Consider the following 408,868-nt stretch of genomic DNA (forward strand, 5'->3'; position numbering starts at 1 on the left):
GGCCAAGATACTGGCCATGATTACCAGGCAGTTCAACATTATGTACCAGGTCAAGGAACTTAATGACAGGGGCGTTGACAGATCCACCATTGCAAGTGCAGCCAAGATCCAGCCCTTCTTTGTACAGAAGTATCTCAATTGGGCAAGAGGCTACAGCTTCAAAGAACTTAAGGATACCCTGGAGCTGTGTGCTTCCCAGGACGAAGCCGTTAAGACCGGCAGGCTGGACTATGTTATCGCAGTTGAAATGGTGATAGTCAAATGCAGCAGAGCAAACAAGGCAGGTTGACATTGAAATAACAGATTCTTTATCTTATAATATGCAGATGTGTGACCGACGGTCACAGAGAGGGGAAAACAGTGGAAAGACCAAGACCGCAGGAAATCTACAGACATTTTAAGGGCAATCTTTATCAGATCGTGACCATAGCCATCCATTCCGAGACAAGAGAAGAGATGGTGGTGTATCAGGCGCTGTATCCGGATTTCAAGACCTATGTAAGGCCTCTTGATATGTTCATGTCAGAGGTAGACAGGAACAAGTATCCGTCAGCAAGACAGAAGATGCGCTTTGAGAAGGTTACAGACCTTGAGCCCGCACCGGCACCTGAATTTAAGAGCACGCCTGCACCTGAATTTAAAAGCGAGGAGCCTTCATCTGAAAATGAGTCTGTAAGGACCGGCGATGTCATGAGCAAGAGCCTGGACGAGGAAGCCAAGGATCTTAACCTTGATCCGTTGGTGATCCAGTTCATGGATGCGGATCTTGCCGCTGAGAAGCTTGATATTCTGGCAAGACTCAGGCCCACAATAACAAATGATATGATTGATATCATGGCTTTGTCTGTGGGAGTGGTTGTCAATGAAGGGGATGTTTACGACAGGTATGTGGACCTTCGAAACTGCCTTTCGGCAATCGAGAAGTTTGAGAGCAAGAGATTAAGGGATTAATGAAAAAGGATTAAGGAATTAAGGAGTCGGAATTATGAAATTACTGTCAATTGCAGTTCCCTGCTACAACTCGCAGGACTACATGTCAAAGTGTATCGATTCATTGCTTGTGGGCGGTGAAGAGGTTGAGATCCTCATTGTAGATGACGGTTCCAAGGACAGAACCGCAGAGATCGCAGATGAGTACCAGGCCAAGTACCCTACAATCTGCAGAGCGATCCACAAACCCAACGGCGGACACGGTTCAGCTGTAAACGCCGGTATCGAGAATGCATCAGGTCTCTTCTTCAAAGTAGTGGACTCTGATGACTGGGTAAAAGAGATAGCTTACAGAAAGATCCTCAGCACACTGGCAGAGCTTGCCGGCGGAGACAGACAGCTGGATCTTCTTATCAGTAACTTTGTATATAACAAGGTGGGAGAGAAGCGCCACAAGGTTATGCGCTACAACACCATGTTCCCCATCGAGCAGATGTTTACCTGGAAGGATGTTAAGAGGACTCCCAAGGGACATTATCTTCTTATGCATTCCGCTATTTACAGGACCAAGCTCCTTAGACAGTGCGGACTTAAGCTTCCTGAGCATACCTTCTACGTTGACAATATCTATGTTTTTAACCCGCTTCCTTTTGTTAAGAACATGTATTACCTGGATGTAAACTTCTATTATTACTACATCGGAAGAGAAGACCAGTCCGTAAATCAGAAGATCATGCTCTCCAGGATCGATCAGCAGATCAGGGTAAACAAGCTGATGGTTGATTACTACGTAGAGAACATCGGAATGATCAGAAGCCGCAAGGAACTCAACAAGTACATGTTCAATTACCTTGAGATCATTACCGCCATTTCCTCAGTCCTTCTTATAACTGAGGATACAAAGGAGAACCTCGCCAAGAGACAGGAGCTCTTAAATTACATCAGGGAAAAGAGTGTTCCGCTGTACCTCAAGATCAGATACAGTATCGAGGGTAACTACATTTATCTTCCCGGTAAGGGCGGCAGAAAGATAACTCTTGCAGGCTATAAGCTTCTGCAGAGAATATTCCATTTCAACTGATATTATTGTAATTTTACATGAAGAATTTACGTTTAACAGAGATATTATGTTAATTTTGAACATTTACACTAAAAGATAAAGTGCTAAAATAATCTTTAAAATGTAGATGTAAACTAGTTTATTTTACTTGAACGTTTTTTGAGGAGTATTATGAAAAAGAAATATGAAATGTGGACGGGGAGAACTGTCGACAGAGAGCTGGGCAGAGATCTTTTCAGACTCGCGCTGCCTATTCTCTTTTACGCACCGTTTTATCTTATCTGGTTCGTATACATAGAGAAGCACACCTTTGCGCACTACTCCATCATCCATACAGCTGTTGATGACATGATCCCCTTCGTTGAGGCTTTTGTCATCCCCTATTATATGTGGTTTGCTTATGTTTCGGTTGTCCTTTTGTTCTTTATGTTCTCGCTGGATGTTGAGGACTACTACAAGAATTTTATTTTCCTGGCAACCGGAATGACAATTTTCCTTATAGTATCAACACTGTTTCCCAATATGCATCAGCTTCGTCCCATGGTTATGCCAAGAGACAACGTGTTTACACAGCTGGTGGGAGTGATCTACAGAACTGATACATCATCAAATCTCTGGCCCAGCATTCATGTTTATAACTCCATTGGGACCATGATCGCTATCCATCACAGCAAGAGATTTGGTAAAGTCGGGAAGATTGTAGGAGACGTTATAGGAATCTCCATTATCCTTTCCACACTGTTTATCAAACAGCACTCAGTATATGATGTTATAACAGCCTTCATCATGGCCATCATTTTCTATCTGCTGTTTTACCACACATCTCTTCTTGAGAGCTTCTGCACAAAGCAGGAGGAGAGAGTGGCAGTGAGAGCTTAACCCACAGGTACATAATTAAAGCGCACAGGCTTTTGGCCGGTGCGCTTTTTGCATGCTCAATGGGACGTAATTTCTGATTTGGAAAAAGAGTCATCAGATCATTAAATGCAGCTTTTGCCTGAGACATTCCAGGGTGATGTTGTCTGACTTTACGGAAACCTCTCCGTCGGTGTGGACCCAAAGAGGCTCGGCGGTCTTAATGGTCACTTTCCTTGCGGTGTAGTGATAAACACCCTTGAATCTGTAGTGCTTGCCAAAGTATGCAAAGGGAAGGGCCCTGAACATGGCAGGCTTGGTCATGTTTCCGATAACACACAGATCAAAGAGACCGTCGGTAAGATCCGCGGTGGGAGTCATGTTAAAGCCACCACCCTCGTAGTGATGTATCATGGTGGCAACAAAGAGGAAGTGATCAAGATGAACTGTGGTGCCGCAATCAAGTTCAATATCACATGGTATCTTTTTGGCCCCAAGAAGCTGCCTGATAGCGATACTTCCATAGGTTAGTTTTCCAAGGCCGAGTTTATTGAAAAAGTTCTTGGTTCCCGAGCTTAATGCTTCTTCACATACTGCTGCATCAAAGCCAATACCGGAACTTACATCAAATATTCTGACATCGGATACATTCTCTTCGTGAAGTCTTGAGTAGGTATCAGACATGCTGTTGTAGGTAAGGCGGCCCAGGTCCAGGGATCTTAGCTCTTTTCCCTCAACAATTCTGTCTACAAGTTCCTGAGGATCCTTGGGAAGATCCAGATCTCTTGAAAAATCGTTGCTGGATCCAATGGGAATATATCCAACAAGCACCTTATCAAAGTCATCTATTCCGTTTATGGCTTCGTTGAGGGTTCCGTCTCCTCCAAGAACAACTATCTTAAGAGGAAGATCCGAGGGTTCACTTTCTGCGGAAGTGATCTGATGGGCCAGCTCGGTGGCGTGCCCCGGTCCCTTTGTAAATGCAGCTCGAAATTCCAGTCCCCTGTCTTTAAAGCTCTTTTCCAGCTTTTTCCATATTTCTTTTCCCTTGCCCGATCGGGCCGAAGGATTGACTATACAGTAATACATATATGAAACTCCCTTGTTAATTTGTGATTTTATTCTCTAGAATTGTATCACAAAAATGGATACTTATTTTTAAATTTTACGGGTAGAATTTTGCCGGATTGTGTGATACGATAAGCAGGATGTTTGTACTTTAACGCATTAAACTGTAAAAAGATAATATTTCGGGAGGAAAAGGGAATGTATTCATTGGAAGAAGTCAGAAAAGTTGACCCTGAGATTGCCGCTCTTATAGAGGAAGAGCTGGCACGTCAGAACGATCACATCGAGCTGATCGCATCGGAGAACTGGACCAGCAAGGCTGTTATGGCTGCTATGGGCAGTCCTCTTACCAACAAGTACGCTGAGGGTCTTCCGGGGAAAAGATACTACGGCGGATGTTACGTTGTTGATAAGGTAGAGAACATCGCCCGTGACAGAGCCAAGGAGCTGTTTCACTGCGATTACGCCAACGTTCAGCCTCATTCAGGTGCACAGGCCAACCTGGCAGTTCAGTTTGCACTTCTTAAGCCCGGTGACACAGTAATGGGTATGGACCTTAGCCAGGGCGGTCACCTTTCACACGGAAGCAGTGCCAATATTTCAGGAACCTATTACAACGTCATTTCCTACGGCGTTGATGATAACGGAATCATTGACTACGATAATATGTACAAGATGGCAGTAGAGCACAAGCCCAAGCTCATCATTGCAGGTGCTTCCGCTTACTGCAGAATAATCGACTTCAAGAAGTTCAGAGAAGCAGCTGATGCCTGCGGCGCAGTTCTCATGGTAGATATAGCTCATATCGCAGGACTTGTTGCCACAGGACTTCATCCCAGTCCCTTCCCTTATGCGGATGTTGTGACCACCACGACACATAAGACCTTAAGAGGACCCAGAGGAGGACTTATCCTCTGGAATCAGGAGGCTCAGGACAAGTACAAGTTCAACAAGGCTGTATTCCCCGGAATCCAGGGCGGCCCTCTTGAGCATGTTGTTGCAGCCAAGGCTATCTGCTTTAAAGAAGCTCTTTCTCCCGAATTTAAGACATATGCCCAGAACGTTGTGGACAATGCAAAGGCTCTTTGCAACGGCCTGATGAGCCGCGGTATCAAGATCGTTTCCGGCGGCACAGACAATCACCTTATGCTGGTAGATCTTACAAACTTCGGCCTTACCGGCAAGGAAGTTGAGGCATGGCTTGATGATGCTCATATCACAGCCAACAAGAACACAATTCCCAACGAGCAGCAGTCACCCTTTGTTACCAGCGGAATCCGTCTTGGAACTCCTGCAGTTACCACAAGGGGCATGAATACTGAGGATATGGACAAGATCGCCGAAGCTATCTCAATTGTTATCAAGAACAAGGGAGAGAAGAACGACGAGGCAAGAGCAATTATTAAAGAACTGACAGACAAATATCCTCTGGACTGATGGTCAGAAAATAAAGTGTGTCTGAATTGAAAATATTACAAAACGCGTAATAAATAGAATCCTATAATATGTCGGGTGAATGTGCTGAATTGTATAAAAAGAATATACAATTCAAATAAATAACAGAAAATGGCACAATTCACCCGACATATTCTAAATAATTAAAAGAATTTCTGAAAATGTATTGACAAATCATGACCGGCTGATATAATAAAATCATCAAAAGGAACTTATAAGTTATCCAAAAAAATACTTCTCCACGATAATATAGATGACGAACGGAAATCGGGGAGAAAGAAAGGCAGGTACACTCCAAAGGGATAGATAGTTAAAATATTCAAGGAAAGGATGGTACACTCCACCAAATTATTAAGCGAGTAATATAGATCATAAGAAGTAAGAAGTACAAGAAATAGAACGACAGCACTTCAAGTACATGAATAGGTGGTTCGGGCAATACTAAATATATTGCAACCACAGCATATGAATGCAAAGGTTAATGGAAAGATGAGGCTGAGAAATTGGAGGATGGTCCGTTGGACGTAAAAACAATAGAATTAGATGAGTACTCGGCATAAGGGCAGAAGCAGGTAATATAGATGAAGCTTCTGCCCTCGATTATTGTCCGGAACTATGTTACAATATCCCTTAAGAAAAAAGTTTTGGGTTGTGGGGAAAACAATGGCGAGATTAGAAGAACAGGATTTTGATGAAAAGAGGCTGGCTCGAAGGCAAAGAAGGAAACAGAGCCAGCTTATTGCATATATAACACTTGCGGTGACATTGCTGGTTATTATCGGTGGCATTGCCGCCGGCGTACACTTTTTGAGAGCTGCCTTTAAGAAGGCACCGGCAGAGAGCGAGGTAGCACAGCAGGTGACGGAGGCAGAACAGGAGCCTCAGGAGATTGTCATAGAGACTCCGGAGGAACCTGAGCCTCAGGAGATGAGCCAGGACGATCTTCTTAATGAGGTGGTTGAATCGTGTATTTCAGAAATGCCTCTTGAAGATAAGGTGGCGGGTCTTTTCATAGTAACCCCGGAGCAGCTTACGGGAGTCGCAACGGCAGTAAAGGCCGGCAGCGGAACACAGGAAGCTCTTGGCAATTACGCAGTGGGCGGAATTGTTTATTCAGCCAAGAACATCAAATCAGAAGAGCAGATAAAGGAGATGCTGCAGGCAACAGCATCCATGAGTAAGTACCCTATATTTACAGCTGTATTTGAAGAGGGAGCACAGTCTTCTTCGGTAACCTCCTCCATAGGAGTTGAAGGTGTATCCGAGATCACAGATGCCGATTCTGCAGGATACAGTGCAGGTGCCATCGGATCTGCTCTTTATCAGTACGGATTTAATCTTGATATAGCCCCAAATATGGGCATTACGGAAGGTTCACTTTACGGAACCGATGTTGCTTTGGTAAGAGATATTACAACTTCTATGATTACAGGGATCCAGGAGTCAGGTGTTTCAGCCTGTGCCTATGCATTTCCTTTAAAGGGCGATACATCTGCGGCAATGGCTACCAGTGATGCCACCAAGGATCAGCTGGTGGTTGGCGAGTATGAGGTATTCAAGGGAGCGATAGATAATGGCGGCGTTAACGCCATTATGGTTTCTAATATTTCCCTTCCCGAGCTGACAGGTGACAATACACCGGCATCACTCTCAGAGAAAGTCATTCAGGAAGAACTCAGAGGAACCCTTGGTTTTGGAGGAATTGTAATCACGGATTCTCTTAGTGAGGGCGCCATCACAGAGTATTACACCCCATCAGAGGCGGCTATAGCAGCCGTTAAGTCCGGTGCAGACATGATCTATCTTCCTCAGGATTTTACCCAGGCTTACGATGGACTTCTTGCTGAGGTCAAGGACGGAAGCATAAGCGAAGAGCGCATAAATGAATCACTTCGCCGCATTTACAGGATCAAATATTCAGATCGTATCGACCAGATTTCAAATTGATCATTACCCTCCGGCAGAATGTCGGAGGTTTTTTTGCCACGAGGTACTTAAGTTCGTATATAATATTAAGAAGAAGTTCAGGAGGTGTTAACTAATGGGAACAGATGAGAAGAAATTATTAAATGAGGATGTACTTGAAAATGTCAGCGGCGGACTTTTAAAGGCTTCTGATGAGCTTTCACAGAAAAAAGCAGCTTTTGAGAAGGCCTGGGACCTTCTGGGGCTTGATGCCAAGGGATTTTCCGGAATGAGAATGGCTCAGCTTTTTGACGATTGGGAGCTGGCCGGCTTTAAGCCTGATGCTGTAGCATTTTTGAAGGCACAGCTTCTTTCCTGAGAAACATATTTTTAAGAGCAGACGGCAGTGGTCGATTCTTTTGACCACTGCCGTTTTTTCATGATAAAGTATTAAAAAGATATCGAAAAACGGGAGGAAAAGCCTATGGCAGATGGAAGAGGTCACGGGGGACCCTTTGGCAGGGCGTATATGACTGAAGAAGAGAAGGCAAACCAGCCAAAGATCACATTTGCACTTGTAAAAAGAGTAATGTCATACTTAAAGCCTTACGTGTTGCAGCTTCTTCTGGTCATGGTATGCATTCTGATATCTTCGATCCTGAAGCTTTTGCCCTCTATCATCACCGGCAAAATCGTGGATGAGGGACTTATCGGCAGGAATCTTCGTGCCCTGGTCTATTACATACTGGCTTCACTTCTTGCATCCTTTATGGGAAATCTCATAGGTGTTGCGGAGAGCTATCTCAACAACTGGATCGCACAGCATATCACCTACGATATGAGAAACCAGATGTTCAGACATCTTCAGCGCATGTCACAGCGTTTTTTCACCAATAATAATCAGGGCGACATCATTACCAGAATGACCAGTGATATCGCCGGCGTTGAGACGGTGATCGCAAGCACCTTTACATCCATCATCTCCAATATCATGACCCTTACGGTGGCTCTTGTTGCCATGTTCCAAAGAAACTACCTGCTGGCCATAATCGGTATTATCATCGTACCTCTTTTTACCATACCAACAAGAAGGGCCGGCAAGACCAGGTGGACTCTTACAAGAGAATCTCAGGCCTGTAACGATGAGATCAACGGGATACTTAACGAGACCATGTCAGTCAGTGGTCAGCTTCTGGTAAAACTCTTTGGAAAAGAGGAGTATGAGTACGAAAGATACTCCAAGGCCAACGATAAGATGGTCAAGCTCAACATCAGAGAGAAGCTCGCCGGCCGCTGGTTCTTTGTGGTGCTTCATACCTTTACCAGCATAGGCCCCATGCTGATCTATCTTGTTGGCGGCATTTTGATGATCAATCACGGAGCGAACCTGACTGTTGGTGATATCACCGTTATGGTGGCGCTTCTTGGACAGATGTACATGCCGGTGAATTCACTTCTCAACATTCAGGTGGACTGGATGAGGTCCATGGCTCTTTTCTCAAGGATATTTGAGTACTTCGACATGGAGGTGGAGGTCAAGGATCCTGAGAATCCCACAAACCCAAACCTTCGTCACGGAAATATAGTCTTTGACCACGTGCATTTCTCCTATGATGAGTCAAAAGAAATATTGAAGGACATAAATTTTACTCTGAAAAACGGGGACTGTATTGCTATTGTAGGGCCTTCGGGCTCCGGCAAGAGCACCATAATAAACCTTATACCAAGGCTCTACGATGTAGGAAGCGGGCGCATCAAGTGGAACGGCATAGATATAAGGAATATGAGCCTTAATCACCTGCGGGAAGGTATCGGAGTGGTATCCCAGGAGAACTACCTCTTTAATGGCACCATAAGAGAGAATCTTCTGTATGCAAAGCCCGATGCCACTGAGGAAGATATGATAGAAGCCTGCAAAAAGGCCAATATCTATGACTTTATTGAGAAGCAGGAGAAGGGCCTTGATGCTATGGTGGGCAACAGGGGACTTAAGCTCTCGGGCGGTGAGAAACAGCGTATAGCCATTGCGAGAGTTCTTTTAAAGGATCCGGCTCTTTTTATCTTCGACGAAGCAACCTCGGCTCTTGATTCCATTTCGGAGAGCAGGATCCAGGAGGCTATAGAGCCCATCATTGAAACCAGGACCAGTATTCTTATCGCCCACAGGCTTTCAACTATCCTTGAGGCGGATGAGATCCTGGTGGTGGATGATGGCCGGATCGTTGAAAGAGGCCAGCACAGTGAGCTTGTAAAAGCCGGGGGTGTTTATCAGAGACTTTATGAAACCCAGTTTTCAAAGGCATTAGTTGGCGATAACGAAGAATAATCCACGGTTTTCCTTTGTGCAAAAAAGATGGTATAATCGAAATACCGATTCATTTCTTATGAGAGAAGGAGAACTATATATGAAGATAAGGAGAATATTAGCTGCATTAACCAGTATCTTAAGTGTTTGCATGCTGTCTACAACTGTGTATGCGGGGGCATCAGAGTTGACAGGACTTGAGATAAGCGATTCCATTGCAAGCCAGAGACCTGTGGCCATCATGGTGGACAACGAGAAAAAGGCACTCAAACACTACGGAACAGCCGAGGCAGACATTGTTTATGAGATCATGAACAGTACAGCCAATGGCCGTATCACAAGGCTTATGTGCATCTATAAGGACTGGGCAAATCTTGGCCAGACCGGTAGCATCCGTAGCGTACGTACCACAAACGTAATGTTGGCAGATGAGTACAATGCAGTTCTCATTCACGACGGCGGCCCTTTCTACATCAATTCATATCTGGCTCAACCCTACGCAGCACACCTCAGCGGCGGTTTTTCCAGAATTAAGAATGGCAAACCGAGAGAGTTCACAGAGTACTGCTTTGGTTCAGAACTTGTAAGCAGATTTGCAAAGGCAGGTCTTCCTACAACTTATACCATCGGACTTGAGAGAAACTCCCATTTCAACTTCTACGGAGAAGACACATTGCTGCAGGGCGGAAGTTCTGCTGTCAACATCGATATGGGCGCTATCTTCGTTCATAACAAAAGCAGACTGGCTTATAATCCGGGAACAAGAACCTATGATTACTATGATTACGGCACAATCCATACTGATGCAGAGGATGGACAGGTTTTGACATTCAAGAATGTCATCCTTCAGAATGTATCATTCACTCAGCTGGATCCCAACGGATATCTTACCTACAATGTTATCGGTTCAGGAAGCGGCTATTACATCACAAACGGCGCAGTTATTCCTATCACCTGGAAGAAGAACAGCGAGACCGGATTCACACGTTACTACAACGCATCCGGTGCCGAGATCTCCATCAATAAAGGAAAGACTTACATCGGTATCCTTCCTTCCGATACCTGGGGAAGCCTTATTATCAACTGATAGAATTTTGAAGATATGAACAGAGCAGCCTCGCTGATCAAAAGATCATGCGGGGCTGTTTTTTGTTACGGAAATATCTCCTGAATCTGAAAGTCGAAATCCGGAATCCTTTCTCATGGTTTGGTCTTGTCATTGAAAACATTTGTTCGTATAATGTTGTCAGAACAAATGTTTGCGAAATAGTGCAGCTGCAGATGATATTTATGATGATTTGAAAATTCAGGAGATTTAAAATGCAGGATTTACTGGAGCAATTAAATGATGCGCAGAAAGAGGCGGTGACCACAACCGAAGGGTACGTCAGGGTCATAGCAGGAGCCGGAAGCGGCAAGACAAGGGCGCTTTCTGCCCGTTTTGCTTATCTTGTAAACGGCCTTGGAATCATGCCGGGACATATTCTTTGCGTTACCTTTACCAATAAATCAGCCAATGAGATGAGGCAGAGGATACACAGGCTTACGGGAGACAATGACACCGGATATATCAATACCTTCCACGGCTTCTGCGTCTCGGTCCTTCAGGAGGATTCCCATGCGGTGAGCTATCCCAAGAACTTCCTGGTCCTTGATAACTCTGATATCGACGATATGCTTAAGATCATCTACGAGGAGAGGGGATTATCTCTTCGGGATATGACCTTCAGCTCAGCAAGGGACATGTTCGAGATACGTAAGATCTTTGAGGAGCCCGAGTACTACCTTGATATGCTTACCATGCCCCTTGATACTCTCAAGGACAAATATGATTCAGCCACAGAGGTTAAGGACATTCTCTTTTACGGGTATCTTTATCAGGAGAAGAAGTGCTTTGGCCTTGATTACAACGATCTTATCAAATTCAGCCTGTATATATTCAAGGAGAACCCCGATATCAGGCTCAAGTGGCAAAAGCGCCTTGAGTACATCATGATCGATGAATTTCAGGATATTGACAGTCTTCAGTATGAACTAATGGATGTTCTTGCGGGTTATCACAAGAATCTTTTTATCGTGGGAGATCCCGACCAGACCATCTATACCTGGAGAGGCGCCAATGTTAAATATCTTCTGGATTTTGACAAACAGTATCCGGGCGTTAAGACAATTCTCATGAATGACAATTACAGATCTACTCCCCAGATCCTGAAGGCTGTCAATTCCCTTATTGACAAGAATCGCTTCAGGGTTAAGAAGGATCTGGTTCCTACTCTGCCGGACGGGGAGAGTGTGCTCTGCCATCTGGCTCCCAATACGGCAGACGAGGCGGACTGGCTTACCGGGGAGATTCTGGCCCTTAAAGGGAGCGGCGTTCACTACAGGGACATGACCATCCTCTACAGAGCCCACTATGTCACAAGGACTGTGGAAGAGGGGCTTATGAAGGAGAAAATCCCCTATACCATTTATTCCGGAGTTCAGTTCTTTGGAAGACTGGAGATCAAGGATGCCTTATGTTACCTTCGTATGATCGTATATCGCGATGACATCTCCTTCAGGCGTATTGCCAACGTACCCAAGAGAAACCTTGGTAAAAGACGTATGGCTTTCCTGGAGGAATACGCCAGGGACCATAATTGCTCCCTCTATCAGGCTCTTTCGGAGAATCTTGATAATGAACTCATAAAGGGCACCAAGGCCGGTCAATTCATAGATCTGATAGAGAAGTTCTCGGGAAGCTATGAGGGACTTCCTGTATCGGAGGTCCTTGCCAAGATCCTAAATGAAAGTGGATACGAGAAAATGCTAAGGACAGAGGGAGCCCAGGAGAGACTTGATAACCTGGCGGAGCTCAAGCAGTCCGTCTTTGAATATGAGACCACCTGCGGAGAAGAGGTGGGTCTTGAGGACTACCTCAAGCACATAGCTCTTTTTACCAATGCGGATTCCGATGCGGGGCAGGAGGACAAGGTGAGGCTTATGACGGTTCATGCTGCCAAGGGCCTTGAGTTTCCTTATGTTTTCCTGTGCGGCATGAATGAGGGTATATTCCCTTCAAGGAAGGTCCATACCTTAGAGGGAATGGAGGAAGAAAGGCGTATTGCTTTTGTTGCCATGACAAGAGCCAAGAAGAGACTTTATATTTCCGAAGCGGGAGGCAATACCTTTGAGGGAATTCCAAGATATCCTTCAAGATTCATTATGGATATAGACCCGGAGCTTCTGGAATTTACCGAGAAGCCTGATGAGCGCATGATGACCGCGGTCAGGAAGTTTATCGAGAATGACTCAAGGCACCTTAAGGGGGCACAGAAACTGAATCTTCTTGAGAAGGGGCAGCGGGTGGAGCATGTTATTTTGGGAGCCGGGACCATCCTTGATATCAACACCGACGAGGAGAGCTATCTTATAAAGTTCGACGGGATGGAGACTCCAAGGCAGATATCCATGAAGGTAAGGCTAAAGCCACTGGACTAAAAGGGTATTTAAGGCGCTATATGGCTGCAGGGGCAGTTGCCTGCGGTATGGGCACTGCCTGCAGTATGTGCGGTTGCCTGCTTTGGGACCTTGTGCTAAAATGGGTACGAATCTTGATATTGACGACAATCGGTGCCTTCGACTGCAGTATTTATGCAGGGCCGAAGGGTAAAAGGGAAACAGGTTCAAGGCCTGTGCGATCTCGTCACTGTAGGAGAGGAGTCCGGAAGCGGTTCGCTTTTAGCGAAGTCACTGAGGAAACTTGGGAAGATTGCTGACGGATGATGATACTCAAGCCAGGAAACCTGCCGAATGTTCGGGTGCATTAGATCACGAGGAATTGGTCGTACCGGATGAAGGGCTTTAAGGCCTTTCTTTTTGGCGTCCATTTTCCGATGGGCGTTTTTTATTTGCAAGCAATATTGGGAAATAAGATACGAGGAGAGGAAAAATGAAAAAGAAACTATTTGGTATTATTATGGCAACAGTGCTTACTGCCTCCATGGCAGCGGGTTGCGGGAAGGCAGCCCCCGAAGCTGTTTCGGAGGATACTGAGACTGCTGCAGAGACAGATACGCAGCAGGAGCCTGCGGAAGTAGACGATCAGGCTGCAGCTGATGAGGTTGCCGCACTTATTGATGCAATTTATGTTCAGGAGAGAACCGAGACAACAGATGCTGACTGCGCAGCAGCAAAGGCTGCCTGGGATGCTCTTACAGATGCCCAGAAGGAGCTGGTCGAGGGCGAGAATGCAGATCCTGATTATTTCGGAAGAGATACAGGAGATGCCTCCAAGGATGATTCCCTTAATCAGGATGAGATTGGTGAAAACGAGATCCTTGTAGTAAGTTTTGGTACTTCCTTTAATGACAGCAGAGCTGAGGATATCGGAGGAATCGAGAAGGCTGTTGCAGCTGCTTTCCCTGACTGGTCAGTAAGAAGAGCTTTCACTGCTCAGATCATCATCAATCATGTTCAGGCAAGGGACGGTGAGTTCATTGACAACATGGATCAGGCTCTTGAAAGAGCAGTGAACAACGGGGTTAAGAACCTTATCGTTCAGCCAACACACCTTATGCATGGTGCAGAGTATGACGAGCTTGTTGATACCCTGGGAAATTACTCCGATAAGTTTGAAAATGTTTATGTATCAGAGCCTCTTCTTGGCGAGGTTGGCAAGGACGCCAGCATTGTCAATGATGACAAGAAGACCGTGGCAGAAGCTGTTGTAAAGGCTACAGTTGAGGAGTCTTCCTATGATTCTCTGGATGCAGCAGCGCAGGATGGCACAGCAATTGTCTATATAGGACACGGCACATCCCATGCAGCTAAGGTTACCTATTCCCAGATGCAGACTCAGATGAACGATCTTGGATATGAGAACGTATTTGTCGGAACCGTTGAGGGTGAACCTGAAGAGACTTCCTGCGAGAGCATCATCGATGCTGTTCATGAGGCAGGTTACACAAAGGTTGTCATGAGACCTCTTATGGTTGTTGCGGGAGACCATGCCAACAACGATATGGCAGGAGACGATGAGGATTCCTGGAAGTCATTGTTTAACACATCAGGATACTTCGAGAGTGTAGAATGCCAGATTGCAGGTCTTGGAAGAATAGAGGAGGTTCAGAAATTATATATCGATCACCTTAACAGTGTTTCCGGAAATTTTAATATTGCCGGCACTGATGGCAGTGCTTCCGGAGAACTTAAGGACGGAACCTACCTTGCAGACTTTGATACCGATGGTTCCATGTTCCATGTAAATGAAGTATGCGAGGGAAAGGGTACACTTACAGTTAAGAACGGCGAGATGACAATCCATATTGTTATGCCTTCAAAGAATACCGTAAGTCTCTTTGAAGGATCTGCCGAGGATGCCCAGAAGGACGGAGCAAAGCTCATCGAAGCTACCGTGGAGGAAGTAACCTACAGTGATGGTCTCACTGAAGAAGTAAATGCCTTTGACGTTCCCGTTCCCTATCTTGACAAAGAGTTTGATCTTGCCCTGGTAGGAACAAAGGGAAAGTGGTATGACCATAAGGTTAAGGTCTCAAATCCCGAAGCTGCGGAAGCTGCAGCAGATGTTAAGGATGGTGAGTACACCATAGAAGTTACCATGGAAGGCGGTTCAGGAAAGGCTACCATCGAGTCTCCCACAAAACTTGTGGTTAAGGGCGGCAAGATGACAGCAACTATTACCTGGAGCAGCCCCAACTACGACTACATGCTTGTAGACGGACAGAAGTATGAGCCGGTTAATACCGAGGGTAATTCCGTATTTGAGATCCCTGTAGGTGCTCTTGATAAGGATCTTACAGTGATAGGCGACACCACAGCAATGAGTAAGCCTCACGAGGTTGAGTACACACTCAATTTTAAATCCGACTCCATGAAGTGATAGTCAGATGGGAATAGCACCATAAATGAATCAAAAGTTATCTGATAGTTTTAAAAAAATATGTACAGCTCTTTTCCCGGCTCTTATCGCGCTGGTCCTTATGACCGCCTGCGGTAAGGGTCCGGATAGTGCTGTTACCACAAGCAGGAAGACCGGAGAGCTGGAGCTGAAATATGCTGACCAGCTCTTTGTGGATTTTTATGAGGGTGGATATACACATATCCATATTGAGGACGGCACGGATTATGTGCTTATTCCTGAGGGGCAAAGTGAGAGTGATCTTGGGCTTAGTAATCCTGTTATTATTCATCAGCCTCTTAAGGACATATATCTGGCAGCATCTTCCGCCATGGACTTTTTTGTGACTCTGGACAGCCTTGACAGTATAAAGAGCTGCTCCACCAGCGCCGCGGACTATTCCATAGACGAGGTCAAAAAAGCCATGGAAGAAGGAAGGATCGAGTACGTGGGCAAGTACAGTGCCCCGGATTATGAGCGCATCATAAGCTCTGACTGCAACATCGCCATAGAATCCACCATGATCACCCACAGTCCCGAGATAAAGGAAGAACTCACAAGGCTTGGGATCCCGGTGATGGTAGAAAGATCAAGCTACGAGAAAAACCCCATGGGACGACTTGAATGGGTTAAGCTCTACGGCGTTCTTTTGGGAAAACAGAAGGAAGCGGAAGATTTTTTTGACGCCCAGGAGGATAAGCTCTTTGAGGTGAATTCCGCTCTTACGGAAGTCTCTGCAAACAGTGAAGATAAGCCTTCCGTTGCATTCTTTTACATATCCTCAAACGGATACGTTAACGTTAGAAAACCCGGAGATTATGTCTCTTCAATGATAGAAATGGCAGGAGGACAGTATTGTCTTTCTGACCTTAAGGTGGAAAATGAAAACGCCCTTTCAACAATGAATATTAATTGGGAAGACTTCTATGAACTTGCCCATGATGCTGATATTCTTATATATAACGGGACTATTGAGGGAGAGCTCTCCTCGGTGGAGGACCTGATAGACAAGAATCCTCTTTTTGCTGATTTCAAGGCAGTGAAAGAAGGAAAGGTCTACAGCACCAATGCGGACATGTTTCAGAAGAGCAGCAGCATCGTGGATGTTGTTGTGGACATGTATAAGGTCATAAGCGGGCAGGGCGGCGCCGACCTTAAGTACATTATCAAATTGTAACTTTGGAGCATCCATGAAAAGACATTGTATTCTATATGCAATCTTAATAATACTGGTACTGCTGCTGATGGTGCTCTGTATCTGTGTTGGCAGCGTGGACATCAGCCCTTTTGAGATACTGCATCTTTTTGCCTCAGGAGATCACAGCACCACGGCAGGAAAGATCCTGTTTGACATAAGACTTCCAAGAACGGTGGAGGCACTGTTTCTGGGAGGAGCTCTTGCTCTTTCAGGGTATCTTTTGCAGACCTTTTTCTCAAACCCCATTGCCGGCCCATACATCCTTGGCATCTCTTCGGGGGCGAAGCTCGTGGTGGCGCTTCTTATGGTGGCTTCTCTTAAGGCAGGATTTGTCATGAACTCCTGGATGCTGATCGTATCTGCCTTTGCAGGGTCCCTCATCGCAACCGGATTTGTGCTGGCTGTTTCCACAAGAGTAAGATCCATGTCGGTCCTTGTTGTCTGCGGCGTAATGGTGGGGTATATCTGTTCAGCGGTTACTGAGCTTTTGGTGACCTTTGCCGACGATGTAAACATTGTGAATCTTCACAACTGGGCTCTTGGAACCTTTTCCTCAGCGGCCTGGAGAGATGCTTTTTACTACATTCCAATCTCAATGGCAGGTCTTATTGCTGCCTTTATGATATCCAAGACCATGGAAGCCTATATGTATGGCGAGAATTATGCCACAACCCTTGGCATAAATGTCAGGGCCTTCAGAACAGTACTGATAATATTGTCCAGTATCCTTTCGGCAACGGTCACAGCCTTTGCGGGACCAGTGTCATTTGTGGGAATAGCTATGCCCCATGTGGCAAGACTCCTTTTTAAATCCGGAAGACCAAAGGTTATAATACCGGCATCTTTCCTTATGGGAAGTGCATTCTGTCTTTTCAGTGACCTTATTGCCAGAAGCCTCTTTTCCCCAACGGAGCTGTCCATCAGCACGGTGACGGCAATCTTTGGAGCTCCCGTGGTGGTATCCATGATGATAGGCAGGAGGAAACAGTATGGCTGAGATACAATTTGAAAAAGTTTCCCTTGGATATCAGAAAAAAGAGCTGCTTAAAGACATTGACCTTTCGGTGGATAAAGGAAAGATCACAGCCCTTATCGGCCCCAACGGTGCGGGCAAATCCACTATCCTTAAGGCGGCCGCAGGGCTCCTTGATCCTATGAAGGGCAGGATCCTTATCAAGGGAAAAGAGCTGCAAGAATATAAGAGCAGTGACCTGGCGAGGATAATGTCCGTGATGCTGACAGAAAAGGTTGCTTCGGACTATGAGACCTGCTTTGATGTGGTAAGAGTCGGTCGCTTCCAATACACGGATATGTTCGGAAGGCTGACAAAAGAAGATAAAGAGGCAATAGACCGGGCAATGGAGATGATCGGAGTAAAAAACCTTGCAGGCAGGCTGTTTAAGAGTCTCTCCGACGGTCAGAAGCAGAGGGTGCTTCTTGCAAGGGCAATTGTGTCTGATCCGCAGATCCTCATACTTGATGAGCCCACCAGCTTTCTTGATATGGGATATAAGACCGAGTTCTTCGATGTACTTAAGGCGTATGTGGCAGAAAGAGAAGCCTGCGTTCTTATCTCCATGCATGAGATAGAACTGGTGAAGAAGGTGGCGGATGTTGCCGTTTCCATAACCCATGATAATAAACTGGAAAAGTGCGGAAACCCCGGGGATATACTGACACCGGAGTACCTGGAACAGCTCTTTTCCATGAGCAGCGGAAAATATAAAGAATACTATGAGTAATGATAAGAGAAGACCAAAGTTCATAATGGTACAGGGCACCATGTCAAACGCGGGAAAGAGCCTTCTTGTGGCGGGGCTTTGCCGGGTCCTTAAAAAGGACGGCTTTAAGGTGGCTCCCTTTAAATCCCAGAACATGGCCCTTAATTCCTGCATCACTGAGGATGGGCTGGAGATGGGAAGAGCGCAGGTAATGCAGGCCCAGGCCGCCGGGATTAAGCCCTCGGTATACATGAACCCCATCCTTCTTAAGCCCACAGACGATGTGGGAAGCCAGGTGATTGTTAACGGCAAAGTCGTTGGCAACATGAAGGCCAGGGACTACTTTGAATACAAGAAGCAGCTGGTGCCGGATATCCTGGCCGCTGTAGATAAGCTCTCGGAAGAATATGAGGTGATAGTAATCGAGGGCGCCGGTTCTCCTGCAGAGATCAACTTAAAAGAGAACGACATAGTAAATATGGGAATGGCCGGGCTTGTGGATTCACCTGTAATACTTGTGGGTGACATTGACAGAGGCGGGGTTTTTGCCCAGCTCTACGGTACAGTGGAACTTCTTGAACCCGGGGAAAAGAGCCGGATAAAGGGGCTTGTGATCAACAAATTTCGCGGAGATAAGAGCATCCTTGATCCCGGCATTGAGATGATAGAAGAAAAGACAGGGATAAAGGTCGTGGGAGTTTTGCCCTACGGTGATTTTAAGCTGGAGGATGAGGATTCCCTGACGGAGCGCTTTGACAAGGCAGACCGCGGCCTTATAGACATTGCGGTCATAAGGCTTCCTCATATTTCCAATTTCACAGACTTTAATGTCTTTGATGAGTATGACGAGGTATCGGTCAGGTATGTTACAAGCGCAAGGGACCTTGGCAACCCCGATATCATAATGCTCCCCGGAAGCAAGAGCACTATTGCAGATCTTAAGTGGCTTATTGAGCGGGGCTTTGAAACTGCCATAAGAAAGTATGAAGGATCCGGCGGAATTGTTTTTGGCATCTGCGGAGGTTTTCAGATGCTTGGGGAAGATGTCTGCGATCCTGATGGAGTTGAGAGCGGCGGCAGCATAAGGGGACTTGGACTTCTTCCTATTTCCACAACCCTTACAGGTGGTAAGGTGAGGAGCCTTACTGAGGGCGTTGTGGAGGAGCCGACAGGTCTTTTGTCCGGATTAAAAGGGAAAAGATACAGCGGCTACGAGATACATATGGGTAAGACGGTTCTTGCAGAAGGTGCGCAGGCAATGCCCTTTACAGCCGGCGGGACAGGATACTGCAAAGGCAATGTCTACGGAACCTATATCCACGGCTTTTTTGACGAGGCGGAAATTGTCAGGGAGATGGTGGAGAGACTGGCAGCCAAAAAGGGAGTGAGCCTTTCAAAAAACAATCCGGAAAGCTATGAAAAGTTCCGGGAAAAACAGTTTGATAAGCTGGCGGACATGATAAGAAAGTACATGGACATGGATGCCATATACAGGATGATCGGAATAGATAAGAATGAGTGATTTTAGAGACAGTCTTTCCCTGGAGGAGCTGCTTTCTCTTAAGGCAGGTGTTCCGGACGGGAAAATCTACAACAGCATAAAGAAGAGGTGGGACGGGATTTCAAAGCCCATCGACGGCCTCGGAGACTTTGAAGAAGTCATCTGCAGGATCGGGGCTATTCAGGGCAGGGAATTGCCAAGTCTTGATAACAGGTATGTTGTGATCATGTGCGCCGATAACGGCATTGTTGACGAGGGAGTATCCCAGACCGGGAAGGAAGTCACTTATCAGGTGGCAAGGATGCTGGGAGAAGGCACAAGCACTGCAAATACCCTGGCTAAAAAGGCAGCTGCAAAGGTCATGGCTGTGGACATGGGAATTGATTGCAGGGATGAGATCCCGGGAGTTCTTCCCCTTAAGGTTGCAGAAGGAACCGGAGATTTCCTTAAGGAAAATGCCATGACTAAAAAGCAGGGTCTCATGGCCATAGGTTCCGGAATCGACCGGGCAAAGACTCTTAAGGGAATGGGCGCAGACATTGTTGTATCCGGAGAAATGGGGATAGGCAATACCACAACTGCTGCAGCGCTCCTTTCACTTCTTACCGGAGATGACGGAAGCTCTTTTGTCGGAAGAGGGGCAGGCCTTGATGATAATGGGCTTATGCGGAAGAAGGAAGTTATTCTTGAAGCAGTAAAAAAGTACGGAGACGGTAAGCCTTCACTTGATGACAAAGATAGGGCCTTTAAATATCTTTGCGAAGTGGGCGGCTTTGATATAGCAGGGCTTTGCGGGCTGTTTATCGGCTGCGGCATATATGAACTCCCCGTAGTTATCGACGGAGTGATAACGGCGGTGGCGGCTCTTTTGGCAAAGTGTTTTGTTCCGGGAACGGAGAAGTACATGATAGCGGCCCATAAAGGCAGGGAGAAGGGGCTTTCAAAGGCCCTGGAACTGCTCAGGCAAAGACCTTTCATCGGCGGGAATATGGCCCTGGGAGAGGGGACAGGAGGCATAATGCTTCTTCCCCTTCTGGACCTTGCGCTGGATTTTTATAAGTCTGCATCTACCTTTGAGGCAGGCGGGATCAGGGAGTATACGAGATTTTCATGATGACACTGGTAGTCGGCCGCCCCGGAAGCGGCAAATCGAAACTGGCTGAAGATATAGTTCTGGAGCTTTCAAAGGGTCAAAGAAGGATATACATTGCCACCATGATCCCCTTCGGGGAAGACGGGCAAAGACGCATCGAAAGACACAGAAAGCTGAGGGAAGGCAAAGGGTTTGAAACTGTGGAATGCCCTGTGGATCTTTACAGCATAAGCGGACTTGAGGGCTCGGTATGCCTTCTTGAATGCGTATCAAATCTTGTGGGAAACGAGATGCACGAAGAGGAGAAAACGACCTGGAGCGCCAGGAAAGTTGCAGACTTTGTATTTGAGGAGATCCTTGATGTGAAAGAGCGGGCATCGGAGATTGTTGTTGTTACCAATGAATTTGAAGAGGAAGAGGGCTTTGATGAAGAGACCCTGAGATACATAGAGATTACCGGCCTTGTAAATGAGAAGCTTAAGGCCGCAGCAGACAGAGTTGTGGAGGTATGACAGGAATTTATGGTGTTTATTAGAAATCTTGTGGTGGCGTTTTCGCTGTACTCGAAAATCCCAATGCCGCATTTTGAGTGGAAGGAAGAGGACATGAAATACAACCTGGCTTTTCTTCCATTGGTGGGGGCAGTTATCGGAGCTATCGAGTATTTGCTTATAAGAAAGGCCTTTAGGTTCAATCTTCCCATGGTGGCAGTGATGGCCTTTGCCGGCCTTGTGCCGCTTATTGTTACGGGAGGATTTCACCTGGATGGCTTCATGGATACCCAGGATGCTTTTAAGTCCTACAAGTCCCCCGAAGAGAAGCTTAAGATATTGGAAGATCCTCACATCGGAGCCTTTGCTGTGATCAGTCTTCTTAGTTATGTGCTTGTATGGATAGGAGCTCTTTCCATAGTGATATGGAGATTTTCGGATACAGGGATCATCTTTTTTTGCATGAGCTTTGTGTTATCAAGGATCATGACCGGCCTTTGCAGCCTTAGCTTTGAGAAAGCCAAAAAGGACGGAATGCTGAGCACCGAGACCAAAAGTGCAGGGAAGGGATGTAAGTATGCACTGATTGCACAGCTTCTGGTATGCGCAGCCTTTTTACTCTGTGTAAATGCTGCACTTACGGTGCTTATGGCTGCATCGACGGCTCTTTTTACTGCATATTATTACAGAAAGACTAAGAGGGAATTTGGCGGAGTAACAGGAGATACGGCAGGGTACTATCTGGTCTTCACAGAAGGCCTGATGGTGGCGTTGCTTGCATTGTTCCTTAGCCTTCCCCTTGGGTAAAAGCTATGGGAAATATCATCACATGCCATCTGCTTGCCTTTACGGCGGGCTTTATACTGGACCTTATCATCGGGGACCCTTACGGCATTCCCCATCCCATAAGGTGGATAGGGAGTTTTATATCCTTCCTTGAAAAGAGGCTGAGGGATGAGGAAGAAAAAGCGGGAAGCAAGAAGAACAGGCTAAGAGGGCTTATACTCTGGCTTCTTGTTATGGCTGTAACCATCTGCCTGACACTGGCCTTGGTATTTGTTTCCTACAGGATCCATTTTGTCTTGGGGATCATAATAGAGGCGATTCTTACCTGTTACTGCCTTGCGGCAAAAAGTCTTAAGAGCGAGAGCATGAAGGTATATGATGCTCTTTTGACAAAAGATATAGCTTCTTCCAGGAAGGCTGTTTCCATGATCGTGGGAAGAGACACGGCTTGTCTTGATGAAGCGGGAGTAACAAAAGCTGCGGTTGAAACCGTGGCTGAGAACACCTCCGATGGAGTTATAGCTCCGCTTCTGTATGCCTTTATCGGAGGGCCTGTTCTTGGAATGGCCTACAAGGCCGTAAATACCATGGATTCCATGATCGGATATCACAATGACAGATATGAGGACTTTGGCTTTTTTGCGGCAAGGATAGATGATGTGTGTAATTTCCTGCCCGCAAGGATAAGTGCTCTTTTAATGATCGCAGGATGCATGTTTCTTGGAAAAGAGTATGATGCGGCAGGAGCTTTCTTAATCTTTAAAAGAGACAGATACAACCACAAATCTCCCAACTCGGCCCAGACAGAGAGTGCTCTTGCGGGGGCACTGTCCATAAGGCTTGCGGGAGATGCCAGTTATTTTGGAAAGATTGTAAAAAAGCCCTTTATAGGAGATGACCTAAGGCCCATTGAACCTGAGGATATAATAAGGGCCAACAAACTTATGTATATTACGGCTTTTCTGGCATTTATCATATGCGCAGTAATTCTTTTGATAATTGCCATGTAAAGCCACGGCAGGAATTTAGAATGAGCGCTATTCACGGCGGAGATATTTACAGAAACAAAATTGAATATGATTTTTCGGTGAGCCTTAATCCTTTGGGATGTCCGGAAGAAATGAAGGAAGCTATTGAAGGCGCTGCGACCAGGATCATGGAGTATCCGGATCCCGGACAGGAGAGCGTAAAGAGCCATATTGCTTCCTGCTTCGGCGTCAATCCGGAAAATGTTATCTGCACAAACGGGGCTTCGGAGCTGTTTGCAGCGATAGTAAGAATGACAGATCCAAAGGAAGCTTTGATCGCAGCTCCGTCATTTTACGGCTATGAGTATGCCCTTGGAATGGCGCAGGATTGCAGTATAGAAAGGTATTTCCTTACAGAGGAAAATGATTTTGAACTTAAGGCTGATTTTCTTGAAAGGATTACAGAGGCTACCGATATTGTTTTTCTCTGCAATCCCAATAATCCCACAGGCAAAGCCATAGATGAGGGACTATTATACAGGATACTTGAAAAGTGCATGCATTATGATACCTGTCTTGTTGTGGATGAGTGCTTTCTGGAACTGTGTGAAGGAGCAGTGAGCATTAAGGATAAGATATTCTGTTACGACAGGCTCATAGTAGCAAAGGCCTTTACAAAGCTCTTCGGAATCCCCGGGGTAAGGCTCGGCTTTGCTCTGTCGGCGGCACAGACAACGGAGCGCATAAAAAGACAGCTCCCGGAGTGGAATCTGTCTGTGTTCGCGGAAGCTGCTGCGGTGTCAGGGTGCATGATCCTTGGTGATACCTTTAAGATCAAGGATCCCGATATCATCGCTTCCGGGTATATAGCAAAGAGTCTCAGGATCATACAGGAAGAAAAAAGCTATCTGACCGGCGGGCTTACAGAGCTTGGTATTAAGGTCTTTTCCTCAGATACCTGTTTTATTCTCTTTAAAGCCCTGGAAGGTTTATATGAAGCACTGACAGAACGAGGGATTCTGATAAGAGACTGCAGTAATTTCGAAGGACTTGATAAGGGCTATTACCGTATGGCGGTCAAAGACCGTCAATGCAACAAGGCTCTGCTTGATGCAATCAGGGAGATTATAAATGGAACTTGAGTATGTACTTCCGGATGAAATAGAAAAAAGAAGCTTTGAGATAATCGGGCAGGAGCTTGAAAACGCAGGAATTTTCCTTCCTGAAGATAAGGCTTTTCTCATAAAGCGGGCAATCCATACCACTGCGGATTTCGACTACGCTAAGACGCTTTATTTCAGCGCAGGTGCCATTGGGCAGGCAAAAGAGCTGCTTAAAGGCGGGGCAACCATCGTTACCGATACCAACATGGCTCTTGCCGGCATAAATAAAAAGACTCTTGCAAAGTTTGGAGGAAAAGTCCTTTGCTTTATGGCAGAGGAGGACGTGGCAAGAGAAGCAAAGGACAGGGGACTTACCAGAGCGGCGGTAAGTATGGAGAGAGCTTCAAAGCTCGAGGGACCTGTGATATTTGCCATAGGCAATGCTCCTACAGCCCTTGTGGCCTTAAGGGAAATGTATGACAGGAAGGATTACAGACCTTCATTTGTTATCGGTGTTCCCGTGGGCTTTGTAAATGTGGAGGCCGCCAAGGAACTCATTATTGATACGGATATTCCCTGCATCGTAAACCGGGGCAGGAAGGGCGGAAGTAATGTGGCTGCAGCAATCTGCAACGCGCTGCTTTATTCACTTGGATAATCTTCGGAGAAAGACATGAGATACGGATTTACCACCGGAAGCTGTGCTGCAGCGGCGGCAAAGGCTGCGGCCTTCATGCTGCTTTCGGGCAGTAAAAAAGAAAATATAGTGATAAAGACTCCTAAGGGCATAGACTTTAACGCTGAGATCCTGGACATAACAATGGAAAAGGACAGGGTATCCTGCGCTGTTGTAAAGGATGGGGGCGATGACCCCGACGTTACCACGGGAGCAAGGATATATGCTTCCACAGCTCTTTTCCCAAGTAAAGAAAGATGCGTGACCATAGACGGCGGAGAAGGTGTTGGAAGAGTAACCGGGCCGGGACTTGATCAGCCCATAGGCAATGCGGCCATCAATTCTGTTCCCAGAAGCATGATAGAAGCCGAAGTTATGGAAGTGATGGAGCTTTTTGATTATAGGGAAGGCATAGCTGTTGTGATCTCGGTTCCCGGGGGCGAAGAGATTGCGAAGAAGACCTTTAATCCAAGACTTGGAATAGAGGGCGGGATATCCATTATCGGAACCAGCGGTATTGTGGAACCCATGAGCATGCAGGCCATTAAGGACACCATCAGGGTGGAGATGCGGCAGCGGGTAGCCCTTGGGCAGATGGCAATTGCCATTGCTCCGGGAAATTACGGCCTTGATTTTATGAAGAAGGAATACGGTTTTGACCTAGACAGGGCTGTAAAATGTTCGAACTTTATCGGTGATACCATAGATATGGCTGCCCGGCTGGGAGTCCAAAAGCTTCTTTTAGTGGGGCATATAGGTAAGCTTATAAAGGTTAGCGGCGGCATCATGAACACCCATTCCGCAGAGGCGGACTCGAGGATGGAACTTATGGCGGCTTCTGCCATAGAGGCGGGATGCGATCTTGATACTGCAAGGAACATTTTAAGAAGCCTTAATACCTCTGAGGGGTATGGCTACATAAAGGCTGCGGGAATTGAAAAAGCCTTTATGGAAAATGTTATGGAAAGGATCCACAGACATCTTAAGAAAAGAGCGGCAGGAAGACTTGAGATTGAATGCATCGTCTTTTCCGGAGAGGACGGACTTCTGGGAAAGACTGGCGGCGCAGAAAGCTTTCTTAGAGAGATAGAGGATTACAGATGAGTGAAAAAATAACGGTCCACTTTGTGGGGGCAGGCCCCGGAGCAGAGGATCTTATAACGGTAAGAGGAATGAGGCTGTTGGAAAAAGCTGATGTGGTGATCTACGCGGGATCTTTGGTGAATCCAAAGCTACTTGATTATGCGAAGGAAGCTAAAGTCTACAATTCAGCTACCATGACTCTGGAGGAAGTGATAGATGTGATGAAGGACGCTGCAGCCGGGGGAAAAGAGGTTGTAAGGCTCCATACAGGAGATCAGAGCATCTACGGCGCGGTAAAGGAGCAGATGGAGGAGCTTGACAGACTTGGAATTTTCTATGATTCCTGCCCCGGAGTCAGTGCCTGCTTTGGAGCTGCGGCATCCCTTAACCTGGAGTACACCCTTCCCGGAATATCCCAGTCCCTTATCATTACCAGGATGGAGGGAAAGACGGCGGTACCTGAGAGGGAGAGCATAAAGAGCTTTGCAATTCACAGGGCATCTATGGCGATCTATCTTAGTACATCCCTTCTTAAGGAATTGTCCTATGAACTCATAAGAGGGGGCTACAGCGAGGATACTCCTGCGGCCATAGTATATAAGGCCACCTGGCCGGAGGAAGAAAGATATATCTGCACTGTGGGCACTTTAGAGGAGACTTCTGCAGAGCACGGCATCACAAAGACAGCCATAATCCTGGTGGGAGATGTGCTGTCACCGGTGAATATTGAGCGTTCAAAACTCTACGACCCATCCTTTGAGACGCAGTTCAGGAAGAAGAAAGACACGGAGAAATAAATGAAACTTGCAGCTATAAGCTTCACCCCGGGAGGCGAAAAGTTAACAGAGGATATAAGGCAAAAGGCGAAGGCACAAAGAGGGGGCTTTGACCTGATGATTGAGACCTATAAGGACCGCAGGGAAGACTTTGCAAAAGCCTCGGATTATGTAGCCCGCTGCTTTGAAGAGAACATCCCCATTTTGTTTGTCTGTGCCTGCGGCATAGCTGTACGGTTAATAGCCCCATTTCTTAAGGATAAGCTATCGGACCCTGCGGTCATTGTCATGGACGAGGAGGGGGAATATGTTATACCGATCCTCTCAGGTCATGTGGGCGGAGCCAACAATCTTGCAAGGATGATGGAGAGTTTAACGGGAGCAACGGCGGTAATCACCACTGCAACCGATGTAAACGAGACCTTTGCCATAGATGAGTTTGCCGCAGAGAACCGCCTTACCATAAATAATAAGGACAGGATAAAGGTTGTATCATCAAAGGCTGTAAGGGGCGAGCCCATAAGGATTTCCATAGAAAGCTTCCCGCCATCAGATGATGCGGACGTTATAATAGCAGGACAGAATCATGGTGATGCACTGTGGCTATCACCCAAAGGATACGTTCTGGGAATAGGCTGCAAAAAGGGAAAGACCTGCAAGGAGATAGAGACAGCGGTACAAAGAGCCCTCGATGAGTGCGGCCTTGACTATAAGGATATATATGCTTTTGGCTCTATAGATTTAAAAGCCAAAGAAGCGGGCCTTCTCGATTTTTCTGCCAAATACAGGATCCCTTTTGTGACTTTTACATCTGAAATGCTAAGTGGTGCAAAGGGTGATTTTGAGGCCTCACAGTTTGTTAAGGAGACCACCGGTGTAGATAACGTATGCGAGAGGGCGGCAGTTCTTTTGACCGGTAATAAAGGAGAACTTGTGCTAGGCAAACAGGCACGGGACGGAGTGACAGTAGCAATAGCAAGGAGATAAGATGGGCAGGATTTACGTTGTGGGCCTTGGTCCCGGCAAAGAGGAATATATGACCTATGAGGCAGCAAAGGCTCTTGAGGAGTCAGATGTTATCATAGGCTACACGGTATACATCGACCTTATAAAGGACCGTTATCAGGGAAAAGAGCTGCTTACAACCGGCATGAGACAGGAGAAGGCGAGATGCAGCCTGTGCCTTTCAAAGGCCCTTGAGGGCAAAACCGTGAGTCTTGTTTGCAGCGGTGACTCGGGAGTATACGGCATGGCTTCCCTTATGCTGGAGATAGCAGAGGGAGAAGAAGTTGATATCAAGGTGATCTCCGGTATCACCGCAGCTCTAAGCGGAGGAGCAGTTCTTGGAGCTCCCCTTTCCCATGACTTTTGCGTCATCAGCTTAAGCGACCATTTAACTCCCTGGGAGCTTATTGAGAAGAGATTAAGGTGCGCAGCCATGGGAGACTTTGCAATGGCAATCTACAATCCTTCCAGTAAGATGAGAAAAGATTATTTAAAAAGAGCCTGCGATATACTGCTTGAAGTTATTGAAAAGGAAAGGGTATGCGGCTTTGTCAGGAATATAGGAAGAGACGATGAAAGCTATTGTTTGTGTACTCTGGAGGAGCTTAAAGATAAACAGGTGGATATGTTCACCACGGTATTCATAGGAAATTCAACTACCAAGGTAATAGACGGAAGGCTTGTTACGCCAAGAGGATATTTGAAAAATGACTGATGAAAGAAGAAAGGTAGTGATCTTCTCGGGAACATCCGAGGGACGACGCCTGTCAGAACAGCTAAATAGCAGAGGCATTCCTCACACGGTCTGTGTTGCCACGGAATATGGTCAGATGATGCAGCCAAAGGGAGAACATATCCTTGTGGAGGAAGGAAGGAAAGACGCGGAGGGCATCCTTGAAGTTATAAAGGATGCATCTGTCGTTGTTGATGCCACTCACCCCTATGCCAGGATCGTTACTGATAATATCAAAGAAGCGGCAAAGGAACTTGGCGTAAAGCTTCTTAGGGTAGTAAGAGATGAAGATGATCCCAACCTTGATCTGTCCGGAGTGACCTTCTTTGATACGGCAGCTGAGTGTGCAAAGGCTCTTTTAGGCGTAAAGGGAAATATCCTTCTTACCACGGGGAGTAAAGAGCTTAAGGAGCTCTGCTCCGGCATAGAAGACAAGAGCAGGATATATGCAAGAGTTCTTCCTTCTCTTGAGAGCATAAGCCTTTGCGAGGAAGCAGGGATAAGGAACGATAGGGTTATAGCGCTTCAGGGACCTTTCTCAAGAGACCTGAACGCAGCCCTTCTTCGGCAGTACCATATTGAGGTCCTTGTGACCAAGGACTCCGGAAAGGCGGGAGGCTTCGGGGATAAGATTCTGGCCTGCGCTGACGAGAAAGTAAAGGTATTCTGCATAAAAAGACCCGGTGAAACAAACGGGATAAGTACAGGGGAAGCCCTTGATGAGATTGCAAAATTAACCGGAAAGGAAGAATATCCTAAAAGCCTTACCCTTAACATCATCGGAATGGGTATGGGGAATAGGAATGGTCTTACCCTGGAAGCCCATAAGGCCCTTGAGGAATCCGATGCTGTTTTCGGAGCGGAGAGACTTCTTGAAGGAATAACAGGGAAGGATACATATCCCTATTACCTTTCGAAGGATATAACAGGAGAGCTTGATAAGATACTTTCCGGCAGGGAGGATCTAAAGGCAGCAGTTTTATTCTCAGGGGATATAGGATTTTACAGCGGAGCCGTAAAGTTTGAACAGGGAATAAATGAATGGACTCTTGCCAATAAGACTTTAGTAAAGACAGAGATAAAACGGTTCCCGGGAATATCCTCGGTGGCTTATCTTGCGGCGAGGCTTTCTGCAAGTTACAGCGATGCGGATATAATAAGTCTCCACGGAAATAACAGCGACAGTGATATTACGGCAGCTGCAAATAAGATCAGTGAGAATGCCGTCACCTTTGTGCTTTTATCCTCAGGAGACGACGTTTCAAGGCTTCGCAGGGCTTTATCGGAAAGAAAGGTTGAAGCTACCGTTACCGTTGCTTCCAACCTCTCTTATGAAAACGAGAAGATAACGACTTTACTTCCGGAAGATGCAACACCGGAATTTACTAAGGGACTGTATGTGCTGTATATAAGCAATCCCTCCCCGGAAAAGAGACCTCTTTTCCCGACAATTGACGATGCTGAATTCATAAGAAACAAAACCCCTATGACCAAGGCTCTTATTAGGCACGAGTGCGTAAGACTTCTTAAGCTCAAGGAGGGGGACGTTCTTTATGATGTGGGAAGCGGGACAGGATCTGTGGCAATAGAGGCAGCAGGTCTTTCAGGAAGCCTCAAGGTCTTTTCCTTCGAAAAAAAGCCTGAGGCTATAGCGGTGCAAAAAGAGAATTTGGAGAAATTCTCCTGCAATAATATCCTTCTCATAGAGGGAGAAGCGCCGGATACCTTTAAAGAGGCGGAAAATGACCCCGATGCGGTATTTATCGGAGGCAGCACGGGAAGGCTTTTTGACATACTTGATGCTCTTAAGACATATCATAAGACGGTCCGGGTGGTGATCACTGCCATAACCATGGAGACCATGAATGAAATCTTAAAGCTCGGGGCAGATCCTGATATCCGTGAACTTGAGATTCAGCAGATAACCGGAAGCAAGGCGGAAAAGGCCGGAAATTACAACCTTATGAAGACGGATAATTCCGTGATGGTGGCGGCTTTTTGGATTGAGGCGAAGGATGGGAACAACATTAAAGACTAACAGAATAATGATCGCGGCCCCCAAAAGCGGAAGCGGTAAGACCATGTTCACCTGTGGACTATTGAACCTCCTTAAGAGGAGCGGGCTGGATGTGACTTCCTTTAAGTGCGGACCGGATTACATCGATCCCATGTTCCACAAGAGGGTTCTTGGGATATACGGCGGGAATCTCGACACCTTCTTTTGCTCACACGACAAAGTCAGGAATATCCTTGGAAGATGCGGTCATGAATACGCAGTTATAGAGGGAGTCATGGGAATCTATGACGGCCTTGGAGGGCTTTTACTGGAGGGTTCCTCCTATGATGTGGCAGCAGCTTCAAATACCCCAATCGTCCTTGTGGTGGATGCGCTGGGGGCAGGAAGAACGCTCCTGTCCACAATAAAAGGAATCCTTGCCGATGATGATAATAGGCTTATAAAGGGCATAATCCTCAATAAGGTCAGTAGCTCCTTTTACGGAAGATTAAAGGAGCTTGTGGAAAAAGGCCTTGAGGATTCCGGCTTTGATGTAAAGGTTTTGGGGTATCTTCCAAAACTTTCGGACGTATCTGTTGACTCAAGGCATCTTGGACTTATGATGCCAGGGGAAGTAGAACAGATCCGGGAAAAGATAGATCTTTTATCCGATAGCATAAGTAAATACTGCGATGTAGAGGGCCTTATCTCCGTAATGGAGGGGGCAGAAGATATGGCTGCAGAAGGCAGCAGTGCTTATGGCGATGTAGAGGATGATCCAAATAATAAAGGCAAAAACGTCAGACTTGCGGTAGCCATGGACGATGCTTTTTGCTTTTATTACAAAGAGAACCTGGAACTTCTGGAAAGCCTCGGTGCAGAGCTGTGTTTCTTTTCACCGCTTAAGGATGAGAAGCTTCCTGAAGGGGCAGCAGGGCTCTATATCGGAGGCGGCTATCCCGAGCTCCATCTTAAGGAGCTTGAAGAGAATGAGAGCATGAGAAGGTCGATAAAGGTGGCTTTGGAAAGCGGCATGCCGGCAGTTGCCGAGTGCGGCGGATTTATGTACCTTCACGAATCCATCAGGGATGATGAAGGCGTAGACCGCTGTATGGTCGGGGCCATAAAGGGTGGTTGCAGTCGTCAGGACCATCTTGTCAGATTCGGGTACGTGGAGCTTGATACTAATGATGGGGCTGCAGAAGGCTCTTTTGCCGGGGCTTTAAAAGGCATGCGGGGCCATGAATTCCACTACTATGACACTGAAGATAACGGAAGCGACATGAAGGTCCGCAAGGCCGGCTCCGATCTTTGCTGGGATGCCATGCATGTGGGAGATAGGCAGGTATTCGGTTTTCCTCACATGTACTTTCCTTCGGCACCGGAATTTGCAAAAGAGTTTGTAAAGGTGATGACAGATGGAAGAGGGTAAATTTCAAAATTCAAGCAGATACTTTGAGAACAGACAGTGTAAGAGCTATCCCTGCCATAAGGGAGATGATCATATAAACTGCCTTTTCTGTTTTTGTCCCCTGTATCATATGGAGAATTGTCCCGGGAATTATAAGATGATCGAAAAGGACGGAAAGTCCATCAAAAGCTGCATAGACTGCAGGTTTCCCCATGAACCCCAAAACTACGGCAAGATAATGACAATACTGAAAAAGAACCTGTAAAAGAAAAATTGCCGGTGCATTGGCAAGATGCACCGGCTTTGTAGGTAGGAGATTTACTATGACTATGATCGTCAAGGTAGTTAGCTTACGCTAACATGGTTATATTAGCATAGGCTAACAACTAATGCAAGTACTTTTTTTAAAAATTTTTTTTGCAATTTGTTGCCCAATATGTGGTATTATAGGTTTCGTATTGATTTAAACTGTATTTCTAATAAATATCTGGAGGACTCGTATGGGCGGATTTTTCGGGGTAGCATCAAGAGAAAGTGCGGTATTTGACCTGTTCTACGGTACCGATTACCATTCTCATCTTGGCACACGTCGTGCCGGACTCGCAGTTTATGACAAAAAGAAAGGGTTTGATCGTTCGATCCACAATATCGAGAGATCGTATTTCAGACCCAAGTTTGAAGAAGACATGATGAAGATGGAGGGGCATCTTGGAATCGGCTGTATTTCAGATTATGAACCTCAGCCACTTATAGTAAGATCTCATCATGGCACCTATGCCATCACCACTGTTGGTAAGATCAATAACATTGAGGAGATCACCAACAAGCTTTTTGCGGATAACCGCTCCCATTTCCTGGAGATGAGCGGCGGAGATATCAATCCCACTGAGCTGGTAGCTTCTATCATTAACCAGAAAGTTACCATTGTAGAAGGAATAAGATATGCACAGGAGATCATAAAGGGCTCAATGTCCCTGCTTCTTATGACACCTGAAGGCATCTATGCCGCAAGGGACAAAATGGGAAGAACTCCCGTGGCCATCGGACACAAGGACGAAGGCTACTGCGTTTGCTTTGAGAGCTTTTCCTACCTTAATCTGGGATATGTATCCGACAGGGAACTTGGTCCCGGAGAAATAGCTTTTATCACCCCCGAGAGCGTAGAGATAGTTGCTCCCGCCTTTGACGATATGAGAATCTGTACCTTCCTTTGGATTTACTACGGATTCCCCGCATCTACCTATGAAGGCCTTAGCGTTGAGAAAATGAGATATGGCTGCGGAGGAAAACTTGCTCAGCGCGATCTTCAAAGAGGCCTGCATCCTGACATGGTAGCCGGAGTACCTGATTCCGGTGTTGCTCATGCCATTGGATATTCAAACACTTCAGGAATTCCCTATTCACGACCTTTTGTTAAATATACACCCACCTGGCCCAGGTCCTTTATGCCTACAATGCAGTCCCGCAGAGACCTTATAGCCAAGATGAAGCTTCTTCCTGTTAACCAGCTGATCAACAACAAGAGCCTTCTTCTTATAGATGATTCAATTGTAAGGGGAACACAGCTAAGGGAGACCACAGAGTTTTTATATAAGAGCGGAGCAAGAGAAGTCCATATAAGACCCGCCTGTCCGCCCCTTATCTACGGCTGCAAATACCTTAATTTCTCCCGTTCCAACACTGAGATGGAGCTGATAACCAGGAGAGTTATTGAAAGACTTGAGGGATATCCTTCTCCCAATGAAGAAACAGTAAGAAAGTACACGGATCCCGATTCACCCCAGTACGAGGCGATGCTTGAGGAGATCCGCAAGGAGCTTAATTTCACTTCCCTTCATTATCATCGTCTCGATGATATGGTGGAAGCAATACCTCTTGAGCCCTGCAAGCTTTGCACCTACTGCTGGAGCGGTAAAGAGTGATCCTTAACCAAGGGCCACATCAAGGGCCATCATAAGAGTAAAACCAAAGGCGAACATGATAACACCAATGTTAGAGTGTTCGCCTTCTGACATCTCGGGGATGAGCTCCTCAACAACAACATACATCATGGCTCCGGCTGCAAAGGACAGAAGATAAGGCATAGCGGGAGTGATGAAGCTTGTAAAAAGAATAGTGATAAAAGCCCCGATGGGCTCAACAGCGCCGGAGAGAACGCCGTCAAGAAAGGCTTTCATCCGGCTTTTTCCGTTGGCGTGAAGGGGCATGGAAATAATTGCTCCCTCAGGGAAATTCTGGATGGCGATACCGATGGCAAGAGCCAGGGCACCGCCTGTAGTTATCTTGGCAGAACCTGCCAGGATACCGGCAAAAACAACACCAACCGCCATACCCTCGGGGATGTTATGAAGAGTAACAGCCAGAAGCATCATGGTGGTCTTCTTTAAGTTGCTCTTTGGACCTTCAGCTTCCTCAGCATTCATGTGAAGATGGGGGATAACCGAATCCAGAAGCAGAAGGAAAAGGATTCCGCCCCAAAATCCAACGGCTGCAGGGACAAAGGAAAGCTTTCCCATATCACTGGCCTGATCCATTGCAGGGATGATAAGACTCCAGATGGAGGCTGCCACCATCACTCCGCTGGCAAATCCGGTGAGGGCGCGCTGGACCAGAAAATTAAGTTCCCGTTTCATGAACAGTACGCAGGCTGAACCGGCTGCAGTACCGATGAAGGGGATCATGATCCCCAATATAATATTGGTCATATGGTAGGCTCCCTTCGTTTTTTATATTTAAATGCTAGCATTCTTAAGCGTAAAAGAAAAGATTTTTAAATGATGTATAATATAAAGATACAGAAAAAAGACTGAAAGAAGGTTATTTTGGCTATGCTTCAAAAGAAATACAGGAAATACCGGTATATACCCGGAAGTATCAGCGGGGTGCTGGCTGCGGCTCTGATATTGACTGCAGTGACGGGCTGCGGCAGAGCGGTGGAAGAGGAAAATGCTCCTTTGGTGAAGGAGGAGGCCGCTACCACGGATAAAGAGGCCGTAACCCCGGATAAAGAAGCCGCAGCTTCGGGTAAAGAGATAGAATCTCAAGATTCCAGACAGGATACCCCGGAAGACATACAGGCATTGTCCGACTATGCAGACAGTTTACTTACAGAAATTGACAGTTTTCCAAAGGGCAGCTTCCAGGCCGAAAGATCTTTTCCCGATCAGGCAGGATATGTGGACAATACTCTGGCCATGAACAGCATGTACAGCTTTGAGGGCTACAGCGGCCAGGGAGTACTATATTTTGAGGTGTCTTCAGATACACAGAGCTTTGATCTGTTTGTAAATAACAGGCAGATAGATACTGCGGATATCGCCCCGGGCAATTATGAACTTGATATATGCAAGGTGGCCAAAAACGGAACCAATACGGTACAGGTATCAAATGTTACGCCTGATGATGCAACGGTTACGGTCAAGATCCCTTATCCAACAGTCATTGACGCTGCCCCGGAAGATGCGGGCATGAGTGATAAGCCCCTTGAACTGATAGACAGGATCATTCAGGCGGATGTAGATAACGGCTTTTCAAGCGCACAGCTGGCTGTAGTCAAAGACGGAAAACTGGTTTACCGGAATGCCTGGGGCCTTGCCAATTCCTACGATGAGGATGGCAACAGGCTCACGGAGGGTGCACCTGTCACAAATGACACCCTCTATGACCTTGCCTCAAATACCAAGATGTACTCCGTGGTATATGCGATCCAGTACCTTGCGGACAGGGAGAAACTTTCTCTGGATACGAAGGTCACTGACATATTGGGAAGCGGATTTGCGGATGATGCCATAGAGATAGATTTTGCCGCTTTTGAAGGAAACTATCCGGGGCTTGATACCATAAAGGCCTGGAAGAGCAGTATTACCGTAAAGAATCTTCTGATGCATCAGGCGGGGTTCCCGGACAGCGGCCATTATCACAATGACAAATATGACACGGTAAATCAGGAGCTTAGACTTGACGTTGACAACATCCTCTACGTTGAAGGGAGTGGCAGAGAGAAAACCTACAAAGAGGGCATCTGCCGCACACCTCTTATGTATAAGCCCGGGACCAGAACTCTTTATTCCGACATTGACTATATGACACTGGGGCTTATCATCGAGAAAGTAACGGGAGAGGACCTTAACACATTCCTCAAAGAGACCTTCTGGGATCCCATGGGACTTTCTCACATAACCTACTGTCCTTTGGATAACGGCTTTACTGCAGATGACTGCGCCGCAACGGAAGTAGGTGGAAACACCAGGAGCGGTCTTGTAACATTTCCGGGAATCAGAACAAATACCATTCAGGGGGAAGTCCACGACGAAGAGAGCTTCTACAGGATGGAGGGAATATCGGGGCATGCCGGGCTTTTTGCTAATGCAACGGACCTTGCCAAGCTTGCAAGTGTGATGTTGACCGGAGGCTATGGCAGCAATTTCTTTTTCTCAAAAAACACAAGAGACCTATTTATATCACCCCAGGCAGGTGGCCTCATAAACTACGGCATAGGCTGGTGGAGAGAAGCGGACGACAAGAGAGTTTGGTACTTCGGAACCCAGGCGCCGGAGAGCACCGTGGGTCATCAGGGCTTTACCGGGACTTTTACCATGATCGACTTTGAGAACAACCTGGTGATGGTTTACCTTACAAATTCCATCAACACGCCGATCTACAATGCTACAAGCCTTGAGAACGCCAATCAGTTCTGCGGCAAGTATTACACCTCGGGAACCATTGGCTTTGTGCCCCAGATCCTTTATATGGGAATGGGGGATGACAGTGATCTAGACAGTGCCCTTAGCTCACTGGTTCAGGAGATGATAAGAGACAAGCAGCGACTTGTAGACAAAGAAGAAAAAACAAACGGTCCACTTAGTGATGACCATCCGTTAAAAAGAGCATTGAAAGCTATTCAGGAGGGAGGATCCTGATTATGACAATGATTCCTTTGGAGCAACAGATAAAACCCTTTATTTTCCTGGTGCTGTTAGTTTGTTTTGTATCCTTGGACATGATGAAGGAGATAAGGCACTGATTGCATTTTCCCGTGCTCTTAAAAGGTCGCTGGCATATAAAAATGCAGTGGCTGCAAGGTGGGGCGGCGATGAATTTGTTATTGCGGGAAAAGAAAAAGACCTGACACGGGACTTTCGTGAATTGCTTAAAGAGGCGCTTTCCTTAGCTGAACTTCCTTATACACCCCGCTTCAGCATGGGAACCTTTATCTGTACTTTTGCAGGTACATCTTGTGATGAGGCAATTGTGCATGCAGACGAAGAACTATATAAAGACAAAGAAAAGAATCATCAGGAATCAGAAGGATTCATAGAGAATCTTAAGAAATTAAATATATAAAACTAAATAGGCAAAGAAAAAAAGGGTGGTCATCCTGTGTGATGACCACCCTTCATGATTATGAATTAAACAATTCCCAAATCTGGGGCTCTATATTTGACCAGTATTTATCCGGTTTCTTATCATAGAGTTTAAGAATCTCGATTACCTTATGACCGGTGATATATCCATATTTGTTTATAAGTTCGATAGTGGCATCAGATGCATCTGTGGGCATTTTTTTTGTGTCAAACGTGCCTGATAAAACCAGTGCCAAATCTACTAAATTCATCATTTCCTTATATTCAATATTTCCCTTGACACTTTTTTCGCTTTTGAGCAGCTTTTTAAAATCTTTTAAATCCTGAACCGCGTATTGAAGGTTGGGACATAGCCCCTCAATAAAGGTTTTAATGTACTCTCTGCTGGAATTGCTTTTAGCACTGAGAAACTTTATTTCATCAATTTTACCTTGGATAAGCATAGGTACTGTTGGGATATAGGGATCATTAGTAAAGAATACGATAAGTATTGATTCACTATTCCCCCCACTATTATACGGATCAGATGTATAAGCAACAGCAAATACATCCTCCATGTCCACAACTATCTTTTCTTCACTTAATGGCACTAAAAAGTCAGAATTATATAATGCGCCGGCAGTCCTCCTTATCAAAGATTTCTTTGCGCGTTCTATAATATCTTTTGCCTGGTCAGAAGATAGATTCATATAATTATCTGCTGCCTGCTGAAGCTCTTCAATGGTAATGCTTGGCAGAGTATTCCTGTATTTTTCCAAAATACCATTTCTATGATTTACGACTTCTTCATATTGGCTTTTATCAATCTTTCTTCCTGTAATTATGGCCGATAATAAGTAACCGTTAATATCTTCCTTGAGACTTTCGGCCTTCTTCTTGCAGTCATCGCACAAAGTACTATGCATTCTGGCTTCAAATTCCCTGCCACACTTCTCACAAACAAAAGTCTTTTTTGAAAACAGTCCCATATCCAGTTTTCCCCCCTTAAAGATATAATTTATGACAACTCTTTACTTGCATTTACATAACAGTAAAGGTTAGTCCACACAAAGAACGTGATAGCAATAATATAGTAGGGCAAATCCTGCAACATTGAATGCGGTATCGAAACAAATTTAGTCACAAGGAAAAGAATGCCCATACTGATGATGCTGGCAGGTAAAAAACAAAAGAATAAAAGTTTAAGCATTTGTTTACAAACAGATAGCATAATGCTAAATAAATTTGCTTCAAACTCAGTAACGGTATCTACAACAAATACGGTTACCATGAGAATAATAGGCTGGAAAAAGGCGAATACACCTAATTTGACAGATAGTGTCGTGCCATCATCACGATGATTTATATAAAAAACTGAAAGCATGCCGATCGTGATAGCAGATGCCACCAATATCTCAACAAAAGCTTTCATGTTAAATTTAATGTTGAGATTGAGCTTTTTAAGAATATCCATATTTAATTATCCCCCCCGAATTATAAAAAAATATAAACTAATACACGTATATTAGCATTTTTGCCGGGAAGGGGTCAAGTGAGCTTGATTTAGTCCCTGGGCCTGGTGTAGAAGTTACCCATAACTTCCTCGGTCCTGATCTGATTGATGAAGGCGTTTTTGTCGATCTCGCGGATCTTGGGTATCAGCTTCCTGGTGTCGGCTGCGCTGACGATGGAGTAGACGATCTTCTTATTTCTGTGGGCAAAAGAGCCTTCACCGTCAATAAGAGTTGCGCCATGGCCGCAGGTTGCGTAGATAAGAGAGCATACCCGGTCGGGCATGTCTGTGATAATGAACAGGGTTCTCTGCTGGTAAGTTCTGTAAAGAATGTGCAGAGCCTGTGTAGATACATACTGGAAAATCATGGAATAGAGAGCTTTATCCCAACCAAAGAGGTATCCTGCAATGCCCAGGATTACAATGTTGCCTCCAAGGATGTAGGGGAAAGCATCTATTCCTTTTTTTTGGGATAAATAGATGGAGATGAAGTCGGTTCCGCCGCTGGTGGCATCAACCTTAAGACACATTGTGATGGCAACCGCATTTACGATGCCGCCGAATACAGCTACAAGCAGCGGATCATAAGTTACGGGATAGCTGGGCAGAAGGTCAACAAAGAAACCACAGGCAAGTACCATAATAAGTGAGAAGGTAGTGAACTTCTTGCCTATGAATCTGAAACCTATATAAACGGGAACGGCATTCATGAGAATATTAACGGGAGTATAAGGAAGAGTAATGCCAAAGTATTTAAGGGCGATACGCTGGATAATAATTGTAAGACCCGTAGCTCCGCCGGGATAAAGACCTCCTGCATTGACGAAGGAGTTGATGTTCATAGCCATTAAAAAAGCAGCCAAAAGAACCACGACCAGACGGACCGCGTCTCTTTCAAGTACTTCTTTGAAGCTTGGTTCATTGGTTTTCATCGATAAGCCCACCCTCACATTGATGCTATAAGTATACACCTTTTCATCTCAGTTCGTATATCTTTGGAGATATCTTGAGCCTCATGTAGATGTCGGCGTACTGGGAGGCAGTAAGGTCCTCCACGTAGTTCAGCTGGAAGTTCTTTGAGATGCCGTTCTTTATAAGGATATCCGCCGCCTTGTTGTAGGCGATGGCTGCTTCCGCCTCGGTGTTGTAGCTGCCCACCACATAGTTGCTCCTTATGTGTATGACTGCCTTGTATTTAAGAAAGCCCTTTTCGGCATACTGTCTTACGCCACGGTATCTGTTGAGGATGATGATGTTCTCGTAGCGAAAGTCCGTGGGATCGTCATTGGCAAAGCGAAAGTCTCTTCCCTCCACGGCGTAGCTCTTGATGCCGTAGCGCTGAAGTATTGAGACCTGACTTCCGTAATCCGCCACAAAAAGGTGAGAGCCCCTCTGCATTATCTTGTGGGAGGAGTAGTAGAAAAGGTCCTCGATATCGAACTTCAGCGGCTTTGAAGGTGACAGATAATAAAGGAAATATTTCTTTTCCAGATAAATGGGAGTGGAGATATACATGCCCTTATCTCTGAAATTTACCAGGGTTACGACCTTCTCGAAGGCCAGTGACATGCTGCTCTTATATGATTCCACGGTAAAAGAGCTGTCGGCAAGGATCTTCGAAGCTTCTTTATATGCCTTTGAAGCTCTGCCGATCTTATCATAGCTTCCAAGGGCAATATGCTTGCCGTTATAGGTGATGGAAGCCCTGTAGGAAGGAGTGCCGTCCTTTAATGCCGTAGTATACACACCAATTACTTTTTTTTGACTCATTTTTCCCCCAAAACATGCATTCTTATGGTATACTGAATTGCAATAAGCCCATGCGACTATGCTTTTATTCTATCATGAAAGCATTTGCCATGTGTCAAAATGGAGGAGAATAATGAAAGAAATCTTGTATTCAAGCACCAGAGGAGATAAAGGGCGTATTCGTGCGTCAGAGGCTATATTGCGGGGACTTGCTCCCGACGGTGGACTTTACGTTCCGGATTCCATTCCCGTATTGGAAAAGACACTTCGTGAGATTTCATCACTCACATATCAGGAAACAGCTTATGAAGTTATGAAGCTGCTTCTTACCGACTATACAGAAGACGAACTCAAATACTGCATTTCTCATGCATACGATTCCAAGTTTGATACAGAAGAGATAGCACCCCTTTCAGAGGCCGGCGGTGCATACTATCTGGAGCTCTATCACGGAGCTACCATAGCTTTCAAGGATATGGCACTTTCAATTCTGCCTTATCTTATGACAACAGCTGCCAAGAAGAACAATGTTAAGAATGAGATAGTTATCCTTACCGCTACCAGCGGAGATACAGGAAAGGCTGCTCTTGCAGGATTTGCCGATGTTCCCGGCACAAGGATCATTGTCTTTTATCCCAAGCACGGTGTAAGCCCCATCCAGGAACAGCAGATGGTGACCCAGAAGGGAGACAACACCTGCGTTATAGGTATCGAGGGCAACTTCGATGATGCCCAGACGGGAGTTAAGAAGATCTTCACTGATCCTGAACTTAAAGAGCTTCTCGATTCTAAGGGATTCCAGTTCTCCTCAGCCAATTCCATCAACATCGGAAGACTGGTTCCTCAGATCGTATATTATGTATATTCCTATGCCAAACTCCTTAAGGAGGGCAGGATCGCCGACGGAGATTCCATAAATGTTGTGGTTCCCACCGGCAACTTCGGCAATATCCTTGCCGCTTATTATGCAAAGAATATGGGAGTGCCCATCGCCAAGCTGATCTGTGCTTCCAATTCAAATAAGGTTCTCTTTGATTTCTTCCAGTCCGGAGAATATGACAGAAATCGTGACTTTGTGCTTACCAGCTCACCTTCCATGGATATTCTGATCTCTTCAAACCTTGAAAGACTCATTTATCACATCGCAGGCAATAGTGCTGAGGCAGATGCGGCATATATGGAGAAGCTTACCAAGGAAGGAAGATACGAGATCACGGATGAGATGAGAGCAAAACTCACCGATTTCTTTGGCGGATTTGCCACAGAAGAGGAGACCTTTGCAACTATATCCGATCTCTTTAAGGAGACAGGATATCTTATCGATACACATACCGCTGTAGCAGCATCTGTTTACGGCAAGTATGTCAAGGAAACGGGGGATAAGACCGTTACCGTTATAGCTTCTACGGCAAGCCCCTACAAGTTTACAAGAAGCGTTATGAACGCGCTGGGTCATGGGGATGATAACAGCGATGACTTCGCTCTTGCGGACAAGCTCTCGGAGATTTCAGGCGTTGCCATTCCCGAGGCTGTTGAGTCCATCAGAAATGCCGAGATCCGTCATAAGACTGTTGTGGATAAGACAGAGATGGAGAAGGCAGTTAAGGAGTTCCTTAAGGTATAATCTAGAAAACTATTGTTTGGAGGTGCGTATTGGATTACGGTAAGAATATTTACTCAGAAAACACACCCGAAATCGTGGAACTTGCAAAGCTCTCGGAAGAAGCTGATATTATTGAGAATGAACTCTTCCTTAAATACGACGTAAAAAGAGGCCTTCGTGACCTTAACGGTAAGGGTGTTCTCACCGGACTAACAAGAATATCCGAAATCATTGCCAAAAAGGTTGTTGACGGTAAGGAAGTTCCCGCTGACGGTGAAATTTATTTCAGGGGTTATGATGTAAAGGAACTTATAAAAGCTGCGGAGGAGGAGAACAGATTCGCCTTCGAGGAATGTGCGTATCTGCTTCTTTTTGATAAGCTTCCTTCGGGAAAAGAGCTGTTTGAGTTCGAAAAGCTTCTTGGCTTTTACAGAAGCCTTCCCACCAGCTTTGTGAGAGACATCATCATGAAGGCTCCGAGCCGTGACATGATGAATACTCTGGCTAGAAGTGTTCTTACACTTTATTCCTATGATGATCTGGCTGACGATGTGACACTTCCCAATGTCCTGAGACAGTCGCTTCAGCTGATAAGTCTTTTCCCGCTGCTGTCTATTTACGGGTATCAGGCTTACAATCACTATCATGAAGGAAATTCGCTCTTTATCCATCCTCCAAAGGAGGAGCTGTCAACTGCGGAGACCATTCTGTATCTTCTTCGCCCCGACAGTCAGTACACAGAGCTTGAGGCCAAACTTCTGGATATCTGTCTTGTTCTTCACATGGAACACGGCGGCGGTAACAACTCATCCTTCACAACTCACGTTGTCAGCTCCAGTATGACCGACACCTATTCTGTCATTGCAGCTGCCATCGGTTCTCTTAAGGGCCCTCGCCACGGCGGAGCCAATATCAAGGTTGTTCACATGTTTGATGATATAGAGGAGCATGTAAATGACTGGACCAACGAGGACGAGGTTGAAGCATACCTCAGGAAGATCCTGAACAAGGAGGCTTTTGACAAGGCCGGACTCATCTACGGTATCGGACATGCCATCTACTCAAAATCCGATCCCAGAGCCGTTATCTTAAAGAGCTTTGTTGAAAAGCTTGCAGTGGAGAAGGGAATGGAGGATGAACTCCATCTTTATCAGATGGTAGAGCGTCTTGCACCTCAGATCATCAGCGGCGAGAGAACCATGTATAAGGGCGTTTCCGCAAACGTGGATTTCTATTCCGGATTTGTTTACAGAATGCTTGATCTTCCCGAGGAGCTTTATCCCACAATCTTTGCCATGGCCAGGATCGTTGGATGGAGTGCTCACAGAATGGAAGAGCTGGCCAATAATGGCAAGATCATACGTCCTGCTTATATGGCAATCGAACCCCGCAAGGAGTACGAGAAGATGGATGACCGCAAGTAAAGCTCTTTTGTTTTAGTAATAAAATAACGAAAATACGTATAATTTTGACTGTGACCCCCTTCACAGTGAACCACAATATGCAGTATAATGTAATTAATTGTAATGGATATATTGTGTTTTGCTGTGAAGGGGGTGAATTATGAGAAAATCATTATCATATGTTCTTAGCATTGCATTTGCAGTGCTGTGCGTCTTTAGTGGTGTGATCTTTTACCCGGCCAAGTCAACTGCCGCAGAGATCACCTATTCAGGCACCGTATCTGACCAGACTACGTCCGATATCCTGTATCTGTCCACCAGCGGCGGAACGATACACATCAAACTCGACCAATCTACAGAACTTGAAAATGCCAAGTTCCTTCTCCCCGGCAATTACATTACAGCCCAATGCTATCGCGGAAGCGACGAATATTGGCACGCTTCCAAGCTTAGCGGCAATTCTTCAGCCGGCAAAGTCTCCATTGATAATTCCACAAAGGCTACAGTTAAGGGAACCATTGCAAAGGGCACAAGTGAGCAGCTTTTGTATCTTGTGGTAAGTAATGGAACCATGCAGATAAAGCTTGACCAGGATACGGATGTAAGCGGCGTTAAGTACATGATCGTAGGAAAGACTGTTCAGGTTGTCTGCGCAAGAGGATCCGATGCATATATGCACGCGCTTTCCATCAGTGATGTGGCAGGTGCCAGCAGTTCCTATTCATCGACGGGAGCGGCAGCATCAGGAAACGGAATCACCGGAATTGTTGATAAGGGTACCACAACATCAATTCTGTTCCTTCAGACTTCAGGCGGAACAATGCAGTTCGTACTTGACCTTGGTACCGATGCCAGCGGATGCCGCGTACTTATTCCGGGGCAGAGCATTACCGTGAACTATTACAGGGGAAGTGATGCATGGAATCATGCTTCAAGACTTGTGAACAATTCTGCCAGTGCTTCGGCTGAGGTGGCACTGGATGCAAATTCCAAACTGACTGTATCGGGAACAGTGACATCCTCCACAACGGAGAACACACTTTACCTTAATACCAGCGGCGGAGTGATGCAGATAAGACTTGATATGGCAACCAACTTCTCAAGATGTCCCGTTCTTCTTCAGGACAAGAATGTACAGGTTGTCTGCGAGAGAGGGCAGGATGAGTACCTGCATGCAGTTCAGATCATAGCTAATTAAATTTAGTGATTAAGAAAGCCTTGAGGCGCCGTATAACCGACACTTCAAGGCTTTTATTATGCTTATTGATATTTACTTATTCTTCCGAACCTGCAACGGTTACATTCTCCATTTTGATAACAGAGGGTACAAGGAAATTGTTGTACTGTTTCTGCTCTTTGGAGAGCTTAACGTTCTTTAAGAGTTCATTGAGGTCGCCGGTTACAGAGCCGCCGCTTACAGGTGTTACACGCCCGCCCTCGTGAAGATAGGCAAGACGGATCTCAGCTGCAAAGGTACCTTCGATAAGACTTATGGAGAAGTCTGAGAACTCCACGGGCTCAAGGTAGTTGCCCTCTCGAAGCTTCGCCTCCGGAGTGGTTCCGCCTTCTGCGCAGTAGTTGCCGATGATACAGCCTTCCTTGACATTCAGATAATATCTGAACTGTACGTCTCCCCAGAAATTCTGAGGAACATTGTCCTTAAGGAAGTACATGTCGTAAACGGGAGCACCCTCTGAATCAACGGGAGTGTTGTTGGAGGAATTTGGAAGTTCCTTAAGTCCTCTTACAGTGAACTTGTCGCCGGTAACACCCTCCACAATTTCTTTTCCGATTTCCCAGTTGGAGTAGCCCTTGTACTTAACTGAGGCATGGGTCTTGTTGCAAAGATAGGTTACGATCTCGGTAACGGGATCCTTGGTGGAGAACAGGACCGTTGTCTTGTTAAGGTTGGGAGTGGGCTTAGCAATAAGCTTGTCCTTTCCGAATTTAAGAGAGTCGGTTATCTCCTTAAGGATGCTGTCCTTGTCGCAGGAACCTGCCTTATACATACGATAGAGTTCGATCTCATGCTCATCATTTTTGGCATTTAAAATTACTTCCAGCATGGAAGAGGGATAGGTGGTTGTAACATCGATGCCCTCTGAGTTTACATAGCGCCTTGTTGTCTTCTCCGCAAAGATCTCATAGGAGTTGATGTACTCAGTGGAGGTCTCGGGAATCTTTTGCATAACTTCGATATAGTCCCTGGCTGTCTTCTCGATGCCGTAGTCTTTGGTTTCTACTGTGACGTTTTTGCTGTTGAGCTCAAAGTAGGGATTCTTTACGTAAGTAGCTCTTTGGCAAAGATCCTGAATGATCTTCTTTGCTTCCTCAGGTGTTGAGGTGGGAGCTATCTCATCTGAAGCACTTCCAAGGAACTTGCCGTCCTCCAGCTTTTTGTAAACAGTAACTTCTATATGCTCAACTTCTTTTGCCCTGTTCTGATCAAGCTTGTGTCCGATGAAGTAGAATTCCCAGCCTTCCGTAACCTTGTCGGTGACTTCAAAGGCATCGGCATCGGACTGCCTTAATAATTCTATGATTTTATCTGTCATGTTGTCCTCCAATCAAGTGATGTGGTTATCTTAAACTTTATCCCAGTATGGCTCTGGCCTTAAGGTATGGGCCGCCATCTGAGGTCTTAACAAATTCCTTGTAACCTTTACCGCAGTAACCGGTTCCGAAGGATTCGTAGTCACCACTTGCCATGGAGATAGAATTAAGAAGATCCGGTACATAGCCTGTCATCACAACAGGAGCTACAACCTTGCCGGTAAGCTTGCCGTCAACAATCTCGTAGCCTCTTGAGATAATGCACTGAATACCCCAGTGCTTGGGATCTTCCATACCGGAGTCCATGCCGGAGAGAAGATATCCGTACTTTATGGAGGCGATCATCTCATCAACGGATGAAGTTCCCTTATCAAACATCGTGTTGGTCATTCTGGTGTAGGCTTTGTGCTCGAAGTTCTGACGTTTTCCGTTACCTGTGGGCTTGGAGTTAAGGCGAAGAGCGGAGAGAGCATCACAGACACCTGTCTTAAGGATACCCTTTTCAATCTCTATAACATCGCCGGCGAGTGTCCCCTCATCGTCAAAGGCATAGCTTCCAACGTCCTTTACACAGTTGGCACCCTCATGCATTGTGACAAGATCTGAACCTACACGCTGTCCGATATACTCTGCACCAAGAGCACGCCTTTTTACGAACATATCCATTTCAACACCGTGTCCGAAGGCTTCGTGGGCGATAAGGCCTGAAACCTCGGGGGCTGTAATGATATCGTATTCGCCGGGAACAATGCTCTCAGCTCCAAGGGCGTCATCCAGATTCTTGCAGGAATTTTTTACAACCTCGCCCATTCTGTCGAAGAGGGCAGGGCCTTCCCTGTCGGAAACTCCGCTGTAGCCGTAGGTGCTTTTTTCTCCCCTTGCACCAATGGTTGTTACGGCGCCTTCCGATATAACATAGCTCTGACGAAGATCCCTGTTTGCTGTAAGGAACATCTTGCAGATATGAGTTGAAGCTGCCCTTATGCTGCAGTCAAGGATTTCTTCCGAAGAAGCAACGCCTTCGTCGCTGAACTTCTGGAGTTTGTCGACTAAAGCGGACAGATCTGCATCTTCGGGAAGATCTGTGGTATCCATCTCCGTAAAGAGTTCCTGAGGCGTATCATCAAGTTTGCCGGTCCAGTAAACGGTGGAGCCGGTGTCCTTAAGGAGGGCAAGCTGGGCATCCAGTACCTTCATGGCTTTAAGAGCTGTCTCTTTTGCCTTGGAAGGATCAAAGAGGTTGAAGGAATACTCGCTATAGAGGCCGTCCTTGTAGACTCTTACAACGCTGCCCTTCTCGGTGGTGAGGGTAGTGCCGTCAATGGCTTTAACCCTCTGGGACACTGTCAGCTGAAAGCCTTTTGAGTCGGAGGAGAGGACACTTACATAGTCATAATGCTCTGAGAGCTCTTTAATAAATTCTTTTATCCCCGGTGCAATACTTTTTAAATATGGTGAAAAAGTTGCTTTCATCATTTCATACCTTTCCAAATTTGATTAGCGGCTTTTGATCAAAGACCATACTTGGCTGCAATCTGAGGCGCAACCTTGGAAGAACCGATCCTGCTGCAGCCTGCCTCTGCATAGGCCATAGCATCCTCGATGGTGCGGATTCCGCCGGCTGCCTTGATCTTAACGTCGGGACCGATGTGCTTCTTGAAGAGTTCGATGTCCTCAAGGGTAGCACCTGCTGTACCGAAGCCTGTTGATGTCTTGATATAATCTGCCTTAACTTCAGTTACGATCTTGCAAAGCTCGATCTTCTCATCCTCTGTGAGGTAGCAGGTCTCGATGATGACCTTAAGAAGCTTGTCGCCGCAAGCCTGCCTGATCATCTCAAGCTCTTTCTTTACTTCGTCATATCTGTGATTCTTAACGTCGCTTACATTAACAACTGTGTCGATCTCGCTTGCTCCGTCCTTGATGGCTTCCTTAGCCTCAACAACCTTGGACTCAGCGCAGCTGTAGCCAAGAGGGAATCCGATAACGGTGCAGAGCTTTAAGCTGTCGCCGTACTTGTCGTGGGTTCTCTTTAAGTATGTGGGAGGAATGCAGACAGTTGCTGTGCCGTACTTAACTGCCTCATCGCAAAGTGATACGATGTCTTCCCAGGTTGCGTTGGGCTGAAGCTGTGTGTGATCGATGAGTTTCAGAATATCTCTTTCTTCCATAATTTATTTCTCCTTTTTCCTTAATCTTTGTTAGAGATATGCAACATATGCATATGCCCCTTAATTATAGCAATGAGGGCTGTTATGTGCAATGATTCCATTTTGTGGTACAATCATTTGCGACGGAAAAAAGTCAGTAAGGAGTTAGCAATATGGAACAGGAAAATACAGTTATTAAGCAGCGTCTTTCAAAGCTCCGAGAGGCCATGAAGGCAGCGGGCATAGACTATTATCTGATGCCCACCTCGGATTTTCACAACTCAGAGTATTCCGCAGACTTTTTTAAGGTAAGAGAGTATTTTTGCGGATTCGACGGATCCAACGGAACTCTGGTGGTCAGCGCCGATGAGGCCGGGCTTTGGACCGACGGAAGATATTTCATACAGGCTGAGAATCAGCTTGCAGGTACAGGCGTAACACTTTTCAGAATGATGGAAGCAGGGGTGCCCACCATTGACGAGTACCTTCTTGCCAACATGAAAGAGGGACAGGTCCTTGGCTTTGACGGAAGGGTTCTCTCCGCAGGCATCGGACAGCGCTATGAAAAAGAGCTTGCTCCAAAAGGCGTCAGCCTTAAGATCGACAAGGATCTGGCAGAAGAGGTCTGGACAGAAAGACCCGCACTTCCCTGCCATGATATGTATGTTCTTTCAGATGAACTTTGCGGACAGAGCTTTAAGCAGAAACTTGAGACCGTAAGAAGCAGAATGAAAGAGTATGGCGCAGAGCATTATCTTTTAAGTAAGCTTGATGACATCATGTGGCTTACAAACCTTAGGGGCAATGATGTTGAATGCAATCCCGTAGCTCTTTGCTATGCCTATATTACAATGTCGGACTTCGTCCTCTTTGCCCAGTCAAAAGAGATAACGGCTGAAGTTAAGGATTACTGCGACAGGAACGGAATAAAGCTTCTTGATTACCATGAGCTTGTTTCATTTATCAAAGATATCAAGCCTGAAGGAAATATTCTCTTCGATAAGAGAAACACCAACTTCCTGACCTACAGAGTCCTTAAGGAATTGGCGGATGCTTCCGGAAAGACCTTAAAGAACGAGAAGGATCCCACAGAGATCCTCAAGGCCTGCAAGAACGAAACAGAGCTTAAGAATATTAGGGAAGTGTATGTAAGGGACAGCGCCAAGCTCACCGAGTTCATTTACTGGGTTAAGACAAATGCCGGCAGGATTCCTATGACAGAGTATTCGGCAGCCATGAAGCTTGACAGTATGCGTGCCGAGCTCCCGGGCTTTATCGAGCTTTCTTTTCCCACTATAAGTGCGTATAACGCCAACGCTGCCATGGCACATTACGAGGCAACAGAGGATAACTGCGCCGAGATTAAGGCTCAGGGCCTTCTTCTTGTGGATTCCGGCGGAACCTATATGGGAGGAACCACGGATGTAACAAGAACCATGGTGGTCGGCCCTATCTCCGATGAGATAAAGCGCCACTACACAGCTACCGTAGCCGGAATGCTCCGCCTTTCAAAGGCAAACTTCCTTGAGGGATGCAGCGGCAAGAACGTCGATATCCTGGCAAGAGGTCCACTCTGGAATATGGGAATCGACTACAAACACGGAACAGGCCATGGTATCGGCTATATACTGAACGTCCATGAGGGACCTCAGAACATCAGATGGAGATTTGCTCCCGGAGCGGACGAGGCAGTTCTTTTGCCCGGAATGATCGTATCAGATGAGCCCGGAGTATACATTGAGGGCAGCCATGGAATAAGGATCGAGAACATTCTTGAGGTTGTAGCAGGAGATGAGAATGAGTACGGAAGATTCCTTCACTTTGCTCATCTTACCTATGCTCCCATAGATCTTGAGGCCATCGACACCTCATATATGACCTCGGAGGATATTGATAATCTCAACGAATATCATGCTCTTGTTTATGAGAAGATAAGTCCTTACATCAGCGACGAAAAGGTGCTTGAATGGCTTAAGGAAGCCACCCGTGCGCTGTAACTTAAATATGTAAAAAGTATCTTAAATTAAGTGCAAATGCTTGAAAAAACGCGGCGTTTGACTATAATAAAGATATAAGGAACTGCAAGGTCAGTTCTCCTGAAATGCTCGACAACTCCTGTGTAATTTGAACCTACATTACTTTAAACGGGACTCTTATATTACCTGCTTGAATGTCACGCCTTCGGCCCTGCGTATACGCAGACCAGCTACGGGAGAGGAAGACAGGAGACCAGGTTGCGGTAACCCACCTGGCGTTAGCTAGGAGTCAAATAACAGGAACCGGCATTTTGGGAATTTCAAAGAATGTAAAAGCAGTCATCGCGGTGGCTGCTTTTTCCGCGTATGGCAATAAGAAGGGAATATGTATGGATATAAGGGCACAGCTTTTACAACTGGCCAGAGACTTTGCCGTAAAGATGCAAAAAAAGAATATAGCAGCCTTTGCGGGAAGCTGTGCGTACTTCTTTATTATTTCCCTGGTTCCCCTTCTTATCCTTATTTCCTCAATGCTCCCCTATACATCGGTATCAGAGGCGGACCTGTCCAGAGCTCTTTTGCATATAACACCTGACTTTGCAAACGATATTATCCAAAGGCTCATTGAGGAAACCTACGACAGGTCGGTTGCAGTATTTTCGATATCGGCTCTGGTGACCATCTGGTCGGGGGCTCTTGGCATGATGTCCATAATAAGAGGACTTAATGCCATTTATGATGTTCCGGAGCGAAGGAACTATTTTCATCTCAGGTTCATCGCAGCTCTTTATACCATAGCCATGATTGTGATCCTGGTTGCAATGCTGGCAGTTATGGTGTTTGAGAGGATTGTAAGAAGCGTCGCAGTAAGTCATTTTCCCAAGATCATGTTTATCATTTCACTATCGGCGTATTTTAAGTTCATTGTCGTGATAATTTTCGCGAGCTTTGCATTTGCCCTTATCTATACTTTTGTTCCAAGTGCCAGGATGACTTTTGTCTATCAGCTGCCCGGAGCAGTATTTTCGGCGGTGGTATGGTACATCTTTTCCTGGCTGTTTTCGGTTTACGTTAATACCACCGGGTACTTTTCAATCTACGGCAGTATTGCCACACCGCTGATCATGATGGTATGGCTGTATTTTTGTATCTATATATTCCTTATAGGTGCTTTTATCAACAGATTTTTCCACCCTGCGGTGAAGGTCCTTTACGACGATCATCACCAGAAGAAGGTTAGGGAAAAAGTCAAAAAAAAGAGTACCAGGCAGCTTAGAAAGGCAAGAAGATATAATGAATTCGGATGAGAGGAAGGACTAAGACAAGATGAAGTTAAACAGCAACTGGTTAAAGAAAAAATGGGTATCCTACACCATAGCTACGTGTTCCGCAGTGATGCTTCTCATGATACTCATGCATCTTGGAGATATCTTCAGGGGACTGATCGGGTTCTTTTCTTTCATAAAACCTGTCCTTGTGGGTATAGTCATTGCCTATGTGATAAATCCTCTCGCAAACTTTTTTGACAGAGGTCTGTTTAAGAATATAAAGAGAGAAAAATTCAGATGGAAAATCTCATCGGTGGTTGCCATCATTGCACTGGTTGCCTGCGTTACCCTTCTTGGATTTGCCCTTGTGCCGCAACTGGTGGAGAGTGTGAAGACTCTTTTCTCCAATATGGATACCTATCTTGATACCCTGCAGTCCATTCTTCGTGATTTCGAAAAGAGCGGAGGAGCGAGATTGTTCGGACTTGACCTGGCATCGCTGGCTGCCCTTGGCGATAGGATCATCGATTATCTCAGCGGCTATTTTTCGGAGAACATGGATTCCTTTGTGACCTCCGGTGCCAATTTTGGAAAGGGCATTTTCGATGTGGTCATTTCCTTCATCCTGGCTGTATATTTCCTTTTGGATAAGCGCAGGATAACGGAAGGGTGCGGAAGACTTATAGCTCTTGTGGTAAAGCCTGTCACTTATGAGAAGATGACGGGATTCTTTACAAGGTGCAATGATATTCTCATAAGATATATCAGTGTTGATGTCATTGACGGAGTAGCAGTGGGATTCGTAAACTTCCTGTTCATGATCATCATGGGAATGCCATATTCGGCTCTTATATCCTTCATTGTTGGTATCACCAATCTGGCTCCTACTTTCGGACCTATCGTAGGTGCTATCATAGGCGCCTTTATCCTGGTATTGGTAAATCCCTGGTATGCGCTGTGGTTTCTGATATTTACCATAGTTCTTCAGACCGTGGACGGATATATCCTAAAGCCAAGGCTCTTTGGCGGAAGTCTGGGTGTTTCGGCTCTTATGATCCTTATTTCCATTATCCTCGGAGGAAGACTCTTTGGTGTGGCAGGCATTCTTTTTGCCATTCCTTTTGCCGCTATTTTTGATTTCACCTGGCGGGATTTTGTTATAAAAAAGCTTGAGGAAAGGCATGCTAAGAGGTACAATCAATTGTAGAGATTTTTTGTCGAATACTATATATAGACAAAAGGGGGTTATAGAATGGATATTGTTATGAATATTATCGACGGAGCCATCAACTTCAGTAAAGAGACTGTTGATGCGGCCCTTGGTGCATGGGAGAAACTGGATGACAACAAAAAGAAGCTGTTTATCGGATGCCTTGCTGCGTCGGCAGCCATCATCGCAGTTGCGGTCATTGCTTATAAGCTCGGTAAAGCTCATGGACAGAACGAGTTTCTCGATGACGAAGATTTCTGATCTTCAGGACTGACACAGAATGATTTGGAGCTTTCATAACGGAAGCTCCTTTTTTACTAATGGAGACCGTAATGAAAAAATTTTTAAAGGTATTAGGAGTTATTGTTTTATTGGCAGTGCTCATTGCAGGCACGGTTCTTGGTTATCTTACCATTGATGAGTACAATCCTCAGGATGTAGAGACATTAGCCCTGGAAGGGAATGCACAAAAGAGTGTGTCCATGGATTCTCCCATGAGGATCATGAGCTGGAACGTAGGATACGGCGCCCTGGGTGATAATGCCGACTTCTTCCTGGATGGAGGCAAGATGGTAAATACTGCCACCAAGGACAGGGTATATTCCAATCTTACCGGTATCATAAAGGAAATAGAGACGGTTAATCCTGATATTCTCTTTGTTCAGGAGATGGACAGGAACTCATCAAGATCCTATTTCATCGATGAGAGTCAGTACATGACCAATAATTCAACGGCCGCTGTATTTAACGGACAGAATGTTTTTGCCTATAACTACAAGGTGGCCTATGTACCGCTTCCGGTTCCTCCCATTGGTAAGGTAGAGGCAGGAATAGGGATCTTCTCCGAATACAAAATGGATTCTGCGGTAAGGATCAAGCTTCCCTGCCCGTTTTCATGGCCCTACAGGACAATCAATCTGAAGCGTTGTCTTGAGGTGTCAAGGCTCCCTGTGTCCGGTTCGGACAAGGAGCTGGTTCTGGTTAACTTCCACCTTGAGGCCTATGACGACGGAGATGGTAAGATTGCCCAGACCAACATGCTCAAGGACATTCTTGTGGAGGAATCTGAGAAAGGCAACTATGTAATAGCAGGAGGCGACTGCAACCAGATCTTTTCCGGAGTGGATTCAAGCAGATTCCCGACTGTAGGAGGCGCAAGCTGGCAGCCACCTGTTATAGATGAGAGCTCTTTTGGGGACGGATTCAACTTCTATATGGATGAGGAGGTGCCAAGCTGCAGATCGCTGGATCGCCCTCTGGACATTGCAGAGAGCAAGGCTCCTGCAGATTTTCAATACTATATAATTGATGGGTTTATAGTTTCAAAGAACGTTAATGTGGAGAACGTTTACGCAGATGACCTGGGGTTTGTTTCATCTGATCACAATCCCGTAATAATGGACATCTTGCTTAAATGATTTTTCGTGACAGTAAACGTTTAATCACATATAATGTAATAGGTATTAATTTTGAAAGGGGTAAAGTCAGATGCAACACAAAGTAAAAAGAAATGTAATTGTTGGACAGTCAGGTGGCCCTACAGCGGCCATCAACTCATCACTTGCAGGTGTTTACAGAACTGCGATCGACCGTGGATACAAGAAGGTATACGGTATGATCCACGGTGTGCAGGGCCTCATGGAGGGGAGATATGTTGATCTTTCAGATCACATTCAGTCAGGCCTTGATATCGAGCTTTTGAAGAGAACACCTTCAGCTTATCTTGGATCTTGCAGATACAAGCTTCCTGAGATCTTTGAGAACAAGGAAGTTTATGAGAAGATCTTTGAGATCCTCAACAAGCTTGAGATTGACTGCTTCATCTACATCGGCGGAAACGATTCGATGGATACCATCAAGAAGCTTTCCGACTATGCTATTATTTCAGGTTCACAGATCAGATTTGTCGGATGTCCCAAGACAATCGACAACGATCTTGCACTTACAGACCACACACCCGGTTACGGCTCTGCAGCCAAGTATATCGGTACATCTGTAAAAGAGATCATCAGAGACAGCTGGTCACTTGAGACAACAAACGGACAGGTTATCATCGTAGAAGTAATGGGAAGAAACGCAGGATGGCTTACCGGAGCAACAGCTCTTGCAAAGGGCGAGGATTGTGACGGACCTGATGCTATCTATCTTCCTGAGCTTCCTTTCGATATGGATGCTTTCATCAAGAAGATCAAAGGTCTTCTTAAGAACAAGGCTTCCATCGTAGTTGCTGTTTCCGAGGGTATCAGAACCAAGGACGGCAAGTATGTAAGTGAGCTTGGAAACACAATTGATTATGTTGACGCATTCGGACACAAGCAGCTTACAGGTACAGCAAGATACCTCTGCGAAGTTGTTTCCAAGGAGTGCGGCTGCAAGACACGTCCCATCGAGCTTTCAACTCTTCAGAGAGCTGCAAGCCACTGTGCATCACGTGTAGATATCCTTGAGGCTTATGAGGTTGGTGGTGCTGCCATGAAGGCTGCTGATGAAGGCGACAGCGGCAAGATGGTTGTTATTGAGAGACTTTCCGATGATCCTTATCAGGCAGGAACAGAGGTTAAGGACGTTCACAAGATCGCTAACGACGAGCGTACAGTTCCGAGAGAGTGGATCAACAAGGACGGCACATATGTAACCAATGAGTTTATCACATATGTAAGACCTCTTATTCAGGGCGATGTAGGACCTATCATGGTTGACGGTATTCCGAGACATCTTTACAGACCCGGATTCCAGGATATCCTTTGATTTTAAGATGTAACTACTGCAGGAGACTATGGTCACGTTAAGAGACGTAGTAGTAATTACCAACAGCGAACTTGATATATTATCTGCAGATGACAACTACAGGGAGTATGTTTGCGAAAGCAGTGCTGACACTGTTTTTGCAAACGTTCATCCCGATGATCAGCATCTGCTGTACGAAATGGTAGAGACGCTTTCGGCCAAACCGGAAGCTTCTCTATGTTTTCGTGTCTGCAACAAAAAAGGCGAGTACTGCTGGGTAAGCGCCAGCTGCTCACGGGCTTCGGAGGATGATGAAGATAGCATCAGAATAGAACTCCGTGATCTTTCAAATCTTGATGACGGCGTCAAGGCCGTTGAAATCGACTATCTCACAGGACTTCTCAATAAAAAAGCGATAACTGATTATGCAAAGGGATTATGTGCCCCTGATGGGAAAAGGGGAATAGTAAACCTGTGCGTAATTGACATAGATAATTTCAAATATATCAACGACACTTACGGACATTCCTATGGAGACAGGATACTGAAGGAAGTTGCAGCCATCATTCGGGAGGTTCTGGGTGAGAACGGCAAAGCCGGCAGGATTGGCGGCGATGAGCTCATGATGACCATCGAGAATGTGGATGACAAAGGCAATCTTAGGGTATTCCTTAAGGGGATAAGAGAGAGGGTTGAAGCTACCCACATCGATGAAAACGGATATCCTATGGTTACGGTATCCATGGGAATCGGAAAATTCCCCGATTACGTTCAAAGCTACGATGAACTGTTTAATCTTGCAGACAGGATGCTTTACAGAGCCAAGAGCCGCGGCAAGAACAGATATGTGATCTATAATCCGGAAATCCACGGACCGATAGTAGATGGGCAGCTGGATGAGACTGCAATGACTGTCAGCCGTGCCACTGCCATAGACAAGACAAAGCTTGTTCTTGATGGCATGGAGGGGCTTCTGTATGCCGATACGGAATCTGTTTCTTCAATGCTGATGAAGATAGCTGCTACCTATGACCTGGATGAAGTATATCTCTTTTATAAGGATATAAATAAGAGCTTCTATGGGCATAAACGCGCATCTGATTCGGGAAATAATGCCGAGAAGCGGATTTATCAGATTGTGGATTCCGTTTCTGATATTGCATATGTAATGGAACCGGGGCTGCTTAACCGCTTTAATTCCAACGGAGTACTTGTTATAGATTCTCCCGGGATAGTTTTGAAGGAATTCCCAAAGGCTCTGGAATTTTTTGAGAAGAACGGTATAAAGCATGCATTCCTTTACAGAATGATTGATGCTCCTTTTGACGGATATATAGCCATGTATAACACCAGAGAATTGTCAAGGAAATTCCCTCAGCCGGATATCACGGACCTTACATATTTGAGTAAAATGATGGAAATTGCATTAAAATCTAGATAATTACGCACTTTTTTAGAATTTTTTTTTCTAAAAATACGCTAAAACAAGCACTTTGCTGTTGTTATGTGTACTTAATAGTAGTAAAATAGGCAATGTAGTAAATAAATTTCTATTTCGGAGGGAAAATTAATGAACAAGACAGAACTTATCGATGCAATTGCAAAGGAAGCTAACCTTTCCAAGAAGGATGCAACTGCAGCACTGAACGCTTTCACAGAGACAGTTACAAAGGAGCTCAAGAAGAAAGGTAAAGTTCAGCTTGTTGGCTTCGGAACATTCGAGACAACAAAGAGAGCAGCTAGAACAGGTAAGAATCCTCAGACTGGCGCTGCTATCAAGATTCCTGCTTCTGTAGCACCTAAGTTCAAGGCTGGTAAGGCTCTTAAGGATCTTGTAAACAAGAAATAATTTAAATCAGTAACAGACGGGCCGTCGCTTTGGATGTTGAGTCATCTAAGGTGACGGCTTTTTGTGTTAACGGGGGAATTGATGGTAGCTACAGTAATAACGGAAAGTAATTGTAAAGCTTTTATGCCCGGCCTTGACGACGAGCTGCTGAAAAACAGCGATATCTTTTTCGGGGCAGTGGATGAAGATACAAACACAGCAGTGGGTGTAATGGCGGTAAAGGACATAAAGGCAGAAGACGGAAAAGAGCTGGAGATAACCTATATCTATGTGAGTGAGGAATTTCGCGGCCGTGGAGCAGGAAGAGCCATGGTTGAAATGCTAAAAACTTTTGCCATAGACTATGGGGCATTCGTAATATTATGTATAAGCAGTTTTAACATAGAAGATGCCGGAGTGCATGAACTTCTTTGTTCATGCGGATTCGATGAAGTTATAGACAGTACAAGTTCAACTTATGAAGCTTATCTTATGGATATTCACATTCCGGGAAAGGGTGAAGACAAAGGAATTGTTCCTTTGAGCAGCTTGTCCCGGAACAAGTGGAGGGCACTTGAGGCCAGATTTGATGAATCGGAGAAAAGAGATAACGCAAAATCCGGCCATATCATAAGACAAAGAGATTTCTATGATGAAGACATCAGCATGATCAGGCTGGGGCCCAAGGAGGAGATCCTTGGGGCGGTTTTAGTCAGTGCTTATGAGGATGTTATAAGTATCGATGTATGTGCAGCCTTTGAAGGCGATGCCGGAAATATCATGCTTTCATTATTCAGAAGCAGCGCAAAAGAGGCTTACAGACTTTATGGCGGAGAGATTCTTGTGTCCGTCACACCGCCATCGGAGGAGATGTACAGGCTGTTTGAAAAATTCACAGGCGGACTGATGAGAAAATCAAGCGACACAGTTGCGCAGTATTATGTGATCTGATAATTAAACGGAGGTAGTACCATGCTTGAGCACAATCTTAATGAGCAGCAGCTGCAGGTTCAAAGACCCGGCTTTACTCACCAGGTTACAGAGGAGTACAGAGAACAATTTAATGCCATGGATGCCAATGAAAGATTGAACTATAAAAAGGAGCAGGCATTAAGGCTTGAACAAAGGGCCGACTGGCGTGAAATGAATCTGTCCAGGCATCTTACAGGTGTGGTAAGCCTTGATAAGTTCAAGATAAAGACTGCTCCGGACAAAACATCCCTGGTTTCGTCCTACACAGGTGTCAGAAAGAACCTTACTGCCCGGGAGAGAGCCGCAAAGATTCAAAACAGCCGCTCCAGGCTTTTTAAAAAGGCAGCTAATTCCACAGCTCTGAAGGAAGCTTCAAGGAAAGCTGCCAGTGAAAGCTATGAGAGAGCCGAAAAAGCTGCAGACAGCATAAGTGCAGGTCTCTCCATGGATAAAATAAGGGATCTGTCTTATTTTTGCGTGTCCGATAACGCAGAAGAGAACAAGCAGCTCATTAAATTGTACACAGGAGTCGGTATTGATCATCAGGATGGTTTTGATGAAAACATATCGAAAAAAAAGGACAGATACCAGGCTCTTGATAAGATGACGGGAATACTTTTATCTCTTGACATAAGAAATCTTTCACTGGAAACAGACAAGGAAATCATCAAAAATGCTGCTTTCCTTGAGAAGCTGCGCCTTATGGTCAGTGCCTACGAAAGAATTCTTCAGGAAAATCCCGATTATGAGAAGGCTATTAAGGATCCTGACATGAGCGAGATCCTTGTTCCCCAAAATGAAGGAAAGCTTAAGGCTACTTTCGAGGAAGTGAATAAAAAACTGGAGATATTAAGGTCCATAGCCACTTATTATACTGCCAGAAAAGAGCTGATGACAGACAAATACTACAGGGAGCACTATGACTCTGAGCTTACTGTGGACGTAAGCGAGAACTCTTCTGAAGATGAGAAAAGGATTGCAGATAAGATCACAGCGGTTTATACTTCCGGACTGCATATGATGAAACTCAATGGTTCATCTGTAAAAACCATAAATAAGAGGGGAGGCTTTGGCGCCTTAAGAAATACTTATGCCTACAACAGATTGGCTAAAAGCGCGCATCTTCAGGAAAATAATGACAGAGCAAAGAAACTGCGCAGAGATTTTCTGATCAATAATTATGAAAAGGATGATGAGACGGCATGGAACCTCTATGAGAAGCTTCCGGAGCAGAGAACCGCACTTGTCAACAGAGCGGCAAGCGCCATCAGGGACAAAAATTTCCTGATCGAGGGTATTCAGGAAGGCTATGAAGAACCTGCATTTACAGTAGATAAAATGAATGAGGCCATAAACAACTTTATGGACATGGACCTGAATCTGTTCAGGTTTAAGAGCTATAAAGAAATGTTTGAATTCTATGATTATAATCTGGAACTTGCAAGCAGGGTTGATAAGGTGCAGTACTATCTTGGCAAGGGCCTGGTTAAGGGTATCAGGATCCCTGATGAGAGACTTATCAGTATCAGGGGAAGGATGCTTGCCTTTAATGAGATCCGTCAGACTCTGCACAGTGTCAGAGCATTTCTTTATTCAGATCAGGGCAATACCAAGGAGCAGAATTTTAAGGCCTGGGACGAGTTCTTCAAGATGAAGGCTATAAATTCCGATGTTGCGGCAATTCCTTGCAGGAGTATGGAAGCCTATGTGCAGAAATGTACGAGAAAACTGACAAGAGAGCACGCCGAGAGGGAAGTTGTGATCAAAAAGATGTGGAAGCTTACCGGCGAGAGGGGCAATCAGAAGATACCGGCTGAGTACCTCGCCAAAAAGAAGGCTGAATATCAGAAAAATGCAGCTATAGCAGATTGTCTGATAAGCGAGAATCAGAAGACTGAGCTGGCAAAAGCCTGCTGTGAGCAGATTCTGAAGAAATACTGCGAAGATACTCCCCAAAAGCACCCTCAGGGATACAAAATGATGGACAGATGTGCCACCGACTACGTTGCGGGAAGACCGGTTGAGGAAATGAAGAGACTCTATGATCTGTGTACCGGTACGGATGAGGAGAAGCTGGAATTCTGGATGCAGATGTATAAAGATACGATGAGCATTAAGCCTGAAGAGTTTAATCCATGGCCTGTGGAGAAGTTCTTTGACAACATTTATAAGAAGAATCATATGTTCCACGTCTTTGACAATGCTAATGTGATCGGAGAAAGAATCAGTGAGATTGTTACAAGGATGGGCCGGCAGGGAGCAGATAAAGCCGCACAGATCATGGGTGTAAAACCTGAGGATAAAGATAAAAAGCTAAATGAGATCAAAAGGGAAACAACGATTTTAAAGGACTTTGGTATTGGCTTTATATCCGGAAGATTTGGCGCTGTTATCAGCGCAAAAAGCGATAAGTACAGAGCATTTTTCTCACTGGAGGATCTGTACGGAAAGATCAATGCTGACGAGTGCAGGAATCCTTTCCTGATGTCGCAGCAGGAACAGCGCGATATGGACATAGTGAATGACATTGCCCAGATTAACCGGATCTTTAATAAATTAGTATTCATACAGGCGCCAATTGACATAAAGGAAGGCCAGCCCCGCATAGGCCTTAAGGATGATCTGGGACCCCTTTACAGGGAATATCAGAGAATCAAAGGTGAGCCCATCACAAAAGCTTACTTTGTCCAGAACAGGGCGAGGCTTACTACTGAATATAATGACTGTTACGATGATTATATTAAGAATAATAAGCTGGCAAAAGAGCTGTCAAAGGACTTTGATATTCCTGAAGGAATTCCGGCAGGTGAAAATGAGAAGAAGGAAAGAAGCCGGAAAATAGAGAAAGCCTTTGAACACATTTTGTCTGTGGATGCCTCGGAGTTTAACATTGATACCTATGAAAAGCTCTTATCAAAGGATTCTGTGACGCTTCGTCATATGACAGAACTTGCATCCAAGGCGGCTCCTCTTTATGAGCAATATGTTCAGCTCAGGGAAGGCGGTAATGCGGGCTGCGTTCTGAACAGGAATGAACTGGCGGAGGTCAGGGCCAGAATAGATTTTCTTATTAAAGTTAACAAGTACTATAACGGCTCGGAAAATCTGCTTGATACCCTCGAGCAGGATAAGACCCTGAGCTTTTTCAAGGGTGCTTCAGTGGTTCTTGATGAAGAAAGAACCAGAGTTGCCAATGAAGCTCATTTGACAATCCAGCTCTCTGACGGATATGCAGCCCAGGCAATGAACAGGATTCTTGAAAGGCGTATTTCTCTGGAATATGATCTTGGGAAAAAATTCTTCGAAACAGCAGGAAAAAATGACTACAGGGGTCTTGTGAATAAAATTAATAAAGAACTGAGTGGTATAGAGCAAAATATCGCTACATTGAAAGCTCTTTTTACAAATCAGGATTTCCCTGCAGCTAAGGATAAGAATGCCAAGAGTACAATAGAGGGCATCACTGTTATGGTGAATGCACTTTACAACAACATAATAGAGTCGGTAAAGCAGGCAAGAAGGCAGGCGCGGAGCAGAATAAAAAACAACTCGGGGCTTGTGGATTATACTCCCATGATGGAACAGTTTGATGAGCTCATTAAAAGATGTCAGGAGGACAATGAGATGTTTGGCCAGAAGGCTAATGAGTATTTCACCTATGCGTCAAATGATCCATTGCTTAAGAAACGCCCCGGAAAATGGATGGAGGTTCTTAAATTTGCCAGAGCCAGATTCTATGACACCGATCAGGAGGGAGTAAAGCTGAAAAAGGGCGGAGCCAATGTTTCCGATATCTATGTTATCAGCAGTGACAAGACAGGAAAGACAATATTCTTCAGAAAAGAGGATAATGCTCCCAGGCAGGACATTAGGGACTGCATAACTGATGTTGCTAAGAGCGTTTACGGCAAGGATAAAAAAGGCCTGGAAATCGGTGAAAAATTCGGCTCTGTGTTATTTGGTATGCAAACCGTGAAAGAAGCAGCTAAGTATCAGGAAATATTGGATAAAATAGGAGCTGAGAAAAACGCTTTCGGAACAAAGGATAAAGATACCGGTATCACCAAGGGGTTTGCCGAAATCGGTATGGAAGTGAGCAGGGAATTTGCAGGACGTAATAAGGAACTTGATGAATTCCTTAAGACCGCCAAAAAAGATGATTACGAGAAACTTGGAAGGCTCTTTATAGGACTTCGGGACATGGATTTTAAGAGAGCGCTCTGCTTCAATACCAAAACAAGTGCAATGATAAAACCGGGAAGAAATCTGACAAACAGACATGTGGCAACCTCAAGACTGGCTAATTCCTTTGGTCTGGGAGATATTGTTTCCCCTTCAAGAACCGCTCAGATCAATGTCGGCGGTGAGCTGGTAAAAGGAAACCTCATGGAAGAGAGCGGAGGTCTTGAAATTATTGATATCGAGAATGTACAGGACTACAGATATTCCAACGAGGCTATAAAACAGCTCTTTTGCCTGCAGATATTTGACTTTCTTTGCGGACAGGTTGACAGGCACATGGGCAATTTCCACGTGATCATAGACAAAGAGAAGAAGCTCATAGTGGGCATAAAGGCCATAGATAATGACATGGCCCTGGGAAATTTAAAACCCCAGGACCTAAAACAAAAAAGAAGAAATCTGCTTCCGCTTGATGAAAGTTCCATTAAGGGCATGCCGGTGGAAATAGTAAACAAGATCATGTCGATTACAGAGGACACACTGCATGTAATGCTTGGTGATATATTGCAGCCGGATGAGATAAGCGATCTGTATCTGAGAATTGAGTATTTCAAGACAAAGGTAAGAGAACTGGCCGGGGAAGATGAAAACATGAGCATCAAAACTACAACTCTCAAATACAATGATAGTGAAGGCAATGCTGTTGAAAAAATTACCAACGAGGAAGTCTCCTATACCGGCATATATAAGAGCGATGATTTAAGGGCTGTTATGTCCCTTGATGCTGTAAAGAATCGGGTGATTCAGGAGAATAGAAAGAATAATATCCCAAATGAAAGGGCTCTTGCCCGGTTCGCCACAAAAGAACGTGAAGAAATAAGGCAGAAGACGACTTCGACTCAAAAAGTATCGCTTTTCTATCAGCCTATAGTGGGATCAACTTTTGAACTTCAGGAAAGAACGCAAAAAGAGATACTTAAGGCGCAACAGAATAATCAGTAAGGAAATCAGATAACCATAGCCGCCGGGGATGTGTCCATTGAAATAATCATAAATATTTTATAAAATATAATTACATTTATTTTTTGACAAGGAGCCATTAATGACGTTTGATAGGAGTTTTGAAAATTTCGTTCAAATACTCTCGGAAGAAGAGGTTACCCCTGAAATATCCCCCAGCGCTCTGGCGGACATATCCAAGGAGTTTTCTTTGCGTTCCATTGTGGCGATAGTTTCCTACAAGTCCTATTCAGATAAGGCAGGTGAACCGGATACCATCATTCCGCTTTTTGGTCCCGTTCCTAACGAAGAGGCTTCCACATATATGTTTAAGAGCAATATGTCGGGAGACCGTGAGATCACCTACAGGGTTTACCTTGCCGACAACAAGAAGCTTACGGACGAGCAGTACAGAAGCTTCTCTGTGATTGTGGATATTCTTTCCTTCCACATGGAGAGATTCCTTCTTGTGAATGTTGTTAAGAAAAGTGCGCTTACCCAGTATCTTACCGGGCTTCCCAATTCCGGAGGTTTCCTTGCTTTTGTAAGCAGCAAGTTTGAAAGCGGCGAGATCATGAATTATGACGCTTTCTATTTCAACATTAAAAGTTTTGGTCTTATCAGCCGCAGATTTGGAATCGGCGAGGGTGATGAGATCATGAAGCGCTACGCCAGAAAGCTTAAGGAGTTCTTTGAGAAAGATGAGATCCTTGCCCACTTCGGAGGAGACAACTTCACAGCTCTGGTTAAGAAGGAGAGAACCAAGAAGTTCCTTAAGTATATTGCAGCTGTACCTGTGCGGGGAGAAAAGAACGGCAAGGAGGAAGAATTTACCCTCTCTGCTGTAGCAGGTGTGTATGCTATTGATGAATCCATGAAAAGCCCAAGCCAGGCAATCTCCAGATCTGTCATGGCCTGCAATTATGCCAAGAATGTGGCCAACAAACCTTACGTATTTGTCAACAAGGCCATGAGCACCAGGATATACAGGCAGAAGCAGATAGAAGACAGATATGAAGAGGCTCTTGCCAATGATGAGTTCAGAATCTATCTTCAACCCAAGGTCAACACGGAAAGCGGCAGGATAGTGGGAGCTGAGGCTCTTGCCAGGTGGTTTTGCAACGGCATAGTTCTTTATCCTACCGAATTTGTTCCTATCCTTGAGCAGGAGGGAATGGTCGCTTCACTGGATCTTTATGTTCTGAAAAAGACCTGTGAATATATCAGGGAGTGGCTTGATAACGGAATAGAGCCGGTTCAGGTGTCCGTGAATTTTTCAAGGCGTGATTTAAGTTACAAGGATCTTGCCAGGGCTATCAGCGAGACCATAGAAGAGTACAGGATCGATCCCAAATACATCGAGATAGAGGTTACCGAAACCGCCAGCGAGGATGAGAGGGTCATGATGACCAACTTCCTTGCGAAACTAAAGGACATGAAGATAGCCACAGCCATCGATGATTTCGGAACAGGATATTCCTCTCTTTCAACTCTCAGAGATTTCCCGGTATCCGTCATTAAGATAGACAGATCTTTTATCAATAATGATGAGCTCAATACCAACGACGAGATTGTTTTAAAGAACATCATTACCATGGCAAGGGAACTTGGAATAGACGTGGTGACTGAGGGAGTTGAAAGACCCGATCAGACGGAACTTTTAAAGAACGTTGGCTGTAATGTGGTCCAGGGCTTCTTATATGACAATCCCATGCCCAAGAAGGACTTTGAAAAGAGACTTATCAAGGGCGTATATGAAGATTAAAACGCATAAAAAAGCTGTTACCTTCAAAAAGGTAGCAGCTTTTATTTTTGCGAAATAAGTAATGATCAGTCGAGTCTCTTTTTTCCGAAGAAGAAGAGGGCAACGGTTCCGGGGCCGGTGTGGCTTCCGATGGTGGTTCCGATGCTGTAGATCTTAACCTTGTTCTTGAGGTGAGGGAATTTGGATTCAATAAGATCTGCAACGGTTCTTGCTGTTTCATAGCAGTCGGAATTGGAAATATAACATTCCTGAGCATATTCAAGGCCGTTCTCTGCAAGTTCTTCCATCTTGGCAACCTGAGCTTTTATAACGGCATTGATTCCTCTTTGCTTGGAGCGGACAATAAGTCTTCCCTGATAGTCGACATTCAAAAGAGGACAGATCTTTAATGCGCCGCCGATAATGCCGGCTGCCTTGGAAACTCTTCCGCCTCTTACAAGGTAAGAAAGATCGGTAACAAAGAACCAGTGCTGACACTCAAGTCTGTGTTCGATAACCCACTCGTAAAGCTCATCAATGGTCATGCCTTCATCTCGAAGATCTGCAAGCTTGTTCATAAGAAGACCGTAGCCTGCTGATGCGGCAAGAGAGTCAACAACATAAACCTTGCTTTCGGGATATTTCTCAAGTACCTGGTCTCTGGCAATGGTAGCAGAATTTAATGTTCCGGAAATTCCTGAACTGAGGGTCAGATGAAGGATATCCTTGCCCTGCTTGATAATATTCTCAAAGTACTCGACGTATTCGCCTACGGTAACCTGAGAAGTCTTGGTCATGGCTCCATTTGCCATGGCTTTGTAGAATTCGTCAAAAGGATAGGAAACACCAAGATCATCGGGGTAATCCTTGCCATCTACGCTGAAATGAAAGCAGATGTAGCTGATGTCTCTCTCCTTGAAATGCTCTGCAGAAAGGTCTGCTGTGGAGCAACAGCTAAGTACAAAACTGTTCATGAGTATAACGCCTCCGTTTTTATTCAATACCTTATAATAACCCATTTTGTTACCTATGGCAAATATGAAGTTGGGTTACGGTAACAGTTTTTCATTGACAAATAAGCCACGGGAACATAAAATTAGTAACTGTATTAAAACAACAATATAAGCAAATGCAGTGATGATGTCGGCTTAATGCCGGAGATGTTGTATCTGCCTTACCAGAGAATCGGAGCCACCGGCTGAGAGCTTCGAAAGACACGGATACATACGGGAAATTCGCATCGGAGCAGCCAGGGTGAAACAATAGTAGTCCCGGCCGTAGATCTACGTTACAGATAATGAAGAGCGTGTTCGGAATTGACCGGATGCGAACATGGGTGGTACCGCGGAGATTATTCGTCCCTTGTGCATGAAAATGCACAAGGGATTTTTATTTTACCAAGGAGGAAGGAATTTTGGAAAACAGCGCATTACATCAGCAAATTGAAGCAATTCGTGAAGAAATCAAGACTAATTCCGAGAAGCTGGACAGCTCGAAGCTTGTTTATGAGCTGAGGAAGAGCTTTTTGGACAACAAGACCGGTAAGATCTCGGCTCTTATGAAGGAGATGAAGAACATCGCCGCAGAGGACAGAGCTGAGTACGGTAAGAGTGTAAATGAACTTAAGCAGTGGGCTCTTGAACAGTTTGAAGAACTGGATAAGAAGATGAAGGAAAAAGAGCTCAAGGCAAGATACGAGAGCGAGAAGCAGGACGTAACAATGCCTGCCAAGATGCGTTATCAGGGCAATCTTCACCCTGTAACACAGATGAGAGAGACTCTTATAGACATCTTTGCGGGTATGGGCTTTGAGATATATGAGGGTACTGAGATTGAGAATGACTACTACAATTTCACTGCTCTTAATACACCTGCCGATCACCCGGCAAGGGATATGCAGGACACTTTCTACTTAAGTCCCGAGTTCCTTTTGAGAACCCAGACTTCATCAGGTCAGATCCATGTTATGGAGAACACGAAGCCTCCCATCAAGATTCTTTCTCCCGGTAAGGTTTTCCGTTCAGATGATGATGCAACTCATTCACCTATGTTCTCCCAGATGGAAGGCCTTGTAGTTGATAAGAAGGTTACACTTTGCGACCTTAAGGGTGCTTTGGAAACCTTTGCCCAGAAGATCTTCGGTGAGGGAACAACAACAAGACTTCGTCCCTCTTACTTCCCGTTCACAGAGCCTTCTGTAGAGGTTGACTGCAGCTGCTTTGCCTGCGGCGGAAAGGGATGTAACCTCTGTAAGGGTACAGGCTGGATCGAGGTTCTCGGTGCCGGCGTAGTTAACAAGAAGGTCCTTGAGAACTGCGGAATTGATTCTGAAGAGTACAGCGGATTCGCTTTTGGTATCGGTATCGAGCGTGCAACAATGCTCAAGTACGGCATCAACAACATCAAGCTTTTATATGAGTCAGACCTTGATGTTCTTAAGCAGATCGATCATTACGAATAATTTAGGAGGAAACCGAAAATGTTAGTACCTTTAAGTTGGCTTAAAGATTTTGTTGATATAGATATTGAACCAAAAGAACTTGAGAAGAAGCTTTTCGACTGTGGCTTCGAGGTAGAAGAGTGCTGGGAAGTGGGAAAAGACATATCAAATGTTGTAGTCGGACAGGTTGAAACCTGCGAGGCAATTCCTGATACCCACCTCCATGCCTGTACAGTTAACGCAGGTGAGCATGGAACTTTTAAGGTTGTCTGCGGTGCAGACAACGTTCAGGCCGGAGGCAAGTATCCTCTTGCTCTTGTAGGCGCTACAGTTATCGAGACAGAGAGAGACCACGTTACCGTTATCGGTGTTGCAACCATCAAGAAGGGCAAGCTTCGCGGTTACGATTCAGAAGGTATGCTCTGCTCAGGTGTTGAGCTTGGAGTTAACGAGGATATGTATCCCGGAGCAGGCTATAACGGACTTCTTGTATTCCCCGAGGATACAGAGGTTGGTATCGATGTTAAGCCTCTTCTTGGCCTTGACGACTGGATCTTTGATGTTTCAATCACTGCAAACAGACCTGACTGCCAGAGCATCTACGGCCTTGCAAGAGAGGTCGCTGCTGCACTTGATAAGCCTTTAAAAGAGATTGACCTGTCCTACACGGAGACAGACGTTGAGAATGAGGGATTCAGCGTAACAGTAGAGGATCCTGATCTCTGTCCCAGATATATCGGACACTATGTATATGACGTAAAGCTTGCCGAGAGCCCTCTGTGGATGAAGAGAAGGCTTGCTATGGTTGGCAATAACGCCATCAACAATATTGTTGATATCACAAACTATATCATGAGAGAGCTGGGTCAGCCCATGCATGCTTTTGACGGCAACTTCCTTGAGGGAAACAGGATCGTTGTAAGACGTGCAAAGCAGGGTGAGAAGATCGTAACTCTTGATGAGAACGAGTTTGAACTTACAACAGACAATCTTGTTATCTGTGACGGTGCTAAGCCTGTAGCTCTTGCAGGTATCATGGGAGGTCTTAACTCAGAGATCCGTGATACCACAACCACAGTTACCTTCGAGGCTGCAAAGTTCATGCGTGACAATATCCGTAAGAGCTCAAGAGCACTGGGACAGTCCTCTGATTCATCAGCTGCTTTCTCAAAGGGCGTTTATGAGTATACAACCGTTATCGCCATGAAGAGAGCACTTCACCTTATTGAACAGCTTGGCGCAGGTAAGGTATCAAAGACCCACGTTGATATCAATACCGGCAACAGCCTTGAGAAGAAAGAGATGAAGGCTTCCATAGAGAAGGTCAACGGAGTTCTCGGTATTGAGGTTCCCACAGATGAGATAAAGAGAATTCTCACAAACCTGAATTTCGAGCCTGAAATAAACGGAGATGAGCTTACCATTAAGATTCCTGCATATCGTGAGGATATGGAAGATTATCCGGATATTGCGGAAGAGCTTATCCGTATGTACGGTTATGACCATGTTAAGTCTACATTCCTTAAGGATTGCAGCGTTACAGTTGGCGGCAGGAACTTAAAGCAGAAGACAGAGCTTAAGATCAAGCGTGCACTTTGTGCCCAGGGCGCCTTTGAGGGAATGCACTACTCATTCTTCTCACCCAGCGATCTTGATCTTCTTGGCTTTGCCGAGGATGCACCTGAAAGAAATGCCATAAGGATCCTTAACCCCATAAATGAAGATCTCTCACTTATGAGAACAACTCTTGCAGCTCAGATGATCCATGCTATTGCAAGGAACCAGAAGAAGGGCACCCTTGAGGGAAGACTGTTTGAACTTGGCAACAGATTTGTTCCCAAGTCACTTCCTCTTACCGAGTATCCTGAAGAGAAGGCTACACTTTGCATCGGTATCTTCGGCGAGGATGAGGACATCTTCACATTAAAGGGACTTGCACAGAACGTTGCGGATGCACTTCACATTAGCTTTAAGTACGAGCAGGGAACAAAGACATTCCTTCATCCTTACAGAACAGCAAAGATCCTTTGCGAGGGCGAGGAGGTCGGATACCTTGGACAGATCACTTACGAGATCCAGGATGAGACCGATATGAGAATTCCCGCATATATCTGCGAGATCGATCTTTCGATCCTTGATAAGTATTACGGCAAGACTCCTGTATTTGAGCCTCTTTCAAAGTTTGCGATCGTTAAGCGTGACCTTGCTCTTATCATGGATAAGACCGTTACCTGCGGTGAGGTTGAGGATGCCATCTACGGCTCCTGCAAATATGTAACAGACGTTAAGCTCTTTGACGTATACGAGGGACTTCCTATTCCTCCCACCAAGAAGAGCATGGCCTTTACAATTACCTTCACACCTAAGGATGAAGAGCTTACAGATGAGGCTATAAACGGATTTGTTGATAAGATGCTCAGAAAACTCTCATTTACCATGGGAATCGAAATCCGCAGCTGATAAGATAATTTGATTGAAACTGCAGCAGGTGTTAAAATAGTCATTGCTCGTGTTAGCAATGACTATTTTTAATTCGAAAGGAGTTTTTATGAATAGAAAAAATGTATGGACAACCTATAATCAGACTCAGCTTAAGGCTGTAGACAAGTTTGCCGATCAGTACAAGGTATTCCTTGATAATTCCAAGACTGAGAGAGAAGCCATCGATACAATTGTCAATGAGATCGAGGCTGCAGGCTACAGAGAACTCAACACCCTTATCGGTGGAAAGACCAAGCTCAAAAAGGGCGACAAGATTTATTCCGTATGGATGAACAAGTCAATTGCCATGTTCCAGATAGGATCAGATCCACTGGAAGCAGGTATGAACATCCTTGGTGCACACATTGATTCACCCAGACTTGATGTTAAGCAGAATCCTCTCTATGAGGACAGCAGCATTGCCTATCTTGATACACACTACTACGGCGGTATCAAGAAGTACCAGTATGTTGCAATGCCCCTTGCTATCCACGGCGTTATCGTTAAGACCGATGGAACCACTGTTCAGCTGAATGTAGGTGAGGATGAGGACGATCCCGTATTCTTCGTATCAGATCTTCTTATTCACCTTGCCCAGGAGCAGATGGCCAAGAAGGCTTCAAATGTAATCGAAGGTGAAGCCCTTGATCTTATCGTTGGAAACAGACCTTTTGTTATCGAGAAGGACGAGAAGGAAAAGGCAGAAAAGAAGAACACCAAGCTCTCAGCAGGTGAGCAGTACGCAGTAGATGCAGAGAAGGCAGAGAAGGATGAGAGCGGCAAGGTTTCAGGAGCAGTTAAGCGCGGAATCCTGGCAATCCTTAACGACCTCTACGGAATAACAGAGGAGGACTTCATCTCAGCCGAGCTTGAGATCGTTCCTGCAGGTAAGGCAAGAGATGCCGGCTTTGACAGATCTATGATCCTTGGCTATGGCCATGATGACAGAGTATGTGCTTATCCTTCAATGAGAGCCATTCTCGATGTCAAGAATGTAAAGAGAACTTCCTGCTGCATCCTTGTAGATAAGGAGGAGATCGGATCTGTAGGAGCAACAGGCATGCAGTCAAGATTCTTTGAGAATGCGGTTGCAGAGCTTATGAACCTGACAAAGGAAGGCTACAGCGATCTGGCTCTCAGAAGATGCCTGGCAAATTCCTGCATGCTTTCATCCGATGTTAACGCAGGCTTTGATCCCAGCTACGCATCCTGCTTTGAGAAGAAGAATGCTTCCTACCTTGGAGGCGGACTTGTATTCAGCAAGTTCACAGGCTCCCGTGGTAAGTCCGGATCTAACGATGCCAATGCTGAGTTCATTGCAGAGATCAGAAAGGCTTACGAGAAGGACAAGATCGTTTATCAGACAGCCGAGCTTGGTAAGGTTGATGTTGGCGGCGGCGGAACAATTGCCTACATCCTTGCTCTCTATGGCATGAATGTTATTGATGCAGGCGTTGCTGTTCTTAACATGCACGCACCATGGGAAGCTATCAGCAAGGCAGACCTTTATGAAGCTTACAGAGGATATGTATCCTTCCTTCAGAACATTGATTTCAGAAACCAGTAATTATTTAGAAAGAAATATCAAATGAGTGAAAATACAGAAATAGGTTTAAGTACGGCAGACTACTTTTTTGACCTGCCAAAGGAGCTTATCGCCCAGGATCCCCTTGAAAGGAGAGATGAGTGCAGGCTTCTGACCATGGACAAGAAGACGGGGCACGTTGAACATCACATTTTCAGCGAGATAATAAACTATCTTGAGCCCGGCGACTGTCTTGTTCTTAATAACACCAAGGTTATTCCCGCAAGACTCCTGGGCCAGAAAGAGGGCACGGGAGCAGCGGTGGAGATCCTGCTCCTTAAGAGGAAGGAAGCGGACCTTTGGGAGTGCCTTGTTAAACCCGGCAAGAAGCTCCGTCCCGGCGCAAGAGTCAGCTTTGGCGACGGAATTCTTACTGCGGAAGTAATGGATATTGTGGATGAGGGAAACCGCCTTGTGAGATTCTTTTACGAGGGAATCTGGGAGGAGGTTCTGGACAGACTTGGCGAGATGCCGCTGCCTCCCTACATCACCCACAAGCTTCAGGACAAGAATATGTATCAGACTGTCTATGCCAAATATGACGGCTCTGCAGCTGCACCGACAGCGGGACTTCACTTTACCAACGACCTTCTTAAGAAGATTGAGGAGAAGGGAGTGGACCTTGCCTATGTTACACTTCACGTGGGACTTGGCACCTTCAGACCCGTTAAGGTTACCAATGTCAAAGAGCACCACATGCACTCCGAGTGGTATCAGGTAACTCAGGAAGCCGCAGATAAGATCAATAAGGCAAAAGAGACAGGCCATAGAGTTATCTGTGTCGGCACAACCAGCTGCAGGACCATTGAGAGCGCAGCGGATGAAAACGGCCATCTTAGCGCCTGCAGTGATGATACATCCATATTTATTTACCCGGGATACAGGTTTAAGGTTACGGATTGCCTTATCACCAACTTCCACCTTCCGGAGTCCACACTGGTCATGCTGGTGTCGGCTCTTGCAGGCAGAGAGCATGTCTTGAATGCCTATGAAGAGGCCATTAGGGAGAGGTACAGATTCTTTTCCTTCGGCGACGCCTGCTTTTTCTATGATGAAAAGAAGTGAAAATTAGATTTTGCCTTAGCTTCGTGCTACAATGGTTAGTAGAAGGCATTATTAACTAATCTTATACGGGGGTGCATTATGGAAGACAAGAGAAAACATAAACGACTTGAACTTGCAGGCGAGATCATCCTTAAAGAGCTTGGAGGATCAGGTGAGGCAACATCAGCACAGATCGAGATCCATGACTGTTCAAGAGACGGTTTGGGATTTACAACCGATGCGCAGCTTACCATAGGCAACAACTATGAGGCAAACTTAACCCTTTGGACCAAGGAGACTCTTCATGTATTTATTCAGATCGTAAGAGCATCCAAGGAGGGCAATGATTTCCACTATGGCGGAATCTTCATCGGAATGCCCGATACGGACAAGATGAGAATAGAAGTCTACGAGACAGTAGAAGATCAATTGAAAGAACAGGAAAAACACTAAATGAAAATAGCAGTAGTAGGTACAGGTTACGTGGGGCTTTCAAACTCGGTTCTTTTGTCCCAGTACAATGATGTTGTGGCAGTGGATGTGATACCTGAGAAGGTAGACATGATCAACAACCGCCGCTCACCCATTGTGGATAAGGAGATAGAAGAATACCTTAAGAAGGATAACTTGAGGCTTGTGGCCACACTTGATGCCTCGTACGCTTTTGAGGGAGCGGATTTTGTCATTGTTTCCACTCCGACCAACTATGATGAGAAGCTTAACTACTTTGACACTTCGTCGGTGGTAAGCGTTGTGGACCAGGTAAGGAAAGAGAATCCTGATGCATATATCATCATAAAGTCAACAATACCGGTAGGTTATACCGAGGAACTTTCACAGACCTACAATACAGATCACATCATGTTTTCACCGGAGTTTTTGAGGGAGGGACATGCCCTTTACGACAACCTCTATCCTTCAAGGATCATTGTGGGCTATGACATAACAAGCGCAGAAGCTGAGGAGAGAGCGCACCTGTTTGCGGATCTTCTAAAGCAGGGTGCAGTCAAGGAGAACATCGATGTTTTGTTCATGAACACCACTGAGGCTGAGTCCGTTAAGCTCTTTGCCAACACTTATCTTGCTCTTAGAGTATCCTTCTTTAACGAGCTTGATACCTATGCAGAGGTGAGGGGACTTAACACCAGGAACATCATTGACGGTGTTTGTCTCGATCCCAGGATCGGTGATTTTTACAATAACCCTTCTTTTGGTTACGGCGGCTATTGCCTTCCAAAGGATACCAAGCAGCTTTTGGCCAACTACGAGGATGTGCCCAATAACCTGATCACAGCCATCGTTGATGCCAACAGAACAAGGAAAGACTTTATTGCCGACAGGATCTGGGCTCTTCATCCCAAGAAGGTTGGTGTATACAGGCTCACCATGAAGGCCGGTTCAGACAACTTCAGACAGTCAGCCATTCAGGGCATCATGAAGAGGATCAAGTCAAGAGGAATAGAGTGCGTGGTTTACGAGCCCACACTTGATGCGGAGGATTTCTTCAACTCCAGAGTGGAGCGGGATCTTGAGACCTTCAAGAAGGAGTGCGATTTCATCATCGCTAACCGCCTGACTCCCGAACTTATGGACGTAGTAGATAAGGTGTATACCAGAGATCTGTTTGGTAACGAATAAGGCAGGACTATGAACAATAAAATAACTGACAAGGATGTAATATCGATCAGTAATGCGATGATAAACCTCTACCAGGCCATCGTCCTGGTGGAGGATACAAGCTCTTTTTGCCATGTCTATGAATGGGAAAAAGAGCTTTCTCATTTTGCAATAAAGGACGGGGATGCATTCTCTGTACTGTGCAACAACATGTACAAGAACATCCATCCCGAAGAAAGGGAGGCATTCCTTCTTTTGGCGGATCAGGAGGAGATTCACAAGGCTTTGTCCAAAGAGATACATATTTCTGCGGAGTGCCGCATAAGGCATCAGGATTCCAAGTACTACTGGTCCAGGATAACCATATGTAATGCGAAAGCAAGGGGAAGTGCCGCGGGGCAGGAGTATCTTTTCCTGATACAGGATATTCACGACAGCAAGGAGAAAGAGGTCAGGGAGAATACCGAACTTCTGCGGGCTCTTTGCAAACTAGAGACTGAATATCATGAGCTCTTTGAAGAGAACATGACTGATTCTCTCTCAGGCTGCTACAACCGCAAGGGCTTTAACTACTATGAAGCCTTTACTTTGGAGGAAGCCAAAAATCCGGATAAGAAGCTGTTTGTATGCGTGCTGGACTTAAACGGTCTTAAGCACCTTAATGATACCTACGGTCACGAAGCCGGAGATATAGGAATAAGGACCGTGGCAGATGCCCTCAGAGCATCTGCGCCTGCGGATGCCAGGATCATAAGAACAGGCGGCGATGAGCTTTTAGTATTTGCAGCCCTTAGCAGTGACAGCAAAGAACCCGATGAGATGGGTGGAAAACTGGAGGCGTACCTTAAGGATTACAACGAAAGCCACGACCATCCTTATACAATCTCAGCCAGCTACGGCTATGTCTTTGAAGATATCCCCGGGGATACGGACAGCATGGAGAAATACATTGAGATCGCTGACGGGAAGATGTATGAGATGAAAGAGAAGACTGATCCGTACAAGCGTTAAAGGAGGTGTTTTCATGAAACATTATCGCATAAACAGGGTATTACTGACCTTTGTTTCTGTTGCAGTCATTTTGTGCATTTTCAAAGTCGATGCCTATGCAACACCTAAGGAAATGCCTGACGGAACCATGTTTGACGCAGAGTACTATGCATCGGCTTATCCTGATGTGGTTGCTGCTCTTGGTAATAGCGAGGCTGCTTTGTGGCAGCACTATATGCAGTATGGAAAGGCTGAAGGGAGAAATCCTGTGGCGCCTGCAGGAGCAAATAACACCGCGCAAAAGGCTGTTATAGCAGGTACTTCGGCAGGCAAGGTTACAAGTAAGACCTTAGCTGCCGCCAATAAGACCCATAAGTACTACACTAAGATTCCTGCAGATGTAGTCAAAGCCTCGGATACTTACGCACAGCAGATAGCAGACAGCATCATGGCAGACCCCACATATACAACTGATCTTCAAAGGGTTAACGCTGCCGCACAGTCTGTGGCACTTATGTGCAGTGTATGTCAGTACGGTTCGGATTCAACCAAGTATTACCGTTCGCCGGCCGGAGTATATATTGCAGGTATTTATACCTGTGCCGGCTCCACAAGGGCACTGGGACGAATCCTTGATTATATGGGATATACCTGGACTCATGCCAACGAGAATCAGAACAGACATCAGTGGTGCATTCTGACAATGGATGGACAGACAGGCTTTGCTGACGGAATGGGAGGTTTTGCAGGATATGGGAACATGACAAACGGCATGACTTTGCCGGATGGAAGAGTTATTTATTACGCAGAGTAAACATCATACTTGCCGGGCAATATACTTACTAAACCGGAGGTTTATTGTTCCGATAGTTTTTTTGCCATATAGTATTCATATGAATTGATCTACTGAGAATTAGGTGAAGACATTTGGGATATATTGGGGCTTGTATTGAAAGGGCTATTAGCAGCCTCTTCATCATAGGCCTTACTATACCCAAATGTCTTTTTTGTACCTTGAAAACTGAATAGTGGATGCAGGAAACACCTATAAATGATTGATAATAGGGAGGATATTATTATGGCAAATAAACGTATTAAAGGCATTACAAAAAGAAGACGTAGAAACAACCCTAACAGGATAAAGAAGTCAGGTATCTATGTCATGTTCAGAAATCGGTATGAATTATGCGGACGAAGACTTTCGTGGCTTGGCTTTAACAAAAACATTTCTTTTCAATATTTTTTAAATGGAGAAGTAAAAAGAGAAGTTGTCGACGCACTGATCAACGAGTTATATTTCACCAACGTAAAAGAACCTTCTCAGGGAAATATGGAGGAGGATATTGATAAGATCATCGAAAAGCTGAGTAGTGGCCGTGCAATAATGGATGGAGGATTGACATTCTACAATAAAAGAGATGACTGGGATATTGAAGAATGTATGGACACAGGGTGCTGCTGCGGAACTGAGATGGCCATGGGAATTCTATATGGTATGCTGCATTACCATAGTCCATGGATGGGACATGATCCATGGACAACAGTCAGCTTTAATGGTGAGGTTGTTGTAATATGCGATGATAACTATAAATGGGCAGAAGTAACTTACAGTAAGGAAGAGTTTCGCCAGTACGTCAAAGAAGCAGCAGAAGGCTATGTCAATTTTGTAGAGGGAGTGATGACAGACAGAATAAAGGCTCTTTGCCCGCAGAAGGCGGATGAGTTCATGGAAGCTTTCAAGTATTCTTTTGATATATATCCACTTACTGACGAGGACTTCGAGTACTTCGATACGCATACTCCTGACGAAAAAGATGATGAACCTTCACAAGACTTTTCGGATTCTGACTTCGTGGTAGGACTGGAAGATAATGATTTAGAAGATTATGAGTTTGATGATGATTACATTAGTTCCGATGATTTTGATGTCGCTGACGATGAATGGTAAGAATTAAGAAAATGCCTCCCCCTGTCCGGGGAAGGCATTCCTTTTCACAATAATCCCTGTAAATCTTTAAAGAATGTGGGATAGGAGATTCCAACGCACTCATCACCGATGATTCTGGTGGTGCCTTCTGCTGCAAGAGCAGCAATGGCAAAACTCATGGCCAGGCGATGGTCATCGTGGGAGTTGATGTCGGCACCCTTAAGTGGCTTGCCTCCGTGGATGATCATTCCGTCGTCTGTGGCCTCGATATCACATCCCATTGCCTTAAGCCCGTCTACAACTGTGTCGATGCGGTTGGACTCCTTGATCTTGAGCTCAGCTGCATCTTTTATTGTGGTATCACAGTCCATGGTGGCTGCAAGAACGGCAACTACGGGAAGTTCGTCTATCATAGTGGGAATTTCCTTGCCGCCTATGACAAACTGGTGATTCTCGTTGCCGTGTAGCTCGGAATATCTTACAAGGATGTCAGCCTTAGGTTCTGAAGTCTCATCCACATTTTCAAGGGTAATATCAGCGCCCATCTGTTTTAATACGGACAGGATGCCTGCTCTTGTCTTGTTGATCCCGACATTTCTGATAAGAATTTCGGACCCGGGAACGATAAGGGCTGCTGCAATAAAGTAAGCGGCAGAGGAGATGTCTCCGGGAACATTTATCTTACGGCCTGTAAGAGGCATTCCCGGGTGAAGGATAGCTACAGAGCTTCCGTCCCTTGCAACTTCGTTGTGAATGTCTGCGCCAAAGGCGGAGAGCATAATCTCTGTGTGGTTTCTTGAAAGGGCAGGCTCATAGACTACGCTGTCCCCATCTGCGTAAAGGCCTGCCAGCATGATGCAGGACTTAACCTGGGCAGAAGCCACGGGATTTCTGTAGTTGATTCCGTGAAGAGACTTGCCGCCCTTGAAACTAAGAGGTGCGCAGTCGTTACCCATAACGGAAGTCACATCCGCTCCCATGCGGGTGAGGGGAGTGATGATCCTCTTCATGGGTCTTTTTTCTATGGATCTGTCACCGGTGATCATGCTGTCAAAAGGCTGGGCAGCAAGGATTCCGGACATAAGTCTTGTGGTGGTACCGCTGTTACCGGTATAAAGAGTGGTTGCGGGAGCGCTGAAGTTGTGCAGTCCCTTACCATGCACAGTAATCGTGGGAACTCCGTTGGTGGGGCGGACCGCGTGATCAATGTAGACGCCAAGCTTCCTGAAACAGTCTATTGTGGAGAGACAGTCTGCACTGTTAAGAAAACCGGTAACCTCAGTGGTACCCTCGGCAAGAGCGCCGAACATGATACTTCTGTGGGAGATTGACTTATCACCCGGAACGAATATATCCCCCTTAAGCGGGTGAGCTGCTTTTTCCAAAGCAATCATATGTAATCCTCCAATGTGAATGCTCAAGTATTTCTTGAGTAGCAGTTGTAGCCGTTGCCGGTAAGTACTTCCCGGGCCTTATCAAGCCCGTTTCTGTCGTGAAGCTCGATCCTTAATGTTCCCCGCTCGTATTCCCTGTTGTGCACGATCCCAATATTCTTGATGTTGATATTATTATCAGATAAAAGTACCGCCACTTTAGCCAGGTTACCGGGCTTATCGTCGATGTCTACCCTGATGTCGTAGACAGTCTTTAAAGGCCCGCGGGCCATATCGGAAAAGCTCTCTCTGTACTGTCTTGCCATGGTGAAGAAATCCAGTATCTTATCTTCATCGTGCTCATCAATGGCAAGTTTGATCTCGAAAAGAGAGTCGATATATTTTCCCAGAAGCTCTGAGATATTGTCAGCATTGGTGTTGCAGATCTGATTCCACATAACAGGAGAAGAGGAGGAAATCCTTGTGATGTCCTTGAAGCCTCCTGCCGCAATGGTCTTCATAAGCTGATCCGGATCGTCGTTGTCATGAACCAGATTAACCAAAGAAGCGGATATAACATGAGGAACATGGCTGATAGCCGCCGTGATGTAGTCGTGCTGCTCATAGGGAATGATGAGAGGAATGGCTCCCATGCTCTTTACCAGTTCCTCATAGTCCTTAAGGCGCTCCTCATCGGTGGCCTCTGTTTTGGTAATTATATAGTAGGCGTTTTCAAGGAGCTTGGCTTTCGAATTGCCAAAGCCTATGCGCTCTGTTCCAGCCATGGGGTGTCCGCCGATAAACTGAGAGGAAAGCCCCAGCTCTTTTACCAGCTCATGTATCCCTGTCTTGACACTGCCTATATCCGTGACAGTGGTGTGGGGATCAAGGTAGGGCACCAGCATCTTGAGGTTCTCGTTGTTGATCTCCACCGGAGCACAAAGAAAGATGTAGTCACATTGGGAAAATTCAGGGCCGATGGAATAAAGAGGAACGTCCACTATATTCTCAGCATAAGCTGTGTCTACAGTCTCCCTGTGGGGTGTATATGCGATGATCTTGGAATCCGGGGAAAAGAGCCTTATAGAGCGGGCAATTGATCCTCCGATGAGTCCAAGACCTATAAAACCATAGGTTTTTGAGTCCATTATTGAAAAAATCTCCCTGTTAAAAGTAAAGTCTCATGCACCACTATATCACTTTAATGTACGAAAATCAACGCTTTGAGCAGGAAATATAAGTACAATTATATTTGTGCAAAACGTCCGTTTTTACTTGTTTTAAGAGTAGTTTTTTAGTAAAATGGTTATATGATTTTCTTGGGGAGCTGTAACAAATCTTATACAAAATTCCCAAATACATCCAAACTGGAGGACTAGATATGAACGTTTACACGACAGACAAGATCAGAAACGTAGTACTGTTGGGGCATGGCGGCGCAGGAAAGACCACTCTTGCGGAAGCAATGGCTTACCTTGCAGGCATCACATCCCGTATGGGAAAAGTTGAGGATGGCAACACTCTTAGCGATTTTGATAAGGAAGAGCAGAAGAGAGGTATTTCCATCAGCACATCAACTATTCCTCTTGAGTGGGACGGACATAAGATCAACCTGCTTGATACTCCCGGCTTCTTTGATTTTGTCGGTGAAGTAGAAGAGGCTATCAGCGTAGCTGATGCAGCTATCATTGTTGTTTCAGGTAAGGCAGGAATCGAAGTTGGAACTGAGAGAGCCTGGGACCTTTGCGAGAAGTACAAGATTCCCCGCATGTTCTTTGTTTCCGATATGGATATAGATGATGTTTCTTACAGACAGGTTGTTCAGGACCTTACAGACAAGTACGGCAAGAAGATGGCTCCTTTCAATCTCCCTATCCGTGAGAATGAGAAGTTTGTCGGATACGTAAATGTAATCCAGGAGAAGGGCTTCAGATGGGAAGGCAAGGAAGTTGTTGAGTGCCCTGTTCCCGAGTACAACGAAGCTAACCTTAAGCTCTTTAGAGATACTCTCATTGAGACCGTTGCCGAGACATCAGAGGAGTTCATGGACAGATACTTCAACGGCGATACATTCTCAGAGGCTGAGATCAGAGCAGCTGCCCGCAGCAACGTTTGTGACTGCTCAATCGTTCCCATTGAGATGGGATCATCCACACTGTGCCAGGGTATCTACACTCTGCTTGATGATATCGTTAAGTATATGCCCAGCCCCGAGAACCGCAAGATGGCCGGCATTAACACCAATACCAACGAAGTATTCGAGGCTGACTTCGACTTCAGTAAGCCCAAGACTGCTTTCGTATTCAAGACCATGATCGATCCCTTCATCGGTAAGTATTCACTTATCAAGGTTCGTTCAGGTGTCCTTAAGCCCGATGATCAGATGTACATCGCAAGCAAGGATCAGGATGTTAAGATCGGCAAGCTCTATGTTCTTCAGGGCAACAAGGCTACTGAAGTTCCCGAGCTCCATGCAGGTGATCTTGGTGCTCTTCAGAAGGTTGATATCGCAACAGGCGATACACTTTCAACCAAGGCTAATCCTATAACCTACGCTAAGATGGATATCTCCAAGCCTTACACATACATGAGATATCATGCACAGAATAAGGCCGATATCGATAAGATCGCTCAGTCACTGGCCAAGCTTTCAGCTGAGGACCAGACCCTTAAGGCAGTCAATGACGCTGAGAACCGTCAGACCCTTCTGTATGGTATGGGCGATATGCACCTTGAAGTTGTTCAGAGTAAGCTCAAGAACATCTATAAGGTTGACATCGACCTCACCAAGCCCAAGGTTGCTTTCAGAGAGACAATCCGTAAGAACTCTGATGTCGAGTACAAGTACAAGAAGCAGACCGGCGGACACGGACAGTACGGACACGTTAAGATGCGCTTCGAGCCTTCAGGCGATCCTTTAACACCTTATGTATTCGATCAGGAAGTTGTAGGCGGAGCAGTTCCCAAGAATTTCTTCCCTGCAGTTGAGAAGGGTATCAATGAGTCAGTTCAGAGAGGACCTCTGGCAGCTTACCCTGTAGTAGGCGTTAAGGCAACTCTTTACGACGGATCCTATCACCCTGTAGATTCTTCCGAGATGGCCTTCAAGGTTGCTGCATCAGGCGCCTTCAAGAAGGGCTTCATGGAAGCAGGCCCCGTTCTTCTTGAGCCCATCGTATCCCTTAAGGTTACCGTTCCCGATAACTTTACCGGCGACGTAATGGGTGACCTCAATAAGAGAAGAGGCCGTGTACTTGGAATGAATCCTTCCCTTACCGGCAAGCAGGTTATCGAGGCTGAGGTTCCTATGATGGAACTCTTCGGATACTGCACACAGCTTCGCTCCATGACAGGAGGAAGCGGCGATTTCGAGTATGAGTTCGCAAGATATGAGCAGGCTCCTTCAGATGTTCAGGCCAAGGAAGTTGCAGACAGAGCCGACAAGGTTGCTGCAGCAAACTCAGAAGAGTAATATTTATACGGTTTTTCAAACTCCCCCGGAACTTTTTCGGGGGAGTATTTTTATGTGCAAACATTGAAAATGCCGCAAAATTTATAGTGTTTTTATTATTAAATATACGTTTTTATGATAACATTATGATATGCGGGAAGGATTGATCACTTACTACAACTACATAGGAGAAGCGGCAAGCCTGCTTATAAGCTGCCTTCTCATGTTTGCCATGCTATATACAAGGCCTAAAAAGACCTATGTATACAGGTTTATTTTTGTTGGCACGATCTGGTCAATTGCAGCCAGCATACTGCAGATCATTATAATCATCATTGCCAACAGGCCTGAGCTTTTATACAACAACTGGTTGTTCCCGGTGCTTTTGATCACGTACCTTATGGTCTATAACGGGGTGCTTTACTACATTTTTTCCTATGTCAATATGATGTCCCTTGCCAGGCGCAAGCAGCGAAGAGAATTCCTGATCATGTATGCCGTCCTGTCAGCCATCTATTTCGGTGTACTTATCATTCGCATGGCTTCAGGGAGCCTTTATAAAGTTAATCTTGCATATATTGATATATTCGGAATGGTCAGATTCTACAGTATTGCCGGAATCATCTGTGCAGCTGTCTGTTTCTATGCAACGGTCACCAACAAGCGCAATATCTCCAGAGTAATCTGGCATACGGTATGTATCTTTGTACCCATTGAGATCATTGTACTTCTTATGCAGATATGGGCGGCTCGGTACTATCATGCGATATTTGTCGGGATGACTCATGCTTCAATTCTTCTTATAGCATTTCTCTTATTCCACAATATTCCTTACGATGAAGAATCCGGATGTGAGAGCCAGAATGCTCTTGATGAGTTCATTAAACAGGCTATAGGGAAAAGAGATTTCTATCTGGTATATACTGAGTTTAAAATTCCTTCGATTGAGAATTTCATTAGTGAAGATGATGTTCAGGAAGTCGGGATAAATGCATGCCGTTCCATAGAAGCCATCAGTGACAAGGTAAGGCTATTCAGAATGGCAGAAGATAAGTTTGTAAATGTGATAGACATTTCTGACAGGAAAACTGCTCTTGGCATTGCAAATCAGATCCGGGGAGTTTTTGACAGGGTAAAAACAGAGCTTAAGGTTCCCTTCAACTATGTCATTATTACCGGCAAGATCGATGAGGAATTGAGAGATCCTCTTAAGGTAAGACAGTTCTATGAATATCTTACCGGCAAATACGATGGCAAAAACAACAGCTATTTTTATGTGGCAGCTCCTGAGGATTACGAGGGATTTGCGGATATTTATGAGATCACCAAATCACTTAAGGATATCAGGAACAGAATGGATTATAACGATGAAAGAGTTCTTGTTTACGCACAGCCCATATACAGTGTGGACACAAAATCCTTCAGGGTTGCGGAAGCTCTTATGAGGCTTAAGATAGGTGATAAGATCTATTCTCCGGACAAGTTCATTCCCATTGCCGAGAGGAGCGGCTGCATACATGCCTTAAGCTGCATCATGCTGGATAAGATATGCAGAGTAGTGCAGGAATTGGAACAGTATTACGAGTTTGATGCGATCTCCGTTAACATTTCCTCCAAGGAGTTATCCAGCCTGGAAATGGATACTGATTTTCTGGATATAATCGATAAGTATGATTTTGATGTTTCCAAGATAAGGATGGAGATAACGGAGTCTGCCATGTTCGAGGACCACAGTGCCGCCGTTGATAACATGGCAATCCTTGACAGAGCCGGCATTCAGCTGTACCTGGATGATTTCGGTACCGGTTATTCCTCCTTTGAAAGGGTTATGGATTGTCCCGTTAAGACCATTAAGTTTGACAAAACACTGTTGTACAAATCCCTTGATGACGACAGAATGGATGACATCCTTTCCTATATGATAGAAGTTTTCAAGAAGAACGGATTTGTCACACTGGTTGAAGGTGTTGAGGACGCAGATCAGAACAAGTATTCCGTGGACAGAGGTTTTGATTATATTCAGGGTTACCATTACGCAAAGCCCGAACCTATCGAAGAACTGAAGAAATACTTTACAAGAAAGAGTAGTTTTTAAATTGATATGTAATTATCCCGGCCGGCTTTTCGATTAAGAAGAGCCGGCTGTGTTTTTGTACAAAGTCAGTAAATATGCCGCCTTGACACTTGCGGTATGATTGTATACAATTATGCAAGGAATACAATTTCGAAAAAATGTGAGGTTGGTCATGAGCGAGTCAAATACATTCCAAAATCGTCCGGTGACGATGAACGACAAGAATAATCTGCTTCAGATTGAAGAGCACATGTACATTCTTGACGATGTAGAAAAGCCGAACGTATTCAGAAACATGTTCCCCTACGAGGAAGTTCCAAAGATACCGTTTAATGACAGGATCGTTCCCCATAATATGCCCAAGGATATATGGATAACAGATACCACTTTTCGTGACGGACAGCAGTCCAGGGCACCTTATACCACCAAACAGATCGTTGATATCTACGATATGCTTCACAAGCTTGGCGGCCCCAACGGCATGATAAGACAGAGTGAGTTCTTTCTGTACAGCAAGAGCGACAGGGATGCCGTATATAAATGTATGGAGAGGGGCTATGAATTTCCGGAGGTAACAAGCTGGATAAGAGCAAGCGAAGAAGACTTTAAGCTGGTCAAGGAGATCGGAATGAAAGAGACCGGTATTCTTGTAAGCTGCTCCGACTATCACATTTTCCTTAAACTGAAGATGACAAGACGTCAGGCTCTTGAGCATTATCTTTCCATCGTTAGAGCATGTCTTGAAGAGGGCATCAGTCCGAGATGTCATCTTGAGGATATAACAAGAGCCGATATCTACGGCTTCGTAGTTCCCTTCTGTGTGGAACTTATGAAGCTCAAGGATGAATATAAGATACCTATCAAGGTCAGAGCCTGCGATACCATGGGATACGGAGTTAACTTCTCGGGTGCTGTTATCCCCAGAAGTGTGCAGGGTATTATCTATGCCATCAACACCAATGCCGGCGTTCCCAGTGAACTTATTGAGTGGCATGGTCACAACGACTTCTATAAGGCGGTCACCAACTCCACAACAGCCTGGCTGTACGGCTGCTGTTCAGTTAATACATCACTGTTCGGAATCGGTGAGAGAACGGGAAACACACCGCTTGAAGCCATGGTATTTGAGTATGCCCAGCTTAAGGGGCATCTCAACGGAATGGATACCAAGGTCATCACAGAGCTTGCTGAGTACTATGAGAAAGAGGTTGGCTTTACGGTACCTGCCAATACACCTTTTGTAGGCAAGAACTTTAACGTGACAAGAGCCGGAATCCACGCCGACGGACTTCTTAAGAACGAGGAGATCTATAACATCTTCGATACAGAGAAATTCCTGGGAAGACCTCCTGTAAGCGCCGTTTCAAACACCTCAGGCCTTGCGGGAATAGCCCATTGGATCAACATCCACTACAAACTCAAGGATGAGCATGCCCTTACCAAGCAGTCTCCTCTGGTAACCAGGATCAAAGAGTGGGTGGACGCAGAATATGCAGGCGGAAGAGTAACCGTCATGACTGATAACGAGCTTGTCCGTGAGATTGAGAAGGTTCAGGAAGAGCTTGGTATCCGTGTACAGGAAGGAGAGGTCATTACCGTAAAATGACCGCACATAATATGGAGAATCGAGATTTAAAGCAGGAAGTAACCGATAAATATTCCCTAAGAGGAAGGGTGTTCCACAGGATCCGTGAGGATATCTTAAACGGTAAATACAAGGATCACGAGGAACTTAAGGAGGTTGCCATCGGCCAGGAGCTGGGAGTATCCAGAACTCCCGTAAGAGAGGCATTCAGACAGCTTGAGCTGGAGGGACTTATTCAGATAATTCCCAACAGAGGAGCCTATGTCACCGGCATTAAAGTCAAAGACATAGAGGATATCTATATGATCAGATCCAAACTGGAAGGTCTTTGCGCCAGATGGGCCTGCGAGCACATCACCGAGGAGCAGCTCGAGGAGATGGAGGAGAACATCTATCTTGCCGAATTCCATGCCGCAAGAGGCCACATGGAGCAGATGGCAGAGCTGGATAACCGCTTCCACACCATCCTCTATGAGTCATGCAATTCCAAGATGCTTGAGCATCTTTTAAAGGACTACCATCAGTACGTATGGAGAGTAAGACAGAAGACTCTTTCCAGCAGCAGAGGAGCGGTTTCCAATGTTGAGCATAAGTACATCATGGAAGCCATCAAGGAGAAGAATCCCGACAAGGCCGAGGAACTGGCCAATCAGCACATGATCAATGCTTTTGAGAACATGGTGGACAACGGACTTCTTGAAATGTTTGATTAAAAGTATCCCTATATCATAAAATACAGAGAGGAATGACTTATGAGCAAGATTCAGATGACAACCCCCATTGTTGAGATGGACGGGGATGAGATGACAAGAGTACTGTGGCAGATGATCAAGGACAAGCTGATACTGCCTTATATTGACCTAAAGAGCGAGTACTATGACCTTGGCCTTAAGAAAAGAGATGAGACTGACGATCAGATAACCGTGGACAGTGCCAATGCCACCTTAAAATACGGGGTTGCCGTTAAGTGTGCCACCATTACTCCCAACAACGAGCGTGTTGAAGAGTACGGACTCAAGAAGATGTGGAAGAGCCCCAACGGCACCATCAGAGCTATCCTTGACGGAACAGTGTTCAGAACACCTATAATGGTAAAGGGAATAGAACCCAATGTAAGAACCTGGACAAGTCCCATAACACTTGCAAGACATGCCTATGGTGATGTATATAAGAACGTAGAGATCAGAGTTCCAGGCCCCGGTAAGGCAGAGCTTCTTTTTACCGGTGAGGACGGAACAGAAATAAGAAAGACCATCCATGAGTTTGATGAGCCCGGTATTATCCAGGGTGTACACAACAAGGATTCATCCATAAAGAGTTTTGCAAGAGCCTGCTTCAAGTATGCCCTTTCCGAGAAAAAAGAGCTGTGGCTTGGAACCAAGGATACCATCAGCAAGACCTATGACAGAAGGTTCAGAGAGATCTTTGATGAAGTCTTTGAGAACGAGTTCAAGGAGGAGTTTGAGAAGGCAGGGATCACCTACTTCTACACCCTTATTGATGATGCGGTAGCCAGAGTAATGAAGTCCAAAGGCGGCTTTATATGGGCCTGCAAAAATTATGATGGCGATGTTATGAGTGATATGGTATCATCAGCTTTTGGATCACTTGCCATGATGACTTCGGTTCTTGTTTCTCCTACAGGAGTATATGAGTACGAAGCCGCTCACGGTACAGTGCAGAGACACTATTACAAGTATCTGAAGGGAGAGCCTACATCCACCAATCCTGTGGCAACCATTTTTGCCTGGACAGGAGCCCTGAGGAAGAGGGGAGAACTGGATGGAATTCAGGGCCTTTGCGACTGGGCAGATAAAATGGAAAAGGCAACACTTTCCGTTATCGAATCCGGACGCATGACCGGTGACCTGGCTCTTATCACTTCACTTCCCAATCCCAGGAAGCTTGGAAGCGAAGAGTTTTTGGATGCGATCGCAGAAGAATTTGGAGCATGTTAAATGATTCTTTCGGTTCACGCAGTAACTAAAAGTTTTGATGGAAAGGACATCCTCAGGGATGCCTCTTTTCATGTGGAAAATAATGAAAAAGTAGCCATTGTGGGCATTAACGGAGCGGGGAAAACCACGCTCCTTAAGCTCATTATAGGGGAACTTACGGCTGATGACGGGGATATTACCTTCTCCAAGGATGTGACATGGGGATACCTTGCCCAGAATCAGAATATCGACAGCGGCAACACCATCTACGAAGAACTCAAAGAGGTCAAAAGAGATGTGATCGACCTGGAAGAGAACATCAGGGCCGCAGAAGAGGATATGAAGCACCTTGAAGGAGAGGCTCTTGAGCAGCTCCTTAACAGATATACCGCCATGAGCGAGGAGTTTAAGCACAAGGAAGGCTATGCCTGGAAGAGCCAGGTGCTGGGAGTTGCAAGGGGACTTGGTTTTGCAGATGAGGAGCTTGATAAGAGCATCGCTACTTTATCAGGCGGCCAGAAGACCCGTGTTGCCCTTGGCAAACTTCTTTTGCAGAATCCTGACCTCATCATCCTTGATGAGCCCACAAACCATCTGGACATGAGTGCCATCAGATGGCTTGAAAACTATCTTCTTAACTACAAGGGTGCGGTTATGATCGTATCCCACGACAGATATTTCCTTGATAAGATTGCAGATAAGGTTATCGAGGTTGAGAACTGCAGAGTATCTTCCTTTACCGGCAATTACAGTGCCTATGCCGTCAAGAAGGAACAGAAGCGTGCCATTGAGTGGAATGCCTATATTAAACAACAGGCAGAGATTAAACACCAGGAAGAGGTCATTGCCAAATTAAAGTCCTTTAACAGGGAGAAGTCCATAAAAAGAGCTGAGAGCCGCGAGAAGATGCTGGATAAGATTGAAGTCCTGGATAAGCCCATGGATGTCAATGACAGCATGAAGATCACTTTAAAGCCTATCTGTGAGAGCGGCAATGATGTCCTGACAGTAGAGGGCCTTGCAAAATCTTTCGGAAGTGAAAAGCTCTTTTCCGGTCTTGGCTTTGAGATCAAAAAGGGAGAGCATGTGGCCATTATCGGCGATAACGGAACAGGTAAGACAACACTCCTTAAGATAATAAACAGAGCCGAGAGAATGGACGAAGGCACCATTACGCTGGGGGCTAAGGTCCAGATAGGATATTACGATCAGGAACACCATGTGCTCCATGACGAGAAGACTCTTTTCCAGGAGATCTCCGATGCCTATCCGACACTTAACAATACCGAGATCCGCAACACCCTTGCGGCATTTCTCTTTACCGGAGAGGACGTGTTTAAGCGTATAGGCGATCTTTCGGGAGGAGAGAAGGGAAGAGTAAGTCTTGCTAAGCTCATGCTCTCTGACGCAAACTTCCTTATTCTCGATGAGCCTACAAACCATTTGGATATCACCAGCAAAGAGATACTGGAGAGTGCCATCGCAGGTTACGAGGGCACTGTTTTGTACGTAAGTCACGACCGTTACTTTATAAACAAAACTGCGACAAGGATACTGGACCTTACAGGCGGACAGCTTGTTAACTACATCGGCAACTATGACTACTACATGGAACATGTGGATGAGAGGATGAGAAGGCTCCTTGAAAGCGGTGATCTTGATGCCGCCGGAGGAAGGACCACAGGCACAGTGATAGGAAGCACTGTTTCTGCGCCATCTTCCGAGAAAAACTCCGACGGAGCTCTTGACTGGAAGGCTCAGAAAGAGGCCCAGGCCAAGAAGAGAAAGCAGGAAGCTGCCCTTAAGAAGTGCGAGGAAGAGATAGAGAGTCTTGAAGCGAGAGAGGCCAAGATCACGGAAGAACTCTCGGATCCCGCTGTGGGAACCGATCTTGGAAGACTACGAAAGCTCACTGATGAGCAGGATGAGATAACTGCAAGACTTACTGAGCTTTATGATCAGTGGGAGCTGCTTTCCGAGGAAGACTGAGCTGTCTTTAATAAATGTTGACCATTTCGGACTGTAAAGCTATAATATATTGGATTCGACTTGTAAATTCTGCGAGGATATTGCCTTGAACAGCTTATATATACCTTTTTTGTGGGAGCTTCTGTTTGTTCTTGCCACAATAGTCTTTCCCAAGGATACATTTTATCTGTTCTTAGTATTCTATCTGGGACTTCTGTACTATTTCTATTTTTTGTACAAACAGTTTTCGTTCCGCAAACTCTATAAGAATCTTGGAAGAATAGTGACCTTCTGGATACCGGTACTTCTTACCTTTATCGGTATGTATCTGGCTAACTATGTCAGGCTGCATGTTTTCCCTGAGATATTTGACATCACCAGGGACGGAACGGTTTCTATTATCTACCACAACGATCTTTTTCCTACACTGTTATATGCGCTGATGATGATTGTTCTTAAGCCTGTGGCGGAAGAGCTGTTTTTCAGAAAGGCTATGATCAAGTTCGGAAGCAAGAAGAAGGTGTTTGCCTTCACGCTCCTGAGCCTTATTTTGTGCGCCCTTTCAAGGGCTCACGGACTTCTTGGAATAGCTGAGTGGATGCTTATGGCTCTTCCTGTAACCATTGCTTATGTTGCCACCAGAAATATCTATATTTCCCTGATGGCTCATGTTCTTTTTGAATTCTTTGACAATATCTATTCAGTTGTGTATACTATCGTGAGGATATTCAATAGATAAACTTTTTTTAAAATCAGTTGATTTTTTTTATTTATTGTTGTATTTTTTCTATGTACACAAGTTTTTTTGTTATGTTCTTTAAACACACGCATTTTGATGCAGTCGTTTATTAATCCCAAGAGATGATAATTGCAAGACATAATAAGTTACACAGACCGGCGCCCGGAATGTTTGGCGCAGAATGGAGTTAATTTGAGAGAAAAGTATGAAACACTGAAACTTAACGACCTTAGAGACATTGCCAAAAAGCGCGGCATTAAGGGTGCTTCATCCATGAAGAAGGCAGAGATCATCGATCTTATGTGTGAACTGGATGAGAAGGAAGCCAAGGAAAAAGAGGCTGCAAAAGCCCCCGCCAAAGAGGCAAAAAAGAGCGAGAATGCAGAAGAAAAATCTGCTAAGCCCGCAGGAAGAAAAAAGAAGATCGTTGTAACCACAGGTAATGCAGCACCTGCACCTGCTCCTTCAGAGCCCAAGCAGGAGAAGGCTCCTTTAGAGGACAAAAAGACCGCACCGGTAGTCAAGGAAGAGGCTGAGGAAGAGGAGTTTGACGGTGACATCGCTTCCGGTATCCTTGAGATCATGCAGGATGGATACGGATTCATCAGATGCGAGAACTATCTTCCCGGAGAGAATGACGTTTACGTTGCTCCCAGCGTTATCAGAAGATTTAACTTAAAGACCGGAGATATTCTGAAAGGATATTCCAGAGCCAAGAAGGAAACCGATAAGTTTGCCGCACTTGCAAGGCTTGATTCCGTAAACGGCTACAAGCCCGAGATTGCTTCCGGAAGATGGGATTTTGAGAAGATGACTCCTGTATTCCCTGACAGCAAGATCGTTCTTGAACAGCCCGGATGCTCAGTTGCCATGAGAATCATGGATCTGATGTGCCCCATCGGTAAGGGACAGAGAGGAATGATCGTATCTCCTCCCAAGGCCGGTAAGACAACACTTCTTAAGGAAGTTGCCAAGTCAATCTTAAAGAACAGCAAGGATATTCATCTCATCATCCTTCTTATCGATGAGAGACCTGAGGAAGTAACTGATATCAAGGAATCCATTGAAGGACCCAATGCTGAAGTTATCTATTCAACCTTTGATGAGCTTCCCGAGCACCACAAGAGAGTTGCCGAGATGGTTATCGAGAGAGCCAAGAGACTGGTTGAACACGGCAAGGACGTTTGTATCCTTCTTGATTCCATCACAAGACTTACAAGAGCCTATAACCTGGTAGTTCCTCCTTCAGGAAGAACACTTTCCGGCGGTCTTGATCCTGCAGCTCTTCATATGCCCAAGAGATTCTTCGGTGCAGCCAGAAACATGAGAGAGGGCGGAAGCCTTACCATACTGGCAACAGCTCTTATTGAGACCGGTTCCAAGATGGACGACGTTATCTACGAGGAATTCAAGGGAACAGGTAATATGGAAATGGTTCTCGACAGAAAACTTCAGGAAAAGAGAATCTTCCCTGCCATCAATATTCCCAAGTCCAGCACCAGAAGAGAAGACCTGCTTCTTAATTCAGAGGAGCTTGCTGCAATTAACAGCTTAAGAAAGGGCTTTAACGGAATGAAGGCTGATGATGCCGTAGATCAGTGCATCAATCTCTTCTCCAAGACCCGCAACAATGTTGAATTTGTCCGCATGGTTGAGAAACAGATAAGATTCTGATACAAACCGAAAGGTAACAAAAAGGGACGGTGTAAGTGGTCCATATCCATGGACTGCTTACACCGTCCTTATAGTTTCTGTCCGTTTTATACATCCCTAAGGTCCAGGAGGTTCTCTATCTCTTTGGCCTGCTTGGCCATCTTTTCATCTCTTCGCTGCTCGCGAAGGGTTTTATCCGGTGAGGGTGAAGATGATGCTGTACTTCCGGCAGAAGGTGTAATAGTGATGGTGGTTGGTTTTGCCGGAATAAGATCCTTGGCGATATCTTCCTCCACTTCGAGGATCTGCTGTTCCTGTGAAATTTCGGGATTGAGCGTTGTCTCGGGAGCCTTGCCAAGCTCGGTATGGGCCTCCTTTTTCTTGGAGGAGAGAAGACCTATAAGATCCACATTGAGGTTTGAGATACTGCATCCCACAGCCTCCTTGCCCTGAATCTCAAATTTGCGGACAACCATGGTGGTTATTTCATAGTTGTGAAGGGTGGCTCCGTATCTGAACATAACATTGAGGGTATCACCTACCTTGAGTTTGGTACCCCGCTCTAAGATAAGAGAGATGCCTCTCATGGAAATATCATGAACCAGACAGTTTTTAAGATCCTGGTTGTTGCCGTTGATGGACATAAGACCAAGCTTCTCGATATAGAAACGCTCGGCTTTTCTGGTGTTCTCGGGCTCCAGCTTTGAAGAACTGCGGATGAGGTGGAAATTTCCGTAACGGGTCTTTACTGGGGTGATGGTGGTAGCCATGAACTTATAAACCCTGCCGTCTCTCTTGTTGCGAATCTCAACATTTGAAGGCTCAAGGAACTGCATGTACTTTCCAAAGTATTCCATTGGCTTAACGAGAAGTCCGGCTGATACACCAAAAATGGCCTCGGTCATAAGAACGATACCATGGTCATTGATAGAAGCGTGAATTTTAACTTCCGAGCCGTTAGAAATATCGTTGACATTCATAAGATTTATCCCCCGTTGCATGACTCTAAGTTTATGATATACTACAAAATAGAAAAAATCCAGATAATATCTGGAGGGAGAACAGCTATGATCAGTAAGAATCTAGAATTTGTTGAGGAGAACATATCAAAGGCCTGTAAGAAAGCCGGCAGGGACAGGTCTGAAGTGACACTTATAGCCGTAAGCAAGACTAAACCCGTAAGCGATATAAGACAGGCTATGGATTGCGGGATAAAGACTTTCGGAGAGAACAAGGTCCAGGAAATAAAAGACAAGACGCAGGAGATCACAGAGCCTCTTAACTGGCACATGATAGGACATCTCCAGGCCAACAAGGTCAAATACCTCCCGGGAAGAGTCTGCATGATTCATTCGGTGGATAACAGGAAACTGGCCGACGAGATAGAGAAGCAGTTTGCAAAGACGGACAGCGTAATAGATGTTCTTATAGAGGTTAACATGGCAGGTGAGGACAGCAAGTTTGGCCTTACACCTGAGGAGGCCCCGGGCTTTGTAAAAGAGATAAGCGTACTTCCTCATCTGAATATAAGGGGGCTTATGACCATTGCGCCCTATACCGAAGATCCGGAGAGCAACAGGGTCTTTTTCCGGGGGCTTAGGAAGTTGAAAGATAAGATAAATGAAATGGGAATTCCCGGTGTTAACATGGATACGCTTTCCATGGGAATGACGGGAGATTATCAGGTGGCTATTGAAGAGGGAGCGACTTTTGTAAGAGTCGGGACCGGTATTTTCGGAGAGAGGGATTATTCCAAAGCGCAATAGTTCCAAAATCTTAAATAAATATAAACGAATTTACACTAAAAAAGCCAGATAGTATAATAAATTTATACTGTTTGGCTTATCTGTTTTTTTTCGCGGGAAGGGGATTCATGTTAAAAACAGTACCCTTATCTAAAAACTTATCCTTGGATCAGCTTAATCATCTGATCGACACAGGTCACGTGTTTGTAACTCCCTTTGGGCTTAACCGGACCTGTTATATTGTGGTGAACCATAAGCCTTTTATGGTCATTGCCACCGATGTGTCCATCAGAGGAGTACAGCTGTCCGGGTCATGGTATACCTGGGAAGAAGTAGAAGCCATGGGCGGTGTTTATGATTCTGAATTTGAAGCTCTTAAGGCAATTGCCGGAGGGGCATGACATATTTTTTGGAGGTCTTTATTTTGGGTTATGCTTTTTATTATATTGAGGCTCATATAGCCTGTATCTGTCTTCTGTGCATCATCTTATTGAAGATCAGAAAGAGTATAAACAAGGAATTGTCCCTTGTTTGTCTCGGCAACCTCGTGGTGATCCTGGCACTTTACTTTGTGGCCGAAATATTCTGGGCACTGGTAGACAGCAATACCATAGAATCCACCAGGTCGATGTTATATCTTTCCAACATATTCACCTATATTTTCATAACTCTTGCAGCGTACTATTGGTTTGTGGTATCTGAGGCGATCCAGCGGGATAAGTATATTGAGAATCCCACAACCAGGCGCCTTATCGGTATTCCTGTGCTTGTTTCGGCGATCCTGTGCATCACCGCTTTCAGGACAGGGCTTGTTTTTTACGTTGATGAGAACAATGTTCTTAACGGCGGAAGATTCTATGCAATACTTGTTATTGTGCCCTTCGGATACCTTCTGGCTGCGTCTGCCAAAGCCTTTCAAAGGTATCTTAACAAAGACAGGTACGCCGACAGGGGTATCTATTTCATGATCGGCATTTTCCCAATTGCTCCCATAGTTCTTGGTGTTTTGCAGGCTATATTCTGGAGAATTCCGTTCCTGTGCTACGGCGCGACAGCAGCTGTGCTTTATGTGTACATGACATATATGGAGAACCTTGTTTCCATCGATCCTCTGACACAGACCAATAACAGGAACCAGATGTACAAGTACCTGATCACCAAGATGAAACATGAGGAACCGGGCATGTCTCTTTTCCTTATCATGGTGGATGTTAACAGCCTTAGAGTTATCAATGACACTTATGGCCACGCTGAAGGCGACAGAGCGCTTAACAGAGTCTCAAATGCCATCAAGGAAGCCTGCCAGGGAACCCGCAGCAGGATGTTCGTATCAAGATACGGCGGGGACGAATTTGTTATTGTGGCTGAGATGGGATACAGAGCAGAAGCGGCCTGGCTGGTTGATCAGATTAGGACAAATTTGAAAAGAGCTACCGAGGTTGACGGAGCTTCTTATGACATCACGGTAAGCGTCGGAATTTCCCAGTATGATTATCAGGCACCTGTTTCGATACAGGCCTTTATAGCAAGAGCGGATTCGGATCTTTATCAGAACAAAAAACTCAATGTCGGTTAAAACATTGAGTTAATGGCGCTGATCAGAAGACCAGCCAGTATAAATGCAGCCAGAATGGCTATCGCATATATAAATTTCATCCTTGCCATGCCGTTCCTCCTTTGGTTACGGGCTCTAAACTGTGATATACTATAGTATATCCGTATTTTTTCAATTAGCAAGCGGAGCAGTATCAGGGGGATAAGTGTATGCAGATATATGTGTCCGGTAATGTTGCAAGAAGCGGTGATGGCTCAGCAGAGCATCCTTTCAGGACTATTCAGGAAGCGGCCGATTTGGCAAAAGCCGGTGATACCGTCTTTGTAGGCCCCGGAGTCTACAGAGAGTGGGTAAAGCCTGTTAATTCAGGGACTGAGAAGGACAGGATTACCTTCATCAGCACCGAGAAGGGCGAGGCTGTGATCACAGGCGCAGAGCGCCTTGGTATGTGGGAAGCCTTCGAAAATGTATGGCGCGTCCGCATTCCGGGAAGTTTTTTCGGAAGTTACAATCCTTATGTAGATACAGTTCACGGAGACTGGTTTTCTTCCAAGTCTCCCAATCCCCATACAGGAGAAATCTATCTGGACGGCAAGTCAATGTACGAGGTCTTTGACCTCTCTCTTTGCATGCATCCGCAAAAGGACAAAAGGTCCTGGGATCCGGATTTTTCCTCTTATGTCTGGTATACAGCCCAGGAAGAGGGCAATACCATCATCTATGCAAATTTCCAGGGCAAAAACCCCAATGAGGAAAATGTGGAACTTTCCGTGAGAAAGGCATGTTTTATGCCTGAGAAAACCGGGGTTGATTATATTACTCTTTGCGGCTTTACCATCAGATGTGCCGCAACCCAGTGGGCTCCTCCCACAGCATATCAGGAGGGAATGGTAGGTCCTAACTGGGCAAAGGGATGGATAATAGAAGACTGTAACATCTATGAGTCCAAGTGCTGCGGAATATCCCTTGGCAAGTACTACCAGAAGGGGAGCAATAATAAGTGGACCACAGGATGGGTAAAGATAGGCTCCCAGACCGAGAGAGACTGCGTATGCCAGGCTGTGAACGAGGGTTGGGACAAAGAGACAATAGGCTCCCACATTGTACGCCGCTGTGATATCCATGATTGCGGCCAGACAGGTATCGTGGGCCACATGGGATGTGCCTTTTCCCTTATTGAGGATAACCATATCCATCATATTAACAACAAGCATAATCTTACCGGCGCTGAGATTGGCGGCATTAAGTTCCATGCCGCCATCGATACCATCATAAGGCGCAATCACATAGATCACTGCACAAGAGGAATCTGGCTGGACTGGCAGGCACAAGGGACAAGAGTTACCCAGAACTTTATGCATGACAATGTGCCTCCGGAAGGGACCATCATAGATGACGGCCTGGCTTTGGGAGAGGACATTTTTATTGAGGTATCCCACGGCCCGACTCTTATCGACCACAACCTGCTTCTTTCGGATATCTCCGCAAGGATCAGCACCCAGGGCATTGCCTTTGTGCACAATCTTATTCACGGCTCTTTTACCTACGTGGGAAGGGGCACGGATGACGGAAGCAAGAAAATCCCCACCAGCAGGTTCACACCATATCATGTTCCTCATTCAACGAAGATTGCCGGATTCATGACCATACAGCACGGAGATGCCAGATTCTACAACAACATCTTCGTTCAAAAGCCGGTCAGACAGGACCTTTTGGATTACTGTGTATCCCAGGGCACGGATACACTGCAGCTGAACAACTTTATCTGCGGAACCTGTGTCTATTCAGGGTATCCCACAGCGGCAGAGTATTTTGCCGCTTTTAATAAAGAGAATTGCTACAAGTACGGATCAAGCGATCTATACTACGATCATATGCCGGTCTATACCGGAGGTAATGCCTTCTTTAACGGGGCAAGACCCTGCGAGAGCGAAGTTGCGGCCCATATGGATAAGACCCACAAGATCAGTATTTACGTGGATTTTGAGGATGGAAGATATACTCTTCACACAAACCTTTACGAGTATCTTCCAAGGGATTATACCATTCCCGTTAATTCCGATGTGCTCGGGGCAGCCTTTGAACCGGAGCAGAGATTTGAAAATCCTGATGGCAGTGCCATAATGTTTGATGTGGACTATTTCGGAAGACGCCGGGGCAGATATCCTGTGGCAGGACCTTTCGAGGAGTGCGATACGGACAGGTTCACCGTCCAGTCAGAGGGCTTTGGCTCCTACAAGCTTGGGCACAGGGAAAAGGGCAGGATAACCGAGAAAGCCGACATCCCGCCCAAGGATCCCGAGGATCCGAACTTCATCCTCAAGGAATTTGAACAGGCCATGGAGGAAGAGGCCGCAAGGCAGGAAGAAGCTCATGAGGAAAAAGAGGATGTGCCTGAGCCGGAGGATATCGTGGCAAAGGTTAATGCCAATATTCTTCTAACAGGCTGTGATGCTGTCGGTATATCTTTTCCCTTTGAAGGAAGCCTTTTCAGGGTGAGGGATATGTACGTCAAGGGCAATGAAGTTTGGCTTTACGACGGTGTCAATGACAAGCTGGTGGAGCTGGACTGCGAGTACGGAATATACCATTCCCTGAAGAAGTGGTCCGTTGGAGCCATGCAGTCACTGGACGTCTCCGATGATCCGAACTGCGAGGGCTTTGTGCGCACAGCAGGAACCCTTCTTTGCATCTTAAGCAAGAGCATGACTCAGGATCCCGCCGACACCTGTCAGGCTATTCAGGACAAGGTAAACTCAGGAATAGAACCCAAGGGCATCAAGATGAGATTTACACCAAGATACCTTAAGTTCATCAGAAACAAGAAGTTCATCTCTCTTGAAGATGTGGTATTCCGCATGAGCAGGGGCAGTATGGACATAGTCACGGAGCGGCTTGAAAAGCTCTGATAAATATTTAATGACAAGGATTATATGTAATGGCAACTAATAAAAAAGCAAACTGGTATGAGTTGGATAATGCGGCGAAAATAGTCCCTTCCACGGCACGGGGAGCCAATACCAGAGTATTCAGGCTGTGCTGCGAACTCAAGGAGGAGGTAGACTGTCAGATCCTTCAGGAGGCACTGGACCACACCATCGAGGAATTCCCTTTCTTCAACTGTGTGCTCCACAGAGGCATGTTCTGGTACTATCTGGAGGACAGCAATCTTTGGCCTGTTGTGGAAGAGGAGAATACTCCCGCCTGCCTTCCTCTCTATATTCCCGGGAAAAAGAATCTGCTGTACCGGGTAAACTATTTTGGCAGAAGGATAAATCTGGAGATGTTCCACGTGCTGGCAGACGGCACCGGTGCCTTTATGTTCTTTAAGAGCATCATCATAAGATACCTTCAGATCAAGCACAATTTAAGCGAAGATATAAAGCCCATAGATGAGTTCTCGGTAGAGGAGAAGAACGTCGATGCCTTCAGCGACAATTACAGCAGGCAAAGGGGACTTAAACAGCTCAATGAAATGAAGGCCGTAAGGGCTTATCAGGTTACGGGAGAAGTGGATGACAACCTCCTTCCCCATCTTCTTGAGGCAACGGTTTCAAGCCAGAAGTTCCTGGATCTTGCTCACGAATATGACACCACGGTGGGAGTGCTGTGCGTTTCGCTTTATATAAAGGCTGTTATCCAGGGGATGAACCGGGGGCAGAGAAAACGCCACATCGTTGTGTCTGTTCCTGTAAACCTCAGGCAGTTCTTTTCCAGCGGAACCGCAAGGAATTTCTTCGGTGTCATCAACATCGACTATGACCCGGAGGATTATAACGGAGACTTAAAGAGCATTATAGAGCCGGTTGATATGGACTTTAAGGACAAGCTGGCTGAGGATAATATCGAGAAGACCATGAATTCCTACTCGGCACTGGAACACAACATTGCTATTAAGATGGTTCCGCTGCCAATTAAGGATTTTGTCATCGGAAGATTTGACAGAGCAGCAAAGCGTGGAGTTACGACTTCAATGTCAAACCTTGGCAGAATCAAAATGCCTGCCGAAGTTGAAGAGTATATCGACAGATTCAGCGCGTTTATGACCGCCTCCTCCCAGCAGGTGTGCGTATGCTCCTTCAAGGATAAGATGACTTTCGGTGAGGTATCGCCCTATAAGACCCACAAGACCATGCTCAACTTTATAAGATGCCTTACAGAGGCCGGTATAGAGGTTGAGCTTGGAACAAATGATTATGATATAGAGGTTCACAAAGATGCAGATCTGTCCAAAGTGCAAAGTAAAAATAAGAGGAAATAAAGTGTGCTGTCCCCTTTGTCAGGGCAAGCTCAAAGAGACTGAAGGGGATGTCGGTGTCTCTTTTCCCATAATAAAGAAAAAGCCCATCAGTAACATAACTTTCCTGAAGGTATGTACCTTTATCCTGGTGGCATCGGAGATCGTATTCATGGCTCTTAATATCATGACCCACGGTGAGCACTCCTTTATAGGACCTGTTATGCTGGGACTTTTGGTGGCATGGATAACTGTTATCACAACCATGTACATGAGGAACAACATTATCAAAGTAATCACCTGGGAAGTAGTGGTGGCCATCGTGGTGGATATTTATATTGACCTTCATACGGGATTCCACGGATGGAGCGTAGAGTGGATGGTGCCTTCAACTCTGGTGGCGCTGGCTATAGCCACCATTATCATAGCGGCTGCGCTTAAGCTAAGGCTGGATGAATATATTCTCTACATCGTGTTTGATCTTGCGATGGCTCTTTTGCAGATAATATTCATAAAGAACGGAATGAATCAGTTTCCGTGGCCTGCGGCAGTGAGTATAGTTGCTTATCTTATCCTGGTTTCAGCCATGGTGATCTTCAGATTCCGCGACTTAAGAAACGCATCCGAGAAAATGTTTAACATGTGAAAAGACTTTCAATATGAACAGAAAAAACAGACTTAACAGAAAGAATTTAAAGAGCGGTATCGTGTTCGCCTCCAAGGCCGGAGACTATGTGGAAAATCGCATAGGAAAGGCTATCGAGAACTCGAGATTCAAGGCTGACGACCTTCCCGAGAAACCCGAAGAGATGACCTGGTACAGAGTTCCTCTTGAAAAGGGGCTCTCCGGTGACGGGTCTGAATATTATATATATGTGAAACTGGCTGATCCGAAGAAGCTGTGCATCTTTTTCTCGGGGGGAGGAGTAGCGTGGAATGAATACACTGCGGCCCGCCCCGTGACCGGAGGCAAGGTGGCTTCGAAGCAGCCTAATTTTTATTGGAATAACCTAAGGCCCTTTACCCAGATCATGAACATCAATGTGGGTATCACCGACATTATAAGCGACAAGAATCCATTCAAGGACTGGAGCTTTGTGGTGATCACCTATGCCACGGGAGATTTTCATGTGGGCAATAACGACTATCCCTTCAAGACAGAAGATGGAGGGGAAGATGTTCTGCATTTTCACGGGTATGTGAATTTCTTGGAGAGCATGAAGGTGTCGAAGGCTCTTTTCCCAAATCCCGACACACTGCTGATTGCGGGAAATTCGGCAGGAGCCTTTGCTGTGCCGGCTCTTGCCGGGGAGATAGCAGATGACTATTATCCGAAGACAAGGAACATTACGCTCTTTTCCGACAGCGGTCAACTCTTGTACAAGAACTGGAGAAAGACAGCGAAACACATTTGGATGGCCAAGGAGAGCATCTGGAAGCCGATACATACGGACAATATAACCTACGACTGGTATAAGGACCTGTACGAAAAGCACGGAGAGAAATTCAGGTATCTGTATTCAAGTTCGGTAAGGGATTATCTTTTGAGTGCGTATTACAATGATATTGTAAACAGGAAATACGAGACGGATGCGGATGTCCGGGAAGAATACTATCAGCAGCTGAAGGTCATGATAGACCAGTTAAAAGAGCTGACGCCGCACTTTGGAATGTTTATGAATGAGTGGAAGCTGCCCATAATCACCATGGGAGGAACTGTCCACACCAGTGTCAGAGAGCCACATTTTACATTGTTTACTCAAAATGGGATATCAATGGCGGAATGGCTCAGAGACGCTGTTGAAGGTAAGGTCTATGATGTGGGTATGGAGCTGATAAGATAATATCAGTCCACGAAGCACTGAGCTATCTTGGCTTCATACTCCTCACGAAGATAATCGGGAATATCGTATTCATCCAGAGCCTCTGATACTGACCAGTGCTCATTAACCATTGATCTTAAGATGTTGCGGATAACACGGGAATCCAGAGCTTTGACAGTAGCTGTATTCGTCATAACAAACCCCTCCTCACTAAATAACAAAAATACATTTAACTACAATATATTGTATTATAAAATTTTTCATATACAAGTATTGACATTTCAGTAGTTCTGTAAACTGTTGATAAAAAGTATCATTTAAGGGAAAAAATTATGGAAATCACACTGATAGCGCTGATCTTGTCCATAGCAGGCCTTATTTCCGCCCTTTTCTTCGTGGGAGGAATAGTTTCCCTCGGGTCTTTGGTGTTTGATATCAGGCTTTTCCTTAAGGAGAAATCCATAAAGACGGTAAGACCCCTGGCCATATCGGTGGCTGGAGTGATACTTCCCATCATCATGTATATAAACACCTATGGCTTCCACCTGCCCGGAAATGACAGTGGTGTCTTTTTTGTGAAAGAGATCATTACTACAAATTACCGCCAGCTTGGGTTTATAAAGGACAGTACCGGGGATACGGAAACGGCTCAGGGCTATCTTCAGGGACAGCCGGGAAGTGATGACTCTTTTGCCGAAGGAGAGCAGGACGATGAGATGGTCTACGTCACCAATACGGGAGACGTTTCTGAGGATGAAAAGCCCGGACCTGATTATGTGAAAGTTGTGGTTGGAGACGGGATAGAAGAGAACTATGAGGAGAGCGATACGATCTTTGAAAGTCTTGACAGTATCGATCCCAAAGAGAAGCTCAAAGGCGGTGTTGTGAGCGTTGCTCCCTCCGATGACGACATGCCCTCCTATGGCGGAATGCCCTTGGGGATCTCTTTGATAGCACAGTATTTTCGAGAGGATGATCACAACTGTAATCCTGTGCTGGTCCTTAGGAATGAGACCGGGGAGACTTACAGGTTTGAGTGCAAGTTTACCGCCAGGGACGAAGAAGGCAATGAGATGTCCTACTTTGACAAGACGGTGGAAGTAGTGCAAAATGGAAGAGCTTTTGTTTTTGAGGGCAGATTTGACAAGAATGAGCTTGGGGGCGCGCTTCCTGACTCCTATGAGTTCCTGATAACCAAGAGGGAGCCCTACGAGGAGGATATGGCGGATGACGTTAAGGTCTACACAAGAGTCGTGGACAACTCAGCGATTCTTACCGCAGATAACTTAAGCGACAGGAAGGTCAAGGTGGACGCCTACGTTCTTTTCTTTGACGGAAAAGAGCTGGTGGACTGCATGTGGATGATCCCTCAAAATACAGATGAGGTCTGCTTAGAGCCTGGAACCATGGCATCCATCAGGGGAGATGCCTACTACAGGTTTGACAGGGTGGAGACCTTTTATACAGCATATGAAGCAATAGGGGAGTGAAAAGAGTATTATGTTGCAAAAGCTAAGCGAGAGCAGAAAATGGATATGGGTTTACCTTATATCTGCTTTTGTTATTTTCAGTGTGGGACTACTGGTTCTGGTGGCCCTGGAATCCAACAGACTCAGGCATTTTAAGACGGATCTGTTTGTGCTTTGCATTGAATCGGATGTCTGCGTAGCGGACGGACCTGACGGAAGAGTGAGGGTCAACGCTGATAACTGGAGAGCGCTTTATTCAGTTGTTGAGAAGATCCACGGAAACCTGTCTCCGGCTAAGAACAGCAATCCTGAGACTGTGAGATTTGAATTTGACTGCCACGGTGAGACCTGGGTGTTTACTGTTAATGAGATCAATAAGAACAAGATGATCCTTGAGCTTAAAGGACCTAGAAACTATGTGGTACATGTAGACAATAAAGGGGCTTTTGACAGCTTTCTGAAGGCTGCATCCATTGAGAGCTTCAATGCACCCAACAAGCCCATGCCATAAAGCAACAGAATGACGCGATGAGATGAATGATATTTTGTGGTTGAAATAGACGGCTTACTGAAGGATAATTAATTTAACATGTAAGGCACATTTTCGGAGGTGAGTATGGCACAGGAAAGAGAAGATCTGATCTATTCATTGGCTCGTTCCATGGGAATGGGAGAATCCCAGAAGGCAAAGAGTTCTTCCGGCAAGTATAATAACGAAACCGGGACTATTTATTCCAACGGACATATGATCTCAAAAGCAACCATTGAGCAGGCTAAGATCTATTTCACCACTCAGTACAGGAAAATGGCCGAGATAGATGATGAGAACACAAGGCAGATGGCAATGCTCTACGAGGTTGCCATGGAAGCCATCGGAATGATGCTTGAGGGAAGCGCTGGCAGCGCAGGAGGCGACGGAAGCGTAGGCTGAAATAACAGAAGGCGGCACCCAAAGAGCTGACCGTTAGCAGGTGCTATAAACAGGGTGTCTATATGAAGATAACAAAACCCATCGCAGGACTTGATCAGGCGATGGGTTCTTCTATGGCTTATTGATAATTGATTCTATGGCTTTTGGATATTTAATTCTATAGACTTTGCGGGAAGCGATGTTTCTTTTGCCCCGGCTATCAGAGCTTCTTTCTGAGCACGGGTCAGTCGCTTTAAGTGCCATTCCCGGCTCATGGCCTCTTCCTTGGTGTCATATTCCTCCTTGTAGACCATTTTCACGGGAAGCCTTGCTCTGGTGTATTTGGCGCCCTTGCCGGCGTTGTGAGTCTTTATTCTGTTCTCGGGGTCATTGGTGTAGCCGCAGTAGTAGGTTCCGTCGGCACATTCCAGTATATAGGCGTAGTGTTTCATAAATCGATTATAGCACAAAGGCCTGTGCTATAATTTAAACAGCAGGTTTAATACCCGTATTACATTAAGAAAGCAGGTAAAAATGAACGTTTTCGATATAATAGGTCCCGTTATGATAGGGCCTTCAAGCTCTCACACGGCAGGTGCGGTGCGCCTCGGGAGAGTGGTAAATAAGCTGGTTGATAACCGGGAGCTGGGCAGAGTTGAGATCACTTTATCCGGCTCTTTTGCCCAGACCTACAAGGGGCATGGCACAGACAGAGCGCTTCTTGCGGGGATCATGGGCTATAAGAGTTATTCTCCGGAGATCAGGGACGCTCTTGATATTGCGGACAAAAGAGGCATCGGCTACAGTTTTACCAAAGAGAATATAAAGGGAGCTCATCCAAACACCGCAAGGATCCACTATTTTCTGAAGGACGGCACAGACGGCGTGATGCAGGGTGCCAGTATCGGCGGCGGGAACATAATGGTAAACAGCATAAACGGTATGAAGGTTGAGTTTAACGGGGACAACAATACCATACTGGTGATGCATGAGGACAGGCCCGGAGTTATTGCCAGCGTCACCAACATGATGCACTGGGGGTATTCAGACCTGAACATCTCCAATTTCAGACTTTCCAGGCAGGAGAAAGGCGGGGATGCCATCATGACCATTGAGGTGGACAACCAGCCGCCGGAGAAGCTTGTAGACGATATTCGCGAGATTGAGCATGTTACCAATGCAATCCTTATCAGAAGGGTTTAACTATGATCAAATATGACAGCATAAGCCAGCTTGTTGAGAAAGCTGAGCACAGAAATATTAAGATAAGCGAGCTGGTCCTTGAGGATCAGGCCGCCGCAATGGAGATGACCACTCTGCAGCTGTATGAGAAGATGCAGCTTAATTTCGAGATAATGAGGCAGTCGGTGACAGAGGGCCTTAAGCCGGACCAGAAGTCAATGTCTGGCCTTACCGGCGGTGAAGGCTACAAAATGAGTGAGTATGCCTGCGGTGAGGGCGAGCCCCTCTGTGGCAGGCAGATGTCAAAGGCTATTGCAAGAGCCCTTGCTGTGGCGGGTTGTAATGCGGCCATGGGCAAGATAGTTGCTGCGCCTACAGCGGGAAGCTGCGGAATCCTTCCGGGCTGCCTTGTGACTTTATATGAAGACAGAGGATTTCAGGAAAAAGATATAGTGATGTCCATGTTCACATCGGGAGCCTTCGGCATGGTGATTGCCAATAAGGCAAGCCTTGCGGGGGCAGAGGGCGGATGTCAGGCGGAGTGCGGAAGTGCGGCTGCCATGGCTGCGGCTGCCCTTACGGAGCTTATGGGTGGTACACCATCGCAATGTGCCGATGCGTGCGCTATTGCCATTGCCAACCAGATGGGACTGGTCTGCGACCCGGTTGGAGGCCTGGTGGAAATACCCTGTATCAAGAGAAATGTCTCCGGGCTGATGATAGCTTTTTCTGCTGCAGATATGGCTCTTGCAGGTATCAGCTCAGAGATCCCGGCGGATGAGTGCATTGATGCCATGAGAGAAGTGGGGGATGCTCTGCCAAGGACTCTCAGGGAAACAGCTGCAGGAGGACTTGCTACAACACCTACAGGTAAGAAACTGCGAGATAAGGTCTTTAAGGGAGAAGACTGAGCTATATGCGCACTTTGACTTAACGGAAACTTTCACGCTTTAAAGAGTTTGTGCAAAAATGATACTTTTTGTATTATTATCTGCCAAAAAGTGTACAAGATTTTTGTTAATAAGTACAAAAAATAAAAATAGTATAAACTTAGCTATTGCATTTTGCACAAATAGGATTTATCATAAATTTATCGTAAGAACTGACCCATGGTCGTAATCGCAACAAGATGTGATCAACAAATTGGATAAGGTTTAAACGGTGGACAGAATGTTTAAGACATCATGCTGGTTATACAAAACTAAATTGAGAGCCTTGAGAAAAGAGTAAGGGTTAAATGAGGGGGAACCTCATTTTACTTTGTCTGCTCTTTTTTTATTTGGTCTTATAGATATGAAAAATCGTGATTTTATTAACAAAATAGAGATTAATCCCATCATTGCCGCTGTGAAAAATGACGAAGGTCTTGATACGGCGCTGACGGAAGATGTGGAAATAATATTTGTTCTTTATGGGGATATATGTTCAATCCCGAAGATAGTTAAGAAGATCAAGAAGGCAGGCAAGGTTGCCATGGTCCATGTGGATCTGATAACAGGCCTCAACAACTCCAAGGATGTTTGCCTTGACTTCATAAAGAACAACACCGAGGCGGACGGGATCATTACCACCAAGAGCAATCTTATCCCACATGCCAAGGAGCTTGAACTGAATACGGTACTCAGATATTTCATTCTTGACAGTCTGGCCCTTCAGAATATTGAGAAGCAGGCCAAGAGTCAGGGAGTGAAACCGGACATAATAGAGTTTCTGCCCGGTATAGTTCTTCCCAAGATGATCCGCAGGATCAACAAAGTCAGCAGAGTACCGATAATAGCCGGGGGGCTTATTGCTGACAGGGAAGACGTTATGAATGCTCTCGATGCGGGAGCACTGGCAATCTCTACCACCAATGAAGATGTCTGGGGATTGTGATTTTGAAATTAAAGCGAGAGGGCTTTAATAATATTATTTCTTTCACAAGGAAAAGGAGGGTTTTAGTAATGGCAAAATACGTTATGGCGCTCGATGCAGGTACAACCAGTAACAGATGTATCCTGTTTAACGAGAAGGGTGAAATGTGTTCTGTTGCTCAGAAAGAGTTCACACAGTATTATCCTCAGCCCGGCTGGGTAGAGCATGATGCTAATGAAATCTGGCAGACACAGCTTTCAGTTGCCCGTGAGGCTATGAACAAGATTGGGGCTACCTATCAGGACATCGCTGCAATCGGTATCACCAACCAGCGTGAGACCACAATCGTTTGGGAGAAGGCTACAGGAAAGCCTGTATATCACGCAATCGTTTGGCAGTGCCGCAGAACTGCAGACATGAAGCAGGAACTTATTGACAAGTATCCCGGAATTGACAACTCAGCTTACAACAAGACCGGTCTTGTATTCGATCCTTACTTCTCAGGAACAAAGCTTCGTTGGATCCTTAACAACGTAGAGGGTGTTCGTGAGAGAGCAGAAAAAGGCGAGCTTTGCTTCGGTACCGTTGATTCATGGCTTATCTTCAAGCTCACAAAGGGCAAAGTACACGCAACAGATTATTCAAATGCTTCCAGAACAATGATCTTCAACATCAACACAGTTGATTGGGATGAAGAGCTTTGCAAACAGCTCGAGATTCCTATGTGCATGCTTCCTAAGGCACTTCCTTCCAGCAGCACAGAGTTTGGCGAGTCCGATCCCGAGTTCTTCGGCGGCCCTATCAAGATCGCAGGCGTAGCAGGCGACCAGCAGGCAGCTTTGTTCGGACAGACATGTTTCGAGTCAGGTATGGCTAAGAACACATACGGAACAGGATGCTTCATGCTGATGAACATCGGCACAAAGCCTCAGTTCCCTAACAACGGACTTCTTACAACTATCGCATGGGGACTTGACGGAAAGGTTGAGTATGCTCTTGAGGGTTCAATCTTCGTAGCAGGCGCAGCTATCCAGTGGCTCCGTGATGAGGTTAAGCTCGTTGATACATCACCTGATTCCGAGTACTTCGCAACTCAGGTTCCTGATACAAACGGATGTTACGTAGTTCCTGCTTTCACAGGACTTGGTGCTCCTTATTGGGATCCTTACGCACGTGGAGCTATCGTAGGCCTTACACGTGGTGTTAACAAGAAACACATCATCCGTGCTACTCTTGAGTCTCTCGCACTTCAGACACACGATGTTCTGGGCGCTATGGAAGAGGGTTCAGGAATCAAGCTTGCAGCTCTTAAGGTTGACGGCGGCGCATGTAAGAACAACTTCCTTATGCAGTTCCAGTCAGATATCATTGATGCTCCCGTACATCGTCCTGTATGTGTTGAGACAACAGCTATGGGTGCTTCTTACCTGGCAGGTCTTGCAGTTGGCTTCTGGTCAAGCAAGGAAGACGTTATCAAGAACTGGGCTATCGACAGGGAGTTCAAGCCTGATATGAGCGCAGAGGATCGCGAAGCTAAGCTGAAAGGCTGGAAGAAGGCTGTTAACACAACTCTTGGATGGGCCAAGGATTGATACAACTAACTAAGTGAGGAATAAAATAACTATAAATTACTCAAAGGGGGTAAAAATTTTATGAGTGCTTACATTGGCGAGTTTATTGGAACACTGATTCTGGTACTTCTTGGTGACGGCGTTTGCTGTAACGTTAGTCTCGAGAAGTCAGGCTTCAAGGGAACCGGCGGGGTTCACATCCTTATCGGCTGGGGTATGGCAGTTATGGTTCCTGCATTCACCTTCGGTGCAATGTCAGGCGCACACTTCAACCCTGCAGTTACAATCGGTGTAGCTATCAGAGGCGGCATGGATTGGGCACTTGTTCCCGGCTACATCATCGCTCAGATGCTTGGCGGTTTCTGCGGCGCAGCTATTCTTATGGTTCTCTACGGAGATCATATCAAAGCTACAGCTAATGATGACGTTGTTCGTGGATGCTTCTGCACAGGCCCTTCAATCCCGAATCCTGTACTTAACTTCCTTTCAGAGTTCGTTGCAACATTCGTTCTTGTATTCACACTGGCAGCTATCCCTGGAAACGCTGGTGATTCAGCAGTTAGCTGGGTTCTCGTTTACGGCGTAATCGTTGCTTGCGGTGCTTCCTTCGGTGGACTTACAGGATACGCTATGAACGCAGCAAGAGATTCTGCTCCTCGTCTTGCATATCAGCTCCTTGCTCCTAACTTTGGCAAGAAGAACGCAAACTGGGGATATGGCTGGATTCCGCTTGTAGCTCCTATCTGTGGTGGTGTTGTAGCATCTCTGCTTTACATGGCTCTTCCTTTCTAAGAAGAAGCTAACAGAATAGGATTTGGTGCTTGCACAAAGTCCAAATTGTAAGTATTATAGAATTAACTTGATAATGAATGGAGGGCGAGAGCGAGCATATATCTGTGGGGAACACAGTTTGCTTTCTCTCGCCTTTTCTTCGGATTTATCGGAAAAAGGAGACTACTTATGTTGTACGATGTGATCGTGATCGGAGCCGGCGTTACCGGATCCGCAGTCGCAAGAGAGCTCTCACGCTATGAGACCAACGTTTGCGTACTGGAGAAATGCGAGGATGTCTGTGAAGGGACATCAAAAGCCAATTCCGCCATCGTTCATGCCGGATTTGACGCAGCTGAAGGCTCTCTTATGGCCAAGCTCAACGTCAGAGGCAATGAGATGATGGGTGATCTGGCAAAAGACCTGGATATTCCTTTTAAGAGAAACGGAGCCATGGTCGTATGTATCCACAAGGAAGCACTTGATGGACTTAAGGACCTCTATAACAGAGGTATTGCCAACGGAGTTAAGGAACTGAAGATTCTTAACAGAGAGGAAGCTCTTGAGATGGAGCCCAACCTTTCAGAGAACGTTGAGGGAGCACTTTGGGCTCCTACTAGCGGAATTATCTGTCCTTTCGAACTTAATATTGCCATGGCAGAAAACGCCAACATGAACGGTGTTGATTTCCGCTTCAATACAGAAGTTGAAGACATTAAAAAAGGCGAAGACGGCAACTGGCACCTTAGAACCAACAACGGTGAGTATGTAGCAAGATACGTTGTGAATGCTGCAGGTGTATATGCTGATACAATACATAATATGGTAAGTGCGGACAAGATCCACATTACACCTCGTAGAGGAGATTACTGCCTCCTTGATAAGACTGTCGGCGGACACGTTAAGCACACTATCTTCCCTCAGCCCACTAATCTTGGTAAGGGTGTTCTTGTATCACCCACAATCCACGGAAACCTTATTGTCGGACCTACAGCTGTTGACATTGAGAACAAGGAAGGCAACAATACAACAGCAGCAGGAATCGATGATCTTATTGCAAAGGCAGGAGATCATGTTCGTAACCTTCCTATCAGGAACGTTATTACTTCCTTTGCAGGACTTCGTGCTCACGAGTCACATCATGAGTTCATCATTAAGGAAGTTGATGATGCTCCTCATTTCATTGACTGCGCAGGCATTGAGTCTCCCGGTCTTACCAGCAGCCCCGCTATCGGCGAGATGGTTGGTAACATGATGAAGGATATGATGGGACTTAAAGAGAAGGCTAACTGGATCGCAACACGTAAGGGTGTTAAGAAGACCGATGGCCTTTCAGTAGAAGAGAGAAATGCCCTCATCAAAGAGAATCCCGCTTACGGAACCATCATCTGCAGATGTGAGTCCATCACAGAGGGAGAGATCCTTGATGCTATCCACAGACCTCTTGGCGCAAGATCCCTTGACGGTGTTAAGAGAAGGACAAGAGCCGGCATGGGCAGATGCCAGGCCGGATTCTGCTCACCCAGAACAATGGAGATCCTTCACCGCGAGCTTGGTATTCCTTATGAGAAGATCACAAAGAGCGGCGGAAATTCTAACATTGTCCTTGAGAGAACAAAAGGGGAGGTAAGCGGCTCATGAAGACATATGATATCGTAATTGTAGGCGGCGGCCCCGCTGGTCTTGCAGCAGCTGTAGCTGCAAAAGAGGCCGGAAATGACAGCATTCTTATTCTTGAGAGAGATCATGAGCTTGGCGGAATCCTTAACCAGTGTATCCACAACGGTTTCGGACTTCACACCTTCAAGGAAGAGCTCACAGGTCCCGAGTATGCTTATCGCTTTATTAAGCAGGTTCTTGATCTTGGTATTGAGTACAAGCTCAACACCATGGTTATGGATATCGCAGCTGACAAGACAGTAACAGCCATGAACAGAGAAGACGGCATGTTCCAGATTCCTGCAAAGGCAGTTATCCTTGCTATGGGCTGCAGAGAAAGGCCCAGAGGAGCCCTGAACATTCCCGGATATCGTCCCGCAGGTATCTTCTCAGCAGGTACAGCTCAGAGACTGGTAAATATCGAAGGCTATATGCCCGGTCGTGAGGTTGTTATCCTGGGATCCGGTGATATCGGACTTATCATGGCAAGAAGAATGACCCTTGAGGGAGCCAAGGTTAAGGTAGTAGCAGAGCTTCTTCCTTATTCCGGCGGACTTAAGAGAAACATCGTACAGTGTCTCGATGACTATGGCATTCCGCTTAAGCTCTCACACACTGTAGTAGATATCGAGGGCAAGGACCATGTATCAGCTGTTACCATTGCCGAGGTTGGACCCGACAGAAAGCCTATCCCCGGAACAGAAGAGAGATACACCTGCGATACACTTCTTCTTTCCTGCGGACTTATCCCTGAGAACGAGCTTTCAAGATCTGCAGGCGTTGCAATGAGCCCTGTCACATCAGGACCTGTTGTTAATGAGTCCCTGGAGACCAATATCCCCGGCGTATTTGCCTGCGGTAATGTTCTTCATGTTCATGACCTTGTTGACTATGTATCTGAAGAGGCTAAGAGAGCCGGACAGAATGCTGTTAAGTATATCAACGATGGCTGCAAGGATGCTGATAACTCAAATGTTATCGAGCTTGCTGCTACCGACGGAGCAAGATATACAGTACCCAGCACCATCAATAAGGATAGAATGGATGACCTTCTCACAGTAAGATTCAGAGTTGGTGATGTTTACAAGAACTCCTTCGTAAGTGTTTACTTCGATGATGAGAGAGTAATGCACAACGAGAAGAGAATCCTTGCACCCGGCGAGATGGAGCAGATCATTCTCCAGAAAAAGAAACTGGATGAATATCCGAATCTTAAGAAGATAACTGTTAAGATAGAAAAGGAGTGACAAGCTGATGGAAAATAGAGAATTAACATGTATCGGATGTCCCATGGGATGCCTTCTTACAGTTACTTTGGACAACGGAGAGGTTACTGAGGTAAAGGGTAATACCTGCGCCAAGGGTGACATCTATGCAAGAAAAGAAGTTGTAAATCCTACCAGGATCGTTACCAGCACCGTTAAGATTGTTGGCGGCGACAAGGAGAGAGTTTCCGTTAAGACAGCCAACGATATTCCCAAGAGCAAGATCTTTGAGGTTATGAAGGATATTGATGCTGCAGTAGTTAAGGCACCTGCAAAGATCGGTGATGTTCTTGTTGAGAATGTAGCCGGCACAGGTGTTAACGTAATAGCTACAAGAAACGTAGACGCAGTCTGAACGAAAAGGTTTAAGTTTTTTTGTAAAAGCTGTTGCATAATCTGAAATATGGTATTAGAATACAAGGTGTACTAGTTGTGTTAGTACACCTTGTATTTTTATGTAGAGCACTTAGTAATTGGAGGCATACATGAATCTAATCGATTATCAGGACAGCAGACCTATCTACGAACAGATTGTGGAGAATTTCAAAATGCAGATGTATAAGGGAATCCTGCAGGAGGGAGATCAGATGCCCTCTGTGAGAAGCCTTGCCGTGGAACTTTCCACAAATCCCAACACGGTTCAGAAAGCTTATTCAGAGCTTGAACGACAGGGGTTCATTTACACAGTCAAGGGCAGGGGAAACTTTGTAAAAGGCAACGAGCTTCTTGTAGAGGACAAGAAGAACGAGCTTATTGCCAGGATTGTGGAGCTTTTCAAGGAAGCCAATGAGATAGGCCTTTCAATCGATGAACTGGTAGAGGAGATCAGGAGTCACATCCAGCAGTTCTCCGGCTCGGGAAATGCTGGTGAAGACAGGAGGGGAGAAAAGGCATGATTGAATTACTGGATCTTGAAAAATCATTTGACGACATTAAAGCTGTCAATCGTGTTTCACTTAACATCCTTGACGGCGAGGTGTTCGGACTGGTTGGAACAAACGGGGCAGGTAAGAGCACTATCTTAAGGATCATCTCCGGAGTAATAAGACCGGATGCGGGTATTGTTCTTGTGGACAAAAGACCTGTATACGACAATCCCGATGTTAAGAAGGATATCTTTTATATATCCGATGAGCAGTATTTCCTTCCTAACAGCACCCCTTCGGAAATGGCCAATTTCTATGAGAATGTGTATGCGGGATTTGACAAGCTGAGATTCCATAAGATGTGCACGGGCTTCGGCCTTGACCCCAAGAGAAGGATAAGCACCTTTTCAAAGGGCATGAAGAAGCAGCTCTCGGTTCTTTTGGGAGTATGTGCTGGAACCAAATATCTTCTGTGCGATGAGACCTTTGACGGTCTTGATCCTGTTATGAGGCAGGCGGTAAAGAGTATCTTTGCAGCTGAGATGTCAGACAGGGGACTGACACCCGTTATTGCATCTCATAACTTAAGGGAACTTGAAGACATCTGCGATCACATCGGTCTTCTTCATCAGGGTGGAGTAATCCTCTCTGAAGATATTGAGGATATGAAGATCAGAATGCAGAAGGTACAGTGCGTATTTAACAGTAAGGAAGATGAAGAAAAGGCTCTTGAGGGTCTTGATGTTCTTGTTCATGAGACAAGAGGAAGGCTTCACACCATCACCATGAGGGGCGAGAGAGAAGAAATCGAAGCGGCATTTAAGCGCGGAAATCCTTTATTCTTCGAAATCCTTGCACTTTCTCTTGAAGAGATCTTTATCAGTGAAACGGAGGTGGTTGGGTATGACATCCGCAAATTTGTCCTTGGGTGATAAACTTAAAAATCACAGAACTTATATAAATAGAACCCTCTGGACCTATCTGATCGCATTTCCCGTACTTGCGGCATATATGATCCTGGGAGTTATCATGATGGTCTCAAGATCCATCAATTATGCTGCGGTTTATAACCAGAGTGCAGAGGTTCTCAAAATTGAGAAACTAAAGGCAGTTACAAGGGTCCTTGGCATGGAGCAGCTTGGATGGGCCATTGTCATCGCAATAGCTGCTATGTTTGCGATCCAGAGTTTCTCTTATGTATTTAGCCAGAGTCAGATGGATTTCTATTATAGCCAGCCCACCACCAGGAGAGGCAGAATATACAGAAACTATCGAAACTCCATGAGCACCTTCATGTTCATGTACGTAGGGCTTGAGATCATCACCCTTATAATAGCTGCAGCCATGGGCGCAGTTAACGGCTATTCACTTTTGATGATACTTATTGAGACTGTCAGGGTTTTTGTTCTCTTCTTTACCTTTTATAACATTACTTTCCTGGCTGTTGTGTTGAGCGGATCACTTCCCATAGCAATAATACTTACGGGATGCTTCACCTTTGTATCCATGGTGGTTTCAAAGTTTATTGATTTCTTTAAGGAAATCTTTTATGCCACCTACAGCAACCTGGCAGTCGGCAATATTCACCTGTCACCACTTTCAGACAGAGTGCATTCCAATGCTATTTTGTATCAGTACATTAACAATAACAGTGATTATTTTGGAATGGATCACATTAAGAATCTTTTGAGTATCACGGTTCCGGATGACATTGATGTGCTGATCACAGGTATCATAGCCCTTGTTTTTGCCGTTATATTCGCAAGAATGCGTAAGACTGAGTGGGCAGGCAAGAGTATTGCACTAAGGCCTTTCAGATGGATCGTAAAGATTGTTGTATGCTTCATAGCAGGTCTTGGAAGCGGACTTATTGTATTCCTGATCTACAACACAGTATGGAATCAGAGACTGTTTACAATGATGTGCATTATCATGCTTCTGGCCACGTTTGTAACGGGATGTATCGTAGAGGTTATACTTGAGGGCAATATCAGAAGGTTCTTCAAGGGAATTGCTCAGACGGTAATGGCCATGGCTTTTGTACTTCTGACCTTCGTTATTATGCGGGGAGACCTTCTTGGATATGACAGCTTCGTACCTGCAAAGGATAAGATAAAGAGCTGTGCAATAGTAGACGGAATATATGACTATAACTTTTATTCCTACTATATGAACAATAACGATATGTCAGATACCGACATGGAGATCACGGATATCGACAATTTCCTCACCGTTGCAAGAGCAGGTATGGCCACCAGAAAAGCCGAGTCAAGGCTTGAGGGTGAGGACAGGTATGACAGCCTGGGTTACAATCTGACAATTTTGTATCGCTTAAACAGCGGCAGGGAAGTTTACAGATACATCACGGTTCCTTACAATGAAGTGGATGATGCGCTTTCAAAGATCATTGACAGTAAAGAGTATAAGACCGGACATTTCCCTGTATTTAATGATGATAACTTAAGAGAAGCGGACGGCACCGGAAGCTCTCATGAACTTAGATTTTCCGCATTGGGAGAGAGCAAGGACACCAGAAACTTTGACTATTCTGAATTCAGCGATGCCCTTAGGAAAGATATATTGGAGCACTACAGCTTTGAATATGCCAAGAACAACTTCGCTATAGGCTCTATAGAATATCACAATGACGGAAACAGATATGTTGGTCTGGATATCAATATTTACGATAATTATACCTACACCCTGGATCTTTTGAAGAAGTATGATATCTATATTGATTACAAGCTGGCTCCGGATGATATCAAGGAGGTAAGGATCACGAATTATTATCCCGGTCACGATCTTGAGACAGAATCCATAAATGATATTGACGGTGATATAAGAAGCAGCGAAAAAATCTATAATGATGCTGAATCAATTGCCAAAATCCTTGAATCAAGCGTATGCGGCGATTATTATAATCAGTGGCAGGACTATGATGAGCTCTATAACGGCCAGTACAATATAGAGATAGTCAGAAATACCGAAAACAGAAATTCATCACCGGTTTATTACACATTCTATAAGGGAAAGGTTCCTGATTTTGTTAAAGAGGATACAAATTAAAAAAATAAAAAATCTTTCGGCGAACCAGAGGAAGAGCCTTCTGACCTGGCTCTTCCTGGCACCGTCCCTTCTGGGTGTGCTCCTGTTTTACGTGGCTCCGTTTTTTGTGGTTATTTATTATTCACTGATCAACAACCCGATCCAGAAAAGATTTGTTGGATTTACCAACTTCATTAATGTATGGAACAATGAAGCATTCAAAATGGCGGGACGCAACTCACTCATATTCTCGTTCATAGCCGTCCCGCTTGCGGTGCTTCTTTCGTTGTTTCTGGCTGCGGTAATGGAATCAAGGATTCCCGGAAAGAGCTATTTTCGTACCTTTTTCCTAAGTCCCCTTATGGTTCCCACGGCATCCATCGTTCTTATCTGGCAGGTGCTTTTCCACTACAACGGCCTTGTGAACAATGTTCTTATGAAGTTTGGATTTATCAAGACCGACTGGCTTAAATCCGATTACGCGCCGGTGGTTATAGTAATACTGTTCCTTTGGAAGAACCTTGGCTACAACATGATCCTTTTCATGGCGGCCCTTTCCAGTATTCCTAAGGACCTGATGGAAGTGGCGGCCCTTGAGCATGCCAACAAATTCCAGGTTTTCTGGTATGTAAAACTAAGATATATGTCATCAACGGTGCTGTTTGTGACCATTATGTCCGTCATCAATTCCTTCAAGGTATTCAGGGAGGTATATCTGATGACCGGTGACTATCCCTATGACAGCCTGTATATACTGCAGCATTTCATGAACAATACCTTTGCTTCTTTGGATTATCAGAAGCTTTCTGCTGCAGCTATTATCATGTTTATTGTGGTAACCTTCCTTGTTCTTATTATGTTCAGGGTTGAGAATTTCTATGGAAAAGATGTAGAGGGGTGAGTATGGACATGAGATTAGGAGACGACATACTCCTCCGAAGAAAAAAGAAAAAGAAAATAATAAGCGATACGAAAACTGCTCTGGTAACAGCGGCAGCGGTAGTATTTGCGGTACTGTTCCTGGCTCCCATAATACTTACCTTCACAAATTCCTTTATGTCGGCCTCGGAGATCTCCGCCAATTACGGCAGCATCTTCGAAAAGACTGACAAGGGAGCCAAGGTTTTTATATCAAAGACCGTAAACCTTAAGTTCATTCCGGACATGGTGAGCTTTACCCAGTACTACACGGTGCTTTTAAAGAGCCCGGAATACCTGCTTAAATTCTGGAATTCAGTGGTGTACGTGGTTCCGATAGTAGTGGTCCAGCTGGCCATAGCAGTGCTTGCAGCCTACGGCTTTTCCAGGTACGACGGAAAATTAAAAAGAGCTATCTTTTTTGCATATATCATCATAATGCTGATGCCTTATCAGGTAACGCTGGTTCCGAATTTCCTTGTTTCAAGGGCGATAGGCACCTACGATACTGTATGGGCCATTCTGCTTCCCGGATTCTTTTCGCCTTTTGCGGTATATCTTTTGACCAAATTCATGAAGAGAATTCCGACAGAGGTTGTGGAGGCGGCTTCCATAGACGGAGCCAACGAATGGATGATCTTCTCAAGGATCAACATGCCTCTTGTAAAGGGCGGAATAGCGTCCATTGCGATCCTGATATTTTTTGATTACTGGAACATGGTAGAGCAGCCTCTGATTCTTTTGTCGGATTCAGACATGCATCCGCTTTCGGTGTTCCTTTCCAGGATAAACACAGGGGAGATAAGCCTGGCATTTGCAGTAGCTGTAATATATCTGATCCCGCCGCTTCTTATATTCCTGTACGGCGAGGATTATCTGGTTGAGGGAATCTCATACCAGGGAGGAATTAAAGGTTAATTAAGGGAGAGAGAAACATGTCGGAATTAATGGTTAACGATGAGAACACACAGGTTTTGGAAAAAGAGCCTTCGGGGGGAGATAAGAAACCAGCAAACAGGAAAGATATGGTCAAGAACGTGGCCATAGGCTTTTTGTCTGTGATGCTTGTACTTACTTTCTTTTCCAATACCATCATGAATTATTCGCTGCCTCAGGTGGCAACCCAGCAGATCATGGGAGGCTCCATCAGCCCTCAGATAAGGGGAACCGGAACCATAGAGGCGGATGATCCCTATAACGTATCCGTAAACGAGACCAGGAAGATCTCGGCGGTTGCCGTTAAGGAAGGAGCCCATGTTGAGATCGGGGACGTCATCTATTATCTCGAGGACAGGGAATCCAGTGAGCTTGCAGATGCAAGAGAGAAGCTTGATACCATGGAGCTTGCTTATGAGCAGTCTCTTTTCTCAGGTAATGTTCCCAATAACGTTATCTCAAATGTAAGGGCAGGCCGCAATACCTCTTATGACACCTATCAGGCAGAACTTGCGGATGCCACCAGCAGATACGACAACGCTCTTAACGAGGACAATGCTGTACAGGCCGAGATTGATTATCTTACAGGTAAAAAGAGCTACGACACAGCAGGGATCGGATATGATGCCTTAACTCCCGATTATCGTCTGGCCCTTGGCAATCTTACGGAGGAAGAGAAAGCAGAACTGGAAAAAGACAAGTCTCAGCTTGGAACTTACGGATCACAGCAGGGACTTTCCTATGACCAGAAACTTTCACTTTTGCAGCAGGAGAAGGCCAAGACAGCGGCAGCGTTAAAGGATGCGGAGACCGCTAAAGAGAAGCTTTTGACCAGCATCAACACAGAGATTGCCCTCTGCCAGCAAAGAGACAATATTGCTAAGCAGAGAGAGAAGATTGCCAAACTTGAAGCAGAGTCCGTAGGAGCATCCGTTAAGGCCCCCGTTGCCGGTGTTATTTCAAGCCTTTCCAAGGTTGCCGGAGAGTCCACCAATGCAGATGAGACCCTTGCGGTAATACAGGTTGACGGCAAGGATATGGCCGTCAGCTTTTCCGTTACAAACGCCCAGGCACATAAACTTAAGGTGGGCGACCATGCAAAGCCTCAGAACGAGTGGATGTACAGCGAGAATTTCAAGGCAACCCTTACTTCAATAAAGAACGACAAGCAGGATCCTTCCAATAAGAAACTTCTTACCTTTAAGATAGAGAGCACTGAAGTGGCTCCCGGACAGAGCATTAACCTTGTTATCGGCGAAAGAAGCGTAGACTACGACCTTGTTGTACCCAACAGCGCCATAAAGACAGACAGTAACGGCAAATTTATCCTGGTTGTAACCAGCAAATCCAGCCCATTGGGCAACAGATACATGGTATCAAGAGTTGATGTTACGGTGACAGCACAGGATGACAACTATTCGGCAATTTCCGCAGCCGTTAACGGTGACGAATACGTGGTTACCACATCCACGGCAATGATAAAGGCAGGAGATCAGGTAAGGCTGGCTAATCAGTAATGAAGATAAGTTTTGAACCCAACAAAGAATTGAAAAAATATAAAAAACAGTTCATTATGGCCGGGATCTGCGTGGTGCTTCTTATCATAGCGCTGATACTCAGACTGATATCTCTGTCCATTGTGAGTAAGCTCCCGGATGAGCTTATGGCGGACAGATGGTCCAATGAGCGGCGTATGGCTCAGGTTAGCCTTTATGTTACGGAAGACAGGGCTGTTGATGAGAACGAGATGAAGCGTTTCGAATATATGCTTAAAAAGAAGCTCACTGACGAAGGCGTTTCCGATGATGACGATGATATAAGTAATCTTTATACCATGTGCTACAGCGCACAGGGAACGGTGAATCTAAGCTTTGAAAAAAGAACTGCCGAGAATGTTGCCGCAATAGGTGTGGGAGGAGAGTTCTTTCTTTTCCATCCCTTTACACTGGTTTCGGGATCCTATTTCTTTGCGGATGACATTATGAAGGATCATATAGTAATAGATGAGGACATGGCCTGGCAGCTGTTCGGATCATCGGATATCATCGGTCAGAGCGTTACCATAGGTGGAGTTCCCCATTATATTTCGGGGGTCATAAAGCGTGATGACGGCAGGATGCAGAAGGCTGCAGGCCTGGATAAGAGCTATGTGTATCTGTCCTATGACAGCCTTTCCAAATACGGAACGATCTTAAGCGGAAAGACCTCTGATGGCCCGGGCTCTGAAGACGGAACTGTCCAGGAAGCCGGCGGCATAAACTGTATACAGGTGGTTTGCCCAAACCCCGTAGACGGCTCTGCTGCACTTATATGCAGAGAGTGTCTTGGACTTGAAGATAACAGCGTGTCCGTTATTGATAATACAGACAGATTTTCCTTCAGGGCGCTATTAAAGGTGCTGAGGCAGACAGGTACCAGAAGCATGTGGGGAAAAGCCATATACTACCCCTACTGGGAAAATATTGCCAGAGGCTTCGAGGATTCAATGGCAGCTCTTTTGCTGGGAAGAATGATCTGTATCATAGCGGTGGTGCTGATTGTTGCAGTTAATATAGTAAACGCCTACAGAAACAAGAAATGGACAGTCAGAGGCGTGGCAAGATATATAGCAGATAAAAAGTATGACTTCGAAGCTGAAAAACATAAAAAGAAGCTTGATGAAGGAGAGGAGACATTATGAGGAAAAGGAATGGAATTTTAAAGAAAGGAATTGCGATTGTACTTGAGAGCGTTCTTATCGCCGGAACCATTGCAGGCTGCGGTAAGAACAAGACCGAGGACAACAGCCTTATAAACCAGGCTGCTTTGGCTTCAAAGGACTATGTATTTAAGGCAGAGAGGATAGACAGTCTTCCCGAGGGTGATTACAACTCCCTTAAAGTGGTAGGTGACAGGGTTTATACAGCGACCTACGGTAACAACGGATTTTTTGATGTCTACTCTTTCAATCTCGATGGAAGCGATGTACAGTCCCTAAGATTTTCCCAGAAGGATAATGAGACCTATGGCAGCTGGTCTTATGACACTGAAGGCAATATGTACTGCATTCATTATGTTTATGACTGGAGCGACATGGAGGATGGAGATGTGATCCTCTATGAAACCGAGGACGGAGAAACGGCTTCAATCACCGAGACTGAAGCACCGGCAACTGAGGATGCTTCTTCCGAGGAGGCTCCCTCTGAGGATGTTACTGAGGCAGAGACAGAAGATGCAGATTCCAAGAAGGTTGTAGATACCGATCCTGAAGCTCCCTCTGAAGGCGAAGAACCTGAGGGTGATTTTGCCGAGACTGACGGGGACAAGAGATACTTAAAGAAGTTTGACAAGACAGGTAAAGAGGTATTCAGCATTGACCTTGCCGAATACAGCTCTCCCGATGAGGACGATTACTACGTATACAGCATGCTTTATACCAAGGACTACGGTATTCTTATTTCTTCCACCCACGGTATTGAAACCCTTGATGAGAACAGCCTTACAATACAAACACTGGTCGACACTACAGATAACTCCAGTGAGTTCTATGACAGAAACATAAATATCTACGAGGGCTCAGGTGGCAAATACTTTGTTTCTTCATGGGGAGATAAGGGGATCGAATTCAGAAGCTTTGATCCCGCCACCAAGAAGTTCGGAGAGATCTCAAATGCCTTCAAGAGCTACAACGAATACTCCTTCTTCCCCGGAGAAGGCTATGATATCTACGTTTCCCAGAATGACGGCTTCTACGGATATGATGCTGCATCAGACACAGAGGTTAAGCTTCTTGATTACATGGATTCAGACCTTGGAATCAGCTTCTCAACAAGCAGCGCTGTGGCCATCAGCCCAGAGGAATTTATAGCCAATATCCCGGATGAAGAATATAATTACACCCTTTACAGACTCACCAAGATTCCCGCAGATCAGGTTAAGGACAAAAAAGTCATCACCATTGCCGGAAGTTATATCAACTACGACGTAAGAAGAAAAGCAAGCACCTTTAACCAGGAAAACGATGAGTACAGGATCAAGCTTATCGACTATTCATCCCTTGATTCCGACGAAGATTGGAATGCCGGCAAAACCCAGATGAACCTTGATATCGTATCGGGAAATACTCCTGATATCATGATCTTTGATTCTCAGGATTCACTTAACTCCTATATTAACAAGGGGCTGTTTGCGGATCTTAATCCCTTCATCCAGAATGATCCTGTTCTTAAAGATGAGAAGTTTGTTGACAATGTTATTTCGGCATTTACAGTAGATGGCAAGCTTTACCAGCTTCCAGAGTCATTCTATATCGAAAGCGTTGCCACAAAGACCAAGTATCTTGAGGGAAAAGATAACCTTACAATAAAGGATTGCACCGATATTATCGAAAGAGCCGGTGTTGACTACGCAATGTCCTTCGGACTTGCACAGAAGGAACTGATGCTCACCAATGGCCTTGCTTCTGCAGGCAGGAACTATATTGACTGGGAAAAGAAATCCTGTAACTTTGACAGTGACGAATTCATCGAGTTTCTGGAATTCGTAAACAAGTTCCCGGATGAGATCAAAGATAGTCTTTGGGATTCCTACAAGCAGACCTGCTACAGAGACGGCACAGCTGTTTTCTCATACGCTTATATTTACAGCTTCAGATCCTATAAGAGACTTGAGGCCGGTGAATTCGGCGAGCCTATTACCATGGTGGGTTATCCCAACAATCTTGGGGTTAATTGCTCCATGATCTGCGCCAACGACAGATTTACCATCAGCTCCCAGTCAAAGAATGCTGAGGGAGCATGGCAGTTTGTAAGACAGTTCTTCCTTCCTGAAGCTCAGGACAAGATTGAAAATAATTTCCCTATCCTTCAGAGCAGCTTTGACAAGATGGGAGAGAAGTCACTGGAGAGAGAGTACTACCTTGATGAGAACGGCAAAAAGCAGTACCAGGATGACACATATTACCTTGGTGATACCGAGATAGTAATTGACCCTCTTACAAAGGACGAGCTTGAGAAGGTAAAGAACTTCATCTACAGCGTGGAAAATGTAGCAGACTATAACACCAGTGTTTACAACATAATTAACGAAGAGGTATCCGCATACTTCAGCGGTCAGAAGACGGCAAAAGAGGTAGCTCAGATCATCCAGAGCAGAGTATCCATCTACGTTAACGAGAACAGCTGATGAAATAAGTTATTACACAAAACTAAAATAAGAGCATGAACCCTCTTTATCGGCCTTGCCGGTAGGGAGGGTTTTGTTTCTGTTAACATTGGTTAAAATGTTAACCTAAAAATCGTGGATTTTGTGCAATTGACAACATTACAGAGTGGAAAATATAATAGCTTTAGTTTTGTTTGATGAATAAGTGCATCAATAAAGCTAATGTAACTGTCAATTTGTATGGATGAATTCTATCCATACCACACAACTATGATTTATTAGGAGGGTACATGAGAAAGTTAAAGTTGTGGCAAAGGGGGCTGGCATCTGCAGGACTTAGCCTGTCTATTTTTTTGAGCTCATTCGGTAACGTTACCGGAGTTATGGCAGCCGAACTGGCAGATGACACTACTGCAATTGAAACGCAGGAGGAAGAGAATGCATCAGATGAAAGCGGCGAGGGGAGTGCTAAAGGCGCTGAAAGCCAGGAAAAGGCTGATGTTGACGACACCAAAGAAAGTAATAAGAAGGTAGAAGAAGAAAAGGAAGAGGAAGTTGAAAAGGCCGAAAACGATTCCGTAGAAGAGACTGAAAACGATTCCGAAGATGAGGCAGAAGAAGACCTGGAAGAAGATCTTACTTCTCCTGTTAATGCGAAGGCTGTTACTGTTACTGCAGCAGAAGCAAAGACTCTTTCTACACATAAGGCTTCAAGAGAGCAGAAGGCTGCTGACAATGCAGCTGTTACAAGAGACAACATTCATGACGGAGCAATTCTCCAGGCATTTTGCTGGAGCTTTAATACAATAGCAGAAAACATGGCAGACATTGCCGATGCAGGATATACAGCTGTTCAGACATCACCTATCAATGAATGTCTTGACACAGATCCCGGCAAGAACCTTCACGGTCCTGACGGAATGTGGTATTACCACTATCAGCCCACAGACTGGGTTATCGGTAATTATCAGCTGGGAACAAGGGACGAATTCAAGCACATGTGCGATGTTGCGGATGAATACGGAATCGCTATCATTGTAGATATTCTTCCCAACCATACAACACCTACACTTGATAAGGTATCACAGGATCTTATCGATGCTGTTGGCGGAAAAGAGAACCTCTATCATACAACAGGTATGACCGGCGGCGGATATACAGACAGACTTGAGCTTACCTATTATCAGATGGGTGGACTTCCTGATGTTGATACCGAGAATATCAGCTTTCAGGAGTATTTCTACGAGTTCCTGAAGGATTGTGTATATCTTGGCGCAGATGGCTTCAGAATGGATACAGCCAAGCACATTTCCCTTCCTGATGATCCCGTTCCTTCATCCTATACAGATACAGACAGAAATACCTTCTATCCTAACATGAGAGATGCTCTTAATGAGTATTCAACAGAGGTAGGCTCAAAGAGCTATGATGATCTGTTTGTATACGGTGAAGTTCTTCAGGGAACAAACGACAGACTTGCCGGATATCAGGAGTATATCGGAGGAACCACAGCCAGTAACTACGGCTCAAGCCTCCGTTCAGCTCTTGCCAGCGGCAACCTCTCAGTAAACAGGATCAGCGATTACCAGATCTATGATGAGACTATAAATGGAAGAACATATACTGCTGACCCTGAGAAGCTCATTACCTGGGTTGAGTCTCATGATAACTACATGAATGATGGCGAGAGCAGCTGGAAGTCCATAAGCGACGACCAGATCATTCTCGGATGGTCCTTCATCGGCGCCAGAAAAGCAGGAACACCTCTGTTCTTCAGCAGACCCAATAACAGCTCTGCAGACAATCCCTACGGAGACAACCTCATCGGAGAGGCCGGAAGCGACATTTATAAGGCTCCTGAAGTTAAGGCTGTTAACAAATTCCGCAGACAGATGCTTGATGCTGATGAGTACATCACAAATCCCGGCGGAAACATTCAGACCGTTATGGTTGAGAGAAAGAGCGAAGATGTACAGGGCGCTGTAATCATCAACAGCTCACTTTCAAGAACAACCATCAATGCAAAGACTGTTCTTGAAGATGGCACATATTCCGATATGGTTGAGGGAAGTGATAATATCTTCCTTGTAAAGGACGGAATTATCTATGGAAGCCTTGATGGAAGATCTGTAGCAGTTCTTTCCGAGAAGAGCGATGGAACAGGAACTGTAGTTTCTTTCTACAATGCTGATAACTGGGATAATGTAACAGCAAGAGTAGACGGAGAAGCTCTTTCTACAGTAAATGATAATGACGGATGGTACTGGGTAACAGTACTTGATGATGAGTTTGAGATCACTTTCGAAAACAGCGACGCAAGCAAGATATCACCTGTATATAATGTTTCTACTTCAACAGGAACCTTTGCAGCGCTTGGCTCTGATGAACTTTACTTCTCCAAGAAGGAAGCAGAGGAAGCTATCGGAATCTTCACATACCCTGTTTACTTCTTTGGAACTGAGGGCTGGCAGATCGTTAATGCTTACGGATGGCTTTCAGACGGAACACAGCTCTTTGGCGGATGGCCCGGCAGTGCTGCAGTAAATGAAGGCGAAGGCTGGTGGCGCGCTGACGTAAAGACCAAGGGTGCACCTGATTCCTTTAACGTTATCTTCAACAACGGTGACGAAATACAGACTGTAAATATCGAGGGAATCACTCCTGAGAGCAAAGATATCTATTTTGCAGTTGATGCAGAGAAGTCAAGCGGCCAGCTTGTTGTTGACAGATATACATCAAAAGAGGCCGCTGAGGAAGCACTTGGAGTATCAGGAAGCTTCACAACAGCATATTTTTATAACACACAGGGCTGGGAGAAGGTATGCGCATACACCTGGGGCGCAGCATCTTTAGGAGAATGGCCCGGAACAGAGATGACTCAAAAGGAAGATGGCTGGTACAAGATTGTTGTTCCCGCAGGTGCAAGCGAAGACCTCAACATCATCTTCAACAACGGCAATAACGGTAAGCAGACCAATGATATGAAGATCACCAACATGAAGTACAGATTCTTCCTTCACAACGGAATGGCTTATCAGCAGTATGGCTCCAAGAAGGACGCTCTTGCAGCAATTGCCGAGACCGGAGAAGTAACATATACAACTGTTTATTTCTATAATGAGAAGGCAGAAGAAGAATCCTGGCAGAATGTTGCCCTTTATGTATACGGCGGAGCAAACGGAGAGTATAACAACCTCATTGGCGGATGGCCCGGAGCTACCATGGTTCGCGAAGAGGGTACAAAATGGTACAGCGCCGAGGTTCCCACAGCAGCTATAGAGACAGGCACACTTACCTATATATTTAACAACAACGGTGGTGGTGAGCAGCTTTCAGACAACAAGAATGTAACAGTTGAAAAGAGCTATTTCACAACAAGCAGCACTGATAGTTTTGGAAGTAAAGAAGAGGTTCTTTCATTCCTTGGTATTGAGGTAGATGATCCCACTGAACCCACAGATCCTACTGAGCCTACAGAGCCCACTGACCCTACAGATCCAGGCGAGGTTGAGCCTACGGATCCTACAAATCCCACAGATCCCGGCGAAATAGTAGAGCCAGAAGATCCTACAAATCCTACAGACCCTTCTGAGCCTGAGGTTCCCGAAGAGCCTGATGTACCTTCATACAATCCGGCTCCCATTATCCAGATCATCGCACCTGTGATCAAGGTGGTTAAGAAAGTTGTAACTGTGGTTACAAGTATCCTTAAGAGGCTTTTCTGGTGGTAATTTGATTTCCAATAAATGAGCATTTTATGTCTTTTGATAAAAACGGCCGTCAGATTCGAGATTTCACGAATTTGACGGCCGAATATTTTTAAAATCAGTTTCTGTTATTTTACGAATATAGAGGGTTCATCTGAAGCATATGCACTGTCTGTCCATTCGATCTTGCCTTCATCGTTGAGATGAAGAACACCGTGAACGCTCTTTTCTTCGGTTACAGTATCATTACCGTTCTCGTCGAAGGTGATAACCTGATAGGAACCATCGTCGTAAGTAAGGTCACCTGATGCTGTGTCATATAATGCTGTGAAACGCCATGCGGCCATTTCAGCAGCACTGCTTCCCCAGTTGACTTCAATGTTATATTTGCCGTCGCCCATGGGGCCAATCTCCATGGCACCTCTGCCGGCAGTCTCTTCGTACCAGCTTCCCTCGTATTTATCAATTCCTTCGTCGAGGACTACATCTACCTCTCCTTCGGGTTTTGCTTCAGCAGCTGTTTCTTCTGAAGCTGTTTCCTCTGCAGGTGCTTCATTCGCAGGAGCTTCCGTTGCGGTTTCAATACTTTCAACTTCGAAACCGGAAGTAGCTTCACTTGTTTCACTGCTTCCGCATCCGGCAAGCATAGTAAGCACAGCTGCGGATGCCAATAAAGTTACAATTCTCTTTTTCATTCCATTCCTCCTCGTTTTTAAAACATCTTTTTTATATTACATCTTTTATAAGAGCATAGATATTAAAAAAGTATTAAATTCCTTAAACGCGATACAGAGCTTTCAAATACACTCAGTGCTATTTTTGAAAAAATGCATCACAAAATATATAACTGGCTCTTGAAATTGGGCCGGAATTTCACTAGAATAGAGAAGTGGTGCAGGATTAGTACATCGGTAGTATGCTAGCTTCCCAAGCTGAAGAGGCGGGTTCGACTCCCGTATCCTGCTTAAAACAAGCAATGCAAAAAGAGGTTCCTGACTTAAATATCATGTTAACATGATATTTAAGCCAGGGGCCTCTTTTTATACTGCGCGCCAGCGCGGCTTGGGATCGCTTCAGCGATTACAAGATGCATTGCTTGTAGATGTGAAGCGTTGCGCGTCAGCGCGGCTTGGGATCGCGTCAGCGATTCCAAGATGCATTGCGCTTTAGGCTTTTTAACTGCGCGTCAGCGCATCATATTTGGTCTTGGATATATTTTTGAAATACGAGCCCCTCAGACACCTGCTCAGAAATGCGCAGTTCTCGGACGAGGATGATGATTTTCAAAACGAAGAAAGCAGCAAATGCCGATTGCTCTGAGCAACGTCGAAATGAGGCATTTGCTGCTTAATGAGTTTTAGAAAATCACACCGTAGACGAACACAAGCATTTCTGAGCAGGTGTCCGAGGGGCGTACATCAAAAGATAGTAGAACCTCTCTTTATGAGCTCTCCGGAGAAGATGGTCTTCTGGGGCATCTCATTGGAGGTCAGGGTTCCTATAAGTGTCTTTACCAGCTGAGTGCACATATCTTCGAGTCTGTTATCGATGGAAGACAGCTCGGGCTCACTGCAGTGGGAGAGAATTGAGTTGTTGTAACCGATGATCTGTAATTGTGAAGGAACCTTGATGTGGTTTGCTCTAGCAAAGTTCATGGAACCTACCGCAAGGAAATCATCACTGGTCACAATGCCGTCAAACTTGATTCCCTTATTGTAAAGTCCTTCTACAAAATTCTTAACTCCGTCAATATCCTCATGACTTCCCTTGAAGCACTGCTGGAGCTGTTTCTTTAAAGGAATGTCATTGGTAAGAAGAGCATTCTGGAACCCGGCCAGCTTCTTAAGACCTGAATAGGAGTTACTGTTGTACAGATAGAGGATATCCTTAACTCCGCTCTTGATGAGCTTCTCTGTGGCGTCCTGAGTTGCCTTATAGTCATCACACAGTGTGCAGAATACGTTGGTGCAGTCAAAGTCGGCATTGAGTAGCATAATGGGCACAGAAGCAGCGGCATCTCTGATATACTGGTTGTCTTCATCGTTGGTCATGATGAAATTGGAACCTATCATCACCACTGAATCAACGTGCTGAGAAAGAAGAAGACTAAGCGACTTCTGCTTGCCTGCAACATCATATCCGGTACAGCAAAGGACTGAATTGTAGCCGTTCTCACGAAGGTTCTGCTCGATGAAGTAGATGGCTTTGGCAAGATAGAGGTCCGATGCATCAGCACAGAGAATACCGATGGTCTTCATGGAATTAAGACCAAGGCCTCTTGCAAAGGCATTAGGCTTATAACCGTATTGCTCGATTATATCCATAACTTTTTTTCTGGTCTTGGGCTTAACATTGGTGCTTCCGTTAAGTACCCTGGAGACTGTGGCGATGGATACACCGGCTTTTTTGGAAATGTCGTAAATAGTCATCTGATTGCTCATAGGTTATCTCACTTCTAAAGGGAAATTGAAATATCTAACTGCATTATTATAGGATATATCACTTACTATTTCACCAAGAACTTCAATGCTCTCGGCAGGATATTCACCGTTCTCAACAAGCTTGCCAAAGTAGTTGCAAAGGATTCTTCTGAAATACTCATGTCTTGTATAGGAAGTGAAGCTTCTTGAATCAGTAAGCATTCCTACAAAGCCTGAGAGATTGCTGGACTCTGCAACACACTCGATCTGCTGTTCCATGCCAAGCTTGGAATCATTGAACCACCATGCTGATCCCTGCTGAACCTTGGCAACATAAGGAGCTTCGCAGAAAGCACCAAGCATTGTGTTGATGATCTTGTTGTCGTTGGGATTTAAGCTGTAAAGGATAGTCTTGGGCAGAGCGTTCTTAACAAGAAGAGCGTTAAGGAAGTCTGCAAGCTCACCCATAGGGTAGTAAGCGTCAATTGAATCATATCCGGTATCGGGACCGAGCTTCTCGTACATGGGAGTGTTATTGTCTCTCTTGCATCCGAAGTGAAGCTGCATTACCCATTCGCGTCTTGCGATCTCTTCACCCTCAAACAGCATGAATGCTGTCTGGAACTTAAGATCCTCCTCATATGAAAGCTCGCCGCCTGCAAGTCTCTTAGCAAAGATCTTTTCAATCTCAGCATCGGAAGCGGGGCGGTACATAACATACTCAAGGGCATGGTCTGTTACGGTGCATCCCTTGGAAGCAAAGAAGTCAAGACGAACCTTGAGAGCTTCCTTAAGAGAAGCGAAGGAATCAATCTTAACTCCGCTTACTTCAGACAGCTTTTCAATATAAGATGTAAATTCGGGTTTTGAGATATTCTTGGCCTTATCAGGTCTCCATGCAGGAAGAACCTTTACATCAAAAGAAGAATCTTCTTTGATCTTGTCGTGCCACTCCAGAGTGTCAATGGGATCATCTGTTGTGCAGATAAGAGTAACATCAGACATCTTGATGAGCTTTCTTACGCTCATATCAGGATCCTGAAGTACCTTGTTGCAAAGGTCATAAACTTCCTTGGCATTACGGGATGTAAGAGCACCGTCAAATCCGAAGTATTTTCTAAGCTCTAAGTGTGCCCAATGATAAAGGGGATGCCCTACAGCCTTTTCAAGGCATTTTGCAAATGTAAGAAATTTCTCTTCGTCGGAAGCATCTCCGGTGATGTATTTTTCATCAATTCCAAAGGAGCGCATAAGGCGCCATTTGTAATGATCTCCGCCGAGCCAGACCTGTGTTATGTTGTCAAAATGGCGGTCCTCAGCGATTTCCCTGGGGCTGATATGACAGTGATAGTCAAGTACCGGCATCTTCTCGGCATATTCATGGTAAAGCTTTTTGGCTGTTTCTGATTGTAACAGAAAGTCCTTATCCATAAATTGTTTCATTTTAACCCTCCAAACACTCAAAAAAATCGAATAAAAATCTAATAAAAGCATGAAAGCATTTACATAGTATTAATCAAATGTATTATACTGTACCATTTTAGGAAATACAATAGAAAAATCTGTTGACGTTTCAAAACATTATATATATGATTTTAATGAAAACGCTTACATTAGTTTTGTAAATTGAGAAATAGAAGGGCGGTTACATTATGAAAAAAAACTTACAGATCCATCCTATGGATAATGTTGTTGTCTGCCTGGAAGCAGTGGATAAGGGTGACTCCATTAAGATTTCGGATGGCCGTGAGGTCTTTTCCCTGGATGATATACCTGCAGGACACAAGATGGCCATAAAGGATATAGGAGAAGGCGAGGATATCATCAAATACGGATATGCCATCGGCCATGCAACACAGGCTCTGAAAGAGGGAAACTGGGTACATACCCACGATGTAAAGACCAATCTTGAGGGAATTCTTTCTTATAAATATGAGCCCAACAAGGAATATATAGAAAAAAGAAGTGCCAAAATGGCCACAAGAAAGGGGACTTTCAAGGGCTTTGTAAGGGATAATGGAAAGGTTGGGATCAGAAACGAAGTGTGGATCGTTCCCACTGTCGGATGTGTCAACAACATTGCCCAGGCGCTGGCAAAGCAGGCATCTTCCTTTGTGAAGGGAAGTGTTGATGAGGTGGTTGCTTTTACCCACAACTACGGCTGCTCCCAGACAGGAGACGACCAGGAGCATACAAGGACTATACTGGCAGATCTTATAAATCATCCCAACGCAGGCGGAGTGCTGGTTCTGGGCCTTGGCTGCGAGAACAGCAATATAGATGTTCTCAAACCTTATATAGGTAAGTACGACGAAAGCAGAGTGAAGTTTTTGGTATGTCAGCAGGCCGATGACGAGATGGCAGACGGGCTTTCCCTGTTAAAAGAGCTGGTGGATACTGCATCAGGCGATGAAAGACAGGAGGCAGACCTCTCAAAACTTATAATCGGACTTAAGTGCGGCGGAAGCGATGGATTCTCAGGAATCACAGCCAATCCGCTGGTGGGAAGGATCTCCGACAGGATCATTGAGTATGGCGGAACATCCATACTTACTGAGGTTCCGGAGATGTTCGGTGCGGAGACTATTCTCATGAACAGATGCAAAGATGAGGCGACTTTCAATGATACCGTAAACATGATCAACGGTTTCAAGGACTATTTTACCAGACAGGGCGAGCCTATTTATGAGAATCCTTCACCCGGAAACAAGGCAGGAGGCATCACCACTCTGGAGGATAAGTCCCTGGGATGCACCCAGAAGTCGGGAGATTATCCCGTAATGAACGTTATGGAATACGGTGAAAGAACAGATACACCCGGCCTCAATCTTCTGTGCGCACCGGGAAATGATCTTTGTGCTGCTACGGCGCTGGCTTCTGCGGGAGCGCAGATAGTTCTTTTTACAACAGGAAGAGGAACACCCTTTGCCTGCCCCGTACCTACTATGAAGATTGCCAGCAACAATACCATAGCTGAAAAGAAGAGCAACTGGATCGACTTCAGTGCAGGACAGATACTGGAGGGAAGGACCTTCGAGGAGCTTACGGACGAGCTTTTTGACAAGATTGTAAGAACAGCATCGGGAGAGAAGCTCAAGAGTGAGATAGCAGGGTTCCATGACATGGCGATATGGAAACGTGGTGTTACTTTATAACAACAAAACGGGTTTTTCAAAAATTTTTTTGTAAATTTTTAACATGTAAGTGCTTACGAAAAAGGCTTAAAAAAGCCACCTTTGGGAAAATGTGAACAACTTTGTTACGAATCCTACAAAATTCATGCTTGCAATGCGTTTTGGAACATGATACAGTACATACATAAGCAAATGAAAACGCTTACATAATATTTTCAAACCAACAATAATGGGAGGAACAAAATTCATGAAAAGGAAGGTTTTATCATTAATTCTTTCAACAGCAATGGTAGCTTCTCTTGCAGCATGTGGTTCATCTGCTCCTGCAGCAACAGATTCTCAGTCAGCTGACACAACAGCTTCCGAGACTGCAGCAGATGCTACAGCAGCTACAGAGACAGCAGAGGCAGGCAGCTACGAACTCACAGATCTTTACATTACTGTAGACGGAACACTTACAGCAAATGTAGACAACGGTCAGGATGCTTTCATCGAGCAGTGGGAAGCAGCTGTTTCAGAGAAGATTGGTCATGACATCAAGCTTCACATCAACCAGCCTGAGCACTCAGGTTACAAGGACAATGTAGCTCAGCTCCTTACAACAGGACAGCCCGGTGACGGACAGTATCCCGATGCTCTTATCATGAGCGCTACAATGTTCAAGCAGTATCAGAACACAGGTATCCTTTGGAACATGGCTGATGCTTATGCAAACGCAGAGTTCCAGTCAAGGATCACACTTCCTTCAATCAACGAGAACATGAAGACTGCAAACGGCGAGCTTTACGCTTTCGCTCCTACATACGGTAACGGATGTGTTACATACATCAAGCAGTCATGGCTCGATGCTGCAGGACTTAAGGTTGATGACATCAAGACATTCGATGACTACTACAACATGCTCAAGGCTTTCACAAAGGATGGCCAGACAGGTGTTATCGCAGCAGGATTCGGTAAGCTTGACGAGGCTCCATACATCAACTACATGCCTGAGTTCTGGCAGGGTGCATATCCCGCTATCTACCAGAAGGACGGACAGTGGGTTGACGGATTCCAGGAGCAGGCTACAATCGATGCTCTTACAAGACTTGCTCAGGGCTACGCTGATGGCGTAATCGATAAGGATACTGAGGAAGCTTCCACAAAGACAGCACGTGAGAAATGGTTCTCAAATGACCAGACAACATCAGAAGGTGTATTCACTTACTGGGCTGGTACATGGCTTAGAACTCTTACAGATAACCTTGACAAGAACGACGTTGATACAGATCTTGGCGATGACAGACTTGTACAGCTTCCTCCTATCAAGGAGATCAAGGATACATGGGGCGGATACATCAACCGTGAGGCTCCTGTTTGGGTAATCACAGATGATGGCGACGGAGACAACTCTCGTGAGCAGGCTATCTTCGATGCACTTCTTGAGACAATGCTTGACGGTGACAAGGTTCAGACACTTTGGACATATGGTGCTGAGGATGTTCACTGGTCAACACACGCAGAGTCATTCACAACTAACCCTGATGATCCTGACAAGAAGAAGGATTACGAGTATGCAGAGGGTGAGTTCCACCTTAAGCAGTCACCTAACGACCCTAACTCTGTATGGAAGAAGAATCACCTTGATCCAGTACTTGTTATTGCACCTCTTACAAACGGCTTCATCGATAACGACGAGCTTGTAACAGCTGGTAACAAGTTCTTCACAGAGAACTGCGTAGATGCTCCTCAGTCACCTTCATCAGAGATCCTCACAGAGGTTGAGGCTGATCTTGCAACAGATAAGACAACTCTTATGAACGAAGTTGTTGCAGGCAAGAAGTCAGCAGAAGAAGCTATCGCTGAGTACCAGACAAAGTGGGGCGATACAATTAACGAGATCCTTGAAGAGCTCAACGCTCAGTAATATCTTTCTTAAAATCAATTTCTTTTAAATATCTATTAGCTGCATGGGCGACCATTACGGTTGCCCATGCAGAACTTTGAAAATTCTCTTTATCTCACCGCTATTAACAAGAATTTTTATGAATGGGGCAGTAAAATGAGTAAAAAACAAAAGGTTACATCTACAGGGCAAACAATAAATAAAAAGCCATTGGGTATGAGAATCTGGAATCACAGGGGCTTTTATCTTATGTTTCTTCCTGTGCTTATATACGTTCTTATTATCTACTATTGGCCGATGCTTGGCGTAAGATACGCCTTCTATGATTACACACTTAAGAAATTGGAACCGGTAGGCTTTAAACATTTCCAGAAGATGTTTTCAGATGCTGATTTCTGGAAAGCCTTTTTTAATACATTGCAGCTGTCGATCATCAAGCTGCTCATAACCACAGGTACTGCGGTTATTGTATCTGTATTCATCAATGAGATGGCGAACCTCTTTGCCAAGAAAGTACTGCAGACAGTTATTTATCTGCCGCACTTCATGTCATGGACGGTTACAGCAGCTATCTTCACTCTTTTCCTTTCAACCTCTTCAACAGGTTTTGTGAATGAGACCTTAAAGAGTTGGGGACTGATAAAAGAGAGTATAGACTTTATGCATGAGCTTACCCTATGGCGTCCTGTTTACTATCTGGTAAACATCTGGAAGGAGACAGGATGGGGAACCGTTATCTTCCTGGCAACACTTGCCGGAATCAACCCCGAGCTCTATGAAGCAGCAGATATCGATGGTGCAACAAGACTTCAGAAGATCTGGTACGTTACAGTTCCCGAGCTTCTCAACACCATCATCATCGTGCTCATACTGAATCTGGCTAAGGTTCTTAACCTGTTCGAGTCAGTATTCGTTATGTACAACAACAGAGTATTTGCTGTTTCGGATGTTATTTCAACTTATATCTATCGTAAGACCTTTATGACAGCCATTCCCAACTATGGATACACTACAGCGGTAGGTCTTTTCAAATCACTGGTAGGTTGTGCACTGGTACTTATTTGTAACTGGGCCAGCAAGAAAGTCCGCGGACGCGGTATTATTTAAGGAGGCTTACGATGGCAAAAAGTGTAGAATTTAGTGCAGGTCGTAAGAGAAAGACCGATGCATTTGATGTAGTAAATTACATAGTATTTATTTTGCTGGGACTGATAGTTCTTTTCCCTATTTGGAAGGTTGTTGTTGACTCCTTCAACGCTGTTGGTGTTTACAAATTCCAGTTTTTCCCTAACCAGCCAACACTTGACGGTTACAGAACAATCCTGCACACAGCCAAGCTTTACAGACCTTTCCTTAACTCGGTTGTTACAACCATTTTTGGAACACTTCTCGGTCTTGTAATGTCAACACTTGGTGGATATGTGCTTTCACAGTATGAGATGCCCGGAAGAACAATTTTGGCATATTTCCTTCTTTTCACCATGATATTCTCCGGCGGTATGATCCCTGAGTACCTGGTTATGAGACAGCTGGGTCTTACCAATAACATGTGGGTTCTGGTAGTTAAGCACGGTATGAACGTTTATAACCTGGTTCTTATGCGTAACTTCTTTGAAGGCATACCGGGCTCACTGTTTGAAGCAGCTAAGATTGACGGATGCTCCCCTATGGGAATCTTCTTCAAGATCGTTCTTCCTCTTTCAAAGGCAGCTCTTGCATCAATCGGTCTTATGTTTGCGGTAACCGTATGGAATGACTATTCAACAGTTCAGATCTATATTACAAACCGCGATCAGGTTAACTTCCAGTACATACTGAGAGTAATGGTCATGGATGGTGATACGCCTACCACGGCTTATAAGGTATCACAGAGTACCCTTTATTATTCAGCCATTGTTTGTGCGATCCTTCCTTTCATGCTTCTTTATCCTTTCCTTCAGAAGTACTTTGTTAAGGGCGTAAATGTAGGTGCGGTAAAAGAGTAATCCAATAGAGTTAGTTTTGTTTACAAAGCCGCTCGGGTAGCAAAAGCCTGAGCGGCTGTTTTTAAAGGAGTGAACATGAGACATATATTCTGGGCAGGCGATTCCACCATTGCCGTCAACAAGGCTTCCACATATCCCCAGACCGGAATCGGTCAGGCCTTTGACAGATTTACCGCCATGGATGTTGCCATCTGCAACAGGGCAGTAAACGGAAGGAGCACCAAAAGCTTTATAGACGAGAGCAGACTTGCCCCGATCTACGATGAGATCACAAAAGGGGACTTCCTCTTTATCCAGTTCGGACATAACGACGAGAAGATAAATGACCCCGCCCGCTACACGGATCCTTATGGCGAGTTCAAGATCAATCTTGGAAAGTTTGTTAATGTGGCAAGGAACAAGGGAGCATATCCTGTTTTCATAACTTCGGTGGAGCGAAGGCTCTTTGACGAAAACGGACAGCTTTTGCCCTCAGCCCACACGGACTATGTCCTTGGTATGAAAGAGGCGGGAAAAGAGCTTTCGGTTCCCGTGATAGATCTTTTTACCATGAGCAGGAACTTTCTTGAGAAGACGGGGGATGAGGCCACGAGGAAATATTATATGAACCTGGCTCCCGGAGAGGCTTCGTGGGCCCCTGAGGGCAAGATCGACAACTCCCATCTTAAGTACGAGGGAGCCATGCTGTATGCGGGAATGATAGCAAAGGGGCTTCGCGACCTTGGGGGAGATTACGCTTCTTTGCTTGCTGATGAAGACCTGGAAAAAGATACAACGACAATAGAGACAAACGGTTGATAAAATGAAAACACGATCCGATCTTGGAAAGACATACAGAAATCCTATTTTGTTTGCAGACTACTCGGACCCTGATGTAATAAGGGTTGGAGATAATTTTTATATGACTGCCAGTAGTTTTAATTACACTCCGGGGCTTCCCATCCTGGTGTCAAAAGACCTGGTGAACTGGGAACTTAAGAACTACGCCCTTGAGAATATCGGGCAGGAAAGATTTGGCATTCCAAGGCATTCCGAGGGAGTATGGGCACCGGCCATAAGATACCATGAGGGTATGTTCTATATTTATTACGGGATGCCTGACGAGGGCTACTATGTTGTAAGGACCAAAGATCCTCTGGGTAAATGGGAGGAGCCTGTGTGCGTACTTGAAGGAAAGGGGCTTATAGATCCATGCCCTTTCCGGGACGATGACGGCAAAGCTTATATTATCCACGGCTATGCCAAGAGCAGGATAGGTTTTAAGAGTATTCTGGGAATATTCGAGATGAGCAGCGACGGCCTGAAGGCTGTTAGCGAGGACCACTTTATATTTGACGGCAACGATCCGGCGCACCCTGCGGTTACTATAGAAGGTCCAAAGGTATATAAGAGAAACGGCTATTACTATATTCTGGCTCCTGCGGGAGGCGTTAAATATGGCTACCAGGTGGCACTGCGAAGCCGCAATATCAAAGGCCCCTATGAGATAAAGACTGTCATGGCCCAGGGAAGCAGCGTAATTAATGGACCGCATCAGGGCGGCCTTGTTGACACTCCAAATGGTGATGAGTGGTTTATCCACTTCCAGGACAGAGGATTATACGGAAGGATCTGCCACCTTCAGCCCGCAAGCTGGGAAGAGGACTGGCCTGTTATTGGCCCCGGCGGAGAGCCTGTTTATGAATATGAGAAACCGGCTTGCGGCAGAACATCCGAAATGATTGCGGATGAGAATGTGAGCGAGAATGCCTCTGTAAATATGGATGCGGCGGCAGAGAATAAAAAGCTTTGGCAGGATACATTTACCGGCGGAGAGCCATCCCTTGAATGGCAGTGGCTTGGAGATCACCGGAGTTCATTTTTCGGAAAGGCTGCAGGGGATTCTCGAGACCCGGAAGAGAACTTATCGGGAGGCCTAAGGCTCTTTTCCCTGAATCCTTCGAAGGATACTGAGCCGATACTGTGGCGCAGCGTCAATGTGCTCACGAAGAAGATATGCTATCCGGTTTTTGAAGAAGAGATCTGTATGGATGCAGCAGGGCTTAAAATCGGCGAGAGAGCCGGCGTATGCATGATGGGCGGACAGTATGTTACGGCGTACATCGAAAAGAAAGATGACGGATACTATGTCTGCACGGCAATGTCAGAAGGCGCGGATGCTGATAAGAAAGAAGTGGTTTTAACCAGGTTTCGGCTTGAGAAACTTTGCGCTAAGATGGGATTAAGTGAAGATGAGGCTGCAAGGAAGCTTAAGTTCATTATGACCTTTACATACAAGGACAGGGATTTTGATTCGGAGGAACTGTACTTTAGAAATGTTGACGACCCGATGTTCGGAGAAAGTCCAAGCCTTTATATTGAGCTTCAGGTCGGAGAGGACGAACCGGCTGATCTTGGTATAAAGTTCACTCCTTCAGACCACACCTGGGTCGGAGCAAAGACAGGAATATATGCGATATCATCCTCTGAGGAAGGTGGACATGGAAATGTCGGTGAGGTTTCTCCGGGAGCCGCTTACGGATACGCAGATTTTAAGTCGGTTGTGACTAAGGAACTGTAAAGAATTCGCACTATTAACGGGAGCGTTATGGGAGATTCTTATGTGGGACGCCCGGATATACCGCAGCTTTTGGAAGCGGTGAGGACCGGGAACCTTAACAAAGTAAAAGAGATACTGATAAACGAGCCTTCCCTTGCAAGCAAAGAGGCGCTTTTTGCTTCCGCCGGGGAGGGGCATTTTGATGTTCTTAAATACATGGTGGAATACTCGAGGGTGAGCCTTAATGAGTATGATGAGCGCCACAGAAATGTGCTTCACTACGGGGCAGAGTCGGGAAATCCCGAAATCTTTGAGTACCTCACCGATAAGTGCGGAATGGACCCTCTCTTTGGAGACACAGACCTTGTAACACCCTGGGACATTGTGCATGAGATGTCCGGTGGAGCCGAAAATTTATCCCATGAAAAGCGTGAAGGCGCAGGAAAGATAGAGGAGTATCTGGAAAAGAGATACGGCCATAAGTATGAGGACTATTACAGGAATCCCATAAGAAAGGGCTTTTTCCCTGACCCTTCCATCTGCAGAGTTGGAAGCGATTACTACATGGTGAATTCTTCTTTTATCTTTTTTCCCTGCATTCCGATCTCGCATTCCAGGGATCTTATTCACTGGAAGATAATAGGCCACGCCATCACGGATCCAAAGTGGGCAGGGCTTGATGAACTTGAAGGAGGCCGTGGCTTTTGGGCTCCCGATATCTCTTTTTACAAAGGGAGGTTCTATATTACGGCTACCTACAGGCTTAACGATGTGCCTCCCACCTACAGAAGGCAGATCGTGGTGTTCTCGGATAAGCCGGAGGGACCCTACTGCGAGCCCGTTTTCATAGATGAGGACGGAATAGATCCAAGCATTTTCAATGACGATGACGGCAGAAGATATATGCTTCTTAACAGGGGAGCAAGGATCTTCGAACTGGATGAAACAGGGACGAAGAAGATATCCGACGCAAAGCTTTTGTTCTACGGAGATCACAAAAGAGCTCCGGAGGGACCGCACCTTTACAAGAAGGATGGCTACTATTACCTTCTTGAAGCTGAGGGCGGAACAGGCCCCGGTCACAGGGTTACGATCTCAAGATCAAGGGAGCTTTTCGGAAATTATGAACCCTGCCCTTACAATCCCATTATGAGACAGCAGGATGAGGACGCGGCAATACAGCGCTGCGGCCATGGAGACCTGGTGGATACCCCTGACGGCAGATGGTACATGGTATATCTGTGCGGCAGGATGATAGATGGAAAATACAGCATTCTTGGGAGGGAGACGGCTCTTGATCCTGTGACATGGACTCCTGACGGATGGCCTATTATAAATAACCTTAAGGGGCCTTCAGCAATGCAGGTGAAGCCTTTTGAGGATGCGCCGGAAGGTGGGGATGGTGACGAAATCAGAATATCCCCCTGTGGTCTGCCACTTGAGTACATGACCACCAGGAGCTTTAAGAAAGAAGATATAACCTTTGTCACAGAAGATACGCCAAAGGGAACAGGTCGCTCCTTTATTGTATATGGTAGCAAAGCGCCCCTTTCAAGTACCGCTTGCAGGAACCTGGTACTCAGGCGCCAGACGTCGTTTTCCTTTGACTATGAGGTGACTCTACTTGCTCCGCGGTTTACAGGCGAAGGTCAGAAGGCCGGAATAACCGGATACTACGATGAGAACACCTTCTTTGAGTTCGGTATCGTACTTAAAGCGGGCAAAAGATATATCTATTGTAATGAACATATAGGAGAAGAGGACAGGATGACCGTTTCTCCAGAGCCGCTCCCACAGGGACTTGCAAGTATCACCTTTAAGATGGAGACCGATAATCTAAGGCGGAGGCTTAAATACGATGTATTCGCGCCTGCTTTACTCCTTGCTTCCGGTAATCTCGGGGAAGATGAAAACGTCAGAAAGGATGCCATAGACGTGAATACAGAGAAAGAGTTTCTTACTTTGGAAAATGTCTACTACCTCTGCGATGAGGGGCTTTCAAAGGGGAAACGCTTTACGGGAGCTTTGGTTGGAATGTATGCCTTTGCAGGAGAAGACAGTGATTTTGCCGCGGTCTTCATGGACGATATTTTCACCGAAAGATGATAGACAGTAACAGACAGTAGGAAATAATATGACTAACGAAAAAGACATCTATCTTGAAAGCTTTGAAAAACATCCGGGCAATCCCCTGATGACACTGCTTGGCTTTTATAAGGGACTGTATCATAACTTTTTCTGGTCCACCGTGTTTTATATAGTAAAGCACAGCCCGGTATGGATACTGCCCATTGTAACAGCCAATATCATCAACAATGTAACGAACAAGAATCCGAATGTCATACAGATAATCTTTCTTAACGTGGGACTTATGGTGCTGCTTCTTGTGCTTAACGTTCCCATGAACTATCTGCACATAAGATTCAGGAGCAAGGCTGTAAGAAAGGTGGAGGCGGGACTTCGAAGCTCTCTGGTCCACAAGATCCAAGTCATGTCCATCCCCTATCAGAAGGACATGCTCTCGGGAAGACTCCAGTCCAAGATCATAAGGGACGTTGAGGCAGTTGAAACTTTGTCGGATCAGCTCTTTGTATCCCTCATTAACATTGCCATCAACATCAGCGTTGCGCTCTTTGTGACGGTTTCAAAGAGCATCGTGGTTTTCATTTTCTTCCTTCTTATGGTTCCTCTGGCGGCTGTTCTTGTGGTGAGCTTCAAAAAGCCCATCAAAAAGCACAATCAGAAATTCAGAAAAGAGATGGAGGAAACCTCCGCCAAGGTGATGGAAATGGTGCAGCTTGTGCCGGTTACAAGGGCCCACGGCCTGGAGCAGGAGGAAATCATGAGGATGGATACTCAGGTGGATCTCATCGCACAGGCCGGATACAGCCTTGATATCATTCAGGGTAACTTTGGTGCGGTGAGCTGGGCATTTTTCCAGATTTTCCAGGTGATGTGCCTTGCCTTCACTTCGGTGCTGGCTGTTCGGGGCTCAGTTCAGGTGGGAGACGTGGTTCTCTACCAGAGCTATTTCACAACCATAGTGGGACAGGTGTCGTCTCTTTTGACACTTCTTCCTGTAATATCCAAGGGACTTGAGTCGGTTAGCAGCATAGGAGAAGTGCTGCAGTTTGAACATGTGGAGGACACTTCGAACAAGGAGGATGTGGGTATAATCACAGGATCCTACAGCTTTGAGAATGTGGGATATTCCTACCCCGACAGCGAAAGAGACATCTTAAGTAATTTGAGTTTCGAAGTTAACCCCGGTGAGACCATAGCTTTTGTGGGAGAGTCGGGAGCAGGTAAATCCACCATAATGAACCTTCTTGTGGGCTTTGGATTCCCCACTTCGGGAAAGCTTAAGATAGACGGAAAAGACATCACGGACATCAATCTTAGCAGCTATCGTAAGCAGCTTGCTGTAGTTCCCCAGAACACCATACTTTTCTCAGGAACAATAAGGGATAATATCCTCTACGGAACCACCGGAATAACCGAAGAGAAACTAATGAAGGTCATTGAAGAGGCGGGGCTTAAGTCTGTCATAGACAAGCTTCCCAAAGGCCTTGATACCATGGTGGGAGAGCACGGAGACAAGCTATCCGGCGGGCAGAAACAGAGGATATCCATAGCCAGGGCTCTCATAAGGGATCCCAAGGTAATAATCCTTGACGAAGCCACTTCAGCCCTTGATTCCATCTCGGAAAAAGAGGTATCGGCGGCCCTTGGCAGCATCTCAAACAACTGCACAACCTTTATTGTTGCCCACAGGCTTGCCACAATAAAAGAGGCGGACAGGATAATTGTTATAGACGACGGAACCATAGCAGAGAGCGGAAGTTTCGATGAACTGATGAACAAAAAAGGACTATTTTACGAAATGGAGATAATGGCATGATACAGCTGGGAATTAGATTTCACGATACCAAAGAACTTCCTTTTGAGGAGAGACTTAAAGAGATAAAGGGACAGGGATTTGACTGCGTGCATATAGCACTTTCTAAAGTCCCCGGTTTTACCGCTGACCCTGCGGCTCTCACACCGGGATACGCTATGTATCTTAGAAATGCCTTCAGAAAGGCAGAGCTTGATGTGGCTGTTCTTGGATGCTACCTTAACCTTGCAAATCCCAATGCAGAGAAGCTTTCGCAGATACAGGACAAGTACTATGCACACCTTCGCTTTGCTTCAGTTCTTGGGTGCGGAATGGTGGGAACCGAGACCGGAGCTCCCAACGAGAGCTATTCCTACGACAAGGAGGCCTGTCATTCCAAGGAGGCCCTCGAGACCTTCATAACAAACCTTCGCCCTGTGGTTAAGTGCGCCGAGCAGATGGGAGTTATTTTTGCTATAGAGCCTGTGTATCGCCACATCGTCTATGACGCCAAGAGAGCAAGGCAGGTTCTTGACAGAATAGAGTCTCCGAATCTTCAGATTATCTTTGATCCAGTGAACCTTATCTGGACCGACAACTATGACCGCAGGAGCGAAGTCATAGACGAAGCCATTGATATTCTGGGAAAAGACATAGCGATGATCCATCTCAAGGACTGCGTGCCCGATGGAGATAGTATAAAGAGCGTCGGCTGCGGCTTTGGCGAGATGGATTACACAAATATCATCAAATTTGCTCTTGAGAAGAAGCCCTTCATCCATGCGACTTTGGAGAACACCAAACCTGATACCGCGATTCGGTCGAGGCAGTGCATAGAAAAAGTTATAGAAGCGCTTGGATGAATATATGAACTGAAACCAAGCATGAGAGAAGACCCGCAGCTTCAATTGCTGCGGGCCTTTTTTATATCATTTTGGTAAAAAGCACCTTATTTCTGCAAATGCTCCAGCTGTTTAATGACAACCTCCGGAACCTCAATCTCTTCCTTGCGGAGTTTGTTCACAAGATTTGTAATGGGCTTGGCTTGGTTGCCTATGCGGGCATTGTAGTGGTTTATAAGCTCGGTATACTGTGGATTATCCCCAATTTTTTCCCTGAGCTCCCTAGAGAAAGGACAGAAGGTAAACAGGATCTCCCTTGCAACTTTGTTGAGCCTTGGTGAGCTGTTGGCTTCATATTTGATATAGGCCAGATAGTCAGCAATAAACACATTCTTGTAGTTGTTGCTGAACTTCTTAAGATCTGTCCTTAGCTTTTCCTTTACTTCCGAAGAAAGTGCGGAGTTCTTTTTGAAGAACTGCAGGTAGTCACAGTACATCGAAGTCAGGGAAGGATCGGTGACATCGTTCCAGTGAACGCCCTGTTCCGTCTTGCACATTTCCCATCTGAATTCGCCAAAGAGTCTTATCATGCACTCCTCGGTATTCTCGGTGTTGAAGATTGATATAAGCATACGGGCTTTGGTGCGCCTGTTTTTACCGTCAATTTCCTGCCACAGGGAAGCACGGCTTCCGACATTGGGCAGAAGTATCATATAAGGTGTTATGTCTTCCGAGTAAAAGAGCTGTGTTATACCTGCCTCAGGATTTGTGTAAAGTGCCTGTCTGCAGAATACGCTGTAATCGATGCTTCGTATCATGTCGAAGTACCCGTTAACCTTGGGCGATGTAAGATATGCCATGTCAAGGGGACGAAGCACGTTCTGCTGGTCAAATACGGGCACAAAGGAAGAAACCCTGCCGAAGGTCATTCTGTTTCCAAGGGCAAAGAGATTTTTTATCTCAAAATCAAGACGGCTCTTTTGATGGTTCATCATGGCTTCCAGCTGTGCATCATTAATATTGCCGTTCATTTTCTGGTCACGAAGATAAGCGGGCCAGTCCTGATCAAACTCATTCTTGGAAGGGTCTGCTTCCAGATTGTAGATCTTAAGAAGCCACTCATACATTGTAAGAACATTGCCTTCGGGATCGGGCACATAGGCCTTGGCCATGTTGTAGAGGATTTCGGTATTTTTTTCTCCCGCAAGATCCTCATCCACAAAGCCGAACATAAAGAACATGCGAAGTTCAATGGGAATGTCGCTGTCGGTAACGCTTTTTAAAAAAGCTGCGGTGTAGACATCATAAAAGCTGGTGCTGATGCTTCTTCTTAAGGCTCTTGCCTCGTCGGAAGAATCATATCTGTTATCAAAGGATTTGAATCTGTTTATTTCATCTTCAAATTTGGCGCTGATCTCGGAAGTGACATCAGAATAGGAAAGGATCGTTGAAAGGGCATTAACGATGGTGACATTGCCGGTATCTCCGGTCTCGGCTTTCTCCATATCGCTTAGCTTGGCTCTTATCATTTTCATGGTGGAGATAAAAGCGCCGGCTTTTCTTTTCAGGATTTTTTTGTATGCACCAAGGGCCTGTACTTCATTGGAGATTTGTCTGATTATGGTAAAGGTGGTCATGACCATACCCGCAGCGATCTCAACGCTGATGGGGTAGAAGCCTTTTTTGGCTTCGGCATCATGCTCTTTTAAGCTGTTAACAAACTCAAGGGACCAGTCAGGAACATTGGGAGATTTCTCGGGAGGAATGATCTCATCAAGCTCCGGGAACATCTTCGGAGCTTCTCCGACTTTGATGCAAAGGCTGGGATAGTCGGCATAGTCTGCCATGATCTGCTCGTATTCCCTGTTGGCATCATCAAATTCTTTTTCATAGATGGCAGCAACAACAGCGGCTGACTCAGCAGTCTGAGAAGCCAGGATAGGGGCAATCTTGGGGTTACCTTTAACAACAAGGGGAATATCATCAAGAGACTCGTACGGATAGAAATAGACGGAAGTTTCTTCGATGGCTTCATAGGAATAGATATAGTTTTTTGCCTGGATTTTCTGCCAGACCAATGAAATTTCCGACACCTGCTTCCATGGAAGAAGTGGCATCGTAAATTTTAATGCGTCCCTTCACAATGACCTCAAGTGAAGAAACCTCGTCCTCACCGGCCTTGTGTAGTATCTGTCCCTTTTCGAGCTTAAGCAGTCCCATCGGCACCTCCGCATTAGTAATCTAATTGCGTATACATAAATATGATATCATGATAAAGCTTTGATATCCACAAAATCTACACAATTATACGTACCGAAAAAGGGCCATTTGGTGTTAAAATACCATTGTGCAAAATTTAAAAAAGGAGGATTATTCCATGCAAAATAAATTACCCAAAAGAGAAGAAGTAGCTAAGGAGCTTACCTGGCGCCTTGAGGATATCTACGATGACGAGTCCAAGTGGGAGTCAGATCTTGTAAAGGCAGGAGAGATTGCCGACAAGATGGCTGCTTATCAGGGAAAGCTCTCAGAGAGCCCCAAGACCCTTCTTGAGCTTTTCAGATTACATGAGGAGCTTGAGCATACCATGGACAAGGTTTACGGTTATGCTCACATGAGAGGCGATCAGGATACAGGAAATGCCACCTATCAGAACCTTTCCCAGAGAGCTATGTCAGCTTACGTTGGAACCTCTGAGAAGACAGCTTTTGTAAGCCCCGAGATCCTTCAGATTTCTGATGAGGTCCTTGAGGATTTTTATGCAAAAGAACCTGAGCTTACCCGCTATAAGAGAATGATCACCGAGATCAGAAGACTTAAGGACCACATGCTTGACAGCGCAACAGAGCAGCTTCTTGCCAGCGCAGGAGAAGTTCAGGGTGCATCACAGAAGGCCTTCGGAATGCTGGTAAATGCCGATCTTAAGTTCCCGTCCGTTAAGGATTCCAATGGCGAGGAGGTTCAGCTTTCAAACGGAAGATTTGTTCCCACTCAGATGTCCAAGGACAGAGAGCTTAGAAAGGCCAGCTTTGAAGCTTTCTACGGAAGATTTCAGGAGTTTAAGAACACCTGGGCTGCTCTTTACGACGGCGAGGTCAAGGGACGTATCTTTGAATCAAAGGCCAGGAAATATGCCTCTGCTTTCGAAGCAGCAGTAGATGCTAATAACGTTTCCCCTGAAGTTTGCGACAATCTCTTTTCCTCTATCCATGACAACATGGACAAGATGCACAGATACGTTTCTCTTCGTAAAAAGCTCCTTGGAGTTGACGAGCTTCACATGTACGATGTCTATGTTGGAATGCTGCCTGAGTTTGACATGAGTGTTTCCTATGAGGAGGCAAAAGAGCTGTCTCTTAAGGCCCTGGCTCCTCTTGGCGAAGACTACCTTGAGATTGTAAAGACCGCTTACGACAACAGATGGATCGACGTTGTTGAGAACGAAGGAAAGCGCGGCGGTGCATATTCAGACGGTGTTTATGACGTACACCCTTACATGCTTCTTAACTACAACGAGACCTTGAATGATGTTTTTACACTGGTTCATGAGATGGGACATTCCATGCACACCTGGTATTCCACCAAGAATCAGACAATCATTGATGCAGGTTACAAGATTTTCGTAGCTGAGGTTGCTTCCACCACCAACGAGGTTCTTTTGTATCACTACATGAAGGATCACGCAAAGAGCAAGGAAGAGAAGGCATTTATAATCAATCACTTCCTTGAGAGCTTTAAGAGCACAATGTTCCGTCAGACTATGTTTGAGGAGTTTGAGAGAAAGACCTGTGAGATGGCAGAGGAGGGAACACCTCTTACAGCCGAGACTTTGTACGATGTATATCTTAATCTCAACAAGCAGTACTTCGGCGAAGAGATGATCTCAGACGAGCTGATTGGATGGGAGTGGTGCAGAATTCCTCACTTCTACTACAACTTCTATGTTTATCAGTATGCTACAAGCTTTGCTGCAGCAGTTGCCATTGCAGATCGCATCCTCAAGGAGGGAGCACCTGCGGTTGAGCAGTACAAGAAGTTCCTTTCAAGCGGCTGCACACAGGATCCGGTAAGCCTTCTTAGGATCGCAGGAGTTGACCTTGCAACCAAAGCACCCATCGACTCTGCTCTTGCAGTATTTGGCGAGGCGCTGGATGAAATGGAAGAGGCAGTAAAAGATATTTGATAAGATCAGAGAATGATCTGTTTTAAACTATATTCGCCGGAGATTCCCGCATTGCTCACCAGTGAGTAAACCTCGCTGGCTTTGAGGGTCTCCTCAAGAAGCTGAAGCTGAAGGGGAGACAGGAGTTTTCCGGCGTCTTTTAGTCTGTCTATCAAGGGGATAGATCCCTTATCATGAATGGCTCCCGGCAGATCTGAGGAGTCTTTTTTCATTCCAAGTACTCTGGCATAGGCAGTAAAGCCGTCTTTTTTATAGGCGGACATATTTTCTTCAGTAATATCAAGCATTATGTGCATAAGACAACGGCTGACCCTGGTGTATACCAGATTTCTGGTCTTCATCAGTTCGCAGAAGGAGGAGAAACCGTCACACAGCGACATGCTTTTTACAAGTCTGTTGGAAATATCCCTGTTTACGTCAAGATATCTTGTATAGCCCCTGTCTTTTTCCATAACCAGCTTGTAGTAGAGAAGGTCGGAAAAGTCATTGACATTAAGAAGGTTTCCGGGAGCGGTGACAAGGCTGGCCGCCGCCTCAAGAGGCACCATGCCCTTTAGAATCTCCGGAGCGTGGGACTTTGAATCATAGCCTCCGTTGGACAGAAGAAGGGCCCTTAAGGATGAAGCACTGGGAATCTCTGCTGTGGTGTCGCTGTGATAGGGCTGGCCTATCCTCTGAATGATATAGGGTTTGATGGAGCTCTTTCTTCGCTTTAAGCTCCTTAGATATTCGATGGCAAGGATATTGTTGGGGGCAGTGAGAACATCAGTGGTATCCTCGGAGGATGCGTCACGGCCGGTGCTGATCAGTACCGCATCCAATGCCTTTTTTCTTGCAAGGGGAAAAGAGTCGCCGTCTTTAAGGCACTTCTCCAAAGTCTTTTTGAAAAGAGCCGGTTCAAGGCTCAGGATATCGGCAAGCTCCTGAAGTCTTTCAGGGTCGGGGGATTCACTTCCAAAGCACAGGTAATCAATGCATCCAAGCTTATCAAGGATGGAAATGGCGCCTTCCGCAAAATACTCGGCACTTCCGAGACTGTAGTAGATTGGCAGCTCAAGAACAAGGTCCGCACCGCAGTTAAGGGCCATACGGGTCCTTGTAAATTTGTCGGTGATGGCAGGAGCACCACGCTGTACATAGTCACCGCTCATGACAATAACGACACGGTCAGCAGATAAAGCTCTTTTGCAATGATCGATCAGATATTTGTGACCGTTGTGGAAAGGGTTAAACTCAGCAATAATACCGATTGTCTTCATGATGCGCCTTTCTTTTGTATAAGTTATGTAGAGTAAAATTGGATTTTTGTACAGATTTTTCCTTGTCTTAACTACCTATTATAAGTATCATATATTTTGGTAGTTTTTGCAAAGCTAATAAAATCAGAAAGAGGTTATAAAATGAAAATACTAGTTATTAATTGCGGCAGTTCTTCACTTAAGTTTCAGCTGATCGATTCCGAGTCAGAGGCAGTTATCTGCAAAGGTCTTTGCGAGAGAATCGGCATTGAAGGAAGCAGAATAGTTTACACTCCCGAAGGCAAGGACAAGATCACCATCGAGACTCCCATGCCCGATCACAACAGAGCAATCGAGCTGGTTATCGAGGCTCTTACCAACAAGGAGAACGGTGTTGTTTCCCTGGATGAGATCGGTGCAGTAGGACATCGTATCGTTCACGGCGGTGAGAAGTTCACAAAGTCCGTTGTTATCAACGAGGAAGTTATAAAGGCCATCGAAGATGTATCAGACCTTGCTCCTCTTCACAATCCCGCAAACCTTATCGGTATCAGAGCATGCCAGAAGGCTATGCCCGGTGTTCCCATGGTTGCGGTATTTGATACAGCATTCCATCAGACAATGCCCCAGGAGGCATATCTTTACGGCCTTCCTTATTCATACTATGAGAAATACGGTATCAGAAGATACGGCTTCCACGGCACAAGCCATTCCTATGTAAGCAAGCGCGCAGCACAGATCCTTGGCAAGGATGCAAAAGACCTTAAGATCATCGTTTGCCACCTTGGCAACGGCGCTTCAGTTTCAGCTGTTAAGGGCGGAGAGTGCATCGACACTTCAATGGGTCTTACTCCTCTTGAAGGACTTATCATGGGAACAAGAACCGGTGATATCGATCCTTCTGTTGTGGAGTTTGTTATGAAGAAGGAGAACTCATCTGTTGCCGATGTTACAAATCTTCTCAACAAGAAGTCAGGTGTATTTGGACTTTCAGACGAGCTTTCATCAGACTTCAGAGACCTTGAGGATGCTTATGTTGAGGGCCATGCAGGAGCTAAGAGAGCTGTAGATGCCTTCGCTTACAGAGTACTTAAGTACATCGGGGCCTATACAGCAGCCATGGGCGGCGTTGATGCTATCTGCTTCACAGCAGGTGTAGGCGAGAACTCAGGCTTCGTAAGAAAGCTGATCTGCGAAAGACTTGGATTCATCGGTGCAACACTGGATGAGGAAGCCAACAAGGTTCGCGGCAAGGAGCAGGAAATCTCCGGAGCTGACAGCAAGGTTAAGCTTATGGTAGTTCCCACCAACGAGGAGCTGGCCATCGCAAGAGACACTTACGAACTGACCAAGTAAAGACATCTTTTTCATGTACTTGTCCGGAATTCTACTTTCAGGCACATTTTCCGGAACTGCGCTTAAGGTATATCCCCGTAAATGCGCAGTTCTCGGACGAGGATGATGATTTTCCAAACAAAGAAAACAGCAAATGCCGATTTCTCTGAGTAACACGAAATGAGGCATTTGCTGTTTTTTGAGTTTAGGAAAATCACACCGCAGACGAACACAAGCATTTTTGGAGATATACCTGAATCACTGCAGTATCGGGAATGTGCCTGATAAAGCTATCAAGCACCTAAGATTTCATGTACTGCTGCCTTGATGGCTTCGTCTTTTGCGTTGGCATCGAAGTACTCAAGGAAGTGCTCGCTGGAGAGGGCACCCTTTACAAGGTCCTGATCAAGACTCTTAAGAATAGCGGGAACATCCTGATTAAGGGTGACCTTTCTTACCTCATCAAGGATCTTCTTGTTGCGCTGCTCGGGAACGGCTCTTTCTCTTGGATATCCCTGGCCGCTCTCTTCGCAGAAGAGCTTTTCAAAGATGTACTGAAGATTGAGCTCAGCACCCCAGCCTGACTTAAGGGCGAAATTGATGGCTATGGCATTTCCGTCATTGATCTGTGCGAAAGTGTAGGCATCGAGAGGATCTGTCACATGTCCGCAGATAACTCCGGGGAAGCTGTTGCAGGCAAGCATTGCACCTTCACCTGTGCCGCAGCCGGTGATCACATAGTCTGCTGCGCCTGAGTTAAGGAGAACACAGGCAAGGATACCGTTCTGTACATAGGTGAGCTGAGCTTTGTCCTCAGCTGAATACATGCCGTAGTTAAATACTTCAAAGCCGTGGCTGTCGGCTACTTTTTTGAGAGCGCCATAGATCATTTCGTTCTTTGCAGCCTGGCTGTTTTCATTTATAAGTGCTATTTTCATGATAAAGTCCCTCCATGTAATATAGTTATATTTTTCCATGCCTATTGTAGGCCTATGAAAGGGCAGTGTCCATGAGCTTCAAGGCTTTGTGCAAGATAATCAAGAAAGTGGATAAATGTTACAAAAATGTTAATTTTTTTCCTTTATATAATGAAGATTTCATGCTATACTAACGAAAGCGTTTTGGTTTTTTAGTAAAAAGGATGGTTTCGTTTTGGATATTTCAGTTTCAAACAATTACAGGAAAAAGGGTAAGACAGGAAGAATAGCAGTAGCAAAGAGCTCAGTAAGACGCAGTAAATCCCGACTTTCTGCCAAGCCCTTTATAATAACAGGACTTGCACTTATAGTACTTGGGGTTTCAGGATTTTTTGTATACAACAATCTTCCTTCGGTTCAGGTTAATAAAGCCATAGCCGCAGGGGATAAGTACCTTGAGACATCAGATTATCAGTCAGCCATTGATTCCTACAACGAGGCGATTGAGATAGACAGTCATTCCGTTACTGCCTATTCCAATATGGCAGGAGCATACCTTAGCAACAATGATGCGGAGTCAGCCAAGAAGGTTCTTTATGCAGGATGGGAGAATACCGAGAACACCGGTCTTCTGGATAATTACCATACGGTGATACTCAATGAAGCAGTGGATGCCATGAATTCCCAGACTGCCAATATGAACACGGCCTTTGCGATCCTTTCGGTGCTCAAGGACGACAATTCCAGCAGCGATGCGGTTAAGCTCCTTGATGCCGCCTATGACAGAGTATTCAAGGATGCCTACGGATATGACGAGGATGCGTTCTTCAGATCCGAGAGTTCAACATATTCCTCTGAGAACGGAAGTGCAACCTTCTCCTACAGCGAGTACGCAGGTTTTGTGAATGAACTGTTAGCTATTTACAAGGCTGCACCTTCAGATGAACTTAAAGAGGTTATTCTTAAATATGCAGTTCCGGGTCTTGAATCCTTTACAATGAATTATGAGGATGCCGTAGCATATAAGGCAGTTCTTGATGATGTGGAGAGCAGCGTAGGCAGTGCCGACGGACTTGCATCCTTCAAAAAATGTATTGAAAACGCCGAAGATGTTCAGAGCGTATTTACCGATATCTTTGCCCAGCTTGATGTGGGAAACGTTGATGAACTCAGAGGCTTTATCGTATCCGATGAGTACATTGCTCTTAGAGATGTCTTTTTAAACAAGATTGAGACACCTCTGGAGAACACCACATATATTCCCGTCAGCAGAGAGGCTGTAATTTTCAACAGCAACGAGGGAAACTGGTCCTACAGATTTTTGAATTTCGATGAGAACCCTTCAACAGCCGGTGTTCTTACTATCTGGGCCAATTACTTTGAGGACGGCGGAATTCAAAGATGTGCAATATCCTATGAACCTGCCTCGGTTGATGACAGCTATTATCCTCATACCAAGTACTCTGTTACATACCTTAACAGCTATGTGACCCAGGGTAATTCAACCAAGGTTCCAAAGATGAACTACAGGCTTGAAACCTCCATTACCATGCAGGACGGTGAAGAAGAAGAGACGATTATAACTGATTGGGGAGGGCCCAACGAAGCGACAATGGACATTGATACCATTGAGTCCAGAATCCGGGCATAATACATGATCTGTTTTCTCGCTAAGTTCTTTATCAAAGATTATGACAGGGTAGAGGACCCTGAAGTTCGGCAAAACTATGGCATCCTGAGCGGTGTCATAGGAATTGCCCTTAATATAATTCTGGTTATCATCAAAATGTTTGCGGGCTATATCAGCGGTTCCATCGCCATCGTATCTGATGCCCTGAACAATCTATCTGATGTGGCATCCTCAGTGGTGACACTGGTGGGCTTCAAGCTTTCCGGTCAGGAGGCTGACGAAGAACACCCCTACGGCCACGGCAGGCTTGAATATATTGCCGGTCTTATTGTTTCCTTGTTTATTATGATCATGGCTGTAGAGCTTCTTCAGAGCTCTTTTAACAAGATTCTTCATCATGAGGAGATTGTATTTACTCCTGTGGTGGGAATCATTCTTGTGATATCCATTATAATCAAACTTACTATGTTCGGTGCTAATCTCCAGGCTTCCAAAGCTATAAAGAGCGCCACCTTAAAGTCCACGGCCATGGACAGTATTTCTGATGTCTTTTCCACCGGGATAGTTCTGGTTTCTGTTGTCATCTCGCATTTCTTTGGGGTTAATATAGACGGAATAGCCGGTATCATCGTGGGGCTGTTTATCATGAAGACAGGCTTCGATGCCGCAAGAGATACTATTAGCCCGCTTCTTGGTGAGCCTGCCGACAAGGATTTTATCGATGAGGTAAAAGAGGCAGTGCTTTCCCATGAAGGAGTTTTGGGAGTGCACGACATTGTTGTCCACAACTACGGCCCCGGAAGGATAATGATGTCCCTGCATGTTGAGGTGCCCTCTGACAAGACGCTGGTGGAGGCCCACGACCTTATAGACGAGATAGAAAGACAGCTTAACGGTAAATACAGGTGTACTGCCGTGATTCATTTAGATCCCGTCAGCGATGACGACAGAGCGGCAAGGGATATGAAGAGTTGGCTTAAACTGGTCTTGGAGGAAATAGACCCGAAGCTAAGGTATCACGATTGCCGTATTGTAAGAAACAGGGACGAGGAGCCCATTGTTTCTTTTGATCTGGAAGTACCTTATAAGTATGATATTAAGGACGAGGAGCTTAAACGGATCATAGAGGACCGTGTTAAGGGTATGGCTGGGGAATGTAAGCTGGATATAACAGTTGACAAGGCCAAAAAAGAAGATTGAGCAAAAAGGTAAGCTCGATATTAAGGAGAGGAAAAAAGTATGTTGTGGTTTGGAAAAATAAGGGAGGATGCCAAGGCGGTATTTAAGGAGCATCCTGCCTCAATTTTGTCGTGTTTTATTGGCTTTCTTATTCTTGGAGTCATTGATGACATTCTTTCAAGAATAGGAGGCATCAATACTGCAAGGGAAGTGCTTGAGGTTATTGCCGATTTTTGCTTTGCAATGACACCTGCATTTGCTCTTTGCGAGTCTCATTATGGTTACCTGAAGAAGAACGGTAAGATAGAGGATCTTAAGGATATTAAAAAGTCCTTCATTTATATCATAGTTCTTTTGATATCGGCAGGAATGAGCGGCGCTTTTGCTTATATCAAATACGATCCCGCAAACCATATAAATTCAATATTTGATTTTGATGTGATCGGCGCGGAAAATCCCTTTATGAGATTCTTCTTCGTGTATCTGGCAGCTTGCACTATCGGGGCTGTTTACTTCCTGTACAAAAAGAGTGGCGAGAGCTTTGAGAGCTACTTTGTAAAGGGCTTTCTTGGTACCATGAAGGGCGAGCTTGCCTACGGCGTGGTGCTTCTTGGAGGCCTTTGCATTGTGTGGGTTTTCCAGACTCTTATCTACGATATCGATGCCATCGGAATTGTTATGTCGCTTATCAGCGGTGTGATGGCTTATCCCGCTGTTCTCATTGCCCTTTCAAAGCCTGGAGAAAAGGTGAGTAAATTCGGCAGGATCATGATGGGATATGTGTTCCCCGGATTCCTTGCTGCGGCCTTTATTATTCTTTATGTCTATATTCTTAAGATAGTGTTCAACTGGAAATTCCCGTCTAATGAGGCCTTTGCTATAGTCACGGTTCTTTTCATCTCGGGGATATTCTTCTGGTCAATGGCCCAAGGGTGCACAGAGGGCAGATACAATCAGGTGCTTCGCATTATGCCCCTTTTGTTTATTCCGTTCATAGTGATACAGATCATCTGTCTCTACATGAGGATAGCCCAGTACGGACTTACCCAGTCCAGGTACTTCGGAATTCTTCTGATAGTCTTTGAGGTACTCTACGAAGTCATCTATACCCTTCGTTTTCTCAAGGGCAAAGGGATGGAGTGGATTCTTTTCCCTGTGGTCCTTGGATTTGTCCTTATAGCGCTGATAGTGCCCGGAGTCAATGTCTGTGCGGCCATTACAGGCTCCCAGGGCAAGGTTGTGGAGCACTTCATAGAGGACACCATCTCGGGAAAAGAACCTTCATCTTCCGCCAAAGCACAGGCAAGATCCGCATATAAAGTAATAAACAGTCAGGCCGGCTTTGAGGGGTCAAGGTTCATCAAAAAGCTGGGCAGTAAGTTTCCGGAATTTGATCTGAAAGCAGAGTTTGACCCGGATGGCAGCGATAGTGTAGATTACGTGTCAAGTGATTATTACTATGCTGATAATGAGATTCCGGGATTTGACACCTTAGGCTATAAGCATGTGGAAGTTGTATCGTTTTCTTCATATGATGATGAGGACACAGACATAAAAGATCTGACAAGGGTAGAGCTGCGCCACGAGTCTGAGGGAGAACCCTATGCGGAGATTGATCTGTCCGAAACGATCAATAAGATGAGAGAACTGCGAAAAAACGGCGCTGTTCAGTTTGAGTTTAACAATGTGATAGAAGATCCCCTGATATTTGAAGACGGATCCCTTTTATATATCACCTACATCAGCTTCGATGAGAGGGGAGATGAAATCACAAACCTCTACATAACCGGATATTATCTGCACAAGTGAGATAATTTATTAAGGTTTTGTTAAATGCTTGTCATTATCGGGGCTTATGCGCTATACTAGGCAAGGACGAAAGTTCTTTTTACTTATATAAATAGTGGCTGCCGCCTGTAGGCAGCGTAGAAAACGGAGGATATAAATATGAGAGGTTCCAAACCTACAGTTCTTCTTATACTTGATGGATACGGACTGAATGACAACCCTGAGTACAATGCCATTGCAATGGCAAATACACCTGTAATGGACGGACTTATGAAGGATTATCCCTTCGTAAAGGGCTATGCCAGCGGACTTGCTGTTGGTCTTCCCGACGGACAGATGGGTAACTCAGAGGTAGGACATATGAACATGGGCGCCGGCAGGATCGTTTACCAGGAGCTCACAAGAATCACAAAGTCCATCGAGGACGGAGATTTCTTTACTAACGAAGGCCTTATGGCTGCAATCACAAACTGCAAGGAGAAAGGATCCGCACTTCATATGTACGGCCTTGTTTCCGACGGCGGTGTGCACAGCCACATCACACATATCTACGGACTTCTTGAACTTGCCAAGAAGAACGGCCTTGATAAGGTATATGTTCACTGCTTCCTTGACGGAAGAGATACTCCTCCCGAGAGCGGTATAGATTTTGTTCAGCAGCTTGAGGACAAGATGAAGGAGCTTGGCGTTGGCCAGATCGCATCCATTTCAGGCCGCTATTATGCAATGGACAGAGATAACAACTACGACCGTGTTGAGATCGCTTACAACGCACTTACAAAGGGCGAGGGCAACAAGGCTAATTCAGCTAACGAGTGCATGGTTGAGTCCTACAAGAACGGCAAGACAGATGAGTTCGTTATCCCTACAGTTATCATGAAGAATGGTGCTCCTGTTGCTACCATCAAGGACGGCGATTCCATCATCTTCTATAACTTCCGTCCCGACAGAGCAAGAGAGATCACTCACTGCTTCTGCGACGATGAGTTTGATAAGTTCGACAGGGGAGAGCGTCTGGATGTAACTTATGTTTGCTTCACAGATTATGATCCTCTTATTCCCAATAAGGAGATCGCATTCAAGAAGGTTCTTCTTAACAACACCTTTGGTGAGTGGCTTGCAAACAAGGGAATGAAGCAGGCTCGTATCGCTGAGACAGAGAAGTATGCTCATGTTACCTTCTTCTTTAACGGCGGTGTTGAGAAGCCCAATGAGGGAGAGGACAGAGTACTGGTTAACAGCCCTAAGGATGTTCCCACCTATGACCTTAAGCCTCAGATGAGCGCTCCCGAGGTTTGCGAGAAGATCCTCGATGCTATCAACTCACAGAAATATGATGTAGTTGTAGCTAACTTTGCGAACCCTGACATGGTAGGACACACTGGTGTTATTCCTGCAGCAGTTAAGGCTATCGAAGTTGTTGACGAGTGCGTTGGCAAGATCGTTGACGCTATCAAGTCTGTAAACGGAACACTGTTCATCTGCGCCGACCACGGTAACGCCGATATGATGGTTGACTATGAGACAGGAGAGCCCTGGACAGCTCACACAACAAATCCTGTTCCTTTCATCCTTGTGAACTACGATCCCGACTACACACTCAGAGAGGGCGGATGTCTTGCTGACATTATCCCTACTCTTATCGAGTGCATGGGCGAGGAGCAGCCTGCTGAGATGACAGGTAAGAGCCTTCTTATTCATAAGTGATTAAAACGGTGAAATCTGTTGACGATATAGTGCATTTATGTTAAAGTATCTAAGTTGACTAAATTTGTAGAAATGCACTGGAGGATATTTTCGTGAGTGTTTTGGATTACGTATTCGGAGTTTTATTTATATTAGTTTGTATCGCACTTGTAGTTCTCGTTCTTATGCAGGAAGGCAAGAACCAGGGACTTGGTGCTATTCAGGGTACCGTTGAGAATACATACTGGGGCAAGAACAAGGGCCGTTCAAGAGAAGGCATCCTTAAGAAGATCACAGTTGGATTGTCAGTACTGTTTGTTGTATTTGCAATCGTTCTTAACATGGGATTATTCTGATAACAGGTTTTATCAATGAATTATTCGAGGCACTCTAATAGTTTTATTAGAGTGCCTTTTTTACCTTTAAGAAAAGAGGAAGTGAATGGGTAAAGGGAAGCGCTTAAAGCGTATGGACGATTCCCTCTTCGGGAAAAAGAATTCTAAAAATGAATATATTGTGGGCCGCTTTGTTAGTAATGCAAGAGGCTTTGGTTTTGTGGAAGCAGAGGGCAGAGATGAGGATATCTTCATCCCTGAGGAGTATGTCCATGGTGCTTTTCATACCGATACCGTTGAAGTTGAGCTTCTTAATGAATATCCCGGAAGGCGCGCCGAGGGCCGCATCAGAAACATTCTGGTAAGAGGTCTCGAAGAGGTAGTTGGTACCTTCCAGGCTGAGAAGAACTTTGGATTTGTGGTTCCCGATAATACCAAGATCCAGAACGATATTTTTATCCCCATCGAGTTTTGCGGCGGAGCGGTTACCGGAGATAAGGTGGTTGTCAAGATCACGGACTACGGCGATCCTCTAAAGAGAAAAAAGCCTGAGGGCAAAGTCAAGGAAGTCATCGGTAATATCAACGATCCCGGAGTAGACATCCTTTCTATAGTTAAGAATTACGATATTCCTTATGAGTTTCCCGAGAGAGTCATGAACCAGGCCATGCGCTGCCCTGATTTTGTCAGCGAGGCAGACATGCTTGGACGGCAGGATCTTAGGAATGTGCAGATGGTTACCATCGACGGCGAAGACGCCAAGGACCTGGATGATGCCGTAAGCCTTCATATAGATGAGCAGGGTCTTTTCCACCTTGGTGTTCATATTGCGGATGTGACCAATTACGTGCAGGAGAATTCGGCGCTGGACAGGGAGGCACTTAAGCGCGGCACCAGTGTATATCTGGTGGACAGGGTTATTCCCATGCTTCCGCATAAGCTCTCAAATGGTATATGTTCCCTTAATCACGGTGAAGACAGGCTGGCGCTCTCATGCCTTATGACCTTTGACGGCAACGGAGGCCTTCTTGATCATTCCATCGTTGAGTCAGTGATAAACGTTAACGAGAGAATGAACTATTCTGACGTTGCGAAGATCCTTGAGGATAACGACGAGGAGACCATAGAAAAGTATGCTGACCTTGTGCCCATGTTCAGGGATATGGAGAAACTCTCAAAGATCTTAAGGGCAAAAAGAGAGAGCAAGGGTGCCATAGACTTTGATTTCCCCGAGTCCAAGATCATTCTGGATAAGGAGGGCAATCCCATAGATATCGTTCCTCACGAGAGGAATACAGCAACAAAGCTTATCGAGGACTTCATGCTGGCAGCAAACCAGACAGTAGCTGAGCATTTCTATTACATGGAGAGTCCTTTTGTATATCGTATCCATGAACAGCCCGATCCCGAGAAGATTGCATCTCTCAATGCCTTTGTCAGCAATTTCGGACATCACATTAAGAGCAGAAGAGATGCCGGTGTCAGCCCCAAGGAACTTCAGAAGCTCCTTAAGGGAATTCAGGGCTCAAGAGAGGAAGCGGTTATCAGCAGGATGGCCCTTCGCAGCATGATGCAGGCCAAGTACAGCACCGAGTGCACAGGGCATTTCGGACTTGCTTTTGATTACTATTGTCACTTTACATCTCCCATAAGGCGTTATCCCGATCTTCAGATCCACAGGATCATCAAGGATCACCTTCGTGGCAGGATGACAGCTGAGAAGGCTCAGCACTATGCTGAGATCCTGGATGAAGTGGCCAAGCATTCCTCCGAGACCGAGAGACGTGCCGAGGAAGCTGAGAGAGAAACCGACAAGCTCAAGAAGGCCCAGTTTATGGAGAACCATATCGGCGAAGTTTACGAGGGTATCGTTTCCGGAGTCACCAACTGGGGACTTTTTGTGGAACTTGATAACAGCTGTGAGGGCATGGTAAGTGCAGCCTCCATGGCAGATGATTTCTATGTATATGACGAACTAAACCTGAGGCTCATTGGCGAGAGGACCCGCAAGGAGTATACTCTTGGTCAGAAGGTTAAGATAAGGGTGCTGTCAGCAGACAGACTCACCAAGGCCATCGACTTCAGAATTGTAAATGAAGACGAGGACGAGGAAGAGGCAGCGCAGCAGGAGCTTGAGTGGGTTGAGTATTCCAAGGCCAGGAGAGTGACTGAGGACAGAGCAAGGAAGGTTCGAAAGCTTGTAAGCAGGGCCGTAGAGCGAAGCGAAGATAAGGCGTCTCGAAAGACCGTGAAAATTCGGGGCGAGGAATTGGACATTAGTGAGGTTGAGCCCGATCCCAGGACAGGAAAGCCCAGGAAGAAGAAAAGCACAGGTGGCGCTAAGAAAGGCAGGGGCACAGCCGGGAAAGGTGCGGCAGCCGGCAAAGGTGCTGCAGCAGGCAAGGCTTCATCGGGCCGCAAGGTATATAAGGTCCACAAGTACAAGAAGTCAGCCACCAGTAAGGCTGCAAGAAGCGCCCAGGGCAAGGGCAGACGTAAGAAACGCTGATATCCAAACCGCATGAATTTGGGCATCATTGTGTTACAATGTGCTAAGACATATATCAAGTAATAAGTTGGGATAGAATTATGGCAGAAGATAACAAGGCAAGAAAGTTAATAGCAAACAATAAAAAGGCCTACCACGACTACTTCATAGAGGAGAAGTACGAGGCAGGCATTGAGCTCTTTGGTACAGAGGTTAAATCACTTCGTCAGGGCAAGTGCAGCATCAAGGAAGCCTGGATCAGTATCGATAAGGGTGAGGCCTTCATCAACGGCATGAATGTGAGCCCCTATGAGAAGGGCAATATCTTTAACAAGGATCCACTCAGGGTGAGAAAGCTTCTTTTGCACAAGGCTGAGATCAGAAAGCTTGACCAGCAGAAGATGGTTCAGGGCTACACTTTGGTGCCGCTTGAAGTATATTTCAAGAATGGGCGCGTGAAAGTGGAGATCGGTCTTGCCAAAGGTAAGAAGCTCTACGACAAGAGAGCTGACAAGGCCAAGAAGGACCAGCAGCGTGAGGTGGAGAAAGAATTCAAGATGAAGTTCAAGTAATGCGCTTCTTTTTTATTGTCGAAGCGTAGGGCTTTCGGCCAGGGAACTGTTCCTGTACCTGATATCATCGGTGACTTCTTTTATGATGGTAAGGTCCGGAAGTGTGAACTCCTCGCTCAAGTCGTTGAGCTCGATTTCCAAGATCGCATATTCATCATCGAAGGGATACAGATCCAGTTCGAAGTATTTTCCATCGTACATGAAGCAGCATCTTTCTTTTTCTATGGTCTGTTTATTCGGATCAGACTCATACTCAAGATAAGTTGCATATTCTCTTTCGTCTATAAGGCGCTCGACTTCTTTGCGGGTGCCTTTTCCTAATTCTGTCTTTTCCGTGTAGTAGTAAGAGTAGCCCATATACTCGTTACCGCGCATTCGGATTCTGCGCTCCACCATAGGATTGGTGGATACGAGATAGGTCTGAGTGATATGGCAGAAGCTGTTGAATCCAAGACTGTTTATCTTATTCATATCAGGTTTGGATATGAGGAACTTCCTTTCTGTTTCACAGGGGATTGGCTCTCCCAGAGCGGTAAATACTTCTTTGATGATCCTGTCCATTTTACCTGTGAAATCCGTTGAATTATCTATCAGTCTAAGGTGCGGGTGGCCGATCCAGCCGTTGAGGGTGCGCTTGTCAAGCTCAAGGGCCTGCTCGGGAGATTCGCTCCTGGCTTCGTTGTTACCTGTATAAGGAGTGCTTGGATCATTCCACTGATAGTGCTCCAGAGCTCCGTCTGCTGCAGTGCTGAGGTGCAGGACGCAATCGTATCGTGCGTAGGCTTCAGCCTTTGTCATCCCGCGGGCAACCAGCATGGAGTGAAGAGCTTCTTCTCCGACATAGGCGTACTGATCTGCCACGCCGCGATCGCAGATGAGAACCTTTTTATCAGAGTTCACCAGTTCCAGTCCCTTTTTCAGGAGTTCTTCGCAATGGAGTTGTTCATCAAGTACCAGATTTTGGAAATCCGGGACAGATATCATATCACCGGGGATAAAACCACTGGTGATGACCTTTGTGGCAGCTTCGGGAGCTACAGCTACATAATAGCCTCTGCTCTCAAGTTTTTGCTTGATCATTGAGATTGCTGAACTTTTGCCGCCGCAGGGGCCGCCTGTGAGACATACAGTAAACATTAGGATACCTCCTTTTTAACTGAACGTTGAGTTGAGATGTTTAAGATGCTCTATATTTTATTCTAGCGTACGAAACAGTATAGGGGCAAATTATAAATATCAAAATAAACCAGCAGTTCAGTTGCCAATACGATAAAAAGCATATATACTATAAAAGCAAATTGAATACGGGTTAGTAAAGGTTTCGACAGGGATTTTGAAGCTGGAGAAGCTATCCGCAGGACGGTGCGTTAAACCTCAAACCTAAATATAAACGCTAACGATAATTTAGCACTCGCTGCTTAATTGCGGCCCGTCGACCTGAGTGCACCTACACACTCAGCAATCGGCGTCAAACTTTGTAGGAAACGACATGGCTTAAGCTTTGCGGCCATGGTCGTATCATGAAGCTACCGATCATCTTTGGTTGTCCGTTTCCGGGGATGAGAGGGAACAGGGATGCAGAGTCCCGCAATAACTGACTATGATAGTAGAAGGACAGGGGATGAATTTTTGGACGCGGGTTCGACTCCCGCCTAATCCACTACCAAAGCGAAGAGAATGGTTTCGACCGTTGCCTTCGCTTTTTTGATGCAAATGAAGTCTTGATTATTTTAACTTCAGTTATATAATAGAGAATATGTTTTAATGGATTAAAGTGTGAAATTAACTGAGGGAGACGTTTTGGAATGACACTTAGCAAGAAGAGAATTGTCGTTAAGGTAGGTACATCCACCATTACAAACGATCAGGGACATGTGGATCTTAGAAATCTTGATCATCTGTGCAGAGCCCTTGCGGGAGTTGAGAATCTTGGATATGATCTGGTGCTGGTATCATCAGGAGCCATCGCTGTAGGAGCAGGCAAGATGAGACTTCAGCAGAAGCCCAAGGAGATAAGGATGAAGCAGGCTGCTGCAGCTGTGGGCCAGACAGAGCTCATGCATCTTTATGACAAGTTCTTTGGCGAATACGGCAGGATGGTTGGACAGATCCTTCTTGATAACGGAGATATCACAGACCCTGTAAGAAGCGAGAATCTTAAGAACACTTTTGATGCGCTTTTAGAGAATCACATTATTCCAATTGTTAATGAGAACGACTCCGTCAGCCATACAGAGATTGAATCTGAGAAAAAGCTCTTTTCAGATAACGATATGCTCTCTGCGGTTGTAGCAGTGTTCTGCAAGGCCAGCAAGCTCATTATCTTCTCTGATATAGATGGGCTTTATGACGGCAATCCCAAGGAAAATCCTGATGCCAAGGTTATCAGCAGAGTGGAGGAGATTACAGAAGAATTAAAGAGTCTTGCTTCCGGATCCGGCTCCAACAGAGGCACCGGTGGCATGATAACGAAGCTTGAAGCTGCCGAGCTTGCCACCTCCCGTGGAATCGATGTTCTTGTTACAAACGGCAAGAACCCGGAGAAGCTTTATGACATTATAGAGAAGAAAAAGGTAGGAACCTTGTTTGTGGCTAAGGAAGGACATAAAAAGGAATAACTACGAAGAAAATCACAGATAAAGAAAAGGAGAGCGGCTGTACTGCCGTTCTCCTTTATTTAATATCTGATACATCAGGGATTCTCGTGGAACTTGTCGTAGATCTCGTTGAGGTATGTCTTAACGATCTGGATGTTGGACATTTTACGAAGGTCAAGATTTCCCATAAGAACAGCGATCTCATCTGCAAGAAGAAGCATGTTGAAGATCTTGAGTTTGAACTCGTCACGGGTAAGCTGATCAACGTTAACTTCCATAAGAGGTGCGCCGAGCTTCATGGTTACGTTGTCATCGGCGATTCCTGTCATGACCATTCTGGTGACGGGATCAAAGTTAACATAAAGAATAAGCTGTTCCTTCTCATGTTTCTTGAGAGTGAGAGGAGTCTGGTGTGACTGCTCCATCCACTCGTAGAGGTCAGCCTCGTCGGGGTTCATCAGATACTTGGTGAGCTCCTCGCGGTTCTTCTCTACATACTGCATATATTTGCTGGCATTGGGACCTGTATAGGCCAATTCAACCTTAACGCCGGTCTCAGTTTTAACCAGGCGGCACTTCTCGGCAACTTCCTTGATCTTAAGAGAGGTTTCGTTGCTTCCGATCATCTTAAACCCGCCGGTTTCTAATTCCTGCTTGAATTCCATTGTGTTCTCCTTCTTATAAATACATTTCTTTAAATCAGTTTGTAGTATAGCATAAAGAGATTAAAAATGATATACTATCTAGAGTTTTGTTTTAGCTGTAAAAGCTAAGAAAATTATAAGACAAAAGTTTTGCGGCGGGGATAAAATGGCAACTAAAAAACGGGGAAAATCTACAAAAAAGGCAAACATCCGCGAGGAGGAGTTTGACTATTCCTTAAAGAGTGAGCTCATCGTGCTGGCCATGGTGGCGCTTACTATCTTTCTTTTTCTGTGCAATTTTGGAGTATGCGGCGCTCTTGGCAATGCTGTGAGCGGCGTTCTTTTCGGACTCTTTGGATTAACTGCATATATAGCGCCTCTGGTGGCCCTTGGAGCAGTGGCTATCGGAATAGCTAATTTCGGCTCAAGTGCAGCTACCCGGAAGATAGTATCCGGCGTAGTTCTTTTTCTGATACTGGGAATGGTGGCAGATCTTATGACCGGTCGTCCCCAGTCCATGAATTCCTATGATATCAAGTACATATACAACGAAGCGGCTGCTGCCAGAAACGGCGGGGGATTCTTTGCCGGGTCACTGGCATATGCTTCCTATAAGTTCCTGTCACTGGCCGGAACAGCCCTGTTGATCCTTCTTATAGGCATTGCGGCAATTGTAATCTTTACCCAGCACTCCTTCGTGGGAGGACTTAAGAAGGGATCGAAGCGCATTATCGAAAGGACCAGGCAGGAGGCGGACAACTACAGAGACTACGCAGAGAAGCGCCGTGAGAAGATGGAGAAGAGAAGGGCTGAGATAGAGGAAGAGAAGCGCCTTCTTATAGAACAGAAGGAAGATGAAAAGATCCTTCGAAGAGACCGGAAGGTTATCGGAGTTACGGAAGACATAACTCTTGATAAAGAGGAAGAGAGCGGCGATGACCTGGGTGAGATCAAGCTCCATAATGAAGAGAAGACTCATAACAACAAGCTCTTTATACCGGATGAAGATGAGTTCCACGACGATATTCACGAGATCACCATTAAACATGAGATAGAGACCGACGTAGAACCGGATGGTCAGAGAGTGTTAAGGACTGAGCCGGCTATCCACGGTATGGGATATGACGACGCAGAGGACGACAGGCCTGATGAGTACAATGACCACCGGGCAGATGATTACTCCTCAAGGAATGACAACACACATCAGACTCCTGTTTCAAGGACTGATTCTTCACACCTGGATACTGACGAAGAAGCGGGACGCGATGAACAGACTCATGCTCCCAAATATGAGAATATAGAGAAGATACAGGTGAGCAAGCTTGTGGCCAGAGCAGCCCAGGACATTGACGACCGGGATGAGGTACTTTCGGATGTGCCCGTCCATGCAGAGCATCTTGGAAACGGCATGAACGGAGATTATGTTGTTCACGCTCAGGACCATATCTCCAGGAGCAAGGATGCCGACAGCACCATAACCTCAAGAGGAGGCTCATCAAGCTCCGCAGTTCTCGATGCCGGAGGCAAGGTTACAAGTCCCGGCATGGAAAAAGAGATAGAGGCCCACAAGAGGAAGATCCCCAAGAAGTATGTATTCCCAAGGACTGACCTTCTTGAAAAGGGCGTAAAGAGCAAGAATCCCGACACGGCAAGGACCCTTAGGGAGACTGCTGCCAAACTGGAAGAGACCATGAGGACCTTCGGGGTTAACGTCAAGGTAACAGACATAAGCCAGGGACCGGCTGTAACAAGATTTGAACTTCAGCCTGAGGCAGGAGTTCGTGTTAACAAGATCGTAAATCTGGCTGACGATATCAAGATGAATCTTGCAGCCAGCGACATCAGAATAGAGGCGCCGATTCCCGGCAAGGCAGCCGTGGGTATCGAGGTTCCCAACAAGGAGAACCAGGCAGTTGCGCTGCGAGACCTTTTGGAGTCTCCGGAATTCAGAGATTTCTCCTCAAGACTGGCATTTGCCGTTGGTAAGGATATAGCGGGCAAAACGGTTGTTACGGATATCGCCAAGATGCCTCACCTTCTTATTGCAGGTGCTACGGGATCAGGTAAATCGGTTTGTATCAATACCATCATCATGAGTCTTCTTTATAAGGCCAAGCCCGAAGAGGTTCAGATGATCATGATCGATCCCAAGATCGTAGAGCTTTCTGTTTACAACGGAATCCCTCATCTGATGATCCCTGTTGTGACAGATCCCAAGAAGGCTGCCGCAGCGCTTAACTGGGCTGTTGCGGAGATGACCAACAGATACAAGAAATTTGCCGATACAGGAGTCAGGGATCTTAAGGGTTACAACAAGCTTGCTGAGAGCAGCGGCGATCCCGATATGGAGGTGCTCCCTCAGATAGTTGTTATTGTAGACGAGCTTGCTGATCTTATGATGGTTTCCGCCAATGAAGTCGAGGATGCAATCTGCAGACTTACACAGCTGGCAAGAGCTGCGGGAATCCATCTTATCATAGCAACCCAGAGACCTTCGGTGGATGTTATCACAGGTCTTATCAAGGCCAACATGCCGAGCCGTATCGCATTTGCGGTTTCCAGCGGTGTTGACTCCAGAACAATTCTTGATATCAACGGTGCGGAGAAACTTCTGGGTAAGGGCGACATGCTCTTTTACCCTCAAGGATACACAAAGCCCGCCAGAGTTCAGGGCGCTTTCGTATCCGACAAGGAAGTTCAGAAGGTGACAGATTTCTTGCGCAATCAGGGAATGGAATCTTCTTACAATGAAGAGGCCATGAATAAAATAGACAGTATGACAGTATCCTCAGGATCAGGATCCGGTGCGGGTGCAGCAGATTCTGACTCCGACAGAGATGAGTACTTTGTTCAGGCAGGGAACATTATAATAGACAAAGAGAAGGCTTCCATCGGAATGCTCCAGAGAGTGTTCAAGATCGGCTTCAACAGAGCGGCCAGGATCATGGATCAGCTGTGTGAAGCGGGAGTCGTAGGCGAGGAGGAAGGTACCAAGCCGAGGAAAGTACTGATGACGCAGGCGGAGTTTGAAGCTTACCTAAACAATGAGTAAGCAACAGTCCGAACCACTTGCTGGTGAGGGCGCAAGAAAGTGATGCAAGTGTGAGCGTGCTCCGGCCGAAGGCCGCTGGAATGAGCGCGAATCGTTTGCATCGAAGATGTAAAGGAGGAGAACTACTAATGGCTGTAAAGAGTGACATCGAGATCGCACAGGAAGCAAAGATGCTTCACATCAGGGAGGTTGCCGAGAAGATCGGTATAACCGAAGATGACCTGGAGTACTACGGACGGTACAAGGCTAAACTCACGGAAGAGTATATGAAGAAAGCTTCCGGAGCAAAAAAGGGTAAACTTATCCTTGTAACTGCAATCAACCCTACACCTGCAGGTGAGGGAAAGACCACTACCAGCGTAGGACTGGGAGATGCCCTTAACAGACTGGGTTATAAGACTGTTATCGCACTTCGTGAACCATCCCTGGGACCGTGCTTCGGTATCAAGGGCGGCGCTGCCGGCGGCGGATATGCACAGGCTGTTCCCATGGAGGATCTGAACTTGCATTTCACCGGAGATTTCCATGCCATTACATCAGCCAATAACCTTCTGGCTGCACTTCTGGACAACCATATCCAGCAGGGCAACGAGCTTGGTATAGATACAAGACAGATCATATGGAAAAGAGCTGAGGACATGAACGACAGAGCCCTCAGAAATATAGTTGTCGGTCTTGGTGCAAAGGCCGACGGTGTTCCCAGAGAGGACCACTTCGTAATCACAGTTGCATCTGAGATCATGGCTATCCTTTGCCTTGCCAGCGACATGGATGACCTTAAGGCAAGACTTTCAAGGATCATTGTTGCTTACACAAGAGACGGCCAGCCTGTTACAGCCAAGGACCTCAATGCAGTTGGCTCAATGGCAGCTCTTTTGAAGGATGCCATCAAGCCCAACCTTATACAGACCTTGGAGCACACACCTGTATTTGTTCACGGCGGACCTTTCGCAAATATCGCACACGGATGTAACTCAGTAAGAGCAACAAGAACAGCTCTGGGAGTTGCAGATTATACAGTTACCGAGGCAGGTTTCGGTGCTGACCTTGGAGCTGAGAAGTTCCTTGATATCAAGTGCAGGATTGCAGGACTTAAGCCCGATGCGGTTGTGCTGGTTGCTACAGTAAGAGCTCTTAAGTACAACGGCGGCGTTCCCAAGGCTGAGCTTGGAACAGAGAACCTTGAGGCTCTCAAGAAGGGTATCGTAAATCTTGAGAAGCACATCGAGAACATCCAGAAGTATAAGGTTCCCGTTGTTGTTACCCTTAACTCCTTCCTTACAGATACAGAGGCAGAGACAGAGTATGTAAGACAGTTCTGCGAGGAGAGAGGCTGCAAATTTGCTCTTTCAGAGGTTTGGGCAAAGGGCGGAGAAGGCGGAGAAGCTCTCGCCAAGCAGGTTATCGAGACCATTGAGACCAAGCCTTCAAATTACGAGCCTATTTACGCAGACGATCTTCCCCTTAAGGACAAGATCACAAAGGTTGCTACAGAGATCTACGGCGCAGACGGCGTGACATTCCTTCCTGCAGCAAGCAAGCAGCTGGCTAAGATCGAGGAGATGGGCTTTGGCAATCTTCCTGTATGCATGGCCAAGACTCAGTATTCACTTTCAGATGATCCTAATATGCTGGGAAGACCTACAAACTACAACATTACAGTTCGTGAAGCCTATGTTTCCGCAGGAGCAGGCTTTGTGGTTGCACTTACAGGTGCAATCGTCACAATGCCCGGACTTCCCAAGAGACCTGCGGCCTTCGATATCGATGTGAATGAGGAAGGCAGGATTACAGGCCTCTTCTAAGAGATATCAGGATTGCTGCATAAGCATGACAATCCCTATATCACATTTGATAAAGGAGAACGAACATGACACTTATAGACGGTAAAGCCATATCTGCACAGATCAAGGATGAGCTCAAGGTGAAGACCGGGGAGCTTAAGGACAAAGGCATAGAGGTTACTCTTGCTGTTATCCTTGTGGGTGAGGATCCCGCATCCCAGGTATATGTAAGGAACAAGAAGAGGGCATGCGAGTACATCGGCTACAGATCCCTTTCCTACGAGCTTCCTGCAGATACCACACAGGAGAAGCTTCTTGAACTTGTTGAAGAACTCAACGGCAGAGATGATGTGGATGGCATTCTGGTACAGATGCCCCTTCCGAAGCACATAGACGAGAAGGCTGTGATAGAAGCTATCAGTCCCGACAAGGATGTTGACGGCTTTCATCCCGTAAACGTTGGAAGACTCTGCATTGGAGAGGAAGGATTTGTTTCCTGTACTCCCGCAGGTGTTATCCAGCTGATAAAGCGTGGATGCCCCGATTTTGATATCACAGGCAAGGAGTGCGTTATCGTAGGAAGATCCAATATCGTCGGCAAGCCCATGGCGCTTCTTATGCTGAGGGAGAATGCCACTGTAACCGTTGCGCATTCAAGAACCGCCGATCTTAAGGCGGTATGCAAAAGAGCTGACATCATCATTGCAGCCGTTGGCAAAGCCGGAATGATCACAAAAGATTACGTCAAAGAGGGAGCTGTTGTTATCGATGTGGGTATCAACCGCACAGAGGATGGCAAGCTCTGCGGAGACGTTAAGTTCGATGAGGTGAGCGAGATTGCTGCAGCCATTACTCCCGTACCGGGAGGCGTAGGCCCCATGACCATCGCAATGCTCATGAACAACTGTTATGAAGCAGCAATAAGGCATAACAGGTAAAAGAGATTTACCAGGGTGATACTGTATGAAATGTCCAGGTTGCGGGCTTGAGATTCCCGAGGGGCAGATGTTCTGTAACAATTGCGGTACAGAGATCAACATCGTCCCGGATTTTGAGCCGGAGGTTGAAAACGAAATAGATGCCAGCCTTTCGGGGCTGGCAGATGAACTGAATAAAGACGATCAGGCCTCCGGTAAAAAAGGGGACAGAAGGAAGAACAATTCCGGATTCTTTGGGGATAAAGCTGACAGACTGAGACTTATTATCAATGTGGCTCTTGTTTTTCTTCTTGTGGCCATAGGTATTGGGGCTCTTTTGATCTACAGAAACAGTACCAACGTCAGATACGTCAGAATGGCGGAGGAAGCAAGACAGGCAGGGAATCTTACTCAGGCTATAAGCTATCTTAAACAGGCCAACCAAGAGAACCCCACAAACTCTGATATTATTTTCAGAATGTCGGATTACTATCTCGAGAACGGCGACGCCGCTGAGGCTATTGATTCGTTAAAGCTCATTACCGAGTCGGATCTTTTCCCTGAGGATAAGGTAAGGACAGCTTATGAGAGCATGCTGTCGGTTTACAGGCAGACCGGGGACTATGAAGGAATAGCCGGGATGTTTTCCTCAGGCGATAACGAGATACTCGCATCCATGAGAGGCAAGTATGTTCCCAATATGCCAAGTATGTCGCCTTCATCGGGGACCTATGAATCCGTGAGCGTAAGTTTGAGCCTTCTTGACGGATCCGGGAACAAGATTTACTACACGGTAAATGACGGAGAGCCGAATGAAGGAAGTATCCTCTATGAGAGCAATATTATTCTTACGGAGGAAGGTACTTACAATGTAAAGGCAGTGGCGGTAAATGAATTCGGCATAGCCAGCGTGGTTTCGGAAAATGAGTATGTGATCGAAAGAGGGGCTCCGCTTCCTCCCGAGATAATGGAACCCAGCGGTGACTACTACCAGAACACCATGATCGTGGCAGTGGCAGAGGCGGGATCGACCATTTTCTATACAACTGACGGATCCGAACCCACCATGGAATCCAAACAGTATATATCACCTATCACCATGCCCATGGGTACATCTCATTTCAACTTCATTGCCTTTGACAATGCAGGTAATTCCAGTGAGATAGTTGAGAGAGATTATCATTTGGTATATACAAGACTCGTTTCTACCGAGCAGGCAGTGAATAATCTGGTAAACACACTGGTAAGGCTTGATATTCTTCTTGATACTTCAGGTAAGGTAAGAGGAATAGAAGGGCACAACGAGTATATTTATAACTCCATCATCGAGATTGAGGGTGCCGGAGAATACTATGTTGTTGTGGAGAATCATGTTCTTAACGACGGAACATCGGCTCCTACGGGGCTTATGTATGCGGTAAACACCCATGACGGAACGGTCAACAGATTGGGCTATGATTCCAGCGGCAAATATACACTTATCACTATTTCAAACAGGTGATGATTTTAATTGATATTTAAATAACCATCATTTACAATATCTATAATTATGCAAAAAACGAAAAAAGCGTAGGAGGGAGATTATGTTCAAAATTTTAGAGGCTAAAGAGCTGACAACGAACATTTTCCAGATGATTGTTGAAGCTCCCCGTGTGGCCAGTGCCTGCTTACCCGGACAGTTCCTTATTATCCGTGTAGACAAGGATGGGGAAAGAATTCCGCTTACAATCTGTGATTACGACAGAGAGAAGGGAACAGTTGAGATCGTAGTGCAGGCTATCGGTGCCGAGACATTTAAGCTTTCCAAGCTTAAGGCCGGCGACTGCCTTGCTGATGTTGTAGGCCCCTTGGGAAATGCATCAGATCTTTGCTTTGAGGACATCGAAGAACTCAAGAAAAAGAAGATCGTTTTCATTGCCGGCGGCGTAGGCACAGCTCCTGTTTATCCTCAGGCTAAGTGGCTCAAAGAGCATGGCGTGGACTGTGATGTTATCATCGGTGCCAAGAACAAAGACCTGGTAATTCTTGAGGACAGATTCAAAGAGGTATGTAATCTTCATATCACTACTGATGATGGCTCCTACGGAAGATCGGGTATGGTTACGGTTGCTCTTCAGGACCTTTGGAATGAAGGCAACAAGTATGATCATTGCGTAGCTATCGGCCCTATGATCATGATGAAATTTGTATGCAAACTGACAAAAGAGCTGGGAATCCCCACTGTTGTCAGCATGAATCCTATTATGGTTGACGGAACCGGAATGTGCGGTGCCTGCCGTCTTACAGTTGACGGACAGGTTAAGTTCGCCTGCGTTGACGGACCTGAGTTTGACGGCCACAAGGTAGATTTTGACCAGGCCATGAATCGTATGAAGCTCTATAAGACAGAAGAGGGCAGACTTATGCTCAAGGCTCAGGAAGGCGACACACATCACGGCGGATGTGGCAATTGTTAAACAGGTGATCGATACGTTTAACAATCATGTTGGTAATCATTCTAAGATAGGAGAATAAATATGGATGGATTTGTAAGAGTTCCTGTCCGTGAACAGGATGCAAAAGTAAGAGCTACAAACTTCAAGGAAGTTTGTCTTGGATACAACAAAGAAGAAGCAGAAAAAGAAGCTGCAAGATGCCTTAATTGCCCGAATCCCAAATGTGTTGCCGGATGTCCCGTTTCCATCGATATTCCCGGATTCATTCAGCAGGTTAAGGAAGGCAATGTTGAAGCCGCTTACCAGGTTATCAGCAAGTCCAGTGCACTGCCTGCAGTATGTGGACGTGTCTGTCCTCAGGAGAGCCAGTGCGAAGGAAAGTGCGTCAGAGGAATCAAGGGTGATCCCGTTTCCATCGGTAAGCTTGAGAGATATGTTGCTGATTCAGCAAGAGAACTTGGAATCAAGCCTGAAGGCGCCAAGGAGAAGAAGGACAAGAAGGTTGCCGTAATAGGATCTGGTCCTTCCGGACTTACCTGTGCAGGAGACCTTGCAAAGATGGGCTATGACGTAACCATCTTCGAGGCACTTCATGAGGCCGGCGGCGTTCTGGTTTATGGTATTCCCGAGTTCCGTCTTCCCAAGGAAGATGTTGTTAAAAAGGAAATTGAGAACGTAAAGGCTCTTGGCGTAAAGCTTGAGACCGACGTTGTTATCGGAAAATCTGTTACTATAGATGAGCTTATGGAGAAGGAAGGCTTTGAAGCTGTATTTATCGGATCAGGCGCAGGACTTCCCAGATTCATGAACATCCCCGGTGAGCAGGCTATGGGTGTATTCTCAGCCAACGAGTATCTCACAAGAAGCAACCTCATGAAGGCTTTCGATGAGAACTCAACAACACCTATCATGAAGGCTAAAAAGTGCGTAGTTGTCGGCGGCGGAAACGTTGCTATGGACGCTGCAAGAACAGCTCTTCGTCTTGGCGCTGAGGTTCACGTAGTTTACAGACGTGGTGAGGAAGAACTTCCCGCACGTAAGGAAGAAGTTCACCATGCCAAGGAAGAAGGCATCATTTTTGACCTTCTTACCAACCCCGTAGAGATCCATGAGGATGAGAACGGATGGGTAAAGAGCATCACATGTATCAGAATGGAACTGGGCGAGCCCGATGAATCAGGCAGAAGAAGCCCTGTTGAGATCCCCGGATCCGAGTTTGAGATCGAGTGTGACGCAGTTATCATGTCACTGGGAACTTCACCCAACCCTCTTATCTCCTCAACAACAAAGGGTCTTGAGGTAAACAGAAGAAAATGTATCGTTGCCGAAGAGGCTAACGGACAGACTTCCAAGCCCGGCGTATTTGCCGGTGGAGATGCCGTTACAGGCGCAGCTACAGTTATCCTTGCCATGGGTGCAGGAAGAGCTGCCGCTAAGGGTATTGATGAGTATCTCTCAAATAAATAATCAGACAGTTAGTGAGGAATTTTTATATGTCTTTTGCAGTATTTACAGATGGTTCAGCAAACCTTCCCAAAAAGTTGCTGGAGGGGATTACACTTCTTCCCTGCGACTATGTTGTGAACGGTGAACCTGTTACATATCTTGGAGATGTTGATAGCTTTGATGCTCATCCTTTTTATGAGGGACTTAAGAAGGGCGATGTTGTCAAGACATCCCTCCTTAACACTCAGCTTTTCCTGACACATTTCACCCCGGTTCTTGAAGCCGGCCAGGATGTTATGTATGTTTCAATGAGTTCAGGCATAAGCGGAACTTATAACGCTGCTGTTGCAGCTGCACAAGAACTTATGGAGGAGTTTCCCGACAGATTTGTTCATATAGTTGATTCAAAGGGATGCGGATTTGGAACAGGGCTGCTTGTTCTTAAAGCTGCAAAGCTCAGCCGTGAAGGAATGAGCTGCAAAGAAGCTTCGAAGATCATTGATGATGCTGTACCTCATGCTTGTCAGTACTTTACCGTTGATGACCTGAATTTCCTTAAGAAGACAGGACGTGTAAGCGGAGTAACTGCTGCCATCGGAACAGTTCTCAATATCAAACCCATTCTTTTTGGTGACAGTACAGGACATATAGTTTCCTGTAGCAAGGTTCGCGGCAGGAAGAGTGCCATCAATGAGATCATAAAGAAGTATACCGAAAAGAGAATGGATACTGACGATGATGTTGTATTTATTTCTCACGGAGACTGCCTGGATGAAGCGAATACTCTGGCAGAACTTGTAAAAGAGGCAGACCCGGATGCCAAGGTAACCATCTGTCAACACGAGCCATTCTCAGGAGCTCATGTAGGCCCGGGAATGCTGGCATTGTTCTTCTGGGGAAAAGAACGATAAAGAATAATAGATATTTAGGCATAGCCTCGCAGCTAATTACAGCGGCGAGGCTATTTTTATGATATAATTATGAGGATTTGTTGGAGGAGAATTATGGAAAGACAGGAAAAGATAAAAATAGCGATCACAGCAGGAATAGCTGCGGTCATTCTTTTGATATTGGTACTGGTTCTGGCTCTTTCAGGCAGAAAGAACAATGATGAGGACAAACTTGCCGAAAACATTGCAGGCTACGCCGAAAGCGGAGCAGAAGACCAGGGAAAAGAAACAGATCCCTTAGTTAAGTCATCTGCAGAAGCATCAACCGAAGGATCCACCGAAGGTACTGCAGGTTCCTCGGAAAGCAATGACTCTTCAGTGGCTGCTACCCTTGAACCCGTATCCGAATATCTCGATGTGGCTAAGAATTCCGTTTCAGGAAACAGTTTCTATGCCACAAATCACGCTGTACTTAGAAACATATACAATGGCGTGCAGTATGACGTCTATGAACAGCTCAAGGAACTGTCAGGTTACTGGTCTGAAGGCAATATGGAGGCAGTAAGAGACCTTGTTCATTTGGAGCGCTTTGAGGCCATGACCTACTCACTGGAAGGAGGCAACAGTTTCTATTACTATGGTGAAATGGACAGTGAGAGCCTTCCCAACGGAACAGGTCTGGCAGTTTATGCCAATGATCAATATTATTACGGACAGTGGGTTAACGGTAAGAGGAGCGGAGACGGAACCTGGTTTTCCTTCTATCCAAGCTACAGCAGCTATGTTGTTACCGAGCACATGTACACCGGACAATGGGCAGATGATAAGCCAAACGGTAAAGGTCAGGAGCATTATGACTATAATCCTGAGCATATGAACACTGCAGATATTTATCTTCAGAACATCATCGGTGTATTTACAGACGGTATGTACAACGGCTCGATGTACGTCATCACTGTTGATAATGCCGGTAATACTACTGAGTGGGACGGCATCTGCAGCAGAGGCAAATGGGAGGCAGTAAGGAACGCCAGCCTCGACAAGAAAGGCAAGATACCTGTTCTTTCCGCAAGACTGAACAAGGACAATCATATATACATGACTGAGGAAGGTGCCACAGGCAACGGCGTATCCAACCTCATTTTCGGCGGAAGCAAAAGAGACTGATATAGGAGCATACAAGTGACCAGGATCAGCATTGTCTGTGTGGGCAAGATCAAAGAAAAATACTGGAATGATGCCATAGCAGAGTATTCCAAGAGACTCTCCAGATACTGTAAGCTGGAGATAATTGAAGTGGTGGATGAGAAAACTCCCGATAACGCTTCAGAGGCTCTTGAGGATCAGATCAAGAAGAAGGAAGCCGACAGGATTCTGAAATACATCGAGGATGGAGCGGCGGTCTGTGCTCTTGCCATAGAGGGCAAAAGATATACCTCTGAAGGTTTTTCTGAATTTATTGAGAATCTTGGTGTTCAGGGTGCAAGCCATATTCAGTTTGTCATCGGCGGCTCTTTGGGACTTCATGAATCAGTTATGAAAAAAGCGCAGTACAAGATCAGTTTTTCGGATATGACATTCCCTCATCAGATGATGAGAGTCATTTTGCTGGAACAGATCTACAGGGGATACCGTATAATGACCGGTGAGCCTTATCATAAATAAAACGGGGATTATTGAATGAGTGAGATAACAGAACTTACGCTATCTCTGTCGGCCGAGGACCAGAAGAATATTTTCGGCGGCAACGACAGTTATATCCGCAAGATTGAAAAAAGTTTTAGGGTAGAGATAATCGACAGAAACGGACAGCTGCATATCATCGGAAGCAGGGAAGATGCGGATAATGCTGCAGGTATATTAAGAGAACTGGTTCAGCTTTCAAGACGGGGGTCAGCAATAGAGGAACAGAACGTGGATTATGCCATTTTCCTGAAGAAGGAGAATGGTGAGAAGCCCGCTGTAAAAAGGGAGAAGGAAAACGACAACGTACTTGTTGATATTGACAGGGATGTGATCTGCCATACCATTTCCGGAAAGCCCATCAAGCCCAAGACCCTTGGGCAAAAGAAATATATAGACGCCATACGTAACAACATGATCGTATTTGGTCTGGGACCTGCGGGAACCGGTAAGACATATCTTGCCATGGCTATGGCAATAACCGCTTTTCAACGGGAAGAGGTCAGCAGGATCATTTTAACAAGGCCCGCCATTGAAGCCGGAGAGAAGCTTGGCTTTTTGCCGGGCGACCTTCAGAGCAAGGTTGATCCGTATTTGAGGCCTCTCTATGATGCCCTTTATCAGATCATGGGAACCGAGAACTTCATCAAGAATATGGAAAAAGGGCTTATAGAGGTTGCGCCCCTTGCATACATGAGGGGAAGAACCCTTGATAATGCCTTTATCATTCTGGATGAGGCTCAGAATACAACTCCCGCTCAGATGAAGATGTTTTTGACCAGAGTAGGATTCGGTTCCAAGGTTATCATCACAGGTGACGCCACCCAGAAGGACCTTGCTCCCGATGTAAAATCAGGACTTGATGTTGCGAAGGCAGTACTCAAGGACATTGATGAGATTCAGTTTATCAATCTTACCAGTGCGGATGTTGTAAGACATCCTCTGGTTCAGAAGATCGTTAAGGCTTATGAGGACTTTGAGAAGAAGTCTGTTAATAAGCAGAATAGAAAATCCATACAAAAACTGGAGAGACGTTCCGGAAATGGAAAATGAAAAATCTTCCCTGGGGAAAGTTAAAATATTATATGGTGTGATGTTTGTGTTCACCGGGCTGATGGTTTTCGGAATGTCTTTTGCCATGGGGAAAAGCTACGAGGCTATCCTCAGAAATACCATTGTATCCCTTGTGATTGCGGGCACTGTTATTTTCATGCTGCTGGATGCCATATCCAGAGGCAGGGAGGCTATGTCCTACGATAACTTTTACAGGAAGAACAGATTTGGCGTGGTCTTCATGATCATGGTGATCCTGTCATGTCTCTTTTCCCTGGTTCCCAACGCCTTCTGGCCCTATATGTCACTGTTCGTTATCCTGGCATTGTTCTCCAATACGGAGATAGGGCTTGCTTCAGGGATTGGATTTGTGATCATCACGGTGATGCTTGAGGAAAACGGCGATGCGGGAGAACTGTTCATGTATGTCGTTGCCGGTATTGTGGCGGTGGCTCTTTTCAGGGATCTGAAGGAAAATACCTCCATCGGACTTCCGGTGTTCATATCTCTTTTGATGCAGGCGGTCCTTCTTATGGCATTTAATGTGCTGTTCCAGAACAGGACTTTTTCCATCAATATCCTGATCCTGCCGGTTCTGAACCTGATGCTGAATCTCATAATACTTCTGGTATTCTTAAATATTTTTGGAGTTTACGTTATTCGAAAATCCAACGATGTTTACATGGATATCAACGATGCCGAGTATCCGCTGCTTGTAAGTCTTAAGGAAAAAGACAAGGATGAGTACTTCAGGGCAATCCATACCGCGTACCTTGCTGAGCGAATAGCCATGGGACTTGGCTATAATGCCAGGGCTATCAAGACCTGCTCCTATTATCACAGGATAGGAATTCTGGATGGCGGTCTCAAGTGGGCAGATATGGAGCATTACTATCTGGAGAACAATTTCCCGGAGGAAGCCGTGGAGTTCCTTCATGAATATCTTGAACCCGTAAAGGGTAAAGCCAAGAGCAGAGAGGCTCTTGCGGTTCAGCTTTCCGAGACGGTTATTGCCTCAATAATGTATCTGGTTCGCCAGAACAAAGAGGTGAAGATAGATTACGACAAGCTCATTGACGATCTGTTCGACAAGAAAGAAAAAGAAGGAGAGCTGAAAAACTACGGCGTAACCTTCTACGAATACGATCAGATGAGAAAGATTCTTAAGAAAGAGAAACTGTATTATGACTTTTTACGTTGAGAATGAAGTTGATGCCGAATTTGATTTTGATATAGAAGAGCTCTGCAAGCTTGTGGGTGATGAGGTCATGAGGTCCGAGGGATGCAAGGAGGACCTTGAAGTGTCGCTTATCATAACCGATGATGAGGGGATAAGGCAGATGAACAGTGAATTCCGTCAGATAGATAAGCCTACTGACGTATTGTCTTTTCCCAATGTAAGCTATGAGACTCCTGGAGACTTTACCGTTATGGAAGGGGCTCAGAGAGTGGATCTTTTAGATCCCGACACAGACAAGATCATGTTTGGTGATATAGTTATAAATGAGAACCGTGTAAGAAGCCAGGCTTTGGAATACGGACACAGCGAAAAGAGGGAATTCGCGTTTCTTCTGGCTCACAGCCTTTTGCATCTTTGCGGATATGACCACATGGAGCCGGAGGAGGCAAAGGTCATGGAGGACAAGCAGGAGGGCATCTTAAATACACTGGGTATAACAAGAGACTGAATTTTGTTTGGGGAATATATAAAATGGGGAGAACGTCGAAATGAAGACGTATACAGAAAGTAACAGGATAAGGCCGCATATTCTTACGGCTTCCGTATACTGGGCAATCGCATTGCTGATGGCCTTTTGCATTATCGCACACAGGATCTACGGAGAAAAAGGCTCCTATTTTACAGCGGGGGCATTTGGATTCTTTGGATTTTTCTATACAGGACTGGTACTTGCCTGCCAGAAGGCAGTTTATATCATGGTAAGGCTAAGAGCCAGAAGATCGCAGTATCTCAATGCCGAGACCAATATGCACAGGTCCCTGAATATCTTTGGCGCAGCTGGAGTTATTCTGGGAATTCTGCTGGCGGCACTAAGCTACAGGATTGCGGGATTTCTTTTCCATGGGGAAAGAGGCTTCTTCCAGCTGATAATTGTTGCGGTATGCGGCGCGCTTATGGGCGTACAGGGAGTTCTTAGAGGATACCTGCAGGGAATAGGATATACGAAGCCTATTCTTATCGCAGACCTTCTGGTTGCTCTGGTTTCCGGAATTACCGGAACTGTGGCTACGATATTCCTTTACAGCTACGGACTTAAGGTCAATGACCTGTTTCATGTGGACGAGTACAGCGCGGTTTATGGATCTGTGGGAGTTATGCTGGGGCTTCTGGCCGGAACTCTTACAGGACTTATACAGATTCTGATCAGCTATCATATCAGAAAAGCTGAAATAAAGGACGTTGTAAAGAGCGGCGCTCCAAGATACCTTGACAACAAAAATGATGTCATCGCAGGAGTACGGGTTATCCTGCTTTTATATGTTACTGCCGCTGTGGCACTTATTGTGGATGAGGTATACTTTGTGCTTCATTCGGTGAGGGTCCATCCCGATGGAGATTTCATGTCCAACTTCGGGAGCTATTTCGGAAGGGGCATTTGCCTTGTGGCTCTCTTTACGGTGCTTTGCTGCATTCCCTTTATCAAATCCTGGAACAGGGTGATGGCAAGGGTTGAGCGAGATGAGTATGAGGGAGCGAGGGAGAGACTGAAGAAGCTGATCCGTTTCTCGGGAATGCTGGTTATCCCGGTTGGGATATTTATGCTGGCAATCCCTCAGACTTTGCAGATCACAATCTACGGTAAAAGTAATGAACTGGCCAACACCTTTACAATGGTCAGCGGCGTTCTTGTGATCGTATGCGCTGTTGGAATGTTCTTTTCCTGGTTCCTTAATCATATGGGAAGATCGATCCTTATACTTCTCAATGTAGGAGTGGGATGGGGAGTTCACGCCGCAGGACTGTTTGTTTTTGTTACCCTTCTTGATCTTGGGATTTACGGAATACAGATGGCAACCCTGGTGGCAGTTGTGATATATGACCTTATGTGTACAGTGATCACCTTTAAGATGCTCAAACTTAAAGTGAGTACGCTGAAGGTGTGGACTACATCGCTGCTTTCTTCTGCAGCTGCAGGGTTTGTGATTTTTCTTTTGAATATGCTTCTGACCAATCTCATCGGAGAGGTACTGACGTTTATACTTTGCGTGGTTGTGTTCTTTGTAATATACATGCTGATCATGATCGTGACCGGCGGTATCAGAAAGCATGAGCTTGGTTCAATTCCGCTTGGTGGTCTGTTTAAGGGCTTTGCCGCTATGGTGCAGCCTTCGAGATTAGATGAGGAGTAAATGGCTAAGAAGATTATAATCGCTGGCGGAGGCGCTTCGGGTATGTGTGCCGCGATATATGCGGCCCGCAACGGCGCCAACGTCACAATAATTGAAAAGAATAATGTCCTTGGTAAGAAACTCTCAATGACGGGAAACGGCAGATGCAACCTGACAAATCTCGACATGAGAGAGGACTGTTTTAATGCTGCTGCAAGAACCAGAATGAAAGACTGGCTTGCAGCTTTTGGCGCTACAGAGGTAATAAGGTTTTTTGGGTCTCTGGGAGTTGTGGTAAGAAGCGAAGACGGTTATATCTATCCGGCTTCCGGCCAGGCCACCACTGTTGTGACTGCGCTTTGCGACGAGATAAGAAGGCTCGGTGTTACGGTTGTTTACGAACAGCAGGTTAAGAGGATTGAAGTGAAGGATGACGGTGCAAAGGCTGATGGCGACGGATCCGGTGCTGAAACGGGCGCGCGTTATGGCGGACGGTATGTTGTCGTTACCGATAAGGACAGATTTGATGGCGACGCTATTATTATGGCTACAGGTTCTTTATCAGGGCCGAAGACCACCATGTCAACAGGGGATGGCTATTACATCTGCAAGCAGCTTGGGATGAGCATCAAGGATACGTACCCTGCGCTGGTTGGCTTTAAATGCGATAGAGAAGACGGACTTCCCGCAGCCGGTGTGAGGAGCATGGCCAATGTTTCTTTTTACCTGGGAACAGAGGAACTCGCCAGGGAATACGGTGAAGTCCAGATAACGCCTGAGGGGATTTCGGGAATCCCGGTTATGCAGGCCTCAAGGGAAGTGATAAAGCTTGTTTCCGAGAAAAAGCCTGTTTATGCGGAGGTGGATTTTTTCCCGGACTATGATGATAAGGCGTTTACGGATCTCAAGCAGGATATGATGAGATTTCTTGATACGAGGACTTTGGAAGAATTTCTTCAGGGCTTTGGAAACAGCAATATAAATGAGCTGGTGTTGTCCCGCATGAAGCTCGGTAAGGGCATGAAGATGAAGAATATTTCGCCCTCCATGGCAGAGTGTATTCTGGATAGCTATCGAAAGCTCAGGTTCAGGATTGTTGACTGCAATGGCTATCAGGCTTCCCAGGTTACAACAGGTGGTGTGAGTCTTGGAGATATCGGCGACCGTTTTGCCTATGTGAAAGATGAGGGCATCTATTGTATTGGCGAACTAGTGGATGTTGACGGCAGATGCGGTGGGTACAATCTGCAGTGGGCCTTTATGAGCGGCAGCATCGCCGGCACTGCGGCATCAATGTAAGAAATGAAGATGCGTGTCTCACCTATAGGTAGTACCTTACAAAGAACAGGATATTATATGATAAGAATCAACCAGATTAAGATTCCAATTGAAATAAATAATAGATCCCATGATGATTCTGGGATGAAATATAATGAGGCAGCTGAGGCTAAGCTTTATTACGTACTCAGGAAAAAAGCTGCGAAGATACTGCGCATCGATGCAGGGCAGATTGGAAGTCTTGAGATCGTAAAGCATTCGATTGATGCCAGGAAAAAGCCTGAGCTTTACGATGTGTATGTGATTGATGTGTCTTTGCGTGGAGCCGAGGGAGGAAAAGAAGCTCAGATCGTTAAAAAGTGCAGAGACAGGAATGTCTCCGTAGTTGAAGAGAAGAAATACGATTTCAGAGAGAAAGTCGAAAAGCTTGCCGGAAATAGGGACGCCGGTAAATTCGAGACCGGTAATGCAGCTATCGGCACATCCAAAGCCGGGAAGATTGTAATCGTCGGCGCGGGGCCTGCGGGACTCTTCTGCGGTTATGAACTGGCAAAGCACGGTTATAAGCCCATCATTATCGAGCGCGGCGCGGATGTAGATAAGAGAAGCAAGATAGTTGAAAAATTCTGGGAGAGCGGACAGCTGGACCTTAAGACCAATGTGCAGTTCGGTGAAGGCGGAGCCGGTACGTTCTCTGACGGCAAGCTTAATACCATGGTAAAGGACAAAGAGGGAAGAGGCGCAGAGGCGCTGAAGATCTTTGTTGAGAATGGTGCGCCGGAGCGCATTAAGTACGAGTCCAAGCCTCATATCGGAACCGACATCCTCAAAAGTGTCGTAAAGAATATCAGAAACGAGATAATAGATTGCGGAGGACAGGTTCTTTTTGAAACACAGCTGACAGAGCTGGTCACAGACGCAGATGGAAGGATCGCAGCTGTAAAAGCAAATAACGAGTCTGTAATAGAATGTGACGCGGCGGTCCTTGCCATAGGCCACAGCGCCCGGGACACCTTTGCGATGCTCAAGGAAAAGCAGGTCGACATGCAGCCAAAGCCCTTTGCGGTAGGATTTAGAGTTGAGCATCCCCAGAGTCTAATCAATAAGTCCCAGTACGGAGTTGATGCACCGGAGATTCTTCCTGCGGCGCCCTATAAGCTCACCACCACTACAGGGGCGGGAAGAGGAGTTTACTCCTTCTGCATGTGCCCCGGAGGATATGTGGTTAACGCATCTTCCGAGGAGGGAAGGCTTTGCGTCAACGGAATGAGCTACAGTAAAAGAGACGGCAAAAACGCCAACTCAGCCATCATAATAACCGTAGATCCCAAGGACTTTGGCTCCGATGATGTTCTTGCCGGAGTGGAGTTCCAAAGGAAGCTTGAGAAAAAAGCCTTCGACCTGGCCAAGGGTAAGATCCCCGTTGAGTACTATGGAGATTTCAAGAAGGCATTTGGATCATTGAATTCAAACCAAGATAGTAGCAGTAATATCGGTGATTCCTTCACGCCTCAAATGAAGGGAGCTTATGAATTTGCAGCTGTCCACGAGATCCTTCCAAACGACCTCAACGAAGCCTTTGTTGAAGGAATGGAGAACTTCGGCCGCACCATAAAAGGATATAATGATGATCACGCCCTGGTTTCCGGAGTGGAGAGCAGAACCTCTTCTCCTGTAAGGATAAACAGAGGCGACGACGGCCAGTCGTTGAACATTAAGGGACTTTTCCCCTGCGGAGAAGGCGCCGGATACGCAGGCGGAATCATGTCTGCGGCAATGGATGGCATCCGCACCGCCGAACTGGTGGCTGCGCAGCTGGGCTAATAGGTTGCTAAAAGATTTGTGGCCTTAAGCCATTTGATCAGGTAAATATTTAACAGATATACATATACAAGGAGTCCAAACCATGTCTACACAGGACGCGGTAAAAGAAAAATCAAAAAGTAAGATCAAGGAACCAAGGCAGTACAACGTTGTCATGCACAATGACGATTTCACCACCATGGATTTTGTGGTGGAGGTTCTTGTTGATATTTTCCATAAGGATGAAGTGACGGCACAGGCCATAATGCTGAACGTTCACAAGAAGGGCAAGGCTGTTGTGGGTAAGTACCCCTACGACATCGCAAACACCAAAGTCAATGCAGCCCTTTCACGGGCCAAGAGCCAGGGATTTCCCTTCCGCATGACGGTGGAGGAAGCATAAGCCGGGGACTCCCCTTCCACATGACAGTGGAAGAGGCATAAGAAAGAGCCAAGCCCCAAGTGCCACAAAGACTATCCGGGAGACCATAACATGAAGCTTTCAGAGAATACCGCGCAGATTCTGCAGGAAACTGTGGAATATGCCCGTGAGAACAATTATGAATACGTTACGCCAGAGATGCTGCTTCTTTTCATAATGCAGGATGAGACCTTTGCGGAGGCTTTCTATTACTGCGGCGGAGACGGCACCATTCTGGCTTCGCAGCTGAACGCCTATATCTCTGACTATATCGAGAAGACTCAGGGAAAAGAGCCGGAGCTTTCAGCGGGGCTTAATTTCGTGCTGGCCTTTGCCGGGCAAAGCGCCTACAGCAGCGGCAACGAGGAGATAAATGTAAGGCATCTTGTTCATGCCATCTGGAATCTGGATGAGAGCTATGCCAAGTACTATCTGGAACAGCAGCTTTCTGAGGCGGATCTTTTACAGGAGATGGCCAATATAGAAGATGCCGCAGGCGAGGAGGACGGATACGAAATGCCCTTTGGCAATGAGGAAATGTCTGATGGTGAGGGCGGACATCCCTCAGGTCACAGAAATCAGGAAGACAACTGGAAGCTTTACGCTCCATGCCTCAATGATACGCTTAAAGATGTAAATCCTCTGATAGGAAGGCAGGCAGAGTTGGAGCGGACAATTCAGATCCTCTGCAGGAAGGACAAGAACAATCCCCTTCATATTGGAGAACCCGGTGTTGGCAAAACTGCCATTACCTACGGCCTTGTTGAGCTTCTTAAGAAGGATGAGGTTCCGGACGCCATTAAGGGAGCTAAGGTATTTGCCCTTGACCTTGGCGGTATGCTGGCTGGAACCCAGTACAGAGGCGACTTTGAAAAGAGATTTAAGAAGGTGCTTTCCGAGATCGGTAAAGAGGAAAGGCCCATCATTTATATCGACGAGATCCACAATTTATCAGGAGCAGGAGCGGTTGGAGAAGGCTCTTTTGACGCATCAAATATGTTAAAGCCTTATCTGTCTGACGGGCATATCAGGTTCATAGGCGCCACCACCTTCGAGGAGTACAAAAAATACTTCGAGAAAAACAAGAGCCTCATAAGGCGCTTCCAGAATGTTGAGATCAAGGAGCCCACTGAGGAGGAGAGCGTGAAGATCCTCGAGGGGCTTAGGGAGAAGTACGAGACCTACCACGGCGTCAAGTATGATAAGGGCGTTCTTGAATACGCTGTTAAGATGAGCAGCAAGTATATCAACGAGAGATTCCTTCCCGACAAGGCTATCGATATCATCGATGAAGCCGGATCCTACAGGAAGCTCCATATGCTAAAGGGCAAGACCCAGACCGTTGACAAGGACGTTATTAACGAGATCCTCACCAAGATCTGTCGTGTGCCCATCGAGACTGTTGAAACCGATGATATGGCGGGACTGGCTACTTTGGAGGAACGTCTTAAGAAGCTTATCTTCGGACAGGACGAGGCGGTAAGCCAGGTGGTTAACGCCGTGAAATTCTCAAAGGCCGGACTTATCGAGGATGGCAAGCCTTTAGCGAGCCTTCTTTTCGTCGGCCCCACAGGTGTCGGCAAGACCGAGATAGCACGGTGCCTGGCAAAAGAGCTGGGATCGAAGCTCATACGTTTTGATATGAGTGAGTACGGAGAAAAGCACGCAGTGGCCAAGCTCATCGGCTCTCCCGCCGGATACGTGGGATATGAGGAAGGCGGCATACTGACTGAGGCCATAAGAAAGAGCCCGTCCTCTGTGCTTCTTCTTGATGAGATTGAAAAAGCCCATCCGGACATTTTTAACGTGCTATTGCAGGTGATGGATTATGCGACGCTGACCGATAACCAGGGCAGAAAGGCGGATTTCAGGAACGTGATCGTTATCATGACTTCCAACGCCGGTGCCAATAAGCTGGGAAAGAGCGGCATAGGTTTTGTAAGCGAGAAGCAGGACAACGGAGCTCTTATGGATGCTGTAAAGCAGACCTTCCAGCCTGAGTTCAGGAACCGTCTTACCAAGATTGTTGCCTTTAACAGCATGGATGAGGAAGTGGCAAGACTTGTAGTTGACAAGAAGCTTTCCGAGATGGCACTGCAGCTTAAGGCCAGGAACATTACCGTTAAGGCAGATAAGAAGGCAAAAGAGCTGGTGAAGGTAAGAGGTATCAGTCAGGAATTCGGTGCCCGAGAAGTGGACCGTGTCATCAGAAATGATATTAAGCCTTTGTTTGTGGATGATATTCTCTTTGGCAGTCTTAAGAATGGCGGCAATATCACCATTACCGTCAGAGACGGTGAGTTCTCCATAACCACTGCCGGCAGATAAAAGAGGTTTTTCCTTATGCCTGTTTATAAACTGGATGAAAACGAAATATTTTTTCCCAAACCTTCTCTTGCGGAGGAGGACGGACTTCTTGCGGTGGGCGGGGATCTAAGCCTTGAGAGGCTGGTGTTTGCCTACAGCAACGGGATTTTTCCCTGGTACAACAAAGGTCAGCCCATCATGTGGTGGTGCCCCAGAGAGAGGTTTATAATAAGACCGGACAGGATCCACATTTCTCATTCCATGAAAAAGTTTATTAAAAAGCATGAGATCGGCTTTGAGATAAACAGGGACTTCGCGGATACAATGCACAGATGCAGGATCAAAAGGGAATTTAACGAGGGAACCTGGATCACGGACGAAATGGAAAAGGCCTATTGTAACCTTTGCGACAATAATCTGGCTCTTTCCCTGGACGCATTTATTGACGGCAAGCTGGCCGGCGGGCTGTACGGAGTAAGTCTTGGAAGGTGCTTCTTTGGAGAGAGCATGTATTCGGAAATGGAGAATGGCTCCAAGCTGGCGCTGATATTTCTTGCAAAAGTCCTTGAGGAGAACGGCTATGTCTTTATCGACTGCCAGTTTCACACCGATCATCTGGAGAGCATGGGCGGCGAATATATAACCTATGAGGAGTATAAAAGTCTCATTGATATTGGGCTTGATACAAACAAATAATTATTTCGGGGGAGCGTAAAAATGGCATACTTACAGGTAAGCTACTTATCGAAAGCGTTGTACAGAGAGGTTCCGCTTAATGTGATACTTCCTGCGGACAAGCTGGATTTTGAGACGCTTAAGTACTCCATGAAGGAGGGACAGAAGTTTAAGACACTGTATCTTTTACACGGGCTTCTTGGAAATTACACCGACTGGGTGAACTTTACCAGGATCCAGAGATGGGCAGAGGAGAAGAACCTTGCTGTGATCATGCCTTCCGGGGACAACGCATTCTACGTTGACGGCGCAAGGGGCGGAAGTGACTACGGAATCTTCACGGGAGAGGAGCTTGTGGAAGTTACAAGAAAAATGTTCCCTCTTTCTGACAAAAGAGAGGATACCTTCATTGCAGGCCTTTCCATGGGCGGATTCGGAGCCATAAGGAACGGCATTAAGTACAGCAATACCTTCAGTCATGTGGCCGGACTTTCTTCGGCTATACATATTTTTGATGAGAATATTGCCCATCTTGAGGCGGAGCATCACATTTTCGGAAACTTTGAAGAAAGTGCAAAGACTGATATGAACCCGAGGGTATGCATGGAGAACCTGATAAGTGAAGGAAGACCCATGCCAAAGTTCTATATGTCCTGCGGAACAGTGGATGATCTTTACGATGCCAACGTAAGATTCAGGGATTACCTTAAAGAGAAGGGCGCTGATGTTGTCTGGTTTGAAGAAGAAGCCGGACACGAGTGGGAATTCTGGGACAGAGAGATCAAGAAGGTTCTGGATTGGCTTCCCCTTGAGGAAAAGAGCATGGGCGTCAGCAGCGGCAATGTTAAGAAATGACGGATAATGTAATGACTAAAGACGACATACGAAAACAGATTCTGGCAAAAAGAGACAGCTATACTGAGGCAGAAACAGAAGAAAAAAGCAGGAAGATATTTGAAATCCTCACAGGCATAAGGGAGTACCAAAACGCAACAGATGTACTGATCTATGCGTCAACAAGGTCCGAGGTGGCTACAGACGATATAATCCTTGACTGCCTGTCGGAAGGGAAAAGAGTCTTTTGCCCGAAGGTTACGGACAGGAAGGCCTCTGAAATGAAGTTTGTCCGGATCTATTCACCGGAGGACCTTAAGGAAGGGTACTTTGGGATAAGAGAACCGGAGATAGGACCTGACAGCGAAATCTATGGTGAGGCCTGTCCAAAATCTGCAGGAAAGCTGCATGCGGCGTCAGTAGACGCTGACCGGGAAGCCGATGTTTCTTTTCCCCTGATGATCATGCCCGGAGTTGCCTTTGACAGAAAGATGGGCCGCATAGGCTACGGCGGCGGATTTTACGACAGATATCTTGCAAAGAATAAGGAGATTCCGACTATTGCGCTGTGCTTTGATTGTCAGATTTATGAAGGCAGGCTTCCGTTGGAGCCGGAAGATTTAAGACCCGACAGTATCATAACCTGCAACGAGATTATCGGTGCCGGGGAAGATGAGTCTCAGATAGATTAACAGGGAGTTTGAATTGGGAAGAAAAAGACGGGATACAATAGAATTCAGATTTTATGAGATACCTCAGGGGCAGAGCTGTCTGGCCCTTCTTGGCGAGCGATGGATCATGGTTTACGGCCGGGATGACAAGTATCTTCATTTCCATAATCTCTTTGAGGTTGGTTATTGCAGAAACGGAGGCGGTGATCTGATTCTGGATGAGAAGACCGTTAAGTACAGAGGCGGTATGCTTTCTGTAATACCTGCCAATTTTCCGCATACAACCTACAGCACGGATACTAATTTCTGGGAGTATATCTTCTTTGATGCGGACGCGGTTGTGAGGCAGCTTTTTCCTGACAATCCCACGCAGCAAAGAGAAGCTGTCAATATAATCAACAAAAGAGCGGACATATTTGATCAGGCCCAGCATCCTGAGATGGCGGAACTCATAAAGCGGATAATGGAGGAGATGAGGGACAAGAATCCCTATTATGTTGAGACCACCAAGAATCTGCTAAAGGCTTTTGTACTGATGCTTATCAGGTTCCAGGAGTCAAAGGACGACGAAAACGAAAACAGGGAAGAACGCGGGGATAAGGCTATCCTGATGAACATCAGGCCTGCGCTGGAATATATAGACAGCCATTTTGCCGAGCCCATTAAGGCATCAGAGCTTGCCGAGTGCTGCAATATGAGTGAGACCAATTTCAGGAGGGTTTTCCAGGAAGGTGTAAACATGACACCTATGGACTATGTGAACCTGGTGAGGGTTCAGATGGCCAGTGAGATCCTGAGTAAGACAGACCACTCAATGGAAGTAGTTGCGGCGGAATGCGGCTTTACCACGTTTTCTACCTTTAACCGAAATTTCAGAAAGTACCTTAATACCAGTCCCTATCAGTTCAAAAAGAACAAGCAGAACTATGTAAACAAATTATTGGACTACAGGATAAATGCACTTAAAGGATGGTGAATACTAATTGACGAATTCGTAAATTTCTTAAACGTTTTCGTTCACATTTTAGACATATTTGGTTGAAAATGCTCATTTTAGGATAAAAAATGAGCATTTTTTTATTTTTGCTTTGTTATAATGTACATATAACCGAGGCGGAAATAAATAATTTCCGTCAAAATGTCTAAGTTTTTAGGGAGGGTAAAAACTAATGAAAAGAAAATTATTATCAATGGTTCTTGCTTCAGCAATGACAGCTACAATGCTTGCCGGATGCGGAAGCGCAGCAGAGACAACAGCACCTGCAGCTACAGAGTCAGCTGATGCTACACAGGCAGAAGCACCTGCAGCAACTGAGGCAGAGGCACCTGCAACAGCAGACGTTGCTTCAGAGGGTGAGCATGAGCTTTCAGTTTATGCATGGGATAAGAACTTCAACATCCCTGCACTTGAGGCTGCTGAGAAGGCTTACCAGACTGTAGATCCTGATTTCAAGCTGAACATCGTTGAGCAGTCTGCTTCATCTGACGTTGAGAATGCAATCACACTTGCAGCTTCTTCAGGAGATTACTCACAGCTTCCTGATATCGTTCTTTTCCAGGATCACTACATTCAGAACTATGTTCTCAACTATCCCGATGCATGGGTTGACCTTGAGGATGCAGGAATCGACTGGAGCGATTTCGGTGCTGAGAAGCTTTCATATTCAACAGTTAACGGCAAGCACTACGGTGCACCCGTTGATAACGGAACAGCAATCTTTGCATATCGTACAGATATCCTTGAAGAGTGCGGATACACACTTGATGATGTAACAGGTATCACATGGGATCGTTGGCTTGAGATCGGCCGTGATGTAAAGGCTAAGACAGGCAAGTACCTTGTTTCCATGGACCACAACGGAGATGACCTTCCTTACATGATGATGCAGGCTGAAGGCAAGTCACAGTGGAAGGACGGAGCTCCTAACTTCGTTAACAACGAAGAGCTTAAGGCCATCCTCAATGTTATCATCACAGGCGCTAAGGACGGCGTTATCTACCTTTGCAACGACTGGTCAGAGTACACAGATACATCAATCATCGGCGACCAGGTTGCAGGCGTATTCAACGGTAACTGGATCATTCCTACAATGAAGCAGGTTGCTGAAAACAGCGGTAAGTGGGCAATCACATCAGCTCCTACACTTACAGGTAAAGAAGGCTATGCTGCAAACGGCGGTTCTTCACTCTATGTAACAAGCAACTGCTCAAAGCCTGAGCTTGCTAAGGCATTCCTTGCTTACACCTTCGGCGGCGGAGAAGGCGCTATGAGCACATACGATGATTCACTTCGTAACGGTGGTGTTATCGGAACATGTATCTCAGCTTCCAAGTCTGATGTTTACCAGGAAGGCGTTGACTTCTTCAATGGCCAGTCAGTATATGCTGACATCGTAGCTATGGGTGCAAACGTTCCTGTTGTAGAGCAGAACGATTTCCACTACACAGCACGTACACAGATCGGCGCAGCTATCACAAACGTAATCAACGGATCAGACCTTGATACAGAGCTTCAGAACGCAGAAGATCAGGTTAAGTTCGAGATGGGACTGTAATCACTTGGTGAGGTCTTAGTATTCCAATGGGGAACCGGAGTTCCGGTTCCCCATATTTTAAAGAAACAACAAAGTGTTAAGGTATAAAAGAGATTTTAAAGGGGTACAACTATGGAAAAGAAAAAAACTATGGGGCTTTTAGCCAAGCAGAAGGCTGCCGGCTGGCTCTTCCTGGTTCTTGCATCAGCAATGATCATAGTTATGAGCTTTTATCCTATGGTAAGGGCTCTTATAACTTCATTTAAGACCGGTTCATCAGCCAACATGGTTTGGGCGGATCCAATTAACTACAACTATAAGCGCATGTTCCAGGACAAAATGTTTATGAAATCGGTGGGCAACACCTTCCTGTATCTTATAATCCAGGTTCCCATCATGCTGATCCTGGCAATTCTTCTTGCTCAGCTTCTTAACAATAAGGATCTTAAATTCCGCGGACTTTTCCGTACGATGATCTTTCTTCCCTGCGCTGTATCACTTGTTTCCTATGCGCTTATCTTCAAGAGCTTATTTGCAACTCAGGGACTTATCAATTCAATCCTAATGAAAGCACACATAATTTCAGACAATATCAACTGGCTCGGAACCACATCCACAGCGAGAATAGTTATCATCATCGCCCTTATCTGGAGATGGACGGGATATAACATGGTCTTTTATCTCGCAGGATTACAGAACATAGAATACTCTGTATATGAGGCAGCCAAGATTGATGGTGCCAACGGCTGGAAGACCTTCTGGTATGTTACAGTACCGCTTCTTCGTCCCGTTATCATCATGACCTTCATCATGTCCATCAACGGAACACTGCAGCTGTTTGATGAGTCCGTGAACCTGACAAACGGCGGACCTGCAAACACCACCATCACAATGTCTCATTACATTTACAATAACTCCTTTGGTCAGGGTGTCGCTAACTTCGGTTATGCATCAGCTATGTCATTCTTCGTATTTATTCTTGTTGCCATACTGGCAGCCATCAATCTGAAAGTAGGTGATACACGTGACTAAGAATAAAAAAATCAAAAATTCAAGCGCTATTCAGAAAAGACTCATACCTACATACATTTTTTTGACCATAGCATCTATTTTCTCCGTGTTCCCTCTGTACTGGATGGTAACAGCGGCAACCAATGCTACGGTAGATGTATCAAGGGGTAAGATCTGGTTTGGCACACATATGATCGAGAACTTCAACAATCTCGTTGCCAACACCAATCTGTGGAAATCCTTTGGAAACTCATGCCTGTATTCAACGGCGCAGACACTTCTTTGTATCTTTGTCTGCTCACTGGCAGGCTATGGCTTTGAGCTTTATCACGACAAGGGAAAAGACATATTGTTTGCGATACTTCTTATGGCTATGATGATCCCGGGTGTGGCTACCATGATACCTCTTTTCACCATGATGAGTAAGTTCCATTTCCTCAACACGGTATGGGGCTTCGTACTTCCCGGTATCTCTACACCGTTTATGATCATGATGTTCAGACAGAATTCCAGAAACTTCCCGCCGGATATCATGGAGGCGGCAAGAATTGACGGACTTTCCGAGCTGATGATCTTTTTCCGCATGTACATGCCTGTTATGAAGTCTACTTATGCAGCAGCTGCAGTTATTATTTTCATGAACTCCTGGAACGCCTACATGTGGCCCAGAGTCGTAATGACCGATAACAGAGCACAGACAATGCCTATGCTTATTGCCAACCTTGCAGGTGGATACACTATTGACTACGGTATGCTGATGATGGGCGTTTTATTCTGCTCACTGCCTACCATGTTTGTATTCTTCGTACTTCAGAAGCAGTTTGCCGAAGGTATTACAGGATCTGTTAAATAATGATCGTGGGAGAGGGTTATGGAGAAATTTATTTATGAAATAGTAAAAGATCCGACTGTATTTGCGCAGAACAGACTTCCCGCGCATTCGGATCATGTTGCCTATAGATCCATGGAGGAGATGGATTTTGGGCAGTCAGGCTACAGACTCAGCCTTAACGGAGCCTGGCATTTCCACTACGCCAGGAACTTTGATGAAGCTCCCGAAGGCTTTTACGAAAAAGATTATGATGTATCAGGTTGGGACAGGATAAGTGTCCCTTCCCACATTCAGATGGCTGGATACGACAAGCCTCAGTACGTGAATATCCAGTATCCCTGGGACGGAAAAGAGGCTCTGACTCCGCCGCAGATACCTACAGCCTTTAATCCCGTGGCGGATTATGTAAAGTTCTTTTCCCTTCCTTCAGACTTTAAGGGGGACAAGGTGTGCATTTCCTTCCAGGGAGTGGAGAGCGGATTTGCACTCTGGCTCAACGGGGAATATGTGGGTTACAGCGAGAACTCTTTTGACCCGGCGGAGTTTGATCTTACGGATAAGCTGATAAAGGGCGAGAACAAGCTGGCTGTTCGTGTATTCAAGTGGACACCCTCCAGCTGGTGCGAGGACCAGGACTTCTTCAGATTCTCCGGGATCTACAGAAACGTGTACCTGTATCTGGTGCCGAAGGCCCATGTTTACGACCTTTCGGTGGAGCCGATTGTCTCTGAGAACTTAAAGAATGCCAAGCTTAAGTTCAAAACAAGAATGAACGGCAGCGGCACCATAGATGTCAGCCTTTCCTTTGAGGGCGAGAAGGTCCTTGGGGGAACAATTCCCTTTACCTCAGATACTGAGACAACGGGAAGCCTTAATATCAATGATCCCGTGCTGTGGAGTGCAGAAGAGCCAAACCTGTATGAGCTGCTTCTTACCGTGAAGGACAGTGCAGGCAAGGTCAGCGAAGTCATAAGACAGTACGTTGGATTCAGAAGATTTGAGATGAAGGACGGCCTGATGCTCCTTAACGGAAAGCGCATTGTATTTAAGGGCGTGAACAGGCATGAATTCAGCCATATAAACGGCCGCGTTCCAAGCAGGGATGAGCTTCTTACAGATATCATCACCATGAAGAGAAACAACATCAATGCCATAAGGACCAGCCATTATCCCGACGATTCGGCTCTGTACGAGCTGTGCGATAAGTTCGGTCTGTATCTTATTGCGGAGAACAACATGGAGACCCACGGAACCTGGGAGCCTTATGACAGGCATTTTGTTGGAGAGGAGTATCTTGTTCCCAAGGACAATCCAATCTGGGAGGGGATGCTTCTTGACAGGATCAATTCCTGCTATCAGCGTGACAAGAACCATCCTTCTATCCTGATCTGGTCTGTTGGAAATGAGTCCTACGGCGGAAGCATCATTGCGAAGATGGCGGACAGGTTCAGGGAGCTTGACGGCCACAGACTTGTTCACTATGAGGGCGTTTTCAGGGACAGAAGCTATCCCGGAACTTCCGATATGGAAAGTCAGATGTATCCTTCGGTGGCTGCCATCAAGGAGCATTTAAAGGAAAACAAGGACAAGCCTTTTATCTGCTGTGAATATACCCACGCCATGGGCAATTCCTGCGGCGGCATGCACCTTTACACCGATCTTACCGATACTGAGCCAAGGTATCAGGGCGGTTTTATCTGGGACTATATCGACCAGTCCATACTTAAGAAGGACAGGTATGGAAAAGAGTTTGAGGCCTACGGCGGAGACTTCGGTGACAGGCCAAATGACGGAAACTTCAGCGGAAACGGTATTGTTTACGGCGACAGAACACCTTCGCCCAAGATGCAGGAGGTCAAGTTCAACTATCAGAATATTTCTGTTGAGTTTGAGAAGAGCGGCAAGAAGTTCAAGGTCATCAACAAGAATCTTTTTGTTAATACGGATGCCTTCGACTGCTTTGGAATCCTTCTGGCAGACGGAAAAGAGATTGCAAAGGTGAAGCTGGATGTTAGTGTTAAGCCACTTTCTTCGGGAAGCTTTGCCGTACCTTCGGAAATCCTTGAAAAGGTAGCGGGCTTTGGCGAAAAAGAGGCGGTGTTCACTGTTTCTTTTGCCCTGAAAAAGGATACGCTCTGGGCTAAGGCAGGACATGAGGTTGCCTTCGGACAGGCTGCCCTCAATAAGGTGTCCTATAAGTATAAGAGCAATGCTCCCATAAGATTTGTTATGGGCAACAACAACCTTGGAGTTTATGGCGAGAACTTCTCCTGCATGTTCACATATCCTGCAGCAGCGCTGGTTTCCTATGTGTACTGCGGAAGAGAGATGATCGAGAAAACGCCTGCGCCTAATTTCTGGCGAGCTCCTACCGACAATGATAACGGCTATATGATGACATGCCGTTATGCTCAGTGGAAGATAGCAAGTCTTTACAATACACTGAAGGGACCATGGGTTCTTCAGGGTGAAATGCCTGAGGTGAAGCCTGATAAGAACAGCATCAGTATCACTTATAAGTATCTGCTTCCCACAACGCCTATGGCGATGTGCTTTGTGACCTATGAAGTGTACGGAGACGGTACCATCAGATGTGAGATGAGCTATGATGCGGTAAAAGAGCTGGGTGATATGCCTGAGTTTGGTATGATGTTCAAGCTCAATGCGGATTACGATCAGGTTACCTGGTACGGCCTGGGACCGGAAGAGACCTATGCAGACAGAAAGCAGGGCGGAAAGCTTGGCATTTATCATAATGAAGTTAAGGACAACATGGCGAAGTATCTTATGCCACAGGAGTGCGGCAACAAGTGTGATGTAAGATATGGCAAGGTTACTGACAGGAAGGGACACGGAATGATGTTCTTTGGAAAGCCTTTCTACTTCAGTGCACTTCCTTTTACACCTCACGAAGTGGAGAATGCAATGCATTCATATGAGCTTCCGCAGGTTCATTACACGGTAGTAAGGGCAAGCCTGATGCAGATGGGTGTTGCAGGAGATGACAGCTGGGGGGCTAGTCCTCATCCGCAGTACCTTCTTCCGAATTCGGGAAATATTAAATTTGAGTTTTTCTTTAGGGGTATTTAATATATGGGGACGGTTCTTTTTGACTTACCTGGTAACAGAGGTTAAGGGAACCGTCCCGTTTTTTCTTATTTTTTAATTTTTAATATAATGTTAGGTTCTGTATAATAAGTATATACTTAAATAGTTCTTAATTTACTGCGATTGTTGATTTGTATAACAACGGAGACAGCTTAAAGAATGACCGATCAAATAAGGACCATAAATCTGATCCTCATAACAGCAGGTTTTGCCATATCACTTATTGGACTTTTTCAGGTATGGATAAACCGCAATATTGAAAAAAAGACGGGAAGGTTCATTGCTGCGTTGTTTTCCGTGCTGAGTCTTTATATCATCTTTATCCTCATCAGAGAACTCATCTACTTTAAGACAGAGTACTTCTGGGTTTTGCTTTCCCGCTTTGTAATGTTTGGCCAGGCTTTTATAGCTCCTTTGCTAATGGTCATACTAACTGCTTTTCTGCTGTATAAAAGTGGCGAAGAAAGATGGATGAACCACATGATTTTTGGCGTGTCAGTGGCTCTTTGCATAGTTTATACAGCTCTTTTGATCTATAACATCTTTTCCGGGAAAATATACTATATTGATGCCGAGAATGAGTACCGAAGGGGACCGTTGTTTCCTGTATTGGTTTTACCTACACTTATTATTTCCTGTGTTAATCTTTCCACCCTCTGGTACAGAAGAAAGAGCTTAAGGCCCAAACAAAGACAGGCTTTTCTGGTATTTTCCATAGTGCCTATGATTGCAATGATCGTGCAGTCAAGATTTTTCGGAATACATATCATAGCTCTGAGCACAGTTATCTCAGCCGCGTTTTTGCTTGTCCATATCATAAGCGATCAGACAGAGAGGTATTACATTAAAGAAGCTGAGAATGCCAAGCTAAAAGTTAACATACTTCTGGGGCAGATCCAGCCTCATTTTATGTACAACAGCCTTACGACAATTAAACACCTTGTTGCCACGGATTCAGAAAAGGCGCAGAAAGCTATGGATGATTTTATCCTGTATCTGCGCTATAACATGGATTCAATGACGACCGATAAACCTATTCCCTTTGAACAGGAGCTCAACCACGTCAAGGGCTATATAGACCTTCAAAAACTGCGCTTTGGCAATGACCTTTCGGTTGAATATAATATTGAATTTACAGATTTTAAGATACCTACGCTGACTCTTCAGCCTCTTGTAGAGAATGCGGTTACTTACGGAGTAAGAAAAAAATCCAGCGGTAAGGGAACCGTCACCATTACCTCAAAGCGCGTAGATGATCATGTGGAAGTAATTGTTGAGGACGACGGTCCGGGATTTGTTCTGGAAAAAGTATATGAGAATAAGGAGAAGTCTCATGTAGGCATCATGAATGTTAAGAAGAGAGTCGAAAGTGTTGTTGGCGGTGAACTGATAATCGATTCTGTCATGGGGCGCGGAACAAAGGCTACGATCAAACTGGCTTTGGGAGAAGAATAATGCTCATTTTTGCAATAGATGATGAAGAACTCATCCTGGAGGAAACCCAAAAGGTAATTGAAAAAGCTGCGCCGAATGCGGAAATATTGACGTTTGGCAGAGCAGCGGCTGCTCTGGAAGCAATTAAAAGCGGTCAAAGGCCTGATATGGTATTTACCGACATTGAAATGCCGGGAATCTCAGGGCTTGATTTTGCTGTTAAGACAAAAAAACTCTCACCATTAACAAGGATTGTATTTATAACAGGATACGAGGAATATGCCATAGAGGCCTTCAGGATAAAGGCTCAGGGCTACCTGTTAAAGCCGGTAACTGTAGAGGATGTAAAACGTGAGCTTGAGTATCATCCGCCTGCCGAAAAGCCTCCGGTTCAGGACAAGCTGGTGGTAAAGTGCTTCGGACACTTTGATGTATACTGGCACGGCGAACCTGTTATATTCCAAAGAAAGCAGTCAAAAGAAATTCTGGCCTACCTTATAGACAGAGAAGGCGCTGCCTGTACTCCCGGTGAAATAGCCCTTGCCCTTTGGCAGGACGGGGGAGACACCCAGGCAGAGCAGAACCGCATCAGGGTCATCATCAATGACCTTAAGAACACGCTAAAAAGCATAGGAATGGAGCAGGTGCTCATAAGGGAGCACAGAGAGATTGCCATAAGGCGTGACCTGGTGGACTGCGACTATTACAGGCTTCTAGAGGGAGACGTGGAAGCCCTTAACGAATACAGAGGCCAGTATATGGCTGAATACAGCTGGGCCGAGATGAAGAATACAACAATACATTTTGATGATAAATAGACCAATGGGACGGTTCTCATTGGTCTTTTTTTGTCAATTTTGGTGAAATTAGAAACTTTTAAGACTTTGTTTAGATAGTTAAGTAAATTATCAGAAAACAAGCCGTTATTGTAATGAGTGTGTAATGCGCCATCGTTGATAATTAATTTAAATATGGATAACTATGTCCAAAATTAATTTTCAATTATGGAGTTGCCATTATGAAGAAAACAAACCACCACCACATTACAACGAGAGGACTGGCATATGTGCTGTCATTTGCGCTGATATTTACCAGCATAGACTATGGCGGCATAACAGCATATGCTGCAAGTACTGAAGATCTTGATCTGCAACCTGATCAGCCAACACAGGAGCCTACACAAACACCTCCTGCGATCACGACATCCAGTGAAGAGCCTGCAACGAATACGTCTGATGAGACAAATACAACTTCCGAGACCAATACGGAAGAAATAGTTATGTCTAAGACTATTGTCAAATTCACAGAGCTCGATGAAGAAACGATATACAAGAAACTCATACAAGGGAAGAGTTTTGAAGAGCTCAAGTTCCCTGAGAGTCTTGAAGTAACTGTTGAGAAAAAGATTAAAACAGTAACAAAGACCATTGTTAAGCCTGCAAGTGATAAGGATAAAGAGCCTGAAGGCGATGGTACGGGAAAGACTGATCCTGAAAATGGTGAAGGCGATGGAACGGAGCCTGGTGACGGCAGCGAGACCGGTGATGGTACTGAACCCAGTGATGGTACTGAGCCCGGTGATGGTACGAGCAGTGATGGAAACGGCGGGGACAATCCCGGACAGGGCGGCGATCCTATAGATCCTAATGCAGGTGATCAGCCTGCTAACCCTGACAATAATGAAGGCGGTAATTCCGGAAATGAAGGCGGAGATTCCGGAAATGATGGCGGAGATTCCGGCTCAGATACAGGTGCGCCTGCCGAAGGTGGCGAAAACAACAATAGTAGTGATGAAGGAAGTGGCTCCGGAGAAGGTGGTTCTCCTGAAGCTATTGGTGATGGTTCGTTTCTTAATATAGATTTTTCAAATGTTCTGAATTTTTTTATTCCAAGAACAGTTTTTGCTGCAGAGAATGATTTAGACAATTCTGATGATGCATATAATGATGAAGATAATGATATCGAAAATGTAGAAGATACATCAGAAGATATCAATATAGAAACAGAAATTCTTAAAATTGAAGGAATCACATGGGAACTCGATGAGGAAAAGAGCAGTACAAAAGAGTTCTCTTCAAAAAAACCCGGGAATGTTTATGTCTATATCCCGGTTCTTCCAGATGAGATAAAAGAAGAATATGAATTAGCAGAGGGAATTGTTCTTCCGGAAATCAAAGTAACAATTACGGAAAAAGAGCAGTTTGCTTTCGTGCGCTCTGTAACAGTAGATGACGTTGTTATCACAATACTTGCAGATGAAGGCGTATTCCCTGATGATGCTACTCTTGAGGCATCAAAGATTGAGTCTGAAACTGTTCAAAGTCAGATAGATAGTGCAGTAGAAGAGCAGCGCGATGAGGACCGAAATGTAGCTGCTTCTTATAGCTTTGATATAAGGATATTAAATTCAGATGGCGAAGAAATCCAGCCCGACAATTCCAAGGGCAAAGTCAAAGTGTCTTTTGCAACGACAGAAGTATCTAACGCAAATCTTGAAGCAGATATATATCACATCTCCGATGGCGCATCATCAGCTGAGCGTCTTACTTCGACGACAGTATCAACTGATGATATAGTTTCACAGGCAAAAGAACTTGCTCCTTCAGCTGAGGCGATTGAAGAGGATGCTGCCGATCATACAGGTGAGGTCATAGACGAACTTAACTCAAATGCCGCAACTGAGGCTGTCCAGGCGACTACAGAGGGATTCTCCATTTATACGGTTGAATTTACATATGGACAGAAACAGTATGTTATGCCAGGTGATAGCGAGATTCCTTTAAAAGATATCTTGGACGAAGTGGAGATAGTAGGAGATCCTACAGATGTTCAGTGCAGTAATGAAGAGCTTTTCTCTGCAGAAAACAGGGATGGAGAGTGGTATATCATTGCACATCAGGCATTTTCAAGTCAGGAATGGATGATTGTTACTATAGATGATGTGGATATTGAGATCATCGTAACTGATTCAAGTGCAGTATCGCAAGCTCTTGGCGTAAAGGACGGTTGGAGTACCGACAATATTCTGTCATCCGGTGAAGAGATGGCGAAAGTATATTCCTTTAATTATAATGCCAGCATGGCTTTGACAAATAACAGTAATGTCTGCCTGTACACCAAAGATTATCATGAGGATGGTGGTCTAAGTAATGATGGAACTGTTACAAGCGACGATATCACTTGGAGTCTTAAAGTTGGAACATATCAGGATAATTCCATCTTCCTGAAACCCGGCAATGAAGTTACATTGACATTCGATACAGTCGGAGTTTATCAGAATGTTTATTTCCTGGCACTGGCCGGTGGCGTTGATGATAAAACTGATGCAAAGATGGATACAACTATCAATTATAGTGATGGCACTACATCCACCTCATCATTTACTGTATACGATAGTTGGACCAAGGTCACAGACCCTGTAGCAGGAACAAGTTTCCTTAGTGGTTACAAGAGATACAACAATAAAAATAAGAAATATGAAAGTATCAAATTCAGTATTGCCGGAATGAATGTTGATACATCAAAGCTAATAAGCAGTATCACAATTAAGAATACCCATAATAAAGCAAATCTGTCAGTATTCGGTGTTTCCGGTATAACTGCTAATATTCCGTCTCCTGTTAATGTTGTCGAAAATGAAGGCAGGGTAGTGAAATGGAGTCCGGTACCTGATGCATCTACATATCGAATCGATGTATCAAAAGATCCGAACTTTACCACAATGGAAGCTGGTTATAACAATAAAGAAGTTCAAGGTACTTCCTGTGACTTATCAGACCTTGACCCCGGCGATTATTATATCAGAGTCAGAGCTGTAAATAGTGAGGGTGGCCAGAGTGCAAGCTCTCAGTCCATTCATGTTGACTGGAATGTAAAGATATTTAAGGTTGATTATGTAAAGAATACCAGCGGTGATGTTAAAGTACTCTCCGGAAGCCTTGATTCAAGGAAAATAACCGATGGTCAGGATAATACAATTACTCTTCCGAACATAAGACTTGATGGCTATACTTTCAACGGATGGTACGACAGTTCAGAGGGTGGCAATAAACTTGGAAATGGTGGAGCATCTTATTATGTATCTGAAAAAATAACCTTTTATGCTCATTGGACACCAATTCCCAATACAGCTACTGTAAAGCTGACAAAAGACTCATCAGCCTGGAGCGGACAGACTGTAGCTCTTTATCAGAGTGGAAACTCTGTTTATACGCTGACCGGCAGTGGTGGCACATATTCAAATGCCAAGGTTGTTAACGGCACTTATGATATTTACGTAAATAACCGTAAAACTGATCAGACAGTAACCTTTAATGCAACAACAGCAAGTCAGAAAAAAACAATAAGTATTAATTACAACACCCTGACTCTCAAGGTGTATCTTGATGATGCTCTTTCAACAAAGCCCGGAGTGGTAACTCTCAGACAGGGAGGAGCAATCAAGTATACTGTTGAATCAACGAATGGAGCCTACATTGAATACATTCTCGATTCTGAAACTACGTATGACGTATTTATTAATGGTGCTGATACAGGCACTGATCTGTCTAAGACAAATAATAACGCAACATTGTATTACTATACTGCACAGCTTGCAATCACGGATGACAGTCCATGGACAGATGCGACTGTTACTCTTTGTGATGCGTATGGAAATCAGCTTGGCAGTCTGGACTATGTATCAAAGACATCTAACACTACATACTACGAAAGAATCTTACAGAAGAATTCATCAGCGCTTTACTATGTTTACGTTAATGGGAATAACATTGGAAAGACAATAAGCCTGGATGCAGCAAACAGAAAAGCAACTGCTAAGTTTTATACTGCAACAGTAAAGGTTACATGCTCAAAATTCCCGGCTGGTGATTTTGACCTTTCTATTACAAATGATGTGGATAAATATGATTTGTCTTATACATCTACAGCGTCATCTACAAAGACTTATATCGCTAACCATGTATATGCAAGGGGATACGGATCATCTGAGGAACCTTACAGACTACATACAAATCAGATAAATGTGACAGGAGCAAATTATAATCTGCTAAGTACTGCGAAGCTTCTCAATATCACAGCATGGATAGTTGATTACTACTCTTATGGATTTGCAAGCAATGATCCTGATAAAACGAAACCTATAGCTTCCCTGAAGACAAGTCATTATGTTGCCGGTGGTTGCAAAGATACACCTGCGCAGGAGGAGTATGTCGAAGGTTTTACCTTTGCAGGCTGGAGTACAGGCACATGGACGCCTACGGAAACATCTTATACAGCATTTAATTTTGCAACAGCTATAACTAAAGATACCAAGCTGTATGCACATTTCCTTAAGCCTACAGTTAAGATCAATGGTTTTGTTAGAACAAATGCAAGTGGAGCACAGTCTAATAACGGAACAAGCTTTAGACTGGCAAATCTTTCTATATCAGGATTTGAGTCGGGAAATACAATAAAATATATTATGTTCAATAACACCGGGATTAGCAGTATTACTGCGCTTTCGGGTGTTACAAGTAATGGCGGAAGTTTTGATTCCAACACAAATATTCTGACTTTTTCACCATATGCAACAATGGATGTGGCTCAGAAAGTAGTACGTGATTACCTTGTATTTACTCCGAATCCGGGAGAATCCAGTAAGATAACAGTTACTGTCATGGATTATAAGGGAAACACTACTACAGCAACATCTGCAGGTGATCCAATAATGAGTACTGACAGCAATAACTGGATTGATCTCAATACACTTTCTGCAGGTGCAACGCTTCAAAACGGAAAATATTACTATTTAAATACTAACAAGACATTTGATAGTTCGGAAACAGCAGGAGCGAATGGTTTAATTGTTCCAAGTAATTCATCCGTAACAATTTATATCAAGAGTGGATGCACGCTTACTGTAAAAGGTGGTCATGGAAAAAGAACTGCCGGCGGTGGAGCAGGTATTTATCTCCCTTCAAATTCCAAACTTTATCTGATGGGGGATGGAACGCTTAATGCTACCGGCGGTAATGCGGCTAATGGCGGTCTAGGTGGTACAGGATCAAGTGGCAATCTGACAGATGGATCAATGAAGCAAGGTGGAAATAGTGGTAGTGGCGGTTACGGCGGTGGTGGAGCCGGAGCCGGAATAGGTGGAAACGGAGGCGAAGGCGGAGCCGGTGGTGGCGCTACAGGTTATGGAACTGAATGTCCCGGTGCAGAAGAATTTGTTCAAACCCCCAAATCAGGAAACCCCGGAAGTGACGGAAGTAGCGGATCAGCAGGAGGCACTGTATATACTAAGGGCAATGTTAAAGTAAACGCAAAAGGTGGTTCAGCCGGAGACGGTGGAAGTGCCGGTACGCCCGGAGCTGACGTAGGTGTCAAGAGTAGCGCTTGGGGAAGCGGTGATAAATCAGGTACCAGATATGAGATCGCCGGTGGCGGTGGAGCCGGCGGCGGCGGTGGCGGCGGTGGTTCCGCTGCAAATATTGGTTCCGGTGGTGGCGGCGGAGCCGGCGGAGGTTCCGGCGGTCAGGGAGGTTGTACTTACGGATCCGGAGAAAAAACAAATCCCTTTGTATCAGGATATAGCGGAGCTCTTCAGACGAATGCAGGATGCAAAGGTGGCCCGGGTAGTGGCGGAGCCGGCGGAAAAGGAATAACTAACGGTGGAAACGGCGCAACCAATAATCATGGTTATGATCAGGGCGGAATTGCTAGTGTTGATGGAGGAACCACTTTTAATACTGTAGGTGGAACCGGAGCCGGTGGAGGAAATGGCGGAAACAAAGGCTCTTCATCTTCTACAAGCTCCGGAACAAGAGTTCCTACAGCTTATACAATTAGTTATGTTAACAACAATAACTATGGAACATATACAACACCTAATATTACAACATATACATGTGGCAATACTGGCCAAAAGATAATACTTCCAACCTATACTGCTAAGGCAGGCTATTATTTCCAGGGATGGAAGCTTACGAAGTATGCCAACTCGTCTGCAGGTGATTCACTTATCACAAGCGCTACAACAACATATTTCAGACAGGGACAGTCTGTAGTAATTCCTCAATATGCCTTCGGTAATATTGAGTTTACAGCAATGGTTACATCAAAGACAGGTCTTTCAGATACATCAGAGACGCTGTCTGTTAATGCAATATCTACATCCGGCGGTGGTTCATCAGGATCTCAGACATACTATACATACACAGTTACAGCAAGGGTAGATAATTCACAGCAAAATGCAGGACTTTTAGTTTTAAAGAACAGTAGTGGCAACGCAGTTGCAACAATTAATGGTGAAAATGGAGTTTACAAATATACTTCAACATCACAACTATCTTCATCTGCAACATTAGATGGATTAGGGATAACTCTTAATCCGCTTAGTAGCAACAATAGTGCAACAACAGTTAATTTTGAAACAGCAAAAGTAAAGATTGTTGGCTATACACCAACAGTTGTAACACTCGGAAATGGTGGACCATCACTTTCAAAACCTCATGGTTCAACAGAAGAAATCTATATTTCGTCACCAAGAATTACAAATTCGGATAAGGGTAGTTATCCGATAAGTGTAAATGGTGTAGAGACCGGAATTGATGCCAAATGGGGAACTACAACCGTAGTTACCTATAAGACGATAACTGCCAATATTACCCTGAATGGTCTTACAGCAGGCGATATCGGATCTGTCTATCTGATGGATGGTGATGGTAACAAGATATATATGGAAACAAGTGCTGCAGCCGGCGCAAGTAATGCGGTATATACCGTAACAGGGCTTAGCAGTTCTACTTCGTATACCCTTTATGTTGATAATATCAGCACCGGCAAGACAGTTGATTTTGCTTCCGGAAATTCAGTATCACATACTATCAATAGATATACTACCAGGGTTAATACCATTCTTGACGGAACTACATCTGATATTGGAACAGTTATCCTGGGCGAGGAGGAGATGGTTAAAGCCGGACCCGGAACATATCTGTACGTCTCTACAGAAACCGGTGCAAAAACTCTTTCTGTAGACGGAGAGATTATCGGTGATTTACAGCCCGGATCGACAACAAATCTCAACTATTTCACTCTTACCTATAAAAAGAGTGTAGATAATGAAGACGGCGATCTTCCAACAGATGCAATTGTATATCGCTATGGATCAACAAGTATTCCGGCCACAGCAACTCTTGCTGATAAGGGAAATCTTACTAATGGTGGAAAGACCTTTATTGGTTGGACAGTTACAAAGTCCAATGCAATTGCAGGAAATAATGGAACAGTAGGTTTAAAAAACAAAGATGATACTCTGACAATGGATGGCACAATGACAGCAACAGCTACCTGGCAGAGTACCGGATTCTCTGATCTTGGAGATGATATAAAGGTAGTACTATCTTCAGATACATATACCTACAATTCAGAGATCCAGACACCTACTGTAACCATTACCAGGTCTTATGCAGTCAAAGCAGGAAGCGATGCACCTGCAAGCGTAGTATTGCAGGAAGAAAAAGACTATGTTCTGAAATACAGCAATTCAAATCATGAAACTGATCGCTATACAGCATATGGTAGTGATGGGTCTAAGAATAATGCAATAGACGCAGGTACTGTAACAATTACAATAGAAGGATGCGGAGATTATAGCGGATCTATTACACGAACTTATACCATTGAACCGGCAACTGTAGAAGTATTTGGACTTACAGCACAGAACAAAGAGTATGATGGCACAACAAGTGCAACTCTCGATAAGAGTGGCGTTCAGCTCTACGGAATAATGGATGCGGACAAGAAATATGTTGAGTTCACAGCTGACTCTGCTGAGTTTATTTCCGCTAATGCTTCAGACAGCATAAGGGTTGACGTATCCGGAATATCACTTGGAACAGGAGCATCGGGAGATCGTTCATCTAACTATATACTTACTCCAACCGAGCCTGTTACGGCCAAAATACTTAAGAGAGAAATTTCTCATGCGACGATAACTTTAAGGTATGATTCTGCAGCTTATAACGGAGATTACCATGAGCCTTATGCTCAGGCATCTGATATACCTGATTCAGAGAATATTATCAGCAGAAGTGACTATGATGTGATTTATTCAAACAACCTTCATGCTGGTACAGCTACAGTAACACTTAGAGCAAAAGAGACTTCTAACTATACCGGAGAGCAGACAAAGACATTTACCATTAGCAAGGCGCCTCTTATAATTGAGGCTTTGCCGGCAAGCAGCGTTTATGGACAAGCCATAGCTATTGTTACTGGTAAATACCAGATAACTGAAGGCGAGATATATGGTGGTGCCGAGGCTGTTTTGGATGCTGATGGCAACTTCCAGTTTGATTCAGAAGGAGAACTTATACAGACTCCGAGCGATGAAGACGAGTTGGCAATTAGTGTTTACACTACTGTTAAGCAAGGATATGCAGCTAAGACTTATCCGCGTCAGATAATAATTGATTACAATGAAAATCCTGATTATGAAGTAACTGTTGTTCCTGCTGATTATACTATAACCAAGCTGGCTGCTTCAGCTGCTCTTAATGTTGTCGTAAAAGGATATACAGGAGTATATGACGGACAAGCTCATGGTGTATCTGTAAGTGCCTCGGGATATGCAGAGAATGAAAGCATAAAGATTTACTACAGTTCAACCAGCGTGGCTGATGCAGAAGAAAAAGCTGCTGCAGGTGAAGAACAAGATATTGATTCCTTTAAGCAAACTAATGCTGGAACGTATCCTGTATATTACTGCGTAGTAGCAGACAATTATGAAGGAAGCATAACAGGAACTGCGACTATAAGTATTATAAAAGCTCCTCTTAAGGTTACTGCTGAAGATCGCACATTGACTTACGGGCAGTCATTGACTGAACTTTCAGAGAGCAACGTTCAACATTTGACTTTCGCAGGCAGTGGTGATGGAGCGATAGCAGGTTTCGATTCAGCTGCAGAATTTAAAGCTGCGGTTATTTCAGCATTCGGATCAGGAATTGAAGGAGCTGTTACCTATACATCATCTTATAAAGCCAGAGATGATATAGGTAGCGGATATGTAATAACACCTAAGCTTTCAAATGAAGCTCTTTTAACTGCGCCATTAAATAACTATGATGTTACATACTATTCAGGAGAACTGACAGTTTATGCTAAGCCCATTACATCATATACATGGGAAACAACAGATGGAGTGGCAGTTACTGCTGAACCAGAAATACTTGTATATAACGGAAAAGCACAGGGACTCAAGGCTGTTCCTAACGGAGTATTTGATGGTGATGATGTATATGTAAGTGGTTATGACACAACAGGAAGTATCACTATCGCTGATGTTGGTTATAACAACGTGGAATCTGCAATAGACGTTGGTAATTATAATGCCAAGGTTACAGGTATTGCCGGTAGTGATGCCGGAAATTATGTATTCATGAATGACAATACTGCAGTTATCCAGCATGCATTCAAAATCAGAAAGGCTACAAACAGTGATGGAAATCCTTGGGTAGTTGCTCCATCAGTACCGGACTTCCCTGTTGGTGGAAATCCTACACCGGTTGGACAGGATATATACGGAGGAACATTAGATTCCGGTAATTTCTACTATGCACCTGTTGATCAGAGCATTCTGAATGCGATTACAGGAAAGACAAACGCTTCTCCTGCTGATCTGATTGAAAAAATTAAAACACTTGTTGATTCAGGCATGTCTGTTCCTTATGCAATTGAAAATCTGAATACACAGGCAGCTGCAGTAACAGGAAGTACGTATACAGATGGAAATTCATTTATAAAGCCTATAGGTACAGCTCCGACAACTGCAGGTGATTATATTGGCATTGGATATACTCCGGGCTCTAACAACTACAATCCTGTAGTTGGCGGAAGTCCATTTGTAGTAACACCTCATACTGCAAGTAAGAAGATAGTTCATGTAAAGGCTAACGATGTTTCAGCTGTTTACGGAACATCTAAAGACAGTATTACTGTTACCTATGCACCAACTGCTGAAGTAGGAAGTGCTTCGCTTACTCCTGAGCAAATTGCAGCAATAAATACATATTTGTCAGGTAATGTTACCTATACAGTACCTTACGATTCAACTGATGCTTCAATGAGAGGTGTAGGAGTTTACAATATATCTCTTGCTCTTAAGAGTGGAGCAGCTGAAAATGCTGATTACGAATTCATTTTCGAATCAACAGGTAAACTGACAATTACTAAGAAACCTGTTGGACTTACATGGCCTGCAGCTAATGCGATTCCTTACACAGGTAGCAGGATTGATTATAATGCGGAAGTGACGACTACTGATATTGAATATGCAGGAGATGTAGTAAGTGTTGGTTCATATACTAATGATCCTGCAAACAAGAAAGTAAGCTATGCAACAGTGGTTGGTAATTATACTGCTGAGGCGCTGGCGCTTACCGGTGCAGATGCAGCTAATTACAGCATTTCTCAGACAGCTACTACAAGTCATGCCTGGTCTATTGTAAAGGCAGACAATGTATTTACTACAACGCCTTCAATTTCTGATTGGTACTATGGAGATACTGCGCCTGAACCGATCGGAGCAGCTAAGTTTGGTAACATTGAGTTCATGTACCAGGAGAAGAAAGATGGTATTACAGATTGGACTATCTTTAATCCTAAGACTCCTAATGTACCAACTGAAGCAGGTACCTATCGTCTATTTGCAGTTGTTGAAGCAGGAGACAATTACAACAGGCTTGAAGCTACTGCAGAACAGATTTACGAATTTACAATCTATCCTGCTGAAGTAGTGGTGACATGCCTTGACCAGTCATCTGCACATGGATCAGACCTTGAGCTTAATTACAACTATCAGGTTATGAAGGGCTCCGTATCCGCTGATGAGAAGACAGCTCTTGGACTTGGCAACATTATAACCACAAACGTACAAGTTGATGGAGAGGGTAAGATCACATCACCTGCAGGAAAGTATGTAATAGCACATACTGACATAATAAATGCGTCCAACTTCAACGAGCTGACTGAGTACGATAAGTCATATATAACTTCAGATGGAAATATTAAGGTTAATGTAGTAGCAGGTACTTACACCGTTACTAAGGCTTCCATGACAGTGTCGGATGATCCTGATCACTCAAGCAGTGTGAATGCTACCTACGATGGCCGGGGACATGGAATCAATCCGCCTGTTGTTAAGGATTCTGCAGGTAATATAGTAAATCCTGGTACATATACGGTTTACTACAGCAAAGAGCCACTTAATGCAGGCAATTATGGAAGCGGAAGTACAACAAGCCCTGTTTATACAGATGCAATCACATCACCCGGTGAGCCGATTTACTATTACATCGTATCTGATAACTTTGCTCCTGTAAGCGGAAGTGCCTATGTACTTATAAACAAGACACCTCTTACAATCACAGCTAAAGACAGCACAATATCTTATGGAAAAGCAGCTGCCAATAACGGCGTTACTCTTACAGGACTTAAGGGTGACGATACAATAGAGAGCCTTAGCGGAAGTGCAACATACAACTACTACGCCAAGGACACAAATGGTTATCCTGATACTAATAAGCCTTACGCTCCGGGAGCAGTAAATGGTAAGAAAGGTGATTATGCAATTGTTCCTTCAGGATTTTCTTCCGGTAATTACGACTTTGCTTATGTCAATGGAACTATGACCGTAACTGCATCCTCAGGAACCGGAGGACAGGGCGGATCAGGAGAAGACGAGGGTCTTAAACCTGAGATGTTTGCGCTGGATACAGATAAGCCAAACACAAAGCCATCTTATGAGTATGATGTAGATGCTGATGGCAATCCGATTCAGCCTACACCACAGATCAAGGTTACTCCTGATTACACAGGTCTGATTTCACCGGATGATCTGACAGATGACTTTGAGATTACTTATGAGTATCCAAATGCCGGTACTGGAGAAGCTAATATTGTTATCACTCCTAAGTCTGAAGGAAACTATGCAGGTAGTGCCGTAAAAGTACCGTTCACAATCACTCCTAAAGCAGTAACCATAAAAGCAGGAGATGGAGCCGGTATATATAACGGCGATATCATGTTACTGACTTACGAGTTTACAGAAGGAAATCTCAATGCAAAAGAGATAGAAAGACTTAAGGTAGAGGCAACAACAACCGCTACCAAGACATCCCCTCAGGGAACTTATCCTACAACCATTGAGTATAAGGCTGATCCTTGCTACAGCATCACTGTAGTAAATGGAACATATACAATTGGTCCGGCAATACTGACAGTTTCAACAGAACCTTACATTGGCGTCTATGACGGCAATGCACATGACGCCGGAAAAGTAACTGTTAAGACCGGTAAGTTCCTGACATTTGCAAAGGTATATTACAGTACAGAATCTGAGGAAGAGGCAAGCGACTTCGCTGCTTCCGAGAACTCTGATGCCCAGACTGTTCCTACCTGTAAAAATGTAGGAGAGTACACTGTATATTACTGCGCTACTTGCGATAACTATGCACCTGTTACAGGTTCTTTTACAGCAAAAGTCACAAAGGCGCCTCTGACAGCAAAAGTTAACTTTGAGCAGAGTATTACATATGGCGATGCTATACCTACACTCACAGATTCCGGCATTACTTATACAGGATTTAAGGGTGGAGATAATGCATCTGTTATTACAGGAACAGCAGCATTTGCAACAACTTATGCAGCAGGATCACCTGTAGGAACATATGCAGTTACTGCATCAGGCCTCAGCGCAGACAATTATGCAATCAGCTACGAGGCAGGAATAATTACAGTAGAGCCAAAGGCTGTTACATTCGAATGGCCTGAGACAAATGAACTCATTTATACCGGTTCTGAACTAAACTACACTGCAACAATAAAAGCTGCTGATGTATACGGTAGTGATGATGTAACAATTGGTGAGTATAGAGAGCATGATGGTCTCTTTACAGATCATGCATACAGAGCAATTGAGGCCGGTACATATACATCACAGGTTACAAAGCTGGCAGGAAGCAAGGCAGCTAACTACGCAATAGATGATGCTACTTCAAATCATCAGTGGTCGATTGTTAAGGATAATACGTCTCCTTCTGAAACAGAGGTAGCAGGAAAGACTATCGTAGTAATTAAACCTGCTGATCAGACTATATACTACGGACAACCGGCTGCAGCATTTGCTTTCAAGGCTAGATCATATGCAAATCAGGCTTATTACGATGCTGATACAGGCAGAACTCTTGGAGAGGATGTTACTGAGTCTATAGGCACATACGTAGCAGATCCGGCTGAAATCAGCTACATGACGGCATATAAAACCGGAGACAACGTCGGGACATATGCAATAGAAGCTTATGGCCTTACAGCAAAAGACAATTGCCGAATCATATATGAAGATGGCACTCTTACAGTAAATAAGGCAACCGGTGGCGAAGGTGGACAGGGAACCGGTAACGAGTTTACAGGCCCTGCAGCTTCAGGTGATCTTGGCATGGGAGATGGCTGGACTTACGGCGATACACCTAAGACTCCTTCTGCAACTTCGACACAGGGCGGAACCCCTGTATTTAACTACTATGGAAAGGGCAATGATGGTGATTACTCGGTAGATCTTGACACTACTCCTCCTACAACACCCGGAGATTACGCAGTAAAGGCAATAATACCCGGTACGGATAACTTTGATCCGATAGAGAGTCCTCTTGATACCTTTACAATCTCTAAGAGACCTCTTACTGTTATCGCTGCTGATAAAGACAGCCCGTATGGAAAGACCCTTTTACCTCTCACATATACAATGAGTGGTGAAATCAAGCAGGGCGATGTGGTTCAGATTAACATGGCTACAACAGCAACCAGTTCTTCAGCTGTTGGAGAGTATCCTATTACGTTTACTGAGGCAACAGGAGCAGCTGCCGGAAACTATGATATTACTTATGTACCCGGCACATATTTCATTACAAGGACCGAAGGAACACTCACAGTAAGTGCATCTGAATACATAGGCACTTATGATGGTGATCCCCATACAATAGACGTTCAAACATTTGGCGATCTTTCTGCAGTTGTGCGTTATAGTACCACTGAGCTTACAGATAATAACTATGGTATCGGCTCAAAGACTGCTCCGACCTTCAAAGATGCAGGAGCTTACACTGTTTACTATTATGTTGCATCTAACAGCAGCACCCCTGTAAGCGGTAGCAAGCAGGTAACAATTGAGCCTAAGACACTTACAGTCACAGCTTCAAATCAGACAGTTACTTATGGAGATGAAGTGCCTGCAAGTGGAAGCGTGACAGTTGCTGGCTTTATCGAAGGCGAGAGCATAGAAAGCCTTAACATTACAAGTACAGTTTCTTACAGCTATGAGCAGTTTGATCCGATTGGCAATTACGATATCACACCGGCATCAACACCTGCGCTTAATAACTATACCTATGAATATGTAGATGGAACTCTGACAGTAGAGAAGAAGCCTGTTACCTTTACCTGGACCAAGAATATCTTCACTTACACAGGAGAAGAGCTTTCGATAACTGCAACACCTGTAGGTTCAGTAAACGGTGACAAGCTTGGAGTTACTTATGTAAATAGTGCTGCAGAGGGCAAGGTAAGTACAGCTACGAATGTTGGCACTTACACTGCAATTGTTAATGAGCTGACCGGCTCTAAGGCTTCAAATTATAGTATTGATCCGGATGCTTCTGTAAGGTCCTGGACAATTAAGAGCGGAACAAACTCTTTTGCCGAGCCTCTTACAATTTCGAACTGGCAATACGGTGAAGGTGCAAATGATCCTGAGGCTGTACCTGAATTCGGCAGTGCAACTTACGAGTATGCGACAAGCTATAACGGACCATTCACTACAACTAAGCCTTCGACTCCGGGTACATACTATGTACGTGCAGTTGTGCCGGAGACAGCAGACTATTCAGGCATAACAGGAACTCCTGTAGGATTTGTAATTGATAAGGGAAGTCTCATTATTTATGCAAATTCGCTTACTGAAAAGAAAGGAGAGGCTGTTAATCTGAACGGAGCTTATTCCATAGCCGGAGATATAGCAACCGGAGACAGGGTAACAGCAGTTCTTAAGACTAACGCAGATACAACATCAACTGCGGGAAGTTACAATGTAGAGTTTGAGAAGGTAACCGTTTCATCTCAAAGCTACAGTCAGGCTAAGAACTACACAGAATCTGATCTTGAAGGAAATCTGATAACAGCAGATGACCTGTATGAGATCAGGCTTGTTCCCGGAGAGCTGCGACTCACAGAAACAGCAATTTCTGTAACAGCTGATGTCACGGGTGAGACAGAATTTGACGGAACGTATGATGGTGACTACCATGGCATCAATGTAAATGTAAGTGCAGAGGATCCGGAAGACACAACCTTAAACGGAGCAAAGGTCATTTACAGCACCGAGAAATACGATGATGAAGATGAACTTGCTGCTGCAATTGCAAGCGGCGTGGCATCTGAAAAGAGTCCTGAGATTAAAGAAGCAGGAAGTAAAACAATTTATTACTACGTAGTAGATAGTGATGGAAACATACTTCTTGACGGAAGCAAAGCTATAATCATCGATAAGGCGCCTCTTGTTATTAAGGCAAATGATTTTGTATGCAGTACCAGTGAAGACCCTGTAGGCAAAGGTGTTACCTGTGATGGCTTCAGAGGCCTTGATGACATGAGTGTACTCATCGGAACTCCTACCTACACCTTTAGTTATACAAGGGGAGATGGTGCCGGTACTTATGCTGTTAATGTAAGTGGTTATACATCAGCTAATTATGATATAACTTTCGAGCCCGGCGTATTGACTATGCTTGATGTTGTGACAACAACTGTAGTAAATGACGACGGCACAATAACAACCACTACAACTAGTTCAACAGCAGGCGGAACACATACTGAAACAATATCAGAGACGAAGGATGCAGATGGTAAACTGGTTGAGACAACTACTACAACAACAGATACAGTTGTTGATGATAACGGCAAAATAACCAAAACCACAGAATCTGTAGTGACTGATGAAAACGGAGAGTATGTTTCCGGAGCAGTAAAGACTGAGACTACGACCGAGGTTGAAACTACTGGTGAAGATGGTAAAACGATAACTGTAAAGAACACAGATTCAACCGAAACAACTACCTATGCGGACGGAAGCGAGGTTGAGGTTAGTGTTAAAGACACTGAGATTAAAGATGAAGACGGCAACACAATCTCAGATTCAACAACTACAGAAAAGACCGTAACTGATGAAGACGGTAATAAGACTGTAACTACTGACATTCAGAGTACTGAAACACACACTGATAGTAATGGCAATACTGTCATAACTGAGACTGATAGTACAACTGTTACTCATGAGGATGGAGATGGAAATATAACATCGTCCAAAACCGATGAAACAGTTACGGAGACCATTACAGATCAAAGTGGAAATGCAACAAAGGTAGTAACAGAAAAAGAAACCGAAACAGATGAAAACGGTAACTCAGACTATACTATAACCAAGACAACCGACAATCCTGATGGTACATCAAAGATAGAGGTTACAGATGGTTCTATTGATATAGGAGCTGACGGAACCGTTACTCAGACGGAGGTAACAACAGATAGTAATACTACAACAGCAGCCGATGGATCAGAGGTAACAACAACAAGTACAGATATTGTTTCTACTGTTACAAATCCTGATGGAACTAAAGAAGAAACAAAGACAACAGTTGAAGATAAGACTGTAACGAAGCAGGATGGAACATCAACATCTGAGACCACTGAGAAGGAGACTACAACGTCTTATGATACAGAAGGTCATGTTACAGGATCGGAGACCGTAACAACAACGACGAAGTCGGATTCGACAACAACGACTAATCAGGATGGTTCAGTTACAGTGACGACTGATAGTGAGGTAACTGAAACAACAGAAGTTAAGGACGAATCAGGCAATGTTATCTCTACTACTGAAAAAGAGACTGATGAGACAACTAAAGTTACTGAAAAGAAGGATGAATCAGGTAAGGTAACAAGCAGTGAAACTGAGACGACATCCCATGTTACTGTAAAGGATGCATCCGGCGAAATCATAGATGAATATGATGAGGATGTTAAGGATACTTATAAGGAGAATCCTAACGGATCTACCGAGAAGTCTACTGTTGTTACTACGACAGATGGTGATGGCAATACCATAAAAGAGACTACTGGAGTAAAGACAGATTCAGACGGCGACATCACTGAGACATTGAAAGAGACAGAGACAACTACGAAGGATTCGGATGGTAATGTTACTACAAATGTAGATTCAGAGAAGACTGAGGTTGATCCGACTAACGGAAATATTACCGTAACCGAAACTGATTCAACAGTTGTTAAGGATTCTGACGGAGCCCTTATATCATCAGAAGAAACGACACAGAAATCAGAGCCTGTTATTGACTCTGAAGGAAATGTTGTCGGAACAAAAGATACTGTGAAGGAAACTGTTCAAATCGCTGATGAGGATGAGCATGGAAATCCTGTAATCAAAGAGACAGTTAAGGAAACCGAGACCATCACAGATAGCGATGGCAATACAAACAGTACAACAACCGAAACAGAGAAAACTATAAGTGAAGACGGAACAACTCAGGAAATCGACAAGACTACAAGGATAGTTGAATCTTCTGACAATGAGGGCAACAGTTCCTATTCAGAGACAGTAAACTCTAAGGATGAAGCCGGACACGATGTGGTTGAGGAGAAGACCAATACCATAACCAATAATGATGACGGTTCTGTTACTAAGACCGAAAACACTTCAAAGACGACAGATAATGGTGATGGCACTAAGACTGTGGAAGAAAAAGACAATGAGACAGTTACAGAGCCTGATGGAGCTTCTGTTACTACTGAGGTTACCGGTTATTCAACAGTAACTACCGATGATCAGGGAAATACAACGACAGCCACAGAACAGACTGTTACTGAAACAACTAAGGATCCTACAGGTAAGGTTACACAGACAGAGACAACTGTGAGTGACTCTACTACAACTACAGTAACAAGCGGTGATACAACTACTGAGACCACAACTACTGATTCAACAACTACGACTAAGGATGGCTCAGGAAAAGTAACAGAAATCACTGAAGCTCATACCGAGGAGACAACCGAGACTACATCCAGTACAGATGCATCAGGTAACAAGACAGAAACATCAACAACAACTGTCACTGAGGATGCTACTGTTAAGGATGCATCCGGTAATATCAAGGAGAACATTCATACCGAAGGAACTGAGAGCACTACAGTAAAGACCGATAATTACGGAAATGTGATCTCAGAAACCAATACTGAAAATGCGACCTCAACAATAAAGGATGCAGAAGGTAACGAAATAGGAACCTTGGTAACAGAGAACACCCATACGGAAAATGCAAATGGTTCTTCCTCGGATAGCGAGAAACAGACGTATACCGATAAGGAAACCGGTGATGTTACTGTTACAGAGCATGAGACCACAAAGGGCAAGGATGCTCAGGGCAGAGATGTAACAACTCAGACTGATACGACCACCAATACATCTAAAGATGAAAATGGAAAGCCTGTTACTGAAAAAGAGGAGACAAAGGTCGTAACAACAAAAGATCCTAATGGCAATTCCGTTACTACAGAGACAGATACATCTACCAAGACTTCAACTGATAAGGATGGTAATAAAGTTGAGGAGAAGGTAGAGAATACAACTGTCACTACAGTAGATGATTCCGGAAATAAGTCTGTTACAGAAAACAAGGAAACTGTAACAAAAGTAACTGATCCTGAAACAGGAGAGTCTACTGTAAACAAGACCGAAGAAACGAAGGAGACAGAAAAGACTGCCGGTGGAACAGTTACAACAACTGAGAAAACGACGGAAACTGAAACTGTAAAGGATGCTGAAGATAATATAATTGGTGAGACTGTTACAGAGACAACCAAGGAAACAGTCACAGATCCAAACGGCAATAATACTGTTACGGAGACCAAGACAACATCTACTACAGATGAAAACGGAACGACAGAGTATGAAACAGATACAACTGTGACTTATCCTGATGGAACAGTTAAAGTAACCGAAACAGAGGGAGAGAGTAATGTAAACAATGATGGCTCTGTAAGTACATATGAATCATCGACAGAAGTTACAAAAGATCCTTCAGGTAATGTGACAACAACAACTTCCGAGACAACATCCAACACTTCAGTAGATGGTAAGACAACGTCCTACACTACTGATGAGACAACTACTTATCCAAATGGTGAAAAGTCTGAGAAGACTATCGCCGGAACTGTTCAGACAAATCCTGATGGCACTATCACTGATACAAGTAACATTAGTGAGACTATTACGGATGAAAATGGTGATGTGACTAATGTAGCTGCTGAAGAGACAACAACAACCTCTGCAGATGGCCGTACAACGACTACTGTAAGAGAAGAAGACGTTACAAGGCCTGATGGTACGACTGTTCATACAGAATCTACAGAGACTACAACTAAAGAAAAGGACGGAACAACTAAAACACAGGAAAGTAGCAATGAGACAACCATCGATCCGGATACCGGAGACGTAACCGTTGTTGAAACAACAGGAACAACCACAACTGATGAGTCCGGTAATAAGGAATATGATTACGAGATAAAGACAACCGATCCGGACGGAAACACAACAACTCAGCATGTGGATGGCTCTGTGACGAATAATGCTGATGGTACAACAACTGAAAAGGAGGATGTAACAACAGCAGGTACAAAGACAACAAATCCTAACGGCTCTGTGACCGAAACTTCTGAGACAACCGGCAAGGAAGTGACAAAGGATAAAGATGGTAAAGTAATCGAGGAAAAGGACAAGGAAACTCATACCAGTACCACTACCCAGAACTTCAATAATGGTAAGACAATCACAACTACTGAGGAGAATACTGAGGAAACCATTAAGGACGGAAAAGGAAATATCACCGGTTATACCGAGACAGAAACAACGACAAAGACAACGACCGGTACCGATTCTAATGGAAAGCCTTATGAGACAACTACGGTTAAGTCAACAGAGACCACAAAGGACGCGAGTGGACAGCCTACCGGAACTGTAGAGACCACTATTTCCTCAGATACCAGAGAGATCGAAGAAGGCGGAAATAAAGTCACGACTACAAATGAGACGACCAAAGAAGTTATCAAGGATGCATCGGGTAATGTGACAGATGAAAAGACAACAAATAAGAGTATTGTCGTAACTGAAGAACCCGGCGGAGATAAGACAACTGTAACAAGGACGTCTACTACTGATGATGAAGGCAAGACTATAATTCACACAGTAACTGAGAATGAAGATACTTCCGGAAATAAGACAAAGGAAATATCTAATGGTACAGGTATTAAGAGTGCTGATGGATATGGTGATATCATTACAGAGGTTCGTTTTGCAGATAACGTACCTGAAATGAATGTCAAGAACCTGACTGAAGAAATGGCAGCCGATATGCTCAGTACTGCAGAGAAACAGTATCTTGAGACTGCAGTTGCTACAGGAAAGACCTACGAAGTAACAGTCTATCTGAGTGTTACAAATATTGACAGTTCTGTTTCTTCATCAGACAAGGCTAAGGTTACAAGCGCTGTTGATGCTGATGACATCATGTATCTTGATATCGGACTGTTCAAGACAATAACTGTTGATGGAAGTGTAAAGAGCAATAAGCGTCTTACCGAAACGGATGATGAGATTGAGATTACAGTTGAAATCCCTGCTTCCTTTGGTGCAGTGCCTTCGGGTGGAACAAGAAGCTATTATATCGTTATAGTACATGGTGGAGAAACGACTGTTGTCACACCACAGGAAAATGGTGACAATACACTGACCTTCTGGACAGACAGATTCTCAACATATGCGATAGCATATAAGGATACGCTTCCGGTTAAGCCTGATAATAACAGCTCTGATAATGGATCAGCTTCTGATAACTCAGGATCAGATACAGCTGAAGCTGCAGTAGTTACACCTGAAAAGAAGCCTACACCGGCAACTCCTGCTGAAGAGGTTAAACCGGGAACAACAAATAAAGGTAAAACTTCAAAAGATACAGAATCTGACCAGAGTGAAGTTCCTCCAACCGAGGAGACAAAGCCTGTAAATAACGACACAGGTGAAGAGGTATCCAAGGATCAGAAAGAAGAGTTACCTATTGTTGATGCAAGTGTATCCAAGGATCCGGATAAAGAGTTACCGACATCTATAAAGAATGCTCTTGAAGATGCTATTGATAAGTTAAAAGAGGTAGCACCGGGACTTAAGGATCTGGGTTATGTAAACATTAAAGAAACTGCAACAGATGGAGATGGTTCAGGATATGCAATAATATCCATTGATCTTGAGGATGGAGAGAATTATCCATCAGGAGATTATTATCTTCTTACTGTGGATGAAGACGGTAGAATTATGCTCATACCAAGTGAAGGTATTACTGATGGTAATCTCACATTTGTTGGCGATCCCGACATGGATTATAAGCTGATCTGTGATACACAGGGAGAACTTAAAGGTATGCTTGATCCGTATGGTTATGTAATTGCCGCAGATGGAAAGCCTTTATCAGTTGAGATAAGACGATTCATACTGTTTGACTTCCTGGCAACGCTGGCAGTTATTGCATTTGGAATTCTGGCATTCCTTAAGAGAAAGAAGTGGGGTAAGCCATATGTGATTGTAACATCAGTTGCATCTCTGATACTCCTGATCCTTACGGAGCATATGGGAAGTATACGCTTCTTCGGACGCTACAGCTTATGGTTTGCACTGATACTTATTGCAGGTATTCTGATTATTCTTCAGACTCGATATGTTGCTGATAAGGCAAATGGTAATAGTAATCAGGAAACCAATTAATTCAGGGTGGTAAAACTTCATAATACATTTCCAAAGAAATACCCTCGGCTTGAAGAGATACAGGTCGGGGGTATTTGTTTTTTCTGAGTTTTTTTTCTGACTTGGGTGGAGCTTTTTGAGATGGTTTGTCTGTTGGATATGTAACTTTTGTTGATTACAACGTAAGCGCGAAATAATCCGGCGGGTTGCGCTATCCCGCAAGGCATGTTAACAGGTACAAGGGGTTTTGCCCATAAAATATACCCCAGCCTCATAAGAGACTGGAGCACCTTGACAATTCACATATGATAAAGATTACATTGCGTCGAAGATCGCTTTCTGATGCTGTCTGTGAAGTTCATCCAGGGCTTCCTTGCATTCAGGATGCCATGGGCAGAGCTTCTCAAGATCTTCATCGCTGGTAAGAGATGTTGGACACTTCATGAGAAGATATTTCAGGTAGTAATAAACATCAACGCCATTTGCCTTAGCTGTTTCAACAATGGAATAAGTAAGAGCACTTGCCTCTGCGCCATCAACTGAGTCTGAAAACAGCCAGTTCTTGCGGCCAGTAACAAAGGCCTTGCAGCTTCTCTCGGAAGTGTTGTTATTGAAACTGCAGCCACCATCCTCAAGATAGGTTTCGAGGAACGGTCTTCTGTTTTGGATGTAAACAAGGGCTTTGTACATCCTGGAATTCTTTATTGCAGTCTGGCAGTCAAGCCAGTTCCAGAAACCGTCAAGTACAGGTTTCTCCTTTTCAAGGCGGAACTTCTTTATGGCATCGAAATCAGAGCCCTTCTTTTCATGGATTTTCCGTTCCATCTCGAAGAGCTTGTCGACATAGGCAAGTCCCTGTACTGCCGGCTGGCTGTGATCGTATTCCTTACCTTTGGGAATGGCATCTATAAGATACCTTCTTATGTGTGCCCAGCAGGAATTCCTCGTGCAGTCCCTGAGCTTATTGTATCCACTGTACCCGTCAGTCATAAGGTACCCGTGGAATCCTTCAAGGAACTCCTTTGCAGTATCTCCCGCCCGTGTCGGAGAATAGTGGAACAGAACTATCTGCTCCGGATCAAACTCTCCCGAACGGAAAACCCACATGTACGACCTTGATTCAGCCCTGCGCCCTGGTTCTTTGAGCACCTGTACGGGCGTTTCGTCTGCCATTGCATATCTTCCGGCAACAAGCTTTCTCTGGAAGTAATTGCACATAGGCTTGAAGAACTCTTCAGCGTTATTGATTATCCAGTTGGCAATGGTTCCTCTGCAGATTTCGGCTCCGTACATCTTGAAGTCTTTTTCCTGTCTGTAAAGAGGAAGAGAGTTAACATACTTCTGATACATTACCCACGCAACTGTTCCGGCAGATGCCATGCCGTGCAGCATATGTGCCTGACCGTCGCGTCCTCTTACAATGTGCGGGACATCAGCATTTATCTTGCAGTTAGGACATCCATAGCTGACACTGTAGTAATCAATGATCTTGATACTTGGCTTAATGAATTCGATCTCTCTGCGAAGGAATTCTTTCCCAATCCTCTCAAGAGGAGTGCCACAGACATCGCAGATGCGCTCATCTTCAGGAACATCAAGAATAACCTCCTGGACAGGGAGGCCTGCAAACTTATCAGACATCTTGGATTTTTTCTTGCGGGTATGTTTCTCGACGGTGGTGAATTCCTGTTCCTCGGGATCAGGATCAGCCTTTAGAGTTTCGGCTTCATTGAAGAGATTCAGCTGTCCTTCAAAATCATCACGTTTCTCACTTGATCTGCCAAAGAGTTTCTTGGTGAGGTAATCTATCTGTTCCTGTAGGACTTTTTCTCTTTCGATATGTTCCTGCTCTTTCAGAAGATGCTCCTCTTCGCGTTTGTTAGCAGCCTCAATGAGTGCGTTGAGATTTCTGATGGTGGTATTCAGTTCTTTCACGGTGTCCTTCAGCTCAATGAGCTGCTGGTCCTTGGAATCTCTCGCCACGACAGCCTCCTTACATCTGATATATAGATTTTATCAGACTTACAAGGCAATTAATATCGGTAAAAGTGCCAAAGTGATCTGAAAACCAGCACCTAATTAATCCGATATAAGGCGATTTCAGAATTATGCACAAAAACTGATACACAGACCTTAAGAGGCTCTAATGGCCTTAGGCTGCTCTATATCGATACCTGAGAGAAGCCAGTCGAACTCGCGCCAGGTCAGGTTGCGTACTTCATCCTTGTTTCTTGGCCAGCGGTATCGTCCCTGTTCGGCGGATAGCCTTTTGTAGAACAGTATGAATCCGTCCGGCTCCCAAAGAAGCATCTTGAACCTGTCAGCCCTTCTCCCACAGAAGAGATACAGAGCCCTGCTTCTTGGATCCATGTGGAGCTTGTCTTCGATTATGGCACAGAGGCCATCGATAGACTTTCTCATGTCAGTGTAGCCGCAGACAATGTAGATCTCATCTGCAGCTGTTATATCGCCGATCATACGAAGCTCCTTAAGGCTGAGAGAGTCCTGGTTACAAGATCCGGATCAGCTCCGTTGCAGAGAGAAATATGTACATCTCCAAGACTTATCTCTATCATATGTGAATTGTCAATGTGCGGTGCCGCCTCAGGAATGATCTTCTGTGGCGTCTGGATATCAGGAACGATATCCACTTTGACCACATCCTGTTTTGGAATGGCCAGGTCATATATATCATCAGAGCTGCGAGGAGGAATTGCATAAGAACATTTCCGCAGCCTTTTGATAGCAGTGTTTAATGAATGACGGCTGATACCATTTAATGCGCACCATTGAGCGTCCGATAAACCGCTTTTACGGCACTCCTGGACGAGCTTGAACCACTCATCTTTAGTACGATAATGCTTGGGATCTGACATAAGCTATCCTTTCCATGTGACACCAAAATGAAGTTCATAAGTTCAAGTGTTCACACTAAAATGTAGTTTATAGTTCAAATCCATTATGAGTGATTGAGGGACGCATTCACATCCGCCGGATTATTTCGCGCTTACATTACAACAGGTATTATTAGCTGGTTTTCACTGTTGAAAATATCTATTTTATCAATTTCAACAGATGATTTAGGTGGTACACCCTGCTGGAAATGCCAATTCTATCTATTACAACAGGGCGAAAACTGCATAATAGCCTGTTGGATTTCATGAAATTGAGATTCCAACAGGTGTAAACAGAGGAATTTACCTGTTGACAATAGTAGTTATGCAAATTCCAACAGGTCACCACCGGAATAAAACTTGCTGCTAAACGTGAATTGCGTAATGACAACAGGGCTATGCGGAAAATAAGCTGATAAAATCCAAAGAAATATAAAAATGGTCCCTTGACGTAAGTCCCCGGGGAACATTACAATACAATGGAAAACGTTTTCCATATAATAATCGGGGAGGATTATAAAATGAAAAGAGTAAAGCTTAATAATGTGATAGCTCTTTTGATGGCGGTGGTCATGGCGGTGACTATGTTTGCCGGTATTGGAATGTCCATCACCGTAAGAGCTGATGAGGGAGTGACGCTTAAACTGCACTACCACAGAGAAGACGGAAACTATGACGGCTGGGATGTATGGATGTGGCCGGATGGCGGAGAAGGCGAAGGGATTCCGTTTGAAGATGAGAACGGAGAGATGGTTGCAACATATAGCGTTCCTGCAGGCAAGACCAAGGTTGGCTATATCGTAAGAACGCAGGACTGGGACAAGGATGTTGATATGGATCAGTTCATTGATCTTTCCGAGGTTGTCTCTGGTACGGTTCACGCTTATGTGGAATCGGGAGTTGAAGGCTGCGTTAAAGAATACGGGGAGGATGTAATGACAGGAACTAAGCTTAAAAGCGCTGTTTATGACGGCGATAAGGCAATAAAGATTGAACTTACGGGCGAGATTGATAAGGCTCTGCTTGATACTTTCTATGTCAGCGGAAGACTTGGAGATATAGAAGTGACTAAGGCTGAGCTTTCTGAGAAGGCTTCTGATACGCAGTATTTCTATGATCTGACTATCGGTGAGGTGCTTGACCCTAACAGAAATTACAGACTTGGCTTTGATGGACAGGAGTTTCCTGTAAACATGCCTATCGTATATTCAACAAAGGAGTTTGAGGATAAGTACACCTATGAGGGAGATGATCTTGGAGCTACCGTGACAGCGGACAAGACAGTATTCCGCGTTTGGGCACCGACTGCCGAGAGCGTATCGGTTAACCTATACGAGTCAGGTGATTCCTGGAAAAAAGATCTTACAGAATCCATCGAGATGACAAAATCCGATAAGGGTACATGGACTGCTGAGGTTTCCAAGAACCTTGCAGGTACCTATTATACCTACACAGCTGTTCTTGACGGACTAAATGTAGAAGCCTGCGATCCTTATGCCAGAACTACAGGTGTCAATGGCAAAAGAGCTATGGTAATTGATCTTGATTCAACCGATCCGGAAGGTTGGGCAGATGACAAGAATCCACATGCATCAGAGAGTATGACTGATGCTGTAATCTACGAGCTGCATATTCGTGATTTTTCCGTTGATGAGAAGGGCAACATTGCAAATGCAGGCAAGTATACTGCATTTACTGAGACAGGAACAAAGACTGAAGGCGGAAACGCGACAGGTATTGATTACATCAAGAGCCTCGGCGTTACTTACGTTCATCTTTTGCCTTTCTATGATTTTGGCTCGGTAGATGAAAACGATGAGAGCCAGGAGCGCTTTAACTGGGGATACGATCCCGTCAACTACAACGTTCCCGAGGGCTCATATTCAACAGACGCTCACGACGGAAATGTAAGGGTCAAAGAGGCTAAAGAGATGGTGAAGGCTCTTCATGATAACGGTCTTTCAGTTGTTATGGACGTTGTTTACAACCATGTTTACAGCGGCAAAGACTTTTGCATCAACCGTCTTGTGCCCGGATATTTTTCCAGGATCAATGCAGACGGAACATATTCAAACGGCTCAGGCTGCGGAAATGATACTGCTTCAGAGAGAAGCATGGTGAAAAAATACATCGTTGACTCCGTATGCTACTGGGCAGATGAATACCACATCAACGGCTTCAGATTTGACCTTGTGGGCCTTATCGATGTTGATACCATAAACGAGATCGTTGAGAAGGTTCATGAGTCTCACCCCGATGTTATTTTCTATGGCGAGGGATGGAGCATGAACACTGATCTGACAAAAGAGAATGTGACTATGGCAACACAGCAGTCTTCCGAAAAGACTCCGGGATTTGCCTACTTTAACGATAATATCCGCGACGGCCTTAAGGGAAGTGTGTTCAATACCGCTGAAGTCGGCTGGGCATCAGGAGCAAGAAACGCAGAGAGAGCAATGACAGCATCTTTCCTTGCAAATGAGACCTGGTCAAAAAATCCTTCACAGATAATCCAGTATGCTTCCTGCCATGACAACAATACTCTTTTTGACAGGATCGCAGGATCAAGGACAGATCTTAATGAAGAGTCCTGGATAAAGATGAACAACCTTGCTGCTGCATTCTACATGACTTCCGAAGGCGTACCCTTCATGCAGGCAGGTGAGGAGATTTTGAGAACCAAGGTTAAGGATGATGGCTCTTTTGACTCAAACAGCTACAGCTCCGGAGACGAAGTGAACAGCATAAAGTGGGAGAACCTTGATGATCCAAAGTACCGGGAAAATCTTGAGTTTTACAAGGGACTGATCGCCTTCAGAAAAGAGCATGCGCTGCTTAGACTTTCTTCAGGGGATGAGGTTACAGCAAGAGTTAAGGCTGTTGAGGGACTTGATAAGAATGTTCTGGCTTTTGTGATGGACAATTCAGACAAGACCCTTGAGGGGGAGAGCGCAGAGCAGATTTTCCTTGCCTTTAATCCCAATGAAACAGAGACTACGATTGCGCTTCCGGAAGGTGAGTGGAATGTGTATGTTAAGGGAAACAAGGCCGGTACTGAGGTTATCGAGAACGTATCGGGAAGCGTTACTGTAGAGCCCATATCTGCGGTGGTTCTTGTAAAAGGGGAAATTGTCTCAGGACTTCGTCAACAGGGACAGGAACAGGGCCAAAGTCAGGGGGGATTAGTGGACTTTTGGAGAGGATTATGGGATAATCTAAAAAGATTTTTTTCCTAAAGTTAACTAATGCATGAACAATAATTATGGGGGTAATTATGGCGCATATAGAACTGACAAAGCTTTGTGAAAATGCAGTTGATGCCAGGTATGATATTCAGTATCTGACTACCGAAGCCAAGAACGAGGCGCTTTTGAAGGTGGCGCAGGCGCTTCTTGATAATGCTGAGGATATTATTGAAGCCAATGCTGTTGACGTTGAGAACGGTAAGAAGAACGGTATGCATCCCGGGCTTCTTGACAGGCTTACATTAAACGATAAGAGAATGGAGGGAATCGCCGAGGGACTAAGACAGGTTGCGGCGCTCCCTGATCCTATCGGAGAGGTGTTTGAGGAATTCGAAAGGCCCAACGGTCTTAAGATCAAGAAGGTCCGCGTTCCCATGGGCGTTGTGGGTATAATCTACGAATCAAGGCCCAACGTAACACCGGATGCGTTTTCTCTGACTTTTAAATCAGGCAACGTTACCATCTTAAAGGGCGGCAGTGACTGCATCAACAGCAATATCGCCATAGTTAAGGTTATAAGAGACACTTTAAAGAGCCTTGGCATCAATGAGAATGCCGTACAGCTCATCGAGGACACTGACAGGGCGGTAACCACACAGTTCATGAAAATGAGCGAGTATGTTGACGTCCTTATTCCAAGAGGAAGCGCAGGGCTTATTAGAGCAGTGGTTGAAAATTCCAACATTCCCGTTATCGAAACCGGAACCGGTAACTGCCACATCTATGTGGACAGGAATGCTGATCTTGAGAAGGCAATTCATATTATCATCAACGCCAAGACCCAGAGGATCGGTGTGTGCAACGCCGCAGAATCCCTGGTGGTTCACAAGGATATTAAAGAGAAGTTCCTTCCTCTTTTTGCAAAAGCCATGAAGGAGCACAATGTTGAGGTAAGGGCTGACAAAGACAGCAGACCTTTGATCGCTGATGCACTGGAAGCAACAGAAGAGGACTTTGGCAGGGAGTACCTTGACTACATCATTTCCGTTAAGACTGTCAATGATGTGGATGAGGCGATTGCTCATATCAACAAGTACAACACAGGTCACTCAGAGGCCATCATCACTGAGAATAAAGAGACAGCTCAGAGGTTCCTTGACAGAGTTGATGCAGCATGTGTCTATGTGAACGTATCTACCAGATTCACCGACGGATTCGAGTTCGGATTCGGCGCCGAGATAGGCATCAGCACCCAGAAACTCCACGCAAGAGGACCCATGGGCCTTAAGGAGCTTACCTCCTACAAATACGAGATCACAGGGGAGGGGCAGATCAGGCCATGAGCATGACTAAAGAAGAATTACTGAAGGCCAGAAATCACATCATAGAAGTTTCCAGAGAGCTTCATGACCTTGGCCTTCTTGTAAGGACCTGGGGCAATATCAGTTCCAGAGTTGATGATAAATCTTTCCTTATTACTCCCAGCGGGATCAGATACGAAGATCTTACACCGGAGATGATCGTGCAGGTTAATATCGACGATCTTTCCTACGAGGGGGACTACAAGCCCTCCAGCGAGAGCAAGGTCCATGCAGCCTGCTACAAGGTTCGTAAGGACTGCGGCTTTATTGTCCACACTCACCAGGTATACGCATCCTGCGCAGGAACCCTTGGACTTAAGAAGATAAGCACCTACATTGACGATACGGATATAATTGTTCCCGTTGCTCCCTATGCGCTTCCGGGAACCGACAAGCTTGCCCAGAACGTAGCAAACAGGCTCAAGAAATACTCCGACAGCAACAGCCTTATAATGGCCAATCACGGTACCGTGTGCCTCGGGGCCGATTCTGCCGAGGCCATTTACGAGGCCAAGGTCCTTGAGACTGCCTGCAACAATTTTCTTATGGATATCTGCAAGACAGACATGCCCCACGGAGTTGAGGCAGGTTTTAACAGCTTTATCGAAGACGGGAAAATAGTCTACGAGCACGCAGATACTCCGGAGAGAGTAAAATTTGTTCACGAGCACATCTACGCCAAAAGACCTGACATCAAATATATAGTTCACAATAAGTCGGAAGCTGTTATGACTGTTTCGAGAAGAGCCAACAACATGAGACCTCTTCTTGACGACTTTGCCCAGCTTATCGGCACCGGTCTTAAGATCCCGGCAAACCAGGACGACGTTGTTCATAACATCAGAAAGAATGCCAACGTTGTTTTTGTGCCCGGAGACGGCGCATATTGCCTAGGCCCCAATGAAGACGACGCAATGGCGGTTGCCATGGTCCTTGATAAGGGCTGCATCGCCTACACCGCAGTGCTTCGCCACGGCGAGGGTCACTATCTGTCGGCTTATGACTGCTTTAAGATGAATAGGCATTACAGAAAAAGCTATTCCAAGCTTGCTGACATAAACAAATGATCATGCGGGGAGAGAAGTATGATAAGAAGACCTGATCCCATTAAACCAGGGGACAACATCGGTGTTACGGCGCCTTCCTACGGCCCCGGCACAGAACCCTACAGATCCATGTATTATATTGCTGCGGATAATATCAAACAGCGCGGATACGGGATAATTGAGGGAGAGACTCTGTTTAAGACCGACGGCATCGGGATCGCCACCAAGCCTGATTTTGCTGCAAAAGAGCTGGTGGAGTTCTATAAACGTGATGATATAGATGCCATTATTTCCGCCGGCGGCGGTGAGCTCATGAATGAGACCGTCACATATGTTGATTTTGACGAGCTTAAGAACTATAGACCTAAGTGGTTCATCGGATATTCCGATAATACCAACTTTATTTTCCCTCTTGTGACCATCACCGGTGTTCAGGGAATCTATGGTCCTTGTATAAGCGGTTATGCTAAGAAGTGGGAGACTCCTGAAGAGGATGCTTTCGCAATCCTTGAGGGCACCAAAAGCTCTTTTGACGGATATAAGAGATTTGTTCTGGAGGAAGAGACAGAAGCTCCTGCAGAATACACCGAGGAGATGATTCGTGCTCCTTATGCTTTTAACAGGGACAGAGAACTGGTCTCTTACGCCGGAGATAACGGCTTGATCACCCCTGCCCGGGGAAAAGAAATAGTGATGGAAGGCGTGCTTCTTGGAGGATGTCTTGATATTCTTACCCACTTCGTTGGAACCAGGTTCGACAGAATGAAACAGTTCAATGAAGAGCACAGGAACGTTATCTGGATAATGGAGGCCTGCGACCTTTCTCCCATGGAGATAAGAAGAAGCCTCTGGAATCTAAGGGAAGCCGGCTGGTTTGACAGCGCGGCGGGATTTATCATCGGAAGACCAAAGGCTGCCTGGGGAGTGGAGATGCTTGGAGCAGACCAGTACAATGCTGTTACCGGCGCACTTTCGGTTCTTGGAAAGCCCATAATCATGGATGCGGAGATCTCTCACATTGATCCGCTGCTTCCAACCATCATGGGAGCCGATGCGAAAGTAACGGTAAAAGGAAACGATCTTAACATTACATATATCTGAGTATTGAGGGACAGACATCATTGGATAACAGACTTATTAAGATCATGCTTGGAGTGATAGGAGCCCTTGCTATACTGGTTGTGGCAGGGGCTTTTATTCGCCTTTCCAAGAATGATAAGGAAGAAGTAAATAATGAAGAGTCCATCTTTGAAGATGTGAGCACACTGGAAGCCCTTAATATGGGACTTATTGACGGAGACGAACTTCTGGCGGAAGAGGGCATTGAGAAGAAGGAAGAAGATCCTGCATCGTCCGCGTCCACCGAGGACAGGGCTGCGGCACTGCTTTCTCTATTAAATGAAGGGCAGCACATTGAGGATACCAGCCAGTTTGTAAAGATCGATGTAAAAGACAAAGTGGTCACCGAATCGCAGATCAATGTGGCCGAAGAGGACACGAAGGTTGCGGATGTAGATGAGACCACTGAGGTTTCCGAAGAAGATTATTCCGAGGAAGATACCTTTGATGACTGGACTGAGGAAGATGAGGATCTTCTTGCCCAAATAGAGTCTGAAGTTGCAGAGGAAGAGCGTCAGAAAGCACTTGCGGAAAAGGCAGCAAGTGAAGCTCCCAATATCACCCAGACTGCGGAATATGAATCCGCCCACGCAGGGACCAAGGGCATTGATGTTTCAAAGCATAACGGAAACATTGACTGGGGCCAGGTAAAAGCATCAGGCATAAGCTTTGCCATGGTAAGATGCGGATACCGCGGATCTTCTTCAGGTGTTCTGGTTGTGGATCCCATGTATCAGACCAATATGAACGGGGCGATAAATGCAGGCCTTGGGGTAGGAGTATATTTCTTTTCCCAGGCTGTTAACGTGCAGGAAGCCGTAGAAGAGGCCTCAATGGTACTTGATCTTTTAAACGGCTACAGCCTGTCATATCCTGTGTATCTTGATGTGGAAAAGAGTAACGGAAGAGGCGATGCCATAAGTCCCGAGGAGAGGACCGAGATTTGCAGGGCCTTTCTCGCAACCATTTCCAATGCGGGATATACAGCGGGAATCTATTCCAACAAGTTGTGGTTTGAGAACAGGATAAACACCGGAAGCCTTACGGACTATAAGATCTGGATGGCACAGTATGTGGATATTCCCACCTATGCGGCTACGCGCTATGACATGTGGCAGTATACTTCCAAGGGAAGCGTACCGGGAGTCCCCGGTAACTGCGATATGAATGTTTTGAAATGATATTTTTTAGTTTACATTGTTTAGAAATAATTTACGTGCAATATCGTATACTTCAATTATAATAATAGTTAGCTTAAGTATAATTGGAGGAAAAAAACTATGAATAAGACGATCAGAGCGATTATCGGAATTACACTTTCAGTATTTATGCTGGCTTCAATGCCTGCAGTTACATCCTTTGCATACGGCGCCGATACCGAGGTTATGGATTTTCAGGATTCTGTGATCACGGTAGAAGCAGGTTCCAGCTACACAATGAATTTCAGATCCACTTACAACTACACTTACTACATTCAAGGATCCACAAGTAAAGCCACAAGACTTGATGCATCCTTCAAGAGCGGAACTCAGCAGATAACATTTTATGTTGGTGCTGATGAAACTGCCAAGACAATCATATTTTACTTCTATGTTGCTGACGATAGACTTCAGACAACAGATAAGTGGGATTCAATTCAGGTCAATGTAAAGGGCTCCAAGGCTGCGGCTGCAGCAGCTGTAACACAGAATGTTACTCTTGCCAGCGGTAAGAATGGCAGCGTTGCGGTAAATGGAAATATTGCAATGCTTAATAATGAGAGCGGAGTAGGAATGGCTTCCTTCTCACTTTCTGACGGAAACGGACATATGGTTCCTTTCACCTACAAGGGAATCGTCAATAACGGAAGTGCCAATTATTTCAACCTTGCCAGCAGCATCGGATATGCTTCTCCCAAGATCTCAGAATCTGATAAAGCAGTAATGCTTGCCAACGGATACGCAGGGGTTTGCGTAAACGGAAATTACAAGAACTGGCCATAAACATAGTAAAATGCATTATACGGCTCCCGCAGAATATGGCGGGAGCTGTTTTTTATGTGTTTAAAGTTTGGAATAGCTGTGATAGAATAGGTTAAATAAGGGATTTTTAAATTATGCTTAGGAGGCACTAAGACAATGGCTGCAAAGGACAAGTATGTGGCATATGTGGCAAGCTATACATCAGGCTTGGGCACCAAATACGGAATCAGAATCTATGATGTTGATCTCAAGAAGGGCAGACTCTATGAGAAGCAGAAGGTTGAGATCACCAATTCATCTTATATCGGAATTTCCCATAACAGGAAGACACTTTATTCCATCACCGATGCCGGAGTTGAGTCCTATCACATCCTTGCTGACGGAAGCCTTGAGTTTTTGAATGAGGCATCCATCAACGGAATGAGAGGCTGCTATGTAAACGAGGATCAGGGAGATAACTTCCTGATGACCGCAGGTTATCACGACGGCAAGGTTACAATCCTTAAGCTCAACAAGGATGGCAGTATTGGAGAGATAGCAGACGAGAGATATCATAAGGGACTTGGAACTGCTGCCGGAAGGAATCACGTTCCTCATGTACAGTGCATCAAGATCTCCAAGGACAACAAATATATGCTGGCTGCGGATCTTGGAATGGACAGGATCAATATCTATTCCTGGGACAAGGAGACAGGTAAGGTCAAGGAGGTTGATGTGATCCACTGCGATCAGGAATCATCACCAAGACATATGCAGTTCTCCAAGGATGGAAGATTCCTCTATGTATGCCTTGAGCAGAAGTGTGCAATAGATGTGTACGAATATCATGAGGAGAACGGACTTCCTGAGTTTAACAAGATTCAGGAAGTATCAAACTCCGACGAATCAGACTCAATCGGTGTTGCCTGCAGTGCTCTGACTTTCTCGGAGGATTACAATTATCTTGTAAGCTCAACAGCAGGAGAGAACAACGCGATTGTATTTAAGGTTGATAAGGAAACCGGACTTCTTACAAAACAGATCCAGCTTCCGGTTGCGGGAGAGTATCCCAAGGATGTAGCTCTTTTCCCTGACAACAAGCACCTGGTATCTCTTAATCACGAGTCGGATTCACTGACATTCTTCACCGTTGATATGGAGAAGGGTACCATGGTCATGAACGGACCTGAGCTTTCCGTAACAAGACCCAACTGTATTATCTTCCATAAGATCGAAGGCTAAACATAAGATTGCAAGATAAATAATAAGCCCTGTCCATTACGGACAGGGCCTTTTTATGATCCGGCTGTTTGTATCTTTGTCTTTTAATCTTTTTTGTAGAAGTTCTTTATGCTGTCAGCCTTTGAGGACATATTGCTGATCATAAGGTCCAGCAGGGTGTAAGCGCACATGGATTCAACCACAACGACTGCTCTTGGAACAACCACAGGGTCGTGACGGCCTTTGATGTTGATGGAGATATTATCACCGTCTTTGCTTACGGTGTTCTGAGTACGGAAGATGCTGGGAGTTGGCTTAACGTAAGCTCTTAGGATGATCTCACTTCCGTCGGACATTCCCCCAAGGATTCCGCCTGAGTGATTGGTATTCTTATATACATGAATTCCGTCGGATTCAAAGGAATCGTTGTTGTCGGATCCGTGATAGCGGGATACCAGGCATCCGTCGCCGATCTCTACAGCTTTAACAGCACCGATACTCATAACGGCTCCGGCAAGAAGAGCGTCCAGCTTATCAAAGACAGGCTCTCCGATTCCTGCAGGTACGCCATTTATGCGGCACTCGATGACACCGCCGACAGAATCGTTTTCCTCACGGCATTTGGCTATAAGCTCCATGGCCCTTTTGTCTGCGTCTGCATCGGGCATGGCTGTGGGAGTGGTAAGACGAAGATCCGCATCAAAATTAGAAGGATCGATCTCAACATCTCCGATGGACCTGGTGTAGGCTGTTACGGTTATGCCCATTTCATTAAGGAGCTTACTGCAAAGAGCACCGGCGGCAACTCTTCCTATGGTCTCGCGGCCTGATGATCTTCCGCCTCCGCGATAATCCCTGAAGCCGTACTTCCGGTCAAAGCCGAAATCCGCGTGGCCGGGACGATAGTATTTGGCAATTTCATTGTAATCGGAAGAGCGCTGAGATGTGTTTTTTACCATCAAAGAGATGGGAGTTCCGGTGGTCTTTCCTTCAAAAACACCGGAAAGGATCTCAACAAGATCATCCTCCTTGCGGGAGGTGGTTGCAGAAGAAGTCCCGGGCTTTCTTCTGTCGAGGAAAGTCTGTATGTCTTTTTCGTTTAGATCCATACCTGCGGGAAAGCCGTCAACGACAACTCCCAAAGCTGCTCCGTGGGACTCGCCCCATGTGGTTAAAACAATGTTTTTTCCTATGGTTGATCCTGACATAAATTATCTCCGTTTATAGAATTTTATTAAGTATAGCACAAAAAAGAAGTGAATTATTAATGAAATAGAGATATAATATTATCTGTAATTTTATTGAGCAGTTAATATCTGAAGTATTTGAGGGGATTTCCGATATGGACGCCGATAACCTGCAAAAGAAGCTTACCTTTAAAAATAAGGTAATTTCTCAGGTTGGAAAATTTAATAGAAAGCACAAGGCTTTTTCTTTTTTGGGAATGGCCTATGCCGTTATCGCAATCACTTGTTATAATTTCCTGTTTTATTTCTACAGAAATACCAAGAGGTTTACTGCTCTTGCCTGCATTATCCTGTTTTTTGCGGCAAGCAGCAGCTTTTCTTATCCGGCAATGTCACTTAATATAAGCTTTGCTTCCAATAACACATTGGATGATACTGCCTATGCCGAGGATGTTGTGATCTCCGAAGCAGAGGTGGCAGAGAGCAGTGCGGAACTTGCTGCACCCGATGACGTTGACGAAGAGGTGCTTCAGGAGGCAAGCGAAGTTGTTAATCCTGATGCTGCAGAGATCGAGAACATGGTATCTCTCAATGATATTCTCGGGGCGGATGATACTGAGACAGTGATTTCCGAGGATGAGAAAGTGCCCCTTGGAAGTTCCACGAAGCAGACATTCAGCAGTGATGACTGGCAGATAGTTCTTGTTAACAAACAGCATCCAATTCCTGATGATTACCATTTTAATCTCGGGACCATCAGCGGAAGCATGCAGTGTGATGAGAGAGTCATCGCGCCGCTTAAAGAGATGCTTAAGGCTGCAAGAGCGGACGGCGTAGGGCTTATAGTCTGCTCACCCTACAGGGATATTGACAGGCAGACCATGCTTTTCTCAAATAAGGTCAATCGCTATATGGGCGGTGGTATGTCCTACATGGATGCCTACAACCTGGCATCACAGGCGGTTACGGTTCCCGGCTCATCAGAGCATCAGATCGGTCTTGCTGTTGATATTATCACAGCTGATTACACCAGCCTCGATGAGGGCTTTGGAGATACAACTGCGGGCAAATGGCTTGCCAAGAACAGCTGCAAGTATGGCTTCATATTAAGATATCCTCAGGGCAAAGAGGAGATTACCAGCATTGAATACGAACCCTGGCACTTTAGATATGTTGGAACCGACGCTGCTACAATAATTACGGAGAACAACATATGTCTGGAAGAGTTCTGGAACATGTATGTTGAGTAATAAGCTTTGAGAGGATTTATATGTACAAGATTTTAAAGACAGAAGGAAATGCCAAAAGAGCTGAGTTTGAGACCGTGCACGGTGTCATCCAGACTCCTGTTTTTATGAATGTTGCTACGGTTGCAGCAATAAAGGGCGGCGTTTCCACACAGGATCTTGAGGAGATCGGTACTCAGGTTGTCCTGTCCAATACTTATCATTTGCATTTAAGACCCGGAGACGATGTGATCTACAGGATGGGGGGACTGCATGAATTTATGTCCTGCAAGAAGCCCATTCTTACAGATTCAGGCGGATTTCAGGTCTTTTCTCTTGCTAAGACAAGAAGGATAAAGGAAGAGGGAGTTTATTTCCACTCACATATTGACGGCCACAAGCTTTTCATGGGACCTGAGGAGAGCATGCGGATTCAGTCTCACCTTGGATCCACCATAGCCATGGCTTTTGACGAGTGCCCTTCAGCAAGAGCAGAGAAGGAATATGTTCAGAAGTCCGTAGACAGGACCACAAGATGGCTCATCCGCTGCAAAAGCGAGATGGACAGACTCAACAGCCTGCCTTATACGGTGAATCCTCATCAGATGCTTTTTGGAATAAACCAGGGCGCAATCTTTGATGACATCAGGATAGAGCACGCCAAGAGGATCAGCGAGCTTGACCTTGACGGATACGCAGTCGGAGGACTTGCAGTTGGTGAGACTCACGAAGAGATGTACCATGTCCTTGATACCGTGGTTCCTTACCTTCCTCAGAATAAGCCCACTTATCTTATGGGCGTCGGAACTCCTGCAAATATTCTTGAAGCTGTGGACAGAGGCGTAGACTTTTTTGACTGCGTATATCCAAGCAGAAACGGAAGGCACGGACACCTTTATACCAAGCGCGGTCATATCAATATCCTCAATGCAAGATACGAATATGACAATACTCCAATAGAAGAGGGATGCGGCTGTCCTGCCTGCAGACGCTATTCAAAGGCCTATATAAGACATCTTCTGAAGGCCGGAGAGATGCTGGGAATGAGGCTTTGCGTTCTCCATAATCTATATTTCTACAATCATATGATGGAAGAGATAAGAGATGCGATTGATAACGGCTCTTTTGCCTCCTACAAAAAGTCAATGATAGAGGGAATGATGGAATTTGACGGCGAGCAGGAAGGCGCAAGATACGATATTGCAAGAAACTGGAGAAAAGGATAAGCCGTACTTGAATTTAAAGCGGCTTTTTAGTATTATTGATGGGTGTATTAAATTATTTTATGGGAGGAAGTTATGGGTTTACTTTTAACTGAAGCACAAGCAAATACCACAAGCATCGTTTCGATGATTGTTGTTTACGCAGCTGTAATCGGAGTTTTTTATTTTCTTTTCATGCGTCCGCAGAGGAAGGAGCAGAAGCAGAAGGCACAGACACTTGCTGCTCTGGCTGTAGGCGACAGCGTTAGGACAACCGGTGGTTTCATCGGTACTGTTATCGACATCAATGACGACATGGTTATCGTAGAGTTCGGCAATAACAAGAACTGCCGTATCCCTATGGTAAAGGAAGCCATCGTTGAGGTTGAAAAGCCTGAAGACGCGGTTGCAACAGCGAATGATACTTCTGATTCCAAGAAGAAGTAATAATTGTCATGTCTATACTTAAGCCTGATCGGGTCTCCGGTCGGGCTTATTTTTCAAATAGGAGGAGTATGAGTTATGAAGCTGAACATCACATGTATTCCCGGTGACGGCATCGGCCCCGAGATTGTTGCGGAGGCCAAAAAGGTACTTAACAAGGTGGCCGAAGTTTACGGACACGAGATGATCTTCAAGGACGTTCTTATGGGCGGATGCTCCATTGATGCCTACGGCGTTCCTCTTACTCAGGAGACCATTGATGCGGCAAAGGCTGCAGATGCGGTACTCATGGGTTCAATCGGTGGAAATACTTCCACATCCCCCTGGTATAAACTTGAGCCATCCAAAAGACCTGAGGCAGGACTTTTAGGTATTCGTAAGGCTCTTGGACTTTTTGCAAATCTTCGCCCGGCGTATCTTTATCCTCAGCTTAAGGAGGCTTGTCCTCTTAAGGAAGAAGCTGCGGCAAGAGGCTTTGATATGATGATAATGAGAGAGCTGACAGGCGGCCTTTATTTTGGCGAGCGTTACACCAAAGAGGTGAACGGAGAGCTCACAGCTACAGATACTCTTGTATATAAAGAAAGCGAGATCAGAAGAATCGCCATCAAGGCTTTTGAAGTTGCAAGAAAGCGCAGAAAGAGTGTTATAAGTGTAGATAAGGCCAATGTTCTTGATTCCTCAAGACTCTGGAGAAAAGTTGTTGAGGAGGTTGCAAAGGATTATCCCGATGTTAAGCTTGAGCATATGCTGGTTGATAACTGTGCAATGCAGCTGGTAAGAGACCCCGCTCAGTTTGATGTTGTCCTTACGGAGAACATGTTCGGAGATATTCTTTCCGATGAAGCAAGCATGATCACAGGTTCCATAGGAATGCTTCCCAGTGCTTCACTTAACGATTCAAGCTTTGGCCTCTATGAGCCAAGCCACGGAAGTGCTCCGGATATTGCCGGCAAGAATATTGCAAATCCCATAGCAACAGTTCTTTCAGCTGCTATGATGCTCAGATATACATTTAATCTTGATAAAGAGGCAGACTCCATCGAGAATGCCGTAAGAAAAGTTCTTGAAGAAGGATATCGCACCACCGATCTTATGGGAAATGCCAAAGAGAGCGAGTTTAAGAAGGTTGGATGCAGCGAAATGGGAGACTTACTGGTTGAACGAATCCTTAGCCTATAAAACCGAAAAAAGAATATATGACCTTTTGCCTCACGAACCTGAGATGATGGCCACGGTTCTTTTTATCATAGGAATGTCCATCTACTATCTGTGGAGAATGTTTGCCATAACTCCGCAGTACGATGAACTTTATACCTACTATCATTTTATAAGCAGGGGGCCGCTCCATGCGGCGCTGTCCTGGCCTTCATCCAATAACCATGTGGGATATTCACTGCTGTCTTCAATTGTTGACCTTTGCGGTAATCCTTTCATAGGGCTTCGAGGAGTCTCATATATATGCGCAATCTCGAATCTCATTCTGGTTAACAGGATCTGCAGAAGATACTATTCCCACTGGATTCCCTTCGGAGCAACGCTTCTGTATGCATCCATGCAGGTTATCAATGAGTACAGTGTACAGGGAAGGGGATATACGCTGGCTACAACATGCTTTCTGTTATCTGTATATATCATGGGATATATTTGCAGCGTTGAAGAGACAAAGCCTGTGTACTATCTGTTGCTGTGCTTTAGTTTTGCCTTGGGAATGTATACAGTGCCGGGAAGCTTTTACTGGATACTCCCCATGTGCATCGCCGTATCTGTTTATTTACTGGTCAATGCATACAGAAACAGAAAAGTGTATAGCGAGCAGGCCAATAACATTTATCTTAAGAAGTATGTAAAGTTTCTGAAAGGCCTGATCCCGCCGGCATTTATAACACTTCTTTTATATGGGCTTATATGGCTGAGCGAAGGCTCGGGTATGCTCATGGAAAATGAGTATTCACCATACTTTGGCCTTGGCAGGGGGACGGTTCTTGTGAGGGCTCCGGTGACATCTATCCTTACGGGATTCAGGTTCATGCGTGACCATCCCTATGTAAGAAGCATTGATCCTGCCATGTTTGATAAGATGTTCATTGGCTGGCTGTTTGGACTTTGCGACTATATATTCCCGGGCCTCGGAGTCATGGTTTTTGTGGTGGCTATAGGAAGCTTTATAGCGGCTGTTGTTGAGTGCATAAGACACTTTGCTTACAGCAGGACCATTATAAATCTTGTTATGATCTCGAATTTGCTTATCACCCCGATCATGCTTATCCTGACAAACAAGCTCCCGTATCTTAAGGTTTTTGGATACAGCGGATTTGTTTTCACTGTTTCTTTTGCCACATTTATTGAAATGCTGGTTAATATGGGCATAAGGATTTATAACAGAAGAAAGCTGGAGCCTGATAAGATGGGTGTCAAAACAGCCCACAGAGAGAATGAGACTGTATATAAGGATGACAGGTGGTTCTCGGGAATAGGGATCTATGCTCCGATACTTATATGTCTTGTATTCTTCGGCTATAGAGCGCTTAGTGATGACTTCAGCAGACAACTTGGTGAAAGAGAGAATGATCTTTTTAATACCTTATATATTGCCAATGTTGGTAAGAGGAACAATGTTGCGGCTTTAGACTGCGACCAGCGCTATCTTCTTAAATTCGGATGGGATATAGACTGTCAAAAAACTGATGTGCAGGACGCGGATTGCGTTATAATAGATAAAGATATGCTTGAACCTGGTCGAAGTGGTGATAATACCTGGAAGTTCTATGCGGATTATGACAGCATAGATTGGGACTACCTGGACCGCATGCACCCGATTTACGAAAATGAGAATTTTATACTATATGTAAAATAAAGGAGAGAGGATATGGCTATGAATAGTGACAGAGTTTTTAAGGGGCTTCAGCAGGCTCCCCACAGAAGTTTGTTTAACGCTCTTGGTTTTACCGAGGAGGAGAGGAACAAACCGCTTATCGGTATTGTGAGCTCATACAATGAGATCGTTCCCGGACACATGAATCTTGATAAGATCACAGAAGCTGTCAAGCTGGCCGTTGCCGAGGCAGGCGGAATGCCTGTAGTTGTACCGGCAATTGCGGTTTGCGACGGTATCGCCATGGGCCATATCGGAATGAAATACTCTCTGGTTACAAGAGATCTTATTGCGGACAGCACTGAGTGTCTTGCAACTGCTCACGCTTTTGACGGAATGGTATGTATTCCCAACTGTGACAAGAATGTTCCCGGACTTTTGATGGCAGCTGCCAGAGTGAACATCCCTACAGTATTTGTTTCGGGCGGTCCCATGATGGCCGGAAGAATTGACGGACACAAGACTTCTCTTTCTTCAATGTTCGAGGCTGTAGGAAGCGTATCTGCCGGCAAGATGACAGAGCAGAAACTGTGCGAGTTTGAAGAGAAGGCCTGCCCTACCTGCGGATCCTGCTCAGGTATGTATACTGCCAATTCCATGAACTGCCTTACAGAGGCAATCGGAATGGGACTTCCCGGAAACGGCACAATCCCTGCAGTTTATTCTGCACGTATCAGACTTGCAAAGCAGGCCGGTTATGCGGTAATGAGGCTGATCGAGAAGAACATCCGTCCCAGAGATATCATGACAAAAGAGGCATTCATGAATGCCATGGCTATGGATATGGCCCTTGGATGCTCAACAAATACAATGCTTCATCTTCCTGCAATTGCCCATGAAGCCGGTGTAGAACTTGATATGGAAATTGCCAATGAAGTATCCTCAAGGACCCCTAATCTGTGTCACCTTGCACCTGCAGGTCCTACCTACATGGAAGACCTCAACGAGGCAGGCGGTGTTCTTGCAGTTATGAGCGAACTTGTTAAAAAGAACCTTATAAATACCGACCTTATCACGGCAACAGGCAAGACCATCAGGGAGAACCTTGAGGGCGTGGTTAACAGAAATCCTGAAGTTATCAGACCTATCGACAATCCTTACATGCAGTCAGGCGGAATCGCTGTTCTTAAGGGCAATCTTGCTCCTGACACCGGAATCGTAAAGAAGAGCGCCGTTGTTCCCGAGATGATGGTTCATGAAGGCCCCGCAAGAGTATTCGACTGCGAAGAGGATGCCATCGAAGCAATCCTTGGCGGCAAGATTGTTGAGGGCGACGTTGTTGTTATCAGATATGAAGGACCTAAGGGCGGCCCCGGAATGAGAGAGATGCTCAATCCTACATCAGCAATTGCCGGAAGAGGCCTTGGATCCTCAGTTGCACTTATTACAGACGGAAGATTCTCCGGAGCAAGCCGCGGAGCGTCCATAGGCCATGTATCTCCTGAGGCAGCTGTCGGAGGACCTATCGCTCTTGTTGAAGAGGGCGACATCATCAGCATTGATATCCCTAACAATGCTCTTAACGTTAAGGTTTCCGATGAAGAGCTGGCAAAGAGAAGAGAAAAGTGGCAGCCCAGAGAGCCAAGAGTTACAACAGGCTACCTTTCAAGATACAGAGAGCTTGTAACCAGCGGAAACAGAGGAGCTATTCTCGAGATCCCCAGAGCCTGATCTATCATTGAAAAAAGTATTGTTGAATGAGGAGTGAATATTATGCAGCTTACAGGATCACAGATCGTACTTGAATGCCTTAAGGAACAGGGCGTTGATACCATATTCGGATATCCGGGAGGAACAATTCTGAATATCTATGACGAGCTCTACAAACAGCAGGACAACTTCCTGCACATTCTTACATCCCATGAGCAGGGCGCTGCCCATGCGGCTGACGGCTATGCAAGATCCACCGGCAAGGTCGGCGTTTGCTTTGCCACCAGCGGTCCCGGTTCCACCAACCTTGTAACCGGAATTGCTACAGCCTACATGGATTCCGTTCCCATGGTAGCCATCACCTGCAATGTAAATCTTCCTCTTTTGGGAAAAGACACATTCCAGGAGGTAGATATCGCAGGCATCACAATGCCCATTACAAAGCATGGATACATTGTTAAGGATGTAAAGGTTCTTGCGGATACCATCAGAAAGGCCTTCAAGATAGCCAGAACCGGTCGTCCCGGCCCTGTACTGGTGGATATTACTAAGGATGTTACGGCTAATTCATGCGATTACAGACCTGTACAGATCACAGAGGAGGAGCCTGCAAGGAAGTACACTGAAGAGGATATCAAGCAGGCGCTTAAGCTTATAAAGGCATCAAAGAGACCTTATATCTATGTGGGAGGCGGTGCGGTTATTTCCGGAGCTTCAAAGGAGCTTAGAAAGTTTGCAAAAACCATTGATGCCCCTGTCTGCGATACTCTTATGGGCAAAGGCGCATTTGATGCTTCCGACAAGCTTTATACAGGCATGATCGGTATGCACGGAACCAAGACCTCTAACTTCGGAGTCAGCGAGTGTGACCTTCTTATCACACTTGGAGCAAGATTCTCCGACAGAGTAACCGGAAATGCCAGAACCTTTGCTTCAAAGGCCAAGATTCTCCAGATCGATATCGATGCTGCAGAGATCAACAAGAACATCAGGACCAACCATGCCATTGTTGGTGATCTTAAGCAGGTTCTTTCAGTTCTCAACGAAAGACTGGAGAAGCAGGATCATTCAGAATGGCTTAAGAAGATTTTTGATTACAAGAAGAAATTCCCGCTTAGCTACGAGACCAAGAAGCTTACCTGCCCTTATATCATTGAGGAGCTGGATAAGCTCACAGACAGCGATGCCATAATTACCACTGATGTAGGTCAGCACCAGATGTGGGCTGCCCAGTATTATAAGTTCAAGAATCCAAGAACCTTCCTTACATCGGGAGGTCTTGGTACAATGGGCTACGGACTTGGAGCCTGCATAGGAGCCAAAGTTGGTAATCCCGACAAGGTATGCGTTAACGTTGCCGGAGACGGGTGCTTCCGTATGAACATGAATGAGCTGGCAACAGCTTCAAGATACAATCTCCCTATCATTGAGATCGTTATCAACAATCATGTTCTCGGAATGGTAAGACAGTGGCAGACTCTTTTCTATCAGCAGCATTATTCACAGACAGTATTCGAGGACAAGGTTGATTACTGCAAGGTTGCAGAAGGCCTTGGATGCATGGCTATCAAAGTCACCAAAAAGTCGGAAGTGGTTCCTGCCCTTAAAAAGGCTCTTGCAGCCAAGGGACCTGTACTTATAGACTGCATCATTGAAGAAGATGACAAGGTATTTCCTATGGTATCTCCCGGAGCTTCCATAAGCGAGGCTTTTGATGCTTCGGATCTTGCTGCAAAAAATAAGTAATTAAACGGAGTTGTTGGGGAATGAAAAAAGTATTGCGTGGAATATCCATTGGCTTTCTTGCCACCATAGCAATCCTGGCGATTATATATTGCCTCCTTGGTTTTTATTACCGGGGAGGCTTTCCCTGTTTTACCTGGATTAACGGCGTATACTGCACAGGGAAAAGTGTAAGCGAAGTAAACGAGGAGCTTATTGCAAAGGATCCCTATCAGGGAATCGCTGTTCTTGACAGGGGAGAAGCAAGGCTCTTTGTGAGCGCTTCGGATGTTGACTATTCAGTGGATTATACCGATGCCCTGAATCAGGTATTCTACAACAGAAGTCCCTTTGCCTGGGGGCTTTATGTCTTTGAAAATCTTTCCTATAACTACAAGCCTCAGGTTACGATGGACAAGAGCAAACTGTCCGGGATCATATCCAACTGGGAGATATTTTCGGTTCCTTCCGATGCCAAATGCAGTGTTAAGATGCAGACCGGAGAGGGATTTATTCTTGAAAATGCTCATATGCTAACGCCTGTTGAAGATCGTATATCAGACAGGGTCTACAGATCCATGATGCAAGGCGATGAGGTTGTGGATCTTGGAGAATTTGAGGAATGCTATGTTGAGACAACTCTTACCGCTTCGGAGCAGGAGAGGGTTTCATTGTATGAGAAACTTGATAAACTACAGGACTTTGACGTTACCTATGATTTTGCCGGAGAAACGGTAAGGCTTAGCCGCGCTGTTGCCAGCGGTTTCATTCTTACTCTCGGAGATTATGCAAAGGCTTCCGAAGAAGAGGTGAAGGCAGGCGGCGGCTCCGGTATGTTTATAGTCGGAGGAAAAGAAACTGAGCTTCCCGATGCGGACAGTATATATACTGTAGCTGATATCCTTACTGATGCAGAAGGAAATCCAATTATTTCCGAGAAGCGAATATATGACTTTCTGTCTGATGCGGCAGAGGGTCATGACACCGAATGGATGATGAAACGTTTCAAGAATGGCCTTTCAAATGAAGTCATACTTACTACCGGCAAGAAGGGAAACGGCAAGATCTATGACGTTGACGGCGAGTTTGAAAACGTTAAGAATGCACTGATCTCTTCGGGTACAGGCCTTAAGGGAACAAAATCTTTCCCTGTGATTGACGGGGTTCTTACCGTGGATGCATCGGAGAAACTTGGCAGTACTTTCATAGAAGTTGACATGAAAAATCAGATGCTTTACTACTATGTGGATGGAAAATTATCCATGGATATGCCTGTTGTAACAGGAAATATTAACAGGGGAAGAGGAACTCCTGCAGGTGTTTATAATGTTTATAATAAAAGATATCACACCTATTTACATGGAGTTGATTACGTTTCTTATGTAAATTATTGGCTAGGAGTTGAAAAAGGAGTTGGCATTCATGATGCCAACTGGAGGAAAAAATTCGGTGAAGAAATTTACAAATCAGATGGATCTCATGGGTGTATAAATTGTCCTATTGATTCGGTTTCAAAGCTTTGGGAAGTGGCCGAAGTTGGCACTCCTGTTATTATGTATTACTGATAAATACTGAGCTTACTAATAATTTAATCCGGCCTCGTGCCGGATTTTATTTTGCTTAAAATGCATCAAAAAATATTAAATAACATAGATTATGGAATCACGTTATTGACAAAAATAATTATACGAATAGAATAGAATTTATAATTCAAAATTCAAAAATTTAAATGTTCTAGGAGGAAAAGTAAGTGTCACGAGTTTATAATTTTTCAGCCGGACCCGCAGTGCTTCCTGAGGAAGTTTTGAAACAGGCTGCAGCAGAAATGCTGGATTACAATGGCTGCGGTATGTCTATCAACGAGATGAGCCACAGATCCAAGACCTTCGACAGCGTTATCCAGACTGCAGAGCAGGATATCAGAGATCTTATGAATATTCCTGACAATTACAAGGTCCTCTTTTTACAGGGCGGCGCAAGCCAGCAGTTCGCAGCTGTGCCTCTCAATCTTATGAAGAATAAAAAGGCCGGATATATCATCACAGGCCAGTGGGCCAAGAAGGCATATCAGGAAGCTCAGAAATACGGCGAGGCCGTTGAGCTTGCATCAAGTGCTGACAAGACCTTCTCATATATTCCCGATTGTTCTGATCTTGATATAGCCGATGATCTTGACTATGTATATATCTGCGAGAACAACACCATCTACGGAACCAAGTTCAAGACTCTTCCCAACACCAAGGGAAAGATCCTTGTATCTGATGTTTCTTCCTGCTTCCTTTCAGAGCCTGTAGATGTTACCAAGTACGGCGTTATCTACGGCGGAGTTCAGAAGAACGTAGGACCTGCAGGTCTTGTTATCAGCATCATCAGAGAAGACCTCATTACAGATGATGTTCCTTCCTACACACCTACAATGCTCAAGTGGAAGACCCAGGCAGACAACGGCTCTTTATACAACACTCCCAACTGCTGGAGCATCTATATGTGCGGCCTTGTTTTCAAGTGGCTTAAAGCCCAGGGCGGCCTCACGGAGATGAAGAAGAGAAATGAAGAGAAGGCTGCGATCCTTTACGATTATCTTGACCAGAGCAAGATGTTCAAGGGAACTGTAAGACCACAGGACCGCTCTCTTATGAATGTTCCTTTTGTTACAGATTCCGAGGAACTCAATGCCAAGTTCATAGCTGAGGCTACCAAGGCCGGCTTCGTAAGCCTTAAGGGCCACAGAACCGTGGGCGGCATGAGAGCAAGTATCTACAACGCAATGCCTATCGAGGGCGTTAAGAAACTGGTTGAGTTCATGGACAAGTTTGAAAAGGAGAATTGATAAATGTTCAAATATAAGTGCTTAAATCCCATTGCAAAGATCGGTCTCAACAATTTCAACGGCAACTTTCAGGCTGTAGACAATGTTGATGACGCTGAAGGAATCCTTGTAAGAAGTGCCAATATGCTTGAGATGGAGTTCTCCGAGAACCTTCTTGCCATCGCAAGAGCCGGTGCCGGTGTAAACAATATCCCTCTGGACAGATGTGCTCAGGAAGGAATCGTTGTATTCAATACTCCCGGTGCCAATGCCAACGGCGTTAAAGAGATGGTACTGGCTGCAATGCTCATCGCATCCCGTGACATCATCGGAGGAACAGAGTGGGTTAAGGCCAATGCAGGCGATCCCGAGATTGCAAAGCTCACTGAGAAATCCAAGAAGAAATTTGCCGGAACCGAGATCTTCGGCAAGAAGCTTGGTATCATCGGACTTGGCGCCATCGGCGTAAGAGTGGCAAATGCTGCAAGGCAGCTTGGTATGGAAGTATATGGATACGATCCTTACCTTTCAATTGATGCTGCATGGAGACTTTCTTCCGATGTTAAGCACGTTACAAATGTTGATGACATCTATTCAAAGTGCGATATTATCACAGTCCATGTTCCTGCTCTGGATTCAACCAAGGGAATGATCAACAAGGATGCCATCGCCAAGATGAAGAAGGGTGTTATCCTCATCAACCTTGCAAGGGATATTCTCTGCAATGAAGCTGATGTTCTTGCAGGTATCAATTCAGGCAAGATCAGAAAGTATGTTACCGATTTCCCGAATCCTGTTGTAGCCGGACATGACGGATGTATCGTTATCCCTCACCTTGGCGCTTCAACAGAGGAGTCAGAGGACAACTGCGCAGTAAAGGCTGTTCTTGAGCTCAAGGACTATCTTGAGAACGGAAACATCAATAACTCAGTGAATTTCCCCAACTGCGACATGAGTATCTGCACAAGACCCAGGGTTGCTATTTTCCATAAGAATGTAGCAAACATGATCTCCCAGTTCACATCCGTTCTGGGTGATGCAGGCCATAACATCTCAGATATGACCAATAAGTCAAAGGGCGATTATGCTTACACTCTTATCGACATCGAGGACGGCGTCACAGATGCCATCGTCAAGAAGCTTTCCAAGGTTGACGGTGTTATCCGTGTCAGAGTTGTAAGAAAAGACCTTTAATATCTTTATAATAATAGTAGAATAAGTAGGAGAGGTCCCGGGGCTTTCGGGATCTCTCCTAAAATTATGAAGGGGGAAACACAAATGGCAGATATAAGGCCTTTTAAAGCATATAGACCCGCAAAGGGCAAAGAAGAGTTGATCGCCTCCCTGCCCTATGACGTTTTTAACAGGAAGGAAGCGGCAGAAGCTGTAAAAAAGAATCCGGATTCATTTCTTTCCATCGACAGGCCGGAGACTTTTTTCCCTGAAGATCAGGACATGTACGCTCCCGAAGTTTACGCCAAAGCCGGAGAGGTTTTGTGGGAAAGAATAGAGAAAAAAGACTTCATCCGGGATGAAGAAAACTGCTATTACATCTACGAGCAGACCATGGACGGTCGCGTTCAGACAGGAATTGTGGCTCTCTCATCCATTGATGACTATCTTAACAACGTGATCAAAAAGCACGAGAACACAAGAGAGGACAAGGAGAAGGACAGGATCGAGCATGTGTACAACTGCAAAGCTCAGACCGGCCCTATTTTCCTGTGCTACAGAGAAAATGACATCATAAGCCAGATCGTTGACCGGGTAAAAGAGATGGATACACCCGTTTACGATTTTGTATCCGAGGATGGTGTCAGGAGCCGTGTCTGGGTCATGGAGGATGAAGAAGAGAACAACATGATCAGCAGGTCTTTTGCCGGGATAAATGAAATATACATTGCCGATGGGCACCACAGATGCGCTTCTGCGGTGAAGGTTGGCCTTCGGAAAAGAAAAGAGGATGAAGGAAAGGTTCGCGGCAAGCAGGAATATGACTACTTTTTGTCGGTTCTTTTCCCTGATTCACAGCTTATGATCATGGATTACAACCGCCTTGTTAAGGATCTAAACGGGATGACTGCCGGTGAGTTTCTTGATAAATTGTCCGAAAAGTTCGACATTAAAAATGAGGATGCGGCTGTAAAGCCTGCTGCCAAGGGAGAGTTCGGGCTTTTCCTCGAGAAAAAGTGGTACAGGCTTAAGGCTCATGAGGATATCATGAAGGATGATCCCGTTGAGGGACTTGATGTATCTATACTTCAGAATGAGGTCCTTTCTCCCATGCTTGGAATAGGAGATCCAAGAAGCGATAAGAGGATCGATTTTGTTGGTGGAATAAGAGGGCTTGGAGAGCTTGAAAAACGCTGCAATGAGGACATGGAGATAGCTTTTTCCATGTATCCCACATCCATAGGTGAGCTCTTTGCGGTTGCCGATGCCGGAAAACTCATGCCTCCGAAATCCACCTGGTTTGAACCAAAACTACTCAGCGGGTTATTTATACACCCTATTTGTGGTAAACTGTAAGAGATATCTGACTAATATTATCAAGGGAGGATCCCAATGAATAATAAGCTTTACAAAATGATGAACTGGCCGGAGATAGAAGAGATTATCTATTCTGACGGTGACAATCCCCACAGAATCTTAGGAGCCCACAAGGTTGGATCAAGCTGTCTTATCCAGGCTTTTTACCCTGATGCAGCTAACATGAAGGTATATATAGAAAACTCCAAGAAGAGCTATGATATGGAACTTGCCGATGAGGCAGGATTCTATGCTGTTATCGTTCCTTATGTGGACAAGCTCAAGTACCACTTTGTTATAACCGATGCCGACGGCAATGAGAAAAAGGTCGATGATCCCTATGCTTTCGGACCTCTTATGGACAGAGAGGATTTCATAAAACTGGGCAGCGGCATTCATTTTCATATCTATGAGAAACTTGGCGCGCACCCTATGACCAGAGGCGGCATAAAGGGAACCAATTTTGCGGTATGGGCACCCTCTGCTGCAAGAGTCAGCGTTATAGGCGATTTTAACGGATGGGACGGAAGAATCTGTCAGATGCACAGGCTTGACCCCATCGGCGTTTTCGAAATATTTATTCCCGGTGCTTTGGAGGGAGATGGATATCAGTTTGAGATAAAGACAAGAAGCGGACTGCTCTTTAAGCGTCCTGACCCTTACGCAACATCATCAAGGGGTGAGAACGGTATGATCTCCGTTATCGATAAGGTGGATTCCATCAAGTGGACTGATGAAAAGTGGCTGGGAGAGAGGGCCAAATTCGATAAGGATGAAGCACCCCTTTCTATCTGCGAGATTTCACTGGAGTCCTTTGCCGGAAGACATGACGGCAAGAGCACCATGGAGGAGATAACGGCCGATGTTCTTGAGTATGTTAAGAATCACGGCTTTGACACCATTGATCTTATGCCTTTGATGAAGCATCTCCCCGGACACTTCTTCCATACACTCAATTACTTTGCTCTTGATGATGTCTGCGGCGGCAGAACGGGACTTATGCATTTCGTCAATACCATGCACGAGAACAATATCAGGGTCATCCTTGACTGGGTTCCTACTTTCTTCCCTAAGTCCTCATGCGGCCTTAGCGACTTTGATGGAAAGCCCTTGTATGAATATGCCGATCCCAGAATCGGTATTCATCCAAGATCCGGCGATCTTATCTTTGATTACGGAAGAAAAGAAGTTACCAATTACCTGATTTCCTGTGCACTTTACTGGATAGAGACCTTCCATCTGGACGGTATCAGAACATCGGATATATCAAGGATCCTTTATCTTGATTACGACAGAAAGCCCGGAGAGTGGCTTCCGAACATTTACGGAGGTAATGAAAACCTTGAGGCTCTTGAGTTCCTTAAGCAGTTTACCTCTGTTCTTCACAAGAATACTCCCGGTGTACTTCTTGTTACAAAGGAAACAGCCTGCTGGCCTCATGTTACCGATGATACCGAGGATGGCGGACTCGGCTTTGATTACAAGTGGAACAACGGATGGTCCAGAGACTTCCTTAACTATATGGAAAATGACCCTCTTTTCAGGTCCGGCCATCACGACGAGGTTACATTCAGCCTTATTTACAGCTATACCGAGAGATTTATTCTGGCCTTCACCCATGAGGACTTCGAAAAAGGCCTTGAGGGACTCTATTATCTGATGCCCGGTGATTCCGCACAGAAGATGGCAAACCTTCGCCTGGCCATTGGATTTATGATGGTACATCCCGGAAGAAAGCACCTTTACATGGATCCCGATGCACTTACCGTAGATCAGTCAGTATTTGTTGAGAACATGATAAAGAATCTCAATGACCTCTACTTCAAAAAGCCGGCGCTTCACATGTTTGATAACAATGAAGGTGGTTTTGAATGGATCAATGTCCTTCCTTCAGATGATTGCATGCTTTCATTCGTGCGCAAGACCGACAATGAGAAGGACATGCTTCTGGTCGTTGCCAATATGGCCGGCGTTGAGAGAGACTTAGAGATAGGTGTTCCCGCTGACGGAAGATATAATGAAGTATTTAACTCCGATCATATCAGCTACGGCGGAACCGGCATTCTCAATGAAGGCAGAATGGAAGCCAGAAGAAAAGAGGTTGACGGAAGAGACTACTCAATTGCCATCAAGATGGCTCCCGTTTCACTGGCAATCTTTAGCTATACCCCTTATACTGAGCAGGAGAAGAAGATCCGTGCCATCAAAGAAGAGGAAGAGCTGAAGAAAGAGCAGGAGAGACAGGAGAAGCTTGAAGCTCTTAAGCAGAAACAGTCTGAGGAGGAGGAAAGACTTCTCAAGGAACTGAAGCTTAAATATGAGAATGAGCTCATGGAGCAGGAAAAGGCTATCGAGGAGAAATATGCCAAGATAGAGGAGGAGAGGATATTCAGCATTGTCTCTGAGGAGGCGATAAAGAGTATCGCAAGGAACAGCAATCCTGCTGCAAAGGCTCCTGCAGCGCCTTCCGGAAAGACTGCGGCTAAGAAGGCTCCTGCCAAGAAAGAGGCAGAAAAGGCTCCTGCAAAAAAGAAAACGGCAACAGCTAAAACAGCCTCAAAGCCTGCTGCAAAGAAGACAACACCTAAGAAAAAATAAATAAATTTCATGTTGTAAATTAAAAAAGGGCACATTATAATAGGTCATGTGCCCTTTATGCTGGAATAGCGCAGTCGGTAGCGCAACTGATTCGTAATCAGTAGGTCGAGGGTTCAAGTCCCTTTTCCAGCTCGATTTTTTTGAAAGAGATGCTTTTATACGGCATCTCTTTTGTGTTATAATAAAATGTCAAAGTATTTGTTATAGCGCTAAGGTCTGAAAATCGGACAGCGCAGAGAGGAATTAGTATGAAAGAACTACAAGATTACGTGAGAACCATTCCTGATTTCCCGGAACCCGGCATTATGTTCAGGGATATTACGTCAGTGCTTCAGGATCCCGATGGATTCAAGCTTGCAATTGACAAGATGCAGGACCTTATCAAGGATCTCGATTTTGATGTGGTACTCGGAGCTGAGTCCAGAGGATTCATTTTCAGTGCACCCATCGCATACAACAGAGGAAAGGCACTTGTTCCTGTCCGTAAGAAGGGTAAACTCCCCTGCGAGACAGTAGAAGTATCCTATGACCTTGAATATGGTCAGGCTACACTTGAGCTTCACAAGGATTCCATTAAACCCGGACAGAAGGTACTTCTTGTAGATGACCTTATGGCTACAGGCGGAACCATTGAGGCTATGATCAAGCTTGTAGAGATGCTTGGCGGAGAAGTTGCAGGTATCCTCGTTCTCATGGAGCTTAAAGGTCTTAAGGGACGTGAGAGACTAAGTAAATACAGATTAGACGCGGCACTTAGTTATGAAGGTAAATAATTGATGGCACAGAACTTCGATGACGGAAAAATTGAAGCCATCGAGGAGTTTCAGTCTCCTGATAAGCTATACAACGGTCTTATTCAGAGAGTGAGAAAATATCACCCTTCCGATGATATCACTCTTATAGAGAAGGCTTACAATCAGGCTTATGAAGCTCACGAGGGGCAGACGCGAAAATCAGGTGAACCTTATATCATTCACCCTCTTTGCGTGTCAATAATCCTTGCTGATTTGGAAATGGACAAAGAGACCATTGCAGCAGGGCTTCTTCATGATGTCGTTGAAGACACCATCTGTACCAAAGAAGAGATTGAAAAGTGGTTCGGTGCAGACGTAGCCCTTCTGGTTGACGGTGTTACCAAATTGACGGCACTGCAGCTTACCACGGACAACACCAATAAAACCCAGGAACAGATCGACATGCAGGCTGCAAACCTGCGTAAGATGTTCCTTGCAATGGCCAAGGATATAAGGGTAATCCTTATCAAACTGGCCGACAGACTTCACAATATGAGAACCCTTGGGCATATGCCTCCTGAGAAACAACAGAGGATAGCCCAGGAAACCCTTGATATTTACTCACCCATTGCAGGCAGGCTCGGTATCAGCAGGATCAAGGTAGAACTTGACGATCTTTCCCTTAAATATCTTAAACCCGATGTTTACAGGGATCTGGCTGAGAAGGTTGCCGTAAGAAAGAGCGAGAGAGAACGCTATGTTGAGGAGATCTGCGAGAATGTTCGGAAGAACATAGAGGCCGCAGGAATTAAGGGAGAAGTAAACGGTAGGGTTAAGCACTTCTTCAGTATTTATAAGAAGATGCGTAACCAGAACAAGACGCTGGATCAGATCTACGATCTTTTTGCCATAAGGATCATTGTATCAACAGTCAAGGACTGCTATGCAGCGCTTGGTGTTATCCATGAACTCTATAAACCCATACCGGGAAGGTTCAAGGATTATATCGCAATGCCCAAGCCAAACATGTATCAGTCTTTGCATACCACTCTTATCGGTCAGACGGGCCAGCCCTTCGAAATCCAGATAAGAACTTATGATATGCACAGAGCTGCTGAATACGGTATCGCAGCTCACTGGAAATACAAAGAGGCTTCAGACGGCAAGAAGGCAGAAAACGGTGAAGAGGAGAAGCTCATCTGGCTTCGTCAGATCCTCGAATGGCAACAGGATCTGTCTGACAACCAGGAATTCATGAGTCTTCTTAAGAGTGATCTCAATCTCTTTTCCGAGGATGTATATTGCTTTACTCCCACGGGTGAAGTTAAGAATCTTCCTGCAGGCTCGACACCTATTGATTTTGCTTACAGCATTCACAGTGCTGTAGGTAACAAGATGATTGGCGCCAAGGTCAACGGCAAACTGGTTCCCATCGATTACAAGATCCAGAACGGTGACAGAATTGAGGTTGTGACCAGCCAGAATTCCAAGGGTCCCAGCCGTGACTGGCTCTCTATAGCAAGATCCACATCAACCAAGAACAAGATCAATCAGTGGTTCAGACATGAGCTCAAGGAAGAGAATATTACCAAGGGCAAGGAACTACTTATAGAGTATTGCAAGAGTAAGGGACTTGATTATTTTGCCATAGCCAAGCCGGAATTCCAGAATCTCGTCACCAAGAAGTACGGATTCCGGGAATGGGATGCCGTATTGGCGGCAGTTGGACACGGCGGACTTAAAGAAGGCCAGATAATCAATAAGATACTGGAACTCTCTGACAAGGATCACAAGCGCAACATTACTGATGAAGAGGTTCTTGCAGCTGTTGCGGAATCCAATGTTACCCCTCAGGTTTCAGGCTCGGATAATGCCATTATCGTAAAGGGAGTGCACGACGTTGCAGTAAGATTCTCCAAGTGCTGCAACCCGGTTCCCGGTGATGATATCTGCGGCTTTGTTACTAGGGGCAGAGGTGTATCCATACACAGAAGAGACTGCATCAACGTTATCAAGATGCAGGAGGAAGACAGAACAAGGCTTATTGAGGCAAGATGGCAGAGCGATTCTGCCCAGGGCGGCGGTAAATATGCTGCAACCATCAAAATCTTCGCCAACAACAGAAGCGGCCTTCTGGCTGATGTTTCAAGAGCCCTTACCGAGAAGGATATCGATATCATTTCCATGAACACAAGGACCAGCAAACAGGGACTTGCCACCATGGAGACTTCCTTCCAGGTTTCATCAAGAGACCAGCTTAGGGACATCGTTGATAAGATCAGACAGATCGACAGCGTAATAGATATTGAGAGGACGACAGGTTAATGGGAGATTCCACTATCAAAGTCGGCATGTTCACACTGGGCATGGTAGCTACAAATTGCTACTTTGTCTTTGATGAGAGCGCCACTGATGAAGAGGGCAGGTTTCACGCTGCCTTTTTTGACCCTGCAGATAAGGGAGAGAGGATATACGAGGCTCTTTCTGAGAAGAATATAGTGGTTGATAAGATCCTTCTGACCCACGGGCATTTTGACCATATAGGCGGCGTTGAGGCGCTTAAGAAACTCTCCGGAGCAAAGGTTGGCTGCTATGAGAAGGAGCAGGCTCTTTGCAATGATCCATATCTTAATCTTTCCAACGACTACGGCTGGCACTGGAAAGTGGTTCCCGATGAAACATACAGGGACGGCGAAGTTGTGACTGTTGCCGGAATTGACTTTAAGGTTCTTGCTACTCCCGGCCATACCTCTGGAGGCTGCTGCTATTATATCGAAAAAGCCGGTATACTCATCAGTGGTGATACACTGTTTGAGGAATCTGTCGGAAGAACCGATTTCCCTACAAGTTCCACAAGGGAACTGGTGAATTCCGTCAAAGAAAAACTATTTGTTCTTCCCGATGATACGATCGTTTATCCCGGACACGGAGAACTTACAACCATAGGACACGAAAAGGAATACAATCCTTTTATCATGTAATCATATGCAGATAATCTATATTAAAGAAGATAAGTATCAATATGACATCCATTCCCTTTTTAAGGCCTTTTATCCTCAGGATGAAGTAAGAGTCCTTATAGGGGAGCAGGGTGACAACCCGGATAAAGAGAAGGATATTTCAGCACAGGATGAAATATCCTTTATTGATGTAAACAAATCCAAGAACGACCTGAAAAAAGACATATACAGGATGCTGTCTGAAAAAACCGGAAAAGTTCTGCCCTGGGGAGACTTAACAGGCATTCGTCCCACCAGAATTGCCATGAATCTTATAGATGAGGGCATGAGCGATGATAAGATCGCGGCATATATGAAGGATACATATCTGGTCAGCGACGAAAAGACTGCCCTTGCCATAGACATCGCCCGCCGTGAAAAGGAGATCATTAAGGACATCGACTATGAGAACGGCTACAGTCTGTATCTGGGTATTCCTTTTTGCCCCACCACCTGTCTTTACTGTTCCTTCACATCTTATCCCATAGTATCTTTCAGGCATCTTGTGGACGATTATATTTCCTGCCTTGAAAAAGAGATTGATTATGTGGCGCAGGCCTTTGCGGGAAAGACTCTTGATACCGTATATATCGGCGGAGGAACACCTACAACCCTTGAACCTGATCAGATAAGGCGCCTTATCGGATATATGAAGGACAAGCTTGATATGTCCAGAGTAAAAGAGTTTACTGTTGAGTCCGGAAGACCTGATTCAATCACAAGGGAAAAGCTTAAGGCAATGAAAGAGATGGGGGTTACCAGAATATCCGTAAATCCTCAGACCATGAGTGATGAGACCCTTAGGATAATAGGAAGACAGCACACGGTAGCTCAGCTTATTGACGCCTTTAAAATGGCCAGGGAAGAGGGCTTTGACAATATCAACATGGATATAATCCTGGGGCTTCCCGGAGAAGGCTCAGAGGACGTTCAGCATACCATTGATGAGATAAAAAAGCTTTTGCCGGATGATCTTACGGTTCATTCCCTTGCAATCAAGAGAGGATCAAGGCTCTTTGAGGCCATAAGAGAACGGGAGCTTAAGGGCGAACTTAAAGTCACAATGCTCGAATCCATGAACAATACAGAAGAGATGATGGAGATAGCCCAAAGGGGAGCAAAAGAAATGGGGCTTGAGCCATATTATCTCTACAGGCAGAAGAACATCAGCGGTAATTTCGAAAACACCGGCTACGCAAGACCGGGAAAAGCAGGTATCTATAACATCCTTATAAATGAAGAGGTTCAGTCTATTGTAGCACTGGGTGCAGGAACCGTAACAAAGAGAGTCTATAATGAAGGCGGAAGGATAGAGCGCTGCGACAATGTCAAGGATGTGAAGCTCTATATGGACAATATAGAGGAGATGATCGAAAGGAAGAGAAAGCTGTTTCTCTAAAAGACATAATTTTCACAAAAAATATATTGTCATTTTCCCCGGACTGGATTATATTATTAAGGCGTTTGCTTTTGAGAGTGGCAAATAAATTTTTTACATAAGGAAACTGATTTTTTATGATTGGTGCCCCGTTTTTACCAAATGTTTATTAAGCAATATTGCGCAACATTGTGCAATATGCTATAATAAAGAATAATATACGGTATTGCGCACAAAAATAAAGTGATACCAAAGGAGGTTTATTATGTTATTCCAACTTTACAGTGATCACGCATCAATGCAGTTGATCGGCTGGGTACTGGTGTTTGTGGGACTCATTCTCATGAATGAGATCGGTCGTCGGACCAAGGCAGGCGGAATGCTTGTATTCGTAGTAATCCCTTGCATCCTCACAGTTTATTTCATTCTTGCTCATGTTGGCATGTTCGGTGGCAAAGCTAATCCTACCGTTGCTTTCATGGACGGATGGTTCCATTATTTCAAACTTTATGCTGCTGATATCGGCTGCGTAGGCTTCATGATGATCAAGTATAAATGGGGCATCGGCAAAGAGAAATGGTTCAAGTGGTTCCCCTGGTTCATCGTTGCAGCTAACATCATGATCGCTAACGTTTCCGATATGGAGTCAGCTCTTGCAGCTTTCTCAATCACAGGAAACCTTTCAGGTGCATGGTGGGCATCCAATGAGGGTGTATTCATCTATGGTGGATGGTGGAACGTTGTTAACGCTCTTGCAGGACTTATCAATATCTTCTGCATGACAGGATGTATCCATCTTTACACATCAAAGGACAAGAACCACGCAGATATGCTTTGGCCTGATATGACCATCTGGTTCATCCTTGCATACGATGTATGGAACTTCGAGTACACATACCTCAACCTTCCTACACATTCATGGTACTGCGGTGTTGCACTTCTTCTTGCTCCTACATTTGCTAACGCATTCTGGAACAAGGGTGCATGGATCCAGAACCGTGCTAACACACTTGCAATCTGGTGCATGTGGGCACAGGTTGTTCCTGCATTCCAGCTTAGCTCAAGATTTGCAGCAGCTCTTCCTTCAGTTTACGGCGGAGCAACAGCTAACGGAATCACAACAATGGATCTTTACGCAAAGGCTATCGAGCTTTACAACTCAGGTGCAGGCAAGACTGCTCAGGCAGGACAGATCATCGAGAGCATGGGCATCACAGCTAATCCTACAGCTCAGGGTGTAGTTGCTATACTTGCTATCGCAATCAATGTAGTATGCATGACTGAGATCATCAAGAGATCAATTAAGCTTGGCAAGAACCCTTATGCAAACGAAGTATTCGTTGGAACAAAGGATTTCGATCTTGCTATGGAGCGTGCTGAGGCATAATGGATAACATTAGAGTAATAGAAGTTAAGAGAAGCATATTTGAGAGCAACGACAGGGATGCAGACAAGCTCAGACAGGAGCTTAAGGATTCTAAGACTTTTCTTTTGAATCTTATGTCATCACCCGGGTCAGGCAAGACCACAACCCTTACAAGAACCATTGAGGCTCTTAAGGACAAGTACCGTATAGGCGTTATGGAAGCTGATATTGATTCCGATGTTGATGCTAAGACTATTGCAGAGACAGGAGTTAAAGCCATTCAGCTTCATACCGGCGGAATGTGTCATCTTGATGCGGATATGACAAGACAGGGCATCAGAGAGCTTGGTGTTGAGGATGTGGACTTTGCCATACTTGAGAATGTGGGAAATCTTGTTTGTCCTGCTGAGTTTGATACCGGCAGTACCAAGAACGCCATGATACTCTCGGTTCCCGAGGGGCATGACAAACCCCTTAAGTATCCGCTCATGTTCTCCATCTGCGATGTGGTCCTTATCAACAAGATAGATGTTATTCCTTACTTTGACTTTGATATGGATAAGTGCAGGGAATACATCCTTTCCCGTAACCCCAAGGCAAAGATAATTCCTATCTGCGCCAAGACCGGTGAAGGAATAGAGGAATGGGCTGCCTGGCTTTCAGAGAACATAGAGGAAGCTCTTAAGTAAATCAGTACAGGCTTGAGAATGGAGATGCCGTGCGATAAACAAGGGGAAGTTTATCTTTGTCCTTCTGATATCGCGCGGCATTTTTGCAGAAGACTTATAAAACCCGGAAATTTTTAGATAATAAGGTAATAATATGCACGAACTTGGAGTTGTTTTCCACGTTATTGACGATCTGACAGAACTTGGAAAAGAAAACGAACTTACGAAAATTCACTCGGTAACCTTGCAGCTTGGAGAAGTGTCGGGGGTGGTTCCGTCTCTTTTGACCGACGCATGGAAATGGGCGGCTGACAGAACAGAACTTATGAAGGGGGCTGAACTTATCATTGAGACCCTTCCTGCTGTGACCTTCTGCGAGGACTGCAAGAGCGAGTATGAAACGGTGACATACGGCAAGATATGTCCCAAATGTGGAAGCGGACATACATATCTCGTTAAGGGAAATGAGTTTTTGATAAAAGAAATAGCGGCCACATAATAAAGATTTTTGTCAAAAAAGAGAAAGGGTAAGGAGATTATGGACAAAAGCCAATTTGACATGAAGGATCTGATGACTCCCTATTCATTGGATCCCAATCGTAACAAGAAAGACCCCAGAGCAGGCATCATCCCTGATACAGTTGATTTGAATGCTCCTTTCAGAGAGCCCCTGGCTAAGCTTGCCAAGGTTATCACAGACAGAAAAGAGATCAAACTCGGACTTCAGAAGATCACCAAGGAGAGCCCTGAGTACTGGGGAATCTATCACCTTGTAACAGATGAGCAGTGCGAGATCGGGCTTAAGCTTGAGAAGCGTAAACCCAAGACTTTTGAGCAGATCAAGGCACTTTGCCCTGAGTATACAGCTGAGGAGCTTCAGAAGCAGCTTGATGAGATGGCCTACAACGGCATCATCGAGTGGAATTATGAGAATGAGAAGCATGAGAAGCAGTATGTACTTCCCATGTTCGTTCCCGGATCTGCCGAGTTCTCAAACATGAACGGCAAGGTTCTTGCAGCACATCCTGAGGGAGGCGCATTCTTTGAGAGAATGACACGTATTCCTCTTGAGGGACTGACACATATGGTACCAATGGGTGGTTCCGGTGTCGGAATGCACGTAATCCCTGTAGAGAAGGCTATCGAGATGGAGAATACAGCCATCGGTATCGAGAAGATCTCATACTGGCTGGATTACTATGAGGGCAAATATGCAGCATCTCCCTGCTCCTGCAGAAGATCAAGAAAGACCTTCGATCAGGGCTGTGCAGATGATCCTGAGGGCTGGTGCATCGCTGTGGGCGATATGGCTGATTACGTTGTTGAGACCCAGAAGGATGGCCGTTACATCACCAAGGAAGAAGCTCTTGCTATCTTCAAGCAGGCTGAGGATAACGGATTTGTTCATCAGATCACTAACATCGACGGAGACAAGAAGATATTCGCTATTTGTAACTGTAACGTAAACGTATGTTACGCTCTTCGTACATCTCAGCTTTTCAATACACCTAATATGTCACGTTCATCCTATGTTGCACATGTTGACAAGGATAACTGCGTAGCCTGCGGACGATGCGTTGAGGTTTGTCCTGCCGGTGCAGCTACACTTGGACAGAAGCTCTGCAAGAAGGACGGAAGCGAGGTTGTTTATCCTAAGATGCCTCTTCCCACAGAGCAGAAGTGGTCAACAGATATGTGGACCGAGGATTACCGTGATATAAATCGTATAAACACTCACAAGACAGGAACATCTCCTTGTAAGACAGCCTGCCCTGCACACCTTCCTGTTCAGGGATATATCAAGATGGCTTCTCAAGGCAGATATGACGAGGCTCTTGCTCTTATCAAGAAGTATAATCCTCTTCCTGCTGTATGCGGACATGTATGTAACAGACGCTGTGAGGATGCTTGTACAAGAGGCACAATCGATCAGGCTCTTGCCATCGATGAGATCAAGAAATTCGTAGCTATGCGCGATCTTAATGCGGATACACGTTATATCCCCAAGAAGGTTATTCCTAAGATCGGTGCAGGCTTTGATGAGAAGGTAGCTATTATCGGTGCAGGCCCTGCAGGTATTTCCTGTGCTTACTATCTGGCACTTAAGGGCTACAAGCCTACATTGTTCGACAAGAACAAGAAGCCCGGCGGAATGGTTACCTACGGTATTCCTTCCTTCGTAATGGAGAAGAACATTATCGAGGCTGAAGTAGATGTTCTTCGCGAACTTGGTGTAGACATCCGCCTCGGAGTTGAAGTTGGTAAGGATATCACTCTTAAACAGCTTCGTGAAGAGGGTTATAAGGCATTCTACATCGCTATCGGCTGCCAGGGCGGCAGAGGCGTAAATGTTCCCGGAGAGGACGCTGAGGGCGTTATCAAGGGCGTAGATATCCTTCATGCTGTTATTGATGATGAGAGCTACAAGCTTTCAGGAGATACAGTAGTTATCGGTGGCGGTAACGTAGCTATCGATGTAAGCCGTACAGCTATCCGCTGCGGTTCACCCAAGATCACACAGGTTTCTCTTGAGACTCGTGATATCATGCCTGCTCTTCCTGAGGAGATTGAGATCGCTGAGTCCGAAGGAATCGAGTTCAAGGGCGGCTGGGGACCTAAAGAGATCCTCACAGAGAACGGCAAGGTTAAGGGAATCGTATTCAAGAAGTGCACACAGGTCAAGAATGCAGAAGGCAAGTTTGATCCCAAGTACGATGAGAACGAGACCATGGAGATTGCCTGCAGCAATGTAATCCTTTCAGTTGGTCAGGCCACAATCTGGGGCGACCTTCTTAAGGATGAGAATGTAGAGTTCAGAGGACCCGCTCCTGTAGCTGACAGCGTTACATTCCAGACTACAGTTAAGGACATTTTCGTTGGCGGAGATATGTTCTACGGTCCCAGATTTGCCATTGATGCTATTGCCTGCGGTAGAGAGGGCGCTGAATCTATCCACAGATTTGTACAGCCTCACTCATCACTTACCATCGGTCGTGATCCTAACTTCTTCATCGAGCTTGATAAGGATGACATTCTTATCAGAGATTACGATCATGTTGGACGTCAGGTTCCTGCTGACGGAAAGAGCGCAGACGGCAAGCTTACATTCCGTGATACCAAGCAGCTTCTTACAGAAGAGCAGATCAAGAAAGAGACATCCCGCTGCCTTGGCTGCGGTGCCTCAATCGTTGATCCCAATAAGTGTGTAGGCTGCGGACTTTGCACAACTCGCTGCGAATTCGATGCCATCAAGCTTACAAGGGATAACCCTGATTGCTCAACCATGAGAAAGGCTGAGGATAAGCTCAAATTTATCCTTCCTAACGGCGCTAAGCAGGCTCTTGCAAGACCTTTCGTAAAGAAGACTCCTAAAGAGACGGCATGGCTTAAGAAATAATTTAATAAGCAATAAGTCTAACAAGATTAAGTCAAGTGTTCGATAGAACACTTGACTTAATCTTTAAAAATGTTTATTAATATGAAAGTAACTCATTAAGATTACTTCGAAGGGAATTACTAGAGAATAATGGCAACAAAGAAAGATACTAAGGCAAAAAAGAATGCACTGCTCATAGTTGAGTCACCGACAAAGGTGAAGGCTATCAAGAAGTTTCTGGGATCAGGATATGAAGTTGCTGCCAGCAACGGACATGTAAGAGATCTTCCCAGGAGCACAATGGGTATTGATATCGAGCACGACTATGAACCTAAGTATATAACTATAAGGGGAAAGGGAGACGTACTTGCCGAGCTTAGAAGGCAGGTCAAGAAAGCTGATAAAGTCTACCTCGCAACCGACCCGGACCGCGAAGGAGAAGCTATAAGCTGGCATCTTTGTTCTGCACTTAAGCTGGATGAAGCTGATGGCAAGGTTCAAAGAGTTACCTTTAACGAGATCACAAAGAATGCTGTTAAAGAGGCTATGAAGCATCCCAGGGATATTGATATGAACCTGGTTGACGCCCAGCAGGCAAGACGTGTTCTTGACAGAATGGTGGGATATGAGATTTCCCCTATTCTCTGGTCTAAGGTTAAGCGCGGACTTTCCGCCGGAAGAGTACAGTCTGTGGCTCTGAGGATCATAGCTGACAGAGAAGAAGAGATTGATTCATTTATCCCTACAGAATACTGGACTCTTGATGTTAATCTTGGAGTGACAGGAGAGAAGAAACCTCTTGTTGCCCACTATTACGGAGAGGGCAATGACAAGAAGGATATCAGTTCCAAAGAGGAACTTGATGCTATATGCAAGGATCTTAAGGGAGCCAAGTACACTGTAAGTGATGTAAAGAAGGGCGAGAGAACCAAGAAGGCACCTCTTCCTTTTACCACATCAACACTTCAGCAGGAAGCTTCCAAGTCCCTTAATTTTGCGACTCAGAAGACCATGAGAATTGCTCAGCAGCTCTATGAAGGAATTGAGCTTGGCAAAGAGGGAACAGTCGGTCTTATTACATATCTTCGTACCGATTCCACCAGAGTTTCGGATGAAGCTGTTGCAGCTGCCAATGATTACATCACCTCCAACTTCGGAGAGAAGTATCTTGCAGAAGGTGCTACAGCCAAGAAGAGCGAGACCAAGATTCAGGATGCCCATGAGGCAATAAGACCCACCTATGTGGATCATACTCCCGTTAAGGTCAAGGATTACCTTACAAGAGATCAGTTCAGACTCTACCAGCTGATCTGGAGAAGATTTATGGCAAGCCGTATGGCTGCAGCAAAATATGAGACAACAGCCGTTAAGATCGATGCAGGTAAGCACAGATTCACTGTGTCTGCTTCAAAGACTGTATTTGACGGATTCCTTAATGTCTATACCGACGACGAGGATCAGATTGAGAAGAATGTACTTGCCAAGAGCATAGAGACAGGTACAACCCTTAAGTTTGAGTCCTTCGATTCCGCGCAGCATTTCACACAGCCTGCACCTCATTATACAGAGGCATCTCTGGTTCATGACCTTGAGGCTCTCGGAATCGGAAGACCCAGTACCTATGCTCCTACAATCTCCATAATCATGGCAAGACACTATATTACCAAGGAGAACAAGAGCCTTTATATCACAGAGCTTGGCCAGGCTGTTAACAAGATGATGGTTGAGGCATTCCCTCAGATTGTTGATGTTAACTTTACTTCCAACATGGAAGCTCTTCTGGATGGAATAGCAGAGGGCGATGTAAAGTGGAAGACCGTAATTGAGAATTTCTATCCGGATCTGGATAAGGCAGTTAAAGCTGCGGAAGAGCAGCTCGAGGCTGTACAGTTTGAGGACGAGGTCACTGATGAGATCTGTGACAACTGCGGAAGAAATATGGTGATCAAGTATGGTCCCTTCGGTAAGTTCCTTGCTTGTCCCGGATTCCCTGAGTGCAAGAACACCAAGCCTTATTTCCAGAAGATAGGTGTTGAGTGTCCTAAGTGCGGCAAGGATATTGTCCTTAAGAGAACCAAGAAAGGACGTATATTCTACGGATGTATTGATAATCCCAACTGTGACTTTATGTCCTGGCAGAAACCGGCCAAGGAGAAATGTCCCAAGTGCGGCGGCGTAATGTATGCAAAGAGCAACAAACTTGTATGCGGCAACTCGGAATGCGGATATATCAAGGAAAACAATAAATAAAAGATTTCTGAAAACTTAACCTTTTTTTCATAATTGTAGGCGCTTTACGGTTTGAAGCGCCTATTTTTTTATGTTATGATACAAATAGCGTAGTAATAATATATACGCTTTATCGTATATCATTACTATGCAATTTGGGGAAATACCATACAAAGGAGAAATCTGATGAGTAGTGTACAGCTACTGGATAAGACTCGAAAGATCGGCAAGCTATTACACAACAGCAACTCGGGAAAGGTGGTTTTTAACGACATATGCCGTGTCCTGTGTGATATTCTATCCTCAAATATGTTTGTCATAAGCAAAAAAGGTAAGGTTCTCGGTATCGGAGAGAGCGCTAATGTGGAATCCTTAAGTGATCTTCTGGTGGATAACGTAGGTTCTTTTATCGACCCTATGCTTAATGAGAGACTTCTGACAATCCTGTCAACCAAAGAGAACGTTAATCTTGAGACCCTTGGTTTTGAAGGAATAGACAGCTCGAAGTTTCAGGCGATCATAACTCCCATCGAGATAGCCGGGGAGAGGCTGGGAACTCTTTTCATCTACAAGACAGATAAGCCTTACGATATTGATGACATTATTCTTTGCGAGTACGGAACCACTGTTGTGGGACTGGAAATGCTAAGAGCAGTTAACGAAGAGAATGCCGAAGAGAACAGAAAGCTGGCGGTTGTAAGATCAGCCATCGGTACACTTTCATTTTCCGAGATGCAGGCTATCATTCACATTTTTGATGAGCTTGACGGAATGGAGGGTGTACTTGTAGCCAGCAAGATTGCGGACAGGGTTGGCATTACACGAAGCGTAATCGTAAATGCATTAAGAAAATTTGAAAGTGCAGGTGTTATAGAATCAAGATCCTCAGGAATGAAGGGAACTTATATCAAGGTCACCAACGACGTGGTCTTTGACGAGATCAAAAAACTAAAGCAGGAAATGTAAACTGCCGATAAATACCATGTAGAATATCACATGGCATGGATGGATATAACGATGAAGGGATTTATCAGAGGATAAGTCCCTTTCTTTGTTTTTATCATAGATTTTGTGTTTTATTATTTCAAAGGGTACAACATAAAGTATATTTTGCTTGTATTTTCGGTAAAATAATCATATTATTAATATGATGCAAGGATTATATCCTGCATTAGGTAGGAAAGGAGGAACCGGCAATGATAAACAGCAACGTCTTTGATTACATCAACGTTCTGGACAAGGCTGCTGATGCATCCTGGACCAGGAATGAGATACTTGCCAATAATATTGCCAACGTTGATACCCCCGGCTACAAGAGAGAAGATCTGAACTTTGAGGATGAACTGGAGAGAGCTCTTGGACACTCCAGGTATAAGACCATGGACAAAAAAGTTGCAGATCTTAAGACCAAGCATTTAGAAGCCCGTGTTGTCAATGATTATCCCGGCTTTTCCTACAGAAGCGACAAGAATAATGTGGATATTGAGACCGAAAATGTTATGTTGGCAGCCAATCAGCTCAAGTATCAGGGACTTATGAACGGATTGAAGAGTGAATTTTCAAATCTGTCCATGGTTATGAAGTCCTGATAAAGGAGGTGCGTCATGAGCATATTTGATTCCTTTAATATCAATTCATCCGGTATGACCGCTCAGAGATTCAGAATGGATATAATCTCCGAGAATATTGCCAATGCCAATACAACAAGGACCGGAGACGGTAAGCCGTATGTCCGCAAGGTTGTAACCTTTACTGAGAAGGGTTCGCAGACACCTTTCTCAAGGATACTTAACGAGAGGCTTGATCATTATTCAGGCCGAGGCGTTAAGGTATCCAGCGTTCAGGATGACACCTGGACTCAGATGAATATTGTATATGATCCGTCACATCCCGATGCGGATGCTAACGGCTATGTAACATATCCCAATGTTAATACGGTCACTGAGATGACCAACCTCATAGATGCCAGCAGGTCCTATGAGGCTAATGCTACCGCCTTTAATGCAAGCAAGAATTTAGCTTCACGGGGACTTGAACTTGGACAGGGCGGAACATAACGGGGTTTTAGCAATATCTTTTTCACAGGGACTTTTTGGAGGGACTTAAATGGCATCAGTTGATATTTCTCAGCTCAGAAATGTAACTTCAGATGTGATAAGGAATGCGGAGAAGACTAACAGCCGCGTTTACAATGTTCTTAAGGATAATCAGGAGGGAAATGATGAGTCCTTTAAGAGCATATTTCAGTCAGTGGTGGACAATATCAATACCACCAATGCTTATCTTTCTGATGCAGAGAATGAAGAGATCAAGTGGGCGCTTGGACAGACAGATAACACCCACGATCTTTCGATCGCGCTTCAGAAGGCGTCAACTACACTGCAGTACACAGTGGCCATCAGAGATCGTGCGATGGCAGCCTACAGAGAGCTGACTCAGATGCAGATTTAAGCGATATAGGGATTCAAATACATATAACCATGTGCTTGCACATGTGGTTATATGTATTTGAAGACCGAACGGACATGAGAATGGAGCACGATAGTGCGGAATTCGAATGTCCGCAGCAAAACGACAGCGAAGCGGAGTTTTGCGAATATCGCTTATACAGTTCATTTTTATAAATTGGGGAGGGAGAATAAATGCCTGAGAGATTACAAGCAATTCGGCAGAGGATTCTCGATTGGTGGAATCAATTCACAGCAAGGCAGAAGACCTTGATCATCGGTGCCGCGACTGTTGTGGTTCTCACAATAGTTATTCTGGTATCCGTCTTAAATCAACCGCAGTATGTTTTATTGGCTACAGCCAACTCCACTAAGGAGGCCTCGGAAATAAGGGACCTTCTTGATGCCAATGCCGTCAAATACAAGATGTCGGATAACGGTCTTGAATTCAGGGTATTGAAGAAGGAGCAGGGCTCAGCCAGTCTTTTGCTGGGAGCAAATGACATTCAGTCCTACGCTTACAGCATCGATAACGTAACAGACGGAAGTTTTTCAACAACGGAATCTGACAAACAAAAGAAATACGTATTGTACCTGGAGAGCCGGCTGGAACAGGATTTCCTGGCCCGGTTTGATGCAATAGAAAGTGCCAATGTCCAGCTCCATATTCCCGATAATGACGGAACGCTTATCGGCAATCAGGAGCCTTCAAGCGCATGGATAGTTCTGACACTTAAGGAAGACAGCAAGTTTGATGAAGAAAATGCGGCATTTCTTGCAAGAGGCGTGGCTACAGCCATCGGCAATGACAATACCGATGATATTGTCATTCTCGACTCGGCAAGTAACATGCTCTTTTCCGGAGGAGAAGATTCAACAACTGCAGGTCTGGCGTCATCCCAGCTTTCAGCCAAAGCCAAGGCAGAGCAGCTTGTTAAGACTGAGGTTAAGAAAGTACTTCTTGGAACCAAGCTCTATGATGACATAGAGGTTGCCAGCAATCTGGTTCTGGATTTCTCCAACAAGGAAACCGTTGAACATCATTATACTCCTGCAGAAGATCAGACACAGGGCGTTTTGAGCCATGAAGACCTCTACAGTGCAGAGAACGTCAGCGGCGTAAGCGGAATTCCCGGTACGGATTCCAATGCTGATGATGAGACCAGTTATGTTACCATCGACAACAACAATTCGACATCAACTATAACCGAGGAATCAAGGGATTATCTTCCCAACGAGAAGATAGTTACAGAGACCAGTGTTCCCGGTGCGATAGTTTATAAGGATTCTTCCATTTCGGTTACAGCCATTAACTACGTGATCATGAAGGAAGAGGAATACAAGGCTGCGGACCATGACAATATGACATGGGACGATTACAAGCTTGCAAATAATCAGCCTGTTGCCATGGATGTTCCCGAGGATATGATCAATGTAGTTTCAAAGGCTACAGGTATTGATGCTGCAAATGTAGCTATGGCTGCATATACCGAGTATGTTTATTTCGACAGAAGCGGATCCAATATCACTGTTACGGATGTGCTTCAGATCCTTCTTATTCTGGTTATTCTCGGACTTCTTGCCTTTATCATTATCAGAAGCATGTGGACCAGCAAGAAGCAGGTGGAGGAGCCGGAACCGGAACCCTTATCCGTGGAGCAGCTTTTGGAATCACAGCCTGAGGAGACTCTTCAGGATATTGAGATGGATACGGGATCAGAGACCAAGAGGCTTATCGAGAAGTTTGTGGATGAGAATCCCGAAGCAGCCGCAACTCTGCTTCGTAACTGGCTGAATGAAGATTACATCTGATAGATACAAGATTTTTAATGGGGAGTAAAAGCCATGATGGATTATGAAGGAGGCGGCAACAGCCTTACCGCCGATTTTACGGGGACACAAAAAGCGGCGATTCTTTTGATCGCACTGGGACCTGAAAAGTCCTCCGCCATATTTAAACACCTCAAAGAGGAAGAGATTGAGGAACTAACCCTGGAGATAGCCAACACCAGAAGCGTCACCTCACAGATCAAAGAGGCAGTGCTTGAGGAGTTCTACGGAGTACTTCTTGCTCAGCAGTATATTGCAGAGGGTGGTATTTCCTATGCTAAGGAACTTCTTGAGAAAGCTCTCGGTGAAGATAAGGCTCTTGACGTTATCAGTAAGCTCACAGCTTCCCTGCAGGTTAAGCCTTTCGAATTCATCAGAAAGACAGAGCCTTCACAGCTGCTTACTTTCATCCAGGATGAGCATCCTCAGACAATTGCTCTTATTTTGTCATACATGTCACCGGCTCAGAGTGCCATGATCCTTTCCGCTCTGGCACCGGACAGACAGGCTGATGTAACAAAACGTATAGCTGCCATGGACAGAACAAGTCCGGATACGATCAAAGAGGTAGAGAAGGTTTTGGAATCAAAGTTGACATCTCTTGTAAATCAGGATTACACCATTGTCGGTGGTGTGGATGCGGTAGTAGAGATCCTCAATACCGTAGACCGTGCGACAGAGAAGCATATCATGGAAACTCTGGAAATCGAAGAGCCGGAGCTTGCAGACGAGATCAGAAAGAAGATGTTCGTATTCGAGGACGTTCTGCTTCTGGACGACAGATCAATTCAGAGAGTGCTGCGTGAGGTTGAGAACAGTGACCTTGCTCTTGCATGTAAGAGTGCTACAGAGCAGGTTCAGACCGCTATTTTCAACAACCTTTCAAAGCGTCTTGCAGCCATGATCAAGGAAGATATGGATTTCATGGGCCCTGTGCGTATGAAGGATGTTGAAGAGGCCCAGCAGAAGATCGTTAACGTCATCAGAAAGCTTGAGGACGCAGGTGAAATCGTAATCTCCAGAGGTGGAGGTGATGAGCTAGTTGTCTAATCTTTTCAAAGCAGGATTCGTAAGCTTTGACGCAACCGAACCCAAGATAATTGACAGTAATGAGCTGGCTAACAAAAAAATCGAAGCGTTCCAGGAACAGGAACTGAAAAGACAAAGGTCCATGATGGCCCAGGAAGATGGCTACATGGAAGGGGATGAAGAAGGTGATTTTGTTCCCGGAATAGATATGGAGCAGCTTACACAATTAACAGAGGATCAGAGCATGTTGGAATCAGTACCTGATCCTCAGTTTGATATGGAAGCAATGCAGGCTGAGATAGATTTTAAGCTTCAGCAGGCACAGGAGCAGGCCGACATGATAATTCAGGATGCCCAGGCCCAGGCTGAGAACATCAGGCAGAATGCCATAGAGCAGGGCAGACAGGAAGGTTATCAGGCCGGCTACCAGGAAGGAGCAGCTGCAGCGGCAGCCCTTCAGGAGGATGTGGATCTCAAGAAAGAGGAACTGGAGAAGCAGTATCAACAGATAGTTGATGAGCTCGAGCCCGAAATGGTGGATGTTCTTACCCAGATCTATGAACACGTTTTCAATATTGAGCTTCGTGAGGATAAAGGGATCATCCTTCATCTGTTAAAAACAACTCTTTCAAGGATCGAACCCGGCAAGGATCTTATCGTCCATGTTTCTTCCGATGATTACGACGATATCATGGACCAGAAGGAAGAACTGGATGCATGCATAACTTCTCCCAATACCAGCATGGAGATCATTGAAGATCCTCTGCTTAAGGAGAATGAGTGCATGATCGAATCAGACAGCGGAGTATTTGACTGCAGTCTGGGTGTGGAACTTTCAGAGATAACAAGGAAGCTTAAGCTTCTTTCTTTTGACCGTAATAGAAGATAACAGAGGTGTATTATGCTGGTTTCTTCAGTTGATCTGTCAAAATACAAAAAAATGCAAAATGCTCCCTACTACAGAACCAGGGGCAAGGTTGTTAATGTTATCGGCCTTACCATTGAGTCTGCGGGCCCTGACGCCAAGCTTGGTGATATATGTCTCATCTATCCCAAGAAGAAGGATGATGACTCCATCACAAATCGTAAGGTCAGGCCTTCCATGGCAGAGGTTGTAGGCTTTAAGGACAACCATGTTCAGCTTATGCCCTATGAGAATACCAGCGGCATAGGAAACGGAAGTATTGTAGAGAACACAGACTCTCCCCTCAGGGTTAATGTAGGTGAGGGTCTTCTTGGACAGACTCTTGACGGCCTTGGAAGGATCGATGGAACCAACTATGGCCAGGGCGTTGCCCTTGAAGGCGGTATAGCATATTCCGTAGAGAATCAACCCCCGGATCCCATGACAAGAGATCCTATTTCAGAGGTGCTTCCTCTTGGAGTTAAAGCGGTTGATGGACTTCTTACAGTTGGTAAGGGTCAGCGTATCGGTATTTTCGCGGGATCAGGTGTTGGTAAGTCAACGCTTCTTGGTATGTTTGCAAGAAACACACAGGCCGATATAAATGTCATAGCTCTTATCGGAGAGCGAGGCAGAGAGGTCCGTGAGTTCATAGAAAGGGATATGGGCGAAGAAGGTATGAAAAGATCCATCGTGGTCTGCGCAACCTCTGACAAGCCTGCCCTTGAGAGACTCAAAGCGGCCAAGACCGCAACATCAATAGCAGAGTATTTCAGGGACAAAGGCAAGGATGTCCTTCTTATGATGGATTCCCTTACACGTTTTTCCATGGCTCAGCGTGAAATAGGCCTTGCCAGCGGAGAACCCCCGGTTTCCAGAGGATATCCACCCAGTGTTTACGCGGAGATGCCCAAGCTCCTTGAAAGAGCCGGCCGTTCCCGCAAGGGTTCGATAACAGGCCTTTATACCGTTCTTGTAGATGGTGATGACATGAATGAGCCTATCACCGATACAGCCCGTGGTATTCTGGATGGCCATATCGTCCTGAATCGTAAGCTTGCGCAAAAGAATCATTACCCTGCAATAGACGTATTGGCAAGTATTTCCAGATGTATGTCTGCGATAGCAGATCCGGAGCACAAGAAAGCCGCAGGTAAGTTAAAGACAGTTCTTGCCACGTACAATGATGCGGAAGATCTTATAAACATCGGCGCCTACAGAAGCGGTGCCAACAAGAATATTGACTACGCAGTTTCCAAGATAGACAGGGTAAACGCTTTTCTTACTCAGGAGACGGATGAGAAATTCTCCTTTGAGGAGATAAGAGCTGAGCTTCTTGATATTTTTAACGATTAAGGAGTCTGCCCATGGCAAGATTTGTATACAGTATGCAAAGCATACTTAATATCAAGCAAAAGACAGAGAGCCAGACGAAGATGGAATTTGCAATGGCTCAGGCTGAGCTCAACAAGCAGCTTGATATTCTCGATGAATATGTAAGGCGCAAAGCACAGTATCTTCAGGAAGCTGAAGACTTAAGAAATGCAGAATCCCTTAAGCTTCAGGATATTCTGGATAATCAATATGCCACCGCCCAGATGGACGTAATGATCAAGGCCCAGTCCCAGGTGGTTCAGCAATATGAGGCGGCGGTTGAGAAGGTGAGGGTTAAACTCACAAGGAATATCCAGGAGAGAAAAATGCAGGAAGTTCTAAGAGACAGAGCTTTTGAGCAATTCATGGAAGAACAGAAACAGGAAGAATACAAGGAAAACGATCAGCGTACCAGCTTTACCTACGGACAAAGACAGAAGGAAGATAACTAAATGGCAGACAACACTTTGCTTAATTCGCCTGACGACCCAAAAGCGGCCAAGGCCAAGCTAAAAGCTGACAAAAAAGAATATAAGAAATCCCTTAAAGAGCAAAAGAAAGCACAGAAAGAAAAGGAAAAGGAATTTGCCGACAGAACGGCGGAGATCAACGGCGATGATGCCGGAGGTCTGGCAACTCTTGTTATTACTTTTCTTATTATCCTCATATGGCTTGCTATCATGGCTCTTTTGGTAAAACTTGATGTAGGAGGTTTTGGATCAGATATTCTGGCTCCGATAATCAAGGATGTACCGTATCTTAATCTGATACTTCCGGAAGGTTCGGTTGATAACAAGAAGGGAACTGCAACAACAGTTGAAGTTGTATCGGATGAAAGCGGCGAAGGCGCTTCAACAGGGGCAATAACCTCCCTTGAAGAAGCCATGGCTTATATAAGACGACTTGAGCAGGCACTGCAGTCGGAAATGGAGCTGAACAGCAGCTACGCCTCCACAATTGAGAAATTGCAGGCGGAAGTTGCAAGACTTGAGCCCTTTGAGAAGCAGCAGAAACAGTTCTATGAGGACAGGGCAAAGTTCTTTGAGGATATCGTATACGGAGAGAATGCACCGGATCCCGAGACCTATGTTACTTATTATGAGATGATAGATCCCGACACTGCTGCATCGATCTATGAGAAGCTTGTACAGAGCAAGTTCGACGATGCAGCCATTAAAGCTTTTGCTACTACCTATTCCGGTATGAAGGCCAAGAGAGCAGCTGCCATATTTGATGAAATGGTCAAGGAAAACCAGATAACCCTGGTTGCCAAGATACTGGCCCAGATGAGTGTTGAGAACCGCGGTGACATTCTTTCCGCAATGGAAGAAGCCAATGCAGCAAAGCTGACTCAGCTTCTTGAACCCACATCTCTTGAACAGAAGAGCACTAAAGTTACGGGATAACAAAACATATTTGATCTGGCATCAGCTTATAGGACCGGCTTTACAGCCGGTCTTGTTTTATTTAAAAAAGTTGTTGACAGAAGCAAAATACAGTATTATATTTAAATCAACATATGAGCACATGTTCATATGAAAGAATATTTATTTATGTTTGCCGGAAAGGAGAGGCCATGACAATTAATGATGATAAGCTATATGATCTGGCAGAGCTGTTCAAGGTCTTTGGTGATTCAACAAGGATAAGAATACTGTTCGTGTTGTTTGAGAAGGATCTTTGTGTTCAGGAGATATCAGATGAACTTGGCATGACTCAGTCAGCGATTTCCCATCAGCTTAAGATATTGAAACAGGGTAAGCTTGTGGGAAGCAGACGAGACGGCAAGCAAATGATATATTACCTGGCCGATGATCACGTAAGGACCATTATAGATCAGGGAATAAACCATATAGAGGAGTGAAAGGAGAATAGTAATGAAGAAAACATTTAAATGCGAGGTTGATTGTGCAAACTGTGCAGCAAAGATGGAGGAAGCTGTTAAGAAGATAGACGGTGTAGTAAGTGCAAGAGTTAACTTTATGACTCAGAAATTTACCCTTGAAGCAGCTGATGACATTTTTGACAAAGTATTTGACGATGCAGTAAAGGCCTGCAAGAAGGTAGAGCCTGACTGCGAGATAGAGAAAGCATAAGAAGGCGATCATTATGACCAAGAAACAGAAGAAAGTCAGAAACAGAATACTGGTTGTACTGGTTATTTTCATAGTACTTCTCGTTCTTGATAAGACAGGTCTTCTTGATCCGGTTCCCGAGATTGCAAAATTCATTATATATCTGATCCCTTATATCATCATCGGATATGACGTTATAAGAAAGGCTGCTATCAATATCAGCCACGGTCAGGTGTTTGATGAGAATTTCCTTATGATGATAGCAACCTTCGGAGCTTTCGGAATCAGGGAATACTCAGAGGCCCTTGCTGTAATGCTCTTTTACCAGGTGGGCGAGCTGTTCCAGAGCTACGCAGTAGGTAAGTCAAGACAGTCAATTTCAGACCTTATGAGCATCGCTCCCGAAACCGCCAATATCATCAGGGAAGACGGAAGCGTTGAAGAGACAGATCCCGAGAGCGTATCTGTAGGAGATACACTTCTTGTAAGAGCCGGTGAAAAGATTCCTGTAGACGGCGTTGTTGTTGAAGGAGAGTCCTTTATAGACACAGCTGCCCTTACCGGAGAATCCGTTCCAAGAAGAGCAACAGTCGGTGATCAGGTGATCAGCGGATGCATCAACGGTGAAGGAATCCTTAAGGTAAGAGTTGAGAAGGATTACGAGAATTCAACTGTTGCCAAGATACTCGAACTGGTTGAGAATGCCAGCAACAAGAAATCCAGGATGGAGAATTTCATCACAAGATTTGCCAGGTATTACACTCCCGTTGTAACTATCGGAGCCGTACTTCTGGCTGTGTTGCCGCCTCTTTTTACAGATATTGTATTTGCTGACAGCATAAGAAGAGCCTGCATTTTCCTTATTGTTTCCTGTCCATGCGCACTGGTGATTTCCGTTCCCCTGGGCTTCTTTGGAGGAATCGGAGCTTCATCCAGAAACGGTGTGCTTGTTAAGGGAAGTAACTTCCTTGAGGCAGCTGCCGGAATCGACACCGTAGTTTTTGATAAGACAGGAACCATCACAAAGGGTGAGTTCAAGGTGGGTGAGATCTATCCTTCATCCTCAGTTGATATTACCAAGGATCAGCTGCTTGAAATGGCAGCATACGGCGAGGCACTTTCGAATCACCCCATTGCCCGCTCGATTCTTCAGTGCTACAAGGAGAAGACCGGAAGCGAACCTGATCTTTCAGCCATTGATGAGGGCTCAAGCAAGGAGATTGCCGGAAACGGTGTATCTACAATCCTTCAGGGAAAAGAGCTGAAGGTTGGCAAGGAGAAGTTCGCCGGAGCCAAGTCAGGCATCGGACTTCTCGATGAGGCCGCAGGTACAGTGGTTCATGTATCCTATGACGGACAGTACCTTGGTGCCATTGTCATAGAGGATGCCATTAAAGAAGGCATAAGTGAGGGAATAGCTTCACTTTACGACCTTGGAGTAAAAAGAGCTGTCATGCTCACCGGGGACAACAAAGACATCGCACAGCACGTCGCGGATAAAGTCGGAATCAATGACGTAATGGCAGGCCTTTTGCCTGCTGACAAGGTGGCTGCTGTTGAAAAAATGCTTTCAAAAGAGGATAATGGGAATAGACTAGCGTTTGTCGGAGATGGTATCAATGATGCCCCTGTCCTTATGAGAGCAGATGTCGGATTTGCCATGGGGTCTCTTGGCTCGGATGCAGCCATTGAGGCAGCTGACATTGTCATAATGGATGATGATATCAGGAAGATCTCTTCAGTTATCAGAATAGCCAGAAAGACCGTAAGGATCGTAAGAGAGAATATTGTTTTTGCTCTTGCGGTAAAGTTTATCATTCTTGTCCTTGGAGCCCTTGGACTTACAACCATGTGGCTTGCGGTTTTTGGTGACGTAGGTGTTGCTGTTATCGCGATACTGAACTCCATGAGAACGCTTAAGACAAAATAAGCTTCTTTGGAGGTTATACATAAATGCCAAAAGCAGAACGTTACGTAGGGGAATTACTGTTAAAGCTCCTTGCCAGGGAGACCGGTGAGATCAGTAAGGTGGATTACAATCCACAGAAAACTGCATTTCACGGTCATACCTACACAGGAGAGACCGCACTGGAGCGGCGGTCACCGGAATCCCAGGGCGTAAGTTCTGCTTTTTTCTGTGATCTTTTAAGGACGCTTAACAGGGATAAGGGTTCCAACATCCATAAATTCATGGCCTTAAGACATGGCTATGTCATCGCCGAATGCGCCTTCGAGCCTTTCGACATGGATATGTGGCATGTATCCTATTCCATGTGTAAGAGCGTTGTGGGAATGGCAATCGGCATTTTGATAGACGAGGAGAAGCTTTCCCTTGACAGTAAGCTTCAGGATATTCTCGGATCCAGGCTCAGTCCTTTCGGATTCTTCAAAAAATCCATCACTGTACTTAATCTTCTTAATATGTCCGCAGGTGTTGAATTTAACGAAGCCGGAGCTCTTTCCGGAAATGACTGGAGAAAGAGCTATCTTGAATCAGCTCTTAAATTTGAGCCGGGAACAAAATTCGAATATAACAGCATGAATACCTACATGCTCTCTGCCATAGTGACGGAAATTACAGGAAAATCCCTCTTTGATTTCTGTAAGGAGAGGATCTTTGATCCTATGGGTATAAAAAGAGTCTTCTGGGAGAGCTGTCCCCAGAGCATAACCAAGGGCGGCTGGGGACTGTTCATAAGGGCCGAGGATATGGCTAAGCTCGGTCAGCTTTATCTGAATAAGGGCAACTGGAACGGAACTCAGATCGTCTCGGAAGAGTGGGTTGAAAAGTCCACTTCCTGGCAGATAGAGACCGACAGAGAAGACAACAAGCACTACGGCTTTCAGCTCTGGATAAACGATGACAGGCCCGGGTCCTATGCCTATAACGGAATGCTTGGTCAGAACGTCTTTGTTTATCCCGATATTGACATGGTCATAGTCACAAACGGAGGCAATCAGGAACTTTTCCAGACAAGCTCCATGGCTACCACCATCAGAAATTACATGAAGGACGTGATAAAGCCTTCGGATGAAGCACTTCCTGAAGACTTTTCAGCACTGACTCAGCTTAAGGCCCTGTGCAGATCCTTCGACGGAAGAAGCAGGTCTTTTCCCACCATCTGCAGTGGCGGCTGGAAAAACAGAAGCGTAAGGATGACAAAGGGATACAGAAGATCTGTGACAAAAACGCTTCCCGGAAGAGCTGAGAGCGGCACGGACATTCTTCTTAGGGCTGATGCAAGGAACGAGAAGCAGCTTCTTCACAGCTGGGTAAAGAACCTGGACGGACTGAAGTACGATTTTGAGACCCAGGGCCTTGGAATCTTTCCTTTGATGATGCAGATAGTCCACAACAACTTCACCGACGGCATAAGGAGCATATGCTTTAGGGTAACGCCGGAAAATGCCTTCTACATGGATGTATATGAAGGCGAGGCCATATTCAGGTTGAGGCTTGGCTTTGATGGCAACCATTACGTCAGTGACATCAATATGCACAGCGAGAACTACAAGGTGGTGATAAAGTCCTCGGTAAAAAGAGATGAGTATAACCGCATAGTTCTTAAGAATGATATCTACTATGTGGAGGAGGCATGTTCAAGATCCTTTAATATATACTTTGATCTTTCGGATCTTAACCGTATTGAACTTAGAATGACGGAGACTCCCGGAACGGGAATGCTGATGGAAGCCATGGACAACTTCAATATTGAAGGAGCAGGTCTTGAGTCAGCAATCATCAACAGGTTCATAAAGGGCGGTATGAAGAGCGTATTTACCGATGCCATCAAGAATATGCTTCAGCCTATTTTCTATGCAAACTTAGAGAACCCATATCTGGATATACCAATGGACCTTGGTGATGAGGCTGAAAGTGGTGAAGAAGTCAGTCAGGAGATGACAGATTCTGCGGTCCCGGAGGAGCCGGAAGATGAAGAAGGGGATATTACCTGAACATTAAAGACAGTAATAAGACCACATATATGCTATACTTAAACAGTATGTAAAAAGAGCTTTTGTATGAATTCATATTTTAAAATATCAGTAAAGAGAGGTGTATATTTATGGGAAATGCAGTTTATGAAAAACTTTTAGCCTGTAAGGAAGCTGTAAGAAAGGTAACAGACTTTGTGCCCGATGTGGCTCTGATTCTGGGCTCAGGACTTGGCAACTATGCCGAGAATATCAAGATCGAATGTGAGATCAGCTACAGAGATATCCCGGGATTCCCCGTTTCAACAGTACCCGGACACGACGGGAAGTTTATTTTCGGATATCTTGATGACGTAAAGATCGTATGCATGAAGGGAAGAGTTCACTTCTATGAAGGCTATGACATTACCGATGTTGTACTTCCCGCAAGACTCATGCATATGCTGGGAGCGAAGATTCTTTTCCTGACAAATGCCGCAGGCGGCCTTGGAAAGGGATTTTCTGCAGGTGATCTTATGCTGATCACGGACCATGTTTCAATCTTTGCGCCTAACCCTCTTATCGGCGCCAACCTTGATGAACTCGGACCCAGATTCCCCGACATGTCCAATGTCTATGACAAGGACCTTCAGGAGATCATTAAGTCCGTTGCCAAAGATAACGGGATCAAGCTTCAGGAGGGCGTATACTGCCAGCTTACAGGACCTTCCTTCGAGTCTCCTGCTGAGATCAGACTTCTTGCAGGCCTTGGAGTATCTGCAGTCGGCATGAGTACAGTAAATGAGGCAATTGCTGCAAATCACATGGGTATGAAGATCTGCGGCGTTTCCTGCATCAGCAATCTTGCTGCAGGAATCAGTGATGTTCCTCTTTGCCATGAGGAGGTTCAGGAAGCTGCGGATAAGGCGGCGCCTCTTTTCACAAAGCTCGTTACAGAGTCCATCAAGAGATTTAATACTATAGATTAACCGGAGAATAAGCATGAGAACCAGATTCTATAATGCAAGAATACTTACAATGCAGCCTGATCAGGACATCTTTGAGGGCGAAGTATGGGTAAGCGGTGACAGGATCATTTTTGCGGGAACGGAAAAAGAGGCTCTTGATTACTGCAATAGCCACAAGGATGCGATCCTTGTATGGGACAGGGAGATTGACTGTCACAGAAATCTTCTGATGCCGGGATTTAAGAATGCCCACACCCATTCAGCCATGACTCTTATGAGGTCAAAGGCGGATGATCTTCCTTTGCAGGACTGGCTTGGAACACAGATTTTTCCTGTGGAAGCCAAGATGACTGCGGATGACATCTATCACTTAAGCAAGATCGCCATAATGGAGTATCTTACTAGCGGCATGACTGCTGCCTTTGAGATGTATCTTACACCTTTTTCCGTAGCGGATGCTTTCAGGGACTGCGGCTTCAGATGCGTACAGACCAGCTGTGTCAACAACTTCAGCCAGTCAATCGAGCTTTTGGAGCGCTACTATAATGAGCTTAACGGAAGGGATGAGTACAATTCCTTTATACTTGGCGTCCACGCCGAATATACCTGTTCAAAAGAGCTGCTTCAGGAAGCTTCAAAGCTTGTTCACAAATATAAGGCTCCCTTCTGGCTCCATGTTCAGGAGACGGAATCCGAGACTCAGGAATGCATGGAAAGATACGGAATGTCTCCCGTGGAGTTTCTTGACAGCCTTGGACTCTTTGACTATGGCGGCGGCGGATACCACATGGTATGGACCGACAGGAAGGACTGGGAGCTTATGAAGAAGCGGGGGATTTACGTTGTTACCAATCCCGGCTCCAACACCAAGCTTGCCAGCGGCATAGCGCCCATATCAGATTACTTAAGGGAGGGAATTCCCGTAGCCATAGGTACGGATGGACCTGCCAGCAACAACTGTCTTGATATGTTCAGAGAGATGTTCCTGGTTACAGGACTTGCCAAGCTTCGTGACAATGATGCATCCAGCGTCAATGCCCTTGAGGTTCTCAAAATGGCTACCGTAAACGGGGCCCATGCCATGGGGCTTAAAGATGCGGACTGCATCGCAGAGGGCAAGCTTGCCGACATTATCATGCTTGATCTTTCAAGACCCAACATGCAGCCCATAAACAATATCAGGAAGAATATTGTTTACAGCGGCAGCAAAGAGAACGTGATGATGACCATGATAGGCGGCATTATCAGATACGAGAACGGCAAGTTCAATATCGGCGAGGAGCCTTCCAAGATCTACGAGAAGGCTGAAGAAATTTCAAGAAGGATTTACGGTAACTAAATGGAATCAATTACTATAATTCTGATCGTTCTGGCATTTATTGTTGTGGCCGCGGCACTGGGGCTTCGGGACAAACTGAACTCGGAAAAATATCTGAAAAACATACTGATAAAGAATTACGGCCAGCCTCCCAAGCGCAGCTACAAGGAAGAGGACATGGACCATGTGACGGGATACTACAAAAATCATCCCGCGGATTTCCAGATTGACGATACTACCTGGAATGACCTTAACATGGATGGCGTGTTTAAGAGGATGAACTACAGCCTTTCCGCAGCGGGAGAGGAATACCTGTATTACATGCTAAGAACTCCCGGGCAGACTGACGACTTTGAAAGCCAGGAGAAACAGGTACAGCTTCTTATGGCAGATGAGACCCTCCGTCACAAGTTTCAGGTGATCTTTAAGAATATAGGCCGTCCAAGCCGTTATTCCATCTATGATTATCTGGACTATCTTGAAAAGGGCAATGCCGGCAGGAGCAATTTGGTACATTACCTGTTGGATATCCTCCTTCTTGCTTCTATAGCCTTGTGCTTTTTTAATTTCGGGATAGGCTTTATATGCGTTCTTGCTGTTATGGCTGTTAACATCATAAGCTATTTCAGGATAAAATCCGATGTTGACCCTTATCTTGTGACCTACGGCTATATCATGAGAGTCATTAAATCCATCGACAGATTTTCCGGAATAAAGAACGATGAATTTAAGGCAGATATAGATGAGTTAAAAGACATATCCAGGGAGTTTAATGCCTTTAATGCAGGCTCATCTATAGTGATGGCTCCCATGGGCGGCGGTACAGGCTCGGGCAATCCCTTGGATCTTCTTCTGGATTACATCAGAATGGTCACTCATCTTGACCTTATAAAGTTCAATCAGATGTTCCGTGAGATCATGAAGAAAAAGGACAGGCTTGATAAGATCCTTGAGATAACAGGCCGCATGGACGCTGAGACTTCCATTGCCTGCTTCAGGGCATCCTTTGAGGGACATTACGTTCTTCCAAAGTTTAAAGGAGAAGAGTATAAGGGAAAAGAGCTGTGTCATCCCCTTATAACTGAGCCTGTTGCCAATGATATCTGCGTGAAGTCGGGAGTTCTTTTGACCGGATCAAATGCCTCCGGCAAATCGACTTTCCTTAAGACCTGCGCCATAAATTCCATAATGGCACAGTCGATCCATACGGTTCTGGGAAAAGAGTATACGGCTCCTTTCTACAGGATCTATTCCTCAATGGCACTCAAGGACGATATCTTTGAGGGCGACAGCTACTACATCGTGGAGATCAAATCCATTAAGAGAATCCTGGATGCGGCAGCAAAAGAGGGTAACAAGGTTCTTTGCTTTGTTGACGAAGTCTTAAGGGGAACCAATACCGTGGAGAGGATCGCTGCGTCAACACAGATTCTGAAGCGCTTTGCAGCAGCTAATGTTCTGTGCTTTGCCGCAACCCATGATATTGAGCTGACAGCTCTTTTACATGAGGAATTTGAGCTGTATCACTTTGAAGGAAACGTTACGGATAACGACGTTAAGTTTGACTATAAGATAAAGACAGGGCCTGCCACCAACAGAAATGCCATTAAGCTGTTAAAGGTTCTTGGATATGAGGACAGCATCGTGGAAGATGCTCAGAATATGGCGGATAATTTCCTCTCTACAGGCACCTGGAAAAACAAATAATCGATAAGAAGGTAATTACATGAAGGTTTCAATATACTCCGACGGCTCCGCAAGGGGAAATCCCGACGGCCCCGGCGGATACGGCACAGTGCTTAAGTACACGGACCCAAAGGGTGAGCTCCATGTCAAGGAGATAAGCGCAGGCTACGATAAGACCACCAACAACCGCATGGAACTTATGGGAGCCATCGTCGGCCTCGAGGCTTTAAACAGACCCTGCGAGGTGGAGATGATCTCGGATTCCAAGTACGTTATAAGTGCATTTAATGAGGCGTGGATTCCAAAGTGGATCATGAACGGATGGAAGACTGCAGGCAAAAAGCCGGTTAAAAACGTTGAGCTTTGGAAGAGGCTTTTGGAGGCTGCAAAGCCCCATAAGATAACCTGGACCTGGGTGAAGGGACATGCGGGACACCCGGAGAACGAGCGGTGCGATGAACTTGCTACAACTGCGGCGGACCAGCCCTTTGAAATGCTTTTGCATGATGACGGCGGAGATTTAAGGTAATACCAAATGATCTATTATATTGCTGATTGTCATTTCTTCCACGGTGCCCTTAATACCAAGATGGATATGAGGGGCTTTTCCGATGCGGAAGAGATGAACGAATACATGATAAATAAGTGGAATGAACGGGTTACCGCTTCGGATACCGTCATTGTTGTTGGAGATCTCTCCCTTGGGAAGGCCAATGAGACCAATGAGCTTTTAAAAAGGCTTAAGGGCAAGATATGTCTTATAGTGGGGAATCACGACAAGTACTTAAAGTCTGAGGAATTTGACGCAGGCCGGTTTGAGTGGGTGGATAATTACCGGGAAATAACTGATTCCCAGAAGCAGGTAGTACTAAGTCATTATCCAATCATGTTTTATAACGGACAGTACAGGCTTCGCCACAACAAGACGCCAAAGACCTATATGCTCTACGGACATGTTCACGAGACCAGGGATGAGGTGCTGTTGCAAAAGTTTATAAAGGAGATTCAGGCCACCGAGTATTATCCCATACACAGTGAGCACCAGAGCCTTATTCCCTGCAATATGATCAACTGTTTCTGCAAAAGATCCGACTATACGCCACTAACACTTAATGAATGGATAGAGCTTAATAAGAAATATCAGAACTAAAAAAGCTTCACCAACCATGTAGGAAGGTGAAGCTTTTGTTTATATTCACAGACAAATGCTTATGTATTACTCACCGAATACTGCAAGATAGTCCTTCTGGAACTTCTCGATACCTGCATCTGTAAGAGGGTGATGTGTCATCTGCTCGATTACCTTGTAAGGCACGGTTGCGATGTCAGCACCTGCAAGAGCGCAGTCTGTTACGTGCATAGGGTTACGGATTGATGCAGCAATGATCTCTGTCTGGATGTTGTGGATGTTGAAGATCTCAGCAACTTCTGAGATGAGGTCTGTTCCGCGAACACTGATATCATCAAGTCTTCCAAGGAAAGGACTTACGAATGCAGCGCCTGCTCTTGCGCAAAGAAGAGCCTGGTTTGCTGTGAAGATAAGTGTCATGTTAACCTTGATTCCTTCACTTGAAAGAACCTTGCAGGCCTTAAGTCCCTCAACTGTCATGGGGATCTTAACAACCATGTTCTTGTGAAGCTTTGCAATCTCTCTTCCTTCAGCGATCATGCCCTCGGCATCAGTTGTTGTAGCCTTAACCTCTCCGCTGATAGGTCCGTCTACGATAGAAGCGATCTCTTTTACCACCTCATATACATCGCGGCCTTCCTTGGCGATGAGAGAAGGGTTAGTAGTTACACCGCAGATAACTCCCATGTCATTAGCTTTTCTGATCTCTTCAATGTTGGCTGTGTCGACAAATAATTTCATAAATCCCACTCCTTTTATAAGCGTTTATTTTGTAATTACCAGATACTATAATAGCACTATTTTTTTATATGTAATCATTATTTTTTGCTGTATTATAATCATATATATAAATTGTTTGCAATTTAATAGAATATGAGTTATTATACTCGTGACTGTTAAACCATGCTAACATATTAATATAAGTAAACTTAAGAAAGAGATAATTATGGATAAATATAACATTACAGGCATGAGCTGCGCCGCCTGCCAGGCCAGAGTAGAGAAGGCTGTAAGTGAGGTTAAAGGCGTAGATACATGCAATGTAAATCTTCTTACAAATACAATGGCGGTGGAGGGAAGCGCCACTAAAGATGAGATCATTAAAGCGGTGGAGAATGCCGGCTACGGAGCAGCATCCCTTGAGGAAAAAAGCTCTGAAGATATCCTTAAGGATACGGAGACTCCAAAGCTTAAAAAGAGACTTATCCTTTCGGTGGGATTTCTCCTTGTTCTTATGTACTTCTCCATGGGACACATGATGCTTCATTTTCCTGTGCCCTCATTCATGCATAACAACATGATGGCTATGGGGATGGTGCAGATGTCACTGACCATTGTTATCATGTACATCAACAGAAAATTCTTTATCAGCGGTTTTAAGGGCATGATTCACGGGGCACCCAATATGGACACGCTTGTGGCTCTTGGAAGCGGAGCATCCTTTATATACAGCGTATTTGCCATGATAAGCGGCAAGGACGATCTGTACTTTGAATCGGCTGCCATGATCCTTACACTTATCACTGTAGGTAAAATGCTGGAAGCCATGAGCAAAGGAAGGACCACGGATGCCATTAAGAGCCTTATGAAGCTTGCTCCCAAGACTGCAATTATCATTGACTCCTATGGTAAAGAGAAAGAGGTATCGATCGAATCGGTCAAGGCAGGCGATATCTTCGTTGTGCGGCCCGGAGAGAGCATCCCGGTGGACGGAATCGTAATAGAGGGTAACAGTGCTGTCAATGAAGCGGCCCTTACAGGTGAGAGCATTCCCGTTGATAAGTATGTGGGAAGCGAGGTCTCTGCTGCTACCATCAACAGCTCAGGATTCATGAAATGCAGAGCTACAAGGGTGGGAAAAGATACAACGCTTTCCCAGATCATACAGATGGTAAGCGACGCTGCTGCTACAAAGGCGCCTATAGCAAAGATAGCCGACAGAGTATCAGGTGTGTTCGTGCCTGCGGTTATAGTGATAGCTCTTTTGACCATTGTAATATGGCTTCTGGTGGGAGCAGACTTTGGCTATGCGCTGACCAGAGGCATTGCAGTTCTCGTTATAAGCTGTCCCTGTGCACTGGGACTTGCAACACCTGTGGCCATCATGGTTGGTAACGGAGTAGGCGCAAAGAACGGCATCATGTTCAAGACAGCAGCGACCCTTGAGAATACAGGAAAGACTCAGATTGTGGCTCTTGATAAGACAGGCACCATCACAGAGGGTGAGCCTGTTGTAACAGATGTATTTACTCCCGATTCCATAACAAGAAGCGGATATTCACTGATAAACGAGTCGGAGAATAAGCTCCTTAAGATAGCGGGGCTTCTCGAGAAAAAGAGTGAGCATCCTCTCGCAAAGGCTGTTGTATCCTATGTGGGTCCCGGCGAGATCTACTACGATGACCTGGATGAGGATGACGAAGAGGAAATCGACGATATCACTGATTTTGAGGTACTTCCCGGTCACGGACTTAAGGGAAAATATCACGGTCATGAGGTAATCGGTGCAAGCCTTAGGTATATCGAGAAGATAGTAAAAATCCATCCTGAAATAAGGGAGAAGACCGAAGGACTTGCGGCTCAGGGCAAAACACCTCTTTGCTTTGCCATGGATGGCAAGCTTCTTGGTATCATAGCTGTTGCGGACACCATCAAAAAAGATTCCGCAAAGGCTGTTAAAGAACTCAAGGACATGGGAATCCATGTTATAATGATAACCGGTGACAACTTAAAGACCGCACGGGCTATCGGAGATCAGGCCGGAGTTGATGAGATAATCTCGGAAGTTCTGCCTAAGGACAAGGAAGCCATTATAAGAAAGCTCTCTGAAACCGGCAAGGTTGCAATGGTTGGAGACGGTATAAATGATGCACCTGCACTTACAAGAGCAGACACCGGAATTGCCATAGGAGCCGGAACCGATGTTGCAATAGATGCGGCGGATGTAGTTCTTATGAAGAGCAATCTTGTGGATGTGGCTGCTGCCATCAGGCTTTCAAGGGCAACACTTCGCAATATCCATCAGAATCTTTTCTGGGCATTTTTCTACAATGTGATCGGAATACCTCTTGCAGCAGGAGCATATATACATGCTTTCGGATGGGAACTTTCTCCCATGTTCGGAGCCGCTGCAATGAGTCTTTCAAGCTTCTTTGTGGTAACAAATGCTCTAAGGCTCAATCTTTTGAAGATCTATGATCCTTCCGGGGATAAGCCGGTTAAGGGCAGTGATGAAATAAGCGTTGCAATCGACAACATGACAAAAGAGGAAACTCTCAGGAATAAACAAGCAAATGAAAGTGAGGAAATAAAAATGGCAACAAAGACAATCAGAATCGAAGGAATGATGTGCGAGCACTGTGAGGCAAGAGTTAAGAAGGCTCTTGAGGCTATCGACGGTGTTGCAAGCGCAAAGGCAAGCCACACAGATGGAAATGCAGTTGTGGAGCTTTCATCCGAGGTTGATAACGAAGTCCTCAAGGGAGCAGTAGAGGATCAGGATTATAAAGTTCTTGAAATACTTTGATAACGGGGAACGGGAGATGGAAAAAAGTATTAAGATCAAATATTTTAATGATAAGCTTGAGAAACTGGAGTATATAGACGGAAAGTCAGACTGGATCGACCTTAGAAGTGCCGAGGACGTTGACCTTAAGCAGGGTGAGTTTAAGCTGATTCCTTTAGGAGTTGCAATGGAGATACCTGAGGGGTATGAGGCTCATGTTGTACCAAGAAGCTCAACCTTCAAGAACTTTGGCATCATTCAGGTAAATCACATGGGCGTCATCGACCATTCCTACTGTGGTGACAATGACCAGTGGTTTGTCCCTGTACTTGCCATGAGAGATACCCATATAGGCTTCAACGACAGGATAGCTCAGTTCAGAATCATGGAAAATCAGCCCCATATCAATTTTGAGATATGCGAGCATCTTGAAGGCGCAGACAGAGGTGGATTCGGTTCTACGGGAACAAAATAATATGACTTATTTCACATGTTTTTTTCTGGATAATGAAAAAGATATTATTGTAAGCCTATATAAAAATCTGGACAAAATGTTCTATGTTCTGGAAACACCCAATCACGGCACAGGCAATCTCATTAGAAACATTGCCAAGATCTGCCGCCAGAAGGCTTCCCAGGATGAGAACGGCAAACTCATAATCGTGGGTGAAGTTCCTTGCTTTATCGATGCCGCCAACGAAGAGAGCTATATCTTTTCCCTTGGCGGCACTGAGATTGCCTATATATATCCGGACGGAAGAGTCGATATGAAGGCGGGAATCCCTGCCATTGCAAAGACTTTAATGAGTCAGACCAAAGACTTTTCCCTTGATCCGGACAAGACCATATTCAAGACCCATGTCAAAAAAGATCTGAAATTCCGCGCGGATCTTCATACTCATATGAACGGAAATCTTCCCGGGGACATTCTGATCGCCCTTGGGATTTATCATCAGATAAGATACCCTCTTTATTACATCAAAAAACTGGACTTGAAACTCACTGAACAGCAGTGGCTTAAAATCTATGCCCAAAGGGAAAAGGTTGCAAGGCAGTTTGTATCCTCGGGCCTTACAGGGAAATACCTGGACAGAAGGATCAACGACAATACCTTTATAAACTTTGCCGACCTTATCCTCAATAACCTGGATAATGCAGAGATGAATATCGTCAAGATAAGAGGGTCACTGGCTGTAATAAAGGACGGACAGGCCGTGTTCACCAATCTTGAGAAGGTGTATCTGTATCGATATGTCTTTTGCAAGGGAATAGAAAGTGAGTCCAAAATAGAACTTACAAACGTTGATCAGATTCCTGATGAGGATGTTAAAAAAGCTCTGAAGCAGATGCTTCGCGACAATGAGACTTTGGAGTACTCCTTTAATACGCTTTTCCAGGACAAGCTCCTTTGGATCGCCAGAAATTACAGAAAACAGGGTGTTTACTACGCGGAGATCAGTGACACGACCCTGGTAAAGAAGTACGAATCCATTGAGATGCTTCGCCAGGTCCATCAGGTAATGCCTGACATCTACAAGGAAACCGGCGTGATGATCAGGTTTCTTGCAGCCATGCGAAGGATTCCTTTAACTATTGTAAAAGACGCTGTGACTCCCGAAAACTATCTTGAGCAGAACCTTGAGGTTCTAAAGGCCACGGCCCTTGACCCTTACGTTGCAGGCTGTGATTTTGTGGGTGAAGAGATAAATGACATCATTACCTTAAAGCCCGCCTTTAAGGAGATTGTAAAGATTGCCGCCGATGACCCGAGTTTTGTTATAAGGGTTCACGCAGGAGAAAACGACTCTCAGAAAGACAACATTGCCCACAGTATATCCTGTGTAAAAGACTCACTGGCACCCGGACAGCCCATGCCAAAGATGAGGCTTGGCCACGGACTTTATACCTACAGCCCTTCCTCAGGCAAGGGAAAAGAGGTATTAAAGCAGCTCAAGGAAAACAATGTGGTACTGGAGTTCCAGATAACCAGCAATGTGCGCCTCAATAACCTTAATTCTCTTGATAATCATCCCCTTAAGGCCTATATAAAGCAGGGAATAAGATGTGTTCAGGGAACCGACGGCGCTGCGCTTTACGGAACCTCATCCATCGATGAACAGCTTTCCCTGGAAAAGATGCTGGGACTATCGGAAGCTGAGTTTAAGCTGATGAAGGAAGCCGAGAGCCAGATAATAGAAGAGGGTCAGAAATCCTACTCGGATAAAAAAGCAAAGTTTGAAAAGCTTATAGGAGACGGAACCATAGAGGAAGCTCTTCTTAAGAAGATGACCACGGTTAAGATTGCAAGGGCCATAAAGAGGGAAGATAAGCTTGATGCCAATACTGAGCTTAAGGATATGATAAGCGAGATATCCTGGGACCGTTACCCGATAGTACTTCTGGGAGGCAGCTTTAATACGGAGAAAAGAGCTACCAGAGTAAGCCCAGCCGGTGCAAAGCAGCTTGAGGATCTCATGGAATTTTTAAATCCCGAGGAAGTGTGCTTTGTTATAGGGCATAAGCTCTCCGGATATGAGAAGTATATTGTTGAGCATAACAAAAAGGAATTCAGGATCTATGCGGTTGTACCGTCCCTCATAACCAGAGCCGAGGCCGACAAGCTGAAAAAAGCAAGAGTGCTTATAAGGGTATCTACGGAGTCCCAGGGAATGGGAATATATAAGAGCTTTAACTATGAGATATTTGAGCGAAGGCCATCTGCGGTTATCGCCTTCGACGGAAACAGCGCCGCTGCAAATCTTATACAGGAAGCCAAAAACGGCAAGGGCCGCTCAGGCATCTTTGTATGGAATCAGTCAAAGACTTTGCAGCAAAAGGCCAAATCACTTCAGGGCTATGTAAATACCTTTGATGCGGAGAATTCTCTGGTGTCCATAATCAAGAAGCTTATCTGATTTACTTGTCTTTTTTGATTATTGTGCTAGAATATCAATGGCCCTTCAGCGATGTCTGCAAGGGTCAAAATTTTCATTTTTTTAAAGAAACGGAGACCGAAAATGGTTAAGATTCGTACCAGATATGCGCCTTCACCTACAGGACGCATGCATGTGGGAAACTTGAGAACAGCGCTTTATGCTTACCTTATTTCCAAGCATGAAGGCGGTGACTATATCCTCAGAATCGAGGACACAGACCAGGAAAGATATGTGGAGGGTGCCACAGAGATCATCTACAAGACTCTTAAGGACACAGGACTGATCCACGATGAAGGTCCTGATATCGGCGGACCTGTCGGACCTTATGTACAGAGCGAGAGACAGAAGGCCGGCATCTATATGCAGTATGCAAAAGAGCTTATCGATAAGGGCGAGGCATATTACTGCTTCTGTGATGAGGAGAGACTTAAGACTCTGGTCCAGAAGATCGAGGTTGACGGAGAAGTTAAGGAGATCAGTGTATATGACAAGCACTGCCTCCATCTTTCCAAGGAAGAGGTTGAGAAGAACCTTGCTGAGGGCAAGCCTTTTGTAATCAGACAGAATAACCCCACAGAGGGAACAACAACATTCCATGACGAGCTTTACGGAGATGTAAGCGTTGAGAACAAGGAACTGGACGACATGATCCTTATCAAGTCCGACGGATATCCCACTTACAACTTTGCCAACGTTGTGGATGATCACCTTATGGGAATCACACATGTTGTAAGAGGTAATGAGTACATTTCCTCATCACCCAAGTACAACAGACTTTATGATGCCTTCGGATGGGAGGTACCCAAGTACATCCATTGTCCTCTTATCACAGATGAGGAGCATCATAAGCTCTCCAAGAGATCAGGACATTCATCCTTTGAGGATCTTATCGAGCAGGGATTTGTAGCTGAGGCAGTTGTTAACTTTGTAGCACTTCTTGGCTGGTCTCCCGAGGATAACAGCGAGATCATGAGCCTTCAGGATCTTATCGAGAAGTTTGATTACAGACGTATCAATAAGAGCCCTGCGGTATTTGACTTCACCAAGCTCAAATGGATGAACGGCGAGTACTTAAAGAAGATGGACGAGGATGTCTTCTTTGAGCAGGCACGTTCTTACCTTGAGAAGGCTATCAAGAAGCCTCTTGACCTTAAGAAGATCTCCAACATGGTTAAGACCAGGATTGAGATCTGGCCTGATATCGAGCCCATGGTTGACTTCTTTGATGAGCTTCCCGAATATGACACAGCCATCTATGCTCACAAAAAGATGAAGACAGACAAAGAGTCTTCCCTTAAGGTTCTTAAGGAAGTTCTTCCTCTTCTTGAAGCACACGAGGATTATACAAACGATGCCCTTTATGCAGCTCTTTCAGAGTTTATCAAGGAGCATGAGTACAAGAACGGATATGTTCTCTGGCCTGTAAGAATTGCCGTTTCCGGCAAGGAGATGACTCCCTGCGGAGCAACAGAGCTCATGGAAGTCATCGGCAAGGAAGAGACAATAAAGAGAATCAAAAAAGGAATTGAATTACTTGAACAATAACAGCTTAAATGCGGCGCAGCTGCAGGCTGTATGCCACACCAAAGGCCCTGCCATGATACTGGCGGGGCCGGGCAGTGGCAAAACCTTCGTTATAGTGCGTCGCCTTCAATATCTGATCGAGGAATACGGAGCGGATCCTTCCTCTATCCTCGTCATTACCTTTACCAAAGCTGCTGCCATAGAGATGCAGTACCGTTTCATAAAACTTACGGATAGTTCTTATCCTGAAGTGTCTTTTGGAACATTTCACTCTGTCTTTTACCGCATTATCAAAGATTCTTCCGGCGGTGGAAATTCACAAATAGAAATAGCAACTGAAAAGATAAAATACGAGATCATCAGGGATGTGATGGCTTTTTTGCTGCGTCAAAAAACAATGGGCAAGGAAGAATACGAAAATGCCCTTGAGCAGATCCCGGAGATTCTTTCTGAAATCTCAAGACTTAAAAACATGGGCTATGACCCTTGCGATTGCAATGAGGGCGTACCCCTTCGGCATTGCTTCAAGGAAGTATTTGAGGGTTATAACAAAAAGCTTGTTGAATTCGGAAAGATAGATTTTGATGATATGATCGCAAGATGCCATGACCTTCTTGTAAACAACAGAAGTATTCTTGAAAAGTGGCAAAAGAGATTTGAATATATTCTCATCGATGAATACCAGGACATCAACAGGATGCAATACAAGGTGGTAAGACTTCTTTCGGGAGACAGGAATAACCTATTTGTTGTGGGAGATGACGATCAGTCCATATACGGATTCAGGGGCTCTGACCCGTCCATAATGCTGGGCTTTGATAAGGAATTTCCCGGGCAGGAGCCTATTGTAGTTAACCTTAATATGAACTACCGCTGCGGAAAAGAGATAATAAATGCCGCGCTTCCTGTGATAGAGGCGAACACCTTAAGGTATAAGAAGCAGCTTACAGCAGCAGACAGTAACGGCCCGGGAAAAGTCATTGCAAGAAGGTATGAAAGCAAGGATACACAAAATCTGCAAATAGTTGATTTTCTAAAAAAGCATATGGATGAACTTGACCGTATAGCGATTCTTTACAGAACGAATTCTGAAGCGAAAGCTCTTTCGCAGATACTCATATCAAATAAAATCCCTACTAATCTTGACGAAGAAAGCAAAGCCCTTTTTGAAGAGCCATGCGTAGTGCTTTGCGGAGCCTATATTTCTTTTGCCTGTGACGGGAAAAAGAGAGGAGATTTCTACAGGATAATGAATCAGCCAATGCGTTACATTACAAGAGACTGCGCAAGAGGCGAGACTGTTAGGCAAAAGGAGATTGTCGATTATTATAAGGGGAATTCTGCTAGGATAAATACCGTCAAAAAATTCTTCAGGGAAATCAACATGCTGGAGCATTTAAGACCTGCCCTGGCGGTTAGATTCATAAGAAAGAGCATTGGGATCGATAAGCTGTTTCCGGGGAAAACTGAGGTTTTGGATGAGTTCCAGAAAAAGGCTGCTGAATTTGATGATATGAGGATGTTTATTGCCTGGATGGAAGGTGAGAAGGAGAAGCTTTCTGAAAGAGGTTTTGAAAAGAAGAATAATAAGATGAGTGGCAAAAGAATTAAGCTTCTTACCATGCACGGATCAAAGGGACTGGAGTTTGATATAGTGTGGCTTCCGGATCTTAATGAGGGAATCATTCCTGCAAGAAGCGCAGTGACTCTGTCGGAGATAGAAGAAGAGCGCCGGATGCTCTACGTAGCCATGACAAGAGCAAAACAGGCGCTCATAATGAGTTATGTTACAGGGACAAAGGAAAGTCCCATGATGCCCACAAGGTTCCTTCGTCCAATAAAAGAGCTGTGGGATAAAAACTACGGTAAAAATCAGACCTCTTCGGAACCTTCTTCAGGAAGTTCTACAAGCTCATCGAACTCTGCATCGTCAAGATAGAGATCGAAAGCCTCGGCAACTTTCTCATATTCATCATCTTCAGAAATGTATCCAAGTTCCGGATCTTCTTTCTGATTCTCCCAGATGAATTCGTAAAACCATACATTTCCGTCATTGTTCTGTCCGTTTTCGTCAAGAGGGAGCAGAACTATGTAATCTTTGGATTCCACGGTAAGAACTATCATGGGAGCGCAGCTTATAAGCTTTCCGTCGTCAAGTTCAATATCGACAGTGCCCTGGTCCCCATTTTCTATTCTGGTGTTCATTTCTATGGCATTCTTGGAAAATTCCATACCGTCCTCCTTAAAGTCAAGTATTTATGATTGATTCATGGATTCATTATAGCACAAATGCAATGAATAGGGGAGTTTTCGGGATTCAATGAAAATTAAAACGTTTTAGTGCAATGATAAAATTAAATTGCGAACAAATTGTGCATTATACACAAATCGAAATTTGAATATTGTAAAAAATGAATTATCGTGATAATATTTCAAAGTCGTTAGCATAAAAACGTTTTTATTTTTCTGAGAGGTATTTTTCCATGAGTATTAAAAGCAATAAAAAGAAAGAGAATTTAATCATTAAAACAGTCAGGATGGCTTTGACATTCACACTTCTTTTCAGTGTGGCAGCCAATCAGGGAAATATGGTTGCATATGCACAGGCACCTGAAGCTGCCTACTTTATCAGCGAAGCAGAATCCGATCAGGAAACAACTAAGAATGAAGAAACGGCTGATGACAAAAAGGCTGATGAAACAGATAAAGAAGACAAAACATCTGATGATAAGAAAAACCATGAGACAGACAAGGATAATGTGAATTCATCAGATGATAAGAATGACAAAAATGATGATGCGGATTCTGACGATACAGATGAGGCAGATGATACAGATACAGATGCAGATGAAAATGCAGATAAGAATACAGATACAGAAGACGAAGTCTTAAAGAATGATCTTAAGAAAGATGCAGTAAAGCTGTTTGAGGCCGGTGAGAACACTCTCTATGTTTCTTCAGAGCAGAACATCAAAGAAGGTGATGAGACTATCCTTGGACTCAGGGATGCGTTAAGAAACGCTGCTGAGAGTATCACATTGTCAGAAGATATCACAATTTCCCACGGATATATCATTGTCGGCGAGAGTGCCGGTGAAGGTGATCATAACATTGTACTTGATCTTAACGGTCATACCATCACAGTAGAACACGGTACTGCAACTTTTGCGGTAAACAATGGAAATACTATTACCGTAAAGAACGGAAACATTGTGGGTGCCCAGACGACAGAGAAACCCAGACCTGTATTTGAGTGCAACAGCGGATCAACAGTGATCATTGATTCTGTAAAAGTTGAAAAAGTAAGAAACGCCGTAGAAGCAAACAATGCATCTCTTACAATCAAGGACTGCACCTTTGATGGCAACTCATCCTCCGGTGACGGCGGAGCCATGAATATCAGAAAGACAGATTTCAAGGCTGAAGGAAATAATCTTTTTGTAAATAACCATGCAAATGGACAGGGTGGAGCCGTCCAGTTTACCGATATGGGAACTTTCACTCTGGAAAACATGACCTTTAAGAACAATTCTTCAGGTTCCGAAGGCTGGGGAAGCGGTGGCGGAGCAGTTAAAGTCTCCGGCGAGAGCAATATGACCATCGATAAAGGTGTAGTATTTGAGAACAATTTCGCAAACGGAAGCGGCGGAGCTGTTCTGTTTGGCGGAAAAGAGCTTGTTATAAACGGAACCTTTAAGGGAAATATTGCCCAGCATCATGAGGGCGGAGCTGTTTCAATAATCGGAAACGGATGGGAAAACGGAAACCTTGCATCAATAGAGGGCGGTCTTTTTGAAGACAATATGTCCGGATACGATAAAGACGGCAATCCCGATCCTTCTTACGTTGACTGGGGCGGAGGAGCTATTTTTGTTTCGGATTCTTCAACTCTTAATGTTCCTGCAGATGTGCTTATTACAGGCAACCATTCAGGCGGCTTTGGAGGCGGTCTTGCAGGATGCTCCACAGGAAGAGTCTTTGTATTTGGCGATGAGAACAGTAGCGCAATGATCTTCAACAATCAGGGCGGAGATCCCGAAGATATCCATCTTTCCGGCAACGGCTCCTACAAACATGAAGATCATGAGTATGCAGCTTCAAATGAGACCTTTATGAGCAGCGGATACGATGATTATTTCTGTGCTCTTAACAGTGTTGTTTCAAAGAATGTATTTGGAGATGCTGCTGTAACAGGCTCTGTTGATCAAAAAAAAGTATCTTCTGATGATAAATTGTATGTTGCAAGCTACGTAACAGGTATCACAGCAAGCCTTGATAACGGACAGGCTCCTTCATCAGCTTCTATAGTTATCAGAAACAATACTTCATATACTCATGGCGGCGGAATTCTCTGCAACGGATATATTGTTATGGGAAATCCAGGATCTGAGAAGCTTTCTGTTGGAAAGTCACTGGAAGTAGACGCATCAAAAGAGCTGCTTGATAAAGAGGGAACAAAGGTGTCATCTCTTGAGGGACATGAATATACCTTTACAATCAAGGATGAGGAAGGCAATACCGTACTTACCGGAACCAACGATGAGAATGGAAAAGTAGATTTCGGCGGAAGACTTTCCTTTGATCAGACCAACTATAAAGAGAATGGAGTTTATAAGTATTATCTGACTGAGGGTGAGGTTCCCCAGGGAGATAATGTTGATGGTGTTCCTGTTGAAAAGGACAAATCCGTAATCAGGATCGAAGTTTCAGTTGTAAAGAATGAAACTACTCAGAATGTAGGTGGAATTGACTTTGCTACGGATAAATATGAAATATCGGGAATTCAGGTTTACAGAGTTTTTGAAGATGGAAGTGAAGAACTTATAGAGAGCAGCTTCACTGCCAACGACGAGATGTATGCAGATAAGCTTGATCTGTCTGTTTCCGGAGCAACCTTTACAAATAAAACTCATGAAGACCCGGAGGAGCCCAAAGACCCTGAGACTCCTGAGGATACCAAAGATTCTGAAACTCCCGAGGATCCCCAAACACCTGAAGATCCCAAAACTCCTGAGAATCCTAAAACTCCGGAGACTCCAAGGACTCCCGAGACTCCTTCAAATCCCGAAGAGCCTGATGTTCCAGAGGTACCTGATCTATTCCAGGTATTTGGCGCAAGAAGAGAGTATGTAGATTCTCTTGAAAGCCCTGCGGTTCTCGGCGCCAGAAGAGCGGCAACTTCCGATGAAGCACAAAGCGGAAGACTTCTTGTGATCGCAGTTTTCGCCTTTGCCTTTATGATGCTTCTTCGCGCAGGCAAAAAAACAAAGTCTTGACGTTAACCAGGTTATCAATAATAAAAATTGCCGTAAAGAACACTAATTACATTTTTCATGTATCTGATGCCTTAGTATCGGAGGATGAAAGATGAGAAAAGAGCAATATGGTAATCATATTATGGAGACAGGCTCAATAATCGGGCCTGTCTTTTCTTTGTCTTTGGATTATCATGTCCGGTACAGACTGGCCTGCAGATCGCGTAATTAAATATGTGGGAGGAATTATATGACTGCGTAATTTAGATATGCAAGGCGAATATACAAGATTACGATGCTTTCTGCAAGGGGGTTCCGACGCAATTGTCTGTAGTGAGGCTTTGCGTCGGTTAAATTGACGAAATAACATGCGGATGATGCAGAACGAAAACGGTATTGGTCAAGTCCTATATGTGGTGTAAATTGATTCCTGATATAAATGTTGTGGCTGTGTCCGCCATCCTTGACACCCATAAATCAGAACGCTGTATGTCAATCACCGACGGCGATAGACTCATGAGCAGCTGATATGCATCACCATCGGTTTTCTCAGCTTAGCATTCTGATTTATGGGCATCAAGGACAAGCCCTGCCGCTGGCAGGGTGGCTACTTTATTACCTCGGGCTCCAGATCTTTGAGCAGCTGTTATGCGGCCATAATCTTTTGCTGTTCAAAGGCCAGGGTTTTGAGTTTGATACGGGTTTCATTAGATATGCTTTCATAAGCTTTCCGGCCAAAACTTGTACGTTTCATTAGTAGGATATCATTCTGGTCTATAAGCACCGAGCCCATGAGACGTAATAATGAAGCTTCATTCGGAAATATTTGTATAACATCGGAACGGCGTTTTAACTCTCTATTAAGCCTTTCTATTGTGTTTGATGTACGCAGGTGGCGCCATGTATTCTCTGGCAACATATATACCGTCATGGCATCTTCAAATCCGTTGTCAAGCAGTTCCATCGCCTTTGGAGCAACATCAGAGTAGTCTGACAGGATGTCATCGCGCTTTTTTCTTGCAGCAGTAAGGGTCTTAGCCAGGAACATTTGCCTTAACTCTATTTCAAGCCCGGGTCTCTGTGAGTTTGGGGCTGCGTCAAGGATGTTTTTAGTGAAGTGAAACTGACAACGCTGCCACGGTGTATTAGGAAACACTTTGAACGCTGCGTATCGAATGGATTTATGGGCGTCAGAAGTGAGCATAAGTGGATCCTTAAGACCATTGGCTTTCAGGTGGCTGAAGAAGTCAAGCCATGTATCGTTAGTTTCGCCATCATATACATTGAAGTATAGGACTTCTTTCTTGCCATCAGTTGTAAGACCTACTGCTATGAATAAAGCTTTTGAAACAACCCTATGATTTTCACGTACTTTAAAATATGTGGCATCCACCATGATAAAAGGATAATCATGAACACTCAGATCATGGTTTTGAAACTCTTTGATCTCTGGATCAAGTCGCTTACACACCTCTGATATAGTGGACTTGGAGTATTCCTTGCCACATATCATTTCGATAACATTACTCACCTTACGCGTAGAAACGCCCATGATGACCATTTCTGCCATGGTATTGAGCAAGGCTGTTTCACTACGCTGGTATGTTTCAAAAAGAGTGGTGTGAAAGGGTGATAATCGGTGGCGCGGTACTTCCAGGACGATAGTGCCTATCTTGGTGGTTAGTTCACGTTCTCTTGTACCGTTGCGCTGGTCAGTCCTGTTATCAGACCTTTCGTACTTTTCAGCTCCCAGTTGGGCTGTGGATTCCGCTAATAGAGCCTCATTGAGGATTTTCTCGACAAGATGCTTGAACGCTTCTTCTCGGTCTCCTCCTAATAATGCTACCAATTCCTCATGGTTTAATGTAATATTTACTTGAGCCATGATGATTACTTGCCTCCTTTATACTGTTTTGTTTGGTCACTTAACATTTTAAATCAGGAGAGAGCATTCATGGCTCTTTTATATTTAATTTTCAATTTACACCATTATATGGACATAATGACGGTATTCCGACAACCGGGCGCTCAAACGGGCTTTTTATCGATATAACGTCAAATTATAAGGCATTTTTACCGACGCAATCAGCTTATAGAATGCTTTGCGTCGGAAAGGCCACCTCGGTTCACATGTTCTACGCAACATCACTCCCCAATGTAAAAAACTCTGTCCAACTTCTCGCGACCGCGCCCAATCACGCTAAAAGAAAGAAAAAACTAAATTCCTTTTTGCGCAATAGAAACATTTTTTTTCGAAATAAGTTACTTACGTTCATGTTGGCTGTCACAAGAGGCTTTCTTTTTATAGTAAATAAGGTTCAAATATGGTAAAATATATCGGCGTATGGAAACTGATAGGTTCGATTTATTTGAACTCTGAATATATGGGGGAACCGGGTGCTTAATGGCTAAAAAGTTTGAAATCTGCAGGGAAAAACCTTATCCGTTAGGATGCTATATCGATTATGACAGAACACTGGTGGTTCGCAGCGTTTTCGGAGATAACAAAAAGTGCGGCATTACTCTTTATCCCGATGAGAAAAATACTAAGATTAAGCCTCTTTCCATTGAGCTTTCAGCTTCAATGAAGAGGGGGAATATCTATTCCGCCAGGATCCGTGATATCAAGGATATAGATGAATATGTTTCATACAACTATTTTGCGGATGATGAATATTTCTGCGATCCTTATGCCAAGCAGTTTTACGGACTTGAAACCTTTGGCAAAAACGTACCTGATTCAGCCATAAGGGCAAAGCTTGACAACAAGGCTACCGGCACCACCTCAGGCCATGTGTTTGACTGGGGGAAGGATGATGTTTCTTTTGTCCCCTATGAGGACAGCTTCGTTTATCTTCTCCATGTGAGGGGGTTTACAAAGAGTCCCTCAAGCGGTGTTGAGGCAGCAAAAAGAGGTACCTATGCCGGTATCCTCGAGAAGATACCGTACCTTAAATCCCTTGGAGTTACGGCAATTGAAATGATGCCGGCCTATGAGATGAACGAGGTGGAGAATCGCTACAGGTCTTCGGACAGAAGAAGCGCCGGCGCACAGGCAAGCGAAGGCAAGGCTCTTTATTCCAGAGATGGAAGCATTTCCGACAAAAAAGCCGAGAACCTCAAGCTCAACTACTGGGGATTTAAAAAAGGCTACTACTTTGCGCCAAGAACAGCATACTGCGTGAATCCTTCGGATGCGGAGAATGAGTTCAAGGCCTTTGTGAAGACAATGCATGAAAACGGTCTTGAAGTCATCATGCAGTTCTATTTTGAAGAGAACGAGAGCGGCACCCTTATTATCGATGCTTTGAGATTCTGGCGCTGCACCTATCATGTGGACGGCTTCCACTTAAAGGGCAGTGCGATTCCTCTAAGACTTATCACCAACGAGCCTCTGTTTACGGATGTTAAGATCTGGTATGAGTACTTTGACTGCGGAAGCATATTTGAAGGCAGAATCCCGGAAGTAAGACTCCTTGCGGATTACAACAATGCATTCCTTTACAATGCAAGACGTTTCTTAAAGAGCGACGACAACTGCGTAAACGACTTCCTTAAATCAATGCTGGCAAACGGAAGTGACCACGGAATCATCAATTACATCTGTGATTACGAGGGCTTCAGGCTGGCAGACCTTGTGGCTTATGAGCACAAGCACAACGAGGAAAACGGCGAGAACAACAAGGACGGCACTGACAACAACATAAGCTGGAACTGCGGAATAGAGGGAAGGACCAGAAAGCATGAGATCTTAAAGCTCAGGAAGAAGCAGATGATGAACGCACTGACCATGCTTTTCTTCTCCCAGGGAACACCTATGATCTTCTCGGGAGATGAGTTCGGAAACTCTCAGGCGGGCAACAACAATCCATATTGCCAGGATAATGAGACAGGCTGGGTTGACTGGAAAGCCATGGAAAAAAATGCAGATCTTCTGGAATTTACGAAAACTCTTTCCAAAATGCGCTATGCAAACAGGATCCTTCACGAAAAGGCTCCCTTCAAGCTTATGGACTACATTTCCTGCGGATACCCGGATCTTTCCTATCACGGGAAAGAGGCCTGGAGACCCGATCTTTCAGGACAGAGCCATCTTGTTGCACTTCTTTTCTGCGGCCTATATGAGAAGGAAGAAAGAGAGCACGACTACATTTATGTGGTCTACAACATGCACTGGACTCCCCAGGAGCTGGCACTTCCAAAGCTTCCCGAAGGTCTTAAATGGGAGATTTACATTGACACCGATGACAGGCATATGGAACACGAAAAGCCTGCAAAGTATGTCAGGGGAAAAGAAACAGTGACGGGAACCAGGGATACGGATACCGATGTATTTACGGAGCTTATCGCCGATCGTTCCTGCCGCATTTATATAAGCAAAAAAGACGAGAATTACAAACCCCGCAAAAAAACTGCTGGTAGAAAGAGTAAATCATGAACAAACCGGATGTAATTGAAAAGTTTCTAAGATATGTAAAGATAGACACCCAGTCCGACGACACCACAGGCACATCCCCTTCAACCATGAAGCAGCACAACCTTGCAAAGCTTCTTAGGGATGAGCTTCTAAAGATCGGGGCAAGTGACGTTGTCTATGATGAGGAGCACTGCTATGTATATGCCAGCATACCGTCCAATAGCGAGGGCTGCGAAGGACCTAAGATGGGCTTTGTTTCCCATATGGACACATCAGATGAGGTGAGCGGAGAAAATGTTAATCCTAGGATTGTGGAGAGCTATAAAGGAGATGATATTAAGCTGGATGCTGAGGGCAAATATGTCCTTTCACCTTCTAATTTCCCCGAGCTTTTAAACCACGTTGGAGAAGACCTTATTGTTACCGACGGAAGCACACTTCTTGGTGCAGATGATAAGGCAGGGGTTGCCGAGATCATGACCATGGCCGAGACACTGCTGAAGAACCCAGAGATCAAACACGGTGAGATCAGAATTGCCTTTACTCCCGACGAAGAGATCGGCGAAGGAACAGCCTTTTTTGACCTGAAGCAATTTGACGCCGACTATGCCTTTACTGTTGACGGAGGTAAGCTTGGCGAGCTTGAATATGAGAACTTCAATGCCGCAGGTGCTACCGTAAAGGTAAACGGAAGAAGCGTACACCCCGGAGATGCCAAGAACAGAATGCTCAACGCATCCCTTATTGCCTTTGAGTTCCAGGGGCTTCTTCCTGTATTCCAGAACCCAATGTATACAGAGAAGAGAGAGGGATTCTTCCATTTGACCGAGATCAACGGCTCAACAGAGTCCTGCGTTTCCCAGTACATCATCAGGGATCATGACGAGGCCCTCTTTGAGGAGAAGAAGTCAATGTTCCTTGCAGCTGCGGATTTCCTTAACCGTAAGTATGGCCGGGGAACCGTTGAAGTCACCATCAAGGACCAGTACAAGAACATGATCGAGAAGATCAGGCCTCATATCCATCTTGTTGACAATGCCAAGAAGGTTATGGAGAGCCTTGATATAGTTCCCATCGATGTGCCTATAAGAGGCGGCACAGATGGAGCAACCCTTTCCTATAAAGGACTTCCATGCCCGAACCTTTGCACCGGCGGCTATAACTATCACGGCCGCTATGAATATGCATCAATTCAGGAGATGCGCAAGGTAGTTGATATCCTTCTGGGTATTGTAGATATTTATAAAGATAAGATTTGAGTTAGAAAGAGTTTGTAATTAATGAGTATCAATATTTTAAATAGTCAGAGAAACGATATTAAAGATGATGAGAGCCTTAAGCAGCTGGGCTTTATCGAGCTTGCCAAGAAGAAGGTGGCAGCCCTGGAAAAAGAGCTGGGAAGAAAGCCCACAGCCTGCGTTGTAACCTTCGGATGTCAGATGAATGCCAGGGATTCAGAGAAGCTCTTGGCAACACTGAAGCTGGCAGGCTACGAAGAGGTTGAGACCGAAGATGCGGACTTCGTCATCTATAACACCTGCACAGTTAGAGATAATGCGGATCAGAGAGTTTACGGCCGCCTTGGTCAGTGCAGCAACCACAAGAAGAACAACCCCCACATGAAGATCGCCATTTGCGGCTGCCTTATGCAGGAGCCCGGAGCAGTTGAGAAGATTCAAAAGAGCTATCGATTTGTGGATCTTATCTTCGGTACCCATAACATCTATAAGTTTGCGGAGCTGTTAAACAGCTGTCTTGATTCCGACAGAATGATAATAGATATCTGGAAGGAGACCGACAGAATAGTTGAGGATCTTCCCGTACTTCGCAAATATGCCTTTAAGTCCGGCGTTAACATCATGTTCGGCTGCGATAATTACTGCACCTACTGTATTGTTCCTTATGTAAGAGGAAGAGAGCGCTCAAGATCTCCCAAGGATATCGTTAGAGAGATTGAGAAGCTTGCTGCGGACGGCGTAAAAGAGGTAATGCTTCTTGGCCAGAACGTAAATTCCTATGGCTTTGACTTTAAAGACGGGGATTCGGACAAGATCTCTTTTGCGAAGCTCCTTGAAATGGTATGCGAAGTTGAAGGAATTGAGAGGGTTAGGTTTATGACCCCTCATCCTAAGGATTTCTCAGACGATGTGATCGATGTTATTGCCGGGAATCCCAAGATTGCAAGGCATATCCATCTTCCTTTGCAGGCGGGCAATAACGAAGTTCTTCGCCGCATGAACAGGAAGTATACCAAGGAGCAGTTTATTGACCTTGCTCTTAAGATAAGAGAAAGGATTCCCGATGTTGCCATCACCACTGATATTATCGTGGGCTTCCCCGGTGAAGGAGAGGCTGAGGTGGATGACACCATCGATGTAATTAAGAAGGTACAGTTCGATAATGCCTTTACCTTTATCTATTCAAAGAGAGCCGGAACTCCTGCAGCAAAGTTTGAGGACCAGGTTCCCGAGGAAGAGGTAAAGAAGAATTTCGACAAGCTTCTTAAGGTGGTTCAGGATACCGCAAGAGATCAGGCCTCAAAGCATCAGGGAAAAGTTGAGACTGTTCTGGTTGAGAGTGTAAATGAACAGGATGAGAGCCTTCTTACAGGAAGAATGTCCAACAACACTCTTGTGCACTTCAAGGGAGAAAAGGACCTTATCGGGGAGATGGTCCGTGTCAGCCTTGATGAGTGTCATGGCTTCTACTACATGGGAAGCAGGGTATGATAAGTATTTAGAAATGGGGAATTTGCCGTGGAAAACACCACGTTGATAGATAAAGTTGAAATTGAAAAAGTGTCGCCCATGATGCAGCACTACATTCAGACCAAGAGGGAGAACAGAGACTGCATTCTCTTTTACAGACTGGGCGACTTTTATGAGATATTTTTTGACGATGCTCTTGTAGCTTCCAAGGAACTTGAGCTGACTCTCACAGGTAAGGCCTGCGGCCTTGAGGAAAGGGCTCCCATGTGCGGAGTTCCTTTTCATGCAGTGGACAGTTACCTGAATAAGCTTGTATCCAGAGGTTATAAGGTAGCCATCTGCGAACAGATGGAGGACCCCAAGCTTGCCAAGGGAATCGTAAAACGAGAGATCACAAGGATAGTGACTCCCGGAACGAACCTCAATATGCAGGCCCTTGAAGAGACCAAGAACAATTATCTGATGAGTATTTTCTACTCGCCGGATGTGATAGGCATTTCAGTGGCTGATATCACAACGGGAGATTATTATCTTACCGAAGTCGATTCCCTTAGAAGCGCCTTTGATGAGATCAGTAAGTATATGCCTTCCGAGATCATCTGTAACAGTGCATTTTCCTTCAGCGGAGCTGATATAGATGAACTGAAGAACAGACTTCAGATCTATATCAATCCTCTTGATTCCAGATATTTTGATGAAGAGGGAACCAAAAAAGTTCTGCTTAAGCACTTTAAGGTTTCTTCACTTATCGGCCTTGGAATCGATGATTTCCCCAACGGAATAGTGGCTGCGGGAGCTCTTTTGCAGTATCTCATCGATATGCAGAAGTCCGACATCAGCAATATCACTCATATTTATCCCTATCTTGCCAGCAAGTACATGCTTCTGGATTCTTCCACCAGAAGGAATCTGGAGCTTGTGGAGACCATGAGGGATAAGCAAAAGCGCGGAACACTTCTGTGGGTTCTTGATAAGACCAAAACTGCTATGGGCGCAAGAATGCTTAGGGGCTTTATAGAGCAGCCTCTTGTTGATAAGGACGAGATCCTAAAGCGTCAGGACGCAGTTGATACCCTTGTAAAAAACGTTGTTACAAGGGAGGAGATCAGGGAATATCTTAATCCTGTTTATGACCTTGAAAGGCTTATGTCCAAGATCATTTTCAAGACTGCCAACCCAAGGGATCTATTGGCATTTAGAAATTCCATCAAGATGATCCCGGCTATTATGACGGCTCTTTTGGACGTTGCAGGAAATCCCGGAATAGACGGCATTTCCGAGGATCTGGATTCACTTAAGGATATTTTCGACCTGATAGATTCCTCCATTGTGGAGGAACCGCCTCTTACCATAAAGGAAAGCGGCATCATCAAGGACGGCTTTGATAAGGACATTGACCACTTCAGGGAAGCCGGCACCAACGGCAAGATGTGGCTTGCCCAGATGGAAGAGGAAGAGAAGGAAAAGACCGGTATAAAGAACCTTAGGATCAAGTACAGCAATGTTTTCGGTTATTCCTTTGAGGTCACCAATTCCTTTAAGGATCAGGTGCCGGATTACTTCATAAGAAAGCAGACCCTGACCAACTGCGAGAGGTACACAACTCCTCAGCTCAAGGAACTTGAGGACACCATTTTAAATGCCCAGGACAAGCTCAACAATCTTGAGTATGAGATGTTCTGCAAGATCAGGGATTCCATAGCTCTGGAGATCGACAGGATACAAAGAACCGCTAAGGCACTGGCTCTTTTGGACGTGTTTGCTTCCCTGGCCTATGTTGCCGAGCGCAATCACTATGTAAAACCTTCCCTCAATGACAAGGGAATCATCAATATCAAAAACGGCAGACATCCCGTGGTGGAGAAGATGCTGGATACGGCTGATATGTTCATTTCAAACGACACATATCTTGATAACAAGAAGCACTGTATTTCCATCATCACCGGCCCCAATATGGCAGGTAAATCCACCTACATGAGGCAGTCGGCTCTTATAGTTCTCATGTGCCAGATCGGCAGCTTTGTCCCAGCCGACAAGGCGGACATGTGCCTGGTTGACCGCATATTTACAAGGGTCGGAGCTTCCGATGACCTTGGAAGCGGACAGTCAACCTTCATGGTCGAGATGAATGAGGTTGCTAATATCTTAAGGAACGCCACACCGAATTCTCTTCTTATCCTTGATGAGATCGGACGAGGAACGTCAACCTACGACGGCCTTGCAATCGCCTGGGCTGTGACGGAGCACATCAGTAACCGCAAGATCCTTGGAGCCAAGACACTTTTTGCCACACATTACCACGAGCTCACAGAGCTTGAAGGCAAGATGGATAACGTCAACAACTACTGCATTGCGGTCAAGGAAAACGGCGACGACATCGTATTCCTTCGTAAGATAGTAAAAGGCGGAGCCGACAAGAGCTACGGAATTCAGGTAGCCAAGCTTGCAGGTGTGCCCGACATGGTCATTGACCGGGCAAAAGAGATTGTGACTGAACTTACAGACAACGACATTACAGAGAAGGTTCAGAGCATCGCCAGGGAAACAAAGAGTGACAAAAAGGTCAAGGTTACTCATTACGATGACGTGGATATCGCCCAGATGTCTCTTTTTGATACTGCTACAGACGAAGACGTTTTAAAGCGCCTTGAAGAAATAGATATCACCATGCTTACACCAATGGATGCACTTAATACACTGTATAAACTGCAGAGTGACTTGAAGAACAGGTGGAAAAACTAAATGGCTTTTATAAATGAGCTGGATAAAAAAACAATAGACCAGATTGCAGCCGGTGAAGTGGTAGAGCGACCTGCCAGCGTGGTAAAAGAGCTGGTGGAGAATGCCATAGACTCCGGTGCAAGCGCAGTTACCGTGGAGATTCGCGGCGGCGGCATCGAGATGATCAGAGTCACCGATAACGGATCGGGTATAGAAAAGAGCGAGATAAGAAAGGCCTTTAAGCGCCATGCCACAAGTAAACTTCAGACCATAGAGGACCTTGATTCCATCAGGTCCCTGGGCTTTAGAGGAGAGGCTCTTTCAAGTATCTGTGCCGTATCCCAGGTTGATATGATCACCAAAACAAGGGAAGATATCGCCGGAACAAGATATTGCATAAACGGAGGTGAAGAGGCTGCATTCGAGGAGATCGGTGCTCCTGACGGAACCACCCTCATTATCCGCAATCTCTTTTACAATACTCCCGCAAGGAAGAAATTCCTTAAGACGCCGCAAACAGAGGCAAGTCATATCGGAGACGTGATGGAGCATCTTGCTCTTGATAACCCCACTGTCTCTTTTCACTTTATAGTAAACAAGGACGACAAATTCTCAACTTCCGGAAACGGAGATTTAAAGGAGATAATCTACAGGATCTACGGGAGGGACATTTCCGTAAGCCTTGTACCAATCAATGTTTCCGACGGAACTTATACTCTTGATGGGTATCTTGGTGAGCCTTCCATCAACCGTTCAAACAGGAACTTTGAGATATTCTTTGTTAACGGAAGATTCGTCAAGGATAAGGTTATGAGCAAGGCCCTGGAGGAGGGATACAAGCAGTATCTTATGATGCACAAGTTCCCCTTCGCCGTTCTTCACCTTAGAATGGATCCTTCCCTGGTAGATGTTAACGTTCATCCCGCCAAGCTAGAAGTGAGGTTCAGGGAGCAGAATCAGCTCTACGACTTCATCATGAACAGCGTTGAGAATACCTTAAGAAACAGGGAGATGATCCCGGACGCACTGCTGTCTGAAAAAGAAGACAGAGAGCTTGGTCAGATCATGGAAAACAAAGGCGAGGAAGCTCCTGACAATACAAGCGATAAAGCACCTGAAGAAGAGCGCAGGCAGGCTCCGCAGCCCTTTGAAGCCCTTCGCTTTGAACAGCACAGAATAAGTGAGGAAACACCTGTATATGCAAAAGGCGTAAAAGCTCAGCCCGTAAAGATAGAGGACAGCAATAAATCTGCAGTATGGACCAGAATCTTCGGAGACGCCGATGGCTCTGAAGCCGAGAAAAATGAGCGGCCCTCACCGATAATAAAATCTGAGGGCGCTGTCATTGTCGAAAAACCCATGCAGCTTAATCTTTTCGACGAGAAGATTCTTACAAAAGAAAATGTAAAAGAGTATGAGATCCTCGGACAGATTTTCGGTACCTACTGGCTTATCGGCTACAAGGACAAGCTACTTTTGATGGACCAGCATGCGGCCCATGAGAAGGTAAACTACGAGCGCATGATAAAGAGATTCAAATCAGGGGAGATGACCTCTCAGATGGTGAATCCTCCTGTTATCGTGGCCCTTACCTCAGCTGAGGAAGACCTTTTCCTTAGCTACAGGCAGTATTTTGAAAAGCTTGGATTTAATATAGAGAACTTCGGAGGGAGAGAATACGCAATGAGGGCCATTCCCATTGATCTTTTCGGCTCCTCCAACGTCAAGGAGATGTTTACAGAGATTCTGGATGAGCTCTCCCATGAGACAGGACTTGACAGGACTCCGGATCTTATCAACTACAAGATAGCATCCATGGCCTGCAAGGCATCTGTAAAGGGCAATACCAGAATGACAACACAGGAGCTTGAAGCTCTTCTTGATGAGCTGTTAACCCTTGATAATCCATATAACTGTCCTCACGGACGCCCCACAATGATCTCAATGACCAAATACGAGATCGACAAGAAGTTTAAGAGAGTAGTGGAATGACAGACAAACAAAAACTCATTGTTATAACAGGTCCCACTGCGGTGGGCAAAACAAAACTGTCAATCGAGCTTGCTAAGAGAATAGGCGGAGAGATAATCTCCGCTGATTCTATGCAGGTCTATAAATACATGGACATCGGTACGGATAAGATCACTCCCGAGAAAATGGAGGGTGTTCCCCACCACCTTATTGATTTTCTGGATCCAAAAGAGGACTTCAACGTATTTGTTTTCCAGAAACTGGTTAAGGAAGCAATTGCTGATATTTCCTCCAGAGGAAAGGTGCCGATCATTGTAGGAGGAACCGGATTCTATATTCAGGCAGTGCTTTATGACATAGACTTTACCGAAACCGATGAGGATGATTCCTACAGAAAAGAGCTTGAGGAGCGGGCTGCAAATGGAGAAGCTAAAGAGCTTCACAAGGAGCTTTCCGAAATAGACCCGGAATCTGCGGCCATTATCCATGCCAATAATGTAAAAAGAGTCATCAGAGCACTGGAGTATTATAAAAAGACCGGGCGGCCGATTTCCGAGCATAACGCAGAGCAGCACCAAAATGAGTCCCCTTACGATTTTTGCTGCTTCGTATTGACAGACGAGCGAAAAACGCTATACTCACGCATAGAGAAAAGAGTGGATCAGATGATCGAAGAGGGCCTGGAAGAGGAAGTAAGGCGTATTGCCGACATGGGAATACCAAGGAATGCCACTTCCATGCAGGGACTTGGTTATCGTGAAATGCTTGGGTATATCGACGGCGAGTACGATCTTGAAAGGGCCATATACCTTATAAAGCTGAACACAAGACACTTTGCAAAGCGCCAGCTCACCTGGTTTCGCCGGGAAAAAGAAGTCATCTGGATAGACAAAAACTCTTTTGACCATAATGATGAAAAAATATTGGAAGAGATGTTGAGGATTTATGAACACAAAGATTTATGAAGAACTAGGAATCTCCAAGGAAGTTACCGAATTTGGAGAAGAAATATTAAAGGGTCTCAAGGAACGTTTTGAAAAGATCGATGAGACCGCTGAGTACAATCAGCTCAAGGTAATAAAGGCGATGCAGGACGCCAAGGTAAGTGAGGCCTGCCTTCTTGGAACAACAGGATATGGCTACAACGATATGGGAAGAGACAAGCTGGAAGAGGTTTATGCAGCTGTATTCCACACAGAGGATGCCCTTGTAAGACCTCAGATCACTTGCGGAACCCACGCTCTTGCCCTTGCTCTTATGAGTAACCTTCGCCCCGGCGATATGCTTTTATCCCCTGCAGGAAAGCCTTACGATACACTGGAAGAGGTTATCGGCATAAGACCCTCAAAGGGATCCCTTAAGGAATACGGCATCGATTACAAACAGATAGACCTTCTTGAGGATGGCACTTTCGACTATGACAATATCAAAAAGGCAATAGAAGAGAACCCTAATATCAGGCTTGCTACCATACAAAGATCCAAGGGATACCAGACAAGACCTACTTTCTCTGTAGAGCAGATTGGTACTCTGATAAAATTCATCAAGGATTTAAGACCTGATATCATCTGCATGGTAGATAACTGCTACGGCGAATTTGTTGAGACCATAGAGCCTTCAGACGTTGGCGCAGATATGTGCGTCGGAAGTCTTATCAAGAACCCCGGCGGCGGACTTGCACCCATCGGCGGATATATTGCAGGAAAAAGAGAATGCGTCGAAAATGCAGCATACAGGCTCACTTCTCCCGGACTTGGAAAAGAGGTAGGTGCTTCACTTGGAATACTTCCACAGTTTTATCAGGGATTTTTCCTTGCACCCACTGTTACGGCTTCTGCTTTAAAAGGCGCTATCTTTGCAGCAAATATTTACGAGAAGCTTGGCTTTGATGTGGTTCCAAATGCCACTGAGGAGCGCCATGATATCATTCAGGCAGTTACCTTCGGAAAGCCTGAGGGCGTTATAGCATTCTGCGAGGGAATCCAGAAGGCAGCTCCCGTTGACAGCTTTGTTGCTCCCGAGCCCTGGGACATGCCGGGATATGATGCTAAGGTCATCATGGCTGCAGGCGCTTTTGTTTCAGGCTCTTCCATAGAGCTTTCGGCTGATGGCCCCATAAAGCCCCCTTACTCAGTCTTTTTCCAGGGCGGACTTACATGGCCTCATGCAAAAATGGGTATTCTTATGAGCCTGCAAAAGCTTGTAGACAAAGGGCTAGTCGTGCTATAATGAACGGTACGAATTCTTGGAATAACAGGAAGTTTTTAATTTCTTTATTTATATAGGAGGGCGTTTTGGCTAATATATTCGGAATCGATCTTGGAACCAGCAATATCAAGATCTACAACAGGGATGAAGACGGGCTTACAGTAGAGAAGAACATGATTGCCATCGAGAACAAGACCAATGTTTTTGCTTATGGCAATTCAGCATACGAGATGTATGAGAAGGCACCTGACAAGATCAAGATCTCTTATCCTTTGAACAGCGGCGTTATCGCTGATATTGAGCATATGGAGACTCTTGTTAAGCTTTTCATAACAGATCAGATGAAGGGCAATGTTAAGCCTTGCGAAGTATATATTGCAGTACCTAAGGATGTAACAGAGGTAGAAAGAAGAGCTTTTCACGACCTTATCAATGACGCAGGTATCAAGGCCAAGAAGATCATGATGGTCAAGAAGCCTCTTGCCGACGGCCTTGGAATGAATGTAGACGTTATGAATTCCCAGGGTGTTCTGGTAGTAAATGTCGGATATGACACCACAGAGATCTCTATTCTTTCTCTTCGCGGTATTGTTGTAAGTAAGCTTATCAAAGTAGGCGGCAAGAAGTTCGACGAGTCCATCAGAAACGTTATCCGTAAGGAATTTGGACTTCTCATCGGAGAAAAGACATCCGAGAACGTTAAGATATCCTTAAAGGAACTTGAGAAAGAGGGCAAGGATGCAGTTGTTTACGGACGCGACATTGTTACAGGTCTTCCCGTAGAGAGACAGATTCCCACAGACCTCATCAATCAGTCCCTTATTGAGAATTTCGATGCAATTCTCGACAATATCAAAGCTGCTCTTGAGAAAACTCCTCCGGAGCTCGCTGCCGATATCTTCAAGCACGGCCTTTACCTTACCGGCGGCGCTTCTCAGGTATGTCATCTTGCTCAGCGCCTTTCAAACGGTGTCGGTCTCAACGTAAATATAGCAGAAAACCCTGTTGGTTCTGTCGCAATGGGTCTTGCCAAGATCATCAAGGAAGATCAGTACAAAGCCCTTGCTTATGGAATTGAAGAGGATACATAAATGAGTCCCATCATTAAAAAGAGAGGAGAAGAATTTACGCTTCCAAGTAAATATCTCCTCTTTATTTTAACCGGAGTATGTATAGCTACCATAGTGCTTACATTTAATACGAGCCTTTTGAACGGGCCGGTAAATTCTTTTGCCGGTATTTTTGTGGTGCCTTTTCAGAAGGGTATTACTGCTGTGGGTATGGGACTTAAGGATACAACAGACAAGCTTTCATCCATAACCAAGCTTCTTGATGAGAACGAGCAGCTCAAGAAACAGGTAGATGAACTGACTATAGCAAATACCAACCTTGAGCAGGAGAAGTATGAGCTGACTGAATTAAGAAACCTGTATGCCCTGGATGCCCAGTATGAGGACTATAAGAAGACAGGAGCCAGGATCATTGCAAAGGATGCAGGAAACTGGTATCACTCTTTTGTTATCAATAAGGGCACTGATGAAGGTATTCAGGTAGATATGAACGTTATTGCAGGCGGAGGACTGGTTGGACGTGTTGTTGATGTTGGTCCTGACTGGGCCAAGGTGCAGTCCATCATTGCCGACAATGCTGCGGTAAGCGGAATGGTGCTCAGTTCTTCAGACAATCTTATCGTTTCCGGAGATCTGGAGCTCTACAGACAGGGATATGTGAGCTTTTCCAAACTTGTTGATGATGCCGATAAAGTCAGCATAGGAGATAAGGTGGTAACCTCCAACATAAGTGATAAGTATCTTCCCGGAATTCTTATCGGTTATATTTCCACCATTGATGACGATTCCAACAACCTGACCAAATCAGGACGCATTACACCGGCCGTTGACTTTGAACATATGAATGAGGTACTGGTACTTCTTGACCTCAAGAAGAATATGAACTGACAATAGGATATGAATATTAGGAGATTTATTTTCAATTTCATATTTGTGCTGCTTTCGTTCATCCTGCAGACTACAGTCTTCAGGGTGATTGATTTTGGCGGAGTAGTGCCCAATATCCTTCTTATTTTTGCCTGTTCGACAGCTTTTATCAAAGGCGATAAACAGGGAATTTGGGTGGGATTTTTCTGCGGTCTTATGGTAGACATTTTCTTTGGCTCCTACATCGGCTTTTTTGCCATGATCTATATGTATCTGGCCTTCGTTGTCGGGAAGCTTCACGTGGTGCTCTTTTCCCAGAATATTGCAATTCCCATTACAATAATAACCATAGCAGACTTTGTGTTCGGATTTGTTTGTTATGTTCTTATGTTTCTGTTCAGGACTAAGTTTGATATAGGTTACTATATGACCAATATCATCATCCCCGAGATGGTGTATACAGCTCTTGTAGCTATTTTTTATTATCCGCTTATCCTTAAGATCCACACATATTTAGATGAGCTGGAAGAGAGGAACGCCAAGAAATTTGTTTGATAATTTTAAGGAATCATTTATCAAATTCATAACATCAAGAGCCGTTATCGTATGCGGCGTTCTTGGGATACTTGCCTGCATTATCGTGTACAGGCTTTTTTCCCTGCAGATAATTAACGGTGAATACTATCTTGATTCCTTCAAACTCAGGATCAAGAAGGAAAAGACCATTGCCGCAGCAAGAGGAAATATCTACGACAGGAACGGCAATCTTCTGGCATATAACGAACTTGCCAATTCCGTTACTATCGAGGACGTTTATAAATCAGGCTCTCAGAAGAACAAGAATATCAATACCACACTGGACAGACTTATCACAATTATCGAGAAGAACGGGGACAGCGTAGATAAGAACTTCAATATTATCATTGCTGACAACGGCAATTTCGAATTTACGGTGGAAGATAAGCAGCTTTTGAGGTTCCTGGCGGATGTCTATGGCCACAGTTCCATCAATGACCTCAAGTATGAGGAGAAGACCAAGACCGCCCAGGAAGTTGTGGATGATCTTTGCAGATCTTTTAAGATCGGTGATTATGAGGAATCCGGCAATTCGGATACTCCTTTTGTACCCATGAAGGGGTATTCCAGGTCCAGAGCCCTTAAGATACTTGATATTCGTTACAACATGAACCAGAACAGCTTCCAGAAGTATATTGATACTACAGTGGCATCTGATGTCAGTGATAAGACGGTTGCGGATGTTATGGAGAACGCAGACACTCTGGAGGGCGTTTCCATTGAGGAAAGTACTGCAAGAAAGTATGTTGATGCGGTATATTTTGCTCAGCTTCTTGGCTATACAGGCAAGATATCCGAGGACGAACTGGCAACCCTTTCCCTGGAAAATCCAAGTTACGGTCTAAACGACACCGTTGGAAAATCCGGTATCGAGCAGGCTATGGAGAGCGTTCTTCAGGGAACAAAAGGCTCCGAAACCGTATATGTTGATAATACTGGTCAGGTAATAGAGACCAGTAATTATGTTGATTCTCTTGCGGGCAATGATGTATATCTGACCATAGACAAGGAACTTACAGAGGCTTGTTATAACATAATAGAGCAGTCTCTTGCCGGAATCCTTGTTTCAAAAATACAGAATGTAAAGACCTATACCTATACGTCCACCTCAAGCTCCAGCAACATTGTTATTCCTATTTACGATGTGTACTATGCGATCTTTGATAACGATGTTGTGGATATCAGCCATTTCAGTGAGCGAAATGCGAAAGATAATGAAAAGGCTGTATATGAGCAGTTTCAGGGTAAATATGCCCAGGTAATAGAAGAACTTCAAAATGAACTCAATGAAAAAGAGACACCTTATGACCATCTGACCAAGGAATATCAATGGTACATGAGTCATATCGCAGCCATGCTTTATTCTGACGGTATCATTGATTCTTCGCTTGTTGACAGGGAAGATCAGGTATATATCGCCTGGACCAAGGATGAGACCATATCTTTGGCGGAATATCTCAAATATGTCATCGCAATGAACTGGGTAGATGTATCCAAACTTGATATAGAGAACCAGTATGCGGACTCTGAGGAGATATTCAAACAGATAGTCAGCTATATAACCAAGGCTCTTGATAAAGATACAGATTTCCAGACAAGACTCTATAAGTACCTTCTTCTTGACGGCTATATATCCGGAACTCAGGTATGCAATATACTTCTGGAACAGGATGCGGTTCCCAATATGGACGAAGAAGAGAGGAGTCTTTGGGAAAGAGGCGGAGAAACAGCTTACGCCTTTATGGTGAACAGGGTTGCAAACCTTGATATTACCCCTGCCCAGCTGGCTCTTGATCCCTGCACCGGATCCATGGTTGTAACGGATGTAAATACCGGAGATGTTCTGGCCCTTGTAACCTATCCCGGTTATGACAACAATAAGATGGCTAACGGTGTAGATCCCGAGTATTATGCAAAGCTCAGAAGCGATAACTCAAATCCGCTTCTTAACTATGCAACACAGCAGAAGACCGCTCCCGGTTCTACTTTCAAGATGGTATCCGCAACCGCAGGTCTTAACGAGGGAGTTATTACAACCGATTCTGTCATCTACTGCGGCGGTCAGTTTGATAAATTAAATCCTGCACCTAAGTGCTGGATACATCCAAGAGGCCACGGAGGACTTAACGTAACAGGCGGAATAAGAAATTCCTGTAACGTGTTCTTCTATGAAGTTGGTTTCAGGCTTGGACTTGTAGGAAATAACTACGTTCCGGACACCGGTCTTGAAAGGCTGGCTCATTATGCAGACATGTATGGACTTACGGAGAAATCCGGCATAGAGATAGCGGAATCAGAGCCAAATGTATCAGATCAGGACGCTGTTCGTTCCGCCATCGGTCAAGGTACTCACTCATATACTACCGTAGGACTGGCTCGTTACGTTACCACTGTTGCCAATAACGGTACCTGCTATGATCTGACCCTTATTGATAAGACTACGGATTCCGACGGTAATCTTCTTAAGGATTACAGAGCAGAAGTAAGGAATATTGTAGATCAGCCCGGATCCTACTGGAATGCTATTCACACAGGTATGAGGCAGGTTGTTCAGGATAAGTCCTACTATGCAAACCTTGGAGTTGCTGTTGCAGGTAAGACGGGAACCGCCCAGGAATCTGCAAGCAGACCTAACCATTCGCTTTTTGTATGCTATGCACCCTATGAAAATCCTGAGATCGCCATTGCAACAAGAATTGCCTTTGGTTATACATCAAGTTATGCTGCTCAGATCACAAAAGAAGCACTGGCATATTACTTTGAACTTCGTGATGAGGATGATATCATCTCAGGGACTGCTCAGACCCTTCAGGATGGAGCAACAAACGCAGATTAAGGAAACTTTTTATGGAGTATTTAAAGAAGTATAAGATAGTTGATTATGATTTTATGCTGGTATTAATGGTGGTGGCACTTACTGCCTTTGGTATTGTGTCCGTAAGTTCCGCTGATCCCAGCTACTTCAGGAAGCATATTATCGGCTTTGCCACTGCGCTGGGACTGATGATATTTGTTTCTCTTCTGGATTATACCTTTATTACAGGTAAACTTTATCTGATCATCTATCTTATAAACATAGTTTTATTAGGACTTGTAATGTCACCTCTTGGCAGTAATACCAACGGTGCCCAAAGGTGGATAAACATAGGCGGCTTCACATTTCAGCCCTCTGAGGCAGCCAAAATTTTATTGATTTTATTTTATGCGCAGTTTATCATGAAATATAAGGATAAAGTCAAGAATCTGGGCTTTATCATCATATGTTTGCTGTTATTGATACCACCTCTGGGCCTCATAGCAATGCAGCCCGATCTTTCCACCTGTATCATGATTGTTGTGATCTTTTCCATTATAGTTTTTGTTGCGGGGATCAACTGGAAAATTGTTGCTGCTGTACTTGGTGTGTCAATACCTGCAGTATTGTTTGTAATATACAATGCTGTACAGGGAGACAGCGGCATCCTGCATGATTATCAGCAGAGAAGAATACTTGCCTGGCTTCATCCCGAGGACTATGCCAATTCCGAGGCTTATCAGACTCTGAATTCCATGATGGCCATCGGTTCCGGCCAGCTTTACGGCAAGGGCTACAATACCAACGAGATCAGTTCCGTATTAAACGGCGGATTCATTTCCGAATCTCAGACAGACTTTATCTATACCGTTATCGGTGAAGAATTCGGATTTGTTGGAGCGTGCATTGTAGTAGCATTTATTCTTTTAATATCTGTAAGATGCTTCATGATTTCAATGAGAGCCAGGAATATGGCCGGACAGGTTATAGCTGCCGGTGTAGGTGCCTGGATAGGATTTCAGGGATTCCTTAATATGGGCGTTGCCACGGGGGTTATGCCCAATACAGGCATTCCGCTTCCTTTTGTAAGTTATGGACTTACATCACTTTGGTGTTTATATGGTGGTATAGGCTTTGTGCTTAACGTCAAGCTGCAGAGCAACAAATATAATGTTGGGAGGGTATAAGTTATAATGAACATAGCACTTATAGCACACGACGCAAAAAAGAAACTTATGCAGAACTTCTGTATAGCATATAGGGGGATTCTCAGCAAAAACGATCTTTATGCGACCGGTACGACAGGAAGACTTGTAGAAGAGGTTACCAATCTGACTGTACATAAATATCTCGCCGGACATCTTGGAGGAGCTCAGCAGCTGGGAGCTGCCATCGAACATAACGAGATTGATCTTGTTATTTTCCTCAGGGACGCACTTACAGTTAAATCTCATGAGCCAAGCGTCAACGACGTTATGACTCTTTGCGATATGCATAATATACCGGTTGCCACAAACCTTGCGTCTGCTGAACTTTTAATCAAATCACTTGACAGGGGAGATCTTGAGTGGCGTGAAATGTACAAGTAACAGACTGAAAGCTTTACCGGTCATTTTTCTTTTAATATTTTCCATAACAGGCTGCGCAGGTTTTACCTACGGAGCCCCTTATTCTGTTTCATCCTCACCGGAATCAGCAAATGAAGACAATGTATATCCTACCTTTGCCTCGGATCTGTGTGTTGTAAATTCCGATATATCCGGATCGGATTTTGGAATCACGGATACGGCCAGCGGTGGTTTATTTGATTTGACCAGAAAAGAGACTTTATATGCCAAGAATGTCAATGAGCAGGTACATCCCGCCAGTCTTACAAAGGTAATGACAGCTCTTGTTGCACTGAAAAACGGATCACTTGACCAGATTCTTGTTGCCGGAAGCGATGTATATGTCAATGAGAGCGGAGCTCAGAAAATAGGCCTGAAAGAGGGCGATAGAATGACTCTTGACCAGGCGCTTCGTATCCTTCTGGTATATTCTGCAAATGATGTGGCCAATATGATAGCTGCCAATATAGGCGGCTCTATAGAGAACTTTGTGGATATGATGAACAAGGAAGCAAAGAGCATCGGTGCTACAAATTCTCATTTTGCCAATCCTCACGGACTTACCGCAGATGACCATTATGTTACCGCATATGATATGTATCTTATCTTTAATGCGGCAATGCAATATGATACCTTTAACGAGATCATAAATACCAAGGAATATAACACCAATTACCAGAGTGCAAAGGGAGATACGGTAGATGTATCCATAAGCAGCACCAATGGATATATAAAAGGTGACCGACAGGCTCCTTCAGGAGTTACTGTTGTTGGAGGCAAAACCGGCACCACAAATGCCGCAGGTCATTGCCTTATTCTTCTTGCAAGGGATGTCAACGGAAAGCCTTATATTGCCGTTATTTTACGGGATCCCGACAATGGTGCGCTCTATGATGATATGACCGGATTGCTGTCGGAAATTGTTAATTAAGGTTGTCTTTTAAGCGGCAATAAACTATAATATTTTTATAAAAATTCTTACTTGCAGGAGGGTATGCCGATGGTTCAGTTAATTGTTGGGAAAAAGGGAAAAGGAAAGACTAAATGCCTGTTGGACAAGGTTAACACCGAGGTAAAGAACGTTCTTGGAAGTGTGGTTTTTCTTGACAAGAACACCAAGCACATGTATGAACTTAACAACAAGATCCGTTTAATTGTAGTTTCTGATTTCATGATCACAAGCCCTGATGAGTTCATTGGATTTGTCAGTGGTATCATTTCACAGGACCACGATCTCCAGCAAATGTATTTCGATAGTTTTCTCAATATTTCATGCCTTGAGGGCAAGGATATCACAGATACCATCACAAAGCTCGAGAAACTTGGCGAGAAGTTCGGTATTGAATTTGTTCTCAGCCTTTCAATGGATGAAGCTGAACTCCCTGAGAGTCTTAAATCCAAAATCGTGATCTCACTCTAATACAATAGAATATTACATATAAGCCGCGGGGCCTTCCGCGGCTTATATTCTGATGTGCGCCTAGCGGCGCACGTTTCTAACGGGTTAAAGTCCCGAATCCGCCCGGTAGTGGGAAGGATATAGCCGAAGGCAAGGGTGTCCGCCGCGAGGTGGAATCTGAAGGAAGCTGGATGTGGGGAACATACTAACCCACGGGCAAATCTCTGGTCTGACGTACAGAAATCTCATATGAGGTTATGCATGAGGGTAAGGCTGCATCACAAGTCGAAGCCCAATAACTACACGGAATCATGCATGATAAATGAGGCAGATGGATGGAGAGGAAGAAACGTGTGGTACCTAGGGAGGTCTGCGTGAAATGCTCTGAAAGGAGTAACCACCGTACAAGGAAACGAGGCGGTGCTGAACATGCAGAAGTCAGCAGAGGTCATAGTAGGGATATGGACATGGAAACATGGACATGCTGACCGAAGGACCGAATCAGTAGGAGTCTTAAGTATGACCGAGAAAGGAGGAATGACCATTTATGGCAGAAAACATTGAAAACAATGGCTGTTCGCAAAGAGATAATGCGGAACATGAAGGGTATGCGAAAGCGCGTAGGTCATTCAATCGGATATGGAAAGAAAGAGACAGTGCACAGCCGAGACTCTTGGAAGCGATACTGTATAAAGACAACTTAAACAGAGCGTATAAGAGAGTGAAGGCAAACAAGGGAGCGCCAGGGATTGATGGCATGACCATCGAAGATGCACTTCCCTATCTTAAGGAACATCAGCAGGAGCTAACTGACCGTATATATCGGGGGAAGTACACTCCGTCGCCAGTCAGGCGAGTTGAGATTCCAAAACCAGATGGTGGTGTGCGAAAGCTTGGCATACCAACAGTGATAGACCGTATACTCCAGCAGGCAATAGCCCAACAGCTTATGCCGATCTACGAGCCACAGTTTGCGGATGGAAGCTATGGTTACCGTCCAAACAGAGATGCAAAAGGAGCAATACGAAAGGTCAAAGAGTACGCAGAGCAAGGCTACACATTTGCTGTGGTTCTTGATTTATCCAAGTATTTCGATACCTTAAATCACGAAATCCTTATAAATCTTCTGCGGAAGAATGTAAAGGATGAGCGTGTGGTGCAGCTCATTAAACGCTATCTAAAGAGTGGCGTAATGGAAAATGGAGTGGTCATTGACACAGAGGAAGGCTCGCCACAAGGTGGTAATCTATCACCGCTTCTTGCGAACATCTACCTCAATGAGTTCGACCAAGAGTTTCTAAAGAGGGGTGTTCCTTGCATTAGATATGCAGATGACATCGTGCTCCTAGCTAGAAGCAAAAGGGCGTCTGAAAGACTCTTGGAAAGCAGTACGAGATATCTCGAAGAGAACATGAAACTCACGGTGAATCGGGAAAAAAGCCGTACTGTTAGTGTGTTTGCAATCCGAAATTTTAAATTCCTTGGCTTTGCATTGGGAAGGAACGGAAGTGGCATTTTTGTCAGAGTTCATCCAAAGTCATGGAAGAAGTTCAAGTCAAAACTGAAAGATTTATCTTCCCGTAAGTCTGTGCAGTCTATCAAGCCTAGCCTTGAGAAAATCAAGGTATATGCTAGAGGATGGCTCAACTACTACGGTATTGCAAGCATTAAGTGGAACGTCGATGACATCAACGGATGGCTCTATCACAGAATACGTATGTGTATATGGAAACAATGGAAGAAACCAAAGACAAAGGTACGTAATCTGATTAAGATGGGCGTGCCCGAGGACTTAGCATGGCGGGCTGGTAACAGCCGAAGAGGTCACTGGTTCACGTCGCATACTGTTGCAGTAAATATGGCAATGACAAAAGAAAGACTGATAAACAGTGGCTTTTATGATTTAGCCACAGCCTATCAGTCTGTGCACGTCAACTATTGAAAGCGCCGTATACCGAACGGTACGTACGGTGCTGTGAGAGGACGGCGGCTAGTCACCGCCTCCTACTTGATTAAGAATTTTCAAGGTTGATTATATAAGATGGCAAGTGGCAAAGACCGCAAGGTTTCCAGATATCCTTCAAATCTGAATAACATAAACATAGGAATGGTGTTTTTTGCAGTAATGGCAATCTACATCATTATTTCTGTTGTCACTTACATCAAAAAGGACCACATGGTGGGATACCAGGTAATGAATGGATCCCTTTCCTCCAATAATATCTACACAGCAGTCGCATTAAGAACGGAGGAGATCGTTACCTCCGATACCGCAGGATATGTCAATTATTTCGCCACCGAGGGCGGAAGAGTGGCTGTCGGCAATCTGGTTTATACAGTGGATGAATCAGGGCAGCTATTGGAATATCTTAAGTCCCAGGGTTCTGAAGAGGTGGCCTTAAGCGATGAGGACCTTACGGAACTTAGAACACAGATAGTTAACTTCGATAGCTCTTTTGACCGGACAAATTTCAGACCCGTGTACGACTTCAAGGTGAGCCTTGACGGAACAGTACATAAGCTTTCCAATAACAGTATCCTGAACAACATTAAGACTCTTAACGAGAACAGCGGAACCCTTCAGTCCATCAATTACAGGTATTCGGGCGGCACGGGAATAGTTGTTTATTCAACTGACGGATACGAAGATCTGACTTTGCAGCAGATGAACATGAGCCTAATGGATGAGAATGCCTATGAAAAGACTCAGCTTATCAACAACAATCTGGTTAAATCCGGTGATCCTGTCTACAAGCTCTGCACCAGTGAAGAATGGTCCGTTGTAATTAATGAGAATGACCCTGATAAAGTCAAAGTTCTGGAGGATCTTGAGTATGTAAAGGTCCGCTTTATCAAGAATCAGGATGAGTCCTGGGGTAAGGTCAGTACATTTACCAATGATGAAGGCGACACATTTGTGCAGCTGACATTTACAAACTCGATGCTCACCTTCTGCAGGGACAGATTCCTTAACATAGAACTTATAACAGAGGACGAGAAGGGACTGAAAATACCTGTTTCCTCCATTGTTTACAAGAACTTCTATCTTGTGCCCAAATCATATATCATCAAGAATAATGACGGTACCACCGGTGTCCTTCGTGTTAAATATGATGAGCAGGGCAATGAGACCTCTGAATTCGTGGATATAGAAGTTTACAGCGAGAATGAAACCGAGTATTACGTTGATGAAGAAGTCTTAAGATCCGGGGATCTTTTGATACTTACTGATTCCAACAGCAGGTTTACGGTAAGCAAGTCCGATTCCCTTATCGGTGTTTATAATATCAACAAGGGATATGCGGATTTCAGACAGATCACGGTGCTTTATCAGAATGATGAATATGCCATTGTTAAACCAAATACCAATTATGGTTTAAATGTATATGATTATATAGTTCTGGATTCCAAAACTGTAGAGCAAGATAATTGACATATAATGTAATATTAAGTTAATATTATATGAGATTTGTTGGGTAAAATTGAGGAGCGAAAATATCATGAGTATGATGGACAAATTTTTAAAAGCAATTCAGCTTAATGGGGATGGAGACGACGAATACTACGACGAAGATGATTACAAGGCTCCCGGCAAGGAAGAGGTTCTTGATAATTCCACACCGGTAGGCAAGGACGAACCTGCTATCGACGCCAGCGAAGACAAGAAAAAGCCTATTCCGAGAGTTCCAAAGGGAAACGGCAACAGAAAGTCTCTTTCCGGAATGGAAGTTTGTGTTATCAAACCTACATCCGTAGAGGACGCAAGAGAGATCACAGAGACACTTCTTGCTAACAGGACAGTGGTTCTTAACCTTGAAGGACTTGATGTTGATGTGGCACAGAGGATCATCGATTTCACATCCGGTTCCTGCTTCGCCATTTCGGGCAATCTTCAGAAGATCTCAAGATACATCTTTATTATTACACCTGCCAGCGTGGATATTTCCGGTGATTTCCAGAATATCCTCTCAGGTACTTTCGGTGGAGGAATCGCCGAGGGACCTTCGCAGATAGATTGAAAATAAGAGGCTGTTGACATTAGTCTGGTCAACAGTCTTTTCTTTGATAGGGGACATATGAATAAGAAAATTACAGTTAATTATGAAAACAAACCTTGCTATGACATTGTATTCGGAACAGATTTTAGCGATCTTGCCTCAGAGATCAAGGCTCTTGGTTTTGAGGGCAGGAAGATTGCGATCATAACCGATACCAATGTGGAAGGGCTCTACGCCGAGGAAATAATGGAGCGTCTTTCGGAAGTTTCCGACAACGTATTTACCTATGCGATTCCTGCAGGTGAGAGCAACAAAAACTTAAGTGAAATTGAGGGAATTTACGAAGCTCTGATAGAGAGGCACTTTGACAGACATGACCTTCTTGTTGCACTTGGAGGCGGAGTTGTGGGAGACATGTGCGGCTTTACGGCAGCTACATATCTTCGCGGTATCTCTTTTGTCCAGATTCCCACAACGCTTCTTGCGCAGACAGACAGCAGCGTAGGAGGCAAGACCGGAGTTGATTTTAACGGCATAAAGAACATGGTAGGTGCCTTCTATATGCCAAAGCTTGTTTACATCAATGTATCCGTTCTGTCATCCCTTGACGGAAGGCAGTATGCATCAGGCTTTGCGGAGGTTATGAAGCACGGTCTTATAAAGGATCAGAATTTCTACACCTGGCTTATAGAGAACATGTACGAAATCACAGACAGGGACCCTGAAGTGGTTCTTGAAATGGTTGAAAGAAGCTGCGATATTAAGCGTATGGTTGTGGAGAAGGATCCCACCGAGAAGAAGGACAGAGCACTTCTTAATTTCGGACATACTCTCGGACATGCCATTGAAAAGGCCAAGAATTTCGAGATGATGCACGGCGAATGCGTTGCTCTTGGCTGCGTTGCAGCTGCTTTTATCTCCTGGAAAAGAGACCTCATTTCCATGGAAGAGTACTATGAAATCAGGGATATGTTCGTTCCTTTCGGACTTCCCATTTCCGTGGAAGATATCGATAAAAACGAAGTTCTTGAGCTTACAAAGTCCGATAAGAAAGCCGATTCCGACAAGGTGAAATTCATCCTTCTTAAGTCCATCGGAAAGGCATTTATTGATGATACCGTTACAAGAGATGAGATGGACAAGGCTCTTGATGAGATCATCTATATAGAGAATAACGATTGATACTGAGGTTTTTATGAATACAAAAATGTCAAAAAAGAAAAAGATATTTCTTTTGGTGGATATTCTGCTGATCATTGCTCTTGTGGCTCTTGACCAGTTCACCAAATACCTGGCTGTTGAGAATCTTCAGGACAAGCCGCCTTTTAAGATCATAGACGGAGTTCTGGAGCTGAATTTCCTTAAGAACAGTGGTGCGGCTTTCGGAATGCTGCAGAATCAGAAGGTCTTCTTTATACTTGTGGCAGTTCTTATCATCTTTATCATTGCCTATGTGCTTTTCAGAATGCCTGATGACAAGAAGTACAATATAATGCATATTCTTCTGGTACTCATAGCCAGCGGCGCCGCAGGAAATATGATAGACAGAGTACGTCAAGACTACGTGGTTGATTTTATTTACTTTGTAATAATCAATTTCCCCATATTCAATGTGGCGGATATATATGTAACGGTTTCAACGTTCCTTTTTGTTATCCTTTTCCTGTTCTACTATAAGGAAAATGACTTCAATTTCTTGAGCTTCAGACAGCAGAAGAAATTCAGGGAAATCAAGTGATGGAAAAAGAGAGCACTATCTTTGAATTTACAGTTTCAGATGAATATGACGGTTTCAGGATCGATAAGCTTTTAAGTGAGCTTATCGATTCTGTTTCAAGAAGCTATATCAAAAAGCTGATCGATGACGGCAAGGTTACCTGCAACGGCAAGAGCGTCAAGGCCAGCTTATCCGTCAAGGAAAATGACAGGATATCGCTGGAGATTCCTCCCGTGGAAGCTCCGGAGATCCTGGCTCAGGATATTCCTTTGGATATTCTCTATGAGGACAACGATGTCCTTGTGGTAAATAAGCCCAAGGATATGGTTGTACACCCCTCAGCCGGGCATTATTCCGATACTCTAGTAAATGGGATAATGTATCATTGCAAAGACAATCTCTCAGGTATAAACGGCGTAATGCGCCCCGGTATTGTTCACAGAATAGATAAAGACACAACGGGCTCGGTCATTATCTGTAAAAATGATAAAGCACATCAGAATATTGCGGATCAGCTCAAAGAACATTCCATAAACAGGGTATATTACGCAATTTGTCACGGAGTGATAAAAGAAGATGAGGGTGATGTAGATGCTCCCATCGGTCGAAGCGCCAATGATCGTAAGAAAATGGCTGTTGTCAAAACCGGAGGAAAGAATGCATTTACCCATTATAAAGTGTTACAGCGCTTTCCTGTTGATGGATTCACTCTCATTGAATGCAGACTTAAGACCGGCAGAACACACCAGATAAGGGTACATATGGCCCATATCGGGCATCCTCTTTTGGGAGATGAGGTGTATGGTCCTTCGAAAAAGAGCCGTTTTAAAACAAACGGACAATGTCTGCATGCAAAGACTCTCGGATTTATCCATCCTACAACCGGTGAGTATGTAGAAGTAGATGCACCTTTGCCGGAATATTTTTTACATTTGATTGAGATACTCAAATAGTTTACAATATAATTAAGACCAAGAAGTATTACATCTGTAAAGGGGTGAGCGTATGAACACTATCGTTACAATCGGCCGTCAGTTCGGCTCAGGTGGAAGAGAAATAGGGGAGAAGGTAGCTGAGCATTTTGGAATCAAATGCTACGACAAGGAGCTTCTTTCAAGAGCTGCCAAGGAAAGCGGCTTCTGCGAGGAGATGATCCAGAACCACGACGAGAGACCCACCAATTCATTTCTCTACAATCTGGTAATGGATACATATTCCTTCGGTTATAATGCATCCAGCTTTGTTGATATGCCAATAAGCCATAAGGTTTTCCTTGCTCAGTTTGATACAATTAAGAAAATTGCTCAGGAAGGCCCCTGCGTTATCGTAGGAAGATGCGCTGACTACGCTCTTACGGATTTTGATAATGTGATCAATCTCTTTATCTACGGCAATGAAGAGTGCAAGATAAAGAGGATCAAAGAGAGATTTGACGATGTCAAGACCGATGATCAGGCCAAAGACATGATGAACAAGAAGGACAAGCAGCGTCAGAGCTACTACAATTACTATTCCTCCAAGAAATGGGGAAGAGCTGACAGCTACGACCTTTGCATCAATTCAAGTGTTCTTGGAATTGACGGAACAGTTAAATTCATCCTTCAGTATATCGAGGATTTTGAGAAAGCAAGAGGAATACAGTGATTATGTAATTTACTTCCAGAGAGACATTTGTCTTTCTGGAAGTTTTTTTCATTTTGGACTAAATTTAATACATATTTAATAATGTTATAAAATAGTGGGTGTTATACTAAAATCCACAACAAGTATAAAACCTGGAGAAGCATAAGTTTTTATAATTTTTGCCGCAGAATGGATTCTGTGTGTAGTATTCAAGGAGGAACGCATATGGCAACTAATATCAACGCCGGCATTAACCAGTATAACAATGTCCGGCAGGCCGGCAGCATGAAGAGTGCCACCGGTGCTGGCAATGCCAGAGGGCCTTCGAAAGCAAAGGCACCGCAGCAAAAACAGGTAACCGATAAACTCTTTGGAGAGAGTGCAAAATTCGAACTTTCACCGGAAGTTGAGAAATACGGGAAAGTGGTAGATCTTTTGCAAAAGAAATATGATAATGCCGAAGTATTCGTGGCAGGCCCGGGAGATGATCTTTCACAGATCGGCGGCGACCTGGAATACAGCATTATCCTATCGGAGGATGAGCTGAATCTTTTGGCCTCCGAGGATCCCAAAGACAAGGAAGCAAAGGATAAGCTTCTTGGCCAGATTGATGATGCAATGAAGACAATCAGTGATATGAGCGAGAAGATCGGTGAAAGCACCGGGGATGAAGATGAGATCTCGAACTTCGGCATTACAATCGGAAAAGACGGCAAAATGAATTTCTTTGCGGATATCAACGGCAATTCTCATAAGGCAGATTCACTGGATGGCATTATCCAGAGCCTTGCAGCCGCAAAAAGTCAGGGATAATATCTAATATCAAAAACATTATATACGGAATACAGATAAGAAGCGGGTTTCACGACCTGCTTCTTTTATTGTGATATAAATACAAGAATTACCATTTAATTAACTGCTTAATTAGTAATTAATGCTATTATAAATATAGATTTTCTCTTAATATTTGTTATAATAGTCTATACAGATATAAATTTTTTCTAAACAGGAGGGCAAATTGCATATGTCAACAAGAGTTTACGATTGTTTGAAAGCTATAGGTGAGAAGATCATTGAGAATAAAGACTTTCTTACAGAACTGGACAGGGAGATCGGAGATGCCGATCACGGAGTAAACATGGCAAGAGGTTTTCAGTCTGTTATAGAAAAGGTTTCTCAGGATGATCCCGACATCGGAGCAGCTCTTAAAAAGACCGGCATGACTCTTTTGTCTACAGTGGGCGGAGCCTCAGGCCCTCTTTACGGTACAGCATATATGGAAGCCGCAAAGGTTTTTGCAGATAAACAGACTGTTACTGCCGAAGATTTCAAGGCAGCTCTTGAAGCCGCTATTGCAGGTATCCAGAAGAGAGGAAAGGCCGAAAAGGGAGAGAAGACCATGCTTGATTCGCTTCTTCCTGCTCTGGACGCATATTCAGAGAAGATTGCTGCAGGCGGAAGTATTGTAGATGGACTTGATGCAGCCTGCGCAGCAGCAAGGGAAGGTATTGAATTTACCAAGACAATAGCTGCAACCAAGGGACGAGCAAGCTACCTTGGAGACCGCAGTATCGGTCATCAGGATCCGGGTGCTACTTCAGCAACCATGACCCTTGAAGTAATCAGAGATTTTTTAAAAGGCTAAAACGGGGGATTGTATATGGTAGGAGTTGTAATTGTTTCCCACAGTTGGAAAATTGCTGATGGCATCAAAGATCTTACAGACCAGGTTGCGGCACAGGTACCTAACATTATTGCCTGTGGCGGAATGGAAGATAAGGAGATAGGAACCGACGCTATCCGTATCGAGGAGGCTATCGTAAAAGCAAATCAGGGAGATGGAGTTGTTGTACTTGCGGATCTTGGAAGCGGAGTAATGAGTGCGGAGACAGCCAAGGATCTTCTTGAGGATGAGAATATTGACATCAGAATAGCAGATGCTCCTCTTGTTGAAGGTGCAATCGCAGCAGCTGTTGCAGCAGCCTGCGGACTTGATATCGATAAGGTACAAGCAGCCGCCGAGCAAGCGCGGACTGTAAACAAAATAAACTAATAACATTATAAGGAGGCGGAACATGAAGAAACTAATCAATGGGGTCGACAACATCGTTGACGAGATGCTGGATGGTATGATCGCAGCTTATCCTAAGTATCTTAAGAGACTCGATGGCTTTGATGTTGTTGTAAGAGCCGGCGGCTCAGACGGCAAAGTTGCTCTTGTTTCCGGTGGTGGATCAGGTCATGAGCCTGCACACGGCGGATTCGTTGGCAAGGGAATGCTGGATGGCGCTATCGCAGGTGCTGTATTCACATCACCTACACCCGATCAGATCTTTGAGGCTATCAAAGCTGCTAACGGTGGAAAGGGTGTTCTCCTTGTTATCAAGAACTATACCGGTGATGTTATGAACTTTGAAATGGCTGCTGATATGGCCAGAGATGAGGGCATCGAGGTAGATCAGGTTATTACAGCCGATGACGTTGCTGTTGAGAATTCAACCTGGACAACAGGAAGAAGAGGAATCGCAGGAACAATCTTTGTACACAAACTGGCAGGCGCTTGTGCTGAGGCAGGCGGAGACCTTGCTGAGGTTAAGAGAATTGCCGAGAAGGTTATCGCTAATGTTCGTTCAATGGGTATGGCAGTTGATGCCTGCACAGTTCCCGCAGCAGGAAAGCCCAGCTTTGATCTTGCAGAAGATGAGATCGAGATCGGTATCGGTATCCATGGCGAGCCCGGTGTAAACCGTGAGAAGATCGGTTCTGTAAATGATATTGCTGATAAGCTTCTTGCTAAGATTTTTGCAGAAGGCATCTATAATGCAGGAGATGAGGTTGCTGTTATGGTTAATGGCATGGGCGGAACTCCTCTTATGGAGCTGTTTGTAGCCAACAAGCACATCTCTGAAGTCCTTGCAGGCAAGAATATCAACGTATATAAGACTCTTGTAGGCAACTACATGACCTCCCTTGATATGGAAGGATTCTCCATCACACTTCTTAAGGTTGATGATGAGCTCAAGAAGTTCCTTGATGCTCCCGCTGATACACCTGCATTTGTTCAGGTATGATAAGTAGTAAAACCAAATAATATTTCTTTTCCATATTTAAACTCCTCCGAAGCCTTCTTCCGGGCTTTTCGGGGGAGTTTTTCATTTAATTTCATTTAATAGACTTAATAGACTTAATAGGGTCACACATACAACTATTCGCAAAACACAGGTTTAACGAATAGTTAAACCTGCGTTTTGCGAATTCATATGTATTTACTCCGTACGGTTTAACTGATTCGTTAAACCTGGAAATATTCTATATATTAGCTCGTGTACGTTTCGTAGATGTCTACATGATCGTAAATGCATCTCCAGGAGCTCCAGGCGTCTGCTGTTACGCAGATATAATGTGATCCGTCGTTTGAAACCTGGTAACTTGCTCCGCAGCATCCTGACTGATTTACAAAACCCGTTTTAGCTCCAACAACTTCACCGTGAGTATCTTTATCCTCAATTCTTCTAAGAAACCAGTTTGAAATCTGGATTCCTTCCGGATGCTGAGCTGTTGATGTTGTAAGGTATGTTCTTGCGTTTAAAACCTCGTGACACAGCTTGTTTTCTTCGGCTGCCTTCAGTATCATGGCCATATCCATCAATGTACAGTAATGATCCTTGTCGTAAACACCCACACAATTGGTAAAATGCGCTGTATCTGAAAGTCCGAGTTCTTCGAGTTTTTCATTCATAAGCTCTACAAAAGCTTCCTGTGAACCGGCAACATATTCAGCAAGGCATAATGCCGCATCAGCTCCTGACGGAAGGATTGTTCCGTAAAGAAGATCTCTTATGGTAACAGTTTCTCCAACTTCAAATCCCACCTGGCTGCAATCGTTGGAAAATACGTAGTCTCCTATTTCTCTGGTCATTGTGAAAGTATTATCAATGTCATCAAGATGCTCCACAGCCACCAATAATGTAAGGATTTTGGTCATTGAGGCCGGATTTATTCTCACATTTCCATCTTTTGACGCAACAACCTTGCCGGTATCCAAATTAATTAGTAGACCGTAATTACTTTTCACATTATCGCTTGAGATATATGCGGTATTACTGTCCTGCTCAACGATATAACCATCAAAAAAGCTGGCTGATTCATCGGATCTATCCTGATATTTGCTGATCTGGGACAGATCGACATCATTCACGATGGTATCAACTATTTCTATCTGCTGAGGTACCTCTTCAATGGTAACTTCAGTAGAGGCTTCATCAAGCTTAGAATTTCTTGATTTGCTGATTCCGTGAATAATAAAGACAGTTCCCACTGTAACCGCCAAAAGCACGGTTGCAAGCGAACTTAGATGAATGATTATTTCCTTTTTTCTTCTGGATCTATATTCTGACGCAGTAAGTCTTTTACCGTCCTTCCTGCGATAATTAGCTCTTGAATTCCCCAACTTTGAATCTCCCGTAAAAAAAATATGCATTGTTATCTTACCATTTTTTTAAAGGGTACATCAAGGTTAAAACAATACAATATTTAGTGGTATAATATGTACATGCAGACCAATGGAAATGACGCAAAATATTATAACGAACAGGACAGAATAAATACCCTTAAGATGCGTGAAGTCTTAAGCTGCCTTCCCTCTTTTTGTAAGCAGTATTTCAGAGGAATTGAGCCTACTACCTCAGCCAGGACAAGACTTGGCTACGCATACGATCTGAGGGTGTTTTTTGAGTACCTTCATAATGTGAATCCTTCTCTTAAGAATATTGAAGTTAAGAATTTCAAGCTGGATGTTCTTGAGATGATCGAGCGCGAGGATATTGAGGAATATCTTGAGTATCTCTCACTTTATGAGAAGCAGGAAAAAGAAACAACGAAGGAAAGGACCAATACAGAACAGGGTAAAAAACGTAAAATGTCAGCCCTTCGTTCCATGTTTTCCTACTTTTATAAGGCCGAGCTTATCAGTAAGAACACTCCCGAGCTTGTGAACATGCCCAAACTGCACGAACACGAGATCATAAGACTTGAGCCAAACGAGGTAGCTATACTTCTTGATCAGGTTGAAGCCGGTGAAAAGCTCACTAAATCACAGCTTAAATATCATGAGAAGACCAAAGTAAGGGACGTAGCTCTTCTTACTCTCCTTTTAGGCACCGGAATCCGTGTTTCGGAATGTGTTGGCATAGATATCGAAGATATAGATTACGATACCAACGGACTGAATATTCACAGAAAAGGCGGCTATAATACAATTGTTTACTTCCCTGATGAAGTAAGACAAGCTCTTCTTGATTATTATGAGGAAAGAAAAACCATAATACCCGTAGAAGGCAATGAAAACGCCTTTTTCCTGTCTCTTCAGAATAAGAGGATATCTGTAAGAGCCGTTGAAAAACTGGTGAAAAAATACGCCAGAAACGTCACTACACTTAAGAAGATAACTCCCCATAAGCTTCGCAGCACCTTTGGTACCAATCTTTATAAGGAATCCGGAGACATTTACCTTGTTGCGGATGTTCTTGGCCACAAGGATGTTAATACTACAAGAAAGCATTATGCCGCTCAGGATGACGAAAACCGTCGCAGAGCTGCCAGAATGGTCAAATTAAGAGAAGACATTGATGATAACAAATAAAAAAGCGCCGGCTGCAAAGATGCAGTCGGCGTATTATTGTGCCAAAATTACACTATCGTATAGGTCTTTTTAAATATCTTCTTTTCTATGATGAATACGTTATTGGGATCATCTACGCTGACACATAGAAAATCTCCGCTTCTTCCAATCATATAATTCTCGCTGTCCCAGTACGGGAAGACTTTCGTGGTCCTTGTCAGCTTCCTGGCATAAACGTTCATGTCTCCCGTTGATATACAGCCTTTGACATTCTTCATAAGTGAATAGGTCTTGCCGTTATCGGCATCCTTTATAGTAGGCGTATAGTCCAGGTTCAATGAAAACTTCTTGCCGGTCTTGATGTAAGCACTCTTGAATTCCTCATCAGTAATGGCTGATACATCGCCCTTTATGCCGATAATAAGAACTGTATTGCTCTTTATCTCCAGATTGTTGTCCCCGGAAAGGGTTCTGACTATGGCCATATTCCCTTCAGGAACAAGATCCTGAGGCCTTACATAACCAACTACAAGAGGACTCTTCACATATTTGGTCATGTCAGATAAATCTATTTTGGTCTTCCTGGCATAGATAATGTCTGAATTTTCAAAGTAATCCTTCATCCTCATCCTAATAATATTGGATGTGGAATACTTGGCAGATTCATCATCTATTTCCGTATAGGAGGGATAAACCTTCTTTAAAAGCTCTGTCTTAATTATTCCGCCGGCCTTTTCCTTGTGACCGCCGCCTGATCCTATCTTATTGGCAATAAATGAAGCAAGTTCATCAGCTTTGGTCTCTGATACGCAGCTCCTAACGGAGAATTTAACGCCAAAATTCAGCTTGCTGTAAACAAGGCAGACATCTACGGAATCTACGGCAACTATAAAATCACCGATAAGTCCCAGAATATTGGGATCGCAGGGATCGGACTTAAGTATCGCATAGTTATTGTCCTTGTGATACTCAACTCCAAGCATAGCTACACCGGCTATTCTGGCTTCCTTAAGAGTCAGGTTCATATTCTTAAGTCTTAGTATCAGGGCATGGTCATAATCAAGATCCTCGATCATATCCCTGTCCAGAGGGTGCGAAATCTCGGAAAAAGCATTGGTATCGGAATATAATCCATAGTAAAGCGCTGTAGCAATCTTCTTATCAATAAAATCAGCTTCATTTTCTATCTTAAGAAGATTCCATATAACAGTACAGCAGCTTCCAAGGTTACTTCTTACTTCGTTGAGTTTAGGGAGGTTACCGGATACCTGGTGATGATCTATTACGGCGACTTCTGTGGCATTGAACTTACGTACATTGCCTTCTCCGTACTGACAATCGGTCAAAAGAAGCAGCTCGGGCTTTGAACGCAGCTTCTCAACATATTCGATCTCTATCCCAAGCTTCTTTATAAGATAAACAAGATTGCTCTTACTGATCTCAAAATTACCGGAATAAATGAATCTGACCTTAACACCATGCTTCTCAAAATATCTATACAAAACATATCCTGAGCAGATAGCATCTGCATCAGGATTATCATGGCACTGTATGGTGATTGATTTGTGATCCAATAAACTGGAAAGCTTCATAAAAAAATCTCCCTGCGAGTTTATTATAGCTTAACAGCAGGGAGATTTTAAGTGTTTTATTTGAATTCAGATGAATAATAAGGAACAATAAGGGCTTCACCGGCCTTGAGATCATCTCTGTCAAATATTCCGTTGATATTGCAAATCTCATTGATATAGGAATTCATATCATGGTAATGCTCATCGGAATAATTGGCCTGTGCGATGTTCCACATAGTATCATCGGCGTGAACTGTAATTGTCTTATAGTACTTGTATTCAAAGGTAGCATCATCAGCCTGAGCATTTATAAGCAAAGATGATGCTGCAAAAACACCGCCAAATACAATAAAAGCAGCGATCAGGCTTACCAGAAGAAGCTGTCTTCTGTAAATCTTCTGCCTTCTGATCTTATTCCTGCGAATACGAATCTCACTCTCGCTGAAATATCTGGGATTGTTGTATAAACTTGCTGCTCTCATTGCCTCGCTCATATCCATACCTCACAGAAAAGCCAAACAAATGTTACGAACAACTGTTCTGAAATTATATTAACAAACGTCTGTTCTGTTGTCAATAAATTTCGAACATATTTTCCGAACAAATATTCGTGACGCTTTCTTATAAAGATATGTATATGTAAAGCTTATTTATTCTGATTTATACTTGAGGCACAGCATCGTGATGTCATCAAACTGAGGCGCATCGCCAACAAAGGCATCGATGTCATTCTTAACATTCTTGATTATATCTTCTACATTCGCATCCGGATCCTTATTAAGGGCAGCCAGGAGTCTGTCATTTCCAAAGAGCTCATCGTTCTTGTTGGTTGCTTCCGTAACGCCGTCTGTATAGCACATAAGCGTATCTCCGGGATGAAGCTCAAATTCATGCTCTCTGAACCGCATTCCCTCCATGGTAGCAACAGCCGGTGAATGCTTGTACACAACAAGCTCAAAGCTTCCGTCAGCTCTTCTGAGCGCAGGATGCTCGTGGCCTGCGTTTGCCGCAATTCCTTTTCCTGTTCTTATATCAAGAATTGCAAGCCAGACGGTTACGAAAAGCTCAGCCTCGTTGCCTTCACAAAGCTGTTCGTTGGCATAGCTCAATATTTCCGAAGGAGTACCTCCCGTAATAGCTCTGTTCTTGATAAGAGTTTTCGCAATGACCATGAAAAGAGCTGCCGGAACACCTTTACCCGAAACATCAGCCACTACCAGTCCAAGATGATCATTGTCAACCATAAAGAAATCATAGAAGTCTCCACCCACTTCCTTGGCAGGATCCATGGAGGCATACAGATCAAAGGAATCGATATCAGGGAACGGCGGGAAGATCCTGGGAAGCATATCGGCCTGGATCTGGGTAGCAACATTAAGCTCAGCGCCAATCCTCTCCTTCTCGGCTGTGATACTGGTGATATCGTTGATATAGGTCTCAATGTCTTTTTCCATCTGTTTCATGGCATCAGACAGGTTTTCTATCTCGTCACCGGTATGAATCTCAAGCTTTTCGAATACATTCTTGTTCTCGGATTCCGTATAGCTTAATGCTGCATCTGAAAGTGAATTGATGGGCTTAACAACAGTTCTTCTTATGAAGTGTATGTAGATCAGACTGAATACCAGAACAATAATAACGGTTGTTCCAAGAAGAATTGCTGCAAATGCGGCAACTATAGCCTTAACATCATTCATTGAGATGTCAACAAAGCTGTAGGCAAACACGTTTCCGTCGTCATCATATATGGGAGCTCCTGCTGATACCAGCCACCCGTATTCCTGGGTATTGGTTATATATGCGGGAAAACCGGTATCGGGATTATCCAGAATGAACATATTGCTTTCGTACAGATCATCAAAATCACCGGGAACACAGGGGTCACCTGAACCGTCAGCTATATATATGGTCTTCAGCACGTCGGCGTCCACATAGATAAGATAGACCGATTCCACATCGTTTTTGATCCTGATAGTATCCAGCTGATATAAGAGTTCCTTATAATCAGGATCCTCCAAAAGAGCCGAGAAGTTGGAAATATATGCCTCATATCCGGCATCATCCATATCTTTTTTATAGGAAACAGCAAAAATGTCTGCCACTTTCTCTTTTAACCGCAGGGCTGCATTCCTTGTAATTGCCACACTTACGGTCTCAGCTAGATTAGTGACATTCTTCTCATACTCCGCATTGATTGTCTTATCAAAAATGATCTTTGCAATGGATCCTTCTATGGCACTTAAAAGGACCACCATGATGAGAATAGAAATAACAGTTTTAAAACCTAATGATAACTTTTTTACCTTCTTCATATTTTCACCACCATTGTATTGAATCCTTGATATCTCCTATAGTAAAAGGACTTTGCCTTTTGCTTTATAACATCCATGCCAAGGGCATTGAAATCCGTCTCAGAATCTTCATCGTCATTAACAACAGCTTTTTCCATACTAAAAGGGTCGAAGGTTGTTGCATTGTCCCTTATATGAAGCGAGAACTCACCTTTATCCGATGCGACCACCGTAAGCTGTATCTCCCCGGGTACAGGCATTTTCTGAGAAAATCCTTTTGCCATAATGGCTGAGCACATCTCTTCCACAGTCATCTGTACATAATATTGCTGTTTGACATTGGCATCCCACTTCTCGCAAAAGCCGTCTATCTGCTCGGTAACCGTGCCGATTTTCTCAGGTTCGTTAAATAGTGTTGCTGTAAATATTCTCTCCGGCTCAAGACGCTTTGTCTTTTTCATGATAAAAGAGATATAAATTAATATGATCAGGAACGATACGCACTCGGTGATCGGGTATACAAACCAGAAAGCGTCTCTTCCGATGGCAATACAAATAAAAGTAACAGGAAGAATTATGGCAACGCCTCTTAAGGTAGAGAGTATAAATGCCGGTACAAATATGCTCCTTGATGTATAGTAATTTGCAATGACCATGTTCAGCCCCACAAATATGATGCACAGACTGAATATCCTTATGGCAAATGTGCCCATTGCAATGGCATAATTCAGCTGGATTCCGAACAGCCGGCAGATCCACGGTGCCAGTATCCAAATCAGAGCTGTATAAAATATAGCATTTCCTGCAGCGATAACTCCTGCCCTTGCCTGCATTCCGTCACACTCGCTGTAGTTGCATTCTCCTTCATAAGTGCTGAGAATGGGCTGCGTTGCCTGATTAAGTGCTCCGAATATATAGATCATCAGATTGCTCAGATTCTGAATGATATCAAATATAGCAACACCTGTTTCTCCAGCAAGCCTTACCATGGCGTTGTTTCCGATCCATATGAAGGCGAAGGAATAAATATAGCTGATACAGGATGATATTCCCGTTTTAAAGCTCTTTCCAATATCGAAGAATCCGGGTCTGAAGGGGAAAAACCTTAGATGAGATTTCTTTTGCAAAAGAAATACGAACTGTACGCAGCTTGTCAGCACAACTCCGATAAAAGTCGCCAGGCCAGCTCCGAAAACGCCCATGTTTAGGAAAAGGACCAGTATTATATTCAGGGAAAAATCGGTGATATTTCCAATTGTGGAACATATCGATGCCTCTTTTTCCATATCATCGTTTCTAAGATAGTAACCAAGGCTGTAGTCAAAAAAGAAAAACGGTGCCGCGGTTAGAATGAGCTGTAGATAGGTCCTTGCGGCTTCCTTTAGGAAATCTCCCGAGGCCTTGGCTCCCAGGATAAAGAGCACGTCATCGATAAAAATATTCCCAAGGACCGCTATTGCTATGCTTATGACCATAAGCACGGCGAAAACTCCCTGGAAGGATTTCACAGCCTTTTCTTCGTCGCCTTCCGCCATCCTTCTTGCGTACATGATGGATCCGCCCATTCCAAAGGAGTGCATGATCACATTAAAAAACATGTACACGGGAATGGAAAAAGCTATGGCAGCAAGGCCAAGCGTTCCCATTCTGTTTCCCACAACCAGCGCATCCGCCATATCGGCGATGGCAAAAACGATCGCGGAAATGATCGCAGGAATATACTGCCTTACAAACATCTGCCTTGTGAAGTTTGAAACTTTACCCTTTATTATCATCGCAAGCAACCTGTATACATATCGAGCATTCTGACGGGCCTCATAAGCTCTTTTGCCCGCCGAAGCCCCTCAACCCCAAGGTCTTCTTCCCAGTTAAAAAATCTTACGTTTTCTGCGTGAGACTTTGCATATTCCTGCCTTAGATAATAGGACAGGCCCTGAACATTCTCCTTGCACTTCTGAAGGCAACAGTCAACCAGCTCCTCATCCAGCGCAAATCCGGCTATTACCGCATAGGGCTCATCATCCATGATTATGGCTATTCCCTTAAGGTCAAGCTCATCCATGTGACTTATGATGGTGGTAGTGGCCGATCTGTCTATTACTTCTTCATAATTTCTCTTGTTTTTGTCCCAGGTCCTCGTAATATCCAAAAGCTCATCTTTGGAAATGGAATGTATGTCTACCGTCCTTAGCTCATGTCCCTTAACAAACTTGTTCACGTGCCCTCTGTCCTTGGCAAAATGCTTTCCGGGAAGGCTCTCCATGATCTGTCTGTCCATGATATATTCGCTGTTATCGGGAGCAGGGATTATCTCAAACTTCCCGGGGAAATATTTCTCGAGAAAAGAAACATCACCTTCCGTTACGTACTCAAAAACCAGCCTTTCCCCCGTTGAAATGAGCCTTTCAATAAACTCTTTTTTGGCCTCATCACTTCCTACGGGAAAGAACCAGAATCTGTCCTCCTGGGTGGATTTGACGGCGTAAATATCATTTCCTGTGTATATGGAAAGTTCCATGTCCTTTTTCCAGATAAAAAGAGATTTGAAGGAGTGAGCCGCATCATGGGCGGAATACTTATAATAAATCTCTCCCACAATGTCAGCCTGACTTAAGTCAATCTCCGCTGTTTCTATATGTGACATAATTTAGATCTTTCGAATCCTTTCACAGACAATGTAGCCGTCTTTTATTTTTAGTGCGCCCTCCGGGATATTTTGAGCATCTCCTTCTCTGAAGGCAGCGGCATCTATCATTTCAAATTCTTTGCCGGTTTTTTTGTCGATATAGAATACCTCATAGCTTCTGAAAGCCCTCAGGATAAGATCTGCCCTGTCAAAAGAGCTATCGCTTGCAACCGTGAAGTCTTCTTTGGTGGGCATTTCCCAGTATTCGGCTTTTCCCTCCTGGGGATAGGCATTATCCCATAGGTTGTCAAAATCTGAAACCAGGCGTTTTACCATGTCAGGAATAAGACTCCACTGACGTTTTGTTAAAGATATAAGATCATCTTTATCAGGGTACACAGGGCATTTTTCCTGAAGAAGTATCTTTCCCGTATCCAGTTCTTTTTCCATCTGATGCATGGTAACGCCGCTCTCATCAAGGCCTTTTAATATGGTCAGGGGCATTGGCCAGGCTCCTCTTCCGAAGGGCAAAAGAGCGGGATGCGTATTTACAATCTTAAGCTCCGGAATTACAGGAACCTTGTGATAATAGCCTCCGAATAAAACAAATTTGCACCCCATGTTTACTAACTCGTACAGATCATCTGTTGTAAGCTTTTTGATCTCATAGGGAATATTGTGCTCTTTGGCAAATTCAATTGTCTTTGTATTAAATTCCGTATAATTGTCTGTCTTGCAGGTGAAAATTTTGATAATTTCGCATCCGGTATCATAGAGGCTTGTAAGAACCGGATAGAGAATATCTATTCCAACATATGCGACTTTCATATTAAAACCTGGTCCTTATATATTTATACGAACAAAAAAAGATAAATGACATATATTTAATTGTATCATCTGCGATAGGAAAAAATCATAGTGAAATGCCGCATTTTTCTTAAGTTTTTCTAAATATTGTCAAAATTGGAAACAATTTATAAAAAGGATACTTTCGAACATATTTTCCGAACAAACATTTGCATTATAAGGCTCCCGTATGCTATACTTAAGAAAAGTATTTGTTTGATAATAAGGGAGGTAAAGTATGTCCAAGGGTAAGATATCACCTAAACAGAAGGAAATACTAGACTTTATCAAAGAGCAGACTCTTCAAAGAGGCTTTCCGCCTGCAGTAAGAGACATCTGCAAAGCCGTTAATCTTAAATCCACTTCTTCTGTTCACTCTCACCTGGAAACTTTAGAGAAGAACGGATATATCAGAAGAGATCCAACCAAGCCCCGTGCCATTGAGATCTGCGACGACGGCTTCAATATGGTGAGAACCGAGATTGTCAGCATACCGGTTGTGGGCCAGGTTGCCGCCGGTACACCCATTCTTGCTGAAGAGAATATCGATTCCTATATTCCCATTCCTGCAGAGATGTGTCCCAGAGGGGCAGATGCTTTCATCCTCAATGTTAAGGGCGATTCCATGATCAACGCAGGTATTTACAATGGTGACAAGCTCTTCGTTCAGGTTTGCAACACTGCCAAGAACGGCGATCAGGTTGTAGCTCTTATAGATGACTCCGCTACAGTTAAGACCTATTATAAGGAGAAGGACCATATCAGACTTCAACCGGAGAACGATTCCATGGATCCCATCATCGTAGATGACTGCAAGATCCTTGGTAAGGTATTCGGAGTAATGAGATTTTATTAAATAATAAAACCCGAGGTTCACGCCTCGGGTTTATTATTTCTTGATATGTTTTATCTATCTTTTTCTTATTGCGATTACTCGCTCTTAAGGTCTGCAGTGTCGATCATCTTACCATCGCGCCAGATTCTCTCAAGATCGTAGAACAGTCTGTTCTCACTGTCGAATACGTGAACGATGATATCGCCGAAATCAAGAAGGATCCAGTTTGCTGAGTCGTACCCTTCCACATTCTTGGTCATATGACCTGCTCTTCCAAGCTTCTCCTGAACGCTGTCAGCAAGAGCCTGAACCTGATTTCTGTTGGTTCCTGCAGCAATGATGAAGTAATCAGCAAGTGTAGAGATCTCGCTGATATCAATAACTCTTATATCTTCACCTTTTCTGTCTTCAAGAGCATCTATGGCCATTGCAGCCATCTTTTTTGAAAGTTCGATATCTGACATATATTATTTTCCCTCTTTATAGTATTTTTTATAAAACTCGTAAGCATTCATTGTGGTTTCATCAATCTCTTTATCGATGGTCTTAAGATAACACACCGAATCATGGAGAATATGAGCAAGGCATCTGTCTATATCCTTATAAGCCTCCTGCCTTATTATGTCCATGTTTTCCAAAGGCTTTCTGCCGGGCTCAATGAAGTCTGCGATATATACGATTTTGTCAAGAAGAGTCATATCCTCTCTTCCCGTGGTATGCCATCTTATGGCATTAAGTATCTCCGTATCGTATACATCATATTTGGTCCTGGCAAGGTACATTCCAACCTTTGCATGTAAAAGAGAATGATTTCTTCGCTCTACATCTGTGATATCAATGTTGTTCTTCTCACAGATCTTGATCTGTTCCTCATGGGAAAGAGACTTTGCACAGTCATGCAAAAATCCGGCGATCAGAGCCTTTTCAACATCTGCTCCATGGGCCATTGCAAGACTTGCGGCGGTATAGGCAACTCCAATGGTGTGCTCATATCTGTCGGGTTTGAGTTCCTTTTCCAGTGCCTTTCGAAACTTTTTGGAAATCTCTATGGTCTTCATCTGTAAAGCCCCTTTATGCACATGAATTCTATACATTCATCCGGCATAAGATATCTTACGGATCTGCCGGTCTTAACTCTTTGTCTTATCTCCGTTGATGAAATATCCAGACGGTTAAAGGTCAGAATACGTATATCTGCCCCAAAGCGTGTATTTAATTCTCTGCGTTTTTTGTCCAGAGCCTGAAGATCGTCCTCTTCCCTTACTGCTGCAAGGATTGTGCAGGATTTCAAAAGTTCATCGGCCTTATACCAGGTGTCTATACCGATTACGGAATCTCCGCCAAGGATAAGGAACAGCTCATCTCCGGGATACATAAGTTTCAAGCTGTTGATCGTATCTACGGTGTAAGTGCCTTCTTCCTTGTCTATCTCTATTCTTGAGCAGGTGAAATAAGGGTTGTCAGAAATGGCCATTTTAACCATCTGGTACCTTATATCACCGGGTGTTATCTCGGTGCGGTTCTTAAGATGCTGCAGGTTATTGGGGATATAGATAACTCTGTCCAGTCCGAACTGCTCTCTTGCCGCTTCTCCAAGCAAAAGATGAGCGTTGTGGATTGGATCAAAAGTGCCGCCTAATATACCAATTTTTCTGCATTCCATAATTGAGCCTCCGTTTGGTATTGGTTTTTAGGAATTCTTTTTAGCCTTGGGAAGGATGATCTTGGGTTCGTCCTTGAAAGGTTTGTAAAGAACAAACTTCCTTCCGATAACCTGAACAAGATCTGACCTTGTTCTCTCAGATACGGTGATCGCAACTTCCTTGACATCATCAAGACAGTTCTTGAGTACCGTTATCTTAATAAGTTCATGTGTATTAAAAGCCTCTTCAATGGCGGTTGTCACTTCTGGAGTAACACTTGACTTGCCGATCTGGAAAACCGGTTCAAGGTCAGCCGCAAGGCTCTTTAAATATGCTCTCTGCTTGCTTGTAAACTGCATTTATCAATCCTCATCTTCATCATCAAAATCATCATCTTCATCTGCATCGTAATCCGGCATTGTCTCTACGTTTTTGTAGTACTCAAAGCTGAATCCGTACATTCTTACTGTATCGCCTTCACCAATATGGAGCTTCTCAAGCTCATCCAGGATACCATTATCCTTAAGGAAGTTCTGGAAGAACATGAAGCCCTTCTCGGAATCCAGATTGGTGTAACCAAGCATCTTCTCAATCTTGGGACCTTCAATAACATATTCCGCAGCATCCTGATCGTAATATACGGAGAATGCCTCGTCATTGCCCCTTGCCATTGTCTCGGGGAAGAATTCCTGTTCAAAGGTAACAGGTTCTGTCTTGATCTCAGAAAGGGTCCTACTTACATAGTATAACAATTCCTTGAGCCCTTTTCCAGTCAGTGTGGAAATGGCAAAGACTTTAACCCCGAGAGGTTCGTATTTGTCCCTGATCTTCTGAATGATCTCGGAATCCTCTCCCTCAGGAAGCATATCTATCTTATTAGCTGCAATTACCTGAACTTTCTGCGTTATGTCAGCGTTGTAATTAGCCAGTTCCTTGTTGATGGCTTCAAGATCCTCCAAAGGATCTCTTCCTTCCGTTGAAGCGGCGTCCACCACATGGATCATCATCCTGGTTCTCTCGATATGGCGAAGGAACTCATGTCCAAGACCTGCGCCCTCGGAAGCACCCTCAATAAGACCCGGAATATCTGCTACAACAAAGCCGGGAGCCCCATCAAGGTCAACAACACCCAGCATAGGTGAAAGTGTTGTGAAATGGTAGTTGGCAATCTTGGGCTTTGCATTGGATACCTTGGAAAGGAAAGTTGACTTTCCGACATTGGGGAAGCCCACAAGTCCTACATCCGCTATAACCTTAAGCTCAAGAAGAACTTCAAGCTCTATGGCCGGCTGACCGGGCTGGGCATACTTGGGAGCCTGCATTGTGGATGTTGCGTAATGCATGTTTCCGTTTCCGCCGTGTCCGCCCTTAAGCACGATCACTTCTTTATTGTCGCCGCTCATATCGGCAATAACCTTGCCTGATGCGGCTTCCTTTATAACGGTTCCCTCGGGAACCTTGATAATGAGATCTGCTCCGTTCTTGCCGTGGCAGCGTCTCTTGTTTCCATCCTGACCATTCTCGGCCTTATATTTACCGCCGTAATGGAAATCGGCAAGGGTATTGATTCCCTCGTCAACTTTAAAGATAATATCTCCGCCGTTACCGCCGTCACCGCCATCGGGGCCGCCGTTGGGAACATATTTCTCTCTTCTGAAGGAGATGTGTCCATCTCCGCCTTTACCACTCTGTATAAAAATCTTAGCTTTATCTACGAATACAGGCATATTGTACCTCTTTACGATAATCCAAACACATTAAGTAAAAAATAGGCTTCAAACATAGATTGTTTGAAGCCTGATAAAAACCAATTACTTATTCTCTACAGGATGAACGCTGGCCTGCTTTTTGTCTCTGCCCTTGCGCTCAAATCTGAGAACACCATCAACAAGTGCGAATAATGTGTCATCGCTGCCGATTCCAACATTAACGCCGGGATGAATGTGTGTTCCACGCTGTCTGTATAAAATATTACCAGCCTTTACGAATTGTCCGTCAGCTCTTTTTGCTCCAAGTCTCTTGGACTCTGAATCTCTACCGTTCTTGGTTGATCCAACACCCTTCTTATGAGCAAAAAATTGAAGGTTCATATTCATCATGACTTATTCCCTCCTAAATTTAATGTTCAAAAACTTCTTACCGTACTGCTTAGAAATACTTGTGACACCAAGTTCAAAGGATCTTAACAGTAAATCCGCCTCACTTGAAGGGGTATCCTTAAACTCCAGTGTGATCAAACCCTTTTTCTCATCCTGCTCTATGACTATTCCGTCATCAGTAAACTTCTCTATAGAATTAAGAAGATTGATCGTGAGAACGGAAACCGCCGCACATACAATATCTTCGCCGCTATCCGCAAATCCTGCGTGTCCGCTGCATTCTACCTTTTTGAAGTTGTCATCGGATGATTTTGTGATTGTGATCGTTGTCATCGTATTTCGTTTAAATCTGATTACATTGTGATCTTGTCGATCTTAACAAGTGTGAAAGGCTGTCTGTGGCCGTTCTTCTTGTGGTAGCCGGTCTTTCTCTTGTACTTGTAAACAACAACCTTCTTGAACTTACCCTGCTCAAGTACTGTAGCGTTAACCTTAGCGCCCTTTACATCATCAGCAACCTTGAGGGTGTTGTCATCACTAACTGCAATAACATTGTCGAATACTACTTCTTTTCCAGACTCAACATCAAGCTTCTCGATCTTGATCTCATCGCCTTCGGAAACTTTGTACTGCTTACCACCAGTTACAATAATTGCGTACATAAGTTATCCTCCTTCTTCAAAAACTCGCTAACGTCGGCGGGGCTGGGCCCACTTATGCCTGGTTATGCGGCATACCATAGAATAATATCACTACAAATCGATATTGTCAACAAATTATATCAAAAAAGCTCTCGAAGTGACTTACTATTTTTATTTCTGGTCAGTTCCATGATCCCAAGGCCTGTAATATCAATGAATTCCGTGTGCATCGAATCCTTCAGTGCAAGGGCCTTTATCTTTGATATCAGTTCCTCTGATGCCGTGTTGTTTTTCATATTTATGAAATCGATGAGGATCATTCCCGTAAGGTTTCGCAGCCTTATCTGTCTCATGATCTCCTCTGCCGCCTCAAGATTTACTTTTTCGATGATATTGTTTTTGCCCTGAATGGCTTTTCCTGTATTAACATCAATGGCGTTGAAGCTCTCAAGCTGTTCGATAATTAGAAAAGCACCGCTTTTTAGCCATATCCTGTTCTGGAAGAGCTTGTCCATATCGGAGTTAATGCCATGGATACCGTTATCCTCCGTGACTCTGATCTCTTCTTCCGGGCAAAAGACCTTTAGAAAGCCCTTAGCTCTGCTGATATGAGAATCAATGTCTTCGGAACTGTTCTCAAATACGCAGGAACCGACAGTTCTTGTGGAAGCCTCTTTGATGATATTTGAAAGCTTATTGATGCACTCCTCTATATCGGCAGTTATTACAGATACCGCTGTATCCTCATCAAGTCCCATAGACTCTGTTCGTATGATAACACCGTAGGATGAACCTCGAAGCATATCAGTAAATCTGTCTTTGTCTTCCTGATATCTTTCCTTAACCTCAGCGATAAGCCGCTTTCTCTTTTCCACAGGAATCTTTAGACTTGCGCCAACTCCGATCCTTCCCAGAGTTACAACGCAGTATTTGCCCGATATTGATATCGCAGTGGACATCTTGGCCTTCTTGGTCTTGATGGCATCGGCCTCCATCTGAAGAAGGATCTCGTCTCCTGATTTGAGAGTTTCAAAGGTTTCGAAATCTCTGTTTAGCACCATGGAAGGGTTTATGTTCTTAAGGGAAACATAGCCGGTTTCTCCATCCCCGAACTTAACAAAAGCGGAGCCAATGTTCTTAACGATATTATCTACCCTGCAAAGGTAAATGTTGCCCACATTATTCTTACTGACAACAGAAAGATATTCCATCCTGCCATCCACGTATGCGGTAACAATCGGAATATCTTTATATGTTGAGGTATAAATATCAGCCATTTATATACACTCTTTCGTTTTCTGAAGCCGGTATGAAGGGTTCGATATACAAACCATTATCATCAGTACCGGATCTGTAAATATCAAGCCTGTGAATATCCAATGCTCCCTGAGCAAGCTCTTTTCCCAGGTCTTTAAAGAAGGTCTCAAATAAAAGTGCGGGCTTAAGAGTCGCAGAGCTGCTCATGGCAAGAAGAAAGGTCGCTTCTTCCTTATTACGATCGAGACTGTAATTGAAGATCATCTCCTTCATATTGATCTCTTTTTCCCCGCTCTTGGTCTTCTTCATGGTGGGAAGCTTGTCACGGGAAAGGTAGTTGTCGAGCTCCGTGATCCAGTCAAAATCAGGCTTAAGGCTCTGCCTGAATTTTATTCTGTATCCCGCGGCATAGGATAAGGTCATGGCCTTCTCTTCCTTCTCGGGAAGCTCGGTTACCGCCTCAATCTTGATGCCTTCATTCATAACTTCGTTAAGGCTGTCCATGATATCCTTGGTACTTGTCATTGAGTTGACTGTCATATCAAGGTACTCTCCGTCACTTGTTGCGCCAACCGAAAGGGGCTGGGCAAAGGATAACAGCTGATGAGGGCTAAAGCCTTCCGAATATTTGATATCTATGTTGGCCCTTCTTATAGCTTTCTGGAAATATCGCATTACATCCAGATGGCCGATGAACTTTATGGGGCCGTTCTTTGAAAATTTCAAACGCAGTTTAATCATTATTCTTACTCTCCAGACAAACGCCAACGCCGTAAGCAGCAGCTCCGCAGCCCAGGCATCCCTTTCTGCAGTTGGTTGAAGGCTTTCCTTCAAGGGCATTGTGCCACTCCCTCAATAGGAACTTCTTGGTAACTCCGCAGTTTAATATATCCCAGGGGAAGATCTCGTCGTCAGATCTTTCTCTTGTTGTATAGAAGAAAGGATCAACGCCGCACTCCTTAAAGGTTTCCATCCATACATCGAACTTGAAGTACTCGCTCCAGGCATCATAGATGCATCCCTTTTCATAGGCCTTTAAGATAACGGGAGCAAGCCTCCTGTCGCCTCTGGCAAATATGCCCTCCATCATGCTGGCATCAGCCTCATGCCAGTTGTACTTGATGTGCTTCTGATTGAGCTGGGACATGATTCCTTTTCTGGTCTTGTTGGCCTTTTCAAGAAACTCCTCTTTGGTGTTCATGGGAGCCCACTGGAAAGGTGTAAAGGGCTTGGGAACAAAGAAGGAGGTGCTGGCCACTATGTCTATGGATCTTCCGTTTCTATTTTCCTTGGGAACGGTCTCGAAATACTCCTTGGCAACCTTATTGGCTATATCACCGATGCCGTAGATATCCTCGTCGGTCTCGGTGGGAAGTCCAAGCATAAAGTAGAGCTTGACCTTGTTCCAGCCTCCAAGAAAAGCATCGTGGGAGCCCTTTAAGATGTCCTCTTCGGTGAGCCCCTTGTTTATAACATCACGCATTCTCTGGGTTCCGGCTTCGGGAGCAAAGGTAAGACTGCTCTTTTTAACATCCTGAACCTTGCTCATTACATCAAGGGAAAATGCGTCTATTCTAAGGGAAGGCAGTGAAATATTTACTTTCTTGTCCTTGCAGCTCTCAATAAGGAAATCCAGAAGCTCGGGAAGCTTTGAATAGTCGCTGGAACTTAAGGAACTTAAGGAAATCTCCTCGTAGCCTGTATTATTCAGTGCCTCAATGGCCAGTTCTTTAAGATGTTCAACATCCTTCTCGCGAAGGGGCTTGTAGAGCTGACCCGCCTGGCAGAAGCGGCATCCTCTTATGCATCCGCGCATGATCTCAAGAACTACTCTGTCCTGAGTAACCTTGATATAGGGAACTACAGGTTTTGTGGGATAGAAAGCAGATGAAAGATCTGTGCACATCTCCTTTTCAATTACCTTTGGAATATCGTCCACCACAGGTTCAATTGAGGAAACGGTCCAGTCCTCATTGTATTCAACCTTGTAGAGTGAAGGAACGTACATTCCGGGGACCTTCGCACATCTGTGAAGAAATTCCTGTCTGGAAATGCCCTCTTTTCTGGCCTCTTTATACATGTCGAAAAGCTGCCTGTATCTGGTCTCGCCCTCACCTATATAGAACAGGTCAAAAAAGTCTGCTATGGGCTCAGGGTTATAGGTACAGGGGCCTCCACCGATAACGACCGGGTCATCCCAGGTTCTTTCACCGGACATAAAGGGAATACCTGAAAGGTCCAGAACCTGCAGAATATTGGTGTAACACATCTCGTATTGGAGTGTAAATCCGAGGAAATCAAACTCTTTTACCGGATCCTGGGATTCCAGGGCAAAAAGAGGAATATGGTCCTTTCGCATGAGTCTGTCCATATCCATCCAGGGAGAATAAACTCTCTCGCACCACACATCCTCGTAGGAATTAAAGAGACCGTAAAGTATCTGAATGCCAAGATGAGACATTCCTATCTCATAGACATCCGGGAAGCAAAAGGCAAATCTTATGTCAACAGCGTCCTTATCTTTGGTGACGCTGTTAACCTCGTTGCCTATGTATCTCTCCGGCTTTTCTATACCAAGGAGTGTCTCATCTGAAAGTGCTAAATTATAATTCATATCTTTTCCTTATCGTCTTGACAGTTCGTCGGTTATATCCTCCCAGCTGACATTTTTTTCAGCCATGAGTACCATCATATGATACAGGAAATCGGACATTTCGTAAACAATCTCGTTGCTGTTAGGGTTCTTGGCGGCGATGACCATCTCGGTGGCTTCCTCGCCAACCTTCTTAAGGATCTTATCAAGGCCCTTGCTGTAGAGATAGTTTGTATAGGAGCCCTCTCTGGGATTGACCTTGCGGTCTTTGATGACTTCAAAGACGCTGTCCAGCACCTTTTGAGGGTTCTTTTCGCTGTAGTCTTTTTTTGCGATCTCGTTAAAGAAGCAGGAATAACTGCCGGTGTGGCAGGCGGCTCCAACCTGTTTGACTCTTGCAAGGATCGTATCAAGATCGCAGTCAGCGGTAAGTTCCTTTACAAATTGGAAATGGGAACTGGTCTCTCCCTTAAGCCAGAGCTGATTTCTGCTGCGGCTGAAGTACGTCATCTTACCGGTCTGAAGGGTCTTGTTATAGGCCTCCTCGTTCATATAAGCAAGCATCAGCACCTGGTCTGTTCTGTAATCCTGAACAATAACGGGAACCATTCCATCGGAATTTTTCTTGAGCTGTTCCCAGGTAAAGGCAGGCTCCAGGGCGCATATCTTAAGGCCCTTCTCCAGGCAGTTCTTCTTGCATTCATCTATCGCTGAAAGATTCTCATAGATGATGTTTCCTGTTACGCCGCTTACAAATTCGTTTTCGTAGAAAACATTATCCGGAAGCTTATCATAGTCGTTCTTATCAAGAAGTACGGTCAAAGGAATTTCTGCAGCGATAGCCGATATTTCTTTTCCCCTGGCAAAAAAGACAGCTTCGGAAGCATACTTCTCGATCTGCTCTTTATTATCCTCTAAAACCTTTCCATCGTCGTAGCAGATAACAATCTTGTCTTTGCCGAATTTCTTGCTTACTTCCTGCAGGATATCGGCGTTTTTGGCATCTTTGTAGTTGAGGCATGCCCTTTTGCAGCCTGCGTAAAGGAGCTTTTTGATGTCCTCCATGCGCTTTACGTTGCCGGCTCCGGTGACATTGACATCAACTGCCTTGCAGATGTCTTTTATCATATCAAGAGCTGCCTCGTGAGCCTTATCGTCTCCTGAAGGTGAAAGGTCAAAGACCATTATTTCATCCACGTTAGAATTCGAAAGAGCACAGGCAAAGGACACGGGATCCTCGGAAATAACGTTGTTTCCGGGGATGCTGTCTACAACTTTCAGGTCCTTAAGATAAATGGCTCCAATAAATCTTTTTGCGTTTGACATATCAAAGTGCTCCTTTGGTGCTGAGTACATCAGTTATTCTTGGGTCGTAGGAAGTAGCTTCATCCAGGGCTTTTGCAAAGGCCTTGAAAATGGCTTCTATCTTGTGGTGATCGTTGAGCCCCGATAAAACCTTGATGTGAAGGTTCATGGCTGAGGCATAAGAAATTGTATAGAAAAACTCTCTCACAAGCTGTGTGTCGAATTCTCCCACCATAGGGGATGAAAACTCCGCTTCCATTGAGAAATAGGGCCTTCCGCAAAGGTCGATGGCACAAAGAACAAGTGCATCATCCATGGGAAGTATCATGCTTCCGTATCTCTTTATACCCTTTTTGTCCCCCAAAGCCTTGGAAATGGCCTGTCCAAGCACTATTGCGGTGTCCTCCACGGAATGATGACCATCTACCTCAACGTCTCCGTTGCAGGTGACATCAATGTCAAAAAAGCCGTGTTTGGCAAATCCGGTGAGCATATGATTGAAAAATCCGATGCCTGTTTGGACCTTTGAGGTGCCGCTTCCGTCAATGTTGATGTCAACTTTAATGTCGGTCTCTTGCGTTTTTCTCTCCACTGTGGCCCTTCGATTTTCCATAGCTTGTATCTCCTTTTAAAACAATGCTATATATGGTTGTTTGTAATTATAAACATTATGTAAACTTGCATTTTATAGGTATTTTAGAAAGTTAACTTGCATTTTTAAAACAATTTTTAACAATTCAAAGTGTTATTTAATCCGCGTTTACCATATCAGTCATTATATTAATCTTAAATTATGCTTTATTCAAACCTTACTGCTATGGAATTTGCGTGTGCAGTTAATCCTTCCTGCTTGGCAAAAAGCTCAATATCCTTGTGTACGTTGTAAAGAGCCTGCTCTGAATAGGAAATAATGCTGGTTTTCTTTACAAAGTCATCAACAGATAAAGGTGAGAAGAATCTTGCAGTTCTGTTGGTGGGCAGAATGTGATTGGGGCCTGCAAAGTAGTCTCCAAGAGGCTCTGAGGAATAATCTCCAAGGAAGATCGCTCCTGCATTTTTGATCTTTGTCATGGTCTCATAAGGGTTTCTTGTGATTATCTCAAGGTGCTCGGAAGCTACGGCATTGGCTGCTTCTATGGCATCTTCCATATTATCCGCAACAAAGATATATCCGTAATTATCAAGGGACTTCCTTATGATCTCTGCTCTTGAAAGAGTCTTCAAAAATCCTTCGATCTCCTCTGATACTTTATCTGCGATCTCCTGTGATGTTGTAACAAGGATCGCGCTTGCCATCTCATCGTGCTCCGCCTGGGAAAGCAGATCTGCGGCCACATATCTGGGATTTGCGGTCTCGTCGCAAAGAACAAGGATCTCGCTGGGGCCCGCAATGGAATCGATTGAAACATGTCCGAAGCATGCCTTCTTGGCAAGGGCTACGAAAATATTTCCGGGGCCTGTTATCTTATCAACCTTAGGGATGCTCTCTGTTCCAAAGGCCATGGCAGCGATAGCCTGGGCTCCGCCCACTTTATAGCTCTCTGTAACGCCTGCTATATCGGCCGCTACCAGTGTTCCGGGATTTACTTTACCGTCTTTTCCGGGAGGTGTGCACATTACAATGCGCTCAACTCCTGCAACCTTGGCGGGAACAACATTCATAAGAACGCTGGAAGGATACGCAGCCTTGCCTCCGGGAACATAAACACCTGAGATCTCAATGGGAAGGATTCTCTGTCCCAGTATGCTTCCGTCCTCTTTGGTGTCGATCCAGGTGTTCCTCTTCTGCTTCTCGTGAAATACCCTGATATTCTCGGCACTCTTTTTCATAACCTCGATGAACTCGGGATCAAGGGCAGCATAAGCTTCCTTGATCTCTTCCGGTGTGATCCTTACTGTGTTTGCATCAAGAGTGCACTTATCGAACTTCTCAGTGTACTCAAAAAGGGCCTTATCCCCGTTTTTGCGGATATCATTGATGATTCCGTTAACTGTATCTTCGTATTCTGTATAGCTTCCGGGATTCCTGTTGAGGAGATTTCCGAGAAGCTCTTTTTTGGTCTCTTCTGTTAATCTTAATGTACGCATTAGTCAAGATTCTCCTTAATATCATTGATGAGCTTTCTGATACGCTCAGTTTCCATCTGCATGCTAACCTGGTTAACTATCATCCTTGCGGAAAGGGGACATATCTCCTCAAGTACTTCAAGTCCGTTCTCTCGAAGAGTTGATCCGGTCTCCACGATATCAACGATGACATCCGACAGGTTTACTATAGGTCCAAGCTCCACGGAACCGTTAAGCTTAATAATATCAACGGTCTGATGCTTGCGGTTAAAGAAATAATCCTTGGCTATATTGGGATATTTGCTGGCTACTCTGATCATCTCCCGATGCTCCAGCAGCTCTTTTGCCTCATGAGGTCCGCAGACACACATTCTGCATTTACCAAATCCCAGGTCCAGAACTTCATATACCCTTCTGTTCTCTTCAAGGATGGTATCTGCACCTACAATTCCTATATCAGCTGCGCCGTACTCCACATAAGTGGGAACGTCCGGCCCCTTTGCCAGGAAGAATTTGAGCTTTAGCTCCTCGTTGGTAAATATAAGCTTTCTGGTCTTCTTGTCCAGTATCTCTTCGCATTCAATGCCGCATTTTTTAAGAATTTCCATTGTGGAATTTACAAGTCTGCCCTTTCCCAGAGCAAATGTAAGATATCTCATAGGTTCACCCTTTTGTCTTTCTAAAACTTAACGAAACCTTTTTGCCTTCTTTTCTCAAGCCTTCAGCCTCTGACAGCTTCTCTGAAAAGTTATCCTCGTTGTATTCGATATCGATAACCTCCTCTTCATGCTCGATCTCTACATTCTGTCTGTAAAGAGCCGACATGAGATCATCGATTATGATTACAAAACCAATGGCGGGAGCATCCTTGCCGTACTTGCCAAGGAGGGAATCGTAGCGTCCGCCTTTTGCGATGGCATCGCCTACACCATAGGTATAAGCACTGAAAATGACACCTGTGTAATAATTAAATTTGCTCAGCATTCCAAGGTCAAAGGATACATACTGATTGCATCCGTATTCCTTAAGGACCTGATAAAGCCTCTTAAGTCTTGCTATTGCGACAAGGGACCTCTCGTTGGTGACCTCTTTTTCAGCGTTATTAAGAGCTTCGTCCGAGCCTATAAACTCAGAAACCTTCACAAGAAGATCCTTGTATTTATCAGGGATCTCACGCTCGGTCATAATACTCTCAGCAGCAAAGTAGTTCTTCTGGACTATCTGGCCCCTTATCAGCTCCTCAGTCTCCTCATCGATACCGGCTGCCTCGCAGATACCCTTGTAATAATCGGCATCTCCGATGCTAACCTGGAAGTCTGAGAGCCCCGAAGCTTTGAGGGATTCTATCAAAAGAGCTATCATCTCAGCGTCGGCATATACAGAATCCTCGTTAAAAAGCTCGACACCGATGTCGCAATTCTCTTTGAGCTTGCCCTGAAGGTTTGATGTATTAAGGAATGACTTGCCCTGATAAACAACCCTTACAGGATCGCCGTTCTCAAGCATAACCTTCGAAGCGCATCTTGCTATGGAAGGAGTAAAATCCGGTCTGAGGACCAGTGTATTGCCCTCTTTATCGAAGAATTTGTAAAGCTCCCTTGCATCTGTGGCATTGATCTCTTCCGCAAACACATCAAAATACTCAAAGGTGGGAGTATCGATATCCAAATAGCCGAAACTCTTCATTTTGTTATGAATCCTGTTCCGGATAAGAAGCCTGTCGCTGCACTCCGATCCGTATATATCTCTGACACCGTCCGGCGTATGTAATAAGACTTTGTTCATGCTTACCTCACTTTAGTAATGCGCAGTGCTAATTTGTTAATTCGCTATCATAGAAAAGAGTTTACAGTATATCCCCTGCCATGTCAACGTTTTTATTCTCTGCCGTCAAGATCCGTCTGAAGGGCATCAAGATAAGGAATGAGAATCCCTGTTTCTCCGGGAGTCTTAATAAAGAATTCCTCTTCTAGCTCCTCGTGCCTGAAGCTCTTCCTGCCTCCGGCTTCCGATCTGTCCCAGAACTCCTTGAGCTTTCTGAAGGTCAGGTAATAATATTCATTTTCTTCGGTGTAATAAATAAGAAAAAAGGCAACACCGCCCTGCTTTTCAAAGCTCTCCATGAACTTCACCTGGTGGGGGTGGATATTCTGGAGAGAAAAGGTTTTGGCAGCGCTTTCTTTTGCATCAAAACAGACAGGAATCCCCTGCACGACACCGATGTAGTCAACGGTACTCTTCTGGTCAAAATAAGCCAGTGTTATATGCCGGGTCTCCTTTTCGATATTTATGGGAGTGATAGGTGTAGGTATTTTCTGGATCAGTGCCAGTCCCAGTTCCAGATATCTCTCATTGGTTCTGTTGATCAGTTCTTCTAATGTGGAACCTCTAAGTCCCCTGGATTTCCATGTGGGCATAATAACCTCACTTAACGATTTTTTCGAATAATTCAGGAAGTTCAGCCGTAAATTCTTTTCCCGCTATCATTTCAAAAGGCGGCTCAAGGTCTTTGGGAAATACCAGTCTGTAGCTGTGAAGGAGCTGATAGTTAAGTCCCGGCACTTTCCTTCCGTCGTATTTAGCATCTCCTATAATGGGGTGCCCTATACTTGATAAATGGGCCCTGATCTGATGGGGCTTGCCTGTAACCAGCTTCACCTCCAGTAAGGTAAGATCCTCGTCCTTAATGTAAGAAACAGGCTCATATTCGGTCTCTATATATGAATAGCGATCATCCCCCGGGTCCTGATCCTTGATATATACCTTATTGCGGGCTTCATCCTTGTACAGGTATCCTTTTAAAGAAACTCTGTCTGTTAATCTCCCGCTGACAATAGTCCTGTAGTACTTGTCTACTTCCCTTGTCTTAATAAGCTGAGTCATCTTTCTTGCTCCTGCAAGGGATTTTGCACAGATCACAAGGCCGCTTGTATTGCGGTCAAGTCTGTTGCAAACGGATGGTCTGTAGGTTTCAAGACTTTCACTTGTAATTTCTCCGGTACTAAGAAGATATCCTATAAGCCATTCGTTAAGGCTGATATCCTTCCTATCTGCCTTCTGGGTCAGTATTCCGGCAGGCTTGTTGACCAGGAGAATATTCTCATCCTCATAAATGATGGGTAGATTTCCAATGGTCTTAAAGGCTTTCTTATCATCCTCCGCAGCATTTGAAACGGCATTATTGTCCCTTCCTCTGAATTTATCAAGGGTCTCATCCGCAAAGAAAATCTTGATGCTGTCTCCGCTTTTTAATTTCTCTGTTCCTTCGGCTTTTTTGCCGTTAAGGGTTATATTCTTTTTCCTGAGCATCTTATAGATAAAGCCGCCGGAAGCCTCTTTCAAATATGATTTCAAAAATGCATCCAGCCGCTTATCTGCTTCATTTGCTCCTATAATGATCTCTTTCATTATACCAAACGCCTCACAAGGATATGGACAAAAGAACTGACGCAGGAGTCTCCAATGTTCCGGGAACCCATGCATCTTCTATGGCTTTGGGATCGATGTTTCTGTCTGCGCGAAGCTTCTCCAACTGATCAAGTCTTTCGCAGTACTTATCAATATTGTTAAAAAGCTTTATGCTGTAATCCGAATATCCGATCTGGGCCATCATCTTTTTAACATGCTTCTCAAGATCTGAGGCATCAAAGCTGTCATCATCACTGTAAAGACAGATGTTCTTATCAAGAACAGTGGATGCATGAACGTTGAAGTTCTTGTCGTAGGAGGTTATCACATGATCGTAGTGAATAAGCAGATCCCCGCAGTGCTTTAAGATCTTGTCGTGGTCTTCGTCCTTGCAAAAACCGGCCCGCAGAAACATTATCATGTTAACTGCACTAAGGCCTGCAGGCAGACAGCATAAAGCTGCGATTATACTTAATACATTCTTCTGGGATCCGAAAATGATAAGTCCTGCCACAAAGAATCCTACAGCTATTGCAAGCATGATAAGCGTTCTTATGACAGCAGCCTTTCTGCGGTATTTGACGTATCCGAATTCCCCTTTATATACTTTCTTCATATCAAAAATCCCCGGTAATCTTCAATATAGCAATCGGCCAGCTCCTTCTTCAGATCATCGCTGTGCCTGGAATAATCATCACTTACGGCAACAACAGTCATACCTGCGTTCTTGCCGGCTCTTATACCGTCCACAAGGTCCTCGAAAACAAGGCACTTCGAGGGCTCCGCTCCAAGTTCATCCGCTACAGCAAGATAAACATCGGGGGCGGGTTTGCCTTTAAGAATCTCAGTCCCTGACTTAACGCTTCCAAATCTACCTTTTATCCCGTGGGAAGCAAGGACCTGTTCAATAAGCTCCGTGGAATTGCTTGATGCAATGCCAAGCTTAATATTTTTATCATCGCAAAGCCCAAGGAACTCAAATACTCCTTCCTTTAAAGGAACTTCATTAGTATATTTGTCCCAGGCCATTCTGTTCCAGTCATCGCCGATCTGCTCAATGGAATCTTCTATGCCGAATCTTTCTTTAAAGTACTCTGCGGTCTCTATAAAGCTCCTTCCTCCGATATCCTTCTGAAGTGTGTCAGGAGCTTCTATTCCGTGCTTTTTAAGATATTCTATATCAATGGCCTTCCACATCCACATGGAATCAACCAAAGACCCGTCAAGGTCAAAAATCACTGCTTCAAAATCATCCAAATGTATATTATTCATTCACAAATACCGTTATTTCTTAAGATTATCTATTTCCTCTTGTGTAAGAGGCCTGTACTCACCGGGCTCAAGCTCTTCATCAAGAACAAGACTTCCCATGGAAAGCCTTTTAAGGAATACCACTTCATTTCCCACAGCCTCAAGCATTCTCTTGACCTGGTGGAATCTGCCTTCTCTTATGGTGAGATGGATCACGGGATTTCCCTCTTCATCCTCTCCCATTAAAAGAACTTTCGCAGGAAGGGTCTTGTCCGGGGAGCCGTCGTTTCTTTTGTCCCCGATATCAATGCCTTCCTCAAGCCGGGAAATATCCCGTTCCGACAGGTCTTTGGCAATATGCACCTCATAGACCTTGTCCACGTGCTTTTTGGGAGAAAGGAGCCTGTGAATAAGCTCTCCGTCGTCTGTAATAAGAAGAAGCCCCTCGGTATCAATATCCAGCCTTCCGCAGGGGCTTAGATCCTTAACATTCTCATCTTTGAGAATATCGATCACGGTCATGGTCCGCCCGTCCTTGGTGGAACTCACAACCCCGTCGGGCTTATTGAGCATATAGTAGTGGAATTTACTGTAGGTAAGCTCAATGTCATCAAAGGCGATAACATCTGTCTCCGGATTGATGTGTATATCTGCCTTGGAGGCAACTCCTCCGTTGACTTTGCATCTGCCGTTCTTTACATATTCTCTTATCTGTTTACGGGTTCCGATATTCTGGTCCCCAAGAAATTTATCTAGTCTCAATATTCTTACCTTTAGTAGTTAAAAGAGCCTGTGACCTGCACGGGAGTGCTCTCACTCATTTTCTCGTAATTGTTGTAGGATCTGCAGACTACAACAGGATTATTTGTTCCCGAGGGAACTTTGATATTAAAGGACTGGGTATCCTTGGTTCTGTCCCACATCTGAAGGGTGCAGAACGTCCTGCCTCCATCGTAGCTGTAGCTGAAATATATAACAGGGCTCTGGCTGTCGTGGGTGGTCATCTCCACCAGAATATTTCCGCTGGCGGCATCCTGGGCAAGAACCTTTATGCTGCAGGTCTCAGGTCCTGTCTCATCCTGATATAACCTGCCATAGGGTTTCTTGGCATGAGTATAGGTAAAGCCTGTGTAATCTGCTCCCGTTGCTGTAGATTTAAGATTAAAATACTTGGCAATGGCAGTAGCGTCTGAAACAGCCAGTTTATTGATAAATCCGCTTGTTCTTAAGAGCGATACATCATAATCATGATCAAGATATGCATGTTCCATTATGACACAGGGAACGCCTCTTTCAACGCATCCACGGATGATCCCGTAGTAGTCCTGTCCCTTGCTGCCGATCTTGGTTTTAACACCCTTTTGATAAAGTCCAAGCTTATTCCACTCGCCGGACACGATGCGTCCGAAATCAGTGCCCTTTTGATAATAATTGCCAAAGGTGGAGGTCCATACCTCTGAGCCATAAAATTCATGCTCATTGGAGGCATTAAAATGAATACTGAATACAAAATCAGCACCCACATTCTTGGCGTACTGAGCTCTGCTGTCCAGACTTAAGATGGTGTCCGTGGTTCTGGTAAGAAGAACGGTTACATTGTCATATTTTTCCAATTCGGCTTTGAGAGCTGTTGCAAGCTGCAATGTCAGTTCTTTTTCGGAAAAACCGTTGTACTGGGCCCCAAGATTCCTGTCGCCTACACCGCCGTGACCAGGGTCGATCACAATGGTGATGGGGGTTGCGGCCTTGGCCTTAACAGGAACAGCAGTAAACGCTGTAAGGATCATAACTAACATGCTTACCGATACCATTAAAACGGAAAGTATTCTTCTCCCAGTCTTCATCCGGATTCGTCTCCATTCTTTCACAATGAGTTTTGCACAATGGTTATTATCAAAAAAGCTGTCGCAATCTGCGGCAGCTTTTGTTTTTCTGTAGGATCAGCCAAGCATATCGAGATTTATACCCTCGCCCTGACCGGCATCAGATCCGCCGTTACCGCTTTTGGAAGATCCGCCGGATGTAGGCTGTGATACAGCTGTGGGCGGATTAAGGTCGGCACGGTTTGACTTGATAACCTCGCTATACTGTGTAAGAGCTGACAGAATGTCATCGTTATTGGCTGCAACCTCTTTAATGGCCTCCTGACTGCTCTGCTTTATGGATTCAATGATATTCTCGTTGTGCTTGTTGGTGACATCCATTGACTGATTGATAATGGACTCAACATCAGCAAGAAGCTGGTCTGTATAAGCAACAGCCGCAGCCTTCATGTCATTGGCCTCTTTCATGGCATCATCAAGAATTCCCTGAGCCCTTGTTGCTGCCTGAGAAATAAGGTCATTGGCCTGAGCATAGGCCTGCTGCATGATCTCGTGTTCATTTATAAGCTCATTGGTATGAGCTGTTGCCTCTTCGATAAGCTCCTGAGCCTTCTTCCTGGCGTCATTGAGGATGGCTTCCTTGTTGCTGATGATCTTCTGATATCTCTTGATCTCATCGGGAGTCTTGCTTCTAAGCTCTCTTAAAAGCTCGTCGATCTCCTCCTTGTTGACAATGATCTTGGTCTGAGAAAGAGGCTGAGGCTTACAGTTATCTATATAGGTCTCAATCTCATCAATAAGCTGTTCTATTCTGCTGGTCATAGGATTGTCCCCCAAACTTTATTTATGTCCGAACTTTTTGTAGAGTCTGTCGGCAACGGATTCAGGAACGCAAGGGGTTATATCACCGTTATAACTTGCGATCTCCTTTACTACAGAACTGCTAAGATATGAATATATCAGGCTCGTTGTAAGGAATACCGTGTCAACCTTGTTATGTGAAAGCTCTTTGTTGGTCTGCGCTATCTGGAGCTCATACTCAAAATCTGTGATCGCTCTAAGTCCCCTGATCACGATATGAATATTCTCCTTGTTACAGTAATCAATGAGCAGACCGTCAAAGGACTCAATCCGCACATTATCAAGGTCTTTCAGACTTTCCTCTAACATTTTAACACGTTCATCAAGGGTAAACAATGGAGTTTTAGCGGAATTGCACATGACAGCCACTATAACTTCATCAAACATCAGGGATGCGCGCTTTATGATATCCAGATGTCCGTAAGTTACGGGGTCAAAGCTTCCCGGGTAAACAGCAACCTTCATCCGTTCTCCTTTCTGTAGAGAAATACGTGCTTGTTGGTCTTATAGTTCTTCTCTCTTCTGACTTCCAGTCCATAGCCTTCAGCAAAAGAAAAGTCCATATCCCCGGCACTCTCTACAATGATCATGGTGTTCTTTGTCACATAAGGCATCTGCGCAAGCTGTGACAGAGTTCTCTCATACAGTTCCCCGTGGTAGGGCGGATCCACAAAGATAATGTCCACCTCTTCCTCATGGATATTCCTAAGGCCCAGGACAACATCCTGTTTGAGGACAGTAGATACCTCCTCAAAATGTGTGGTCTTAAGGTTCTGCAAAATGCACTTATAGGCATTTTGGGCATTTTCGATAAAATATGCCCTGTTTGCACCTCTTGAAAGAGCCTCTATTCCGATTCCGCCGCTGCCTGCAAAAAGGTCGACAAACACCGCTCCCGGAACCTGATTCTGTATCATGTTAAACAGAGTCTCTTTGATCCTGTCCTGTGTGGGCCTTGTATCATTGCCATCCGGCGTAACAAGGCGAAGCCTTCTGGCACTTCCGGCTATTACTCTCATACTCTCACCTTTGTTCCCTTTGTATCTCTGCCTGTCACCTTAAGGTGCCCTAATGACAGCTCTTTTCCGTTATGTTCTATCACCTTATTCTCCATGTCTTCCAGGTAAAAGACATCACGAACAAAGTCATTCTTAGTAAGACGCATACCTCTTACGCCGACTGCCGCCTTTTTCTTCTCGGGAACCTGCTCTATAAGGAAACGCAGGAAATATCCCTCATTCGATCTAAGGATCACTGTTTTCTGGGTGTGAAGGATCTCAACACTTACAACCTCATCACCATCCATAAGTTTGGTTGCGGCTACTGTCCTCTTGGATACGTCAAACTCTCCGCCGTCCACTATCTTCATCATGGACATCTTGGTGGTAAACAGTATCCTGAAGAGATTAAGGTCAGACTGGCTGGCAGCCATGACGATCATCTCCTTGGAGGTATCGAAATTACTTACATTATCAAGAGGTACACCCTTGTCACGCATCTTGCACTGAGGAAGATCCATGGCCTTCACAGTGTGGAGGTTACCTGTGTTGGTAAAGAAGCATACCTTTCCGGTGTTCTTCATGACAAAGGAGAACCTGAATTCATTCTCAATGGTCTCTTTGTTCTTTTCATAGGTGTTGACATCAATGGTCTTTGCATAGCCGAATCTGTCCATGATAAAGGCAACATCTGTCTCTTCTACGGGCTTCTCCTCGTATACGGCAGTTTCTCTGTTGTCGATCTCGGTACGCCTCGGTCTCTGATACTCCTTCTTGATCTTAAGAAGCTCATCCTGAATGACCATGGACATTGAGTCGTGGCTCTCAAGAATATCCTCGTATCTGAAAATATTGGCAACAGTCTGCTGATGCTCCTTGATAAGGGCTTCAAGCTCAAGACCAATGAGTTTATAAAGCCTCATCTCCAGAATAGCATCAGCCTGTGCTTCTGTAAAAAGAAGCTGTGCGGCCATAGCCTTGGATTCTCTTGACTTGAAGTTAATGCCTTCTGTATTGCCGTTTACAAGGCAGTCCTTGGCCATTGCTCTGTCCTTGGAGCCTCTTAATATCTCGATTACAAGGTCTATAACATTGCAGGCCTTGATAAGGCCTTCCTGAATCTCTTTCTTATTCTGTTCCTTCTGAAGAAGATTCTGATATTTCCTTGTGGTGATCTCAAACTGGAAGTCGGCACAGGCTCTCATGATCTCGCGAAGAGACATGGTCTCGGGCCTTCCGTTGTCAATGGCCAGCATGTTCACACCAAAGGTGTCCTCCAGCTTGGTCTTCTTGTAGAGAAGGTTTGTGAAGTTCTCAATATCCGTATCCTTCTTGAGCTCTATAACGATACGGATTCCCTCCTTCGAAGACTGGTTCGAAATATCCACGATGTCATTGGTGATCTTCTTCTCGGCAAGCTCGGCTACATCTGCCATAAATTTGCCGATACCCATACCTATCATGGTATAGGGGATCTCTGTGATAACAAGGTTTGTATGTCCGCTCTTGCCCTTTTCGACCTCTACCTTGCCCCTGATCTTGATCTTGCCGGTTCCGGTCTCATAAATGGAAAGAAGCTCATCCTTGTTTATGACAACTCCTCCGGTGGGGAAATCAGGGCCTTTCACGTATTTCATAAGGTCCTTCGTTGTCAGGGTGTCGTCCTTCATAAAGGCGATCTCGGCATCTATTACCTCCGCAAGATTGTGAGGAGGTGTGCTGGTTGCCATACCTACCGCGATACCCTCTGATCCATTAATGAGGAAATTGGGAATCTTTACCGGCAGTACCGATGGCTCTTTTTCCGTCTCATCAAAGTTGGGCAGGAAGTCCACTACGTTCTTATCAAGGTCTTCAAGGAAATTCTCCTGGGTAATCTTGGAGAGCCTTGCCTCTGTGTAACGCATGGCGGCTGCACCGTCGCCCTCGATATTGCCAAAGTTTCCGTGACCGTCAACAAGAGGAATGGCCTTTTTGAAGTCCTGGGTCATTACCACAAGACACTCATAGATGGAGCTGTCACCGTGGGGATGATATTTACCCATGGTATCGCCCACGATTCTGGCGCTCTTTCTGTAGGGCCTGTCGTATCTGATGCCAAGTTCATACATATCGTAGAGGGTTCTTCGCTGAACGGGCTTAAGTCCATCCCTTATATCCGGAAGGGCTCTTGCGATGATAACGCTCATGGCATAGTCGATAAAGGACTTCTGCATTACCTCGGAATATTCGGTTCGTATGATTCTGTCTTCCATATTTATCTCCGGTTTATACGTCTAAATCAGCATCTGTCGCATGCTGATGAATGAATTCTCTTCTGGGTGGTACATCCACGCCCATCAAAAGCTCTGTCATCTGAGAAGCCATCTTGGCATCCTCGATCTCCACAAGCTTAAGAAGTCTTCTCTCGGGGTCAAGGGTGGTCTCCCAGAGCTGCTCGGGATCCATCTCACCAAGACCTTTGTATCTCTGCAGAGTAAAACTTGTTTTGTGGGTCTTCCTGTACTTTGCAAGCTCTGAATCGTCATACAGATACTCTTCCTTGCCTCTTGAAGGCATAGCCTTATAAAGAGGAGGCATTGCAAGATACACATGTCCCTGATAAATAAGTTCAGGCATGAATCTGTAGAAAAGAGTCAGCAAAAGCGTGGAGATATGCTCACCGTCCACGTCCGCATCCGCCATGATGATGATCTTGTCGTAGCGAAGCTTGGCTATATCAAAGTCGTTGCCGTAACCTTCGGAAAATCCGCAGCCGAAAGCATTGATCATGGTCTTGATCTCGGCATTGGCCAAAACTTTGTCGATACTGGCCTTCTCAACGTTAAGTATCTTACCTCTAATGGGCAGGATTGCCTGATAATTACGGTCTCTTGCCATCTTGGCGCTGCCGCCGGCGGAATCTCCCTCTACTATGAAGATCTCACACTTGGAAGCGTCCTTACTGATGCAGTTAGCCAGCTTTCCGTTGGAATCAAAGGAATACTTCTGCTTGGTGAGCATGTTGGTCTTGGCTTTTTCCTCTGTCTTACGGATCTTGGCTGCCTTCTCCGCGCAGCCTATGATGGCCTTCAAAGTCTCAAGATTACGGTCAAAAAATCTTGTGACTTCATCTCCGGTAACCTGGGAAACTATCTTGGCTGCATCCTGGTTGTCCAGCTTGGTCTTGGTCTGTCCCTCAAATCTGGGATCCGGGTGCTTGATGGAAACCACGGCTGTCATACCGTTTCTTACGTCGGTTCCGGTAAAATTGTTGTCCTTATCCTTGAGGATATTGAGTTCACGGGCATATTGATTGATAAGGTTCGTGAACATGGTCTTAAAGCCGGTAAGATGAGTACCGCCTTCGGCGTTGTAAATGTTATTACAGAATCCCAGAACTTCTTCGTGGAACTCGTTCACATACTGGAAGGCAACCTCTACCTCTACGCCCTCGCTCTCTCCGGAAAAAGAGACAACGTCGCAGACCGGTTCCTTGGACTTGTTCATGTCACGGATAAAACCTGTTATTCCGTCAGGCTCATGAAACTCTATATACTCCTCAACACCGGGCCTTTTGTCCTCGAAAATAATGGTAAGTTCGGGATTGAGATATGCAGTCTCATGAAGCCTTGATTTAATGTCGTCTTCACGGAATCTGGTCTTCTCAAAAATAGTGTCATCGGGAAGGAAATTGATGGTGGTACCGGTTTCCTTTGTTGTTCCCACGGGCTTAAGAAGTCCTCCCTCAAGCTCTGTTGTGGGATATCCACGTTCATAGCTGTCTTCATAAATGAAGCCGTCTCTTTTAATACGGACATTCATCCTTGCTGAAAGCGCGTTAACAACGGAGGAGCCTACACCGTGCAAACCTCCGCTGGTCTTATACGAATTATTGTCAAATTTACCGCCTGCATGGAGCATGGTAAGAACCACACGCTCAGCTGTAATACCCTTAGCGTGCATACCGACAGGAATGCCTCGGCCGTTATCTTCTACGGTAGCAGAGCCGTCGGCTTCCAAAGACACATGGATCCTGGAGCAGAAACCCGCCAGATGTTCATCCACCGCGTTGTCCACGATCTCATATACAAGGTGATTGAGTCCCCTTGTGGTAACACTTCCGATGTACATTCCCGGCCTTTTACGAACTGCCTCGAGTCCTTCAAGGACGGTAATGCTGGAAGCGCCATATTGTTCCTGTGTTGCCATTTAAATAACCCCTTTATACTTAATTCACACCACTCCCGTGGTCTTAGAAATGAACTTTCCTTGTAACGGTTACGGCCAAAGCGCCGGGTCCGATGTGGCAGGCAACCGATAAAGACAGAGGATCAAGGTGCATCTCGTGACCCGGGAATGCCGCCTCAACTTCCTTCTTCCATTCTGTTGCTGCATCTAAATTATTGGTATAGGCACCTGCAATCCAGAAATCTCCGGCTTCCATGCCTCCAAATCTGTTCTCGATATCAGCCTTGATGGCATTTATCATAATGCTCTTGCCCTGAGCTGTAGTCCTTGCCTTTGCAAAAGCATCAAGCTTCTCGCCCTGTATCTGAAGAACGGGTTTAAGACGAAGAAGTGTACCCAGCGCAGCAGCTGCAGGAGTAATTCTTCCGCCTTTCTTAAGGTAATGGAGAGTGTCCAGCATGATATAGATACTGGATTCGAATTTGGTGTCCATAAGCTTACTTACGATATCTTCCGCAGAAAGCCCGGCATCAGCCATAGCCTTGGCATCGAGAGCCGATTGCCTCTGTGTAACCGAGATTCTCTGGTTGTCTACCACGAATACCTTGCCCTCATACTCCTCACGGGCGATCATAAAGGCGCTCTGGCAGGCTCCCGAAAGGCCGCTGCTCATGGGAATATAGATGATCTGGTCATATTCCTTAAGAGTGTTGTCCCACAGGGTCATAAGAGAGTCCGGAGTGGGCTGACTGGTGGAAACATTGGCATCCTGGGCCAGCTTCTCGTAAAACTCCTGCTGAGTTAAATTGATATCCTCGAAATAATCCTCATCGTTGATCATAAAGGGCATTGGAACCACGAATATACCAAGTTCCTGTCCCTGCTTCTGAGTTATTCCGCTGTTACTGTCCGTGATGATAGCAATCTTTGACATAACACCAATATCGACAAAATGCCGACAATCCTCCTATTTTCTACCTAATTACATACAATAATCTTACTTTTATAAAGTAGTAAAGTCAACAAAATTTGCAGATTTTGTACTAAGGAGCCCTCTTAATACATTATATTGTGGAGATGACAGATCAGGGTCCTCTGATAGTATCCTGTCAGCATCATTTGCGGCAGCCTTGATAAGGTCGCTGTCGTGATATATATCCCCTATCCTGAAGATCATCTCTCCGCTTTGCCTTACTCCGAAAAGATCTCCGGGGCCTCTCTGCCTCAAATCCTCCTCGGCGATCTTAAAGCCGTCATTGGACTTGTTCATAATACCAAGCCTTTGTGCAGCTTCCTCGCTGTCTGAACTGTTGATAAAAATACAGTAGGACTGATTCTCGCCTCGTCCTACACGGCCCCTCAGCTGATGAAGCTGTGAAAGCCCGAATCTCTCCGAATTTTCAATCATCATAACTGTGGCATTTGGAACATTGATACCTACCTCTATAACCGTTGTGGAGACCAGTACATCAATATCTTTTGCCGCAAAAGCTTCCATTATCCTGTCCTTAACAGCAGGCTTCATCCGTCCGTGCAGCACCTCAACCCTTATGGAATCCGGAAGGGCTGCCTTAAGCTTCTGGGCATAATCCGTTACATTCTCAACCCCGTCCAGTTCTCCCTCTTCCACCATGGGACATATCACATAGGCCTGTCTTCCCTGTTCAACCTGATCCTTAATGAATTTATAGGCTGTAGGCCTGTAGGAGGTTCCCACCACGCAGTTCTTTATGGGGAGTCTTCCCTTTGGCATCTCATTGATCACTGAAATATGCAGATCTCCGTAGAGAATAATTGCAAGAGTTCTCGGGATCGGCGTAGCACTCATGGCAAGAACGTGGGTATTCATTCCTTTTCCCGCCAGAGCTTCACGCTGCCTTACTCCGAATCTGTGCTGTTCATCGGTCACAACAAGAGCCAGGTTCTTGTAATTAACCTTTTCCTGAATCAATGCATTGGTGCCGATTATGCAATTAACTTCTCCTTCGCTTATCTGCCGCTGAGCTTCCTTCTTGTCCTTAGCAGACAAAGCTCCGGTAAGAAGCACGGGCTTAAGGTTTACAAGCCCGTATTTTTCTATCATTTCCTTAAAGCCTTCAAAATGCTGGGCCGCCAGAACTTCCGTTGGTGCCATCAAAGCTCCCTGATACCCGTTTGCTGCCGCGGTCAAAAGAGCCATCATTGCCAGGATGGTCTTGCCAGAGCCCACGTCTCCCTGAATGAGCCTGTTCATTACACTCTTTCCCGAAAGGTCATTCATAATATCATTCCAGGCATCACTTTGGGCTTTGGTAAGCTTGTAGGGCAGCTTTTCAAGAAGTCTTTTTACATCCGCAACTTCCATCATCACTGCAGTATTCTCAATGGTTTCCGAACTGAGCTTTAAGAGCCTTAGCCTTAACAAAAATGCAAGGAACTCATTATACGCAAGTCTTCTTCTGGCTCTTTCCAGGATCTCTTCATCAGCCGGGAAATGAATGCCTCTTGCTGCCTCAAAATAAGACATAAGGCCAAGACTTTTAAGAAGATTTTCAGGAACGGTTTCTTCCATTTTCCCGACATTTTTAAAAGCCTGCTCCACGGCCTTGATAACCGCATTATTGGTAAGGCCCTTGGTGAGCGGGTACCTTGGCCACAATGTTCCCATCAGGGAATTATATTCCTCGGGTTTTATCATTTTGGGATGATCCATGGAAAAGAAATTGCCCTTTTTACGGACAACTCCTCTGAAAATATAGGTAGTTCCGCTTTTGATGGAACTTGCAAGATATGGGGCGTTAAAGAAGGTCATCTTAACTCTGCCTGTCTGATCTGCCGCCTCAAAGGCCACTATAGACAGATTGCGGACATGACGTCTTGTGACATTTCCGATAATGGTAAGTCTGCAGCTGTTTACAATGCCTTCCTTAAGATCGCAGGCCCTTACGGGAGCTTCATATTTATCATATCCCCTGGGGTAATATGTAATAAGGTCGCCGCATGTATATATGCCGCACTTATTAAAGAGCTTGGCGGTTTTGTCGCCAATCCCCTTCAGGCCGGTTATGTTTTCGCTAAGATAAACGTTACTCACTCTAGCCCCCAATAAAAACTAAACCGGACACTGATGGTCCGGCTTAGAGATAGTTTTAATGATTATTCTGCAGAAACAATGTAGTAATAGATGGGCTGTCCGCCATACTGAAGGTCAACATCGCAGGAAGGATATTCCTTGGAAACCTTCTCTCTTAAAGCTTCGGCGCTGCTCTCCTCAACCTCATCACCGTAGTAGATACTGATGAGCTCCAGGTCTTCATTCATCATCTTGCCTATCATGTCAAAAGTAACATCTGCAATATCGCTTCCGACACCGAGGATACCGGAATCACCGATTCCCATGTAATCGCCCTGTTTGATGGCAACATCATCTATCATTGTATCTCTGACAGCATAGGTTACTTCACCGGTCTTTACTGTAGAAAGAGATTCTGTCATTGCTGCCACATTATCTTCAACAGCTACATCAGGTACATAATTGATGATAGCTGTGATACCCTGAGGAACTGTCTTTGAAGGAACAACGATGATCTTCTTGTTATCATCACTGTCTTCAGACATTATCGCTGCCTGGTTGGCTGCCAGGATAATGTTCTTGTTGTTGGGAAGAACAATTACAGTGTCAGCATTTACCTTGGCTACTGCATCAAGGATATCTGCTGTACTGGGGTTCATTGTCTGACCGCCTTCTATAACATAGTCAACACCAAGTCCTCTGAATATCTCAGCAAGACCGCCTCCGGCGCAGACAGTAACAAATCCCACATCTTTTCTGGGAAGAGCTTCCTCCGGAACTGTATCCTCGGGAGCTGAGTCCATATCTACCTTGTCACCAAGAGGGATCTCATCACCTGCTGAATATGTAGGTGTAAGTTCGGCGGCGCCGTTGATCTCTGTCTGTATCTCTGACCAGGAGCCGTCTGCATTCTCATGGAAGAGCTTCTCTCTGTGCTCCATCCACATGTTATCAATCTTCATATTGGAAAGCTGACCGTACATGAGAGCTCTCTGGATTGCAAGTCCGGGATCGTTGGAGTGAACGTGGACCTTACAGATCTCATCATCAGCCACCATAACGATACTGTCTCCGATAGACTCAAGGAATCCCTTGAAATCAATCTCCTGCTTTACATTTAAAGGCTTGTTAAGAAGAACAATAAACTCTGTACAATAGCCAAACTTGATGTCCTCCTCTGTCTGAGCCTGACCTTTTGATTTGATCCTTGCTCCGGGAGTTACATCATCTTCATGGATTGAAAGATCTATCTCTTTGCCAAGGAAGCCGTCAAAAGCGCCTTTAAGTACCTGAACAAGACCCTGTCCGCCTGAATCCACAACGCCTGCCTGCTTAAGAACAGGGAGCATATCGGGAGTCTTGGCAAGAACTTCCTCTGCATATTTGATAACTTCTTCGCAGAACTGCTTGATATCATCGCAGCCTTCCATTGCAAGCTCATGAGCCTTCTCACTTGCGCCCTTGGCAACGGTAAGGATTGTTCCTTCCTTGGGCTTCATAACAGCCTTGTAGGCAGTCTCTACAGCCTTATCAAAAGCCTGTGAAAGAACATTTACATTTATCTCATCGTGCTCTTTAACAACCTTTGTAAAGCCTCTAAGAAGCTGTGAAAGGATAACTCCTGAGTTACCTCTTGCGCCTCTTAAAGAACCTGAAGAAATAGCCTTGCAGATTGCCTCCATATTGGCACTGTCACCAAGACCCTGAACCTCTTTGGCTGCTGACATGATAGTCATGGTCATGTTTGTTCCTGTATCACCGTCGGGAACAGGGAACACATTCAGCTCGTTGATCCATTCTTTTTTGGCGTCAAGATTCTTAGCACCGCTAAGAAACATCTTGGCAATCAGCTTTGCATCAATAGCATTATTACTCAAAACAAAATCCTCCTGAACTTAGAAATCGATCAATCAATGACACGGACGCCCTCGACATAGATGTTAATCTTTTCGATTTCAAGCCCCGTAAACTCTTCTACTTTGTATTTAACGTTATCAATAAGGTTGTTGGATACAGCTGAAATGCTAACGCCGTAAGCAACAATAACATGAAAGTCCAGCTTAAGCTTATTGTTCTGATCAAGAGATACATTGATTCCTCTTGTCATAGAATCAAGCTTCAGAAGACTAACCAGTCCATCTTTAACATTAACGTTGGCCATTCCGACAATACCGAAGCACTCCATGGCAACTGCGCCAGCATACTGGGCAATAACTTCATTGTCAATTGAGATATTTCCCATGTGAGTATTCATTGAAGAACTCTTCATGTTTATCCTCCTTTAATTGCCATTTTTTAAACGAACTCAAAAAGCCGCATACTTTTGTTATTATAATATCAGTTTCCAAAAAAATAAACCATTATTTTTTATTGCAGTCCACTAATTAAATTGTAGACTGTAATGGAAATAAAAAATCGTCCGGCGTTAACCGGACGATCATAAGTCTTAAGATTAAGCTCTCTCAACTTTGTTGGATCTAAGGCAGCTTGAACAAACGTGCATTCTCTTTGTAGCTCCGTTAATCTTAACTGCTACGTGCTGAACGTTAGACTTCCAAACTCTGTTAGATCTTCTATGAGAATGGCTTACGTTGTTTCCGAAATGAACGCCCTTGCCACAAACTTCACATTTAGCCATTTTGACACCTCCTTATAAGCCATGTAATCAATTCTGATAGCAATTTAGTGCGGATTTTTCCGCAACATTGATATATTATCAAATAAATTCTAATATTGCAAGCAAAATCTTAAAAAAACCATATTTTTTAATACTTTTAAATTGAAAATGCAAAAAGAGCCAGCTTGGAAAGTACCAGTTCCCTGACGATCATTCCCTGACTTTCCTTCTCACTGACAGGGATTTTCACAAGCTGTTCTATGGTAAGAAGCTTTTCTTTAAATCCCTTTTCACGTTTTGAGGGATCCTTGTAGAGAACCACTCTTACTCTGGCCTTCAGCTGTTTATAGACCTCATAATCGAAGCCTTCCTTTTCCATATAATAGAGGTGGCTCTCCAATGTGGTGTCATAGTCCACGCTGTCCTTTAGATATTTGGTTATAACGGACTTGAATTTAAAAGGGACATTCTCGTTGTCAAGAAGATATCTGTAGCTGCTTCGGCATCCAAAGTAATGTCTCTCTATATCCTGCATGTAATATTTAAAATCATTTTCTCCGGAGATACCGTACATTACTTCTTCTTATCCTCGCCGCTTTCAAGGTCTTCTATATTATCCCCGCTGAATTTAATGGCCGTTCTGATCTTGTCCTCATCCCAACCGGTTTCTTCCATAAGTTCTGCTACCGTCACCTTTCTTCTTAGGTCCTCCGACAGCTCTTTTGCCTTATCCGCAACTTCCTGGACGAGCTTAAGAACCTTCTGTTGTCCCGCATCTTCTGCAAGATTGTCTTCTATAACAGCTTCCATGGCATCAAGCATCATTTTATAAAGGAAGCTCTCCACCTCATCAGGCTCACCCACTGCATCAAGCATGGTAACGCCTCTTGTAAGGGCCACATTGCCTTCTCCGATAAGGTCTTCAAGGTAAACGCCCTGCTCGGTATACATTCTGGCGACATCCACCACCAAGGGCAGATAATTGTTTATAAGCTTCTGCTGAGCATCCCTGTCTCCGGCGATTGCAGCCATTGAGACAGCTCTTTTCTCTCCGTCAGATAAAACAGGAAGGTCCTTTAATTCCTTGAGGTACTCTTCAAGGTAGTTAGTCTCTTCCTCCGTAAGGTCGTCTTCTATCTCTGCGGGGGCATCGATACCAACCTTATGTTTCTCAAGATAGTCAAAAACCATGGCCATCTGTGAGTCATCAAGCTCAAGCTCCGAGAAGGCATCCATAACCTCCTGCTTTGAGATGACATTTTTATTCTCTCTTGCAGTCCTTGTCACAAACTTAAGGATCTGTGCAAACTCTTTTTCCTTATTCTCTAAATTACCCATAATATCCTCTTATTGAACGTGCTGATGTGTGAAAAGATGATCCTGGCAGTACTCATAATTGCCGTTGCACTTGGAGCAGAAACGGAATTCAAGATTTGGATTGTCCTTCTCTGTCCTGCCGCAAACAGCACATTTATGCCTTGTAACTCCGGGAGGTGCCATCTTTACATTTCTCTTAAACTCCTGCCTGCGCTTAATCTCTTTGGGATTAAGGTGACTTGCTCTGCCGGTTGACAGATAAAACAGGAAAAGATTTATGAACTGTGAAAGGATCGCAAAAAGCACTCCGTAAACGCCCTGGATAAGTCCTGTGTAGATAGCATCAAAGGCAAGGAAAGCTGCGTATATGATTCCAAGCCACTTAACCTTAACAGGAATAATGAACATGAGAAGCAGCTGCATATCAGGATAACTGATGGCAAAGGTCAGAAATACCGCCATCTGAATATAATATGTAGAAAAGATCGGTGCCATAAATCCTGAATATGCCGCAAGCAGCGCACCGTTACCTTTAAGTACGATGGCATGCACGCCGAAGGTAACAAATGCTGCAATGATCATGAAAAGAGCTCCGCCAAAGATGAACACATTGTACTTGAATGTGCCGATGGTACGCTCCATGGTGGTTCCGATGAAATAGTAAAGGTACAAGGTAATGATGATCCAGATACTAAGTGCTACGGGAGGGATCAGGATCCAGGTCACAAGACGCCATACCTGTCCGTGAAGTATCTGATACACATCAAGAGTAAGATAATCCGTCAGATTAAAGGGAAGCACTCTTCCAAGAAGCTGAAGAACAAATCCCGCAACATACAGGATCAGTATGTTTCTGGTAAGGTTCGGGATTGCATATTTCCCGAATTTTCGTTCCAGATTATAAAGAAAATTATTCATTGTTAAACCTCTGCGTTTTTAAATATTGATGTAAATACCTCTGTCATTGAGTCGATATCATAGGGCTTTCTGATAACACCTGTGACAATCTTCTCCTCAAGATATTCTTCAAGATCTTCGGTCTCACCGGAGGACAGAACAACAATCGGGATAAGAGCTTTCCCGTCATTATTGAGAGTCCTTATCTTAACGGCATCCTCAAGATCTCTGCCTTCGTTTATGTCCGTATCGATTATGACCGCATCAAAATACCCTTCCGGAGCGGCATTTAATTTATCATAGGCTTCTTTGCCACTGGTTGCAACCTGAATTTCAAAGCCGAACTGCTTTAATATTCTTCCTGTGATCATCTGATTCTGAAGGGTATCCTCAACGATAAGCATGCGCTTACCCCTGAAATGTCTGGAGATGTTTTTGTCTTCTATATGGATCTGACCACTCTCAAACCGGCTCATATTGAGGATATTATTGATGATGCTGCTAAGCTCTCTGCTATAGGAGGATATTTCACCAAGGTATCCCTTGATGGCTGATGCATCCTCGGATTTCCCGGCAAGGTCCACAAGATTGTCCATACTCCTCACGGGATCCCTCATATAGTTGGCCATTTTGTTCACAAATACAAACTTATCCTGATTGGCCTTTTCTATCTCCAACTGAGCTTTTTCCTTCTCGCGAAGTCTCTTTTTATTGAACTTCACATCCCTTATCAGGGCCAAAACAATCAGAACGGCAATGATAAAAGTTGTCAATATGAACACCCAGGAGTACTGATCGTAAAAATCCTTAAAGGTATATACATTCATCTGCTCCGAATATCTGAATGCCATGTTCTGGGCATAGTCATCTCCCATAACACTTATTCCGCGGTTGAGAAGCTTTAACAATCCGCTGTCTCCGATCTTAACTCCAAAGCAGGTGTCATCCTCATAGGGAAGCTGCATGAAGGAAAGATCTTCATAATCATCCTGCCGAAGGAATGAATTGGTCCTTAGTCCGCTTAATGTTGTATAGGAAACCTCGCCCCTGATAACTGCATTAAGGCAGTCCTCGATGGATCTGTATAATTTGATGCTGGAATCGGGATAGTTATTCTTAATGTAGTAATATTGAATCTTATTGTTCTCATTTACGGCAAAATCCATCGCACCGCCGCCCGGATGGTTCTCCTTATATACAAGGTCCGTAAGCGTGGAGGTAAGGGGATCGGATAAAATAAGTCCGTCTTCCTCGGAATAAAACAGTCCGCCGCCCACAGGAAAGGCCACGTCAATCTTTCCTGCATCAACAGCCGCAACCATGTCGTCATAATTATCGAAACCTTCATATGAAAAAGACATGGTGCTGATGCCAAGATCCTTGAACATCTGAGGAAATACCTCGGAAACCATACCTATAGCAGACCCATCCTTATCTGTAGCGCTGAAAGGCAGATAATTATTCAGGTACCCGATATTGATCTGACCGTTATTGGTCAGCCACTCATGCTCTGCACTTGTTAAAGCACGGCTTGAAAGAGATGTGGTGTAATATTTGTTACGTAAAAAGCTAAGATAATCGGGATTATCGGAAAAGAGCTGATCCTGTCCCGCATTCAGATCATCAAGAAGATCAGTTCTTTCCTTATTAACACAAAGATAATAATCGGATTGTCCGAAGGAATAAAGAACCTGCGCGTGATGCCTGTCGTATATTCCGTCAATCTCTGCCGCCATTACATCGATATCTTTTTTGTCAAAGGCAGAAAGAAGGTTCTCATAGTCGTTGTAAGTAACTACATTGCAGATGATTTCCCGCTCTTCAAGAAAACCATTCAGGACTTCAACTATAGCAGAATCCAGAACTCCGATTGTCTTTCCCTGCAGAGTGTTAACATCTCCCGTAATGGAGGCGTCCATCTCATGCTTAACTATACCGTATCTTTCGGAACCCATGGCCCTGTCAGGATAAAGAATAATACCTTCCCTTTCAGGTGTATAGGCAAGCCCGGCAACCAGGTCCACCTCGCCATTAAGAAGCATCTTATAGATAGTCACAAAATCGCCGTATACATACTCATAGTCCCAGCCTGTATACTCGGAAATCTTACGATAGTACTCGTAGGCATAACCTTTCTTGACAGCACCGTCAGAAGCTCCGTCCTCAAAAACTTCATTTTGATAGTAACCTACTCTTACAGGTTTGGGATCATTGGTTGAAGATGCCTTTACTGAAACAGGATAAAGACATAGCAATAGAAATATTCCGATCAGACAAATGGCAGTAAAATTTTTAACTTTTTTAAACATCAGAATTTCCCCTTGTTGTTATCAACAACTATCATAACATATTTGAACTTTTCTGCAATTTCTCTTCGTTGATTTTTAAAACGAGGTGCATTATAATCTTATAGATTGTCATTTTTTAGCACTTTATCGAGGTATTGCAATGATTTCTAAAGATTACACATTAGGTATTGATATCGGTTCCACTACTGTTAAGATCGCAGTTCTTGACAGTGGCAGGAATATTGTCTTTTCGGATTACAAAAGACATTTCGCCAACATCCAGGAGACTCTGGCAGAGCTACTGACCGAAGCCAAAGATTCTGTCGGCAATGTCACACTTCATCCTATCATAACCGGATCCGGCGGACTTACCCTTGCCAAGCACCTTGGAGTTCCATTTGTACAGGAAGTGGTAGCCGTATCAACATCTTTAAAAGAGCTTGCTCCCAAGACCGACGTAGCAATTGAGCTTGGCGGTGAAGATGCCAAGATCATCTACTTTGAGGGCGGCAATGTTGAACAGCGTATGAACGGAATCTGTGCCGGAGGTACAGGATCATTTATTGACCAGATGGCTTCTCTTCTTCAGACAGATGCCACAGGTCTTAATGAGTATGCAAGAAATTACAATTCACTTTATACCATAGCAGCCCGCTGCGGCGTATTTGCAAAGTCTGATATCCAGCCCCTTATTAATGAAGGAGCAACAAAGGAAGACCTTTCCGCTTCCATTTTCCAGGCTGTTGTAAATCAGACAATTTCAGGACTTGCCTGCGGTAAGCCCATCCGCGGGCACGTTGCTTTCCTTGGCGGACCTCTTCATTTCCTTGACCAGCTCAAGGCAGCTTTTGTAAGAACCTTAAGCCTTGATGAAGAGCACACCATCGATCTTGATAATTCACATCTTTTTGCTGCCATCGGTTCAGCCATGAATGCTGAAGAAGACACCTTCTATTCCATGGATGAGATGGTAGATAAGCTTTCCGGCAAGATTGTCATGGAGGCTGAAGTTTCAAGGCTTGATCCCCTCTTTACATCAGAGGAGGATTACAAGGCTTTCAAGTCAAGACAGGACAACTATCGTGTTAAGACAAGAAAGCTTGACGACTATGTAGGAAATGCTTTCCTTGGAATCGATGCGGGCTCCACCACAACAAAGTGTGCACTTATAAGTGAAGACGGAGATCTTCTCTACTCCTTCTATTCAAGCAACAACGGAAGCCCTCTTAAGACTGCCATTTCCTCAATTCAGGAGATCTACAAACTGATGCCCGAGGGAGTTCACATCTCGCGCTCCTGCTCCACAGGTTACGGCGAGGCTCTTCTTAAGTCAGCGCTTCTTCTTGATGACGGAGAGGTTGAAACCATCGCCCACTATAATGCCGCTGCCTTTTTTGACCCTAAGGTAGACTGTATTCTTGATATCGGTGGACAGGATATGAAATGCATCCATATCAAGAACAGCTCCGTTGATTCCGTTCAGCTCAACGAGGCTTGCTCCTCAGGCTGCGGATCCTTTATCGAGACCTTTGCCAAGTCCCTTGATTACAGTGTTCAGGACTTTGCCAAGGTAGCTCTTTTTGCAAAATCACCGGTGGATCTTGGAACAAGATGTACCGTATTCATGAATTCAAGAGTTAAGCAGGCCCAGAAGGAAGGCGCAGATGTTGCCGATATTTCCTCCGGCCTTGCATATTCAGTTATTAAAAACGCTCTGTTTAAAGTTATCAAGGTTTCAGATGCCAAGGATCTTGGAGAGCACATCGTTGTTCAGGGAGGAACCTTCTATAATGATGCCGTTCTTCGCGCCTTTGAGAAGATCTCCGGAGCTGAGGCAATAAGACCTGATATCGCTGGTATTATGGGTGCTTTCGGTGCTGCCCTCATTGCCCGTGAGCGTTTCTTTGAGACCGAAGGCTACAAGACCACAATGCTTTCCATCGACCAGATCAATAACCTTCAGTACTCCACCAGCATGACAACCTGTCAGGGATGTACAAACCACTGCCGTCTTACAATCAACAAGTTTACCGGCGGACGTCAGCACATCTCAGGAAACCGCTGCGAGCGCGGAATCGGCAAGGTTAAGAACGCCGATAACATTCCTAACCTCTATGATTACAAGTATAAGAGGCTCTTTGGCTATAAGCCTCTTGAAGATATTGATGCCAAAAGAGGCAGCGTTGGAATCCCCAGGGTTCTTAATTTCTACGAGAACTATCCCTTCTGGTTCACCTTCTTTACAAAGCTTGGATTCAAGGTTGTTCTTTCACCAAGATCAACACACCAGATCTATGAGCTTGGTATTGAATCCATTCCCAGTGAGTCAGAGTGTTATCCCGCAAAGCTCTCTCACGGTCATGTGGAATGGCTCATAAGGAACAAGGTTGATTTCATCTTCTATCCCGGTCTTTTCTATGAGCGCGAGGAAGTTGAGGGAGCCACAAACCATTACAACTGCCCCATTGTTACTTCCTATTCAGAAAACATCAAGAACAATGTGGAAGCCATAACCGGCGGCCAGATGAAGCTTCGTAACCCCTTCATGGCCTTTACGAACCTTTCTACCGTTACGGAAGCTCTGGTAAAAGAGTTTTCCGAGATCCCTGCTGAGGAGATCATTGCCGCAGCAAAGGATGGCTGGGATGAAATGGCAGCCGCAAGAAAAGATATCCAGATCAAGGGCGAAGAGACCCTTAAATGGATGGAAGAAAACGGAAGGCACGGAATTGTTCTTGCAGGACGTCCTTATCATGTGGATCCCGAGATCAACCATGGTATCCCTGATATGATCTGCTCCTACGGCGTTGCGGTTCTGACAGAGGACAGCATCTCACACCTTGGAAAACCCGAAAGACCTCTTATCGTCTCCGATCAGTGGATGTATCATTCAAGACTTTATGCTGCAGCCAGCTACGTAAGAGAAAGAGACGATCTTGACCTTATCCAGCTCAACTCCTTCGGATGCGGCCTGGATGCAGTTACAACAGATCAGGTAAATGATATCCTTTCAGGCTCTGATAAGATCTATACCTGTCTTAAGATCGATGAGGTAAACAGCCTTGGAAGTGCAAGGATCAGAGTAAGATCTCTTCTTGCAGCGATTCGTGTTAGAAAGCAAAAGAATCAGCAAAGAACCATCAGATCAACTGCCAATAACAGAGTACTTTTCACTGAGGAAATGAGAAAGAATTACACTCTCCTTTGTCCTCAGATGTCGCCCATACATTTCGATATCCTGGAACCTGCCTTTGCTGCCTGCGGCTACAACTTTGTGGTAATGCAGAATGACAACAGGCACGCCATTGATATGGGACTAAAATATGTAAATAATGATGCCTGCTATCCTTCCCTTTGGGTTGTCGGCCAGATCATGGACGAGCTCCATTCCGGCAAATATGACCTTAACAGGACCGCAGTTATCATGTCACAGACAGGAGGCGGCTGCAGAGCCACCAACTATGTGGGCTTTATCAGAAGAGCCTTAAAGAAAGCAGGCATGGAGCAAATTCCGGTTGTATCACTGAACCTTTCCAAGCTTGAGGCTAATCCCGGATTTCACATCAACCTGGAAATGCTTCAAAGAGCTGCTTACGGTGCCATCTTCGGTGACATATTTATGAGATGTGTTTACAGAATGCGTCCTTACGAGAAGATTCCGGGATCAGTAAATGCATGCCACGAGAAATGGAAGGAAGTCTGCAAGGAATTTGTAACCGCTAAGCACATGAGCTTTGGTAAGTTCCAGAAGATCTGCCGTGACATCATTGAAGATTTCGACAGAATTGAGCTTACGGATATTGTTAAGCCCCGTGTTGGAGTTGTAGGTGAGATCCTTGTTAAGTTCGCTCCCGCCGCCAACAACCATCTTGTAGAACTTCTTGAGGCTGAAGGCGCAGAGGCTGTTGTTCCCGATCTTATCGACTTCATGCTCTATTGCTTCTACAATCAGATCTATAAGGCAAAAGAGCTTGGAACCTCCAAGAAGACAGCTGCTTTAATGCGAGTTGCCATCTGGGCTATAGAGAAGCTTAGAAGCGGTGCTGCCAAAGCCTTTGAAAAGAGTAAACATTTCGATCCACCCACAAGCATCTACAAGCTTGTTGAATATGCTAAGCCCATCGTATCAATCGGTAATCAGACCGGTGAGGGATGGTTCCTTACAGGTGAAATGGTTGAGCTTATCATGGAAGGTGCCAACAACATCGTTTGTACACAGCCCTTCGGATGTCTTCCCAACCACGTTGTGGGTAAAGGTGTTATCAAGCAGATGCGCCATATGTATCCCGGCTGCAATATCGTAGCCATCGACTATGATCCCGGCGCTTCCGAGGTTAACCAGCTTAACCGTATCAAGCTGATGCTCTCTACCGCTCAGAAAAAGGTAAGAGAAGAAAATAACGCCGAAGAAAGAAAGGCAGATGCCAGCTAAAGCAAACTTCCGGATTTAACAGGAAGGCATAAAAAAGACCCGCAGCGACAATGCTGCGGGTTTTATGATTCATATCAGTTTATTTAAGTTTAGCGTTAAGTCTCTCAATCGCATCCTCATGGCGCTGGATAGCATAGATTGCTGATTTGATCTTGAGCTCAACAGCCATCTTCTTTTCATGGATCTCATTGGACTTTGCATAGTAATCCAGAATGCTGTCATCTTCAACTTCCAGGAATTTGTCTGCAATACATCCCGGAAGAACAAACTTCTTAACAACATCGGAGAACTTAACCTCTATGTATTTGCCGTCCTGCTTGCTGATGACGCCCTCACCGAACTTCTTGTGAGATACCTTCATCTTAAGGGCAGACTTCTCGCCAAGAGCAGCCTCTTCTTTTTCAAGGCCCTTAAGCTCCTCCTCAAGACGAACCTGTTCTGCCTGAAGCTCTTCAATCTTTTTAGCGTTCTCGTCAAGCATTTCCTTGGTCTTTTTCGTAGGTTTTTTCTTAAGATCAGAGTTCTTTACTTCAACGTCATCGTTTTCAATATTAAGAGGCATAGGGGTTTCTCCTTTTTGAAAATTAACGACTTAACATATATATTTTAACTTATTAAAATGAAAATTACAACTCTGTTGTAGCTCCCCCTTTAAGCTCCACGGACTTCTTATCCACTTCCAGCCATACACTTTTTGCGTTTGGATTGTAGGCGAAATCCCCGTCAACAGAGACTTGCACGCGACTTACATCGTCAAGGTAATCAACGATCTCAATATTGGTGGCGTACCATATATCCGATTTGTTTCCAATCTTTTTAGAAAATTTTTCGATTATATTCCAGTTATCATCCCGGTCAAATTCATAGCTGTGTCCCCATACATAGAGCATATAAAGATACTGGGTTTTATGGAATTTAATGAACTCCTTGTAGATATCCTCGAAGGCCTCATCACCATGCCTGCAGGTTGGATTCCAGCGAAGGTAATCAGAAGGAAGATCAAAAGAGTGTGTGGCATTGACGGTTCTTGCATGTCTGATGCCGCAGGCCTTAAGAGCATCCACAACCTCATCGGAAAAAGAACCGTTTGGGTAAGCAAGGCCTCTTACGGTATAGCCCATAACCTCTTCCAGTGCTCTTCTGTCCTCAATAACCTGTCTTACTATCTGCTCCTTGGGGCATCTTGCTATAGTTGGATGGGTTACGCTGTGACAGGCAACCTCGTGTCCTGCATAGAGCTTTTTATACTCCGAAAGAGGGATTCTCTCATCGTAGTCATGTTTAAAAGTCTCTTTTTCCAGCCCTGAATTGACATTGAAGGTTCCCTTTATTCCATACTCATTAAACAGCTCCACAAGTCTTCTGTCGGGTATTTTGCCGTCATCGTAACTTGTGGTCAGTACCTTATGTTTTCCTTCGGGAAAACAGGTATAGATCTTGCGGAGTTTCTTAGATTTGGCCATAGCTGTCTCCTTTTGTTACTGCACTATTTTCTGAGTAAGATCCTTTCTTGCAAGAGTTCTCTTTTCCTCATCCAGGATCTGTCCCCATTTATAAGGCGTGTTCTGGTATACATAATAGTTAAGCCAGTTTGAATACAGGTTATTGGCGTGGCTTCTCCATACCAGATCAGGCTTATTGTCAGGATTATTCTCGGGATAATAGTTAATGGGCATATCGATGCGAAGTCCCTTTGACAGATCCCTTCTGTATTCGCTATCAAGTGTAAGTCTGTCGTATTCCGCGTGTCCCATTACAAAGATCTGGCTTCCGGACTTGTTCATGCAAAGGAAGATTCCGGCTATCTTGGATTCAGCCAAAACCACCAGGTCTTCGCACTCATGTATCTTCTCGGAAGGAGTCTCGGTGTGTCTTGAATGAGGCATCATGAAAATGTCATCAAACCCGCGGACAAGAGGCACCTTTCTGTTCATCACCCTGTGCTGATATATTCCGAATCTCTTGGTCTCCAGAGGCTCTTTATCTATTCCGTAGTGGTAATAAATACCGGCCTGAGCACCCCAACAGATATGAAATGTTGAGGTTACATTTACCTTGGACCACTCAAATACCCTGCAGAGCTCATCCCAATAGTCAACCTCCTCAAAGGGAAGCTGTTCAACCGGTGCTCCGGTTATGATAAGGCCATCGTAAGTATTGTCCTTGAGCTCATCAAAGGTGTGATAAAACCTGTTCAGATGGTTCGGCGATGTATTTGCATGATGATGGGTACTCATCTGCATGAAGGAAACATCAATCTGCAGCGGAGTATTGGACAGTGAGCGAAGAAGCTGAAGCTCCGTATCCTCTTTAAGGGGCATAAGATTTAAGATACAGATCTGAAGGGATCTGATATCCTGATGCATCGCCCTGTTTTCATCCACAACGAATATATTCTCTTTTTCAAGTATGTCCCTTACGGGAAGGTCATTCTTTACTTTGATCGGCATTTTAGTATCTCCCCTCAGCTGTTTATCATATTAAGAAAGTCTGCTTCATCGATGATCCTGATCCCAAGTTCCTGGGCTTTTGTCAGCTTGCTTCCCGCAGCTTCTCCCGCCAGCACCATTGATGTCTTCTTGGATACGCTTCCCGAAGCTTTACCGCCGTTCTTAACTATAAGTTCCTCTGCCTCTTTTCTTCCAAGAGTAGGTAAAGTTCCCGTTACTACGACGGTCATTCCCGAAAGCTTATCGGATGCATCAGCATCTTTTACCGCTTTCATGTTAAGCCCCAGTTCCTGCATGACGCCAAGGATCTTAAGATTATTTTCATCATGGAAAAACTCGTAAAGATCACCGGCTGTGGTCTCTCCTATATCGGGAATCTGCAAAAATCCATCCCTGGTAACCTTCGTAAGATCCATCATATCGTCAAAATGCTTCATGATCTCACGGGCTGTGGACTTTCCGACATTTCTTATGGCAAGTCCTGTAAGGAGTCTTACAGGGTCGTTGGACTTGGACTTCTCAATCTCCCCAAGAAGCTTGTCCGTATTCTTTTCCTTGCCGATGATACCTTTTTCTATCAGTTCATCTCTGTGATCCCTAAGATGATAGATATCAGCGTAATTTGAAAGATACCCTTCTTTTACCAATGCTTCTACAAGTGTATCACCAAGTCCCATGATATTCATTGCATCTCTTGAAGTAAAGTATGCAATTGTTCTCACAACCTGCGCAGGACAGGTGGGATTGATGCATCTGATATCAGCCGTATCTTCCTCCCGTACAAGATGGCCTCCGCAAACCGGACACTTGTCAGGAGCCTTGTAGATCATCTCAGGTTCTTTTACGCATCCGTTGAGCTTCGGGATGATCTCTCCGCTCTTAAACAGCTTATACTCTCCGCCTATACCAATCTTCATTTCATTGATATAGTCCTGGTTGTGAAGAGTTGCCCTGGAAACACTGGTTCCGCAGAGTCTTGCGGGTTTCCCGGTCTCTCTGTCATGGAAGCTTCCGGTAAACGTAAGTTTTCCTGTTCTTCCCACATCCACCATGATCTCATCCATTACAACGATTCGTTCCTCAGGGGGATACTTGTAAGCTATATGTCCGCTGGAATATTTGCTGCCTGCAGGGAAATCATCTCTCCAGGCTGTATTGTCAACCTTAATGACTGCTCCGTCCAGGTCAAACTCAAGGTCCTGCCTCATGTTTCCTATATCTTCTATGGTCTTAAGGACTTCTGCGGCATCCCTGCACTGTCTGTGAAATACAGTTGCAACACCGGCTTTTTCAAGGATATCCATTCCTTTGCAATGCTCTGCCTTGATCTCATCCGGTCCGTCCTGAACATTAAAGACAAACATCTTAAGGCCGCGCTTTCTTGTGATCTCGGGATCCAGCTGGCGCAAAGTACCGGCAGCCAGGTTTCTGGGATTAGCCGCAAGCTTTTTTCCCAATTTCTCCTGCTCTTCGTTAAAGCTCTCAAAGGCTTCGTGGGACATGTAAACTTCACCTCGAAGCTCGAGACTCTCGTAGGGAAGATCAAGAACCTGCTTCACATCCGGGATAACAAGGGCATTTGCGGTCACATCCTCGCCGATAAGGCCGTCACCTCTGGTCTCCGCAAGGGTAAGATGAAGTTTCCCATCCTCCTGTCTTTGATATCTTAAGGACATGGAAAGTCCGTCGATCTTCTGCTCAACGGAAAAAAGCGCATCGGGATGCCTTTCATGGACCTTGTTGATCCAGTCGGTAACATCCTCCGTGTTAAAAACATCTTCAATTGAAAGCATGGGAACATTGTGAGTGACCTTGACTCCGGCCTCTCTTTTGGCGACTCCCCCCACGATGCGGCTTGGTGAATCCGCTGTAACAAGATCGGGATTCTCCTTCTCAATAACCTTAAGTCTTTGCATTAACTGATCGTATTCATAATCGGAAATCTCAGGCTCGTCCTGGTTGTAATACAGATCCATGTGATGCCTGATCTCCTTGCACAGACTTTCATACTCTTTTCTGATCTCTTCAGATGCCATTATATCAAAATCCCCCAAATCATCTGTTTTTAAGCCCTGTTTCTTCAAAGAGCATATTTATCTGCTCTTCGTTTAAACGGACGAAACTGCCCGGTTTAAGGTTCAAATCCGACAGCTTTATGGACATGACCCTTATTCTTTTTAAAGTTATGACCTTATAGCCAAGGCTGTCGCACATTCGCCTTATCTGTCTGTTAAGCCCCTGGGTCAGTACTATGTCAAAAGATCTGTCGCCGGTCCTTTTCACAGTGCAGGGCCGTGTAGTTCTGTCAAGCTCCTTAAGATACAGTCCCCCGGACATTTTGCGGATAAACTCATCATCTATATCCTTGTCCACAGTGACCCGGTACTCTTTCTCATGACCTTTGGAGCCCTTCATCATGGCCTGGATAAGGTCTCCGTCATCGGTCATTATAAGAAGCCCTTCCGAGTCCTTATCAAGCCTTCCGGCGTAGGTAACACGCTCATCGAGCCCAAGATCTTCTATGACAGTTCTTTTTGCATGTACATCCCTTTCGGTACAGACTACACCAACAGGCTTGTAATAAGCAATATATTCATGCTGCTTTTTTGGCGATATCTCTTTTCCGTCAAGGCATACTATGTCGCTGTCAAGAACGTCCAGCCCCATGGCGGGAGCTTCACCATTTACCGTGATGCGTCCGCTTTCTATTAACTTGTCGGCTTCCCTCCTGGAGCATACACCGCAGGAGGCTATATATTTATTCAGTCTCATTTTTCCTGTTTATCTTTATGCCGGTTCGCATTTATTTCTGCCTGTCTCATACTAAAAAAGGAACGGCCTTGTCTCATGCCGTTCCTATATATGACCTTCCTCACCTGTTAGAGAGCTGCAAGAGCTTCGATGGCGTTGTCCTTGATGATACAGTCGAAGCTTTCAGTGATATGGGCGATTACATGTGGGTTACTGGCCTGAAAATGTCCGAATTCATATGCCATTGTAAACAATGCAGCAAAGAGTTTGGGATCTTCGTTCTCTCTCTTAAGATCCAGATAATACAGTCCGTCAGCTTCATTCTTGTAAAGGCAGCTTTTGATCTTCAGGAATTTGGGAGCCTTATTGCAGAAAGCCATAACTGTCTGCAGATCGCCAAAGGAAAAGACATACTCATGGAACTTAAGTCTCTCCTGGTCCCTCTTCTTCCTGTTGTCATCCAAAGAGCGCTTCTTGGATGCGCCTGTGGAGATCTTACCTGCTTTTCTTGCTGCGCTTTCCAAAGCTTCATTGTTATTAGCGGAAGGCTTGCCGTCTTTGCCTTTGCGGTTCTTATTAAGTCCGCTATCCTCAAGAATATCTCCAACCGTGTCGGATATCTTCTCATTGATGCTCTTCAAATACTCATGGAGCCTGTTGATACGTTCCTCATCAACCGACTCTCCGATATCCTCAAGTACCTTCTTGGGAATCTTGATTCCGGCCTTCTCTGTGAGGTTCTTAAGAATCTCTCCGAATGAAGCTCCGGCATTCTCAGAAAGTGTAAGAGAAATGGAATGATCAGGAAGTACGGTGATCTGCATCGGCATAAATGCACCGGTGGGCTTGTAATCAACCTCTTCCTCGGCCTTCTTCATCACATCGTGAAGAAAATCCATTGCCTCTTTTTTCTTTTCAAATAGATCCTCTAATTTAATACCCTGTTCAAACATGTCATCTTCAGTAATGATGCATGTTACAGTGTCTTTATTAATACGTCTGAATTCCATGTTTATCCCTTTTATAAGTCCGAAAACAACCTGTTTAGATATTTTACCATAACTAACAGATACGTGGAAGTCCTTCTCCGTACATAAGACCAACCACTCTTTTGCCGCCGATGTCAGTCAGTACTGACACATTAGTATTATCGGCATTATTCTCCTTCTTCTTGACACTGCCGATAATTGCAGCATTTTCGCCGTATTTGGAGCTTCTGATGGCTAAAAGTGCCTTATCTGCGTCATCTTTCGGTACTGACAGCACCATTTTTCCTTCATTTCCCATATAGATGGGGTCAAGTCCAAGGATACCGCAAAAATCCTTCACCGCATTGGATACGGGGATATCAGATTCCACAAGTTCTATCTCGCAGCCCGAAGCAGCACCGAACTCATTGAGCACGGTTCCAAGACCACCTCTTGTTACGTCTCTCATGGCGTGAACTCTTACACCTTCCTTGTAGAGATTTGAAACCATCTCATTAAGAGGCGCGTTATCTGAAACTATACTAGTCTCAATCCCCATTCTTGTGCCAAGAATGGCCGCATGGTGATCCCCGAGATTTCCCGAAACTATGATAACATCACCGTCTTCAAGCTTTGAAGGTCCGGGAGTAACAAGGTCCTCCGGTATAAAACCAACTCCTGATGTATTTATGATAAGTCCGGGCTCACCGCCCTTATTCTCGATAACTTTGGTGTCTCCGGTAACCACCTTAACACCAGCTTCCTCTGCCGTCTTTGCCATTGATGCAATGACCTTATCCAGAATATCGATATCAAGGCCTTCCTCGAGTATGCAGCCACAGGTTATATACATGGGCTTTGCGCCGCTCATAAGAAGATCATTGACTGTTCCGCAAACCGACAGCCTTCCGATATCTCCTCCGGGGAAAAGAACCGGTGTCACCACGAAACTGTCTGTGGTAAAGGCAATTCTTCCGGCTCCCGGCAGAACTGCCGAGTCTTCAAGTTTTGAGAGATACTCGTTATGAAAATGTTTGGAAAAAACCTGCTCTATAAGCCTGGAAGTGGATTCTCCGCCGCTTCCGTGAGCCATTGTAATCTTCATCTATATTACCTTCTTCCGGAAATAAAGTAGTTGTAGCAGCTGCCTTCAGTGGAAACCATGCAGGCGCCGTGGGCATTGTCGGGAGTGCAGCTCTTTCCGAACAGTGGGCACTGATTAGGCTGTAATTTGCCAACCAGAACCTTGTCACAGCAGCACCCTGCAGGCATGTGATCCTCGTCAAGTCCAATGCTTCCGGCATCGAAATCTCTGTACTCTTTTCTAAGTACCATTCCCGAGCCCGGTATCTTACCCATGCCGCGCCATGAGGCGTCAGAAACCTCAAAGTATTTATCCACCAGCTCTTTTGCCTTGATATTTCCCTCTTCTGTTACTACATTCTTATAGAGGTTTTTATAGCCGGATGTTCCTTTCAGTTTAACAAGGGAGTAGATTGTAAAAATCAGCTCTTTTCCCTCAAATCCTGATACTACAAAGGGAATCTGCAGCTCGTTGGCAAGGTCTTTGAAAAGGGCTCCTCCGGTAACTGCGCTAACATGTCCCGGTGCAATAAAGCCGTCTATTCCGCCTCCGTTTGCCATAACCCATCTGATAACCTCAGGCATGGTTTTAAGTGAGGTCAGAAGCTTCAGATTTTTAATGCCTTCCTTTATGGCCTCCTCTACAAGAAGCGCGTATACGGGAGTTGTTGTCTCAAAGCCGATAGCCGCAAAAACATACTGTGTATCAGGATCTTCCTTGGCAAGCGCAACGGATTCCATGGGTGAGTATACCATCTTAACCGAGGCGCCCTCAGCCTTGGCATCCGCCAGTGACATTTTAGAACCCTTAACCCTTATAAGATCTCCAAATGTAAGTACCGTTGTCCCAGGCAAAAGAGACAGCTCAACAAGCCTGTCTATCACAGCCGTGACTGTTACGCAAACAGGACATCCGGGGCCGGAAATAAGTTTGATCTTTGGAGAAAGCATCGAAGGAATGCCGTTTTCAGAGATGGCTGCTGTATGGGTACCGCAGACCTCCATAAGCCTTACTTCCTCGCCGTCATATTCTTTTAGTTCTTTTACTATATCTTTCAGATCTGTAACACTCATTATCAGCCAAGATCCTCAATCTCTCTGAAAAGTTCTTCAATTTCATTGGCCATATCTTCATCCATGGTCTGAATGATACAACCTGCATGAACAAGAACTCTGTCTCCTATTTTTACATTGACAAGGCCTGCCTGGGCCTTTACTATATTGCCGCTAAAATCTACGCTGGCTTCTGTTCCTTCAAGCCCTATGACTTTTCCGGGTATTGCTACACACATATCAATTCTCCCTGGTGTTCATTTCATTTCTGAATCCTGATTCGTTTGTCTTTAAAAGACCGTAATATGCCTGTCCCAAAGAAATACCGCCATCTCCCAGAGGGACCAACTGATTCCAGTAAGCCTCTAAGCCCTCATCTCTAAGAACATCAATGGATTTCTCTAAAATAATCCTGTTATTAAAGCATCCTCCCGAAAGGCATACTTTGTGAATACCGGTAACATCTTTCATTCTCCTGCATCCAATCCGTATCATATCTAATACAGTTCTGTGAAATCGGTATGCCAATTTCGAAATCGAATACCGGCCGGTTTTTCTTAATGTGAATAAAGTTGAAAATACATTGACAGAATCAACTTCAAAGGAATCCTTATCGTAATAGAGTTCCGTTCCCAATCCATCATCACCTTCAAAATCAATGTTATTCTCTCTTATATACTTAGCGGCTTCCTGCTCCAGCATAATTGCACACTTACCTTCATAATCGTTGTAATTCGCTATTCCCAAAAGGGCGCAGGCAGCATCAAACAGCCTTCCCATACTGGAAGTTTCGAAGGTATTTATGTCATTATCAAGAGCTGAGTTTATAAGTTCCATTTCCGCTACTGTCTCGCCCTTAAGCGGGATAGCTGCATCTTCCCTGGAAATATAGCCTCTTTTTACACACTCATGAATATAACATCTTGCAACGGATTTTGCATCCTTGGATGCCTTATCTCCTCCAACAAGCTTAATATACTCCAGATGCCCAAGTCTCTTAGTTTTGGTGCCATCACAATAGATAAATTCACCGCCCCATATATTTCCATCGGTTCCATATCCTGTTCCGTCAAAAGAAACGCCAAGAGTTCTTAACAAACCTTTCTCAGCCATAACGGAATAAATATGAGCAAAATGATGCTGTAATCCGATAAAAGGAATGTTCTCATTTTCACTTTTTCTTTTCCCGTAGGAAGTGGAATGATAACCGGGATGAAGGTCTCCAACTATAACAGTTGGCTTTTTTAAAAACACCTTCTCAAAATAATCTATTGTCTGTTTATATAGCCGGAATGTCTCTTCATTTTCAAGATCACCGATGTGTTGTGACAACATCGTCTTGTTACCGCAGGCTATTGCGGGACAAGCCTTAAGATCCCCGCCAAGAGCCAGAATAGTATCTATACTGAGATCGATCAGCTTTTTTATATAAGGGTCAAGGTTGTCAGGATCTATGAGTTCCTCTTTTACCCGGGGATAGAATGTTTGAATGGGCAGCGGGAAATAACCTCTTGATCTTCTGATAAACTGATCACATGGCGAATCTTGATATCTCTCAATAACAAATAAAACAGAATCATCCTGAGGTATCTTTATCTGCCTGTTATAGTAATAATGCCCATCCAAAAGGTGCTGAAACTTCTCGGCAAACTCATCATCATCAATTATTATGGGGGAATCTGATATATTGCAGCTAGTAACGATCAAAGGCCCTGTTAAATCAAGAAGTAATCTGTGTGCTCCCGAAGACGGGAGGAAAGCGCCTATATAATCGCTGTTCTTGACAACAGCCTCCGGAAATTCTCTTATTTTTTTAAGAAGAACAATAGGTCTTGCCGAAGACTCAAGAACTGACTTTTCAGAAGAATTTACATCTGCATCTTCCTCGATATCATAAATGGTGGGATACATTATGGCAAAGGGTTTATTCTCTCTTCCCTTAATCTTCCTAAGTCTTTCTGCAGCTTCCTCTGTAGGCTTACATATTATCTGATATCCGGAGACACCTTTAAAACCGATAATCCCACCGCCGTTAACAACTTCAGCAGCTTTTTTGATACCTTCATCATACTCGTATTCAATATATGTATTATCCTCTGTTCTTTGAACAAATCCCCATTTGGGACCGCAATCACAGCAGGAAATTGTCTGTGCATACCACCTTCTCCCCTTGGTATATTCACGTTTGCACTCAGGGCACAGGGCAAAATCCTTCATGGTGGTATTTTCCCTGTCATAGGGAAGTCTGTTTAAAATACTTATCCTCGGGCCGCAGACAGCGCAGCTTATAAGCGGATGCCTGTATCTGCGGTTGTTTTTATCCAGCATTTCCTTCATACAATAATTGCAGATGCCTATGTCCGGAAGAAAAACAGGTATGTCTCCGACCATGTCCATAGTACTGCTTTCAACAATCTCCACGCCATTGAAGGAGGAAAGTTCTGAAGGGTCCTCGGGAACATCATAAAAGTTTATAGACAAAATAAAAGCTCCCTCAGGCTTATCACAATTTAAATGATGAATAAACAGAAGAATATCTTCATCCTTGCCGGTAACTTTTATCTCAACAGCTGCGCCAATATTTTTAACGTAGCCTGTAAGTCCGTATTTAGTTCCCACTTCTGCAATAAAGGGGCGATAACCAACTCCTTGTACCGCCCCTTTAACCATAATCTTCTTTACCATTATTTACTGCTCTTTTTTCTCTTCCGGCTTAGCCTGAGGTTGAGGTGTAGCAGGTGCTGCCTGTGCTGCAGGATTTGCTGCCGGTGCCTGTGCTGCGGGGGCTGTGCCCTGAGCCTGTGCTGCCTTGGCTGCTGCAGCGGCTGCCGCACGCTCCTTGGCTGCCTTCATAAGTGCTTCCTGGGCTGCAATAGCCTTTTCTGACTGTTTAAAAGTCTTGGTAACCTTCTCAGAACCAGGCTCCTGGAACCTGAGTCCCATTGAAAGTGATTTCTTGGGACAGTTATCAACGCAGCATCTGCACTGAATACAGCTCATAGGTCTTATTGACCAGGTCTTCTCATTCTTGTCCACGGTAATAGCATGAGTGGGACATTTTATTGAGCAAAGACCGCAGAGGATGCAAAGGTCCATATCGTTCTCAACATGGCCTCTTGTTCCTTCGGGATACTCTTTCTCTACCTTTCTTGTCTTGGGCTTTGAAAAGAGATTATGTAAAACTGTTTTATTAAAACTTACAATTGCCATTTCTATCTATCTCCTTCTTATGAAATAAATCGAATCAATTACCAACTGATCATCTCTCAGTGCAGCTGATACATGGATCAATTGTAAGTACAAGGATCGGAACATCAGCAAGATCACAGCCCTTAAGAACTTCAACAAGACCTGACAGGTTTGCAAAAGTAGGGGTGCGGACTCTCATTCTGTCTATGAACTTGGTTCCGTTTGCCTTTACGTAGTAAATAGCTTCACCTCTGGGCTGCTCTATTCTCATTACGTATTCGCCGTTGGGCATGCCCTTAACAGGAACATCAATATCTCCGGCAGGCATCTTATCTATACACTGGCGCATGATATCAAAGGCCTGGAAGATTTCCTTGATACGGCACTCTGTACGGGCGTAGGAATCACCTTCAGTAGAAATGATAGGTTCAAAATCAACATCGCCGTATGCGCAGTAGCCGGTTGTTCTGATATCTCTGACAATTCCGCTGGCTCTGAGGAAAGGACCTGCACATCCGAGAGCATCTGCCTGCTCTGCTGTAAGAATACCAACTCCGCGAAGTCTTGTCTGAACGGCAGCATCGTTAAGGAAAGGCTTTGAAATGGTCTTAAGATCCTCTTCCATCTTGTTGATCCTCTGATAGAAATCCTTAAGCATTTCATCGCTTACATTACGTCTGATTCCGCCTACCTTCATTACGGAAAAGATAACGCGGCCTCCGGTAGATGCTTCAAACATATCCAGAGCTTCTTCTCTAAGTCTCCAGCATTCCATATAAAGAGACTCAAATCCAAAAGCGTCGGCAAGAAGACCGAGCCAGAGAAGATGTGAATGAACTCTTGAAAGCTCTGACCAGAATGTTCTTAAATACTGAGCTCTTGAAGGCACCTCAATATCCATAATGTGCTCAACAGCCTCAGCATAGCCAAGTCCATGGCCAAGTGAGCAGATACCGCAGATACGCTCTGCCACATATACCATTTCGTTGAAATCTTTTTTATCAACCAGCTTCTCAAGTCCTCTGTGAATAAAGCCGATGGAAGGGATTGCTTCCACAACCTTCTCATCCTCCATTACGAGGTCGAGATGTATAGGCTCAGGGAGAACAGGATGCTGGGGTCCAAAAGGGATTACACTTCTATTAGACATTATTTCCTCCGATTATTTAAATGGTGTCTCAATCGCTGTGCGATAGAGCTTGCCTTCAAAGTCAATATTTATCATCTTAATGTTTACGCCAAAAAGATCATGCATCTCATTCTCGTAAATAAATGCGCAGGGATAAATACTGGTGATACTGGAAATCTCCTGATCCTCAGGAAGAGTCATCTTAAGATGCTTCATCTCCAGGTCTTTTCCAAAGGAATAGATAAGCTCATATGCCTCGGGAACTCGGGTTGCGCACTGCTGGATAAGGTGATATCCGGCGAATTTAAGTTTCTGAGACTCGTCGATAATGCTCTCGGGATTAACACTTATAAACTCTGTATTCATTAAGCTTTATCTCCTTTCTCAGAATTTGCTGCGGGCGCAGGTGCTGTCTTGGAAGCCTGTGCTGCAGGTGCTGCTGCGTTTGCTGCAGGTGCTGCTGCATTTGCCGCAGGTGCGGGCTTGGGAGCAGGCTTTGCTGTTGCCTTGATTTTCTCCTCAGCCTGCTGACGAAGAGCCTCTTCAGTGAGGACCTCATCATACTGATCCGTAGGATCATAGTCATCGGCAGTCATATGAACAGCCATCTTGCTGTAATCAACTGCACAGTAACCGGCCTTCATGGACTCTTTGAGTTTCTTTCTCTTCTCTTCAAGGATTCCTACAGCCTTTACGACTCCCTCGATAAGAGCCTCAGGCCTTACGGCGCATCCGGGTACATATACGTCAACGGGAACAACCTTGTCGGCGCCGCCCAGGATGTTGTAACACTCCTTGAAAATTCCACCGTCACATGCGCAGATACCGCAGGCCACAACAACCTTGGGATCAGGCATCATGTTGTAGAGCTGTCTGATTACAGGTGCAGTCTGTGCGTTTACTCCTCCGGTAAGAAGAAGTACGTCAGCATGTTTGGGATTACCGGTATTGATAATACCAAATCTCTCCACATCATACATGGGAGTCATGGTAGCAAGAACTTCTATATCACATCCGTTACAACTGGATCCGTCATAATGTAAGACCCATGGTGATTTTGCAATATTCATCGATCTATATTCCCTTCCTGATTATTATTTAAGTACATTCAGAATCAAAAGATTTGTTCCCGCAAATACAAGGATCACAGCCCAGGAAACCTTGAGCATGGTAATGTATTTAACACGGGGGAATACATTGTCAACAAGGGTTATAAGGAAGAATACGACAGCAATGGCTAAAATAGCCCAGAGTCTGCTGATGGGGTTAGCTGTAATAAAGAACATTCCTACAATACCCATCATAAGAACTGTGTCGTACCACTCTGCTATTTCTACAAAAGCCAGGTTGTTACCGGAAAGGTCTGTTGTAAGTCCCTTAACCATCTCCTGATGCATATGGTGTGATGTACTAAGGTCGAAGGGTGATTTCCTGAGCTTGATGATCAGGATAAACACAAATCCGATAAAGAAACCGGGAAGCTTGATGATCGCAGGCATAGGAGCAACTACAAGATCATTTACCATGAAACTTCCCTGTGCATAGTAGAAACCGATTGCAACAAGCAGGGTCATAGGCTCGTAACACATCATCTGAAGCAGCTCACGCTGCGCACCCATGATACTGTAAGGACCGTTTGTTGAGAAAGCAGCCATTACCATAAGTACTTCTGACATGGACAGAGCGAAAAATACCAGGAGCATATCTCCGCCGGCAAAGAAAAGGCAGCCGGTGAATATGGTCATGATAAGATAACCGGTAACAAACAGAACCTGAATACTGTTAACAACAGTGGTCTGCTTGTTGAGCAGCTTAATCACATCATAGAAGGGCTGAATAATAGGCGGGCCCTGTCTCCCCTGCATACGGGCAGCAAAAAGTCTGTCTGTGCCTGATAACAGTCCTCCAATAAAAGGAGCTAATATTAAATACAAAAGCGCTTTGATTATAAAATTAATTTCCATCAAAAAGCACCTCCAACCACAACAATAAGCATTACTGCTACCAGAATCGCAGATACCCAGATACAAGGCTTCAGAAGCTTATGTTCTCCAAAATAATCAACCATATACCAGTTTGACATATAAAGAGCTCTCTCTTTTCCGAAGGAGTCTATATAGTGTCTGTCATCACCTGCGTTAACACCCGCAACGTAAGACATTGTCATCTTTGAATTCTTACCGATAGAAAGGAATCTTGATCCGATAGGGATCATAAATACCATTGCTACCATTATCATCATGATGATTACATCGCTTCCGCCGATAACATCAGGGATCTTGGTGTAAAATGCCTCATTAAGAATGGGCTGGATCATATGTCCTGACATCCAGGGGAAAGCAAAGCACATGATGATTATAAGTGAAGTAAGCGGGAAGATTGAAACCAGCTCGCTTCTGGGAGTAATATCTTCGAGCTCAAAGGACTGGTGGATTACGGTACAGATCTTGCCAAGCCACTTAGCCCAGTAGAAAAGCGTACTTCCTGAACCAAATACCAGGAAGATAACAAGCCATACGGATCCTGAATCTACAAAGGACTTAAGTGCTGCCCACTTTGAAACAAGCATTCCGAAAGGAGCCATGAACATACCGCAGATACCGATGATCATGATAAATGCAAGTCTGGGAAGCTTGATGATAAGTCCGTGCATATCCTCGATATCACGACTGTGCATGCAGTTCTCAATATCACCAACAGTCTGGAACAGCAGGGACTTTGATACAGCATGGAAAAGAACCAGCATAACAGCAGCCCATACGCCTTCGGTTGTACCGGTTCCGGCACAGGCAGTAATAAGACCCAGGTTCGATATTGTTGAGTAAGCCAGAACTTTCTTTCCGTCACTAACGGTAATAGCAAGAAGAGATGCTGCAAAGAATGTAAATCCACCAATAACAGTAATCATGACGCCTGTAAGAGAATCCTTCATTACAGGTGCCAGTCTTATAAGCATATAAACGCCTATCTTAACCATAGTAGCGGAATGCAGAAGCGCACTGGATGGTGTAGGTGCAACCATCGCTCCAAGAAGCCATCTTGAGAACGGGAACTGGGCGCTCTTGGTAAGTGCCGCAAAGGCAAACAAAGTTGCAGGTACAAGATAAGGAGCATATCCCATTACAGTAAGCTCACTTAAATTTGATATCTCAAACTTCATATTGCAGATCATAAGGCCTGCAGCAAAACCGCATCCTCCAAGAAGGTTCATCCAGAGAGCTCTGAAGGAATTGTCTACTGCCTCCTGAGTTCTGGTGTATCCGATCATAAGGAATGAACAAACTGAGGTGATCTCCCAGAAGAAGTAGATCCATCCGAGATTATCAGATGAAATAAGTCCAAACATAGCTCCAAGAAAAACAAACATCAATGCCAGGAAATAGTTTGATCTGTCCTGAACATCAGTATGATGGTTGTGATAATCCTTCATATAACCTGAAGCGTAGATACAGATAAGGATACCTACTATACCCACAATCAAATACATAACAGCTGCAAGGGTATCGATCCTAATGTGAGTATTGCCTTCTACTACTCTGCCTGTAAGATCCATCCAGAGTACAGGAAGGGTTCCTGCAAGAGAAAACAGAATTGCATAGTATTTTTTGTACTTAATGCTGAGGAAACATACAACGCACATAAGGAATACTTCACCGGCCATAACAAAGGTATCGGGAAGATGTGTTTCCTCAAGGTACACAAACTGTGATGTGTCCCCGGAAGTAATTACCGTCACGGCAACATAAATAGCGGCTATCATAATGGTAAATCCACCGATCATGATAACAGCACTTCTGAGAGGACTTGCCTTTTTGAGAAGCCCTATTACAATTGCCATGATAAAGGGAAAGAGAATTAAGAAATTGACTACATTTAGAATTGGAATCAAGGTATTTCGCCCCTTTCACATATTCTCAAAGTCCTTTCAGACTATGAGTTTTTCATAAATTTGTCGACGGCCTCATTGAGTTCAATGATGGCCTTCTCATCACCGTCCTGAACTGCATGAACTATACAATGGCTCATGTGTTCCTTAAGAATTTCCTTGCCGCAATTGTTGATTGCAGAGCGCACGGCGGCAAGCTGAATAAGCACCTCGGTACAGTCCTTATCGTCTTCCACCATCCTCTTTACTGATTCAAGGTGGCCGATTGCTCTGGAAAGCCTGTTCGAGATAGCCTTCATATGTTCAGGGTCATGGTGATGGTGATGTTCATGGTTCTCAGAACTCATAAAAACCTCCATAAAGAATGTGCGTTTTTGTTAATTTTTTGACTTGTTAAGACAAAAAGAAAATAAAACGCACAAATGACCGATTATCATTATATTTCTATAAGTTGAAAAAAGCAATAAAGATTATCTTACATTTCCAATAATCTTATATAAAAGATTGTAGAGAAGCTCTGATTCTTCAGGGGACAGTTTAACACATGAGCCCATTGCAGGAGGAATAGAAAGAGCGCGCTCTCTAAGCTGCTCTCCCTCTTCGGTGATGGTAACCAGAAGATTACGCTCATCCTCATTGGATCTCTCTCTTGTTATATAGCCCTTGGATTCAAGCTTTTTAAGGACAGGAGTAAGTGTACCTGAATCAAGGTACAGTTTCTCCCCTAAGGTTTTTACATTGAGTGACTTCTGCTCCCAAAGCACCATCATAGTAATATACTGGGTATAAGTCAGATCAATCTCATCAAGATATGGCTTATACTTTCTGATGATCTCCTTTGAACAAGCATAAAGCGGGAAGCAAAGCTGATTCCCAAGTTTTAAAGTTTCGTATTTTTCCTCTTTTGCACTCATGTAAAACTCCCAAGAATAAATTTTATACTATTTAATTATATCACAAATTTGCGAATGCGCACAATTAATTTTTTAACCTTTTTTAGTTAATTCTATCTGAAATCTACTTTCGATATAGCTAAACAGCATAGTTAAGTATCTCATAAACGGTTCTGTCGCTATTGCAAACAGCACAAACAACATAACACATTCAATCGAAACATATGATATAGAAAAAAGATCATTAAAAATAAATGCTGCAACCACGATACCAACAACGCATCCAAGTATTACTCTCAACCTGTATTTGTTAAGAGGCATACAGATATTGGCAAGGATAATGAATCCCACTATTGCAAGAAGGAAGGTGGCGGCAACTGAAACATCGGATGCCTTCACTCCAAAGGTATTGCCAAAAATAACCAGGGCTGCAATAGCCAGGAAATCCGTCAGAGCTGCGGGCATGGCCTTTAGAAGCACCTTAACAAGGAAATGTCCTTCTATCCTCTTGTTATTGGGCTCCATCGCAAGGAAGAATCCGGGAATTCCAATGTTAAAAAGACTTATCATGGTTATCTGTGACGGCTGCAAAGGATATGTTACCACATTGATAATGGAGAACAAAGCTAAAAGCAGCGAGAAAATGTTCTTTACCAGGAACAGAGTCGCAGTTCTTTCTATATTATTGATATTCCTTCTGCCCTCTGCCACTATCATCGGCATCTTGGAAAAGTCGCTGTCCATAAGAACTACCTGGGCAGCCTGAACTGCAGCTTCGGAACCGGCAGCCATTGCTATGGAGCAGTCAGCATCCTTCATGGCCAGTATATCGTTAACACCGTCTCCCGTCATGGCAACGGTATGTCCATCTGCCTTAAGGGCTCTTACAATCTTCTGCTTCTGATCCGGTGTCACTCTTCCAAAAACGGTATACTTCCTGACAGCATGGGGAATATCCTCATCCATCAGAGTTGTCGCATCAACATACCTGTCGGCATTATCAATTCCTGCATTTTTAGCAACTTCCGATACTGTCAGAGCATTATCACCGGATATAACCTTAACATTAACATTCTGCTTTTTGAAAAATGCAAAGGTTTCGAGTGCTGATTCTCTGATCGGGTTCTGCAAAAGGATAAACATCATGGGAACCGTATTGGCCCCGTCAAGGTACCCTTCCGGTGCAGGAATCGAAGTACTTTCGGAAGTGGCCTCCACTGCCTGCGTTCCGTCAGCTCCTCCGAAATATCTTGCAAAGCAAAGGACTCTCAGTCCCTTTGCAGCATAACTGTCTATTATCTCCTTATACGCAGGATATTTGTCCGTAAGAACATATTCCGGCGCGCCCAGGACATATGTAGCATTCTTAAACTGTACAGAACTGTACTTGTACTTGGATGTGAAGGGATGGAAAGAAACGCTTCCAAGGCTGCTCCTTAAGGGGAAATAGTCTTCAAGAGCTCTCATGGTGATATTCTCATCAGGGATACAGCTAATATATTCCGCAACAATATCCACCACTCTCGGGAATTCCTCCCCGTCCTTGGTTCCGTCCGGCAGTACAGCATCGGCTACAAGCATGCTGTTATCGGTTATGGTACCTGTCTTGTCGACGCATATGGTATCAACTCTGGCAAGAGCTTCAATACTTCTCATATCGTGAAGCATAACCCTCTGCCTTGCCAGTCTTATGGTACTAAGTCCGAGAGTAATACTAAGTAAAAGATATAATCCCTCCGGGATCATTCCGATAACGGCTGCCACCATTGAAGGAACACTCTCGGAAAAAGAATTACCCTGGATATAAAAGCTTTGTACAAAAAGGCAGATTCCGATAGGAATAATGATAAGTCCGGCAAAGGCTACAATCCTGTTAATGGATTTAACCATTTCACTCTGTTCAGAAGAAGGCATCTTCTTGGCTCTTAACATAAGCTGGGAAATATATGACTCATGTCCCACCTTTGTGAGCCTTGCAAGACATTTTCCGGACACAACAAAGCTTCCGGACATAAGTGATGAACCGGCTGTCTTTACAATCTCATCAGCTTCACCGGTAAGAAGCGCCTCATTGACGTTAACTTCACCGCTAATGACCTCTGCATCGGCACAGATCTGACTTCCCGCAGAAAGAACTATCACATCCCCGAGAACAAGCTTATCTATCGCAACTATCTTCTCCTTACCGTCACGTATCGCAGTAACGGTAGACTGATTCAGGACCTTAAGATCATCAAGTATCTTCTTGGCTCTTATCCCCTGAAATATTCCGATCAGCGCATTACATATGATAACAGGCAAAAAAGTCAGCGAATTAAAAGCGCCGGATATGATAAGCAATATAGCCATGATAAGAAAGATCAGGTTAAAGTATGTGAAGATGTTCTCTTTAATGATCTGACCGTTGGTCTTACCGATATTTTCAATTTGTACATTGCCCTTTCCCTGATTATAAAGCTCTTTGGCTTTTTCAGAGGAAAGACCCATTATCTTATTATCCATAATCACTTAGAAGTATGATTCATGTTCTTGATAGGTATATTTGCATAAAGTGCAGGAACAGTCTTACCCGTATTATCCTCAGTGTCCATCTGGGTAATATTGATATCTATATTATCCATATCGATCTCTGCATATTTGGACAGAACTTCTATGATATCGCTGCGGATCTTCTGCATGATATCAGGTGAACATGTTGCTCTGTCAGATACAAGGACCAGTTTAAGTCTGTCTTTGGCCACATCGCTGGAGGATTTTCTCTTAAAAATATCAGATATTTTCATAATTCAATTCTCCTTATCTCTTCCTTGAGAGCCAGCCAAACAGTCCCTTTCTGGCTTCAAGATCCAGGAAAGGAACGTTCTCACCGGTAACTCTGCGGCAAATATTCATGTAAGCCTGTCCGGCAAGGGAATTATCTCCAACCAGCGGCTCACCGTTATTGGTGGCAATGACAATGTTCTCATCATCGGGAACCTGACCAATGAGTTCAACAGCCAGAATCTCCACAACGTCGTCTGCAGACATCATGTCGCCTCTCTTGATGAGGTCAGGACGAAGTCTGTTTACAATAAGCTGGTGATTCTTGATCTCTTTCGCCTCAAGAAGACCGATGATCCTGTCAGCATCACGTACTGCAGATACTTCAGGTGTAGTTACAACAATTGCTCTGTCAGCACCTGCAATGGCATTAAGGAAGCCCTGCTCGATTCCTGCAGGACAGTCGAGAATGATGTAGTCAAACTCTTCCTTAAGTTCCTCTGTAAGTTTCTTCATCTGCTCAGGTGTTACGCTGGTCTTGTCCCTGGTCTGAGCAGCAGGCAAAAGAAACAGTGTGTCATATCTCTTGTCTTTAATAAGAGCCTGTCTTAATTTACAGTTCTCCTCGATAACATCAACGATGTTGTAGACGATACGGTTCTCAAGACCCATAACAACGTCAAGGTTTCTAAGGCCTATATCCGTATCAATAAGAACTACTTTTTTGTTTAATTTGGCAAGGCCGGTACCGATATTGGCCGTTGTTGTGGTTTTACCAACTCCGCCCTTACCTGATGTGATAACTATTACTTCTCCCATACTTTCCTCCGTTTAAATACTGTAAAATCTTCTTAAAAATGAAGTGTCATACGATGTCTTAACAATATGACCATTCTCTATATAAGCTACTTCTGCCATCTTATCGTTTCCAAGGAATTTCTTCTTGGTTTTGATCCTGGCACCCTTTTCAGCATCAGGAGATATCGCGATTGCATCCCCGATCCTGACCTGAATAGGAGCAAGCTTAAGTGCCATTATGACTGAATCGTTGTCGCCTTCACATCCGGCAAAGGCATTACCTCTCAGCTCTCCGAGAATAAATATACTGCCCTTGGAGACAACATTTCCTCCCGGTTTAACATCTCCTAGAACTATAATGCTCTTGTCGCTCTTAAAATCCTGACCGGATCGCAAATTGCCTCTGTAAATAACAGCATCTCCGTCAGCAAGGTCGTTATCCTGTGAAGCTTTCGGAGCATCCGGAAGTTCTCCGTTACTGCGAAGTACTCCAAGCCTGATAAGTTCCTCCTTCTCAGACTGCTCATCAATAATACAGATTATGTGAAGATTGGAATTATCCTCAATGATCCTAACTATCTCATCGGCTTCCACATCTGACAGGAACCTTCCTCTAAATATAAGTCCCATATCATGTTTGCCAAGAAAAGAAGATGCTTCCGCGAATTTCTCCGCAACCTTCTGTTTGAGATCATTGAAAGGAACAGACGGATCCAAGACCAGAATTATCCCTGACTTGGTCCCCTTGATAGTGACATTTGCTTCCAACTAAGATCACCCACCCTTTTTTCATACATCTTGTATGTTCGGTCTTTCCTGAACACACCATATACAAGTATATGCTATTTGCCTCTAAAATTAAACCGACAAAATACATAAATAATGGATGTTTTTTATTACAAAAAATGGAGCCCCGGGATAGTCCCGAGGCTCCGATTAAAATCAGATATTATTTAAGTGTACCAGCCTGCTTAGCAACTTCCTCAGCAAAGTTCTCGTTCTTCTTCTCGATACCCTCACCGGTCTCGAAACGAACGATCTTCTTGATCTTAATATTTGCGCCGTTGTTCTTGCCAACCTGTGCAAGGTACTGAGCTACAGTCTGCTTACCATCTTCAGCCTTAACGTAAACCTGCTCATTGAGGCAGATCTCCTTGAACTCTTTGTTAAGACGACCGATAAGCATCTTCTCGATGATCTCCTGAGGTTTTCTCTTTCCTTCAGGAAGCTCCTCGTTCTCCTTCATAGCCTGAGCAAGGAGGATCTCCTTCTCATGGTTTCTGTAATCCTCTGAAATATCCTCAGAAGAAATGAACTTGGGATTAAGAGCTGCAACCTGCATAGCTACATTCTTAACTGCATCCTTGATCTCATCGTTTACAACATCTGTATCAGCCTCAACAAGAACTGAGATTCTTCCGCCGCCGTGAACGTAAGGAACTACGATACCGTTCTCAGCTACAACCTTCTCGAAACGTCTGATTGAAAGCTTCTCAGAAATAACTGCTGTGATCTCAACAAGTGCATCGTTAACAGTCTTGGAACCGTCCTCGATCCACTTCTCAGCCATAAAGGAATCAAGATCCTTGGAATCAGACTCAACTGCCTGCTTAGCAACAGCCTCAACAAATGCCTGGAACTTCTCGTTCTGAGCAACGAAGTCTGTCTCTGAGTTAACCTCAACAACAGCTGCTGTCTTGTCATCCTTTACTGCGATTCTTGTAAGACCCTCTGCAGCGATTCTGCTGGCCTTCTTCTCAGCCTTCATGATACCGTTCTTTCTAAGGTACTCTACGGCTGCATCCATATCTCCGTTAGTCTCTGTAAGAGCCTTCTTGCACTCCATCATGCCGGCGCCTGTAGACTCACGTAACTCTTTAACCATTGCTGCTGTAATAGCCATTTATCTATCCTCCGTAAGATTGTGTTTATTAAATTCAAAAGATCAGATCAAGCCTCAACTGTCTCTTCTGCAGTAGCCTCTTCCTCTGCAGACTGCTCAGCTGCAACATCAGCCTCAGCACCCTGGTTAGCCTCGATAACAGCATCTGCCATCTTACCAACGATAAGCTTTACTGCTCTGATAGCATCATCGTTACCGGGGATGATGAAGTCAAGCTCCTCGGGATCGCAGTTTGTGTCGCCGATACCGATAAGAGTGATTCCAAGTGACTCAGCCTCCTGGATGCAGATTCTCTCCTTCTTAGGATCTACTACAAAGATAGCATCGGGAATTCTCTTCATGTCTCTGATTCCGCCAAGGTTAGCCTGAAGCTTTGAAAGCTCCTTCTTAAGCTGAGCTACTTCCTTCTTGGGAAGAACATCAAAAGTTCCGTCTTCCTGCATCTTCTCGATCTTCTTCATTCTGTCGATTCTTGACTGGATTGTCTTGAAGTTTGTAAGCATTCCGCCAAGCCATCTCTCGTTAACATAGTACATTCCGCAACGCTCTGCCTCAGTCTTAACTGCGTCCTGAGCCTGCTTCTTGGTACCTACGAAAAGGATTGTTCCACCCTGCTGTGCAATCTCGAATACTGCCTTGTAAGCCTCGTCAACCTTAACAACTGACTTCTGAAGGTCGATGATGTGGATTCCGTTTCTCTCTGTGAAGATGTAAGGAGCCATTTTAGGGTTCCATCTTCTGGTCTGGTGTCCGAAATGTACACCTGCTTCAAGTAACTGTTTCATTGATACAACGCTCATTTTGATACCTCCGTTTGGTTAATCTTCCGTACACCTTGTGCCCGCTACTCCTGCAGTGCGTCTCCTGTCAGGCAGGCTCCTCTTCTGATCGACAATGCCGACACCGGAAAAAGAATCGGATGTACGTGTGTATTTGTTACTGCCATAGCCTTAAATGGGCATAAACAGCCCTATAAGCCCACAGCTTTTATATATTATCATACGGATTTTGATAAATCAACAAAAAAATAAGACATTATCCACATTTTTACGGTAATGTCTTATTTCGTGATTATATTTGCAACCTGTTCGTAGCTTGCGCCCTCGGGAATTGTCTTTACTCCCGAACGAATTATTCTGTCTATATGCTGTTCAACAAGATATCTGTTAAAAGAGCTTGCGTTGTCGATAAGTCCTTCTCTTTCAAGGATGGCTGCCACCGCTTCAGAGCCAAGTCCGCCGGGGATTGTAACACTCTTTCCGGATGCTGTCTGAGTAGATGACTGCGAACCTGATGATGAGCTTGAACCTTGAGATGTCTCTGTTCCTGTCGATACGTTTGTACCGGTTCCCGTTCCTGTCCCGGATTCCGATGAGGTACTTGTTCCTGTTGAAGTACCGGAATTACCGGATGAAGTGCTTTCTGATGAAGAGCTTCCGGATGTATTGCCTGACGCAGAAGTCTTACCTGTACTTGTATCGCTTCCTTTCGTCGAAGAGTTTTTTCCGGAGGATGCAGTATCTGTGGAAGTGCCTGTCGCAGTTTCTGCCGAAGTACCGCTGGAAGTACCGGTTACCGTCTCTGTAGAATTACCACCGGATGACTTCCCGGTCGATGTTTCAGTTGAAGAACCGGTTGACTTCCCGGTTGATGTCTCAGTTGAAGAAACCGGTTGACTTCCCGGTTGATGTCTCACTTGATGCGGAGGCTGACTTCCCGGTTGATGTCCCGGAACCCGTATCCTTGGCAGAAGCTACATCGGTAGTCTTTACCTGTCCTTCTGCTGCACCCTGAGCATCATCGCCTGAGCTTTCACTCTGAGATTCTCCCTCTTCTGCATCCGTACCTTCTCCTTCTTGCGCTTCTCCAGCCACGCCAGAAGAAGGTTGATCTGGCGAAGTGACTGTTTGGTCGACTTCCTCAGGTATTTTTTCTCCTGCTTGACCCAATGGCGTATCGGATGAAGATGTATCTGTTTTTTTCATTACTATTCCCTGCCTCTTTGCTGTTCTGAGAAAGTGTGCCGGTTCCGGCCTCTATCATTCCGAGCTCCTTGGCTCTTCTGATAACCTCGGCATCACTAATGGTGGTCTTCCTGCCACCAAGGGCAAAGCCCATGACGATAGCGGTGAGAATTATGCCGATTCCCATACCGCGAAGATAATACTTTAGTTTCATTAAATATCTTTTCCTTTATCTTACTTTTCTGTGTTTGTTTGAAAGATCGATAACCAGTTTCACTTCACCTATTCCAAGGCCAAGTTCTCTGGCAATGACCATATTTGATTTGCCCTGCTTGTGCATCTCAAGGATCTGTCTGTTCTGGGAAGCGGGATCATTGGCTGTAAGTTCCTCCATGGATGTGTCAGGATTTTTGGCCTTGCCCTGAACTCTGACTGCTTCCTTAATGGGAATCACCTTTTGAATCGGATTGCTGCTCTGTGTCGCCCTTTCCTCCAATAATATGGAGTCCGTTTAAATCCTCCGCATTCAGGATCTCAGCCGGAATCTCCTCAAGAACTTCAAGTTCCTTAAGGTTCTTCTCATCGACGTAAACCGCTCTCTATGCTGCCCTCAGGCTGGGGCTGTGAATTAACAGGAGCCGGTGCATCGGCGTCAGCCTGATCGTTCTTTTCTTTATATGGAATATGGATTCCACTGAGTTTATCCTCAGCTTCATCAATATACACTGCCCGAAGATTAGATGCCTCTTTTGCCTCCTTGGCTGTAGCCTGGGCATCAAGAACAGCCTGCTTGGGCTTCATCAGTCTTTCTTGAGACTTCGGAGACAACAGGACGTAAGATTTTTTGTGCTTGTCATTGAGCATGTCATACATGAACATGACTTCAATCATGATTTTTGTGGATATCATTGATAACGGTATCAGAGTACTCGCCGATGGCTGACATCTTCTCATTGGAGATGCGCTCCATTGCTCTCTCTGTCCTGTCCAGAGTATTGTCAACGGTATCGTCGACCATATTTTCGATGGTTTCCTTCTGATCCTCGACCTCACGTCTAACAAGCTCACGAATTTCTTTTTCCATGAGCATCTTTTCTTCTTCATCCATTTCTTTACCGGCAGGAAGAAGGTAACCCAATATTATCGCAGCGAATCCTGCGACGATGAGAACAATCTCTGTGATACTTATCATAACTCCGCCCAAAAAATCCCAACAAAAGAGTCGCGTTTTAAAAAAACACGTTTCTTTATTATAATATAGAACCGTTAAATCTTCAAATCAAACCCGATGACAGATGAAGGTCCACAGGTTTCCCATTCCTGTCCCTCATGTTATCTGCTATTTTTTCCATCTGCTCTGTGGTCAGCTGACGCTCAACAACCTCGTCGTCGTCCCCCTGGTTTCTACGACGATTTTGCCCTCCGTCTCCCATGTACTCATTAGAGCCCTTGTCTTCCGCATCAGCGTTCATCCCGTCCTGTGAGATATCATTCTTGGTGTTGACCTGATGCTGTTGATTCTCAACCTCATTGTTGAACTGAGTCTGGAAGTTGTGCTGATCCGCAAGGGGTTCTGGCCTTCCTCTGCCAGCTTTAATGCTGGTTACATCCGTTGACGTAGCCATTACGCCAAAATCAATTCTGGTTATGGACATCGCTCATACAACCTCCTCTCTCCCTTTATATATCGGCCTGCGAGCCTTTATCATATAGGTGCAGTCCGGTTACATCTCCCGAGTTTATAACAAACTTACTGTATTGAACAGGCTTTTTTACTATCATGGAAAGCTCCCTATGTTGACAGTCGTCCCGGGATATGCTGTCCCCTCAACAATAACTTCAGCTTCCTTTGGACTTCTGCCAGCTTTGCCCATGAGGCTCCGAATATTCTGCGGAATCCTGCCTCAATCTGCTGCGTAAGGGTTTTGTTCATCTCTATTAAGCTTCTTGGCATTGGCAAACCTGGTCAGGAAGTGAACTTGGCGCCCGCCTTAAGCATCTTGGTAAAACCATCGATGGTGGGCTTTATACTATTTATATTTTTGCTGGCTGTCTGGATGTTCTTCTGCAGCTCTTTTAACCGGATCTTAAGCTTGCGGATTCTGCCACCCGACTTCGATAATAGTAATTGCGCTCCCCATCTCAGACCCCCAGCACCTTTGCCCTTATCTTATCTGCTGCCAGTAACCTTTACCGCCTGCTATGAAGCCTCTTCTTCCGGTAACGTTATCTTCTGTTTCCCGAGGCACCGTCGAATGAAGTATACATTCGCTGGTGATACTGGCCTTTGGCCATTCATGGTGGCGTTTCTCAATGAAACTTGGTGACAACATTTTCCGCCGGCTTTTATATATGCCGCCTGCCTTGGCCTCCCGCATTTCAAGTATAACAATCTGCCCCGCATCAAGTGTAGCCCCTTCTACGATTCCTTTTACAACAATATTTCCTCCGGCCTTTACGCTGAAATTAGAAGCTTATGACACCTTTACTTCAACGCTGCCTTCGTATTCGATATTACCTGTGGAAACATCGACATTCTCAAGTACAAGAACATCTGATACGGTGATCTTGCCTTCTTTTATGGTAACGTGGCCCTGACCTTTGCCTGCTGTAAGTGTAAGCTTATCTTCGGAAAAGGACCGTGTTTTTGCCGTATTTTATAAAAGCGGATTTCACGGCATGGGGCCTTGATGTTCTCGCCGTGGAACATTTATACCGGGTTCTCCCGGCTTTTTCGGGATGCAGAGTAGCCAGAAGCTGTCGGCTTCCACATTGTTAATAAGATTCAAATGGAAATAGTCAACCACTTCCGTCCTCTTTAAGGGGTAGGCTTTGCCCTGAGATTTGCATTGAAATGAAGCTCAACTTTCGCATCCCGGCCCTGGACAACAGGTTTTCCCTGAGCGACAACAAGCGTTTTACAGTACTGCCTGTGTTCAAAAAAGTTATGTATAACATCTTTGTTGATGCCATAATTAACTTTTCTGTAAAGCGAGGACTGCTAAGGACCTCATTCTCTCAGTCATCAGCTCCGCTCCGTTTTTGATGGCGGGTAAAAAAATGCTGTGACAGTCATGCGGTCCTGAGAATGTCGAACTTACAAGGCCTCACGTTCAGGAAAGATCTGAGCGTCATTAAAGAGAACGACACTTTCGTCTGCTTTTTGTCACAGCGTCATTGATTTACAACTACGTCGTATTGAATTTTTCCGATCGGTCAAGATAGTCTCTCTGACATCGTGACGTTTAGCGGTCCCGCCATCTGTCGGTTGCAAACCACTTTGATGCCGGTGCCTTTTGGCGTGATCACCAGTTGAAAATAACCATTCATTCTTTTTACCCCGGCAAACCATATTATCTTGAATTTGTGAGGTAATCCCTAGATATTTGCCGAGTTTCTCCCTCATCTTCTGAAGAGCCCTGGTGTGAAGCTGAGAAATTCTGGACTCAGAAACCTCAAGAAACTTCGCTTATCTCCTTAAGTGTCAGTTTCTTCATAATAATAAAGCAGTATGACTTTTCTTCTCCTTGTCAGTCAGAAGTTCAAGAGACTCAGCCAGCATCTTCTTAAGCTCTTCCTTCTCAACCGCCTCCTCGGGCCTTTACGAATGAAAGAACTGTGATTATTGGAATCATCGGTTAATGTCTGAACCCTGATCCATAAAACTCGTTCAAAGAAACAACGCCGGTGACTTTCATCTGGTTCTGCCAGTTTCTGATACTCATCTTCGCTGATCTCCATTTTTGCAGCGATCTCGGCATCGGTGGCAACGTGGGCCGCCATCTCTTTCTATCTCTCTGATAGCCGCAATCGATTTTCTTCTGACCGTTGTCTGGATGGTACGGGGAAATCCAGTCCATTTTCCTTATCTGATCCAGAATAGCTCCGCGGATCCTAAGACTCGCATATGTTCAAATTTAACGTCTTTCATAAGATCGAATTTATCTATGGCATCAATAAGTCCAAAGATACCATAGCCTACAAGATCATCGTATTCCACGTTAAATCCAAGGTACATACTAAGCCTTCCGGCAACCAGTTTTTACCAGAGGAGCCATACTCAAGTATCAGCTTCTCCCTGATATCAGCTGACTTGGTCTTATTATATTCAGTCCATAATTTATTTCTGCCTGCCTCGTCCATGCATCTTTTCCCCGGTCAATATTTTTTCTAGAAGTCAGATGTAATATTCTGGGTCCATCCACAGAGGTTACATCTTCACCACCCCCTCGGCTTCCATTGCGGCCCTTGCTCTTCTCAAGTCTTTCAGCCTCAGCTTTTTCGGGCCATGGCTTTCTCGTAATTCACATCGAGGAACCTGTTTATCATCTTCTCAATGATAAGTCCGATGATAAGGAACACCACAACGGATGCAAAAACAATAATAAACCAATCACGTACCGGATAGTGCTTAAAGTAAGTGAAAAGAGCTATGATCCGCTGTACATCCCAAGCACTATCAGCGGTGTGATCAGTTTTGTATTAACTTTTTTAATCTGTTCAATATCGGTATTCATATGGTCTTCTCAGGCTTTCCTACAGCTCTGATTAACAAAATATTACCGTTCTCGGGATAAAAAATAACTGTCCTTCCGTAAGAATCTCCGGTATCCTGTGCCAAAACCGGAATGTTCATCTCCCTTGAGGCTTTTTAAGCGTGGCCTGAACATTTCTGTCGCCGACACGCATAGCGTTATTGCTTGACTGAAAAGCAAACATCTGAGCTCCGCCTGCGATCTTGGCCACAAGCCTTGATCTGGCTGGCTCCTTTTGCAACTATCTGCTTTATGAGCTTCTTCTATGCCCGTATCGGCAAACTTGGGGATATTAGAATTATTTTTATCTCGGTTGAATCAGGTAGCATGATATGTGCCAGGCCGCCTATCTTGGTAACAGGGTCTCTCACAGCAATTCCCACACAGGAACCAAGTCCCAGTGTAGTGATTCCGTCAGGGCTGACACAAATATTCAGAATCGGCCATACCAAACCTTTAATAATTTGGCTCATATATTTCCCTCATTAAACATCAATGTCTCCCATTCCGAGAGATGACAGAATCTTTTTGTAAACCAATCCATATCAGGCAAAAGAATGAAAATATCCGCTAAGCTTAAGTTCATCAAAGAACTGAGTCCTCAAATCAGGAGTATCTTGTCGCCCATCATTCCGAAACTGGATAGCCGGTACGCTAAGGATGGCAGCTGCCATATCAATGGCCACATAAGGAACCGAAGGAACAAGCTTTAAGGTTTGTCATCATCGAAAAGTGAATTCAGATAGGATCCGGTTGATGATATTACCTACTTCCTTTAAGGCTGACATTTCAAACCTCATCAAATTCCTGGTCTTCAGGTTTGGCGCCTGTTCCCATAAGCTTATCCACGAGATGTCTTGCAGCCTGCTTGCCCCAAGAAGGAACATGATACTTCCGTTCTATATTCTCCCTCCACTGCAAGATAAAATGCCTGCCCATTATCTTTCTCTGCTCCGCCCATCATATCCCCCGACATCCTTGAAGTCAAGAAGTCGTACCTGAGGAGACAAAACATATCAACCTTTGTTCCAATCAATCTGCGCCCAAGGCTGTAGTGGCATTACCGGCTCCGATATTGCCCAGCTCCTTGAGCACATCAAAGTACTGGCTGGATAAATTATCCAGACTCATTTCTCCCATATTCAATCCTCCAATCAGCCTGCGTTAGAAGCCTTCTCTTTTACTTCCTTCTCAGCCACAACAGCGTCCAGATCAAGAAT

At 44.8% G+C, this 408,868-nt stretch carries 327 protein-coding genes, 2 tRNA genes, 2 other RNA genes, 4 pseudogenes and 1 riboswitch (1 of these 336 running past the window's edge); of the genes and pseudogenes, 222 read left to right on the forward strand and 113 right to left on the reverse strand.

From position 1 onward, the window contains the following. The 4 genes from holA to T456_RS0101175 form a co-directional block, all read left to right on the forward strand. Positions 1 to 289, forward strand: the 3' portion of a protein-coding gene (gene holA, locus T456_RS0101160) for a DNA polymerase III subunit delta (RefSeq protein WP_024864521.1). The gene continues 737 nt to the left of window position 1, outside the view; only the last 289 of its 1,026 coding nucleotides appear in the window; its start codon lies off the left edge, out of view; the stop codon is at positions 287 to 289. A gap of 71 nt (positions 290 to 360) precedes the next feature. Beyond that, on the forward strand, positions 361 to 951 hold the full coding sequence (locus T456_RS0101165; RefSeq protein ID WP_024864522.1) for a DUF1653 domain-containing protein: 591 nt from the start codon (positions 361 to 363) through the stop codon (positions 949 to 951). Between the two features lie 34 nt (positions 952 to 985). Beyond that, a complete protein-coding gene (locus tag T456_RS0101170; protein WP_024864523.1) occupies positions 986 to 2,011 on the forward strand; it encodes a glycosyltransferase family 2 protein in 1,026 nt (341 codons plus the stop codon). A gap of 150 nt (positions 2,012 to 2,161) precedes the next feature. Beyond that, on the forward strand, positions 2,162 to 2,869 hold the full coding sequence (locus T456_RS0101175; protein WP_024864524.1) for a serine/threonine protein phosphatase: 708 nt from the start codon (positions 2,162 to 2,164) through the stop codon (positions 2,867 to 2,869). Between the two features lie 93 nt (positions 2,870 to 2,962). Here the strand turns inward: T456_RS0101175 and T456_RS0101180 are convergent, their stop codons facing one another. Then, positions 2,963 to 3,934, reverse strand: coding sequence for a diacylglycerol/lipid kinase family protein (locus T456_RS0101180; protein WP_024864525.1), 972 nt, complete (start codon positions 3,932 to 3,934; stop codon positions 2,963 to 2,965). Between the two features lie 177 nt (positions 3,935 to 4,111). Between T456_RS0101180 and glyA the strand changes: the two genes are divergently transcribed. From glyA to T456_RS0101310, 25 genes and pseudogenes are all read left to right on the forward strand, one after another. Further along, positions 4,112 to 5,350, forward strand: coding sequence for a serine hydroxymethyltransferase (glyA, locus tag T456_RS0101185; RefSeq protein ID WP_024864526.1), 1,239 nt, complete (start codon positions 4,112 to 4,114; stop codon positions 5,348 to 5,350). 681 nt (positions 5,351 to 6,031) lie between these two features. Further along, a complete protein-coding gene (locus T456_RS0101190) occupies positions 6,032 to 7,315 on the forward strand; it encodes a glycoside hydrolase family 3 N-terminal domain-containing protein (protein WP_024864527.1) in 1,284 nt (427 codons plus the stop codon). Positions 7,316 to 7,409: 94 nt separating this feature from the next. Next, positions 7,410 to 7,652, forward strand: coding sequence for a hypothetical protein (locus tag T456_RS0101195; RefSeq protein ID WP_024864528.1), 243 nt, complete (start codon positions 7,410 to 7,412; stop codon positions 7,650 to 7,652). Between the two features lie 105 nt (positions 7,653 to 7,757). Continuing rightward, positions 7,758 to 9,599, forward strand: a complete 1,842-nt coding sequence (locus tag T456_RS0101200; RefSeq protein WP_024864529.1) for an ABC transporter ATP-binding protein — start codon at positions 7,758 to 7,760, stop codon at positions 9,597 to 9,599. A 79-nt stretch (positions 9,600 to 9,678) separates the two neighbouring features. Next, positions 9,679 to 10,665, forward strand: a complete 987-nt coding sequence (locus T456_RS0101205) for a DUF3048 domain-containing protein (protein WP_024864530.1) — start codon at positions 9,679 to 9,681, stop codon at positions 10,663 to 10,665. 233 nt (positions 10,666 to 10,898) lie between these two features. After that, a complete protein-coding gene (locus T456_RS0101210) occupies positions 10,899 to 13,058 on the forward strand; it encodes an ATP-dependent helicase (protein WP_024864531.1) in 2,160 nt (719 codons plus the stop codon). Between the two features lie 113 nt (positions 13,059 to 13,171). Then, a riboswitch (cobalamin riboswitch) is annotated at positions 13,172 to 13,385 on the forward strand. Positions 13,386 to 13,509: 124 nt separating this feature from the next. Next, positions 13,510 to 14,706, forward strand: a pseudogene (locus T456_RS24005) (sirohydrochlorin cobaltochelatase); the annotation flags it as partial. A gap of 778 nt (positions 14,707 to 15,484) precedes the next feature. Next, on the forward strand, positions 15,485 to 16,654 hold the full coding sequence (locus tag T456_RS0101225; protein WP_024864533.1) for an ABC transporter substrate-binding protein: 1,170 nt from the start codon (positions 15,485 to 15,487) through the stop codon (positions 16,652 to 16,654). A 13-nt stretch (positions 16,655 to 16,667) separates the two neighbouring features. Beyond that, positions 16,668 to 17,672 (forward strand): FecCD family ABC transporter permease, encoded by a 1,005-nt coding sequence (locus tag T456_RS0101230; RefSeq protein WP_024864534.1) that lies wholly within the window; start codon positions 16,668 to 16,670, stop codon positions 17,670 to 17,672. Continuing rightward, a complete protein-coding gene (locus T456_RS0101235) occupies positions 17,665 to 18,417 on the forward strand; it encodes an ABC transporter ATP-binding protein (protein WP_024864535.1) in 753 nt (250 codons plus the stop codon). The genes T456_RS0101230 and T456_RS0101235 overlap by 8 nt, the downstream gene beginning before the upstream one ends. Further along, positions 18,410 to 19,918, forward strand: coding sequence for a cobyric acid synthase (locus T456_RS0101240; RefSeq protein WP_024864536.1), 1,509 nt, complete (start codon positions 18,410 to 18,412; stop codon positions 19,916 to 19,918). Before T456_RS0101235 ends, T456_RS0101240 begins: the two co-directional genes overlap by 8 nt. Beyond that, positions 19,911 to 21,011: a nicotinate-nucleotide--dimethylbenzimidazole phosphoribosyltransferase gene (locus T456_RS0101245; RefSeq protein WP_024864537.1), complete on the forward strand. Its 1,101-nt coding sequence runs from the start codon at positions 19,911 to 19,913 to the stop codon at positions 21,009 to 21,011. The genes T456_RS0101240 and T456_RS0101245 overlap by 8 nt, the downstream gene beginning before the upstream one ends. Then, complete coding sequence (locus T456_RS18885) at positions 21,008 to 21,502, forward strand: bifunctional adenosylcobinamide kinase/adenosylcobinamide-phosphate guanylyltransferase (RefSeq protein WP_035800926.1); 495 nt, start codon at positions 21,008 to 21,010, stop codon at positions 21,500 to 21,502. Before T456_RS0101245 ends, T456_RS18885 begins: the two co-directional genes overlap by 4 nt. Positions 21,503 to 21,511: 9 nt before the next feature. Beyond that, positions 21,512 to 22,288 carry an adenosylcobinamide-GDP ribazoletransferase gene (locus T456_RS0101255; RefSeq protein WP_024864538.1) on the forward strand — a complete coding sequence of 259 codons (777 nt, stop codon included), beginning with the start codon at positions 21,512 to 21,514 and terminating at the stop codon, positions 22,286 to 22,288. 5 nt (positions 22,289 to 22,293) lie between these two features. Continuing rightward, entirely contained in the window at positions 22,294 to 23,277 is a 984-nt protein-coding gene (gene cbiB, locus T456_RS0101260) for an adenosylcobinamide-phosphate synthase CbiB (protein ID WP_035800928.1), read from the forward strand. Between the two features lie 20 nt (positions 23,278 to 23,297). After that, entirely contained in the window at positions 23,298 to 24,377 is a 1,080-nt protein-coding gene (locus tag T456_RS0101265) for a pyridoxal phosphate-dependent aminotransferase (protein WP_024864540.1), read from the forward strand. Then, positions 24,367 to 24,996 (forward strand): precorrin-8X methylmutase, encoded by a 630-nt coding sequence (locus tag T456_RS0101270; RefSeq protein ID WP_024864541.1) that lies wholly within the window; start codon positions 24,367 to 24,369, stop codon positions 24,994 to 24,996. Before T456_RS0101265 ends, T456_RS0101270 begins: the two co-directional genes overlap by 11 nt. 15 nt (positions 24,997 to 25,011) lie before the next feature. Next, positions 25,012 to 26,118 carry a cobalt-precorrin-5B (C(1))-methyltransferase CbiD gene (gene cbiD / locus T456_RS0101275; protein WP_024864542.1) on the forward strand — a complete coding sequence of 369 codons (1,107 nt, stop codon included), beginning with the start codon at positions 25,012 to 25,014 and terminating at the stop codon, positions 26,116 to 26,118. Then, positions 26,115 to 26,894 carry a precorrin-4 C(11)-methyltransferase gene (gene cobM / locus T456_RS0101280; protein WP_024864543.1) on the forward strand — a complete coding sequence of 260 codons (780 nt, stop codon included), beginning with the start codon at positions 26,115 to 26,117 and terminating at the stop codon, positions 26,892 to 26,894. Before cbiD ends, cobM begins: the two co-directional genes overlap by 4 nt. Next, the gene (locus T456_RS0101285) at positions 26,895 to 27,860 is read left to right on the forward strand and encodes a cobalt-precorrin 5A hydrolase (RefSeq protein ID WP_024864544.1); all 966 of its coding nucleotides are present in this window, start codon (positions 26,895 to 26,897) and stop codon (positions 27,858 to 27,860) included. 1 nt (position 27,861) lies between these two features. Continuing rightward, a complete protein-coding gene (gene cobJ, locus T456_RS0101290; RefSeq protein WP_024864545.1) occupies positions 27,862 to 28,593 on the forward strand; it encodes a precorrin-3B C(17)-methyltransferase in 732 nt (243 codons plus the stop codon). Further along, positions 28,586 to 30,649 carry a precorrin-6A reductase gene (gene cobK, locus T456_RS0101295; protein ID WP_024864546.1) on the forward strand — a complete coding sequence of 688 codons (2,064 nt, stop codon included), beginning with the start codon at positions 28,586 to 28,588 and terminating at the stop codon, positions 30,647 to 30,649. Before cobJ ends, cobK begins: the two co-directional genes overlap by 8 nt. Then, entirely contained in the window at positions 30,627 to 32,039 is a 1,413-nt protein-coding gene (locus T456_RS18890) for a cobyrinate a,c-diamide synthase (protein WP_035800931.1), read from the forward strand. The genes cobK and T456_RS18890 overlap by 23 nt, the downstream gene beginning before the upstream one ends. Next, entirely contained in the window at positions 32,026 to 32,283 is a 258-nt protein-coding gene (locus T456_RS0101305) for a cysteine-rich small domain-containing protein (protein WP_024864547.1), read from the forward strand. Before T456_RS18890 ends, T456_RS0101305 begins: the two co-directional genes overlap by 14 nt. 235 nt (positions 32,284 to 32,518) lie before the next feature. Beyond that, positions 32,519 to 33,940, forward strand: a complete 1,422-nt coding sequence (locus T456_RS0101310) for an amidophosphoribosyltransferase (RefSeq protein ID WP_024864548.1) — start codon at positions 32,519 to 32,521, stop codon at positions 33,938 to 33,940. A 3-nt stretch (positions 33,941 to 33,943) separates the two neighbouring features. Here the strand turns inward: T456_RS0101310 and T456_RS0101315 are convergent, their stop codons facing one another. Continuing rightward, positions 33,944 to 34,723, reverse strand: coding sequence for a ZIP family metal transporter (locus tag T456_RS0101315; protein ID WP_024864549.1), 780 nt, complete (start codon positions 34,721 to 34,723; stop codon positions 33,944 to 33,946). Between the two features lie 123 nt (positions 34,724 to 34,846). Here T456_RS0101315 and T456_RS0101320 point away from each other — a divergent pair, with 123 nt between their 5' ends. Continuing rightward, positions 34,847 to 36,937: a serine hydrolase gene (locus T456_RS0101320; protein ID WP_024864550.1), complete on the forward strand. Its 2,091-nt coding sequence runs from the start codon at positions 34,847 to 34,849 to the stop codon at positions 36,935 to 36,937. A gap of 61 nt (positions 36,938 to 36,998) precedes the next feature. Beyond that, a complete protein-coding gene (locus T456_RS20900; protein ID WP_024864551.1) occupies positions 36,999 to 37,361 on the forward strand; it encodes a diguanylate cyclase domain-containing protein in 363 nt (120 codons plus the stop codon). A gap of 58 nt (positions 37,362 to 37,419) precedes the next feature. Here the strand turns inward: T456_RS20900 and T456_RS0101330 are convergent, their stop codons facing one another. The 4 genes from T456_RS0101330 to T456_RS0101345 all read right to left on the reverse strand — a co-directional run bounded on the left by T456_RS0101330 (position 37,420) and on the right by T456_RS0101345 (position 40,643). Then, the gene (locus T456_RS0101330; protein WP_024864552.1) at positions 37,420 to 38,349 is read right to left on the reverse strand and encodes a hypothetical protein; all 930 of its coding nucleotides are present in this window, start codon (positions 38,347 to 38,349) and stop codon (positions 37,420 to 37,422) included. A gap of 29 nt (positions 38,350 to 38,378) precedes the next feature. After that, positions 38,379 to 38,834 carry a hypothetical protein gene (locus T456_RS0101335; RefSeq protein WP_024864553.1) on the reverse strand — a complete coding sequence of 152 codons (456 nt, stop codon included), beginning with the start codon at positions 38,832 to 38,834 and terminating at the stop codon, positions 38,379 to 38,381. 89 nt (positions 38,835 to 38,923) lie between these two features. After that, complete coding sequence (locus tag T456_RS0101340) at positions 38,924 to 39,805, reverse strand: YitT family protein (protein ID WP_024864554.1); 882 nt, start codon at positions 39,803 to 39,805, stop codon at positions 38,924 to 38,926. Positions 39,806 to 39,848: 43 nt separating this feature from the next. Then, positions 39,849 to 40,643 (reverse strand): hypothetical protein, encoded by a 795-nt coding sequence (locus T456_RS0101345; RefSeq protein ID WP_024864555.1) that lies wholly within the window; start codon positions 40,641 to 40,643, stop codon positions 39,849 to 39,851. 112 nt (positions 40,644 to 40,755) lie between these two features. Here T456_RS0101345 and thrC point away from each other — a divergent pair, with 112 nt between their 5' ends. The 3 genes from thrC to T456_RS0101360 all read left to right on the forward strand — a co-directional run bounded on the left by thrC (position 40,756) and on the right by T456_RS0101360 (position 44,826). Further along, positions 40,756 to 42,246, forward strand: a complete 1,491-nt coding sequence (thrC, locus tag T456_RS0101350; RefSeq protein WP_035800935.1) for a threonine synthase — start codon at positions 40,756 to 40,758, stop codon at positions 42,244 to 42,246. Positions 42,247 to 42,275: 29 nt separating this feature from the next. Continuing rightward, positions 42,276 to 43,649, forward strand: coding sequence for a citrate/2-methylcitrate synthase (locus tag T456_RS0101355; protein ID WP_024864557.1), 1,374 nt, complete (start codon positions 42,276 to 42,278; stop codon positions 43,647 to 43,649). Positions 43,650 to 43,788: 139 nt separating this feature from the next. Then, positions 43,789 to 44,826, forward strand: a complete 1,038-nt coding sequence (locus tag T456_RS0101360; protein WP_024864558.1) for a hypothetical protein — start codon at positions 43,789 to 43,791, stop codon at positions 44,824 to 44,826. A 76-nt stretch (positions 44,827 to 44,902) separates the two neighbouring features. On the opposite strand, the gene T456_RS0101365 is transcribed toward T456_RS0101360, so the two are convergent. From T456_RS0101365 to deoC, 3 genes are read right to left on the reverse strand one after another with little or no spacing between them, the layout of a single operon-like run. Then, positions 44,903 to 46,183 (reverse strand): metallopeptidase TldD-related protein, encoded by a 1,281-nt coding sequence (locus tag T456_RS0101365; RefSeq protein WP_024864559.1) that lies wholly within the window; start codon positions 46,181 to 46,183, stop codon positions 44,903 to 44,905. A 37-nt stretch (positions 46,184 to 46,220) separates the two neighbouring features. Further along, positions 46,221 to 47,657: a TldD/PmbA family protein gene (locus T456_RS0101370; protein WP_242835832.1), complete on the reverse strand. Its 1,437-nt coding sequence runs from the start codon at positions 47,655 to 47,657 to the stop codon at positions 46,221 to 46,223. Positions 47,658 to 47,692: 35 nt separating this feature from the next. Beyond that, positions 47,693 to 48,352 (reverse strand): deoxyribose-phosphate aldolase, encoded by a 660-nt coding sequence (gene deoC / locus T456_RS0101375; protein ID WP_024864561.1) that lies wholly within the window; start codon positions 48,350 to 48,352, stop codon positions 47,693 to 47,695. Positions 48,353 to 48,504: 152 nt separating this feature from the next. Here deoC and T456_RS0101380 point away from each other — a divergent pair, with 152 nt between their 5' ends. The 12 genes from T456_RS0101380 (at position 48,505) to T456_RS0101430 (ending at position 65,258) form a co-directional block, all read left to right on the forward strand. Beyond that, entirely contained in the window at positions 48,505 to 50,328 is a 1,824-nt protein-coding gene (locus T456_RS0101380; RefSeq protein ID WP_035800937.1) for an aminopeptidase P family protein, read from the forward strand. Positions 50,329 to 50,421: 93 nt separating this feature from the next. Then, a non-coding RNA gene (ssrS, locus tag T456_RS21810) (6S RNA) lies at positions 50,422 to 50,629 on the forward strand. Next, a complete protein-coding gene (locus T456_RS18895; RefSeq protein ID WP_024864563.1) occupies positions 50,619 to 51,614 on the forward strand; it encodes a YihY/virulence factor BrkB family protein in 996 nt (331 codons plus the stop codon). The genes ssrS and T456_RS18895 overlap by 11 nt, the downstream gene beginning before the upstream one ends. 19 nt (positions 51,615 to 51,633) lie before the next feature. After that, positions 51,634 to 52,782, forward strand: coding sequence for an AI-2E family transporter (locus T456_RS0101390; protein WP_024864564.1), 1,149 nt, complete (start codon positions 51,634 to 51,636; stop codon positions 52,780 to 52,782). 45 nt (positions 52,783 to 52,827) lie between these two features. Beyond that, a complete protein-coding gene (locus T456_RS0101395) occupies positions 52,828 to 53,046 on the forward strand; it encodes a hypothetical protein (protein WP_024864565.1) in 219 nt (72 codons plus the stop codon). A gap of 71 nt (positions 53,047 to 53,117) precedes the next feature. Continuing rightward, on the forward strand, positions 53,118 to 54,203 hold the full coding sequence (locus tag T456_RS0101400; protein WP_035800939.1) for an endonuclease/exonuclease/phosphatase family protein: 1,086 nt from the start codon (positions 53,118 to 53,120) through the stop codon (positions 54,201 to 54,203). A 70-nt stretch (positions 54,204 to 54,273) separates the two neighbouring features. After that, positions 54,274 to 55,533: a 6-phosphofructokinase gene (locus T456_RS0101405; protein WP_024864567.1), complete on the forward strand. Its 1,260-nt coding sequence runs from the start codon at positions 54,274 to 54,276 to the stop codon at positions 55,531 to 55,533. A 28-nt stretch (positions 55,534 to 55,561) separates the two neighbouring features. Then, complete coding sequence (locus T456_RS0101410; protein ID WP_024864568.1) at positions 55,562 to 56,953, forward strand: sensor domain-containing diguanylate cyclase; 1,392 nt, start codon at positions 55,562 to 55,564, stop codon at positions 56,951 to 56,953. Positions 56,954 to 57,082: 129 nt separating this feature from the next. Continuing rightward, complete coding sequence (locus T456_RS0101415; RefSeq protein ID WP_024864569.1) at positions 57,083 to 57,361, forward strand: HU family DNA-binding protein; 279 nt, start codon at positions 57,083 to 57,085, stop codon at positions 57,359 to 57,361. A gap of 81 nt (positions 57,362 to 57,442) precedes the next feature. Continuing rightward, positions 57,443 to 58,291: a GNAT family N-acetyltransferase gene (locus tag T456_RS0101420; protein ID WP_024864570.1), complete on the forward strand. Its 849-nt coding sequence runs from the start codon at positions 57,443 to 57,445 to the stop codon at positions 58,289 to 58,291. A 21-nt stretch (positions 58,292 to 58,312) separates the two neighbouring features. Continuing rightward, on the forward strand, positions 58,313 to 63,496 hold the full coding sequence (locus tag T456_RS0101425; protein ID WP_024864571.1) for a hypothetical protein: 5,184 nt from the start codon (positions 58,313 to 58,315) through the stop codon (positions 63,494 to 63,496). Between the two features lie 100 nt (positions 63,497 to 63,596). Next, positions 63,597 to 65,258 carry a putative bifunctional diguanylate cyclase/phosphodiesterase gene (locus tag T456_RS0101430; RefSeq protein WP_024864572.1) on the forward strand — a complete coding sequence of 554 codons (1,662 nt, stop codon included), beginning with the start codon at positions 63,597 to 63,599 and terminating at the stop codon, positions 65,256 to 65,258. Between the two features lie 65 nt (positions 65,259 to 65,323). Here T456_RS0101430 and T456_RS0101435 read toward each other — a convergent pair whose 3' ends face one another. Next, on the reverse strand, positions 65,324 to 66,211 hold the full coding sequence (locus tag T456_RS0101435; RefSeq protein ID WP_024864573.1) for a DegV family protein: 888 nt from the start codon (positions 66,209 to 66,211) through the stop codon (positions 65,324 to 65,326). Positions 66,212 to 66,651: 440 nt separating this feature from the next. On the opposite strand from T456_RS0101435, the gene pheS reads away from it, so the two are divergent. The 9 genes from pheS to T456_RS0101480 all read left to right on the forward strand — a co-directional run bounded on the left by pheS (position 66,652) and on the right by T456_RS0101480 (position 77,342). Next, positions 66,652 to 67,698: a phenylalanine--tRNA ligase subunit alpha gene (pheS, locus tag T456_RS0101440; protein WP_024864574.1), complete on the forward strand. Its 1,047-nt coding sequence runs from the start codon at positions 66,652 to 66,654 to the stop codon at positions 67,696 to 67,698. A gap of 18 nt (positions 67,699 to 67,716) precedes the next feature. After that, the gene (pheT, locus tag T456_RS0101445) at positions 67,717 to 70,137 is read left to right on the forward strand and encodes a phenylalanine--tRNA ligase subunit beta (protein WP_024864575.1); all 2,421 of its coding nucleotides are present in this window, start codon (positions 67,717 to 67,719) and stop codon (positions 70,135 to 70,137) included. An 88-nt stretch (positions 70,138 to 70,225) separates the two neighbouring features. Further along, positions 70,226 to 71,725 carry an aminopeptidase gene (locus T456_RS0101450; protein WP_024864576.1) on the forward strand — a complete coding sequence of 500 codons (1,500 nt, stop codon included), beginning with the start codon at positions 70,226 to 70,228 and terminating at the stop codon, positions 71,723 to 71,725. A 21-nt stretch (positions 71,726 to 71,746) separates the two neighbouring features. Then, entirely contained in the window at positions 71,747 to 72,808 is a 1,062-nt protein-coding gene (queA, locus tag T456_RS0101455; protein WP_024864577.1) for a tRNA preQ1(34) S-adenosylmethionine ribosyltransferase-isomerase QueA, read from the forward strand. Between the two features lie 78 nt (positions 72,809 to 72,886). Continuing rightward, a complete protein-coding gene (locus T456_RS0101460; RefSeq protein WP_024864578.1) occupies positions 72,887 to 73,240 on the forward strand; it encodes a PilZ domain-containing protein in 354 nt (117 codons plus the stop codon). Continuing rightward, positions 73,241 to 74,425 (forward strand): nucleotide sugar dehydrogenase, encoded by a 1,185-nt coding sequence (locus tag T456_RS0101465; protein WP_024864579.1) that lies wholly within the window; start codon positions 73,241 to 73,243, stop codon positions 74,423 to 74,425. Between the two features lie 9 nt (positions 74,426 to 74,434). Continuing rightward, the gene (locus T456_RS0101470; RefSeq protein WP_024864580.1) at positions 74,435 to 75,415 is read left to right on the forward strand and encodes a sensor domain-containing diguanylate cyclase; all 981 of its coding nucleotides are present in this window, start codon (positions 74,435 to 74,437) and stop codon (positions 75,413 to 75,415) included. 13 nt (positions 75,416 to 75,428) lie between these two features. Beyond that, positions 75,429 to 76,208 carry a hypothetical protein gene (locus T456_RS20905; RefSeq protein ID WP_024864581.1) on the forward strand — a complete coding sequence of 260 codons (780 nt, stop codon included), beginning with the start codon at positions 75,429 to 75,431 and terminating at the stop codon, positions 76,206 to 76,208. Between the two features lie 264 nt (positions 76,209 to 76,472). Beyond that, positions 76,473 to 77,342 (forward strand): hypothetical protein, encoded by an 870-nt coding sequence (locus tag T456_RS0101480; RefSeq protein WP_024864582.1) that lies wholly within the window; start codon positions 76,473 to 76,475, stop codon positions 77,340 to 77,342. Between the two features lie 44 nt (positions 77,343 to 77,386). On the opposite strand, the gene aroA is transcribed toward T456_RS0101480, so the two are convergent. Then, positions 77,387 to 78,715 (reverse strand): 3-phosphoshikimate 1-carboxyvinyltransferase, encoded by a 1,329-nt coding sequence (gene aroA / locus T456_RS0101485; RefSeq protein WP_035800941.1) that lies wholly within the window; start codon positions 78,713 to 78,715, stop codon positions 77,387 to 77,389. Positions 78,716 to 78,738: 23 nt separating this feature from the next. Beyond that, a complete protein-coding gene (locus tag T456_RS0101490; RefSeq protein WP_024864584.1) occupies positions 78,739 to 79,842 on the reverse strand; it encodes a prephenate dehydrogenase/arogenate dehydrogenase family protein in 1,104 nt (367 codons plus the stop codon). A 233-nt stretch (positions 79,843 to 80,075) separates the two neighbouring features. Here T456_RS0101490 and T456_RS0101495 point away from each other — a divergent pair, with 233 nt between their 5' ends. The 8 genes from T456_RS0101495 to rho all read left to right on the forward strand — a co-directional run bounded on the left by T456_RS0101495 (position 80,076) and on the right by rho (position 92,122). Continuing rightward, positions 80,076 to 82,166: an elongation factor G gene (locus T456_RS0101495; protein WP_024864585.1), complete on the forward strand. Its 2,091-nt coding sequence runs from the start codon at positions 80,076 to 80,078 to the stop codon at positions 82,164 to 82,166. 130 nt (positions 82,167 to 82,296) lie between these two features. Next, entirely contained in the window at positions 82,297 to 84,240 is a 1,944-nt protein-coding gene (locus T456_RS0101500; RefSeq protein WP_081748954.1) for an EAL domain-containing protein, read from the forward strand. 151 nt (positions 84,241 to 84,391) lie between these two features. Beyond that, positions 84,392 to 85,825 carry a 2-isopropylmalate synthase gene (locus tag T456_RS0101505; protein WP_024864587.1) on the forward strand — a complete coding sequence of 478 codons (1,434 nt, stop codon included), beginning with the start codon at positions 84,392 to 84,394 and terminating at the stop codon, positions 85,823 to 85,825. Beyond that, positions 85,822 to 86,517, forward strand: a complete 696-nt coding sequence (locus T456_RS0101510; RefSeq protein WP_242835834.1) for a GntR family transcriptional regulator — start codon at positions 85,822 to 85,824, stop codon at positions 86,515 to 86,517. Before T456_RS0101505 ends, T456_RS0101510 begins: the two co-directional genes overlap by 4 nt. A gap of 39 nt (positions 86,518 to 86,556) precedes the next feature. Next, positions 86,557 to 87,762, forward strand: coding sequence for an NADP-dependent isocitrate dehydrogenase (locus T456_RS0101515; RefSeq protein WP_024864589.1), 1,206 nt, complete (start codon positions 86,557 to 86,559; stop codon positions 87,760 to 87,762). Continuing rightward, the gene (locus T456_RS0101520) at positions 87,763 to 89,730 is read left to right on the forward strand and encodes an ABC-F family ATP-binding cassette domain-containing protein (RefSeq protein ID WP_024864590.1); all 1,968 of its coding nucleotides are present in this window, start codon (positions 87,763 to 87,765) and stop codon (positions 89,728 to 89,730) included. A gap of 85 nt (positions 89,731 to 89,815) precedes the next feature. Continuing rightward, positions 89,816 to 90,448 carry a CPBP family glutamic-type intramembrane protease gene (locus T456_RS0101525; RefSeq protein WP_024864591.1) on the forward strand — a complete coding sequence of 211 codons (633 nt, stop codon included), beginning with the start codon at positions 89,816 to 89,818 and terminating at the stop codon, positions 90,446 to 90,448. A gap of 192 nt (positions 90,449 to 90,640) precedes the next feature. Then, positions 90,641 to 92,122 (forward strand): transcription termination factor Rho, encoded by a 1,482-nt coding sequence (gene rho / locus T456_RS0101530; RefSeq protein ID WP_024864592.1) that lies wholly within the window; start codon positions 90,641 to 90,643, stop codon positions 92,120 to 92,122. Positions 92,123 to 92,208: 86 nt separating this feature from the next. On the opposite strand, the gene T456_RS0101535 is transcribed toward rho, so the two are convergent. Next, positions 92,209 to 93,081 (reverse strand): PilZ domain-containing protein, encoded by an 873-nt coding sequence (locus tag T456_RS0101535; RefSeq protein ID WP_024864593.1) that lies wholly within the window; start codon positions 93,079 to 93,081, stop codon positions 92,209 to 92,211. An 87-nt stretch (positions 93,082 to 93,168) separates the two neighbouring features. On the opposite strand from T456_RS0101535, the gene T456_RS0101540 reads away from it, so the two are divergent. The 7 genes from T456_RS0101540 (at position 93,169) to T456_RS0101575 (ending at position 101,482) form a co-directional block, all read left to right on the forward strand. After that, positions 93,169 to 93,867 carry a YggS family pyridoxal phosphate-dependent enzyme gene (locus T456_RS0101540; RefSeq protein WP_024864594.1) on the forward strand — a complete coding sequence of 233 codons (699 nt, stop codon included), beginning with the start codon at positions 93,169 to 93,171 and terminating at the stop codon, positions 93,865 to 93,867. A gap of 107 nt (positions 93,868 to 93,974) precedes the next feature. Then, the gene (locus T456_RS0101545) at positions 93,975 to 94,247 is read left to right on the forward strand and encodes a hypothetical protein (protein WP_024864595.1); all 273 of its coding nucleotides are present in this window, start codon (positions 93,975 to 93,977) and stop codon (positions 94,245 to 94,247) included. 23 nt (positions 94,248 to 94,270) lie between these two features. Then, complete coding sequence (locus T456_RS20910) at positions 94,271 to 95,422, forward strand: GGDEF domain-containing protein (protein WP_197026844.1); 1,152 nt, start codon at positions 94,271 to 94,273, stop codon at positions 95,420 to 95,422. Positions 95,423 to 95,610: 188 nt separating this feature from the next. Further along, on the forward strand, positions 95,611 to 98,310 hold the full coding sequence (locus tag T456_RS18910) for a right-handed parallel beta-helix repeat-containing protein (RefSeq protein WP_024864597.1): 2,700 nt from the start codon (positions 95,611 to 95,613) through the stop codon (positions 98,308 to 98,310). A gap of 29 nt (positions 98,311 to 98,339) precedes the next feature. Beyond that, entirely contained in the window at positions 98,340 to 99,662 is a 1,323-nt protein-coding gene (locus T456_RS0101565) for a hypothetical protein (protein WP_024864598.1), read from the forward strand. Position 99,663: 1 nt separating this feature from the next. Continuing rightward, the gene (locus T456_RS0101570; RefSeq protein WP_035800943.1) at positions 99,664 to 100,284 is read left to right on the forward strand and encodes a DUF6320 domain-containing protein; all 621 of its coding nucleotides are present in this window, start codon (positions 99,664 to 99,666) and stop codon (positions 100,282 to 100,284) included. 13 nt (positions 100,285 to 100,297) lie between these two features. Next, the gene (locus tag T456_RS0101575; protein ID WP_024864600.1) at positions 100,298 to 101,482 is read left to right on the forward strand and encodes a pectin acetylesterase-family hydrolase; all 1,185 of its coding nucleotides are present in this window, start codon (positions 100,298 to 100,300) and stop codon (positions 101,480 to 101,482) included. A gap of 2 nt (positions 101,483 to 101,484) precedes the next feature. Here the strand turns inward: T456_RS0101575 and T456_RS22260 are convergent, their stop codons facing one another. After that, the gene (locus tag T456_RS22260) at positions 101,485 to 101,655 is read right to left on the reverse strand and encodes a hypothetical protein (RefSeq protein ID WP_155837998.1); all 171 of its coding nucleotides are present in this window, start codon (positions 101,653 to 101,655) and stop codon (positions 101,485 to 101,487) included. Between the two features lie 138 nt (positions 101,656 to 101,793). Here T456_RS22260 and T456_RS0101585 point away from each other — a divergent pair, with 138 nt between their 5' ends. From T456_RS0101585 to T456_RS0101595, 3 genes are all read left to right on the forward strand, one after another. Next, positions 101,794 to 102,951, forward strand: coding sequence for a hypothetical protein (locus T456_RS0101585; RefSeq protein WP_024864601.1), 1,158 nt, complete (start codon positions 101,794 to 101,796; stop codon positions 102,949 to 102,951). Between the two features lie 10 nt (positions 102,952 to 102,961). After that, positions 102,962 to 103,441, forward strand: coding sequence for a hypothetical protein (locus T456_RS0101590; RefSeq protein WP_024864602.1), 480 nt, complete (start codon positions 102,962 to 102,964; stop codon positions 103,439 to 103,441). A gap of 105 nt (positions 103,442 to 103,546) precedes the next feature. Next, positions 103,547 to 103,861, forward strand: a complete 315-nt coding sequence (locus tag T456_RS0101595) for a hypothetical protein (RefSeq protein WP_024864603.1) — start codon at positions 103,547 to 103,549, stop codon at positions 103,859 to 103,861. Between the two features lie 134 nt (positions 103,862 to 103,995). Here the strand turns inward: T456_RS0101595 and T456_RS0101600 are convergent, their stop codons facing one another. After that, positions 103,996 to 104,292: a GIY-YIG nuclease family protein gene (locus T456_RS0101600; RefSeq protein WP_024864604.1), complete on the reverse strand. Its 297-nt coding sequence runs from the start codon at positions 104,290 to 104,292 to the stop codon at positions 103,996 to 103,998. Between the two features lie 82 nt (positions 104,293 to 104,374). On the opposite strand from T456_RS0101600, the gene sdaAB reads away from it, so the two are divergent. From sdaAB to T456_RS20915, 17 genes are all read left to right on the forward strand, one after another. Next, complete coding sequence (sdaAB, locus tag T456_RS0101605) at positions 104,375 to 105,043, forward strand: L-serine ammonia-lyase, iron-sulfur-dependent subunit beta (protein ID WP_024864605.1); 669 nt, start codon at positions 104,375 to 104,377, stop codon at positions 105,041 to 105,043. 2 nt (positions 105,044 to 105,045) lie between these two features. Continuing rightward, positions 105,046 to 105,933 (forward strand): L-serine ammonia-lyase, iron-sulfur-dependent, subunit alpha, encoded by an 888-nt coding sequence (gene sdaAA / locus T456_RS0101610; RefSeq protein ID WP_024864606.1) that lies wholly within the window; start codon positions 105,046 to 105,048, stop codon positions 105,931 to 105,933. 382 nt (positions 105,934 to 106,315) lie between these two features. Then, entirely contained in the window at positions 106,316 to 106,897 is a 582-nt protein-coding gene (locus T456_RS0101615) for a glycerol-3-phosphate responsive antiterminator (RefSeq protein ID WP_024864607.1), read from the forward strand. A gap of 68 nt (positions 106,898 to 106,965) precedes the next feature. Continuing rightward, positions 106,966 to 108,468, forward strand: coding sequence for a glycerol kinase GlpK (gene glpK, locus T456_RS0101620; protein ID WP_024864608.1), 1,503 nt, complete (start codon positions 106,966 to 106,968; stop codon positions 108,466 to 108,468). A gap of 60 nt (positions 108,469 to 108,528) precedes the next feature. Beyond that, on the forward strand, positions 108,529 to 109,239 hold the full coding sequence (locus T456_RS0101625) for an MIP/aquaporin family protein (protein WP_024864609.1): 711 nt from the start codon (positions 108,529 to 108,531) through the stop codon (positions 109,237 to 109,239). A gap of 171 nt (positions 109,240 to 109,410) precedes the next feature. Further along, complete coding sequence (locus T456_RS0101630) at positions 109,411 to 110,859, forward strand: NAD(P)/FAD-dependent oxidoreductase (RefSeq protein WP_024864610.1); 1,449 nt, start codon at positions 109,411 to 109,413, stop codon at positions 110,857 to 110,859. After that, positions 110,856 to 112,124: an NAD(P)/FAD-dependent oxidoreductase gene (locus tag T456_RS0101635; protein WP_024864611.1), complete on the forward strand. Its 1,269-nt coding sequence runs from the start codon at positions 110,856 to 110,858 to the stop codon at positions 112,122 to 112,124. The genes T456_RS0101630 and T456_RS0101635 overlap by 4 nt, the downstream gene beginning before the upstream one ends. A 7-nt stretch (positions 112,125 to 112,131) precedes the next feature. After that, positions 112,132 to 112,497, forward strand: coding sequence for a DUF1667 domain-containing protein (locus T456_RS0101640; RefSeq protein ID WP_024864612.1), 366 nt, complete (start codon positions 112,132 to 112,134; stop codon positions 112,495 to 112,497). A 130-nt stretch (positions 112,498 to 112,627) separates the two neighbouring features. Further along, a complete protein-coding gene (locus tag T456_RS0101645; protein ID WP_024864613.1) occupies positions 112,628 to 113,038 on the forward strand; it encodes a GntR family transcriptional regulator in 411 nt (136 codons plus the stop codon). Next, positions 113,035 to 113,940 carry an ABC transporter ATP-binding protein gene (locus T456_RS0101650; protein ID WP_024864614.1) on the forward strand — a complete coding sequence of 302 codons (906 nt, stop codon included), beginning with the start codon at positions 113,035 to 113,037 and terminating at the stop codon, positions 113,938 to 113,940. The genes T456_RS0101645 and T456_RS0101650 overlap by 4 nt, the downstream gene beginning before the upstream one ends. Then, positions 113,912 to 116,074: a DUF6449 domain-containing protein gene (locus tag T456_RS0101655; protein WP_024864615.1), complete on the forward strand. Its 2,163-nt coding sequence runs from the start codon at positions 113,912 to 113,914 to the stop codon at positions 116,072 to 116,074. The genes T456_RS0101650 and T456_RS0101655 overlap by 29 nt, the downstream gene beginning before the upstream one ends. Then, positions 116,052 to 116,954, forward strand: a complete 903-nt coding sequence (locus T456_RS0101660) for a carbohydrate ABC transporter permease (protein WP_242835836.1) — start codon at positions 116,052 to 116,054, stop codon at positions 116,952 to 116,954. The genes T456_RS0101655 and T456_RS0101660 overlap by 23 nt, the downstream gene beginning before the upstream one ends. 2 nt (positions 116,955 to 116,956) lie before the next feature. Continuing rightward, a complete protein-coding gene (locus T456_RS0101665; protein ID WP_024864617.1) occupies positions 116,957 to 117,889 on the forward strand; it encodes a carbohydrate ABC transporter permease in 933 nt (310 codons plus the stop codon). 17 nt (positions 117,890 to 117,906) lie between these two features. Continuing rightward, positions 117,907 to 119,424, forward strand: a complete 1,518-nt coding sequence (locus tag T456_RS0101670; protein ID WP_024864618.1) for an efflux RND transporter periplasmic adaptor subunit — start codon at positions 117,907 to 117,909, stop codon at positions 119,422 to 119,424. Next, positions 119,424 to 120,587: an ABC transporter permease gene (locus tag T456_RS0101675; protein WP_024864619.1), complete on the forward strand. Its 1,164-nt coding sequence runs from the start codon at positions 119,424 to 119,426 to the stop codon at positions 120,585 to 120,587. Before T456_RS0101670 ends, T456_RS0101675 begins: the two co-directional genes overlap by 1 nt. Continuing rightward, positions 120,584 to 123,070, forward strand: coding sequence for an ABC transporter substrate-binding protein (locus tag T456_RS0101680; protein ID WP_024864620.1), 2,487 nt, complete (start codon positions 120,584 to 120,586; stop codon positions 123,068 to 123,070). The genes T456_RS0101675 and T456_RS0101680 overlap by 4 nt, the downstream gene beginning before the upstream one ends. 269 nt (positions 123,071 to 123,339) lie before the next feature. Next, on the forward strand, positions 123,340 to 126,780 hold the full coding sequence (locus T456_RS20915; protein WP_024864621.1) for a starch-binding protein: 3,441 nt from the start codon (positions 123,340 to 123,342) through the stop codon (positions 126,778 to 126,780). A gap of 104 nt (positions 126,781 to 126,884) precedes the next feature. Here T456_RS20915 and T456_RS0101690 read toward each other — a convergent pair whose 3' ends face one another. After that, complete coding sequence (locus tag T456_RS0101690; protein WP_024864622.1) at positions 126,885 to 127,451, reverse strand: hypothetical protein; 567 nt, start codon at positions 127,449 to 127,451, stop codon at positions 126,885 to 126,887. Positions 127,452 to 127,650: 199 nt separating this feature from the next. On the opposite strand from T456_RS0101690, the gene T456_RS0101695 reads away from it, so the two are divergent. Further along, positions 127,651 to 127,721, forward strand: a tRNA-Gly gene (locus T456_RS0101695). A gap of 453 nt (positions 127,722 to 128,174) precedes the next feature. On the opposite strand, the gene T456_RS0101700 is transcribed toward T456_RS0101695, so the two are convergent. Both T456_RS0101700 and uxaC read right to left on the reverse strand, forming a co-directional pair. Then, the gene (locus T456_RS0101700) at positions 128,175 to 129,197 is read right to left on the reverse strand and encodes a LacI family DNA-binding transcriptional regulator (RefSeq protein WP_242835837.1); all 1,023 of its coding nucleotides are present in this window, start codon (positions 129,195 to 129,197) and stop codon (positions 128,175 to 128,177) included. 3 nt (positions 129,198 to 129,200) lie between these two features. Further along, positions 129,201 to 130,619, reverse strand: coding sequence for a glucuronate isomerase (gene uxaC, locus T456_RS0101705; RefSeq protein WP_024864624.1), 1,419 nt, complete (start codon positions 130,617 to 130,619; stop codon positions 129,201 to 129,203). Positions 130,620 to 130,828: 209 nt separating this feature from the next. On the opposite strand from uxaC, the gene T456_RS0101710 reads away from it, so the two are divergent. The 9 genes from T456_RS0101710 to T456_RS0101750 all read left to right on the forward strand — a co-directional run bounded on the left by T456_RS0101710 (position 130,829) and on the right by T456_RS0101750 (position 143,459). Beyond that, complete coding sequence (locus tag T456_RS0101710) at positions 130,829 to 132,331, forward strand: UxaA family hydrolase (RefSeq protein WP_024864625.1); 1,503 nt, start codon at positions 130,829 to 130,831, stop codon at positions 132,329 to 132,331. A gap of 226 nt (positions 132,332 to 132,557) precedes the next feature. Continuing rightward, positions 132,558 to 134,216: a hypothetical protein gene (locus T456_RS0101715; RefSeq protein WP_024864626.1), complete on the forward strand. Its 1,659-nt coding sequence runs from the start codon at positions 132,558 to 132,560 to the stop codon at positions 134,214 to 134,216. 135 nt (positions 134,217 to 134,351) lie between these two features. After that, positions 134,352 to 135,302 carry an ABC transporter permease gene (locus T456_RS0101720; protein ID WP_024864627.1) on the forward strand — a complete coding sequence of 317 codons (951 nt, stop codon included), beginning with the start codon at positions 134,352 to 134,354 and terminating at the stop codon, positions 135,300 to 135,302. Positions 135,303 to 135,313: 11 nt separating this feature from the next. Then, entirely contained in the window at positions 135,314 to 136,180 is an 867-nt protein-coding gene (locus tag T456_RS0101725; protein ID WP_024864628.1) for a carbohydrate ABC transporter permease, read from the forward strand. A 75-nt stretch (positions 136,181 to 136,255) separates the two neighbouring features. Beyond that, positions 136,256 to 136,978, forward strand: coding sequence for a rhamnogalacturonan acetylesterase (locus T456_RS0101730; protein ID WP_024864629.1), 723 nt, complete (start codon positions 136,256 to 136,258; stop codon positions 136,976 to 136,978). 4 nt (positions 136,979 to 136,982) lie between these two features. Beyond that, positions 136,983 to 138,740 carry a glycoside hydrolase family 43 protein gene (locus T456_RS0101735; RefSeq protein WP_024864630.1) on the forward strand — a complete coding sequence of 586 codons (1,758 nt, stop codon included), beginning with the start codon at positions 136,983 to 136,985 and terminating at the stop codon, positions 138,738 to 138,740. 27 nt (positions 138,741 to 138,767) lie between these two features. Further along, entirely contained in the window at positions 138,768 to 140,825 is a 2,058-nt protein-coding gene (locus tag T456_RS0101740; RefSeq protein WP_024864631.1) for a family 43 glycosylhydrolase, read from the forward strand. A gap of 28 nt (positions 140,826 to 140,853) precedes the next feature. Then, positions 140,854 to 142,620: an ABC transporter ATP-binding protein gene (locus tag T456_RS18920; protein WP_035800945.1), complete on the forward strand. Its 1,767-nt coding sequence runs from the start codon at positions 140,854 to 140,856 to the stop codon at positions 142,618 to 142,620. Then, positions 142,617 to 143,459, forward strand: a complete 843-nt coding sequence (locus T456_RS0101750) for a sugar phosphate isomerase/epimerase family protein (RefSeq protein ID WP_035800946.1) — start codon at positions 142,617 to 142,619, stop codon at positions 143,457 to 143,459. Before T456_RS18920 ends, T456_RS0101750 begins: the two co-directional genes overlap by 4 nt. A gap of 86 nt (positions 143,460 to 143,545) precedes the next feature. Here T456_RS0101750 and T456_RS0101755 read toward each other — a convergent pair whose 3' ends face one another. Beyond that, positions 143,546 to 145,516, reverse strand: coding sequence for a hypothetical protein (locus T456_RS0101755; RefSeq protein WP_024864633.1), 1,971 nt, complete (start codon positions 145,514 to 145,516; stop codon positions 143,546 to 143,548). Further along, complete coding sequence (locus T456_RS0101760) at positions 145,470 to 145,658, reverse strand: hypothetical protein (protein ID WP_024864634.1); 189 nt, start codon at positions 145,656 to 145,658, stop codon at positions 145,470 to 145,472. The genes T456_RS0101755 and T456_RS0101760 overlap by 47 nt, the downstream gene beginning before the upstream one ends. Before the next feature lie 157 nt (positions 145,659 to 145,815). Between T456_RS0101760 and pepF the strand changes: the two genes are divergently transcribed. Next, positions 145,816 to 147,621 (forward strand): oligoendopeptidase F, encoded by a 1,806-nt coding sequence (gene pepF, locus T456_RS0101765; RefSeq protein ID WP_024864635.1) that lies wholly within the window; start codon positions 145,816 to 145,818, stop codon positions 147,619 to 147,621. A gap of 5 nt (positions 147,622 to 147,626) precedes the next feature. Here pepF and T456_RS0101770 read toward each other — a convergent pair whose 3' ends face one another. After that, positions 147,627 to 148,880 (reverse strand): tRNA(Met) cytidine acetate ligase, encoded by a 1,254-nt coding sequence (locus T456_RS0101770; RefSeq protein ID WP_024864636.1) that lies wholly within the window; start codon positions 148,878 to 148,880, stop codon positions 147,627 to 147,629. A gap of 141 nt (positions 148,881 to 149,021) precedes the next feature. On the opposite strand from T456_RS0101770, the gene T456_RS0101775 reads away from it, so the two are divergent. Further along, a complete protein-coding gene (locus T456_RS0101775) occupies positions 149,022 to 150,215 on the forward strand; it encodes an acetate/propionate family kinase (RefSeq protein WP_024864637.1) in 1,194 nt (397 codons plus the stop codon). A 272-nt stretch (positions 150,216 to 150,487) separates the two neighbouring features. Here the strand turns inward: T456_RS0101775 and T456_RS0101780 are convergent, their stop codons facing one another. Then, entirely contained in the window at positions 150,488 to 151,132 is a 645-nt protein-coding gene (locus T456_RS0101780; protein WP_024864638.1) for an RpiB/LacA/LacB family sugar-phosphate isomerase, read from the reverse strand. A gap of 214 nt (positions 151,133 to 151,346) precedes the next feature. On the opposite strand from T456_RS0101780, the gene T456_RS0101785 reads away from it, so the two are divergent. The 7 genes from T456_RS0101785 to smpB all read left to right on the forward strand — a co-directional run bounded on the left by T456_RS0101785 (position 151,347) and on the right by smpB (position 160,789). After that, positions 151,347 to 152,762 (forward strand): tetratricopeptide repeat protein, encoded by a 1,416-nt coding sequence (locus T456_RS0101785; protein WP_024864639.1) that lies wholly within the window; start codon positions 151,347 to 151,349, stop codon positions 152,760 to 152,762. A 3-nt stretch (positions 152,763 to 152,765) separates the two neighbouring features. Continuing rightward, positions 152,766 to 153,941 (forward strand): cation diffusion facilitator family transporter, encoded by a 1,176-nt coding sequence (locus T456_RS0101790; RefSeq protein WP_024864640.1) that lies wholly within the window; start codon positions 152,766 to 152,768, stop codon positions 153,939 to 153,941. A 39-nt stretch (positions 153,942 to 153,980) separates the two neighbouring features. Beyond that, on the forward strand, positions 153,981 to 155,729 hold the full coding sequence (locus tag T456_RS0101795; protein ID WP_024864641.1) for a DUF4153 domain-containing protein: 1,749 nt from the start codon (positions 153,981 to 153,983) through the stop codon (positions 155,727 to 155,729). Positions 155,730 to 155,867: 138 nt separating this feature from the next. After that, a complete protein-coding gene (gene gpmI / locus T456_RS0101800; protein WP_024864642.1) occupies positions 155,868 to 157,415 on the forward strand; it encodes a 2,3-bisphosphoglycerate-independent phosphoglycerate mutase in 1,548 nt (515 codons plus the stop codon). Between the two features lie 92 nt (positions 157,416 to 157,507). Then, positions 157,508 to 157,750 carry a preprotein translocase subunit SecG gene (secG, locus tag T456_RS0101805; RefSeq protein ID WP_024864643.1) on the forward strand — a complete coding sequence of 81 codons (243 nt, stop codon included), beginning with the start codon at positions 157,508 to 157,510 and terminating at the stop codon, positions 157,748 to 157,750. Positions 157,751 to 157,835: 85 nt separating this feature from the next. Continuing rightward, positions 157,836 to 160,238: a ribonuclease R gene (gene rnr, locus T456_RS18925; RefSeq protein WP_024864644.1), complete on the forward strand. Its 2,403-nt coding sequence runs from the start codon at positions 157,836 to 157,838 to the stop codon at positions 160,236 to 160,238. Positions 160,239 to 160,318: 80 nt separating this feature from the next. Further along, complete coding sequence (smpB, locus tag T456_RS0101815) at positions 160,319 to 160,789, forward strand: SsrA-binding protein SmpB (RefSeq protein ID WP_024864645.1); 471 nt, start codon at positions 160,319 to 160,321, stop codon at positions 160,787 to 160,789. A gap of 12 nt (positions 160,790 to 160,801) precedes the next feature. Here smpB and T456_RS0101820 read toward each other — a convergent pair whose 3' ends face one another. Then, complete coding sequence (locus T456_RS0101820) at positions 160,802 to 161,926, reverse strand: AAA family ATPase (protein WP_024864646.1); 1,125 nt, start codon at positions 161,924 to 161,926, stop codon at positions 160,802 to 160,804. Between the two features lie 169 nt (positions 161,927 to 162,095). On the opposite strand from T456_RS0101820, the gene ssrA reads away from it, so the two are divergent. Both ssrA and proB read left to right on the forward strand, forming a co-directional pair. Continuing rightward, positions 162,096 to 162,452: a transfer-messenger RNA gene (gene ssrA, locus T456_RS21815) on the forward strand. 142 nt (positions 162,453 to 162,594) lie between these two features. Continuing rightward, entirely contained in the window at positions 162,595 to 163,407 is an 813-nt protein-coding gene (proB, locus tag T456_RS0101825; RefSeq protein ID WP_024864647.1) for a glutamate 5-kinase, read from the forward strand. A 74-nt stretch (positions 163,408 to 163,481) separates the two neighbouring features. On the opposite strand, the gene T456_RS0101830 is transcribed toward proB, so the two are convergent. Continuing rightward, positions 163,482 to 164,051, reverse strand: coding sequence for a hypothetical protein (locus tag T456_RS0101830; protein ID WP_024864648.1), 570 nt, complete (start codon positions 164,049 to 164,051; stop codon positions 163,482 to 163,484). 145 nt (positions 164,052 to 164,196) lie between these two features. Here T456_RS0101830 and T456_RS20920 point away from each other — a divergent pair, with 145 nt between their 5' ends. From T456_RS20920 to T456_RS0101970, 28 genes are all read left to right on the forward strand, one after another. Beyond that, positions 164,197 to 167,082, forward strand: a complete 2,886-nt coding sequence (locus tag T456_RS20920; RefSeq protein ID WP_024864649.1) for an FtsK/SpoIIIE family DNA translocase — start codon at positions 164,197 to 164,199, stop codon at positions 167,080 to 167,082. 128 nt (positions 167,083 to 167,210) lie between these two features. Beyond that, positions 167,211 to 168,887: a formate--tetrahydrofolate ligase gene (locus T456_RS0101840; protein WP_024864650.1), complete on the forward strand. Its 1,677-nt coding sequence runs from the start codon at positions 167,211 to 167,213 to the stop codon at positions 168,885 to 168,887. A 65-nt stretch (positions 168,888 to 168,952) separates the two neighbouring features. After that, positions 168,953 to 169,804 (forward strand): bifunctional methylenetetrahydrofolate dehydrogenase/methenyltetrahydrofolate cyclohydrolase FolD, encoded by an 852-nt coding sequence (gene folD, locus T456_RS0101845; protein ID WP_024864651.1) that lies wholly within the window; start codon positions 168,953 to 168,955, stop codon positions 169,802 to 169,804. A 25-nt stretch (positions 169,805 to 169,829) separates the two neighbouring features. Continuing rightward, positions 169,830 to 171,284 (forward strand): chitobiase/beta-hexosaminidase C-terminal domain-containing protein, encoded by a 1,455-nt coding sequence (locus T456_RS0101850; RefSeq protein ID WP_024864652.1) that lies wholly within the window; start codon positions 169,830 to 169,832, stop codon positions 171,282 to 171,284. 82 nt (positions 171,285 to 171,366) lie between these two features. Continuing rightward, entirely contained in the window at positions 171,367 to 172,239 is an 873-nt protein-coding gene (locus tag T456_RS0101855) for a sulfide/dihydroorotate dehydrogenase-like FAD/NAD-binding protein (RefSeq protein ID WP_024864653.1), read from the forward strand. A gap of 60 nt (positions 172,240 to 172,299) precedes the next feature. Next, positions 172,300 to 173,685, forward strand: a complete 1,386-nt coding sequence (gene gltA / locus T456_RS0101860) for an NADPH-dependent glutamate synthase (RefSeq protein WP_024864654.1) — start codon at positions 172,300 to 172,302, stop codon at positions 173,683 to 173,685. 26 nt (positions 173,686 to 173,711) lie between these two features. Continuing rightward, complete coding sequence (locus tag T456_RS0101865) at positions 173,712 to 174,575, forward strand: DegV family protein (protein WP_051464944.1); 864 nt, start codon at positions 173,712 to 173,714, stop codon at positions 174,573 to 174,575. Between the two features lie 93 nt (positions 174,576 to 174,668). After that, a complete protein-coding gene (locus T456_RS0101870; RefSeq protein WP_024864656.1) occupies positions 174,669 to 175,721 on the forward strand; it encodes a hypothetical protein in 1,053 nt (350 codons plus the stop codon). Positions 175,722 to 175,736: 15 nt separating this feature from the next. Next, positions 175,737 to 176,219 carry a 23S rRNA (pseudouridine(1915)-N(3))-methyltransferase RlmH gene (gene rlmH / locus T456_RS0101875; RefSeq protein WP_024864657.1) on the forward strand — a complete coding sequence of 161 codons (483 nt, stop codon included), beginning with the start codon at positions 175,737 to 175,739 and terminating at the stop codon, positions 176,217 to 176,219. 15 nt (positions 176,220 to 176,234) lie between these two features. Next, on the forward strand, positions 176,235 to 177,290 hold the full coding sequence (locus T456_RS0101880) for a PhoH family protein (protein WP_024864658.1): 1,056 nt from the start codon (positions 176,235 to 176,237) through the stop codon (positions 177,288 to 177,290). Continuing rightward, a complete protein-coding gene (locus T456_RS0101885) occupies positions 177,280 to 178,491 on the forward strand; it encodes a hypothetical protein (protein ID WP_024864659.1) in 1,212 nt (403 codons plus the stop codon). Before T456_RS0101880 ends, T456_RS0101885 begins: the two co-directional genes overlap by 11 nt. After that, positions 178,475 to 178,978, forward strand: a complete 504-nt coding sequence (gene ybeY, locus T456_RS0101890; RefSeq protein ID WP_024864660.1) for an rRNA maturation RNase YbeY — start codon at positions 178,475 to 178,477, stop codon at positions 178,976 to 178,978. Before T456_RS0101885 ends, ybeY begins: the two co-directional genes overlap by 17 nt. 40 nt (positions 178,979 to 179,018) lie before the next feature. After that, positions 179,019 to 180,659 (forward strand): oligosaccharide flippase family protein, encoded by a 1,641-nt coding sequence (locus T456_RS0101895; protein ID WP_024864661.1) that lies wholly within the window; start codon positions 179,019 to 179,021, stop codon positions 180,657 to 180,659. Then, positions 180,660 to 181,937: an aminoacetone oxidase family FAD-binding enzyme gene (locus tag T456_RS0101900; RefSeq protein WP_024864662.1), complete on the forward strand. Its 1,278-nt coding sequence runs from the start codon at positions 180,660 to 180,662 to the stop codon at positions 181,935 to 181,937. Positions 181,938 to 181,994: 57 nt separating this feature from the next. After that, a complete protein-coding gene (locus T456_RS0101905) occupies positions 181,995 to 183,740 on the forward strand; it encodes an NAD(P)/FAD-dependent oxidoreductase (protein WP_024864663.1) in 1,746 nt (581 codons plus the stop codon). A gap of 82 nt (positions 183,741 to 183,822) precedes the next feature. After that, complete coding sequence (locus tag T456_RS0101910) at positions 183,823 to 184,122, forward strand: ATP-dependent Clp protease adaptor ClpS (protein ID WP_024864664.1); 300 nt, start codon at positions 183,823 to 183,825, stop codon at positions 184,120 to 184,122. A 90-nt stretch (positions 184,123 to 184,212) separates the two neighbouring features. Next, a complete protein-coding gene (locus tag T456_RS0101915) occupies positions 184,213 to 186,468 on the forward strand; it encodes an AAA family ATPase (RefSeq protein ID WP_024864665.1) in 2,256 nt (751 codons plus the stop codon). Positions 186,469 to 186,483: 15 nt separating this feature from the next. Next, positions 186,484 to 187,143: a leucyl/phenylalanyl-tRNA--protein transferase gene (gene aat / locus T456_RS0101920; RefSeq protein WP_024864666.1), complete on the forward strand. Its 660-nt coding sequence runs from the start codon at positions 186,484 to 186,486 to the stop codon at positions 187,141 to 187,143. Positions 187,144 to 187,164: 21 nt separating this feature from the next. Next, entirely contained in the window at positions 187,165 to 187,977 is an 813-nt protein-coding gene (locus T456_RS0101925) for an alpha/beta hydrolase (protein WP_024864667.1), read from the forward strand. Between the two features lie 11 nt (positions 187,978 to 187,988). Next, positions 187,989 to 188,648, forward strand: coding sequence for a 5-formyltetrahydrofolate cyclo-ligase (locus T456_RS0101930; RefSeq protein ID WP_197026845.1), 660 nt, complete (start codon positions 187,989 to 187,991; stop codon positions 188,646 to 188,648). Positions 188,649 to 188,661: 13 nt separating this feature from the next. Next, a complete protein-coding gene (locus tag T456_RS0101935; RefSeq protein WP_024864669.1) occupies positions 188,662 to 189,603 on the forward strand; it encodes a helix-turn-helix domain-containing protein in 942 nt (313 codons plus the stop codon). A 193-nt stretch (positions 189,604 to 189,796) separates the two neighbouring features. Continuing rightward, complete coding sequence (locus T456_RS0101940; protein WP_024864670.1) at positions 189,797 to 191,182, forward strand: ABC transporter substrate-binding protein; 1,386 nt, start codon at positions 189,797 to 189,799, stop codon at positions 191,180 to 191,182. 111 nt (positions 191,183 to 191,293) lie between these two features. Next, positions 191,294 to 192,193: a carbohydrate ABC transporter permease gene (locus T456_RS0101945; protein ID WP_024864671.1), complete on the forward strand. Its 900-nt coding sequence runs from the start codon at positions 191,294 to 191,296 to the stop codon at positions 192,191 to 192,193. After that, on the forward strand, positions 192,186 to 193,025 hold the full coding sequence (locus tag T456_RS0101950; protein ID WP_330369670.1) for a carbohydrate ABC transporter permease: 840 nt from the start codon (positions 192,186 to 192,188) through the stop codon (positions 193,023 to 193,025). Before T456_RS0101945 ends, T456_RS0101950 begins: the two co-directional genes overlap by 8 nt. An 18-nt stretch (positions 193,026 to 193,043) precedes the next feature. Then, on the forward strand, positions 193,044 to 196,094 hold the full coding sequence (locus T456_RS0101955) for a glycoside hydrolase family 2 TIM barrel-domain containing protein (RefSeq protein WP_024864673.1): 3,051 nt from the start codon (positions 193,044 to 193,046) through the stop codon (positions 196,092 to 196,094). Positions 196,095 to 196,271: 177 nt separating this feature from the next. Continuing rightward, positions 196,272 to 197,567 carry a sensor histidine kinase gene (locus T456_RS20925; RefSeq protein ID WP_024864674.1) on the forward strand — a complete coding sequence of 432 codons (1,296 nt, stop codon included), beginning with the start codon at positions 196,272 to 196,274 and terminating at the stop codon, positions 197,565 to 197,567. Further along, on the forward strand, positions 197,567 to 198,364 hold the full coding sequence (locus T456_RS0101965) for a response regulator (protein WP_024864675.1): 798 nt from the start codon (positions 197,567 to 197,569) through the stop codon (positions 198,362 to 198,364). Before T456_RS20925 ends, T456_RS0101965 begins: the two co-directional genes overlap by 1 nt. A 200-nt stretch (positions 198,365 to 198,564) precedes the next feature. Then, on the forward strand, positions 198,565 to 220,470 hold the full coding sequence (locus T456_RS0101970; RefSeq protein WP_024864676.1) for an MBG domain-containing protein: 21,906 nt from the start codon (positions 198,565 to 198,567) through the stop codon (positions 220,468 to 220,470). 294 nt (positions 220,471 to 220,764) lie between these two features. Here T456_RS0101970 and tnpC read toward each other — a convergent pair whose 3' ends face one another. From tnpC to tnpA, 4 genes and pseudogenes are all read right to left on the reverse strand, one after another. Beyond that, positions 220,765 to 222,432, reverse strand: a complete 1,668-nt coding sequence (tnpC, locus tag T456_RS0101975) for an IS66 family transposase (protein WP_024864677.1) — start codon at positions 222,430 to 222,432, stop codon at positions 220,765 to 220,767. 150 nt (positions 222,433 to 222,582) lie between these two features. Beyond that, a complete protein-coding gene (tnpB, locus tag T456_RS0101980) occupies positions 222,583 to 222,927 on the reverse strand; it encodes an IS66 family insertion sequence element accessory protein TnpB (RefSeq protein WP_024864678.1) in 345 nt (114 codons plus the stop codon). After that, positions 222,924 to 223,100: a hypothetical protein gene (locus T456_RS22265; RefSeq protein WP_155838000.1), complete on the reverse strand. Its 177-nt coding sequence runs from the start codon at positions 223,098 to 223,100 to the stop codon at positions 222,924 to 222,926. The genes tnpB and T456_RS22265 overlap by 4 nt, the downstream gene beginning before the upstream one ends. Before the next feature lie 75 nt (positions 223,101 to 223,175). Beyond that, positions 223,176 to 223,325 (reverse strand): annotated as a pseudogene (gene tnpA, locus T456_RS24265) (IS66 family insertion sequence element accessory protein TnpA); the annotation flags it as partial. A gap of 539 nt (positions 223,326 to 223,864) precedes the next feature. Here tnpA and pulA point away from each other — a divergent pair. From pulA to T456_RS0102020, 7 genes are all read left to right on the forward strand, one after another. Continuing rightward, on the forward strand, positions 223,865 to 226,579 hold the full coding sequence (gene pulA / locus T456_RS0101990; RefSeq protein ID WP_024864680.1) for a type I pullulanase: 2,715 nt from the start codon (positions 223,865 to 223,867) through the stop codon (positions 226,577 to 226,579). 38 nt (positions 226,580 to 226,617) lie between these two features. Continuing rightward, positions 226,618 to 227,871, forward strand: coding sequence for a glutamate-5-semialdehyde dehydrogenase (locus T456_RS0101995; protein ID WP_197026846.1), 1,254 nt, complete (start codon positions 226,618 to 226,620; stop codon positions 227,869 to 227,871). After that, a complete protein-coding gene (locus T456_RS20930; RefSeq protein WP_024864682.1) occupies positions 227,868 to 228,956 on the forward strand; it encodes a class II aldolase/adducin family protein in 1,089 nt (362 codons plus the stop codon). The genes T456_RS0101995 and T456_RS20930 overlap by 4 nt, the downstream gene beginning before the upstream one ends. Positions 228,957 to 228,974: 18 nt before the next feature. Then, positions 228,975 to 230,036, forward strand: coding sequence for an LD-carboxypeptidase (locus T456_RS0102005; protein ID WP_051464945.1), 1,062 nt, complete (start codon positions 228,975 to 228,977; stop codon positions 230,034 to 230,036). Between the two features lie 20 nt (positions 230,037 to 230,056). Next, on the forward strand, positions 230,057 to 231,235 hold the full coding sequence (locus T456_RS20935; RefSeq protein ID WP_024864684.1) for a glycoside hydrolase family 25 protein: 1,179 nt from the start codon (positions 230,057 to 230,059) through the stop codon (positions 231,233 to 231,235). Positions 231,236 to 231,334: 99 nt separating this feature from the next. Then, entirely contained in the window at positions 231,335 to 232,036 is a 702-nt protein-coding gene (locus T456_RS0102015; protein WP_024864685.1) for a hypothetical protein, read from the forward strand. Between the two features lie 135 nt (positions 232,037 to 232,171). Continuing rightward, positions 232,172 to 233,236 (forward strand): lactonase family protein, encoded by a 1,065-nt coding sequence (locus T456_RS0102020; RefSeq protein ID WP_024864686.1) that lies wholly within the window; start codon positions 232,172 to 232,174, stop codon positions 233,234 to 233,236. 83 nt (positions 233,237 to 233,319) lie between these two features. Here T456_RS0102020 and aroC read toward each other — a convergent pair whose 3' ends face one another. Next, complete coding sequence (aroC, locus tag T456_RS0102025; RefSeq protein WP_024864687.1) at positions 233,320 to 234,423, reverse strand: chorismate synthase; 1,104 nt, start codon at positions 234,421 to 234,423, stop codon at positions 233,320 to 233,322. Positions 234,424 to 234,557: 134 nt separating this feature from the next. Between aroC and T456_RS20940 the strand changes: the two genes are divergently transcribed. From T456_RS20940 to T456_RS0102230, 41 genes are all read left to right on the forward strand, one after another. Further along, on the forward strand, positions 234,558 to 235,652 hold the full coding sequence (locus tag T456_RS20940) for a M15 family metallopeptidase (RefSeq protein WP_024864688.1): 1,095 nt from the start codon (positions 234,558 to 234,560) through the stop codon (positions 235,650 to 235,652). A gap of 20 nt (positions 235,653 to 235,672) precedes the next feature. Beyond that, positions 235,673 to 236,854, forward strand: a complete 1,182-nt coding sequence (gene tgt, locus T456_RS0102035; RefSeq protein ID WP_024864689.1) for a tRNA guanosine(34) transglycosylase Tgt — start codon at positions 235,673 to 235,675, stop codon at positions 236,852 to 236,854. A gap of 72 nt (positions 236,855 to 236,926) precedes the next feature. Then, on the forward strand, positions 236,927 to 237,277 hold the full coding sequence (gene yajC / locus T456_RS0102040) for a preprotein translocase subunit YajC (protein ID WP_024864690.1): 351 nt from the start codon (positions 236,927 to 236,929) through the stop codon (positions 237,275 to 237,277). 75 nt (positions 237,278 to 237,352) lie between these two features. Beyond that, positions 237,353 to 238,456, forward strand: coding sequence for a 3-isopropylmalate dehydrogenase (leuB, locus tag T456_RS0102045; protein WP_024864691.1), 1,104 nt, complete (start codon positions 237,353 to 237,355; stop codon positions 238,454 to 238,456). Beyond that, on the forward strand, positions 238,434 to 240,131 hold the full coding sequence (locus T456_RS0102050; RefSeq protein WP_024864692.1) for a glycosyltransferase family 39 protein: 1,698 nt from the start codon (positions 238,434 to 238,436) through the stop codon (positions 240,129 to 240,131). The genes leuB and T456_RS0102050 overlap by 23 nt, the downstream gene beginning before the upstream one ends. Before the next feature lie 18 nt (positions 240,132 to 240,149). After that, a complete protein-coding gene (gene ilvD / locus T456_RS0102055) occupies positions 240,150 to 241,820 on the forward strand; it encodes a dihydroxy-acid dehydratase (protein ID WP_024864693.1) in 1,671 nt (556 codons plus the stop codon). A 42-nt stretch (positions 241,821 to 241,862) separates the two neighbouring features. Further along, the gene (gene ilvB / locus T456_RS0102060) at positions 241,863 to 243,545 is read left to right on the forward strand and encodes a biosynthetic-type acetolactate synthase large subunit (protein WP_024864694.1); all 1,683 of its coding nucleotides are present in this window, start codon (positions 241,863 to 241,865) and stop codon (positions 243,543 to 243,545) included. Between the two features lie 20 nt (positions 243,546 to 243,565). Then, the gene (locus T456_RS0102065) at positions 243,566 to 245,086 is read left to right on the forward strand and encodes a L,D-transpeptidase (protein ID WP_024864695.1); all 1,521 of its coding nucleotides are present in this window, start codon (positions 243,566 to 243,568) and stop codon (positions 245,084 to 245,086) included. A 185-nt stretch (positions 245,087 to 245,271) separates the two neighbouring features. Next, a complete protein-coding gene (gene serC / locus T456_RS0102070) occupies positions 245,272 to 246,351 on the forward strand; it encodes a 3-phosphoserine/phosphohydroxythreonine transaminase (protein WP_024864696.1) in 1,080 nt (359 codons plus the stop codon). A gap of 3 nt (positions 246,352 to 246,354) precedes the next feature. Beyond that, a complete protein-coding gene (locus T456_RS0102075; protein ID WP_024864697.1) occupies positions 246,355 to 247,524 on the forward strand; it encodes a phosphoglycerate dehydrogenase in 1,170 nt (389 codons plus the stop codon). Positions 247,525 to 247,608: 84 nt separating this feature from the next. After that, positions 247,609 to 248,859 carry a DUF1015 domain-containing protein gene (locus tag T456_RS0102080; protein WP_024864698.1) on the forward strand — a complete coding sequence of 417 codons (1,251 nt, stop codon included), beginning with the start codon at positions 247,609 to 247,611 and terminating at the stop codon, positions 248,857 to 248,859. Positions 248,860 to 248,895: 36 nt separating this feature from the next. After that, the gene (gene glgB, locus T456_RS0102085; protein ID WP_024864699.1) at positions 248,896 to 251,457 is read left to right on the forward strand and encodes a 1,4-alpha-glucan branching protein GlgB; all 2,562 of its coding nucleotides are present in this window, start codon (positions 248,896 to 248,898) and stop codon (positions 251,455 to 251,457) included. Positions 251,458 to 251,516: 59 nt separating this feature from the next. Further along, a tRNA-Thr gene (locus T456_RS0102090) sits at positions 251,517 to 251,589 on the forward strand. Between the two features lie 116 nt (positions 251,590 to 251,705). Then, entirely contained in the window at positions 251,706 to 252,230 is a 525-nt protein-coding gene (locus T456_RS0102095) for an adenine phosphoribosyltransferase (RefSeq protein ID WP_024864700.1), read from the forward strand. A gap of 3 nt (positions 252,231 to 252,233) precedes the next feature. Next, positions 252,234 to 254,516: a RelA/SpoT family protein gene (locus T456_RS0102100; RefSeq protein WP_035801072.1), complete on the forward strand. Its 2,283-nt coding sequence runs from the start codon at positions 252,234 to 252,236 to the stop codon at positions 254,514 to 254,516. Next, positions 254,516 to 255,172, forward strand: a complete 657-nt coding sequence (locus T456_RS0102105; RefSeq protein WP_024864702.1) for an MBL fold metallo-hydrolase — start codon at positions 254,516 to 254,518, stop codon at positions 255,170 to 255,172. Before T456_RS0102100 ends, T456_RS0102105 begins: the two co-directional genes overlap by 1 nt. Before the next feature lie 4 nt (positions 255,173 to 255,176). Continuing rightward, positions 255,177 to 256,589: a coproporphyrinogen dehydrogenase HemZ gene (hemZ, locus tag T456_RS0102110; RefSeq protein WP_024864703.1), complete on the forward strand. Its 1,413-nt coding sequence runs from the start codon at positions 255,177 to 255,179 to the stop codon at positions 256,587 to 256,589. 244 nt (positions 256,590 to 256,833) lie between these two features. Further along, positions 256,834 to 257,955: a DUF5692 family protein gene (locus T456_RS0102115; protein WP_024864704.1), complete on the forward strand. Its 1,122-nt coding sequence runs from the start codon at positions 256,834 to 256,836 to the stop codon at positions 257,953 to 257,955. Further along, positions 257,955 to 258,623, forward strand: a complete 669-nt coding sequence (hypB, locus tag T456_RS0102120; protein WP_024864705.1) for a hydrogenase nickel incorporation protein HypB — start codon at positions 257,955 to 257,957, stop codon at positions 258,621 to 258,623. Before T456_RS0102115 ends, hypB begins: the two co-directional genes overlap by 1 nt. 133 nt (positions 258,624 to 258,756) lie before the next feature. Beyond that, complete coding sequence (locus T456_RS0102125) at positions 258,757 to 259,101, forward strand: hydrogenase maturation nickel metallochaperone HypA (protein WP_024864706.1); 345 nt, start codon at positions 258,757 to 258,759, stop codon at positions 259,099 to 259,101. A gap of 39 nt (positions 259,102 to 259,140) precedes the next feature. Continuing rightward, the gene (locus T456_RS0102130) at positions 259,141 to 261,999 is read left to right on the forward strand and encodes an FAD-dependent oxidoreductase (protein ID WP_024864707.1); all 2,859 of its coding nucleotides are present in this window, start codon (positions 259,141 to 259,143) and stop codon (positions 261,997 to 261,999) included. 129 nt (positions 262,000 to 262,128) lie between these two features. Beyond that, on the forward strand, positions 262,129 to 264,228 hold the full coding sequence (gene topA / locus T456_RS18960) for a type I DNA topoisomerase (protein ID WP_051464946.1): 2,100 nt from the start codon (positions 262,129 to 262,131) through the stop codon (positions 264,226 to 264,228). 165 nt (positions 264,229 to 264,393) lie between these two features. Beyond that, positions 264,394 to 265,173: a GTP-sensing pleiotropic transcriptional regulator CodY gene (codY, locus tag T456_RS0102140; protein ID WP_024864708.1), complete on the forward strand. Its 780-nt coding sequence runs from the start codon at positions 264,394 to 264,396 to the stop codon at positions 265,171 to 265,173. Between the two features lie 230 nt (positions 265,174 to 265,403). Next, positions 265,404 to 265,796 (forward strand): flagellar basal body rod protein FlgB, encoded by a 393-nt coding sequence (gene flgB, locus T456_RS0102145; RefSeq protein ID WP_024864709.1) that lies wholly within the window; start codon positions 265,404 to 265,406, stop codon positions 265,794 to 265,796. A gap of 15 nt (positions 265,797 to 265,811) precedes the next feature. Continuing rightward, a complete protein-coding gene (gene flgC / locus T456_RS0102150) occupies positions 265,812 to 266,264 on the forward strand; it encodes a flagellar basal body rod protein FlgC (protein ID WP_024864710.1) in 453 nt (150 codons plus the stop codon). 49 nt (positions 266,265 to 266,313) lie between these two features. After that, positions 266,314 to 266,658, forward strand: a complete 345-nt coding sequence (locus T456_RS0102155) for a flagellar hook-basal body complex protein FliE (RefSeq protein ID WP_024864711.1) — start codon at positions 266,314 to 266,316, stop codon at positions 266,656 to 266,658. A 191-nt stretch (positions 266,659 to 266,849) separates the two neighbouring features. Beyond that, positions 266,850 to 268,466, forward strand: a complete 1,617-nt coding sequence (gene fliF, locus T456_RS0102160; RefSeq protein ID WP_024864712.1) for a flagellar basal-body MS-ring/collar protein FliF — start codon at positions 266,850 to 266,852, stop codon at positions 268,464 to 268,466. 33 nt (positions 268,467 to 268,499) lie between these two features. Further along, on the forward strand, positions 268,500 to 269,534 hold the full coding sequence (fliG, locus tag T456_RS0102165; protein ID WP_024864713.1) for a flagellar motor switch protein FliG: 1,035 nt from the start codon (positions 268,500 to 268,502) through the stop codon (positions 269,532 to 269,534). Next, positions 269,527 to 270,402: a FliH/SctL family protein gene (locus T456_RS0102170; protein ID WP_024864714.1), complete on the forward strand. Its 876-nt coding sequence runs from the start codon at positions 269,527 to 269,529 to the stop codon at positions 270,400 to 270,402. The genes fliG and T456_RS0102170 overlap by 8 nt, the downstream gene beginning before the upstream one ends. 51 nt (positions 270,403 to 270,453) lie before the next feature. Next, positions 270,454 to 271,773 carry a flagellar protein export ATPase FliI gene (fliI, locus tag T456_RS0102175; RefSeq protein WP_442855971.1) on the forward strand — a complete coding sequence of 440 codons (1,320 nt, stop codon included), beginning with the start codon at positions 270,454 to 270,456 and terminating at the stop codon, positions 271,771 to 271,773. 11 nt (positions 271,774 to 271,784) lie between these two features. Next, positions 271,785 to 272,243, forward strand: coding sequence for a flagellar export protein FliJ (locus tag T456_RS0102180; RefSeq protein WP_024864716.1), 459 nt, complete (start codon positions 271,785 to 271,787; stop codon positions 272,241 to 272,243). Beyond that, positions 272,244 to 273,197 carry a hypothetical protein gene (locus tag T456_RS0102185; RefSeq protein WP_024864717.1) on the forward strand — a complete coding sequence of 318 codons (954 nt, stop codon included), beginning with the start codon at positions 272,244 to 272,246 and terminating at the stop codon, positions 273,195 to 273,197. A gap of 170 nt (positions 273,198 to 273,367) precedes the next feature. Continuing rightward, on the forward strand, positions 273,368 to 273,655 hold the full coding sequence (locus T456_RS0102190; RefSeq protein ID WP_024864718.1) for an ArsR/SmtB family transcription factor: 288 nt from the start codon (positions 273,368 to 273,370) through the stop codon (positions 273,653 to 273,655). Between the two features lie 13 nt (positions 273,656 to 273,668). After that, positions 273,669 to 273,887 (forward strand): cation transporter, encoded by a 219-nt coding sequence (locus T456_RS0102195; protein WP_024864719.1) that lies wholly within the window; start codon positions 273,669 to 273,671, stop codon positions 273,885 to 273,887. A gap of 13 nt (positions 273,888 to 273,900) precedes the next feature. Continuing rightward, a complete protein-coding gene (locus T456_RS0102200; RefSeq protein WP_024864720.1) occupies positions 273,901 to 275,796 on the forward strand; it encodes a heavy metal translocating P-type ATPase in 1,896 nt (631 codons plus the stop codon). Between the two features lie 23 nt (positions 275,797 to 275,819). After that, positions 275,820 to 277,823 (forward strand): serine hydrolase domain-containing protein, encoded by a 2,004-nt coding sequence (locus T456_RS0102205; RefSeq protein WP_024864721.1) that lies wholly within the window; start codon positions 275,820 to 275,822, stop codon positions 277,821 to 277,823. A 110-nt stretch (positions 277,824 to 277,933) separates the two neighbouring features. Beyond that, positions 277,934 to 278,770 carry a purine-nucleoside phosphorylase gene (locus tag T456_RS0102210; RefSeq protein WP_024864722.1) on the forward strand — a complete coding sequence of 279 codons (837 nt, stop codon included), beginning with the start codon at positions 277,934 to 277,936 and terminating at the stop codon, positions 278,768 to 278,770. Positions 278,771 to 278,783: 13 nt separating this feature from the next. After that, complete coding sequence (locus T456_RS0102215; protein WP_024864723.1) at positions 278,784 to 280,088, forward strand: amidohydrolase family protein; 1,305 nt, start codon at positions 278,784 to 278,786, stop codon at positions 280,086 to 280,088. Beyond that, positions 280,089 to 281,774: a MutS-related protein gene (locus T456_RS0102220; protein ID WP_024864724.1), complete on the forward strand. Its 1,686-nt coding sequence runs from the start codon at positions 280,089 to 280,091 to the stop codon at positions 281,772 to 281,774. A 19-nt stretch (positions 281,775 to 281,793) separates the two neighbouring features. Further along, positions 281,794 to 282,282, forward strand: a complete 489-nt coding sequence (gene rnhA / locus T456_RS0102225; protein WP_024864725.1) for a ribonuclease HI — start codon at positions 281,794 to 281,796, stop codon at positions 282,280 to 282,282. Positions 282,283 to 282,288: 6 nt separating this feature from the next. Further along, positions 282,289 to 282,903 carry a metallophosphoesterase gene (locus T456_RS0102230; RefSeq protein ID WP_024864726.1) on the forward strand — a complete coding sequence of 205 codons (615 nt, stop codon included), beginning with the start codon at positions 282,289 to 282,291 and terminating at the stop codon, positions 282,901 to 282,903. A gap of 66 nt (positions 282,904 to 282,969) precedes the next feature. On the opposite strand, the gene fsa is transcribed toward T456_RS0102230, so the two are convergent. Continuing rightward, the gene (gene fsa / locus T456_RS0102235) at positions 282,970 to 283,623 is read right to left on the reverse strand and encodes a fructose-6-phosphate aldolase (protein WP_024864727.1); all 654 of its coding nucleotides are present in this window, start codon (positions 283,621 to 283,623) and stop codon (positions 282,970 to 282,972) included. A gap of 205 nt (positions 283,624 to 283,828) precedes the next feature. Between fsa and T456_RS0102240 the strand changes: the two genes are divergently transcribed. The 5 genes from T456_RS0102240 to T456_RS0102260 all read left to right on the forward strand — a co-directional run bounded on the left by T456_RS0102240 (position 283,829) and on the right by T456_RS0102260 (position 292,786). Next, a complete protein-coding gene (locus T456_RS0102240; protein WP_024864728.1) occupies positions 283,829 to 286,408 on the forward strand; it encodes a heavy metal translocating P-type ATPase in 2,580 nt (859 codons plus the stop codon). 16 nt (positions 286,409 to 286,424) lie between these two features. Next, entirely contained in the window at positions 286,425 to 286,862 is a 438-nt protein-coding gene (locus tag T456_RS0102245; RefSeq protein WP_024864729.1) for a dUTP diphosphatase, read from the forward strand. 1 nt (position 286,863) lies between these two features. Beyond that, the gene (locus T456_RS0102250; protein ID WP_024864730.1) at positions 286,864 to 289,302 is read left to right on the forward strand and encodes an adenosine deaminase; all 2,439 of its coding nucleotides are present in this window, start codon (positions 286,864 to 286,866) and stop codon (positions 289,300 to 289,302) included. 102 nt (positions 289,303 to 289,404) lie between these two features. Continuing rightward, on the forward strand, positions 289,405 to 290,868 hold the full coding sequence (gltX, locus tag T456_RS0102255) for a glutamate--tRNA ligase (RefSeq protein ID WP_024864731.1): 1,464 nt from the start codon (positions 289,405 to 289,407) through the stop codon (positions 290,866 to 290,868). Then, on the forward strand, positions 290,858 to 292,786 hold the full coding sequence (locus T456_RS0102260; protein WP_024864732.1) for an ATP-dependent helicase: 1,929 nt from the start codon (positions 290,858 to 290,860) through the stop codon (positions 292,784 to 292,786). The genes gltX and T456_RS0102260 overlap by 11 nt, the downstream gene beginning before the upstream one ends. Here T456_RS0102260 and T456_RS0102265 read toward each other — a convergent pair. Beyond that, positions 292,720 to 293,079, reverse strand: coding sequence for a DUF1292 domain-containing protein (locus tag T456_RS0102265; RefSeq protein ID WP_024864733.1), 360 nt, complete (start codon positions 293,077 to 293,079; stop codon positions 292,720 to 292,722). The two genes, T456_RS0102260 and T456_RS0102265, sit on opposite strands and share 67 nt — an antisense overlap. A 251-nt stretch (positions 293,080 to 293,330) precedes the next feature. Here T456_RS0102265 and T456_RS20945 point away from each other — a divergent pair, with 251 nt between their 5' ends. Beyond that, positions 293,331 to 296,123: a hypothetical protein gene (locus T456_RS20945; protein ID WP_024864734.1), complete on the forward strand. Its 2,793-nt coding sequence runs from the start codon at positions 293,331 to 293,333 to the stop codon at positions 296,121 to 296,123. A 625-nt stretch (positions 296,124 to 296,748) separates the two neighbouring features. Here T456_RS20945 and T456_RS0102275 read toward each other — a convergent pair. Further along, positions 296,749 to 297,987, reverse strand: a complete 1,239-nt coding sequence (locus T456_RS0102275) for an IS256 family transposase (RefSeq protein WP_024864735.1) — start codon at positions 297,985 to 297,987, stop codon at positions 296,749 to 296,751. Positions 297,988 to 298,506: 519 nt separating this feature from the next. On the opposite strand from T456_RS0102275, the gene T456_RS0102280 reads away from it, so the two are divergent. The 26 genes from T456_RS0102280 (at position 298,507) to dhaK (ending at position 328,849) form a co-directional block, all read left to right on the forward strand. Beyond that, positions 298,507 to 300,540 (forward strand): alpha-amylase family glycosyl hydrolase, encoded by a 2,034-nt coding sequence (locus T456_RS0102280; protein WP_024864736.1) that lies wholly within the window; start codon positions 298,507 to 298,509, stop codon positions 300,538 to 300,540. After that, positions 300,537 to 301,778 (forward strand): peptidase T, encoded by a 1,242-nt coding sequence (pepT, locus tag T456_RS0102285; protein WP_024864737.1) that lies wholly within the window; start codon positions 300,537 to 300,539, stop codon positions 301,776 to 301,778. The genes T456_RS0102280 and pepT overlap by 4 nt, the downstream gene beginning before the upstream one ends. Before the next feature lie 21 nt (positions 301,779 to 301,799). Next, positions 301,800 to 303,248, forward strand: a complete 1,449-nt coding sequence (gene miaB, locus T456_RS0102290) for a tRNA (N6-isopentenyl adenosine(37)-C2)-methylthiotransferase MiaB (RefSeq protein WP_024864738.1) — start codon at positions 301,800 to 301,802, stop codon at positions 303,246 to 303,248. Positions 303,249 to 303,326: 78 nt separating this feature from the next. Next, entirely contained in the window at positions 303,327 to 305,969 is a 2,643-nt protein-coding gene (mutS, locus tag T456_RS0102295) for a DNA mismatch repair protein MutS (RefSeq protein ID WP_035801087.1), read from the forward strand. After that, complete coding sequence (mutL, locus tag T456_RS0102300; RefSeq protein ID WP_024864740.1) at positions 305,970 to 307,940, forward strand: DNA mismatch repair endonuclease MutL; 1,971 nt, start codon at positions 305,970 to 305,972, stop codon at positions 307,938 to 307,940. Then, on the forward strand, positions 307,937 to 308,884 hold the full coding sequence (gene miaA, locus T456_RS0102305; protein WP_024864741.1) for a tRNA (adenosine(37)-N6)-dimethylallyltransferase MiaA: 948 nt from the start codon (positions 307,937 to 307,939) through the stop codon (positions 308,882 to 308,884). Before mutL ends, miaA begins: the two co-directional genes overlap by 4 nt. Continuing rightward, positions 308,865 to 310,148 (forward strand): methionine gamma-lyase family protein, encoded by a 1,284-nt coding sequence (locus tag T456_RS0102310; RefSeq protein WP_024864742.1) that lies wholly within the window; start codon positions 308,865 to 308,867, stop codon positions 310,146 to 310,148. The genes miaA and T456_RS0102310 overlap by 20 nt, the downstream gene beginning before the upstream one ends. Before the next feature lie 65 nt (positions 310,149 to 310,213). Continuing rightward, on the forward strand, positions 310,214 to 311,218 hold the full coding sequence (locus T456_RS0102315; RefSeq protein ID WP_024864743.1) for a rod shape-determining protein: 1,005 nt from the start codon (positions 310,214 to 310,216) through the stop codon (positions 311,216 to 311,218). Next, on the forward strand, positions 311,219 to 312,085 hold the full coding sequence (gene mreC / locus T456_RS0102320; RefSeq protein ID WP_035800952.1) for a rod shape-determining protein MreC: 867 nt from the start codon (positions 311,219 to 311,221) through the stop codon (positions 312,083 to 312,085). Between the two features lie 9 nt (positions 312,086 to 312,094). Beyond that, positions 312,095 to 312,619 carry a rod shape-determining protein MreD gene (gene mreD / locus T456_RS0102325; RefSeq protein ID WP_051464947.1) on the forward strand — a complete coding sequence of 175 codons (525 nt, stop codon included), beginning with the start codon at positions 312,095 to 312,097 and terminating at the stop codon, positions 312,617 to 312,619. Then, entirely contained in the window at positions 312,612 to 315,476 is a 2,865-nt protein-coding gene (locus tag T456_RS0102330) for a penicillin-binding transpeptidase domain-containing protein (RefSeq protein ID WP_024864746.1), read from the forward strand. The genes mreD and T456_RS0102330 overlap by 8 nt, the downstream gene beginning before the upstream one ends. 11 nt (positions 315,477 to 315,487) lie before the next feature. Continuing rightward, positions 315,488 to 316,621, forward strand: coding sequence for an FtsW/RodA/SpoVE family cell cycle protein (locus T456_RS0102335; RefSeq protein ID WP_024864747.1), 1,134 nt, complete (start codon positions 315,488 to 315,490; stop codon positions 316,619 to 316,621). 6 nt (positions 316,622 to 316,627) lie between these two features. Next, positions 316,628 to 317,023, forward strand: coding sequence for a methylglyoxal synthase (gene mgsA / locus T456_RS0102340; RefSeq protein ID WP_024864748.1), 396 nt, complete (start codon positions 316,628 to 316,630; stop codon positions 317,021 to 317,023). Then, a complete protein-coding gene (locus T456_RS0102345) occupies positions 317,007 to 317,972 on the forward strand; it encodes a D-alanyl-D-alanine carboxypeptidase family protein (protein ID WP_024864749.1) in 966 nt (321 codons plus the stop codon). The genes mgsA and T456_RS0102345 overlap by 17 nt, the downstream gene beginning before the upstream one ends. A 69-nt stretch (positions 317,973 to 318,041) precedes the next feature. Next, positions 318,042 to 318,461 (forward strand): hypothetical protein, encoded by a 420-nt coding sequence (locus tag T456_RS0102350; RefSeq protein ID WP_024864750.1) that lies wholly within the window; start codon positions 318,042 to 318,044, stop codon positions 318,459 to 318,461. Positions 318,462 to 318,987: 526 nt separating this feature from the next. Continuing rightward, positions 318,988 to 320,382: a group II intron reverse transcriptase/maturase gene (gene ltrA / locus T456_RS0102360; RefSeq protein ID WP_024864751.1), complete on the forward strand. Its 1,395-nt coding sequence runs from the start codon at positions 318,988 to 318,990 to the stop codon at positions 320,380 to 320,382. 99 nt (positions 320,383 to 320,481) lie between these two features. Further along, a complete protein-coding gene (locus T456_RS0102365; protein ID WP_024864752.1) occupies positions 320,482 to 321,873 on the forward strand; it encodes an HlyD family efflux transporter periplasmic adaptor subunit in 1,392 nt (463 codons plus the stop codon). A 67-nt stretch (positions 321,874 to 321,940) separates the two neighbouring features. Continuing rightward, positions 321,941 to 322,459: a cell division protein SepF gene (locus T456_RS0102370; protein WP_024864753.1), complete on the forward strand. Its 519-nt coding sequence runs from the start codon at positions 321,941 to 321,943 to the stop codon at positions 322,457 to 322,459. Between the two features lie 57 nt (positions 322,460 to 322,516). Further along, positions 322,517 to 323,620, forward strand: coding sequence for a 3-dehydroquinate synthase (aroB, locus tag T456_RS0102375; RefSeq protein ID WP_024864754.1), 1,104 nt, complete (start codon positions 322,517 to 322,519; stop codon positions 323,618 to 323,620). A 13-nt stretch (positions 323,621 to 323,633) separates the two neighbouring features. Then, positions 323,634 to 324,176 (forward strand): signal peptidase II, encoded by a 543-nt coding sequence (gene lspA, locus T456_RS0102380; RefSeq protein ID WP_197026847.1) that lies wholly within the window; start codon positions 323,634 to 323,636, stop codon positions 324,174 to 324,176. Further along, the gene (locus T456_RS0102385) at positions 324,176 to 325,108 is read left to right on the forward strand and encodes an RluA family pseudouridine synthase (RefSeq protein ID WP_024864756.1); all 933 of its coding nucleotides are present in this window, start codon (positions 324,176 to 324,178) and stop codon (positions 325,106 to 325,108) included. The genes lspA and T456_RS0102385 overlap by 1 nt, the downstream gene beginning before the upstream one ends. 52 nt (positions 325,109 to 325,160) lie before the next feature. After that, positions 325,161 to 325,799 (forward strand): cytidylate kinase-like family protein, encoded by a 639-nt coding sequence (locus T456_RS0102390; protein ID WP_024864757.1) that lies wholly within the window; start codon positions 325,161 to 325,163, stop codon positions 325,797 to 325,799. A 204-nt stretch (positions 325,800 to 326,003) separates the two neighbouring features. Further along, positions 326,004 to 326,591, forward strand: a complete 588-nt coding sequence (locus tag T456_RS0102395; RefSeq protein WP_024864758.1) for a DUF6033 family protein — start codon at positions 326,004 to 326,006, stop codon at positions 326,589 to 326,591. Positions 326,592 to 326,802: 211 nt separating this feature from the next. Next, positions 326,803 to 327,423 (forward strand): dihydroxyacetone kinase subunit DhaL, encoded by a 621-nt coding sequence (gene dhaL, locus T456_RS0102400; RefSeq protein ID WP_024864759.1) that lies wholly within the window; start codon positions 326,803 to 326,805, stop codon positions 327,421 to 327,423. Positions 327,424 to 327,438: 15 nt separating this feature from the next. Continuing rightward, positions 327,439 to 327,831 (forward strand): dihydroxyacetone kinase phosphoryl donor subunit DhaM, encoded by a 393-nt coding sequence (gene dhaM, locus T456_RS0102405; protein ID WP_024864760.1) that lies wholly within the window; start codon positions 327,439 to 327,441, stop codon positions 327,829 to 327,831. Between the two features lie 22 nt (positions 327,832 to 327,853). Beyond that, the gene (gene dhaK, locus T456_RS0102410; RefSeq protein WP_024864761.1) at positions 327,854 to 328,849 is read left to right on the forward strand and encodes a dihydroxyacetone kinase subunit DhaK; all 996 of its coding nucleotides are present in this window, start codon (positions 327,854 to 327,856) and stop codon (positions 328,847 to 328,849) included. 245 nt (positions 328,850 to 329,094) lie between these two features. Here the strand turns inward: dhaK and T456_RS18970 are convergent, their stop codons facing one another. Continuing rightward, entirely contained in the window at positions 329,095 to 330,228 is a 1,134-nt protein-coding gene (locus tag T456_RS18970; protein WP_024864762.1) for a D-alanyl-D-alanine carboxypeptidase family protein, read from the reverse strand. Positions 330,229 to 330,330: 102 nt separating this feature from the next. Here T456_RS18970 and T456_RS0102420 point away from each other — a divergent pair, with 102 nt between their 5' ends. Further along, positions 330,331 to 331,419: a tyrosine-type recombinase/integrase gene (locus tag T456_RS0102420; protein WP_024864763.1), complete on the forward strand. Its 1,089-nt coding sequence runs from the start codon at positions 330,331 to 330,333 to the stop codon at positions 331,417 to 331,419. A 47-nt stretch (positions 331,420 to 331,466) separates the two neighbouring features. Here T456_RS0102420 and T456_RS0102425 read toward each other — a convergent pair whose 3' ends face one another. The 6 genes from T456_RS0102425 to T456_RS0102450 all read right to left on the reverse strand — a co-directional run bounded on the left by T456_RS0102425 (position 331,467) and on the right by T456_RS0102450 (position 338,714). Continuing rightward, positions 331,467 to 332,990, reverse strand: coding sequence for a DHH family phosphoesterase (locus T456_RS0102425; protein WP_024864764.1), 1,524 nt, complete (start codon positions 332,988 to 332,990; stop codon positions 331,467 to 331,469). A 56-nt stretch (positions 332,991 to 333,046) separates the two neighbouring features. Further along, entirely contained in the window at positions 333,047 to 333,463 is a 417-nt protein-coding gene (locus T456_RS0102430; RefSeq protein WP_024864765.1) for a LysM peptidoglycan-binding domain-containing protein, read from the reverse strand. Between the two features lie 156 nt (positions 333,464 to 333,619). After that, positions 333,620 to 335,281: a SpoIIE family protein phosphatase gene (locus T456_RS0102435; RefSeq protein WP_024864766.1), complete on the reverse strand. Its 1,662-nt coding sequence runs from the start codon at positions 335,279 to 335,281 to the stop codon at positions 333,620 to 333,622. Continuing rightward, complete coding sequence (locus T456_RS0102440; protein WP_024864767.1) at positions 335,278 to 337,035, reverse strand: MATE family efflux transporter; 1,758 nt, start codon at positions 337,033 to 337,035, stop codon at positions 335,278 to 335,280. Before T456_RS0102440 ends, T456_RS0102435 begins: the two co-directional genes overlap by 4 nt. Then, positions 337,032 to 337,904, reverse strand: coding sequence for a DUF2156 domain-containing protein (locus T456_RS0102445; RefSeq protein ID WP_024864768.1), 873 nt, complete (start codon positions 337,902 to 337,904; stop codon positions 337,032 to 337,034). The genes T456_RS0102440 and T456_RS0102445 overlap by 4 nt, the downstream gene beginning before the upstream one ends. Positions 337,905 to 337,907: 3 nt before the next feature. Beyond that, on the reverse strand, positions 337,908 to 338,714 hold the full coding sequence (locus T456_RS0102450) for a formyltransferase family protein (RefSeq protein WP_024864769.1): 807 nt from the start codon (positions 338,712 to 338,714) through the stop codon (positions 337,908 to 337,910). Positions 338,715 to 338,970: 256 nt separating this feature from the next. On the opposite strand from T456_RS0102450, the gene lexA reads away from it, so the two are divergent. After that, on the forward strand, positions 338,971 to 339,588 hold the full coding sequence (gene lexA, locus T456_RS0102455) for a transcriptional repressor LexA (protein WP_024864770.1): 618 nt from the start codon (positions 338,971 to 338,973) through the stop codon (positions 339,586 to 339,588). Positions 339,589 to 339,662: 74 nt separating this feature from the next. Here lexA and rsfS read toward each other — a convergent pair whose 3' ends face one another. From rsfS to T456_RS0102635, 36 genes are all read right to left on the reverse strand, one after another. Next, positions 339,663 to 340,031, reverse strand: a complete 369-nt coding sequence (gene rsfS / locus T456_RS0102460; protein WP_035800959.1) for a ribosome silencing factor — start codon at positions 340,029 to 340,031, stop codon at positions 339,663 to 339,665. 3 nt (positions 340,032 to 340,034) lie between these two features. Then, complete coding sequence (gene yqeK / locus T456_RS0102465; protein WP_024864772.1) at positions 340,035 to 340,625, reverse strand: bis(5'-nucleosyl)-tetraphosphatase (symmetrical) YqeK; 591 nt, start codon at positions 340,623 to 340,625, stop codon at positions 340,035 to 340,037. Next, the gene (gene nadD, locus T456_RS0102470; RefSeq protein ID WP_024864773.1) at positions 340,622 to 341,230 is read right to left on the reverse strand and encodes a nicotinate-nucleotide adenylyltransferase; all 609 of its coding nucleotides are present in this window, start codon (positions 341,228 to 341,230) and stop codon (positions 340,622 to 340,624) included. Before nadD ends, yqeK begins: the two co-directional genes overlap by 4 nt. A 27-nt stretch (positions 341,231 to 341,257) precedes the next feature. Beyond that, positions 341,258 to 341,569 (reverse strand): ribosome assembly RNA-binding protein YhbY, encoded by a 312-nt coding sequence (gene yhbY / locus T456_RS0102475; RefSeq protein WP_024864774.1) that lies wholly within the window; start codon positions 341,567 to 341,569, stop codon positions 341,258 to 341,260. A gap of 3 nt (positions 341,570 to 341,572) precedes the next feature. Further along, positions 341,573 to 342,937, reverse strand: coding sequence for a GTPase ObgE (obgE, locus tag T456_RS0102480; RefSeq protein ID WP_024864775.1), 1,365 nt, complete (start codon positions 342,935 to 342,937; stop codon positions 341,573 to 341,575). Between the two features lie 84 nt (positions 342,938 to 343,021). Then, on the reverse strand, positions 343,022 to 343,309 hold the full coding sequence (gene rpmA / locus T456_RS0102485; protein ID WP_013280832.1) for a 50S ribosomal protein L27: 288 nt from the start codon (positions 343,307 to 343,309) through the stop codon (positions 343,022 to 343,024). A gap of 3 nt (positions 343,310 to 343,312) precedes the next feature. After that, positions 343,313 to 343,642: a ribosomal-processing cysteine protease Prp gene (locus T456_RS0102490; RefSeq protein WP_024864776.1), complete on the reverse strand. Its 330-nt coding sequence runs from the start codon at positions 343,640 to 343,642 to the stop codon at positions 343,313 to 343,315. Between the two features lie 20 nt (positions 343,643 to 343,662). Further along, a complete protein-coding gene (gene rplU, locus T456_RS0102495) occupies positions 343,663 to 343,971 on the reverse strand; it encodes a 50S ribosomal protein L21 (RefSeq protein ID WP_024864777.1) in 309 nt (102 codons plus the stop codon). Positions 343,972 to 344,090: 119 nt separating this feature from the next. Beyond that, positions 344,091 to 345,227 (reverse strand): ribonuclease E/G, encoded by a 1,137-nt coding sequence (locus T456_RS0102500; RefSeq protein WP_024864778.1) that lies wholly within the window; start codon positions 345,225 to 345,227, stop codon positions 344,091 to 344,093. Next, the gene (locus tag T456_RS0102505; protein WP_051464949.1) at positions 345,220 to 345,948 is read right to left on the reverse strand and encodes a TIGR03936 family radical SAM-associated protein; all 729 of its coding nucleotides are present in this window, start codon (positions 345,946 to 345,948) and stop codon (positions 345,220 to 345,222) included. The genes T456_RS0102500 and T456_RS0102505 overlap by 8 nt, the downstream gene beginning before the upstream one ends. Next, complete coding sequence (locus tag T456_RS0102510; RefSeq protein ID WP_024864780.1) at positions 345,941 to 347,821, reverse strand: TIGR03960 family B12-binding radical SAM protein; 1,881 nt, start codon at positions 347,819 to 347,821, stop codon at positions 345,941 to 345,943. Before T456_RS0102510 ends, T456_RS0102505 begins: the two co-directional genes overlap by 8 nt. Positions 347,822 to 347,830: 9 nt before the next feature. Then, positions 347,831 to 349,126, reverse strand: coding sequence for a bifunctional phosphoribosyl-AMP cyclohydrolase/phosphoribosyl-ATP diphosphatase HisIE (hisIE, locus tag T456_RS23345; RefSeq protein ID WP_024864781.1), 1,296 nt, complete (start codon positions 349,124 to 349,126; stop codon positions 347,831 to 347,833). A 1-nt stretch (position 349,127) separates the two neighbouring features. Next, on the reverse strand, positions 349,128 to 349,718 hold the full coding sequence (gene hisB / locus T456_RS0102520) for an imidazoleglycerol-phosphate dehydratase HisB (protein WP_024864782.1): 591 nt from the start codon (positions 349,716 to 349,718) through the stop codon (positions 349,128 to 349,130). A gap of 185 nt (positions 349,719 to 349,903) precedes the next feature. After that, positions 349,904 to 351,193 (reverse strand): histidinol dehydrogenase, encoded by a 1,290-nt coding sequence (hisD, locus tag T456_RS0102525; RefSeq protein ID WP_024864783.1) that lies wholly within the window; start codon positions 351,191 to 351,193, stop codon positions 349,904 to 349,906. Next, entirely contained in the window at positions 351,193 to 351,831 is a 639-nt protein-coding gene (gene hisG / locus T456_RS0102530; RefSeq protein WP_024864784.1) for an ATP phosphoribosyltransferase, read from the reverse strand. Before hisG ends, hisD begins: the two co-directional genes overlap by 1 nt. A 4-nt stretch (positions 351,832 to 351,835) precedes the next feature. After that, positions 351,836 to 352,957 (reverse strand): ATP phosphoribosyltransferase regulatory subunit, encoded by a 1,122-nt coding sequence (gene hisZ, locus T456_RS0102535; RefSeq protein ID WP_024864785.1) that lies wholly within the window; start codon positions 352,955 to 352,957, stop codon positions 351,836 to 351,838. Between the two features lie 92 nt (positions 352,958 to 353,049). Next, on the reverse strand, positions 353,050 to 353,589 hold the full coding sequence (locus tag T456_RS0102540) for a Holliday junction resolvase RecU (protein ID WP_024864786.1): 540 nt from the start codon (positions 353,587 to 353,589) through the stop codon (positions 353,050 to 353,052). Between the two features lie 7 nt (positions 353,590 to 353,596). Beyond that, positions 353,597 to 354,580 carry an RluA family pseudouridine synthase gene (locus T456_RS0102545; RefSeq protein ID WP_024864787.1) on the reverse strand — a complete coding sequence of 328 codons (984 nt, stop codon included), beginning with the start codon at positions 354,578 to 354,580 and terminating at the stop codon, positions 353,597 to 353,599. A gap of 13 nt (positions 354,581 to 354,593) precedes the next feature. Then, positions 354,594 to 355,196, reverse strand: coding sequence for a hypothetical protein (locus T456_RS0102550; RefSeq protein WP_024864788.1), 603 nt, complete (start codon positions 355,194 to 355,196; stop codon positions 354,594 to 354,596). Continuing rightward, complete coding sequence (locus T456_RS0102555) at positions 355,193 to 355,852, reverse strand: HAD family hydrolase (RefSeq protein WP_035800961.1); 660 nt, start codon at positions 355,850 to 355,852, stop codon at positions 355,193 to 355,195. The genes T456_RS0102550 and T456_RS0102555 overlap by 4 nt, the downstream gene beginning before the upstream one ends. A gap of 12 nt (positions 355,853 to 355,864) precedes the next feature. After that, positions 355,865 to 356,593, reverse strand: a complete 729-nt coding sequence (locus T456_RS0102560) for a pseudouridine synthase (RefSeq protein ID WP_081748963.1) — start codon at positions 356,591 to 356,593, stop codon at positions 355,865 to 355,867. 11 nt (positions 356,594 to 356,604) lie between these two features. Further along, entirely contained in the window at positions 356,605 to 357,675 is a 1,071-nt protein-coding gene (locus tag T456_RS0102565; protein WP_024864791.1) for an N-acetylmuramoyl-L-alanine amidase family protein, read from the reverse strand. Positions 357,676 to 357,771: 96 nt separating this feature from the next. After that, positions 357,772 to 358,476, reverse strand: a complete 705-nt coding sequence (locus T456_RS0102570; protein ID WP_024864792.1) for a hypothetical protein — start codon at positions 358,474 to 358,476, stop codon at positions 357,772 to 357,774. An 18-nt stretch (positions 358,477 to 358,494) separates the two neighbouring features. Further along, positions 358,495 to 358,980 carry a pantetheine-phosphate adenylyltransferase gene (gene coaD / locus T456_RS0102575; protein ID WP_024864793.1) on the reverse strand — a complete coding sequence of 162 codons (486 nt, stop codon included), beginning with the start codon at positions 358,978 to 358,980 and terminating at the stop codon, positions 358,495 to 358,497. Continuing rightward, positions 358,977 to 359,534 (reverse strand): 16S rRNA (guanine(966)-N(2))-methyltransferase RsmD, encoded by a 558-nt coding sequence (rsmD, locus tag T456_RS0102580; RefSeq protein WP_024864794.1) that lies wholly within the window; start codon positions 359,532 to 359,534, stop codon positions 358,977 to 358,979. Before rsmD ends, coaD begins: the two co-directional genes overlap by 4 nt. Further along, positions 359,531 to 361,768, reverse strand: coding sequence for a DNA gyrase/topoisomerase IV subunit A (locus tag T456_RS0102585; protein WP_024864795.1), 2,238 nt, complete (start codon positions 361,766 to 361,768; stop codon positions 359,531 to 359,533). Before T456_RS0102585 ends, rsmD begins: the two co-directional genes overlap by 4 nt. Positions 361,769 to 361,781: 13 nt before the next feature. Continuing rightward, entirely contained in the window at positions 361,782 to 363,704 is a 1,923-nt protein-coding gene (locus T456_RS0102590; protein WP_024864796.1) for a DNA gyrase/topoisomerase IV subunit B, read from the reverse strand. Positions 363,705 to 363,747: 43 nt separating this feature from the next. Beyond that, complete coding sequence (locus T456_RS0102595; protein WP_024864797.1) at positions 363,748 to 364,617, reverse strand: DegV family protein; 870 nt, start codon at positions 364,615 to 364,617, stop codon at positions 363,748 to 363,750. A 69-nt stretch (positions 364,618 to 364,686) separates the two neighbouring features. Further along, complete coding sequence (gene recG / locus T456_RS0102600; protein WP_024864798.1) at positions 364,687 to 366,756, reverse strand: ATP-dependent DNA helicase RecG; 2,070 nt, start codon at positions 366,754 to 366,756, stop codon at positions 364,687 to 364,689. A 62-nt stretch (positions 366,757 to 366,818) separates the two neighbouring features. Further along, entirely contained in the window at positions 366,819 to 368,612 is a 1,794-nt protein-coding gene (locus T456_RS0102605) for a DAK2 domain-containing protein (RefSeq protein ID WP_024864799.1), read from the reverse strand. Between the two features lie 29 nt (positions 368,613 to 368,641). Next, the gene (locus T456_RS0102610) at positions 368,642 to 369,004 is read right to left on the reverse strand and encodes an Asp23/Gls24 family envelope stress response protein (protein ID WP_024864800.1); all 363 of its coding nucleotides are present in this window, start codon (positions 369,002 to 369,004) and stop codon (positions 368,642 to 368,644) included. 183 nt (positions 369,005 to 369,187) lie between these two features. Then, positions 369,188 to 369,373, reverse strand: a complete 186-nt coding sequence (gene rpmB, locus T456_RS0102615) for a 50S ribosomal protein L28 (RefSeq protein WP_024864801.1) — start codon at positions 369,371 to 369,373, stop codon at positions 369,188 to 369,190. A gap of 136 nt (positions 369,374 to 369,509) precedes the next feature. Further along, on the reverse strand, positions 369,510 to 369,926 hold the full coding sequence (locus T456_RS0102620; protein WP_024864802.1) for a hypothetical protein: 417 nt from the start codon (positions 369,924 to 369,926) through the stop codon (positions 369,510 to 369,512). Next, on the reverse strand, positions 369,926 to 370,690 hold the full coding sequence (locus tag T456_RS0102625) for a sigma factor (RefSeq protein WP_024864803.1): 765 nt from the start codon (positions 370,688 to 370,690) through the stop codon (positions 369,926 to 369,928). Before T456_RS0102625 ends, T456_RS0102620 begins: the two co-directional genes overlap by 1 nt. A 9-nt stretch (positions 370,691 to 370,699) precedes the next feature. Then, on the reverse strand, positions 370,700 to 371,587 hold the full coding sequence (locus T456_RS0102630; RefSeq protein WP_024864804.1) for a hypothetical protein: 888 nt from the start codon (positions 371,585 to 371,587) through the stop codon (positions 370,700 to 370,702). A gap of 2 nt (positions 371,588 to 371,589) precedes the next feature. Then, positions 371,590 to 373,875, reverse strand: coding sequence for a transporter substrate-binding domain-containing protein (locus tag T456_RS0102635; protein ID WP_024864805.1), 2,286 nt, complete (start codon positions 373,873 to 373,875; stop codon positions 371,590 to 371,592). A gap of 139 nt (positions 373,876 to 374,014) precedes the next feature. Between T456_RS0102635 and T456_RS0102640 the strand changes: the two genes are divergently transcribed. Further along, complete coding sequence (locus tag T456_RS0102640; RefSeq protein ID WP_024864806.1) at positions 374,015 to 378,286, forward strand: 2-hydroxyacyl-CoA dehydratase; 4,272 nt, start codon at positions 374,015 to 374,017, stop codon at positions 378,284 to 378,286. Positions 378,287 to 378,365: 79 nt separating this feature from the next. On the opposite strand, the gene T456_RS0102645 is transcribed toward T456_RS0102640, so the two are convergent. The 38 genes and pseudogenes from T456_RS0102645 to T456_RS22280 form a co-directional block, all read right to left on the reverse strand. Beyond that, entirely contained in the window at positions 378,366 to 378,848 is a 483-nt protein-coding gene (locus tag T456_RS0102645; protein ID WP_024864807.1) for a hypothetical protein, read from the reverse strand. A gap of 64 nt (positions 378,849 to 378,912) precedes the next feature. Then, positions 378,913 to 379,749: a polysaccharide deacetylase family protein gene (locus T456_RS0102650; protein WP_024864808.1), complete on the reverse strand. Its 837-nt coding sequence runs from the start codon at positions 379,747 to 379,749 to the stop codon at positions 378,913 to 378,915. Positions 379,750 to 379,764: 15 nt separating this feature from the next. Then, complete coding sequence (metA, locus tag T456_RS0102655; RefSeq protein WP_024864809.1) at positions 379,765 to 380,736, reverse strand: homoserine O-acetyltransferase MetA; 972 nt, start codon at positions 380,734 to 380,736, stop codon at positions 379,765 to 379,767. 14 nt (positions 380,737 to 380,750) lie between these two features. Next, positions 380,751 to 382,772, reverse strand: coding sequence for an NAD-dependent DNA ligase LigA (gene ligA / locus T456_RS0102660; RefSeq protein WP_024864810.1), 2,022 nt, complete (start codon positions 382,770 to 382,772; stop codon positions 380,751 to 380,753). Between the two features lie 19 nt (positions 382,773 to 382,791). Further along, positions 382,792 to 383,508, reverse strand: coding sequence for a pseudouridine synthase (locus tag T456_RS0102665; protein ID WP_024864811.1), 717 nt, complete (start codon positions 383,506 to 383,508; stop codon positions 382,792 to 382,794). Positions 383,509 to 383,615: 107 nt separating this feature from the next. Then, positions 383,616 to 384,497, reverse strand: a complete 882-nt coding sequence (locus T456_RS0102670) for an adaptor protein MecA (RefSeq protein WP_024864812.1) — start codon at positions 384,495 to 384,497, stop codon at positions 383,616 to 383,618. A gap of 52 nt (positions 384,498 to 384,549) precedes the next feature. After that, a complete protein-coding gene (gene hypE, locus T456_RS0102675) occupies positions 384,550 to 385,560 on the reverse strand; it encodes a hydrogenase expression/formation protein HypE (protein ID WP_024864813.1) in 1,011 nt (336 codons plus the stop codon). Positions 385,561 to 385,565: 5 nt separating this feature from the next. Beyond that, the gene (hypD, locus tag T456_RS0102680; protein ID WP_035800968.1) at positions 385,566 to 386,612 is read right to left on the reverse strand and encodes a hydrogenase formation protein HypD; all 1,047 of its coding nucleotides are present in this window, start codon (positions 386,610 to 386,612) and stop codon (positions 385,566 to 385,568) included. A gap of 2 nt (positions 386,613 to 386,614) precedes the next feature. Next, entirely contained in the window at positions 386,615 to 386,830 is a 216-nt protein-coding gene (locus T456_RS0102685; RefSeq protein ID WP_024864815.1) for a HypC/HybG/HupF family hydrogenase formation chaperone, read from the reverse strand. Between the two features lies 1 nt (position 386,831). Further along, on the reverse strand, positions 386,832 to 389,276 hold the full coding sequence (gene hypF / locus T456_RS0102690) for a carbamoyltransferase HypF (protein WP_024864816.1): 2,445 nt from the start codon (positions 389,274 to 389,276) through the stop codon (positions 386,832 to 386,834). 3 nt (positions 389,277 to 389,279) lie between these two features. Continuing rightward, positions 389,280 to 389,801, reverse strand: a complete 522-nt coding sequence (locus T456_RS18975; RefSeq protein WP_024864817.1) for a 4Fe-4S binding protein — start codon at positions 389,799 to 389,801, stop codon at positions 389,280 to 389,282. Between the two features lie 49 nt (positions 389,802 to 389,850). After that, complete coding sequence (locus T456_RS0102700; RefSeq protein ID WP_024864818.1) at positions 389,851 to 390,930, reverse strand: hydrogenase large subunit; 1,080 nt, start codon at positions 390,928 to 390,930, stop codon at positions 389,851 to 389,853. Positions 390,931 to 390,942: 12 nt separating this feature from the next. After that, on the reverse strand, positions 390,943 to 391,275 hold the full coding sequence (locus T456_RS0102705; RefSeq protein ID WP_024864819.1) for an NADH-quinone oxidoreductase subunit C: 333 nt from the start codon (positions 391,273 to 391,275) through the stop codon (positions 390,943 to 390,945). Further along, positions 391,275 to 391,979: an NADH-quinone oxidoreductase subunit B family protein gene (locus T456_RS23555; protein WP_024864820.1), complete on the reverse strand. Its 705-nt coding sequence runs from the start codon at positions 391,977 to 391,979 to the stop codon at positions 391,275 to 391,277. Before T456_RS23555 ends, T456_RS0102705 begins: the two co-directional genes overlap by 1 nt. Positions 391,980 to 392,003: 24 nt before the next feature. Further along, on the reverse strand, positions 392,004 to 392,873 hold the full coding sequence (locus tag T456_RS0102715; RefSeq protein WP_035800972.1) for a respiratory chain complex I subunit 1 family protein: 870 nt from the start codon (positions 392,871 to 392,873) through the stop codon (positions 392,004 to 392,006). Next, positions 392,873 to 394,690 carry an NADH-quinone oxidoreductase subunit 5 family protein gene (locus T456_RS0102720; RefSeq protein WP_242835840.1) on the reverse strand — a complete coding sequence of 606 codons (1,818 nt, stop codon included), beginning with the start codon at positions 394,688 to 394,690 and terminating at the stop codon, positions 392,873 to 392,875. The genes T456_RS0102715 and T456_RS0102720 overlap by 1 nt, the downstream gene beginning before the upstream one ends. Before the next feature lie 149 nt (positions 394,691 to 394,839). Next, positions 394,840 to 395,142 (reverse strand): metal-sensing transcriptional repressor, encoded by a 303-nt coding sequence (locus T456_RS0102725; RefSeq protein WP_024864823.1) that lies wholly within the window; start codon positions 395,140 to 395,142, stop codon positions 394,840 to 394,842. Between the two features lie 123 nt (positions 395,143 to 395,265). Further along, complete coding sequence (locus T456_RS0102730) at positions 395,266 to 395,709, reverse strand: MarR family winged helix-turn-helix transcriptional regulator (RefSeq protein WP_024864824.1); 444 nt, start codon at positions 395,707 to 395,709, stop codon at positions 395,266 to 395,268. Positions 395,710 to 395,781: 72 nt separating this feature from the next. Next, the gene (locus tag T456_RS0102735; RefSeq protein WP_035800974.1) at positions 395,782 to 398,190 is read right to left on the reverse strand and encodes an HAD-IC family P-type ATPase; all 2,409 of its coding nucleotides are present in this window, start codon (positions 398,188 to 398,190) and stop codon (positions 395,782 to 395,784) included. 2 nt (positions 398,191 to 398,192) lie between these two features. Beyond that, on the reverse strand, positions 398,193 to 398,471 hold the full coding sequence (minE, locus tag T456_RS0102740) for a cell division topological specificity factor MinE (protein WP_024864826.1): 279 nt from the start codon (positions 398,469 to 398,471) through the stop codon (positions 398,193 to 398,195). A gap of 13 nt (positions 398,472 to 398,484) precedes the next feature. Continuing rightward, positions 398,485 to 399,267, reverse strand: a complete 783-nt coding sequence (minD, locus tag T456_RS0102745; RefSeq protein WP_024864827.1) for a septum site-determining protein MinD — start codon at positions 399,265 to 399,267, stop codon at positions 398,485 to 398,487. Between the two features lie 12 nt (positions 399,268 to 399,279). Then, positions 399,280 to 400,014 (reverse strand): septum site-determining protein MinC, encoded by a 735-nt coding sequence (locus T456_RS0102750; RefSeq protein ID WP_024864828.1) that lies wholly within the window; start codon positions 400,012 to 400,014, stop codon positions 399,280 to 399,282. A 181-nt stretch (positions 400,015 to 400,195) separates the two neighbouring features. Further along, positions 400,196 to 401,149 carry a translation elongation factor Ts gene (gene tsf / locus T456_RS0102755; protein WP_024864829.1) on the reverse strand — a complete coding sequence of 318 codons (954 nt, stop codon included), beginning with the start codon at positions 401,147 to 401,149 and terminating at the stop codon, positions 400,196 to 400,198. A gap of 47 nt (positions 401,150 to 401,196) precedes the next feature. Next, entirely contained in the window at positions 401,197 to 401,949 is a 753-nt protein-coding gene (gene rpsB / locus T456_RS0102760; protein WP_024864830.1) for a 30S ribosomal protein S2, read from the reverse strand. A gap of 260 nt (positions 401,950 to 402,209) precedes the next feature. Beyond that, positions 402,210 to 402,845, reverse strand: coding sequence for a hypothetical protein (locus T456_RS20955; RefSeq protein ID WP_024864831.1), 636 nt, complete (start codon positions 402,843 to 402,845; stop codon positions 402,210 to 402,212). Continuing rightward, positions 402,805 to 403,023, reverse strand: a complete 219-nt coding sequence (locus T456_RS0102770) for a hypothetical protein (protein ID WP_024864832.1) — start codon at positions 403,021 to 403,023, stop codon at positions 402,805 to 402,807. The genes T456_RS20955 and T456_RS0102770 overlap by 41 nt, the downstream gene beginning before the upstream one ends. A gap of 46 nt (positions 403,024 to 403,069) precedes the next feature. Continuing rightward, on the reverse strand, positions 403,070 to 403,327 hold the full coding sequence (locus tag T456_RS0102775; RefSeq protein WP_024864833.1) for a hypothetical protein: 258 nt from the start codon (positions 403,325 to 403,327) through the stop codon (positions 403,070 to 403,072). Positions 403,328 to 403,342: 15 nt separating this feature from the next. Further along, positions 403,343 to 403,609, reverse strand: coding sequence for a DUF6115 domain-containing protein (locus T456_RS0102780; RefSeq protein WP_024864834.1), 267 nt, complete (start codon positions 403,607 to 403,609; stop codon positions 403,343 to 403,345). An 83-nt stretch (positions 403,610 to 403,692) separates the two neighbouring features. Beyond that, positions 403,693 to 404,022, reverse strand: a complete 330-nt coding sequence (locus T456_RS0102785) for a hypothetical protein (protein WP_035800976.1) — start codon at positions 404,020 to 404,022, stop codon at positions 403,693 to 403,695. Next, the gene (locus tag T456_RS0102790) at positions 403,997 to 404,305 is read right to left on the reverse strand and encodes a hypothetical protein (protein ID WP_024864836.1); all 309 of its coding nucleotides are present in this window, start codon (positions 404,303 to 404,305) and stop codon (positions 403,997 to 403,999) included. The genes T456_RS0102785 and T456_RS0102790 overlap by 26 nt, the downstream gene beginning before the upstream one ends. Before the next feature lie 82 nt (positions 404,306 to 404,387). Then, positions 404,388 to 404,768, reverse strand: coding sequence for a hypothetical protein (locus tag T456_RS0102795; RefSeq protein ID WP_024864837.1), 381 nt, complete (start codon positions 404,766 to 404,768; stop codon positions 404,388 to 404,390). Between the two features lie 510 nt (positions 404,769 to 405,278). After that, a complete protein-coding gene (locus T456_RS22270; RefSeq protein ID WP_155838004.1) occupies positions 405,279 to 405,446 on the reverse strand; it encodes a hypothetical protein in 168 nt (55 codons plus the stop codon). A gap of 485 nt (positions 405,447 to 405,931) precedes the next feature. Further along, positions 405,932 to 406,084 (reverse strand): annotated as a pseudogene (locus T456_RS24270) (flagellar assembly protein A); the annotation flags it as partial. 195 nt (positions 406,085 to 406,279) lie between these two features. Beyond that, the gene (locus T456_RS24010) at positions 406,280 to 406,552 is read right to left on the reverse strand and encodes a hypothetical protein (protein ID WP_334291119.1); all 273 of its coding nucleotides are present in this window, start codon (positions 406,550 to 406,552) and stop codon (positions 406,280 to 406,282) included. A 426-nt stretch (positions 406,553 to 406,978) separates the two neighbouring features. Then, entirely contained in the window at positions 406,979 to 407,131 is a 153-nt protein-coding gene (locus tag T456_RS22975; protein ID WP_242835842.1) for a hypothetical protein, read from the reverse strand. Positions 407,132 to 407,626: 495 nt separating this feature from the next. Continuing rightward, positions 407,627 to 408,121, reverse strand: a pseudogene (locus T456_RS24275) (chemotaxis protein CheD). A gap of 316 nt (positions 408,122 to 408,437) precedes the next feature. Next, a complete protein-coding gene (locus T456_RS22275; RefSeq protein ID WP_155838005.1) occupies positions 408,438 to 408,587 on the reverse strand; it encodes a hypothetical protein in 150 nt (49 codons plus the stop codon). Between the two features lie 93 nt (positions 408,588 to 408,680). Then, entirely contained in the window at positions 408,681 to 408,788 is a 108-nt protein-coding gene (locus T456_RS22280) for a chemotaxis protein CheC (RefSeq protein WP_155838006.1), read from the reverse strand. Positions 408,789 to 408,868: the final 80 nt, after the last annotated feature.

The organism is Butyrivibrio sp. FCS014 (genome assembly GCF_000526935.1).
GTDB lineage: Bacteria > Bacillota > Clostridia > Lachnospirales > Lachnospiraceae > Butyrivibrio.

Coding starts and splice junctions, on each gene's coding strand:
- T456_RS0101170 (WP_024864523.1), top strand. CDS start 986: ATGAAATTACTGTCAATTGCAGTTCCCTGCTACAACTCGCAGGACTAC.
- T456_RS0101175 (WP_024864524.1), top strand. CDS start 2,162: ATGAAAAAGAAATATGAAATGTGGACGGGGAGAACTGTCGACAGAGAG.
- T456_RS0101180 (WP_024864525.1), bottom strand. CDS start 3,934: ATGTATTACTGTATAGTCAATCCTTCGGCCCGATCGGGCAAGGGAAAA.
- glyA (WP_024864526.1), top strand. CDS start 4,112: ATGTATTCATTGGAAGAAGTCAGAAAAGTTGACCCTGAGATTGCCGCT.
- T456_RS0101190 (WP_024864527.1), top strand. CDS start 6,032: ATGGCGAGATTAGAAGAACAGGATTTTGATGAAAAGAGGCTGGCTCGA.
- T456_RS0101195 (WP_024864528.1), top strand. CDS start 7,410: ATGGGAACAGATGAGAAGAAATTATTAAATGAGGATGTACTTGAAAAT.
- T456_RS0101200 (WP_024864529.1), top strand. CDS start 7,758: ATGGCAGATGGAAGAGGTCACGGGGGACCCTTTGGCAGGGCGTATATG.
- T456_RS0101205 (WP_024864530.1), top strand. CDS start 9,679: ATGAAGATAAGGAGAATATTAGCTGCATTAACCAGTATCTTAAGTGTT.
- T456_RS0101210 (WP_024864531.1), top strand. CDS start 10,899: ATGCAGGATTTACTGGAGCAATTAAATGATGCGCAGAAAGAGGCGGTG.
- T456_RS0101225 (WP_024864533.1), top strand. CDS start 15,485: ATGAATCAAAAGTTATCTGATAGTTTTAAAAAAATATGTACAGCTCTT.
- T456_RS0101230 (WP_024864534.1), top strand. CDS start 16,668: ATGAAAAGACATTGTATTCTATATGCAATCTTAATAATACTGGTACTG.
- T456_RS0101235 (WP_024864535.1), top strand. CDS start 17,665: ATGGCTGAGATACAATTTGAAAAAGTTTCCCTTGGATATCAGAAAAAA.
- T456_RS0101240 (WP_024864536.1), top strand. CDS start 18,410: ATGAGTAATGATAAGAGAAGACCAAAGTTCATAATGGTACAGGGCACC.
- T456_RS0101245 (WP_024864537.1), top strand. CDS start 19,911: ATGAGTGATTTTAGAGACAGTCTTTCCCTGGAGGAGCTGCTTTCTCTT.
- T456_RS18885 (WP_035800926.1), top strand. CDS start 21,008: ATGATGACACTGGTAGTCGGCCGCCCCGGAAGCGGCAAATCGAAACTG.
- T456_RS0101255 (WP_024864538.1), top strand. CDS start 21,512: ATGGTGTTTATTAGAAATCTTGTGGTGGCGTTTTCGCTGTACTCGAAA.
- cbiB (WP_035800928.1), top strand. CDS start 22,294: ATGGGAAATATCATCACATGCCATCTGCTTGCCTTTACGGCGGGCTTT.
- T456_RS0101265 (WP_024864540.1), top strand. CDS start 23,298: ATGAGCGCTATTCACGGCGGAGATATTTACAGAAACAAAATTGAATAT.
- T456_RS0101270 (WP_024864541.1), top strand. CDS start 24,367: ATGGAACTTGAGTATGTACTTCCGGATGAAATAGAAAAAAGAAGCTTT.
- cbiD (WP_024864542.1), top strand. CDS start 25,012: ATGAGATACGGATTTACCACCGGAAGCTGTGCTGCAGCGGCGGCAAAG.
- cobM (WP_024864543.1), top strand. CDS start 26,115: ATGAGTGAAAAAATAACGGTCCACTTTGTGGGGGCAGGCCCCGGAGCA.
- T456_RS0101285 (WP_024864544.1), top strand. CDS start 26,895: ATGAAACTTGCAGCTATAAGCTTCACCCCGGGAGGCGAAAAGTTAACA.
- cobJ (WP_024864545.1), top strand. CDS start 27,862: ATGGGCAGGATTTACGTTGTGGGCCTTGGTCCCGGCAAAGAGGAATAT.
- cobK (WP_024864546.1), top strand. CDS start 28,586: ATGACTGATGAAAGAAGAAAGGTAGTGATCTTCTCGGGAACATCCGAG.
- T456_RS18890 (WP_035800931.1), top strand. CDS start 30,627: ATGGGAACAACATTAAAGACTAACAGAATAATGATCGCGGCCCCCAAA.
- T456_RS0101305 (WP_024864547.1), top strand. CDS start 32,026: ATGGAAGAGGGTAAATTTCAAAATTCAAGCAGATACTTTGAGAACAGA.
- T456_RS0101310 (WP_024864548.1), top strand. CDS start 32,519: ATGGGCGGATTTTTCGGGGTAGCATCAAGAGAAAGTGCGGTATTTGAC.
- T456_RS0101315 (WP_024864549.1), bottom strand. CDS start 34,723: ATGACCAATATTATATTGGGGATCATGATCCCCTTCATCGGTACTGCA.
- T456_RS0101320 (WP_024864550.1), top strand. CDS start 34,847: ATGCTTCAAAAGAAATACAGGAAATACCGGTATATACCCGGAAGTATC.
- T456_RS0101330 (WP_024864552.1), bottom strand. CDS start 38,349: ATGGGACTGTTTTCAAAAAAGACTTTTGTTTGTGAGAAGTGTGGCAGG.
- T456_RS0101335 (WP_024864553.1), bottom strand. CDS start 38,834: ATGGATATTCTTAAAAAGCTCAATCTCAACATTAAATTTAACATGAAA.
- T456_RS0101340 (WP_024864554.1), bottom strand. CDS start 39,805: ATGAAAACCAATGAACCAAGCTTCAAAGAAGTACTTGAAAGAGACGCG.
- T456_RS0101345 (WP_024864555.1), bottom strand. CDS start 40,643: ATGAGTCAAAAAAAAGTAATTGGTGTGTATACTACGGCATTAAAGGAC.
- thrC (WP_035800935.1), top strand. CDS start 40,756: ATGAAAGAAATCTTGTATTCAAGCACCAGAGGAGATAAAGGGCGTATT.
- T456_RS0101360 (WP_024864558.1), top strand. CDS start 43,789: ATGAGAAAATCATTATCATATGTTCTTAGCATTGCATTTGCAGTGCTG.
- T456_RS0101365 (WP_024864559.1), bottom strand. CDS start 46,183: ATGACAGATAAAATCATAGAATTATTAAGGCAGTCCGATGCCGATGCC.
- T456_RS0101370 (WP_242835832.1), bottom strand. CDS start 47,657: ATGATGAAAGCAACTTTTTCACCATATTTAAAAAGTATTGCACCGGGG.
- deoC (WP_024864561.1), bottom strand. CDS start 48,352: ATGGAAGAAAGAGATATTCTGAAACTCATCGATCACACACAGCTTCAG.
- T456_RS0101380 (WP_035800937.1), top strand. CDS start 48,505: ATGGAACAGGAAAATACAGTTATTAAGCAGCGTCTTTCAAAGCTCCGA.
- T456_RS0101390 (WP_024864564.1), top strand. CDS start 51,634: ATGAAGTTAAACAGCAACTGGTTAAAGAAAAAATGGGTATCCTACACC.
- T456_RS0101395 (WP_024864565.1), top strand. CDS start 52,828: ATGGATATTGTTATGAATATTATCGACGGAGCCATCAACTTCAGTAAA.
- T456_RS0101400 (WP_035800939.1), top strand. CDS start 53,118: ATGAAAAAATTTTTAAAGGTATTAGGAGTTATTGTTTTATTGGCAGTG.
- T456_RS0101405 (WP_024864567.1), top strand. CDS start 54,274: ATGCAACACAAAGTAAAAAGAAATGTAATTGTTGGACAGTCAGGTGGC.
- T456_RS0101410 (WP_024864568.1), top strand. CDS start 55,562: ATGGTCACGTTAAGAGACGTAGTAGTAATTACCAACAGCGAACTTGAT.
- T456_RS0101415 (WP_024864569.1), top strand. CDS start 57,083: ATGAACAAGACAGAACTTATCGATGCAATTGCAAAGGAAGCTAACCTT.
- T456_RS0101420 (WP_024864570.1), top strand. CDS start 57,443: ATGGTAGCTACAGTAATAACGGAAAGTAATTGTAAAGCTTTTATGCCC.
- T456_RS0101425 (WP_024864571.1), top strand. CDS start 58,313: ATGCTTGAGCACAATCTTAATGAGCAGCAGCTGCAGGTTCAAAGACCC.
- T456_RS0101430 (WP_024864572.1), top strand. CDS start 63,597: ATGACGTTTGATAGGAGTTTTGAAAATTTCGTTCAAATACTCTCGGAA.
- T456_RS0101435 (WP_024864573.1), bottom strand. CDS start 66,211: ATGAACAGTTTTGTACTTAGCTGTTGCTCCACAGCAGACCTTTCTGCA.
- pheT (WP_024864575.1), top strand. CDS start 67,717: ATGTTAGTACCTTTAAGTTGGCTTAAAGATTTTGTTGATATAGATATT.
- T456_RS0101450 (WP_024864576.1), top strand. CDS start 70,226: ATGAATAGAAAAAATGTATGGACAACCTATAATCAGACTCAGCTTAAG.
- queA (WP_024864577.1), top strand. CDS start 71,747: ATGAGTGAAAATACAGAAATAGGTTTAAGTACGGCAGACTACTTTTTT.
- T456_RS0101460 (WP_024864578.1), top strand. CDS start 72,887: ATGGAAGACAAGAGAAAACATAAACGACTTGAACTTGCAGGCGAGATC.
- T456_RS0101465 (WP_024864579.1), top strand. CDS start 73,241: ATGAAAATAGCAGTAGTAGGTACAGGTTACGTGGGGCTTTCAAACTCG.
- T456_RS0101470 (WP_024864580.1), top strand. CDS start 74,435: ATGAACAATAAAATAACTGACAAGGATGTAATATCGATCAGTAATGCG.
- T456_RS20905 (WP_024864581.1), top strand. CDS start 75,429: ATGAAACATTATCGCATAAACAGGGTATTACTGACCTTTGTTTCTGTT.
- T456_RS0101480 (WP_024864582.1), top strand. CDS start 76,473: ATGGCAAATAAACGTATTAAAGGCATTACAAAAAGAAGACGTAGAAAC.
- aroA (WP_035800941.1), bottom strand. CDS start 78,715: ATGATTGCTTTGGAAAAAGCAGCTCACCCGCTTAAGGGGGATATATTC.
- T456_RS0101490 (WP_024864584.1), bottom strand. CDS start 79,842: ATGGACTCAAAAACCTATGGTTTTATAGGTCTTGGACTCATCGGAGGA.
- T456_RS0101495 (WP_024864585.1), top strand. CDS start 80,076: ATGAACGTTTACACGACAGACAAGATCAGAAACGTAGTACTGTTGGGG.
- T456_RS0101500 (WP_081748954.1), top strand. CDS start 82,297: ATGCGGGAAGGATTGATCACTTACTACAACTACATAGGAGAAGCGGCA.
- T456_RS0101505 (WP_024864587.1), top strand. CDS start 84,392: ATGAGCGAGTCAAATACATTCCAAAATCGTCCGGTGACGATGAACGAC.
- T456_RS0101510 (WP_242835834.1), top strand. CDS start 85,822: ATGACCGCACATAATATGGAGAATCGAGATTTAAAGCAGGAAGTAACC.
- T456_RS0101515 (WP_024864589.1), top strand. CDS start 86,557: ATGAGCAAGATTCAGATGACAACCCCCATTGTTGAGATGGACGGGGAT.
- T456_RS0101520 (WP_024864590.1), top strand. CDS start 87,763: ATGATTCTTTCGGTTCACGCAGTAACTAAAAGTTTTGATGGAAAGGAC.
- T456_RS0101535 (WP_024864593.1), bottom strand. CDS start 93,081: ATGAATGTCAACGATATTTCTAACGGCTCGGAAGTTAAAATTCACGCT.
- T456_RS0101540 (WP_024864594.1), top strand. CDS start 93,169: ATGATCAGTAAGAATCTAGAATTTGTTGAGGAGAACATATCAAAGGCC.
- T456_RS0101545 (WP_024864595.1), top strand. CDS start 93,975: ATGTTAAAAACAGTACCCTTATCTAAAAACTTATCCTTGGATCAGCTT.
- T456_RS18910 (WP_024864597.1), top strand. CDS start 95,611: ATGCAGATATATGTGTCCGGTAATGTTGCAAGAAGCGGTGATGGCTCA.
- T456_RS0101565 (WP_024864598.1), top strand. CDS start 98,340: ATGGCAACTAATAAAAAAGCAAACTGGTATGAGTTGGATAATGCGGCG.
- T456_RS0101575 (WP_024864600.1), top strand. CDS start 100,298: ATGAACAGAAAAAACAGACTTAACAGAAAGAATTTAAAGAGCGGTATC.
- T456_RS22260 (WP_155837998.1), bottom strand. CDS start 101,655: ATGACGAATACAGCTACTGTCAAAGCTCTGGATTCCCGTGTTATCCGC.
- T456_RS0101585 (WP_024864601.1), top strand. CDS start 101,794: ATGGAAATCACACTGATAGCGCTGATCTTGTCCATAGCAGGCCTTATT.
- T456_RS0101590 (WP_024864602.1), top strand. CDS start 102,962: ATGTTGCAAAAGCTAAGCGAGAGCAGAAAATGGATATGGGTTTACCTT.
- T456_RS0101595 (WP_024864603.1), top strand. CDS start 103,547: ATGGCACAGGAAAGAGAAGATCTGATCTATTCATTGGCTCGTTCCATG.
- T456_RS0101600 (WP_024864604.1), bottom strand. CDS start 104,292: ATGAAACACTACGCCTATATACTGGAATGTGCCGACGGAACCTACTAC.
- sdaAB (WP_024864605.1), top strand. CDS start 104,375: ATGAACGTTTTCGATATAATAGGTCCCGTTATGATAGGGCCTTCAAGC.
- sdaAA (WP_024864606.1), top strand. CDS start 105,046: ATGATCAAATATGACAGCATAAGCCAGCTTGTTGAGAAAGCTGAGCAC.
- T456_RS0101615 (WP_024864607.1), top strand. CDS start 106,316: ATGAAAAATCGTGATTTTATTAACAAAATAGAGATTAATCCCATCATT.
- glpK (WP_024864608.1), top strand. CDS start 106,966: ATGGCAAAATACGTTATGGCGCTCGATGCAGGTACAACCAGTAACAGA.
- T456_RS0101625 (WP_024864609.1), top strand. CDS start 108,529: ATGAGTGCTTACATTGGCGAGTTTATTGGAACACTGATTCTGGTACTT.
- T456_RS0101635 (WP_024864611.1), top strand. CDS start 110,856: ATGAAGACATATGATATCGTAATTGTAGGCGGCGGCCCCGCTGGTCTT.
- T456_RS0101640 (WP_024864612.1), top strand. CDS start 112,132: ATGGAAAATAGAGAATTAACATGTATCGGATGTCCCATGGGATGCCTT.
- T456_RS0101645 (WP_024864613.1), top strand. CDS start 112,628: ATGAATCTAATCGATTATCAGGACAGCAGACCTATCTACGAACAGATT.
- T456_RS0101650 (WP_024864614.1), top strand. CDS start 113,035: ATGATTGAATTACTGGATCTTGAAAAATCATTTGACGACATTAAAGCT.
- T456_RS0101655 (WP_024864615.1), top strand. CDS start 113,912: ATGACATCCGCAAATTTGTCCTTGGGTGATAAACTTAAAAATCACAGA.
- T456_RS0101665 (WP_024864617.1), top strand. CDS start 116,957: ATGGACATGAGATTAGGAGACGACATACTCCTCCGAAGAAAAAAGAAA.
- T456_RS0101670 (WP_024864618.1), top strand. CDS start 117,907: ATGTCGGAATTAATGGTTAACGATGAGAACACACAGGTTTTGGAAAAA.
- T456_RS0101675 (WP_024864619.1), top strand. CDS start 119,424: ATGAAGATAAGTTTTGAACCCAACAAAGAATTGAAAAAATATAAAAAA.
- T456_RS0101680 (WP_024864620.1), top strand. CDS start 120,584: ATGAGGAAAAGGAATGGAATTTTAAAGAAAGGAATTGCGATTGTACTT.
- T456_RS20915 (WP_024864621.1), top strand. CDS start 123,340: ATGAGAAAGTTAAAGTTGTGGCAAAGGGGGCTGGCATCTGCAGGACTT.
- T456_RS0101690 (WP_024864622.1), bottom strand. CDS start 127,451: ATGAAAAAGAGAATTGTAACTTTATTGGCATCCGCAGCTGTGCTTACT.
- T456_RS0101700 (WP_242835837.1), bottom strand. CDS start 129,197: ATGAGCAATCAGATGACTATTTACGACATTTCCAAAAAAGCCGGTGTA.
- uxaC (WP_024864624.1), bottom strand. CDS start 130,619: ATGAAACAATTTATGGATAAGGACTTTCTGTTACAATCAGAAACAGCC.
- T456_RS0101710 (WP_024864625.1), top strand. CDS start 130,829: ATGAAAAAAAACTTACAGATCCATCCTATGGATAATGTTGTTGTCTGC.
- T456_RS0101715 (WP_024864626.1), top strand. CDS start 132,558: ATGAAAAGGAAGGTTTTATCATTAATTCTTTCAACAGCAATGGTAGCT.
- T456_RS0101720 (WP_024864627.1), top strand. CDS start 134,352: ATGAGTAAAAAACAAAAGGTTACATCTACAGGGCAAACAATAAATAAA.
- T456_RS0101725 (WP_024864628.1), top strand. CDS start 135,314: ATGGCAAAAAGTGTAGAATTTAGTGCAGGTCGTAAGAGAAAGACCGAT.
- T456_RS0101730 (WP_024864629.1), top strand. CDS start 136,256: ATGAGACATATATTCTGGGCAGGCGATTCCACCATTGCCGTCAACAAG.
- T456_RS0101735 (WP_024864630.1), top strand. CDS start 136,983: ATGAAAACACGATCCGATCTTGGAAAGACATACAGAAATCCTATTTTG.
- T456_RS0101740 (WP_024864631.1), top strand. CDS start 138,768: ATGGGAGATTCTTATGTGGGACGCCCGGATATACCGCAGCTTTTGGAA.
- T456_RS18920 (WP_035800945.1), top strand. CDS start 140,854: ATGACTAACGAAAAAGACATCTATCTTGAAAGCTTTGAAAAACATCCG.
- T456_RS0101750 (WP_035800946.1), top strand. CDS start 142,617: ATGATACAGCTGGGAATTAGATTTCACGATACCAAAGAACTTCCTTTT.
- T456_RS0101760 (WP_024864634.1), bottom strand. CDS start 145,658: ATGGGACTGCTTAAGCTCGAAAAGGGACAGATACTACACAAGGCCGGT.
- pepF (WP_024864635.1), top strand. CDS start 145,816: ATGCAAAATAAATTACCCAAAAGAGAAGAAGTAGCTAAGGAGCTTACC.
- T456_RS0101770 (WP_024864636.1), bottom strand. CDS start 148,880: ATGAAGACAATCGGTATTATTGCTGAGTTTAACCCTTTCCACAACGGT.
- T456_RS0101775 (WP_024864637.1), top strand. CDS start 149,022: ATGAAAATACTAGTTATTAATTGCGGCAGTTCTTCACTTAAGTTTCAG.
- T456_RS0101780 (WP_024864638.1), bottom strand. CDS start 151,132: ATGAAAATAGCACTTATAAATGAAAACAGCCAGGCTGCAAAGAACGAA.
- T456_RS0101790 (WP_024864640.1), top strand. CDS start 152,766: ATGATCTGTTTTCTCGCTAAGTTCTTTATCAAAGATTATGACAGGGTA.
- T456_RS0101795 (WP_024864641.1), top strand. CDS start 153,981: ATGTTGTGGTTTGGAAAAATAAGGGAGGATGCCAAGGCGGTATTTAAG.
- gpmI (WP_024864642.1), top strand. CDS start 155,868: ATGAGAGGTTCCAAACCTACAGTTCTTCTTATACTTGATGGATACGGA.
- rnr (WP_024864644.1), top strand. CDS start 157,836: ATGGGTAAAGGGAAGCGCTTAAAGCGTATGGACGATTCCCTCTTCGGG.
- smpB (WP_024864645.1), top strand. CDS start 160,319: ATGGCAGAAGATAACAAGGCAAGAAAGTTAATAGCAAACAATAAAAAG.
- T456_RS0101820 (WP_024864646.1), bottom strand. CDS start 161,926: ATGTTTACTGTATGTCTCACAGGCGGCCCCTGCGGCGGCAAAAGTTCA.
- proB (WP_024864647.1), top strand. CDS start 162,595: ATGACACTTAGCAAGAAGAGAATTGTCGTTAAGGTAGGTACATCCACC.
- T456_RS0101830 (WP_024864648.1), bottom strand. CDS start 164,051: ATGGAATTCAAGCAGGAATTAGAAACCGGCGGGTTTAAGATGATCGGA.
- T456_RS20920 (WP_024864649.1), top strand. CDS start 164,197: ATGGCAACTAAAAAACGGGGAAAATCTACAAAAAAGGCAAACATCCGC.
- T456_RS0101840 (WP_024864650.1), top strand. CDS start 167,211: ATGGCTGTAAAGAGTGACATCGAGATCGCACAGGAAGCAAAGATGCTT.
- folD (WP_024864651.1), top strand. CDS start 168,953: ATGACACTTATAGACGGTAAAGCCATATCTGCACAGATCAAGGATGAG.
- T456_RS0101850 (WP_024864652.1), top strand. CDS start 169,830: ATGAAATGTCCAGGTTGCGGGCTTGAGATTCCCGAGGGGCAGATGTTC.
- T456_RS0101855 (WP_024864653.1), top strand. CDS start 171,367: ATGTTCAAAATTTTAGAGGCTAAAGAGCTGACAACGAACATTTTCCAG.
- gltA (WP_024864654.1), top strand. CDS start 172,300: ATGGATGGATTTGTAAGAGTTCCTGTCCGTGAACAGGATGCAAAAGTA.
- T456_RS0101865 (WP_051464944.1), top strand. CDS start 173,712: ATGTCTTTTGCAGTATTTACAGATGGTTCAGCAAACCTTCCCAAAAAG.
- T456_RS0101870 (WP_024864656.1), top strand. CDS start 174,669: ATGGAAAGACAGGAAAAGATAAAAATAGCGATCACAGCAGGAATAGCT.
- T456_RS0101880 (WP_024864658.1), top strand. CDS start 176,235: ATGAGTGAGATAACAGAACTTACGCTATCTCTGTCGGCCGAGGACCAG.
- T456_RS0101885 (WP_024864659.1), top strand. CDS start 177,280: ATGGAAAATGAAAAATCTTCCCTGGGGAAAGTTAAAATATTATATGGT.
- ybeY (WP_024864660.1), top strand. CDS start 178,475: ATGACTTTTTACGTTGAGAATGAAGTTGATGCCGAATTTGATTTTGAT.
- T456_RS0101895 (WP_024864661.1), top strand. CDS start 179,019: ATGAAGACGTATACAGAAAGTAACAGGATAAGGCCGCATATTCTTACG.
- T456_RS0101900 (WP_024864662.1), top strand. CDS start 180,660: ATGGCTAAGAAGATTATAATCGCTGGCGGAGGCGCTTCGGGTATGTGT.
- T456_RS0101905 (WP_024864663.1), top strand. CDS start 181,995: ATGATAAGAATCAACCAGATTAAGATTCCAATTGAAATAAATAATAGA.
- T456_RS0101910 (WP_024864664.1), top strand. CDS start 183,823: ATGTCTACACAGGACGCGGTAAAAGAAAAATCAAAAAGTAAGATCAAG.
- T456_RS0101915 (WP_024864665.1), top strand. CDS start 184,213: ATGAAGCTTTCAGAGAATACCGCGCAGATTCTGCAGGAAACTGTGGAA.
- aat (WP_024864666.1), top strand. CDS start 186,484: ATGCCTGTTTATAAACTGGATGAAAACGAAATATTTTTTCCCAAACCT.
- T456_RS0101925 (WP_024864667.1), top strand. CDS start 187,165: ATGGCATACTTACAGGTAAGCTACTTATCGAAAGCGTTGTACAGAGAG.
- T456_RS0101930 (WP_197026845.1), top strand. CDS start 187,989: ATGACTAAAGACGACATACGAAAACAGATTCTGGCAAAAAGAGACAGC.
- T456_RS0101940 (WP_024864670.1), top strand. CDS start 189,797: ATGAAAAGAAAATTATTATCAATGGTTCTTGCTTCAGCAATGACAGCT.
- T456_RS0101945 (WP_024864671.1), top strand. CDS start 191,294: ATGGAAAAGAAAAAAACTATGGGGCTTTTAGCCAAGCAGAAGGCTGCC.
- T456_RS0101955 (WP_024864673.1), top strand. CDS start 193,044: ATGGAGAAATTTATTTATGAAATAGTAAAAGATCCGACTGTATTTGCG.
- T456_RS20925 (WP_024864674.1), top strand. CDS start 196,272: ATGACCGATCAAATAAGGACCATAAATCTGATCCTCATAACAGCAGGT.
- T456_RS0101965 (WP_024864675.1), top strand. CDS start 197,567: ATGCTCATTTTTGCAATAGATGATGAAGAACTCATCCTGGAGGAAACC.
- T456_RS0101970 (WP_024864676.1), top strand. CDS start 198,565: ATGAAGAAAACAAACCACCACCACATTACAACGAGAGGACTGGCATAT.
- tnpB (WP_024864678.1), bottom strand. CDS start 222,927: ATGATCGGCGATATAACAGCTGCAGATGAGATCTACATTGTCTGCGGC.
- pulA (WP_024864680.1), top strand. CDS start 223,865: ATGAAAAGAGTAAAGCTTAATAATGTGATAGCTCTTTTGATGGCGGTG.
- T456_RS0101995 (WP_197026846.1), top strand. CDS start 226,618: ATGGCGCATATAGAACTGACAAAGCTTTGTGAAAATGCAGTTGATGCC.
- T456_RS20930 (WP_024864682.1), top strand. CDS start 227,868: ATGAGCATGACTAAAGAAGAATTACTGAAGGCCAGAAATCACATCATA.
- T456_RS0102005 (WP_051464945.1), top strand. CDS start 228,975: ATGATAAGAAGACCTGATCCCATTAAACCAGGGGACAACATCGGTGTT.
- T456_RS0102015 (WP_024864685.1), top strand. CDS start 231,335: ATGAATAAGACGATCAGAGCGATTATCGGAATTACACTTTCAGTATTT.
- T456_RS0102020 (WP_024864686.1), top strand. CDS start 232,172: ATGGCTGCAAAGGACAAGTATGTGGCATATGTGGCAAGCTATACATCA.
- aroC (WP_024864687.1), bottom strand. CDS start 234,423: ATGTCAGGATCAACCATAGGAAAAAACATTGTTTTAACCACATGGGGC.
- T456_RS20940 (WP_024864688.1), top strand. CDS start 234,558: ATGGACGCCGATAACCTGCAAAAGAAGCTTACCTTTAAAAATAAGGTA.
- tgt (WP_024864689.1), top strand. CDS start 235,673: ATGTACAAGATTTTAAAGACAGAAGGAAATGCCAAAAGAGCTGAGTTT.
- yajC (WP_024864690.1), top strand. CDS start 236,927: ATGGGTTTACTTTTAACTGAAGCACAAGCAAATACCACAAGCATCGTT.
- leuB (WP_024864691.1), top strand. CDS start 237,353: ATGAAGCTGAACATCACATGTATTCCCGGTGACGGCATCGGCCCCGAG.
- ilvD (WP_024864693.1), top strand. CDS start 240,150: ATGAATAGTGACAGAGTTTTTAAGGGGCTTCAGCAGGCTCCCCACAGA.
- ilvB (WP_024864694.1), top strand. CDS start 241,863: ATGCAGCTTACAGGATCACAGATCGTACTTGAATGCCTTAAGGAACAG.
- T456_RS0102065 (WP_024864695.1), top strand. CDS start 243,566: ATGAAAAAAGTATTGCGTGGAATATCCATTGGCTTTCTTGCCACCATA.
- T456_RS0102075 (WP_024864697.1), top strand. CDS start 246,355: ATGTTCAAATATAAGTGCTTAAATCCCATTGCAAAGATCGGTCTCAAC.
- T456_RS0102080 (WP_024864698.1), top strand. CDS start 247,609: ATGGCAGATATAAGGCCTTTTAAAGCATATAGACCCGCAAAGGGCAAA.
- glgB (WP_024864699.1), top strand. CDS start 248,896: ATGAATAATAAGCTTTACAAAATGATGAACTGGCCGGAGATAGAAGAG.
- T456_RS0102095 (WP_024864700.1), top strand. CDS start 251,706: ATGAAAGAACTACAAGATTACGTGAGAACCATTCCTGATTTCCCGGAA.
- T456_RS0102100 (WP_035801072.1), top strand. CDS start 252,234: ATGGCACAGAACTTCGATGACGGAAAAATTGAAGCCATCGAGGAGTTT.
- T456_RS0102105 (WP_024864702.1), top strand. CDS start 254,516: ATGGGAGATTCCACTATCAAAGTCGGCATGTTCACACTGGGCATGGTA.
- hemZ (WP_024864703.1), top strand. CDS start 255,177: ATGCAGATAATCTATATTAAAGAAGATAAGTATCAATATGACATCCAT.
- T456_RS0102115 (WP_024864704.1), top strand. CDS start 256,834: ATGTTATTCCAACTTTACAGTGATCACGCATCAATGCAGTTGATCGGC.
- hypB (WP_024864705.1), top strand. CDS start 257,955: ATGGATAACATTAGAGTAATAGAAGTTAAGAGAAGCATATTTGAGAGC.
- T456_RS0102125 (WP_024864706.1), top strand. CDS start 258,757: ATGCACGAACTTGGAGTTGTTTTCCACGTTATTGACGATCTGACAGAA.
- T456_RS0102130 (WP_024864707.1), top strand. CDS start 259,141: ATGGACAAAAGCCAATTTGACATGAAGGATCTGATGACTCCCTATTCA.
- topA (WP_051464946.1), top strand. CDS start 262,129: ATGGCAACAAAGAAAGATACTAAGGCAAAAAAGAATGCACTGCTCATA.
- codY (WP_024864708.1), top strand. CDS start 264,394: ATGAGTAGTGTACAGCTACTGGATAAGACTCGAAAGATCGGCAAGCTA.
- flgB (WP_024864709.1), top strand. CDS start 265,404: ATGATAAACAGCAACGTCTTTGATTACATCAACGTTCTGGACAAGGCT.
- flgC (WP_024864710.1), top strand. CDS start 265,812: ATGAGCATATTTGATTCCTTTAATATCAATTCATCCGGTATGACCGCT.
- T456_RS0102155 (WP_024864711.1), top strand. CDS start 266,314: ATGGCATCAGTTGATATTTCTCAGCTCAGAAATGTAACTTCAGATGTG.
- fliF (WP_024864712.1), top strand. CDS start 266,850: ATGCCTGAGAGATTACAAGCAATTCGGCAGAGGATTCTCGATTGGTGG.
- fliG (WP_024864713.1), top strand. CDS start 268,500: ATGATGGATTATGAAGGAGGCGGCAACAGCCTTACCGCCGATTTTACG.
- fliI (WP_442855971.1), top strand. CDS start 270,454: ATGCAAAATGCTCCCTACTACAGAACCAGGGGCAAGGTTGTTAATGTT.
- T456_RS0102180 (WP_024864716.1), top strand. CDS start 271,785: ATGGCAAGATTTGTATACAGTATGCAAAGCATACTTAATATCAAGCAA.
- T456_RS0102185 (WP_024864717.1), top strand. CDS start 272,244: ATGGCAGACAACACTTTGCTTAATTCGCCTGACGACCCAAAAGCGGCC.
- T456_RS0102190 (WP_024864718.1), top strand. CDS start 273,368: ATGACAATTAATGATGATAAGCTATATGATCTGGCAGAGCTGTTCAAG.
- T456_RS0102195 (WP_024864719.1), top strand. CDS start 273,669: ATGAAGAAAACATTTAAATGCGAGGTTGATTGTGCAAACTGTGCAGCA.
- T456_RS0102200 (WP_024864720.1), top strand. CDS start 273,901: ATGACCAAGAAACAGAAGAAAGTCAGAAACAGAATACTGGTTGTACTG.
- T456_RS0102205 (WP_024864721.1), top strand. CDS start 275,820: ATGCCAAAAGCAGAACGTTACGTAGGGGAATTACTGTTAAAGCTCCTT.
- T456_RS0102210 (WP_024864722.1), top strand. CDS start 277,934: ATGGGAAATGCAGTTTATGAAAAACTTTTAGCCTGTAAGGAAGCTGTA.
- T456_RS0102215 (WP_024864723.1), top strand. CDS start 278,784: ATGAGAACCAGATTCTATAATGCAAGAATACTTACAATGCAGCCTGAT.
- T456_RS0102220 (WP_024864724.1), top strand. CDS start 280,089: ATGGAATCAATTACTATAATTCTGATCGTTCTGGCATTTATTGTTGTG.
- rnhA (WP_024864725.1), top strand. CDS start 281,794: ATGAAGGTTTCAATATACTCCGACGGCTCCGCAAGGGGAAATCCCGAC.
- T456_RS0102230 (WP_024864726.1), top strand. CDS start 282,289: ATGATCTATTATATTGCTGATTGTCATTTCTTCCACGGTGCCCTTAAT.
- fsa (WP_024864727.1), bottom strand. CDS start 283,623: ATGAAATTATTTGTCGACACAGCCAACATTGAAGAGATCAGAAAAGCT.
- T456_RS0102240 (WP_024864728.1), top strand. CDS start 283,829: ATGGATAAATATAACATTACAGGCATGAGCTGCGCCGCCTGCCAGGCC.
- T456_RS0102245 (WP_024864729.1), top strand. CDS start 286,425: ATGGAAAAAAGTATTAAGATCAAATATTTTAATGATAAGCTTGAGAAA.
- T456_RS0102250 (WP_024864730.1), top strand. CDS start 286,864: ATGACTTATTTCACATGTTTTTTTCTGGATAATGAAAAAGATATTATT.
- gltX (WP_024864731.1), top strand. CDS start 289,405: ATGGTTAAGATTCGTACCAGATATGCGCCTTCACCTACAGGACGCATG.
- T456_RS0102265 (WP_024864733.1), bottom strand. CDS start 293,079: ATGGAATTTTCCAAGAATGCCATAGAAATGAACACCAGAATAGAAAAT.
- T456_RS20945 (WP_024864734.1), top strand. CDS start 293,331: ATGAGTATTAAAAGCAATAAAAAGAAAGAGAATTTAATCATTAAAACA.
- T456_RS0102275 (WP_024864735.1), bottom strand. CDS start 297,987: ATGGCTCAAGTAAATATTACATTAAACCATGAGGAATTGGTAGCATTA.
- T456_RS0102280 (WP_024864736.1), top strand. CDS start 298,507: ATGGCTAAAAAGTTTGAAATCTGCAGGGAAAAACCTTATCCGTTAGGA.
- pepT (WP_024864737.1), top strand. CDS start 300,537: ATGAACAAACCGGATGTAATTGAAAAGTTTCTAAGATATGTAAAGATA.
- miaB (WP_024864738.1), top strand. CDS start 301,800: ATGAGTATCAATATTTTAAATAGTCAGAGAAACGATATTAAAGATGAT.
- mutS (WP_035801087.1), top strand. CDS start 303,327: ATGATGCAGCACTACATTCAGACCAAGAGGGAGAACAGAGACTGCATT.
- mutL (WP_024864740.1), top strand. CDS start 305,970: ATGGCTTTTATAAATGAGCTGGATAAAAAAACAATAGACCAGATTGCA.
- miaA (WP_024864741.1), top strand. CDS start 307,937: ATGACAGACAAACAAAAACTCATTGTTATAACAGGTCCCACTGCGGTG.
- T456_RS0102310 (WP_024864742.1), top strand. CDS start 308,865: ATGAACACAAAGATTTATGAAGAACTAGGAATCTCCAAGGAAGTTACC.
- mreC (WP_035800952.1), top strand. CDS start 311,219: ATGAGTCCCATCATTAAAAAGAGAGGAGAAGAATTTACGCTTCCAAGT.
- mreD (WP_051464947.1), top strand. CDS start 312,095: ATGAATATTAGGAGATTTATTTTCAATTTCATATTTGTGCTGCTTTCG.
- T456_RS0102335 (WP_024864747.1), top strand. CDS start 315,488: ATGGAGTATTTAAAGAAGTATAAGATAGTTGATTATGATTTTATGCTG.
- mgsA (WP_024864748.1), top strand. CDS start 316,628: ATGAACATAGCACTTATAGCACACGACGCAAAAAAGAAACTTATGCAG.
- T456_RS0102350 (WP_024864750.1), top strand. CDS start 318,042: ATGGTTCAGTTAATTGTTGGGAAAAAGGGAAAAGGAAAGACTAAATGC.
- ltrA (WP_024864751.1), top strand. CDS start 318,988: ATGGCAGAAAACATTGAAAACAATGGCTGTTCGCAAAGAGATAATGCG.
- T456_RS0102365 (WP_024864752.1), top strand. CDS start 320,482: ATGGCAAGTGGCAAAGACCGCAAGGTTTCCAGATATCCTTCAAATCTG.
- T456_RS0102370 (WP_024864753.1), top strand. CDS start 321,941: ATGAGTATGATGGACAAATTTTTAAAAGCAATTCAGCTTAATGGGGAT.
- aroB (WP_024864754.1), top strand. CDS start 322,517: ATGAATAAGAAAATTACAGTTAATTATGAAAACAAACCTTGCTATGAC.
- lspA (WP_197026847.1), top strand. CDS start 323,634: ATGAATACAAAAATGTCAAAAAAGAAAAAGATATTTCTTTTGGTGGAT.
- T456_RS0102385 (WP_024864756.1), top strand. CDS start 324,176: ATGGAAAAAGAGAGCACTATCTTTGAATTTACAGTTTCAGATGAATAT.
- T456_RS0102390 (WP_024864757.1), top strand. CDS start 325,161: ATGAACACTATCGTTACAATCGGCCGTCAGTTCGGCTCAGGTGGAAGA.
- T456_RS0102395 (WP_024864758.1), top strand. CDS start 326,004: ATGGCAACTAATATCAACGCCGGCATTAACCAGTATAACAATGTCCGG.
- dhaL (WP_024864759.1), top strand. CDS start 326,803: ATGTCAACAAGAGTTTACGATTGTTTGAAAGCTATAGGTGAGAAGATC.
- dhaM (WP_024864760.1), top strand. CDS start 327,439: ATGGTAGGAGTTGTAATTGTTTCCCACAGTTGGAAAATTGCTGATGGC.
- dhaK (WP_024864761.1), top strand. CDS start 327,854: ATGAAGAAACTAATCAATGGGGTCGACAACATCGTTGACGAGATGCTG.
- T456_RS0102420 (WP_024864763.1), top strand. CDS start 330,331: ATGCAGACCAATGGAAATGACGCAAAATATTATAACGAACAGGACAGA.
- T456_RS0102425 (WP_024864764.1), bottom strand. CDS start 332,990: ATGAAGCTTTCCAGTTTATTGGATCACAAATCAATCACCATACAGTGC.
- T456_RS0102430 (WP_024864765.1), bottom strand. CDS start 333,463: ATGAGCGAGGCAATGAGAGCAGCAAGTTTATACAACAATCCCAGATAT.
- T456_RS0102435 (WP_024864766.1), bottom strand. CDS start 335,281: ATGAAGAAGGTAAAAAAGTTATCATTAGGTTTTAAAACTGTTATTTCT.
- T456_RS0102440 (WP_024864767.1), bottom strand. CDS start 337,035: ATGATAATAAAGGGTAAAGTTTCAAACTTCACAAGGCAGATGTTTGTA.
- T456_RS0102445 (WP_024864768.1), bottom strand. CDS start 337,904: ATGTCACATATAGAAACAGCGGAGATTGACTTAAGTCAGGCTGACATT.
- T456_RS0102450 (WP_024864769.1), bottom strand. CDS start 338,714: ATGAAAGTCGCATATGTTGGAATAGATATTCTCTATCCGGTTCTTACA.
- lexA (WP_024864770.1), top strand. CDS start 338,971: ATGTCCAAGGGTAAGATATCACCTAAACAGAAGGAAATACTAGACTTT.
- rsfS (WP_035800959.1), bottom strand. CDS start 340,031: ATGTCAGATATCGAACTTTCAAAAAAGATGGCTGCAATGGCCATAGAT.
- yqeK (WP_024864772.1), bottom strand. CDS start 340,625: ATGAAGACCATAGAGATTTCCAAAAAGTTTCGAAAGGCACTGGAAAAG.
- nadD (WP_024864773.1), bottom strand. CDS start 341,230: ATGGAATGCAGAAAAATTGGTATATTAGGCGGCACTTTTGATCCAATC.
- yhbY (WP_024864774.1), bottom strand. CDS start 341,569: ATGCAGTTTACAAGCAAGCAGAGAGCATATTTAAAGAGCCTTGCGGCT.
- obgE (WP_024864775.1), bottom strand. CDS start 342,937: ATGCCTGTATTCGTAGATAAAGCTAAGATTTTTATACAGAGTGGTAAA.
- rpmA (WP_013280832.1), bottom strand. CDS start 343,309: ATGATGAATATGAACCTTCAATTTTTTGCTCATAAGAAGGGTGTTGGA.
- T456_RS0102490 (WP_024864776.1), bottom strand. CDS start 343,642: ATGACAACGATCACAATCACAAAATCATCCGATGACAACTTCAAAAAG.
- rplU (WP_024864777.1), bottom strand. CDS start 343,971: ATGTACGCAATTATTGTAACTGGTGGTAAGCAGTACAAAGTTTCCGAA.
- T456_RS0102500 (WP_024864778.1), bottom strand. CDS start 345,227: ATGGCTGATATTTATACCTCAACATATAAAGATATTCCGATTGTTACC.
- T456_RS0102505 (WP_051464949.1), bottom strand. CDS start 345,948: ATGATTAAACTGCGTTTGAAATTTTCAAAGAACGGCCCCATAAAGTTC.
- T456_RS0102510 (WP_024864780.1), bottom strand. CDS start 347,821: ATGAATTATAATTTAGCACTTTCAGATGAGACACTCCTTGGTATAGAA.
- hisIE (WP_024864781.1), bottom strand. CDS start 349,126: ATGTCAAACGCAAAAAGATTTATTGGAGCCATTTATCTTAAGGACCTG.
- hisB (WP_024864782.1), bottom strand. CDS start 349,718: ATGGAAAATCGAAGGGCCACAGTGGAGAGAAAAACGCAAGAGACCGAC.
- hisD (WP_024864783.1), bottom strand. CDS start 351,193: ATGCGTACATTAAGATTAACAGAAGAGACCAAAAAAGAGCTTCTCGGA.
- hisG (WP_024864784.1), bottom strand. CDS start 351,831: ATGAGATATCTTACATTTGCTCTGGGAAAGGGCAGACTTGTAAATTCC.
- hisZ (WP_024864785.1), bottom strand. CDS start 352,957: ATGAACAAAGTCTTATTACATACGCCGGACGGTGTCAGAGATATATAC.
- T456_RS0102540 (WP_024864786.1), bottom strand. CDS start 353,589: ATGCCCACATGGAAATCCAGGGGACTTAGAGGTTCCACATTAGAAGAA.
- T456_RS0102545 (WP_024864787.1), bottom strand. CDS start 354,580: ATGAAAGAGATCATTATAGGAGCAAATGAAGCAGATAAGCGGCTGGAT.
- T456_RS0102550 (WP_024864788.1), bottom strand. CDS start 355,196: ATGAAGAAAGTATATAAAGGGGAATTCGGATACGTCAAATACCGCAGA.
- T456_RS0102555 (WP_035800961.1), bottom strand. CDS start 355,852: ATGAATAATATACATTTGGATGATTTTGAAGCAGTGATTTTTGACCTT.
- T456_RS0102565 (WP_024864791.1), bottom strand. CDS start 357,675: ATGAAGACTGGGAGAAGAATACTTTCCGTTTTAATGGTATCGGTAAGC.
- T456_RS0102570 (WP_024864792.1), bottom strand. CDS start 358,476: ATGACCAGCAGAATAGAACAGCTTATTGATGAGATTGAGACCTATATA.
- coaD (WP_024864793.1), bottom strand. CDS start 358,980: ATGAAGGTTGCTGTTTACCCGGGAAGCTTTGACCCCGTAACTTACGGA.
- rsmD (WP_024864794.1), bottom strand. CDS start 359,534: ATGAGAGTAATAGCCGGAAGTGCCAGAAGGCTTCGCCTTGTTACGCCG.
- T456_RS0102585 (WP_024864795.1), bottom strand. CDS start 361,768: ATGGAAGACAGAATCATACGAACCGAATATTCCGAGGTAATGCAGAAG.
- T456_RS0102590 (WP_024864796.1), bottom strand. CDS start 363,704: ATGGCAACACAGGAACAATATGGCGCTTCCAGCATTACCGTCCTTGAA.
- T456_RS0102595 (WP_024864797.1), bottom strand. CDS start 364,617: ATGTCAAAGATTGCTATCATCACGGACAGTAACAGCGGAATAACTCAG.
- T456_RS0102610 (WP_024864800.1), bottom strand. CDS start 369,004: ATGAAGAGTTCTTCAATGAATACTCACATGGGAAATATCTCAATTGAC.
- rpmB (WP_024864801.1), bottom strand. CDS start 369,373: ATGGCTAAATGTGAAGTTTGTGGCAAGGGCGTTCATTTCGGAAACAAC.
- T456_RS0102620 (WP_024864802.1), bottom strand. CDS start 369,926: ATGTACGGTATCTCCGGAGAAAATGATTTTAAATATTACATGCAGGAT.
- T456_RS0102625 (WP_024864803.1), bottom strand. CDS start 370,690: ATGGGTAATTTAGAGAATAAGGAAAAAGAGTTTGCACAGATCCTTAAG.
- T456_RS0102630 (WP_024864804.1), bottom strand. CDS start 371,587: ATGAATAATTTTCTTTATAATCTGGAACGAAAATTCGGGAAATATGCA.
- T456_RS0102635 (WP_024864805.1), bottom strand. CDS start 373,875: ATGTTTAAAAAAGTTAAAAATTTTACTGCCATTTGTCTGATCGGAATA.
- T456_RS0102640 (WP_024864806.1), top strand. CDS start 374,015: ATGATTTCTAAAGATTACACATTAGGTATTGATATCGGTTCCACTACT.
- T456_RS0102645 (WP_024864807.1), bottom strand. CDS start 378,848: ATGCCTCTTAATATTGAAAACGATGACGTTGAAGTAAAGAACTCTGAT.
- T456_RS0102650 (WP_024864808.1), bottom strand. CDS start 379,749: ATGGCCAAATCTAAGAAACTCCGCAAGATCTATACCTGTTTTCCCGAA.
- metA (WP_024864809.1), bottom strand. CDS start 380,736: ATGCCGATCAAAGTAAAGAATGACCTTCCCGTAAGGGACATACTTGAA.
- ligA (WP_024864810.1), bottom strand. CDS start 382,772: ATGGCATCTGAAGAGATCAGAAAAGAGTATGAAAGTCTGTGCAAGGAG.
- T456_RS0102665 (WP_024864811.1), bottom strand. CDS start 383,508: ATGAGACTGAATAAATATATAGCCTCCTGCGGTGTATGCTCCAGGAGG.
- T456_RS0102670 (WP_024864812.1), bottom strand. CDS start 384,497: ATGGAATTCAGACGTATTAATAAAGACACTGTAACATGCATCATTACT.
- hypE (WP_024864813.1), bottom strand. CDS start 385,560: ATGAAGATTACAATGGCTCACGGAAGCGGCGGAGAATCCACTTCCAGG.
- hypD (WP_035800968.1), bottom strand. CDS start 386,612: ATGAGTGTTACAGATCTGAAAGATATAGTAAAAGAACTAAAAGAATAT.
- T456_RS0102685 (WP_024864815.1), bottom strand. CDS start 386,830: ATGTGTGTAGCAATACCCGGAAAAGTCATAGGGCTTGAAGGAACAGAA.
- hypF (WP_024864816.1), bottom strand. CDS start 389,276: ATGGTAAAGAAGATTATGGTTAAAGGGGCGGTACAAGGAGTTGGTTAT.
- T456_RS18975 (WP_024864817.1), bottom strand. CDS start 389,801: ATGGCAATTGTAAGTTTTAATAAAACAGTTTTACATAATCTCTTTTCA.
- T456_RS0102700 (WP_024864818.1), bottom strand. CDS start 390,930: ATGTCTAATAGAAGTGTAATCCCTTTTGGACCCCAGCATCCTGTTCTC.
- T456_RS0102705 (WP_024864819.1), bottom strand. CDS start 391,275: ATGAATACAGAGTTTATAAGTGTTAATCCCGAGAGCATTATCGACGAG.
- T456_RS23555 (WP_024864820.1), bottom strand. CDS start 391,979: ATGAATATTGCAAAATCACCATGGGTCTTACATTATGACGGATCCAGT.
- T456_RS0102715 (WP_035800972.1), bottom strand. CDS start 392,873: ATGGAAATTAATTTTATAATCAAAGCGCTTTTGTATTTAATATTAGCT.
- T456_RS0102720 (WP_242835840.1), bottom strand. CDS start 394,690: ATGATCGGTGGATTTACCATTATGATAGCCGCTATTTATGTTGCCGTG.
- T456_RS0102725 (WP_024864823.1), bottom strand. CDS start 395,142: ATGAGTTCTGAGAACCATGAACATCACCATCACCATGACCCTGAACAT.
- T456_RS0102730 (WP_024864824.1), bottom strand. CDS start 395,709: ATGAGTGCAAAAGAGGAAAAATACGAAACTTTAAAACTTGGGAATCAG.
- T456_RS0102735 (WP_035800974.1), bottom strand. CDS start 398,190: ATGGATAATAAGATAATGGGTCTTTCCTCTGAAAAAGCCAAAGAGCTT.
- minE (WP_024864826.1), bottom strand. CDS start 398,471: ATGAAAATATCTGATATTTTTAAGAGAAAATCCTCCAGCGATGTGGCC.
- minD (WP_024864827.1), bottom strand. CDS start 399,267: ATGGGAGAAGTAATAGTTATCACATCAGGTAAGGGCGGAGTTGGTAAA.
- tsf (WP_024864829.1), bottom strand. CDS start 401,149: ATGGCTATTACAGCAGCAATGGTTAAAGAGTTACGTGAGTCTACAGGC.
- rpsB (WP_024864830.1), bottom strand. CDS start 401,949: ATGAGCGTTGTATCAATGAAACAGTTACTTGAAGCAGGTGTACATTTC.
- T456_RS0102775 (WP_024864833.1), bottom strand. CDS start 403,327: ATGAAACTAAAGTATTATCTTCGCGGTATGGGAATCGGCATAATTCTC.
- T456_RS0102785 (WP_035800976.1), bottom strand. CDS start 404,022: ATGATATCCACAAAAATCATGATTGAAGTCATGTTCATGTATGACATG.
- T456_RS0102790 (WP_024864836.1), bottom strand. CDS start 404,305: ATGATAAGTATCACAGAGATTGTTCTCATCGTCGCAGGATTCGCTGCG.
- T456_RS0102795 (WP_024864837.1), bottom strand. CDS start 404,768: ATGTCCATAACCAGAATTGATTTTGGCGTAATGGCTACGTCAACGGAT.
- T456_RS22270 (WP_155838004.1), bottom strand. CDS start 405,446: ATGTTGTCACCAAGTTTCATTGAGAAACGCCACCATGAATGGCCAAAG.
- T456_RS22975 (WP_242835842.1), bottom strand. CDS start 407,131: ATGTACCTTGGATTTAACGTGGAATACGATGATCTTGTAGGCTATGGT.
- T456_RS22275 (WP_155838005.1), bottom strand. CDS start 408,587: ATGGGCAGGCATTTTATCTTGCAGTGGAGGGAGAATATAGAACGGAAG.
- T456_RS22280 (WP_155838006.1), bottom strand. CDS start 408,788: ATGGGAGAAATGAGTCTGGATAATTTATCCAGCCAGTACTTTGATGTG.